At 67.0% G+C, this 461,373-nt stretch carries 384 protein-coding genes, 4 tRNA genes, 1 pseudogene and 1 CRISPR repeat array (2 of these 390 running past the window's edge); of the genes and pseudogenes, 221 read left to right on the top strand and 168 right to left on the bottom strand.

Features of this window, described 5'->3' with window-relative positions:
- The 7 genes from F0U60_RS37590 to F0U60_RS37560 form a co-directional block, all read right to left on the bottom strand.
- Positions 1-1,098, bottom strand: partial view of a phage major capsid protein gene (locus tag F0U60_RS37590; RefSeq protein ID WP_395806874.1) — the 5' portion only. Its footprint begins 111 nt before the window's first position; only the first 1,098 of its 1,209 coding nucleotides appear in the window; the start codon lies at positions 1,096-1,098; its stop codon lies beyond the left edge, outside the window.
- 58 nt (positions 1,099-1,156) lie between these two features.
- Entirely contained in the window at positions 1,157-1,945 is a 789-nt protein-coding gene (locus F0U60_RS37585; protein WP_395806873.1) for a hypothetical protein, read from the bottom strand.
- Between the two features lie 18 nt (positions 1,946-1,963).
- A complete protein-coding gene (locus tag F0U60_RS37580) occupies positions 1,964-3,325 on the bottom strand; it encodes a phage portal protein (protein WP_395806872.1) in 1,362 nt (453 codons plus the stop codon).
- Positions 3,326-3,354: 29 nt separating this feature from the next.
- Positions 3,355-3,747 (bottom strand): hypothetical protein, encoded by a 393-nt coding sequence (locus F0U60_RS37575; protein ID WP_395806871.1) that lies wholly within the window; start codon positions 3,745-3,747, stop codon positions 3,355-3,357.
- A gap of 62 nt (positions 3,748-3,809) precedes the next feature.
- Positions 3,810-5,429 carry a terminase large subunit domain-containing protein gene (locus tag F0U60_RS37570; RefSeq protein ID WP_395806870.1) on the bottom strand — a complete coding sequence of 540 codons (1,620 nt, stop codon included), beginning with the start codon at positions 5,427-5,429 and terminating at the stop codon, positions 3,810-3,812.
- The gene (locus F0U60_RS37565; RefSeq protein WP_395806869.1) at positions 5,429-6,016 is read right to left on the bottom strand and encodes a hypothetical protein; all 588 of its coding nucleotides are present in this window, start codon (positions 6,014-6,016) and stop codon (positions 5,429-5,431) included. Before F0U60_RS37565 ends, F0U60_RS37570 begins: the two co-directional genes overlap by 1 nt.
- Positions 6,017-6,132: 116 nt before the next feature.
- Entirely contained in the window at positions 6,133-6,714 is a 582-nt protein-coding gene (locus tag F0U60_RS37560) for a hypothetical protein (protein ID WP_395806868.1), read from the bottom strand.
- Between the two features lie 400 nt (positions 6,715-7,114).
- Between F0U60_RS37560 and F0U60_RS37555 the strand changes: the two genes are divergently transcribed.
- From F0U60_RS37555 to F0U60_RS37535, 5 genes are all read left to right on the top strand, one after another.
- Positions 7,115-7,480, top strand: coding sequence for a ParB/RepB/Spo0J family partition protein (locus F0U60_RS37555; RefSeq protein ID WP_395806867.1), 366 nt, complete (start codon positions 7,115-7,117; stop codon positions 7,478-7,480).
- Between the two features lie 8 nt (positions 7,481-7,488).
- Complete coding sequence (locus F0U60_RS37550; RefSeq protein ID WP_395806866.1) at positions 7,489-7,725, top strand: hypothetical protein; 237 nt, start codon at positions 7,489-7,491, stop codon at positions 7,723-7,725.
- A 73-nt stretch (positions 7,726-7,798) separates the two neighbouring features.
- Positions 7,799-8,251, top strand: a complete 453-nt coding sequence (locus tag F0U60_RS37545) for a hypothetical protein (RefSeq protein ID WP_395806865.1) — start codon at positions 7,799-7,801, stop codon at positions 8,249-8,251.
- The gene (locus tag F0U60_RS37540) at positions 8,248-8,547 is read left to right on the top strand and encodes a hypothetical protein (RefSeq protein ID WP_395806864.1); all 300 of its coding nucleotides are present in this window, start codon (positions 8,248-8,250) and stop codon (positions 8,545-8,547) included. The genes F0U60_RS37545 and F0U60_RS37540 overlap by 4 nt, the downstream gene beginning before the upstream one ends.
- A 56-nt stretch (positions 8,548-8,603) precedes the next feature.
- Positions 8,604-8,843, top strand: a complete 240-nt coding sequence (locus F0U60_RS37535; RefSeq protein ID WP_395806863.1) for a hypothetical protein — start codon at positions 8,604-8,606, stop codon at positions 8,841-8,843.
- 78 nt (positions 8,844-8,921) lie between these two features.
- On the opposite strand, the gene F0U60_RS37530 is transcribed toward F0U60_RS37535, so the two are convergent.
- A complete protein-coding gene (locus F0U60_RS37530) occupies positions 8,922-9,281 on the bottom strand; it encodes a hypothetical protein (RefSeq protein ID WP_395806862.1) in 360 nt (119 codons plus the stop codon).
- 114 nt (positions 9,282-9,395) lie between these two features.
- Here F0U60_RS37530 and F0U60_RS37525 point away from each other — a divergent pair, with 114 nt between their 5' ends.
- A complete protein-coding gene (locus F0U60_RS37525) occupies positions 9,396-9,950 on the top strand; it encodes a hypothetical protein (protein ID WP_395806861.1) in 555 nt (184 codons plus the stop codon).
- A gap of 441 nt (positions 9,951-10,391) precedes the next feature.
- Here F0U60_RS37525 and F0U60_RS37520 read toward each other — a convergent pair whose 3' ends face one another.
- The gene (locus F0U60_RS37520; protein ID WP_395806860.1) at positions 10,392-10,946 is read right to left on the bottom strand and encodes a hypothetical protein; all 555 of its coding nucleotides are present in this window, start codon (positions 10,944-10,946) and stop codon (positions 10,392-10,394) included.
- Positions 10,947-11,011: 65 nt separating this feature from the next.
- Positions 11,012-11,245, bottom strand: a complete 234-nt coding sequence (locus F0U60_RS37515; RefSeq protein WP_395806859.1) for a hypothetical protein — start codon at positions 11,243-11,245, stop codon at positions 11,012-11,014.
- A gap of 448 nt (positions 11,246-11,693) precedes the next feature.
- On the opposite strand from F0U60_RS37515, the gene F0U60_RS37510 reads away from it, so the two are divergent.
- Both F0U60_RS37510 and F0U60_RS37505 read left to right on the top strand, forming a co-directional pair.
- On the top strand, positions 11,694-13,196 hold the full coding sequence (locus F0U60_RS37510) for a reverse transcriptase domain-containing protein (RefSeq protein ID WP_395806858.1): 1,503 nt from the start codon (positions 11,694-11,696) through the stop codon (positions 13,194-13,196).
- A gap of 49 nt (positions 13,197-13,245) precedes the next feature.
- The gene (locus F0U60_RS37505; protein ID WP_395806857.1) at positions 13,246-14,079 is read left to right on the top strand and encodes a hypothetical protein; all 834 of its coding nucleotides are present in this window, start codon (positions 13,246-13,248) and stop codon (positions 14,077-14,079) included.
- 26 nt (positions 14,080-14,105) lie between these two features.
- Here the strand turns inward: F0U60_RS37505 and F0U60_RS37500 are convergent, their stop codons facing one another.
- The 3 genes from F0U60_RS37500 to F0U60_RS37490 form a co-directional block, all read right to left on the bottom strand.
- Positions 14,106-14,612, bottom strand: coding sequence for a hypothetical protein (locus F0U60_RS37500; RefSeq protein ID WP_395806856.1), 507 nt, complete (start codon positions 14,610-14,612; stop codon positions 14,106-14,108).
- Positions 14,613-15,013: 401 nt separating this feature from the next.
- Complete coding sequence (locus F0U60_RS37495) at positions 15,014-15,691, bottom strand: hypothetical protein (protein WP_395806855.1); 678 nt, start codon at positions 15,689-15,691, stop codon at positions 15,014-15,016.
- A complete protein-coding gene (locus tag F0U60_RS37490; RefSeq protein WP_395806854.1) occupies positions 15,682-16,446 on the bottom strand; it encodes a DNA-processing protein DprA in 765 nt (254 codons plus the stop codon). The genes F0U60_RS37495 and F0U60_RS37490 overlap by 10 nt, the downstream gene beginning before the upstream one ends.
- 225 nt (positions 16,447-16,671) lie before the next feature.
- On the opposite strand from F0U60_RS37490, the gene F0U60_RS37485 reads away from it, so the two are divergent.
- From F0U60_RS37485 to F0U60_RS37475, 3 genes are all read left to right on the top strand, one after another.
- The gene (locus F0U60_RS37485; protein ID WP_395806853.1) at positions 16,672-17,520 is read left to right on the top strand and encodes a hypothetical protein; all 849 of its coding nucleotides are present in this window, start codon (positions 16,672-16,674) and stop codon (positions 17,518-17,520) included.
- A 657-nt stretch (positions 17,521-18,177) separates the two neighbouring features.
- On the top strand, positions 18,178-18,423 hold the full coding sequence (locus tag F0U60_RS37480; RefSeq protein WP_395806852.1) for a helix-turn-helix transcriptional regulator: 246 nt from the start codon (positions 18,178-18,180) through the stop codon (positions 18,421-18,423).
- Positions 18,424-18,426: 3 nt separating this feature from the next.
- Positions 18,427-19,647 (top strand): tyrosine-type recombinase/integrase, encoded by a 1,221-nt coding sequence (locus F0U60_RS37475; protein WP_395806851.1) that lies wholly within the window; start codon positions 18,427-18,429, stop codon positions 19,645-19,647.
- 13 nt (positions 19,648-19,660) lie between these two features.
- On the opposite strand, the gene F0U60_RS37470 is transcribed toward F0U60_RS37475, so the two are convergent.
- Positions 19,661-21,115, bottom strand: a complete 1,455-nt coding sequence (locus F0U60_RS37470) for a sigma-54-dependent transcriptional regulator (RefSeq protein ID WP_395806850.1) — start codon at positions 21,113-21,115, stop codon at positions 19,661-19,663.
- A 527-nt stretch (positions 21,116-21,642) separates the two neighbouring features.
- Here F0U60_RS37470 and F0U60_RS37465 point away from each other — a divergent pair.
- The 15 genes from F0U60_RS37465 (at position 21,643) to F0U60_RS37395 (ending at position 42,107) form a co-directional block, all read left to right on the top strand.
- Positions 21,643-27,642 carry a S8 family serine peptidase gene (locus tag F0U60_RS37465; protein WP_395806849.1) on the top strand — a complete coding sequence of 2,000 codons (6,000 nt, stop codon included), beginning with the start codon at positions 21,643-21,645 and terminating at the stop codon, positions 27,640-27,642.
- Between the two features lie 170 nt (positions 27,643-27,812).
- Positions 27,813-28,253 (top strand): hypothetical protein, encoded by a 441-nt coding sequence (locus tag F0U60_RS37460; protein ID WP_395806848.1) that lies wholly within the window; start codon positions 27,813-27,815, stop codon positions 28,251-28,253.
- Positions 28,254-28,406: 153 nt separating this feature from the next.
- A complete protein-coding gene (locus F0U60_RS37455; protein ID WP_395806847.1) occupies positions 28,407-29,162 on the top strand; it encodes an OmpA family protein in 756 nt (251 codons plus the stop codon).
- Between the two features lie 27 nt (positions 29,163-29,189).
- Positions 29,190-29,624, top strand: coding sequence for a chemotaxis protein CheW (locus tag F0U60_RS37450; RefSeq protein ID WP_203406480.1), 435 nt, complete (start codon positions 29,190-29,192; stop codon positions 29,622-29,624).
- A gap of 2 nt (positions 29,625-29,626) precedes the next feature.
- Positions 29,627-30,007: a protein CrdC gene (locus tag F0U60_RS37445; protein ID WP_395806846.1), complete on the top strand. Its 381-nt coding sequence runs from the start codon at positions 29,627-29,629 to the stop codon at positions 30,005-30,007.
- Positions 30,004-31,818: a methyl-accepting chemotaxis protein gene (locus F0U60_RS37440; RefSeq protein ID WP_395806845.1), complete on the top strand. Its 1,815-nt coding sequence runs from the start codon at positions 30,004-30,006 to the stop codon at positions 31,816-31,818. The genes F0U60_RS37445 and F0U60_RS37440 overlap by 4 nt, the downstream gene beginning before the upstream one ends.
- Positions 31,818-33,638, top strand: coding sequence for a methyl-accepting chemotaxis protein (locus F0U60_RS37435; protein ID WP_395806844.1), 1,821 nt, complete (start codon positions 31,818-31,820; stop codon positions 33,636-33,638). The genes F0U60_RS37440 and F0U60_RS37435 overlap by 1 nt, the downstream gene beginning before the upstream one ends.
- Positions 33,635-36,100 carry a response regulator gene (locus F0U60_RS37430; protein ID WP_395806843.1) on the top strand — a complete coding sequence of 822 codons (2,466 nt, stop codon included), beginning with the start codon at positions 33,635-33,637 and terminating at the stop codon, positions 36,098-36,100. The genes F0U60_RS37435 and F0U60_RS37430 overlap by 4 nt, the downstream gene beginning before the upstream one ends.
- 69 nt (positions 36,101-36,169) lie before the next feature.
- Positions 36,170-37,228, top strand: a complete 1,059-nt coding sequence (gene cheB, locus F0U60_RS37425) for a chemotaxis-specific protein-glutamate methyltransferase CheB (protein WP_395806842.1) — start codon at positions 36,170-36,172, stop codon at positions 37,226-37,228.
- A 6-nt stretch (positions 37,229-37,234) separates the two neighbouring features.
- Positions 37,235-38,557, top strand: coding sequence for a CheR family methyltransferase (locus tag F0U60_RS37420; RefSeq protein ID WP_395806841.1), 1,323 nt, complete (start codon positions 37,235-37,237; stop codon positions 38,555-38,557).
- 74 nt (positions 38,558-38,631) lie between these two features.
- Positions 38,632-39,492 carry a tetratricopeptide repeat protein gene (locus F0U60_RS37415; protein WP_395806840.1) on the top strand — a complete coding sequence of 287 codons (861 nt, stop codon included), beginning with the start codon at positions 38,632-38,634 and terminating at the stop codon, positions 39,490-39,492.
- A complete protein-coding gene (locus F0U60_RS37410) occupies positions 39,489-39,620 on the top strand; it encodes a hypothetical protein (RefSeq protein ID WP_395806839.1) in 132 nt (43 codons plus the stop codon). The genes F0U60_RS37415 and F0U60_RS37410 overlap by 4 nt, the downstream gene beginning before the upstream one ends.
- Positions 39,621-39,686: 66 nt before the next feature.
- On the top strand, positions 39,687-40,604 hold the full coding sequence (locus F0U60_RS37405) for a 5'-nucleotidase (protein WP_395806838.1): 918 nt from the start codon (positions 39,687-39,689) through the stop codon (positions 40,602-40,604).
- 123 nt (positions 40,605-40,727) lie between these two features.
- The gene (rpmE, locus tag F0U60_RS37400) at positions 40,728-41,024 is read left to right on the top strand and encodes a 50S ribosomal protein L31 (protein WP_395806837.1); all 297 of its coding nucleotides are present in this window, start codon (positions 40,728-40,730) and stop codon (positions 41,022-41,024) included.
- Between the two features lie 198 nt (positions 41,025-41,222).
- Entirely contained in the window at positions 41,223-42,107 is an 885-nt protein-coding gene (locus F0U60_RS37395) for a DNA-methyltransferase (protein WP_395806836.1), read from the top strand.
- 4 nt (positions 42,108-42,111) lie between these two features.
- On the opposite strand, the gene msrB is transcribed toward F0U60_RS37395, so the two are convergent.
- On the bottom strand, positions 42,112-42,534 hold the full coding sequence (gene msrB / locus F0U60_RS37390) for a peptide-methionine (R)-S-oxide reductase MsrB (RefSeq protein WP_395806835.1): 423 nt from the start codon (positions 42,532-42,534) through the stop codon (positions 42,112-42,114).
- A 328-nt stretch (positions 42,535-42,862) separates the two neighbouring features.
- Between msrB and F0U60_RS37385 the strand changes: the two genes are divergently transcribed.
- Positions 42,863-43,243 carry a ribosome-binding factor A gene (locus F0U60_RS37385; protein ID WP_395806834.1) on the top strand — a complete coding sequence of 127 codons (381 nt, stop codon included), beginning with the start codon at positions 42,863-42,865 and terminating at the stop codon, positions 43,241-43,243.
- Positions 43,240-44,397 (top strand): RtcB family protein, encoded by a 1,158-nt coding sequence (locus F0U60_RS37380; protein ID WP_395806833.1) that lies wholly within the window; start codon positions 43,240-43,242, stop codon positions 44,395-44,397. The genes F0U60_RS37385 and F0U60_RS37380 overlap by 4 nt, the downstream gene beginning before the upstream one ends.
- Positions 44,398-44,509: 112 nt before the next feature.
- Positions 44,510-48,985: a CRISPR direct-repeat array (repeat unit 31 nt; unit sequence GTTTCAACCCACGCCCCGCTCCGAAGAGCAG).
- A 198-nt stretch (positions 48,986-49,183) separates the two neighbouring features.
- Here the strand turns inward: F0U60_RS37380 and cas2 are convergent.
- The 7 genes from cas2 to F0U60_RS37345 form a co-directional block, all read right to left on the bottom strand.
- Entirely contained in the window at positions 49,184-49,474 is a 291-nt protein-coding gene (gene cas2, locus F0U60_RS37375) for a CRISPR-associated endonuclease Cas2 (protein ID WP_395806832.1), read from the bottom strand.
- A gap of 6 nt (positions 49,475-49,480) precedes the next feature.
- Positions 49,481-50,362: a type I-C CRISPR-associated endonuclease Cas1c gene (gene cas1c / locus F0U60_RS37370; RefSeq protein ID WP_395806831.1), complete on the bottom strand. Its 882-nt coding sequence runs from the start codon at positions 50,360-50,362 to the stop codon at positions 49,481-49,483.
- A complete protein-coding gene (cas4, locus tag F0U60_RS37365; RefSeq protein ID WP_395806830.1) occupies positions 50,341-50,820 on the bottom strand; it encodes a CRISPR-associated protein Cas4 in 480 nt (159 codons plus the stop codon). Before cas4 ends, cas1c begins: the two co-directional genes overlap by 22 nt.
- Positions 50,821-50,960: 140 nt before the next feature.
- Positions 50,961-51,902 carry a type I-C CRISPR-associated protein Cas7/Csd2 gene (gene cas7c / locus F0U60_RS37360; protein WP_395806829.1) on the bottom strand — a complete coding sequence of 314 codons (942 nt, stop codon included), beginning with the start codon at positions 51,900-51,902 and terminating at the stop codon, positions 50,961-50,963.
- 40 nt (positions 51,903-51,942) lie between these two features.
- Entirely contained in the window at positions 51,943-53,673 is a 1,731-nt protein-coding gene (cas8c, locus tag F0U60_RS37355; protein ID WP_395806828.1) for a type I-C CRISPR-associated protein Cas8c/Csd1, read from the bottom strand.
- Entirely contained in the window at positions 53,670-54,332 is a 663-nt protein-coding gene (cas5c, locus tag F0U60_RS37350) for a type I-C CRISPR-associated protein Cas5c (protein WP_395806827.1), read from the bottom strand. The genes cas8c and cas5c overlap by 4 nt, the downstream gene beginning before the upstream one ends.
- Positions 54,333-54,357: 25 nt before the next feature.
- Positions 54,358-56,610, bottom strand: coding sequence for a CRISPR-associated endonuclease Cas3'' (locus F0U60_RS37345; protein ID WP_395806826.1), 2,253 nt, complete (start codon positions 56,608-56,610; stop codon positions 54,358-54,360).
- Between the two features lie 535 nt (positions 56,611-57,145).
- On the opposite strand from F0U60_RS37345, the gene F0U60_RS37340 reads away from it, so the two are divergent.
- The 5 genes from F0U60_RS37340 (at position 57,146) to F0U60_RS37320 (ending at position 61,434) form a co-directional block, all read left to right on the top strand.
- Positions 57,146-58,333 carry a DUF2380 domain-containing protein gene (locus F0U60_RS37340; RefSeq protein WP_395806825.1) on the top strand — a complete coding sequence of 396 codons (1,188 nt, stop codon included), beginning with the start codon at positions 57,146-57,148 and terminating at the stop codon, positions 58,331-58,333.
- Positions 58,330-58,800 (top strand): NUDIX hydrolase, encoded by a 471-nt coding sequence (locus F0U60_RS37335; protein ID WP_395806824.1) that lies wholly within the window; start codon positions 58,330-58,332, stop codon positions 58,798-58,800. Before F0U60_RS37340 ends, F0U60_RS37335 begins: the two co-directional genes overlap by 4 nt.
- Positions 58,801-58,877: 77 nt before the next feature.
- On the top strand, positions 58,878-59,867 hold the full coding sequence (locus tag F0U60_RS37330) for an alpha/beta hydrolase (protein WP_395806823.1): 990 nt from the start codon (positions 58,878-58,880) through the stop codon (positions 59,865-59,867).
- Between the two features lie 109 nt (positions 59,868-59,976).
- Positions 59,977-60,759 carry an alpha/beta fold hydrolase gene (locus tag F0U60_RS37325; RefSeq protein ID WP_395806822.1) on the top strand — a complete coding sequence of 261 codons (783 nt, stop codon included), beginning with the start codon at positions 59,977-59,979 and terminating at the stop codon, positions 60,757-60,759.
- A 132-nt stretch (positions 60,760-60,891) separates the two neighbouring features.
- Entirely contained in the window at positions 60,892-61,434 is a 543-nt protein-coding gene (locus tag F0U60_RS37320; protein WP_395806821.1) for a YqhA family protein, read from the top strand.
- Between the two features lie 27 nt (positions 61,435-61,461).
- On the opposite strand, the gene F0U60_RS37315 is transcribed toward F0U60_RS37320, so the two are convergent.
- Both F0U60_RS37315 and F0U60_RS37310 read right to left on the bottom strand, forming a co-directional pair.
- Positions 61,462-62,460, bottom strand: a complete 999-nt coding sequence (locus F0U60_RS37315) for a twin-arginine translocation signal domain-containing protein (RefSeq protein WP_395806820.1) — start codon at positions 62,458-62,460, stop codon at positions 61,462-61,464.
- Between the two features lie 308 nt (positions 62,461-62,768).
- Entirely contained in the window at positions 62,769-64,331 is a 1,563-nt protein-coding gene (locus tag F0U60_RS37310) for an alkaline phosphatase D family protein (protein ID WP_395806819.1), read from the bottom strand.
- A 507-nt stretch (positions 64,332-64,838) separates the two neighbouring features.
- On the opposite strand from F0U60_RS37310, the gene F0U60_RS37305 reads away from it, so the two are divergent.
- Positions 64,839-67,061, top strand: a complete 2,223-nt coding sequence (locus F0U60_RS37305) for a right-handed parallel beta-helix repeat-containing protein (protein ID WP_395806818.1) — start codon at positions 64,839-64,841, stop codon at positions 67,059-67,061.
- An 87-nt stretch (positions 67,062-67,148) separates the two neighbouring features.
- Here F0U60_RS37305 and F0U60_RS37300 read toward each other — a convergent pair whose 3' ends face one another.
- Positions 67,149-68,051, bottom strand: coding sequence for a LysR family transcriptional regulator (locus F0U60_RS37300; RefSeq protein ID WP_395806817.1), 903 nt, complete (start codon positions 68,049-68,051; stop codon positions 67,149-67,151).
- 102 nt (positions 68,052-68,153) lie between these two features.
- Here F0U60_RS37300 and F0U60_RS37295 point away from each other — a divergent pair, with 102 nt between their 5' ends.
- From F0U60_RS37295 to F0U60_RS37280, 4 genes are all read left to right on the top strand, one after another.
- Entirely contained in the window at positions 68,154-68,789 is a 636-nt protein-coding gene (locus F0U60_RS37295; protein WP_395806816.1) for a glutathione S-transferase family protein, read from the top strand.
- 129 nt (positions 68,790-68,918) lie between these two features.
- The gene (locus tag F0U60_RS37290; protein WP_395806815.1) at positions 68,919-69,833 is read left to right on the top strand and encodes a pyridoxamine 5'-phosphate oxidase family protein; all 915 of its coding nucleotides are present in this window, start codon (positions 68,919-68,921) and stop codon (positions 69,831-69,833) included.
- A 273-nt stretch (positions 69,834-70,106) separates the two neighbouring features.
- Entirely contained in the window at positions 70,107-70,562 is a 456-nt protein-coding gene (locus tag F0U60_RS37285; RefSeq protein WP_395806814.1) for a hypothetical protein, read from the top strand.
- Between the two features lie 323 nt (positions 70,563-70,885).
- On the top strand, positions 70,886-71,872 hold the full coding sequence (locus F0U60_RS37280) for an alpha/beta fold hydrolase (protein WP_395806813.1): 987 nt from the start codon (positions 70,886-70,888) through the stop codon (positions 71,870-71,872).
- 34 nt (positions 71,873-71,906) lie between these two features.
- Here F0U60_RS37280 and F0U60_RS37275 read toward each other — a convergent pair whose 3' ends face one another.
- From F0U60_RS37275 to istA (F0U60_RS37265), 3 genes are all read right to left on the bottom strand, one after another.
- Entirely contained in the window at positions 71,907-72,473 is a 567-nt protein-coding gene (locus F0U60_RS37275; protein ID WP_395806812.1) for an NADPH-dependent FMN reductase, read from the bottom strand.
- Between the two features lie 203 nt (positions 72,474-72,676).
- Positions 72,677-73,594: an IS21-like element helper ATPase IstB gene (istB, locus tag F0U60_RS37270; protein ID WP_395806811.1), complete on the bottom strand. Its 918-nt coding sequence runs from the start codon at positions 73,592-73,594 to the stop codon at positions 72,677-72,679.
- A 145-nt stretch (positions 73,595-73,739) separates the two neighbouring features.
- On the bottom strand, positions 73,740-75,260 hold the full coding sequence (gene istA, locus F0U60_RS37265; protein WP_395825442.1) for an IS21 family transposase: 1,521 nt from the start codon (positions 75,258-75,260) through the stop codon (positions 73,740-73,742).
- Between the two features lie 214 nt (positions 75,261-75,474).
- Here istA (F0U60_RS37265) and soxR point away from each other — a divergent pair, with 214 nt between their 5' ends.
- Entirely contained in the window at positions 75,475-75,936 is a 462-nt protein-coding gene (gene soxR, locus F0U60_RS37260; RefSeq protein WP_395806810.1) for a redox-sensitive transcriptional activator SoxR, read from the top strand.
- Between the two features lie 19 nt (positions 75,937-75,955).
- Here soxR and F0U60_RS37255 read toward each other — a convergent pair whose 3' ends face one another.
- A complete protein-coding gene (locus tag F0U60_RS37255) occupies positions 75,956-76,345 on the bottom strand; it encodes a winged helix-turn-helix transcriptional regulator (protein ID WP_395806809.1) in 390 nt (129 codons plus the stop codon).
- Positions 76,346-76,456: 111 nt separating this feature from the next.
- Here F0U60_RS37255 and F0U60_RS37250 point away from each other — a divergent pair, with 111 nt between their 5' ends.
- Both F0U60_RS37250 and F0U60_RS37245 read left to right on the top strand, forming a co-directional pair.
- Positions 76,457-76,861, top strand: coding sequence for an SgcJ/EcaC family oxidoreductase (locus tag F0U60_RS37250; protein ID WP_395806808.1), 405 nt, complete (start codon positions 76,457-76,459; stop codon positions 76,859-76,861).
- Positions 76,862-77,145: 284 nt separating this feature from the next.
- Positions 77,146-77,379, top strand: a complete 234-nt coding sequence (locus F0U60_RS37245) for a hypothetical protein (RefSeq protein ID WP_395806807.1) — start codon at positions 77,146-77,148, stop codon at positions 77,377-77,379.
- Between the two features lie 46 nt (positions 77,380-77,425).
- Here the strand turns inward: F0U60_RS37245 and tnpC are convergent, their stop codons facing one another.
- Genes tnpC through tnpA form a run of 3 tightly spaced genes read right to left on the bottom strand, consistent with a single transcriptional unit; the run spans position 77,426 to position 79,875 of the window.
- Complete coding sequence (tnpC, locus tag F0U60_RS37240; RefSeq protein ID WP_395806806.1) at positions 77,426-79,096, bottom strand: IS66 family transposase; 1,671 nt, start codon at positions 79,094-79,096, stop codon at positions 77,426-77,428.
- A gap of 36 nt (positions 79,097-79,132) precedes the next feature.
- Complete coding sequence (gene tnpB, locus F0U60_RS37235) at positions 79,133-79,504, bottom strand: IS66 family insertion sequence element accessory protein TnpB (RefSeq protein ID WP_395804316.1); 372 nt, start codon at positions 79,502-79,504, stop codon at positions 79,133-79,135.
- A complete protein-coding gene (gene tnpA / locus F0U60_RS37230; RefSeq protein ID WP_395804314.1) occupies positions 79,498-79,875 on the bottom strand; it encodes an IS66 family insertion sequence element accessory protein TnpA in 378 nt (125 codons plus the stop codon). The genes tnpB and tnpA overlap by 7 nt, the downstream gene beginning before the upstream one ends.
- Before the next feature lie 74 nt (positions 79,876-79,949).
- Between tnpA and F0U60_RS37225 the strand changes: the two genes are divergently transcribed.
- The 4 genes from F0U60_RS37225 to F0U60_RS37210 all read left to right on the top strand — a co-directional run bounded on the left by F0U60_RS37225 (position 79,950) and on the right by F0U60_RS37210 (position 85,506).
- Positions 79,950-80,498 (top strand): class I SAM-dependent methyltransferase, encoded by a 549-nt coding sequence (locus tag F0U60_RS37225; protein ID WP_395806805.1) that lies wholly within the window; start codon positions 79,950-79,952, stop codon positions 80,496-80,498.
- Positions 80,499-81,052: 554 nt separating this feature from the next.
- Complete coding sequence (locus F0U60_RS37220) at positions 81,053-82,981, top strand: DUF6055 domain-containing protein (RefSeq protein ID WP_395806804.1); 1,929 nt, start codon at positions 81,053-81,055, stop codon at positions 82,979-82,981.
- Between the two features lie 229 nt (positions 82,982-83,210).
- Positions 83,211-84,086 carry an OmpA family protein gene (locus F0U60_RS37215; RefSeq protein WP_395806803.1) on the top strand — a complete coding sequence of 292 codons (876 nt, stop codon included), beginning with the start codon at positions 83,211-83,213 and terminating at the stop codon, positions 84,084-84,086.
- 175 nt (positions 84,087-84,261) lie between these two features.
- Complete coding sequence (locus tag F0U60_RS37210) at positions 84,262-85,506, top strand: YncE family protein (protein ID WP_395806802.1); 1,245 nt, start codon at positions 84,262-84,264, stop codon at positions 85,504-85,506.
- Positions 85,507-85,640: 134 nt separating this feature from the next.
- Here the strand turns inward: F0U60_RS37210 and F0U60_RS37205 are convergent, their stop codons facing one another.
- The 7 genes from F0U60_RS37205 to F0U60_RS37175 form a co-directional block, all read right to left on the bottom strand.
- Positions 85,641-86,441 carry a hypothetical protein gene (locus F0U60_RS37205; RefSeq protein ID WP_395806801.1) on the bottom strand — a complete coding sequence of 267 codons (801 nt, stop codon included), beginning with the start codon at positions 86,439-86,441 and terminating at the stop codon, positions 85,641-85,643.
- 87 nt (positions 86,442-86,528) lie between these two features.
- Positions 86,529-87,272 (bottom strand): hypothetical protein, encoded by a 744-nt coding sequence (locus tag F0U60_RS37200; RefSeq protein WP_395806800.1) that lies wholly within the window; start codon positions 87,270-87,272, stop codon positions 86,529-86,531.
- A gap of 257 nt (positions 87,273-87,529) precedes the next feature.
- Positions 87,530-87,826 carry a hypothetical protein gene (locus F0U60_RS37195; RefSeq protein WP_395806799.1) on the bottom strand — a complete coding sequence of 99 codons (297 nt, stop codon included), beginning with the start codon at positions 87,824-87,826 and terminating at the stop codon, positions 87,530-87,532.
- 281 nt (positions 87,827-88,107) lie between these two features.
- Positions 88,108-89,007 carry an ATP-binding protein gene (locus tag F0U60_RS37190; RefSeq protein WP_395806798.1) on the bottom strand — a complete coding sequence of 300 codons (900 nt, stop codon included), beginning with the start codon at positions 89,005-89,007 and terminating at the stop codon, positions 88,108-88,110.
- Positions 89,007-89,498: a hypothetical protein gene (locus tag F0U60_RS37185; RefSeq protein WP_395806797.1), complete on the bottom strand. Its 492-nt coding sequence runs from the start codon at positions 89,496-89,498 to the stop codon at positions 89,007-89,009. Before F0U60_RS37185 ends, F0U60_RS37190 begins: the two co-directional genes overlap by 1 nt.
- Positions 89,495-90,523, bottom strand: a complete 1,029-nt coding sequence (locus F0U60_RS37180; RefSeq protein WP_395806796.1) for a CBASS oligonucleotide cyclase — start codon at positions 90,521-90,523, stop codon at positions 89,495-89,497. The genes F0U60_RS37185 and F0U60_RS37180 overlap by 4 nt, the downstream gene beginning before the upstream one ends.
- A gap of 218 nt (positions 90,524-90,741) precedes the next feature.
- Positions 90,742-92,778 carry a CHAT domain-containing protein gene (locus tag F0U60_RS37175; RefSeq protein ID WP_395806795.1) on the bottom strand — a complete coding sequence of 679 codons (2,037 nt, stop codon included), beginning with the start codon at positions 92,776-92,778 and terminating at the stop codon, positions 90,742-90,744.
- Between the two features lie 205 nt (positions 92,779-92,983).
- On the opposite strand from F0U60_RS37175, the gene F0U60_RS37170 reads away from it, so the two are divergent.
- Positions 92,984-93,865 (top strand): hypothetical protein, encoded by an 882-nt coding sequence (locus F0U60_RS37170; RefSeq protein WP_395806794.1) that lies wholly within the window; start codon positions 92,984-92,986, stop codon positions 93,863-93,865.
- A gap of 3 nt (positions 93,866-93,868) precedes the next feature.
- A complete protein-coding gene (locus F0U60_RS37165) occupies positions 93,869-94,996 on the top strand; it encodes an oxygenase MpaB family protein (RefSeq protein ID WP_395806793.1) in 1,128 nt (375 codons plus the stop codon).
- Positions 94,997-95,006: 10 nt separating this feature from the next.
- Here F0U60_RS37165 and F0U60_RS37160 read toward each other — a convergent pair whose 3' ends face one another.
- From F0U60_RS37160 to F0U60_RS37120, 9 genes are all read right to left on the bottom strand, one after another.
- Positions 95,007-96,023 (bottom strand): LuxR C-terminal-related transcriptional regulator, encoded by a 1,017-nt coding sequence (locus F0U60_RS37160; protein WP_395806792.1) that lies wholly within the window; start codon positions 96,021-96,023, stop codon positions 95,007-95,009.
- A gap of 421 nt (positions 96,024-96,444) precedes the next feature.
- Complete coding sequence (locus F0U60_RS37155) at positions 96,445-97,290, bottom strand: collagen binding domain-containing protein (RefSeq protein WP_395806791.1); 846 nt, start codon at positions 97,288-97,290, stop codon at positions 96,445-96,447.
- Between the two features lie 269 nt (positions 97,291-97,559).
- Positions 97,560-98,792: an MSMEG_0569 family flavin-dependent oxidoreductase gene (locus F0U60_RS37150; protein ID WP_395806790.1), complete on the bottom strand. Its 1,233-nt coding sequence runs from the start codon at positions 98,790-98,792 to the stop codon at positions 97,560-97,562.
- A gap of 35 nt (positions 98,793-98,827) precedes the next feature.
- Complete coding sequence (locus F0U60_RS37145; RefSeq protein ID WP_395806789.1) at positions 98,828-99,130, bottom strand: MSMEG_0570 family nitrogen starvation response protein; 303 nt, start codon at positions 99,128-99,130, stop codon at positions 98,828-98,830.
- Between the two features lies 1 nt (position 99,131).
- A complete protein-coding gene (locus F0U60_RS37140) occupies positions 99,132-100,124 on the bottom strand; it encodes a sll0787 family AIR synthase-like protein (RefSeq protein WP_395806788.1) in 993 nt (330 codons plus the stop codon).
- On the bottom strand, positions 100,117-100,674 hold the full coding sequence (locus F0U60_RS37135) for an MSMEG_0567/Sll0786 family nitrogen starvation N-acetyltransferase (RefSeq protein WP_395806787.1): 558 nt from the start codon (positions 100,672-100,674) through the stop codon (positions 100,117-100,119). The genes F0U60_RS37140 and F0U60_RS37135 overlap by 8 nt, the downstream gene beginning before the upstream one ends.
- Complete coding sequence (locus F0U60_RS37130; RefSeq protein ID WP_395806786.1) at positions 100,674-101,786, bottom strand: MSMEG_0568 family radical SAM protein; 1,113 nt, start codon at positions 101,784-101,786, stop codon at positions 100,674-100,676. The genes F0U60_RS37135 and F0U60_RS37130 overlap by 1 nt, the downstream gene beginning before the upstream one ends.
- Positions 101,773-102,735: a Nit6803 family nitrilase gene (locus F0U60_RS37125; RefSeq protein ID WP_395806785.1), complete on the bottom strand. Its 963-nt coding sequence runs from the start codon at positions 102,733-102,735 to the stop codon at positions 101,773-101,775. The genes F0U60_RS37130 and F0U60_RS37125 overlap by 14 nt, the downstream gene beginning before the upstream one ends.
- 66 nt (positions 102,736-102,801) lie before the next feature.
- A complete protein-coding gene (locus F0U60_RS37120; protein WP_395806784.1) occupies positions 102,802-103,284 on the bottom strand; it encodes an MSMEG_0572/Sll0783 family nitrogen starvation response protein in 483 nt (160 codons plus the stop codon).
- Positions 103,285-103,521: 237 nt separating this feature from the next.
- On the opposite strand from F0U60_RS37120, the gene F0U60_RS37115 reads away from it, so the two are divergent.
- Positions 103,522-105,414 (top strand): sigma 54-interacting transcriptional regulator, encoded by a 1,893-nt coding sequence (locus tag F0U60_RS37115; RefSeq protein ID WP_395806783.1) that lies wholly within the window; start codon positions 103,522-103,524, stop codon positions 105,412-105,414.
- Positions 105,415-105,674: 260 nt separating this feature from the next.
- Entirely contained in the window at positions 105,675-105,992 is a 318-nt protein-coding gene (locus tag F0U60_RS37110; protein WP_395806782.1) for a hypothetical protein, read from the top strand.
- Between the two features lie 32 nt (positions 105,993-106,024).
- Here the strand turns inward: F0U60_RS37110 and F0U60_RS37105 are convergent, their stop codons facing one another.
- Positions 106,025-106,987, bottom strand: coding sequence for an oxygenase MpaB family protein (locus tag F0U60_RS37105; protein WP_395806781.1), 963 nt, complete (start codon positions 106,985-106,987; stop codon positions 106,025-106,027).
- An 84-nt stretch (positions 106,988-107,071) separates the two neighbouring features.
- Between F0U60_RS37105 and F0U60_RS37100 the strand changes: the two genes are divergently transcribed.
- From F0U60_RS37100 to F0U60_RS37085, 4 genes are all read left to right on the top strand, one after another.
- Positions 107,072-107,737, top strand: coding sequence for a TetR/AcrR family transcriptional regulator (locus tag F0U60_RS37100; RefSeq protein ID WP_395806780.1), 666 nt, complete (start codon positions 107,072-107,074; stop codon positions 107,735-107,737).
- Positions 107,738-107,852: 115 nt separating this feature from the next.
- Positions 107,853-110,309, top strand: a complete 2,457-nt coding sequence (locus F0U60_RS37095; RefSeq protein WP_395806779.1) for a chitobiase/beta-hexosaminidase C-terminal domain-containing protein — start codon at positions 107,853-107,855, stop codon at positions 110,307-110,309.
- Positions 110,310-110,527: 218 nt separating this feature from the next.
- The gene (locus F0U60_RS37090; RefSeq protein WP_395806778.1) at positions 110,528-110,776 is read left to right on the top strand and encodes an Imm26 family immunity protein; all 249 of its coding nucleotides are present in this window, start codon (positions 110,528-110,530) and stop codon (positions 110,774-110,776) included.
- Positions 110,777-111,067 carry a transposase gene (locus F0U60_RS37085; protein ID WP_395806777.1) on the top strand — a complete coding sequence of 97 codons (291 nt, stop codon included), beginning with the start codon at positions 110,777-110,779 and terminating at the stop codon, positions 111,065-111,067.
- A 339-nt stretch (positions 111,068-111,406) separates the two neighbouring features.
- Here F0U60_RS37085 and F0U60_RS37080 read toward each other — a convergent pair whose 3' ends face one another.
- A complete protein-coding gene (locus tag F0U60_RS37080; RefSeq protein WP_395806776.1) occupies positions 111,407-111,898 on the bottom strand; it encodes a GDSL-type esterase/lipase family protein in 492 nt (163 codons plus the stop codon).
- Between the two features lie 486 nt (positions 111,899-112,384).
- On the opposite strand from F0U60_RS37080, the gene F0U60_RS37075 reads away from it, so the two are divergent.
- Positions 112,385-112,735 carry a hypothetical protein gene (locus F0U60_RS37075; protein ID WP_395806775.1) on the top strand — a complete coding sequence of 117 codons (351 nt, stop codon included), beginning with the start codon at positions 112,385-112,387 and terminating at the stop codon, positions 112,733-112,735.
- A gap of 15 nt (positions 112,736-112,750) precedes the next feature.
- On the opposite strand, the gene F0U60_RS37070 is transcribed toward F0U60_RS37075, so the two are convergent.
- The 3 genes from F0U60_RS37070 to F0U60_RS37060 form a co-directional block, all read right to left on the bottom strand.
- Entirely contained in the window at positions 112,751-113,635 is an 885-nt protein-coding gene (locus F0U60_RS37070; protein WP_395806774.1) for a hypothetical protein, read from the bottom strand.
- A 111-nt stretch (positions 113,636-113,746) separates the two neighbouring features.
- Positions 113,747-114,208 (bottom strand): hypothetical protein, encoded by a 462-nt coding sequence (locus tag F0U60_RS37065; protein WP_395806773.1) that lies wholly within the window; start codon positions 114,206-114,208, stop codon positions 113,747-113,749.
- A gap of 2 nt (positions 114,209-114,210) precedes the next feature.
- Positions 114,211-114,651 carry a nuclear transport factor 2 family protein gene (locus tag F0U60_RS37060; RefSeq protein WP_395806772.1) on the bottom strand — a complete coding sequence of 147 codons (441 nt, stop codon included), beginning with the start codon at positions 114,649-114,651 and terminating at the stop codon, positions 114,211-114,213.
- A gap of 119 nt (positions 114,652-114,770) precedes the next feature.
- Here F0U60_RS37060 and F0U60_RS37055 point away from each other — a divergent pair, with 119 nt between their 5' ends.
- From F0U60_RS37055 to F0U60_RS37040, 4 genes are all read left to right on the top strand, one after another.
- Positions 114,771-115,391, top strand: a complete 621-nt coding sequence (locus F0U60_RS37055) for a TetR/AcrR family transcriptional regulator (RefSeq protein ID WP_395806771.1) — start codon at positions 114,771-114,773, stop codon at positions 115,389-115,391.
- Positions 115,392-115,614: 223 nt separating this feature from the next.
- A complete protein-coding gene (locus F0U60_RS37050) occupies positions 115,615-117,171 on the top strand; it encodes a glycoside hydrolase family 88 protein (RefSeq protein ID WP_395806770.1) in 1,557 nt (518 codons plus the stop codon).
- A 164-nt stretch (positions 117,172-117,335) separates the two neighbouring features.
- Positions 117,336-117,560, top strand: a complete 225-nt coding sequence (locus F0U60_RS37045) for a hypothetical protein (protein WP_395806769.1) — start codon at positions 117,336-117,338, stop codon at positions 117,558-117,560.
- A gap of 84 nt (positions 117,561-117,644) precedes the next feature.
- A complete protein-coding gene (locus F0U60_RS37040; RefSeq protein ID WP_395806768.1) occupies positions 117,645-119,117 on the top strand; it encodes a PQQ-dependent sugar dehydrogenase in 1,473 nt (490 codons plus the stop codon).
- Between the two features lie 194 nt (positions 119,118-119,311).
- Here F0U60_RS37040 and thiE read toward each other — a convergent pair whose 3' ends face one another.
- Positions 119,312-119,869 (bottom strand): thiamine phosphate synthase, encoded by a 558-nt coding sequence (thiE, locus tag F0U60_RS37035; protein WP_395806767.1) that lies wholly within the window; start codon positions 119,867-119,869, stop codon positions 119,312-119,314.
- Between the two features lie 722 nt (positions 119,870-120,591).
- Here thiE and F0U60_RS37030 point away from each other — a divergent pair.
- From F0U60_RS37030 to F0U60_RS37015, 4 genes are all read left to right on the top strand, one after another.
- Positions 120,592-121,506, top strand: coding sequence for a Bd3614 family nucleic acid deaminase (locus tag F0U60_RS37030; RefSeq protein WP_395806766.1), 915 nt, complete (start codon positions 120,592-120,594; stop codon positions 121,504-121,506).
- Between the two features lie 342 nt (positions 121,507-121,848).
- Entirely contained in the window at positions 121,849-122,199 is a 351-nt protein-coding gene (locus F0U60_RS37025) for a Sir2 family NAD-dependent protein deacetylase (RefSeq protein ID WP_395806765.1), read from the top strand.
- Between the two features lie 427 nt (positions 122,200-122,626).
- On the top strand, positions 122,627-123,283 hold the full coding sequence (locus F0U60_RS37020; protein ID WP_395806764.1) for a DJ-1/PfpI family protein: 657 nt from the start codon (positions 122,627-122,629) through the stop codon (positions 123,281-123,283).
- Between the two features lie 399 nt (positions 123,284-123,682).
- On the top strand, positions 123,683-124,258 hold the full coding sequence (locus F0U60_RS37015; protein ID WP_395806763.1) for a hypothetical protein: 576 nt from the start codon (positions 123,683-123,685) through the stop codon (positions 124,256-124,258).
- 952 nt (positions 124,259-125,210) lie between these two features.
- Here the strand turns inward: F0U60_RS37015 and F0U60_RS37010 are convergent.
- Positions 125,211-126,056 (bottom strand): hypothetical protein, encoded by an 846-nt coding sequence (locus F0U60_RS37010; protein ID WP_395806762.1) that lies wholly within the window; start codon positions 126,054-126,056, stop codon positions 125,211-125,213.
- Positions 126,057-126,210: 154 nt separating this feature from the next.
- Positions 126,211-127,203, bottom strand: coding sequence for a S8/S53 family peptidase (locus F0U60_RS37005; protein ID WP_395806761.1), 993 nt, complete (start codon positions 127,201-127,203; stop codon positions 126,211-126,213).
- A 127-nt stretch (positions 127,204-127,330) separates the two neighbouring features.
- On the opposite strand from F0U60_RS37005, the gene F0U60_RS37000 reads away from it, so the two are divergent.
- The 3 genes from F0U60_RS37000 to F0U60_RS36990 all read left to right on the top strand — a co-directional run bounded on the left by F0U60_RS37000 (position 127,331) and on the right by F0U60_RS36990 (position 131,254).
- Positions 127,331-127,732, top strand: a complete 402-nt coding sequence (locus tag F0U60_RS37000; RefSeq protein WP_395806760.1) for a GFA family protein — start codon at positions 127,331-127,333, stop codon at positions 127,730-127,732.
- Positions 127,733-128,094: 362 nt separating this feature from the next.
- Positions 128,095-130,002, top strand: a complete 1,908-nt coding sequence (locus tag F0U60_RS36995) for an endo-1,4-beta-xylanase (protein WP_395806759.1) — start codon at positions 128,095-128,097, stop codon at positions 130,000-130,002.
- 817 nt (positions 130,003-130,819) lie between these two features.
- Positions 130,820-131,254 carry an STAS/SEC14 domain-containing protein gene (locus tag F0U60_RS36990; protein ID WP_395806758.1) on the top strand — a complete coding sequence of 145 codons (435 nt, stop codon included), beginning with the start codon at positions 130,820-130,822 and terminating at the stop codon, positions 131,252-131,254.
- Between the two features lie 672 nt (positions 131,255-131,926).
- On the opposite strand, the gene F0U60_RS36985 is transcribed toward F0U60_RS36990, so the two are convergent.
- Positions 131,927-132,703 carry a DUF4145 domain-containing protein gene (locus F0U60_RS36985; protein WP_395806757.1) on the bottom strand — a complete coding sequence of 259 codons (777 nt, stop codon included), beginning with the start codon at positions 132,701-132,703 and terminating at the stop codon, positions 131,927-131,929.
- Positions 132,704-133,428: 725 nt separating this feature from the next.
- Positions 133,429-136,314 (bottom strand): excinuclease ABC subunit UvrA, encoded by a 2,886-nt coding sequence (gene uvrA, locus F0U60_RS36980; protein ID WP_395806756.1) that lies wholly within the window; start codon positions 136,312-136,314, stop codon positions 133,429-133,431.
- A 176-nt stretch (positions 136,315-136,490) separates the two neighbouring features.
- On the opposite strand from uvrA (F0U60_RS36980), the gene F0U60_RS36975 reads away from it, so the two are divergent.
- From F0U60_RS36975 to F0U60_RS36960, 4 genes are all read left to right on the top strand, one after another.
- Positions 136,491-137,387: a DMT family transporter gene (locus F0U60_RS36975; RefSeq protein ID WP_395806755.1), complete on the top strand. Its 897-nt coding sequence runs from the start codon at positions 136,491-136,493 to the stop codon at positions 137,385-137,387.
- Between the two features lie 276 nt (positions 137,388-137,663).
- A complete protein-coding gene (locus F0U60_RS36970) occupies positions 137,664-140,630 on the top strand; it encodes a choice-of-anchor D domain-containing protein (RefSeq protein ID WP_395806754.1) in 2,967 nt (988 codons plus the stop codon).
- A gap of 123 nt (positions 140,631-140,753) precedes the next feature.
- Positions 140,754-141,662 (top strand): metallophosphoesterase, encoded by a 909-nt coding sequence (locus F0U60_RS36965; protein ID WP_395806753.1) that lies wholly within the window; start codon positions 140,754-140,756, stop codon positions 141,660-141,662.
- Positions 141,663-141,674: 12 nt separating this feature from the next.
- The gene (locus F0U60_RS36960; RefSeq protein WP_395806752.1) at positions 141,675-142,988 is read left to right on the top strand and encodes a glycosyltransferase; all 1,314 of its coding nucleotides are present in this window, start codon (positions 141,675-141,677) and stop codon (positions 142,986-142,988) included.
- Positions 142,989-143,029: 41 nt separating this feature from the next.
- Here the strand turns inward: F0U60_RS36960 and F0U60_RS36955 are convergent, their stop codons facing one another.
- The 3 genes from F0U60_RS36955 to F0U60_RS36945 form a co-directional block, all read right to left on the bottom strand.
- Positions 143,030-143,617: a hypothetical protein gene (locus tag F0U60_RS36955; protein ID WP_395806751.1), complete on the bottom strand. Its 588-nt coding sequence runs from the start codon at positions 143,615-143,617 to the stop codon at positions 143,030-143,032.
- An 85-nt stretch (positions 143,618-143,702) separates the two neighbouring features.
- Positions 143,703-144,158 carry a hypothetical protein gene (locus tag F0U60_RS36950; protein ID WP_395806750.1) on the bottom strand — a complete coding sequence of 152 codons (456 nt, stop codon included), beginning with the start codon at positions 144,156-144,158 and terminating at the stop codon, positions 143,703-143,705.
- A gap of 56 nt (positions 144,159-144,214) precedes the next feature.
- The gene (locus F0U60_RS36945; protein WP_395806749.1) at positions 144,215-145,132 is read right to left on the bottom strand and encodes a phosphatase PAP2 family protein; all 918 of its coding nucleotides are present in this window, start codon (positions 145,130-145,132) and stop codon (positions 144,215-144,217) included.
- 40 nt (positions 145,133-145,172) lie between these two features.
- Here F0U60_RS36945 and F0U60_RS36940 point away from each other — a divergent pair, with 40 nt between their 5' ends.
- The 4 genes from F0U60_RS36940 to F0U60_RS36925 all read left to right on the top strand — a co-directional run bounded on the left by F0U60_RS36940 (position 145,173) and on the right by F0U60_RS36925 (position 154,010).
- Positions 145,173-148,427: a PD-(D/E)XK nuclease family protein gene (locus tag F0U60_RS36940; RefSeq protein WP_395806748.1), complete on the top strand. Its 3,255-nt coding sequence runs from the start codon at positions 145,173-145,175 to the stop codon at positions 148,425-148,427.
- Positions 148,420-152,073 (top strand): UvrD-helicase domain-containing protein, encoded by a 3,654-nt coding sequence (locus F0U60_RS36935; RefSeq protein ID WP_395806747.1) that lies wholly within the window; start codon positions 148,420-148,422, stop codon positions 152,071-152,073. Before F0U60_RS36940 ends, F0U60_RS36935 begins: the two co-directional genes overlap by 8 nt.
- 74 nt (positions 152,074-152,147) lie before the next feature.
- Entirely contained in the window at positions 152,148-153,458 is a 1,311-nt protein-coding gene (locus tag F0U60_RS36930) for an adenylosuccinate synthase (RefSeq protein WP_395806746.1), read from the top strand.
- Between the two features lie 189 nt (positions 153,459-153,647).
- Positions 153,648-154,010, top strand: coding sequence for a PH domain-containing protein (locus F0U60_RS36925; RefSeq protein ID WP_395825625.1), 363 nt, complete (start codon positions 153,648-153,650; stop codon positions 154,008-154,010).
- Positions 154,011-154,013: 3 nt separating this feature from the next.
- Here F0U60_RS36925 and F0U60_RS36920 read toward each other — a convergent pair whose 3' ends face one another.
- Positions 154,014-154,886: an FHA domain-containing protein gene (locus tag F0U60_RS36920; protein ID WP_395806745.1), complete on the bottom strand. Its 873-nt coding sequence runs from the start codon at positions 154,884-154,886 to the stop codon at positions 154,014-154,016.
- Positions 154,887-155,053: 167 nt separating this feature from the next.
- Here F0U60_RS36920 and F0U60_RS36915 point away from each other — a divergent pair, with 167 nt between their 5' ends.
- Positions 155,054-156,253 (top strand): carbohydrate-binding family 9-like protein, encoded by a 1,200-nt coding sequence (locus tag F0U60_RS36915; protein WP_395806744.1) that lies wholly within the window; start codon positions 155,054-155,056, stop codon positions 156,251-156,253.
- Positions 156,254-156,256: 3 nt separating this feature from the next.
- Here F0U60_RS36915 and F0U60_RS36910 read toward each other — a convergent pair whose 3' ends face one another.
- Both F0U60_RS36910 and F0U60_RS36905 read right to left on the bottom strand, forming a co-directional pair.
- Positions 156,257-156,511 (bottom strand): hypothetical protein, encoded by a 255-nt coding sequence (locus F0U60_RS36910; RefSeq protein WP_203406432.1) that lies wholly within the window; start codon positions 156,509-156,511, stop codon positions 156,257-156,259.
- Positions 156,512-156,515: 4 nt separating this feature from the next.
- On the bottom strand, positions 156,516-158,870 hold the full coding sequence (locus F0U60_RS36905; RefSeq protein ID WP_395825622.1) for a DNA internalization-related competence protein ComEC/Rec2: 2,355 nt from the start codon (positions 158,868-158,870) through the stop codon (positions 156,516-156,518).
- Between the two features lie 332 nt (positions 158,871-159,202).
- On the opposite strand from F0U60_RS36905, the gene F0U60_RS36900 reads away from it, so the two are divergent.
- Positions 159,203-159,697, top strand: coding sequence for a CarD family transcriptional regulator (locus tag F0U60_RS36900; protein ID WP_013939202.1), 495 nt, complete (start codon positions 159,203-159,205; stop codon positions 159,695-159,697).
- A gap of 60 nt (positions 159,698-159,757) precedes the next feature.
- A complete protein-coding gene (locus F0U60_RS36895) occupies positions 159,758-160,405 on the top strand; it encodes a hypothetical protein (protein ID WP_395806743.1) in 648 nt (215 codons plus the stop codon).
- A gap of 44 nt (positions 160,406-160,449) precedes the next feature.
- Here F0U60_RS36895 and F0U60_RS36890 read toward each other — a convergent pair whose 3' ends face one another.
- Positions 160,450-161,805: an FHA domain-containing protein gene (locus F0U60_RS36890; RefSeq protein WP_395806742.1), complete on the bottom strand. Its 1,356-nt coding sequence runs from the start codon at positions 161,803-161,805 to the stop codon at positions 160,450-160,452.
- Between the two features lie 203 nt (positions 161,806-162,008).
- Here F0U60_RS36890 and cysS point away from each other — a divergent pair, with 203 nt between their 5' ends.
- The 7 genes from cysS to F0U60_RS36855 all read left to right on the top strand — a co-directional run bounded on the left by cysS (position 162,009) and on the right by F0U60_RS36855 (position 172,414).
- The gene (gene cysS / locus F0U60_RS36885) at positions 162,009-163,478 is read left to right on the top strand and encodes a cysteine--tRNA ligase (protein ID WP_395806741.1); all 1,470 of its coding nucleotides are present in this window, start codon (positions 162,009-162,011) and stop codon (positions 163,476-163,478) included.
- A gap of 106 nt (positions 163,479-163,584) precedes the next feature.
- Positions 163,585-165,261, top strand: coding sequence for a M20/M25/M40 family metallo-hydrolase (locus F0U60_RS36880; protein ID WP_395806740.1), 1,677 nt, complete (start codon positions 163,585-163,587; stop codon positions 165,259-165,261).
- 78 nt (positions 165,262-165,339) lie between these two features.
- Complete coding sequence (gene uvrB / locus F0U60_RS36875) at positions 165,340-167,493, top strand: excinuclease ABC subunit UvrB (protein ID WP_395806739.1); 2,154 nt, start codon at positions 165,340-165,342, stop codon at positions 167,491-167,493.
- Positions 167,494-167,499: 6 nt separating this feature from the next.
- Entirely contained in the window at positions 167,500-169,437 is a 1,938-nt protein-coding gene (gene uvrC / locus F0U60_RS36870; protein WP_395806738.1) for an excinuclease ABC subunit UvrC, read from the top strand.
- Between the two features lie 139 nt (positions 169,438-169,576).
- On the top strand, positions 169,577-170,095 hold the full coding sequence (locus F0U60_RS36865; RefSeq protein ID WP_203406424.1) for a DUF507 family protein: 519 nt from the start codon (positions 169,577-169,579) through the stop codon (positions 170,093-170,095).
- A gap of 94 nt (positions 170,096-170,189) precedes the next feature.
- Positions 170,190-171,950, top strand: a complete 1,761-nt coding sequence (locus F0U60_RS36860; protein ID WP_395806737.1) for a hypothetical protein — start codon at positions 170,190-170,192, stop codon at positions 171,948-171,950.
- 95 nt (positions 171,951-172,045) lie between these two features.
- Complete coding sequence (locus F0U60_RS36855) at positions 172,046-172,414, top strand: hypothetical protein (protein ID WP_395806736.1); 369 nt, start codon at positions 172,046-172,048, stop codon at positions 172,412-172,414.
- Here the strand turns inward: F0U60_RS36855 and F0U60_RS36850 are convergent.
- Genes F0U60_RS36850 through F0U60_RS36840 form a run of 3 tightly spaced genes read right to left on the bottom strand, consistent with a single transcriptional unit; the run spans position 172,404 to position 175,857 of the window.
- Entirely contained in the window at positions 172,404-173,288 is an 885-nt protein-coding gene (locus F0U60_RS36850; RefSeq protein WP_395806735.1) for a DUF3108 domain-containing protein, read from the bottom strand. The genes F0U60_RS36855 and F0U60_RS36850 overlap by 11 nt on opposite strands.
- 37 nt (positions 173,289-173,325) lie before the next feature.
- A complete protein-coding gene (locus tag F0U60_RS36845) occupies positions 173,326-175,008 on the bottom strand; it encodes a DUF4091 domain-containing protein (protein ID WP_395806734.1) in 1,683 nt (560 codons plus the stop codon).
- Positions 175,009-175,044: 36 nt separating this feature from the next.
- A complete protein-coding gene (locus F0U60_RS36840) occupies positions 175,045-175,857 on the bottom strand; it encodes a DUF3108 domain-containing protein (RefSeq protein ID WP_395806733.1) in 813 nt (270 codons plus the stop codon).
- Positions 175,858-176,185: 328 nt separating this feature from the next.
- Between F0U60_RS36840 and F0U60_RS36835 the strand changes: the two genes are divergently transcribed.
- Positions 176,186-176,392, top strand: coding sequence for a hypothetical protein (locus F0U60_RS36835; RefSeq protein WP_395806732.1), 207 nt, complete (start codon positions 176,186-176,188; stop codon positions 176,390-176,392).
- Positions 176,393-176,417: 25 nt separating this feature from the next.
- On the opposite strand, the gene F0U60_RS36830 is transcribed toward F0U60_RS36835, so the two are convergent.
- Both F0U60_RS36830 and F0U60_RS36825 read right to left on the bottom strand, forming a co-directional pair.
- Positions 176,418-177,083: a YggS family pyridoxal phosphate-dependent enzyme gene (locus F0U60_RS36830; protein WP_395806731.1), complete on the bottom strand. Its 666-nt coding sequence runs from the start codon at positions 177,081-177,083 to the stop codon at positions 176,418-176,420.
- Entirely contained in the window at positions 177,080-177,679 is a 600-nt protein-coding gene (locus F0U60_RS36825; protein WP_395806730.1) for a Maf family protein, read from the bottom strand. Before F0U60_RS36825 ends, F0U60_RS36830 begins: the two co-directional genes overlap by 4 nt.
- Positions 177,680-177,725: 46 nt before the next feature.
- On the opposite strand from F0U60_RS36825, the gene F0U60_RS36820 reads away from it, so the two are divergent.
- Positions 177,726-178,817: a diguanylate cyclase gene (locus tag F0U60_RS36820; RefSeq protein ID WP_395806729.1), complete on the top strand. Its 1,092-nt coding sequence runs from the start codon at positions 177,726-177,728 to the stop codon at positions 178,815-178,817.
- A 62-nt stretch (positions 178,818-178,879) separates the two neighbouring features.
- Here F0U60_RS36820 and F0U60_RS36815 read toward each other — a convergent pair whose 3' ends face one another.
- Positions 178,880-180,454, bottom strand: coding sequence for a SurA N-terminal domain-containing protein (locus F0U60_RS36815; RefSeq protein WP_395806728.1), 1,575 nt, complete (start codon positions 180,452-180,454; stop codon positions 178,880-178,882).
- Positions 180,455-180,685: 231 nt separating this feature from the next.
- On the opposite strand from F0U60_RS36815, the gene mreC reads away from it, so the two are divergent.
- From mreC to rodA, 4 genes are read left to right on the top strand one after another with little or no spacing between them, the layout of a single operon-like run.
- Positions 180,686-181,549 (top strand): rod shape-determining protein MreC, encoded by an 864-nt coding sequence (mreC, locus tag F0U60_RS36810; protein ID WP_395806727.1) that lies wholly within the window; start codon positions 180,686-180,688, stop codon positions 181,547-181,549.
- Complete coding sequence (locus tag F0U60_RS36805) at positions 181,550-182,053, top strand: hypothetical protein (protein ID WP_395806726.1); 504 nt, start codon at positions 181,550-181,552, stop codon at positions 182,051-182,053.
- A complete protein-coding gene (gene mrdA, locus F0U60_RS36800) occupies positions 182,050-184,065 on the top strand; it encodes a penicillin-binding protein 2 (protein WP_395806725.1) in 2,016 nt (671 codons plus the stop codon). The genes F0U60_RS36805 and mrdA overlap by 4 nt, the downstream gene beginning before the upstream one ends.
- Positions 184,049-185,200 carry a rod shape-determining protein RodA gene (gene rodA / locus F0U60_RS36795; protein ID WP_395806724.1) on the top strand — a complete coding sequence of 384 codons (1,152 nt, stop codon included), beginning with the start codon at positions 184,049-184,051 and terminating at the stop codon, positions 185,198-185,200. Before mrdA ends, rodA begins: the two co-directional genes overlap by 17 nt.
- A 24-nt stretch (positions 185,201-185,224) precedes the next feature.
- Here the strand turns inward: rodA and mgtE are convergent, their stop codons facing one another.
- Positions 185,225-186,604 (bottom strand): magnesium transporter, encoded by a 1,380-nt coding sequence (mgtE, locus tag F0U60_RS36790; RefSeq protein ID WP_395806723.1) that lies wholly within the window; start codon positions 186,602-186,604, stop codon positions 185,225-185,227.
- Between the two features lie 90 nt (positions 186,605-186,694).
- On the opposite strand from mgtE, the gene F0U60_RS36785 reads away from it, so the two are divergent.
- Entirely contained in the window at positions 186,695-187,498 is an 804-nt protein-coding gene (locus tag F0U60_RS36785; protein ID WP_395806722.1) for a PilZ domain-containing protein, read from the top strand.
- A 63-nt stretch (positions 187,499-187,561) separates the two neighbouring features.
- Here F0U60_RS36785 and trxA read toward each other — a convergent pair whose 3' ends face one another.
- The gene (gene trxA, locus F0U60_RS36780) at positions 187,562-187,897 is read right to left on the bottom strand and encodes a thioredoxin (protein ID WP_395806721.1); all 336 of its coding nucleotides are present in this window, start codon (positions 187,895-187,897) and stop codon (positions 187,562-187,564) included.
- 191 nt (positions 187,898-188,088) lie between these two features.
- Here trxA and F0U60_RS36775 point away from each other — a divergent pair, with 191 nt between their 5' ends.
- The 9 genes from F0U60_RS36775 (at position 188,089) to F0U60_RS36735 (ending at position 198,802) form a co-directional block, all read left to right on the top strand.
- On the top strand, positions 188,089-188,463 hold the full coding sequence (locus tag F0U60_RS36775) for a hypothetical protein (protein ID WP_395806720.1): 375 nt from the start codon (positions 188,089-188,091) through the stop codon (positions 188,461-188,463).
- Between the two features lie 28 nt (positions 188,464-188,491).
- Positions 188,492-189,301, top strand: coding sequence for an inner membrane protein YpjD (locus F0U60_RS36770; RefSeq protein WP_395806719.1), 810 nt, complete (start codon positions 188,492-188,494; stop codon positions 189,299-189,301).
- Between the two features lie 2 nt (positions 189,302-189,303).
- Positions 189,304-190,617: a glutamyl-tRNA reductase gene (gene hemA / locus F0U60_RS36765; RefSeq protein WP_395806718.1), complete on the top strand. Its 1,314-nt coding sequence runs from the start codon at positions 189,304-189,306 to the stop codon at positions 190,615-190,617.
- Positions 190,614-191,555, top strand: a complete 942-nt coding sequence (hemC, locus tag F0U60_RS36760; protein ID WP_395806717.1) for a hydroxymethylbilane synthase — start codon at positions 190,614-190,616, stop codon at positions 191,553-191,555. Before hemA ends, hemC begins: the two co-directional genes overlap by 4 nt.
- Before the next feature lie 11 nt (positions 191,556-191,566).
- A complete protein-coding gene (locus tag F0U60_RS36755; RefSeq protein WP_395806716.1) occupies positions 191,567-192,328 on the top strand; it encodes a uroporphyrinogen-III synthase in 762 nt (253 codons plus the stop codon).
- A 93-nt stretch (positions 192,329-192,421) separates the two neighbouring features.
- Entirely contained in the window at positions 192,422-194,272 is a 1,851-nt protein-coding gene (locus F0U60_RS36750; RefSeq protein ID WP_395806715.1) for a GspE/PulE family protein, read from the top strand.
- 110 nt (positions 194,273-194,382) lie between these two features.
- Positions 194,383-195,756, top strand: a complete 1,374-nt coding sequence (locus F0U60_RS36745; protein WP_395825619.1) for a carbohydrate porin — start codon at positions 194,383-194,385, stop codon at positions 195,754-195,756.
- Positions 195,757-195,881: 125 nt separating this feature from the next.
- Positions 195,882-197,456: a TldD/PmbA family protein gene (locus F0U60_RS36740; protein WP_395806714.1), complete on the top strand. Its 1,575-nt coding sequence runs from the start codon at positions 195,882-195,884 to the stop codon at positions 197,454-197,456.
- Between the two features lie 11 nt (positions 197,457-197,467).
- Positions 197,468-198,802: a TldD/PmbA family protein gene (locus F0U60_RS36735; RefSeq protein ID WP_395806713.1), complete on the top strand. Its 1,335-nt coding sequence runs from the start codon at positions 197,468-197,470 to the stop codon at positions 198,800-198,802.
- 68 nt (positions 198,803-198,870) lie between these two features.
- Here the strand turns inward: F0U60_RS36735 and F0U60_RS36730 are convergent, their stop codons facing one another.
- From F0U60_RS36730 to F0U60_RS36715, 4 genes are all read right to left on the bottom strand, one after another.
- Positions 198,871-199,242 carry a VOC family protein gene (locus tag F0U60_RS36730; protein ID WP_395806712.1) on the bottom strand — a complete coding sequence of 124 codons (372 nt, stop codon included), beginning with the start codon at positions 199,240-199,242 and terminating at the stop codon, positions 198,871-198,873.
- A gap of 208 nt (positions 199,243-199,450) precedes the next feature.
- Entirely contained in the window at positions 199,451-200,986 is a 1,536-nt protein-coding gene (locus tag F0U60_RS36725) for a hypothetical protein (protein WP_395806711.1), read from the bottom strand.
- Positions 200,987-201,068: 82 nt separating this feature from the next.
- Positions 201,069-203,093 carry a hypothetical protein gene (locus tag F0U60_RS36720; protein WP_395806710.1) on the bottom strand — a complete coding sequence of 675 codons (2,025 nt, stop codon included), beginning with the start codon at positions 203,091-203,093 and terminating at the stop codon, positions 201,069-201,071.
- On the bottom strand, positions 203,093-205,465 hold the full coding sequence (locus F0U60_RS36715) for a bifunctional metallophosphatase/5'-nucleotidase (protein ID WP_395806709.1): 2,373 nt from the start codon (positions 205,463-205,465) through the stop codon (positions 203,093-203,095). Before F0U60_RS36715 ends, F0U60_RS36720 begins: the two co-directional genes overlap by 1 nt.
- Before the next feature lie 120 nt (positions 205,466-205,585).
- Between F0U60_RS36715 and F0U60_RS36710 the strand changes: the two genes are divergently transcribed.
- From F0U60_RS36710 to F0U60_RS36680, 7 genes are all read left to right on the top strand, one after another.
- Positions 205,586-206,260: an NUDIX hydrolase gene (locus tag F0U60_RS36710; RefSeq protein WP_395806708.1), complete on the top strand. Its 675-nt coding sequence runs from the start codon at positions 205,586-205,588 to the stop codon at positions 206,258-206,260.
- 54 nt (positions 206,261-206,314) lie between these two features.
- Positions 206,315-207,712, top strand: a complete 1,398-nt coding sequence (locus F0U60_RS36705; protein WP_395806707.1) for an MFS transporter — start codon at positions 206,315-206,317, stop codon at positions 207,710-207,712.
- A gap of 81 nt (positions 207,713-207,793) precedes the next feature.
- Positions 207,794-209,353, top strand: a complete 1,560-nt coding sequence (locus tag F0U60_RS36700) for a hypothetical protein (protein ID WP_395806706.1) — start codon at positions 207,794-207,796, stop codon at positions 209,351-209,353.
- A gap of 50 nt (positions 209,354-209,403) precedes the next feature.
- Complete coding sequence (locus tag F0U60_RS36695; RefSeq protein ID WP_395806705.1) at positions 209,404-210,147, top strand: hypothetical protein; 744 nt, start codon at positions 209,404-209,406, stop codon at positions 210,145-210,147.
- A gap of 150 nt (positions 210,148-210,297) precedes the next feature.
- Complete coding sequence (pdhA, locus tag F0U60_RS36690) at positions 210,298-211,422, top strand: pyruvate dehydrogenase (acetyl-transferring) E1 component subunit alpha (RefSeq protein ID WP_395825616.1); 1,125 nt, start codon at positions 210,298-210,300, stop codon at positions 211,420-211,422.
- Between the two features lie 52 nt (positions 211,423-211,474).
- Positions 211,475-212,461: a pyruvate dehydrogenase complex E1 component subunit beta gene (locus tag F0U60_RS36685; RefSeq protein WP_395806704.1), complete on the top strand. Its 987-nt coding sequence runs from the start codon at positions 211,475-211,477 to the stop codon at positions 212,459-212,461.
- Between the two features lie 7 nt (positions 212,462-212,468).
- A complete protein-coding gene (locus F0U60_RS36680) occupies positions 212,469-214,067 on the top strand; it encodes a pyruvate dehydrogenase complex dihydrolipoamide acetyltransferase (RefSeq protein WP_395806703.1) in 1,599 nt (532 codons plus the stop codon).
- Positions 214,068-214,128: 61 nt separating this feature from the next.
- On the opposite strand, the gene F0U60_RS36675 is transcribed toward F0U60_RS36680, so the two are convergent.
- Positions 214,129-214,341 carry a hypothetical protein gene (locus F0U60_RS36675; protein WP_395806702.1) on the bottom strand — a complete coding sequence of 71 codons (213 nt, stop codon included), beginning with the start codon at positions 214,339-214,341 and terminating at the stop codon, positions 214,129-214,131.
- A 221-nt stretch (positions 214,342-214,562) separates the two neighbouring features.
- Here F0U60_RS36675 and F0U60_RS36670 point away from each other — a divergent pair, with 221 nt between their 5' ends.
- Together F0U60_RS36670 and F0U60_RS36665 are read left to right on the top strand one after the other, a co-directional pair.
- On the top strand, positions 214,563-214,814 hold the full coding sequence (locus F0U60_RS36670; RefSeq protein ID WP_395806701.1) for a DUF2795 domain-containing protein: 252 nt from the start codon (positions 214,563-214,565) through the stop codon (positions 214,812-214,814).
- Between the two features lie 204 nt (positions 214,815-215,018).
- A complete protein-coding gene (locus F0U60_RS36665; protein ID WP_395806700.1) occupies positions 215,019-216,176 on the top strand; it encodes a sensor histidine kinase in 1,158 nt (385 codons plus the stop codon).
- Here the strand turns inward: F0U60_RS36665 and F0U60_RS36660 are convergent.
- Positions 216,148-216,744 (bottom strand): hypothetical protein, encoded by a 597-nt coding sequence (locus F0U60_RS36660; RefSeq protein ID WP_395806699.1) that lies wholly within the window; start codon positions 216,742-216,744, stop codon positions 216,148-216,150. The genes F0U60_RS36665 and F0U60_RS36660 overlap by 29 nt on opposite strands.
- Positions 216,745-216,810: 66 nt before the next feature.
- Here F0U60_RS36660 and F0U60_RS36655 point away from each other — a divergent pair, with 66 nt between their 5' ends.
- Positions 216,811-217,779, top strand: a complete 969-nt coding sequence (locus tag F0U60_RS36655) for a response regulator (protein ID WP_395806698.1) — start codon at positions 216,811-216,813, stop codon at positions 217,777-217,779.
- Positions 217,780-217,846: 67 nt separating this feature from the next.
- Here F0U60_RS36655 and F0U60_RS36650 read toward each other — a convergent pair.
- The 5 genes from F0U60_RS36650 to gltX all read right to left on the bottom strand — a co-directional run bounded on the left by F0U60_RS36650 (position 217,847) and on the right by gltX (position 220,145).
- Positions 217,847-217,918: transfer RNA gene (locus F0U60_RS36650), tRNA-Glu, on the bottom strand.
- 50 nt (positions 217,919-217,968) lie between these two features.
- Positions 217,969-218,040 (bottom strand) — tRNA-Glu (locus F0U60_RS36645).
- A 26-nt stretch (positions 218,041-218,066) separates the two neighbouring features.
- A tRNA-Gln gene (locus tag F0U60_RS36640) sits at positions 218,067-218,137 on the bottom strand.
- A gap of 65 nt (positions 218,138-218,202) precedes the next feature.
- The gene (locus F0U60_RS36635) at positions 218,203-218,637 is read right to left on the bottom strand and encodes a hypothetical protein (RefSeq protein ID WP_395806697.1); all 435 of its coding nucleotides are present in this window, start codon (positions 218,635-218,637) and stop codon (positions 218,203-218,205) included.
- 68 nt (positions 218,638-218,705) lie between these two features.
- On the bottom strand, positions 218,706-220,145 hold the full coding sequence (gltX, locus tag F0U60_RS36630) for a glutamate--tRNA ligase (protein WP_395806696.1): 1,440 nt from the start codon (positions 220,143-220,145) through the stop codon (positions 218,706-218,708).
- Between the two features lie 112 nt (positions 220,146-220,257).
- On the opposite strand from gltX, the gene F0U60_RS36625 reads away from it, so the two are divergent.
- From F0U60_RS36625 to F0U60_RS36610, 4 genes are read left to right on the top strand one after another with little or no spacing between them, the layout of a single operon-like run.
- Complete coding sequence (locus tag F0U60_RS36625) at positions 220,258-220,845, top strand: hypothetical protein (protein WP_395806695.1); 588 nt, start codon at positions 220,258-220,260, stop codon at positions 220,843-220,845.
- Positions 220,842-221,771 (top strand): myxosortase-dependent metalloprotease, MXAN_2677/MXAN_2678 family, encoded by a 930-nt coding sequence (locus tag F0U60_RS36620; protein ID WP_395806694.1) that lies wholly within the window; start codon positions 220,842-220,844, stop codon positions 221,769-221,771. Before F0U60_RS36625 ends, F0U60_RS36620 begins: the two co-directional genes overlap by 4 nt.
- Positions 221,768-222,721, top strand: coding sequence for a myxosortase-dependent metalloprotease, MXAN_2677/MXAN_2678 family (locus F0U60_RS36615; protein WP_395806693.1), 954 nt, complete (start codon positions 221,768-221,770; stop codon positions 222,719-222,721). The genes F0U60_RS36620 and F0U60_RS36615 overlap by 4 nt, the downstream gene beginning before the upstream one ends.
- Positions 222,722-222,733: 12 nt before the next feature.
- A complete protein-coding gene (locus F0U60_RS36610; RefSeq protein WP_395806692.1) occupies positions 222,734-223,432 on the top strand; it encodes an HAD family hydrolase in 699 nt (232 codons plus the stop codon).
- On the opposite strand, the gene F0U60_RS36605 is transcribed toward F0U60_RS36610, so the two are convergent.
- Positions 223,398-225,368: a TonB family protein gene (locus F0U60_RS36605; protein ID WP_395806691.1), complete on the bottom strand. Its 1,971-nt coding sequence runs from the start codon at positions 225,366-225,368 to the stop codon at positions 223,398-223,400. The two genes, F0U60_RS36610 and F0U60_RS36605, sit on opposite strands and share 35 nt — an antisense overlap.
- A 242-nt stretch (positions 225,369-225,610) precedes the next feature.
- Between F0U60_RS36605 and F0U60_RS36600 the strand changes: the two genes are divergently transcribed.
- From F0U60_RS36600 to F0U60_RS36560, 9 genes are all read left to right on the top strand, one after another.
- Positions 225,611-226,174 (top strand): chemotaxis protein CheW, encoded by a 564-nt coding sequence (locus tag F0U60_RS36600; protein WP_395806690.1) that lies wholly within the window; start codon positions 225,611-225,613, stop codon positions 226,172-226,174.
- Positions 226,171-227,625: a CheR family methyltransferase gene (locus tag F0U60_RS36595; protein ID WP_395806689.1), complete on the top strand. Its 1,455-nt coding sequence runs from the start codon at positions 226,171-226,173 to the stop codon at positions 227,623-227,625. The genes F0U60_RS36600 and F0U60_RS36595 overlap by 4 nt, the downstream gene beginning before the upstream one ends.
- A 43-nt stretch (positions 227,626-227,668) precedes the next feature.
- Entirely contained in the window at positions 227,669-229,276 is a 1,608-nt protein-coding gene (locus tag F0U60_RS36590; RefSeq protein ID WP_395806688.1) for a methyl-accepting chemotaxis protein, read from the top strand.
- A gap of 31 nt (positions 229,277-229,307) precedes the next feature.
- A complete protein-coding gene (locus F0U60_RS36585) occupies positions 229,308-229,685 on the top strand; it encodes a response regulator (RefSeq protein WP_203406373.1) in 378 nt (125 codons plus the stop codon).
- Between the two features lie 9 nt (positions 229,686-229,694).
- Positions 229,695-230,273: a chemotaxis protein CheW gene (locus tag F0U60_RS36580; protein ID WP_395806687.1), complete on the top strand. Its 579-nt coding sequence runs from the start codon at positions 229,695-229,697 to the stop codon at positions 230,271-230,273.
- Between the two features lie 12 nt (positions 230,274-230,285).
- The gene (locus F0U60_RS36575) at positions 230,286-232,811 is read left to right on the top strand and encodes a response regulator (RefSeq protein ID WP_395806686.1); all 2,526 of its coding nucleotides are present in this window, start codon (positions 230,286-230,288) and stop codon (positions 232,809-232,811) included.
- A gap of 84 nt (positions 232,812-232,895) precedes the next feature.
- A complete protein-coding gene (locus F0U60_RS36570; RefSeq protein ID WP_395806685.1) occupies positions 232,896-233,525 on the top strand; it encodes a DedA family protein in 630 nt (209 codons plus the stop codon).
- A gap of 306 nt (positions 233,526-233,831) precedes the next feature.
- Positions 233,832-234,596: a hypothetical protein gene (locus tag F0U60_RS36565; RefSeq protein ID WP_395806684.1), complete on the top strand. Its 765-nt coding sequence runs from the start codon at positions 233,832-233,834 to the stop codon at positions 234,594-234,596.
- Positions 234,562-235,068, top strand: a complete 507-nt coding sequence (locus F0U60_RS36560) for a hypothetical protein (RefSeq protein ID WP_395804454.1) — start codon at positions 234,562-234,564, stop codon at positions 235,066-235,068. Before F0U60_RS36565 ends, F0U60_RS36560 begins: the two co-directional genes overlap by 35 nt.
- A gap of 69 nt (positions 235,069-235,137) precedes the next feature.
- Here F0U60_RS36560 and F0U60_RS36555 read toward each other — a convergent pair whose 3' ends face one another.
- On the bottom strand, positions 235,138-236,106 hold the full coding sequence (locus F0U60_RS36555; RefSeq protein ID WP_395806683.1) for a histidine kinase dimerization/phospho-acceptor domain-containing protein: 969 nt from the start codon (positions 236,104-236,106) through the stop codon (positions 235,138-235,140).
- 249 nt (positions 236,107-236,355) lie between these two features.
- Between F0U60_RS36555 and F0U60_RS36550 the strand changes: the two genes are divergently transcribed.
- The gene (locus F0U60_RS36550) at positions 236,356-238,431 is read left to right on the top strand and encodes an alginate lyase family protein (protein ID WP_395806682.1); all 2,076 of its coding nucleotides are present in this window, start codon (positions 236,356-236,358) and stop codon (positions 238,429-238,431) included.
- Positions 238,432-238,491: 60 nt separating this feature from the next.
- The gene (locus tag F0U60_RS36545) at positions 238,492-239,817 is read left to right on the top strand and encodes a nucleotide sugar dehydrogenase (RefSeq protein WP_395806681.1); all 1,326 of its coding nucleotides are present in this window, start codon (positions 238,492-238,494) and stop codon (positions 239,815-239,817) included.
- A 97-nt stretch (positions 239,818-239,914) separates the two neighbouring features.
- Here F0U60_RS36545 and F0U60_RS36540 read toward each other — a convergent pair whose 3' ends face one another.
- A complete protein-coding gene (locus F0U60_RS36540; protein WP_395806680.1) occupies positions 239,915-240,670 on the bottom strand; it encodes an SDR family oxidoreductase in 756 nt (251 codons plus the stop codon).
- A 135-nt stretch (positions 240,671-240,805) separates the two neighbouring features.
- On the opposite strand from F0U60_RS36540, the gene F0U60_RS36535 reads away from it, so the two are divergent.
- The 4 genes from F0U60_RS36535 (at position 240,806) to F0U60_RS36520 (ending at position 251,501) form a co-directional block, all read left to right on the top strand.
- Positions 240,806-242,533, top strand: a complete 1,728-nt coding sequence (locus F0U60_RS36535) for a TldD/PmbA family protein (protein WP_395806679.1) — start codon at positions 240,806-240,808, stop codon at positions 242,531-242,533.
- 255 nt (positions 242,534-242,788) lie between these two features.
- The gene (locus F0U60_RS36530; RefSeq protein WP_395806678.1) at positions 242,789-243,928 is read left to right on the top strand and encodes an SH3 domain-containing protein; all 1,140 of its coding nucleotides are present in this window, start codon (positions 242,789-242,791) and stop codon (positions 243,926-243,928) included.
- 62 nt (positions 243,929-243,990) lie between these two features.
- Complete coding sequence (locus F0U60_RS36525; RefSeq protein ID WP_395806677.1) at positions 243,991-248,988, top strand: hypothetical protein; 4,998 nt, start codon at positions 243,991-243,993, stop codon at positions 248,986-248,988.
- Positions 248,989-248,990: 2 nt separating this feature from the next.
- A complete protein-coding gene (locus F0U60_RS36520) occupies positions 248,991-251,501 on the top strand; it encodes a hypothetical protein (protein WP_395806676.1) in 2,511 nt (836 codons plus the stop codon).
- A gap of 104 nt (positions 251,502-251,605) precedes the next feature.
- Here F0U60_RS36520 and F0U60_RS36515 read toward each other — a convergent pair whose 3' ends face one another.
- On the bottom strand, positions 251,606-256,897 hold the full coding sequence (locus F0U60_RS36515; protein WP_395806675.1) for an AAA family ATPase: 5,292 nt from the start codon (positions 256,895-256,897) through the stop codon (positions 251,606-251,608).
- Positions 256,898-256,944: 47 nt separating this feature from the next.
- Positions 256,945-257,277 (bottom strand): annotated as a pseudogene (locus F0U60_RS36510) (TetR-like C-terminal domain-containing protein); the annotation flags it as partial.
- A gap of 542 nt (positions 257,278-257,819) precedes the next feature.
- Here F0U60_RS36510 and hflX point away from each other — a divergent pair.
- Positions 257,820-259,514 (top strand): GTPase HflX, encoded by a 1,695-nt coding sequence (gene hflX / locus F0U60_RS36505; RefSeq protein WP_395825613.1) that lies wholly within the window; start codon positions 257,820-257,822, stop codon positions 259,512-259,514.
- 7 nt (positions 259,515-259,521) lie between these two features.
- On the opposite strand, the gene F0U60_RS36500 is transcribed toward hflX, so the two are convergent.
- The 3 genes from F0U60_RS36500 to F0U60_RS36490 all read right to left on the bottom strand — a co-directional run bounded on the left by F0U60_RS36500 (position 259,522) and on the right by F0U60_RS36490 (position 263,174).
- The gene (locus F0U60_RS36500) at positions 259,522-259,830 is read right to left on the bottom strand and encodes a hypothetical protein (protein WP_395806674.1); all 309 of its coding nucleotides are present in this window, start codon (positions 259,828-259,830) and stop codon (positions 259,522-259,524) included.
- A 27-nt stretch (positions 259,831-259,857) separates the two neighbouring features.
- Positions 259,858-262,470, bottom strand: a complete 2,613-nt coding sequence (locus F0U60_RS36495) for a DEAD/DEAH box helicase (protein WP_395806673.1) — start codon at positions 262,468-262,470, stop codon at positions 259,858-259,860.
- Between the two features lie 122 nt (positions 262,471-262,592).
- Positions 262,593-263,174, bottom strand: coding sequence for a hypothetical protein (locus F0U60_RS36490; RefSeq protein WP_395806672.1), 582 nt, complete (start codon positions 263,172-263,174; stop codon positions 262,593-262,595).
- 213 nt (positions 263,175-263,387) lie between these two features.
- Here F0U60_RS36490 and F0U60_RS36485 point away from each other — a divergent pair, with 213 nt between their 5' ends.
- Positions 263,388-264,278: an alpha/beta fold hydrolase gene (locus F0U60_RS36485; protein WP_395806671.1), complete on the top strand. Its 891-nt coding sequence runs from the start codon at positions 263,388-263,390 to the stop codon at positions 264,276-264,278.
- A 113-nt stretch (positions 264,279-264,391) separates the two neighbouring features.
- On the top strand, positions 264,392-266,878 hold the full coding sequence (locus tag F0U60_RS36480; RefSeq protein ID WP_395806670.1) for an FG-GAP repeat domain-containing protein: 2,487 nt from the start codon (positions 264,392-264,394) through the stop codon (positions 266,876-266,878).
- 1 nt (position 266,879) lies between these two features.
- On the opposite strand, the gene uvrA (F0U60_RS36475) is transcribed toward F0U60_RS36480, so the two are convergent.
- Both uvrA (F0U60_RS36475) and F0U60_RS36470 read right to left on the bottom strand, forming a co-directional pair.
- Positions 266,880-269,450, bottom strand: a complete 2,571-nt coding sequence (gene uvrA / locus F0U60_RS36475) for an excinuclease ABC subunit UvrA (protein ID WP_395806669.1) — start codon at positions 269,448-269,450, stop codon at positions 266,880-266,882.
- 276 nt (positions 269,451-269,726) lie between these two features.
- On the bottom strand, positions 269,727-270,599 hold the full coding sequence (locus tag F0U60_RS36470; RefSeq protein WP_395806668.1) for an alpha/beta fold hydrolase: 873 nt from the start codon (positions 270,597-270,599) through the stop codon (positions 269,727-269,729).
- A gap of 200 nt (positions 270,600-270,799) precedes the next feature.
- Here F0U60_RS36470 and F0U60_RS36465 point away from each other — a divergent pair, with 200 nt between their 5' ends.
- Positions 270,800-271,816 carry a hypothetical protein gene (locus F0U60_RS36465; RefSeq protein WP_395806667.1) on the top strand — a complete coding sequence of 339 codons (1,017 nt, stop codon included), beginning with the start codon at positions 270,800-270,802 and terminating at the stop codon, positions 271,814-271,816.
- A gap of 18 nt (positions 271,817-271,834) precedes the next feature.
- Here the strand turns inward: F0U60_RS36465 and F0U60_RS36460 are convergent, their stop codons facing one another.
- From F0U60_RS36460 to F0U60_RS36450, 3 genes are all read right to left on the bottom strand, one after another.
- The gene (locus F0U60_RS36460; protein ID WP_395806666.1) at positions 271,835-273,700 is read right to left on the bottom strand and encodes a protein kinase; all 1,866 of its coding nucleotides are present in this window, start codon (positions 273,698-273,700) and stop codon (positions 271,835-271,837) included.
- A 110-nt stretch (positions 273,701-273,810) separates the two neighbouring features.
- A complete protein-coding gene (locus F0U60_RS36455; protein WP_395806665.1) occupies positions 273,811-276,966 on the bottom strand; it encodes an ATP-binding protein in 3,156 nt (1,051 codons plus the stop codon).
- Between the two features lie 100 nt (positions 276,967-277,066).
- Positions 277,067-281,014 carry a protein kinase gene (locus F0U60_RS36450; RefSeq protein WP_395806664.1) on the bottom strand — a complete coding sequence of 1,316 codons (3,948 nt, stop codon included), beginning with the start codon at positions 281,012-281,014 and terminating at the stop codon, positions 277,067-277,069.
- Between the two features lie 234 nt (positions 281,015-281,248).
- On the opposite strand from F0U60_RS36450, the gene F0U60_RS36445 reads away from it, so the two are divergent.
- Positions 281,249-283,003 (top strand): DUF885 domain-containing protein, encoded by a 1,755-nt coding sequence (locus F0U60_RS36445; protein ID WP_395806663.1) that lies wholly within the window; start codon positions 281,249-281,251, stop codon positions 283,001-283,003.
- Here the strand turns inward: F0U60_RS36445 and F0U60_RS36440 are convergent, their stop codons facing one another.
- Positions 283,004-284,713: a glucosaminidase domain-containing protein gene (locus F0U60_RS36440; RefSeq protein WP_395806662.1), complete on the bottom strand. Its 1,710-nt coding sequence runs from the start codon at positions 284,711-284,713 to the stop codon at positions 283,004-283,006. It abuts the gene before it with no gap.
- Positions 284,714-284,987: 274 nt separating this feature from the next.
- On the opposite strand from F0U60_RS36440, the gene F0U60_RS36435 reads away from it, so the two are divergent.
- Positions 284,988-287,225, top strand: a complete 2,238-nt coding sequence (locus F0U60_RS36435; protein ID WP_395806661.1) for an ATP-binding protein — start codon at positions 284,988-284,990, stop codon at positions 287,223-287,225.
- A 63-nt stretch (positions 287,226-287,288) separates the two neighbouring features.
- Positions 287,289-288,146 (top strand): pyridoxal kinase PdxY, encoded by an 858-nt coding sequence (pdxY, locus tag F0U60_RS36430; RefSeq protein WP_395806660.1) that lies wholly within the window; start codon positions 287,289-287,291, stop codon positions 288,144-288,146.
- Positions 288,147-288,159: 13 nt separating this feature from the next.
- Here the strand turns inward: pdxY and F0U60_RS36425 are convergent, their stop codons facing one another.
- Positions 288,160-288,891, bottom strand: a complete 732-nt coding sequence (locus F0U60_RS36425) for a class I SAM-dependent methyltransferase (RefSeq protein WP_395806659.1) — start codon at positions 288,889-288,891, stop codon at positions 288,160-288,162.
- Between the two features lie 342 nt (positions 288,892-289,233).
- On the opposite strand from F0U60_RS36425, the gene F0U60_RS36420 reads away from it, so the two are divergent.
- The 3 genes from F0U60_RS36420 to dhaL all read left to right on the top strand — a co-directional run bounded on the left by F0U60_RS36420 (position 289,234) and on the right by dhaL (position 292,945).
- On the top strand, positions 289,234-290,130 hold the full coding sequence (locus F0U60_RS36420; protein ID WP_395806658.1) for an ATP-grasp domain-containing protein: 897 nt from the start codon (positions 289,234-289,236) through the stop codon (positions 290,128-290,130).
- 70 nt (positions 290,131-290,200) lie between these two features.
- The gene (locus tag F0U60_RS36415; protein ID WP_395806657.1) at positions 290,201-291,220 is read left to right on the top strand and encodes a zinc-ribbon domain-containing protein; all 1,020 of its coding nucleotides are present in this window, start codon (positions 290,201-290,203) and stop codon (positions 291,218-291,220) included.
- A gap of 27 nt (positions 291,221-291,247) precedes the next feature.
- A complete protein-coding gene (gene dhaL, locus F0U60_RS36410) occupies positions 291,248-292,945 on the top strand; it encodes a dihydroxyacetone kinase subunit DhaL (RefSeq protein WP_395806656.1) in 1,698 nt (565 codons plus the stop codon).
- Positions 292,946-292,964: 19 nt separating this feature from the next.
- On the opposite strand, the gene F0U60_RS36405 is transcribed toward dhaL, so the two are convergent.
- The 4 genes from F0U60_RS36405 to F0U60_RS36390 form a co-directional block, all read right to left on the bottom strand.
- Positions 292,965-293,525, bottom strand: coding sequence for a hypothetical protein (locus F0U60_RS36405; protein ID WP_395806655.1), 561 nt, complete (start codon positions 293,523-293,525; stop codon positions 292,965-292,967).
- Between the two features lie 148 nt (positions 293,526-293,673).
- Entirely contained in the window at positions 293,674-294,687 is a 1,014-nt protein-coding gene (locus F0U60_RS36400; RefSeq protein WP_395806654.1) for an NAD(P)-dependent alcohol dehydrogenase, read from the bottom strand.
- Positions 294,688-294,743: 56 nt separating this feature from the next.
- On the bottom strand, positions 294,744-295,367 hold the full coding sequence (locus F0U60_RS36395; RefSeq protein WP_395806653.1) for a CAP domain-containing protein: 624 nt from the start codon (positions 295,365-295,367) through the stop codon (positions 294,744-294,746).
- Between the two features lie 311 nt (positions 295,368-295,678).
- Positions 295,679-297,430 carry an AAA family ATPase gene (locus F0U60_RS36390; RefSeq protein ID WP_395806652.1) on the bottom strand — a complete coding sequence of 584 codons (1,752 nt, stop codon included), beginning with the start codon at positions 297,428-297,430 and terminating at the stop codon, positions 295,679-295,681.
- A gap of 218 nt (positions 297,431-297,648) precedes the next feature.
- Here F0U60_RS36390 and F0U60_RS36385 point away from each other — a divergent pair, with 218 nt between their 5' ends.
- Positions 297,649-299,772 (top strand): M13 family metallopeptidase, encoded by a 2,124-nt coding sequence (locus F0U60_RS36385; protein WP_395806651.1) that lies wholly within the window; start codon positions 297,649-297,651, stop codon positions 299,770-299,772.
- A gap of 48 nt (positions 299,773-299,820) precedes the next feature.
- On the opposite strand, the gene F0U60_RS36380 is transcribed toward F0U60_RS36385, so the two are convergent.
- Complete coding sequence (locus F0U60_RS36380) at positions 299,821-301,065, bottom strand: hypothetical protein (RefSeq protein ID WP_395806650.1); 1,245 nt, start codon at positions 301,063-301,065, stop codon at positions 299,821-299,823.
- Positions 301,066-301,232: 167 nt separating this feature from the next.
- On the opposite strand from F0U60_RS36380, the gene F0U60_RS36375 reads away from it, so the two are divergent.
- A complete protein-coding gene (locus F0U60_RS36375; RefSeq protein WP_395806649.1) occupies positions 301,233-301,778 on the top strand; it encodes a hypothetical protein in 546 nt (181 codons plus the stop codon).
- Positions 301,779-301,886: 108 nt separating this feature from the next.
- Here F0U60_RS36375 and cglD read toward each other — a convergent pair whose 3' ends face one another.
- Positions 301,887-304,430, bottom strand: coding sequence for an adventurous gliding motility lipoprotein CglD (cglD, locus tag F0U60_RS36370; protein ID WP_395806648.1), 2,544 nt, complete (start codon positions 304,428-304,430; stop codon positions 301,887-301,889).
- Positions 304,431-305,321: 891 nt separating this feature from the next.
- Here cglD and F0U60_RS36365 point away from each other — a divergent pair.
- Together F0U60_RS36365 and F0U60_RS36360 are read left to right on the top strand one after the other, a co-directional pair.
- Complete coding sequence (locus tag F0U60_RS36365; protein ID WP_395806647.1) at positions 305,322-307,292, top strand: hypothetical protein; 1,971 nt, start codon at positions 305,322-305,324, stop codon at positions 307,290-307,292.
- 20 nt (positions 307,293-307,312) lie between these two features.
- The gene (locus tag F0U60_RS36360; protein WP_395806646.1) at positions 307,313-307,675 is read left to right on the top strand and encodes a hypothetical protein; all 363 of its coding nucleotides are present in this window, start codon (positions 307,313-307,315) and stop codon (positions 307,673-307,675) included.
- 69 nt (positions 307,676-307,744) lie between these two features.
- Here F0U60_RS36360 and F0U60_RS36355 read toward each other — a convergent pair whose 3' ends face one another.
- Positions 307,745-311,542, bottom strand: coding sequence for a carbohydrate binding domain-containing protein (locus F0U60_RS36355; protein WP_395806645.1), 3,798 nt, complete (start codon positions 311,540-311,542; stop codon positions 307,745-307,747).
- A gap of 144 nt (positions 311,543-311,686) precedes the next feature.
- On the opposite strand from F0U60_RS36355, the gene F0U60_RS36350 reads away from it, so the two are divergent.
- Positions 311,687-312,166, top strand: a complete 480-nt coding sequence (locus F0U60_RS36350; protein WP_395806644.1) for a tetratricopeptide repeat protein — start codon at positions 311,687-311,689, stop codon at positions 312,164-312,166.
- A gap of 15 nt (positions 312,167-312,181) precedes the next feature.
- Here the strand turns inward: F0U60_RS36350 and F0U60_RS36345 are convergent, their stop codons facing one another.
- The 4 genes from F0U60_RS36345 to F0U60_RS36330 all read right to left on the bottom strand — a co-directional run bounded on the left by F0U60_RS36345 (position 312,182) and on the right by F0U60_RS36330 (position 315,507).
- A complete protein-coding gene (locus F0U60_RS36345) occupies positions 312,182-312,826 on the bottom strand; it encodes an SRPBCC family protein (protein WP_395806643.1) in 645 nt (214 codons plus the stop codon).
- An 8-nt stretch (positions 312,827-312,834) separates the two neighbouring features.
- A complete protein-coding gene (locus tag F0U60_RS36340) occupies positions 312,835-314,211 on the bottom strand; it encodes an L-serine ammonia-lyase (protein WP_395806642.1) in 1,377 nt (458 codons plus the stop codon).
- A 191-nt stretch (positions 314,212-314,402) separates the two neighbouring features.
- On the bottom strand, positions 314,403-314,714 hold the full coding sequence (locus tag F0U60_RS36335) for a hypothetical protein (protein ID WP_395806641.1): 312 nt from the start codon (positions 314,712-314,714) through the stop codon (positions 314,403-314,405).
- Between the two features lie 91 nt (positions 314,715-314,805).
- Positions 314,806-315,507 carry a hypothetical protein gene (locus F0U60_RS36330; RefSeq protein ID WP_395806640.1) on the bottom strand — a complete coding sequence of 234 codons (702 nt, stop codon included), beginning with the start codon at positions 315,505-315,507 and terminating at the stop codon, positions 314,806-314,808.
- A gap of 114 nt (positions 315,508-315,621) precedes the next feature.
- Between F0U60_RS36330 and F0U60_RS36325 the strand changes: the two genes are divergently transcribed.
- Positions 315,622-316,938 (top strand): pectin acetylesterase-family hydrolase, encoded by a 1,317-nt coding sequence (locus F0U60_RS36325; protein ID WP_395806639.1) that lies wholly within the window; start codon positions 315,622-315,624, stop codon positions 316,936-316,938.
- 57 nt (positions 316,939-316,995) lie between these two features.
- On the opposite strand, the gene F0U60_RS36320 is transcribed toward F0U60_RS36325, so the two are convergent.
- Complete coding sequence (locus tag F0U60_RS36320; protein ID WP_395806638.1) at positions 316,996-317,337, bottom strand: DUF2845 domain-containing protein; 342 nt, start codon at positions 317,335-317,337, stop codon at positions 316,996-316,998.
- Between the two features lie 100 nt (positions 317,338-317,437).
- Positions 317,438-317,812, bottom strand: coding sequence for a group 1 truncated hemoglobin (locus F0U60_RS36315; protein ID WP_395806637.1), 375 nt, complete (start codon positions 317,810-317,812; stop codon positions 317,438-317,440).
- A gap of 95 nt (positions 317,813-317,907) precedes the next feature.
- Here F0U60_RS36315 and F0U60_RS36310 point away from each other — a divergent pair, with 95 nt between their 5' ends.
- On the top strand, positions 317,908-318,543 hold the full coding sequence (locus tag F0U60_RS36310) for a hypothetical protein (protein WP_395806636.1): 636 nt from the start codon (positions 317,908-317,910) through the stop codon (positions 318,541-318,543).
- Between the two features lie 56 nt (positions 318,544-318,599).
- Positions 318,600-319,094 carry a VOC family protein gene (locus F0U60_RS36305; RefSeq protein WP_395806635.1) on the top strand — a complete coding sequence of 165 codons (495 nt, stop codon included), beginning with the start codon at positions 318,600-318,602 and terminating at the stop codon, positions 319,092-319,094.
- Here the strand turns inward: F0U60_RS36305 and F0U60_RS36300 are convergent.
- The 4 genes from F0U60_RS36300 to F0U60_RS36285 form a co-directional block, all read right to left on the bottom strand.
- The gene (locus F0U60_RS36300; protein ID WP_395806634.1) at positions 319,082-320,476 is read right to left on the bottom strand and encodes a dihydrolipoyl dehydrogenase family protein; all 1,395 of its coding nucleotides are present in this window, start codon (positions 320,474-320,476) and stop codon (positions 319,082-319,084) included. The two genes, F0U60_RS36305 and F0U60_RS36300, sit on opposite strands and share 13 nt — an antisense overlap.
- A 92-nt stretch (positions 320,477-320,568) precedes the next feature.
- Positions 320,569-321,498, bottom strand: coding sequence for a helix-turn-helix domain-containing protein (locus tag F0U60_RS36295; RefSeq protein ID WP_395806633.1), 930 nt, complete (start codon positions 321,496-321,498; stop codon positions 320,569-320,571).
- Between the two features lie 33 nt (positions 321,499-321,531).
- Entirely contained in the window at positions 321,532-322,461 is a 930-nt protein-coding gene (locus F0U60_RS36290; RefSeq protein ID WP_395806632.1) for an NAD(P)/FAD-dependent oxidoreductase, read from the bottom strand.
- 89 nt (positions 322,462-322,550) lie between these two features.
- Positions 322,551-324,152 carry a serine hydrolase domain-containing protein gene (locus F0U60_RS36285; protein ID WP_395806631.1) on the bottom strand — a complete coding sequence of 534 codons (1,602 nt, stop codon included), beginning with the start codon at positions 324,150-324,152 and terminating at the stop codon, positions 322,551-322,553.
- A 313-nt stretch (positions 324,153-324,465) separates the two neighbouring features.
- On the opposite strand from F0U60_RS36285, the gene F0U60_RS36280 reads away from it, so the two are divergent.
- Complete coding sequence (locus F0U60_RS36280) at positions 324,466-325,293, top strand: Ig domain-containing protein (protein ID WP_395806630.1); 828 nt, start codon at positions 324,466-324,468, stop codon at positions 325,291-325,293.
- Between the two features lie 81 nt (positions 325,294-325,374).
- On the opposite strand, the gene F0U60_RS36275 is transcribed toward F0U60_RS36280, so the two are convergent.
- The 4 genes from F0U60_RS36275 to F0U60_RS36260 all read right to left on the bottom strand — a co-directional run bounded on the left by F0U60_RS36275 (position 325,375) and on the right by F0U60_RS36260 (position 328,806).
- Complete coding sequence (locus tag F0U60_RS36275; RefSeq protein WP_395806629.1) at positions 325,375-326,208, bottom strand: carboxypeptidase regulatory-like domain-containing protein; 834 nt, start codon at positions 326,206-326,208, stop codon at positions 325,375-325,377.
- Positions 326,209-326,386: 178 nt separating this feature from the next.
- The gene (locus F0U60_RS36270) at positions 326,387-326,881 is read right to left on the bottom strand and encodes a GbsR/MarR family transcriptional regulator (protein WP_395806628.1); all 495 of its coding nucleotides are present in this window, start codon (positions 326,879-326,881) and stop codon (positions 326,387-326,389) included.
- A 126-nt stretch (positions 326,882-327,007) separates the two neighbouring features.
- A complete protein-coding gene (locus F0U60_RS36265) occupies positions 327,008-327,862 on the bottom strand; it encodes a peptidase MA family metallohydrolase (RefSeq protein WP_395806627.1) in 855 nt (284 codons plus the stop codon).
- 8 nt (positions 327,863-327,870) lie between these two features.
- On the bottom strand, positions 327,871-328,806 hold the full coding sequence (locus F0U60_RS36260) for a metalloenzyme (protein ID WP_395806626.1): 936 nt from the start codon (positions 328,804-328,806) through the stop codon (positions 327,871-327,873).
- 33 nt (positions 328,807-328,839) lie between these two features.
- Between F0U60_RS36260 and F0U60_RS36255 the strand changes: the two genes are divergently transcribed.
- A complete protein-coding gene (locus tag F0U60_RS36255; RefSeq protein WP_395806625.1) occupies positions 328,840-329,922 on the top strand; it encodes a DUF4388 domain-containing protein in 1,083 nt (360 codons plus the stop codon).
- Between the two features lie 3 nt (positions 329,923-329,925).
- Here F0U60_RS36255 and F0U60_RS36250 read toward each other — a convergent pair whose 3' ends face one another.
- From F0U60_RS36250 to gstA, 5 genes are all read right to left on the bottom strand, one after another.
- The gene (locus F0U60_RS36250) at positions 329,926-331,086 is read right to left on the bottom strand and encodes a GTP-binding protein (protein WP_395806624.1); all 1,161 of its coding nucleotides are present in this window, start codon (positions 331,084-331,086) and stop codon (positions 329,926-329,928) included.
- Positions 331,083-332,219: an anhydro-N-acetylmuramic acid kinase gene (locus F0U60_RS36245; protein ID WP_395806623.1), complete on the bottom strand. Its 1,137-nt coding sequence runs from the start codon at positions 332,217-332,219 to the stop codon at positions 331,083-331,085. The genes F0U60_RS36250 and F0U60_RS36245 overlap by 4 nt, the downstream gene beginning before the upstream one ends.
- A 4-nt stretch (positions 332,220-332,223) precedes the next feature.
- Positions 332,224-333,450 carry a hypothetical protein gene (locus F0U60_RS36240; protein ID WP_395806622.1) on the bottom strand — a complete coding sequence of 409 codons (1,227 nt, stop codon included), beginning with the start codon at positions 333,448-333,450 and terminating at the stop codon, positions 332,224-332,226.
- Positions 333,451-333,786: 336 nt separating this feature from the next.
- Entirely contained in the window at positions 333,787-335,115 is a 1,329-nt protein-coding gene (locus tag F0U60_RS36235) for an amidohydrolase (protein ID WP_395806621.1), read from the bottom strand.
- Positions 335,116-335,286: 171 nt separating this feature from the next.
- Positions 335,287-335,895, bottom strand: a complete 609-nt coding sequence (gene gstA, locus F0U60_RS36230; protein ID WP_395806620.1) for a glutathione transferase GstA — start codon at positions 335,893-335,895, stop codon at positions 335,287-335,289.
- Positions 335,896-336,326: 431 nt separating this feature from the next.
- Between gstA and F0U60_RS36225 the strand changes: the two genes are divergently transcribed.
- Both F0U60_RS36225 and F0U60_RS36220 read left to right on the top strand, forming a co-directional pair.
- Positions 336,327-338,111, top strand: a complete 1,785-nt coding sequence (locus tag F0U60_RS36225; RefSeq protein ID WP_395806619.1) for a hypothetical protein — start codon at positions 336,327-336,329, stop codon at positions 338,109-338,111.
- 33 nt (positions 338,112-338,144) lie between these two features.
- A complete protein-coding gene (locus tag F0U60_RS36220) occupies positions 338,145-339,161 on the top strand; it encodes a LysM peptidoglycan-binding domain-containing protein (RefSeq protein ID WP_395806618.1) in 1,017 nt (338 codons plus the stop codon).
- An 11-nt stretch (positions 339,162-339,172) separates the two neighbouring features.
- On the opposite strand, the gene F0U60_RS36215 is transcribed toward F0U60_RS36220, so the two are convergent.
- Positions 339,173-340,324 carry a hypothetical protein gene (locus tag F0U60_RS36215; RefSeq protein ID WP_395806617.1) on the bottom strand — a complete coding sequence of 384 codons (1,152 nt, stop codon included), beginning with the start codon at positions 340,322-340,324 and terminating at the stop codon, positions 339,173-339,175.
- Between the two features lie 138 nt (positions 340,325-340,462).
- Here F0U60_RS36215 and F0U60_RS36210 point away from each other — a divergent pair, with 138 nt between their 5' ends.
- Entirely contained in the window at positions 340,463-341,404 is a 942-nt protein-coding gene (locus tag F0U60_RS36210; RefSeq protein WP_395806616.1) for a TraB/GumN family protein, read from the top strand.
- Between the two features lie 12 nt (positions 341,405-341,416).
- On the opposite strand, the gene murQ is transcribed toward F0U60_RS36210, so the two are convergent.
- From murQ to purM, 7 genes are all read right to left on the bottom strand, one after another.
- Positions 341,417-342,322, bottom strand: a complete 906-nt coding sequence (murQ, locus tag F0U60_RS36205) for an N-acetylmuramic acid 6-phosphate etherase (protein WP_395806615.1) — start codon at positions 342,320-342,322, stop codon at positions 341,417-341,419.
- A gap of 20 nt (positions 342,323-342,342) precedes the next feature.
- Entirely contained in the window at positions 342,343-342,534 is a 192-nt protein-coding gene (rpmB, locus tag F0U60_RS36200) for a 50S ribosomal protein L28 (protein ID WP_043403428.1), read from the bottom strand.
- 100 nt (positions 342,535-342,634) lie between these two features.
- The gene (locus F0U60_RS36195) at positions 342,635-344,155 is read right to left on the bottom strand and encodes an NAD(P)-binding protein (protein ID WP_395806614.1); all 1,521 of its coding nucleotides are present in this window, start codon (positions 344,153-344,155) and stop codon (positions 342,635-342,637) included.
- A gap of 85 nt (positions 344,156-344,240) precedes the next feature.
- Positions 344,241-345,002: an arginyltransferase gene (locus F0U60_RS36190; protein WP_395806613.1), complete on the bottom strand. Its 762-nt coding sequence runs from the start codon at positions 345,000-345,002 to the stop codon at positions 344,241-344,243.
- A 105-nt stretch (positions 345,003-345,107) separates the two neighbouring features.
- Positions 345,108-345,587, bottom strand: a complete 480-nt coding sequence (locus F0U60_RS36185) for a DUF523 domain-containing protein (protein WP_395806612.1) — start codon at positions 345,585-345,587, stop codon at positions 345,108-345,110.
- The gene (purN, locus tag F0U60_RS36180; RefSeq protein WP_395806611.1) at positions 345,584-346,246 is read right to left on the bottom strand and encodes a phosphoribosylglycinamide formyltransferase; all 663 of its coding nucleotides are present in this window, start codon (positions 346,244-346,246) and stop codon (positions 345,584-345,586) included. The genes F0U60_RS36185 and purN overlap by 4 nt, the downstream gene beginning before the upstream one ends.
- Complete coding sequence (gene purM, locus F0U60_RS36175; RefSeq protein ID WP_395806610.1) at positions 346,243-347,280, bottom strand: phosphoribosylformylglycinamidine cyclo-ligase; 1,038 nt, start codon at positions 347,278-347,280, stop codon at positions 346,243-346,245. The genes purN and purM overlap by 4 nt, the downstream gene beginning before the upstream one ends.
- Positions 347,281-347,419: 139 nt before the next feature.
- On the opposite strand from purM, the gene F0U60_RS36170 reads away from it, so the two are divergent.
- The 12 genes from F0U60_RS36170 to F0U60_RS36115 all read left to right on the top strand — a co-directional run bounded on the left by F0U60_RS36170 (position 347,420) and on the right by F0U60_RS36115 (position 359,480).
- Positions 347,420-347,803, top strand: a complete 384-nt coding sequence (locus F0U60_RS36170) for a histidine kinase dimerization/phospho-acceptor domain-containing protein (RefSeq protein ID WP_395806609.1) — start codon at positions 347,420-347,422, stop codon at positions 347,801-347,803.
- Positions 347,804-348,006: 203 nt separating this feature from the next.
- Positions 348,007-348,657: a Crp/Fnr family transcriptional regulator gene (locus F0U60_RS36165; protein ID WP_395806608.1), complete on the top strand. Its 651-nt coding sequence runs from the start codon at positions 348,007-348,009 to the stop codon at positions 348,655-348,657.
- Position 348,658: 1 nt separating this feature from the next.
- Positions 348,659-349,414, top strand: coding sequence for an MBL fold metallo-hydrolase (locus tag F0U60_RS36160; protein ID WP_395806607.1), 756 nt, complete (start codon positions 348,659-348,661; stop codon positions 349,412-349,414).
- A gap of 104 nt (positions 349,415-349,518) precedes the next feature.
- The gene (gene accD, locus F0U60_RS36155; protein WP_395806606.1) at positions 349,519-350,364 is read left to right on the top strand and encodes an acetyl-CoA carboxylase, carboxyltransferase subunit beta; all 846 of its coding nucleotides are present in this window, start codon (positions 349,519-349,521) and stop codon (positions 350,362-350,364) included.
- A 13-nt stretch (positions 350,365-350,377) separates the two neighbouring features.
- The gene (locus tag F0U60_RS36150; protein ID WP_395806605.1) at positions 350,378-351,682 is read left to right on the top strand and encodes a bifunctional folylpolyglutamate synthase/dihydrofolate synthase; all 1,305 of its coding nucleotides are present in this window, start codon (positions 350,378-350,380) and stop codon (positions 351,680-351,682) included.
- 9 nt (positions 351,683-351,691) lie between these two features.
- Entirely contained in the window at positions 351,692-352,969 is a 1,278-nt protein-coding gene (locus F0U60_RS36145) for an alpha/beta hydrolase (protein WP_395806604.1), read from the top strand.
- A 181-nt stretch (positions 352,970-353,150) separates the two neighbouring features.
- Entirely contained in the window at positions 353,151-354,596 is a 1,446-nt protein-coding gene (locus F0U60_RS36140) for an AMIN domain-containing protein (RefSeq protein ID WP_395806603.1), read from the top strand.
- Between the two features lie 375 nt (positions 354,597-354,971).
- Positions 354,972-355,322 carry a helix-turn-helix domain-containing protein gene (locus F0U60_RS36135; RefSeq protein WP_108074726.1) on the top strand — a complete coding sequence of 117 codons (351 nt, stop codon included), beginning with the start codon at positions 354,972-354,974 and terminating at the stop codon, positions 355,320-355,322.
- Positions 355,323-355,457: 135 nt separating this feature from the next.
- The gene (locus F0U60_RS36130; protein WP_395806602.1) at positions 355,458-357,023 is read left to right on the top strand and encodes a hypothetical protein; all 1,566 of its coding nucleotides are present in this window, start codon (positions 355,458-355,460) and stop codon (positions 357,021-357,023) included.
- 90 nt (positions 357,024-357,113) lie between these two features.
- Positions 357,114-357,827 (top strand): TetR/AcrR family transcriptional regulator, encoded by a 714-nt coding sequence (locus F0U60_RS36125; RefSeq protein ID WP_395806601.1) that lies wholly within the window; start codon positions 357,114-357,116, stop codon positions 357,825-357,827.
- The gene (locus tag F0U60_RS36120; protein WP_395806600.1) at positions 357,770-358,558 is read left to right on the top strand and encodes an enoyl-CoA hydratase/isomerase family protein; all 789 of its coding nucleotides are present in this window, start codon (positions 357,770-357,772) and stop codon (positions 358,556-358,558) included. Before F0U60_RS36125 ends, F0U60_RS36120 begins: the two co-directional genes overlap by 58 nt.
- A gap of 28 nt (positions 358,559-358,586) precedes the next feature.
- Complete coding sequence (locus F0U60_RS36115) at positions 358,587-359,480, top strand: 3-keto-5-aminohexanoate cleavage protein (RefSeq protein WP_395806599.1); 894 nt, start codon at positions 358,587-358,589, stop codon at positions 359,478-359,480.
- Positions 359,481-359,483: 3 nt separating this feature from the next.
- Here F0U60_RS36115 and F0U60_RS36110 read toward each other — a convergent pair whose 3' ends face one another.
- Entirely contained in the window at positions 359,484-360,389 is a 906-nt protein-coding gene (locus F0U60_RS36110) for a M23 family metallopeptidase (protein ID WP_395806598.1), read from the bottom strand.
- A gap of 263 nt (positions 360,390-360,652) precedes the next feature.
- On the opposite strand from F0U60_RS36110, the gene F0U60_RS36105 reads away from it, so the two are divergent.
- The 8 genes from F0U60_RS36105 (at position 360,653) to F0U60_RS36070 (ending at position 364,950) form a co-directional block, all read left to right on the top strand.
- Positions 360,653-361,114 (top strand): hypothetical protein, encoded by a 462-nt coding sequence (locus tag F0U60_RS36105; RefSeq protein WP_395806597.1) that lies wholly within the window; start codon positions 360,653-360,655, stop codon positions 361,112-361,114.
- Positions 361,115-361,131: 17 nt separating this feature from the next.
- Positions 361,132-361,896, top strand: coding sequence for an endonuclease/exonuclease/phosphatase family protein (locus F0U60_RS36100; RefSeq protein ID WP_395806596.1), 765 nt, complete (start codon positions 361,132-361,134; stop codon positions 361,894-361,896).
- Between the two features lie 108 nt (positions 361,897-362,004).
- Entirely contained in the window at positions 362,005-362,481 is a 477-nt protein-coding gene (locus F0U60_RS36095; RefSeq protein ID WP_395806595.1) for a phage holin family protein, read from the top strand.
- A complete protein-coding gene (locus tag F0U60_RS36090; RefSeq protein ID WP_395806594.1) occupies positions 362,471-362,695 on the top strand; it encodes a DUF3618 domain-containing protein in 225 nt (74 codons plus the stop codon). The genes F0U60_RS36095 and F0U60_RS36090 overlap by 11 nt, the downstream gene beginning before the upstream one ends.
- Positions 362,696-362,743: 48 nt before the next feature.
- Positions 362,744-362,944, top strand: a complete 201-nt coding sequence (locus tag F0U60_RS36085) for a hypothetical protein (RefSeq protein ID WP_203406286.1) — start codon at positions 362,744-362,746, stop codon at positions 362,942-362,944.
- Between the two features lie 37 nt (positions 362,945-362,981).
- Positions 362,982-363,428 carry a hypothetical protein gene (locus tag F0U60_RS36080; RefSeq protein WP_395806593.1) on the top strand — a complete coding sequence of 149 codons (447 nt, stop codon included), beginning with the start codon at positions 362,982-362,984 and terminating at the stop codon, positions 363,426-363,428.
- A gap of 39 nt (positions 363,429-363,467) precedes the next feature.
- On the top strand, positions 363,468-363,740 hold the full coding sequence (locus tag F0U60_RS36075) for a YtxH domain-containing protein (RefSeq protein ID WP_395806592.1): 273 nt from the start codon (positions 363,468-363,470) through the stop codon (positions 363,738-363,740).
- Between the two features lie 121 nt (positions 363,741-363,861).
- Positions 363,862-364,950, top strand: coding sequence for a hypothetical protein (locus F0U60_RS36070; protein ID WP_395806591.1), 1,089 nt, complete (start codon positions 363,862-363,864; stop codon positions 364,948-364,950).
- A gap of 18 nt (positions 364,951-364,968) precedes the next feature.
- Here the strand turns inward: F0U60_RS36070 and F0U60_RS36065 are convergent, their stop codons facing one another.
- A complete protein-coding gene (locus F0U60_RS36065; protein WP_395806590.1) occupies positions 364,969-365,829 on the bottom strand; it encodes a hypothetical protein in 861 nt (286 codons plus the stop codon).
- 95 nt (positions 365,830-365,924) lie between these two features.
- On the opposite strand from F0U60_RS36065, the gene F0U60_RS36060 reads away from it, so the two are divergent.
- The gene (locus F0U60_RS36060) at positions 365,925-368,495 is read left to right on the top strand and encodes a CHASE2 domain-containing protein (protein ID WP_395806589.1); all 2,571 of its coding nucleotides are present in this window, start codon (positions 365,925-365,927) and stop codon (positions 368,493-368,495) included.
- Positions 368,496-368,510: 15 nt separating this feature from the next.
- On the opposite strand, the gene F0U60_RS36055 is transcribed toward F0U60_RS36060, so the two are convergent.
- The 9 genes from F0U60_RS36055 to F0U60_RS36015 form a co-directional block, all read right to left on the bottom strand.
- The gene (locus tag F0U60_RS36055; protein WP_395806588.1) at positions 368,511-368,870 is read right to left on the bottom strand and encodes a (2Fe-2S) ferredoxin domain-containing protein; all 360 of its coding nucleotides are present in this window, start codon (positions 368,868-368,870) and stop codon (positions 368,511-368,513) included.
- A gap of 202 nt (positions 368,871-369,072) precedes the next feature.
- Positions 369,073-369,834 (bottom strand): NuoI/complex I 23 kDa subunit family protein, encoded by a 762-nt coding sequence (locus F0U60_RS36050; protein WP_395806587.1) that lies wholly within the window; start codon positions 369,832-369,834, stop codon positions 369,073-369,075.
- 21 nt (positions 369,835-369,855) lie between these two features.
- The gene (locus F0U60_RS36045) at positions 369,856-371,346 is read right to left on the bottom strand and encodes an NADH-quinone oxidoreductase subunit H (RefSeq protein WP_395806586.1); all 1,491 of its coding nucleotides are present in this window, start codon (positions 371,344-371,346) and stop codon (positions 369,856-369,858) included.
- Positions 371,347-371,348: 2 nt separating this feature from the next.
- Complete coding sequence (locus tag F0U60_RS36040; protein WP_395806585.1) at positions 371,349-373,211, bottom strand: 2Fe-2S iron-sulfur cluster-binding protein; 1,863 nt, start codon at positions 373,209-373,211, stop codon at positions 371,349-371,351.
- A complete protein-coding gene (nuoD, locus tag F0U60_RS36035) occupies positions 373,208-374,473 on the bottom strand; it encodes an NADH dehydrogenase (quinone) subunit D (RefSeq protein WP_395806584.1) in 1,266 nt (421 codons plus the stop codon). The genes F0U60_RS36040 and nuoD overlap by 4 nt, the downstream gene beginning before the upstream one ends.
- A 38-nt stretch (positions 374,474-374,511) precedes the next feature.
- Positions 374,512-375,024 carry an NADH-quinone oxidoreductase subunit C gene (locus tag F0U60_RS36030; protein ID WP_395825611.1) on the bottom strand — a complete coding sequence of 171 codons (513 nt, stop codon included), beginning with the start codon at positions 375,022-375,024 and terminating at the stop codon, positions 374,512-374,514.
- Positions 375,025-375,111: 87 nt separating this feature from the next.
- Entirely contained in the window at positions 375,112-376,455 is a 1,344-nt protein-coding gene (locus F0U60_RS36025) for an adenylate/guanylate cyclase domain-containing protein (protein ID WP_395806583.1), read from the bottom strand.
- 140 nt (positions 376,456-376,595) lie between these two features.
- Positions 376,596-377,153, bottom strand: coding sequence for an NADH-quinone oxidoreductase subunit B (locus F0U60_RS36020; RefSeq protein ID WP_395806582.1), 558 nt, complete (start codon positions 377,151-377,153; stop codon positions 376,596-376,598).
- 6 nt (positions 377,154-377,159) lie between these two features.
- Positions 377,160-377,531, bottom strand: a complete 372-nt coding sequence (locus F0U60_RS36015; RefSeq protein WP_395806581.1) for an NADH-quinone oxidoreductase subunit A — start codon at positions 377,529-377,531, stop codon at positions 377,160-377,162.
- 210 nt (positions 377,532-377,741) lie between these two features.
- On the opposite strand from F0U60_RS36015, the gene F0U60_RS36010 reads away from it, so the two are divergent.
- Positions 377,742-379,334, top strand: a complete 1,593-nt coding sequence (locus F0U60_RS36010) for a methyl-accepting chemotaxis protein (protein ID WP_395806580.1) — start codon at positions 377,742-377,744, stop codon at positions 379,332-379,334.
- A 15-nt stretch (positions 379,335-379,349) separates the two neighbouring features.
- Here F0U60_RS36010 and F0U60_RS36005 read toward each other — a convergent pair whose 3' ends face one another.
- Complete coding sequence (locus tag F0U60_RS36005; protein WP_395806579.1) at positions 379,350-380,711, bottom strand: cytochrome P450; 1,362 nt, start codon at positions 380,709-380,711, stop codon at positions 379,350-379,352.
- A 149-nt stretch (positions 380,712-380,860) separates the two neighbouring features.
- Positions 380,861-381,700, bottom strand: a complete 840-nt coding sequence (locus tag F0U60_RS36000; protein ID WP_395806578.1) for a PHP domain-containing protein — start codon at positions 381,698-381,700, stop codon at positions 380,861-380,863.
- Positions 381,701-381,787: 87 nt separating this feature from the next.
- On the opposite strand from F0U60_RS36000, the gene F0U60_RS35995 reads away from it, so the two are divergent.
- The 6 genes from F0U60_RS35995 to F0U60_RS35970 all read left to right on the top strand — a co-directional run bounded on the left by F0U60_RS35995 (position 381,788) and on the right by F0U60_RS35970 (position 386,260).
- On the top strand, positions 381,788-382,279 hold the full coding sequence (locus F0U60_RS35995; RefSeq protein ID WP_395806577.1) for an RrF2 family transcriptional regulator: 492 nt from the start codon (positions 381,788-381,790) through the stop codon (positions 382,277-382,279).
- Between the two features lie 15 nt (positions 382,280-382,294).
- Complete coding sequence (locus F0U60_RS35990; protein WP_395806576.1) at positions 382,295-382,579, top strand: hypothetical protein; 285 nt, start codon at positions 382,295-382,297, stop codon at positions 382,577-382,579.
- Between the two features lie 44 nt (positions 382,580-382,623).
- A complete protein-coding gene (locus F0U60_RS35985; protein ID WP_395806575.1) occupies positions 382,624-383,835 on the top strand; it encodes a deoxyhypusine synthase family protein in 1,212 nt (403 codons plus the stop codon).
- Between the two features lie 27 nt (positions 383,836-383,862).
- Entirely contained in the window at positions 383,863-384,303 is a 441-nt protein-coding gene (locus F0U60_RS35980) for an OsmC family protein (RefSeq protein ID WP_395806574.1), read from the top strand.
- A 112-nt stretch (positions 384,304-384,415) separates the two neighbouring features.
- On the top strand, positions 384,416-384,955 hold the full coding sequence (locus F0U60_RS35975; RefSeq protein ID WP_395806573.1) for a hypothetical protein: 540 nt from the start codon (positions 384,416-384,418) through the stop codon (positions 384,953-384,955).
- 51 nt (positions 384,956-385,006) lie between these two features.
- Positions 385,007-386,260: a hypothetical protein gene (locus F0U60_RS35970; protein WP_395806572.1), complete on the top strand. Its 1,254-nt coding sequence runs from the start codon at positions 385,007-385,009 to the stop codon at positions 386,258-386,260.
- A gap of 4 nt (positions 386,261-386,264) precedes the next feature.
- Here the strand turns inward: F0U60_RS35970 and F0U60_RS35965 are convergent, their stop codons facing one another.
- A complete protein-coding gene (locus tag F0U60_RS35965; protein ID WP_395806571.1) occupies positions 386,265-386,987 on the bottom strand; it encodes a CsgG/HfaB family protein in 723 nt (240 codons plus the stop codon).
- 43 nt (positions 386,988-387,030) lie between these two features.
- On the opposite strand from F0U60_RS35965, the gene F0U60_RS35960 reads away from it, so the two are divergent.
- The gene (locus F0U60_RS35960) at positions 387,031-389,358 is read left to right on the top strand and encodes a hypothetical protein (protein WP_395806570.1); all 2,328 of its coding nucleotides are present in this window, start codon (positions 387,031-387,033) and stop codon (positions 389,356-389,358) included.
- 12 nt (positions 389,359-389,370) lie between these two features.
- On the opposite strand, the gene F0U60_RS35955 is transcribed toward F0U60_RS35960, so the two are convergent.
- Positions 389,371-391,188 carry a CsgG/HfaB family protein gene (locus F0U60_RS35955; protein ID WP_395806569.1) on the bottom strand — a complete coding sequence of 606 codons (1,818 nt, stop codon included), beginning with the start codon at positions 391,186-391,188 and terminating at the stop codon, positions 389,371-389,373.
- A gap of 31 nt (positions 391,189-391,219) precedes the next feature.
- Here F0U60_RS35955 and F0U60_RS35950 point away from each other — a divergent pair, with 31 nt between their 5' ends.
- From F0U60_RS35950 to F0U60_RS35935, 4 genes are all read left to right on the top strand, one after another.
- Positions 391,220-392,434 carry a metallophosphoesterase gene (locus F0U60_RS35950; protein WP_395806568.1) on the top strand — a complete coding sequence of 405 codons (1,215 nt, stop codon included), beginning with the start codon at positions 391,220-391,222 and terminating at the stop codon, positions 392,432-392,434.
- Between the two features lie 121 nt (positions 392,435-392,555).
- On the top strand, positions 392,556-393,920 hold the full coding sequence (locus F0U60_RS35945; RefSeq protein ID WP_395806567.1) for a TAXI family TRAP transporter solute-binding subunit: 1,365 nt from the start codon (positions 392,556-392,558) through the stop codon (positions 393,918-393,920).
- 146 nt (positions 393,921-394,066) lie between these two features.
- Entirely contained in the window at positions 394,067-395,755 is a 1,689-nt protein-coding gene (locus F0U60_RS35940) for a hypothetical protein (protein ID WP_395806566.1), read from the top strand.
- Positions 395,756-395,766: 11 nt separating this feature from the next.
- Positions 395,767-396,399: a hypothetical protein gene (locus tag F0U60_RS35935; RefSeq protein ID WP_395806565.1), complete on the top strand. Its 633-nt coding sequence runs from the start codon at positions 395,767-395,769 to the stop codon at positions 396,397-396,399.
- A 99-nt stretch (positions 396,400-396,498) separates the two neighbouring features.
- Here F0U60_RS35935 and speA read toward each other — a convergent pair whose 3' ends face one another.
- Positions 396,499-398,511 carry a biosynthetic arginine decarboxylase gene (speA, locus tag F0U60_RS35930; protein ID WP_395806564.1) on the bottom strand — a complete coding sequence of 671 codons (2,013 nt, stop codon included), beginning with the start codon at positions 398,509-398,511 and terminating at the stop codon, positions 396,499-396,501.
- A gap of 225 nt (positions 398,512-398,736) precedes the next feature.
- On the opposite strand from speA, the gene clpX reads away from it, so the two are divergent.
- Positions 398,737-399,810, top strand: a complete 1,074-nt coding sequence (gene clpX / locus F0U60_RS35925) for an ATP-dependent Clp protease ATP-binding subunit ClpX (RefSeq protein WP_395806563.1) — start codon at positions 398,737-398,739, stop codon at positions 399,808-399,810.
- A 9-nt stretch (positions 399,811-399,819) separates the two neighbouring features.
- Here clpX and F0U60_RS35920 read toward each other — a convergent pair whose 3' ends face one another.
- The 3 genes from F0U60_RS35920 to dnaK form a co-directional block, all read right to left on the bottom strand.
- The gene (locus F0U60_RS35920) at positions 399,820-400,578 is read right to left on the bottom strand and encodes a CvpA family protein (protein ID WP_395806562.1); all 759 of its coding nucleotides are present in this window, start codon (positions 400,576-400,578) and stop codon (positions 399,820-399,822) included.
- Between the two features lie 27 nt (positions 400,579-400,605).
- Positions 400,606-401,346 carry a DnaJ domain-containing protein gene (locus F0U60_RS35915; protein WP_395806561.1) on the bottom strand — a complete coding sequence of 247 codons (741 nt, stop codon included), beginning with the start codon at positions 401,344-401,346 and terminating at the stop codon, positions 400,606-400,608.
- An 855-nt stretch (positions 401,347-402,201) separates the two neighbouring features.
- Positions 402,202-403,821: a molecular chaperone DnaK gene (gene dnaK / locus F0U60_RS35910; protein WP_395806560.1), complete on the bottom strand. Its 1,620-nt coding sequence runs from the start codon at positions 403,819-403,821 to the stop codon at positions 402,202-402,204.
- Between the two features lie 213 nt (positions 403,822-404,034).
- On the opposite strand from dnaK, the gene F0U60_RS35905 reads away from it, so the two are divergent.
- Complete coding sequence (locus F0U60_RS35905; protein WP_395806559.1) at positions 404,035-404,868, top strand: class II glutamine amidotransferase; 834 nt, start codon at positions 404,035-404,037, stop codon at positions 404,866-404,868.
- On the opposite strand, the gene mrtX is transcribed toward F0U60_RS35905, so the two are convergent.
- The 3 genes from mrtX to polX are packed head-to-tail and all read right to left on the bottom strand — an operon-like array spanning position 404,869 to position 407,961.
- Positions 404,869-405,591: a myxosortase MrtX gene (gene mrtX / locus F0U60_RS35900; protein WP_395806558.1), complete on the bottom strand. Its 723-nt coding sequence runs from the start codon at positions 405,589-405,591 to the stop codon at positions 404,869-404,871.
- Entirely contained in the window at positions 405,588-406,184 is a 597-nt protein-coding gene (locus F0U60_RS35895; protein ID WP_395806557.1) for a trypsin-like peptidase domain-containing protein, read from the bottom strand. The genes mrtX and F0U60_RS35895 overlap by 4 nt, the downstream gene beginning before the upstream one ends.
- Positions 406,185-406,218: 34 nt before the next feature.
- Positions 406,219-407,961 (bottom strand): DNA polymerase/3'-5' exonuclease PolX, encoded by a 1,743-nt coding sequence (polX, locus tag F0U60_RS35890; RefSeq protein ID WP_395806556.1) that lies wholly within the window; start codon positions 407,959-407,961, stop codon positions 406,219-406,221.
- A 140-nt stretch (positions 407,962-408,101) separates the two neighbouring features.
- On the opposite strand from polX, the gene F0U60_RS35885 reads away from it, so the two are divergent.
- Both F0U60_RS35885 and F0U60_RS35880 read left to right on the top strand, forming a co-directional pair.
- Positions 408,102-408,419 (top strand): Rieske 2Fe-2S domain-containing protein, encoded by a 318-nt coding sequence (locus F0U60_RS35885; RefSeq protein WP_203406251.1) that lies wholly within the window; start codon positions 408,102-408,104, stop codon positions 408,417-408,419.
- A 185-nt stretch (positions 408,420-408,604) separates the two neighbouring features.
- Entirely contained in the window at positions 408,605-409,072 is a 468-nt protein-coding gene (locus F0U60_RS35880) for a molybdenum cofactor biosynthesis protein B (protein WP_239015515.1), read from the top strand.
- 88 nt (positions 409,073-409,160) lie between these two features.
- Here F0U60_RS35880 and F0U60_RS35875 read toward each other — a convergent pair whose 3' ends face one another.
- On the bottom strand, positions 409,161-410,333 hold the full coding sequence (locus F0U60_RS35875; protein WP_395806555.1) for an epoxide hydrolase family protein: 1,173 nt from the start codon (positions 410,331-410,333) through the stop codon (positions 409,161-409,163).
- Between the two features lie 120 nt (positions 410,334-410,453).
- Between F0U60_RS35875 and F0U60_RS35870 the strand changes: the two genes are divergently transcribed.
- Genes F0U60_RS35870 through holA form a run of 3 tightly spaced genes read left to right on the top strand, consistent with a single transcriptional unit; the run spans position 410,454 to position 413,785 of the window.
- Entirely contained in the window at positions 410,454-411,404 is a 951-nt protein-coding gene (locus tag F0U60_RS35870) for a TIGR02757 family protein (protein WP_395806554.1), read from the top strand.
- A 39-nt stretch (positions 411,405-411,443) separates the two neighbouring features.
- Positions 411,444-412,472 carry a DNA polymerase III subunit delta' gene (gene holB / locus F0U60_RS35865; protein WP_395806553.1) on the top strand — a complete coding sequence of 343 codons (1,029 nt, stop codon included), beginning with the start codon at positions 411,444-411,446 and terminating at the stop codon, positions 412,470-412,472.
- A complete protein-coding gene (gene holA / locus F0U60_RS35860) occupies positions 412,469-413,785 on the top strand; it encodes a DNA polymerase III subunit delta (protein ID WP_395806552.1) in 1,317 nt (438 codons plus the stop codon). The genes holB and holA overlap by 4 nt, the downstream gene beginning before the upstream one ends.
- 9 nt (positions 413,786-413,794) lie before the next feature.
- Here holA and F0U60_RS35855 read toward each other — a convergent pair whose 3' ends face one another.
- The 3 genes from F0U60_RS35855 to F0U60_RS35845 form a co-directional block, all read right to left on the bottom strand.
- Positions 413,795-413,977, bottom strand: a complete 183-nt coding sequence (locus tag F0U60_RS35855; protein WP_203406245.1) for a hypothetical protein — start codon at positions 413,975-413,977, stop codon at positions 413,795-413,797.
- A gap of 286 nt (positions 413,978-414,263) precedes the next feature.
- The gene (locus F0U60_RS35850; protein ID WP_108074775.1) at positions 414,264-414,467 is read right to left on the bottom strand and encodes a cold-shock protein; all 204 of its coding nucleotides are present in this window, start codon (positions 414,465-414,467) and stop codon (positions 414,264-414,266) included.
- A 191-nt stretch (positions 414,468-414,658) separates the two neighbouring features.
- Positions 414,659-415,198 (bottom strand): Lrp/AsnC family transcriptional regulator, encoded by a 540-nt coding sequence (locus F0U60_RS35845; RefSeq protein WP_395806551.1) that lies wholly within the window; start codon positions 415,196-415,198, stop codon positions 414,659-414,661.
- Positions 415,199-415,247: 49 nt separating this feature from the next.
- On the opposite strand from F0U60_RS35845, the gene F0U60_RS35840 reads away from it, so the two are divergent.
- Positions 415,248-416,492 carry a trans-sulfuration enzyme family protein gene (locus F0U60_RS35840; protein ID WP_395806550.1) on the top strand — a complete coding sequence of 415 codons (1,245 nt, stop codon included), beginning with the start codon at positions 415,248-415,250 and terminating at the stop codon, positions 416,490-416,492.
- Between the two features lie 119 nt (positions 416,493-416,611).
- Here the strand turns inward: F0U60_RS35840 and F0U60_RS35835 are convergent, their stop codons facing one another.
- Positions 416,612-418,018 carry an FAD-dependent oxidoreductase gene (locus F0U60_RS35835; protein WP_395806549.1) on the bottom strand — a complete coding sequence of 469 codons (1,407 nt, stop codon included), beginning with the start codon at positions 418,016-418,018 and terminating at the stop codon, positions 416,612-416,614.
- A 171-nt stretch (positions 418,019-418,189) separates the two neighbouring features.
- Positions 418,190-418,987 carry an NRDE family protein gene (locus F0U60_RS35830; protein ID WP_395806548.1) on the bottom strand — a complete coding sequence of 266 codons (798 nt, stop codon included), beginning with the start codon at positions 418,985-418,987 and terminating at the stop codon, positions 418,190-418,192.
- Between the two features lie 115 nt (positions 418,988-419,102).
- Here F0U60_RS35830 and metG point away from each other — a divergent pair, with 115 nt between their 5' ends.
- Genes metG through F0U60_RS35815 form a run of 3 tightly spaced genes read left to right on the top strand, consistent with a single transcriptional unit; the run spans position 419,103 to position 422,970 of the window.
- On the top strand, positions 419,103-421,217 hold the full coding sequence (gene metG / locus F0U60_RS35825; RefSeq protein WP_395806547.1) for a methionine--tRNA ligase: 2,115 nt from the start codon (positions 419,103-419,105) through the stop codon (positions 421,215-421,217).
- Positions 421,218-421,219: 2 nt separating this feature from the next.
- Positions 421,220-422,200, top strand: coding sequence for a HEAT repeat domain-containing protein (locus F0U60_RS35820; RefSeq protein ID WP_395806546.1), 981 nt, complete (start codon positions 421,220-421,222; stop codon positions 422,198-422,200).
- Complete coding sequence (locus tag F0U60_RS35815) at positions 422,197-422,970, top strand: TatD family hydrolase (protein WP_395806545.1); 774 nt, start codon at positions 422,197-422,199, stop codon at positions 422,968-422,970. The genes F0U60_RS35820 and F0U60_RS35815 overlap by 4 nt, the downstream gene beginning before the upstream one ends.
- 51 nt (positions 422,971-423,021) lie before the next feature.
- On the opposite strand, the gene F0U60_RS35810 is transcribed toward F0U60_RS35815, so the two are convergent.
- Together F0U60_RS35810 and F0U60_RS35805 are read right to left on the bottom strand one after the other, a co-directional pair.
- Positions 423,022-424,983 (bottom strand): HD domain-containing phosphohydrolase, encoded by a 1,962-nt coding sequence (locus F0U60_RS35810; protein ID WP_395806544.1) that lies wholly within the window; start codon positions 424,981-424,983, stop codon positions 423,022-423,024.
- 2 nt (positions 424,984-424,985) lie between these two features.
- On the bottom strand, positions 424,986-426,458 hold the full coding sequence (locus F0U60_RS35805; RefSeq protein ID WP_395806543.1) for a 3'-5' exoribonuclease YhaM family protein: 1,473 nt from the start codon (positions 426,456-426,458) through the stop codon (positions 424,986-424,988).
- A gap of 53 nt (positions 426,459-426,511) precedes the next feature.
- Here F0U60_RS35805 and F0U60_RS35800 point away from each other — a divergent pair, with 53 nt between their 5' ends.
- A complete protein-coding gene (locus tag F0U60_RS35800) occupies positions 426,512-427,123 on the top strand; it encodes an START domain-containing protein (RefSeq protein ID WP_395806542.1) in 612 nt (203 codons plus the stop codon).
- Between the two features lie 6 nt (positions 427,124-427,129).
- On the opposite strand, the gene F0U60_RS35795 is transcribed toward F0U60_RS35800, so the two are convergent.
- From F0U60_RS35795 to F0U60_RS35785, 3 genes are all read right to left on the bottom strand, one after another.
- The gene (locus F0U60_RS35795; RefSeq protein ID WP_395806541.1) at positions 427,130-428,269 is read right to left on the bottom strand and encodes a class I SAM-dependent rRNA methyltransferase; all 1,140 of its coding nucleotides are present in this window, start codon (positions 428,267-428,269) and stop codon (positions 427,130-427,132) included.
- Positions 428,270-428,414: 145 nt separating this feature from the next.
- Positions 428,415-428,789 (bottom strand): hypothetical protein, encoded by a 375-nt coding sequence (locus F0U60_RS35790; RefSeq protein ID WP_395806540.1) that lies wholly within the window; start codon positions 428,787-428,789, stop codon positions 428,415-428,417.
- A gap of 16 nt (positions 428,790-428,805) precedes the next feature.
- Positions 428,806-430,401 carry an NAD(P)/FAD-dependent oxidoreductase gene (locus F0U60_RS35785; RefSeq protein WP_395806539.1) on the bottom strand — a complete coding sequence of 532 codons (1,596 nt, stop codon included), beginning with the start codon at positions 430,399-430,401 and terminating at the stop codon, positions 428,806-428,808.
- 313 nt (positions 430,402-430,714) lie between these two features.
- Between F0U60_RS35785 and F0U60_RS35780 the strand changes: the two genes are divergently transcribed.
- Complete coding sequence (locus tag F0U60_RS35780; RefSeq protein WP_203406230.1) at positions 430,715-430,915, top strand: hypothetical protein; 201 nt, start codon at positions 430,715-430,717, stop codon at positions 430,913-430,915.
- Between the two features lie 133 nt (positions 430,916-431,048).
- Here the strand turns inward: F0U60_RS35780 and F0U60_RS35775 are convergent, their stop codons facing one another.
- Positions 431,049-431,645 (bottom strand): diacylglycerol kinase family protein, encoded by a 597-nt coding sequence (locus F0U60_RS35775; protein ID WP_395806538.1) that lies wholly within the window; start codon positions 431,643-431,645, stop codon positions 431,049-431,051.
- Between the two features lie 237 nt (positions 431,646-431,882).
- Between F0U60_RS35775 and F0U60_RS35770 the strand changes: the two genes are divergently transcribed.
- The 15 genes from F0U60_RS35770 to F0U60_RS35700 all read left to right on the top strand — a co-directional run bounded on the left by F0U60_RS35770 (position 431,883) and on the right by F0U60_RS35700 (position 453,686).
- On the top strand, positions 431,883-434,621 hold the full coding sequence (locus F0U60_RS35770) for an N-acetylmuramoyl-L-alanine amidase (RefSeq protein ID WP_395806537.1): 2,739 nt from the start codon (positions 431,883-431,885) through the stop codon (positions 434,619-434,621).
- Positions 434,622-434,730: 109 nt separating this feature from the next.
- The gene (gene gap, locus F0U60_RS35765) at positions 434,731-435,741 is read left to right on the top strand and encodes a type I glyceraldehyde-3-phosphate dehydrogenase (RefSeq protein WP_395806536.1); all 1,011 of its coding nucleotides are present in this window, start codon (positions 434,731-434,733) and stop codon (positions 435,739-435,741) included.
- Positions 435,742-435,771: 30 nt separating this feature from the next.
- Positions 435,772-436,962, top strand: a complete 1,191-nt coding sequence (locus F0U60_RS35760) for a phosphoglycerate kinase (RefSeq protein WP_395806535.1) — start codon at positions 435,772-435,774, stop codon at positions 436,960-436,962.
- Between the two features lie 30 nt (positions 436,963-436,992).
- On the top strand, positions 436,993-437,766 hold the full coding sequence (tpiA, locus tag F0U60_RS35755; protein WP_395806534.1) for a triose-phosphate isomerase: 774 nt from the start codon (positions 436,993-436,995) through the stop codon (positions 437,764-437,766).
- Positions 437,767-437,847: 81 nt separating this feature from the next.
- Positions 437,848-438,324 carry a preprotein translocase subunit SecG gene (gene secG / locus F0U60_RS35750; RefSeq protein ID WP_395806533.1) on the top strand — a complete coding sequence of 159 codons (477 nt, stop codon included), beginning with the start codon at positions 437,848-437,850 and terminating at the stop codon, positions 438,322-438,324.
- 136 nt (positions 438,325-438,460) lie between these two features.
- Positions 438,461-438,542: transfer RNA gene (locus F0U60_RS35745), tRNA-Leu, on the top strand.
- Between the two features lie 84 nt (positions 438,543-438,626).
- A complete protein-coding gene (locus tag F0U60_RS35740; protein WP_395806532.1) occupies positions 438,627-438,932 on the top strand; it encodes a hypothetical protein in 306 nt (101 codons plus the stop codon).
- 193 nt (positions 438,933-439,125) lie between these two features.
- On the top strand, positions 439,126-439,299 hold the full coding sequence (locus F0U60_RS35735; protein WP_395806531.1) for a hypothetical protein: 174 nt from the start codon (positions 439,126-439,128) through the stop codon (positions 439,297-439,299).
- 99 nt (positions 439,300-439,398) lie between these two features.
- Positions 439,399-439,599 (top strand): helix-turn-helix domain-containing protein, encoded by a 201-nt coding sequence (locus tag F0U60_RS35730; protein WP_395806530.1) that lies wholly within the window; start codon positions 439,399-439,401, stop codon positions 439,597-439,599.
- Positions 439,596-443,033 carry a protein NO VEIN domain-containing protein gene (locus tag F0U60_RS35725; RefSeq protein WP_395806529.1) on the top strand — a complete coding sequence of 1,146 codons (3,438 nt, stop codon included), beginning with the start codon at positions 439,596-439,598 and terminating at the stop codon, positions 443,031-443,033. Before F0U60_RS35730 ends, F0U60_RS35725 begins: the two co-directional genes overlap by 4 nt.
- Complete coding sequence (locus tag F0U60_RS35720) at positions 443,026-444,495, top strand: ATP-dependent nuclease (protein ID WP_395806528.1); 1,470 nt, start codon at positions 443,026-443,028, stop codon at positions 444,493-444,495. The genes F0U60_RS35725 and F0U60_RS35720 overlap by 8 nt, the downstream gene beginning before the upstream one ends.
- Positions 444,492-447,398 (top strand): DUF1156 domain-containing protein, encoded by a 2,907-nt coding sequence (locus tag F0U60_RS35715; RefSeq protein ID WP_395806527.1) that lies wholly within the window; start codon positions 444,492-444,494, stop codon positions 447,396-447,398. Before F0U60_RS35720 ends, F0U60_RS35715 begins: the two co-directional genes overlap by 4 nt.
- On the top strand, positions 447,399-450,278 hold the full coding sequence (locus F0U60_RS35710; RefSeq protein WP_395806526.1) for a DUF1156 domain-containing protein: 2,880 nt from the start codon (positions 447,399-447,401) through the stop codon (positions 450,276-450,278).
- On the top strand, positions 450,275-450,868 hold the full coding sequence (locus tag F0U60_RS35705; protein ID WP_395806525.1) for a hypothetical protein: 594 nt from the start codon (positions 450,275-450,277) through the stop codon (positions 450,866-450,868). The genes F0U60_RS35710 and F0U60_RS35705 overlap by 4 nt, the downstream gene beginning before the upstream one ends.
- A 13-nt stretch (positions 450,869-450,881) precedes the next feature.
- Positions 450,882-453,686 (top strand): ATP-binding protein, encoded by a 2,805-nt coding sequence (locus tag F0U60_RS35700; protein ID WP_395806524.1) that lies wholly within the window; start codon positions 450,882-450,884, stop codon positions 453,684-453,686.
- Positions 453,687-453,890: 204 nt separating this feature from the next.
- Here F0U60_RS35700 and F0U60_RS35695 read toward each other — a convergent pair whose 3' ends face one another.
- Entirely contained in the window at positions 453,891-454,868 is a 978-nt protein-coding gene (locus F0U60_RS35695) for a DUF932 domain-containing protein (protein WP_395806523.1), read from the bottom strand.
- Positions 454,869-455,499: 631 nt separating this feature from the next.
- Between F0U60_RS35695 and F0U60_RS35690 the strand changes: the two genes are divergently transcribed.
- The 9 genes from F0U60_RS35690 to istA (F0U60_RS35650) form a co-directional block, all read left to right on the top strand.
- The gene (locus tag F0U60_RS35690) at positions 455,500-455,871 is read left to right on the top strand and encodes a hypothetical protein (protein ID WP_395806522.1); all 372 of its coding nucleotides are present in this window, start codon (positions 455,500-455,502) and stop codon (positions 455,869-455,871) included.
- Positions 455,872-456,063: 192 nt separating this feature from the next.
- Positions 456,064-457,224: a serine/threonine-protein kinase gene (locus F0U60_RS35685; protein WP_395806521.1), complete on the top strand. Its 1,161-nt coding sequence runs from the start codon at positions 456,064-456,066 to the stop codon at positions 457,222-457,224.
- Between the two features lie 8 nt (positions 457,225-457,232).
- Positions 457,233-457,652 carry a helix-turn-helix domain-containing protein gene (locus tag F0U60_RS35680; RefSeq protein ID WP_395806520.1) on the top strand — a complete coding sequence of 140 codons (420 nt, stop codon included), beginning with the start codon at positions 457,233-457,235 and terminating at the stop codon, positions 457,650-457,652.
- Positions 457,653-457,663: 11 nt separating this feature from the next.
- A complete protein-coding gene (locus F0U60_RS35675) occupies positions 457,664-458,077 on the top strand; it encodes a helix-turn-helix domain-containing protein (protein ID WP_395806519.1) in 414 nt (137 codons plus the stop codon).
- An 88-nt stretch (positions 458,078-458,165) separates the two neighbouring features.
- Positions 458,166-458,558 carry a helix-turn-helix domain-containing protein gene (locus tag F0U60_RS35670; RefSeq protein WP_395806518.1) on the top strand — a complete coding sequence of 131 codons (393 nt, stop codon included), beginning with the start codon at positions 458,166-458,168 and terminating at the stop codon, positions 458,556-458,558.
- 239 nt (positions 458,559-458,797) lie between these two features.
- Complete coding sequence (locus tag F0U60_RS35665; protein ID WP_395805451.1) at positions 458,798-459,112, top strand: helix-turn-helix domain-containing protein; 315 nt, start codon at positions 458,798-458,800, stop codon at positions 459,110-459,112.
- Positions 459,113-459,134: 22 nt separating this feature from the next.
- Entirely contained in the window at positions 459,135-459,917 is a 783-nt protein-coding gene (locus F0U60_RS35660) for an IS630 family transposase (protein WP_395805450.1), read from the top strand.
- Positions 459,918-459,978: 61 nt separating this feature from the next.
- Positions 459,979-461,043 (top strand): serine/threonine protein kinase, encoded by a 1,065-nt coding sequence (locus tag F0U60_RS35655; RefSeq protein WP_395806517.1) that lies wholly within the window; start codon positions 459,979-459,981, stop codon positions 461,041-461,043.
- 179 nt (positions 461,044-461,222) lie between these two features.
- Positions 461,223-461,373, top strand: the 5' end (the start) of a protein-coding gene (gene istA, locus F0U60_RS35650; protein ID WP_395825442.1) for an IS21 family transposase. 1,370 nt of this gene lie beyond the right edge of the window; only the first 151 of its 1,521 coding nucleotides appear in the window; its start codon is at positions 461,223-461,225; its stop codon lies off the right edge, out of view.

The following is a 461,373-nucleotide window of genomic DNA, read 5'->3' as shown; positions in this document are numbered from 1 at the left end:
CTCGCCCATGGTGACGTTCATCTCCGTGGCCGCGCCGAAGTACAGCTCCGAGGCGATGCCGAAACCGATGAGCTTCTTGTCGCGCAGGATGGAGGAGCGCAGGACGGGGCAGCCGTTGTGCGTGGGGTTCTTCATGTCGCGCAGGCCTTCGAAGACCCACCCTCCCTCATCACGCTGAGCCCGCAGGTGCCAGAAGGTCTTGGCCGCCATGAAGTAGAAGGCCGACTCGTCCATGTCGTGCTCCTTGTCCTCCACGGCGGCGGGGAGCGCGTCCATGTCGTCGAGCTTGTTCTGGAGCGTGACGCCCGTGATGTCCGACTTCATCGTCTGGTCCATCGCCTTGAGGAGCCCCAGCGGCTGCTTGTTGCCCTTGCCGAAGAGCCCGGACTCATCGAACAGGACGGACATCGCTTTCTGGACGTCGACCCCCACGAGTGCGGAGGCCGTTGAGTCACCCCGGCGGAGCAGATCATTGGAGATCTGCGCGCGCCCCATCGCCTTGTGAGCGCCCAACTCCACCAGTCCACCCTTCACCTCCGTCTTCTGGGCGGGCTCGCCTTCGGCCACCCAGTAGGCGACGGCGCCGGTGTTCTGCCGGCCGATGACGAGCTTGCCTCCGTAGCCCCCAATGCGGCGCACCCCCGCCTTCATCAGGAGCATCCGCGGCCGGAGGAATTCGATGATCTCGGTGGACTGCACCACGGGGAGCGACTCGGCGCCCTGGCCGAAGAGGCTCGCGAACGCCCCGACGCTCTTGCACTTGAGCAGGTACTGATCGAGCCGCGCGTATTGCTCGCGCAGCGGCGCCTCGCTGCTCCTGTCGAGCCCAAGAGCGCGGGCCCGGGTGATGTACGCGGCTTTGAGCACCACGCCCATTCGGGCCTCGTAGATCTTGCCCTCCTCGGGGTCCATCTGCAGGTCGCGCACCCCGGTGACCACGGGCGCGGGGGGGGCGGGCGCTGCAGCGGCGCGGGAGGCCATCGCCGCCTCAACGGTCTTCACCACGATGGGCTCGATGGCGGCGGCCACCGCAGGAGGAATAGGCGGCGGGGCAGGGGGCTGGGGGTTGGCAGGCGACGGCTGGGGCTTGGGAGACATTGCACGCGGCTCCGTGTGAGAGGGAGGTGTCCGTTCGTCGTGGAGAAGGGGCGGGTGGCTACGCAGCGAGGTCGCGCAGCCACTTCGTGACAGGGTCCTCGTCCTCCGTGCTGGGAGGCGCCGCGTTCTCGCTGGCGTTCTCGTCCTGAGGAGTTTCGGTCTGAGGCTTGTCGTCCTTCGTCGCGGGCGGCTCGGTGGCCTTGTCCTCGGACTCGGGCGGCTTCGCCTCGCTCTCGGGCGGGAACAGCTTCGCGTGGATGGCCTTCACCATCGTGTACATGTCCGCCATGTCGACGGCAGGTGGTTCCGGCTTCTTCTCCTCGGGCTTCTTCGGTTCGTCAGCCATCTTGATCCTCACGGCGCCAGCCTTGGCGCCAACATCGACAAGGCTCACCTCGAGCAGCCTCGCTTCGTGAACGTCTTCACCCTTGCCATCGGGGCCCTTGCCGTTGGGCGTGGCGCGGACGGTCCCGTACCCAATGCTGCAGGCGGTGATTCCGCCCGCCTCAACCGCGGCCTTCACTTGTTGGGAGAGGTCCGTCAGGAGGTTGAATCGCGGGATGAAGTACCACTGCCCCTCTTCCTCCCAGACAGTGGCGGAGCCCACGGGCAATCGCTGCTCAGGCGAGGCCTCGGGGACGACGCCCACGTGGTACGAGTGCACCCAGTAGAGGGGCACCTCGTTCACACCCTCGGGCAGGCGAAGCGCTCCAGCGTCCATGGTGTCGCCGTGCGCATCGACAACGCCCGGAGGGTCCAGCATGGCGAACACCGGACCCTCCGCCGTCGCAACGGAGAGCCGCGGGGTGGAGTCCATCAGCTTGAGAGAGAGGCCTCGCGTCTTCATGTCCGGGAGAAGCGGCGGCTACCTGCGCTCGGCGTCGCCGCGGGGCGGCGGCGGATTGCTGGGGGCAGCTGGCGTGTCGAGCACGGGCTGGGCGCCAGGCAGTGGGCGCGGGCGCTTCCCTTCGAGTTCCGGGTCCGGCGGGAGCCCTCCCAGGGCGCGCACCTCATTCCAGGTGACGCCCTCGTTCGGCGCCGACGTCACAACCTTGAAGGTGCGCTCCCACGACTCCGGGCGCGGGTCATCCGCGATGAGCACCGCGTCCGGGTCGACGCGCGGGACGAGCCCGTGGTTCAGCTCGGCCACGAGTTTGTCGAGCCACGGCGCGATCGCCCTGTCGGCCAGCGTGTACTTTTCCTCCTCTGCGCTCGCGCGCGTGCCGGCGGCGGAGTCCCCCATCATTCCTGGCGGGACGTTGAACACCTGACGCACCAGGCGCTCCAGGCCGGCGGCTGCCTCATCCATCTGGAGGGCGCGGAAATCCTGTTGGATTTGGGAGAGCGTCACTTTCCCGTTGACGAACCAGACGCGTCCGGCGCTCTCCGGCTTGGTGAAGCGCTCCTCGTAGTCCGCCTGGAGTTCCTCCGCCCTGTCGTCACCGGCAGTCCCCTCGTCGACGCCCACCACGGCGGCGGGCAGGCCGCCTCGCTTGAAGGTGGCCTTGCGCGCGGCCTGGATGGCGGCGCTGGTGTCGAGTTCGTCCGCCAGGGCGGTGCCTCGGCCCAGGCCGCGCCCAGCTGGGTTGCGCGGGTCCAACCCCTTGAGCCACACGACATCAGAGGCGGGCACCCGACCGGCGAACAGGTTGTACGAGATGAAGAAGGCCGGGTCCTGCGGCGTGGGCGTCGTCGTCACGCAGTGGGGAGGGATGGGTTCGTACCCGACGACCGCGCCAGACACGGAGCGGCGCAACCAAAGGAATGCCTCACCCGGGAGCATTCGGTACACCGCCAGCAGCTTCAGGCAGGACTGCCCTGGGTATTCCGGGTGGGGCGCGTAGAGGATGCGCAGCAGCTCGTGGTCTTCCAACTCCACCCACTCGCCAGAGGCGGACGCGTCGGCGAGGTACTTCGCGCGGAGGTCCGGTGCCATGGCCCTCACCGAAGCCTGTGCCGCCTTGGCGCGAAAGGAGCCCGGCTGGTAGCGGAGCGGGTTGGGCTTGAAGACCCGGAAGCGGGTAGCGGCCAGCGGGTCCGCCACCGTATCCACCACTGCCTGGAACCACGCGTCCTCCGCGTATGCGTCGAGCACAGCGCGGCTGTCGCGGCGCGGGTGGAACGTGGTGATAGGGATTGCGTGGATGATGGGCTGCCCGGCCCCAGGGCCGAGCAGCAGGGCCGACAGTGCGGCACGGAACCGGTAGCGCAGAGAGGGAGCGGGCATGCCCAGGAGAAGGGGCGCGCCTGTTCCATCTAACGCATGGAGCGAACGCACCTCACTTCTACGTTGACGTCCACGCTTCGGATAATGCTCTCCACCATCGCTCCGCCCGTGTTGGTCTCCGCAAGCACGAAAGTCTCCTTCGGGGGTGCAAGATGCTTCCAACGGTGGACGGCGTCCACTGCGACGTTCGCCCAGGTCGTGGGCTCGGGCGCATGGAGTGACAGGTCCTCCAGCACGGACGTGTGCCATTGTCCGGTGGCTCCCTCGCGAGTTCCCACCACCACGATGCCGTGCAGGCCCTCGTTGCCAGTAGCAGGGGTGACACTGACGATGATGTTGTTGAAGAGCGTGCTCCTTCCGGGTCGCAGCTGCGCGATGAAGGCATGGATTGGACGCAGGATGGAGAGACGTAGGGCCGACATGGCGGTGCGGAATTTGTGGCGCAGGGATGGCGTAGGCATGCCCAGAAAAAGGGGCGCGCCGCCTATTCGTCGTCCTCGTTCTCCGCGTCGGCCTGGGCCTGCTGCGCACCGCGCCCAGCTGCTCCGGCGTTCTGCCGCTTCGGGCACACGTACATGTAGATGGGCCAAGCGAAGGCGTCCGCCCGGTCGTCCCGTCCGTGGCCGCCCTCCTGCCCGGTGAACTTCGACAGCTGGTCTTCCAGCTTGTGGTGCTTGCCCACCATGTGCACCAGGTTCACCTCGCACAGGGCGGACACCGGAGCCGCGCGCTCGGCCTTCGACTGCATGGCGCGCTGGCCCTTCACCTTCACCTTGCCATCCACCTGCCGGATGGTGCTCTTCACCATCGAGCCGCCAGTGTTCGTCTCGGCGAAGATGAACGTCTTCCGGGGCGGGGCGAGGTGCTTCCAGCGGTGGACGCCGTCGACGGCTGCCTGTGCCCACGCGGTGGGCTCGGGTGACTGGAGCGACAGGTCCTGCAACACGTACGTGTGAAGCAGGCCGTCATCCTCCTCGCGGATGCCCACCACCACGATGCCGTGCAGGTCGCTGTTCTTCTTCTCCCCCGTGGCGGGATCGACGCTCACCACCACCTTGTCGAAGAGCGCCTTGCCCTGCCGCGGCGGGATGGCCTCGACGCTCGCCACCCGGCCCGCGTTCCAGTCCACCCGCCGGTAGAGGCAGGCGTCGAGCGCGAAGAAGAGCTCGCCGAGGAACTCCCGGCGGCCCTCGGTGGTGTGCTGCACGCGGCGCGCGTACGCGACGTACTTGCTGTCCAGGTTGGCGGCGTTGTCGAAGGTGCTCGAGCGCGAGAGCACCAGGCCGTCACGGTCCTCCAGAATCTCCCGGAACAGCTGCGTGGGCGCCGGGGTGGTGGTGATGATGAGCCGGGCCGGGAGCCCGAGCTGGCGCATGCGCGTCGTCTGGATGCGCGCGACGCGGCGGCACTCGTTGTAGACGTCGAGCGGGGACTTTCTCCACGCGACAATCTCATCCGCCCAGACAAGGCTGACGTTGTAGCCGCGCAGCTTGTCTGGGTTCTGCGCCGGGACGTAAAAGGCCTTCGCCCCGTTGGGGAAGTCGAGCGTCCGCTTACTCCGCCGATGGATGGGGCGGAACCACGGGGGTGCCAGCGTCAGGATGCCGGAGGGGCCCTCGAGCTGCGTCTTCCGAATCTCACTGTCGGTGGGGCCGACGATGAGGATCCGGGCCTCCGGGTCCGCCATCGCTTCCTCGATGACGGCCACGCTGCCGGCGTACGTCTTGCCGGCACCGCGCCCACCCAGGAGGAACCACGTGCGCCAGTAGCCCTGGGGCGGCGTCTGCACCGGGCGACGCCAGAGACGCTGGTCGTAGTACCAGGCCAGCACCTCTGCCTGATTCAGCCCCAGGTGCTTGGTGAGGTCCGGAGCCGAGGCGAGGTCTTCGACGAGCACCTTCGCCTGATTCAGTTCCAGGTGGGCGCTGATCTCCGGGTCCGAGGCGAGCCTGGCGGCGAGCCTCCTCGCCTTGCGGAGCTGCTCACGGAACTTGAGAGCGGCGCGCTCCGAGAGCGAGTAGCGCCCGTGCGTCTCGGGGCTGATGATGGTGAGCCCGGCGAGGAGGTTCTCTCCGGCCTCCTGTACGGCGGCCGAGGCGACCATCAGCGGGACTCCTCAGGCTCTTCGGCGGGCGAGTCCGCGGACGCTGGTGAGGGCTCGGCAGGTGCCGGCGGCTCCGTCCCGTTGCGCTTGTCGTCCTCCTCGAGGAAGCGCATCAGCTTGGCGTGCACGCTCGCAGCAGCAGCCTCGGGCGTTACCAGCTCGAAGGCCGGGCCCAGTCCGTTGCCCTGGACCTGCGCTGCCTGCTCGCGCGGTACCGTGAAGTGCTTCGGCCCGGTGACGGACATGAGCCACGTCACGAAGCGCGGATTCATGTGCCGGTCGGTGACGGTGCGCTCGCCCAGCTCGATGAGGTGCGCGAAGCGGTGTGCCCAGGCCTCCTCGCACGCCGTGAGCAACTCGGTGTAGATGCTGCTCTTCCGGCGGGCCGCTGCGTCCTTGCCCCTGGAGAGCCACTTCCCCAGGCAGTCCTCGGTGGTGCCGGCCTTCGCCGCGGCGATGCGCAGCACCCCCGTCCGCGCCAGCCACTCGGCGATGACGGGGACCATCTCGCTCTTGAGGGTGGTGCGCGGGCCCCGGCGACCAGGGCGGAAGTGGTAGCCCTCCAGCGGATCGGGCAGCTCGGGCACGTCTGCCCCATCCCCCTCAGGGGACGCGCCCAGCAGCTCCGGCGGCATTCCCCTGGGATGAGCCATGCCCCGGAGAAGGGGCGGACGGGCCTACACCGCCCCTCCCGGGCTGCTCGTCAGGCGTCGGACGGCGGATGGGCGAGGGCCTTCACCCGGGAGTGCAGCGCCTCCGTCACGTCGGTGATGAGCTGGGCAACGGGGCCGTCGCTTTCGTCGCAGGCCGCGAGCGCTCGCTCGGCCTCGGCCAGGTCGCGCGTGGCGGCGGCGATCTCCGAGATGCCCATGAGGAACGGGTCGATGCGACCCTCATCGAGCGCCTCGGACTGCTCGATGTTCTCCAGGGTGGCGCACACGGACGTGGCCCGGGACTCCAACTCCGCCAGCGTCTGCATGGCCTGCGAGGCATCCACCTGGATGGTGGCGGCGATGAGCCCCGACCTGGACTGGGCGGCGGCCTTGCGGCGCTCGTACGCCTCGATGATGGCCTGGGCCGCCGCCTCCCACCGCTCCTGGGTGAGAGCGCCGGAGCTGCCCGGGCCGGCGGCCGTGTACTCGGGCCAGCGCGGCATGGGCCGACCGTCGAAGGTCTTCCAGGCGCCGTGCGTGCCGGGGTGGCTGCCGTACGCGTCGTAGCCGATCTGGCCGAAGCTCGAGGTCTCGGCGGCGGTGGCGGGGGTGTTGCTGGTCGGGGTCGTCATGGGTGCCCTCCATGGGCTGACTGCGAGGTGTCACCCGCGAGAAGGGGCGTGGATCGCTCCAGTTTTGCGCCGATCAACACCCCCTCCGGGCAGGGCCCAGGACGTGATTTCGCGCGTTTACGGCCGGGGTAGGGGCCTGAAACTCAAAAAATAGGGGGGTCGTCCGACAGTTTCGGCCGGAGTGCCCGCAGGGGTACCGTGGGGTAACCGCGAGCGCAGGATTGCAGGGCGCCGAGCAATCCTATTTTTGGCCGGGCAGGCGGTTTTTGGGGGTGGGGGTGCTCCTGTGTCGCACATGTGCGCACGGATGCACCCTGGCATGTAGGACACGCGTGTCCTGGCCCTCCCTCTTGAGGTCGTGGTCATAGAGGGCTATCTATCCCCATACCAGGAGGCGTTCATGTACGAGGCATCCGAGGTCGCGCTGTCGAAGCTGGTGCCGTTCCACGGAGTGCAGGACCGCGAGCGCCTGGCCAAGCTCACCGCCCTCATGCGCGCCAACGGCTACGACGGGCGCCCTCTGCTGGGCTGGGAGTCGCCAGACGGCTACGTGCGGCTCCTCACGGGGTCGCACCGGTACGCGGCCGCCAAGGCCGCCCGCCTCGATGAGGTGCCTGTAGCCCTCGTGGACCTGCCCGATGGCGTGCTCGAGGCGGACGGCGAGGACCTCTGCATCGAGGGCAACCGCATCACCGACGTGGAGCAACTGGAGCAGCTGCTGGCCGAGCATGACCCTGAGGCGGCCGAACTCCTCCGGCACGGCTGAGTAGCGCCATGCCCCGGCACGACGCCAGCAAGACACCTCCCTCCAAGCGCCGGGCGCCGAAGGGCAGCGTGGCGGGAAACCCTCGCTTCTCCCTGACCAGGGATGAGCTCGCTGCGTTGGCGCACCTGCAGCAGACGTGGGACACGAACGGTGCGCGCGCGGTGGGTCGCGCCCTCCTCGAGGCGGCTCGCCGTGAAGGCTGGAGCCCGCCCTCGGAGGCGCAGGATCGCCAGGTCGGAACGTGACGACTACAGGAGGCTGACGGGCCGCGGAGCCGTCGTCCGGAGGGCCCAACGCGCCTGGCTAATAGGCGCCGTCATGAACTCCAAACTTCAGCCGTCCCCTTCCGTTCGTTGTCGTCCCACCCTGGCTCAGGCCGTTGCTGCCCTCCTGCCTGTGGCCATCGCCGCAGGTACCGCGCTCCTCCTCCTAACCAGCGGCGAGCCGTTGACGGTGCAGGTGCAGTTCGACGTCGTGCGGTGCGTGCTCGTCGCCGCCGCTCACTCCCTGGCGGCATGGAGGTCTATTGCACCGCCGCGGCAGCACGACGGTGGGCGGTGGGGATGGCAGCGAGTCCTGACCCCCTCTGCGCTCTGGAACGTGGTCGGGGTGCTCGACTCTGCGGCCCCTCTGGTGCTGCTCTTCCCGTCGGGCGCAGGTGTCGACCTGGAAATGCTCAGCAAGGCGCTGCCGTACGTGCCGGCGCTGTGGGCGGCCGTTCGTCGTCTGCTGAAGCCCAGCGGCGATGACAACCCTTCTCGCCGGGCATGAGCACGCCCCCCGCCCCCGAGTCCAAGCCCTCGCCCTGGCTGACCATGGCTGTGCCCATCGTCGTCACGCTGCTCGGGATGGCCGCGCAGTGGGGCACGCTGGGCGCCGAGGTCCGCAGCCTGGAGCGCCGCGCCAGCACCACCGAGAGCGAACTGGCCCGCGTCAACGTCGCCCAGACGAACGCCCGCGAGCAGGCCGCACGCATTGAAGCCCAGCTCGACGCGATGAACCGCGAGCTCGCCCGCCTCGCCCGCGCCATCGAGAAGCTGGCCGACTCCCCCCGCGCCAGCCGCTGACCCTTCCCCTTTCACCCGGGCTGGGCACTGCGCCCGCCCATACCCAGGAGCAGTCCATGACCCAGCCGTCCACCCAGAAGCCCAGCCTTGGCCGAGTCGTCCTCTTCACGAAGGCCGAGTATCAGGGCAAGGAGTACCCCGTCGACATCGTCGAGCTGAACCCCGACGAGGGGACGCTCACTCTGCATGTGAAGCGGGCCGACCCGAACAAGCCCATCTCCGTGGAGTGGGCGCCCATCGAGGAGGGCGACAGGGGGAGCCGCGGCCGCAGCTGGAGGTGGCCGCCCCGCGTGTGAGGAGCACGTTCTCGACGAAGTGAAAGGGCCCGGCTCCGAGGTGGAGACCGGGCCCTTTTCATTCCAGCCAGTGACTCATCAATCGGCTGCGTTTCCTGCCTCGGCGGCGGTGCCTTCCTCTGCGAACTCTACGGGGGCGGCCATGGCAAGAAGCCCGACCAGCTTCTCCATCGCCGGACGCAGCGGCTCCGCCACGTCGGTGATGGTCTGCCTGATGCGTGGCTCGTGCTCGCGGCGGAAGTGCTCGCTAACCTCGACGACGGCCTGTCGGATGCGTTGATGCTCACGGCTGACGCCTTCTGCCATCTCTGCAAGACCTGCTTTGGCCTGCTGAATACGTGATTGGTGCTCTCGGGCGAAGTCCTCGACCCACTGATGCATGCCCGTGCTTACCAGCTCCGAGAGGTTCGCCCCGTCAGGTGTCGCCGCCTTGTTCATGCGCTCAATCCTCCACTCTCGTCCCAGTATGCACATCGGACGACTGAGTCGCCATCTCGGCACCGCTCCTTCTCTTGGCCGGGGCACAACCGCCCCTCACAACACGGAGCGCCCATGCGTCGCCTGTCCCTGTCGTCCCTCGCCGTCCTGTCGCTGCTGTCCCTCTCCACCCCCGTCCTGGCCGACACCAGCCTGCCCTCGTCCACGGGCGCGGACACCGTCACCGCGCACCTGGTGCAGCAGGCCCAGGCCACCCCGCGCACCGTCGCCCCTCCCGCGCTGCGGGTGGTGGCCCAGGACGAGACGCCGCCCGCGACCGACGTGAGCGCCCTTGAGTGGCTGAAGCTGGTGGTGCAATCGATTGCAACGCGCAACTGGGGTCTGCTTGCCTGTGCGGTGGTGCTCGGGGCCGTTTTCCTGGTGCGCAAGTTCCTGGTGGGCCGGGTGCCCTGGCTGGCCTCGGACGTGGCCGGCGTGGCCCTGTCCATGGTGACGGCCACCGTGCTCTCCCTGGTGGGCGCGCTGAAGACGGGGACGCCCCTCACGCTCTCCCTGGTGCTGGGCGCCATCCTCACGGCCGCCGGGGCCTCGGGGCTGTGGAGCTGGGGCAAGAAGCTGACCGCCGCGGCGAAGGCGCCGAAGGTGGCCGCCCGGCCCGCGCTGCACTGAGCCTCGCCAGCTGCTGAAGTACGAAGGGCCCGGTCTCCACCTCGGAGCCGGGCCCTTTGTTTCCTATCTAGCCTGAAGCGCGCCCGTCACCAGTACGCGGTGAACACCACGACTTGTTGCTTTGGTTTCCGCCGGAGTTTGGGCACGAGGTAGATGATCAGCGCTACGTTCGCGAGAACCAAAAACACGGCGAAAAGGACTAGTACGCTTGTTGCCATTATGGTGCTCCTGTTGAGTGAGTCGCCAGAACGTCGACCCTCCTCGACGGTGAACGGCTCCCAGTCTTCGGCGCAACCCTTCCTTTCGCAGTGGTGGGCACGGTGCCCAGGAGCGGGCCGGTAGCCTTCAGCCGGGACCGCGCTGACTCTCGACAGCCGCTGACGCACGAAGGGCCCGGTCTCCACCTCGGAGCCGGGCCCTTCTCATGCCCTGCGTGCTCGCTCAGAACGCCCAGGCGGGCGAGGTGACGAGGAGCCCGATGGCGGCGGCGGCGATGGCGGCGGCCTCGGCCGGAGTGGGGGAGCGCCCCTTGCCAATCTCCTTCAGCTCGTCGAAGCGCTCCTGGATGAAGGGCCGCACGATGCTGCGCACCCTCCCGAGCGACTTGGCGATCTTCGTCGCGCCGGCACCGCCACCCTGGCCCTTGCACCACTCGTCATTCATCGACTTCAGGCGCTTGCTGGCCTCCTCATGGCCCGCGAGGGTGGTGTCCGGGCCGAAGATGTTCCCCTCCAGCGCCTTCTTCGTCTCCTCGAGGAAGCGCTGGGCCGCGGTGATCTTCGCGCACTCCTCCTCGGCGGGCGTGAAGCTGATGACCCGCTTCGCCTCGTCCACCAGGCGCTGGGCCGCGTGGTAGAGGTCCCGCTGGATTCGCTCCTGCTTGAAGCCGAGCTTCGTGGAGCTGGTGTAGGGCGCGGGGGATTCCGCGAGGGCGGCGGTCCCGACGACGAGAGCGGCGACTGCCACGGCCCTGAGCAACGTCTTGAGCGACTGCATCCACTACCTCCTGGAATGCCCGGCTCGCGGAGTGCGGCCGGGTCCACTCCCAGAAGGGGTGTCGCTCACGCGCCCAGGTGGCTCTCCCTCGCGAACTCCGCCCGTGCGGCCAGTTCCGCCGCCTCATGCTCTGCCCGGGCCCTCGCGTACCTCGTCCGGGCCTGGGGACTGCCATCCAACCCACGCTGCGCCTGCTGCAGTTCCACCTCGGCTCTGGCCAGTCGAGCCGCCAGGGACTCCCGATCCGTTCGTGTCGTCATGTTGACGGGTAGTGCAGGAGACGTGCCCGCGAGAGTCATGCTCAGCCTCCCCACTGCTCACGTCATGCGGCTGCTGGGCCGAGGTTCTCTGAGTCCCTCCTGATGGGCGGCGGGGAGGGGGTCGCAATTGGCGGCCGTGCCTTTCCCCAGTGGGGCCTATGCAGCTTCAAAGGGGTGCTGCTGCCGTTCAGCCGTAGCTCCGGCTGAACTGCTAGCGGAGACGCCCCAGGGACATGGACGGCGCATTGGTCATGAACGTGTTGATTCGGTAGATCGTGTTGGCTACTCTCCCACCTACTGCCCCAAGGGGGTGGAACCAACAGCCCGATGTATCCCCGTGTTGGGTAGGCATACCCAACACGGGCCGGACTCTCCTAGGTCACATGGGAGAGACTTGACAATGTAATTTTCGATTCGGGGTGTTGAGATGTGGGCGGGGCTGGCGAGACTGGTACTACTCGTCAGCCTCGTCTTTTTATGAGGCACAATGAGCGAACTGATTCTGAACGCCATCCGCGACGAAGCAAAGAAGCTCATAACTCGCCACCAGAGGTACGCCTTCCATCTGCACGAGGAAACACAGCGCCTCGTCCGACGCTCTGGGATCAACTGGCCGAAAACGGTTTATGCGCCAACATACTGGAGGGACGATGATGGATTCAATCCATACCACGTGTGGAAGCACGCTAAGTCCATCGCATACGCCGTCGAGAAGTCCCTCAAGACAAGGCGATATCTCCCAAGGCCGGCTGTGCGATACGAGGTGCCGAAGCCCGACGGCACAACTCGCGAGGTGTCGGTGTTTCAGGTGGCTGACCAAGCCATCGCAGGCATCGTCTTCAAACGCTTGCTGCGGAAGAACAAAGGGCGCTTCAGCTCTAGGTCCTTCGCCTACAGAAACGACTTGTCCGTACACGACGCGGTGATTCATATCGCGTCGAGCTTTGCGGGGCACAATCGGATATTTATAGCGGAGTATGATTTTAGGAAGTACTTCGACTCAATATCTCACGAACATATCGAAAAGGTCTTGCACGACGAGCGTTTCTATATAACAGACGAGGAGCGCAATATACTCCGTGGGTTCGTGAAATGTAGCTCGCATCCAACCGGCTCTTACTCGTCCGTCCATGCTCAGCCGAGGGTGCGAGGTATACCGCAGGGAGTGTCGACCTCGCTGTTTCTTGCGAACCTTGCAGCACATCCAATCGACCGACGTCTCGAGAATTTGCGCGTCGACTTCGCTCGCTATGCGGATGATACGATTGTCTGGTCTGATGACTACGCGGAATTGTGTCGCGCAGTTGAAGTCCTGACAACCGCCGCTCACGAAATGGGGGTGGAGGTCAATCTGAAGAAGTCGCCCGGCGTTCGGCTCTTGAGTGAAGAGGGGGCCGCATCCGAGCTAAGCAGCGCCAATCATGTCGAGTTCGTTGGGTACCGAGTTGATGGTCGCACCCTGGGTATACGCAAGAGCAGTGTTACCAATATCAAAGGGCATATCTCAAAGCTCATTTATGTCAATTTGCTTGCACAGCCGCATAGTGGAAGGTGTGTTGCAGATCGTGTTTCCGGTGCGCTTGATAAGGATTACAAGGTGATGATATCGCAGATTCGGCGATATATGTATGGCGATTTGACCGAGGAAAAGCTAGCGAAGTACCTGTCGGGCGACACGCCTGAAATGCGGTATCAGGGACTGATGAGCTTCTATCCAATTGTTGACGATGAAGAGCAGTTGCGCCAGCTCGATGGGTGGCTCGTTCGTACTATTCATACGTCGCTGCAACAAAGGGCCTCACTGTTCCAGGCTGCAGGGGTTCCGGCCACCGCTCTGCCCCATGGGAACTCTATGGAGTACTTGATCAGTTCCACTATTGGTAAATATCGGGTACCTAGCTTTCGCAAGATAGCGAAGGTTCTTAGACGCGAGGCTCTGAAGTATGGCCCAAACGCTGTAGGCCAAATTGGTGGGCCATCGTCTTCGTAATGCGGAAATTGCCGCTCCGCTGGACTGTGCGATGAGTTTGACGCAATTCTTGCAACGCCCCGAGATTGACCGCCAGCTTGAGGCCCTGCTTGTGTTCCCGAGCATTCCCGGCTTCGGAGAGCATCCACTGGTTCCATCCGCATCTACGAACTACTCCCTGATTGGAACCGCGTTCGATTATCTGTTGCGCTTTGGTCTTCAGCGGCGCGTCTCGTTTGCGATGTCTAGAGAGTGGGTTGCCGAAGAAGGACTCCGATCACTTGTGGCCCGGGGCTATGGCCATCCAGCGAGGAGGCTGTCGCAGAAAACAATAGACGCCGCCACAAAGGCCATTTCGGAGGCCAAAGCAGCATGTTCCGAGTACTGTGAACATGGGGAGATCACCAATGCGCTGCTACAATCGGCTCTTCGTCTAGCGCAAATTGATGCTTTGGTTCGCTCTGGGATCAAGGTGAAGTGGTTTGGTGTGGTTGACCTCAAAGACATGAGGGAGTTGAGGCGGCTGATGGATCTGGTTCCGTGGCAGGAATTCACTCCACGGAAGCGGTGCCTTCTAAATCCCACTTTCGGGCGAGCATCGACTCTTGTTGGTGGTGCGGATGCGGACCTGTTGCTGGACGACACACTGATCGAAATAAAGACGACCAAGAGCGGCGCATTCTCCAAGACCTATGTAAAGCAGTTGGTGGGCTATTATGTGCTTTTTCTGATTGGGGGAATAGATGGGGCAGAAGCAGAGGACGACATAGCGAAGATCGGTGTATATGCGGCTAGGTATGGGCGCCTTGTGAGGATTCCTGTACGTTCAGTTGTGCCTCCAATGGCGTTGCGTAGCTTGACGAAGCTATTTCAACAGGGATACCCCGGCGAACACCACGGCTAGTGGGGTGTTTGCCGTGATGCCTTCCTTCACGTCGCGTCGTCATGGACCGGAAAGGCAGCAGGATCCGTGTCCACCGGAGCGATAGGCGTGAACCCGCTGCCCTCGCAGGTGTCGCATCCCGATGGCACGAGGCAGGTGCCAGCGGGGATAGGCGGCCCCTCGCCGGTACCGCCGCAGTCTCGACAGAGGACGCGGCCGAGGGAGATGGACCTGCGGGCGAGGTAAAGCTCCCGCTCGAGCCGCTCACGCATGACGCTGACGTCCACGCCCAGGAGCCGCTCCCTCCTCCGGAGGCAGACGGCGTCGGAGTGGCGCCGGGCCCACTCCTCATAGGCGGCTTGGTCGAGCGACACCCGCTGGAACTCCGCCTCCGCAGCGGCGAGTTGGGCCCGGGCGTCGGCCAGGCGCTGCTCGAGGGCTTCCACCTCCGGGCGCAGGTGCTCGGCGCCGGCGGGGTTGACCTCGGCGAACTGGGCGAGCAGCGCGGTCAGGGTAGGCGGGGACGGTGGGGACGGTGGGACGGGGCAGGGCATGGGCTTCCTTCCTGGTGGTGGGGCTGAAAGACACGGACCCCGGGAGGAGGGGGGATGTCCTCCCGGGGCGGCGCGGAGGCCGCGGCTAGTCGGCCTCTAGTCGTGGGTGTTTCCGGGGATGCAGGGGGCCCGCCTGTTTCCGTGGTCTGGGCACCGCCACCCCGGGGCGTCGCAGAAGCACATGTCGGGCTGCGCCTTGTCACAGCAGCGAGGAGGCCCGGGCGGGAGCGGCCGGTGCGGGTCCTCGGGCTCGGGCAGGCCCATCAGCTTCCGGAGGCGCGGGGTGAGGAACATCGTCATGCCCCGGAGAAGGGGCGGGAGTATCCGCGGCACGCCTCGACGCCCCGGCATGAAGCGCCGCTGGTGATACCTCACGGTGTCGAAACTATCGCGCGCGGGCCCTAGAAGTCCCAGGGGTCTTCAAGGTCAGGGAGTTTCTCCGTGATGACGGCGAACGCGTCCTTCGGCTGGATCTGCACCGTGCGCCCTGCGCAAACGGCATAATCAACGGTGGCATCGGCGTCTTCGAGACGTCGCTTAGCGGCGCGCAGATGCCCGCCACCAGTGCACACGTCATCCACCAGCACGTGCACGACACCCTCGCTCGGGGCGGCGGTCAGCACCAAGTTTTCATAGAGTTCTTGGGCGTCCCGTGTTCCTCCGGCGTGGGACGGCTGTTTGGCCATCTTCCATCGCAAGATGTCGTCGATTTGGACCGTCTCACCCTTCTTTGCCAGTTCGCGCTGGACCGCCAGTGCGAGGTCTCGGGCTGGAAAGCGCGTGAACGACGTCCCCTGAACCGCATCACTGCTTGGCAGTGGCACCAAGCACAACGGCACCATCGTCATACCGACATCATCGAGGTGGTCTGCCGCCATCTTCCCGAAGAAGGTGTGCGTCACGTGCCGATTGTTATGATCGAACCGGGTATTCCATCCGCGGACCGGGACATGGCCGTATCCCTTGAAGGGCTTACCTTTGATGGCCTTGATGAACATCGACGCGCTGTGGTCCTCGTCCCGCCATGCTTTGGTGACGTTGGTCAGGTACGAGGCGAAGCACGCAACCGTCAGGGCCATATCCCGGTCTCCCTCAGTGCCGCGAAGACATCTTCGCTGGACGAGAAGACGCGTGTCCACGGCTTGCTTCTGAAGCTCGCCGGCCATGTCAGGGCCTTGTTCTCAACCACCTCACGGGAGAGCAGGAGCCATCGTCCGAGCTTGTTGCACTCCACCGCCTGGTGGAGCGTGCCGGAGGTCTCCCCCGCCTCGATGATGACGGTCATGTCCGCGATAGCCGCCATGACGCGGTTGCGCATGGGGAAGTTGCCCTGAAAGACCCGGGAGCCCCAGGGGAACTGCGAGATGAGGAGGTGCTCGCGGTAGATTTCCTCCTGCAGCCGCTTGTTCTCTGCCGGGTACGCCTTATCCAGCGGGGTGCCAATGACGGCGATCGTATTCCCGCCAGCCTCGATGGCGCCCGTCAGGGCCTCTGTGTCTACGCCTTTGGCCAAGCCCGAAACGACGACGATGCCCGCCTTGGCGAGGTCACGGGCGAGATTCCGTGCCCTGGCCGCCCCCGCTGGTGAGACAGACCGAGTACCCACGATGGCGACGCAGGGTCGCCGCACCAACGCCAAATCCCCCGAGTAGAAGATCGGCGGGCCGTAGCCCGGACCGGTGTCGGCCACGCCTGGGGGCCGCTGCTGCTGTTCAGGGACGGACCTCAGTTCGTCCAGCAACTCCACCAACGTGGTGGTGTACCAGTGCTCGGGTGGTATGTAGCTCCCGGCCCGTGGTCGTCGCTCCGCTCTCTCTGGAGTCTTCCGCGCCACAGGCGACGCCTCCCAACGCTCTGGCACTCCCATCTTCCTCACCGACTGAACGTACGTCCCACCTACTGACCGCCGCAAGGGGTCTTCGGTCAGACACACTACCGATCCGGTCTTAGCCAACAGGTCCTCAGGTTGAAGAAGGTGCTGCGGGGTCCATCGTGAATATCCACCCGCAGACATCGTCGGTGCGGGAGTGGTACAACCGGGCGCGGGAGATCTGCGCCTTTGAACGACAGCCAGCAGCAGCGAGGGAACATACTCGGGCAGTACCGCCTTGGGCCGAGGTACAGGAGCACCGGAGAGCTGGGCCGCGTCTACCGTGCCCGCCACGTGGAGACGGGTAGGCCCGCTCTGGTGGTGCAACGCACGGATCGCCAGGCCGATGATGCGCCCCTCGCCGACTGGCAAGTGCGCGTCACCTCGTCCGTGTCTCCCGCCTTCCTGGCCCTCGAGGTGGAGCGCGCGCCTGAGGGTGGGGATCCGCTGGATGTGGCTGGGGAGCTCGTGTTCATGCTCGAGGATGCCGCCCAGGCCGCTGACACCACCGTCAACCGTCCGGAGACGATGCAGCACCTGCTCAGCGCCGCCCGGCCCACTCCCCGCATCTCCCAGTCCCCTCGCGCGGAGCGGGCCTTCTGGCGGCGCCCGGCATTCGCAGCTGCAGCCGCAGCCCTGGCGGCTGCTGCGCTCCTCCACCTGAGTGGCTCTTCCCGTCCGGGCCCGGCCGGGTTGGATGCCGGCGACGAGCTGGCCCTGGCGGATGACGCGGGGTGGGGCGGTAGCGAGGCGGCTACAGGGCTGGTGCTCACCAACATGGCGGACAGCGAGCCCATCATCCTGACCCGTGCTCTCCCTAAGAAGCCCTTTACCAACCAGAAGCGGCCACCGTGTGACAAGCAATTGGAGGTCGAGCTTCGGGGTGGATGCTGGGTTCCGCATAAGACTCCGGCTCCATGTCCGGATCGTCTGTATGAGTTCGAGGGCAGTTGCTACCTGCCCGCGGCCAAGCCGGAGACGTCGCCGGCTGCCGTCTTCCGGCAGCCTCACCAGACTCTTGCGTTCGACCGGCAGTAGTAGTAGCTGTTCCCGTTAGTTTCTGCCTCACCGTCGCCGCTCTACCTGAGTGCTAGCAGGTACCGGCAACGCCACACCAAGACATGGCCAACCGTTCTGTTTGACGGCTGGCCCCAAAGAAGCCCGCCCCTATGGACTGCCCTGGGGGTCGGCCCAGGACGCCTCGCACCGGACTAGCACACGGTGCTGAGGCGTCTGTTTTTGGGGTGTGCGATGGGGGAGTGTAGCAGTAGCGCCCGAGAGCAGCGCGCCGTAGCGGCGCCCGCGTGGCACGTCCGCCGTGGACGACGTGCGGCGGCGCGACGAGCAGTGCGTATGGTCTTCTCAGGCCAGCTCATTGCCGTGCATCGCAATCGCTCGCGTCATGGGTCCTCTCTGACACGTGGCGCGTTGCGTCCGCCCAAATTCGTCACCGCTACAAACGCAGTCGGGGCCCCGAGCGTCCGGATTTCGAGACAGGTCAGCCAGCTCGTGGACCCGGTGCGCCAGAACGGCGCAATCACGTGTCCCGTTCTGGGGCAAGTGGACTGGCACACAAGTTGTTATCCAGTGAACACCACGTAACGTGGGCGGCGCGGGGGAAGAGGGGGAATCACCAACACAGAGCAGCGCTTGCGCGGAGTCCCCACTCCGCGCGCTGCCGAGGACCGCGTGACGATGACGAACTGCAACATTGGTGAGAGGAAGGTGGTTCTGGTGCCAAAGGGAGGGCTCTGGGACTGCGAGCAGGTGGCGGCCTACCTGAACGTGTCGAAGTCGTGGGTGTGGAAGCAGTGCCGGGAGAACCTGGGCCTGCCCTTCGTGGAGCTCGGCGCGCGCAACTACCGCTTCGATCCAGAGAAGGTGAAGGCCTGGGTGGACGCGCAGTCTCGGCAGTCCCAGCAGCAGGTGCAGGTGGGCTGACCCGTGACGAGCGCGTACTTCCGGCCCAACAAGAAGGGGAAGGATGTTCTTGCCGCGGGCAAGCGCCTACAGCGGCGTGCTCCCGACTTCGGCACCTGGTGGATCCGCTACCGGGACGCAGCTGGGCGAATCGCGCGTGAGCGCACGGCCGCCCGCATGGAGGCCGAGGCCGAGCGGATGGCCCAGGAGAAGGCTCTGTATGCGGAGAAGGTGGCGGGCGGCTTCGCGAGCCCGGCGCCGGTGCCGATGACGTGCGAGGAGCTCTTCGAGAAGTACCTCGAGGCGAACAAGCACTTGGGCTCTCAGGCGCCCATGCGTTCCCAGGTGAAGAACTGGCTGGTGCCGCACTTCAAGAAGAAGCCGGTGGCGGCAGTGACGCCGGCCGACTGCGACGCGTTGCTGACGAAGTCTCGGGACGCCGGGCAGAAGCCCGCGACGGTACGGCAGCTCCACATCCGCGCGCGCCTCGTGTGGAAGTACGCCGTCCGCCTGGGCGCCGTCCGCGAGAACCCCTGGGACCGTGTTCCCCGGCCCAAGGTGACGGTGAAGAGCCCGCGCTTCCTCTCGCGCAACCAAGTGCAGGCGCTGCTCGGCGCTGCCGGCCAGTACCGGTTGCTCCTCCTCGCTGCGGTGCTCACGGGCCTGCGCCGGGGCGAGCTGGCAGCGCTGGCCTGGACCGACATCCACTGGGAAGAGGGTCCCTGCGGCGTCATCCACGTGCGCCGTAGCTGGGATCGTGACACCACCAAGGGTGGCAAGGAGCGCGTGGTGCCGCTCCACCCCGTGCTCCGCGGAGAGCTCGAGGCGGCCTTCCAGATGGTGGACCGAGACAAGCGCGGTGCACCCGTGGAACCCCTGGTGTTCGCCTCACCTGAGGGCGGGTTGCGCAATGAGGGCTGGCACACCGCCAAGCTGGTGCGTCGCATCGGACAGCGCGCCGGGGTGGACCTGCCCGAGGGCTTCACGTTCCACGACTTGCGGAAGACCTTCCTCACCCACCTGCTGTCGGACACGGCGGGGAACATCGGCGCGGGCCAGCAGCTGGCCGGCCACTCCACGCCTGCTGTCACCTCCACCTACTACCTGGGGAAGAACCTCACCTTCCTCGCCGAGGCCGTCCAGGCGCTGAAGCTGGTGGAACCAGCCTCGGCGCCCGAGCACACCGCGAGCACACGGCGTCTCCAGGTCGTCCCCACTTCTTCCCGCAGTGCCATGAAAGGCTAGTTATGTCGCGTACTTACGTTTCACCGCCGCCGCGCTTCAACCCGAGGGCCTTCATCTTCTTGTAAAAGTGGCCGCGCTCCAGGTCGAGCAGCCGCGCTGCCTCGGTGACGTTGTCCTGCGTATGCGCGAGCGTGAACTGGATGATCTCCCGCTCGGCATCCTCCACCTGCTCGCGGAAGGTCCGGTCCACACGGGGTCGGAAGCCGCTGGCGGGGGCCGGCGCGGCTGCCACGGGGGTCGCGGGAGCCGAGACCCCGGGCGCAGGAAGGGGAGGGGAACTGGGAAGCGACGGAGGCACGGTGCCCTTGCCGCGCGGGAGCAGCTCGGCGGCCTCGTGGCCAGAGACAACGGGGCCTTCGCAGAGGATGGCGAGCCGCTCCACCAGGTTGCGCAGCTCGCGCACGTTGCCTGGATAGTCATAGGCGGCCATGACGGCCAGCGCCTCCGAGGAGAGCGACAGCGGCCGGCGCCCGTTGCGCGCGCACGCCTCCTTCAGGAAGGCGTCGATGAGCGCGGGGAGATCCTCGCGCCGCTCGCGCAGGGGCGGCGAGTGAATCTGCACCACGTTGATGCGGTAGTAGAGATCTTCGCGGAAGCGCCCGGCCTCGATCTCCTTCTCCAGGTTTTTGTTTGTCGCGGCAATGACTCGCACGTCCACCTTGAGCGTCTCCGTGCCGCCCACCCGCTCCAGCTCCCCCTCCTGCAGCACGCGCAGCAGCTTGGCCTGCATGGCCTGGGGCATGTCGCCGATCTCGTCCAGGAAGAGCGTCCCTTCATGGGCCAGCTCGAACTTGCCCCGGCGCACGCTCACCGCGCCGGTGAAGGCCCCCTTCTCGTGGCCAAACAGCTCGCTCTCGATGAGCTCGTGCGGCACCGCTGCGCAGTTGAGCTTCACGAAGGGCCCGTTCTTGCGCTTCGAGTTCTGGTGCAGCGCCCGGGCGATGAGCTCCTTGCCGGTGCCGTTTTCCCCTGTGATGAGGACTCGGCCCTCGGAGGGCGCCGTGCGCTGGATGAGCGAGAAGATGCGCTGCATGGCAGGGCCACTACCCACCATGTCGTAGCGGCCCACCTCCGCGCGCAGCGCCTGCAGCTCCTCCATGACCGCCTGGTGCTTGAGCGCGTTGCGCAGCGCCACCAGCAGCCTGTCACGGGCCAGGGGCTTCTCTAGGAAGTCCCGGGCGCCCAGCTGCGTGGCCTTCACCGCCGTGTCGATGGTGCCGTGCCCGGACATCATGATGACGGGCAGATCGGGTTTGAGCTCCATCAACCGGGCCAGCGCCGTGAGCCCGTCCATGTCCGGCATCTTCACGTCCATCAGCACCGCGTCCACCGGGCGCGCGGACACCACGTCCAGGGCCACCTGGCCGCTGGCCGCCAGCTCCGTGCGGTAGCCCGCGAGCTGGAGCGACGTCTGGAGCGTCAGGAGGATGTTCTTCTCGTCATCGACGATGAGGACGGTCGCGGGCATGTCGAGGCACCTTGGAGCGGCTCAGTGTGGCCGCCCAGCCACACCGTTCCGGAAATCCGGCCATCATTCAAGGATGACACCCTGCGTCATCCGATGGCCTCCGCACGTTCGGGGAGCGGGAGAGCGGCCTGGGGAGCAACGGCGCCCCTTCGTCTCACGGCCCCTTCGCGCCCAGCGCAGGGGCATTCTCGCCTCTCGCCCTTTGAGACTTTGAAGAAGTCGCCTGAAAGAAATCTTGCATTTTGAGACATTGAAAGTGTTTGGCTCGACAACCAAGGTTTTGATTGTTCACTCCTTGTCAGGCTTTACGTAATCGTGGTATTTGAGCAGGCTCGGCGGCGTGTGAATTGCGAGTAGGCCGGTTCTTCCGGTTCCACTAGCGAAAGCAAGCACCCGCCGGTTTCAACCGAGCGAAGCCACGAAGGAGAGTGGCCCGCTCGTCTCAACAAGGGGCAACAGCAATGACGGAATCTGCGTACCGGCCAACCGGTATGCGCACTCGCGGCCGTGCCGCGGGGGTGCTTGGCGTGGCTTGGCTCGCGACGGCGCTGGCGTGTGGGGGCTCGGGGAGTGAGCCAGTTAACCAGCAGCGCATCGAGGGCTATCGTTCGAAAGCACCGTTCCACAAGGTGCAGCTGAGCGCGGAAAAGGCCGCGGCTCTGGAGCAGAAGGGCGCCAAGGTCATTGCTGACTACGGCTCCTATAAGCTGGTTCAGGTGGATGATGCCACCCTGGACTCGCTGCCCGCGGCACAGGATGTGGAACTTCGTGACGACTACGATCAGATCCTGCTGAACGCGGGGGTGATCGACACCTCGTCCGAGCACGCGAAGTCGCTGCGCGGCATGAAGAAGATGGCCGCTGGCAAGAGCTTCCACATTGTGCACTTCGATGGCCCGGTGCGGCCCGAGTGGTACAAGGCGCTGGAGGCCACGGGCGTCCAGGTGGTGTCGTACATCCCCAACAACGCCTACCTCGTCTACGGCGATGTCGGCGCGATGACCAGCCTGCAGAAGCACATCACTGCGGCCCCGACCATCCGGTGGGATGGTGAGTACCTGGATGACTACAAGCTGCACCCGACCGTCAACACGGTCACCACGGCCGCCTACAGCATCCAGCTCATCCAGGACGATGAGACGAACGGCGCGACGCTGGACCTGATCCGCAAGCTGCAGACGCGCGAGCCCGTTGTCCGCAAGTCGCTGGGCTACGTGAACGTGGTGGCCTATGTGGACCGCAAGGCGATCAACGAGATCGTTCAGCGTCCGGACGTCCTGTCCATCCAGCCGCGCATCCAGCCCAAGAAGTTCGACGAGCGGCAGAACATGATCATCGCCGGGCAGGTGACCGGGACCAATCCCACGGGTCCGGGCTACCTGACGTGGCTGGCGTCCAAGGGCTTCACCCAGGAGCAGTTCACCGCGTCTGACTTCGGCGTGGACGTGAGCGACAGCGGCCTGGACAACGGGACGCAGTCGCCCAACCACTTCGGTCTGTACATCGGCGGCAACATCTCCGGCACCAGCCGCGTCGTCTACAACCGTCTGGAGGGTTCGCCGAACACCGGCAGCACCATCTCCGGCTGCGACGGCCACGGTACCCTCAACAGTCACATCGTGGCGGGCTTCGTCAACCAGACGGGCGCTCCCTTTGCGGACGCGGCGGGTTTCAACTACGGCCTGGGCGTGGCGCCCTTCGTGAAGGTGGGCTCGTCGGTGGTCTTCGATCCGGGCTCCTTCACCGAGCCGGACTACGAGGATCTGCAGTCGCGCGCCTACCGCGACGGCATGCGCATCAGCACCAACAGCTGGGGCGCGAGCACCAGCGCGTACACCACGGACTCGCAGCAGTACGACGCGCTCGTCCGCGACGCGCAGCCCACGGGCTCCGCGGTGGCCAATCCGGGCAACCAGGAAATGGTCATCCTCTTCGCGGCGGGTAACGATGGCCCGACGGCGAACTCGGTGGGCAGCCCCGGCACGGGCAAGAACGTCATCACCGTGGGCGCCTCGGAGAACGTTCATGCCTTCGGTGGCGCGGACGCCTGCGGCACCACCGACGCGGACGCCAACAGCCTCCACGACGTGGCGGACTTCTCCAGCCGTGGTCCCACGGATGACGGCCGCAAGAAGCCGGACATCATGGCTCCGGGTACGCACGTGTCGGGTGGCGTGGCCCAGGCCGCTGGCCAGCATGCCCCCACTCCGGGCAACCCCCTGGGTCAGGCGCTCTCCTGCTTCGACGCCACCGGCGTGTGCGGCGGCGTGAGCAACGACTTCTTCCCGGCGGGTCAGCAGTGGTACTCGGCGTCCTCGGGCACCAGCCACTCCACCCCCGCGGTGGCCGGTGGTACGGCCCTGCTCCGTCAGTACTTCATCAACCAGGGCATGAGCGCGCCGACCCCGGCGATGACGAAGGCCTATCTGATGAACTCGACCCGTTACATGACGGGCTCGGGGGCCAACGACTCGCTCTACTCCAACAACCAGGGCACCGGTCTGATGGACATGGAGATGGCGTTCGACGGCGTTCCTCGCCTGATGGACGACCAGAACCCGGCCAGCCTCTTCACCGCCTCCGGCCAGACGCGGACCTTCTCCGGCGTGGTGGCGGATTCGACCAAGCCCTTCCGCGTGACGCTGGCGTGGACGGACGCGCCGGGCTCCACCACCGGTAGCGCCTGGAAGAACAACCTGGACCTCACCGTGACGGTGGGCACCAACACGTACAAGGGCAACGTCTTCACGGGTGCCAACTCGGTCACGGGTGGCACGGCGGACAACGCCAACAACGTGGAGAGCGTCTTCCTGCCCGCGGGCACCGAGGGCGCCTACACCGTGACGGTGACGGCGACCAACGTGAACTCGGACGGCGTGCCGAACAATGGCACGACGCTGGACCAGGACTTCGCGCTCGTCGCGTACAACTCCTGCGCCACCGCCACCCCGGCTCCCACGGGCGTGACGGCCACCGCGAGCGGTGACAACACCATCGAGGTGGGCTGGGCCGCCAACGGTTCGACCTCGTACAACATCTACCGGGCTACCACGCCGGGCGGGCCGTACACCCGCGTGGGCACCGCGACGGCCTCGCCGTTCGTGGACTCGGGCGTGTCGGGCGGGACGACGTATTACTACGTGGTGCGCGCGAAGCAGTGCGCCGAGTCCTCTGCCTCCAACGAGGCGACGGTGACGGCCACGGGCGTGTGCGCGCTGCCGCCTGGCTTCGCGGGCCTCACCTCCGTGACCAACGCGGCCGCGAACACCTGCGCCACCACCCTGAGCTGGTCCGCGGCCACGCCCATCTGCGGTGGCTCCATCACCTACTCGGTGTACCGGAGCACCACGGCGGACTTCACCCCCTCGGCGGCCAACCGGATCGCCACGGGTGTGACGGGCACCACGTTCGCGGATGACCGGAACCTGGCGAGCGGCACCGCGTACTACTACGTCGTGCGCGCCACCGAGACGAGCTCGGCCACCATCGAGGATGCGAACACGGTGAAGCAGTCGACCGTCCCCACCGGCGTCATCTCTCCGGGGATCTTCTTCGACGACTTCGACTCCAACCGGCCAGGCAACGCTTCCTCGTACTGGATTCCGACGGCGGGCACGGGCAATGCGGCCACCATGGCCATCGTCTCCGGCTGCCACTACCAGTCGGCCTCGAACGCCTACCGGATGGGCGCGACCACCACGACCTGCGGTGGCACCTACCTCGCCAGCCAGCAGCACACGCTGGTGCTGGGCGGTAACGGCTCGGTTTCGGCTGGCATCAACGGCTTCCGCATCCCTGCGGGTGGCAGCCCCCAGATGACGTTCAACGTCTGGTACGACTTCGAGAACCGTTACGATGGTGCCTGGCTCGTCTACAGCACCACGGGCGCGAGCGGTCCCTGGACCAACGTGTCCGACGCGGCGTCGACCACGCAGCCGTACATCTCGGCCGGTGGCTATGACAACACGCTCACCAGCAGCTCGACCACGCGCATCTGGACCTCGACGAACAAGGGCTCCAACGGGGCGCTCAAGGCGGTCACCGTCAACCTGAGCGCGCTGGCGGGCCAGAAGGTGTGGTTCGGGTTCAAGTTCCACAGCGACTCCATCACCAACGCGGAGGGCTTCTACGTGGACGATGTCCGTCTCCCGGCGGACACGGCGGCGAGCTGCTCCACCAACGTGCCTCCTGCGGGACCGGCTGTCGCTTACAAGGTGACCGGTCTGCCGGATGTGGCGCAGGTGGGTAAGCCGGTCTCCTTCGGGGTCTCAGCGGTGGACGCGGTGGGCCTGGTGGCCACCAGCTACACGGGCACGGCCTCCTTCACCAGCTCCGATAGCGCGGCGACCCTGCCTGCCTCCGCGGCCTTCACCGCGGGCGTGGCGAGCGGCCTGTCCGCCACCTTCAACACAGGTGGCGCCCAGTCCATCACCGCGACGGATGCGGCGGCCCCGTCCATCACGGGCACGGGTCGCACCTTCGTCACCACCGCGACGGGTCTGGCCTTCTCCGTGCAGCCCACCAGCGCGCTCGCGGGAGCTCCTCTCTCCCCGGCGGTGAAGGTGAACGTGGTGGACAAGGATGGAAACCTGGTGACGACGGGCGCGTTCAACGTCACGATCGCCATCGCCAACAACGCGGGCTCCGGCACGCTGTCGGGCACTACGACCGCGACCACGAGCGCCGGTGTCGCCACCTTCAGCAACCTGTCCATCAACAAGGTGGGCACGGGCTACACGTTGAAGGCCTTCATCAGCGGCCTCGCCGAGGCCACCAGCTCGGCCTTCAACATCACCCCGGCCGCGGCGTCGAAGCTGGCCTTCGTGACCCAGCCCTCCACCACCGTGGTGGGCTCGCCCATCACCCCGGCGGTGAAGGTGGCCATCCAGGACGCGTTCGGTAACGCGACCACGTCCACGGCCAACGTCACCATCGCGCTGGGCAGTGGCAGTCCGTCGGGTAGCACGCTCTCCGGCACCACCACGGTGGCGGCGGTGGGCGGCGTGGCCACCTTCAGCGACCTGTCCATCAACAAGGTGAGCACCGGCCACACGCTGGTTGCCTCCTCCGGCACGCTCACCAGCGCCACCAGCGCCACCTTCGCGGCGACGCCGGGTGCTCCGTACCGTGCGCGCATCACCCAGCAGCCCTCCAACAACGTGGTGGCGGGTTCGCCCATCACCCCGGCCGTCCAGGTCTCCCTCTTCGACAAGGATGGCAACCTGGCGACGCAGTCCACCGACTCGGTGACGGTGTCGTTGGGCAACAACCCGGGTGGTGCGAACCTGGGCGGTACGACCACGGCGAGCGCGGTGGCGGGTGTTGCCACCTTCAGTGACCTGACGGTGAGCCGCCCCGGCATCAACTACACCCTGACGGCGGGCGCGAGCGGCATCTACTCGGACACGAGCGTTGGCTTCAACGTGAGTGCCGGCGAGGCCTCGCGGCTCGTCTTCACCAGCACGCCGGCTGACAACACGGCCGTGGGCTCGGCGTTCACGGTGCGCGTGGCGGTGCAGGACAGCGCCGGCAACATCATCTCCGGTGCGACGCCTGAGGTGACGCTGTCGCTCGACAACGCGGCGGGTGCCACCCTCGGTGGTACGACGACGGTCACCGCCTCCGGTGGTGTGGCCACCTTCTCGGGTCTCTCCGTGGACAAGGTGGGCACGGGTTACGCGCTCAATGCGAACGCGGCGGGTCTGGAGTCGGCCACCTCGCCGACCTTCAACGTCGTCCCCAACGCCTCCGAGACGGGTCGCCTGGTCTTCCGCGGCACGCTGAACAACGCCGCGGCGGGTGCCTCCCTGGGCCCGGTCGAGGTGGAGCTGCAGGACTCGCGTGGCAACGTGCTTACCGGGAGCAACGCCCTGGTGATCCTGAGCCTCGGCACGAACCCGACGGGTGGTGCGCTGCTGGGCACGGCCGCGGCTGCCGCGGTTAACGGCGTGGCCACCTTCGAGGGCCTCACCCTGCGCACGGCCGGCACTGGCTACACGCTGGTGGCGACCGCCCAGGGCTTCACGGGTGCGACGAGCGCGGCGTTCGATGTGACGTCGGGTTCGGCCGTCAGCTTCTCGCTGGCGCTCCCCGCGAGCCTCCCGGTGAACCAGGAGATCTCCCTCTCCGCCAAGGCGTTTGACGCCTACGGCAACCTGGCCACCTCCTACTCCGGCTCGGTCAAGGTGACGAGCTCCGACGCGGAGGCGGTGCTGCCGGCCAACGCGGTCTTCGCGCAGGGCCAGATCTCCGACCTGAAGGTGACCTTCAAGTCCCTGGGTCTGAAGACGCTCACCCTGACGGATACCGACTCGGCCACGCTGACCGGTGCCGCGCAGACCAACGTCACGCCGGCCAGCACGGGCGGCAACGGCGATGGAAACGGCGACGGCGACGACGACGGCAACAACGGCAACTGCGGCTGCGGTGCCACCTCGGGCACGGACGCGAGCCTCTACATGGGTCTGTTCGCCCTGGCTCGGTACGTGAACGTGCGGCGTCGTCGTCAGGCGAAGAAGGCCGCCTGAGCTGTGACACGGTCCCGGGCGCCTGCTGAAATGGCGCGCCGGGGCTGGGCCGGGCGGAGAGGCTCCTCCGCTCGGTTGCCGGGTAGATGAGCCGGTTGACCAGAACGCGCTGGTGTGGGCTTCTCCCACCCAGTGCGTTCTGCTTTTTGAACGAGACGAGGAGGGACTGCATGGCGTTGCGGACTGTCCGGAGGTGCGCGTGGGTGGTGGCGCTGCTGCTGGTGGCGGCAGGTGGAGCCGAGGCGGGGAAGGGCTCGAAGGCGGAGGCGGGCTCGAAGGCGGAGGCGGGCTCGAAGGCGGAGGCGGGCTCGAAGGCGAAGCAGCGGGCCGACACACTTGCGAGCGAGGCGCGGGCGCTGGCCAATCCGCGCGGGTGCGAGAAGGTGGAGGAGTGTGAGGTGGCGGGGTTCGGCCACAAGGCTTGCGGTGGGCCGCGCGAGTACATCGCCTACTGCTCGCGGACGACGGATGTGGCGGCGCTCCGAGCCAAGCTTGAGGCGCTCGAGAAGGCCGAGAGCGAGTGGCAGAGGGAAGCGGACATCAAGTCCAACTGTGGCCTGACCCGAAAGCCGCGTCCGCGGTGGGAAGAGGGCGAGTGCCGAGCCCGGTAAAAATGCTTTGTATTTTCAGGGGTTGTATGGGTCTGCGTGAGGTCTGGGTGCAACCTTGCCGTCGGGACAAAAGCCTTTGACTCCGCATTCCAGGGCGGGCTAGACGCGGTCCGGTTGACTCGTCCGTTGGACGACATCTTTTTCGGAGGAAAAATGCGTCGGATCTCAATGGTTGCGGGGCTTGCCCTCGCCGTGGCGGTGCTGGCCGGTTGTCCGCCGACCTACCCCAACTGCAAGAGCGACGAGACCTGCCAGGAGCGGGGTGAGGTGTGCGTGAACGGCACCTGCCAGGAGTGCGCCACCGACGCCAACTGCAAGGAGGGCTTCACGTGCCAGGGCAGCAAGTGCGTGCCCAAGGGCCCCGAGTGCACGACGGATGATCAGTGCACGGGTGGGAAGATCTGCGAGGCCGGCAAGTGCGCGGAGCCGCAGTGCACCTCGAAGGACCAGTGCCAGGGGGCCCAGGAGTGCCAGCGGGGCCGCTGCGCGCTGCCGCCGGGCGCCTGCAACTCCAGCACGGACTGCGCCGAGGGCCAGGAGTGCCAGGGCAACCAGTGCGTGGCCGCTGCCACGAAGGCCGAGTGCAACTGGGAGCCGCTGCGCTTCGGCTTCAACGAGGCCTCCCTGTCTTCTGAGGCCCAGAGCCGCCTGAGCGAGCTGGCCCAGTGCATCAAGGAGGGTGGCTCTGGCCGTATGGAGCTCGCCGGGCATGCGGACGAGCGTGGTACGGAGGAGTACAACCTCCAGCTCTCCCAGAAGCGCGCCGCCTCGGTGAAGAAGTACCTGGTGGACCTGGGCGTGCCGGCCAACCAGCTCAAGACGGTGGGTTACGGTGAGAACCGGCCGACCGAGCAGGGAGCCAACGAGGAGGCCTGGGCGGCCAACCGTCGCGTCGAGTTCGTGCGCTAGCCGTCCTTGAGGTAGGCTGCGCGCGCAATGGCCTCGACTGAGACCGAGACACGGCAGTCCTACCTCGTATTCGCCTGCGGAAGCAGCTGGTACGCCGTACCGGCTGAATGCGCGGCGGAAGTGGTCAGCTTTCCCGAGCTGACGCGGGTGCCCGGTGCTCCCGGGCACCTGCTGGGTGTGTTCGCCCACCGCGGAGAGGTCATCCCCGTGGTGGACATGAGCATGCTGGTATCTGGAGAGAGTGAGCCCACGCGCCGCGCGGTGCTGGTGCGGCTGACTCGAGGCACCCTGGCGCTCACGGCCAGCCGGGTGGCCGGTGTGTCCCAGGTGGACGGTCGCCTGGAGCCGCTGGGCATCAACGGGGTGCACCTCCACCTGCGAGGGCCTGCTCGCAGCGCCCAGCGCGACGTGGCGGTCATTGACCCCGAGGGCCTGTTCGATCACCTCAGCCAGGGGGTCTGATCATGGCCGCGGGCAGCCGCAGTGTCACGGGCATGCTCCTGTGCCGGGCGGGCGCCAATCGGGTGGCGTTCGCCGCGCACGAGGTGGCCACCATCGAGTCCCCCAGCACCTTTGGAGGCCGGGCCGGTTGTGCGAACCAGGCTTTTGACGGGGGGTTGGGCTCCGAGCGCATCCTCGTGGCCGCTACAGGCGAGGCGGTGGGTGTGGACGCGCTGGAGATAGACTCCGAGCCGCTTACCGTGTTGCCCGCTCCGGCGCTGCTGGGTCGGGTGGCGGGGGGCAGCCTGCGAGGCTTCGTCCAGGTACGCGGCGCGCTGTGGCCGATGATGTCGTTGGTCGACTTCGGGCGTTTCCTGGCGCCCTCTACCCAGGAGGCCGCTTGAGCACGTCGGGGGGACAGAAGGGCCCCGAGGGGCTGAAGGGCCTGGCAGTCTGGACGACGCGTCCGTCCTGGTTGGGGGGCACGGTGGGTCTGATGCTGGCGCTGCTGTATGGGCACCTCACCCACTCGGTGCCCGCGGGCAGTGGCTGGCTCTTCCTCGGGTTGTTGGCGGCGGTGCTGGTGATGAACATCGCCCTGTCTGGCGCCCAGGAGCGGCACGCGCTGCGCGTGTTGAGGGCGGTGGAGCAGGGGCGTCTGCCCGCCAACCCGGAAAATCTACGTCGGGCGTTGTTGGAGGTGCGTCGCATCCCCGGGCGTAGCTTCTGGTTTACCCTCCAGGCATGGCTGGGCGGCGCACTGATGCTGGCGGCGACGTTCTCGCCCCTGGCGGATGCTCACTGGACGGTGGGAATGCGCATCGGGCTGGTGGGCCTGTCGCTCGGGCCGCTGTCCGCCATGCTCGTCTACCTGATGGTGGTGCGCCGGGGCCGCCGGGCCGCCGAGCGCATTGCCGCGCAGGGGCTGTCACCGCAGGAGGTCATCGCAGCCATCCCTGCCGAGCGGCTGCGGCTGCGTCGGCGGCTGGTGATGTTCACCGCGGTAGCGGTGCTCAGTCCGTCCGTCTTCGTCCTCGACATGTCGGTGAGCCGCACCGTGAGCACCCTGGATCAGATCCTGGAGACGAAGGATCCCAAGGTGCAGAAGGAGGTGGTGCGCCGGACCCGTCGGGCTACCGGTCTTCCTCTGGGGATTCTTGCTGGGCTGGTGGTGCTGTGGGTGGTGGGGACGGCGTACGTCGCCGGCACCGCACTGGCCGAGCCCCTGCGAGCCCTCTCGGAGGACGCCACCCGCATCGCCCAGGGGGAGGTTCGCACCCCCCGCTTCATCCCCGCGGAGGACGAGGTGTGGGCCGTGTCCGGTGCCTTCACGCGCATGCAGGCGCAGCTTGCCCAGGCGCTCGTGCAACTGCAGCGGGCGGGACTTCAAATCTCCTCCACCACGGAGCAGTTGGTGGCCACCTCGGCGGATCAGGAGTCCGGGGCGGGGGAGCAGGCCATCTCGCTCAACGAGACGCGCGCCACCACCGAGGAGCTGGCGCGCTCGGCCCAGCAGATCGCCGTCAATGCCGAGTCGGTGTCGGCCATGGCGGAGACCACCTTCGCGGCGGCCCAGAGCGGGCAGCGCAGCGCGGCGGCCTTCCTCGCGGCCATGCATCGCATGAAGGGCGACAACCAGGCCATCGCCGATGCGGTGGTGCGGCTCAACAAGCGCGTGCAGCAGATCGGCAAGGTGGTGGAGTTCATCAACGAGATCGCCGACAAGTCGGACCTGCTGGCGCTCAACGCCGAGCTGGAGGGCACCAAGGCGGGTGAGCCGGGCCGGGGCTTCTCGCTGGTGGCCGCGGAGATGCGTCGGCTGGCGGAGAATGTGCTGTCCTCCACGTTGGCCATCGAGCGGCTCATTGATGAAATCCGCGACGCCACCCAGGCGGCGGTGATGGCCACGGAGGCAGGCCTGAAGACGACGGAGCGAGGCGCCTCGCTGGCGGCGCAGGTGGACCAGAGCCTGGGCCTCATTCTCGAGCTGGCTCGCCAGACGTCCCACGCGGTGCGCTCCATCTCCCTGGCCACCCAGCAGCAGCAGACGGGCACGGATCAGCTCGCCACGGCCATGGGCGACATCCTGCGTGTCACCGAGGAGAACGCCGCGGCCACCGAGCAGATGGTGGCCGCCAACACGGACCTGTCCGCGCTGGCAAGAGACCTCAAGGCCACGGTGCAGCGCTTCCGCGTGGCGGAGAAGGAGGGGTGATGTTGGGCCTGCACTACCTCCTCTCCCGGCGCCCCTTCAGCCGGCGCCTGTTGATGGCGATCATCTACGCCAACCTCACCACCTCCGTCCTTGGGGCTCGCTACTCACAACTCACCCTCGCGGAGCAGCTGGGTAACCACTTCACGCACTTCCTCGAGCTGACGGGGGCGTTCTCCCTCGTCGCTCTTGGGGTGTCGGTCACCCTGTGCATTCGCCGGTTGCGCGTGCTGCGGAGCCTGGAGTCGGCGGGGCTGCGGGGGGAGCCGGAGCGGTTCGGACAGGCGCTGCTGGAGGTCCTCGGCCTGGCGGACTTCGCCTTCGTCTCCACGCTCGTGCTGTGGCTGCTGACCTCTGTCTTCGTCAACCTGGGGCTGTGGGCGAGCGGCGTGTCCATGAGCTTCTCGCTGGCGCTGCGCTTCGGCTGGCCGGGGTTGCTCTTCGGTCCGCTCTCCGCCCTGCTGACGTACTGCCTCGTCACGCTGCGGGCTCGGCGCGTGACGCTGGAGATGTGCTCTCTGGGGTTGACGTCCGAGCTGGCCATCTCCGTGTCGCCCCGGCGCTCGGAGATCCGTCTGCGGCTGGTCATCTTCACGGCCATCGTCGTGGTGATGCCGGCGGTGCTTATCTGGGACGTGTTCTCGTCGCTGGCGGAGCGGGCGTACGACCAGGTGCTGGCGGAGACCAGCCCGTCGCGACAGGCGGAGCTGGCCGAGCTGCTGCGCACCGAGGCCCTGCTGTCCGGAGGCGCGCTGTGCGTGCTCGTCTTCGGGGTGGCCCTGGCGGCCGCCTACCTGGGCGGCACGCTGCTGGGCCGTCCCATGCGCCAGCTGGGCGAGGAGGCCCACCGCATCGCGGAGGGAGACCTCAGCCGCCCGAGCATCATCCCCGCGGAGGACGAGGTGTGGGCCGTCTCTGCCGCCTTCTCCACCATGCGTGCCCACCTGGCCAGCGTGCTGGCGCAGCTGCGGCGCGCGGGGACGCGTATCGGCTCCACCACCGAGGAGATCATCTCCACCTCCGCGCGCTACGAGGCCGGTGCCGCCGAGCAGGCCAGCTCCCTGGACGAGACGAGCGCCACCACCGAGGAGCTGGCGCGCTCGGCCCGGCAGATCGCCGAGAACGCCGGCTCCGTGGCGGAGATCGCTCACAAGACGCTCGCGGCGGCCAAGGGCGGCCAGGCCTGTGCCGAGTCCTTCCTCGAGACGATGAACCGCATGCGCCACGACAACCAGGCCATCGCTGCGGCGGTGGCGAGGTTGAACAAGCGGGTGCAGCAGATCGGGAAGATCGTCGAGCTGATCAACGGGGTGGCCGACAAGTCGGACCTGCTGGCGCTCAACGCCGAGCTGGAGGGCACCAAGGCGGGCGAGGTGGGGCAGGGCTTCTCGCTGGTGGCGGCGGAGATGCGCCGGCTGGCGGAGAACGTCATCGAGTCCACCAAGGAGATCGAAGGCCTCATTGAGGAGGTGCAGGACGCCTCCGGGGCCGCGGTGATGGCGACGGAGGGCGGCGTGCGTGCTACCGAGACGGGCACCACGCTGGCGCAGCAGGTCTCCGAGTCACTGCGTCAGATCGTCGAGTTGGCCGGGCGCACCTCGGACGCGGTGAGGGCGATCTCCCTGGCCACCCAGCAGCAGCAGGGCGGGACGGATCTGCTGGCCGAGGCCATGGCGGACATCCTGCGCATCACCCAGCAGAGCCACAACGCCACCAAGCAGGTCATCAGCGCCAATGGGGACCTGTCCTCACTGGCGCGTGACCTGAGGGGCGTGGTGGAGCGCTTCCAAATCGACCCGCCGGCGCCTGGGAGCAACGGGTGAGCGCGCGGGAGAAGCTGCTCAAGCAGTTCCGCGAGCTGGTGGGGGTGCGCCTGGAGCGCATCAACCGCCGCATCGTGGAGCTGGAGGCGGGAGCGAGCCCGGAGGCGGGCCGTACCGTGTTGCGCGAGCTCCACGGGTTGAAGGGCGAGGCCCGGATGATGGGCTTCGACGACATCAACGCCGTTGTCCACGAGATGGAGGAGTTGGTGCGCGCCACCGAGCGCGCCGAGCATGCGCTATCCGCCGGCTCCATCGACGCGCTCCTCCATGCTGCGGACGCGGTGCTGGTCCTGGCAGGGGCATCGCCCGAGCCGCAGCAGGAGCCTCCCGCGGTGGGCAAGCTGGTGCGCTGGCTGCAGGAGTGCACCCGCGCCGAGGCCTCCGGTCAGCCAGAGTCCAATCCGGCTTCCGTGGGCGCGGCGTTGAAGGTGGATGCGTCCACGCCCGGCTCGACGCAGGCTGCCCCGGCCTCGCGCAAGGAACCTCAGGAGCGGGACGAGCGGGACGATGTCACACCCGCCTGGGGCTCGGCCCCTCTGGGCATCCTGACCCCCTCGCTGGTGTCCCGACAGGCGCCTCCCCCGGTGCCGACGCCCGTCGCCTCGCCTCGGACACCCATGCAGGGCCGGACGGTGGCGGTGGAGCCTCCGCGCGTGCAGAGCTCGGCGGCGGCCACGGCCAGCACCACCATCAGCAGGATGCCCCCGGCGACGCCCGAGCCACCACCGGCTCGGACCGCTTCCACGTCGGGCTTGCGCACCGGGGACAGGGCGGATGGCTCGGTGCGCATTGGCGTGACGAGCCTGGATCGGCTCACGAGCGCGGTGACCAACCTCACCCAGGTGTCTCGCCGCCGCGAGCTGGCCACCGCTCGACGTCTGGAGCTGGCGCGGGAGCTGAGCCTGCTGGCACGGGCGGCGGAGGACCTGGGGCCCGCGGGGGGCATGCTGGCCGAGCGGCTCGGTCGGGCGAAGGAGCTGGCGGCCGCCCTCCACCGCGAGGCGAAGCTGCTGGCCAACGAGGAGCTGCGCGACCTGGGTTACGTGGCCGACGAGGTGCAGCGCCTGCGCATGCTGCCGCTCTCCGTGCTCTTCGAGCCCTACCCGCGCATGGTGCGGGACCTGGGGCGCGAGCTGGGCAAGGAAGTAGAGCTGGTGGTGGACGGCGAGGACACCCGCGCTGACCGGGCCGTGGTGGAGGCCCTGAGGGATCCTCTGCTGCACCTGGTGCGCAACGCGCTGGACCATGGTCTCGAGTCACGGGTGGACCGGGTGGCCTCGGGCAAGCACCCACGCGGGCGGCTGACACTGGGGGCTGCGCGCGATGGCAACCGACTGGTGCTGCGGGTGGAGGATGATGGCGTGGGACTGGAGCCCGCCCTGCTGCGACGGGCCGCGGTACGCAAGGGCTTCCTGGACGAGGCCACGGCGTCAGCGCTGACGGATCAGGCGGCACGCGAGCTCATCTTCCTCTCCGGTTTCACCTCGCGGGAGGTGGCCACGGACATCTCCGGGCGCGGCGTGGGGCTGGACGCGGTGCGCAGCTCACTGCGAGCGCTGGGCGGAGACGTGCTGGTGGAGTCCACGCAGGGCCGGGGCACGCGCTTCGAGCTGCGGGTGCCGGTGTCCCTCACCGTGTCCCCGCTGCTCTTCGTGAAGGTGGCCGAGGAGACGCTCTGTCTGAGTGCCGCTCATGTCTCACGGGCGCTGAAGGTCGAGGCCTCGCAGGTGAAGGAGGTCGCCGGGCGCGCGGTGCTGGAGGTGGATGAGCAGCCCATGCCCTTCGCCTCGCTGGGTGCCCTGCTCGGGTTGGGTCCCGAGCAGGTGGCCGGCGAGGGGGCGCTGGTCTTGGTGGTGCGCAGCCAGGGCGCCACGGCCGCGCTCGCGGTGGATCAGGTGCTCGAGGAGAGCGTTCAGGCCATCCTTCCCTTGAAGGGCCTGCTGGCGCGCTTTCCGCATCTCACCGGCGCCACCACCCTGGCGGACGGTCGGCTGGCCATGGTCCTGTCGGTGGCCCATCTGATCGCCAGCGCACAGGGCACCATGAGCCTTCGGGTGCAGCGTGCTCCCACTCGGGCCCGTCCTCCTCCCGCGCCTCGCCGCCGCATCCTGGTGGTAGACGACTCGCCCCTCACCCGAGAGCTCATCGGCTCGCTGCTTGAGGCTGTGGGGTATGACGTCGTCATGGCCACTGACGGAATGGAGGCCCTGGAGCTGCTCAACGGCACTCGGGTGGACCTGGTCTGCAGCGACCTGGAGATGCCCCGGGTGGACGGGTTGGAGTTGACCCGCCGACTCAAGGCGCATCCAACCCACAAGGTCCTCCCTGTTGTCATTCTCACCACCCGTGGAGGGGAGGAGGACCGGCAGCGTGGGCTGGCGGCCGGGGCGGATGGCTATATTACCAAGGGAGACCTGGTGCGTCAGGATCTGGTGGACGTGGTGGGCCGACTCCTAGGCTGACGAGCCACTGGGGGACTCTCGGCCACATTGGGTATACTCGGGGCGCCGCGCACGGGGTATGGAAGCCACATGGGCAAGAAAGTTTCGGTGCTGGTCGTTGACGACTCGCACATCTGCCGACAGCTGATCTGCGAAGCACTGGGTCGGGATCCGGATCTGGAGGTTGTCGGGACTTGCACCAACGGCAAGGAGGCCCTCGAGGCCGCGCGTGAGCTGCGTCCGCAGGTCATCACCATGGATGTGGAGATGCCGGTGATGGACGGGCTCACGGCCGTGGAGCACATCATGGCCGAGGTGCCCACGCCCATCCTCATGCTCACGGCGGATCCCCGGCAGCAGGCGCCGGAGCTCACGTGCCGAGCCTTGGAGCTGGGCGCGCTGGCGCTGCAGATCAAGCCGTCGATCGACGCGGGGGCGGAGGCGTGGAACCTGTCGCGCGAGGTGAAGCTGCTGTCCTCGGTGCGAGTCATCCGGCACATCCACAGCAAGCGCCGGCCTCCGCTGCCAGGCAGTGGGACGGTGACCCCGGCGCCGGTGGGCATGCCCTACGGCGTGTTGGCGGTGGCCAGCTCCACGGGCGGCCCGCAGGTCCTCTTCCGGATGCTGTCCGAGCTGCCGGCGGACTTCGCCACGCCCATCGTCATCGTGCAGCACATCAACGCGGCCTTCTCCGAGTCGCTGGCGGGCTGGTTGGCCAACTCCTCGAAGCTGAAGGTGCGGCTGGCGCAGGACGGCGAGCAGCTGCTGCCGGGCAACGTGCTGATCGCCCCGCCGGGACAGCACATGATCATTCCTTTCCGCGGGCGGGTGGCGCTGCGCTCGGGCGTGGAGCGCGACGGGCACATGCCCTCGGGCACGGTGCTGCTGGAGAGCGCGGCCAAGGCCTATGGACGGCGCACGCTGGGGCTCATCCTGACCGGCATGGGCGAGGACGGGGCGGACGGCATGCTCGCCATCAAGCAGGCCGGTGGCCTGACGCTGGCGCAGAATGAGGAGTCCTGCGTGGTCTTCGGCATGCCGGGCGCGTCGGTGGCGCGTAAGGCGGTGGATCACCTCGTTCACGGCGACGACATCGCGGGCGCGCTGGTGAGGCTGGCCCGCGGTGAATCCCTCGCCGTGGGGCGCTGAGGCTCGGTGGCCCCCACCGCTCCGTCCTACCTCGGTCCCGTCCACGCGCTCGTGGCGCGGCGGACGGGCATGGCGCTGAGCGAGCTTCAGTGCAGGCGGCTCGATGAGAAGCTGGCCGCGCGTTCGGGGGTGATGAGCCTGCAGTACCTGGTGCACCTGCAATCCTCGTCGGGTGCCGCGGAGCTGGCCGAGCTCATCGACGCCATCACCGTGCAGAAGACGGAGCTGTTCCGCGACGAGTCGCAGCTGGCGGTCTTGCGCTCCTGCGTGCTGGAGCCGATGGTGGCGCTGCTGCGTCGGCCGTTACGGCTGTGGAGCGCCGGCTGTGCCACGGGTGAGGAGGTGGCCACGCTGCTGGTGCTGCTCGCCGAGGTGGGGGCGGATCCCTCCAGCACAGTGCTCGGCACGGACATCTCGGAGACAGCCATCGCGCGAGCGCGGGAGCTGTGCTTCACCTCGGAGCAAATGCAGCGGGTGCAGCCGGGGGTGCGCGATCGGTGGTTCATGCCCGTCGGGGGAGGCCGCTTCACCCTGGTGGCGCACTTGAAGGAGCGAGCCAGCTTTCTCTGCCACAACCTGATGGACCTGCCGTACCCGATGGCGGCGGAGGGGCAGGGCTTCGACGTCATCCTTTGTCGCAACGTCCTCATCTACTTCACGCCCGAGTCCTTCGAGCGGGTGGTGGACTCGCTGGCCGGGCGGTTGGCGCCCGAGGGGCTGTTGGTGCTCTCCGCCGCCGAGCCCCTGCTGCGGGCGCCTCCGTGTCTGCGCACCGTGCGCTTCGACCAGGCCTTCTTCTATGCCCGCGCGCAGCCCTCCGCGCCTTCCACCGAAGGGGTGGCGCCCGGGAACGTGAGGACGCCGAGCTCCAGTGGCCTGCCTGCGGTGGGGGCACGTCCGTCTTCGGGGTCGGGGCGCTTTCCGGCCGTGGGGTCGTCGGGCAGCTTTCCAGCGGTTCCCGCGAAGATGGAGGCTCCCAGCGGTTTCCCCCAAGGGGATGCGACTCCGCACGAAGCGGACGTCCTCTTCGCCCAGGTGTTGGAATGGGCCGCGGGAGACAATGCGAGCCCCCAGACGGCGGAGAAGCTACGGCGCTGCCTCGAGCTGGATCCGGACTTGGCCGCGGCGCGCTACCTGTTGGGGATGTTGCTCGAGCAGCGTGGGTCGCTGGCCGAGGCCGCCGCGGAGTACCGGCGGGCCCTGCGCTCGCTGGAGGAGGGGAGAGCCCGCGCCACGCCCTTCTACCTCAACAATGCCCGGCTCCAGGTGGCCTGCGCGCGCGCCATCGAGCGGGTGGAGCGGGCCTCCGGTTCCACTCCACCGCGTTAACGGGCAGGCAGGCGGGCCTGGGACGTGAAGAAGCCCACACGGGCCGGAGGGTTTGCCCGTAAGATGCGCCCCCTATGCGAAGGCTTGCTCTGATCGCCCTCCCACTCGCGATCTCCGGCTGCTTCTACCCCGCGGACCGCGGGCGTGCGCTGGAGACCCGCATCGAGAAGATCGATGCCTCTAACGCGCAGCTCCAGGAGGAGCTGAAGCAGACACGTGCGCAGCTCGACGCCACGTTGCCGCGTATCGACGAGAAGATCGCCGAGGTGTCCAAGGCCCTGCAGAGCCTGGATACCGCCTCGCGCCGCACGGGCGCGGACATCGGAATCCAGCTGCAGAAGACGGTGGAGGACCTGTCCCAGCTGCGTGGCCAGGTGGAGACGTACCTTCACAAGATTGGTGAGCTGGAGACGGCACTCGCGCAGACGAACGAGGCCACGGAGAAGAGGCTGCTGGCGCTCAAGGGCGATGAAGCCCTCAAGGAGGCCGAGGCCCGGAAGAAGGCCGAGGAGCTCAAGCGCCCCACGGACAAGAAGGAGTTCCTCGCGCTGGCCCAGGAGAAGGCCAAGGGTGGGGACGTGGCGGTGGCTCGGCAGCTCTACTCGGAGTTCCTCAAGAAGTGGCCCAAGGACGCGCTGGCTGCCGAGGCCCACTTCGGCCTGGGCGAGACGTACTTTGCCGAGGACAAGTGCCGCGAGGCCCTCTTCGAGTACGGCAAGCTGCTGCAGGAGTACCCCAAGGCGGACTCCACGCCGTCTGCGTACCTGCGCTCGTCGGACTGCTTCAAGAAGCTGAAGATGCAGGAGGAGTCGCGGTTGGCGCTCGAGGAGCTCGTGAAGGGCTACCCGAAGTCGGACGCGGCGAAGACGGCGAAGACCCGGCTGGCGGAGCTGGACAAGGCGAAGAAGGCCGAGCCGAAGAAGGGGAAGAAATGAGGCTGCGTCCGCTGCTGCTGGCCCTGCTCGCGCTGCTGCTGACGCCCCTGGTGGCGGGCGCGGCGTCGAAGCAGGTGGTGCTTCTCTTCACCGGAGACAACGGGGGCGAGATCGCCCCCTGTGGTTGAAGCCACAACCCGTCTGGCGGTCTGGCCAGACGAAAGACGGCCCTCTCGCAAGAGCGCGCGCGGGGTATGCCGGTGCTGGTGTTGGACACGGGCAACGCGCTCTTCAAACTCCCCACGCCTGGAGGAGATCCCAAGGAAAAGGAGCGTGCGAAGCTGTTGCTCGAGCAGATGGACGCGTTGGGCACCACGGCGATGGCCGTGGGCGCGCGCGACCTGACGCTCGGGACGGGCTTCCTCACCCAGGGGGCGAAAGGCAGGAAGATGAAGCTGCTGTCCGCCAACCTGGTGGACGCGAAGGGCAAGCTGCTCTTCCCTGCCTCCACGGTGGTGACAGTGGGCGAGGTGAAGTTCGGCCTGGTAGGCCTCTCGCCCGAGGGACCAGTGGCCACGCAAGCAGGCGTGGTGGGCGGGGCTCCCGTGAAGGCGGCCATCGCCGAGGCCCGCCGACTGCGCGAGAAGGAGAAGGTGGACGTGGTGGTGGTGCTCGCGGCCGTGCCCTACAAGACCGCCGTCACGCTCTCCCAGGAGGCGGGCAACGCCGTGGACTTCATCCTCCAGTCGCACGAGAGCCGGAGCTCGGGCGTGGTGCAGCGCAATGACTTCGCCTCCCTGATCTCCTCGGGAGAGCGGGGACGTCAGCTCGTCCGCCTGGAGCTCTCGGTGGGAGGCAAGGGCCCCTTTGTGGACCTCGGCGAGTCCGCGCGCGCCCAGCAGCGCCTGAAGATCCTCGACAAGAACCTCGAGCAGGCGCGGCAGAGCCTGGCGGCCGCGAAGGACGAGCAGGTCCGCAAGACGTGGCAGGAGAACATCACCCACTTCGAGGCCCAGCGGAAGGGCGTGGCGCTGCAGGCCGAGGCGGCCGAGCAGGGCTCCGAGCGCACCCTGAGTCTGTCGACCCTCACACTGGGGGGCGGCTTCGTGGATGATCCCGAACTGAAGCAGCGGGTGGAGCGAATCCAACCCGCGGGTTCCGCATCACACTAGTCCTGGACGGGGCCCGGTCTGCGGGCCTTGTGCCAGGGCCGGTCCGCCGTTATAAGCGCCGGCCTACCTCTAAAACGCCAGACCTCCCACCTTGGGGGTGGGGGCAAGGCGCAGGAGTCGAACATGAAGGCTGAACTGCACCCGGTCTACCCGCCCTCCCGTATCACCTGTGCGTGCGGCAACGTGGTTGAGACCAAGTCCACCCGTGGCTCGTTCACGGTGGAAGTCTGCTCGAACTGCCACCCCTTCTACACCGGCAAGTACAAGCTGCTCGACACCGCGGGCCGCGTGGAGAAGTTCCGCAAGAAGTACGAGGCCAAGCCGGCCGCTGGCGCCGCCAAGGCCGCCGAGGGTGGTGCTGCTCCTGCCGAGGGCGCCGCTCCCGCCGCGAAGAAGACCGCCAAGAAGGCCAAGGCCTAGTCTCTTCTCCGCAGCTTCGTAGCACCCGCCGAGCACGGCGCTGGAGGCCTCTCCCCGAGGCACCCCGCCGTGCTCGCGGCGTTTCTGGCGCTCGCGTTTCCGCGTCAAGTTTCAGGGTGCTACAGACCAGAAATTGGACGTAGCAGCGTGTTGACCGCACAGTCCGACCCGTCACGAAGACCCCCTGACGGAGGCGAGATGTCCGCGGAAGCCGCTCCTGCCCTGAAGCTTGTCCAGCAGCCCTCGCTGCGTGAGAGCCTTTTCGCCAAGAGCGATGCGTACCGGCTCTACCAGGGCGACAGCCTGGCCCTGCTCGAGCAGTTCGAGCCTGGAACGTTCGACATGGTGTTCGCCGACCCGCCCTACTTCCTGTCCAACGGTGGTTTCACCTGCAAGAACGGCAAGCGCGCCGCGGTGAACAAGGGAAACTGGGACGTGTCGCGCGGAGTGGAGGAGGACCACGCCTTCACCACGGCCTGGCTCAAGGCGTGCCAGCGGGTGCTCAAGCCCACGGGCACCATCTGGGTGAGCGGCACGCAGCACGTCATCTTCTCGGTCGGCTTCGCGATGCAGAAGCTCGGCTACAAGCTGCTGAACACCGTCACCTGGTACAAGCCGAACGCGAGCCCCAACCTGGCGTGCCGCTACTTCACGCACTCCTCCGAGCTGCTCATCTGGGCCTCGCCGAAGCCGGCCGCGAAGCTGCAGCACACGTTCAACTACGCGAAGATGAAGGCGGAGAACGGTGGCAAGCAGATGCGCGACGTGTGGGCGCTGCCGCGCACGGGCGACGAGGAGCTGTCCGCCGACGAGTCCGGCCGCGTGTGGACGATGACCGCCCCGCGCCGCGAGGAGAAGGCGCACGGCAGCCACCCCACGCAGAAGCCGGTGTCGCTGCTCGAGCGCGTCATCGAGGCGAGCACCCCCGAGGACGCGCTGGTGTTGGATCCCTTCAACGGCAGTGGCACCACGGGTGTGGCGGCGCTGAAGCTGGGCCGGCGCTACGTGGGCATCGACATGGACGCGCAGTACCTGAAGCTGTCCCAGAAGCGCCTGGCCGAAGTCGAGCGCGCGGCCCGCTAAACCCTTACTTTGTGACGAGCTGGAGGGGCTGCCCCTCCGGCACGTGCTTCATCGCCACCGAGTTCATGCAGTAGCGCAGCCCCGTGGGAGGCGGGCCATCCGGGAAGACGTGTCCCAGGTGGCCATCGCACCGGCCGCAGCGCACCTCGGTGCGAATCATCCCGTACGAGCGATCCTGGTACTCCGTCACCGAGTCCGCCTGCAGGGGCCGGGTGAAGGAGGGCCAGCCGGTGCCGGACTCGAACTTCTCGCCCGACTTGAAGAGCGGGTTGCCGCAGCCGGCGCAGACGTACGTGCCGGGCTCTTTCGTCCCGACAAAACAGCCCGCCCAGGGCCGCTCCGTTCCGTGCTGGCGCAGCACCTGGAACTCTTCGGGTGTCAGACGCTTCCGCCATTCCTCGTCACTGAGGACCAGTTTGTCGACCATGCGGTCATCCTGCGTTCCAGCCCGCTCGGGGGCAACGGTTTCCGAGGCCCTCCAGACCGGGCGTTGACACAGGGAGCAGGCGGGTTCATTTTTGTTGGGTAGCTCGCGCATTCGGACCTCGCGCGGCGGGAGGTGTGCCATGGGACGTGTGCAAAACGGTGTCTCGGGTCTCTCCACGCTGCCGCTCGTGTGACCGGGCGCGTTCCGTTTCATCGCTAGAACGGACCGCTGACTCCGGCGCCCTCGCGCCGGTGTGGAGCCTCGTCTTTTCCTGACTCAGCGCGCCGTGCCCGGATCCGGGTGCGGCGTCCAGGGAACCGTTCGCTCCATGAGCTCGAAGCCTCGCCGTACCCGCTCGTCCGAAGAAGCGTCCATTCCGGCGCGCCACCTGCGCCTCCAGTCCACCCTCTTCGAGGAGGTGTCCCTCCTGTTCCGAGGTGAGCTGTCCGACCCGCTGCTCGAGGGCGTCGTCATCACGACGCTCGAGCTGTCACCGGACGGCCGCCATGCCCGTATTGGCTTTACCCTTCCCCCCGAGCGCCAGGAGTCCGGCCCGGCCCCGGTGGAGGAGGCGCTCGACCGCGCGATGGGCTTCATCCGCTCGCAACTCGCGCTTGGCCTGAACCTCAAGCGTGTCCCGCACCTGCGCTTCATCTGCGTGGGAGTGGCGCCGCGCCTGGCCCCTGGCGAGGAAGGAGACGAGTCATGATGCCTCGTGTCCTCGAAAGCCCGCCCGGAGCCGTCCCCATCCTCGCTTGGGCGCGCGAGGTGCCCCCGGGGGCAGTGAAACAACTCCAACACATCGCCAGCCAGCCGTACGTGGTGGAGCACGTGGCGGCGATGCCGGACGTCCACGTGGCCCAGGGCGTGGCCGTGGGAACTGTCTTCGCCACCGAGCGCACCGTGGTCCCGGGTGCACTGGGGGGTGACCTCGGGTGCGGCGTCAGTGCGCACCGGTTCGCCTTTCCGGCGGCGTCACTCGGGAGGGCGGACCTGGAGCGGCTGATGGCGGCCGTGGCGCGGCGGGTCCCGGTGGGAGACGCCGTGCACCGGGGCGCGGGTCTGCCCCTGCCTCCCGAGCTCCAGGCCGCGAGCCTGTCCACCCACCGGCTCCAGAAGGACTGGGAGCGTCTCGCGCCGAAACACCTGGCGACACTCGGGGGCGGCAATCACTTCCTCGAACTGGACCGGGACGCGGGGGGAGACCTGTGGCTGCTCATCCACTCGGGCTCGCGAGGCATCGGAGGCGCCATTGCCTCGCATCACCTGCGGGTGGCGACTGCGAAGGGAGAGGGCTCGCTGCCAGGGCTGCGCACCGACTCTCCCGAGGGGGCCGCGTGCCTGGCGGATATCGCCTGGGCCTGCCGTTTCGCCCGAGCCAACCGGGACGCCCTCGCGGCGCGAGCGGTGGAGGTGCTGGCCGAGGCGCTCGGATGCGAGCCGGAGCCAGGCGCGAGCATGGACGTGCACCACAACCACGTGGAGGAGGAGACGCACCTGGGCCGAGTGCTGCTCATCCACCGCAAGGGCGCGGTAGGGCTCGAGGCTGGACAGCGGGGCCTGATTCCCGGCTCGATGGGAACGGCCTCGTACGTGGTGGAGGGGAGGGGAGAGCCGAGGGCCTTCCGCTCGTGCTCGCACGGGGCAGGGAGGGTGCTGACGCGAGGAGAGGCCCGAGCACGCATCCGCCCGGCGGCGCTGGAGCAGGCGCTGCGCCGGGTGGTGTTCGACCGAGGCCGGGTGCATGACCTGGTGGAGGAGGCTCCGGAGGCCTACCGGGACATCGCGGAGGTGCTGGAGGACGAGGCGGAGCTGGTGACGCCCGTTCTGCGGCTCACGCCGATCGCCGTGCTCAAGGGCTGAGGCGTGAGGGGGCGGCGGGACTTGCTCCCGCCGCCCGTAGGTCTTCCGGCGAGACTGCTCCAGTGCGGAGCAGGGCGACTGAGGTGTTCGGCGCCAAGCCGTTCGATTTCATGTTTCAACCCACGCCCCGCTCCGAAGAGCAGGGCGACCAACCTGAGCGGCGCCTTCCCTCAGCTTGTCTAGGTTTCAACCCACGCCCCGCTCCGAAGAGCAGGGTGACCGCTTCATCAGCGGGGCGCCATAGGCGTCCTGCCGGTTTCAACCCACGCCCCGCTCCGAAGAGCAGGGCGACGGATATGGGCAGCATCGTTGCCGGGGCGGATGGTGTTTCAACCCACGTCCCGCTCCGAAGAGCAGGGCGACGAGGCCCTGCGTGACTTGGTGGCTTTCGCGAAGTTTCAACCCACGCCTCGCTCCGAAGAGCAGGGCGACCACAAACAGGCGATCATCAAGGGCATGGGTTTCTGGTTTCAACCCACGCCCCGCTCCGAAGAGCAGGGCGACGTCCCCACCCGTCAGCGCCGCTGTCATGGCGTAGCCGTTTCAACCCACGCCCCGCTCCGAAGAGCAGGGTGACCCCCATCGCCAACCGTCTCCGCATCCGTGAGGAGTTTCAACCCACGCCCCGCTCCGAAGAGCAGGGCGACGTCCGGAGACTGCTGGCGCAACGCGAGGCGGACAAGTTTCAACCCACGCCCCGCTCCGAAGAGCAGGGCGACTTCGCTGGCATCGCCCAGCAGCAGGCGGACCAACAGTTTCAACCCACGCCCCGCTCCGAAGAGCAGGGCGATGGGGCCTTGCGCATGTTCGCGTCGTGGACGAGGTCGTTTCAACCCACGCCCCGCTCCAAAGAGCAGGGCGACCACGGTCCCCGCCGTCGACGCAATGACAAGTGACAGTTTCAACCCACGCCCCGCTCCGAAGAGCAGGGCGACTACGCCCCCAGGAGACGGTAGCAACATGACGATGTTTCAACCCACGCCCCGCTCCGAAGAGCAGGGCGACCCTGGCGCGCTGATCGGCGTCATCGACTCGGAGAAGTTTCAACCCACGCCCCGCTCCGAAGAGCAGGGCGACCCCACATCGCCAAGGTCGAGCGCGACCGCAACAAGTTTCAACCCACGCCCCGCTCCGAAGAGCAGGGCGACATCCGTCGGGTGTACCACGTCCTTGGAGGCCACATGTTTCAACCCACGCCCCGCTCCGAAGAGCAGGGCGACGACACGGGCTCCCCCGTGGTCATCCCCTCGGGTGGGTTTCAACCCACGCCCCGCTCCGAAGAGCAGGGCGACTGCCGAAGGCGCCCCGGCGCACGTCATCGCCGAGATGTTTCAACCCACGCCCCGCTCCGAAGAGCAGGGCGACGAGATGGCAGGCCGAACGGCTTGAGGAGATCAAGTTTCAACCCACGCCCCGCTCCGAAGAGCAGGGCGACGGGTGACGCAACCAGACGCCTGACGCCAGATGTTGTTTCAACCCACGCCCCGCTCCGAAGAGCAGGGCGACGGAGGCGGCGTAGCTCATGCGCGTATTTGCCTTCGGTTTCAACCCACGCCCCGCTCCGAAGAGCAGGGCGACTTCGGCGTGTCGCGGTTAACCCCTCAGCACCGAAGGTTTCAACCCACGCCCCGCTCCGAAGAGCAGGGCGACAGCCTCGCCTACATTCTCCCGGAGGGGCAGATCCAGTTTCAACCCACGCCCCGCTCCGAAGAGCAGGGCGACCAGCACCCGAACCGCTTGCTGTGGTCGTCCGCATAGTTTCAACCCACGCCCCGCTCCGAAGAGCAGGGCGACTGCCTGGCGGCGTGACCTGGCGCGCGTGCGGCTGAAGTTTCAACCCACGCCCCGCTCCGAAGAGCAGGGCGACAGGACCCGGCCGTGCGGGTGTGCGGGTGGAGGCGTTTCAACCCACGCCCCGCTCCGAAGAGCAGGGCGACTGTCGGGGGCATGGGCGATGTAGCCCCCTCGCAGGTTTCAACCCACGCCCCGCTCCGAAGAGCAGGGCGACCGACGCCCTGGCCGCCATGCGCGCTGCGGGCGGGTTTCAACCCACGCCCCGCTCCGAAGAGCAGGGCGACCTGCTCCTCATCGGGCTCTGGACGTTGGCCGACAAGGTTTCAACCCACGCCCCGCTCCGAAGAGCAGGGCGACCTCGGCCAGGTCTCGCGTGGCGGCGGCGATCTCCGGTTTTCAACCCACGCCCCGCTCCGAAGAGCAGGGCGACTTGCCGTAGGGGCCCGGGTGGTTGCCGTAGGCCTCGTTTCAACCCACGCCCCGCTCCGAAGAGCAGGGCGACCCCAGGTCGTGTCGTCGCCTCGGGCAATGCTCCTGTTTCAACCCACGCCCCGCTCCGAAGAGCAGGGCGACGTCTGGCCGAGGCGGGCAGCCGCGAGGACTACCAGTTTCAACCCACGCCCCGCTCCGAAGAGCAGGGCGACGACTGCGGTGAGCCGATGGCGCGGGGGGTCTTCCTGTTTCAACTCACGCCCCGCTCCGAAGAGCAGGGCGACCAGCTCGCGGTGGGATCCGTCAAAGTCGCTGACGTGTTTCAACCCACGCCCCGCTCCGAAGAGCAGGGCGCGACCAGCCCTCGGGTCCGAAGTTGGCCTTGATGCCGGTGTTTCAACCCACGCCCCGCTCCGAAGAGCAGGGCGACCAGCCCTCGGGTCCGAAGTTGGCCTTGATGCCGGTGTTTCAACCCACGCCCCGCTCCGAAGAGCAGGGCGACGCCCTGGCGGGCTGGGGCGGGGGTTGGCACGCGCGCGTTTCAACCCACGCCCCGCTCCGAAGAGCAGGGCGACCGTTATCGTCGTGGACTTGCCCGCGCGCCGCGTGGTGTTTCAACCCACGCCCCGCTCCGAAGAGCAGGGCGACTGACGCGCGAGGTGAGGCCCGAGCCTGCACAGACGTTTCAACCCACGCCCCGCTCCGAAGAGCAGGGCGACCGAAGAGCTTCAGAGGGCCGCATGACTGAGAACGAGTTTCAACCCACGCCCCGCTCCGAAGAGCAGAGCGACTCTACACCCCGCAAGGGGCGGAGGGCGCATGCTATGTTTCAACCCACGCCCCGCTCCGAAGAGCAGAGCGACGTCGTCGCGGATTATCGCTTATGGTGCTTCTCAGGAGGTTTCAACCCACGCCCCGCTCCGAAGAGCAGAGCGACCACCTCGACTCCGCCCGACCACTGGGCGCGAGCAAGTTTCAACCCACGCCCCGCTCCGAAGAGCAGAGCGACCATCGCCGACGCCTGCGCCCGCGCCGACGCGCTGTTTCAACCCACGCCCCGCTCCGAAGAGCAGAGCGACTCGAGGAGTTCGATAGGGTGGAGCGGGTGCTGTTGTTTCAACCCACGCCCCGCTCCGAAGAGCAGAGCGACCGCCGCGCGGTGATTCCACTCTGCGGCGCGCTTCGGTTTCAACCCACGCCCCGCTCCGAAGAGCAGAGCGATTGCCCTGTCGAAGCTGGCCGACTCGGGGCTCGTGAAGTTTCAACCCACGCCCCGCTCCGAAGAGCAGAGCGATTTATGGTGTCTCTCAGGAGGAAGCAACGTGGCCAAGTTTCAACCCACGCCCCGCTCCGAAGAGCAGAGCGATCGGACGAAGCCAATGACGTCCATGGAGGAGAGGAAGTTTCAATCCACGCCCCGCTCCGAAGAGCAGAGCGATCGAGCGCCCCGCGCGCAAGGCGCGGTGTGTGACGGTTTCAACCCACGCCCCGCTCCGAAGAGCAGAGCGATCACGACGGCACGGGGATGTACCAGTAGTGCAGCCCGTTTCAACCCACGCCCCGCTCCGAAGAGCAGAGCGATCGAGTTCATCGGCAGGGTCCAGCAGGGCTCCAACGTTTCAACCCACGCCCCGCTCCGAAGAGCAGAGCGATAGCGAGCGCCCGTAGTACCTGTCCCGGGCCTTCCAGTTTCAACCCACGCCCCGCTCCGAAGAGCAGAGCGATGCGCTTGGCACGTTGGGCGACGTTCGCAGATAGAGGTTTCAACCCACGCCCCGCTCCGAAGAGCAGAGCGATCGAGGGCTCTTCCGAAGAAGCCGTTCAGCAACCAGTTTCAACCCACGCCCCACTCCGAAGAGCAGAGCGATCGCCGAGGGCAACGTGGAGGCGCCCTCCACCCAACCGTTTCAACCCACGCCCCACTCCGAAGAGCAGAGCGATCAACTCTGCCAAGCGTCGTGTGCAGCGGTGGCGATGTTTCAACCCACGCCCCACTCCGAAGAGCAGAGCGATCCAGCCCTGGATCGGACGAAGCTCGGTGATGCAGTTTCAACCCACGCCCCACTCCGAAGAGCAGAGCGATCGAGCTGCGCGGGCTCACGCCAAGGCTGATCACGGTTTCAACCCACGCCCCACTCCGAAGAGCAGAGCGATCCCTTCACCCCGCAGTCACAGGAGCAGCAACGATGTTTCAACCCACGCCCCACTCCGAAGAGCAGAGCGATGCCACATGGCCAAGAAGACGACCGCAGGACCGACGTTTCAACCCACGCCCCACTCCGAAGAGCAGAGCGATGGCATGAGACGCGCGATGATGCGGGACCGGAACGAGTTTCAACCCACGCCCCACTCCGAAGAGCAGAGCGATCCCGGGGGGCGTAACACACGGAAACCATTGAGGAAAGAAACCGATTTTCGCGAACTTGGCTTCAGGTGACGGATGTGGGCTGGGCGTACTCCCACAGCACCTGGCCCAAACGTGTGATTTCGGGGAGTTACATGCTGCGCGAACCTACGGCGCGCAGCGCATCGGCCGGGGTTCGCGCTCCAGTCCGTTGTCCTACACGACCAGGGGCCCGGTGGGGTCCAGTGGACGACGTACTCCGTAGTGCTCGATCCGCTGTGCATCATCAATCGACACGTAATAGAAACGCAGGCTGTCACGTTGGGAGTCGTACTCGGACAACAGCTTGTCTCTGAGGACAACCCAGTCTTTGGCTTCCAGCTGACATTCGAAGACTGAGTACTGCACTCGCACTCCATAGTTCTTGCAGGCCTCCGCGATACGGCGAAGGCGGCGGGCTCCTACCGAATCCTGGTTGGACACGTCATAGCAGACGATGACGAACATAGACGGCTACCTCATGGAGAAGGGGGGATAGACGTCCAAGTCCTTGCGCAAGGTGCGCGCCAGGAGCAGGGCCTGCAAGTGGGGCATGCGGCTCCAGGGGGCGTTCTGCTGGAGGAACTCATGGCGTAACTCGCCACGTTTGTTCTCTTGCCAGGAGGTGAGAAAGGTCTTTCGGCCGGCGTCCGTGAGTCTCCATGCCCCGTTGGGCTCCTCAATGAAGTCCTCGGGTGTGAGCTGACCACGGTTCACCAGGGACAGGACGAATCGGTCCACCAGTGGGACGCGGAACTCTTCCATCAGGTCCAGCGCCAACGAGAGCCGGCCGGGTCTTTCCTCGTGGAGAAATCCCACTGCAGGGTCGAGGCCCACACCTGCAAGGGCCGCGGCGCAGTCCTGCATCAGCAGGGCATAGCCAAAAGAGAGCAGCGCATTGATGCGATCCCTCGGTGGACGGCGCGAGCGTCCGCCGAAGCGGAAAGCCTCCTCTTGGCGCTTCACCAGAAGAGAGAAGACGGAGAAGTAGTCGCGGGCTGCCATGCCTTCCAGTCCACGGACCTCCTCCACGGATGTGGCGTGGGAAAGGGCGCGCAGGTGGAGCGCGAGCCGGTCACAGATCTCTGCGAAGGCAGGCTTACGCTCCTCGGCCGCATCTCGGCGGGCGTGGAGGAGGAAACTGCGTGCGTTGGCGACCTTGCCAACGACCATTGCGCGCGCCAGTTCCAGTGTCCGGATAGGGTCATCGGCCACGCGGTACTGCTCGCGGCGCAGTAGCACGTTTCCCCCGGGCACGCCCTCCACTCGTGCGAGCAGCCGACCTTGAGGGGAGAAGAAGGAGAGGTGGATACCAGCTTCGCTGAGGGCGGCCATCAGCTCGGGTGAGCAGCCCACGCGGCCAAATCCACGAGGCGGCGGCGGTGGCTAGCGTCGTAGTAGAGAGCCCCCTGGAGGACGGGGACGCCGTGCATCTCCTCCAGGCAGAGCGCCTGGGCGCAGAGCTGGACGCGGTCCGCGAGCTCGTTCTTGAGCCGGCCGCGCTTGTACTCCACGGGAAAGGGGCGGAGGCGGCCCGGGAGGGCTGGCTCGGGGTGGTACTCGACGGTGTCTGCGCGGCCGAAGAGGCCAAGGCGCTCGCAGCGCAGCTCCAGCGAACGGACCACGCGCAGACCGCGGCGGCGATCCGCGCCGGGCGTATCGGCGCGCTCATGCAGCAGGCGCCCGGCAGCGGTGGCCCCGTCCTCCACCCACACCCTCTCGACGTGGATGAGGGCTGTCTGCCTCTCGCAGTAGAGCAGGTGTTGCAGGGCGGACAGGGGGAGGGCTGTGTCTGCCTCGCTGGGGTAGCTCATGTGCCTGATTTCAATCAGGAGGCGCGGTGGAAGTGGAGGACCACCTGGGGTGTCACTCCAGCGGCCTACCCGCTGAAGTGTCGAGCCGCCCCGAGGCAAACTGCTATGCACCTGTCAAAGAACGCTTCTCGGAGCAGGCGTTAGATCGCCCGCTCGACGAGGTTGATTCCGTTGGGCACGGAGCCCACCGTCACCTCGTAGTCCGAGAAGTCGCGCGCGGGCCGTGAGCTGTCCTTGCGGCTGACCTTCACCAGGTCGAACAGTCGGTGGGCGGGAGCATTGCCAAGCGCGCTCTCGTGCTCGAAGACGATGAGCCGCCGCGAGGCCATCAGTCCGCGCGCGGCACTGCGATCATGCTCGAACATCTGGCCGAGCGCCTGCCATAGCAATTCCAAATCCTCGGGGCCGAAGTGCGTCTGCCTGGCCAGCGCGGGCGAGATGAATCCGTGTGCGCGGTAGAGCCCATAAGGCACCATCGTCTTACGGCCCATGGTGCGGTTGTCTCCGCCCTGCTGGTCCGCTTCCTTCTGGGTGGCCACCGCCATGCGGGTGATGGCGTGCTCCAGGCTGATGATGGGGTCCACCGAGCGACCGAAGGTGAGCTGGACCGGGCCTCGAACCTGGCCGGCGTTGTTCTCCTTGAGGGACATCACCGCCCCGAAGGTGCGGATGTCATAGAAACTGCGGCACATCCAGTCGCGTGCCTTCTCCACCACCTCTCCGTCCGCTGCCTTCTTCGCTGGCTTCTTCGCTGCCTTCTTCTTGCCACCCTCGTCGGTTTTGGCGGCCTCCTCGCCCTCGTCAGCGGCGGGGGCTTCGAGGCCCAGGGCTGCATAGGCGCGGCCCTGCTGCTGGCTGAGCACGGCCTTCTCCTTGATGTAGATGTCGTAGCCTTCCTGTCCATCCCGTGCGAGCTGCACGAAGTTACGCACCTTGCGCTTGAGGCAGACGTCTGTCACCAGGCCGTGGCCGGTCTCCGGGTCCACGCGCGGCAGGTTGCCCGCGTCGGGGTCACCGTTGGGATTTCCATCTTTCACATCGAAGAGGAGGACGAAGTCATAGCGATACTTGAGCTCGGACATGAAATGCTCCTGTAAAGGGTTGTCGGGAGTCGGGAGTGGCTCACGCAGATGCCGGCTCGGAGTCTGCGGTGCGTTTTTCGAAGAAACGGTGTCGCTGATGGTAGTAGCCCACTGCGAAGAGGCCCTGCTCTTCCAGGCCGAGGGTCGTGGGGAATGGGCGAGCGGGTAGACCCGCGCAGATCTGATCCTTGAGTTGCTCCAGCCACCGGCCTTTCTCGTCGGCCTTCGAGGCGTGGTGGTTGGAGAGGCGCAGGAGCTGGGGAAAGACGACGGCGGGGTGGGCCATGGCCGAGCCGAAGTAGCGATCTCGCAGGGTGGTGTTGGTCTGTCCTTGGGCCGTGTACTGCAGTCGCTCGAGCACGGCGAACAGACGCCCGAGCAGGTAGGGAACGGCGGTGTTCTTTTCGTCCAGGGACATGGAGACCTCCAGGGAGGGCAGGCCGCTACGAGGCAGCCGTGAAAGGGTGGCCTTGATGAGGGAGACGCGCGCGCGAAGATTCCAGACGGGGTCTCCGTCTCGAGGTGGAACGCGCAGGCGCTGGAGGGCTGCTGCGAGCAGCTCGCGAGGAAAGGGGTGGCCGCGGAGGGCCGCGGACAGGAGCCGGGTGCCGAGCAGCGGAGGCAATTCCGAGCGGCCGGGTGGATCCACGGCTTTCAACAGCATCCAGAGTGGGATGGGCTGGTCCGCGTCTCCGGCCAGCTTCAGGTCCGCGAAGTAGCGGAGGACGTTGCGCTTGATGTCGCCGACCGTGGCTTCCAGCCAGTCGCGGATGACGAGGCGGGCGTTGTTGCCGCTGAGGGTGACGGCGTAGAACGGAGTGGTGTCGAGGTCGGAGGGCTCCAGGCCCCGCAGCGGCGAGGTGGCCAGCTCCACCGCGCGCTGGGCGTCCGGGGCCTCGAAGAGTGAGGCCAGTACGTCCTCGAAGCCGGTCTCGGTGCGAGTCCAGAAGACGGTCACCGCGCCGTTGCCCAGGCCGACACCACGGCGGTAGCGGCGACCCTCCGCGCGAGCCAACAGCCAGTTGAGCGCGGTGGTGTAGCCCTCGGCGGCGGCTCGAGAGACGGGCGCGTTGGACCCCTGTTCCAGCCCGTGAGAGCAGAACGCTTCCTCGTTGAAGGAGACGAGCGAGGTGCCGGAGCTCTGGCCCCCAGGCACGTTCTTCACCGCGGGGTGCAGACGGGCAGGCGGCGCCAGTTCACCGGTGACGAGGCACCGCACCGAAGCGGCTTCGCCTTGCTGCTCCTCTTGCTCACGTGCGGTCCTCCACCATGCACGCACGGGCTCGCGGTCGTGAACGCAGCGGACCTCGTCTGGTGCGTAGATGAAGGCGATGTACTCGTCTCCGCCCCATTCCTCACGCGGGCGCCAGGCCAGCAGACGAGGCAGCCACTGGTCTCGAGCTTCGAGGAAGCGCAGCACGGCCCGGACTCCCGCGTCGCCTGTGGCTTGCTCCACCTCGGCCACACGTTCCTGGAAGGACTCCATGCACTGCTTCAGCCGCTCCGGCTTCTCCTTCTCCGGGTCCCCTAAGCCGAGGATGTATTTGGCGTTATCGACGAGGAGTCCCGCACTGACGCCAGAGGTGCGCCGGGGTAGCCTGGGAATGCGCAGTGCCTTGGCTCGACCCTGCTCGTCAACCGTGGACTCCAGCGACAAGGGGCGTCCCTCGTCATCCACCCGCAGCAGGAAGTGGACGGCGTGCTCCTCGTAGTCCGGGTCTTCCAACCAGCCCTGCTCGCGGGCCAGCGTGTAGAGCGCCTGCAACATCATGGGTTGCCCCCATTGGCGTGCAACACTTCGTTCCGTGGTGGCACGTGAAGCACACCACCCTTGAGCCGGGCCTCGAAGAAGAGCGGACGTACGGAGATTTCGCCGCGCGGCCCATAGTCGAAGTCGTAGAACATCAGCCCCAGCGGCCGGTCCACCTCTGGCTGGATAGGACGGAGCTCTGAGGGGGCCGGTTCCACGTCGGCGACGAACTCGCGGCAGCCCAGGTAGGGTTGGTGAAAGGACTGTCCGCGTCCGAGCCTCCGCTCGAACATCTCCTCGAACTTGCGGACGTTCTCCTCCGGGCCTGCCCGCCCGGTCAGCTCGAAGGAGCAGGTGATGACATAGTCCACGTCGCGCAGGGCCACGGTGTTGCGTTGGGCCCGACGCTCTTCCACGTAGAAGTCCCGAACCTTGGGTGAGGCGCGACTGCCCACCTCGTTGCGGCGGAAGCTGGTCCACTGAATGGGAGCCAGCACGGCGATTTCATGCACATGCCAGCGGATGGAGGGCTTCCATAGCACTGCCTCCAAGAGCCCTCGTGCAGCCGAGGGGGTCATGACTTCATAGCTGACACGCTCGGCTTTCATCTCCGGGCGGGTGAAGCAGGCCACTGGCCCCCGCGCCCGGACGCGGAAGCGACCACTCTCCCTCTTCATCATCGACAGGGTCCCCCCTTCAGGGACATCAATCGCTCACTACCAACGAGCCCGCGTCGAGCAGGCCCACGCGCTCGGGCACCAGGCCGAAGCGCTCATCGTAGGCCGGTGCCAGCTCCGGCCCCAGGACCACCACTGTGTCCGCCACTGGCCGAGCCAGACCCCTTGCCAGCCATAGTTCTCGCTGCTTCGCTTGTACCTGCACTGTGAATCCCTGCAACGCCCGCAGCCGCTCGCGGCTGGGACCTGCGTGCTCCAGCCGAGCCACGTGCGCAGCTGCTTCTCCCCAGGGGACGACGACCGGAGCGGACCAGCTGTCTTCTACCAGGTGGAAGTGCTGAGCCGTATCCTCGAAGCGGAGCTGTGCGCGCATGGCCTGGATACCCTTGGCGTCCAGATCCTTGGCGGCGTAGAGGCGGCGGAAGTAGCGGCGGCACGTGTCTGGCTGGAATGGATCCAGGTTAGGGTTCTCCGAGAGCAGGCCACGAGTCACCTCCAGGGCCGTGGTGGCCACGCCTCGCGGAGGCATCGTGGGGGCGAGGAAGACACGGAGCTCGCCCAGTTCGCTCAGTCGCCCTTCGCGGTTGCAACGTCCGGCTGCCTGAGCCAGCGCGTCCAGCCCACCCAATGCCCGGTACACCACGGGGAAGTCCACATCCACCCCGGCCTCCACGAGTTGCGTGGAGACCAGGCGTACTCGCTCCTGACGCGCCTTTCGGGCCTTCAGCTCGGCCAGTACCCGGCTGCGATGGCGTGGGCACATGAGTGCAGACAGGTGCAGTGTGGAAGTGTCTCCCAACCTGCGGTCCAGTAATTCGCACAGCTCGCGCGCGTCTCGGCGTCGGTGGACGATTGCCAACACGTCCGGCTGGTGCGCCAGTTCCTCGGCCAGTGCTTCGTAGGAGGTGGGCTCGGGTGAGGTGGGCCAGCGCACTCGTACCCGGCGCAAGCGCTCGAATGCTCGGACTTCGGCCGGAACAATCTCCCGCATGCGCTCCAGCCCAACCGGCAGTTCAGCGGTGCGCCCCAGCGCTGGCTGCGTGGCTGTGCAGACTACGACGCTGGTTCCGTAATCCCTCACCAGTGCGCCCATTACATCGAGGATGGGAGTCAGCAGTTGAGGGGGGAGCGTCTGCGCTTCGTCCAGCACCAACACGCTGCGTGCCAGCCTGTGCAGCTTGCGACACGCGCCTGGACGTCGAGCGAAGAGGCTGTCGAAGAGCTGCGCCGTCGTGGTCACAACCACGGGTGCATCCCAGTTCTCCGAGGCCAACCGGTTACGCGCTGTCTCCCGTAGTGGATCCAACGCGCTGTGGTGCTCGACCACGGCCTCCTCGCCCAGGGCGTCACGGTACACAGCGGCACTCTGTTCGATGATGGAGGTGAAGGGGATGGCCACCACCACGCGTTCCAGGCCATGGCGCGCGGCATGGTCGAGGGCGAAGGCCAGCGAGGCGAGCGTTTTGCCGCCTCCGGTGGGAACAGTGAGACTGAATGATCCAGGAGGCTGTGAGGTGGCTTGAAGGCAGGCGGCGAGCACTTCGGCGCGCACGCGGTTGACCTCGGAAGGGACGGCTCGGGCCCGCAGACCCTCCTGATAAGTGGCCAACCTCTCGCGCAGGATTGCCATGGAGGGTTGACCACCCCTCAACAGGGAGCGGTCGGGAGCGAAGAACTCCTCGGTATCGAGGAAGTCCGCATCGCACAGCGAGGAGAAGAGCATACGCGTCCACAGTTCCAGGTCTCTGTGGGCGGCTTCTGCCTCCTGGCGGTTGCGAGGCTTGCTCGAGAGAAAGGAGGGGAGGGCAGGGACAGTGGCTTCGAGCAGTGCCGATGGAGGTTGCGCCCCCAACGTGCGTTGGAGCAGGTCCTTCCTACGCTCCAATCGCTGCTCCAGCCGTTCACGGTTGGCTAGGCCAGCATGGTGGCCGGCAATGGCGAAGGCTAGGAGAGACCCCGAGTTTTTGCCCAGGGCCTGCCGGGCGTGGAGAGCACCTGCGGTGGAGTGGTCTCGCGGGCCATTGTCCTCCTCCTTCTCGAGGTGCGCTTCGAATCCGTTTTCTTCGCGGATGATGCGTTGGAATCCGTGGGAGTACTTACCCAGGTCGTGCCAGCGTCCAGCCAGGCGGGCCCACTCCCCAGCTCCGAAGCGCTCGGCGAACTCGCGTGCACGCTCTCCGACCTGGACCAGATGGTCATGGAGGAGGTGAGGCCGGCCAGCTTCGTCCAGGTGGGCCAGAGGCTCTGTGGTAAGTGGCTGCTGTTCAGTGGCTGCGCGCATGCTGCTCTCGAAGTCTGGAGGTGCTCAGGAGGAGCGCAAGAAAACTGGCTCTTTCTCCAACGCATGCCCTGATGACTTCCACACTTCTGGTGCTGCTGTTGCTCTCCCATGCGGAAGGGCCAGAGAACCAGATCCTGGGGGGGGGACGATGCGCACTGACTCGTTGCGGACCTGGTGGTCGGGGTTATCACTCACCATTGCCCTACTGACGACTGGCTGCGTGACGTTGACATCCCCGCCCGGTGGGGGGCGCAGCCCGAGCTACACGCCGCGCGAGGCTGCTGCACCCCCATTAGTCGAAGGAGCGGTGAGCGAGGATCCCCAGCGCGCCCTTTCCTCCGCGCGACCCTCGTTGTCTGAGCGCGAGGCGTCAGAACGGCTGCATCGTCGCCAAGGTTCCCGTGAGGCCGTGACAGCGGTGGCCTCCGGTCACACTATGGGATCAGTTAGGGGCGCACTTCCCCGTGACGCTGCGGAAGCTGAGAGGCAGAGCGCTACACAGGCCCGTCAGGCGGTCTTTGGTGCCATTATCGACGTGTCGGGCTCCACTCGCCGCTTTTCCAGCGAACTCTCCAGACTCAAGGCCAGCAAGCAGGGCATCGCTGGCCTCTTTGGCCCCTTCGTCAATTATGGCGAACGCCAATTGCGATGGATTGACGCCGAGCTTGCTGCTGCCACCAGGCTCTCCAACACGGCCTTGGAGGTGGGTGATCCGGACATGCAGCTCGCGATCCTGCGCCTCACCGGACCACGGCTTGAGGCCGCCATGTTGAGTTCCATCCTGCTCGCCGCATGGCTCGACTTCCTGAATCTCGCTGACGTCGTGCTCAAGCAATGCCCCTTCTACAGTGCGGAGAGGCTATTCGTGGACATGGAGCGCTTGCAGAAGATGATCGCTCCCGCCATGACGGCGTTCTCCTCGCAGGAGCCTGGGCAGGTCGAGGCAGCAGCGTCCGACCTCGTCGCGTTGATGGGCCACCTCACTGGCGAGTTCGATGCAACCCGTAAGGCCGTGCGCATGGCGGAGGAGCGCGGAAGGCAGCTCATGGCAGCGGCGCAGAGCATTGAGATGCTCACCCTGCTATCGGCGATGAGAATGTCGCTGCCGCGACTGCCACCGGTATCTCCCGCCACGTTCGGCGTGGGTCTGGTGGTGGGCTCCAACGGCGTGATGATGGGCACGCAGATTGTCGTCTCCGCCGAGTGGGTGGAGATGATGCGCCGGCTCGTGCAGGCGGGCGTCATCTCCCTTCCAGTCGTCAGTGCCGCTGTGCGGATACGTGCCGGCCTGGTGTTGATGTCTGAATCAAACCAGGATCTACCGCAAGGCGTTCGCGACGCACTCGGCGACGGGCCCGAGGTGCGGGGTATGCGGGTGACGAGTAGAGCGGGGGCCGGCATGACCGAGCCACCGCGGCACCACGTCCTGCCGCGAGAGTTCCGCGAGTGGTTCGAGAAACGTGGCTTCACCGGCGAAATGAGTATCGACCGGTTCTGCGTCAAAATGGATCAGGCAAGCCACGAGGCGATTCATGGCGGTGGCGACTGGCGCCAGGGTCGCAAATGGCCCGGTGAGTGGAACCAGATGATTATGGAGGCACTGCGCGACGCAGAGGCCGAAGCGGGTCGAATGTTGAAGCGGAGCGAGATCCTGAAGATCGTCGCGGAGTACATGAAGTTATATAAAATCCCGATGAATTTCGTCCCTGGGAGAGGCCGATGACAGATGGGAGTGCCTGGCGGGGTAACTGGCGGGTCCGCCTGTATGAGCGGGTCCGCGAGCGTGGCTTCGCATCGCTCACCGCCTTCGCCGAGGCGCGCCCTGCTGTCCCATTGCATGTGCTAGCCGAGGAGCTTGGCGAGGACGACATTGCTGGGGTGCAGGTGTTGGGCGGCCTGCTCGCTGAAGCAGAGCAGACTAATCGGGTCACACGCTTTGTGCGCGATGTACTTGTGCGCCTGTTGTCACAGAATCTCCCTGAAGGTTGGCCCTCCGTGCTGGACGACCAGGCCCGTTTCGAGGTCGCCAAGGCACTGGCTATGTGGACTAGCTTCACCCCGGAAACCCATAAGGAGCGTGTCAGACGGGCCAGGGCAGCGCTCCGCGCTACGCCACCACCCCCTGGGTGGCGCCCGCTCGGACCTGATGACGAGTTGCTGCGCATGCTCTTGCCCGACGAGGAAGTCTGAACTTCATCCGCTGAAGAGGACCATGGGAGAGTGGCCGGACCTTGCCGCCGGAGTGCTCTGGTCGTAAGGAGGTCGCCATGTCTCAGACTCCGGAGTCTCCGCCGACGTACGCAACCCATGATTCGGGCTGGCGCCGTGTGCAGTCGCTGCTGCCTGGTCACCTCCAACTCGGGGCGGCGAACGCTCCGATGCCGGGTGAGGAGTGGCTGGACATGGGGACCTTCCGCGTCCACCTGGACTGCTGGCGCCGTCCGGAAGCACCCGCCACGCTCGTGCTTGTCCACGGGGGTGGAGGCAATGGTCGGCTGCTCGCGCCCTTCGGCGCCATGGTCGCGTCGCTCGGCTACGAGGTCGTGGCGCCAGACCTGCCGGGCTACGGGCTGACGCAGGTGTCCGACAAGCGCTCCCTGGTCTACGACGACTGGCGCGACACCCTGGCCGCCGTGCTGGAGACGGAGGCCGGCCGCTCGCGACGCCCGTTGGTGGTCTTCGGCGCCAGCATGGGCGGGATGCTCGCCTATGACGTGACTGCGCGGACCCGCCTCCCCGTGGGCCTCGTTTCGACGTGCTTCCTCGCCCCGAAAGACCCGGAGGTGCGGCGCCGCATGGTGCGCTGGCCCTGGATGAGTGGCCTCGCGGGACCGATGCTCACGGCGCTGCCCTTCCTCACGGACTCGCTGCCAGTGCCCATGCGGCTGGCGGGCAACATGCTCGCCATTGCGAACACGCCGGAGCTCGCGCGAGCCATCGCCTCGGATCCGCTGGCGGGCGGGACATGGATGCCTGGGCGGTTCCTGCGCACGTTCCTCGAGTCCGAGCCCCTCGTACCGCCGGAGTCCTTCGACGTGTGCCCCGTTCTGCTGACGCATCCGGCGGACGACCGGTGGACGAACGTCTCCCTCTCACGCCCCTTCTTCGAGCGCCTGCGGGTGCCGAAGCGGCTCGTGCTGCTGGAGAACGCAGGCCACTTCCCGGTGGAGGAGCCCGGGATATCGCAGCTTCGGCAGGCGCTGCTCGACTTCCTGGCCGAGCGCGGAGCGGTCGTGGGGGCCACGCCCGCTTCGTGAGGGGACCTCGGTGCGAGAATCAGATGGACACGCAGCGGGAGGTGTTCTCCGAAGGATGTCATTGACGAGAGGGGTTGCACGTTCCACCGGGAGCTACTGGGATGGAGCCATGCAATCCACTCGCACACACATCGTCCAGGGTCCCGCGGGCCGGCTCGCTGTCACCGACTGCGGTGAGGGCGGCCTCCCCGTCCTCTTCGTCAACAGCAATGGCGGCAGGCGCGAGCAATGGGCCGCGCAGCAAGCACACCTGAAGCAGCGCTCTGTATCCTTCGACCTGCGCGGTATGGGGGACTCGGACCTGGACCCGCAGGGCCGCTACGGAGCCGTGGACGCCGCCGAGGATGTGCACGCGGTGGCGAACGCGCTGGGACTGGAGCGCTTCGTCCTCGTGGGGCACAGCTTTGGTGGCGCCGCCGCGGGTGAGTACGCCATCCGCTGGCCCGAGCGGCTCGCCGGGCTCGTCTTTGTGGACACCGCCGGTACCATGCCGCCGCTGACTCCCGAGCAGCTCGCCTGGTTCAATGAGGGCATGCGTCCGGAGAAGTACCGCGGCTTCATGGACGAGTGGTTTGCCCCCGTTCTCCAGAACGCGAAGCCGGGGACTCGCGAGGCGGTGATGCGCTGGCTGCACGCTACGCCGCGCGAGGTGGTCGCCAACGCGCTGGAGAGCCTGCTCGCGTACAACTCGGATCGCGTCTTCGAGCGGTACAAGGGTCCCGTCCATACCCTCGTCGTGGACGCCTTCATCCAGCCCAATGCGTACCACCTGCTCTACCCGAACATCCCCCACACTGTGTTCTCGGGCGTGAGCCACTGGCTGATGATGGACGCGCCGGACGAGTTCAACGCCGCGCTCGACGCGTTCCTCGTCACGCTGTCGCCACAGTAGGACTCGGCCCAGGCTCTGTCCTGTTGACCGTCCATCACGGGATTGCCCTCTACGGCCATGGTTTCCGCTCGTACCGCTCACCAGATTCCCAAGGGCCTCAAGCGGGCCGCGACGCTAGGGACGTGAGCCCGGATGAAGAAGCTGGAAAGAGCCTTCGAATCGGCCCTCTGGGCCAGCCGGCTCGTGATGCTGGGCGGCGTCACCTTCAGTACGTTGATGGCGCTAGCGGCCTTCTACATGGCGACAGTGGATGCCCTGTTGCTTCCGGAGTTGATGTGGGCCTACTCGGACGCGGCGCTCACGGCTGAGCAGCGCTCGGAGGTGCGCGCCAAGGCCCTCACCCTCATCGTCAAATCGGTGGATGGCTACGTCATCACCGCCATCCTCATCATCTTCTCATTGGGCTTGTACGAGTTCTTCATCAGCAAGCTGGATGTGGCGCGGGAGTCGCCCCTCGCTCCTCGTCTGCTTCATATCGGTGGGTTGGAAGACCTCAAAGAGCGCATTGCCAAGCTGCTCGTGTTGGTGCTCGTCATCGAGTTCTTCCAGCGAGCGCTGCTCCTGCGCATCGACCGTGCGCTCGACCTCCTCTACCTCGCGTTGGGCATCGTCCTCATCGGACTGACGCTCTACCTGGGCAAACTCAAGCCCCGTGGTGGCTCGGAGATGCATTAGAGGGGGAAAGGAATCGACAAGGCCACGTCACCACAGCACTTTGGCGACGGCGATCGTGGCGTTGAGGCGGTCACCGGCCTCGTAGAACATGTACTCCTCACCGTCCTCGGTGCCGAACGACGGCGCCGCCGCCCGGCCATTGTCTGGCCAACCGCCCAGCGGCGTGTGGAACACTCCGAGGTGGACTTCCTTGTCGAAGTTCATCCCGACCTCTGTGATGTACATCCTACCACTACCTCCGTGGTAGATGACGTAGGCCGTTCCGTTGCGGAACACCACATGCGGCCCGGAGATGTTTGTCTCACCATCCGCGGCTGGCGAGACGAGGGGGGTCTGCTGGATTGTCCAGCTCTGCGCGTCACCGGTCTTGGACCAGCCCCAGAAGATCCGGCGTCTCCCGTTCTGGTTCCCCATGAAAACCATGACGTAGTGGCTGCCCTTGGATGGAATGTCGTGCTCGAACACCCGAGCGTAGGACGTCTCCGTGACGGAGCCATCCGTGAAGAATCTCGTCGAGACGCACCCGCCCTGGTAGGTGAAGTGGATGCCGTCGGTGGACGTCGCCACGCGGGTGACCGTGTTCTCACCGTGGAAATACAGGTAGAACTGATTCACCCGCGAGTTCCAGAGCACGTGCGGTGACGAGACGTGGCTGATGTCGGGTGGGCCCCCTGGCCATGTTCGCGAGAAGATCGGGTTGTAGGGGTACTCGGTGAACTGACCATAGAGGTGGTCGCTATAAGCCAGACAGATGCCACCGGGTGCATCGTGGGGCGCGTAATACAGGTAGTAGCGCGCCAAGGGGTTCGCTACACGGCCAATCGTGCCGCGGATGCAGGGGAAGATGAGCTCGCCAGTCGGGTTGTATCTCAAATTCACCTTGTTGAACGCCGTGCCGATGTAGGTGTAGTTCGGGAAACCGGCGGGTGCCGCGTTGGCGAGACCTGACACGAGCCCCGTTCCCCCTCCGAGGACGAGCCCTCCCGACGTCGCCAGTGAGCCCTTGAGGAACGCTCGCCGGCTCACATCCGTCCGAGTTTTTCTGCAACCCATCCTTGTGTTCATCGGCTCTTGACCTTCTTTCGTCTGCGTAGCCTGGGCCTCGTCATGCTGAGGGATTGCTCGGCTGTAAGAGGGAGGGCGTGATTTTTTCGGGTTTTCTGGATTGGAGACTGCGTTCCAGACCAGGGAGAACAGGAGGAGCCGCGGGAGCTACAGTACCTGGCTCTGAGGGTACCCAACCGAGGGAGCCCGGCGCGGCTGTCTCGTTTGTCTTTCTCGGCATCGGTCCGGATTGCGGCGCGACCGAGCAGTAGGCGAGCGGGCTTCCGGTTTCACAGCTCGCCCGTGTCGAACACTGTGACAGGCTCGTCCGGGTGACGTGGATCCTGGCCTACCAGCTTGAAGCGAACGGTGGAATGGGCGCCCTGGTCGCGCACCTCCACCACGCCCACGTTCAGCCCGCTGTACGGGTTGCGGTCTGCGCCACCGACTCCGCTCATCCGCACCAGCCGCGCCGCGGGGCCGTTCTCCACTTTCAGCAGCAACTCCGTGCGAGGCAGGTGTCCGGCCGCCCACGCGGAGAAGCCGCGCCGCAGGTGCGTCACGGGGCTGGAGGTGAACTGGTACATGGTGCCGTGTGCGTTACCCAGCCAGTGAATGGCGAACGAGCAGCCCAGGTGTACGTCTCCGCTGAGCAGTACCACGCGCTGGTCGGGACAGCGGTGTTGGTGAGCGAGCAAGAGGCTCAGCAGCCGGTCTCGGTCCGGCAGGTTCCATGAATGCGTCCATCGGTCCCGCGCGTCGCCCCGGTGGTTGCGGAGCATCGCGATGCCCATGGAGGCCCACGAGGCCACGTACACCATGGGCACGCTCAGGACGAGGAACACCGCGCGGCTATCCTGGTGCGCATCCAGCCACGTGGACAGCCGGGCGAGCTGCTCCGGTGCGTAGACGCGGGGCTGAGCACCGCCGCGGCGCTGGCTGCGGAGATCCATGGCGTAGAAGCCCGTGCTGCCATAGTCGAAGCTGAAGTCGAAGGTGTCGGGGATTCCCTCCGGACATGGGCCGAGCACCCGTGAGCCCTGGTAGTCGAGGTATGCCGCCCGCGCGCCCTGGTTGAGAGGTTTCCACCCGGGGCCCGCATGCTCGGGCTCGGCGCCCCAGTTGTTCACCACCTCGTGGTCGTCGAGCATGAGCCACGTGGCGTATTGCGCCTGTAGTGCTCGCCAGCCGGGCAGGTCCCAGAACTGGCGGTGGCGGAGCTGATACAGCCGCCGCACCTCGTCCGCTGAGCACTCCAGCAGCTGCGCTCGTCCCGGTGGACCTGCTCGACGGAAGAACTCCGGCGAGAAGAGGGACAGCGGGGGCGGCTCGTCCACGTAGAACTGGTCGCCGCACATCACGAGGAAGCGCGCGTGGTGTGATGCCAACGTGCGGCGCGTGGCCTCCAGCATTGCCACGGCTTCGGGCCGTACCTGGCCGGAGGGCCTGAAGGGCTGGTGACAGCTCAACAGGCCGAAGGTGAAGGACGAGGGCGTGTCCTCGGGGCGCGCAGGCAGGGTCTCGAAGCGGCCCTCGCCCACGAGCACTCCGTCCGACTCACGGGTGATGCGGAAGCCGTAGCGGCGCAAGGGCGCGAGCGGCGGCTCACCCGGGAAGTCATAAGGGTAGAGCAGGGTGCCAGTGCCGTCTGCCTCCTTGGGTGGAGTGAAACGCCAGGAGGCAGAGCGCCGCGGGCCTTCACCCTCGAGCGGCCACACCTCCAGCCGGTGTGGGCCGGGCACGTCCGAGCGCAGCCACAGGCGCGCGGAGTCCGGGCTGACGGCACCCACCGCCACGGCGCACGGGAAGCGCAGGTCACCGAAGCGCGAGTGGGGCAGGGGAGGGCGGGGCATGCGCGGGGTATCCTATGCACGAAGCGGCAGGCGGAGACCCTCCAGGGGCGATTGAAATCAAGAGGTGGTCAGTTGATGGAAAGACCCCGCTCCACCGGGGCGGAGTAGGGCCCGGGGCGTCACCTCATGGACATCAGGTAGAAGGCCGAGTTACCCCAATGCCTGGCCGGGAGGGGCCGCCTCGGACCTCGCGGCCAGGCATCCTCCTGATCGCGTGTCTGGGTATGAGGGAGTCATGGGCAGGTGGACGCCCAGTCGCATCGCTCTGCCAATGAGCACTGCAACAGGGCGGCTTGGCTCAAATACCAGGTTCGATGCTGTGGAGAATCCCTATTTCGAGGGAGAGCATGCACACATGATGGGCAGGCCTCGGAGTTGACCTCAGCTCAACCGGCTTTCTTTCCCTTACTCACCTGGGTCCACTTGTGTCGTGTGTGTCAAGGTTTTCGCTTGCGGAAACAATTTATTTATGAATAACCAGTAAGCCGTCACAGAAAGGTCGGGCGAATGAAAGCCAAGACGCCAATGAGAGCATTTTTCCAAATTCATTACATTCTGGTGGTTGCGAGCACGCTTTTGTGCGTTGGAGGCAGAGCCCATGCCTCCGTTGGAGCGACCACGCCCTTCGTTAGCTATGAGGCCGAGGCTGGAAAGGTGGGGGGTGGTGCTTCTATCTCATCCCTGACGTCCCCGCCGACGTCGCAGTACTCGAGTCCAGAGCTGGAGGCCTCGGGGCATGCCTATGTCCGACTCACGGGAAACGGGCATTATGTCCAGTGGGTGAACAATACCGGCAAGAACATCACCGCCATCAATGTGCGCGCGAGCATTCCGGATGCCCCGAACGGTGGAGGGATCACCGCCACGTTGAATCTGTACGTCAATGGGGTATTTCGCCAGGCCCTCACTCTGAGCTCGAAACAAACGTGGCTTTATGAGGGTAACAACAACTATCAAGGCAACAACCAGAACCCCGCGGACGGCGCTCCACGCGTCTTCTTCGACGATATGCACACCTTCATCACGGGTGCGGCCGTCCCTCCGGGAGCCACGATCAGCCTTCAGAAGGATCCAGAGAATACAGCATCGTTCTACCACATCGACGTCGTTGATCTGGAGGATCCTCCCCCTCCACTCACCCAGCCGGCCAACTCGCTCTCCATTACGAGCTGCGGAGCCGTGGCCAACGACAGCAGCGTCGATAATTCAGCCGCCATCCAGAATTGCATCAACGCCGCCCAGGCCCAGGGGAAGAGCGTATGGATTCCCGTGGGCACCTTTTATGTCAGGACAACGGGCGGACTCAACGCGACGGGGATCACCATCCAGGGGGCGGGCATGTGGTACAGCACGATCTACCGCAACATGCCGCTTCCCAACGCGAACCCGTTGGGCGCCATCTTCAACCTCACGTCCTGCACGGTGCGAAACTTCGCCCTCGATTCGAACGCTCCCAGCAGGGCTGTCGTGGATGGCTGCGGCGGCGGCATGGACACCACGGGCACCAACTGGCTGGCGGACAGCATCTGGACTCAACATACGATGTCCGGGTTCTGGGCCTCGGGTACCGGCGGAACAGTGCAGAACTGCCGCCTCACGAGCATCTGGGCCGATGGGTTCAACCTCAACAACGTCAGCCTCACGGGAACCGTTGGTAACAACCTGACCGGTCGAAACAACTTCGTCCGAGGCACGGGCGATGACGCGATCGCCATCAACTCGGTGGACTACAACGGGGATCAGCACTACACGCCGATGTCCAACGCCACCCTGATCAACAACACCTCCATCGCTCCGTGGGGAGGGAAGGGGATCGGGATTTACGGTGGCAGCGGTCACCTGGTGCAAGACAACTACATCAGTGATACGGCGAGGTATGTCGGCCTGGGCGTGATGAAGTTCGGCGTGAACGGGTCGGATCTGCTCTCCGGGACGGTGACAGGGAACACCGTCGTGCGCAGCGGCGGCAATGGCTTTGTCCAACAGCAGCCCGCTCTTCACATTGGCAACGGCGGTGACGGTCAGAACGTGGGAACGGTCGCGAACGTCACTGTCAGTGGGAATACTGTGATCGACTCCCTGTATAACGGGGTTGGTTTCTCGACGAGCTCCAACATCCTCTTCGAGAACAATACGATCATTTCTCCGGGGCTGGACGGAGTTGTTATTTCCCCGCCGTTCTATCCAGCTCCCACCGGGTCCGCGACGATCCGTGGCAATACCGTGAGTGGCCTGGAGTCCGGAAGGTCTCCGTTCCTCAATTATTCGAACGGGTTCGTGGCCACTGTCACCGGGAACAGCTGGCCCGATGGTAGCTCCCGCAAGCTGATCCCCGGTACGAATGTCTCCCTCCAGGCGGTGAGCAGCGGGCAGTACGTCTGTGCCGATGATTCTGGGAACAGCCCGCTCATCGCCAACCGCACCGCGGTCGGTCCGTGGGAGACCTTCACCGTGGTCGATGCTGGTAACGGGAACATCGCCCTCATCGCCCAGGTCAACGGGCTGTACGTCTGTGCCGAGGACTATGGGAACAGCCCGCTCATCGCCAACCGCACCGCGGTCGGTCCGTGGGAGACCTTCACCGAGGTCGACGCTGGCAATGGGAACATCGCCCTTCGCTCGCAGATCAACGGGCTGTATGTCTCTGCCAGTAACTCCGGGAGCGGCCCGCTCATCGCCAACCAAACCTCGGTTGGCCCGTGGGAGACCTTCGTCGTCCAGATTCGCTAGAAACAGAAGGCCCCAGGTTCCAGAGAAACTGGGTCCCTGACGAGCCCGTGGCCGAGGGGGAGTCAGCACCGAGGGGAGCGCCGTCCCTCAGGGGTTCAGCGACTTGTCGGCTCGGAGCCGGTCGACCGCGAAGTCGACGAAGGCGCGCACCCGCGCATTGGCGCGCCGTCCCTCGGGGTACACGACGTGGATGGGAAGCGGCGGAGGCTCGAAGTCCTCGAGCACGATCTGGAGCTGCCCCGCGCGTAGCTCCGGGGCGATTTGATAGGAGAGCACCCGCGTCAACCCCCGCCCGGCCACCGCCGCGGCGATGGCGACCTCGGCGGTATTGACGAGCAGCTTCGTGGGAGGGCTGATCGTCTGCCCCCTCGCCCCCGAGGAGAATGACCAGGCAGGCTCGGCCGTGCTGGACGAGAACATATAGACCTCGAAGCGCGAGAGCTCGGCTGGGGTCCGAGGAGTCCCGTGCTCGGCCAGATACCGGGGCGATGCACAGACGACCCGCCGCACCGAGCCCACCCGCACCGCGCTCAAAGAGGAGTCCGCCAGGTGGGCGATCCGGATGGCGACGTCGAGCCCCTCTTCCACAAGGTCGACGATGCGGTCCACGAGCAGCATTCGCGCCATGACCTGCGGATGCCGGGCCAGGAAGTCGAGAAGGATGGGCGCGACGAACATCCGCCCGAACATCATGGAGGCCGTCACCCGGAGCTGCCCTCGGGGCTCGGTATGCGAGCCCGCCGCCGAGGCCTCTGCCTCCTCGAGCTCTCCGAGGATGCGCTTGCAGTCGGTGAGGAACCGCGAACCTGCCTCCGTCAGGCGCACGATGCGCGTCGTACGGTGAAGGAGCCGGGTGCCGATGCGTTCCTCGAGCGCCGCAATGGCCCGGGTCACCGCGGGCGGTGACATCGCCAGACGCCGAGCCGCGGGCGCGAAGCCCGCTTCTTCCGCCACCGCGACGAACACGCGCAGAGTCTCGAGACGATCCACGCGATCATTCCGCTGCGTGGAATGGTGCATTGTCAAGAACGCTCATTCCGCTTCCGGGTGGCAACGCGCATCTTGCTCATCCGAAAGCGAGGCCCATCGTTCATGACCCCATCCCTCCGACCCATTCGTCTTTATCGCCATGCCCTGTCCGGTCATTCGCACCGCGTCGAGCTGTTCCTGTCCCTGCTGAAGCTCCCGGTCGAGCTCGTCGACGTCGACCTCGCCAGAGGGGAGCAGAAGTCCCCTGAGTTCCTGGCCAGGAATCCGTTCGGCCAGGTGCCGGTGCTCGAGGACGGCGAGGTGACGCTGGCCGACAGCAACGCCATCCTCGTCTATCTCGCGACGCGGTATGACCCGTCGGGACGTTGGCTTCCGCGCGAGCCGGTTGCGGCGGCGAGGGTGCAGCAGTGGCTCTCGGTTGCGGCGGGGCCGCTGTCCTCTGGTCCCGCGGCGGCGCGCCTGGTCGCTGTGTTCGGCACGAAGCTCGACGCCGAGCGCGCGAAGGTCATCGCCACCCAGCTCTACTCAGTGCTCGACCCGTATCTGGCCACCCGGAGCTTCCTCGTCGGGGAGACGCCGACCCTCGCCGACGTGGCGCTCTACTCGTATACCGCCCACGCGCCCGAGGGTGGCGTGTCGCTCGAGCCCTACGGAAACATCCGGGCGTGGCTCGCTCGCATCGAGGCGTTGCCTGGCTTCGTGCCGATGCGGCGAACACAGACGGCGTTCGCGGCCTGAGCCACCACCACAGGAGGGTATGCCATGCCGCCGGATACGCTTAGCACCCCTGGTGTACCCCCACCGGGGTGGTCCCTCGAACAGTCACCTTTCCACGCGGGAGAGCAGGCCGTGCAGGAACGGGTTGGGGTGCGCGAACGCCTCGAGCAGACGGGGCGCAGGGTCATCCGCCCGTTCATGCCGGACCAGCACCGTGAGCTGTTCTGCAAGCTGCCCTTCCTGCTCGTCGGCAGCCTGGATGACGAGCGACGTCCCTGCGCCTCCATCCTCGTGGGACAACCCGGCTTCGTGAGCTCGCCGGATGCCAGGACGCTCGTGGTCTCCGCGCGCCCTGGCTTCGGAGATGCCCTGGGGCGGAACCTCGTTCCGGGAGCGCCCCTGGGCCTGCTCGGCATCCAGCTCGAGACCCGCCGCCGCAACCGGATGAACGGGACGGTGGTGGAACTCGACGAGGATCGGTTCACCGTTCGGGTCGAGCAGAGCTTCGGCAACTGCCCGAAGTACATCCAGGCACGGGAGCCTGTGTTCGTGGCCGAGCCCACGCGTGCTACCGAGCCGCGACCGGTGCGACAGGAGGGCTCGTTGCTATCGGGAGCCAGTGCCGCGCTCATCGAGCACGCGGACACGTTCTTCATCGCGACAGCGTCCCCGGCCGCCCGCGGAGGTGAGCCGGTCGAGGGCGTCGACATCTCGCATCGCGGAGGCAAGCCCGGCTTCGTGCGGGTGACGGAGGAGGCGGGCCGCACCGTCCTGACGGTCCCGGACTTCAGCGGCAACCGTCATTTCAACACACTGGGCAATCTGGTCCTCCACCCACGAGCGGGCCTGCTGTTCGTCGACTTCACCTCAGGGGGGCTTCTCTCCCTGACGGGGGAGACGGAGATCATCTGGGATGGGCCCGAAGTCGAGGCCTTCCTGGGGGCGGAGCGGCTTGTGCGCTTCCGTGTCACGGAAGGCACGTGGATCGACAATGGCGTGCCGCTCCGATGGTCCGCGCCACGGCACCGGCCCCATGAGCTCGGACACCTTTCCAGCGCGCCGTAGGCCGTGAAGGGGGGGCGCACGGGGAGTGCCGTGTGCCACCCTCATGGTGAACAAATTCCAGCCGCCGACCCCCGTGGTGACCGTCCAGCCCCTCTCCAATGCGCATGTGCGCGTCACCGTGCCGGCAATGTCCGTCGTGGTGCTGCTCGTCGACTGAGCTGCTATCGAAGACCGGTGCGGAGCGGCCGGGGAGGTGGACTTCCTGGGGGCCATTGCATGGGGCTCCGAGGGGAGTCAGAGTGCGGGTGAAGCACTGTGATTTGGGGGGCCCTCATGGGCCGAGTTGATTTCGATGACGAGTCCCTGTGGCCGCTGCTGCTGGTGGGCTACGTGGGCACTCCCTCGCCGGAGCAGCAGGAGGAATACCAGGCCAGGTTGAGTGCGTGTCTCCGGCGAGGGGAGAAGTACGTCAGCATCATCGACATGCGTGCCTTCACCGGAGTCCCACCCGCGCAACGCCAGCGCATGGCGCAGTTCCTGCGGGAGCATGAGGCGCTCTTCCGGCAGGTGGGGCTCGGCACCTGCCTCCTCATCACCTCGCCCGTGGTCCGGCTGGTCGTGAGCGTCATCTTCCACCTCAAGCCCATGCCCGCCCCGTACTATGTCGCTCCTACCATGGCGGCGGCGCTGGATTGGGTCCTCGGACAACTGGAAGCCGCGGGGCTCACCGAGGAGGCCGCCCGCATCCGGCAGAACTCCGAGCGGCTCGCCTACGGACGGACGGGTTGAGCCGAGGACCGTGCACAGGCCTGCGCCGGCTCGGGGCCGTGCTGAAGAGGAGCCGCTCAGCCTGTCCGTAGGTATGAGGGTGCTGCCGGTTGGGTAGCACGTTTCCCCCTGCCGTCACGTCGCTGTGTTCAGCTTGGACATGTTCACCGGAGCGACCCTTCCCGCTCAGGGGTGGCGGGATACCTTCCTCCGCCGGAGCAGGGCGCATGCAGTGTCTCTCCAAGTACAGAGACACTGCGCCAGGGACGACGGAGCCCCTCCAGGAGGATGAGAACGTGAAGCACGAGCAACGTCTCCGGCTCTCTCCACGGAGAGACTTGGCCTTGACCTGCCTCGTATTGCTGGGGGCATGCGGACACTCGCCTCGGAGGGACAGTCAGCCCCCGGCGAGCTGCCAGCCCTGGCACAGCGTGCGCGCCAACGGCATCGACATCGAATACGAGACCTTCGGGAAGGAGGGGAATCCACCCCTGCTGCTCATCATGGGGGTGAGCGTGCAGATGGTGTTCTGGGACGAGGAGTTCATCGAGCAACTGGTCCAGCGCGGCTTCCGTGTCATCCGCTTCGATAACCGGGACGTGGGGCGGTCAACGCACTTCCGCTCGGCTGGTGTGCCCTCGGAGGCGCTGTCCTCTCAAGGAGCCACCTCCGGCCGCCAGCCTGACGTGCCGTACCTGCTGTCAGATATGGCGGCGGATGCGGCGGGCCTGCTCGATGCACTGGGGATCAAGGCGGCCCACGTGGTGGGCTTGTCGATGGGAGGCATGATCGCGCAAGAGCTCGCCATCCGCCACCCCGAGCGCGTGCTCTCCCTGACCTCGCTCATGTCGACCACGAGCGACCCGAGCCTGCCGGGTCCCAAGCCCGAGCTGCTGCCCCTGTTCAGGCAGGAGCCGGCACGAGACCGGGAGCAGGCCATCGAGCAGTCCATGAGGCTTTTCCGAGCGATCGCCAGCCCGGGCTTCCCGCTTGACGAGGCCGGGCTCCGCAAGAAGCTGACCCTCAGTTATGACCGTTGCTACGACCCGGAGGGGACCATCCGGCAGCAGGCCGCCATCATGGCTTCGGGGAGCCGCAAGCAGGCGCTCGCATCCGTCAGGGCTCCCACCTTGGTCATCCACGGCAAGGAGGATCCGGTGATACCGGTGGAGGCGGGTATCGACACGGCGCGCTCCATTCCAGGAGCCGAGCTACTCGTGGTGGAAGGCCTGGGACATGACCTTCCACGGGAGGTGTGGCCGCAGATCGTTGAAGCCATCGCCGCGAACGCGGCCCGCGCTCCCGCGAGCACCTCCATTCGGTCGGAGTGAGGGGAAGGTGTTCGTGCCGGGTCGTGCTACTCGCCTACTTGTATGGGGTGGCCTCCCGTGCGTCGCGCAGGGCCTTGGTCCACCAACCGAGCCGTGAGAGCATCAGGGCCATGGCCTTCCGGGCGGGTTCAGGTTCGCGCAGCTCGCCGGCCTCGTTGAACTGCTGCCAGGCATTGCTGAAGCTCACACAGTCTCGGAGGGTGACCGCGTGCAGCTCCGCGAAAACCTGGCGCAGTTGCTCCACGGCGCGCAGGCCTCCCGAAATGCCTCCATAGGAGACGAACGCCACGGGTTTGGCCTGCCAGGGCGTGTGGACCGCGTCGATGAGGAGCTTGAGCGATGCGGGATAGCCGTGGTTGTACTCTGGCGTGACGACAATGAACGCGTCCGCTCCCGCGAGGCGCTCATTCAGTGCGAGCACTTCGGCGCCGGCCTTCTGTTCATATCGTCCGGGGAGCTCTAGGGCTGCCGGATCCACCACTTCCACGGTGAACATGCCCTGCCGGGCAATTTCGGCGGCGGCCCACTTCGCCACCGTGTCGCAGAATCGTCCCTCGCGGTTGCTGCCGTAAATCAATGCGACCTTCATCTTTCGTTCCATGGGGATTCCACTCCTTGTCAGGTTCGTGTGCGCGTCAGGTTGTGGCCAGAGGCAGGGCCAGGCCCGGTAGGGGCGGTGCCGCACGCGGTGCCGGTGTGCCGCGGCGTCCGTCCATTCGGCCAGGCATCGGGACGTTGGATGGGGGGCAGGCGGGCGGATAGGCTCTCTGGGGTTGGAAAATCCATACCCTTTTCTCTAGGACCTCAACAATACTTGAGGTCAAGAGGTGAGAGCGCATGGGACGAATCGATCCGAAGCATTTTACTGCGTATTCCGGCGAAGTGGAACACCCATTCCGGGCGAAGTGGAACACCCGTTCCGGCCATGTGGAACAGTCGGAGCGTCAGCGACGCTGGCCGGGGTTCACTTCGCCCCTTCTTGGACCGGGTCAAATTCCTTTCCGGGTCGCGCACCGAGTCGCCGGTGAGCTTGAGGCGATGGGCGTTGTGCACCAGCCGGTCGAGGATGGCATCGGCCACGGTGGCGTCGCCAATCACCGCGTGCCAGTCCTTCGTATCAAGCTGGGAGGTCACCACGGTGGCACCGGAGCCATACCTGTCCTCCAACACTTCCAGCAGTTCCTTGCGCTCGCTGGCGCCCAGGGGCTCCAGGCCGAAGTCGTCGAGAATCAGCACCTGGGCCTTGGCGAGCCTGCGCAGCAGGTGCGGGTAGGTGCCGTCGGCACGAGCCTGCGCCAGCTCGTCGAAGAGACGCGAGGCGCGGCGGTACACCACGCCGTAACCGTCGCGGCACGCCCTCTGTCCCAGCGCGCACGCCAGGAAGCTCTTGCCCACGCCGGTGGGGCCCGTCACCAGCACGTTCTGCGCCTGCGCCACCCAGCGTGAGGTGGACAGCTCCAGCACCTGGGCCTTGGTCAGCCCCCGCGCCAGGCCGTAGTCGATGTCCTCCAGGCACGCCGTCTGGCGCAGCCGCGCGGTGCGCAGGCGCGAGGTGAGCTTCTTGTTCTCCCGGTGCACCCACTCGGCATCCACCAGCAGGCCCACCAGGTCCGTCGGGCCCACCTCCTTGTCGGCTGTCCGCTCCGTCCAGGTGCGTAGGTAGTGGGCCATGCCGTACAACTTCATCGCGTTGAGCTTCTCCAGCGTCTGTTCCACCAGCATCGTCTCTTCTCCTCGTTGGGGTTGTTGGGTGTTGCCGCGCCGGAGCGCGCCCGAAGGGCGCGCGCAGGCGTACTCCGAGGCACCGGGCCGCGAAGGCTGGCACCGCGGAGCTCTGTCCGCGCACCGTGGCCGGGCGCGGGAAGTGTCAGTGGTAGTAGTCGGCGCCGCGCACGTTCTCGTGCGCGGGCAGCGGGCCTTTGTCCTCGGGTGCCGACTCCATCTCCTCGAGGTGGTGCTGGAGGATGGCGGCCACGGACTTGTAACTGTAGGCGCGGTGGCGCACGGCCCTGGCGCACGCCTTCTCCACGCGTTGTGGCCCGTGGCGCTCAGCCAGACGGATGACGCCCAGGGCCGAGCGGAAGCCCTGCTCGGGGTGGGGCCGGCGCTTCATCAGCTCCTCCACCAGCGCCGCCGTGCTGGGGCCCAGCGTGGAGGCCCACGAGAGAATCCGGCTCGGCGTCCACTCCGCATGTGCGCGGTGACTCTTGGGCATGTGTTCGGCCAGCGTGGTGAAGCCTCCGCGCTGCTGGCTGCGCACGTGGCTGGCCACGCGCCGGCCGCCCAGCAACACCTCCACGCACGAGGGCGTGTAGCGCACCTCCACCTGCTGCCCCACCAGCCCGTACGGCACGCTGTAGCAGTGCCCCTCCAGCTCCACGTGGTAGTCCACGTTGACGCGCGCCTTCTTCCAGTGCGCCAGCTCGTAGGGCTTGTCCGGCAGCGGTTTGAGGGCCGCCCTCTCCACCTCCTCGAAGAGTTGCCGGCGGCTCTTGCCCAGCTTACGCATGGGCCTCGTGTTCAACTTCTCCAGCAGCTCCGCCACCGCCTCGCGCACCTCACCCAGCGAGGCGAAGCGCCGGTTGCGCAGCGCCGCCAGAATCCACCTCTCGGCCAGCAGCACCCCGTTCTCCGCCTTCGCCTTGTCCCGCGGCTTGCGCGGCCTCGCCGGCACCACCGCGAAGCCGTAGTGCCGCGCCATGTCCGCGTAGCTGGGGTTGATGTCCGGCTCGTACCGGTTGGCTCGCGTCACTGCCGCCTTCAGGTTGTCGGGCACCGCCATCTCCGGCACCCCTCCGAAGTACGCGAACGCCCTCTGGTTGCACCCCACCCACGTGCCCACGTCCTCGCTGAAGACGGGCTCCACGTACGTGTAGTTGCTCGCCCCCAGCACCGCCACGTACAGCTTCGCCACCCGCACCTCGCCGCTCACCGCGTCGTGGACTTGCAGCCCATCGCCGCTGAAGTCCATGAAGCACTTTTCCCCGGCCCGGTGCTCCTGGCGCATGGTGACGCTCACGCTCTTGGCCCATCGCGCGTAGCGCTCGCAGAACTGGCTGTACTGGTAGCCCTCCGGGTGCTCCTCCCGGTACTCCTGCCACAACAGTAACTTGGTGACGCCCTTGCGCCTGAGTTCCGCGTGCACATGCGCCCAGTCCGGCTCGGGCCGGCTCGCCACCACCTTGCCCTCATCCGCGAACAGCAGCGCCGTGAGGGCGGTGTCGTTGTCCAGTTCCGGCGGCAGCGGCCAGCTCGTCAGCTTCGCCGCCTGCGCCCGGTACAGGTAGCGGTTGACCGTGCCCACGCCGATTCCCAGGCTCCGGGCAATCTCCCGCACCGACAGCTTCAGCTCCAACCTCTGCCTCAACAACTCTCTCAGCTTGCGCATGGACAGCCTCTCTGCCGCCATCAACACCTCCTTGAGGGGAGGTCAGAGGCGGCGGCTCGTCCAGCACCGTCAACGCTCCACTGGGTTTCCCATCCTGCCACCTACTTCCAGAGTGCGTTCCACTTGCCCCGGAATCGGTGTTCCACATGGCCGGAATGGGCGTTCCACATGCTCCGGAATCAGTGTTCCACTTGCCCCGGAATCGGTGTTCCACATGGTCCGGTGCACGCATTTTACGAAGGAGCTCAGCGTCGGCGAGGTGGCGGCGCGCAGCGGGGTGGCTGTCTCCACCCTCCACTTCTACGAGGCGCAGGGGCTCATTACCGGCTGGCGCAACTCCGGCAACCATCGCCGTTACTCGCGGGACGTGCTGCGCCGGGTGGCCGTCATCAAGGTGGCGCAGCGCGCGGGTATCCCCCTTGCGACCATCCGAGAGGCCCTACAGTCGCTACCAGAGGGCCGTACACCCACCGTTGAGGACTGGGCCAGGCTGTCTGCTTCGTGGAGGGCCGAGCTGGATGGCCGCATCCAGCGGCTGACGCGGCTGCGCGACCAGCTGGACAGCTGCATCGGCTGCGGCTGCTTGTCGCTGGCCTCGTGCCCACTTCGCAACCCCTGGGACGAGCTCTCCGAGCAGGGGCCGGGCCCGAGGCTGCTCGACCCGGACCCGTCGTGATGAGCCCTGCTCCGCGAGCTCAGTTCCGGGCGGGCTCGCGCTGACGTCGTACGCTGTCCTGCTGGGTGGCGCGGTGTTTCTGCCCCCATCTGGCAAGTTCGAGAAGGAGGGGTTGAAGCTGTTGTCCCTCCTGGCTGATGCGGTACTTCGCAACACGTGCTCCTGGGCTGATCGGAAGCTTTTCGATCAGTCCATCCGCCTCCAGTTGCTTGAGCTGGGATGCCAGCATCCGCTCGGAAATGCCCTCCGTTCTCGCCTTCATCTCACTGAACCGCTTAGGGCCGGAGAAGAGATCCCAAAGAATGTGAGGCTTCCAGCGATGACCGATGAGGCGAATCGCATAGGCGAGGGGGCAGCTCTCGTCCAGAGTTCTCTCGTTCTTGAAGTTCGTCGAGCTTGTTTTCCTCATGGAGGTCTCCACCGGGAGTTACTGACGAAATTGTAAGCGGGCACTTGCTGGATGGGCGGGATACGTTTCTTCCAGGATCGCACGGGCCGCGGAAGAGGCCGGGAGTCAAAAATGGAAGCTCAAGAGCTGGAACACATCAAGAAGGCGGTCGCGGGAGTCGAGAGTGCCTTCAATCGCCACGATGCCGAGGCGCTCGTGCATCGTTACACCCAGGATGTCGTCTGGGTGAATGTTGCCGGCATGCGTCTCAAGGGGAAGGATGAAATCCTCCGGTTCGGGAGAAAGGCATTCGCGAGCGCGCTTCAGGATTCGTATGCACGTTACGTGGTGGAGGACATCTCGTTTCTCAAGACCGATGTCGCCGTGGTGAACATCCGTCAGTTCCCGATCACGAAGGAGGGGCAGGTCATCGAGGGAGGGCAGGGGAGTGTGGCACTCTTCGTGATGACGAAGCACAACGGCGACTGGTTTGTTGCGGCTGGACAGAACTCTTTTCTTCCAAAGTCGTCCCCTTAGGGGGAGGCCCCTGTTCGAGACCGTGCTGGAGGGCTGCCGGGCTAGACGGACAGGTGGAGCAGTTCCTCGCCCGCCCGGCGAGCCGCCCCTTGAAGGCGTGAGCGGGAGGCGGGGCTACCGGAGAACGGCCACGATCGCGTCATCCATCACGACACCGTGGTGACGCTTGGCGGGACCGAAATTTCAGCCGATCCGGCCAGAATCCCCGCTCTCCCCTTCATCGGGGCCCCAACGCATCCTCCAATCCAAGCACCCGCCTCTCGCAGGCCTTCCGAGGACACGTCATGGCTCACGAACATCCCGCCCCCTCCGTCCACCACCTCGTGCCGGGCTTTGGCGCCGACCGCGCCGCCCACTACGACGCCCAGGCGTCCATCGCCCTCGCCGGCGTCCACGCGGCGTACGAGCTTGGCGTCAGTGCGCTGACCGCCCAGCTCGACGGCCATGACACGGCGTCGCTGCTCTTCGTGGGACGTATCCACTCGGCAGAGCGGTGCAGGGGGGCGGCGCAGATGTGATAACGGGTGCGCCGCCCGCCGGTCTGCCGACGGGGATGGGCGGTGCTCAGGTCGCGGCAGAAGAGGTGGAGGGCGTCTGCGAGGCAGCCGCGCGCGCGGCCTTCCACATGGGCGGCAGCAGTTCCTCGAGACGGCGCTGCGGCCAGCCCTGGGCGAGCTTCTCCAGCACGTCAGCCAGGTACGCCCACGGCTCCACCCCGGCCAGCACGCACGTGGCCACCAGCGTGTACACGCACGCGGCGCGCTCGGCTCCCGCGTCGCTGCCGGCGAAAAGGTAGTTCTTCCTGCCGACGGCAATCTCCCGCAGCCGCAGCTCCGAGGCGTTGTTGTGCAGCGGCAGGCGCGCGTCCTCCATGAAGCGCGTCAGCGACTTCCACTGGTTGATGGCGTAGCGGCACGCCCGTGCCAGCGGACTCTTCGGCGGCTCCCGGTTGTAGACTTCGGCCATCCAGCGCCCCAGTTGCTCCGTGACAGCGCGTGAGAGCGTGTCACGCCTGCGCAGCCGCTCGGTCTCCTCCACCTGCTGCTCGTCGGCTTCGCGCTCCACCTCGAAGAGCCGGCCGATGAGAGAGAGCGGCAGCGCCGCTCGTGTGTCACCGGCGTCCAAGGCCTCGACGAAGTAGCGACGGGCATGGCTCCAGCACCCCACCTCCACCGCGGTGGCGCCCTGGCGGGTAAACAGCTTGTCGTAGCCCTTGTACCCGTCCACCAGCAGCCAGCCCTCACGCTTGTCCAGGAAGGACAGGGGCCCTTCTTCCTTCCAGTCCGGCGTGTAGACGAAGGCCGCCCAGGTGGTGTCCCCCAAGTACACCCACATGTGCCCGCGCTTGAGTCCGTTGGGGTGCTCTCTGTCGAGCACCTTCAGGTGCGTATCGTCGCTCTGCAGCACGTGCGAGGCCAGCGCCCGTTGGGCCACCTCCCGGGCCAGCGGCTGGAGGGTGTCGGCGCCCGCGGCCACCCAGTCCGAGAGCGTCGAGGTACGCAGCTGCACGCCATGGCGCGCGTAGATGCCGCTCAGCCGGTGCAGCGGCAGGTGGTCCTTGAATTTGGAGACGAGGACGTGGGCCACCAGGCCCGGTCCGGGCAATCCCCCCTCAATCACCCTGTCGGCGGGAGGCGCCACCACCAGCCCGTCACCACACGGCCGGCAGGCGTACTTGGGCCGTACCTCCTCAATCACCTTGAAGTGGCCAGGCACCCACTCCAATGTCTCACTCTTCTCCTGGCCACAGCACGTCTTGTCCCGCCCGCATGCCTCGCACCGCAGCGCCTCGGGCGGGGGCTGGTGGACGCGCTGCTCGCGCGGCAGGCTGGAGGGCAGCGGGCGGCGCCCGTGCCCCTTGCGCTCCTTCTTTCGCGATTCCTTGTGGGGTGGCTTGGAGGGCGGCGTGGAGCCCGCCGCGACGCCTGCGTCCCCGGCCTGGGGCGGCGCCGCCTCTTGGGCCCCGGCGTTCTGCTGGCCCAGTTGCTCCAGGAACAGCGACAGTTGCTCGGCGGAGAGCTTCTCGCTTTGGCGGCCAAACCGCTGGCGCAGCGCCTTGCGCAGCCGCAACTCCAACTCGGTGTTCTTCTCCACCAATTGCGAGAGCAGGCCCACCACCAGCTCAATCACCTGCTCGTCCTGGCCCTCGGCCAGCAGCGTGCGCAGCAGCGCCGCCACGCCGTGTACGTCCGTCGTCTTCTTGCCGGGAGCCGCGCCGCTCATGTCCCGGGACATGAGCCATGACCCGGACCCAGGACGCAAGAGGTATTCTCAAGCAACCGACTTCTCAGGTGGGGGCTGCCAGCGAGGCCGGCGGACACTGGCCTTCAAATCAATCCCCTCCAGCAGCAGGGTGAGCTCCACCGCTTCCAGGATGACGGCGCCCGTGTCCTCCGGTAGCGGGCGCGGCAGGCGGAAGCTGCCCTTCTCCAGGCGCTTGGAGAAGAGGCAGAAGCCACCGGAGTGCCACCACAACACCTTCACCATGTCGCGCGTGCGGTTGAAGAAGACGAAGAGGTGTCCACTCAGCGGGTCCTCTCGCAGGACCTGTCGTGCCAGCAAGGACAGCCCGTCGAAGGACTTGCGCATGTCCACCGGCTGGCTCGCCAGGTGGATGCGCACCGAGGAGGGTAGTGTCAGCATGCTTCCTCCAGCGCCCTCACCAGCCGCGCCAGCGCGTGCGCGTCGAAGCCCGGCTCCACTCGGATGCGCCGGCCCCTGGCCAGTAGCACCTCCATGCTGGCTGTGCTCGGTGCCCCACGTGCTTCTGGCGAGGGCGGCGCCGTGACGTGCACCGGGACGAACGAGAGCGCCGGGCCCGCCTCCCCGGCCCGCCGCTTCTTCCACCACCTCAGCCGCTGTGGCGTAAGCCCATGGCGGCGGGCGAACTCCGCCACCGACAGCCCGCTCGCCTCGTAGGCCTCCAGCACCGCCTGCGCTTCGGCCTCCGTCCAGTAGTTGCTTGCCGCCGCCCTCGCCAGCGTTGCGTCCACTCTTTCCGTGTTGCGTCCCATGTCTACACCTCCTGGAACGCGACGCTGAACGGCTCCTCCCTCACGCGGAAGGTGTGGTCCACCGAGCGCTTACCGTGGGACTGGGCACGGGCGCGGAGTTGGTGCCCTACACCCGCTTCGACGTGCCGGGCTGGCGCTTCACGGGCGTGGAGCCCTCCGACGCCATGCTTGCCGTCGCCCGCAAGCGCCTGGAGGCCGAGGGATTGCTCTCTCGCACGCATCTGCACGTGGGCGAGCTGCACACCCTGCCCGCCGGTCCCCCGTTCGACGGCGCGCAGCTGATGGGGGTCCTGCACCATGTGGAGGGCGAGGCGGCTCGCCTCGAGCTGCTGCGAGAGGTGACCCGGCGGCTCAAGCCCGGAGCGCCCCTCGTCCTGGGTTGCCGCGTCGGCAAGGACCCCGAGCTGACGAATGTGGAGCTGCGGCGGGGGCGGGCGTATGGAATCCCCCTGGACGAGCTGGAGCGTCGACGCCAGCTCTTCGCGATGATGCGGCCCATTGAGTCCGATGCCGCCCTGTTCGAGATGTTCGCCCGGACCGGACTGGTGGCGCCGCGTCCGATCTTCGTCTCGCTGCAGTACAAGGTCTTCCTCGCGCGCTTCGAGCCCGGAGCTGTGGGCTGAGATCCTGATGGGCGTATCGAGCTCAAGCGTCCGGACTTGAACCTGGCGCATCAGCCCACGCAGTTCCCGCGGCACCCAATCCAGTCACCCTCCTAGTGGACTTCAGACAAGGGCCTCGGGTTCTCGGAACTCGGGGCCCTTGTCTTGTGCGGGGGATGCTACCCCCTGTCCCCGCGTCTCAGCTCAGCGGGGCTTGAAGCTCTTCGTATAGACAAGTCTTTTCAGGCTATCAAAAGTTTCACCAAGTGCTCAATTGCACTCGCAAGCACGAGGTCCTCGGATGACATTGATTGAGGGTGATTCCAGTCTTCTTGGAATTTGGAGCGCTCAAGCTTCAGTGCAGCCATGACCGAAATCAATCGAGCTGCGTGTGTCCATGAAATTCAGGCCGGTGCACGACTCGTTGTTCACATTGAGTTTCCGTTTTGGCATGTTATACGGAGAAAGCCCACTGGAACACGCTTTCGGCCCAAAGCACGCTGTCCATCCGCTTGAATTGGCCGGGTGCGGCATGGATTCAAATCGCCCAACTGGCAAGGAAACGAGAAACCACGATGACCCACAAGACACTACGTACGTCCTCCCTGTTGCTCATGGTGGGCGTCTTCGGAACCGGGTGTCTGCTTGACGGAGGGATGACGGCGGAAGAGGCGGGGTCCGGCGAATGCTCCGGCAGTGAATGCCTCAGCGACGGCACGAGAGGCAGTGGTGGGTCCGATGGCAGCAGTGAGTCCAAGCTCGCGGCTGCGTGTGATCCCGGAACCACGACGACGGCCTGGGCGACGAGCTGCCCGACCTCGCCGCCGGCTTGCACCGCCGGCACCTGGAGGGCGGGTGGACCGGATCCGGATCACTCAAACTTCAAGCTGATCAAGGAGTCCGCGCACTTCGCCATCTATTCGGATGAGGCCATCTCCAGCACCACGGCTCAGGCCGCGCTCGACACACTCGAGAATACCATCTGGAAGGTCTACTTCGGGTCGCCGATCTTCTTCAAGGAACCGCTCTGCAACCTGACAAACAAGACCAAGGTCAGCATCCACGTTCATTCCGACTGGGGCCTCTCCGGCGGCGCCTGGAGCTCGACACGGATGGGAATGTGGATTGGAACCGGTGCGCTCAATGATCGCTGGGGGCTCGCGCACGAGTTCATGCATGCCGTGCAGAGCGTGAGCGGCGGCATGACGTGCAACCAGTCGAACACCTGTGGCTGGATCTACGAGAGCCACGCCAACTTCATGCCTCACCAGCTCCCCGAGTACCGCAACGAGGTGCACTGCTCGGAGATGTCGGTGAACGCGCCGCACGTCTACCTGGGCTCGACGCGCGATCGCTACTGCAACTGGCAGTTCATGGAGTTCTTGAAGGACAAGTACTGCTACAGCGCGGTCAACGAGATCTGGACGAGCAGCCCGAGCAACGATCCCTTCTCGCAAATCATGAAGACGCGCGGCTGGAACATCAGCCAGATGAACGACTTCTTCGGCGAGTGGGCGATGCACAACGTGACCTGGGATTACAAGGATCCGCCCCCCACCAGCGGCGGCAACCAGGGCCCGACCTATCGTGCGCGGTACGGCTCGATCATGAACAAGTCGAGGCCGGAGCAGCGCCTCCGGCTGACCCAGCTCGAACCGCTGGATGGGAGCTACGCGACGACTCGGCGCTTCGTGACGCCGACCGGCTGGGCGCCGCAGCGCTGGGGCTACAATATCGTGCGGCTCTACCCGGAGACGGGCGCCACGAGCGTGACCGTGACCTTCCGCGGTGTGACGCAAAGTGGCGCGGACTCCGATTGGCGCTGGGGCCTTGTTGCCACGGACAGCGCCATCACCACGCCACGCTATAGCGCCCTGCAGCGCGGCTCGGACGGCGAGCTCACTTTCTGCGTCAATCCCGGCGAAGCGCTCTTCCTGGTCGTGGTCGGAACGCCCTCCGTGCAAAAGCAGATCGTCTGGGATCAGATGTACAACACCATCCATCGCTATCCGTGGATGGTGCAGCTCGCGAATGCCTGGCCCGAGGGGTTCAAGAACGGCACGCAAGACGCCTGTCCTTCGGGGACGCAGCGTCACTCGAACGGCGGCGGCTGCGTGATCAGCAGCGTTCCGGCGAGCGTGTACGTCGGCCCCTACGCGCAGGTGCTTGGCGGAACCGTGAGCGGCTCGGCGCGCATTGAGGATCACGCGGTGGTCCTGTCGGGCAACGTCTCCGGTGGCACCGTCACCGGCCTTTCGGTGCTGACGAACGGCTTCCGCGTGAGCGGCTCGGCCAAGGTTGCCTCCACCTTCTATCCGCTCGGCTTCTACGAAGGCCAGCAGTCGGTGTCGGGCACGGCGCAGCTCATCGGTGACATCGAATACCGGGGCGTAGGCATCAACAAGTCGAGCGGCACCTACTTCGGCTTCGTCGATCCGGGCACCCCGGCCGCTTCGAACACGACGGACGTCACGATCGCGCCGCCGTACACCTGGCGGCCGTAGCGCGGGGGAGTCCGGAGGCAGGGGAGGGCGGCGGGATGAGAACCCGCCGCCCCGTTGTGCCTGTGAACCGCGGAGCGCACTCTGAGAATACAGGCGCGGCTCTGACGGAAGTTTTCGCGTATCACCGTCGTGTTTCCCCACGTTCGACTCCGTAGGTGGGGAACACGCGCCCTCTCGTTCGGGTGGGCTCGGAGGTATAAGAGCCCTCTTTCAACCCAAGGAGCCTCGAATGCGCATGCGTTGGTGTGTCGTCCTGCTGGTTCCGTTGGTCGGGTGTGTCTCGAAGAAGGCCTTCGAGTCGAAGTCTCAGGAGGCGCTCACCCTCAAGCAGCAGTACGACGAGCAACAGGAGCAGATGAAGGCTCTCCAGGCCGCGGCCGAGAAGGCGCAGAAGGAGAACGCGGAGCTGGAGTCCTCGCTCGCGAACAGTGACGCGGAGCGTCGCGCGCTGCGCAAGCGCGTGGACGAGCTGTCGGATCTCAACCAGGAGCTGTCGCGGAGCACCGAGAAGCTCGCCGCGGCCAAGGAGGCGCTCGAGAAGAAGTCCAGCGAGTACGAGAACCTCGCCAAGAGCCTCAAGGAGGAGATCAAGACCGGGAAGATCGAGCTGTCCGAGCTCAAGGGCCGGATGGTGGTGAAGATGAAGGACAAGATCCTCTTCTCCTCAGGCAGCACGAAGCTCAACAAGGAGGGCCAGGAGGCGCTGGCGAAGGTGGCGCAGGCGCTCAAGGACGTGCAGGGGAAGATCATCCGGGTCGAGGGCCACACGGACAACGTGCCGGTGCCGGCGGACGCGAAGACGGAGTTCGACTCGAACTGGGAGCTGTCCACCACGCGCGCGCTCGTCGTCGTGAAGCTGCTTCAAGAGCAGGGAGTGCCGCCCACGATGCTCTCCGCGCTGGGCTATGGCGAGTACCAGCCCATCGCCTCCAACCAGACGGCGGAGGGACGAAGCCTGAACCGGCGCATCGAGATCGTCCTCGCTCCCGCCGAGCAGGCCCCGTCCTCGGTGGTGGCCGCCTCGGTGAAGAAGGCTCCGGAGCCCGCTCCCGCTCCCGCGGTGAAGCCGGCCTCCGGCGCCAAACCCGCCGCGAAGAAGAAGTAGTGGTGGGGTGGGCCGGGGCGGTTGCCTGCCCCGGTCCCCCCATGCCAACGCGTTTTTTTTCCGGTTAAGGGCGTTTCCCCTTCCTTCGGTGGGGGCGATGCCGCGGCGTAGCTTGGTACTCCTCTTCCGTTGCGGTTCGGACTGCAACGCTGACTCGTCCTGAGGAGGTCCAGCTATGGGTACCCAGCAAGTGGGCGCGAGCCTGAGCCGATGGCGCGCTCGAGCCGTTTCGTTGTTCGCCGCCGTATCGATGTTGGTTTCGTTCAGTGCCGCCGCCCAGACGTCGATGCGCGACGTCTTGCTGGTTGGCAACAACTGGGATGGGACCGCCGACGTCATTGACGTGCGGACCTACCAGCGGCTGAAGCGCATCAACGTCATTCCGGACCGTAGCGAGCGGATGCAGGAAATCCTGCTCGACCCGGCGCGTCTGACGTACTTCCTGCTCATCCGCGAGCAGGTGGGCGAGGGCCACGATCAGTTCGTGGATGACATGTTCGCCTCGAAGGACGGGCAGGTCATCTACGTCTCGCGACCCAGCTTCGCGGACGTCGTCGCCATTGAGGTGGGCACCAACAGGATCCGCTGGCGGACGCGGGTCGACGGTCAGCGCGCCGACCACATGGCCATCTCGCCGGATGGTGCCCGGCTCGCCGTCTCGGCCTCGACGGCGAATCGCGTGAACATGATCGACACCGCCACGGGGAACATCGTCGGCTCCTTCTCCACAGGGGACAGCCCGCACGAGAACAACTACTCCCGCGATGGCAGCAAGATCTTCAATGCCAGCATCGGCTTCGTCTACACGCCATTCGATAGCCCGGAGCTGGATGGCACCAAGGGTGAGCGCATCTTCCAGATCGTCGATGCGCGCACGCTGCAGGTCCTCCGGAGGATGAACATGCGCGAGAAGCTCGCCGAGCTCGGAATGCCAGAGATGAGCCCGTCGGTCCGGCCGATGGCGCTGTCCCCCGACGAGCGGTTCCTCTACTTCCAGGTGTCGTTCTTCCACGGCTTCGTGGAGTACGACCTGCAGGAGGATCGCGTGACGCGGCTTGCCCACCTGCCGGTGCCCCCGGAGACCCAGGCGCTGCGCCGCGACCAGTACATCCTCGACTCCGCCCACCATGGACTCGCGATGAGCGGCGATGGGACCAAGCTCTGCGTGGCGGGAACGATGTCCAACTACGCGGCGATCGTCTCACGCGAGACGCTCCGCTACCGCATCCACCCGCTTGGCGCGAGGACCTACTGGGCGACAACCAGCGCCGACGGAAACTATTGCTATGTCTCGGTGGCGGGCGACGACACCGTGTCGGTCATCTCCTACGCGACCGAGCAGGAGGTGGCCCGCATTCCCGTCGGCGACCACCCGCAGCGTGCGCGCACCGCGAAGCTCGCGGCGTCGCTCTTCCCCTGAAGAACTGGCGGAAGAGGGCCCGGACCTCATCGCCCGGGCCCGTCCAGCGGAAGGACCTCCTCGAATTCCGTACGCACACCTCGCGCAAGAGCGGCCACAGCATCGACCTCTACACGTAGAGACGGTTGTTAGTGCTAATGCCGCTCCAACTCCCTGTACCAGTCCCACAACTGCCCGCTCACCGCGTAGATGTAGGCGCTGGAGAGGTCCTCGAACTTCTTCGTCGGAAGCGCGGAGAGACGCTCGCGCAGGAAACCCGGATCCCTGAGCTCCTCTCGGTGCTTCAAGTCGGTGTCCATTTCCACCACGGCGGGCATGACTCGGAGCACGGCCTCCAGGCTCTCCTCCCGGTTGGCGCGAGCCATGCGCTCCACTGTGAGGGACAGGTGCTCGCGGACCGACGCGGGGCCTTGGGGGCACCATGCCTCCAGCGTCTTGTGCCAGAGGTCCTCCATGAGTTCTTCCAGTGTGTACCTCTTGCCGAACCGGAACGCGTAACGAGGGCCCTGGAGCACCTCCCAGAAGCGCAGCTGCGAGGCGAGCCGGTTCGCCATTCGCTCAGCGCTGTGCGGCGGCGGCGGAGACACGGCATGGTAGAGCGCCCCCCAAGGGGTACTCAGGCAGAAGGACTCGAAGGCCTCCTCCATGGGTTGGCGCTCCTGCTTCTGGACGCACTCGTCCAATCGGGTGAAAACCTCGCCGAACAGGTGCACCCACCAGCCAGTGCGGCCCAAGTCGAACTCGGCCCCTGAGTGCATCACCAGTACCTCACCGGGAGCCACCGCGCGCATCTGCCGGGGTTGGGGAAAGGCACCGGTCTCGAGGTATTCCCGGCCCCACCACTTGCCCTCGGCTCTCACCTTGCGGAGAATGGCGGCGGTGGTGCCATGGAGCCACGCTGGAAACTCGAGCACCGGGGATTGTTCCGTGGTCATGGTGTTTGGCCCTACCATCGCGGTCAGGTGCTCCTCAAGCGCCAGCTCCTTCGCCCGCTCCGAGCGCAGCAAACGCCTCCCTGCTGCTCAATGGCAATCCCCAGGCAGGTAGACTTGGCCCTGGAAGCCCTTGGGGCGTTTACCCCCTTCATAGGCGGCCCGGATGGCCTGCTCGGCCAGCTCACCGCGGTGCTCTACCTCTTCCCTGGGCAACGCCTCTTCCTTCTGGGCCGCGCGCTCCTTCCAGGATGCATGGGGTTTCTTGCGCCGGTAGCTCCAGCGGTACAGCGTCACTCCGGGCTCGGGCGTGCGCCAGGACAACTGCCAGAGTGCGCCCCCGTTCTCGAATTCGAGGAAGAGTGACCCCTCGAACCCGGTGCCTCCCACGAGCTTCTTGTCAGGGTCAACGGCCTCATTCAGGGCCGCCAGGTAGCGCCTCGCCTGTTCTCTCGCTTCCGCATGCGACTTCTCATTATCCGGCTTCACCTCGAACAGCACCCGGGCGCTGGTATCGGTGATGTCCGGGCGCAAGAGCCTCACGAGCTCCGAAAGACGCTCGGGGTCCCCTAACTTCCCCTCCTTCACGATTCTGGAGAGACTGGCGGTGTTGAGGAAGACGACTCTGGCGGGATGCCGCGCGCTGTACTCAATGCCAACGGCCGTATGTGCGGCCCTGCCAAGAAACGCGCCCCAGGGCTCCCAGGAGTCTGGCTTGCGGCCAGGGAGCGTGGAGGAGGGCGGCTCCGCATGAGCGCCAAGGGCCGTCACGAGCACCACTAGAAAACCCGCCAGCCCCAAGGTGCTCCTCGTCCTGGTTCCACGCTCTTTCATGGCCAACATGCTCCTCTCATTACTGTGTGGGGGTGGGGAGGGGACCATAAAGGGCTGGCACACTCCTCAACACCCCAAGTGCGCCGCCGGACACGCCTTCTTGGTGTCCCCACTCCATGGGGTTAGCGTGGTCTAACATGCCTGACAGGTCGCTCCAGGCCCAGAATGCCATCCGCAGAAGAAAACGGCGCTCGCCCATAGTTGAGGCGAGCGCCGCAGGGTGAGGCGGTGCGACGGTGAACTGTCTTGGTGGGTGCTCACCTGACGCGGGGGTTCAGCCAGTTCCAAATCTCGTTGTCGAGATAGCCCTGGTAAGAGGGCTGGTACAAGTTCGTGTTCGGGGGAATCCGACAAACGAAGAGACGGTCGTCCTGGTCGATGAGCTTCCTGAGCTGGTCAGTCCACCAATTCGGCGACTCTGACGTTTCGACGAACCACTGGGACCTGAGTGGACGCGCCCAGGAGATGGAGTTCCTCTCGATGAAAGACTTCACAACTTCGTAGTCCTTCGAGCGCTCGTGCCCGTTGAGGTCGTAGCTGATCATCAAAACCATTGAAGTACCTCGTCCCCGAAAGGGGACAGTTAGAAGGGATGAAGCGGCTTTACGTGGCGGGCCATCCGGAATGTGGGCGGCCCGCCACGCTGGCTCACCAACTCAGGCAGCACGCCAAGCCTGGTTGTGCTCGATGTTCCAGCGGAGCCTGTGCAGAGGGAGGCGGTGCCGGTTCAGTTGGCTCGACGTCCTTCACAGTCGCCGCCGTTTCGCATGAGCGTGACAGCGGGCGCGCACCATGATGTCGGAGGGAAGGTCCGCATTCCTACCGAAACAGTCACTTAGTCCCTCGGGCGGGAACCCGCCCCCTCTCCAAGGAGAGGCGAGGGTTCCACATCCGCCATCACGGCGGCTAGGCTCTCGGGCTTCAACGGCTCGTCCCGCCGCCATGATTCTAGCAACGCGGCGCGCGCCACCCGCTGGAAGAGATCTGAATACGAATAGGGAACGGGCCGCTCACTCTGCTTCACCAGCCGGTTGATGTCAGCCACCGTGTGTGGGCACCCCGTGAGGAGTTGTTCGAATATGCCCCGGCGCTCGGTGGCTCCCGGGCGGGAGAATTCGAGTACGAGCGCAGCGCGGCGTCGGACCGCGGGATCCAGCGCACCGATCCGGTTGGTGATCATCACGACTCCGAGCCGATGATCCTCCCGCTGCAGCAGGTCGAGCTGCTTGATGAGCACGTTGAGGCCCGCCCGATCCTCGTGGTGCGCCTGGAGCTCCGCGCGACTGAGCGCGAGATCGTCGGCCTCGTCAATGACGAGGAGCCCGTAGTCCTTACGAACTTTCGCTTTCGCCTGGGAGAAGGCGTCAGTGATACGAGCCGAGAGCTCGCCCACCATGCCGGTCCCACGGATGTCGGAGGGCGTCTCGAGCACCACCACCCTCGACCCCAGCTCTTTCGCCACGGGCGTGCCGACCGAGGTGGCGAGTGCGGTCTTCCCACAGCCCACCTCACCGCTCAAGATCACGAGCGGCGTTGACCGCCGGGCCGACTCCGCCAAGAGCAGTCCGTCCGGATGGTGGCGCTCCAACCACTTCTCGAGCCGCTCCGGCGCGAGCAGGAGCAGTAGCTCGTCCCGCAGCTGCTGCTTTTGCATGTCAATACCGAGGAGGCCATCAAAACGCTCCTGCGCCTGCTTCGAGGGATGCACCGATTCCAACAGGTTCAATGGAGCCATTACCAATCCCCCACGCGATTGCGAATGACGCCATACCCGTCGCATGAATAGGCGCGGTCCCGCGTCCTCTCTCCCTTCAGGTAGGTGGCGGGAGAGGTCCAGTTCCGCGCCTTGATCTCCGCCTCAATCTCGTCCGGCAGCGGGCTCTTGAACGACACGACAATTGAGGCCCTGGTGCCATTCGGGAACGCATAGAGCTGCATACCGCCCGACCGGCCCGCCTCCTGGATCGAGCCGTCATTGCTCACGTCGTAGTGGAACCCGCGGGTGGGCTGACCCGGCGCCTCAAGCTGGAGCTCGAAGCTGGAGATCACCTCGTTGGACAACATCCAGGTGAGATCATCCCGCCACTTCGCAGCCCTCTCGTGGGACGTGAACCCGCGCGTCGCGAGCCCCGTGATGTCCGCGAAGACGTGCTTCATCACCTCGCGGACCCGGGCCTCGGTGGCCGTAGAGCTCATCGATGCCGCCTGCGTTTGCGTGTACGTCACGAATTCTCCTCGCAGTAATGCTTGAAGGGATTGCCGAACAATTCGACGAGCGACTCCAGGCTCTCGCTGTCGTCGTCCCGGTGGTCCGCCGAGATGGCACGGTTGATGACGTCGAAGCCCTCTTCGAGCCAGTCTCCGAGTTCCTCGATCTGGAACGAGTTCCACTGCGAGACGATGTTGTTGTCGGCGTTGACGGGGTCGAGCACCGTCCAGAGCGCGTCGGACGACGCCGGGGGGTTGAGGCCGAAGTCGGCGAAGGCCACCAGCTCCCTCCGTCGCACCGTACCGGCGAGCAGATCGAACCAGCGCGCGAGGGTGCCCGCATATGTCTCCTCGACCGAGCAGCGGTCGTACGCATGCGCGCACAGCAGGTCGAGCAGGATGGACGGCACGTCCTCGATGACGCGGGCCTGGGCCTGACGGAACTCCCGCCACCACTTCAGCAAGCGGACGCACTCGTTGAAACGGACGCGGCCCGGCAGCTCATTGCTCGTACGATTGCGCCGGGTAACGAACTCGATGTGCTTCTGCACGGAGGTTCGGCGCCTCTTGCCGTCGCCGCGCAGCAGGATCTGCGCCTCGTCGTCCCCCGGGACCGCCAGCATGGGGACCAGGTCGTAGCGGAGCTTGCTAGCCGCGAAGTCCAGTTGAATGGAGCTCCTCGTTGGCTTTCGCTTCGTCTGCGGATAACAGGTGGCGGCGTAACGGGCGAAGCGTCCGAGGAGCTCGTCAATCTGCACGCCGTCCTCGTTCTTGGGCGAGATGACGAACGGCAGATCCACATCCTGCCCCTCGACCGACGAGTCACCCAATAGGTGTCTTCGCAAACCGGTCTTCTTGGCGAACGATCCGGAGTTTGGGGTGGATCGCACGGTCAGTCCGTCCTTCTCGGCTTGGTTGACAATCCGCTCTCGGATTTCACCTGACTGTTTGATGATGAGTTCATCCTTGTCGCCGCCGCGGATCCAGTCGACAAAGCTGCTCATCCGGCGGTGCAGGGTGCTGCGTGTGCTCAACTGTGTCATGTAACACCTTTCATGAGGGATGCATCGAGGGTCGCTCCGCCTGGATTCTCGCGACCTCCATCTGATTGACGGCGGGATTGAAGGCCCGCGGGCCTTGCGCGATACACGCCACCGATAAATGAGGCGGTCGCTCTTCAGGAGGTTGTAGACGTAGCAGGGCGACGGCGTGGTGGAGGCAGGGGTTGCATCTGGATGTCAGCCATCTTTTCGCCTCCTCGTTATTTGAAGATCTTGATGGAACGCCGGCCCTCGAATGCCGCCTGTAGGCTGAGCCGCCACTTGTAGCGGGGCCGCTCCGAGGGAAGGCCGTAGTTGTAGACGAAGCATTCAGGCAACCAGCTCGCAGTGAGCGCGTCCCCCAGGTAGAAGGCTAGACTCACGGGGACGGCAGCGAAGAGGTGCACGCTCTCCGGACGGCGAGCCGGGTCCCGGTTGGAGGTGATGTGCTTGTCGAGCGTCTCGCGAATCACCTGCACGTAGGCTTTGAGCTGCTCCTCGCGCCGCACGCTGCCCCGCCCTGTCGTCGCGAGCGCGAAATGCAGGTCCAACATCACGTCCGAGTCAGGAAGTACGTGCCGACAGTCATACAGGTCGACGAGTGCGGACACCGAAACGCAAATCCGGGCGGCCTTACCCGCCCCTCGCGTCTGCACGTCCACGTTCAGCGGCGGAGGTGGGGTGTCCGATCCGGGCTCCCACTGGAACCGGCCCGAGACGTATTCGAAGACGTGCACCTGGCGATTCTTCGCTAGGTATCCCGCCAGCACCGCCAACGGCACGAACGGGAAGCCGTAATAACCGATATCGGCATCCCGCTCCGCGAAGGTACGCCGGAGTTCGCCATCTCGCGCCGCCAACCGTCTCACCTCCGCCTCCAGGTTCCTCCAGTCGCGCTGTTCCAGCCCCACCGTTTGGTCGATGGCCACCACGCGAGGCTCCCGACCCGCGAAGAGCGTGGGCGCATCCGACGGCCCAGGCTGCTCGGTTGCCTGCTTGTAGGCCTCGTGGCGGATAAGAATGAGCGACCGTTGCGATGGAACCGGCGCGGGCGGCGGCTCGCTGGAGGAGGTGAGCCCGTCCTGGGCTCGGTCACATCCCTCTTCCGTCTGAGTCGATGAGTTCGACGGTGCATGCTGGAGCATCTCTCCCGCCGCCCCGGCGCGCATGTACAGGGCAGGGGTGCACCATTCGAATGAGTCAGGCACCTTCGACCGCATGGCCAGTCGGCCTTCGGTGACCGCGTCATCGATTGAGGCCCCCTCCGCGAAGCGGGTATAGAACTCTGCGGTGAATGCCATCGCCGCCCGATCGGAGATCGTGAACTGCATGGCGATGACCGCGGCGACTCCCTGGGAGACCAGTGCTCCCGCGACGCTCCCATGGCCATTGACCGACAGCGTCCCGCGCCCCGACTGGCACGCGTTGAGGACCACCAACTGCGGAGTGAGGGGGCCACTGAAGAGCTCCGCGACGTCCTTCGCGCGCAGCAGCGCGGGGTTCCCCATCTCATCCCGCAGGTAGACCCACCCGCTCCCGGTGTTCTCATCCACCTTGCCGTGCCCCATGAAGTGAAGCACGTGAGGGTTGAAGACGCGGAGCTTGCGCCGCAGTTCCTGGCGGGTGGGCATGTCCAGGGACTCGCATCGGACACCAGAGATGTTGGACAGGGCATCAGTGATGCTGTCCTGCTCCGCTTGGTACTGGAGACCGCCATACCCGCGCGCTCCTGCGCGCACCAGCAGCACTCGCAGAGGTGAAGCGAACGTCGGTGACCGGGCCGGTCGTGTCACATCCAGCCAGCGGACGATCGAGAGACGATGGTCCAATGCCGCGTGGCGAGCCGGGAAGACTTGGGGGATCCACAAGACGTCCCAGGGAAACTCGGCGAGCCACGCGAGTTCGGCGTCATCGGGATCGAAGTGCAGACAGAGGCGCAGACGCTGCTGTTGCTCTTCGGACGAGAAGAGCACGCCCAGCGAGGCAGTCAGGACGTCACGCACCTGACCCTGCGGGAAGATCGCCTCGTACAATTCCTCGCCGATCCGCGCGAGCTCACTATCGATCGCCGCGTCACGTGATCTCGACTGCAGCAACGCCGCCTGGATCTGGTGACACAGCTCCCGCAGGCGAGACACGTTCAGGCGCAGCGGCGTGGTCGCGCTGGTACTGCCGACGGGGGACGAGAGCACGGCCACCCGGTACAAATCCGGCCCGTTCTGCGTGACGCGTAGGTGGAATTCACTGTAGCTGTTCATGAAGTGCTCCGCGCAAAGCCAGCCGTCTTCAGGACTCGAGTCCTGGCGCAATTTCTTGTGGGTTCGTGCCCGAAAAGGTTTGCGACGAATTTTGGGCACGAGCGTGGCCGCGCGCCACCTGACTGATGTTTACGCGGGAGCGTAAACACTTTCCCGGAAATGATTGACGGGGGAATGCCTTTCCCGTTGTTAATTTGGGAGTGTCATGAACGGACTGAAATACAAGATCGTCGCAGAGACGAGCGCGCTCGCCGCGAAGTACAGCCAGAAGTTCAGTGGGGATCCTGAGGGCGAGTTGCGCGCTTGGCTCGAGATCGCGGCGCGCCGGGAAGCACTCGTGTACCAGGTATATGGCGAAGCGCAGCGCAAGGTGCGCCTGCCCGACCCGAAGAGTGGGGCGGAGCGCGCGGCCTGGGATACGTTGACGGAGATCTGGCAACAGGAGGCGATACACACGGAGTTTACACGTGCGCGCCTCGCCTCAGGGCTGTTGAGTCTCGGGGGCGGGCCGCTGGCACCCGCGGTGATTCAGGCCATCGGTGCGTTCGAGGGTCAACTGCTGTGCAACCTCACGCCGGCGCGGCCGACCTTGGGCCATGCCCTTTCTCGGCTTGTCGTCATGGCCGGAGCCGTGCTCGCCCCAGGCGCCGTGCCCGAGTTCACTCGGGAACTCGGCGCTATGAACGTGCGCGAGTTCTTCACGCTCGCGGCGACGTTGGAGCTGACTGCGAAGCAGGCCTACCGGCGGATGCACGACTTGTTGAGCTTGCTTCGGGCGAAGCGGGAGGAACCCTCCGTGCAGCTTCAAGGGCTCCAGCGCGAGTTGCATCGCGCGTACGTCGATGAGGATTTCCACGAGAGGGCCTTCTCCCGGATGACCACTTGGATGGACGCCGCCGGACGGTTCAAGCGAGAGTTGAGCGAGCCGGAGTACTTCCAGCAGATATGCGATCTGCTGCCACAGGCGTCCGAGCCCATCCGGGGGACCGAGCCGCGCAGGAATTCGACCTACGTGGTGACGGACGGAGGGATTGGCGCGCTCGCCAGGCGGCACGGCATCGAGCTCGTGGTGGTTCCGGAGGAGTAGTCCATGTTCAACGCGAGCAGTGAATGGTTAGACAGGATGCGGAGTGTCGGTGACCCCGGCGTGGACGAGCTGATCGCCGACCACGTCGCGACCCGGGGCCCGGAGTCGCTGGATCGCTTGCTGCGGGAGTTGTTTCGAACCCAGCGGGTGCCCGAGGCCGATCCATTGGTGCGTAGCTACCTGCCGGCGCTGCCCCGGATTGACCTCGTAGATCGGGACGTGATCGCCAGAGGGCAGCACCTCTTTGGTCTCTATGGACCGGAGGTTCTCATGATCCTGGGCTCCTATTCCCTGCCACTGGCCTACGCCGCGGGCCACGGTGTCCAAGTGGTTTATCGTTCACGCCGGCTGAAGGACGATCCCATCCGCCGTCTCTGCGACACGGCGCAGATGGTCGTAAATGTCATGCAGCCCGGTGAATTGGAGGAGGGAGGGGTGGGTTGGCTCGCGACGCGCAAGGTCCGGCTGATTCATGCGCTCGTGCGACGGCGGGTCCAGTTGGATGCCGCCAACCCCTGGCGCGCTGAGTGGGGGCTGCCGATCAATCAGGAGGATCAGGCTGGAACGTTGCTGACCTTCTCCATCGCTACCCTGCACGGGCTCAGGAGAATGGGGGCGAGGGTGACATCGGCGGAAGCGGACGCGTACATCGCGGCGTGGTCTGCGGTGGGGCGTCTCCTCGGAGTGGAACCCTCGCTTCTGCCCTCGAGCGAGGAGGAGGCGGCCCTCTTGGCGTTGCGGATCGGCGTGCGCCAAGTCCGCCCCACGCCGGAAGGACGTCAACTGACGGCGCAGTTGTTGAACTCAGTGCAGACGCTGTTCCCTGTCCCGGGATATGCCGCGAGCCTTACCCATTTCTTTCTCCAAGATACGGTCTTTGGAAAGAACGTGGCCGCGGCGCTGGAGCTCCCGAAGGCGAACTGGACGAGGTGGGTTGTGACGGTCAGGGCAGCCCAGAAGCGAACGATCCTGCGCTGGCTGGACTGGGTTCCGGGGGCGCGGCGACGTCGCAGTTGGGTGGCCAGACAGTTCGCCCAGCGCATGATTCTCCACAAGCGCCCGGATGCGGATACTCCCTTCGATGTGCCACAGGCCTTCAGGGGTCGTTGGGGCCTGCACGCGGACCGTTAGCGCCGTTGCGTTAGTTTGCTTTGGCACGGGCCGCGCCTCGGCAGACGTCCAGCAACTCCTTCCGGCTGCGGACGCCCAGCTTCGCCTTCGCTCGTCCCAGGAGCACGCGCACCGTTGAATGAGCGATCCCCAATTCGTAGGCGATCAGCTTGTCGTGGTGCCCGAGCTGGGCGTACCCGACGATCTCTTTCTCCCGCTTGCTCAAGAGCGCCGGGCCGGGTGCGGTGGGCTCGTTCTGGCGGGCGACGATGTAGCGCTCGCCGTTCTGCTCGATCTGGTCAACCAGCGACCAGCGCCCGGCCACGAGCGCCTTCCTGATCGCCAGGGATTTCTCCGGGTCCTTTGTCCGGAGGGGCCCCCGCGACTTCTCGAGCATCAGCACCGCGCGCCGCAATAAGTCGCGGGCGTGCTCGCTTCGCGCCTCCCCGGTCGCATCGTGGATCTTGCCGCTGGGGTCGAAGATGGCTTCGGGTTCGGCGTCGGCCCTCCCCGACGGGAGCCCCTTTAGCGCGTGTCGCAAGCGAACGGCTGTGGAGAGGTGAGCGGCGATGCGTCCCCATTGCCGCACCTGTGCCGCCGACGCCCGGGTGAGCCGCGACCGGCCCGCGTGAAATCCACAGCCCCGTCCGGAGGGCTCGGCGGCGGTGATCCATAAGGAGTCGTACATCCCGAACTTCTGGGCGTACTGCTTCATGTGCGGCTCATCCAAGAACCCCCGCCGCATTCCCATCATCTGGCTGCCGGTGATGCAGGGCCCCATGCGGAAGGGCCGTTGGCGGATTTCGGGATCCATGGTCTGGAAGATGGTCGGGTAGATCGCCGCGAGCTTGTCCGGAATGCCCAGATGGCACCGTTGCACCACCTCCGGCAGGCCATCTCCCGGCCGGTAGAACTCGAAGGCGGCCACTCCGAAGCCGTCGTCGAGATGAGGAAGCACCACCTCTGCAAGCCCCGCCAACCACGTGGCGTCCTCCAACTCCACGCGGTAGGCGGCCTCCACGATGCTCAGTAGATCAGCTTTGGCCATGCGACTGCTCCTGGGCAGACCTCAATCATACGACAGTCGGGCGTCGGCGTGGCTTGATCCGCTAGGGTTCCCTCAAGTGGGGGCAGAGCCGAAGAGGGAAGAGGCGAGCGGGCCAGAGGAGACAGCGGAGAGGGTGGGGCCTGAGAAGGAGCGCATGCCGCGAGTGGATGGGGCCGGGCCATTGTGGAGCACCTGGGATTGCCCACGTCGAGGACGAGAGTGGCTCCAGCGTAGCGTGTGCCTGAAGAGGGCTGCGCCCGGCGCACAGCCCTGGCGTCACCCCTCAGCGGCCTTCCTCGCCCCCTCCGCTCCATCCCCCACCCCATCCTGCCTATACGCGAGAGGGGCCGCAGACAGGGGCCGCCCGAGTTGTGCGCCCGGGCAGGGACAGGCCGCGCAGCCCCTTGGGGGAAGCGCTTGCCTATTCCACGAGCCTCGGGTTGCGCTCCAGCTGGAAGAAGAAGGTCGACACCTCTCCTCCCACCGTCACCGCGCGGGTCTGGGTGATGTAGCCCTGCTTCGAGACGACCAGCGTATAGGCGCCGGGCGGGACGTTCGTGAACCGGAAGTAGCCAGAGTCGTTGTCGATCATGGTGCTGTACGCCGTGCCCTCGAGCGTCAGGGTGACGCCCACGGGCGAGCCGTTGTCCGACAGGTAGACGATGCCATCCAGGCTGGGCTCCACGATGACCGGCAGGGTCAACGGCTCCACGACCGTGTCCTCTATCACCGCCAGCACCTTGCTCCGCTCCTCATAGCCGTCCTTCGAGGCCAACAGGAAGTAGGCGCCCGACGTCACCCCTTCGAAGACGAAGCGTCCCTGGGCGTCCGTGGTGGTGCTGAAGGCCGTGTCCTCGAGAATCACCGTGATGCCCTCGTGCGAGGATGCCCCCTCCAGTTGGACGGTGCCGGACACCTTGTGCTTGATGCGCTTGAGGGTGATGGAGACGTCCGTCGTCTCCCCTTGCTTCACCTCCACCTCCAGTTGCTGGACCTCGTAGCCCGGATGGACGGTCACGAGCGTCTGAGAGCCCGCCTTCAAGTTCTTGAGGGTGAAGTGTCCCTGCACGTCCGCGAGGGCGGTGGCCCTCGTGTCGAGGGATTCGACCTCCACGCCCTCGGGCGACGCGCCGTCGTCCAACGTCACAGTGCCGGTTATCGTCCCGGTGCTGACTGCGTCATCGACCTCGTCGTCGGATCCGCAGCCCTGCACGGCAATCACGGCCATCAGGAGCGCCACGAGCGCTCCCCTTCGATTCGTTCGCATGTGTTGTGTCCTTCCCTGGTGGATGCGCCCCGGGGACCGGCGCATGGCCCTTCCACGTGGGAGAACGAAGCCCCACAGTGTTTCGGCCGGCCCCCTGGACGGGGGGGAGCGTCCAGAAATTCACACGCGCTCCCTCAAGAGGGGGCAGAGCCGAAGCGGGAAGAGGCGAGAGGGCCAGAGGAGACAGCGGAGAGGGTGGAGCCTGAGACGGAGCGCACGCCGCCATGGCGAACCAGAGAAGAAGACGCGGCTCGCGATGGAGGCGAAGCTCAGTTCAGTGCACCGCTGCGTACCGCCGCGATGCGGTCCACCAGATGCCGGGCATCTTGCGCCACGCCGGAAAAGCGCCCGGAGCCCCAGGTGTGCAGCCAGGGCAGGCCGAGGAAGTACAGACCGGGCATGGCGGTGACGCCGCGCACGTGGCTCGGCTGACCGCGGCCGTTGAATACCGGCAGGTCGATCCAGGTGAAGTCCGGGCGGAAACCAATGCACCAGATGACCGCGGCGAGGCCATCGACTGGCAAGGTGGTGCGCTCCTCGGACGGCCGCCAGACCGGCTGGTAGACCGAACCCGGCGGTGCCGAGATGCCGCGTTCCTGGATGTACTTGTCGATGCTGGCGTTGATTCGGTTGTAGACGGCGTCGGCGTTGTCCAGGTTGGCGGCCAGGTCTGGCGCGAAACGCAGTGTTCCACCCTCCAGCCCCTCCAGCCGCCCATGGAGTTGCATTCCTTGCATGGCGAACACGCGCAGGTCGATGTCGCGCCCGCCATCCCGCCCTGTGACATAGTGATTGGTATTGTCGCGCACTCCCTCGCGCAAGGGGTGCTTGTCCACGCTGATGGCGTAGTAACCCATGTCCTCCAGCCAGGCGACCACGTCCCTGCCGCGGTAGAAGCGCGCACAGCGAGGTGCCTCACCCACTGCCAGATGGACCTGGCGGCCAGCCAGGTGCAGATCCTCGGCGATCTGTGCGCCGGATTGCCCGGAGCCCACCACCAGCACGGGACCCGCCGGCAGGCTCTGGGGATTGCGGTACTGCGCGGAATGCAGTTGGTGGATGGACGGCGGCAGTCGCTCAGCGAAGCGCGGGATGAGCGGTGTGTGGTAGCCGCCGGTGGCGACGATGACCTGATCGGCGCTGAGCTCCCCGGCGCTGGTCATCACCTGATAGCCTCCTTCGGCGCGCGCGGCGAGCCGCTGCACCGTGACGCCTTCGCGGGCCGGTGGCCGCACCGTCGCGATGAAGCCGTCCAGGTAGGCGATGACCTCGTCCTTTTTCATGAAGCCATGTGGATCAGCACCCCGGTAGGGAGCACCGGGTAGTGCACACTGCCAGTTGGGGGTGACCAGGGTAAAACTGTCCCAGCGCTGCTCGCGCCAGGTATGGGTGAGGGTGCGGCTCTCCAGGACCAGGTGGTTGATGTCTCGCTGCTGGAGGTAATAGCTGGCGGACAGACCGGCCTGCCCGCCACCGATGACGATGACGTTGTGATGGGACATGGGATGATCCTTTGGGGCGAGGCCTCGCAGTCGTGTCAGACCTGATCGGCGCCGTGGGTGTGCAGGTCGAGCACCTCGACGCGGGCTTTGCGGGCCGGGTATTGGCGGGCCAGCACGCGGAGGTGGGCGAGGCTGTCCATCGCCGAGCTGCAGTAGAATCCGCGGACCTGCTTGACGCGCTCGGACGCCGCGTTGAACGCGGTTTCGGCGCGGGAGAGGAAGTCCGCCAGCGGGTAGCTGTGGCCGGCCTTGAAGTGCTCGTAGACGATCGTGGAAGGAGAGTAGATGGTGCTTTCCTGGCCATCAGGCCAGCGCAGCTTGATGTTCACGGCGGGCATTTCAGTGATCCTCGGGCAGGGGCGGGCAAGCGAAGCCGGTGAAGGGCCTCTCCCGCAGGTTCCAAAATTCAGCGCGTTGGCCGGAGTGCTCGACCACCAGTCGTGCGCTGGCATCGAGTTGGCCGATGGCGGCGCAGTGCACGCCCTCGGCGGCGAAGGTGGCCTCCACGTATGGCCAATCCGCGGCGTCCAGGGTCATCAGGAAGCCGTAGCTCGGGAAGACTTGCAGCCAGCGCTCCAATGGGGCTCCGGCCGGACATGGCAGGGCGTCGAGATCGATCCGGGCGCCACAGCCGGTGGGTTCCAGCAGCATCAGCAGGGTGCCGAGGATGCCGGCGTTGCTGATGTCCTTGGCGGCGCGCAGGCGGCCGGCCTCGGCGAGGGTCGGCAGCAGTTCCAGTCTGGCCCGCAGGCGCTCGTCCGGCACCCCTTCGAAGGCCTTCCAGTAGGGCGCATCGCCATGCCAGTGGCCATCGAGGTCGACGGCCATCGCCAGCAACTGGCCGGGTGCCGCGTGGAGGGTCGAGAGCAGCGTTCGCGCCCAGCCCGTGATCGCCACGGCGAGGCAGACCGGATGGCCCGGTGCCTGGTGGGTGTGGCCGCCAGCGAGGCGCACGCCGTAGGCGGCACAGGCTGCTTCCATTCCGGCGAGCAGTTGCTCTGCGGCGGCCGCGTCGTGGTGCCAGTAGGCATTGACTACCGCCTGGGCACGGCCACCCATGGCGGCGATGTCGCTGACGTTGGCCATCACGGCGGACCAGCCCGCGAACCAGGGGGCCTGCTCCACGAAGGCGGGCAACATGCCTTCCATGGCGAGGAGCTGGTATCCGTCGCCACAGCGGAACGCGGCGGTATCGTCCCCCGGTTGCATGTAGCGCTCCTCCCCCTTCCCGGGCGGGCCGACGAGGCGCCGGGCCGGATGCTGGAGGGCCTGTTTGGCGCGCATCGCCGGCGTCTCGCGCAGACGCGCCAGCAGCGTGGCGAGCTCAGCCATGACGGTGCTCCTCGCGGGACGATGAGCCGCTCTGCCGTGGCAGGATGGGGTAGCGCTCCAGCTCCGCCTGCATCAGGACGTGAGGCTGGCCGAGCAGCTCCATGCGTTCCAGGCTGCGCCAGTGCAAGCGCTGGAACCAGGTCTCGTTGGCCGCTTGCACGGTGGCGCGGAAGGTATGGCAGCCGAGGTCCTTGGCCCGTGCCACCGCTTCGTTCACCAGTGCCTGGCCGATCTGCGCATGGCGGCGGTAGTCCCGCGCCACGCAGAGCCTGCCGCCGTACCAGAGGCCGTCTTTGTCCTCGTAGATGCGCACCGCGCCGACCACCCGGTCGGCCATGCCGCAGGCGTGGGCCACGGCGATGATGGGGATGGCCTGGAAATCCCGGGTGTCGCGGTCCTGTTCCAGCAGTCGCTGCTCACCGACGAAGACCGCGCGGCGCAGGGCATAATAATCGGCGCGTTCCCAGGCCTCGCTGGCGGGTTTGATCCGCAGGTCGTCGGCGCGCCAGGGCTCGAAGGTATCTGCCACCAGAGCGAAGGAGGCACTCATCACTCATACCCCTTGAGCGCCGAGCAGGCCCCGCATTTCGCGCAGCCGGCCTTGATGCGTTCCGAGTGCAGTCCGTGACGGCGCAGGCTGACGCCCAGACGTGAGTAGAGCCGCTGCATGAACGCGCTGTCGGGCTTGGGGTGGTGGGCGAGCGGGGTGCCATCGATGGGGACGAACGGCACCACGAAGGGATACACCCCGAGCGCGGCCAGACGCTCGCCCATGGCGGCGATGGCGTCTTCGCTGTCGCCCAGGCCGGCGAGGATGTAGGTGCTCACCTGGCCGCGACCGAAGACCGAGACGGCGGCCGCGAAGGCATCGAAGTAACGCGTCAGCGGCACTCCGGCCTTGCCCGGCATGATCCGCTGGCGGACCTCGTCGGTGACCGCCTCCAGATGCATGCCGAGCGACACCACGCCGCTGTCCGCCAGACGTTGGAACCACGCATTGTCGTCCGGCGGCTCGCATTGAGCCTGGATCGGCAGGTTCACCGCGGCAGTTACCGCGGCGGCGGATTCACAGAGGATGGCGGCGCCGCGATCCGGGGTCTGGGGTGTGCCGGTGGTCATCACCATGTGCTTGACGCCGTCCAGTTCCACCGCCGCCCGGGCCACTTCGGCGAGCTGGGCCGGGCGCTTGCGGGCGATGGTCTTGCCGGCGGCCAGCGATTGGCCGATGGCGCAGAACTGACAGGCGGTGGCGGCCTCGTTCATGCGGATGCAGTGCTGGAGCACCGTGGTGGCCAGCACGTCGCGGCTGTGCAGGGTGGCGAGCTTCCAGTAGGGAGTGCCGTCGGCGGTCGTGAGGCCGTAGAAGCGTGGTACCCCCGGCAGTTGCACCTCGCCCACTGGAAGGCCCTCGCGGAAGATCAGCGCCTGCGTGCCGCTTTCGTCGGGCACGGCGGAGTAGGGCGAGTCCAGCGAGGCGCGGTTGAGCATTGGCACCATGGCCGTGCGCTCGCCCAGGCTGAGTGCCTTGTGATCAGAAGGCCCGGCGCCACCCTTGCGAGACAGGCCGTCGGCGCCCTGCCAGCGGACGCCATGGCATTGCAGCTCGACGAGCAGGTCGTTGGCCGGCAGTGGCTCGACCGGAAGGGTTTCACCGACGGACATGGTTGGCCTCCTCGAGGGGCTCGCGGCGTTCCTGGACGTGCGCGGTGGCTCGGCGGTCAATCAGCAGGCTGAGCAGCTCCGGACGGCTGTAGTGGCCGACCGAGTCCATCATGCGTTTGCGCTTGTCGATCAGCGTGAGATCGAGATCGGCGATCACCACCCCTTCGCCGCCGCGCAGTGGTTCGCCGAGGAGCTTGCCTTCCGGTGAGACGATGGCGGTGAAGCAGCCACCGGAGATGGGTCCAATCGCGCAACCGGTGTCCTCCATGAGCCGCGCCTGTTGTTCCGGGCTGAGCCATGCGGTGGCGTTGACCACGAAGCAGCCGGATTCCAGCGCGTGGTGGCGGATGGTGACCGCGATCTGCTCGGCGAAGATCTCTCCCACCAGCGAGCCGGGGAACATCGCCGCGTGGATCTGCTCGCCATCGGCCATCAGCGCGTAGCGTGCTAGCGGGTTGTAGTGTTCCCAGCAGGCCAGAGAGCCGATCCGGCCGACGCGACTGTCCACCGCGCACAGGCCAGAGCCGTCGCCTTGGCCCCAGACCATGCGCTCATGGTAGGTCGGGGTGATCTTGCGGCGGCGCTGGATGAGTCGGCCGTCGGCATCGAACAGCAATTGGGCATTGTACAGGGTGCCGCCGTCGCGCTCGTTGACGCCCAGTGACACCACCATGCCCGCCTCGCGACAGGCCTCGCCGATGCGCTCGGTGACGGCGGAAGGCACGCTCACCGACTCGTTCATCAGGCGCAGGTGTTCCTTGCCCATGGCCAGAGGGGCCTGGACGTAGGAGAAGTAGGGGTAGTAAGGCACCACGGTTTCGGGAAAGACCGCGAACTGCACGCCGTCTCGGCCCAGTTCGAGGATCTGCGCGCAGATCTTCGCGACAGTGGCTTCACGGCTGTAGAGCACCGGGCTGAGCTGCACGGCGGCGGCACGAATGCTGGACATGGCGGAAGGTCCTTGCTGGAAATGGCGGCCCCCCTCCCGCGTCGCGGGAGGGGGGTGGAAGGAAGCTCAGGTCGTCCAGGTGTCGATGATCAGCGCGCCTTCGCGGCGCATCAGCAGGCGCAGGTCCATCACGTCCAGCGGATTGATCGGGCGAATGCCCTCGATCAACGCCTTCTCGGTCTGTCCGTAGAGCGCCTGCAGGGCGAAGCGGCACGCATACACCTCGCCGCCTTCCTTCATGAAGGCCTTGAGCTGGTTGTTCACCGCCATGTGCCCCGGGAAGGCCTCCGCGCCCAGTGTCGGAAAGCCCCGCTGTACGCCCAGCTGCACGCCGGGGCCGTACAGCAGCACCTTGGTGTCGAAGCCCTTGCGCAACAGGCGCTTGGCCTGGAGCACGTTGACCAGGGCAATGGAGCCTTCAAAGGCGATGGTGTGGAAGGTGATCAAGGCTTTTTCGCCGGCCTTGGCCTTGACGTCCTCGAAGACCTTCTCCTCGTAGTTGACGAGGAAATCGCCATCCTTATAGGCGGGAATATCAACGCTTGGCATTGCAATGTCTCCAGCGGTTGTGGCGCGCGCCGGATCCGGCGGCTCCAGGGGTTCGGTGGAGGTGATTGCGAGGGACGTGCCAGGACGGCCGGCTGCCCTCTTTCCGGGGAGTATCCTCCTGGAATCAATGCGTTGGACCGTCCGGGCGGAGGTTCACGTCCCGCCCCGGCACTACGAAAAGCCGTATATTTACGAGATTTCGTAGTGTTTTATACGAACTCCCGTAGGTGTGTACGAATGGATGAGCTCGACTACATCTCTGGCGGTACCCAGCTCGTGTATTCCGCTCGGCACATGGCCTTCGAACATTGCAGCGAGGCCATTGTGGTGCTCAATCCCCAGGCAGACCGCTTCGAGGATCTCAACGTTGCCGCCAGCCACCTGCTCGGCTATACGCGCCTGGAGTTGCTGACCCTGCCGGCAACGGAAATCCTTGGTCACCCATTGCCGGACCTGGTGGCCTTCACCCAGTCAGCCATGGAGCACGGCAGTGCCTGGAGCGACCGCTTCACCTGCCGGCGGGGGGATGGTGAGTACCTGCAGGTGGAGGTCTCCGCGATCCCTATTGCTTTCAAGGGCCGGCCACTCCTGGTGCTGACTCTGCGTGGCCATCGCCGCGAACGCTTCCATCAGGACAATGCACAGACCGAACAGGCCATGCGCGGCGGGCTCATCGAGTGGCGCGATGTCTTCAAGCTGTTCCAGGAGAACGAGCGTGGCAATCAGCTGTTGCTCAGCGCGGTGGGCGACGGAATCTACAGCATCGACAGCCAGGGTCTGGCCACGTTCGTCAACCCGGCTGCGGCGCGCATGTTCGGCTGGAGTGTGGAGGAGATGCTCGGCAAGAACGTCCACCTCATGCATCACCACAGCCACACCGATGGCCGCCCCTATTCCGTGGAGGATTGCCCCATCTACCAGGCGGTCCGCGATGGACGGGTCCACGAGGGCCGCCAGGAGGTGTTCTGGCGCCGCGACGGCAGTGCCTTTCCGGTGGAGTTCACCAGTACCCCGGTGATCGTGGACGACGGGATCATCGGCGCGGTGGTGGTGTTCCGCGACATCACCGAGCGGCGTAACACCGAACTGCAGCTCCAAAAGGCCCTGGCCGAGCTGCGGGCGCTCAAGGAGCGATTGGAAGAGCAGAACGCCTATCTGCAGGAGGAGATCAGTACCGAGCACCAGTACCGCGACATCGTCGGCCGCAGTGCACCGATCATGAAGATCATCCATCAGATAGACGTGGTGGGTCCCACCGATGCCAACGTGCTGATTCATGGCGAGTCCGGCACGGGCAAGGAGCTGATCGCCCGGGCCATCCATCAGGCCAGCCAGCGCCGCGACCATCCGCTGATCCGGGTGAACTGCGCGGCGGTCCCCGCCGAGCTGTTCGAGAGCGAGTTCTTCGGCCATCTGCGCGGCGCCTTCACCGGGGCGGTACGCGACCGCATCGGCCGCTTCGAGCTGGCCGACGGTGGCACCCTGTTTCTCGATGAGATCGGCGAAATCCCCCTGGAGTTGCAGAGCAAGCTGCTGCGGGTGCTCCAGGAAGGCCAGTTCGAGCGGGTCGGCGAGGAGCGTACCCGGAGCGTGAACGTGCGCATCATCGCCGCGACCAATCGTGACCTGCGCGCCGAAGTGGCGGCCAGGCGATTCCGCGAGGATCTGTTCTTCCGCCTCAACGTCTTCCCCATCCATTCACCGAGTCTGCGCGAGCGTCGCTCGGACATTCCCTTGCTGGCGGTGCATTTCATCGAGCAGATCGGTGCGCGGCTGAAACTGCCGGGGCGGCGGCTGAGCAAGGGCGACATGGCGAGGCTGCAAGGTTACGACTGGCCAGGCAACATTCGAGAGTTGCAGAACGTCATCGAGCGGGCGTTGATCACCTCGCGGGGCAAGGAGCTGAACATCGACCTGCCCGTGATTGGTGCCCAGGTCCACCAGGAACCGGCGGAGCCCCGGCGGATCCTCACCGAGGCTCAGCTCCGCGAACTCGAACGCGACAACCTGCGTGCGGCGCTGGAAGCCTGTGGTGGCAAGCAGTTTGGGAAGGGGGGCGCCGCCGAGCTGCTGGGTATCAAGCCCACCACCCTGGCGTCACGATTGAAAAAGCTGAGCGTGGTCAGCTGAACGCTGGATTCGTGAGCCTGCCCAGGCGTGGTGGCTCCTTATGATGGTTGGAGTTGACGCGTCCGCTCCGGCTCGCTGACGCGTCAACTCCGGCGCGTGACACGTCAATCTCAACCTGTCACCTCACCTCCTGGAAGGATCGCCGGACGAGGGGCGGCCTACGGACGGGCCGTCCCTTTTTCTCGTCGTCGCCTCCGACGTTGCTGCACGGGGGCTCGGACCTGGGATAGCTTGTGAAGCCCCATTCACCTGGAGTCTGTATGCGCAACTGGATGAAGCAGCTCGGTACAGGTCTCGGCCTCTTCTTCACCGTGGGTACCGCGTCGACGGCCCTCGCCTACCCTCCGCAGTGCATCGATGTCTGCTCGTGCATCAGCAGCTGTGCCGCGCCTTGCTACGAGGGCACCTCCTACCGGACCACCTGTGGGGAGTGGCTCTGCGTGGATTACTGTCGGGCCACCTCTCCCCAGGCCTCTGTCTCCTCCACCCAGGAGCAGCAGGACGCCCAGGAGCAGCAGGACGCCTCCGAGGACGTCTGCAGCGAGCAGGCTCAGCACTCTACTTCCATGAAGAGCTGAGTCCACGCCTCACACGAGGCCTGCTCGGACCTTCATGCTGCTCGAGGTGTGAGCGCCAGCTTTTTGAGCAGGCTTCTCTGCGTCGACGGCGACCGCCAGGCAAAGTCGCCTGGCAGGCCGAGACGCAGCGCCGCCAGCCAGGCGGGAGCGTTGCGGTCGCGCCAGTGGTCAGCGAGCCGGCCGGCGGAGGTCAGCGCCAGACGGTCGATCGCGGTCAGGTCCCATTCCTTCCCGAGCTCCAGTCTCTTCCGGACCACCGGCGGGAGGAGCGCGACCGCGCCGCGAGCCATCGCGCGGTGCAGGAAGCGCGGCATGGACGGCGCCGCACGGCCCGATTCGATGATGTTCAGGAACTCAAGGTTGATCGGGTGCGGCTCGAAACCTGGCAGCAGCCCTTCCATCATCGCGACGAACTCGGCTTCCGACCCAACGCTCTGCGTGACGCCGTAGAGCTCGGCGATCGGCTTGCCGTCCGCGAAGAAGCGCACCTGCTCCTCCGGCGAGAGCGGACGAACGAAGGTGTGGTAGGCCTTGAAGAAGCCATAGGCCGCGGTCGCGAAGACCCAATTGAGCAGCACTGGGTCGAGTGCACGGTACGACTGGCCATTGGGGGTCTCACCCGACACGCGCGCGTGCATCTTCGTGACGCCGGCGATCACCTTGCGCGCCACCGAGGCGGGACCATACACCCCCACCATCGCCGCGACCCCGGTCCGTCGCGAGCGTCCGATCGGATCCACCTTGTAGACCGAGTGGTCCCAGACTCCGCTGCGGATCCGCGGGTCGGCGAACTCGAGCAGCACGGCTGCCACCCCGCCGATGCTCATGGCGATTGGGTTGCGGTAGACCCGCCACTGCACTGAGTCCGGCGGGACCAACGACGGCTCTCCGGCGGGGGAGAGATAGTCGATCTTCCACTCGCGTGCGGCCGCCCGCTTCGCTGCTTGCGTAGTCGCTGCTTCGCGCTCAGCCGGTACCGACTCGGGTAAAGCCATATCGTCACCCCTATCAGTTGATATATTTCGTATATCAGGTGATAGGCTCCGCTGCAACAGCCCTCCCTGCCTATATGACGGACCATGAGCCTCGAGACCAAAAGCCGCCTGACGCCGACGGAGATGACCCGGGCCCGGATCCTTGAGGCGGGCATGCGCTGTTTTGCGCGTGAGGGCTTCGCGGGCGCCACCACCCGGATGATTGCCGCCGAGGCGGGGGTCACGCTCCCGGTGATCGCCTACCACTTCGGCAACAAGGAGGGGCTGCACCGCGCTTGCGCGCAGGAGATCATCGAGCAGTACAGCCGCCGGCTGTTGCCGCTGGTGAGCGCCGCTCGCGAGGCCGCGAACAAGGGGTCACTCTCGGCCACGGAAGCGCGGGACTGGCTGGACCGTATCCTCGACGCGCTCGTCGAGGCGATCACCGCCGATGCCGAGCAACGGCTCACCACCGATTTCGTGCTGCGCGAGATGAGCGAGCAGGGCCCGGGCTATGCGTTGCTGTTCGAGGGGCTGTGGAGCCCCGGCATCGGTCTGGTCGCCGACCTGCTGGCCATCGCGCGCAAGCTCCGCCCCGGGAGGGAGGAGGAGCGCGCGGGCGCGGTGATGCTGCTTGCCTCACTCTCCGCCTTCACGACGATAGAGCCCGTGGCGCTCGCTGTCCTCGGGTGGGAGCGGCTTGACGGGACCCGCCGCGAGACCGTGACGGCCCTCGCGAAGCGCCTGCTGGACGGTCTCGTCGGGCGCTGACGCCACGAGTCAAGTCGCTGGCCACGGGGGTGCACCTCACAGGGCGAGGACTTGCAACGCGGAATCAGTCAGTGAAAGGCTTTGTCCGCTTCCTTCATCCGCCACCGGCGTATTGATGCTCCCCACCGCTTCCTGGTCGAGCCGGCTCGTCCTGGCTCTGCTCACGCTCCATCTCTCGAGCGCGTGTAAACCGAATCCTCCACCGCCGCCCGCCTCGGATACGACGCCTCCGTCGAGCCGGGCTACTCCGAATGGAGGAACCTTCAAGGAGAACATCTCCGTGACGCTGCTCTGCGATGACGGCGCGGGCAGCGGCTGCGACGCCACGTACTACACCACCGATGGCTCCACGCCCTCCGCGAGCTCGCCGCGCTACAGCGAGCCCCTCACCCTCACTACCCACACCACGCTGAAGTTCTTCTCCGTGGACAAGGCCGGCAACACCGAGCCCGCGCAGACGGCGGCCTACATCTTCCCGACGTCGATTCCATCGGTGTCCGCCTCGCCCGCGGGCGGCATCTACCGCACCGCGCGGGAGGTCACCCTCACCTGTACCGACACTGCCTCGGGCAGCGGGTGCGCCTCCATCCTCTACACCACCGATGGCAGTGTGCCGGACACGGGCTCGGCCACGTACACCGCGCCGCTCACCTTCTCCTCCAACACCACCCTCAAATTCGTGGGGGTGGGCCCGTTTGGCAACAAGAGCGCAGTGCAGACGGAGGTGTACCTCTTCGACACGAGCGCGCCCACCACCACGGCCACCCCGGCGGGCGGCACGTATCACTCCCAGCAAAGCATCACCTTGACCTGTGCCGACTCCGGCGGCAGTGAGTGCGCGGCCACGTACTACACACTCGACGGCAGCACGCCCACCACGAGCTCGACGCGCTACACCGGAGCCCCCATCTCCTTCACCGGCTACGTCACGCTGCGATTCTTCTCCGTGGACAACGCCAACAATGCGGAGAGCCCGAAGAGCGAGCCCTACGTCATCTCCACTCCGGCCAACACCTCGGCGCAGATCGCCACCATCCGCTCCAGGCCGGACGGGGCCATCAGCGACCCCATCGAAGGGGCGCTCGTCACCTACACGAAGCCAGTCACGGGGGCCGATCCGGCGGGCTTCTTCCTCCAGTCGGAGAAGAACGGTCCTGCGATCTTCGTCGCGGCCGACTTCGCCCGCCTGGGCGTCGAGGCGGGCGACCGCATGACACTCCGCGCCATCGAGAAGACGATGTTCAACGGGATGGTTCAGATCTCCAAGTTCGACAACTGGATCTTCTACAAGACAAGGACGCCGGTGGAGTTCCTCCTCAACGACGTGAGCGGCATCGACCTCGTGACGAAGCTGAACGACTACGAGAGCGAGCTCATCTCCATCACCGGCACCGTGACCAGCCCTCTCGCCTCGGCCGGAAGCGGCAACGTCGCGGCGAACTTCGTGACCCTGGGCAACCCCGCCAGCGATCCCAACCTCAAGCTGCGCCTGCCCACCCGGGTGGCGGACGCGCTCGACGTGACGCAAGACTGCTCCGTCACCACGAAGGCGCCCCTGTGGCGGTTCAACACGCAGGCCCAGCCATCCGCCTGGGTGGACAGCGATCTCACCATCCTGTCGTGCCCCGGTCCCAAGGTGATGGGTGCCGTGGCGGGTGGCAGCACGAGCGTGACGGTGAGCTTCGACCGGAAGCTCGACCCTGACAGCGTGCTCGCCGACGGCAGCCAGTTCACCTTCGACAACGGCCTGGTGGCTTCGGCCGCCATCGTCTCGGGCCGCCTGGTCCAGCTCACCACCTCCACGCAGGCGCCAAACACGGTCTATACGGTGACGGTGGCCTCCGGCGTGAAGGACACCCGGGGCAGTGACCTCCAGACGGCGGCCCATCGCGCCACCTTCACCACCGGGGCGGGCATCACGCCCGCCGTGCTGAGGCTCACCGAGGTCGCCCCTGGTATCAACCTTGGAAAGGATCTGGTGGAGTTGCTCGTGGTGCAGGGAGGCACCGTGGACAAGTTCACCCTGATGCAGGGCGCGAGCACCATCCTGGCCACCTTCCCGAATGTGTTGGTGTCCACGGGTGACATCATCGTCGTCCACCTCAAGCCCACTACGGCTCCCGTTGACGCGCCCGCCTCCGAAACCAGCAGCAAGAGCGAGTTCGCTCAAAGCGTCTACGGCGCCAACTACGACAGCGCCTGGGACTTCCTCGGGGGCCCCATCAACGAGATTGGCTACTCCCAGCGCGTGCTGCGCGTGCGCGACGCCACGGGTGTCACTCAGGATGGCGCGTCCTTCTACCGGCCACCGGGCGGCGGTGGTGGTGGTGTCACCAGTGACTTCTACGCACAGCTCCAGTCACTCCAGGACGAGGGGCACTGGCTGCCGGTCAACTGCGGTGGAGTCCCCTGCTCCGGCACATCCACCCCCACGGGAGCGGAGGTATCCGTCGACTGGGCCAACCTCCCGACCACCAAGAACATCACGGTCCGCCGCGTGTTCGCGATGGACAACAACACGGCCACTGACTGGGCCGTGGGGGCTTCCTCGTTCAGGTTGCCCAACCCGTAATCCGCGGTAACCACGGGGCGGGGCCGGACACTCCGGCTCCTCCCCCGTTCCTGGGGTTCAGGATGGCGCACACCCTGCTGCAGGGAAGGGAGGGATGGTGTCCGCGGGGAAGGTGTCAAAGGATTCGTTCTGAGGGCCTTCAACAAATCGTCTGACATCTGCCCGGAGACAGCCTCGGCATTGTGGGGCCAACTTCACCCTTACACGGGATACTAGGGATGCCGCGAATCTACAAACCGGGCTCGTTCTTGAGAATCCCCCTTACCGATGGTTCTTTCGGTTACGGCAGAGTGCTCAAACTGCCGCATGATGCCTATTACGATTACAGGACCGATACTCCAGATTCAGATCTGGATCGGATTGCCTCTAAGAGGGTGTTGAACAGAGGCGGTCAGGCAAGCCGGCGTAGCATGAGCTTTATCATGCCCAGGTGGATGAAAGCTTCGGAAGACTCCTCCTTGCGCTAAATGAAGCGCCCGCTGCCGGACGGTACGACGCACCTGCTCTTCACCGGGCTGGAACTTTTACGGCGTGTGGCGTCCCTGGTGCCTCCGCCTCGGGCAAACCTCACAAGGTTCCACGGCGTCTTCGCTCCAGGCGCGCGACTGCGGCCATTTCTGGACCCCCAAGCAGGAGAGGAGGAGGCGAGCGTGGAGCCCCAGGCAGCTGCGAGGCAGGAAAAGAGGAAGGAGGGGAGGGCGCGAGTGGACTGGGCAGGGCGACGACGAAGGACCTTCGCGGTGGAGGTGTTGGCCTGAGTGAGGAGTGGAGGCAGGCGGAGAGTGCTGGCGTACGTGAAGGAAGCGGGAGGGTGAGAGCGATTGTGGAGCACCTGGGCCTGCCCAGGGCAGGTGCGAGGCTGGCCCCGGCGCGAGGGTCCCCCCAGGCCGCGTGGTGTTGAGGCTGACGCCTCCCCAGAGGCAAAAGGCCCAGTCACCTACCGCGCACCCCATGCAAGCGCGGCCTGGGCAGTCGTGTACCTCAAGGGGCTGCGCGGCCTGTCCACCCGCTTGGCTCACTGCCCGGGCGGCCCCTGTCAGCGGTCCTCCTCGGCACCTGCGCTCCAGCCCTCTCCCTCCACATGGCCTCTATCCCGCCTATACGCTCATCGGGATGATCTGCGCCACGATGATCTTCATGTTGGGATTGTTGGCCCGCATTTGGCCGACGAGTTTCGTGATCGCATCGAGCTTGGCCTGCAGCGGGATGTAGCCGCCCCACATGTCGTTCGTCCCCAAATGCATGAGGACGATGTCCGGACGGGCCGCGCTCAGCCAGGGCGGCAATTGATTGTTATCGGCAATACCCGTCGCGGAGAAACCGCCGTGCCCTTCGTGGTCAAAGTCGTACGAGAACCCCGCGTTACAACCGCCGCCGTCGGACACGGTGCCGACAAAATCGATGTTCGTGTATCCGGCCGTTTGTAACTGATTCCAGAGGAAGGCGCGCCAGCATCCGGGCCCGGCGGTAATGGAGTCACCGAGCGGCATGATTCGCACGGGTGCCGCCGCCGCAGGTGACGTCATCCCGAAGGCGAGTACCGCAAGTAACAAGGTCAGCGGACTGTATAGCGTCGATTTGCGAAACATTGGAACCTCCTCGTGTACATCTGCGTATGTAGTGGCTGGCGGAGTGCACCTGCTCACAGGGGTGGATGTGCAGAATCTCTGGATGCCTAGGGGCTACAAGAGTCGCGAGGCAAACCCCGAGCGCTCCGCTCCTGCGGTGCACCTCTTCGAACAACTCTTTGAATCCATACCATGTTCTTCGAATAGCTGTCAGCCAAATCAGAATTATCAGCATAAATTACCTTCCAAGATCAATCTTGAATTAACAGCATCTCTGCTTGCTCTTGGTACGAAGAAAGTGAGAGCGATGACGCGGTGCAAGCACAGGGAGCGGCGCTGATGAGTTGCATCGAGTGTAGCCGTGCGTGTGCAGGCGATGGCGCGCTGCGCACATGCGGCAGGGGGCGAGTTCCCTGCACGGCGGCGCGTGCCCCCCTGCCGGCCGCCCCCTCATCTCTTGGACATTCGTCTCCCGGCGGCGCACCTCGTGTCCATGGGACCAGGTTGGTGGAAGAGCAGCTCGAGGCCTTTCGAGCGCTCATCGAGCACGCGGCCGAGAATGAAGACGTCACCGCTGCCCTCGAGGCGCTCTTTCGCGGAGTCGTCGAACTCGTCGTTCACCGGCCGCTGGTGGCGAAGGTGCTCGCCGGATCGGAGGACGAATTCCGCGCGATGGAAGCGAAGGTCGAAACCGTCGTCGCACGCGCGAAGAAGGCGAAGGTGATCAGACCTGATGCGGGAGTGAGTGATTTCAGGCGGCTGGTCTGCGGCATCGAACTCGCGGCGCGGGTGGGTCCGCAGCCAAGAGCGGCCGCGCAGCGCTACGTGGAGATCGTTCTCGCCGACATCCGCCCGTGAAGGGCTCGTGGCGGCCTACCGGGCCACGGATGGCGGCAACCAGCGGCCGGTCAACCGCAGGTAGCAGCAGACGAGCAGCACCAGCAGCAGGGCGATGCCCGTGCCGTTGAGGCCCTGGGACACCGCGGTGCCCACCACCATGCCGCCGAGTCCCAGGGGCTTCATCAAGAAGGTCACCAGCGCCCCCACCATGCCCATGCTCACGAGGATGAGGGTGAGGATGAGCAGCAGGAGGAACAAGTTGCCGCGGTGGCCCTGTGTATGAGTCCACGAGAAGGACACGGACTCGAGGGGGCTGACGGGCTGGAGCACCGTGGCGGGGAGTGTCAGGGCCAGGGCCACGGCGAGGAAGATGCCTGGCGCCAGGCAGAGCAAGAAGCCCACGCCCAGGACGATGCTGAGTAACAGGCTCGTGCCGAAGACAGGCAGGGCCCGGCGGAGCGCCGCGCTCACCAGGTCGCCGAATGGGCGGCGCGGGCCCTCCAGCGCATCTCCGGTGAAGCGGATGAAGAGCGCAGATGCCAGGGCCGAGAAGATGCTTCCGCCCAGCATGACGGCCAGCCATGAGGATAGCCGCTCGGACATGAATGGCACGATCTGCCCGGCCTCGAGGGCCTCCTGCATGTCCATGTTGAAGGGCAACTCGGCCAGGCCGAAGAGCACGTGGAAGCCGGCGAACACCGCGATGGGCGCCGGGTAGCGCACGAGGAACCCGAAGGTATCGCTCAACACCTCGCCCACGGGCTGGCCCGGCGTGGCGTAGCGCGCCCCGCAGGAGACGCACCACGTGCCCGCCGCCTGGGGGCTCCGGCAGGCTTCACACGCGAACGAGCCACAGCGGGCACAGGTGAAGGTGGCGGGGGCGGGGTGATTCGCGCACGGGAGCGACGGAGTCTCCATGGCGGTCGTCCTATCTCAGCCGCGAGGCGTATAGGAGGGAGGGGGCCTTGGAGGGTGAGGCAGAGGTCGCCATCCTTACACCTGGCGACCTGACCTCCGCACGGCTCGGCCCTACTTCCGCCAGGCCGACACCGAGGCCCGGGCGAAGTCGGCGAGATCCCTCGGAGGCTGCCCCGTCACCTGCTCGACGGTGGCGGTCGTCCGATCCTCCGCCCCGCGGGCGATGGCGCCATCCATGGACGCCAGCAGCGCGGCGTAGTCCTGCCTCAGCCCCAGGCGGCTCCAGCGCTCGGCGAGCGCCTCCTCCGACAGGTTGACGTGGCGCACGGGCCGCCCCAGCGCGTCACCAATGATGGCCGCCGCTTCCCCGTAGCTCGACGCGCTCCACGCCGTCCAGCGCGCGCGCGTGACCCTCCGGTTGGTTCCAGTCGAAGCGCACGCCCTCGACTCCCTTGGGGGCGCTCCCCGAGGGCTGGCCAGCCGCACCGGCCAACCCAGCTCCTTCAGCCGCCGCACCACGCGGCCACTCGTCTTGCCCGTACCACCCGTCACGAGCATCCCAGGCTTGCTCATGGTCAACCCTCCTTGAGGATGTCCATGGCCCGCAGCATGATCAGCGGATTCCAGTAGTCGCGGTACTTCACGATCCGCCCATCCCGGAACTCGACCACCGAGATGTACTTCTGGTTGTACGGCTTGCCGGTGGCCACGGCCTGCCCCTCGCAGGAGAACTCCGCGACGAGCACCCGCGCATCCTGCGACTGATGGAAGACCGGCTCGCTGAGGCGGTCGATGCGCAGCATCTCGGGGAAGCGCCGCATGTACTCGCGGATGGCCGCCTTGCTGTCGAGCCGCTGGGGGAATCCCTGGGGGGAATAGGGGAACTCTATCGAGCCGTCCTCGGCCCACATGTCCACGAAGCCCTCGGCGTCCCCGTTGAGCAGGGCCCGGTATCCCGACACGAACAGCCGGATGTTGGGGTTCTGGTGCGCGTCTTCCTGGTGACCCATCCACATGATGTTTCCCTCCTTCGCGACTTCACGTTGGAACGGTTGCGTTCCGACGTACAAATAGGGCGATGAACGATGGAACGCAAGCGTATCGTCGTAATGTGAAGCTCATGAAGGAGAAGCCCATGCGAAGAACGGAGAGGAAGGTGGCCGGAGCGGCGGTGCTCCAGACCAACGTCACCACCGCCATCACCCGCGCCCTGTTCCGCGAGCTGGCGAAGACGGGGTATGCCGCGCTGAGCATCGAGGCGGTGGCGAAACGCGCCGGGGTGGGCAAGGCGGCCATCTACCGGCGCTGGCCCTCGAAGCTGGAGATGGTGTCGGAGCTGCTCGCCGAGGTGGGCATCGAGCTGACCGACATACCGGACACGGGGTCGCTGCGTGGCGACGTCGCGGCCTTCCTCGAGCAGACCCGGGCCCTGCTGCGCCGACCCTTGATCACGCGCATCCTGCCGGACATGCACGCGGAGATGCGACGCACACCGGCGCTCTCCTCGGCAGTGCGCTCGGGAATCCAACAGGGACGGCGCGCCCGGGCCCAGGAACTGTTGCGCCGGGCCATGGACCGGGGCGAGCTGTCACCCGACCTCGATGTCGACCTCGCCCTGGATCTGCTCGGCGCCCCGCTCTATTGGCGGGTGATCGTGACGGGGCAAGCCACGCCGCCGGACTACCTTGAGCGGCTCACCGTCATGACCCTCGGCGGCCTGCACGCGCTCTCCAAGCAGGCCGCCGCGAAACGCTAGCGGCTCACCGCCCCGAGCGCCTTCTCCGTGGCTCGGGAAAGGTGTCAAAGGACTCGTTCCGACACTTCGTTTCCTACAAATCGTCTGACACCCTTCCTGCGACGACGCGGATGCCGACCAGTGCGTCGTTCTCGCCTGCGACGAGGGCGAGTGCGCCTTCTTCGACTGCGCGGATGTGGACCCGGAGGCGCTCACAAACGGGCCCCTCGTACAGGGTGCGGAGATGGCCTCTATCCCGCCTATACGCAACTTCGACTGGGTCCAGGGCTTCTTCCCGGGTCAGCTCTGGCTCATGTACGAGCAGGGACGGGAGCCCTACTGGCGCACCAAGGCGGAAGCCTGGACGCGCAACCTGGAAATCCAGAAGAGCAATACCGACATCCGCCAGATCACCCATGATTTGGGTTTCAAGTTCATGAACAGCTTCGGCCAGGCGTACCGGCTGACGGGGGATGACTACTACCGCCAGGTGATGTTGACGGCCGCCACCTCGCTGGCCAGACGTTTCAACCCCACCGTGGGCGTCATTGATTGCTGCGATTGGAATGACGCGAACTGGCAGGTGCCCATGGTCGTGGACACGATGATGAACCTGGAGCTGCTCTTCTGGGGCGCCCGGAACGGAGGAAATGCCGCCTGGAACGACATGGCGCTGCGCCATGCCCTGAAGACCGCTTCGGACATGGTCCGCGCGGACGGCGGAACCTTCCACGTGGTGGATTACAGCACCTCGGGCGCCATCCTCTCCCGTGAGACCTACCAGGGGTACTCCAACAGCTCCACCTGGGCCCGGGGACAGGCCTGGGCCATCTACGGCTTCACCATGGCCTACCGGTACACGCGTGATCCGCGCATGCTGCAGGCCGCGCAGAAGGTCACCGACTACTACCTGGCCCGGCTACCCGCCGACTTCATCCCCAACTGGGACTTCAACGCCCCCGCGGATCAGCAGCAGAAGGACTCGTCGGCCGCCGCCATCGTCGCCTCGGCGCTCCAGGAGTTGAGCAGGTACGTCACCGACGCGGCCGTGGCCCAGCGGTACCGGAACGCGGCCCTGTCGACGCTCGACACCCTCGCCTCCCCGGCCTACCTGGGCTCGGCCACCACGGGCCCCGGCATCCTCCTGCACGGCGTGGCGTTCTACAGGAATGCGATCAAGCCGCGAGGTGCGGACATCGACAAGAGCCTCATCTATGGCGACTACTACCTCGTCGAGGCGGTGAGCCGCTTCAAGCTGTGGAACCAGGAGGGGTGGCTCTCGACGCTCGGCTTCCCGGAGAGCGTGCGCGGCCTGGGCACCGGCAACACCGGCGTACGGATCGTCGAGTTCGACGTGACGCCGCTCAGCCAGCCCATCGACGGCGTCATCGGCTACGCGGACACCTCCACCAACGTCACCTCCTACTCCAGCCTGGCCATGGCCATCCGCATGAACCCGAGCGGCTCCTTCGACGTGCGCCGGGGCGCGGCGTACGCGGCGCTCGCGAACGTGCCCTACCAGGCGAATGCCACGTACCACGTGCGCATGCGCACGGACCTGAATGCCAAGACATACAGCGTCTGGGTACGGCCCCCGGGAGGCACCGAGGTGCTCGTGGCCGATCGCTTCGCCTTCCGCTCCGATGCGCCCGCCACCGATGACCTCGGAAAGGTGTCGCTCAAGAGCGGCCACTTCGACAACGAGTTCCGGGTCCGCAACCACACCGTGCGGGCCGAGACAACCGCCGCTTCGAGCACGAGCACCCAGGCGAGATCGCCAGCAGCGGATCGGAGGCCTTGACCGGCGCCCGGACTCCAGCCGGCGCACACCGTCACTGAATCAATACGTAAATGTGAAAAAGCCCCAATACATGATTTGGTGTATTGGGGCTTTCTCCTTTTCTGTTAGATCGATGATTCAGAACGGCAATCCTGCCGTTTCATATGTCAACAAGGTGAAACGACATGAAGAAGGCCTTGACGATCGCGCTGTTTGGTATGGCCGTGGCGGTGGGTGGCGTGCTGGGCGCGACCACGGGGGCGCAGGAGACCACCGCGATGCCGTGCTGCTCGACCTGCGAGGAGAACTACATGTCCTGCCTCAACGAGTGTGGTGGTGACGCCACGTGTGCGAACGCGTGTGATGCCCCGTACTACAAGTGCAGCAGGTACTGCAGCTTCTCCTGCTAGTTCCGGCACAGGGTCCGAGCGCGGTTCGTGCTCGGACCTGGTTCGGCGTGCGTGACGGCGCGAGACCTATAGAGTACGCGCGTCATGTCCAACGCATTCCGAGCCCCCCTGATGTACGGACTGCTCGTGTTCGCCACGCTCGCGAGCGCCCAGCAGCCCCAGCAACCCCGCTCATCCCGGCGCGACGTCGCCGACGTCTATGCCTCGCTCTGCGCGAACTGCCACGGCCCCAGGCTGGAGGGGGGGATGGGGCCGAGCCTGGTCGACGACACCTGGAAGTCCGGCGCGGACGACGAGCGCATCGCGCGCAGTATTCGTGAAGGCCAGCTCACAGCGGGCATGCCCGCTTTCTCGGGCGCGCTGTCGTCCCAGGACATCCGCGCGCTCGTCATCTACATCCGCGAGCAGGGCGCGAAGAAGCGAAACGAGGGCACCGCGTTCGCCAGGCCCGTGGCGGACAAGGTCGTGAACAGCGAGCGGCACGCGTTCAAGCTGGAGACGGTCGCCGAGGGACTCGAGACGCCGTGGTCCGTGGCGTTCCTGCCGGACGGGCGCATGTTGGTGACCGAGAAGGCCGGACGGTTGCGCGTGGTGGAGAAGGGCCGCCTCCTGCCGAAGCCCATCGAAGGCACGCCGGAGGTCTGGTCGCGGAACCAGGGAGGCCTCCTCGACGTCGCCGTGCATCCCGACTACGCCCGGAACGGGTGGATCTACCTCTCCTACAGCGCCCCTGGCGCGAATGGGTCCGCCATGACGGTGCTCGTCCGGGGCAAGCTGCGCGAGGGCCGGTTCGTGGAGCAGCAGACGCTCTTCCGCGCGCGCCCCGAGCATTACCGCACCGGAGGCGTGCACTTCGGCTCCCGCATCGTCTTCGACGGCAAGGGCCACGTGTTCTTCTCTATCGGGGAGCGGGGCCACAAGGAGGATGCGCAGGAGCTGTCGCGGCCCAATGGCAAGGTGCACCGCATCCACGAGGACGGGAGCATTCCGAAGGACAACCCGTTCGCAGGCCGAGAGGGCGCCATCGCGAGCATCTGGAGCTATGGCAACCGCAACCCGCAGGGCCTGGCGCGGCACCCGGTGACCGGGGAACTCTGGGAGGCGGAGCACGGCCCCCGGGGTGGCGACGAGCTGAACCGCATCGAGCCGGGCCACAACTACGGCTGGCCGGTCATCACCTACGGCATGAACTATGACGGCACGCCGATGACCGACCGCACCGCGCAGGAGGGCATGGAGCAGCCCGTGCTGCACTGGACACCGTCCATCGCCGTGAGCGCGATCGACTTCTATACGGGCAGCCGCTTCCCCCAGTGGAAGAACGACCTGCTCGTGGGCGCGCTCGCGCAGCAGGAGCTGCGGCGCCTGAGGATAGAGGACGGCAAGGTCGTGCACCAGGAGGTGCTGTTCAAGGACATCGGCCGGGTGCGCGACGTCGTGAGCGGCCCGGATGGCGCCATCTACATCGCCTTCAACGAGCCCGATCGCATCGCGCGGCTCGTACCGGCCTCCCCGGTCGAGCCCGCCTCGGGCAAGACCCGCGATACGAAGCCGTGAGCGCCAGGGGACCAGGCGTGCACGGTCGCCGGTCCCAGGGCCTGGAAGAAGCGAGGCAGATCGTCGGCGTTCGAGACCAGGGCCCCAGCGCCACCCGCCGAGGACGGATGGTCTCCAGGTCGATGACAGGTGTGCCGACTCGAACACCGTCAGCACGGTTCCCTGTCACCAGGAGTCGATGGAGATGAGACGCCCTACTTCCGGCTCGCGAGCCCCCGCCGGACGGCCTGGACGAGGGCGCTCGCGGCCACCTCGCAGTCATCCGCGGAGCAGATGGCGGACACCACGGAGACACCGTCCGCCCCCGCGGCGATGACACTCGCGGCGTTGGCGGCGTTGATGCCACCAATGGCCACGACCGGGATGGGCAAGAGGGGCCGCATGCGGGCGAACTCCTCCAACCCGAGCGCCGGGGTGGCGTCCGCCTTGGAGCCGGTGGGGAAGATGGGACCCACTCCGGCGTAGTCCACCACCGCCGGATCCAACGTGCTCAGGTCCGCCGGCCCGGTGATGGACAACCCCACCAGCGCGTCGGGCCCCAGCAGGCGCCGAGCCACCTCGGGGGGCAGATCGCCCTGCCCCACGTGGACTCCGTCCGCCCCCAGCGCCATCGCCAGGTCCACCCTGTCATTGACGATGAGCGGCACCCCGAGCGGCCGGAGCCGTCCGAGCAGGGCCCGGCCCAGCTCCAGTGTCTCGCGCGCCGAGGCCTCCTTCTCGCGCAACTGCACCACGGTGGCCCCGCCGCGCACCGCGGCGAGCTCCCCCAAGCAGGAGAGGAGGAGGCGAGCGTGGAGCCCCAGGAAGCTGCGAGGCAGGAAAAGAGGAAGGAGGGGAGGGCGCGAGTGGACTGGGCAGGGCGACGACGAAGGACCTTCGCGGTGGAGGTGTTGGCCTGAGTGAGGAGTGGAGGCAGGCGGAGAGTGCTGGCGTACGCGAAGGAAGCGGGAGGGTGAGAGCGATTGTGGAGCACCTGGGCCTGCCCAGGGCAGGTGCGAGGCTGGCCCCGGAGCGAGGGCCCCCCCAGGCCGCGTGGTGTTGAGGCTGACGCCTCCCCAGAGCCAAAAGGCCCAGTCAGCTACCGCGCACCCCATGCAAGCGCGGCCTGGGCAGTCGTGTACCTCAAGGGGCTGCGCGGCCTGTCCACCCGCTTGGCTCACTGCCCGGGCGGCCCCTGTCAGCGGTCCTCCTCGGCACCTGCGCTCCAGCCCTCTCCCTCCACATGGCCTCTATCCCGCCTATACGCATATTCGCGGCGTATCTCAAAAAACAAGAGGTGGGCCAGAACGTTGCCATTCTGGCGGAACTCGATCCCGTCAGCAGGGCTCCCCGACAAGCCGTAGCATGGGCGTTTCGGGTTCAATACCGAGGACTGCAACAATACAGCGCACGCCTCATGCCCCCATTCCCAGACGTGCCCGAGGCGCCAGTGGGCACAGATCGAGTTTTCTCCCCGTTGAGAGATGCCATCTACATGGCGATCGCCTCCGCGCTGATCATCGCCCGGCACGCACAGGAGAGCCAGGGAAACCCATTGTATCGTGGGGCCAACATCGGGTCGGTCCTCGTCAACGCCCAGGGAAAGATCATCGCATGGGGCGTCAATACAAACTCCGACAACAGCACGCTCCACGCGGAGGTCAACTGTGTCCAGATGTATCAAAAGAATACGGATGGCGCACCCATCCCGCGCGGCTCAAGGCTCTATACGACGTTGCAGAGCTGCGAGATGTGCTCGGCCATGCTGACGACGACCTGCGAAACCGACCTCACCGTCATCTATGGCGAAAGAGACTTCACCCTGCGCAGGACAACTTTGATGCGCGGAGCGAACGGCTGCACGGAAAGGCGATGCAACACTCCCATTCGCGCCCAGGCTTCGGTACGCTGGGCTGGGCTTGCGGCCGCCATTCGCCCGGCCGCAGGGGCCTTTGGCCATCAGGTGGTAAGAGATGCGCTGCAGCCCAATGACGACCGCCAAAGAGCCACTCAACAGTTCGTGCGCGCGCAGACAACTGCAAATCAGCAGGTGGTGGATCGCCTTGTTCAGGCTGGCCGCATCGAGAGAAGAGAAATAGGAACGTCCAAGCAGAGGGGAGCGAGATACGCTCAACTTCTGGGGAGGTTGAGGGGCGGTGCCATCGAGCAGATACGCACCAGCGCATCGGAGGCATACAGACAGGCCGTGCCAACGCGCGTCACGGAGAGCCTGGGGCAGCCTGCCGCGCTCAGGGCGTTTGCCATGCCCATACTCAGGAGAGGCGAGGAATTCATCACGGAAGCCCTGAGAGCATTGTGGGGTTCCGCCCCAAACATCTGGACTCCCGGGGACAAGGCAGCATTTGCTCAGGGGGTTGCCCTGGTCAGCCGTGTCTTCGAAGATGACTAGCGCATACAACGGTGTATAGGCGGGATGGAGGCCATGTTGAGGGTGAGGGCTGGAGCGCAGGTGCCGAGGAGGACCGCTGACAGGGGCCGCCCGAGCAGTGAGCCAAGCAGGTGGACAGGCCGCGCAGCCCCTTGAGGTACACGACTGCCCAGGCCGCGCTTGCATGGGGTGCGCGGTAGGTGACTGGGCCTTTTGGCTCTGGGGAGGCGTCAGCCTCAACACCACGCGGCCTGGGGGGACCCTCGCGCTGCTGGGCGTGTCGCGCTCGGCCTACTACGCCTGGCAAGGGCGCCCGGAGTCCGCGCGGCAGGTGTCGGACCGGGGTGCGAGTTCACCGAGCGGGTGAATGACTATGCGCACCTCGCGCCGTGCCCCTCCTGTCCCCAGTGCGGCTCGGTGGTGCGGCCCGAGGTGGTGCTCTTCGAGGAGCTGCTGCCGCCGGGGAAGGTGGCGGTAATGGAGCGGGAGTTCACCCGGGGCTTCGACCTGGTGTTCTCCATCGGGACCTCGAGCCTCTTCCCGTACATCACCGCGCCAGTGCTGGAGGCCGCGGCGAGCCAGCGCCCCACGGTGGAGATCAACCTGGGGCGCACGCAGCTCTCGGACGTGGTGGACGTCCAGTTGCAGTTGGGGGCGGTGGCCGCGTGCGAGGCGTTGTGGGCCGTGCGGGAGCGGTGGAAGCCTCGTAGTTAAATGAGAGGAGCGCTCAGGTCCTCACCGGGAGTCCTGGGTGGCCAGAACCCGTCGAAAACTGTCCGCTCGACCGCTTGCGGCCTTGGAACCTTCGTGAGTAATTGCAGACACCTGGAGCGGACACCATCGCCGCTCAACGGAAGCGAATGTTCGCGTGAAGTGTTCTCCTTTCTAAAAGAAAGACATCATGAACGAGAACGAAGTCAACGGTTGTGTTGGTTCGCTTGACACCAAGACCGAGCAGGCAATGGACCGGAGGCGGTTCGGCGGCCTGCTCGCCACCTCCTTGATCTTCCCAGCCTTGGCCTCCATGGCTTGCGCGTCCCAGGGGCAGCGGACCGGACAGCCCATACCGGCGGGGCAGGTCGGTTCCGGTCCGCCAGGCGATCACCCGCCCATGCACAGCGGGAGGAGGCCAGAGATCGCGATGGTCCTCTACAACGGAATGACCCTGCTCGACACGATCGGCCCCATGACGGCCCTCAACGCGGCGACGCAGGTGTACCTCGTGGCCGAAACGAAGGACCCGATCATCGCGGACACGGGCAACGCCATCCTGCCGACCACGACATTCGACGAGTGTCCCAAGGATCTCGACGTGCTGTTCGTCGGTGGGGGCTCCTTTCTGGTCCTCAAGGACAAAGCGATGCTCCGCTTCATCGCGGACCGCGGTGCGCGGGCGAAGTACGTCACCTCCGTGTGCTCGGGCTCGATTGTGCTCGGGGCGGCGGGGCTCCTCAAGGGGTACGAAGCAACGAGCCACTGGGCATCACGCGACCTCCTGCCCCTGTTCGGGGCCAAGCCTGTTGACGCACGGGTCGTCGTGGACCGCAACCGCATGTCGGGGGGGGGCGTGACGGCGGGTATCGACTTCGGACTGACTCTCCTGGCGAAGCTTGTCGGAGAGGATGTCGCGAAGCTGAGCCAGCTCGCGATGGAGTACGATCCAGCGCCTCCCTTCAACTCCGGGTCGCCGAAGACGGCGGACCCGGAGATCGTGAAGCGGGCCAAGGAGTGGATGGGGGCGATGAGTGTCCAACATGCCCAGTTCGTCCAAGAGGTGAGCCAGGCGATGCCGAAGTAACGAGGCAGGTGTTTGCCACCAGGGAGCAGCACGCCCCCGCTCCTGCCCCAGGTGGCCCAGCGCGTCACGTGTCGACGACGACAACGAGCTTGCCGCTTGCCGTGCACCTTCTTCGGGGGGGGGGTTGAGGTTGGCACGGTCGAGCGAGACCCAGAGCTCTACCCGGTCCCAGATGTCCATGAAGGCGTTCCCCCAAGCAGCAGGAGCGGAGGAGGCGAGCGTGGCGCTTGAGGCAGCGGCCAGCAAGGCCGCGCGCTGCGCCGGTACACGGGACGGTGCAACCCCTTTGGGGCACACCCCTGCCCTGGCCGCCCTCGCTTGAGGAGAGAGGCAGCTTGAGGGAGCTGGCGAAGGGGGACGGAGTGACGGCCAGAAGCGACATATGCGAGAAGCAGAAGGATGACGGTCACCTGGCGGCAGGCGCTGAAGAGCCCGGACTTCTGGTGCTGGTACTGGATGGTCGAGGGATGCGAAGGCCTCGAGGAGAGCGCCATGCCGCAAGAGGCTCTGCGCATTGGGCCACCGGGCCCGGGCCCGGCGCTGGTGCTCGAGGTCAGCAAGTATGAGCGCACGCTCTACCTCGCGCACCCGAGACTGCCCGCGCAGGCGCAGCTGGGCTGGGTGGACGATGCGCATTGGCATCCGCATGCCTTGCGCTGGGAGGAGACGATTCGCGCGGCGGAAGGTCTGACCGAGGGACGGAGCGAGGCCCTGTTGCTCCTGACCATTTTCACGCCCACCACCCCCACGGATGACCGTGAGCAGGTGAGCAGGCTCCTCGAAGCCGCTTCGAGGGAGACCGGTATTCCTGAGCCAGTGCGCGAGCAGATCCTCTCCGTTGCGTCCATTGCTGTGGATGCGGAGTGGCGCTGCGACGCCGGCAGATGGGTGATCGAGGGCAAGGTCTACTCGCTTCGCGATCCGCGTAACCCCTCCTTCCCCTTCCTGGAGCTTCAGGAACTGAGCTCCCGCTGACCTGGGTCTCCACCTTTCGGTGGAACTCATGGGGCTCCGGCGTGTGCCTGAAGAGGGCTGCACCGCCTCTCCACCGGCCCGGCGCACAGCCCTGGCCTCTAGTAGAGGCGGCGGGAATCGAAGCCGCGCCGGGCGGTGCGAAACTTCCAGCAGAATCGCGCCCTTACCTCGCAACCGCCCGGAGAGCTTGGGAGTCGGTATCCCGCCGCGTCCCCTCCTGTCCCGCCCCGTTCCGGCCCATTCCGCAGGCTCCTGCGACATACGTGCAACATGGCGAGGGCTGCCGACGCACTCACTGTCCCCTGGCTTTGCCCTCCGGGAAGGTCAGATTCCCGAGGGTGTCGGTGCGCGACCCTCCTGCCTCCCACAGCTTGAGAGTAAAGGGGCAGCGGAGCTGCGCAGACTCCCCCTGTGCGCCCACCACGACGGCACCGGCGCCATTCGCGGGGATGGGCGCCTGTTGCCACGCGGCAACCTCCACCTGCTTCCCCGTCGAGTCCACCAGCGCCGCCCCCGCCAGTAGTGTTCAGGGCTCAGCGCCGGGGTTTAACAGGTGCAGCCTCACAGGCACGCTTGCCGGGCTCTCGTTCGTGCCGGTGTAGCTGTAGCTCCCGCCTCGAACGAACCGCAGCGCGTTTGCTGGCTGCTCCCTCAGCAACCCTACAAGGTCCTTAAACGCGATGCTCCCGGCCGTTTCCAGCCATGCGGCCCCCATGAGCCCGCCTGGCCCCTCACGCTCGGCCAGAAGCCGCGCCTTATCCTACTAACATTGGCACGCTTTGGCTTGTGCCTCGTCCCTCTCTTCGCGAAGGCGGCCGGTGTCCCGTTAAAGGGCCCTGCCGGAAATTAGTTGGCCACTTTTCGCGCTCCGAGGCCGATTTTCCGGGGGAGAGCGCGCCTCTCATGGCTCAGTAAATTCTGAGCGGGCCCTTTAACGCCCAAAGCCGGGCCTTCAGTCGAGTTTGATGTCGAGCAGTTTATGCCGAGTCCACCCTTGCCACTCGTCGTTTGGGTTTGTCGAAAGCTCACCAGCCGCTGGCTGCTCGACGGCGAGAGCGGCAACTACGATGGGCTGCTGTGCCGCGAGCGTGTAACAACCCGTCGTTGCCGTCTCGACCTTCATCGCCACGGCAGCATTTGCGCCAATAATCTTGCCTACGCTGTTGTCGAGCTTTGCAGTCAGCTCCGGATTGATGCTCTTATCGACGCAGAGATTGACGCTCAGGCCCTCCATCACGAGGTCGTTCGCGATCAGAATTAGCGTTCCCGCGTCGAATGCCTTCTTCACCAGCTGCGAAGAGTCGAGCTTACTGATGTAGTCGAGCGTTGGCTGCAGAAGCAGACGCCGCGGATATGCACGTCCCAGCCGGACCTCGGTGGTGACACCTTTGGTGTAATTGACGTTCGCGCCGAGGTTCAGCAATTGCGCAACCTTCGGACCATCCAGTTCGGCACTAAGCTTCGTCTTCTCCTCCTCGCTGAGCGTAATGGTCGGTCCATTCTTGCCAACACCCGCGAATCCTTTCAGCGCGAGCCATTCATCGAAGGAGGCCGGACTCACACCGAAGCAATTCGCCGAGTCGCAGATTGACACCTGCTTCTTGAAGCGCTCCTTTGATGCGTATGCCGTCCCTACACCAAAATTGTCGGTTGGGTAGCTGAACCAGCGATACGAGTCATAATCGGTGCCGACCACGTCCTTGAGTTTCTCGACGGTAATCTTGTTGTACGCTGTCTTGCATCCGAGATTCAGTCCAAGCACCGCGATAGCGGCGAGCATCCACACGTTCGTCTTCATGGCGCGACAAGACCCTCCAGGTTTGGGTAGGCGGCGCGATTGAATGGGACGGTCACGCCGTTTTGCTGAAACGACAGATTGAGAGACACAATCTTCGCTGGCACCCAACGCTGGATGTCGTCGAAGAAGAGAAAGTCCGAATCGGACTGGAAGTCTATGCCGGTGATTTCACCTCGCTTAAACCGGCGCGTGTTGTCTTCGCCGTCGGCGGATTGGTAAGGTGACCGACCCTCTGAGGAGTGGCAGCGCGACGGCCGACTGCCCCTTCGAAAAATGCATAGGATCCTCCCTTTAGGAAGAGCTTATCGGGCTGGGGGCTGCCCATTGCAGCGGACTGCTTGAATTGAAGGTACGGCCGCGATGCAAGGAGCAGCCTCCGTTTTGCCGCCACCCCTGAGACGTGCTCATTGTTGAGCCGCCAAAAGGAGCGCGCGACCAACAGCATTGACGCGACTGCTGGGGTTGCGAAACTCGCGCCGTGTTCGTCTTCAGTGACACAACGACCTTTATAACCGGCTCCGCGAGCGAGACACGACAGCCCCGCGCCCTTACTCGAAGACATCCCGAACGCCTTTCCATTCGTGTCTGTGCCGCCAACAAGAACGACACCGTAGTCATGCCGCAATTGCCAAAAGGTCTTTTGCGGCTCGTAGGGCGTGTCCTCGACGTCGCCGGGTGTGTTGAGCGCTGCGCTGAACAACAAAGCCCCACTTCGGGGCTTGAACGAGTTCGGGAAGACTTTGAATGGGTCCGCCGTCGTGAAGAACGACGACGAGATAATGGCACTCGGGTTGCGCTCAAGCAATTCATCGTACAACGCAACAAAATAGAGAATCGGCACAATATGCTTGTTCGTTTTGTGTCGATACTGCTTGACTAGAAGGTTCCGGTAGCCTTCCAAGCTGACACGGACCTCCTGGCGATACTTCTGGATGAATCGGTCGAGGCGGTCCAAAGCGTTCGGATTGAAGGGATAGAAAGCTAGCTCGACCGGATTTATTTTGGGTGCGAACTGGGGCGCTCCGATGCTGCACAAGGAAGAGCGCCACCAAAGGCCGCCATGGCGCACGTCGCGCAGGCCGAGTCCGATGCAGGCGAGCGCTTCGCGTAGCGCGAGGTAGCGTAGCTGGAAAAACGATTTGATCATGGGTGTATTGCGTGATGACGATGGCACTGCCGTTGCCTGATTTCAAACACTGCCCCATCTGTTACTTGAAACGTGGCAATTTATAGATATTGCCACGACAATACTTCCCCATGGGAAAAATTAAACGATGACGAGTACTTACAACGGAAGTTGCCACTGCGGAGGCATCCGATTCCAAGCCGACATCAACCTCGGCCAGGGCACGACGCGCTGCAACTGCTCGATCTGCTTCAAGACCCGGTTCTGGGGCGCCGTCGTCGCCCCCGCCGCGTTCCGCCTGCTGGCCGGCAGCGAGATGCTGTCGACCTACCGCTTCGGCCGCAAGCGCGAGCAGCATCCGTTTTGCACCGTGTGCGGCATCCGCCCGTTCGTCATCGGCGATTCGCCGCGCCGCGGGACCTTTTATGCGGTGAACGTGGCTTGCCTGGATGGCGTGGACGATGCGGTGCTGGCGGAGGCGCCCATCACGTACGTCGACGGGCGCAATGACGATTGGGATGCGGCGCCGGCCGAGACGCGGCATCTTTGAATAGCTGCGGCCGTTGTCAATCTCAACTGGGGCATGTTTCCAGTACGGATAGCGCGACCGGCTTTCCAAGGACCTCACGTGCTAGCTTGCCAATAGGAACGCTTCTGCGCACGCTGTTCAATATCTGCCTCTGAACAGAACACTTAAGGGTCGTAAAACGAATGGCAAAGGCGCCCTACATCGAAGAAGGCAGACTACGACATCTGCTCAAGGTTCGAGTACGCCTACATTAAATTCAAGACTCCTTAAGAATTAGGAGAGGCGCCGCGTGCGCCCGATTCTGACTGGTCGAGCAGCGAATGATGTGCAACTGTGGAGGAAGTGAAGATGGCTGAAACAAGATCGACAAGGAGATGCCTGCAATGGCCATGAAACTGTTGCCAGCCCTGGGTTTGGCGTTCCTTCTAAGCGCGGCGCTGGCGGCTTGCGGGGGGAGCGCGGCTGACTCGACCGCGGTCCAGTCTCGTAAGCTCACCCGAGTCAACGATGCCGCCACCGCGAAGGTGGAGTTGCTGCAAGCGCCTTACAACTGGAGCCAGTTCTCGGGCACGGGCTGGGACGGCAAGACCCTCACGGTCGTTCCCCTCGACCGCAAGATCCGCCCGAAGACCAGCGGCAAGTGGTATCTGAATCCGCCGATCAACCTGATGGGGCCGCGCCTCGATTTCACGGCGAATTTCTCCGTCGAGATCGAGGTCGACGCAGCCGTCCATCCGGACAAGGGCGCCTTCGTCGACCTTTACGGCAGCCTGCCGATCGGCTACGACGAATGGCGCATCGATGGTCGCAACGTGCGCCTGGGCCTGACTCGTGGCGTGGCCCAGGTGTGGGTCGACATGATCAAGCAGGACTTCAGCGCCCAAGGCCTGGGCCCGCGCGTCACCTTCGGCGTTAACCGGCAGGGAACGGCGCTGATTTTCAGTGTCAACGGCAAGGAGATCGGCCGCTTTAAGGAATCCGACAACCACCCGGTGTTCAGCAAGGGCAAGCTGTATTTCGGCGCTGACGCCGAATTGGGGGGCGGCTTCTCGATCACCAGCATCAAGGCGCAAGACGCGCAGATCGCCGACAACGGCGCCGATATGCTGCGGGCCTACACCCCGCCTGCGGACTCGCTGCGCTCGCTGGCGCAAGGTCTGCCCAAGCCTTTGTGGATCGGCGCGGCCGCGAACGCCGACGCGCTGCTGTCGGATGCGAAGTACGGCCAGGTCCTGGCCGAGAACTACTCGATGATCACGCCGGAAATGCACTTCAAGTTCCAGGCCATCCACCCACAGCCTGACCAGTACGCGTTCGCCGAGGCCGATGCGCTGGTGGCGTTTGCGGCGAAGAACAACATGCGCGTGCACGGCCACACGCTGGTGTGGCACGAGGCGCTGCCGCAGTGGATCTGGAGCCTGTACGACGCCCGCAACTACCCGGCGCTGCGGCAAGCGCTGATGGACCACATCACTACCCTGGTCACGCGATACAAGGGCAGTGTGCACGAATGGGACACCCTGAACGAGATCTTCTCGTACGAAAGCGACGAACCCTACGGCCTACGCAGTGGCGCCGAAGACGAGAACAACCTCTCGGTCTGGTACAAGGCGTTCGGCCTGCAGATCTACATCGACGCGCTGCGCAAGGTGAAGGAGATCGATCCCAGCGCCGAGAACTGGATCAACGAGTTCGGTATCGACCAAGCCGGTTCGGCTGACAAACTCGACAACATGATTGCCTTCGTGCGCTACATCAACGGCCTGGGTTATGGCAAGCTGGTTGACGGCATCGGGTTCCAATCACACAACTACGACCCCGACGACGATCCGGCCCTGGCCGCCGATCTACGGGCGGCCATGCAGAGGGTGATCGCGCAGGCGCATGTCAAGGTGCGCGTGTCGGAGCTCGACGTATCGGACGCTTCCAGTCGGCCCACGCTGTTCTCCGACAAGCTCGCCGTGTGCCTGCAGTTCCAGGCCAGCCCGGGTTGCGAGAGCTTCGGCACGTGGGGCTTCACCGATCGCTACGGCTCCATGTCCGGCCCGGTAAACGCAGGTGGCAAGACGAACTACCTGTCGCCCAACTGGGGCGCGGAACTGGCGGACTCACTGCCCTTCGACGAATCGTACGGGCGGCGCTCCGCGGTGGACTACATGCGCAGGGAGCTGAAAAAGGCTGGTCCCCCAAGCCGGAGCGGAGGAGAGGAGCGTGGCGCCCCAGGCAGCGGCCAGCACGGAGCCGATGAAGGAGAAGACGCCGCGAATAGACTGGGCCGAGTTGCTCAGTAGGACGTTCGCGCTGGACGTGTTCGCCTGCGCCCGCTGTGGAGGCAGGCGAAAGGTGCTGGCGTATGTGACGGCCCCGGCAGGGGTGCGCTCGATATTGGAGCACCTGGAACTTCCCACGCAGGCTCTGAAGCGGGCCCCGGCCCGGGGACCACCCCAGCGGGCGTGGTGCTGAACCTGGCGCAGCCGCTGTCAACACGCCCCAACTCCCCTGCCTCTCTCCTCAAGCGAGGGCGGCCAGGGCAGGGGTGTGCCCCAAGGGGTTGCACCGTCCCGTGTACTGGCGCGGCGCGCGGCCTTGCTAGCCCCGGCAGCGGCCCTTCTCGGCCTCTCCGCTCCAACCCTCACCCTCAACATGGCTTCTATCCCGCCTATACGCCTCTCCTTCTTTGGCTCCTTGCTGACCGCTGCCTGGGGTGCCACGTTCGCTCCCTCCTCTCCTGCTTGGGGGAGCGCCGCACACGTGGGGTATGCACCGGCTGCGCCTGGGAGTGTCATCCGGGTGGAAGACAGTGGCGCTGGGGGACGGGTGGCCTCGTGTCACATTCGTGTCGCGCGCGGCCCATGCGGAGAAGCGGGGTGCCCTGGAAGGCGAGGGGTGGAGTCTATTCGAGGAATCAGATTCCCGAGGCCGGCCACCCGCTCGGGAAGGGCGGGCGGCGGCGGTTCGTCTCCTTGTCCTTCGAGGTGCCTCGCTCGCGCCGTGTGTTCTGGCGGGGTGGCATTGGAGATAGGGTAGGCGGCATGACGTTCACGTGGTGCGTCGTGGTTCCGAGCCACATGGATGGCCGCCGACTCCTGGAGCCGGGTGCATAGGGCCATGGCCGCTTCCTTCTTCTACGATGATTCCCTTTGGCCCATGCTCGTGTGCCGCTTCGAGGGGCAGATGTCCGACGAGGACTATGAGGAGTACCTCCTCCAGGGGGAGTTCTACCTGCGGCGCGGCGAGCCCTACGTCAGTGTGCTCGACACGATGCGGCTGACCCTGCCCACGGCGCGCCAGCGCCAGCGCCTGTTCCAGTGGCTGCGGCAATACGAGCGGCCCATGCGCGAGCTGGTCGTCGGCTGTGCGTTCATCGTCACCTCGCCCCTCATCCGGCTGACGATGAGCACCGTCTTCCACGTCATGCCCATGCCCACGCCTTATGTGGCCGTGCAGGACATGGCACGGGCGGTGACCTGGGCCGCGGACCGGATGAGGGATGTGGGCCATGCCGAGGCCGCCGCGGGCATCCTCGAGCGATTCCACCTCTGACCTCGGGAGAGAGGGGAGTGTCGCCCCGCCATCACCGGGAGCGCCCGGATGCCTGGAGGGATTGCCGGCATCGCACGTCCCCGGGAAACTCGGAAGGAGCGCGAAGGGCCCGAAGGATGGATAATTCATTCCAGGTCCTGGCCGGTCGCCTCGGTGTCTCCCCATGCTCTTCCTGGCTTCAGACGAGGAGTCGAATGTTCCGGGCCCCGGACGAACCTGGGTCCCGTGGAGCCGGGCGCCTCGACGCTCCTGTCCTTCCGCCACCTGCTGTCGGAGGCGATCTCCTCCTTTCTCAGCGAGGCCGGGCTGGGCTCCGCGCAGGTGGGCGAGCCCATCAGCGAGCTGCTCGTGACGCTGTCGCGCTACCGGGAGGAGGGCGAGCCGCTCTTCCCGGTGGCGTTCCTGGGGGACGACCTGGACTCCCCCAAGCAGGTGCGGAGGAGGCGAACGAGGCGCCCCAGGCAGCGAGGTGTTGAGGCGCTCAAGACAACCCACAGGCCCAGCTCAGGCTCTTGCCGCGCCCTGAGGGGAGGGAGGCCTGGGCAGCAGTGTGCCCTATGGGGGTGCTCGGCCCCCTACACGGGCCTGGCACACAGCTCGGGCGGCTCCCGTCCGCGGCTCTCCTCGGCCCCTCCGCTCCATCCCTCACCTTCAACCGGCCTCCCCTTTTTCTTATGCTCCAACCTCTGGCGCCTTCTTCGCTCGCTTCGGGTCGTGCTTCTCAAGGAGTTTCTCGCGCAGTCGGTTCAGTTCCTTGCTGCGCATCTCGAAGACTTCGCCCAAGACGTGTTCGAGAAGGGGGAGTGCATCCAGCACATCCTCCTTCGTCAGCCCGTCATCACCGTGGCTTCCTGAATTTCCGAGCCACTTGATGGCCATGAGATGCTCGCCCAACTCGGGCTCCTTGTGCCGGTACGCTTCGATGCGATGGTGGAGCTTGGACAGTGGCGGGATGGCGAGGTAGTCCATCAGGCGCTCGAGACTCGTGCGGATATGATTCACGGAGGCGCCTGGGTCACTCCAGTAGAGCCCCCAAGCCAATGTGAGCTCGTTCGCGATGGCGTCCGTACACCCGCGAGGTAGGCGGAGCATGGGTGGAGCTGGATTGAAGTGAGTAGGAGTACAGACGTAGTCATACCGTTCCCCGACCTCCTCATCGTCCTCGCGCGTCACGCGGTAGTCCCCGCATGCCGTGACGGACGACAAGCAGTCGGCGTGCGTGCATTGGAATAGGGCGGTGAAGTGGCCGTAGGTCCAATCGTAGTCCCATATTTCCGGGTACGGCTCCCGGTCCTTCTTGGATTCGAACGACTCCCGGGTGAGGAGAGTGTCCTTCTCAAGTGCCAGCGTGCCGGCGGCGCAGACGGGGCACGGCCAAGGGGGCGTTGAATACGACGTGAAGGTCGCGAGCCACAGGTCACGGTTGAAGCAAACCTCACAAGGTTGCACGGCGTCGTCGCTCCAGGCGCGCGACTGCGGCCATTTCTGGTCCCCCAAGCAGGAGAGGAGGAGGCGAGCGTGGCGCCCCAGGCAGCTGCGAGGCAGGAAACGAGGAAGAAGGGGAGGGCGCGAGTGGACTGGGCAGGGCGACGACGAAGGACCTTCGCGGTGGAGGTGTTGGCCTGCGTGAGGAGTGGAGGCAGGCGGAGAGTGCTGGCGTACGTGAAGGAAGCGGGAGGGGTGAGAGCGATTGTGGAGCACCTGGGCCTGCCCAGGGCAGGTGCGAGGCTGGCCCCGGAGCGAGGGCCCCCCCAGGCCGCGTGGTGTTGAGGCTTACGCCACCCCAGAGCCAAAAGGCCCAGTCACCTACCGCGCACCCCATGCAAGCGCGGCCTGGGCAGTCGTGTACCTCAAGGGGCTGCGCGGCCTGTCCACCCGCTTGGCTCACTGCCCGGGCGGCCCCTGTCAGCGGTCCTCCTCGGCACCTGCGTTCCAGCCCTCACCCTCAACATGGCCTCTATCCCACCTATACGCCGCCTATACGCCGCAGACGCGCCGGCTCAATCAGCGAGTAGAAGAGCGCAGCCACCTCGGTGCCGCGCAAGGACTTGGAGCCATAGTGGTTCCTCTCCCCCTCGGCTCCAGCCCTCTCCCTCCACACGGCCCCCATTCCGCCTATACACTATTAGAGGCGGCGGGAATCGAACCCGCCGCCCCGGCGTGCTCATGAACTGTCAGGCTGCGGGGGCGGCCTTTTCAGAGGGCTTGCGGCCCACGCGGTGCTTCCGGGACTTCGTCAGCACGTGCTTGAGGTAGCGCCCGGTGTGGCTCTCCTTTACCTCAGCCACCTGCTCCGGCGTTCCCGTGGCCAGCAGCTGTCCTCCGCCCGCGCCGCCCTCGGGACCCAGGTCGATCACCCAGTCCGCGCTCTTGATGACGTCCAGGTTGTGCTCGATGACCAGAACTGTATTGCCTGCCTCCACCAGCCGGTTGAGCACCTGCAACAGCTTGCGGATGTCCTCGAAGTGCAGACCCGTGGTGGGCTCGTCGAGAATGTACAGCGTGCGGCCCGTGGCCACGCGCGCCAGCTCGCGCGCCAGCTTGATGCGCTGCGCCTCTCCGCCCGACAGCGTCGGCGAGCTCTGCCCCAGCCGGATGTAGCCCAGGCCCACATCCTCCAGCGTCTGCAGCACGCGCATGATGTCCTTGTGCGCGCTGAAGTGTTGCATCGCCTCGCGTACGCTCATCTCGAGCACCTCGGCGATGTTCTTCCCCTTGTAGAGCACTCGCAGCGTGGCCTCGTTGAAGCGCTTGCCGTTGCACACCTCGCACGGCACGTACACGTCCGCCAGGAAGTGCATCTCCACCAGCTTCACGCCATCGCCCTCGCACGCCTCGCAGCGTCCGCCCTTGATGTTGAAGGAGAAGCGTCCCGGCGTGTACCCGAACGCCCGCGCCTCCGGCGTCATCGCGAACACGTCCCGGATGGAGTCGAACAGCTTCGTGTACGTGGCCGGGTTGCTGCGCGGCGTCCGTCCAATGGGCCGCTGGTCGATGTCGATGACCTTGTCCAGGTGCTCCAGGCCGGTGAGCGCCTTGTGCTTGCCCGGCACCTCGCGGCTCTCGTACAGGTGTCGCGCCGCGGCGGGGTAGAGGATCTCGTTGATGAGCGTGGACTTGCCCGCACCGGACACGCCGGTGACGGCCACGAACACCCCGAGGGGAATCTCCACCGTCACGTCCTTGAGGTTGTTCTCCTTCGCACCCTGGATGACCACCTTCGCCTTGCCGGGCGCGCGGCGCGTCTCGGGGATCTCAATCTCCTTGCGGCCGGAGAGATACGCGCCGGTGGAGCTCTTCTCGTTCTCCATCACCTGCGCCGGGGTGCCCTCGGCCACCACCTGGCCGCCCAGCTCGCCCGCGCCCGGTCCGAAGTCCACGAGCCAGTCCGCCTCCTCCATCGTCTCCTCGTCGTGCTCCACCACGACGACGGAGTTGCCCAGGTCTCGCAGCCGCTTGAGCGTGGCCAGCAGCTTGCCGTTGTCGCGCTGGTGCAGGCCGATGGACGGCTCGTCGAGGATGTAGATGACTCCCGTCAGCTCGCTGCCCATCTGCGAGGCCAGCCGGATGCGCTGGCTCTCACCACCCGACAGCGTGGACGCCGTGCGGTCCAACGTCAGGTACGCCAGGCCCACGTCCTCCAGGAATCCCAGGCGGCTGCGGATCTCCTTGAGCAGCTCGGTGGCGATCTTCCGCTCCGTCTCCGTGAGCTGGATGTCTTTGAGCCAGCGCAGCGCGTCGCCGATGGTCTGCCGGCTCAGCTCCACGATGGAGCGCCCGTGCACCTTCACCGCCCGGCTCTCCGGCTTCAGGCGCGCGCCGTCGCACGTGGGGCACGGCTTGTCGCTGAAGAACTTCTGGTAGTAGGCGCGCATCGCCTCGGACGTGGTCGTCTTGAAGCCGCGCATCAGCTTGTTGACCAGGCCCTCCCACTCCATCTCGTAACGGCCGCCGTCACCCCACTGGACCGTGAAGCGCTTGCCCTCGACGCCGTACATGATGATCTTCTTCGCCTTCGCGGGCAGCTTCGCGTACGGCGTGTCCAGGTCGATGTCGAACGCTCCGGCCAGGCTCTCGACGAAGTCCGCCGTCCAGCCCTCGCCCTTGTTCATGCCGCTGGCCCACGGCTCCACCGCGCCCTCGCGCAGGCTCTTCGAGGGGTCCGGGACGATGCGGTCCGGATCCATCTCCGCCTTCGTGCCCAGGCCGTTGCAGTCCGGGCACATGCCCAGCGGGTTGTTGAAGGAGAACGAGGAGGGGGACAGCTCGCCGAAGGACAGGCCGCACGCATGGCAGGCGTTGAGCTCGCTCATGATGCGATCGCTCGCTGGGCTGCCCGTCTCATCCGTGATGATGAGCATGCCCTTGCCCTCGCGCAGCGCCGTCTCCACGGCGTCCGTGAGGCGCGTACGGATCTCCGGCTTGAGCACCAGCCGGTCGATGATGAGCGCGATGTCGTGCTTGGACTTCTTGTCCAACTCGATGCGCTCCTCGAGGCTCTTCACCTTGCCGTCGACACGCGCGCGGGAGAAGCCGCGCTTTTGCGCCTCGGTGAGGATGTCCTTGTGCTCGCCCTTGCGATTGGAGACCACCGGCGCCAGCACCATCACCTTGGTGCCCGAGGGCGACTCCATCAGCGTGTCGACGATCTGCTGGGCGCTCTGCTTGCCCACGCGCTTGCCGCAATTGGGGCAGTGCTGCACGCCCACGGAGGCGAAGAGCACGCGCAGGTAGTCGTGCACCTCGGTGACGGTGCCCACGGTCGAGCGCGGGTTGTTGCTGGCCGCCTTCTGCTCGATGGAGATGGTGGGCGAGAGGCCTCGGATGGTGTCGTACTTGGGCTTCTCCATCTGCCCAAGGAACTGCCGCGCGTAGGCGGACAGGCTCTCCACGTAGCGGCGTTGGCCCTCGGCGTAGAGCGTGTCGAACGCCAGCGAGCTCTTCCCGGAGCCGGAGACGCCGGTGAACACCACCAGCTTCTTCTTCGGAATCTCCAGGGAGATGTTCTTGAGGTTGTGCTCCTTGGCTCCTCGGATGGAGATGACGTCGGGCTCGGACATGGGGGCGCGATCTACCACTGAAAGGGCGCGCAGGTAGGGGGAATGTGGGCGCGCCGTGGGTTGAATGGTCCTGAACGAACGGATTTTCAAGGCGAATCCCTCCCCGCGAAGGGGGAGGGCAGGCGAGCGCGCGGGGGCTGGGGAGGTAGAGGGTTCCGGGCTACGGTGTCGCCGCGATGCCCCACATCCCCGAGCGCCTGCGCGGCTCTCCGTTGCTCGTCGTCTCCAGCCTCATGTTCGCGGTCATGGCCCTGTGCGCGAGGAGCGTGGCGGGCCGGCTGTCGGTGGGACAGGTGGTGTGCGCGCGCTTCGCCATCGGGCTGGTGTTCCTCGCGTTCTACTTCCCGCTCATCGGGCGTCGGCCGCGCATGGGGCGGCCCGGGTTGTGGGCGCTGCGCGGCATCTTTGGGGGCGGCTCCGTCTACTTCTATTTCATGGCCATTGACCGGCTCGCGGTCGGGCCCGCCACGCTGCTCAACGCCTGCTGGCCCATCTGTGCCGCCATCCTCGGCATCTTCATCCTCAAGGAGCAGGTGAACGGGTACCTGGCGTCCGGGCTGGTGGCTACCACCTTTGGGGCGGGGCTCGTCATCTGGAGCACGGTGCAGGGGGGCATGAGCCTGACTTTGGGCGTGGGGGCCTGGGCCGGGGCGGCCTCCGCTCTGCTCAGTGGTGCGGCCGTCATCGCCCTGCGGGCCTTGCGCGGCGACACGGACGCCGCCTCCATCTTTCTGTCCTTCTGCTTCTTCGGGCTGCTGTTCGGCCTGCCCTTCGCCTTGCAGGACTGGCGGCCCCTGAGCTGGGACATGCTGCTGCCGCTGCTCGGCGTGGGCCTGTCCTCCGTGATCGCGCAGATGATCTTCACCTACGCCATGGGCTACGTGACGGCCGCGGCAGGTGGCATCACCACCCAGCTCACCCCGGCCTTCTCGTGGCTGCTCGGCGCGCTCCTGCTGGGCGAGCCTCTCCAACCCCTCTCCGTCTTGGGTTCCCTGGTGTGTATGGGGGGCGTGCTGTGGGGCACGGGCCTGGTTCCCCGCCTGCTCATTCCGGCGTCCAGACCTTCTTCCTGAGCGGGGAGTTCTGGGGAGTTCGCGTTTCCCTTCCTTGCCCTGTGAGATCCGGTTTTTTCCCGTCATCTGGCGGGCAGTTCGGAAAACTTTTCAGGAAACGCGCTCCAGTGGGTAGGTGGGTTCCCATCTGAGTCCAATACTTTTCCCTGCAGCCCCGCGATTTGTTTCAGCGGTGTGTCGTTTGTTTGCCAGGGCCCCGAGGTTGCAGAGCCCTCACCCCCGGTGTGGCTGGAGATCGTGCGGACCGTGTGCGCGTCGCCGATCGGGGAGGCTCCAATGTTGGGTTTTAGGTGGGTGTGCACGGCAGCGTGCCTGTTGGCCCTGGTCGTCGTGGGCTGCGAGCGGCCGTCGTCGCAGCGTGCCCAGTCGGGTCTGAGGGCATCGCCTGAGAAGTTGGAGTTTGGCCTCTCGGCAGTGGGTGTGACCAAGACGATGAAGGTGCGGCTGTCGAACGGGGGCCGCGCGCCATTCAAGGTCCACGGAGCCACGGCCACCCTGCCCAATGTGGAAGTGGTGCCCTTTGAGGCCTTCGAGCTGAAGGCAGGCGGAGAGCAGGAAGTGGAGGTGCGCTTTACGCCGGCCGTGGAGGGCGAGGTCGCGGGCGTGCTGCAGGTGCTCACCGACGCCGACAACGTGAGCAAGGACGGCGTGGCGCAGTTCGACCTGGCGGGCAAGGGCGTGAAGGCGTGGGTGGAGGTGCCGGTGCGCGCCATCGAGTTCGGCAACGTGGAGCTGGGCCGCGTGGAGGCGCGCGAGCTCGTCGTGCGCAACCCCACGCAGGTGGAGAGCCCGGTGCGCCTGGACTTCGACGGAGCGGACGCGGACGAGTTCGGCTCGAGTGAGTCGGGCGCGGCCTTCGTGCTGCAGCCCGGAGAGGAGCGCCGGTTGCCGCTGACTTTCTTGCCGACGCGGCTGGGCGCGGCCTCGGTCCAGGCGCGCGTGAGCGTGGCGTGTCCCACGTGTGAGCCCATCGTCGTGGCGCTGTCGGGCACGGGTATCGCCACGCTCCTGGAGGTGACGCCGCTGCGGGTGGACTTCGGCCGCGTTGCGGTGGGGGCCACCTCCGAGGAGCGCATCACGGTGCGCAACCTCGGCACCGAGCCCATGTCTTTCGGCGGGGTGAAGCTGGTGGACGACTCGGGCAACGTCTTTCGCGTGGTGAGCTCGACCCTGCCGCCGGGCAACGTGCTCGCCTCGGGCGCGGTGGTGGAGGTGCGGGTCGCCTTCACGCCCAAGGTCAGCGGTCCCGTGCCCGCGGCGCGGCTGGAGCTCGATGTGCGGCCCGTGGGGACCACCAAGCCAGGGCCCAAGGTGACGCTCACGGGAGAGGGCGGTACCTCGTGCGTGGTGCTGCAGCCGGATCCGCTCGACTTCGGCACGGTCGCCGAGGGGATGAATGCCACCCGGGACGTGCAGGTTCTCAATCGCTGCCGCACCGACGTGCTGCTGAGCGACCTGAAGCTCACCACGAAAAAGGGCGGCTACTTCATGTTGGCCACGGCGCCCTCCAGCCAGCCCATTCCCGCGGGACAGTCCGTCTCCGTCCCCATCACCTACATGCCTCGCGCGGGCGTGGGGGCAGGTGAGGCGGAGCTCGCCGTGAAGATCCTCAACGGCATCAGCACTTCAACCGAGGTGGTGCGAGTGCTGGGCTCGGGTAAGGTGTTCTCTCCCTGCCAGTACAGGCTGGAGCCAGCGACGGTGGAGTTCGGCAACGTGCCGGTGGGTTCCGAGGTGACGCTCGGCGCGGCGATTCGCAACGTCGGCCCCACCGAGTGCTTCGTGGCCGGGATGCAGGTCGCCGAGGGCTCGGATACGGCCTTCACGGCGAACGAGACGGGCAACAAGGTGCTCCTGCCAGGGCAGCGCGCCGTGCTGCGCGTGCGCTTCAAGCCAGGCTCGGAGGGGGAGTTCTCCGGTCTGGCGGAGGGCTGGGTCAACCACCCCAGCAATGGCCACCTGCTGATTCCGTTGCACGGCCAGGGCGTGCAGGGCTGCTTCTCCGTGCAGCCCACCCACCTGGACTTTGGCACCACGCGGCTGACGTGCGGCCCTCGTGAACGCGAGGTCATCGTCTACAACAAGTGCCTCGGGCCCACCTTGCTCAAGAACCTGCGCCTCGACGGTGACGCCAGCGACTTCAAGGTGGCGCATCCCTTCTTCTTCCCGGCGGTGCTCGCCGCGAACAGCGAGATCCGCGTCAAGGTGACGTACGAGCCGCAGAGTGATGGGGAGGACTCCGCCGCGCTGCGCTTCGAGCTGGACTCGGGCCCGCCCTACACCGTGAGCATGGTGGGAGAGGGCGTGCTCAAGAACGACCAGACGGACCATTTCGTCCAGCAGTCGCAGGCCAAGGTGGACGTGCTGTTCGTGGTGGACAACTCGGGCTCGATGATGGACGAGCAGCAGAACCTGGGCTCGAACTTCTCGGCCTTCCTGACTCACGCGGCTGCCGCGGGCGTGGACTACCACATCGCCGTCACCACCACCGGCCTCGAGCGCTCCTCGGGCGGCTGGTCGGTGTGCCCGGGCGGTGCCGAGGGGGGGGAGAACGGCCGCTTCTACCCCGTCGACGGCTCGTCGCCGCGCATCATCACGCCCTCCACGCCGGCGGCCGAGACCGTCTTCGCTCGCAACACGAGCGTGGGCGTGTGCCACTGGAACGAGCAGGGCCTGGAGGCCATGTATCGCGCCCTGGCGGATCCGCTGGTGTACAACATGGATGACCCGCGCTCGCCGCAGCCGATGGATGGCAACGCCGGTTTCCTGCGCGACGACGCCAAGCTGGCCGTCATCGCCGTCACCGATGAGGAGGACTTCTCGCCGCAGTCGGTGTCCTTCTACGAGTCGTTCCTCCTGGCCCTGAAGGGGGATGACCGCTCCAAGGTCCTCTTCTCCGCCATCGCCGGACCGAGCGACCTGAGCTCCTGCCCCCGCGCCAGCAGCTCCGGCAGCCGCTACATCCAGCTCGCCCAGAACACCGGGGGCGTCGTGGAGAGCATCTGCACGGCCAACTGGGCCGCCTCGCTCGAGCGGATTTCGGAGAACGCCTTCGGCCCCAACCGCTCCTTCCCGCTCAGCGACAAGCCGTCGGATACCACGCGCATCGTGGTGCGGGTGGACGGTGCGGAGGTGACGAGCGGGTGGACGTACGACCCGACCACCAACACCGTCATCTTCGACGTGGACGCTGCTCCCGGCCCCGGGGCGGCTGTGGAAATCACGTACCCGGTGGGTTGCTAGAGCCGCGGAAGATGAGTAACGAGAGGGGGGGCGCTCTTCGGGGCGCTCCTCTTTCATTTTTGACACACTGCAAGGTAATCCCACTCGACAGAGTGCGTGGGGCGGGGCAGGGTGGTGGGTACGATGGCTCCGGAATCGCTCCTGGTCGCCGGTGTGGGAGACATCCACGGTCGCTTCCACCGAGTGGAGGCGTGGCTCGACGTGCTGGAGGAAGCACGGGGCCGCCGGGTGGACATGGTGCTGGCGGTAGGCGACGTGGAGGCCTTCCGGCACGCGGACGACCACCGGCGCAAGGCGGCCAAGCGCGGCATGCCTGCCGAGTTCGCTGAGTATGCGGACGGTGTCCGGACCATGAAGCGGCCGCTGTACTTCATCGGCGGCAACAACGAGGACTTTGAGGCGCTGCACGACGCCCCGGATGGTCTCCAACTCGCGCCGAACGTGCACTACCTGGGGCGAGCAGGCCTTAAGGAGCTGCACGGGCTGCGCGTGGGGTACCTGTCGGGCATCCACGCGCCGCGCTTCTACGAGCAGCCGCTGAAGCGTCCGCGCTCACTCGATACAGCGAAGCAGGCCGGGTACTTCCGCGCGCCCGAGGTGGAGAAGGTCTCCCAGCTGCGCGATGTGGACCTGATGTTGGTGCATGAGTGGCCGCGGGGTCTGCCTCAGCGGGCGCAGGAGCGTGAGGTGCCTCCGCCGGGCCGGACGCTGCCGACATCCTGGATTGGGAACCACATCACCCGACAGCTGGTGGATAAGGTGCATCCGAAGTGGGTGTTGTGCGGGCACTCGCACCGAGCCTTCGCGGTGACGCTCGGAGGGCAGGGGGGACGGCCGGTGACGCGCGTGGCGTGCCTGAACCAGGCGACGCGGCCCGAAGAGTCGGTGTTTTGGATGGAGCTCCAGGGCCACGAGGTGGTCTGCGCGGGATGGGGCATCTCCGGCCAGGTGTCCTGGCAGGCCGGGTCGCTGTGGGGCTTGGGCTCGCTGCCCTCGCCCCAGGAACCCGAGCCCCTGGGCACGGGCGTCTGAAGGGGAACTGACATGGCGGTGATGGATAGGTCTCTCTGGCCTCGGGCGTACCTGCGCCACTTTCAGCGCAAGGCGTCCTTCCAGTTCGCGGCGCTCACGTGGGGCTCGCGAGGTGACGTTCAGCCTTTCGTGGCGCTCGGCGCGGAGCTCGTCCGCCGGGGTCACCGGGTTCTGCTCGCGGCGAGGGCGCCCTTCCGCTCCTTTGTCGAGGAGCACGGGCTCGAGTTCTTCGAGATGGAGGAGGACGGCACCGAGGACCTCATGCACTCCCTCGCGAGCAGCGCCGGGGGGGCGGATGGGGTGAAGCTCATGGTGTCGTGGCAGCGGCGCATGGTCCCGTCACAGCTGCGGCAGTTCTGGAAGGCAAGCGAGGGAGCCGATGTCCTCATCAATAACGCGGCCTTCACGGGTCCGGCGCTCCCCATCGCCGAGCGGCGCGGCATTCCCATCTTCCAGGCCTTCTTTGATCCAGGCTTCATTCCGACGCGGCGTTACTGCGTCCTGGACAACCGCATCCAGGAGCGGAATGCGTTCCTCAATGTCGCCGCGACCCGGCTGAAGAACATCGCGGGTGGGCTGTTCTCGTGGGACCTGGTGAATGCGTGGCGGAGGGAGCACCGGCTGCCGGTGGACTTGCTCGGAGAGAACCTCCGGCCGGGGCTGCTCTTCCGGTTGCCGGTGCTGGTGGCGTGGAGCCAGCATCTCTTGGCGCGGCCCGATGACTGGCCCGAGTGGTTCGCACAGACCGGGCGTTGGCGCCTCGCGGCACAGCAGAAGCCCAGCCAGCGCTTGAAGGACTTCATGGACGCGGGAGAGCCCCCCGTCTACATCGGCTTCGGAAGCTGGGGCGTGCACGACAAGAAGGCGGTGACGGACATTCTACTCGAGGCCCTGCGCGTCACGGGCCAGCGGGGCATCCTGCATCGCAACACGGTGGATGGGCGGAGTGAGCTTCCCGCGAACGTGTACGTGGATGACAACTTGCCGCACGACTGGCTTTTTCCGCGAGTCAAGGCAGTCGTTCACCACGGAGGAGCGGGGACGACGGGGGCGGTGGCCTCGGCCGGAGTGCCCTCGGTGATTGTTCCTGCCTTCTTCGCGCAGGATGTCTGGGGACACCTCGTGCGGCAGAAGGGCATCGGGACGATGCTGCCGCGGCGCGAGCTCCGAGTGGACAGCCTGGTCGCGGCGCTCCGAGAGGTGACGCAGCCGCAGGTTGTTGAGCGGGCCAAGGCGCTCGGCGTCAACGCCAGCAAGGAGGGCGCCGAAGTGCTCGCGGCGGACGAGATCGAGCGGCGCCTGCAGGACGCGGCGAGGATGGGGTAGGCACGTTGATTCACATGACGACTGGTGAGCGGGAGTCCTGCTCACCAGCGGTACCAGGTGAACAGACAGTCGATGAGCTGTGCTTCACCGAGTTCGCAGTGGCCTACCCGTGGCACGAGGTCCGGCACGGGGGTAAAGAGGACATCATTGGACAGGCGAGTGAATCCGAACGTGGATTCGATGAGCCTGGCGAGCTTTGCCTCGTGGGACTGGAACTCGGGTGGAAACGGCGGAAAGCGGAGCCAGGCCTTCTGCTCAGGGGGACTCGTCTTCTCCATATGGGACGCGTAGAGGGCGTACACCGGTGCGAGTTGGCTCAGCAGGCAGACGACGCAGTCGTACCGGATGGCTCCTGGCACGAAACCCGGAAGGGATACGCGGCAGATATAACAGGGATCATGCCAAGGAACCGTTGCGTCCGCGATGTCGCAGTCGGGGAGCTCCTCACGAAGCCGCTGAACCAGGTCCTTCCATGCCTGTGTTCCCCCTATGTTGGCGTGGATCAACTGGGTGAGGCGTTGGCTCTCTTCTGACTCTTTGTAACGAGGATCTTCGTTGCCGAGACCGACTGGGTAGTAGCGGTGAACAAGCTGGATGAGTGCGTCGGCCGTCAGTTCCTCCGGCTTCATGGGTGGGCGCTCCTCGAATCATTTCGCTCGGAGGGGCGCACCGGAGTGTTCTTGCTCACTCGGTGGTGCGATGGCGCTTTCGTTCTCACGGAAAGGTCTTCCTGGGGATACCCATCGTTTGGAACCCGGTGACTCGAGTGCCAGGAATCGTGCCGAAAGTCCGGTCTCCCATGATGTGCTCCATGTGTTTCTTGAACTGATTACAAGCCAGTGCGGTTGGCTGCCTCTCTTTGATGACGAGGCGGGCGGCCTCGTCGGAGGCCTTGGCTGCTGCCTCTTGTGCGAAGTCATCCGGAACCGGCCCGTTCAAATTCACCTCCGGAACGCCGACCTCGATTTCGCAGGTGGCAGTTGCGGGAAAGATGGGTGAAAGCCTGCCCAGCAAGACAAGCACTTGCGCGACCTTCCATCCACCTGTCCCTGGACCGGCGTGGGGGACGACGTTGGTGAACTGAAACGTGGACGGCGGGATGTGGCCAATGACGATCTGCGTGCACGAAAGCTGGAGTGCTCCAGCTATCGCGAGCAACAGCCGCATCATTCTGAGTAGGCCCCAGCTTGTGATGGGTCTCCTTTGCGCAGGACAGGGGGCCACACTCAGAATTGACCGGACAGCACCACGCCGCCGAGGCCGCCGGACACGTTCATGGACATGTCCGAGGCTCGTGGCTGCGCCTGCGCCTGCTGCTGGCGCCCGTGGAGCAGCAGGGGCACGCCCACGCCGAAGAGGGTACCCGCCGCTGCACCTACCAGCACGTCCGTGAGGTAGTGCTTGTCCGCGCCCATGCGCAGCAGCCCCATCGACGCCGCCGCCGGCAGGCCCACCGCCCAGATGAGCCAGCGGTTCTTGTAGCCGCGCAGCTCGGACACCGTGCCCGCCGCCGTGACGAGCGCGAAGGCCATGTTCGTGTGTCCGCTGTAGAAGGACAGGTTGTTGTCGTTGGGGTGCTCGGTGAGACCCTTCTGGTCCTCGGGCAGCACGTGCACGAAGGGGCGCTCGCGGCCGACAGCGAACTTCACTCCCTGGTTCACCAGGGAGGCGATCACCACCGACTCGATGATGATGGTGGCGTCCTGCGCGAAGTAGCGCGGAGGTGCTCCGCTCGCCGAGCCCAGCAGGTACTGCCCTCCGAGCACCCCCACGGGCAGCACGCCGAAGTCCAGGATGTTGCTCCACGTGTCCCAGCGATCGCGGCCCTCCGGAGTCTTCGCCGCCACGCCCCGACCCCATCGGTCCAACCCGTTGAGCGTGTCCACGCCGTCCGCCGAGCGGTCGCACCAGCGGCAGGTCTTTGGGACGAGCTGGTCCTTGAACAGGCCCTCGCTGCCGATCCACAGCACCCCCGCGACACCGGTGATGACCCCGTCGCGGGTCCAGTTGAAGTTCAACTCATGGAGCGTAGGGGCGTCCGATGCCTGTTGGGCCCGGGGCTGGGCCTCGGCCAACACAGGGGAGGTGGCAAGCAGGGAGGCGAGCGCTAGAACGTGGAGGGCAGAAGGCATGTCGGCGAGCATAAATGCCCCCCTCGCCCCGTTCTAGAATCCCCGCCCTCGTATGTCCTCTCCTCGTCGTACCCTCCAGGTCTACCCCGATACCGGACGCCGCCAGGCCGCTCTGCGCGCGGCCCGGAGCGCCGCTGGAGTCGTTCGGGGAGATGCCTTCCTGACGTGGGACGGCTTCCTGGAGGCCCTTGGCGGGGCTCGCGAGTTGGGACGGCGCCCGTGCCCACCCCTCGCGGCGCGCACCGTGGTGGGCTCACTCGCACAGGGACTGGGCTCCACGCCCTTTGGCGACTTCGTCCACGAGCCCGCTTTCGCCCGCGCTGCGCTGGACGTGCTGCTGGATCTCAAGGCCGGCCGGCTCTCCCCGCGCGAGCTGCAGGATGCGTTGGAGGTGCTCCCTCCCGAGCGGCGCAACCGCGTTCGGATGCTCGCCCTGCTGCACCACGCCTACGAGCAGAAGATGGCCGAGCTGGGCCTGGCGGATCGCGAGGACGTGGTGCGCGGGGCTCGCGAGGCCTTGGAGCGCAACGCCTGGCCCGCGGCCTGGGATGACGTGGGCACGCTCGTGCTGCACGGCATCTACGACGTGCGGCCCTCCGGGCTGGAGCTGTTGATGGCCCTGGCGGCCGCCTGTGATGCGCGCCGAGTGACCCTGCGCGTGGAGACTCCGGTGGGTGGCTCCCCGGTGGCGGACGCGGCTCTGGCGGCGCTCTTCCGCGCCTTCGAGAACCGCGGTGAAACGCTCCCCCACGTGGACCTCTTCAAGGCGGACGTGACTTTCGAGTCCCGCCCGATGGTGGAGCTCGGTCGACACCTCTTCTCGCCCCGGGCTCCGAAGGACGTGCTCCAGGGCGCGGTGGAGGGCCTGCGGATGTGGAGCGCCGGGGCGGCTCGGGACGAGGCCCGGCTCATCGCTCGGGACGTGCGTCGGCTGGTGTCCGACGGGGTGGCCCCTGGAAGCATTGCCGTGGCGTGGCGTGACCTGGGACCCGAGGCCCGCTGGTTGGCGGACGCGTTCTCCGAGCTGGGAGTGCCCGTTCGTTTGCCCTGGGGCGAGCCGCTTGCGCTAGCCGGCCCGGTGCGCCTGGCGTTGGATCTGCCCCTGCTGGTGGAGGATGGCTTCCCCGCCGAGCGTGTGGCGGAGGTGATCTCCAGCCGCTACGCGCCCACGCTCTCCCGGGGGGCTCCCGAGGCTCCGGCGACGCTCCTCACGCTCGCGGCCGTCCGGGATGATCGGCTGGGTGCGGCGCGTGGCAAGGGCGCGTATGACCTTCGCCTGGAGGCTCTGGCGAAGCGATTGGAGCCGCTGCCGAACCAGGTGCGTCCCAAGGAGCAGCGGCGCGCCCACGAGGCTCGGGTGCTGCGCGAGCGGTGCCTGTTGCTGATCGAGTCCTGTCGCCGCATTCCGGAGCAGGGCCGTGCCTCGGAGCTGCTCGCTGCGTGGTGGCAGGTGGTGCAGCGGCTGGGGTTGATGGACTCGGAGGGGGCGTTGGATACGCCCGCGGACGAGGGGCTGGGAGCGCTTCGGCTGGATGCTCGGGCCCGGGATGATGCGGCGCGAGTCGCGCTCGCGGCGAGGGTCCGGGAGCTGGAGCGGACGCTCGCGGTGGTGGGGGGTGGGCCCCGGTTGAGGCGGCGCACCTTCGGTCGCTGGTTGCAGGACGCGATGCGCGACGTGCATCTGCCGGCGCGTGGGCCCGTGACGGGTGCTGTGGAGGTGCTGGACGTCCACGAGCTGGAGGGCCGCTCCTTTGCCCATGTCTTCCTCGGGGGCATGGCCGAGGGTCGATTCCCCGGCCGCGAGGAGCCCAATCCGCTGCTAGGTGACACCGAGCGGATCGCCCTCAACAAGCACCTGAGCCGGGACATCTTCCGTCTCACGGGCGGCGAGTTCGAGGATCGCGCGCCGTGGCGCCTCACCGAGGACCGGCTCCTGTTCGCCAGCGTCCTGGCCGCCGCCGAGGAGACGGTGAGCCTGTCCTTCTCGGTGGAGGGCCCGGGAGGCCAGGAGCAGGCGCCCTCTGCCTTCTTGGAGGAGGTGCGGCGGCTGACGGGTGCTTCATGGGTGACGCGCTCGTTGCCGGCCATCGCGCCGCTCGACGAGGTGCTCACGGAGTCGGAGCTGCGCCAGCGCGTGGTGTTGGAGTCGCTGGCCAACGAGCGGCTGCGCGTCTCCGTGCCGGACCCTGCCCGGAACGTGCTCAAGCAGCGCTTCGAGGGCGCGCCGTGGCTCGTCGCGGCCAAGGAGATGGTGCAGGTGGAGATCGAACGCCTGCACTTCTTCGGCGATACGCGCAAGGGCGCCGGCCGCTACACGGGTGCGGTGGATGATCCGGCCCTGAGCGAGGCGGTTCGCGAGGCGTTCCGCTTCGACGAGGATCGTCCATTGTCGGCCTCGGCGCTCGCGCGCTTCGGCAACTGCGGCTTCCAAGGCTTCCTGTCCTACGGGCTCAAGGTGCCCGAGCCGGAGCAGCCGGGAGAGGAGTTCGATCGCCGGGGGCAGGGCGTCTTCTGGCACCGCGTACTGGAGGAGTTCTTCAAGCGGCTCAAGGAGCGCAAGCTGTTGGGCCGAGGTCTCGACGAGCTACCGGAAGAGCTGTTGGACGCGGTGCTGGACGAGGTGCGGGAGCACTTCGAGCAGCGGCACTACGTGGGCCATCCGGCGCTGTGGCGCCTGGCTCGCGAGCGGGCGAAGAACATGGTGCGCCGCATCCTCATGGACGAGCGGCGGGGCCTGCCGTTCGAGCGCTTTGAGCCCGCGGGTTTTGAGCTGCGCTTCGGGCCTCGCAACCCGGCGGAGGGGTGGAACAAGGTGACGCTCCAGGTGGGCGAGGAGGTCATTCACTTCGAGGGCACCATCGACCGGTTGGACATGGCGGGTGGCGAGGTGGGCGTCATCGACTACAAGTCCGGCAAGCTGTCGAAGTCGGAGCTGAAGAAGAAGCTGCTCGACTCGGACTTCCAGCTCCCACTGTACCTGTACGCGGCTCGGGTGAGCGGTCACCGCAACACGCGCCAGGCCGCGTGGTTCTCGCTGCGGACGGGAGAGGTCATCTACCTCTCGGAGGTGTTGGAGAAGGACGCGGTGGAGCTGGAGGAGCTGCTGTCCACCGAGCCAGAGGTACGGGCGCGGATGGCGGCGGAGGCGAAGCCCAACCTGGCCAACGCGGTGGAGGCGCTGATCCGCACGGTGCGGGCGGGGCAGTTCGCCATGAGACCGAAGGACTGCGGGAGCTGCGGCTACCGCCCCGTGTGCCGCATCACCGAGCGGCGGCTCGTGGAGGAGGAGGGCTCTTCGTATGAGTGAGGCCTCTCCCCTGGCGCTGGAGAAGAACCTCGCCCTGATGGCGGGTGCCGGCGCGGGCAAGACGTACAGCCTGGTGACGATGACGCTGCACCTGCTGACGGGGACGCGCGAGGGCATGAAGCCCCTGCGTCCCTCGCGGATGTGCATGGTGACGTTCACCGACAAGGCCGCCGCGGAGATGCGCGCGCGTGTCCGGGCTCGCCTGGATACGCTCGTCCATACCGAGCCGAAGGAGGTGAAGGAGCTGGACCTGCGGGCCTCGCTCGAGCGGCTGGGCCGTCCCTTCCCCTCGCGAGACACGTGGCGGGCCCTGCGCGAGGAGTTGGGCTCGGCCTCGGTGGGTACCTTCCACTCGCTGTGCGGCCAGCTCTTGCGTCGAGCACCGCCGGGCTCGGGCGTGGACTCGTCCTTCGAGGTGCTCGACGAGCTGGAGGCCCGCACGCTCGTGGTGGATGTGTGCGAGCGCGTGGTGCTGGACGCGTTGGAGGCCGGTGACGCGGGCGTGCGCGAGCTGTGCCAGGAGCTGACCTTCTCGGGCTCGGACTTCACCGAGGGCCTGGTGTCCTCACTGACCGCCACCTACGGCAAGCTGCGCGAGGAGGGCCTGCGCGCGGCGGAGGCCCGCATCTCGAACGTGGACGAGGCCCGTGCCGGACTGGAAGCCCTCGTCGAACGGTGCCGTCAGCTCTGCGCCACCGTGGCCGAGCTGGACGCCAAAGGCGAGTGGCGCGTCCTGCGCGAGGCGCTCGAGCGTGCGCTGGATGGGCTCACGCCGGAGAACTGCTTCGAGCCCGAGCGGTTGCCCTCGCTCAAGGCGGCCTTCCTCGAGGATGGACGAGATGTGCGCCGGCTGAAGAAGGAGCCGGGCAACTCGATGAAGGAGCTGTACTGGTGCCTCTTCGGGAAGAGCGACGGCTCGGTGATGCGGCTGGAGGACGCGTACGCGGGCTGGCGCACGGCACCCTTTGAGGCTTCGTTCCGCTCGCTGCTCGCGCAGGTGGAGGCGCGCCACGAGGAGGAGTTCGTCCGGCGCAACGCGCTGGACTTCACCGCGCTGCTGGTGAAGACGCGCGATCTGCTGCGAGACAACCCGGACTTCCGCCGTCAGGTGCAGGAGCGCATGGGCGCGCTCATGGTGGACGAGTTCCAGGACACCAACCGCCTGCAGCTCGAGCTGGTGCTGCTGCTCGCCGAGAAGCGCGACGGAGGCCCGCGCCCGCTGCGACCGGATGACGACCTGGTGGCCACGCTCCCGCTCGAGCCCGCCTTCCTGTGCGTCGTGGGTGACCGCAAGCAGTCCATCTACGAGTTCCGCGGCGCCGACGTGTCCGTCTTCAAGGTGCTGGCGGACAAGATCGTCGCTGAGGGCGGAACGCTCGACTTCATCCATAAGAACCGGCGCTCGGTGCCGCCGCTGCTCGACTTCTTCAACCAGGCCTTCCCGGGCGTGTTGAAGGCGGGTGAAGGGGGCGCTCGCCCGTACGAGGTGGTGTATGTCCCCGAGGAGGATGACTTCACGCCGGTGCGCCCGGCCCCACTGCCTGCCCCGGTGGTGGAGCGGCTCCAGTTGGACGACGAGGAGCTCTCCACGGGCGAGCTGCGTGCGGCGGACGCGGAGTCGGTGGCGAAGCGGCTGAAGGTGATGCTGGCTCCGGGCGCCGAGCCCCTCGTGGCGGTGAGCGAGGAGAGCGTGGAGCGGCGTCCCGTGCGGGGCGGCGACGTGGCCATGCTCTTCCGGACCTTCACGCACCTGGAGGTGTACCGGCAGGCGCTCATCCGTCACGGGATTCCTCACCGGGTGCTGCGCGGGCGCGGTTTCTACGGCGCGCAGGAGGTGCTGGACCTGGCCTCGCTGCTGTCGCTGCTGGCGGACCCCGAGGACTCGCTCGCCTTCGCCGCGGTGCTGCGCTCGCCATTGGTGGGGCTGTCGGACGCCTCGCTCTTCCGGCTCGCCGGGCCCGAGGGACTGACGCTTCCCTCCGTGGAGCGTGAGGGCTCCTCCGCCCTGGAGAAGCTGCCCGAGGGTGAACGGGTGCGGCTGGAGCGCTTCCTCTCGGCGCTGCCATCGCTGCGGGGCGAGAGGGACAGGCTTGGCGTGCGGGCGCTCCTGCAGGCCGCGTTGGACGTAACGGGCTACCGCGAGGCGTTGGCGGGCACTCCGTATGCGGAGCAGGCGAGCGCCAACGTGGAGAAGCTGCTCGCGCTGGCGGGCCGACGCGACGAGCGTGGCACGGGCGCGTGCGTGACCTTCGCTCGCGAGCTGCAGCGGCTGGCCAACGAGGAGCCCACTGAGGCACAGGCGGACCTGCTGGAGGCGGGAGACCCTCGTGCGGTGCAACTGCTCACCATCCATCGGGCCAAGGGCCTGGAGTGGCCGGTGGTGGTGGTGCCCTCGCTCGGAAGCCTGCGGCGCTTCAGCAGCGGGCGGGCCCTGTTCGAGCGCACCCATGGTCTCTGTCTGCGGCCGTGGCTGCCGGACAGCCTCGACAAGTACCGCTCCCCCCGCTACGACGCGGTGAAGGACGAGCTGCGGCGGCGCGAGACGGCCGAGTACCGGCGCCTGCTGTACGTCGCGCTCACCCGCGCTCGGGACAGGCTCATCCTCTCTGGAGGCAAGGAGCGCGGCGCGTCCGACTCCTGGTGGTGCCTGCTCGACGAGCGGTTGGAGGAGGACACGCGGCTGCGCGGGCTCGTCGAGGACCTGGACGTGGACACCCTGCCCGCGCCTCCGGAGGCGGACGAGCTGGAGGACGTGGACCTCTCGGAGCAGGAGACCCGCGTCGAGGCGGCGGTGCAGCGTGTCCACGAGGGCACGGCGCTGTCCGCGCCCGAGGTCGTGACGGTGAGGACCGAGGCCGTGCAGGACTTCCTCGTCTGCCCGCGCCGCTACCGGTACGTGCACCGGCTGGGTTTGCGTGCAGAGGGGGCTCCCTGGGAGACGCCGCCGCGCGAGTCCTCGCCGTACATCGAGCGGGACGCCTGGGGCGCCCCACCTCCGAGTGCTTCGGACCGGGTGCTGACCCTGCTTCGGGTGGTGGACTTCCGCCTCGCCGGGACGCCCGCCCCTGAGCGGCGGTCCCGCCTGGAGGCGCTCGTGCGAGAGGTGGGCTGGGAGGTGGGCGAGGACGGAGTGGAGGAGGCGCTCGCCACCGTGGAGCGCTTCTTGGGCACTGCGTTCGCTCGCCGTCTGGCCACGGCGCCCGCGTCGAGCGTGCATCGCGCGTTGCCCTTCGTGCTGTCGTTGCCGGGTGAAACATCGGCGGCCCTCGAAGGCGAGGTGGACCTCCTATGGGAGACTCCGGCGGGAGAGGCTCGGGTCGTGCTCTTCAATCCAGGCCCACGCTCCCCTCGGGGCGTCGCGGCCCATGCCGACGCACTGGCGACCCTGTCGTTGGCCGCGCGGCGACTGGTGCGCGAGGGCGTCCCCGTGGAGGTGGGTGTGGCCTTCCTGGGAGACGACATCCCGGAGCCGGAGTTCCCCGCGCTCTCCGCGGACCTGCAGACCATCGCCGAGCGCCTGCGAGAGGCCGCCCGGGGGTTGGTGGAGGCAGACGTCCAAGGTCGCTGGCCTGGCAGGGCAGCATCCGCCTGCCAGACGATGGCTTGTGGCTACGTTGGACACTGTCATCCCGGCGCTCGGGTCTGACGGGGGAGATCCTCGCTCTTCCCGCTCCATCCCGGTGACGGCCCGTGTCGAAGCGTGCTAAGCGGGGCCCAACTATGCCGAACGTCGTCGTCATCGGAGCGCAGTGGGGAGATGAGGGCAAGGGCAAGGTCGTGGACCTGCTCACCGAGCACGCCCAGGTGGTCGTGCGCTTCCAGGGGGGCAACAACGCTGGCCATACCCTGGTGGTGGGTGGTCAGAAGACGGTGCTGCACCTGATTCCCTCGGGCATCCTTCACGCGGGGAAGACCTGCGTCATTGGCAACGGGGTGGTGTTGGATCCCGCCGTGCTGGTGAAGGAGATTGACGCTCTCAAGGAGCGCGGTTTCCTGAAGGACGAGTCGCACTTCCTCATCTCGGACAACGCGCACGTCATCTTCCCCTGGCACAAGCTGCTGGACACGTACCGGGAGAAGGCTCGAGGCGTGAGCGCCATTGGCACCACGGGGCGCGGCATTGGTCCGGCCTACGAGGACAAGGTGGCGCGCCGGGGCATCCGCGTGCGCGACCTGCTCAACTCCGAGCGGCTGCGCAAGCGCATTGACGAGCGGCTCCCGGGCGTGCGCGACGAGCTGCGCGAGCTGTGCCGCGCCGCCAACGAGCCGGCCCCTGAGCTGGACGCGCAGAAGTTCCAGGAGGAGTTCTCCGCGCTCGGCGAGCGGCTGCGCCCCTATGTGCACGACGTGTCGCTCTACCTGGCGGGCCAGGTGCAGCGCGGGGCACGCATCCTCTTCGAGGGTGCCCAGGGCACGCTGCTGGACGTGGACCACGGCACCTACCCGTTCGTCACCAGCTCCAACTGCGTGGCGGGCAACGCGGCGGTGGGCTCGGGCCTGGGTCCCACGGCCATCGACAAGGTGATGGGTATCAGCAAGGCCTACACCACGCGCGTAGGCGGGGGTCCGTTCCCCACGGAGCTGACGGACGAGACGGGCGATCGGCTGCGCAAGGTGGGTGACGAGTTCGGTGCCACCACGGGCCGTCCGCGCCGCTGCGGCTGGCTGGATGGCGTGGTGCTGCGCTACGCGGTGCGAGTCAACGGCCTGTGGGGCCTGGCGCTCACGAAGTTGGATGTGCTCTCCGGCCTGAAGACGCTGCAGATCTGCAACGCCTATGAGCTGGACGGTAAGCGCGTCACCGAGCTGCCCGGGGACTACGAGGACCTAGCTCGCGTCAAGCCCGTCTTCGAGACGCTGCCGGGCTGGGACGACAAGCTCGCCGGGGTGCGCACCTTTGACGAGCTGCCGGAAAACGCCAAGCGCTACGTGCGCCGCGTGGAGGAGATCTGCGGCGTGCCCGTCGTCTGCATCTCCGTGGGTGCGGACCGCGGCGAAACGGTGCTCCTGCAGAACCCCTTCCGGAGCTAAGCGGCCCGGAGCGGAGAAACTCCGGACACCCGGAGTTTCCTGGAAGTCACATCCTCAACTCCCTCGCCAGGAAAGCGAGGGAGTCGGTGGCGCATGTCAGCCCTCCGTCTTAGCTTCAGGGGTATGAACGGGGGCGATCAGAAGGCTGGCAAGCAGGTGTTCCGCCCACACGCTGTGCTCGCGGCCATCATGGGTGCCGCGACACTGCTCTGGCTGGGCGTCCTGGTGTACCTACTTCGCTTCGACGGAGTCCCGGTCCAGACGTTCCTCTCAGCGGTCTTCTTCGTCCTCTTCTTCGGTGTGTCGGTGACGTACTACGGCCGCACCCGCATTGTGGTGGACTCGGGAGGGATGACGTACCGGGGGCTGGTGCGCACGCGGCGCTTCTCCTTTGCGGACATTCGCAAGGTGGAGGTAATGCCCGGGCCAGTGACGGTGTACGCCGTGCGTGGCAGCCGGGGCTTCGTGCACTTCACCAGCCTCTTCGCACATCACCGCCACCTGGCGCACCTCCTCATCGAGCGCTCCGGTCTCACGCCGCTGCGCGCCTGAGGCTCAGGCCGCCATGGCGTAGGTGGCGAGGACCCCCCCCAGGGCCAGCGTCGCTCCGAGGCCGATGATCCACCACTCCCAGCGCACCCGCGGGCGCTCCGGCATGTCCTCGCCGGAGAGTGCCGCGGGTGGTTCATTTTCGTCGGGGGCCTTGTCCGGGATGGGGGCCTGGTCTGAGACGGGGGCCTCGTCCAGAACGGGTGGGGCAGGCGGAGGAGGCTCCGCCATGGGCGCCTGGAAGCGCAGCAGCGTCCGGCCCAGCTCAATGACGTCACCTTCGTAGAGAGGGGAGGGCGTCTCCACTCGCTGGCCGTTGAGGTAGACGCCATTGGGGCTGTCCAAGTCCTCCAGGAGAAAGGCTCCCTCCTGGTGGCGGATGCGCGCGTGGCGTCGTGACACAGCGGGGTCTCTCAGCCGCACGGACACCTCTCGGCCCCGTCCGAGCTCGGTGTTCGCCTCGGCGAGCGCGAAGGCGCGGCCCACGTCCGCCCCGGTGAGGCAGATCAGGGCGGCGGCTCGGGAGGGCGGTGGCTCCTCCGTGTCCATGAGGAGGTGTTTGAGCACGGCCACGGTGCCCACCTGCCGCTCGGTCTCCGCGTGGGGGTCCAGCACCTTCAGGCTCATGCTCTCGGGCAGGCCCAGCACCTCGCCGGGCAGCACGAGGCGAGGGACTCCCGGCGGCACCATCACGCCCCCCACCGTGAAGGTACGGGCGGCCTCCACCATTAGGCGTTGGCTCTCGATGCGCAGCGTCAAGAGGCTCGGGGGGAGCCCCTCCAGTCGCACCTGGTCCTCCTCGCCTCCGCCCAGCAGGTGGACGCCCTCGGGGAGCTCGAAGGGGGTGGAGGTGCCCAGGTGTTCGAATTCGAAGTGCATGGTGCTGGCGTGGCAGCAAGCCGGGTGCCGGGACGGAACGGAGAAATCGTGAGGGGTTGTTGCCTCCTGGCCGTCCCATCTCTCACCCTCCGTCCACGTGCGCGGACGCAACGGGCGCCCCTTCTCCGAGACATCGGCCAGGGGGGGGCCTAGGATTCGCGGCCTCGATGCGCCCCGCCTCCCACCTCCTGATGCTGCTGTCGCTCACGCTGCTCGCCTCTTCCTGCCGGGACGAGCAGGCCGGTCCGAAGCCTCGCAACAAGGCCTTGCCTCCGCCCGCCCAGGCTCGCGTGTTGGATGCCGCTCCGGCGGATCTCACCTGGCGCAGCGGCGCCACGTTCGCCGGGGGCGCGGTGCGTTACCTGGGGACGCGGCTCTCTCCTCCGGTAGCGGTGCCTGGCCAGCAGGTGCAGCTCGCGCACTACTTCGAGGCGCTGCGCCCCATGCCCCAGGGCTGGGAGTTCTTCGTGCACGTGGTGGACCCCGCCTCCGGGCAGATGATGGTCAACGCGGACCACGCTTTCGCGGGCGGCGCGGCCCCGCTGGGCTCCTGGCCCGTGGGCAAGGTGGTGGAGGACGTCCACACGGTGCCGATGCCCCCCTCACCTGGCCAGGTGGTGCTGGGCTTCTGGCAGGGGGACTCGCGCCTCCCGGTGGATGACCCCAACGCGCACAGGGGCGACAACCGGATGTTGGGCCCGCAGCTCGGGGGCGCTGCTCCGTCGCTGCCCGAGTACACCGTCCGTCGTGCACCCAAGGCTCCGGTCATCGATGGCGAGCTCGATGACGCGGTGTGGAAGGACGCAGCCCCTGTGGTGCTGCACGGCAGCTTTGATGGTCGCCCGGTCTCGCTGCGGACCGAGGCGCGTCTGGCCTACGACGATCAAAACCTCTACGTCGCGTTCGACGTGGAGGACCCGGACATCTGGGGCACCCTGCGCAAGCGGGACGATCCCATCTACGAGCAGGAGGTGGTGGAGATCTTCCTCGACGCCAACGCGGACGGCCGCACCTACAACGAGATGCAGGTGTCTCCGCACAACGTCAACTTCGACGCCTACTTCCCCGCGCGCCGCAAGGGCATGGACCTGAGCTGGGACTCGGGGATGACGACGGCGGTGAAGGTGCGCGGCACGCTGGACAATCCGGAGGACCGGGACGAGGGCTGGCGGGTGGAGATGAAGATTCCCTTCGCCCGGTTGGCTGAGGTGCCTCACGTTCCGCCGCAGAAGGGAGAGCGCTGGCGCTTCAACCTGTACCGGCTCGAGCACGTGAAGCGGCAGCAGGTGGAAGGCCAGGCCTTCTCCCCACTCTTCGTGGGGGACTTCCACGCGCTGCCGCGCTTCGGGTGGCTCGTCTTCGAATAGACGCTACGAATGAGGGGAGAGCTCCCACGGGGCGTCCGCGACGGAACGCTCGGTGGGGTCCCCCAGGAAGCGCAGGAAGCCGCGCAGCTCGAGGGTGTCGATGAGCTCTTCGGCTTCCAGCTCGGAGAAGCCCTTCGTTTCCACGAGCAGGTTGCGCATGAGGGACTTGCCACGCAGGTAGCCCACGGGCTCGCCAGGGCCCAGCATGTGCTTCAAGTCAGCGGTCAGCTGCCGCAGATCAAGGTCGTCGGAGATCATCGCCTCAAGGGTGGTGATGGGCGGTGACCGGGGCAACCGGCGCCACGGGAGTCGGGGCCTCGGTTGTCAGGAAGGTGCTCAGGCGGACATCGTGCCCGTCGCTCTCCAGGGTGATGGCTCCGTGCACATCCGTACGCAAGCACTCGGTGCCCAGGTGCTGGTAGCGCGCTTCCACCTCGGGATGGGGGAAGCCGAAGCGGTTGCGGCGACCCACGCAGAAGACGACGAAGCGGGGACGCAGCTGCGCGAGGAACTCCTCCGTGGAGGAGGTACGCGAGCCGTGGTGCGGCGCCTTCATCACCGACACAGGCCCAAGTCGTCCGCTCGCGAGCAGCGCGGCCTCGCCTTCTTCCTCCACGTCCCCGGGAAGGAGCACGGTGACATCGCCATGGCGCACGAGCAGCACCACGCTCTTGTCATTCACGCCCTCCATGAGCTCGCGGTCTACCGGAGGCCCGAGCACCTCCAGGCTCGCCTCGCCCAACGCGTAAGCAGGATGTCCGAGCTGCACCTCCTCCACCTGCGCACCGGTAGCCGTCTCAACGAGCTTCCGCGACAGGGGCCCGTCGGCGCTGCCCGCGGACAGCCAGAGGCGCTCAGTGGGCACCTGCTCCAGCGCGGAGATGAGCCCAAGCGCGTGATCCGGGTGGGGATGCGAGAGGACAGCCAGGTCCAGCCGATCGATGCGTGAGGCCTTCAAGAAGGGCACAACCACGCGCAACCCCGGGTCCGCACCACCGGGCACGCCGCCGCCATCCACGAGGGCATGGTGTCCCTGGGAGCTGAGCACCACCGCGTCTCCTTGACCCACGGAGAGGAAGGTGATGCGCAGGCCAGGCTCAGGCACGAGGCGTGGGACGACGAAGACGAGCACCAGCCCCACGGGCGCGAGGATCCCACCCATGCGCCAGCGCCGCTCGCCCAAGGCCCAGAAGGCAAGCCCCGCGGCGTAGAGCAGAGAGGCCGCGAGGCCGAAGGAGGGCAGGTCCATCGTGGCCAGTGGCACGTGCGCGAAGAAGCGGGTGAGCCACAGGAGCAGCTGCGAGGCCCACGCTCCTCCCCATAGGAGCGGCGTGGCCAGCACGGGCGCCACGACATAGAGGGCCGCGCCTCCCGCGGCGAAGCCGGTGAGCAGGCCGCACAAAGGCATGCAGACGATGTTGGAGATGAGCCCTGCGAGGCTCGCGCGGCCGAAGGTGCCCGCCACCAGGGGCAGGCTGGCCACGGTGACGGCGACGCTCGCGCAGAACGTCTCCAGCACCGTCTCCCGGGTGCTCGCGAGCAGCCGTTTCAGCCGATGGGCTTCCTGTGGATCCGGGGGAGGAAGCGGAATGGCCTCGCGCAGGGCAGGGGTGAGCAGCAGCAGGCTGAAGACAGCGAGGAAGGAGAGCTGCAGCGACAGGTCCGCGACGCTCGAGGGCGTCCAGGCCACGAGGAGCACGGCGGCGGAGGCGAGGCTGTTGAGCCCATCAGCCCTCCGCCAGAGGGCGAGTCCCAGCAGCACCCCGGTAGCCATCACCGCCGAGCGCACCGCGGGCGGTTGATTGCCGGTGAAGACGACGTAGGCCCAGACGAAGGGCACGGAGGCGGGAGCCGCCAGCCGGCGGGCATCCACGCGCCGCAGGCTTCGCAGCCGAGCCCCCGCCAGAACGAGCAGCCAGCGCAGCAGGGCGAGCGTCATGAGCGCCAGTGCCGCAACGTGCAGCCCACTCACGCTCAACACATGCGCGAGCCCACTCCGGGAGAAGTCCTCCTCCAGGTCATCATCGAGCGCGGCGCGCTGTCCGGCCGCCAGGGTGAGGAACAGGGCTGCCGCATCGGCCGAGGGGGCCACGGCCCGCACCGCTTCAGCGAGCCCCTCCTGCGTGCGCACCAGCTCCACGCGCCAGCGCGAGGGAGGGGACAGCACCAGCATCCCCGCCGTCTGAAAGCTGCCGGTGAAGGCGAGCCCCTGCCGCCGCCGGGTTGCGGAGAAGTCCTTTTCTCCGGGATTCGAAGCGGACTCGAGCGGTTTGAGCCGGGCCTCCACGCGCAGCCGCTGTCCGGGCAGCAGCGACGGGGGCTTTCCCTGGGCATAGAGGCTCGCGTGGAAGCGGGCGGGGGTTCCGCTGCCGGTGCCCACGCGGGCCACGGACAGAAGGATGCGGGTCGCATCCTCGAAGCGCTCCACGCGCTCCACTTCTCCCTCCAGGACCGCCGTCCCTCCTTGTGCGAGCGAGAGAGACGGCGGCACATCGGCCCCGGCTTCCAAGGAGGCCAGCCCCGCGCCCGTCAGTCCTAAACAGAGGAGCACTCCCAGGTGGGAACCAGGCAGGCGGGCAAGCCCCAGGGCGGCAACACCCAGAGCACCAGCTGCCATAAGTTGGAATAATCCACCAAAGGCGTTGGTTCTGAGGCCAAATCCCGCGCCGAGTATCAGGCTCAAAGCGGGGAAGAACAAAGGACGCGCGGTCAGATCGCGCCACGAGTAACGGCCCACCATCCACCCCCACCTTCGACCCAATCCGTCCCGTCGTGGTGCATCGTCCTACCGAGCGAGCGCACACACGTAAAGGTACCCAGGCTAGTCGGGAAAATCCGAGCGGGTCAAGGCTTCAATGTTGCTGGTAGGGGTGAATTGTGGTACTCGTGGTGCGCTTTCCGAGGCCGGGTGTCGAGTCGAGCCGAGCCATCCCAAGGAGGCGGTAACGAGTGCAGACGAGCTTCAAGACCGGCGATAAGGCGGTGTACCCCGGACAGGGTGTGGGCGAGGTGATGGGCATCGAGCACACCGAGGTCGCCGGGCAGCGCCAGTCCTTCTATGTGCTGCGCATCCTGGAAAATGGGATGCGGATCATGATCCCAATCAACAAGGTGGGCTCGGTTGGCCTCCGGGAGATCATCAGTGAGGAGGACGTCAAGCAGGTCTACTCCATCCTGAAGGAGAAGGACATCTCGGTGGACTCGACGACGTGGAATCGTCGGTACCGCGAGTACATGGAGAAGATCAAGACGGGCTCCGTATTCGAGATCGCCGAAGTTCTGCGCGACCTCTACCTGCTGAAGGGAGACAAGGATTTGTCCTTCGGTGAGCGCAAGATGCTGGACACGGCGCGCTCGCTGCTCATCAAGGAGCTGTCGCTGGCCAAGGACTGCTCCGAGGAAGAGATCGAGTCGGATCTCAAGAAGATCTTCAACCTCGCCTGATCCACGTCGGGTGGAGGTAGAAAGCCCCGGTTCCCCGAAGGTGGGGACCGGGGTTTTTTCATGTCCGACGAGTCGCGGGAGCTGCGGGAGGAGCGGGAGCGGCGCATCGCCGAGCTGGAGGCGCGGATCCAGCGGCGTGGGGTAGGGGTGAAGGCTCCGGTGGCGCTGCTGGCCATGGCGGTGGCTGGGGTGCTGCTGGGGATGATGTGGAAGGATCTGGCGTACTTCTTCTCACCGGGGAATCCCCTCACCCTCGGTGCGGAGGGGGCGTACCGATACGAGCTGTTGGAGTCCAACCGCTACGTGCAGTTGCATGGAATCCCGACCTTGCGAGGAGCCTATGGGCGCGAGGGCGAGGACGTCTACGTGGTGGTGGGATTGCGCGAATCGCCGTTCCTCGTGCGTCGGCGGGCACTGCCGGGGGAGGAGTGGGCGCCAGGTCAGGTGCCGAGGCAGCCGGATCAGCGACCGTTTGCGATCCGAGGGCGGCTGCTGGCCGAGGAGGACGCGGAGCGCTACCGGGAGGGCTTCAAGCTGCTGAGGGAGCTGGGCGAGGTGCAGCCCAGGGATGGGCGGCTCTGGATGGTCGTGGAGGGGGCTCGACCGAGAGGGGATAAGGGGTTGCTGCTCATGGCGCTGCTATTGACGGCCTTCATCCTGACAAACGCCGCGTTGCTCCTGCGGAGCTTCAAGAGAAAGCCCGGGTAGACCCACGCTTTGGGACCTGAGCCGTACCTGCTCTGAAAGGAGGTCTACCGCGCGTCCGCCTGCTTGGTCCCAGCCAGCAAGTGGGCCTGCGCGAGGGCTTTGCGGATCCTGGGTGCGAAGGAGCCCCACCCCTTGGAGATTCGTTGGTCGAGCTCGAGCGCCGTGGAGAGGTGTTGGATGGCAGAGGCAGGGTCCTGGGCTGCCAGGGCGGCATTCCCCGCCCTCCACTCCTCCTGGAATTGCGAGAGAGAGGTCGCCAGCTCCTCCAGGTGCGCACGCCGGGCCAGTGAGAGCGCGGATTCGACATTTCCGGTCTCATAGAGGGCAATGGCCTCGGATGCGGCTTCTCCCTGAGGGCGAGGAGTGTCGGCAGGGGTAGGCTTCGCGGAGGCGACTCTCTCCCGGACTCCTGCCTCCCGCGACTTCGAACTCGCCGCCTTCGGGACGTGGAGCGCCGCCGACTCAGCGATGGCTTGCGCACTGAGCGCATGTTTTCCCGTGGCGACCTGTGGCTTTCCACCCCCCTGCATCACGGGAACAGGCGTGGCGGGCACAGGTTCCCCGAGCGCCTCAACGACGGACGAGGCCTCGGCGCGCACGGAGGGTTCGGTTTCGTGGCTCGGAGGTGAGTCGAGCCCCTCGTGAACCTCAACGCTCTCCACAGGGCTGGAAAGCTCGTCGCGCGAGCGCATCCACCGTACGGCGGCAAGCGTGAGGAACACGGCTACGAGCGAGCCAGTGGCCGCCGCGAGCAGCACAAGGCGGTGGGTGCTCAGGCCCACCCGGAGCGAGGAGGCAGCGCGGTTCGAGGAGGCCCGAGGATGCTCGGAGGTAGAGCCGGGCCCACGCACTCGAAGGAGCGCATTGCCAAGGGCAATCTCATCACCGGCGCGAACTTCCAGCTCGGCAGAGAGGCGGGTGCGGTTGACGTAAGTGCCGTTCTGACTGCCGAGGTCTTTCAGGGTGAGGTGGTCACCCCGGCGGGTGAGCTGGGCGTGCCGGCGGCTGATCGAGGGGTGCTGCAGGCGCAGGTCAGACGTGGAGGCCCGGCCGAGCACGAGCACGCCCTGCTTGACGGGGAGCAACTGCCCGGCACCGGGGCCCCGCTCGACGTACAGGAAGGCGGGGGAGTGGCCTGGGTCCTCGTACTCGCCGGAGTCGAAGCGAGCGGGCAGCTCGCGGTCTCGGCCCTCCCGTGAGGCTCCACCCGAGCCGTGGCGAGGGCGGCGGCGGGGGCCAGCGGGAAACTGGGGGACGCGCTGGGGGCGTGGATCGTCCGCCTGGAGGGGGGCTACCTCGTCGTCATCGAAGGGGAGCTCGACCTCCGGCTCCGGGCGCGACACCGTCTCCCCGGGGGGGCGGGGGACGCGGGGTGGGCGCTTGGGATTGGGAGGACTCATGGGGGGGTATTCTCCCAGATTCAACGGCCGACGGAGATGGGGGCGGGTCGGGGAGCCGAAGGATAGTCTTTTTTCGGCGGCCTGGAGTGCCAACAGGGCACCAGAGTTGACCGGGAGTGTCAGGCATTTGTGGTCCGGGGCGTGTGGAAGTCCTAGAGTCCTGCTTTCCAAGCCTGGATCCTGACCAGTGGAGGTTCTCGCACGTGGCCGCAGCATCGATTCGCCTCTTCAACACGATGACGATGCAGAAGGAGACCCTGGTGCCAGCGGTACCGGGCAAGCTGGGGGTCTACGTCTGCGGCCCGACGGTCTACAGCTACATCCACATCGGCAACGCGCGGACGTTCACGTCGTTCGACGTGGTGGTGCGCTACCTGCGCTACCGCGGTTTCGACGTGAAGTACGTCCGTAACTACACGGATGTGGACGACAAGATCATCAAGGCCGCCCAGGAGACGGGCGAGCAGCCGGTGGAGCTGGCCGCGCGCTTCGTGAAGCTCTTCCAGGAGGACGCGCGAGCCCTGCACCTGCGTGAGCCGGACGTGTCGCCCAAGGTGAGCGACCACCTCGCCGAGATCATCAGCATCATCCAGAAGCTGGTGGAGAAGGGCGTGGCGTACGAGTCCCAGGGCGACGTGTACTTCTCGGTGAGGCGCTACCCGGAGTACGCGAAGCTGTCGAAGCGCAACCTGGACGACCTGTGCGCGGGCGAGCGGGTGCAGCCAGGCGAGCAGAAGCACGAGCCGCTGGACTTCGCGCTGTGGAAGGCCGCCAAGCCCGGCGAGCCCGCGTGGGACAGCCCGTGGGGCAAGGGACGGCCGGGCTGGCACATCGAGTGCTCGGCGATGAGCGCGAGGTACCTCGGGGAGACGTTCGACATCCACGGGGGCGCGTTGGACCTGATCTTCCCGCACCACGAGAACGAGATCGCCCAGAGCGAGGCGGCGAGCGGAAAGACGTTCGCGCGGTACTGGATGCACTGCGGCTTCCTCGATCTCGAGGGGGCGAAGATGTCCAAGTCGCTCGGGAACGTGGTGCGGCTCAGGGACGCGCTGGAGAAGGTGGACGCGGAGGCGCTGCGCTTCTTCTTCCTGTCGACGCACTACCGGCACCCGCTGGGCTTCACGGACAAGGGGCTGGCGGATGCGGAGCAGCGCATGGAGTACTTCTACGAGACGCTGCGCAAGGTGGACGAGCGCGTGGGCGGGAAGGACTTCGGCAAGGGCGCGCTGCACGGCGAGCCGGGCAAGTTCCTCACCGAGTTCGAGTCGCAGATGGACGACGACTTCAACACGGCGGGCGCCCTGGGCGCGCTCTCGGGCCTGTTCGCGTTGATGAACGAGCTGACGGACAAGCCGCCGGTGAAGGACAAGGCGCTGGTAGGCAGGACGCTGCAGGCGCTGCGCGAGGACGTGCGGAAGGTATCCGCGGTCCTGGGCCTGTTCGAGGACGAGCCGGCGCAATGGCTGCTCAGGCGGCGTGATCGGGCGGTGAAGGAGCGAGGCATCGACGTGGCGCGAGTGGAGCAACTGCTCCAGGCGCGCGCGGATGCACGCAAGGCGAAGAACTTCGCCGAGGCGGACCGGGTTCGCGACGAGCTCAAGGGGCTCGGGGTGGAGATCATGGACACCGCGGGCGGCACGGTGTGGAAGGTGGCCGCGCCGAGTGCTTGAACCCTCTCCCCCCGAGAAGGGGTGGGGGTGAGGGTCTACCGCTCAACCATCCGAGCGAAGATCCTTCCTGCGAGGCCGGGCAGGTCATGTTAGGGGCACACCCGACATGAAGCGAACGCTGGTGTTCCTCTCCCTGCTGCTCGTCCTGCCGCTCGCCGCCCACGCCCAGCTCACGACGCCGGCGGAGAAGTCCGCTTCCCGGACCATCGATGCCGGAGCCCTCCGGGCGCACATCAGCTTCCTGGCCTCGGATCTGCTCGAGGGTCGGGGCCCGGGTACACGCGGCGACGCGCTGGCCCAGCAATACATCGCGACGCAGTTCCAGCTTCTGGGCCTGAAGCCTGTGTTGCCGGATGGGAGCTACCTGCAGCCCTTCGAGCTGGTGGGCCTGACGGGCCACCCCGAGACGATGACCTTCACCAGCGCCTCGGGGCGCATGGAGCTGCGGTACCTCGACGACTTCATCGCGAACCCGGGCGTGCAGACTCCGCAGGCCGTGTTGCAGGACTCGGAGCTGGTCTTCGTGGGCTATGGCATCCAGGCGCCCGAGTACGAGTGGGACGACTTCAAGGGGATGGACCTGAGGGGCAAGACGCTCCTCATCCTGAACAACGATCCGGAGGATGATCCGAAGCTCTTCGGGGGCAAGGCACGGCTCTGGTACGGCCGGTGGGATTACAAGTACGAGCAGGCCGCGAAGGTGGGGGCCGCCGGAGCGATCATCATCCACACGACCCAGAGCGCCGGGTACCCGTGGCAGGTGGTGCAGACGTCCTGGTCGGGCGAGCAGTTCGAGCTGCCGGCCTCGGCCGAGACGCCGCGCCTCCAGGTGAAGGCCTGGACGACGGAGCAGGCCACGCGTCGGGTGATGCAGCTCACGGGGACGGACATCGACACGTTGCGCACGGCGGCGCAGAAGCGTGACTTTCGCCCGGTGCCGCTGCGGGTGAAGGTGTCCACGCGCTTCGCCAACCAGGTGCGCCGGCGGCCCACGGCGAACGTGCTGGGCCTGCTCCCGGGGAGTGATCCGAAGCTCTCCCGGGAGGTGGTGCTCTATACGGCGCACCATGATCACCTAGGCGTGAAGGCGGACGCGAAGCCGGGCGAGGACGCCATCTACAACGGCGCGGTGGACAATGCGTCGGGGGTGGCGGCGATGCTCGAGGTGGCGAAGGCCTTCACCACCCTGCCGAAGGCGCCGCCGCGCTCCATCCTCTTCGCGGCGGTGGCGGCCGAGGAGCAGGGGCTGCTGGGCTCGCAATACCTGGCCGAGCATCTGCCGGTGCATCCAGGGCGGGTGGCGGCCAACGTCAACATCGACGGGCTCAACATCCACGGGCGCACGCGGGACGTCACGGTCATCGGGCTGGGCAAATCTTCCCTGGACAAGTTGCTCACCTCGCTGGTGCAGGCCCAGGGGCGGCTCGTGAGGGGGGATCCATTGCCGGACCGGGGGTTCTTCTACCGCTCGGACCAGTTCAACTTCGCGAAGCTCGGCATCCCCTCCGCCTACTTCAGCAGCGGCATGGACTTCATCGGCCGGCCGCCGGGGTGGGGCAAGGAGCGCCGTGAGAAGTGGGAGGCCCAGCACTACCATCAGCCCTCGGACGAGCTGAGGCCGGACTGGGACTTCTCCGGCGCGGTGGAGGACGTGCGGCTCTTCTTCCTGATTGGCGCCAACGTGGCCCGAACGAAGGAGCTGCCCCGCTGGAACCCGGGGGATGAGTTCGAAGCCCCTCGGCTCCAGGCGCTCGAGGCCCTGAAATCCGAGGGGCCGAGGTAGCACGCGCTTCGTCCACTCCTCGTCGAGCGGATGATTTGGTGCCGGCATCCCTACACTTGGGATGTTAAACCTCAGGCCATGCCTGAGTTCCAGCTCGTTAGCGACTACAAGCCCCAGGGCGACCAACCGCGCGCCATCGGTGAGCTCACCGAGGGAATTCTGCGTGGGGACCGCTACCAGACCCTGCTTGGCGTCACGGGTTCGGGCAAGACGTTCACCATGGGGAACGTCATCGCCAACGTGAAGCGGCCCACCCTGCTCATCGCGCACAACAAGACGCTCGCCGCCCAGCTCTACGGTGAGTACAAGGCGCTCTTCCCCCACAACGCCGTCGAGTACTTCGTCTCGTACTTCGACTACTACCAGCCCGAGGCGTACATCCCCACCACGGACACGTTCATCGAGAAGGACTCCTCGGTGAACGATGAGATCGAGCGCATGCGCCACTCGGCCACGCACTCGCTGCGCACGCGTGACGACGTGCTCATCGTGGCCAGCGTGTCCTGCATCTACGGCCTCGGTACGGCACGCTCGTACGTGGACATGGCCGTGCGCGTGGACGTGGGCGCCGAGCTGGGCCGCGACAGCTTCATCCGCAAGCTGGTGGAGAGCCAGTACGAGCGCAATGACCTCGATTTCCACCGCGGCACCTTCCGCGCTCGGGGCGACACCGTGGAGGTGTTCCCCGCGTACGAAGAGGAGCGCGCCGTCCGTGTCAGCTTCTTCGGCGACGAGGTGGAGAAGATCACCGAGTTCGATCCGCTGCGCGGCGTGACGCTGGGCGCGCTGGAGAAGGTCGTCATCTTCCCCGCGAGCCACTACGTCACCGAGGTGGACACCCGCAAGCGCGCGCTGCAGACCATCCGCGACGAGCTGTCCGAGCGCCTCCAGCAGTTCAAGCACGAGGGCAAGCTGCTCGAGGCCCAGCGGCTGGAGCAGCGCACGATGTACGACCTCGAGATGATCGAGCAGGTGGGGTACTGCAACGGCATCGAGAACTACTCGAGGCACTTCTCGGGGCGGCCGCCTAACGAGCCGCCGCCGTGCCTGCTGGACTACTTCCCGCGCAACATGCTGGTGCTCATCGACGAGAGCCACCAGACGGTGCCCCAGATTGGCGCCATGTACCGCGGCGACCGTTCGCGCAAGGAGACGCTGGTGGATCACGGTTTCCGTCTGCCCAGCGCCCTGGACAACCGCCCGCTCAAGTTCACCGAGTTCGAGGACATGGTGCAGCAGGCCGTGTTCGTCTCCGCCACTCCCGCTGAGTACGAGCTGCAGAAGTGCAAGGGCGTGGTGGTGGAGCAGATCATCCGCCCCACGGGCCTGACGGATCCCGAGGTGGAGGTGCGCCCGGCGCGCAATCAGGTGGACGACGTGCTGGAGGAGGTGCGCAAGCGCATCGCCAAGAAAGAGCGCGTGCTCGTCACCACCCTCACCAAGCGCATGGCGGAGGACCTCACCGAGTACCTCACCGACGTGGGCGTGAAGGTGCGTTACCTGCACTCGGACATTGGCGCCATCGAGCGCACCGCCATCATCCGCGACCTGCGCAAGGGCGAGTTCGACGTGCTGGTGGGCATCAACCTGCTGCGCGAGGGCCTCGACATCCCCGAGGTGTCCCTGGTGGCCATCTTCGACGCGGACAAAGAGGGCTTCCTGCGCAGCCACGTGTCCCTCATCCAGACCATCGGCCGCGCCGCGCGTAATCTCAATGGCCGCGTCATCATGTACGCGGAGTCCGTGACGGACTCGATGAAGCTGGCCATCGAGGAGACCAACCGCCGTCGCGAGGTGCAGCGCGCCTACAACGCGGAGCATGGGATCACACCCAAGGCAGTGAAGAGCCACATCCTCGACCTGTCCGAGCACCTCTACGACGCGGACCCGTCCGAGCTGCCTCTGGCCGCCGACTCGGCCAACGACCTGCTGGAGCCCAAGGAGATCAAACGCCTCATCGGCGAGTTCACCAAGGACATGCAGCACTACGCGGACGAGATGCAGTTCGAGAAGGCCGCGGAGATTCGTGACCGCATCCTGGTGCTCAAGGACATGGAGCTGGGGCTCAAGCCGCCTAGCCGCTCCCTGCTCAAGGCCCCACCCAAGCCATCCGACGAGAAGAAGCCCGGCACGCCCGGGGGACGCAGTGGGAAGCGCGGAGGCCCGTCGCGAGGCAAGGGCGGGGGTCCGCCCCACGGCAAGACGGGTATCGGGCCGAGGAGGAGTCGCTAACCCCGTATGGACGCGAAGCTTGAAGCGAAGCTGGACGCTCTCCCCACCGAACCCGGCGTGTACCTGATGAAGGACCGCCGGGGAGAAATCATCTACGTGGGCAAGGCGGTCAACCTGCGCAACCGGGTGCGCTCCTACTTCACCCGGACCGGGGACACTCGCGCCTTCGTGTCGCTGTTGGATCAGTTCCTCGGCGACATTGAGACGGTGCTCGTTCACAACGAGAAGGAAGCGCTCCTCCTCGAGAACGAGCTCATCAAGAAGCACAAGCCGCGCTTCAACGTCCTCCTCAAGGACGACAAGCAGTACATCTCGCTGCGGTTGGATCGCACCCAGGCCTATCCCCGGCTGGAGGTGGTGCGGAAGTATCAGAAGGACGGTGCGCGCTACTTCGGCCCGTACTCCAGCGCGAGCGCCATCCGAGAGACGCTGCGCATCATCAACCGCTACTTCCACCTGCGCACCTGCACGGACCACGTGCTCGCCAACCGCAAGCGGCCCTGTCTGCTGCATCAGATCGGCCGCTGCCCCGCGCCCTGCGTCTACCCCGTCTCGGAGCAGGAGTATCGCAAGAGCGTGGACGAGGTGGTCCTCTTCCTCGAGGGCAGGGCAGGGGAGTTGGTGGACGGGCTGCGCGCACGCATGAAGCAGGCTGCCGGCGAGCTCAAGTTCGAGGAGGCCGCACGCGTTCGCGACCAACTGCTCGCTATCGAGCGCAGCCTCGAGCGCCAGAAGGTGGCCACCACCGACTTCAAGGATCAGGACGTCTTCGCCTTCCACCGCGAGGGGGACCGGCTGCTCGTCTACGTCCTCTACGTCCGCCAGGGCCGGCTCAACGGTGGCCAGGCCTTCCCGCTCGGCAGCCAGGAGTTCCCCGACGAGGAGCTGCTGCCGTCCTTCGTCAACCTCTACTACGACCAGGGCAACTTCGTGCCGGAGGAGGTGCTTCTCCCTCTGGACATTGAGGAGCGCGAGGGTCTGGAGGCGCTGCTCACCGAGCGCAAGGGAGAGCGCGTCCGCGTGATGGTGCCCAAGCGGGGCGAGAAGCGCGACCTGGTGGAGATGGCGCAGAAGAACGCCGAGCAGGCCGTCCTCGAGCGCCGCCGTACCAAGGACGAGACCGAAGTGGTACTGCGCCGGCTCCAGGATCGGCTGCACCTGCGCCACCTGCCGCGCCGCATGGAGTGCTTCGACATCTCGCACTTCCAGGGCTCCAGCATCGTCGCCTCGCAGGTGGCCGCCACGGATGGGGAGATCGACAAGTCCCGCTACCGTCGCTACCGCATCAAGACGCTGGAGAAGCAGGACGACTTCGCCAGCATGCATGAGGTCATCACCCGCCGGCTCAAGCGCGGCCAGGAGGAGGGGGACCTGCCTGACCTGTTGGTCATCGACGGTGGCAAGGGACAGCTCGCCAGCGCGCTCGCCGCCGCCAAGGACCTGGGCATCGAGGACGTGGACATCATCTCCCTGGCCAAGAGCCGTGACCTGGAGGTCCATGACCGCGACGAGGAGAGCGCCCGCAGCCCCGAGCGCGTCTTCCTCCCTCACCGCAAGGATCCCATCGTCCTGCGTCAGAACTCGGCGGAGCTCTACCTGCTCACTCGCCTGCGCGACGAGGCCCACCGCTTCGCGATCACCTTTCAACAAAAGAGCATGCGCAAGGGCAACTTCCACTCTGTCCTGGAGGACATTCCAGGGGTGGGGGAGACGCGCAAGAAGCTGCTGCTGCGCCAGTTTGGCTCGCTCAAGCGGGTGCGCGAGGCGACCATCGAGGAGCTCGCCGAGGTGCTCGGGCCCACGGTGGCCGAGCGGGTCCATGCTGCTCTCCACGGTCATCCCGAGGACGACCCAGAGGATCCTATCCGCGAAGCCTCCCTGGCGGATGCGGGTGCCCTGGTGGACGAAAAGTCAGAAGAAGGGTCGCCACCCGGCTCGCCGTGATTAATTTCCGCTCGTAAGCGGAGCAGCGAAAAGCCGCTGAATCCGCGATGTTCTTGGGGTTTTTAATTGCGGCTGGGCTCGGCGCTGATTTATAGCGGACAGGTCCAGTCGAGACGTCTTCAAGGGGCGAGGGACCGACATGAGGCTCTATCCAAAGGTGATCCCGATCATCTCCCGGGAGGTCGTCCAGAGGCTGATGCAGGACGGGGATATCGAGGTGGAGCCGATGCGCGTGGCTGACGCCGAGATGGACCTTTCTGCCATCATGCGTGAGTACCTGGCGAACGAGGAGCGCGTGAATCAGGCCACGCGCGAGGCCCTGGAGCGCAGGGGTTACGACTACTCCAAGTTCAACCAGGTCAAGCGTGAGATGGCCGACGTCCGCGGCTTCAAGATGGGCGACGAAGGCATCGAATACGTCATCAACCAGATGATCGAATTCCTCCTCATCAGCCGCAACGTCGAGGAGGTCTATGCCGCCGACAACGTGCTGCGTCAGAAGATCCACGCGGTGATGAAGAAGCACCTCGACGTGGACGAGGAGATCGACAAGGAGGCGCGTTCCCGCCTGAAGCATCTGCAGGAGGGCACCAGCGCTTTCGACATCGAGTACAACAAGACGGTGGAGCAGATCCGCCGGGCTCGCGGTCTCATCTAGACCAGGCAAGAGGGCGAGCCCCTGCTCGCCTGGCTAGTCCGAGCCGACATCCGAGACCTCCGCTGCTTACCCTCCTAGGAGGAGGCAGCGTTCGATGGCGGGAATCCTCTCTAGCTTCGTGCTTACCGGGTTGCTCGCAGCAGGCCCGGTGGGCTTCACCTTCGATGGTCCCGAGGCCACCGCTCGTACGGTCGGCAACGTCGGATTCTTCACACAGGGCCCCAGCCCCTTCACGGATCTCTTCGAGCGGGGAACCGGCTCGGCAGAGCTGTCCGTGCAGGACCGTATCTCGGACGTCCGGGCGCTCTATGGCGACGCCGGAAGCCTGGTGGCCACCTTCGACATCGCGGGGGACACCTACCGGGTCGAGCTGGAGCAGGTGGGCTTCCCACCGGCTCAGGCGCTGTCCGCGACGGGACCTCTGCCTCCACCCCCGGCCCAAGCCATCTCGGGAGGGGTGGTGCTGAACCAGGACATGCACGGGGGAGCGCCGCTCGGTGCCGCCAACATGTCGCGGGTGCGGGCAGCGGTGGCCCTCTGGGGCGTGGGTCGCGTCTGGCGTAACGGGCAGCTGCTCACGGACACGGCCGTCATCCACGCCGCCGCTCTGGAGCGGGGTGCCCATGCGGATGATGACACCTTCCGAACGTTGCCCGTGGCGCGTCCGGGGGACACCGAACTGGACGTCCTGGTGTGGAACCTGCCTCGCGAGGCCGAGCCGCGTGGCTTCATCCAGTTCGACTTCGAGGACGTGGCCATCACCGTGGATGGCGTGGACGTGCCCGCGGTTGCGGTGGTGCCCACTGCGGGGGCGTTCGTCGGCGTCGCGCCGCCGTCCTCGCCAGTGCCGGGTGGGGCTTCGCTGGGCTCCGTTCCCAACACCACGCCCCAGCAGCAGCAGGGGGTCGGGGGCTCCGGCCTGGCTGGTGTGGACTCAGGACAGTTCGGAGCTGGACAGGGGCAGTTCGGAGCGGGCCAAGGACAGTTCGGAGCTGGACAGGGGCAGTTCGGGGCAGGGCAGGGTCAGTTCGGAGCGGGACAGGGTCAGTTCGGCACGGGGGCTGTGGCGGGAACTCAGCCTGGAGGCTTCCCCGTGCTGACGGGAACGCAGCAGGTGGATCCCAATGACACCACCCTGCCCGTGGTCGCGAATGCGGCGGGTCAAAGCGTGCTCCAGCCTTTCCAGAACCCGGGTCGAGTGACGCTTTCCGCGGGGACTCCCGCTCAGCCCGAGGTTGGGACGCCTGGCTTCCCGGGGACGCCCATCGTCCCGGAGGCCTTCCTGACTCCGGATTCCCCGGGACGGGTCGCGCTCAACGCGAACGAGCCCGGGCCGCCGGGTCAGCCCGAGGCGCGGCTTCCCGCCCTTTCGGCGACGCCCATCGTCCCGGATGCCTTCCAGAACCCCGATCGGGTGCGGATCGCCAGCCAATTGCCTCCGGCCTCGGTGGGGGGCTTCGTGCCGCTGAGCCCGGCGCCGCAGTCCACCTTCCTCTCCACCAGTGGCTCGTTCTCCGTGGTCCCGTTGGTGCCTGGAGTGCCCGGGCCGGAGTTCGCTTTTGGTGGTGCTCGGGTCTCGCCTGGAGTGGTGAGCACGCCGGCCACGGGGCAGGTGCAGTCCCCGGCGGTGCCGCTCGTCGCCACACCGCAGCCGCTGACCAGTCAGACCGCGGTGCCGTTCGTCGCCAATCCGCTGCCGCTCAATGGTCTGCCTGCTGTGCCGCTCATCTCCACGCCGGCGCCGCTCAACGCGCAGCCCATCAACACTCTGCCTGGCGCCACGACAGCGGCCCCGGCGGCGACGACAGCGGCCCCGGCGGCGGCTCTCGGTGGTGGCGCTGCGCCCTCGCCCTAACGTCTCTCCGGCTCGCCCCCGCTCCTCCTGGGTGAGGGCGGGGGGCCGCGAGGCGAAAAATTGACCCTCTGCTACTGGGCTGTAGCTTGGCGCACATGACAACACCCGCTGCCGCCCTCGTTGCCGCTCCCGCGACGCTGCGCCGCGCGGGGGCCGATCCCCTCCGCCAGGCCGTGGAGCACCTCGGGCACTCGCTCCCCAAGCGTGCCGACGCCACCGTGCTGCTGGACTTCCTGGAGGATGACCTGCGCGAGGGGCTCAATGCGCTCGGCGAGGTCGAGGCGCACTTCTCCGACGTGCTCGAGGCCCTTCAGCCGGACACGCTGTCCCAGTTGTCGCTGCTCCAGGCAGGAGATGACTACCTGGTGCTGGAGCGGCTGGAGGTGTTGATGGGCGTGGTGACGCGCCTCCGTCGCCGGCTGTCGCAGGCGGCGGGGTTGATGCGTCAGGCGCCTACCACTTGAGGCTCTCCTTGCCCTGGGCCTGACGGCTCTTCTCGCCCGGGCGGGAGAACGAGGTGAGGGTGGCGCGCACAGCCCCGAGGTCGATGGTGCCCAGGGCCGCGAGCGGCAGTCGGCGCTCGTCGTCGGTAATCCACACGTGCACCTCGCGGCTCATCGAGGGCTTGTCCAGACGGACCGCGGTGCCGGACAGGTGCCAGGCGTCGAACTCGCCGAGAGGCGTGGACACGTGCTCGCGCTTCAACACGCTGCCCGTCATCCGCCACATGCGGCGCACGCCGTAGACGTCGAAGCAGATGGGCATGCCCTCCTTCATGGGGAGCTGGCGCATCATGTAGATGGCGCCGGCCACGTCCATGCCCTCATGGTCGTAGGAGTAGTTGTTGTGGCCCTTCCTGCCTCTCTGGACGTAGTCCACGCGGACGCGGCGTTCCTTGGAGTTGAAGGCCACCTCCACGGAGCGGTGCTGCTCGTTCTCCATGGCCTCCTCGGTGTAGCGCGAGGGCCGCAGCGTCTTCGGGTGCAGGTAGCTCATCGCGGTGGCGTCCACCCGGCGCACCTTGGAGAAGAAGGAGTTGGTCTGCACCTTGACCTGGACCGGGAGCGAGCCGTCCTGCTTCTTCTGCACCGTCATGGTCATCTTGCCAGCGGTGGCCCCCATGGCATCGAGGTCGAACTCGAGCAGCTCGCCCGGAGCGAAGGCGAACGGGCTGCGCAGGGGGGGCAGGGGCTGAGCGCACAGGGGGACGGGGGTCTTCGCCGCCTTCGCCTCCGCTGGTGCGGGGGGCTTGTTGTCCTCGGGCCCGTCCGCGTCCGGCAGCTGCGCCCAGGCCGCGGAGGTGAAGCTGAACAGGAGGGCTGCGAGGGCTGTGCGCATGGCGGTCATCCTTGATTCCAGGTAAGGGGTCTCCACGTCACTTCGGACGGACGCCCGAACGCTTCGCGTATTCGGACGCTTCCCAGCGCTTCCTCAACCGCGTGGTCATCTCCCGGCGTACCTGCTCCCACTGCCGGGGATCCGTCTCCACTTCATACCCCGACCGGGTGAGCCGACGCGCGGCCTCCCGTGCGAATGTCTGCTCTCCGAGCGACTCCAACAGTTGGAGGTACTCGTAGTCCTCGAGTCCGTCACGGAGGTGTTTCAGGCGCAGGGAGACCACGGGCTGGTGGCGGGTGAAGCCCGGCCGTGACGGGGTGCCCGGGTAGAAGAAGGTGCCGTCGCCGTTGCCGCCGAACTCGAAGAGGTCCTTCCAGGGATCCTTCGTGTTGTAGGCGAACACGGTGTCGAAATAGAGCTCGCCATCCACGCCGGAGAGGAAGGCCAGCGGGCCCATGGCCCGGTTGAGCGGGGCGGGGTGATCCACCATGTAGGAGGCCCAGCCGCTGTAGACCTTCTCCACCGAGGGGTCTTCCGCGGGACCGCCGGTGCAGCCGTGCGAATTGCAGCTCTGGTACCACCACACCTTCACGTGGGGCTCGAGCTTGCCGCGCAGCGCCTTCAGCGGGAGGACGTTGCGGCACGTTTGCGGCCCGGGGCGCGGGAAGAAGCAGTTGAGGGTGGGCGCGAGGATGTCCGCCGAGCCACGCAGCGCCTCATCCAACGGGGTGGTGACGAGCACCGGCACGTCCTTGTTGGCCGCGCGCACTCGCTGGGCCTGGGCGCGCACGAGCGGCACGTCCTCCGGCTTCGGCTCGTCCTTGGCATAGAAGAAGAGCCGCGCGCGCCAGCCCTTCTCGCGGAAGTGCTCGGCTAGGGCGCGGTAGTACGCGGCCTTCTCCTTGTCGGTGCGGGCCGCCGGGTTGTCGCGCACGTCGGTGGTGGTGAAGCGGGCCCCCGAGGGCAGGGCAGTCCCCTCCAGGAAGGGCGCCAGCTCCGCGTCATACGTGCTGAAGTCCACCACCGGCTTGCCGTCCTCGAAGCGCACCGGAGGCGGGTTCATGCTCATGCCATGGGCGCTGACGCGGTGGGACAGCAGGGCGAGCGCGTAGTCCCGCAGCAGCTCGCGCGCCTCGGGGGACTCGGGCTTCAACCCGTGCCCCTTGGCGATGCTGTAGAGCGAGATGCCGAAGCTGTTCGGCAGCGAGGAGGTCGCCGGCAGCACGAAGGGCTGCACCTCCGCGGAGAAAGGCACGGGCGAGAGCGGCTTGCCATCCGCCTCCATGCTCAGTGCGCCCTGGTATGTGCCCGGCACCTGTTGCTCTGGCGCGCACAGCTCCACGTAGAGGACGGTGGGTGTTCCCTTGGGGCCCGGTGGGGCCTCCACCGGCACGAGCGGATCCGGCCATGGCCCCGTGCCGCCCTGCGAGTTGGAGGGCGTCTTCACCTCCAGGAAGGCCTCGCGCCAGACCGAGGCCTCCAGCGTCTTGCGGCCCGGCCCCTTCAGCGCCAGCGGCTTCACCCGGAGGCGCGAGACGTCAGGCGGGAGCACCACCTGGGCGGCCTCGCACTCACCGCGCGCGAGGCTCAACCGCGCCTCCTTCTCACCCTTCAGCGTGACTCCCGGCCGCACCTTCTCCAGCGCGGACACCACCCGAGGCTCTGGTGCCGCGGCCAGCATCGCCGCGAGCAACCCCTGCGCCGCCCAACCCGCCCCCATGTCTCCCCCTGTCCGCGGCGACCGCGTGGTGCCGCTCTAGATTCCGTTCCGGGCCGTCGCCGCCGGAAGCGGTGCGACGACCTTGCCCTGCTCGTACTCCGTCAACTCCGCGACGAGGGAGCCCAGGGCGAGCTCCGCCTCGATGCGTACCGGCAGGCGGCGCGCGTCCGCCGTCAGCCAGGCCGTCATGTCGCGCTTGGCGGCCAGGTTGCCGGAGAACTCGGTGTGCACGCGCAGCCGGTACACCTCCTGCTTCCCCAGCTTCGTCTGCAGCGTCTCCTTCGCCTCCACCTTCGCCTTCATCAGGAAGTTCTTCGAGCCGGTGAAGACGGGGTAGGCGTACTCCTGGCCCACGTCCAGCGGGCGGTTGCGCAGCGCGAAGGTCGCTCCCGCCACGTCGAGGGTGCCCTCGGCCAGCTCGTGGTTGTACTCGCGCGGCGTCTCGCCCTCCTTCTGCTTCACCACGAAGGCGGACCTGCCGTCCTCGCCCATCTTCACGCGCACGCGGCGGCGCTTGTGGTTCTGGTCTTCGTGCATGTCCGAGCCCAGCACCCGCTGCGTGTTGAAATCCCAATAGGAGACGTACTTGTCCTTGACGGGCCACACCCCCGCCACCGACTCCGACTTCGCCACCGACACAATGGGCCACACTTCCTTGCCCCACTGCTTCATGGGCGCCCCCACCGTTACCTGCGCGGAGCCCGCGGTGATTCCGAGGTACTGCACGCGATAGCGCGCCTGTTCACCGGGGCCAAACGCGGCCCGGTTCTCTCCCTGGGCCAGAGCCGCTCCCGACATCAGGAGGCTGAACAGCAAACCGGTGAACATTCCCTTGCACTGCTTGCGCATCGATGGCTCCTGGCTCGGTCCCCGCGACCTGGCCAGTTGGCAGGTGCGGAAGGTAGGCAGCCGCATCCTGGCGCGCCAACTCCCCCGCCAGACAGCAACCCCCCGGCTGCATCCTCATGGACGGATCGCCGTGGGGTGCATTCAACCTCGAATTCCCCCCTTTCGTGCAGGCCCGGACACCAGGGGGGAAGAGCCCGGTGCTCCTACAGGCGAGCAGGCACGGCTCCGAGCCCCCTGGGGTGGGGGAGCCGTTTCCCTCATGAGGCTGCTAGCCTGGGAGCGGTCCGGCCGGTGTGCCGGAGCCGACACCTGGCCTAGGAGGGACGCAATGCCGTTGGACTACTACGAGGACGAGGACGAGAAGGACTCGGGTGCGAAGGGGGCCCGCAAGGACTTCGACTGCCCCGAGTGCAGCGCCAACAACCCGCTCGAGGATGCGCTCAAGGACGGCCTGGAGGTGCTCTGCAACTACTGCGGCTGCGAGTTCCTGGTGAAGGCCACGGACAACGGTCGCTTCAAGTTCAGGGAGCTGTGAGGCCCCTGGAGAGGGGCCCCTCGGCTCAGGCCCGCTCTCCGAAGATGGCGGTGCCCACCCGGACCAGGGTGGCTCCCTCCTCGATGGCGAGCTCGAAGTCATGGGTGGTGCCCATGGACAGGCCCGTCAGCCCGTGCTGCCGGGCGAGCTCCCTCAGCGTGCGGAAGTAGCCACGCGCCACCTGCTCGTCCTCGGTGGGCGGGGGCAGGGACATGAGGCCCTCCACCTTCAGGCCCGGTAGCGCGCGCACGGACTCCAGGAAGGACCCGAGCGCCTCGGGCGCCAGCCCGCTCTTGCTGGCTTCGCCGCCCACATTCACCTCCACGTAGCAGGGGATGGGCGCGTCCTGTCGGCGGCGGGACAGCTCTTGGGCCACCTCCAACCGGTCCAGTGCGTGGAACGACAGCGCGGCCTTCGCCACGTACTTCACCTTGTTCGTCTGCAACGGCCCAATGGCGTGCCAGCGCAGGCCCTCCAGGTCCGCCAGCTCCGTGGCCTTGTCCCGCAGCTCCTGCGCGTAGTTCTCCCCGAAGTCCCGCTGCCCCGCTGCGTACGCCTCGCGGATGAGGGCCGCCGGCTTCAGCTTGGACACGGCCACCAGGGTGACGGAGCCGGGCTCCCGCCCCGCGCGGACACACGCCTTCTCTACCCGCGCTCGGATCTCTGCCAGTCGCTCGGCGATGTGGCTCATGGGGTGCTCCAGGGAAGGGGGAGGCCGGCCCGGGCGAGCAGCTCGAGCGTCTCACCCAACGGAAGGCCGATGACGTTGGTGGGGCTGCCCTCGATTGCCGCCACCAGGAATCCACCCTTTCCTTGAATGGCGTAGCCACCTGCCTTGTCCAGGGACTCGCCGGTGCTGGCGTACCAGGCAATCTCCCCGGCGCTCAGCGCACGGAAGGTGACGCGGGTGCGTACTACCAGCGCATGCTCCGCCGTGGGCCCCGCCAGTGCCACGCCGGTCTGGACCTCGTGTGTCCTGCCCGACAGCCGGCCCATCATCTCCCGGACCTCGGCCTCGTCGCGGGGCTTGCCGAGCAGCTCCTCTCCGAGGACCACGGTGGTGTCCGCCGCCAGGACCCAGGCGCCGGGAGTGCGAGCCGCCACCGTTCTGGCCTTTTCCCGGGCCAGCCTGAGCACGTAGGCTTGGGCCGCCTCTCCGGGGTGAGGGGTTTCGTCGATGTCCGCGGCGGACACCTCGAAGGCCAGTCCGAGCTGGCCGAGCAACTCGCGCCGACGCGGCGAAGCGGACGCGAGAACGAGCCGGGTTTGACCCACTGATGTGTGCATGTTACGGCTCGCCTCTAGCAGAACTGCGCCCTGGAGTGGACTCTGGATGAATCCCGCGGACCTGCTCGCGGCCATGACGCGCACGGTGGAGCAGTTGGCCGCCTACAACGACATCGCCAAGGCACTGACCTCCACGCTCGAGTTGCGTGAGGTACTGAACTTGATGATGGAGAAGGTGCGCAGCTTGCTGCGCCCCCGCAACTGGTCGCTGCTGTTGCAGGACGAGCGCACCAGCAAGCTCTACTTCGAGATCGCCGTAGGGGAGGGGGCGGACGTGCTCAAGGGCCTGCAGCTGGCCCCGGGCGAGGGCATCGCCGGCACCGTCTTCTCCACGGGGACGGCGCGGCTGGTGGAGGACGTGTCGCACGATCCGTCCTTCGCCTCGCGCTTCGACGCGGCCTCGGCCTTCCGCACCCGCTCCATCGTGGCGGTGCCCCTCATCGCGCGGGGCCGGGTGCTGGGCGTCATCGAGCTGGTGAATGGCGTGACGGACCGGCCCTTTACCCAGGATGACCTGATGGCGCTGACGGCCATTGCGGACTTCGCGGCCATCGCCATCGAGAACGCGCGCAACTTCCGGCGCGTGCAGGAGCTGACGATCACCGACGAGCACACGGGCGTCTACAACGCTCGGCACTTGCGCGCGCAGCTGGAGCACGAGGTGCGGCGCTCGCAGCGCTTCCACCACCCGGTGTCGCTCGTCTTCCTGGACCTGGACCGCTTCAAGTCCATCAACGATGCCCACGGGCACCTGGTGGGCAGCGCCGTGCTGAAGGAGGTGGGCGAGCTGCTCGTCTCGTGCTGCCGGCAGCTGGACTACGTCTTCCGCTATGGCGGGGACGAGTTCGCCCTGCTGCTGGTGGAGACGGGCACGGACGGGGCGATGACGAGCGCCACCCGCATCCGCGACGCCTTCCGCACCCGGCGCTTCCAGCAGTCGCAGGGGTTGGACCTGCAGGTGACGGCGAGCCTCGGGGTGGCCACCTACCCGGAGCACGCGCTGTCGTCGGTGGACCTGGTCCGGGCTGCGGACTTCGCCATGTACGCCGCAAAGGCCCGGGGCCGCGATGACATCTGCATCGCCGTACCCCACGCGGACATGCCCGGGGGCCCGGTCATGAGGCACGGCAAGAAATGAAGAAGGGGGCGCCCCCCGAAGGGTGACGCCCCCTGGACGAGAGGCCGGGCCTCTCGTGGCGACTACCCGCCGACGACCTGGTCGATGGCGGCGGTGTTGGTCTCCACCTTGCCGCTCTTCTTGAGCTGCTTGAGGAAGGAGTCGGCCACCTCGTACTGCTTGGCCTGCTCGGCCTGCTTGCGCAGCTCGTCCTTCTTCTCGGCGAACTTCGCGTCATCCGGGAGCTGGCGCTCGGTCACCTGCGCCACCACGAAGCCCTCGCCCACGGGGTAGGCCTGGTCGAGCACCTGCGCGCCCTTGGTGGCGAACACGGCCGTGAGCAGGTCCGGCGCGGGGCCCAGGTGGGGCACGTTGGTGCTGGCGGCGTTGAAGGTGTCCGTCTGCACCGCCTCCGGACGCGTCTCCGTCTCGAAGCGCAGCAGCGCCGGCTGGCCCTCCTTCTCCGGCGGGAAGAGCGCGGTGAGCGCCTTGCCACCCTTCACCTCGGCCAGCGCCTTCTGCGCCTCGGCCTGGGCGAGCTCCTTGGCCTTCTCCCGCTTGTAGAGCGTGGTGGCGATCTCGTCCTGCACCTCCTCCAGCTTCTTGTCCTGGGCGGGCTTCTTCTCCTCCACCTTCACCAGGTGGATGCCGAACGGCGTCTCGACGGGCTGCGTCAGCTGGCCGGCCTCGAGCGCGAAGGCCGCGTTGGCCAGCGCAGGATCCCAGTTGCCGCGCTCCACCCAGCCCAGGTCTCCACCCTTGGCCTTGGTGCCCGGATCCTCGCTGCTGGCGGTGGCCACCTCGGCGAAGTCCTTGCCGCCCTCAATCTCCTTGCGCAGCGCCTGGGCGCGCTCCATCGCCTGGGCCTTCTGCTCCGGCGTGGCATTGGGGGCCACCTTGAGGAGGATCTGCCGCGCGCGGATGCGCTCGGGCTGCTGGTACACGAAGCGGTTGGCCTCGTAGTAGTCCTTGATCTCCTTCTCGTGGGCCTGACGGTAGGTGGCAAGGTCCGCGGCGCTCGGGGCCGGCACCTTGTCGGCGTACATGGTGGGCAGGAAGCGGGCGAACACGATGCGAGCCTGGTTGCCCTCCTTCTCAAAGCGCGCGCGAATCTCGTCGTCCGAGACCACCGCGCCGTTCTGCACCACCTCCATCATCTTCTGCGCGGTCAGGCGCTTGCGGATGTCCTCCTCGTAGTCCGCGGGCGTCTGCCGGAAGTAGTCGCGCAGCACCGCCTGGTACGTGGCGTAGTCGAACACCCCGTCCTTCTGGAACTCGGGGCTGCGGTGGAGGATCTTCAGGATCTCCTCATCCGAGGCACGCACGCCATGCCGCTCGCCCGCCTGGGCCAGCAGCTCCGTGTTCACCATCCGCTCCAGCACCTGCTGCGGCAGGCCGAACTGGCGGGCGACCGCCTCGGTGACCGGGCTGCCCTGCTGGCGGAGGTACTGGAGCTGCCCCGCGTACTCGCGGCGGAACTCCAGCACGGGGATCTCCTTGCCGTTGACCGTCGCGGCGGCCGAAGGCGTCGCCTGGCCTCCCGGATTGGCCGCGCCGAACCCCGAGCTGCCAGGGCCGAACTGCAAGGTGAACACCACCGCAATGGCGATGATGAAGAGGATCGAGAAAACCTTACGCGGCTCGAGAGCGTCCTTCATGATGCCGTGACCGTTTCTGTGCCTTGAGACGCGCCACGTAATTCCCGGTGGAAGGATTCGCGACGCGCGTGTGTTGGGTGCCCGGTCGGATGGTGGACGATGGAACGCCACCCTCCGTGAAGACCTTGACTGCCTAGAGCAACACCCCGGAAAATGCAAGCGATTCAGAGTAGTTAGCGAGCCCCCCTGTCGTTCCTGCCGCTCCCTCTCTCCCACACGGACCTTCACGAAGTGCTGTCGCTTCTCAAGCGCTACCGAACGCTTCTCATCGTGGGCGTGCTCTTGCTCTACCCGTTCGGGGCTTTCCTGACGACGGGGCGGCGCGGGCGGGACCCCAATTTCGTGGACCGGGCGGTCATTGGCTTGACCGCCCCCTTGCAGCGCGGACTGATAGGCCTCATCGACGGGGTCAAAGCCGTGGTGTTTGGCTACATCGACCTGCGCGAGGTACGGCAGGAGAACGAGCAACTGCGCTCGGAGAACCTGCAGCTGCGGGCCGCCGTGCAGGCGCTGGGCGAGGCCCGGGTGGAGAACGAGCGGCTGCGAGGCCTGCTCTCCTATGCCGAGGCGGTGCCAGGGCCGGAGATCGCCGCGCGGGTCATCGGGGTGAACCCGGTGGCCAAGCTGCTGTCGGTGCGAATCAACCGGGGCGAGACGGACGGGGTGTTCCGCGGCATGTCCGTGGTGACGCCGGACGGCATCGTCGGCCAGGTGGTGCGCACCACGGGCGGCTGGGCGGACGTGGCCTTGGTGACGGACGCGCAGAGCCGAGTGGGTGTGCGGGTGCAGCGCTCGAGGGCGCGAGGGACGGCGGCCGGTGAGGGCAAGGGTCCGCTGCGGCTGGAGAACATGCTGCGCACCGAGGATGTCCAGGTGGGAGACCTCATCATCACCTCTGGCACGGACGGCGTGTATCCGCCTGGGCTGGTGGTGGGGAAGGTGACTCAACTGGAGAAGACGGAGCACGGCATGTTCCTGGGCGGAGACATCGAGCCCGCAGTGGACACCACGCGGCTGGAAGAGGTGCTCGTGCGTGGCAACCCCTTTGGTGCCCTGGTCCAGGGGTCGGCGGGTGGTTCCGGAGGTGAGCGTTAGATGAAGTTCTTGGTCACCATCGGACTGGCGTTGTTGCTGCTCACCCTGGAGTCGGTGGTGGTGCAGCAGCTGGGCCTGGCCATCAGCCGCATCGACGTGACGGTGGTGCTGGTGGCCTTCCTGGCGGTGCGCGCCAATACCTTGGAAGGCGCCGTCTCCTCCTTCTCCGTGGGCTACCTGCTCGACTTGATGAGCGGTCAGCCGACGGGCCTCTTCACCTTCCTGGCCGTCTTCACCTTCCTGGTGGGCAAGCTGGTGGTGAGCCTGGTGGAAGTGCGCAGCCGCGCGGCCTTCGTCCTCTTCGCCATGGGCGCGGACGCGGGCCACGGCATGCTGGCGAGCTTCTTCACCTGGCTCACCACGAAGGAAGGCTCGCTGGCGCTGTTGCCGGGCCTGCCCTTGCAGGTGACGCTCACTGGCATCGCGGCTGTGTTCCTCTATCCTTTGTTGCGGCGCTTTGAGGCGTCGCAGGACCGTTCCTCTTCCGCGGGGTTGCTGCGTTGACGCCTCCGACGCTGTCCGAGACGACTCCCGGGCGCGATCTCAAGCGCCGCTTTGTGTGGGTGGGCCTGGCCATGGTGGCCGGGCTGGTGGCGCTCGCCGTCCAGCTCTACCGCCTCCAGATTACCCAGGGCGAGGAGTACGCCGCCAAGAGCGTGGCGAACTTCGTGAAGGAGGTGCGCCTGCGCGCGGACCGCGGCCTCATCAAGGACCGGCGCGGCACCATCCTGGTGGACAGCCGTCCCTCCTTCGACGCCTTCGTCACGCCTGCCTTCTGCACCAACTGCGCGGAGGAGGTGCTGCCGCGCCTGGGCGAGCTGCTCGGGTGGGACGAGGTCTCGCGCAAGAAGGTGGAGGATCAGGTCCGTCTGGCGCGGCGTACGGCGCCCTTCCAGCCGTTGCCGGTTCGCATCGACCTGACGCGTGACGAGTACGATCGCATCAACGCCCGCCGCGACATGCTGGACGGCGTGGAAGTGGTGCCCGTGCCTCACCGCAACTACCGCACCGGGAGCGTGCTGTCGCACGTGCTCGGGTACATGAACGAGATCACCACGGATGAGCTCGAGAAGCTCAAGTCCGAGGGGGCTCACTACGCGCTGGGCGACTACATCGGCCGGCGCGGCCTGGAGCGCTACTTCGAGTCCACGCTGCGCGGCACGGACGGCGTGCGTAAGGAAGTCGTCAACGCGCGCGGACGAATCATCGAGGAGTTCAGCGACAAGCTGGGCAAGGAAGCGGTGGTGTCGTCGCGGCCGGGCAACAACCTGATGCTGTCCATCGACATGCGGTTGCAGGAGGAGGCCGAGCGCGCCTTCCCCGCCGCCGCGGGTGCGGTGGTGGCGGTGGACGTGAAGACGGGCTTCATCCGCGCGGTGGTGTCGCGCCCGGGGTTTGATCCCAACCTGCTCACGGGCCGCATCACCCCGGCGCAGATGGCCTCGCTGGCGAAGGATCCGCTGCAGCCGATGATCAACCGCGTGTCCGCGGACCACTTCAGCCCGGGCTCCACCTTCAAGGTGATTACCGCGCTGGCTGCGTACAAGTCGGGCCACTTCCGGCCGGATACGGTGGTGAATTGCTCGGGCAGCTACCGGCTGGGTGCTCGCAGCTGGCGCTGCCACAAGGACAGTGGCCACGGACCGGTGAACGGCAAGACGGCGCTGCAGTACTCGTGTGACAGCTGGTTCTACAAGGTGGCCGATACCATCGGGTTGGATCCCATCGCCGAGATGGGCAAGGCCCTGGGCCTGGGCCAGCCGACGGGCATCGGCGTGCTCGCCGAGGTGCCGGGCATCATGCCGTCCAGCGAGTACCACAACAAGCTGTCCCCGGGTGGCTACACCAAGGGCATGGCGCTCAACAGCTCCATGGGGCAGGGTGACGTCAACGTCACGCCGCTGCAGCTCGCCCTGGTGTACGCGGCCATCGGCAACGGCGGCACGCTGTTCAAGCCGCAGCTCGTCGAGCGGATCGAGGGCCTGGACGGCGAGGTGGTGAAGAGCTTCGAGCCGCAGGTGGTGAACAAGGTGGACATCCCCGAGGCGCACCGGAGTGCGGTGATGGAGGGACTGATCGCCACCGCGATGGTGCCGGGTGGTACGGCCTACCGGGCGATGGTGCAGGCGGGGTTGAAGGATCTGGGGGTCTCGGTGGCGGGAAAGACGGGCACCGCGCAGGTGGTCACCATCGGCGCGGTGCGCCTCAAGACGCACCAGATGGACTTCTTCCAGCGTGACCACGCGTGGTTCGCGGCGCTCGCGCCCGCTGAGGATCCGGAGATTGCCGTGGTGGTGCTCAACGAGCACGGTGGTCACGGTGGTGTGGATGCTGCGCCCACCGGCATGGCGGTCATCAGGAAGTACTTCGAGCTGAAGAAGGAGGATGCGGCCAACCCGCCGCCTCGCCAGAACACGCCCTACGTCTCGACGCTGCCCGCGGCGCCGAGCCTGGACGACGTCGCGCTCACCCGGGGGACCCAGGTGGCTGGAGGGGACGATGCAACTTCGGATTGAGCGGCGAATGGTGCCCCACATCCCGTGGGGACTCATCTTCAGCGTGCTCGCGGTGGCGGGGCTGGGCATCTTCAACCTGGCCTCGGCCTCGCGCGCGCAGTCCTCGCCTGTGTGGACGAGCCAGGCCATCTACCTGGGCGTCAGCCTGGTGGCCGGAATCATCGTGTGTCTGGTGGACTACCGCGTCCTCCAGCGCATGGCGCTGCCCATCTACATCCTCAACATCCTGGCGCTGCTCGCGCTGCGCGTCATTGGCCACAAGGCCAAGGGCGCCGAGAGCTGGTTCGTCCTGGGCCCCATCCGCATCCAGCCCGCCGAGTTCATGAAGATCGGCGTGCTGCTGATGTTGGCCAAGGTCTACCACGACGACTTCAAGCCTGGAGACGGCTCTTACGGCCTCAAGCGCCTGGTGAAGCCGGTGGCGGTGGTGATGGTGCCCTTCGTGCTGGTGCTGGTGCAGCCGGACCTGGGCACCGCGCTGATGATCTTCCTGTCCTCGCTCACCGTCATCCTGTTCGGCAAGGTGCGCTGGTACCTGGTGGCCATCATGGTGGCGGGGATCCTCGCCGGGGCGATCGTCATCTGGAACGACTACGTGCGGGACGTGCCCGAGCCGCGCACCACCATCGTCCGGCACCTGCTCAAGGCGCACCAGAGCAAGCGCATCTCCGGGTGGTTGGATCCCGAGTCGGACCTGCGCGGCAGCGGCTACCACGCGGCCCAGTCGAAGATCGCCGTGGGCTCCGGCGGCCTTCATGGCAAGGGGTGGAAGGAGGGGACCCAGACGGGCCTGTCCTTCCTCCCCGAGCAGCACACGGACTTCATCTTCTCCGTGTGGGCCGAGGAGCACGGCTACATCATGTGCGTGCTCCTCCTGGTGCTCTACGGCCTCGTCTTCACCTTGGGGCTAGGGGTGGGCTTCAACGCCCGAGACAGGTTCGGCGCCTTCGTGGCGGTAGGCGTGGTGGCCATGCTCTTCTGGCAGGTGTTCGAGAACATCGGCATGGTCATCGGCCTGCTGCCGGTGACGGGCATCACCCTGCCGCTGCTGAGCTACGGCGGCTCCTCGTTGGTCAGCGTCATGCTCAGCATCGGGCTGCTGGTGAACATCAGCATGCGTCGCCACATGTTCTGAGCCCTCGCTGCTCCGGCCGTGGCGCTACAGCCCGCGGCCGGTGAGGATGAGGGTGACCACGGTGAAGTAGATGACCACGCCGGTGACGTCCACCAGCGTGGCCACGAAGGGCGCCGAGGCGGTGGCGGGATCCAACCCGCAGCGCCGCAGCAGGAAGGGCAGCATCGAGCCGCACAGCGTGCCGAACGTCACCACGCCCAGCACGCTCAGTCCCACGGCCACGCCGACCCAGGCGAAGTGGGGGCCATAGAGGATCTCGTGCTGCGGCCACACGAGGATGCGCAAGAGGCCCAGCAGCCCCAGGAAGAGGCCCAGCGCCACGCCACTGACGACCTCGCGCATGGCGACCTTCCACCAGTCCTTCAGCGTCACGTCGCGCACCGCCAGCGCGCGGATGATGAGCGAGGTGGCCTGCGAGCCCGAGTTGCCTCCCGAGGAGATGATGAGGGGCACGAAGGCACTCAGGAACACCGCCTGGGCGATGGCGTCCTGGTAGTGGGCCATGGCCGTGGCCGTGAACATCTGCCCCACGAAGAGCACCGTCAGCCAACCCACGCGCTTGCGCAGCATCTCCACGATGCCGCTGTCCAGGTAGGGCGCCTCCAGGGCCTCCATACCGCCGATGCGCTGGATGTCTTCGGTGGCCTCTTCCTCGGCCGCGTCGAGCACGTCGTCCACCGTGATGATGCCCACCAGCACGCCCTGAGAGTCCGTCACCGGCAGCGCCACCCGGTCGTACTTCTCGAACATGCTGATGAACTCCTCGCGGTCCGCCGTGGCCGGGATGCTCACCAGCTGCCTGTCGTGGATGTCCGTCACCTTCGTCTTCGGGTCGGCCAGCACCAGCGAGGCCAGCCGCACGTCGTCCAGCAGCCGGCCCTTCTCGTCCACGATGTAGAGCACGTGCAGCGTCTCGCGGCCTTGCCCATGGGAGCGCACGTACTCGAGGGCCTCACCCGCTGTCAGGTTCCCCGGAATGGTGAGGTACTCCGGCGTCATGTACCGGCCGGCGCTCTTCTCCGGGTAGCCCAGCAGGTTGCGGGCGACCTTCAGCTCCCCCGGCGACAGCGAGGTGAGCAGCCGCTTCGTCACCTCGGCTGGCAGCTCCTCGAGCAGGCGCGTGCGGTCGTCTGGCGCCATCTCGTCCAGCAGGTTCTTCAGCTGCTCCTTGCCCAGCGTCCCGACAATCTCCGTCTGCTGGTGGGGGGGCAGGTACTCGAAGACGAGCGCCGCCGTGTCTCGCGGCAGCAGCCGGAAGATGATGCCGCTCTCGTCCGCGGGCAGATCCTCGATGACCTCGGCCATGTCTGCCGGATCCATGTCCGAGAAGGCATCCCGCAAGGAATTCCAATCCTTGGCGGCGATAAGCGCGTCGAACTCGGGCTTCAGGAGGTTTCCCAGCATGCAATCTCCGCGCGCGGACGGGCGCGCGCATGGTGTATGAAACGCGCCGGTTGGGGTATGGAAATCTGTCCATGCCCCCCGGAGGTGAAGATGGACAGGAAGGGCTCCCGGAAGAAGGCTTCCTCGCAGGCGGATGACACCTCGGTCACGGAGGCAGCCCCTCCAGCGGCCCCGCGGACGGAGGTGGCCGCGCGTCCCGAGCCGGCCCGGCGGGTGGAGCCCCCCGTGGCTCCCCGGGTCGAGCCAACCCGCGCGGCGCCGCCCGCCACTCCCGCTCCTCGTGTGGAGCCGTTCCGTCGCGCCGTCCCCACGCCACCGCCCGCCAGGCCCGGGTTTCCCTCCCGTTCCCCGGCGGCACCGGCCGCTCCTCGCTCCTTCTTCTCCCCCGTCATCGAGCAGGGTACTCCGGAGGAGGTAGAGCACCGGCACTTCCCCCGTGCGCGGCTCGCCACGAACTTCGAGCTGTGGATCGACGATGAGGGTGGTGCGCGGCGCTTCACCGCCACCCTGCGCTCGGCCAACGTGAGCGTGGGCGGGGCCTTCCTGGAAAGCACCTTCTTCCTGCCCATGGACACCGAGTTCCGGGTGCGCTTCTCGCTCGAGGAGGGGGCGGCGCCCGTGGAGGCTCGTGCCCGCATCGTGCGCGAGCAGCGTCCTCGCCGGGAGGACGAGCCCACCGGTTTCGGCATCCGCTTCGAGGAGTTCTACGCTCAGACGGAGGTGTCGCTGGCACGCCTCTTCTTGGACATGCGGCTGCGCACCTTCGCGGAGGAGTACCTGCGCTCCAATCGCGCCCGGGGCCTGCCCAACGAGCTGGAGCGGGTGGTGGACGCGCTCGCAGCGTGGGAGCTCCTCAAGGCCAACAACCCCACGGATACGTGGCGAGGCGAGTGAGCCCCGCGGACTTCGTTGCCGCGCGGAGACCCAGGAGGGCACTCCGCGCGGGACGAAGACGGCTCAGGTCGAGATGGCCTTCTGGAGCGCGGCCTCGAGCTTCGTCTTGGGCACGGCGCCGACGATCTGCTCCACCACCTTGCCGCCCTTGAAGACGAGCAGGGTGGGGATGGAGCGGATGCCGTACTGCTGCGGCGTGTCCTGGTTGTCGTCGATGTTGATCTTCGCGACCTTCACCTTTCCCTTGTACTGGGTCGCCAGCTCCTCGATGGCAGGAGCGATGGCCCGGCACGGGGCGCACCACGTGGCCCAGAAGTCCACCAGCACGGGCTGGTCAGACTTCAGCACTTCCTTATCGAACTCCCCATCCCCGATGTTCATCACGTCAGCGCCTGCCATGTGTCTCCTCCGGCATGCAGGTAAGCAAGGAGGCGCGTGCTCTAGTACGCGTCCGCCGGGCCTGCAAGGACGGGATTTTCCCGCCCCTTTGCCTGCTTAGATGCGGACGGGGCTCGGGGGTCGCAAGCCGTTATTCTCCAATGGTAGATGGCGCTTCGGCTTGGAGCGCAGAGGTGTAAGCTAGCGCGGTGATGAGGCTCTTCCTTCCCCAGACCCAGCTTGAGGAGTGGGCACTGGAGGACAAAGCGGACGTGAAGGACGGGGTACTGGTGGTGACCGGTGAGGAAGGTGTGTACCCGGTTACACCGGCGGTGCACATCGTGCAGCTCGTCACCGGAGAGGACGCCAACGCCCTGGTCACCAAGGTGAAGACCGAGGAGCAGCTCAAGTCCTTGGGTGCCGAGCAGATGGCCGACTCGGTGTTGCTCGGAGATACGGCATACGAAGTGGTCCCCGGTTATGTGGCCGAGGTGCCTTCCTCACCCTCGGATGCCGCCTCGGCCAACGGCAAGCCTGGCTCCGAGGCGGATCTCCTCGCCGCTTTCCTCCTGAACAAAATGGGCTGAGCCCCTCAGCCTGTTGGGTTGTGTCTCCATGAACCACGCGCTGGTCTCCCTCGCCTGCCACGCCTATGTCGTCGCGGCGTTGGTCTATCTGGCCTACCTCGTCCGACAGATGGGGGCGCTCGCCACCACGGGTCGGGTGCTGGTGGGCATGGGACTGGCCCTGCACGGAGTGGCCCTCTTCGGGCTCTTCGGCGCGCAGGGCGGTCGTCCCGTGGGCATGGCCCAGGGGTTCTCCACCTTCGCCTTCCTGTTGCTGGCCATCTTCTTGGTGGTGGATGTGCGCTACCGCAAGCCGGTGATTGGCGCCTTCATCACCCCGCTGGCCGTGACGGTGCTGCTGCCAGGGTTGCTGCTGGACGGCGGGGGCCCGCTGTCCCCAGACGTGCAGCGGCCCCTATTGCCGGTGCACATCACCATTGCACTGCTGGGGGTGGCTGCCTCGGCGGTGGCCGCGGGGGTCGCGGGGATGTACCTGCTGATGGAGCGGCAGGTGAAGGGCAAGCGCTTCGGCCTGCTCTTCGCGCGCCTGCCCTCGCTGGAGTTCCTCGACACCCTCAACCGCCAGCTCGTGGTGGTGGGCTTCATCGCGCTGTCGGTGACGCTCGTCACCGGGGCGTTCTTCTCCAGCGCGGCGCCGGGCTTCTTCTGGGCCTGGCAGTCCAAGCAGATTGCCACGCTGGTTGCCTGGGCTGTATTTGCCGCGCTCGTCAGTGCCCGCTCCTTCGGTGGGTGGCGGGGCCGGCGTGTCGCGCTGTTGACCATGACGGGGTTTGGGCTGCTGCTGGTGTCGTTCCTCTCTTCATATGACTTCATCCATGTCAGCGGAGGTTGGCGCTAGCCATGGACTTCCTCTGCATCGGCATTTCGCACCGGACCGCGCCGCTCTCCGTTCGTGAGCGGCTCGCGCTACCGGAGACCCAGCAGGTGGAGCTGCTGCGGCGGTTGGCCCAGGCGCCCAATGAGGCGCTGCTCGTCTCTACCTGCAACCGGGTGGAGCTGTACCTGGCCGCGCCGGACATGAACCGGGTGCGCGAGGGCGCCCTGGACGAGCTGCGGCAGCTCGGCGGCTCGGAGGCGCTCGAGCACCTCTATGAGCACCGCGGAGAGGACGCGCTGGTCCACCTGTTCCGGGTGGCGGCCAGCCTGGACTCCATGGTGCTGGGCGAGGCGCAGATCCTCGGTCAGGTGAAGGACGCCTTCGAGCGGGGCCAGGGCGCGGGCGCGGTTCGTGGCGAGTTGACGCGCGTGTGTGCCTCGGCCTTCGGCTGCGCCAAGCGGGTGCGCACGGAGACGGCCATTGGCCGGGCCGCCACCTCCATGGCCAGCGCGGCTGTGGCGCTCGCGAGCAAGGTGTACGACGGGCTCGGGGACAAGACGGTGCTGCTGGTGGGCGCGGGCGAGATGGCGGAGTTGGCCGCGCGTCACCTGAAGCAGGCCGGCGCCACCCGGCTCTTCGTGGCCAACCGCACCCTGGCCCGTGCCGAGGCGCTCGCGGCCGAGGTGGGCGCCACCGCGCGTCCCTTCGAGGAGCTCTTCACGTTGCTCACCGCGGCGGACGTGGTGGTGTGCAGCACGGCGTCGCCGGTGCCCATTTTCACCAAGGAGAACGTGGCCGCGGTGGCCAAGGCGCGCAAGCACCGGACGCTCTTCATGGTGGACCTGGCCGTGCCGCGCGATATCGCCCCCGAGGTGGGGGAGCTGGACTGGGTGCACGCCTACGACGTGGACGACATCCAGAAGTTCGTCGCGGAGAACGCCGCCGCCCGCGCCGAGGAAGCGCAGAAGGCGGGCGTGCTGGTGGCCCAGGAAGTGGCTCGCTTCGTGCGCGAGCGGGCCGTGCGCAACGGTGTGCCCGTGCTCGCTCAGCTGCGCCAGCGCGGTGAGGCCATTGCCCGCGCCGAGGTGGAGCGTACGCTCGCTGCCATTGGCGACGGCCTCACCGACAAGCAGCGCAAGAGCGTCGAGGCCATGGCGCGTGCCATCGTCAACAAGTTGCTGCACGAGCCCACGGCCCGGTTGAGGGCGGTGGGTCCCGAGCACGAGGGCAATCGGCTGGCGGGAGCCGCCGCCGAGCTCTTCGGGCTCGACGAAGCGCCCACGCCCGGCGCGGGGACGGCCAGCCCCAACGTGGTGGCCAACGGAGGGAAGGGATGAAGGCTGTACGTATCGCCACCCGGCAGAGTCCGCTGGCGCTCTGGCAGGCCCGTCACGTGGGCTCGCTGCTGACCCAGCTGCACCCCGGGCTGGAGGTCTCCTTCGTGGAGATGACCACCGCGGGAGACCGTTTCCTCTCCGCGCCCCTGTCCACCGTGGGGGGCAAGGGGCTGTTCGTGAAGGAGATTGAGCAGTCGCTGCTCGATGGCCGCGCGGACCTGGCCGTCCACAGCCTCAAGGACATGACGTCCGTGCTGCCCGCTGGCCTGCTGCTGGCGGCGGTGCCCCGGCGCGAGGATCCTCGCGACGCGTTCTGCAGCCCGGCTGGGCTCTCGTTGGACATGCTCCCCAAGGGGGCGCGCGTGGGCACGTCCTCGCTGCGGCGCAGCTGCATCCTGCGCTCGCGGCGGCCGGACCTGGAGATCATCAGCCTGCGCGGCAACGTGCAGACGCGGCTGGCGCGCACGCGCGAGCTGGAGCTGCACGGCGCGGTGCTCGCCTACGCAGGCCTCAAGCGGCTGGGGCTGGAGACGGAGATCACCGAGGTGCTGCCCACCAGCCTCAGCCTGCCGGCGGTGGGGCAGGGGGTGCTCGCCATCCAGTGCCGCACCGAGGACGCCGGGGTGCGCGGCCTCTTGGCGCCGCTGGAGGACACCACCACGCGCATCGCGGTGACGGCCGAGCGCGCCTTCATGGCTCGGTTGGAGGGAGGGTGCACCGTCCCGCTGGCTGGACACGCCACGGTGGAGGGCAACACCGTCCGGCTGCGTGGACTGGTGGGGCGGCCAGACGGCTCCAGGGTGGTGGAGGCAGAGCGCAGCGGTCCGGTGGAGACGGCGCTCGCAGTAGGTGAGGCGCTCGCCGAGGAACTGTTGTCGCTCGGCGCCGCGGAGATCCTCCGTGATTTTGGTCGCGCCTCGTCCTCGCCGGAGTCCTAGAGTGCGCGCCCGTGGAAAAGCGACTCGAAGGCATCCGTGTCCTGGTGACGCGCCCCCGTGAACGTTCAGAGGAGCTGTGCTTCCTTCTGGAGGACGAGGGCGCGCACGTGCTGCATGTCCCGCTGCTGGAGTTGCTGCCTCCGGAGAATCCGCGCCCGTTGATAGCGGCTGCGGAGTCCATTCAACGCTACAAGTGGGTGGTGTTCGCCAGCCCCTCGGCGGTGGATGCGCTGATGGAGGCGCTGCGTGAAGCCGGCACGACGGCGCGTCTGGCACAGGTGCGCATCGCTGTGGTGGGGCCGCGCACCGCGCGCGCCGTGGAGGGTCACGGGTTGAACGTGGCCGTCGAGGCCCCCGAGGGCACGGGTGCATCGCTCTACGAGGTGATGCGCCCCGGCTTGGAGCCGGAGGACGAGGTGTTGCTGCCGGCTGCCGAGGAGGGGCGTCGCGAGCTGGAGGACGCGCTGCGCGAACATGGCGCACGGGTGACGCGGGTGACGGCGTACCGCTCCGCGGCCGTGTCGCTGCCGGCCGAGACCCAGGAGCTGTTCCAGGCCTCACCCCCGGACGTGGCCCTCTTCGCCTCGCCGCGCACCGCGGAGGCGTTCCTCGAGGTGGCCGGGCGCGAGCGGCTGGGTGCTGCACGGCTGGTGGCCATTGGTCCCACCACCGCAGCGGCACTGACGCGGCTGGGGTTGCCGGTGGCCACCGTCGCCGAGCGTCCCACCCCCGAGGCGCTGGTCGAGGCGACCATCCAGGCGATTCGCGGATAGACTGTCGGCAGGGCGGCCAGGACTCCGCCGTGTGTCAGTGCCGGGATGCCTCGGCCTTCTCTTTTTGTTCTTCGTGGCCGCAAGGAGACGCCGTTGCCAGCGCCCGTAACCCCGCCCGCTTCTCCTCCTCCCTCGAGGAGCAAGACCGACTTCTCCCTCTCGTTCGTCCTCGAGGCGCTCGTCTCGCAGCGGGTGCTCACCGCCGAGCAGGGGCAGAACATCCTCACCCGCGAGCAGGCCGCGCGGGCTCGGGTCCTCAAGAACCAGGGGATTACCGGCAAGGACGCGGCGCGCTACGAAGTCTCTCCGGTGGAGATCGTCGCTGCCTTCCAGGTGCCCCTGGCGGATGGGCGCGGAGTGCTCGACGAGGATCGCGTCACGGAGATCGCCGCTCGTGCCGCTGGTATTCCCTACAAGAAGGTGGACCCGCTCAAGCTGGACATGGCGCTGGCCACCCGCACCGTGTCCCGCCCCTTCGCACAGAAGCACGTGCTGCTGCCGCTGGAGCGCGGCCAGGACGGCCGGCTGTTGGTGGCGGTGGCCAACCCCTTCGACAAGGAGCTCTTCGAGAGCATCCACGTGCTCACCGGCATGCCCATCGAGCCGGTGCTCTCCGCGAAGACGGACATCCTCAAGGCCATCGCGGACATCTACGGCTTCAAGCGCACGCTGGCGCGCGCCGCGGATGACTTCAGCACCAACCCCCAGAACTCGCCGCAGATCGGCAACTTCGAGCAGCTCGTCTCGCTCAGCGGCCGTCAGGAGCTGGACGCGGCGGACCAGCCCGTAGTGCAGGCCGTGGACTACATGCTGCGCTACGCCTTCGACAACCGCGCCTCGGATATCCACATCGAGCCCAAGCGCAACACCTCGCTGGTGCGCCTGCGCATCGATGGTGTGCTTCACCCCGTGTACACGCTGCCCGCGGGCGTGCATCCGCCCATCGTGTCGCGCGTGAAGACGCTCTCGCGCATCGACATCTCCGAGAAGCGCAAGCCGCAGGACGGCCGCATCAAGACCGAGCGCGATGGTCGCGAGGTGGAGCTCCGCGTCTCCACGCTGCCCACGGCCTTCGGCGAGAAGGTCGTCATCCGTGTGTTCGATCCGGAGACGCTGGTGCAGGACATTGCCCAGCTCGGCTTCGACCCGGACGAGAAGACCGTCTTCGAGTCGTGGATCGATCAGCCCCACGGCATCATCCTCGTCACCGGCCCCACGGGCAGCGGCAAGACGACCACGCTCTATTCGGCGCTGAAGGCGGTGGCCGGTCCAGACGTCAACGTCACCACCATCGAGGATCCGATCGAAATGGTGTGGGACGGCTTCAACCAGGTGCAGGTGCAGCCCAAGGTGGGGCTCGACTTCGCCGGTGCGCTGCGCAGCATCCTCCGCCAGGATCCGGACGTCATCATGGTGGGAGAAATCCGTGACGCGGAGACGGCGGAGAACGCCGTGCAAGCCGCGCTCACGGGCCACCTGGTGCTCTCCACGCTGCACACCAACGATGCCATCGGCGCGGTGGCGCGTCTGAAGGACCTGGGAGTGCCACCCTTCCTGCTGGCGCAGAGCCTCATCGGGATGATGGCCCAGCGCCTGTTGCGGCGCGTATGCCCGCACTGTGCGCAGCCGACGACGCTCACGCAGGACGAGCTGGCCATGCTGGGCGCTCCCATTCCACTGCTGCCGGGCGGGGTGCGCATCGTGAAGGGTGCTGGGTGCGTGCGCTGCCGGGGCACCGGGTACTGGGGTCGCACGGGTGCGTTCGAAATCGTCAACATGAACAACGAGCTGCGTGAGTTCATCTCTCGTGGGGCCAACCACCGGCAGATGTTGGATGCGGCACGCCGGGGCGGTACGCGGACGCTGCGCGAAGCAGCGGTGCGCAAGCTGGCAATGGGACTCACGTCGTTTGACGAAGTAGTGCGCATGACGTCCGTCGCGTAAGCGCGTTGAGCGGGTGACAGGGAAGAGGGCAGCGGGACTCCGTCGACGCCGAGCGCTCCCTAACTAGGTGGCGCGCCCGGTAGGCGCTACCTTCCCAGGAGACTCGCTTGATGACTTCGCCAGGTGTCCTCGCGCGCACCCGCGCGCATGGGGCGTGCTTTCCGTTGTGCCTCCTTGTCCTGCTGGCTGTGGCTCCCTCCGCGAGCGCGAGCGTGCTGGCGGACCGGTTGGAGCTGTCCATGTACGGCCGCGTTGGGTTGGCCTGGGCACCCAACTCAGGGCGTTTCATTCAGGGCAAGACGTTCAACCTCACGGGGTCTCCTATCGGCGGACGTCTGGAAGAGGGCGACTACCTGGAGCCCACCATCCGGCTGCACATGTTCGAGAAGAGCGAGGACCCGGCCGCGCCCTATGCGGACATGGTGCTGACACCCTCGATGTACTCCAGGACAGGGCTGTTCATCGGCATCTTCAGCAACCGATTCACCGAGACGCTGCAAATCGAGCTGTTCCAGGCCTACGTGGAGGCGGGCAACATCCTGCTTCCGAAGCTGAAGTTGTGGGGCGGCGCTCGCTTCTACCGTGGCACGGACGTGCACATCTCGGACTACTTCTACTTCAACAACCTGACCGGGCAGGGCGTGGGTGCGGCGTACGGCCCCTTGGACGTGGCGGTGCTGCTGCAGACGTCTGGCTCGGGCGCTCAGTACAACTTCGACGTCGACGGGGACGGGGACCTGGATCTCCGCCGCCAGCGCACCGTGTTCGTGGGGCAGTACGTGCACAAGCTGGAGGCCGGACACTCGTTCCACCTGCTGGGGGAGTTCCACCTGCTGCCGGAGCTCCGGACACGCCTGGAGACGGGCGAGGAGGTCGGCCTCCCGTCGGACTTCGGCTGGGTGGCGGGAGTCAAGGCCCACTTGAGTCTGGGCAAGGACAACTTCAATGACCTGTCGGTGCGCTATGGCAGCCGCATCGCCTCGGGCAGCCGCGCTGGCGCGCAGACGTGGGACTCGTTCGGACTGCCGGGAGAGCGCAACCTGTACGCGGACGCCGCTGGCGTGGAGGTGGTGGACCACTTCCTCTACAACTTCAGTCGCCTCTTCAGCCTCAATGCCTACGGCATCCTCCACTGGAACCAGGGGGCTCGCGAGGCGCCGTCACCCCGTTCCCTCGACTTCGCGGTGGGCGCTCGGAGCACCCTGTACCTGGCCGATCAGTTCCATCTCATCAACGAGGCCACCTTCCAGGGCCTCCAGACGGGCTCCGGGCCCATGGCCACGGCGGTGAAGCTCACGCTCATGCCCACCATCGTTCCCTCGGGACAGCGCAGCGTCTGGGCCCGTCCCCACCTGCGGCTCTTCTACACGGTGGCGTTCTATGACGATGACGCCGTGGCCGGGCTTCTCTCTCCCTATCTGCAGACGGTGGGGGCCACCTCTGTGGGGCACTACCTGGGGACCCGCGTGGAATGGTGGTTCTGAAGGGCCCCGGTCCGTGGCATGGGGTAGCGTTCACTGAACAGAGGGAAAGCGCGAACTCTGGAATACCCTCCTGGAGGGGAAGGTTACGCTCCGAGTACGGTGCACCCTTCACGAGGGGGGAACCCATGTCGAAAGGAAAGACCGGGATGACGCGACGTGACTTCGTCGGCTACGGCACGACGGCCCTGGCGGCCGCGGGCGCGGGAGAGCTGCTCGGCTGTGCAACGACGCAGCGGACGGGCCCGGGTGGGCCTGGAGGCGGCTCGGACGGGCCTTCGAACTCCATCGGGTACTTCGCTCGCTTCGGCGTCACCGAGACCCTCATCCGCGAGACCCTGGCCGCTGCCCTGTCGCGCGGCGGGGACTACAGCGATCTGTTCTTCCAGCACCGGGTGTCCACGGCCATGGCGCTCGAGGACGGTGCGGTGAACAAGGCGTACACCACCGTGGAGCTCGGCGTTGGCGTGCGCGTCATCAAGGGCGACCAGACGGGCTACGCCTTCACCGAGGAGCTCACGCTCGACGCGATGCGCAGCGCGGCCCGGACGGCGGCGGCGATCGCGGATGGCCCCTCGCGGCCCGGTCCTCAGTCCTTCCACCTCTACAAGGACCTTCCCCAGCGCTACGTGCTCAAGGCGGGCTGGGATGCCGTGCGTCCCGAGCAGAAGCTGCCCATCCTCGAGGGGCTGAACGCGGCGGCCTTCAAGTCGGATCCGCGCATCTCCAAGGTGACCCTGTCGTTCTCCGATGAGCACGGCGCGGTGCTCGTGGCCGACAGCAACGGGCGGCTCGTCGAGGACGTGCAGCCCATGACGACCCTCTACCTCTCGTGCGTGGCCGAGCAGAACGGCAAGCGCGAGCAGAACGTGTACGGCGTCGCTGGCCGCGCGGGGCTGGAGTTCTACTCGCCCGAGCGGTTGGACCGCATGGTGCGCGAGGCGGTGAGCCGGACCACCATCCTCTTCGAGGCCACGCAGCCGCCCGCGGGTGAGATGCCGGTGGTGCTCGCGGCGGGCTCGTCGGGCATCCTCCTGCACGAGGCGATTGGCCATGGCATGGAGGCCGACTTCAACCGCAAGGGCACGTCCATCTACGCGGACAAGCTCAACAAGCCGATTGCCCATCCCTTCGTGAACATCGTCGATGACGGCACGAACGAGTACGCGCGCGGCGCCATCAACGTGGACGACGAGGGCAACGTGCCCGACAAGACGATGCTCGTGGAGAACGGTGTTCTCACCACGTACCTGCACGACTCCATCTCGGCGAAGCACTACAAGGTGAAGCCCACGGGCAACGGGCGCCGCGAGAGCTACCGGCATGCGCCGCTGCCGCGCATGCGCTCGACGTACATGCTCCCGGGGCCGCACAAGCGCGATGAGATCATCGCCTCGGTGAAGAAGGGCATCTACTGCTCGAACTTCTCGAACGGGCAGGTGAACATCGGCGCGGGCGACTTCACCTTCTACGTGAAGAACGGCTACCTCATTGAGGACGGGAAGCTCACCCGGCCCATCAAGGACGTGAACATCATCGGCAACGGGCCGAAGGTGCTCGAGAAGGTGGACATGGTGGCGGATGACCTCGTCATCGACGAGGGCGGCTGGACGTGCGGCAAGGACGGCCAGGGCGTGCCGGTGTCCCAGGGCATTCCCACGGTCCGGGTCGCGTCGATCACCGTGGGCGGACGCAACGCGTGAGGGAGGCCGACATGAGCACGATGAACACGAACCTGGCGGATGCCGCACGGCAGACGGTTGCCCTGGCGCGCGAGAAGGGGGCCAACGAGGCCTCGGCCACCGTGGTCCGCGCGCGCGAGGTAGAGGTGCAGTGGCGCGATGGCCGGCTGGAGAAGGTCTCCGAGGCCACGACGCGGGGCCTGTCGCTGCAGCTCTACGTCGACGGGCGCTACTCCGCGGTGTCCACCAGCGACCTGCGTCCCGAGGCGCTCGAGCGCTTCATCTCCGACTCCATCGCGATGACGCGTGCCTTGGCGCGTGACGAGTATCGCCGGCTGCCGGAGCCCGAGCTCTACCAAGGGCGTTCGCAGATCGATCTGTCGATCGAGGATCCGCGTCAGGCGAAGCTCACCGCTGACGAGCGCCAGCGCTTCGCCCGGGAGCTCGAGGAGGCCGCTCGCTCAGCCGACACGAAGGGCGCCATCCTGTCCGTCACCACGGGCTTCGGGGACTCGCATCGAGAGATGTACCGGGTCAGCTCGAACGGCTTCGAGGGAGAGTCGCGCGGGACACAGTTCTTCGCCTCCGCCGATGTGAGCGCGAAGGACTCGGATGGACGCCGGCCGGAGGAGAGCGACTACTCCATCGCGCGCTTCTTCGAGGACCTGACCGATGCAGCCACCCTGGGCCGCCGCGCGGGCGAGCGGGCGCTGGGGCGTCTCGGCTCGACGAAGGGTGCGTCGGCGGTGCTGCCCATGGCCGTGGACAACCGGGCCGCGGGCCGACTCGTGTCGATGCTCCTGGGGCCCATGTCGGGCGCGTCCATTCAGCAGAAGCGCTCATTCCTCGATGGGAAGCTCGGCCAGCAGGTGGGCAGCGAGCTCCTGTCCCTCACGGACGAGCCGCACGTGAAGCGGGGCCTCGGCTCGCGCCTGTTCGACGGGGAAGGCATCACGGCCAGGCCGCTGCCGCTGTTCGACGGAGGCACGCTCCGCTCCTACTTCATCGACAGCTACTACGGCCGGAAGCTGAAGGCCCGTCCGACGACGGGCAGCGCCTCCAACCTCGCCTGGAAGCTCGGGACGAAGGGCCAGCTCGAGCTCCTGGCGGACCTCAAGGAGGGCATCCTCGTGACGGGCTTCCTCGGAGGCAACTCCAACGGCGTCACGGGTGACTTCTCCCTCGGCGTCCAGGGCTTCCGCGTGCGGGGCGGGAAGCTCGCCGAGCCGATCGGCGAGATGAACATCGCGGGCAACCAGCTCGACCTCTGGAAGCGGCTCGTCGCCGTGGGCAACGATCCGTATCAGAACAGCGCCATGCGCACGCCCACCCTCGTCTTCGAGGGCGTGCAGTTCGCGGGCATGTAGTCCTGCGCGGGTTCGCTCCCTCTCCCTGGCGAAGGGTTGGCCGGGGAGGGGAGTGCCTCCAGACGACGCTACGCGGGCTCGATGAAGTTGAGCCGGTACCCGTCGGGATCCGTGACGACGAGCTCCTTCGTGAACCAGGGCTGCACGGTGGGCCCGTCGACGTGCGCTCCGTGGGCCCGCGCACGCGAGGCCACTTCGTCCACGCTCATGGCGCCCACCCGGATGCCGATCAACACGCCCACGCCTCGTGGGCCCTGAAGGCCCATCGCCGCGGGCACGGCGACCAGGTACACCTCCGCCTGGTTCTCCCATCTCATGTGGACGAAGGGCGGATCCGCGTTGAGCCGCTTGAACCCGAGCGCCTCATAGAACCGCACCGAGCGCTCGGTGTCCGACACGAGCACCTTCACGAAGGAGGACAGCAGCTGATCTCTCTCCATGCGCGCCGTCTGTAGCACGAGGCCACGTCAGGCGCTCACGCTCACCGCGCGCCGGGTGCTCTTCCTGCTCCGCGCGAAACAGCCCATCCCCGTCGCTGTCACACCGCGAACCCAGCAGGGGCGCTCGAGGGCTGTGCGCCAGCGGAAACAAAAAGGCCCCAGGTTCCGGAGAACCTGGAGCCAGTGAGCTGCACGAGGCGTCGGGCGGTTAGAAGCGCGCCTGGAGCAGCATGTTGAAGCCCAGCGCGTGGGGCTTCTCGAAGCTGGGCTGCGCGATGCCGAAGACGTCGTCCCGGAAGGTCGTCCGGTTGCGGTCGTAGGTGTAATAGACCTCGCCCACCGCGGCGACGCTCTCGGACAGGTCCCAGCGGAAGGTGCCCTTGGCGGAGATGATGGGCTCGGCGAGGCAGACGTCGTTGTCATCGCCGCACGTGGTGGGGAGGATGCTCAGCGTGTTGACGTCACGCACGACGACCGTGCGCGTGCCCGTGAGCCCAGGAGGCGGGTTGTTGCCACCGAAGAGCGGCTCGGGGCTGCGGAACGAGGCCGGCTGCTGCACGCCGACGATGAAGCCCGGGGTGAGGTGCAGCGCGGGGAAGTGGTAGTCCGCACCCACGGCGATGAACATCTCCGGGTTCAGCTCGGTGCCTTCCGGGAAGTCGCTGAAGGGCGGCAGGCCGGGCACCTCGAACTGGATGAAGGACAGGTCGCGGTAGAGACCCAGCACGTGGAAGCGCCAGTAGTCCAACTTGGCGCGCATCTGCAGCGCCAGCGCCTTGGCCTCCTGGGGCACCGTGCGGCCGAACACGTCCGGATCCGACAGCGTCTGCACCAGGTAGCTGCCCTCGACGGACACCGAGTAGGCCAGGCCGCCCGGGTACTGCTCTGGGGCGAAGAAGCGCTGGTAGACGTCCGGATCGTTCTTGTACAGCTTGAAGTCCACGCTGGTGCCCACCGGCACACCCACGTGGTAGACGGCCTGCGCGGACACGCCCGCCGAGTTTACCGGCGCCTCAACGCCCAGCGCGGCCAGACCGGGGACGATGCCCTTCTGGAAGTAGCCGCCGCCCGCCTCGAGGCGCAGCGTCTCGAAGGGATCCCATCCCGCACCGGCCATGAAGCCGTAGAGCGTCTCCTGCTCCTTGATGAGATCGTTGAGCACCAGCGCCGTCTTGGCGCCAGCGAACGCGTACCACTTGTCGCGGGTGATCTGCAGCTTGGCGCCCGGCACGCCCGCCGCGTTGGCGCGGGTGGTGAAGATGCCGCTGCCGCCCCAGGAGATGCGGTAGGCGTAGCCCAGCCGGAAGCGATCCGCGGACACGGGGAAGCCGGTGAGGGACAGGCCCTCGTTCTCATTCCAACCCGGGGGCCGGTAGTTGAGGCGGATGTAGCTGGAGTTGTCCCGCAGGGTGATGCTTCCCGAGGGTTGCTCGAGCAGCAGCACCGTGAGGCCGGCCTCGGTGGTGAGGCCCTCGAAGAACGCCGGCATCTTCTTGTAGAGGACGATGTTGGACAGCGTCTCGAAGCCGGAGAACCGGGTGTTGAAGTTGTCGTAGAACTGGGTGTTCTGGATGCCTCCGCCGAAACGAGCCGTGGGGCTGTTGGGCGTCGTCTCGCCCGCATTGGCGAAGACGTTGTCGTCCGCGAAGGCGAACGACAAGCGGGTGTCGACGAAGTCTCCGGCCCAAGCGGGCGCGGAGAGGGTCATCAGCCCGGTCAGGGCCAGCGTGCGCAGCGTTCTCAAATTCCCTCCAAGGGGCGGCGGGGGGGCCGCTCCTCCCGGCGCCCCTGGGAATGGGGCGCTCGACTCCGGTTACGGCACTACGTCACTTACAAGTCTGGATGGGGCTCGGGCACTGCATGCCTGGACCCGGGTAGCAGCAGACGTCATCCGCGTCGCGCGGCAGCACCATCCAGCGCGGCCGAGCTGCCTGGATCTGCTTGAGGTGGCCCACCACGTTATAGGTGGCGCCGTGCAGGTAGCGGCACTGCTGGGCGCGCTCCGCGTTCGCGTCGTTCTCGTCGCAGTCCACCTTCAAATCCGGCACGGCGTCCTTGGTCATGACGAGCACGCGGGAGTGGGTGTTGCGCGACACATAGCAGCGCGGCGCGGGGACGCTCGGCGACGAGGGCGGGAGCTGCCGCGCCAGGAAGGCCACGAAGCCGTCTCCGTTGTTGATGATGACGTCCTTGCGCGTCTTCGCCGGCAGCAGCTCGTCCGTGGGGGTTGCGGTGACGGTGGTGGGGCCGAACCGGACGTACGTCTCCAGCTCGCACCAGACGCTCACCTCCGTGCCATTGTCGTAGGTTGTTCGGGTCTTGTTGGAGGCGGTATCGGAGAGGACGACCTCCTGCCAGCGAGCGGGCAGCGTGTCATCCAGACCGGCCTCGCGCGGCCCGGGGCCGGCGAGCTCCACCACGAACTGGCCGAAGCCATTGAATTGGGTGAGCTCGCTGCAGACCTTGTTCTGGTGTTCGCCGGCGCCGGTGGTGCAATCGATGTTGCACTGGATCTCATCCTTCTCGTGCTCGGCGGGGGTGCCGCAGGGGACCCACGCGCCGCTGCTGTTGCAGAAGAAGGGCACCTCGCCATCGCCGTTGAGGTCGCAGTTCTTGAAGACCTGCGGGAAGCGCACGCGGTGCAGCTTCACGAGCCCCGACTCCATGCTCTCCAGCTTCAGGTTGCTGTTGTAGTAGCCGCAGAGGACATCCACGCCCTGGGGGTTCAGCTGGTTCCTCAGCCCGCAGTGGCGGAGGTTGAAATCCACCGGCGGGTTGAGCGCCAGGTACTTGTTCCACTGATCCGGGGGCAGCTGGCGCACGTGCTCACGCACCGTCCAGGACGGGAAGGTGAGCTGCGTGGTGGAGGTGAACTCCTGGACAGAGCCGGACAGCGTCCACAACAGATCGCCCGCGTTGAGTCCCTCGGGGAAGTTGTAGTTGTAGACGAACATGGAGCCGTAGCTTCCGGGCAGGTAGCCACTGGGCTCGGGCACGTACACCTGTGCGGCGGGGCTGGTGTCCTCGGGGACGGGGCAGGAGGTGATGTCCGTGACGAAGAAGCCTGACGGATCCGTTCCCGTGACGAGCAGCGTGACGGGCTTGGCCGGCTCGGGGTCCACCTTGCCATCGCCATCCAGGTCCCGGTCCGGACAGTTCTGATACTGGATGGAGCCGGACTCGGGGGCGCGGCCGATGGTGACGAACTGCCCCATGAAGGGCGAGTCGCGGTTGTCGTAAATCTGTGGCGTCTGGATGGTGGCCAGCGAGGGCTCCTGGAAGAAGAGCGTCTCGGAGGAGCCAGCGGCATAGGTGCGAGAGGAGGGCTCCGGCGGGAGCTTCGTCCCATCACCGGCGACACCGCCGTCGGTGTAGCTGAGCTCGACGGGCTCATCCAGTGCCCAGACCCGCACCTCGCCATAGACGTGCGCGGCCCGCAGCTTGCCGTTGCCGCGGCCCTTGGTGAGATTCGTCCAGTGATAGGAGTAGTCGCCGGCGAGGTCGCCCGGCACCACCTTGAAGGCCACCGGCCCGTTGAAGTCGAACGGCCTGCCGCTCGTATCCAGGGCGAGGATGTCCACCAGCAGCTCCACCTGGCCAGTGGGGACGACGTAGCGGCAGTCGTTCGTTCCGCGCACCTCGGCCGGCACCTGATCCAGCCGGGTGCCGTACTGCCTGATGCAGGAGGGGACGACGGAGAGCGGCTGGAGGCTGCCGCTGCTGGCTACCGCGGAGATGCTCTGCACCTTCACCTGGAACGAGCCCACGCGTGCAGCCGCGGGCGAGTCCACGTTGTAGCAGCCGGACACGGAGGCCGCGGTTGCGGCCATGAGGAGCCAGTGGATCTTCATCACTTCACCTTGCGGCCAATGCGGCCGTCCTCGATGGCGTTGGCGACGGGCATCGTGGTCGGGTTCTCACAGAAGTTCCTGAGCTGCAGGGTGACCGAGCCGCACTCCTGGGCACCCGCCAGCGCGTCGCGGCAGTGGCAGCGGCCGGTGTACGGGCCCTGGGGCACGTTGCACGCGTCGCGGATCTTCTCCGGCGTGAGGCCCTCCACGTTGCAGCGCTCGGCCGCGTCCTCGGGGAGCGAGAGGAGCTCCCGGCAGGAGCAGTCACCCAGCTTGCGCGCCAGCGCGTCTTCGAACTCCTGGGCCTGCTTGCAGTAGTTGATGATCTGCGGGCTCACCACCCACTGGCCCTCCACGAGCGTGCCGCAGTGCTCGCCCGTCGAGGAGGTCGTCCGGCCCGCGTTGATGTCGTCGCAGTTGCAGAAGCCCTGCATGTAGCCGATGAGCGAGTCGCGCAGGGAGATGCCCGTCTCCACGCGGGTGGTGTTGCGCTTGAGGACGCTGAAGCCCGAGCCGCCCTTGGCGATGTAGTCGTTCACCGCCACGCGATACATGCCGTTGGGGTTGATGGGGCTGCCGTTGATGGAGACGTCGGTGGCGGGGTGGGCGTAGCAGCGGTCGCCATCCTGACCCTGGAGGCACTGCCAGGGCGCGTGCCCCTCGCGGCCCTCCTGCGGGCAGTCCGTCGCGTTCTTCGACGGCGTGCAGGGGATGCGCAGATCATTGAGCTGCACCTGGGCGCAGTCCATGGTGAAGCGCGCGCCGGAGATCTGTGCCTGGCTGACGCAGCCGCGCTCGGCGGAGCGCTCGGCCACGAAGTCGAACATCTCCTGAATCTCCGTGCCCGACAGGTACATGATGTTGATGGTGTTCTCGAACGGGAACACGTTGAACATGGACTCCTGCGTCACCACGCCCGTGTAGAGGCTGTCGCGGATGCCGAGCGAGTTGGTGAGGGCCATCTCCGCCTCCACGGCGCGGCGCTTGCGCATGGAGTCCGCGGTGATGTTGCCCAGCGGCGAGTCACCGCCCGTGGACGTATTGCGGCGCGACACGTCACTGGGCGCGTAGGAGAAGATGGTGGTGAGCTGGAGGTTGGCGTCCATGCCCAGCAGGTAGGGCTGCAACAGGTCCGTGGTCTCCCGGTCCTCCTGCTGCTGGCACTTCGCGAGCGCCTCGCGCACGCCCGGGGCGTTGATGAACTGGCCGGGCTCCCAGAAGTTGTCCTGGTAGTACGCGCGCATGGCGTCGTTGCACCACATGCCGTCCAGCGGGGAGACGCGGTAGGCGGTGCTGACCACCTCTGCGCCATCCACCGTCCGCTCCTCGTCCTTCGGGACCTTCACCACCACATCCAACCGGCCCACGTACTTGGCGAAGGCACCCGAGTGCGCGAGGATCACCTTGCGGCCACTGGGGTCGGCGAGCTGCTGCGGCGGGTTGAGCACCACGTGCAGGTGGCCGCCGAGCACCACGTCCAGGCCGGACACGCCGGGGATGAACACCTTCACCACCGCCTTGGGGTTGCCCTCCAGGTCGGGGTCGGCCCACTCCAGCACCTGCCAGCGGTCGTGATCGCGCTCGATGAAGGGCCGGGCGCGCTCGTACTCATAATAGGCCTCGTAGCCGCGGATGAGATCCTGGTCCTCGGTGAGGCCCAGGTGGCTGACCACCACGATCAGATCCACCACCGGGCGCAGCATCTCCACGTAGGCGCGCGCCGCCTCGTTCTGCTCCAGCGGGGTGACCTGCAGCGAGTTGCCACCCTCCACAATGGAGTTGAGCGAGGAGATGTTGGCCATGCCGATGATGCCCACCTTCAGGCCCTGGACGTTGCGGATGACGTACGGGGAGCTGTTGAGCGCGGCCTCGGCGTTGCCGGGATCCTTGGGGCTGTCCCAGGCGTAGTTGGCGGCCATCAGCGGGAAGTTGGCGAAGTCGCGCGCCTTCTGGACGAAGTTGAGCAGGCCGGCGTCGAACTCGTGGTTGCCGATCACCGCCGCGTCCAGTTTCATCTTCGATAAGAAGCGGAACTCGGCCTCACCGCTGAAGACGTTGAAGATGGGCGCGCCCTGGAAGCAGTCGCCCGAGTCCAGGTGCAGCACGCGCTCGGAGCGGGCGCGCTCGCGCTTGAGCACGGCCCCCATGCGGGTGGCCCCACCGAAGGGACCCGCCTCGGGGATGATTCCGAGGTCCGTATCCGTCTTCAGAGGAGCGAAGTCGTAGGGGATGAGCCGCGAGTGGATGTCAGAGGTGTGCAGTAGGGTCAGCCGGACTTCCTGGCCACGGAGATCGATCTCCTGGCCCTCCATCACGGGCATGCACGAGGCGCAGGTCAGCGCGCAGAGGAGTCCCAACAGGAGACGTCGCATCGGGGGCGGATCCGGGGGGCTTGAAGAATTTGACCGCTAGACGACGGCGCAAGGTACGGGATCCTTAGAAGGTGAGCAAGCAACGCCCCTACGTCAGGCTCTTCCGGTAAGGGAACAGGCATGCGTTCGAGCAGTCATTCTTCCGTGACGGACATCGAGGTAGTCGAGGATTTCACGTCCACCGCGAAGTGCGATGAGGGCTTCCTGCGGGTGCGGCGGCTGCGGTGCCAGAACCGGCGGGCCGATGGCACGGCGTCGAAGGTGTACCGGGTGGATGTGGTGGATCGGCCGCGGCTGGACGCGGTGGCGGTGCTGGTGTTTCGGCGCGGTGCGTCGGGGTTGGAGGTGCTGACGCGAATGAACCTGCGGCCGGCGGCGTACTTCCGGCGAGGCAAGGACATGACGGTGCCGGATGGGGCGACGTACCTGCGGGTGGAGGAGATCGTCGCGGGGCTGCTGGAGCCGGAGGACAAGGGCGAGGCGGGGCTGCGGTACCGGGCGGCCGAGGAGGTGCGCGAGGAGGCCGGCTTCGACGTGAAGCCGGAGGAGATCCAGCTGTTGGGGGCGGGCTTCTTCCTGGCGCCGGGCATCCTGTCGGAGAAGGTCTTCCCGGCGGCGGTGGACGTGACGGGCAAGGAGCAGGGGGTGCCCCAGGGGGACGGTTCACCGTTGGAGGAGGGCACGCACCTGCAGTGGAGGCCCATCCGCGAGTTGCTGGCGATGTGCCGGCGCGGGGAGGTTCCGGACGCGAAGACGGAGATCCTCCTTCTGCGGTTGCTCGCCGAGCAGGCGTGATCCAGGCGGGTGTGATTGTCGGGAGCGCGCTGGGCGGGTAGGGTGCCCGGCGCCATGCACGACGCTGCCCCCTCGTCCTCGACGCCGCGGCCGGAGTACTCGCGGGCCTTCCGCTTCCGCCGAGCCCAGAACTGGCTCACGCTCGGAACCATGTACGCGGCCATGTACATGGGCCGCTACAACTTCTCCTTCGCCAACGCGAAGCTGTCGGAGACGTACGGCTGGAACAAGGCGCAGGTGGGCGCGATCATCAGCGCGGCCACCTTCATCTACGGCGTATCCGCCATCTTCAACGGACCGCTGGCGGACCGCATCGGTGGACGCAAGGCGATGCTGGTGGGCGCGGGCGGCGCGGTGGTGTTCAACCTCGCCTTCGGCCTGGGCGCGTACCTGGGGTTCCTGGGCACGGGGCCGTTGCTGCTCGGCTACCTGGCCACGGTCTGGTCGCTGAACATGTACTTCCAGTCCTACTCGGCCCTGGCGCTCATCAAGGTGAACTCGGGCTGGTTCCACATCAGCGAGCGCGGCGTGTTCTCCGCCATCTTCGGCTCGATGATCCAGGGCGGCCGGGCGCTCATCTACTTCATTGGACCGCTGCTGGTGCTGGCGCTGCCTTGGCAGTTCGTCTTCTTCGTGCCCGCGCTGGTGATGACGACGCTGGGGCTGCTCACGTTCCTGTGGGTGCGTGACGCGCCAGACGAGGCGGGCCTGCCCGCGCTGGACACGGCGGATGCCTCCAGTGGGTACACCGGCAAGGTGGACTTCAAGTACGTGGCGAAGGTGGTCTTCACCAACCCCGTCATGATCACCATCGCGGCGGCCGAGTTCTGCACCGGCTTCGTCCGCCACGGCTTCGAGCAATGGTTCCCCCGCTACATGCAGGAGGCGCAGAAGCTGCCGCTCGACAGCCCCATCTTCCAGAAGGGCGCTACGGGTGTGGTGCTCGCGGGCATCGCGGGAGCCTTCGTCGCGGGCTTCCTGTCCGACCTGCTCTTCAAGGCGCGCCGGCCCCCTGTTGCCTTCATTGGCTACGTTCTCCAGGTGGCGTGCATGGCCATCATCTGGAAGGCCCCGAGCGTGAACCTCGTCATCGCCGCCTTCGTGGTGAACTCCTTCTCCATCAGCATCGTTCACTCGATGCTCTCGGGCACCTCGTCCATGGACTTCGGTGGGAAGAAGGCCGCGGCCACGGCAGCGGGCATGTTCGACGGCATGCAGTACGTGGGTGGCTCCGTGGTGGGCGTTGGCATGGGCTGGATGCTGGACCACTTCGGCTGGAGCGCCTGGGGTCCGAGCATGATTGGCTTCTCGGCCGTTGGCGCCGTCCTCATGCTCACCCTGTGGAACGCCCGGCCCAAGGCGCACGCAGCGCAGACGGCTCCGGCGGTTGCGGCTCCAACGAATGTCCCCGTGCAGGAGGGAGAGTCTTCCCGGACGGGCACGCAGGGATAGGGGTTGTCCACAGGTCATCGGCCCCTCCCGTTGGCCCGGGGGTCACTATCCCGTGACAGACTCGTGACCTAAAGTGCGGGTGTGTCCAAGGCCCCCGTCCCCCTGCTGCAGACCCGGCTCGACGTTCACGACCGGAAGCAGTTTGAGATCAAGCTCGAGTACCAGCCCTCCGGGGCGGATGACGAGACGCGTTATCTCGTGGAGACGTACGTCTTCCTGCCGGCGAGCCTGAACATCGACTCGGAGACGTACCCGCGAGCGAACTTCTACGCGGACATCCACAACTACGTGCGCTTCAAGACGCCGGTGATGAGCCTGGCGGAGCTGCTGAGCACGGACAGCGCGCCGCTCGCGCGGTTGGAGGCGGGGCTGCTCACGGGGCTCGTCAGTGAGTCAGAGCTCGTCTATCAGGCGAAGCTCTTGTCCTGTATCTTCCGCGGGGCGCTGCGGCGCTTCGCCAACAGCGTGGACGAGCAGTGCGAGAGCCTGGGGCGGAGCCCGGGTGACGGGGTGTGCGACCGGCTGGAGAGCGAGGCGCGAGCGGCGGCGGACGGGGCGCGCAAGGTGCTGGAGCGCTTCCGCGCGTGGGCGCGCTCGGCCAACCGCTACCGGCTGCAGGAGAAGACGCGCGCCTCCATCCGGCTGGTGGACGAGTACCTGAGCCTCACGGTGGAGCAGTTCTTCCGCAAGGCCGTGGCGGACATGGACGCGCTGCCGCGCTCGGGCGTCTACATCGAGGTGCGCAAGGAGCTGATGGACGAGGTGCTGCGCGAGGAGCAGTACCGCAAGGCGCACCAGCTGCGCTCGGTGATCAGCCCCACCGGTGACAACGAGGAGTACATGCACCGGTTCGGCTTCCTGAAGAAGTTCTGCATGAACATCCTCTTCCTGTCGGCGCGGCGGGCGCAGAAGCGCCAGGGCTGGGAGGAGGTGCTGTTCGCGCTCGCGGCGGGTGTGGCGATGTCCTTCGCCACGGCGGTCGCCTTCTGGGCGCAGGTCCGCTACACGCAGGTGAGCCTCAACTTCTTCCTCATCATGGTGGTGGGCTACATGATGAAGGACCGCATCAAGGAAGGCATGCGGCGCATCTTCAGCCAGGTCGCGTCGCGGCACCTGTACGATCGCACGGCCCGCATCGTGGATCCGGTGACGGAGCGGTGCCTGGGCTCCTGCGAGGAGAAGGTGGACTACGGGCGCGCGGTGCGCGTGCCGGTGGAGGTGGCCGCGTTACGCTCCCGTGACGATTTCATCACCGTGTCCCAGGGCGAGCTGACCGAGACGGTCATCCGCTACCAGAAGCAGGTGGTGCTGGACGTGGAGCTGTTGCCGCGTACCGAGCGCGGGGTGAGCGGCATCACGGACATCATCCGGCTCAACGTGGAGCGCTTCCTGCGCGACATGGACGAGCCCGAGTACGCGCTGGAGTACGTGGACCTGGAGGACTTCTCCGTGGGGCGGGTGCGCGGGGCCAAGAGCTACCAGGTGGACATGGCCTTCCGCTTCATCGTCCACGAGGCGGGACAGGAGCGGGGCTCGTTGCAACTCGTCCGGCTCGTCCTGGACCGCAACGGCATCAAACGGATGCTCCGCCTGTACCCGGAGCAGCCCCACCGCCCCGAGCCCCTGCGCTCGGCGGCCTGATTGGCGGAATTCCGCGCGAGGTGGGGTCCGTGTGCCCTATACAGAGGGCCATGGCTTCGGACCTGAAAACCCGTGTGCGAGAGGGCTGGCAGCGCACACTGCGCGACATCCTGGAGCAGGCCCGCTCGCTGGGCTCCCAGGCGGTGCTCGCGTTCGACCTGGACTCCACCCTCTTCGACAACCGCCCCCGTCAGGCTCGCATCCTCCGGGAGTTCGGCCTGGCCCGGGCGGTGGAGAAGCTGAGCGCAATCGAGCCGCACCACTGGGACAGTGGCTTCGACATGCGGGGCGCCATGCGCAACTGTGGCCTGTCGGAGGAGGAGGTAGAGACTCTCTTCAATGAGGTCCGGACCTTCTGGCTGGAGCGCTTCTTCACCAACGACTACTGCGTGGAGGACGTGGCCATCCAGGGGGGCGCGGCCTTTACCCATGCGGTGGTGGCCACCGGAGCGCACCTGGTCTACGTCACCGGCCGCTACGAGGGCATGCGGGCGGGCACCGTGGAGTGCATGCGCCGCAATGGCCTGGCCGTGCCCGGCGAGGGGCGGGTGAGCCTGCTCATGAAGCCCTCCGAGCAGGACAACGACGACGCCTTCAAGCGCGCCGCCCACGCCCGGTTGGGGGAGATGGGGACGCTCATCGCCGCCTTCGACAACGAGCCCACCCACGCCAACGACTACCTGCGCCGCTTCCCCAAGGCCAAGGTCGTCCACCTTGCGACCGACCATTCAGGTAGGCCGGTGACGCTCCTCGACGAAATCGTTTCCGTGCCGCACTTCTCTCACGAGCCGTGACGCGGTGCGCCCAACAGACGGGATCCAGGCTTTCCCGCCTGTTCGGTGTACGAAACCCCTTGCAGTCCCATGTCCGCGCGCTATGGAGGCGCACGGCGTCTGCCGTTCCCGTCCCCCCGGGGCGGTCTCTCACGTACGGAGGCATTGGCGGTGGCCAGCAAGTACTCGAAGGACCTGCTGTTGACGATGTACCGGAAGATGTACCTCATGCGCCGCTTCGAGGAACGAGCGGGCCAGCAGTACGGTCTCGGGAAGATCGCCGGCTTCTGTCACCTGTACATCGGCCAGGAGGCCGTGGCGGCGGGTGTCGAGGCGGCCATCCGTCCCGATGACTACATGCTCTCGGGTTATCGCGATCACGCCCAGCCGCTGGCGCGTGGCTCGGACGCGGGCATGGTGATGGCGGAGCTCTTCGGCCGCACCGGCGGCTACAGCAAGGGCAAGGGCGGCTCGATGCACATCTTCGACATCGAGAACCACTTCTACGGCGGCTACGGCATCGTCGGCGCGCAGATTGGTCTGGCCGCGGGCATGGCCTTCGCCAGCCGCTACCGCAACGAGGATCGCGTCACCGTGTGCTACTTCGGTGATGCCGCGGCCAACCAGGGCATCTTCCACGAGACGCTGAACATGGCGGCCAAGTGGAAGCTGCCTGTGCTCTACATCTGTGAGAACAACCGTTACGGCATGGGCACGGCCATCGCGCGCGTCGCGGCGGTGCCGGAGATCCACAAGCGCGGCGAGGCCTATGGCATCCGCCACGAGGCCGCGGACGGCATGGACGTGCTGAAGATGTACGAGTCGGTGAAGGACGCGGTCGCGTACATCCGCGCGGGCAACGGCCCGGTGCTGATGGAGGCCAACACCTACCGCTTCCGTGGCCACTCCATGGCGGACCCCGCCACCTACCGCACCAAGCAGGAGGTGGAGGACGAGCGCAAGAACGACCCGATTCCTCGCCTGAAGGACTACACCCTCAAGCAGGGCCTGGCGAAGGAGGAGGAGTTCGACGCCATCGACGAGGAGGTCAAGCAGCAGGTGGACGCGGCGGTGAAGTTCGCCGACGAGTCGCCCGAGCCGAGCCTGGACGAGCTGTGGAAGGACACCATCGTCGAGGAGGGCGAGGAGGATGTGCGCCCCCGCGAGCGCGTGCTGGGCGTGAAGGTGACCAACTGGCCGAAGTACCCGTCGGGCCAGGAGTTGAAGGTGACCTGGGATCTCGAGCCGCGCGAGCAGGCCGAGAAGGCGGACAAGGCGGCGGGTCTCAAGCGCTAGCCCTCTTTCACTGACCACTGACTGATTACGGATTTCGCATTCGGAGCCAACGATGGCCGAGTTGATGTATCGCGAGGCGCTGAATCAGGCGCTCGCCGAGGAGATGGAGCGCGACGCCAACGTGTTCCTCATTGGTGAGGAAGTGGGTCGCTACCAGGGCGCCTTCAAGGTGTCGCAGGGGCTGCTGGACAAGTTCGGAAGCGCGCGCATCATCGACGCGCCCATCTCCGAGCTGGGCTTTGCCGGCCTGGGTGTGGGCGCCGCGATGGTGGGCCTGCGTCCGGTGGTGGAGATGATGACGTGGAACTTCGCCATCCTGGCGATGGACCAGATCGTCAACAACGCGGCGAAGCTGCGGCACATGTCGGGTGGCCAGCTGCGCTGCCCCATCGTGTTCCGCGGTCCGGGCGGCGCGGGCGGTCGGCTCTCCAGCCAGCACAGCCAGGCGCTCGAGGCCAACTACGCGCACTTCCCGGGCCTGAAGGTGATTGCTCCGGCCACGCCGGCGGACGCCAAGGGGCTGCTCAAGGCGGCCATCCGCGATGACAACCCCGTCATGATGTTTGAGGGCGAGCGCCTCTACGCTCTCAAGGGCGAGGTGCCCGAGGGCGAGCACATCGTCCCCATCGGCAAGGCGGACGTGAAGCGCGAGGGCAAGGACGTCAGCATCATCACCTGGTCGCGCATGTACTACTTCTGCGAGGAGGCCGCGAAGCAGCTGGAGGCCGAGGGCATCTCCGCGGAGATCCTCGACCTGCGCACGCTGCGTCCGCTGGACGAGGAGGCCATCCTCGCCACGGTGCGCAAGACGAACCGCGTGATCATCGTGGAGGAGGGCTGGCCGCTGGCCGGTGTCGGCGCGTCGGTGGTGGACATCATCCAGTCCAAGGCCTTCGACGATCTGGACGCCCCGGTGCTGCGCGTGACCGGCCTCGACGTGAACATGTCCTACGCGGCGAATCTGGAGAACGCGATCCAGCCGGACGCTCCGAAGATCATCGCTGCCGTGAAGAAGGTCCTCTACCGCGAGGGAGCCTGAGAACCGTATGGCCACGCCCATCCAGATGCCGGCCCTCTCTCCCACGATGAAGGAGGGCAAGATCGTCAAGTGGCTCAAGAAGGAGGGGGACAAGGTCTCCTCCGGCGAGGCGATCGCCGAGTGTGAGACGGACAAGTCCAACCTCGAGATCGAAGCCTATGACGACGGCTACCTGCTGAAGATCGTTGTGTCCGAGGGGGACATGGCCACCGTCGGCGCGCCCATCGCCATCATCGGCGAGAAGGGCGAGAAGGTGGACGCCGGTGGAGGAGCCAAGGCCGCCGCGCCTGCCGCTCCGAAGGCCGAGGCCCCGAAGGCTGCCGCTCCGGCGCCGGCTCCCGCCGCGCAGCCCGCCGCTCCCGCTGGCGGAGGTGAGGGCATCCCCGTGGTGATGCCCGCGCTCTCCCCGACGATGACGGAGGGCAAGCTCGTCAAGTGGCTGAAGAAGGAGGGGGACAAGGTCTCCTCCGGCCAGGCCATTGCCGAGGTGGAGACGGACAAGTCCAACCTCGAGGTCGAGGCCTACGACGACGGTGTGCTGGCGCGCATCGTGGTCCAGGAAGGCCAGATGGCCAAGGTGGGCGCGCCTATCGCGTTCCTGGCGGGGAAGGGTGGGGCCAAGGCCGCCGCCGCTCCTGCTCAGGCTCCGGCGCCCGCCGCGGCTCCTGCGCCCAAGGCCGCCACGCCTGCTGCGGCTCCTGCGCTGAAGGCGGCTGCTCCCGTCTCCACTCCGGGAGGTCGTCTGCGCGCCAGCCCGCTGGCGAAGCGGATGGCTCGCGAGCGCGGCCTGGATCTCTCCCAGGTCCAAGGCTCTGGTCCGCTCGGTCGCATCGTGAAGAGCGACATCGAGAAGGCGCTCTCCCAGGCGCCCGCTCCGGCCGCTGCGCGCAAGGGTCCTGCTGCTCCGGCGGTGGCTCCGGGCGAGCGTCCCGAGCCCAGGGCGGTGCCCGTCACCACCATGCGCAAGGTCATCAGCCAGCGCATGGCCGAGGTGAAGCCCGGCGTGCCGCACTTCTACCTCTCGGTGGACGTGGAGATGGACGCCGCGCTGAAGATCCGCGAGGAGGCCAAGGCGCTCGAGTCCAAGGTCTCCGTCAACGACATCATCGTGAAGGCGTCGGCCATGGCGCTGCGCCGCTACCCGAAGATCAACGTGGCGCTGCAGGGTGACACCATCCTGCACTTCGAGACGGTGGATGTTGGCATCGCGGTGGCCATCGAGGACGGCCTCATCACCCCCATCATCCGCGACGCGGACAAGAAGGGGCTGTCGGCCATCTCCGCCGAGGCGCGTGACCTGGCCGAGCGGGCTCGCAAGCGAGGCCTCAAGCCGCACGAGTACACGGGTGGCTCGCTGACGGTGTCCAACCTGGGCATGTACGGCATCGACTCGTTCATCGCCGTCATCAACCCGCCCCAGGCGGCCATCCTCGCGGTGGGCTCGGTGTCGGACAAGGTCGTGGTCCGCGACGGGCAGATGGTGGTGCGCAAGCTGATGACGGTGACGCTCTCGGGCGATCACCGCGTCATCGACGGGGCCATCGGCGCCGAGTACCTGCGGGAACTCAAGGCGCTGCTCGAGCACCCGATGCGGCTGCTGTTCTAGTCAGCGCCGTGTTGGCGGGCCGCCTTCCCATGGGCGGCCCGCCCTGGATGTCCTCGGCCCGCTACTCGCGGGTCGGCTCCTTCTCGTCGTGCATCTCGTGCTCCAGCTTGCGCTGGGCCTCGGTGACGCTGGCCTGATCCTCGCGCTTCGTGCCCGTGGGCAGGTCCGTCTCGCGCTCCTCGGAGCGGCCCTTGATGCCGGGCCATGGATCCGGGTGCGTGGCTTGAACGTGCTCGATGCGCTCCGCGTAGTTCGGGTCCTTTTTGTCCGCCATGTCGTCCCTCCTCGACGTGTGGGAGTACCTGGATAGGGTGGGGTCCAGGTGGGAGAAGGCCAATGGGGGCCTCGTCCAAGGGGGCTGCTCCCTTGCTTGCTGGGCGAGGAGTCGAAAAGGATGCGCAAGTCCTTCGTGAGCTGCTTAACCTTGAGCCGATGAACGACGACGACACGAGACGGAGTCGGCTCGAAGAGGGAATCAAGGAGTTGGAAACGCGCATGGGTGGACCTGCACCGCTGGCACAACCCCTCCACAAGGCCCTGCTCGGGGCTGTGTTTCCTCTCTCCACGGAGCAGCTCGTTCTGCTGGCCCGGGAGAACGAGGCTCCCTCCGTCGTCCTTTCCCTGTTGGGCAGCCTGCCTCCGCGAGAGTTCGAGTCTTTGGACGCGGTGCAGCATGCGCTCGAGTCCCAAGTCCAGGAATCCGAGGAGCCGACCGAGCCCTCGCCTGCTCCCATGCCGCAGCGCTGAGCGCCCCTGCCAGGTCGCTCTGCCTCCTGGCGAAGGGGGCGGTTGACGGCAGGCGTGCCGGGGTTTCCGGTGCGTCCAGGGCTTCTCATGGCCTGAAACACGGCCCATCGGGTTTTGCTCGTGACGTGGTATCTCTTGGGTGTGGGCGCAGTGGGTTGGCAGGGCGGGAGTGTGGTGGGTAGGCCTGGCCCGGAGAGGAATTACATGAACCCGTCTGACCTCCCCGCCGTCCTCTATGTCGACGACGACGCGCTCAACCTGAGGGTGTTCGAGGCGAACTTCGGCTCGAAGTTCCGCATCTTTCGCTGCTCGACACCGGCCGAGGCGCTGACGCTGCTGGAGCAGAAGCGCAGTGAAATCGGCGTGATTCTTTCAGACCAGCGCATGCCCGGGATGACGGGCGTGGAGCTGCTGGAGCGCGCGCGCACACTGGCTCCGGACGCCAAGCGCATGCTCGTCACCGCCTACTCGGACATGCAGGCGGTGATCGACGCAGTGAACCGCGGTCAGGTGAGCCGCTACTTCGTCAAGCCGTGGGACCGTGCCGAGGTGCTGGCCGCGCTCGAGGACGGCCTGAAGATCGCCCGACTCGAGCTGCGCATCCGCGAGGTGGAAGGGCGGATGATGAAGGCCGAGCGTCTGGCCACGCTGGGCCAGGTGACTGCCGGTATCGCGCACGAGCTGATGGGCCCGGTGGGTTACCTGTCGCAGAACGTGGCCTCGCTGCGGCGCGATCTGGAGTGCGTGGTGCAGTACGCGTCCAAGCACCTGGCGACAGATCCCTCGCCCGAGGTGGCGAGTGTCCTGGAGGATCTGCCGTCGCTGCTGTCGGACCTGGCCACGGGCGCGGACCACCTGCGCGGGGTGGCGTTGGGCCTGAGGGCGCAGGCGCGCGGCGAGGACATGGAGGTCTCGGCGGATGTGGCCGAGGTGGTGTCCTTCGCGGTGAAGCTGGCGCGCGCCGAGGTGCGCGACCGGGCCCGCATCACCACCATGGGCGAGCCGGTGAAGGTGACGTTCGGCCCGGTGAAGCTGACCCAGGTGCTGCTCAACCTCATCGTCAACGCCGCGCAGGCCATGGAAGGTACGGGCCGGCCGGGACGCATCGAGGTGCGGTGGACGTCGCGGGATCAGGAGGTGCTGCTCACCGTGGCGGACAACGGCTGCGGCATCCCTCAGGAGATTCAGGAGAAGATCTTCCAGCCGCTCTTCACCACCAAGCCGGTGGGCATTGGCACGGGCCTGGGCCTGTCCATCTGCAAGGAGCTGGTGACGCAGGCCGGCGGCGGAGTGCGGCTGTCGTCCAAGGCGGGGGAGGGCACCGAGGTGGAGCTCACCCTCCGGCGACTCCAGCTCCCCTGAGCCCGAAGGCGTTGTGCAGCAGGCGCCACACGCGGAAGAGCGCCTCCTGCTCGCTGGCGCGGATGTGCTCCACCAGCACTTCGCGCCAGTGCTCTCCCTCCGCGCCACCCGGGCGCCACACCACCACCAGCGCGTAACGTCCGGGTGCGCGCTCCACCACCTCCACCGCGGAGACCTCGTCGAAGGGCACCCACTGGACGCGGGTGGCCCCTGGCGCCCACCGCAGTCGCTCGAGCCGTAGACGTTCGGTGGGGAAGTGGAGCACGAAACGGCGCCGGCCGAGCTGTGCCTCCAAGCGCAGCGCGAAGCCCATGAGAGCCGTTGCCAGCGCGCCCAGGGCAATGGGCGAGAGGGGTGTCCGTTCACTGCCTCCGCCTACCAACACCCCCACCACCGCGCCCAGCGTGCACAGGGCCGCCAGCACCACGCAGAGGCTCGGGAGCTGCCGCTGCCAGAATGACGGAGCACGAGACTCACCCAGCAGACGGCCGGGCTCGTACCTCAGCCGTACGTCTCCCAACCGACGCGGGGCGGGATTCTCCTCCAGTGCTTCCGTAAAGCTCGCCACGTTTACAGCATAGGGCTCACGTGGCGTTGCTCGAAGTCCGACGCGAGCTGTGCGATTCTGGAAAGCATGGATCTCCCCTTCGAGACGGATGAGGGCGGCGGGGGTGAGGAGGGTGGGGGAACCCTCGCCTCGACCGTCCTGGTGGTGGACGACGAGCCCGTGGTGCGCGACGTGTGCGCCCGGCTGCTGGCGCGTGAGCCCGATTTGGTGGTGAGCCTGGCCGAGGATGCCGAGGAGGCCCTGGTGCTGCTGCGCTCCCAGCGCTTCGATGTGCTCATCACCGACAAGAACCTCCCAGGCCTGGGTGGCGTGGAGTTGATCGCTGAAGCCCGGGCGCTGCAACCGGCGCTGGAGGCGGTGATGATCACCGGCTACTCCAGCTCGGAGTCAGTCATCGCGGCCTTCGCGGCGGGAGCAAGCGACTACATCCTCAAGCCCTTCGAGGACTTGCGGCTGGTGCGGGCCAAGGTGCGCGCCGCGCTGGAGCGCCGGTCGGAGCGGGTGCGGGGACGCGAGCTGGCGAGGCGTGTGGCCCGCGAGGCGGCCGAGCTGCTGTATGCGGGTGGACAGGCCTCGGACGAGGCGCGCGCACAATTGGAGGCGCAGCTGCGCGCATATGAGCAGGCCAGCAAGGTGGCTCCTGGCGGGCAAGTGGCGGTGGTGGGGAGCCCCGAGGCGCTGAGGACCCTGTTGGAAGAGGGGCTGGAGGCCGTGGCGCTGCCCCCTGACTCGCCAGCGCTGTTGGGCGCGGCCGTGGTGGTGTTGGAGACGGGGGCGCCGCACTGGTGGGAGATCGCCGAGCGACTTCAGTCCGCCTCGCCGGATGTGGTGCTGCTCGCGGGCCCGCACGCGGACCTGGCGGACCTCCTGGACGCCATCACCCTGCGCCTGGAGCTGGTGGGCTTCGGTACCTCGTCGCCGCAGTCGCTGCCGGAGCGGGTGCGCATGCTCCTGATGCGTCGCAGCCTGCAGCGCGCCCAGGCGGGCCTCGCCGCGGCCCTGGCCGTCTTCCGCGAGAGCCTCAAGCAGGGGTAGGGGGGGCAGGGCGCTTCAGCCCGCAAAAGCGAAGCGCCCGCTCCTCAGAGAGAAGCGGGCGCCTCAGTGACCCTGCCGGGATTCGAACCCGAGTTTGTGCCGTGAGAGGGCACCGTCCTAACCGCTAGACGACAGGGCCTTGAAACAGAACACCCACCTTCCCAAGAAGGTGGGTGCCTTTGCTACGAGTGACCCTGCCGGGATTCGAACCCGAGTTTGTGCCGTGAGAGGGCACCGTCCTAACCGCTAGACGACAGGGCCGGCTTGCTACAACCGGGTACAGCGAGCTGGGGAACTAGGATTCGAACCTAGATAAGCAGAGTCAGAGTCTGCTGTCCTGCCGTTAGACGATTCCCCAAGAACTGCTCTGTGACTACCGCAACCGCTTCAGCACTTCAACTGCCTTTTTTCCGAACCGCCGGGCTACCTCGACTTCTTCCCGCCCTTCGGATCCGACTTCTTCGTCGGCTTCGCCGGAGTCGACTTCGCCGGCGCGGGTACTGACTGCAGCGGAACGACGTAGATACGAACTTCGTCGTTCGCCTCATAAATGTTCAACCCCTCGAAGTTCTTCCCCGATGGGTTGACGATGTGGACCGCCTTCACGCCCGGCTGATTAACCACGGACCTTCGAGTGAAGGTGCCTGACGGGTAGACGGCCTTGTAGTACTCCAAAGTCTTCTCAAAGTCCCCTGGCGCCCGATACCTGTTCTCGCCCACCTTCTGCGCGCCATCGGGGATCTGCGCCCCGCTCACCACTTCCGCCGCCGCCACCGACATCCAGAGCGCCGCGACCGCCGCCCCGAACGGGCGCGCCTTATAGGAAAGGCCCTTCAAGCTGTCAAGCGCTCGTGTCATCGGGGTGGAACAATAGGGCCCACAGGCGAAGGTGTCCACCCCAACCTGTGGGCTCCGTTGAATGTCCGCTACGGCCGGTTGAGGGCCGCGTCCAGACGGTGGAGTGTCTCCTCGCGCCCCAGCAGCTCGAGCGTCTCGCCAATGCCCGGGCTCACCGTGCCACCCGTCACGGCCACGCGCACCGGCTGGGCCACCTTGCCCATGCCCACCGACGCTTGCTCGCTCACCTTCTTCACCACCTCATCCAGCGCGGCGGCGCTCCACTGAGGCAGCGCGGCCACCTGCTCGCGGACCTGGGTGAGCAGGGGCTTGGACTCGGCGGTGAGGTGCTTGGCGGCGGCCTTCTCGTCCAGCGTCACGCCGTGCTGGAAGTACTTGAGGGCCATGTCGACCATCTCCTGCAGCGTCTTGGCGCGCTCGCGGAAGGCCATCACCACGCGCTCCAGCCGCGGGTCTCCTGCCTTCAGTTGCACGCCCTTCGCCGCGAGGAACTCCACCAGCCGCTCGGCCACCACCGTGGGAGGCAGCAGCTTGAGCCACTGCTGGTTGAGCCACATCAGCTTGTCCGGGCTCCACACGCCGGAGGTGCTGCCCACGTGGTCGAAGTCGAACCATTCCACCATCTGCTCGCGCGAGATGACCTCGTCGTTGCCGTGGCTCCAGCCCAGGCGGATGACGTAGTTGAGCAGCGCCTCGGGCAGCACGCCGTTGCGCTTGTGCAGCATCACGTCCGCCTCGGGGTGCTTACGCTTGGACAGCTTCTCGCGGTCCGGCCCGAGGATGAGCGGGAAGTGGGCGAACTCGGGCGGCTGCCACCCGAAGGCCTTGTAGAGCATCAGCTGCGGGAAGGTGGAGTTGACGTGCTCCTGCCCGCGACCCACCAGGTTGATGTCCATGGTGTGGTCGTCGATGACGCAGCCGTAGTTGTAGAGGGGGATGCCGTCGGCGCGCATCATCACCCAGTCATCCAGGTCCGAGTACGCCTTGGTGATGGGGCCGAGCACCTTGTCGTTGAACGTCACCTCGCCCTCGCCGTCCGGCATCCGGAAGCGCACCACGGCGGTGCGGCCCTCGGGGATGTCCTTGCGATCGCGGCAGGTGCCCTCGTACTTGTAGGTGCCCGGCTTGCCGGTGGCCTTCTCGACGGCGGCGCGGCGCGCGTCGATCTCCTCGCGGGTGCAGTAGCAGCGGTACGCCTTGCCCTCGGCGATGAGCTGGTCCACGTACTTCTTGTAGAGGTCCAACCGCTGCGTCTGGAAGTAGGGCGCCGCGGAGCCCTCCTTGCCCGGGCCCTCATCCCAGTCAATGCCCAGCCAGGTGAGGCCGTCGAGGATGGCCTTCACGGACTCGGGGGTCGAGCGCTCCTGGTCCGTGTCCTCGATGCGCAGGATGAAGACGCCGCCGTGGCGCTTCGCGTAGAGGTAGTTGAAGAGGGCGGTACGAGCCCCGCCGATGTGGAGGTAGCCAGTCGGAGACGGCGCGAAACGGACGCGAGGTGCAGGTGCCATAGGGAAGAGGCGCGGATAGCAGGAGCGAGCTTGGGTGGTCAACGAGCGGTCGCGAGTCCACTGCCCGCGGCCCGGCGAATGCATTAAACTGCCGCGCACTGAGGGCTCTTGCATGAAACTTCCCAATGCGCTGCGTGCGCTCCTTCCGGCTGTTCTCCTGCTCTGCATGCCCGCGAGCGCCACGTCGATGCTGCGGGCTGATCTGCCGGAGCTCGCCCAGACGGCCGATTCCATTGTCCACGGCACGGTGCGCCGTGTGGAAAGCCGGTGGAGCGGGGATGGACGCCGCATCATCACGGATGTGGAAATTCAGGTCACCGAGGCCCTCAAAGGGCAGGCGAGCAGCACGGTGCTCGTCACCCAGCCCGGTGGGCGGGTGGGTGATATCGGTCAGATGGTGAGCGGCCTCGCGACCTTCTCCCCCGGCGAGGAGGTGGTGCTCTTCCTGGAGCGCCGCGGGCCCCAGGCCTTCCGTGTCTCCGGCATGGCTCAGGGCAAGTACAAGGTTCAGCGCACGGAGGGCGGGACGAGCGCCATGGCCGTGCCGGAGCCCACCGGTGACACGCTCCTGTTGGATCCGGACACGCGGCAGCCCACCCGCTCCTCCCTTCGCACCATGACGTTGTCGGAGCTCAAGGCGTCCATCCGGACCGCGCTCCAGCAGCAGCCTCCCGTTCGCGCCCAGGAGAAGCGGCAGTGATCGTCACCTCGTTGCTGATTTCGCTCGCGCTCGGGCAGGTGGAGCCGACGCCCTACGTTCGCAGCCGCGTGGAGGCGGGTAACACGAGCTCCCAGTGCCTCTTCTGGACGGTGCCCACCATCGCCTGGCAGAACAGCAGCGTGGGCAACCCCAACACCGCCCTGGAAGCGCAGAAGCAGAGCGAGTTCGAGGCCATCCGTCGCTCCTTCCAGAGCTGGCAGCAGCTCTTCGAGTCCTGCGGCAACCTCCGCTTCTCGGAGGGGCCCCTCGTGGACGACCGCAAGGTGGGCTACGAGCTGCGAGGCGATAACAACCGCAACCTCGTCCTCTTTCGCTCCAAGCGCTGCGAGGAGGTGGTGGCCTCCAGCGACGCGTGCTGGGTCGAGGACACCTGCGGTAACGACCACGACTGCTGGGACAGCGACGCGCGCACCATCGCCCTGACGCTCACCACCTACGACGAGAAGTCCGGCATCATCTACGACTCGGACATCCAGCTGAACGCGAGCGGCTTCGTCTTCACCACCGTGAACACTCCGCCGTGCATCCCGCCCGCCAACGGCAGGGACAACTCCTGCGTGTCCACGGACCTGCAGAACACCATGACGCACGAGATCGGCCACCTGATCGGCTTGGATCACGTCCCCCAGGACCCCGGCTCCGTCATGTTCCCGAGGGCTCCTCCGGGCGAGACGTCCAAGCGCAACATCGATGAGGGCTCGCATCAGTTCGTGTGCGAGGCGTACCCGAAGGGCCAGGCCAGCCAGAGCTGCGTCACTCCGAGCTTGGGCTCGAGTGGGAACACGACGGTGCTCGGGAAGCAGGCCGTGGGTTGCTCCAGCTCCGGCGCGGAGGCGTGGTTGCCCGCGATGGTTGGCTGGGCCTTGCTTGCCTGGCGCCGTCGTCGGGGAGGCGCCCGCTCGTGAGGCGCGCTCTTCCGTGGTTCACCCTTTCGGTGCTCGCCCTTGTCGCTCCCGAGGCGGAGGCTCAGACGTACCACCGCACCCTGGTGCCCGGGCGGCCCTTCTGCGTCGTCTGGCCCATCCGTGATTACGTGTACCGGCTGGACTCGGCCGGCTACAGCCGCACGCCTGGAGACTCTGAGATCTCTGCCATTGAGGCCGCGGTGGCATCCTGGCGCGCGGTGTCCCACTCCTGCAGCGACTTCACCTTCACCCGCGGCCCGGACATCCAGAATCCCCAGGTGGGGTACGTGAAGGACAGCGAGGACAATTACAACGTCTTCACGTTCCGCGAGGTGGACTGCAACGACGTCGTCGAGCCGGATGATCCGTGCATCGAGGATGACACCTGTGGCAACAAGTACGCCTGCTGGGAGCATGGTGTCGGCACCATCGGATTGACCACCACCACCTTCAGCTTCCGCACCGGCTACATCCTCGACGCGGACATCGAGTTCAACGCGAGCCGAGAGGGGAAGGGCATCACCTTCACCACCGTCGACTCGCCGCCGTGTGAGGGCGAGCAGACCTCCCACTGCGTCTTCACGGACATCCAGAACACGGCGACCCACGAGTTTGGACACGTGCTGGGGCTGGATCACGTGCCCGAAGTGCCCGGCTCCACCATGGAGCCCACCGCGCAGACGGGAGAGACGCACAAGCGCATCATCGACGCGGGCAGCGCCGCGGGGTTCTGCGACGCCTACCCCCGAGGCCTTCCCCCTACCCAGTGCGGCGAGCGTCCTGACCTCGGCCGCCACTTCCAGGCCGTGTCAACCGGACCAGGCCTGGGATGCGGCGCCGCTCCCGGGTTCCTCTTCCCCTCAGCGGCGCTGTGGGGATTGTTGGCGCTCGGCCGGCGGCGCCAGCGGGCAGGCAAGCGTGGAGCGGCTCCTCGGGCTTTTCGTGATTAGAAGAGAAGGCGCATGGCCATCGCCTTCTTCGATTTGGACAAGACGTTGCTCGCGGTGAACTCGGGCTCTCTCTGGGTCCGCCGCGAGCTGGCCAGGGGTCACATCACCCGGATGCAGGCCCTGCGTGCCAGCATGTGGCTCGCCCGCTACCACCTGGGCTTCGTCGCGATGCAGGACGCGCTGCGGCGCGCCATTACCCACCTCGAGGGCACGGGCGAACAGCACGTGCGGGAGCGCACCGTCCAGTTCTACGAGGAGGTGGTCCGCTCGCAGTTCCGCCCCGGTGCTCTGCGCGCTGTGGAGGAGCACCGCTTGGCGGGAGACAAGCTCGTCCTGCTCACCTCCTCCTCGGGCTACATGTCCGAGCTGGTCGCCCGTGACCTGGGCCTGGACGCGGTGCTCTGCAACCGCTTCGAGGTGGATGCCTCGGGGCTGCACACCGGCCGGCCCCTGGGTGAGGTGTGCTTCGGTGAGGGCAAGCTCTTCTACGCGCGCTCCTACGCCGCGCAGGCCGGTGTCCCGCTGTCCGAGTGCGCCTTCTACACGGACTCGTACTCGGACCTGCCGGTGATGGAGGTGGTGGGCCGCCCCGTGGCCGTCCACCCGGATCGCCGGCTGCGGCGCGAGGCCCTCCGGCGAGGTTGGTCCGTGGTGGATTGGGGCGTGCCGGGCGTCCTCATCGACGACGCGGCGCCACCAGCCGGATGCTGAAGGTGTAGTCCACCGTCACCGGCTTACCCTGCAGGGTGATGGGCTTGTAGGTGCGCGCCTGCAGCGCCTGCACCACCGCCTCGTTCATGTGCGGCAGTCCCTTGATGACGCGGCAGTTCTCCACGCCGCCCTTCTTGGTGATGACGCACTTCACGATCATCGTCCCCTCCACGCGGGCCGCGAGCGCCTCGCGCGTGTAGACGATGTCCTTGCCCTTGACCTCCACCGGCCGCGACATGCCGTCCTGGAAGGGTATGGGGCCCTCTCCGGTGGGCTCCACGTTCTTGGAGAGCGCCAACACCGGCACCGACAGACTGCCCGCGGGCACGGCCTGCGCCGCCGGCGCGGGGGCTGCCGGTTTCTCGGACTCCAGCATCACCGGCGCCGAGATGGAGCCCATGGCCGCGACCGTGGCGGAACCGCCCGCGGAGCCCGAGGCATGCTCCGTCCGGCTCGCGGAGCTCCGGCTGAAGGAGCCTCCGCGCGCACGCTGCAGCTTCTGGGCGAACACCACCTCGCCCGAGCCGCCCGTGATGACCGTCTCCTGCTGGTAGCCGTCGAGCGCGAAGGTGAACTCGGCCGTGACGGTGTCCTGGCCCTTCTCCTTGGGGATCTCCAGCAGCAGCGGCGTCGTGCCGCGCTCCTCTCCCTTGTAGATGACGCGCGCGCCCGTGGGCTGGCTCATCAGTCGGAAGCGCACCACCTGGTCCGCCGCGGGCTTCTCCGCGGGCGCCACCTGGGCAGCCGGGGCCACCGTCTCCGTCTTGGGCGCCGAGGAGGAGAAGACTCCCGAGGACAGCAGGATGCCGCCGGTGATGGCTACGGCGATGGTGCTGCCCACCAGACCGCCGAGCAGCAGCGTGCGCCGGCGCGCGCTCTTCATGTCGGGGGGCACCACCACGCTGATGTCCACCGCGAGCGTGTTGTTCTCCCCCTGGGCGTCTCCGGTGATGCCGGCGAAGAGCGGCGTCTTGTGCGGCCCCGTGGTGTTCTGCCCACCCGGACGCTTGAAGATGCCGCTGTGGCCGCCCGCCGCCATGCTGGCTTCGCGCATCGCGTCCAGCAGCTCGTCCATCGTCTGGTAGCGGCGCGCTGGATCCTTCTCCAGGCTCTTGCGCACCAGCGACTCGATCTCCGGAGGAATGGAGATGTCCGGCCGCACCGAGCTGAACGCGGGCGGCAGCTCCTTGTGGTGGGCGAAGATGAGCTCGATGTGGTCCTTCGACACGAACGGCGGCCGCCCCACCAGCATCTGGTAGAGCACCACGCCCAGCGAATACACGTCGCTGCGCACGTCCGCCTCGTTGCGCGCCTGCTCCGGGGCCATGTACGCCGGCGAGCCCAGGAAGGTGCCGCTCTGGGTGATCTCCGGGTTGGGAGTGCCCTCCGAGGCGGAGATGGACTTCACCAGTCCGAAATCCAGCACCTTCACGAGGTCCTGATCGGCCTCGTTGAGCAGCATGATGTTGGCCGGCTTGAGATCTCTGTGGACGATGCCCTGGTTGTGGGCCTCTCGCAGCGAGCGGCAGATCTGCTGGGCGATGTTGAGCGCGCGCGCCCAGGGTAGCGGCCCCGACTCCGCCACGACCTGGCCGAGGGTGCGCCCCTCCAGGTACTCCATGGCGATGTAGTAGATGCCGTCGTCCGTCTGCCCGTAGTCAATCACCGTGACGGTGTTGGGGTGGCGGAGCTTGGAGGAGAGCGAGGCCTCGCGCAGGAAGCGCTTCTGGAAGCCCGGGTCCTTGCTGGTGGGGAAGTTGGGGTTGAGCACCTTGAGGGCAACCACCCGATCCAGGGGGGTCTGCTGGGCTCGGTACACCCGACCCATACCTCCGACGCCGATCGGCTCGAGGATGCTGAAGCGGCCGTTGAGCGTCCGCCCGATGAGAGGATCCGAGCCGCTGTCGCTCGGACCCTGCGAGTCGCCGGTGACCATGTCTATTCTGCTCCCCCGGTCAATGCCTGGGTGGGAACCATCCGCACGGGGTCCCATGAAACCACATCTCCCGGAAACACGCGACTTGGGAGATCGGCGCCTGCCCGGCACCTGTCCGCCGTCTGTCCGCCCAACTCCACTGCGTGCTGGGGGAGCAGCCGGATGTGCCGCCCGCATTGACGGGTCCCGCAATGTCGGACTACCGTCCAATGCTCCCGCGCATGTGTTCTAGCGGGCTCGCGATGGTCGATTCCCCTTCGATGACGGCTGAAGCCCAGGCGAAGCGCGCGTCAGTACAGAAACGCCTGGCGTTGCTGGAAGAGGAGATCGTCCGGCTACGTCGGGAACTGGCCACGCTCGGCGTGGATCAGCGACTGCCCGGTCTCTACCTCACGGTGGAGGTGGCCGGCTCCACCGCCCTGTTGCCCGTGGAGGCGGTGATGGAGGTGGTCCGGCTGGTGGCCATTGAGCCGCTACCGGCTGCGCTCCCCCATGTGCGGGGCACCATGCTCTACCGGGGTACACCCGCGGTGGTGGTGGATTTGTCCGCGATGCTGGGGGTGCAGCGGGAGCCGGACCTGGACGCACACCTGGTCATCTGTGGGGGCGCACGCACCGTGGCGGTGCTGGTAGATCGGGTGAGAGATCTCGTCGAGTCCCCGGTGCTGGTGGAGGGCTCCATTTCGGGCGACGACTCCAACCCCTGGGACCGGACGGGGTTGATGGCGGGCTTGTGCCGCACCCCCGAGGGCATCCGTCCTCTGATCAAGGCCTCGGCCATCCTGTCCGTTCCGGAGGGGGCGTGAAGGAGCGGGTGCGCGTGGAGCGCCTCGACGAGGCGACGCTGGGCGGGTTGGAATCCGTCCTGCGTGCCGCGTGCGGCATGGTGCTGGCGCCCAGCGTGCGCCGCTCCCTGGGCACCGCCCTCTCGCGCGCGGCTGAATCCCAGGGGGTGCCCACCCCCGAATTCCTCCAGCGGTTGCTGGCACGCGACACCGCCGCCGTCGAGTCCTTCATCGGCTACGCCGTCATCGGCGAGACGTACTTCTTCCGTCATCCGGAGCAGCTGCGCGAGCTGGGGCGCCTGGCCTCCACCCGCTTCGGGCCCTTCCTGGTGTGGAGTGCGGGTTGTGCGAGTGGGGAAGAGCCCTACAGCATCGCCATGTCTCTGCTGGCAGCCGGCGTCGCCCCCGACTACATCCGAGTGGTGGGCACGGACGTGTCGGGTCGCGCCCTGGAGAAGGCACGGTTGACCACGTACTCCCCCTGGTCCGTGCGGCGCATGGAGCCGGAGCTGGAGCGGCGTTTCCTCACCCTCAAGCCGGAGTCCGTCACCGTTCCTCCTGAGGTGCGCGCCCGGGTGGAGTTCCGGCGCCATAACCTGGTGACGGACCCGCCGCCTGTGTCCGGCGCGCAGGCTGTCTTCTGCCGGAACGTCCTCATCTACTTCCCGCCCGAGGTCATCCCCGGGGTGATGGAGCGGCTCGTCCTGGCGCTCGCGCCGGGGGGGTGGCTCTTCCTCGCGCCCGCGGAGCTGCCTTTCGCCAAGGGCATGGGGCTGGAGGAGCGGGAGGTGGAGGGGCTCCCCGTGTTGCGGAAGCCACTCCCCGGAGAGAGGGTCCCTGAGCGCGTCTCCGTGCGGACGTCTCGTGCCGGGCCCATTCGGGCCGTCGCTCGGGCACCGAGCCCGCTGCGCAGGGTGCAGTCTCCCGCCAGAGAGCTGCCAGCGACGTCCGCTTCGGCGCCCTCGAGCACGCCGGCTCCACAGTCCATCGCCCCGCCGGAGACGCCGTCCGTCCGGGCAGCCCAGGCCTCGCCCCTTCCTGCGTCTACCCCTTCGCCCACTGGGCCCTCGGTGCCCGACATGGTGGAACAGGCGCGATCCGCGGCTCGAGCTGGGCAGTTCGACCTGGCTGAGGAGCTCGCTCGCCTGGCCGCGCGCGAGCTGTCGCCTGAGGCCTACCTGCTCCTCGCCATGGTGTCCGAAGGGCGGGGGGACGTGCAGGGAGCCGTGGCCGCGGTGCGTAAGGCGCTCTATCTGGAGCCTCAATTGGCCATTGGTCATGCCATGCTCGTGGCGCTGTATGGCCGGCTGGGCCAGCCTGAGGAGGCGGAGCGAGCTCGGCGCAACGCACTTCGGGCGCTGGAAGGTTTGGACGACGAGCACGTGCTGCGCGGTGTGGAGACGATGACGGTGGGCGGTCTGCGGAGTGCGCTCGTGCCGGGAGTGAAGATGGGAAAGTCGGGTGCGCGATGAACAGCGCTCGTCGGAGTTGGGAGGTCCTGTGGAAGCCCATGGCATGAGCCCGCCCACCATCCAAAGGCTGGACATGCGTCGGCTCAGCCTGCGGACGAAGATGGTGGCCATCACCGGCGTGTCGGGTGCGCTCGTCACGGGCATCCTCGTGGCCGCTTTCTCGCTGCAGATGCGTAACTCGCTGAAGGAGGAGTTTGCCAAGCGAGCCGCGGCGGCGAGCCACGAGCTGGCCCACCACCTGGCCATCGCCACCTGGTCCCGGGACGAGGAGGGGCTGCGGCTCGCCACCGCCGCCACCCTTCGCAACAACCCGGATGTGGCGTACGTGGTGGTGCGAGACCGCCAGGGAGACATCCTGGGCCATGCCACGGTGCCGCGCTTGGTGAGCCCGGCCTTGCTGCCCGCAATGTCTCCGCAGGCCAGCCGTCGCGAGCTCTACGTGGGCGGCCGGCCGGTGCTGGAGACATCCGCTCCCGTCCTCTTCGAGCCGCGGGGCCCCCGGAGCGATGGGATGCCGTCCCAGGCGCAAGTGGGCTCGGTGCAGGTGGGCCTGGAGCTGGATGTCCTCAACGGGGCCGTGTCCCGCATGGCCCTGCGCGGGTTGGGCCTGGGTCTGCTGGCACTCGCCGGCTGCCTCGTGGTGGTGGCCGCGCTGTGCCGCATCCTCATCATCCCCCTGGAGCGTCTGGCACGTGCGGCGGCCGGAATGGCCGCGGGAGACCTGAGGCAACAGATCGACGCCAGCAGCACCGACGAGGTGGGCGACCTGGCGCGCAGCTTCTCCACCATGGCGGAGATGCTGACGAACCTGCTCAAGGACCTGCGCAGCGCAGCGGCGGACATGGAGCGCGAGGCCACCAACGTGCTGGCCACCTCCTCGCAGCAGTCCGCCATGGCCAACGAGCAGGCCTCCGCCATCCACGAGACGGGCGCCACGGTGGCGGAGATCGCCCAGACGTCCAAGCAGGCCACCTCCTTCGCGGACACTGTTATCGGCGGCACCAGCCGCTCGGACGCCCTGGGCTCCGAGGGCCAGAAGGTCGTCGACGAGAGCGTGGCCGCCATGGAGAAGCTCAGCGAGCAGGTGAAGGCCATCGCCTTGGCCATCACGGACCTCAACGAGCAGACGCTGCAGATCGGCGACATCATCACCACGGTGAAGGATGTGGCCGAGCAGTCCAACCTGCTGGCGCTCAACGCCTCCATCGAGGCGGCCAAGGCGGGCGATCAAGGCCGCGGCTTCGCGGTGGTGGCCATGGAGATGCGCACGCTGGCCGAGCAGTCAAAGATGGCCGCCAACCAGGTGCGCGCGCTGCTGGGCGAGGTGCAGAAGGGAACCCGAGCGGCCGTGTCGGCCACCGAGGAGGGCAGCCGCCGAGCCCTGGCCGCCATGGCGCTGGCCCAGAGCGCGGGCGCCGCCATCAAGGGACTGTCCGACGTCATCCGGGACTCCTCGTCGGCGGCTCGGCAGATCGCCGGCAACACCCGTCAGCAGACCATCGGCGTGGAGCAGATTGCCGCGGCGATGAACGAGCTGACCATCGCCATGCAGGACAACGTGGAGGGGACCAAGCGCATCGAGCAGGTCGCAGGCAACCTCTCCAATCTTTCCAAGCGCTTCTCCGACCTCGTCGGGAAGTACCAGCTATGACCGGGGGCGTGTTCGTGGAGGAATGGGCCGTATGAAGGTTCTGATCGTCGAGGACACGAAGACCATCACCAACCTCATCCAGGTGTACCTGATGGGGTGGGGGCTGGAGTTCTTCGAGGCGAGCAACGGAGTGCAGGGCCTGGCGCGCGCCCGGGAGATCAAGCCGGATCTGATCATCTCGGACGTGCAGATGCCGGAGATGGACGGGTTCGCGCTGTGCGCGGCGGTGCGCGCCGATCCCATCCTCTTCGCCACGCCCTTCGTGATGCTGACGTCGCTCAAGGACGACGCGAGCCGGCAGCGCGGTCGGCTGGTGGGTGCGAGCGCGTTCCTCAACAAGCCCGTGGCGGTGGATGATCTGCGCGAGAAGGTGCGCAGCATCCTCAAGCTTCCCGCCACCAAGCACTAACGAGGGGTCATGGCTGGCGACTCGTCGAGCGGGAAAATCGACTACACGGCACTGCGCCGCAAGCTGGACGAGGCGCAGGCGGTGCTCGAGGGTGCCCAGGTGCTCAGCCCGGAGCGCCGCCGCGAGGTGCTGGCCGAGCGTGCGCGCGCGCTGGCCGAGTCGCGCCACGAGGAGCGCCGTGAGACGATGTCGGTGCTCGCCTTCCGCGTGGGAGGTGAGCGCTACGCGGTGCCCATTGATGCGGTGGATCATGTGCTCGAGTCCAAGGGGCTGTGCCCGCTGCCGGGCGCGCCGCGGTACGTGCTGGGAGCGCTGGTGTCCCGCTCGCGGGTGGTGCCGGTGTTGGATCTGCGCCAGGTGCTGGGCCTCGAGGGAGGCGGCATGTCGGACCTGACGCGCGTCGTTGTGGTGGAGGTGTCCGAGGAGTTCTTCGGTCTGGCGGCGGAAGAGGTGGACGGACGGCAGGAGCTGCCTCGGGCGGACCTGTCCCACCCGCCGCCAGGACCTTTCACGTTCCTCACCCGGAATCGGCTGATGGTGCTCGACCTCGTGCAACTCAGCGATCCCTCCGTGGTGGGGCGAGGATAGGACGAGGGACGCATGGATCCTCGGGTTCTGCGCAGCCTCTGGCCCATCTTCGCGGCCGAGACGCGCGAGCAGCTGCAGACCATCGGCACGGCGGTGCTGGGGTTGGAGCAGGGGACTGCCGATGAGGCGTCCGAGCAGCTCACCGCCCTCAAGCGCGAGGTGCACAGCCTGAAGGGGTCCGCGGCCAGCCTGGGCCTGTCGGACATCGAGCAGCTGGTCCACGCCATCGAGGACGGGCTGGCGCGTTGCGATCCCGGCCACGTGCCGCCTCCGGGCCTGGTGGAGTGCACCCTGCGCAGCCTGTCGGCCATTGAGTCCGCGCTCAACCGCGGGGACTCCGGCGACATGCCGACCATCGAGGGCCTGGGGGCGCTGCTGTCCGCACTCGGGAAGGGTGGTTTCGAGCAGGTCACCGAGACGAAGCCCAAGGTGCCGTCGCACTTCCGGCGCGATGGTCTGCAGACGCTGGAGAAGCTGGAGACGGCGCTGGGCCGGCTGTGCTCGCCGGGCCTGGAGGATCGTCCAGGCGCCGTCTGGGAGGCGGTGGGCCTGGCGGAGCTGTTGAAGGCCGCGGCCAGCACCGTGGGCGTCACCGCCGTGGAGTCGCTGGCGAGCTCCATCCGCGCTGGCTTCGCGCGCATGGAGGAGGCGGGGGTTGGCGCCAGCGTGGCGGCCTCGGATATCGCGGGCGCGCTGGTGCAGCTCCGGGGCGCGCTGGAGTCGCTCGCGGAAGAGACTCCGGTCGAGCCCGTGGCGCCCCCTGCGGAGCCCGAGGTGACGGCTCGCTCGGCGGCCGGCCGGCGCCAGCAGGACATGGACCGCGCGGTGCGCGTGTCGGTGCGGACGCTCGACTCGCTGGCGCTGCAGGTGGAGCAGCTCGCGGCGGGCCGAGCGCAGCAACTGCGCCGCGCGGAGGCGCACCGCGAGCTGATGGAGCAGACGAACCAGGCCCTGCTTCAACTGGAGCGCGCGGCTCAGCAGCTTGCGCTGTCCGGCGGTGGAGGCGGGGCGCTGGAGACCCTTCGCGCGGGGGTGGGGCAGGTGCGCGGCGTGCAGAAGCGGCTGCTGCAGCTGTCCAAGGACGTGCACCGTGAGGGCGAGCAGCTCGCGCTGGTGGCCCAGGTGGTGCGCGACGATCTGAGAGACCTGCGGATGGTGCCGGCCTCCCAGATGCTGGAGCCGCTCAAGCGCACGGTGCGCGAGCTGGCTGCGCGGCTGGGCAAGGACGTGGACCTGGTGCTCGCTGGTGGCGACGTGCGCATCGACCGGCGAATCGTGGACGTGCTGAAGGATCCGCTGCTGCACCTGGTCCGCAACGCGTTGGATCACGGCATCGAGCCGACGGCCGAGCGTGTCGCCGCGGGCAAGAGTTCGCGCGGGACGCTCACGGTGCGAGTGGAGCCCCGGGGCACACGCCTGGCGGTGGTGGTGGAGGACGACGGCGCGGGCTTGTCCCCGGAGAACGTGAAGGCCACGGCCGTGCGTCGCGGGCTGCTCGCCGAGGCGGAGGCCGCCAAGCTCACCGACATGCAGGCGGCGCGGCTGGTGTTCGAGCCGGGCTTCTCCACTCGCGAGCAGGTGACAGAGACGTCCGGGCGCGGCGTGGGGCTGGACGTGGTGCAGACCACGGCCACGCGGCTGCAGGGCGCGGTGGACATCTCCTTCGAGAAGGGCCAGGGCACGCGCTTCACCATCGACCTGCCGTTGATCCTCGCGGGCGCGCTGGGGCTGCTGGTGCGCTCGGGGACGGCGGTGGTGGCCATTCCCTCAGACGCGGTGGAGCGCGTGCTGCGGCTGGCGCCGTCGGACGTGGGCACGGTGGCCGGGCACGTGGTGGCGAGCGTGGATGGCGAGCAGCTCCCCTTCCACCCCCTCTCGGTGGCCATCGGGCAGCCCCGGTTGCCGCTGGCGCTCGAGTCGGGCAAGCCGCAGACGGCGATGGTGCTGGCGCTCGGAGGCGTGCGCGCGGTGTTCGCCATCGACGCGGTGGTGGGGCAGCAGGAGATCGTCGTCCGCTCCCTGGGGCGGCACCTGCAGAGCGTGTCGCACCTGGCCGGGGCCGCCATGCTGGACGACGGCAGCGTGGTGCCGGTGCTCAATGCGCCCGAGCTGCTGCGCGCGGCCGCTGCTCCGGTGATGCTGCGCGCCGCCACCGAGGTCCGTCGCTCGCACATCCTCGTGTGCGACGACGCGCTGACCACGCGCTTCGCCATCAAGTCGCTGTTGGAGATCGCCGGCTACTCGGTGGTGACAGCCGGGGATGGCGAGGAGGCGCTGGGCATCCTGGAGCGCACGCCCTGCCAGTTGGTGGTGAGTGACTGGCAGATGCCCCGACTGGACGGCATCGGGCTGACCCGGCGCATCCGCTCGCATCCCAAGCTGTCGCACATTCCCGTCATCCTGTGCACCTCGCTGGACAGTCCGCAGGAGCGGGCTGCCGGCCTGGAGGCGGGCGCGGACGGTTACCTCGTCAAGCGCGAGGTCGAGCGCGGCAAGCTGTTGGATTTGGTACGCCAGCTCCTGCCCACAAACGCCTGAGCGAGCGAGAGGGCGGGGGCTCGAAAGGCCCCCCTTCTCCTCTTGCCTCGGCGTGCGCAGCTTGCGGGGATCGCAGGAGGCGGAGTGGAGGCGCAGATCGCATTGTGGATCGCGGGTTTCTCGTACCCGGCGGTATTTCTTCTGCTCGTGCTGTGTGGAGTGGGAGCGCCGCTGAGTGAGGAGCTCGTCGTCATCACCGGAGGGCTGGTGGTCGCGCACAGTGGAGCGAGCCTCTCCCTCATGGGGCTCGCCGCCTATCTGGGCATCCTGGCGGGGGACAGCGCGTTGTACCGGATTGGGCGGACGCTGGGGCCGAAGGTGTTCTCCCACCCCAAGCTGTCGAAGATGCTGACGCCGGCGCGGATGACGCTCCTCCAGAAGCTCTTCGCGAGACGTGGGGCGGTGACGGTGTTCTTCGCGCGCTTCCTGCCGGGGCTGCGCGCTCCGGCGTTCCTGCTTGCGGGAGCCACGGGGCTGCCATACCGCCGGTTCCTCCTGGCGGACGCGGCGGCGGCGTGGATTCCCGCTATGGGAATGACGTGGCTGGGCTACCGGTATGGACCCACGGTGCTCGCGGACGTGCAGGGCGGCTTACGTTGGCTGCTCATCGCGGCGGTGTCGATCGCACTGATCGTGCTCGGCGTCCGCTTCATCAAACAGCGGGCGGTGCGAGCCGCGACCCGCGTCGTACCTGCACCCGAGAGCAAACCCTGAGTCCGTGTATGCCCCCTCTCCCTTTGGGCTGAAGAATGCACACGCAGAGGGAGAGAGGGAGCAAGGGGTGGGCAAGCAGGAAGGCGCATGACTTGAGCGGTAGGGTCCGATAGGGAGGCAGCCCATGGACGCTGCCGCATTGTATCTGACGTACGAGGTTCTCTATCCGGCCGGGAGTTTCGGTCCCCAGGACGAGGTGTGGCTGAGGGACAGGCTGCTGCACACCCTTCACCTGATGGAGGGGCAGCCTGGGGTCACCCTCAATCGATTGGGCACCAGCCGGGCGGAGCGAATGGGGCCTACCGGATGGTGGAGAATGAAGACGTCAGCTTCCAGAGGCTGCTGGAGCCGGCGGCCCAGACAGTGGGCAAGGCGGTGGCACAAGGGCTGGCGGGAGAAGTGGCGCTGTGCGTGCACGACCGGACCGAGGTGGAACTCAGTCACCTGTCCATGAGCGGGGTAGGACAGGTGGGCAACCCCGTCTGTCAGGGCTTCTTCGTGCAGACGGCGTTGGTGGTGCAGACGGACGGCGCCGCCTTTGGAGTGCTGGGAGCGTGCACCTGGGAGCGCCCGGCCGCGCAAAGGGGCAAGGCCAAGAGCAGAAAGCAGCGGCCCTTCGAGCAGAAGGAGAGCGTCTTGTGGTGGCGGGCCCTGGTGGAGGCCGAAGAGCGCGTGGGAGAGCCAGGGCGGCTGCTGCACATCATCGACGCCGAAGGAGACATTTTCGAGTTGCTCTCCCGCGCGACCGGCGAGGGCTTTCAGCTGCTGGTGCGCGCCGGCCAGGACAGGCGAGTGGAGGGGGAAGGGGGGAAGCTGTGGGCCACCCTGGAAGGGTTACCCGTGGTGGGCAGCCGGCCGTTGCACGTGTCGGCCCAGCCAGCCCGGGCCGACAGGGTGGCGCGCACGGCACGCGACGCCACGCTGTCGCTGCGCTATGCCCCCTCACGCTGCTGCCCCCGGGCGCCAGGGTGGGCAGCCGGTGCGGGTGTGGGGCGTACTGGTGCGCGAAGAGGCGCCGCCACAGGGACAGAAAGCCGTGGAGTGGCTGCTGCTGAGCAACGCGCCCATTGAAAGTGAGGAGGCGGCCTGGGGCGCAGTGACGGCCTACCAGAAGAGGTGGGGCATTGAGGAATTGCACAAGGCCCTGAAGACGGGCTGCCGACTGGAGGGGCGTCAGCACGAGGCACGCGAGCACCTGGAGAACCTGCTCGCCCTCACCCTGCTGACCTCCGTCAAGTTGCTGCGCCTGCGCACCCTGAGCCGTACCCTCCCGGATGAGCCCGCCGACGCAGTGCTGGCTCCGGCCGAGGTGCAAGTGCTCCAAGCCATGGCACCCCAACTCTCTCCACGCATGCCCTTGCAAGGGGCGCTGACGCTTCGTCAGGCCCTGCTGCTCATCGCCGCCCTGGGCGGTTACATGGCCAACCCGCAGAAGCGCCCTCCGGGCTGGCTCGTCCTCTGGCGCGGCTACGAACGGCTGCGCGACTACGTCGCGGGCTTCTCCCTTGCCCAGTTCCTTTCCGCCGCCCCCCCGCCTGCCTAGCGTGTGCAATCCTCAGCCCTTTGGGAGAGGGCTGGGGTGAGGGTATGTCCTTCCCCGTGGCCGCCGATCTCACTCCTGAATACGAGGCAGGAGCACAACCAGCTCGAGCCCAGAAGCTTCACCCCAGGAGATCCGAGCCTCACATCTCCGGGCGAGCCGCTCCAGCGACTCGCGTGCACGCTCTGGCAAGGGGCGCTCCGCACGAGCCTGGACGAGCAGCCGCCACATATTCATCTCCTCGGGCACATCCACCCGCAGCACCACCGCGGAAGCGCCCGCCCCGGACAGCAGCCGTCCCAGAGAGCGGATCAGCAACGCCACTGCCACTCGGGGCGCGCGGACGCGCACCGAGCCGGAAGGCAACTCCAGCCGTGCGGAGCCATACCGCCCGGAGCCAAAAGTAGCGTTCAACAAGGGACGCAGATCCGCCGCCGGTGTGTCCCCGCCCGAGGGGCGGTGCTGAAGCCGGGCGTTCATCTCACCTGCGGCTCGAGCCATGCGCTCGAGGTAGCGCTGCATGGCGGGTGTAATCGCGCCAGCCATGCCCTTGGCCATCATGTCGATGTAACCCTGCATCACGAGCAGGGGCGTGCGCAGGTCATGCGCCGCTCGGGACCAGGCGCGATCCCGGTGCGCGAGCTGCTCCCTCAACCGCAACCGCTCTTGACGCAGCCGCGTCCTTTCAGCTCGGGCCTCATCTTCTCGAGCCAGACTAGCCAGGAGCGCGGTGCCCAGGGCTGCCAGCCGGACAAGGTGCTGCTGATCCGCGGTATCCATACACGGCTCACCCAGCACCAGCGTCGTGCGCCCATCCTTCAAGAGTTGCAGAGGATGGGCCTGAGCCGGCGCCGGAGGCTCAAGCCCTGCGAGCGCCACACGATGACCGTCCGCGTACAACGCGGCCCCGTGCACCTTCGTGAGGCGCATTGCTGCTTCCATGAGCGCATCGAGGCCTGCCTGCGCTCCGTGGTGCAGCGCCCGCTCGGCGATCGCCGAAACCGTTCGCTCCACCTCGGAGGCGCTGACACTCCTCCCCACGCGCCACCCGCTCCAAGCACCCGCCTGCACATAAGGAGGAATGGCCACGGAAGGCGGATGGCGCAACGCACCTCTTCATAGGAACGCGAGGGGTGCCGGCAGGAAAACCTTTCCCCAAAGTGGCTCCCGTCCACCTGACTTTTTTACTGGACTACAGGGAGTCTCCAGCGCTGGGGCCGGCACGTCCCTCTGAGCCCGCTGGCCGGCCAATTGCTTTGGCTGCCGTCCGGGATGGGACGGAGCGGCGGAATGGGGACATTGGGGTACTACTCGACGATCGCACGGCTTGCGCCGGGAGGACTCGCCAGGGGAGTGGCACGGCGAGTCCAGGGAGTGGCGCGGCAGGCCCTCTATAAGAGGCGCGAGCGGCTCGACGAGCCGGGGCTGCTCCTGGCCTTCGGGGCCGCCAACACGGACGAACTGGCGGAACGTGCGTTGTCGGCGCGTCCTGGCCGGGCCTGGTGCGAGGTGGTGCAGCGGACCTCCGTCCTGGAGGCGCTCGAGGCCCTGCCGGGTGCCAGGCAACGGGCCTTGGAGCGCGCCCGGGCCGCCCTGCGCGGTGAGTTCGACGTCTTCGGCACGCGCGTGTGCTTCGGCGAAGGCCAGCCGGTGGACTGGTCCAGGGATCCCGTGAGCGGCTACCGCTACCCAGTCGTGCCGGTGGAGCGGCTGCGGCTGGCGCAGCCGGGCGTGGATCCAAAGTACCCGTGGGTGCTGGGCCGATTGGACTGCCTGGTGGCGCTCGGGCAGGGGTACTGGGTGGAGCGCGACGAAGAGGCGCGCAGGACGTTCGCACGGGCCTTCGTGACGCGGACGCTGGACTTCCTCCAGGCCAACCCAGTGGGGCAGGGCGTGCACTGGACGTGCGCCATGGAGGTGGCGCTGCGAGCGGCCAACCTGGCACAGGCGCTGGTGATGTTCGCGGACGCGCCCGAGGCGCGCAGGCCGGAGTTCCTCGTGCCGGTGCTGGAGGCGCTGGCCGAGCACACCGCCTGGGTGGAGGCGCACCTGGAGGATCACGGGGCGGTGCCCAACAACCACCTCGTCTCGAACTACGTGGGCCTGTTGGTGGCGGGCCTGCTCTTCCCGGAGCTGCCGGACGCGTCGAGGCAGGTGGCGCGCGCGGTGGCGGGACTCCGGGCGCAGATGGTGGCGCAGGTGCACGCGGAGGGCACTTCCTTCGAGGGCTCCGTGCCGTACCACCGGCTGTCCGTGGAGCTCTTCACCCTCGCGCTCGTGGTGGCACGTGGCCAGGGCGTGGAGCTGGGCCTCCGCTACGAGGCACGGCTGCGCCGCATGTACGCGGCCTCGCGCGCCTGGAGCTCCGAGCAGGGGCTCGCACCACAGCTAGGTGACAACGACTCGGGCCGCGTCTTCCCCTTCCAGGAGCGCGACCCACGCGAGCAGGGCTACCTCGCGCCGCTGGGGGCAGCGCTCTTCGGCCTCGAGACGCTGGCGGAGGGCTCTTTCCCAGACGAGGCCGCGTGGCTGCTGGGACGCTCTGGCCTCGAGCGCTTCCGTTCACTGCCTCGCGCCCGGCCTGCGGAGTCGGTGAGCTTCCCTGCGGGAGGCTTCCACGTCCTGCGTGGGGCGGGAGCGGTGGTGACAGTGAGCGCTGGCCTGCAGGGACAGCACGGGGTGGGCGGGCACAGCCACAACGACAAGCTCTCCTTCGAGCTGCACCTGGGCGGGCGCCCCGTCATCGTGGATCCGGGCACGGGCACGTACACGCGGGAGCCCACGGTGCGTAACGCCTTCCGCTCCACGGCAGCGCACAACACGCTTCAGGTGGACGGCCAGGAGCAGTCGCCGCTGGATCCGAACCGGCTGTTCGCGCTGCCCGAGGCGGCGCGGGCCCGGGTGCAGGTGTTCCAGCCGGGGGCCGAGCTGGATCGCCTCACCGTGCGGCACGACGGCTATCGCTCGCTGGCCTCGCCCGTGGGCGTGGAGCGCACCTTCGTGCTGGACAAGCGCGAGCGTGCGCTCGGGGTGACGGACGCATTGGTGGGGGTGGGGCTTCACGATGTCGTGGGGCGGATCCACCTTCCGGACCGCGAGGCAAGGCTGAAGGCGCCCACGCGCGAGGAACTGGCGCGGGCGCTGCGTGTACCGGCGGCCCCGCGGAGTTTCGCATCGCTGGGTGTGGAGCTGGGGCCGGCGGAGTCGCCGGTGGCCCTGGTGCTCTTCGCGGAGGGCCTGGAGCCGCGATTGGAGCCGTCCCGGTATTCGCCGGGCTACGGCCTCGTGGAGCCGTCGCAGGTTGTGGTGTTCGGGGTGCGGGTGTCGCCCCCGGCTTGGTTGAGGTGGGTAGTCGTCTTCAAGTGAAGGCAATGGACGGGGCGTGACGGGGCGACCCGGCATGCCTTCATGGGAGAGGTGAGTCAGATGCGCGTGATGGTGAGCCCGCTGCTGGAGCGTATCCGCCGGCGGGAGGCGAAGGTGGGCGTGGTCGGGATGGGTTACGTGGGTCTGCCGCTGGGCATGGCGTTCGCGGAGGCCGGCTTCCCCGTGACGGGGCTCGACGTGGACACGCGGAAGGTGGAGAACATCACCAAGGGGGTGAGCTACATCAAGCACATCCCCAGCGAGCCCATTCAGGAGCTCACGAGCAAGGGCAAGCTCAAGGCGACGACGGACTTCGCGAAGGCTCGCGAGATGGACTGCATCATCATCTGCGTGCCCACGCCGCTCACGGCTTCGCGTGAGCCGGACATGAGCTACATCATCAAGACGGGCGAGGCGCTGGCGCCGCACGTGCGGCCCGGCCAGCTCTTCATCCTCGAGTCCACCACGTACCCGGGGACCACGGATGAGGTGCTCAAGCCGCTGCTCGAGAAGAACGGCCTGAAGGCGGGCGTGGACTTCCACCTGGCCTTCAGCCCCGAGCGCGAGGATCCGGGTAACAAGAACTTCAACACCAAGACGATCCCGAAGATCGTCGGTGGCCACACCCCGGCGTGCCTCGAGGTGGCGCAGGCCCTCTACGCCAGCGCGCTGAAGGAGACGGTGCCGGTGTCCTCCACGCGCGTGGCCGAGCTGGCCAAGCTGCTGGAGAACATCTTCCGGTGCGTGAACATCGCCATGGTCAACGAGATGAAGATGCTCTGCGACCGGATGAACATCGACGTGTGGGAGGTCATCCAGGCGGCGGGGACGAAGCCCTTCGGCTTCATGCCCTTCTACCCGGGTCCGGGCCTGGGCGGTCACTGCATTCCCATCGACCCGTTCTACCTGACGTGGAAGGCGCGCGAGTACGAGTTCCACACCAAGTTCATCGAGCTCGCCGGCGAGGTGAACCAGCAGATGCCGTACTACGTGGTCACCCGGACCATGGAGGCGCTCAACAAGAACAAGAAGACGCTCAACGGCGCGAAGGTGCTGTGCCTGGGCGCGGCGTACAAGAAGGACATCGACGACATGCGCGAGAGCCCGAGCCTCCGGGTCATCTCGCTGCTCAAGGAGAAGGGCGCCGAGGTCGAGTACCACGACCCGTACGTGCCTCGCCTCGAGGAGGGCCACGGCTTCCACTACACGATGCAGTCGGTGCCGCTGAACCCGGAGACGCTCGCCCAGTACGACGCGGTCGTCATCCTCACGGACCACTCGAGCATCGACTACAACCAGGTGGTGAAGCACTCCCAGTGCGTCGTCGACACCCGCAACGCCTGCAAGAACGTGGGCCCGGGTCGCGAGAAGGTCACCAAGGCCTAGCGTGAAGACCGGCCGGCCCGGTTGCCGTCCGGTTCACACAGGAGGTCCTGCCGCGGCGCCAAGGAGGGGGCGCGCCGGGGCGGGGCCTCATTTTTTTTCATCGCCCGGGGATGAGCAGGTCCTCGGACGAGTAGTACGCGATGACCTGCTGCCGGTACTCGGGCCGCGAGTACACGTCGGGGCGAGGCCGTTCAATCACCCCCAGCAGGACGGAGGCGGTCTCCTCAACGGACTGGGCGCCCGGAATCTGGCGCGAGTCCACTCCGCCGCCGAGCGCATTCACCCCGAACTCAGTGGCCACCACTCCCGGAAGGAACGTGGTGACGTGGATGCCGGGGAAGCGCTCGCGCAGCTCCTGGCGCAGGTTGGCCGTCAGCGCGTTGAGCGCGTGCTTGGCCGCGTTGTAGGCCGAGCGCTGGGGGACATGAGGCACCCGCCCCAGCACGGACGAAACGTTGATGATGTGCCCACTGCCGCGCGACTGAAAGTGCGGCAGCACGGCCTGGATGCCGTAGAGCGCCGACTTGACGTTGACGCGCATCATCTCATCGAAGTCCTCGTCCGTGAGCTCGGAGACGAGCTTGCTGATGCCGCGCCCCGCGTTGTTCACCCAGACATCCACCTGGCCGAAGCGGGCCAGGGCCGCCTCCATCACGCGCTGGACATCCTCTCGCTTGGAGACGTCAGCGACCACGGGCAGCGCCTCGGGTCCCACGCGTGCTGCCACCTGGCGCAGCTCGGGCTCGCGCCTCGCGGCGAGCACCACCTGCCATCCCTTCCTGCCTACCTGCTCCGCCAGAGCGGCGCCAATGCCCGCACTCGCTCCGGTGATCACCACGACTTTCTTGTCCATGAACGCCTCCTGGGCGGCGCTGTCTAGCGCCTCCCCCCGGGTGGTGTCCAAGCGAGCTGTCTGGCCGCGTTCTCCACCTGCCGTTCACCCCAGGTCGGACCTGCCGGTTGCAGCGGGGTCGGGTAGAGTCGGGGCGTGCGAACCCGAAACTGGCCAGTCCTTCCGTTGCTCGCCGCCTCCGTCGTCCTCACCGCCGCCGCGCCCGCTCCGGATGCGCGTGTGACGCTGATGAACGCGATGGCGGAGGAGCTCCAGCGCAACCAGCAGCAGCTCAAGCTGCAGAACCACGAGCCTCCGTACTTCATGAGCTACCAGCTCAAGGAGGCGGAGCAGTACGGCATCGTTGCCCGATATGGAGCGATCTTCCTGGACGACACCTACCGCGAGCGCAAGCTGTACGTAGACGTGCGGGTGGGCTCCTACGAGTTCGACAACTCGGGCCCCGAGGAGTACGAGTTCTTCGGCGGCGGCAAGGGCTCCAGCTACATCTCGAACAAGGACGCGCCCATCGACGACTCGCCGATGGCCCTGCGCACCTCGCTGTGGCTGGTGACGGACGAGAAGTACAAGGCCGCGCTCTCGCAGTTCCTCAAGAAGAAGGGCGATAACGTCTACGCGGTGGAGAACCCCAAGCAGGCGCCGTCCTTCTCCAAGGAGAAGCCGGTGCAGTACGTGCAACCGCCGGTGGCCTTCCCGTTCGACCATGACCGCTGGGTCCGCGTGGCACGCGAGGTGTCCGAGCGCTTCAAGGCGCACCCGGAGATCTTCGATTCGGAAGTGCGGGTGACGGCGGACAAGGTGAAGCGCCTGTTTGTGTCCACCGAGGGCAGCCGCATCATAACGGAAGAGACGATGTACGGGCTGCACGTGACGGCGGTGACGCGCGCGGACGACGGGCAATTGCTGGACAACTCGCGCAACTACTACGCGCCCACCGAGGCGGGGCTGCCGGACGACAAGACGCTGTCCGAGTCCACCACGAAGATCATCAACGAGCTGCTGGCACTGCGGAAGGCGCCCGCCATCGACCCGTACACAGGGCCGGCCATCCTGGCGCCGGAGGCTGCGGGGGTGCTCTTCCACGAGGCGGTGGGGCACCGGTTGGAGGGAGACCGGCAGGATGGGGAAGGGGAGGGGAAGACCTTCCGGGGCCAGGTGGGCAAGCAGGTGCTGCCCACGTTCATCAGCATCGTGGATGACCCAACGGTGCGCGCGCTGCGCAACGAGCCCCTCAACGGCTTTTACGAGTACGACGAAGAGGGCGTGAAGGGGCAGAAGGTGGTGCTGGTGGAGAAGGGCGTGCTGAGGAGCTACTTGCTCTCGAGGCGACCCGTGGAGGGGTTCCTGCAGTCCAACGGGCACGGGCGCAGCCAGGGCACGCGCAAGCCGGTGGCGCGCATGGCCAACCTCATCGTGGACTCGACGAAGCAGGTGGATGACGTGGAGCTGAAGAAGCAGCTCATCGCCGAGGCGAAGCGGCAGGGCAAGCCGTACGGACTGATCATCCGGGACATCACGGGCGGGAACACGAACACATCGAGCTACGGCTACCAGGCGTTCAAGGGTGTGCCGCGGATGGTGTACCGGGTGGACGTGAAGACGGGGCAGGAGACGCTGGTGCGCGGGGTGGAGATCGTGGGCACGCCGCTGTCGTCGGTGAACCGCATCATGAGCACGGGCCGCAAGCAGGGCGTGTTCAACGGGTACTGCGGAGCCGAGAGCGGGAACGTGCCGGTGTCCACGGTGGCGCCGGCGGTGCTGCTGCAGGAGATCGAGCTGCAGCGGGCGGAGGAAGGGAAGGACCGGCCGCCCATCCTGATGAGCCCCGCGACGAGCACCACCGCGAGCGGCGAGGTGAAGTAGCAGCGCCGAGGCGTTGGAGCGCGAGCTCCGAGAGGCCAGACTTCACCTCTCGGAGCTTTTCTGCGCCCGCCTCCAAGATGCGCCAAGGTGCGCGGACCTGCGAGGGATACACCTGTCCGTGACCGCGCGCCGTGAATCGGGCGAGTACCCGATCGTCTAGAAACTCGAATCCGGCATCGATGCGGTCGCGTGGACAACCGCGGACTGCCCGTGTCATCGTCGTTCACTTTCAGACGTCTTCCAGGACCATTGAAGATGCAAACGCTTCTGCTCTCCCTCCTGCTTGCCACGGCTGCAGCTGATGCCACTACGGAGCAACGGGTCTACGTCCTCGGCTCCTCTCTCAACCTCCGGAAGGAGCCCTCCGCGGAAGCGGAGATTCTGGAGAAGCTCCAGATCGGCACGGAGTGCCGCGTCGCCGAGAAGCTTGATGGGACGTGGCTGAAGGTGCGCTGCGGAGAGAAGGACGGCTACGCGTCCGCGTCCCTGCTGGGGCCGGAGAAGCCGTCGGCAGAGAAGCTCAAGGCCGAGGCGCAGGACACGAGCCTCTCCCTCAAGCAGCGCGAGGACAGCGCGCTGCGCGCCGCGACTCTCTCCCCGGAGGACGTCGAGTTGCAGAAACTGCTGGGGACTCTCTTCTTCGAGCGGAACCTCGAACTGGTGGCTGGCATCAAGAAGCCCAAGACTCTTCGGACGTTCAAGCACACGTGCTTCAAGCAGAACGATAGCTCCTGCATTGGAGATGCCGCTGTGGCCGGGGTGAAGGACGTGAAGATCCGTGTCGAGACGAAGGGGTTTCTCTTTGTGGTGGCCCTCGGGAACGCCGAGCGTGTGGCCGTCTATCGCGGCAGATACAAGATCGACAAAGCCCAGGTATTGACGGGGGAGATCCTCGAATCAACCGGCTTCGCCACGACCTCGGTAATGGAGAAGGCACTCTTCTTCGACATCAAGCCGAGCCCTTCCGGCAGGGGGGACCTGGCCTTTGGTCGATTCGCTCTCGATGACGCTTCTCATGCCATCCTGGATGGGCTGCCCAGGGAATGGGCCGTGCTGGAGCGGAGTGAATCCGGCATCTGGAAGGCGCACTGGGATGACTGTTTGAAGAGGCCGTACTTGCTGAAGTTCAAGCCGGACATTCACGGCAGATGGCTCCTGCTCATCGAGAACGTGGGCATGGACGCTGGGATCAAATCCCGCTGGATCTCCGCCGTGTCGAAGCGTGGAAACGAAATCGAGCTGACGCTCGAAGATGATGGCGTGGCCGCGACGCGCGAGTTGTTCAAGCTGCCTGAAGGTCGCGGTGACATCGCTTACCTGGGAGAGAAGGCGTATTCCTTCAAGCTCGACAGGTACCCTGAGGTGCACCACCGCTGCCTCCAGGGTGGTCCGTAGACCGAAACGCGGAGCCGCTGTTCGAGGATCCGGGACCGAATCTCTCCTCCTGAAAGTGCGTCATGAAGAAGACCAGGTATCTGCCGGATTGGAAGTACGAGCTTCCAGAAAAGCTGCTTGCCGCACTGGACGAATACCACATCCTCAAGGTTCCGCTCCTCGGACAGCACTATCCGGCAGGGCCGTCGGATTGGTGTGGAAGAACGTCTTGCTCCATGGCGTTCAACTACTACCAGTTCGTGCAGGGTGGTGATTTTGAATCAAAGTTCATCACACACTGGGACGGGGGACAGCAGGGACATTACGTGGATCTGCGCTTCCCGGGCGGTCAACGGGCCTTCCACAAGAAGCCAACGGACGCCCCGCACAACGTCAACCTCGATGGGTATTGGGTGTCAGACCCGTCCTATTCGAAGGGCGACGTCGCGGTGGTCACAGCGCCGACCCAAACCCAGCTCGAGAAGATGGAGTTCAGCGCCTCTCACCTGCTGGGTTTCTCGTTCGGCACGGTATTGCCCTACGATCTGCCTAACCGGAAAGAATTGGCGGCTCGGATCGCGAACGACCCCTCCCTCATCGAGTCGAGGCTCGCGACCATCCTCGAGGCCGTCTCCTCCAACAACCCGGTCATCTTCTACTCCGGGTTCTCCATGCGGGGCAGTGCGCCCATCCATCTCATCCTGATCGCTGGCTACGTCTATCTGAAGGATGACACGGGCCGGCACCTCTGGCTGGCGGTGGCTGATCCCGCGACCCACGAGAAGAAGATCAAGAGCGGCATGTACTCGGTGCCCTCACCGGGGACGAGGACCGATGTGGATGCGCTCTCCCAGCTCACCGGAAAGCACGACATGATTCGTGTAATTACCGGTGATTGGAATGCCGCCACGGCCTCGTTGGTGTTGATCCGGGCCCGGAAGTTCTTCGAGGAGAACACCCTCAGCAGCGTCCGCGACGATTTGTACATGGATTACGCCGGGCCCAATAAAGGGGGGGCCTTCATCTATTCACACCGGCCGACGGTCGCTCCCCCCGAGTGTGTCTTCACCAACGTGGCGTATTCCGTTGCCTATCCCATGGACGGACGGAAGGAGCGCTTCCGCCCGGTCAACTGCTACGAGATGACGGAGGCGTCCGCGAAGGGCCTCTTCCCCCTGGGCAGCCAACGCAATCTCCACTCGGGGGTTCACCTGGAGCTCTCCAGCTTCTCGCGAACGCCCCCTCCGCCACCTCCCCCCGAGGAGAAGAAGGAGCAGCCTTCGGCGAAGGACTCGAAGACGAAGGCTCAGGAGCCTAAGAAGGCCGAGCCCACTCCGAGGGTCCTCCAACGCGAGGTGCGCTGTCTCGCGCCGGGATACATCGTGGCCGTCCGACTGGCTAACGCCCTTCCAGAACCCAAGCAGACGGAAGGTGGCACGGATCCCGCGGCGAACGAGCTGGCCGAGCTGGCGAAGAAGGGCCTCGAAAAGAACCAGTTGTCCAAGGAGTTCGCGGGAAATCACAACTCCTTCATCCTGGTCCGCCACGACGTCGAAGAGATCCTCCCGAAGAAGGAGCCGCCGCCGGAAGGCGAGACGGCCCCGGAAGGAGAGCAGGCGCAGACGCCCAAGCGCTTCACCTTCTACAGCCTCTACATGCACCTGGTTCCTCCGAACTGGAAGAAGGCGGGGACGTACCAGGACGTGGCCTGGCTCAAGATCCTCTCGCGTCGCGGGGGCTCTCTGTCCGTGCTCGACCCGAAGCACGAGGCGTTCCAGCAGGTCCGCTGGCTCCAGGAGCCGTTAGAGGGCGCCGGTAACGAGGGGAGTACAGGTTCGGAGGACGAGGCGGACATCGTCCCGAAGGTGGGAGGCTCCTTCACCACGATCGGCTCGGACCTCTCCAAGCCCCAGACCTTCCAACTCGGCGACGACACAGGGGACTCCATCCGCGCGGTCTTCAAGAAGCCGGAGAGTGATCTGGCCGAGCTTCACAAGGCCCTCATTGGCGGAGAGATCGTCACCCTATGCCATCCCTATCTCAAGGTCCGGGCTGGCGAGTTGATCGGCTATCTCGACGACAAGAGCGAGGCGGTGGGTGATGGCTTCCTCCATTGGGAGCTCCTCGCGCCCAGTGAGCAGGGTCAGCTCGAGCAGTTCCTGAAGTTCGCCGAGGAGAAGCTCGGGCTGTCGAGCGGCGGCAAGCCCTTCTTCGAGTTCTTCGAGGAGAAGGACCAGAACAACTTCTTCGATCCCCCTGCGCTACAATCTGGCTCCGAGGGCGAGCTCGACTCCCTGGTGAAGCTCGCGCCCGTGTTGGAGCAGATGGGTGATGACGAGAAGCGGCTCCTCGCCGGCTTCAAGGACACCTACAGTCAGGGCCTGCTTCAACGGCTCATGGGTTCCTCCAGGGCATTGCCGTTCTATGCCCCCAAGTCCGAGGACAAACCCGCGGAGGAGAAGGTCCTCAGCTATCCCGTCGATGTTCTCCTCGAAAACTTCAAGGATTGCCTGCCCGAAGGGTCCTACAAGCTCCGGTTCACCTTCGATCCTCCATCCTGCCCGCCGCAGGAGGTCGAGTACGACGGGAAGAAGGATCGCGTCCGCATCTACGTGCCCGCCGGAGCGAGGAAGATCTTCGTGCAACCGGCGACGCAGGGCAGCCTCTTCCTCCAGTCCGGGGGCTACCCGAGCAAGGAAGAGAGCCTGAAGAAGGATGTCGAGCACTTCAAGACCCTGGCCTCCGTCCGCTGGCGGAACGTCGTCCTCCGGCACCTCAATGACTGGAGTCCCGAGAGCATCGAGAAACAGGTGATGGAGCACCTGAAGACCCGTCCGGAGATGGTACTCGGCTCGGACATCCTGGACTCCACGGACGAGCAGCAGGCGAAGGAGATCATCAAGAAGCACGCGGAAGCGATCGGCTGGTGGGCGAACAACGAGAAGCCGGTGTTGGGCCCTAAGGGGGAGGAGAAGCCCCTCTTCGCCGACAGTCCGGACGGCGAGCAGTTGCCCAAGAACACCTTCCTGGACAACCCCCACCCCGTCACCTTCACCTGGCTCCTGATGCTCTTGACCCGGCACAACATCATCCAGTTCGCCGATGTGCCGCTCTGGCATTCGGAGGAGCTGAAGAAGATCGCCGCGATCGGGTGGCTGCCAGCACGGGAGAGGTATGAGCCTCTGCGAGTCGGCGAGCTCCTCCACGTTGGCGCGGTGCAGCGAGGCCATGGCAAGGACAAGGTGGCCTTACATGTTGCGGCGGCGAAGCCCGAGGGTTGGCGGCTTGAGATCGCCGCAGGGACATTCAACGAAGGCGTGTTCGCCTTGCCCGTGGAGATGCCCGGTTGGGGCGAGTGGCGCCTCGACGAGCCTGGTGCGCAGGCTCTTGGCGAGTTGAAGCTCGAGGGGCTCGAGCCCATCCTCCTGAAGACCTCAGGGCCGCCAGAAGAGAGTGGCTCGCTCCCCATCGTGCCCGATGCGGCGCTGTCCAGTGGGAAGGATGGAACCTTCTCCTGGCGGGTCGCATTCCGGGCGAATTGCCCGAAGCTCCTCCGTGGCTGGATTCTCATCCGCAAATGGAAGGGCAGGGTGGCCAACGAGCTTCCGAAGGATGCCTCTGTCTTCGAGACCGCCGACGTGGCGATTCCTGTCGTCGCGCGGGAGGACACGGCCTTCAAGGAGGAAGCCGGCTTTGCGGTCGTCGATGGCTTCGTCAAGAAGGGCAACGTCAAGGACGTCAGCACCTACGTCACGCAGCATTTCACGTACAAGAACTTCCTCGATGCGTCCAAGGGACAGAAGCTCGCTGCGGGCGCCGAACCCCTGATTGCCTGGGATCTCGTCGAGGCGGTGGAGCGCATCCGGAGTAGGTATGCGGCACGGCAGCCCATCTCCCTGCTTGGGCTCTCCGAGGACGGGCTCTCCGTTCTGCTCCGGGCTGTCAACCTGGAGAAGCTGCGCGAAGTCGTGGCCAAGGCAAAGGACGATGGCTGGATCGACGATGCCGAGGAGGCGGGAAAGGGCGACATCCGCATCCGGGTGAAGGCGCCGCAGGAGAGCAAGCACCCCGGTGAGCTCGTGATGGAGTTCGACGCCAACGAGGCCTTCACCGAGCTGCGCAAGGGGATGACCCATGAAGACCAGCTGGCCGTGCAGTTCGGCTTCTTCTTCCCGAACGGCGGCAGCGCGCAGGACGGACGCCTCCTGGCGTCGGACACGATCGGCAAGAGGTCTGAATCGGTCAAGGTGGAGGAGCTGAAGAGCCTGGCCCGGGGCGGTCACCTGGAGCAGTGGTCGACGGCTGTCGCGGAGGTGTTGCACAGCCCCATGTTCGGAGAGCCCGAGATCCAGCTCACCAGTAAGGGGGCCCTGGTCTGCGTGCCGCTCCTGGGCGGCACAGCGAGCTTCTGGAATGCGGCCGGGCCGAGCATCAGCTTCGGGAAAGCGGAGCTAGACAAGAAAGCCGTCTCGACCGTTCTGACCAATCCACTGCGCGTCGTGCGGGCGTTGGATTTCAACGACAAGAAGTTGAAGGGGAAGCAACTTGCGATCACTGCTTCCGTCAAGAAGAAGGACGTGGTCTTGAAGTCCGAGCGGATCGACGTCCAGCCCTCGAAGGAAGTCGGATACGACATGGAGCCGAACGTCGAGCTCGAGGCGAAGCCGGCGCTGTACGATCCATTTGTCCTGACGGTCTCCCTGCGCACGAACGCACTCCCCGCCAGCAGGGGCTTCAAGATCGAGATCGCCAATTCCTCGGGGAAGCTCCTGACGCTCCCGAAGGACTGCGTCACCTACGAGCTGCGGACCAAGGAAGGGGGCGTCACGGATTTGAAGGGTGTCTTCCGCGCCAAGGTGGATGTGAGTGACATCGCGGAGGCGCTCAAGGGGGCCAAGGAGTACGAGGTTCGTGTCGTCCCCTTGAACAAGGCGGACAAGGCGCTGGAATTGACCAGCAGCAAGAGCCTCACCATCCCCGAGCCGCTCCATCAGCAGGAGGAGTCTACGGAAGTGATGAGTGATATCCCCCTGATGTGGCCGGGTGATTGGAGCGTGCCCATGAAGGGTGAGAGGGTTTAGACATGGCGGACTCTGCGCAGGCTGCTCCACCCCCACCGCCTCCTCCTGCTCCTGCCCTCGAGGTGCGGCTCGAACCGGGCTCCGAGGGGGTCATCCGCCTTGTGGCCGTGGCTCCCATCACCCTCAAGCTTTCCCTCTCTCCGGCGGATGTTCAGCAGGAAGGGCTTAAATACAAGGTCAAGCTGAGGGGCACGCAGAAGAACCTGCCGAAGGACGCAACGTGCCGCGTGTTGATCAAGGCCTCGTCGCTCGGCGAAGTGCGGGACTCCGAGCTCGGCGCTCAACCCCTGCAGATCAGCGGGGAGACCTGCACCCTTGATCTAGAGCTCGACACCTTCGCGTCGGGCTTTTTCGGAAAGGGCACCGCGCACCTCTCCGTCATCCCGGACTTCCCGTTCGCGGCCCCGTGCGACGTTCCCACCCCGTTGGAGTTCAACAACCCGCTGGACGTCACGGGAGCCAACCCCGGCAAGGTCATGCTCGGCAAGCTGCTCAAGCTCACGCCGGTGTTCAGCGACAAGTTCGAGAAAGCGACGCTCAAGCTCTCCGTCTTCCACGGCGGAGCGATTGAGTCGGGAAAGATCGCGGACTCCCTGGCCTACTCCATTTTCGAGTGGACCGAGGAGGACGACGACACGAAGGAATGGCGTGTCGGCTGCGCGCACAGCGGTAATGACTACCTGCTGACCTATCTCGATACGAACAAGGCCGAGTACAGCTTCGATCTCCGGCTCGAGGTCATCCAAGAGTCCGAGGGGCAGGAGGTGAGCTACGTCGTTTGGGAGAAGCCCAAGGCCGTTTCTTTCCCGAAGCCGAAGCTGACGAGCTTCGAGATTGGCTCCGGAAGAGCGATCGCGAAGGTGGAGAACGTTGATCCAGACTTCGGTTTCCCGCTGGAGCTGACGCTCTGGCAGTACGGGATCCATGAGTTCGATCCCATCGTCCGGACCTCGATGATGAATCCCATCTCGAGGCCGGTGTTGGCCGAGGCCTCGTCCTCGGAGTACTTCTGGCAGTTGCTCGTCCCCTCGGTGACGATGGAGAAGGTGCAGATCTTCGCCCTGCTGCGCATTCCCAAGACGCTGTCGGGCACGGATTCCTATGTGCCGGTCAGCACGGTGATGGACTACGACGAGACGAAGTTCCGCACCTTCGATGACGACCAGCTCTGGATCGAGCCGCCCGCGAAGAAGGGGACCAAGAAGTCCAAGCAGCAGAAGACACCCAAGGACCTGGCGACCGCGATTGCTTCCCAGGAGCTGAAGGACACTCCGACGCGAGCCCCGCACTTCGGCTCGATCTCAACGGGCGTTCGTGAGAACAACCTGCTCATCTCCATCAAGCTCGTGGGGGATAGCGGTTACTGGAAGGGCGCCGAGCCGGTCTTCTCTCTCTATGACGAGGCCTGCCAGACCGAGCTCGTCAAACTCAAGACCCAGCCGTCGGCTCAGAACCCACGGCTCCACGAGGCGCTCGTGTCCCTGGAGGATCCGAACCTCCTTGGCAAGAAGGTGAGCATCCGTGGCCAGGTCACCCATCCGGAAACGCACCTCTGGGGGGAGCTGGTCGCTGCTCCGCCTGCCTTCTCCGTGGCTTACGAAGGGGTCCCCCGCCTCAGCGGGCTGACGATGCGCACCGTGGAACTCACCGATGCCACGTCTTATATGCAGGTGCGCTGTCAGACCCGCCATGTGCCGAACGGCAAGAAGGGCAGCACACTCGGGTTTCGCCTCTACGAGTACTTCGTGGGCATGAGTGAGCCGGTCCTGCTGTCTCAGATTCCGTTCCGGTACGACGTCTCCAAGGGCGCGGGGGGCCAGTGCGACTCGCAGGGCCGGTTGGTGGCTCGCATCACGGACCAGGACATGGTCAAGAAGCTGCTGGGCCAGGGCAAGTACAAGCTCGAGGCTTGCGTGCTGGACAAGGAAGGCAAGGTCCTGTCCTCCGAGGTCCGCCCCATCTTCACGGAGTTCGGGAAGTCTCCGCGGAGGATCGAGGGCACGATGGTCTGGGGCGAAAAGGTTCCGCCTGAGTTCAGGAAGAAGGTGCTGGCCATCTGTGATCTGCTGAAGATCAAGCCAGATTACCTGATGGCCTGTATGGCCTTCGAGACAGGACGTACGTTCTCGGCCAAGAAGCAGAACAGCGCGGGTCATAACGCGTACGGACTCATCCAGTTCACCAAGAGCGGCTCGGAGGGCCTTGGGAAGACGGTGGATGAGTTGAAGGTGATGACCGAGGTCGAGCAGCTCGATTACGTCTACAAGTACATGGCCCGCTGCATCGAGCGGAAGGGGCCGCTCAGGACGATGAGCGACGTCTACATGGCCATCATCTGTCCCGAGGCCGTGGGCCAACCGGAGACCTACGTTTGCTACTCGAGGGCGAGCAGCCCGGTGGCCTACGAGGCGAACAAGGGACTCGATAAGGGCAAAAAGGGTTTCATCACCAAGGACGACGCGACGGCGCCCGTGGACGAGCAATACAGGGCGGGTGAGACCTACCGGCTGTGAGCCGGCCCATCGGACAGCGTCAACCTCTACCTCTCCGAGCAGGTCTTGCCAGCGCCCGGTTCCACCTGCGCCGACTGAGCACGAGGCGCCCTGCCTCGTCCCACTCAGTGTTGAGTCGGGGACGAGGACGAGCGCAAGGGAAGGAGCAGGGTCGCGGTGGCACCGCGGCCCGGCCCTTCGCTGTCCAGGGAGAGCCGCCCGCCCATGAGCTGTGCGGCGAGGGCGCTGGAGTGCAGGCCGATGCCATGACCCTGGGGGCGGGTGGTGAAGCCCTGGGTAAAGAGGCGCGGGATGATGTCCGGATGGATGCCCACTCCCGTGTCCACCACCTGCAGACGCACCCAGCCTTCCTCCTGCTCCAAACGGACGGTGAGCTGGGGGGCGGGTTGGGGGAAAGCTTCCAGCGCCTGTCGAGCATTGCTCAGCAGGTTGAGCAGAATGGTGAGCACCTTGTGCTTGTCTGTCTTCACCGGAGGAAGGGCTTGTACCTCTCGAGAGACAGTAACCTGGGCCTGCTGCAGGGCATCGTGCTGAAGCCGCAGGGCCTCTTCCACCAACTCGCCCAAGTCACACTCTTCCAGCAGGAGGGTGGAGGTGGCATGAGCCATCTGGCCCTCCACGATGGAGCGCACCCGCGACACGTTGGAATCCATCGCCTCCAGGCGTTTGACGAGAGACGACTGTTCCTGCTCCAGCTCCTCGGCGAGCTGGGTGAGGTAGTCCTCCAGGTGGCGGCCGCGTGAGTCTTGGGTGAGGAAGTCCGCCAGGTTTTCGCGGTTGTCCCCCAGGAGGGCGGCGACCCGGCGGATGCGACTCACGCGGGACGAGGCCACGGCATCGCGCATCAGCGTGGTATCCACGACGATGCTGGTGAGGGCATTGCCCACGTCGTGGAGGACATTGGAGGCGACCTCCGCCATGCCCGCCCGGCGAGCGGTTTCCACCAATCGGGCCTGGGCTCGTTTCAACTCGTAGGTGCGCTGCTGGACGCGAGCCTCCAGCTTCTCATTGGCCTGGCGCAGGGCGGCTTCGACCTTCTGCACGTCCGAGTAGAGCCGGGCATTCTCGATGGAGATGGTGGCCTGGATGGCGAGGTGCTCCAGGAGCGAGAGGCGGTTGGGAGAGAAGGCCTCGGGGGTCAGGGAGTTCTCCAGGTAGAGCAGCCCGTAGAAGGCGTCCTGGCGGCGGAGGGGAAGACACAGGACGGAGCGGGCGGGGGACGAGGTGAAGTAGGCGTCGGAACAGAAGGGGTGCGGTTGGGCGGTGTCGTTGATCAGCACGTGCTCGCAGGTGCGGCGCACGTAGGAGAGCAGGGAGAGGGGCAGTGCGTCAGCGGAGGGGCGCCCGTTATCGGACGGTGAGGAGGGCTGGCTCGCGACCAACTGGAGCGCGTCGTCTTGGAGGAGGAGGAGGGCTCCGCGCTGGGCACCGGCGCTCTCCAGGGTGACGCGCATGAGGGTGGCCACCAGGCGCTCGAGGCGGATTTCGCTGGAGATGGCCTGCTGGGCCTTGATGACGGCGAGGGAATCAACGCGCTGGGAGCCCGTCCCCTGGGTCGTGGTGGTGTCCTCAGCGGAGGCAGGCACGGAGAGGAGTTGCGGCCACAGCTCCTCCAATTGACGAGCCTTGCCGTGGGCGCCCCACTGGGAATAGGCCGCGTGGGCCTGGCGGATGTAGCCGGTGGCGAGGGAAGGCAGGCCCAGGCTCTTGCCAAAACGGGCGGCCAGTTCACCCGCGAGGCCCACGTACTGGGGCGTGTCATATTCGCGAGCGGCGAGGATGGTGGCCTCGTAGGCGCGCAGGGCCTCTTCGGTGTTGCCGGAGAGCCGGGCCAGCTCGGCGGACACCAGCTTCTCGGCGGCGAGGAAGTTCTCCGGGCATCCGGCGGCCCAGTCCGCGAGCTGTTGACGGTGCTTCCCGATGTCGACGAGGAACTCCTGCTGTTCCGCGGGGGACGCGCTCCGATGGCAGGCGGCCAGTGTCAGCGCTCCATACAGGTGATAGACGAACGTCATGGTATCGCCCGGCGCCTTGGAGACCTTCTCCGCGGCCATGGCTCGAGCCTGACGCGCCTGCTCGTAATCACCACACATGAAGCGCGACCGCATCTTGATGTAGAGGAAGGGGCTGTAGAAATGAATCGAGCCACTCCTGGCGAACTCCTTTTCGACGCTCGCCTCGTCGAACCCCTCTCCCTCCACCGAGGAGAAGGAAGACGTCAACCCTCTCAGTTGCTGCACGAAGCGTTGGTTGTAATGAGTCAGGTGGGCAAAGGCTGGGTAGATGGACTTGCGTGCGAAATCGACGAAGGGCTTTGACCTCTCGTGGACCTCGGAGAGCTCATGTCCCTCGAGAAGCAAGAGCCGGGTGATGGCGAAGCAATAGGTACTGGCGACCGCGGAGTCTCCCACGAGGATTGCTTGTTGGAAGGCCGTGAGGAGGAGCTCGCGAACCTGGGCGAAGGGGGTGGTCAGACACAGGATGGGAGCGAGGAGGAGCAGAACCTTGGTCTTGTGGGGGGAGCGCGGGTAGCGCTCACTCAGGTCGCGGGCGAGCCTGCCAAGCGTCTGTGCTTCACTGTATTTCCGGCGGGTCGAGGCATACCAGTTCGCGCAGATGACGAAGCTGTGCGCGGAAGCCTCCGTGCTGCCGTGGCGGATGGTCAAGATGGCCGCCTGCATGGCGGAGAGGGTGCACAGCGTCGGACTGAAGAACAGCGCCGAGGAGCTCAAGCTCGACAAGACATTGAGGGTCGCCGTCAGGTCGGGATCCGTCAGCGAGGGCCGTGAGAGGATCTCCTCGACGGAGTGCTGCTCCAGCAGGTGCCCCAACTCCACCTCCGCCCGGAGCAGCTCTTCAATGGGGGGAGCGAGCGGCATGGCGATTCCAAACTTCTCCACACACTCCAGGAGGAGGGTGACACCGGCCTGGATATTGCCAGCGATTGTGTGGAGGCGGCTCCTGAGAAAATAGGCGGCGACCATGTCGGTGCGCGTCCGGGCATGGGACAACGCTTCCTCCACCAGTTGGACCGCCTTGTCGACATGACCCAACATCAATTCACTGTTGACCTGGGCCAGACGCATCTTGAAGGTCAACGCGTGGTGGGACTCCCAGGGGTCGCCGGGCAGCAGGGAGAAGGCGTGGGTGAAGTAGCCTACAGCCGAGTGGTGGGCCGTGGAGTCCAGGGCCCGGAAGCCCGCCTGGGCGTTGAGGTGTGCCAGGCGCGTGCGCTCCTCCGCGTCGACCATCAACTCCACGCCCGCGTTGAGTTGGCCCACGACGTCGAAGAGGCGCTCCTCGAGCTTTTCCGCGGACAGGTCTCGTAGCAGCATGCGGCCGATGCGCAGGTGCAGGACCTTGCGTTCTTCGTCGAGCAGGAGGCCGTAGGCGGCTTGCTGGATGCGGTCGTGAAGGAAGCGCAGGTGCTGGGGCTCTGCCTGCACCACCAACCCCTCCAGCAAGGCTGGTTCCAGACCACTCTCCACCTGGAGCGCATCCTTCTGGGTCAGGAGGGAGAGGATGGATACCGGGAAGCGGCTGCCCACGCAGGCGGCCAGCTGGAGCAGGTGTTGTGTGTCCGTGGGCAGCTGGCGCAGCCGGCCCGCCATGAAGTCCACCACGTTGTCCGAGTAGCCACGCGCCTGGACACCCGCCTCGTCCCAGCACCAGCCTCCCTCGGGCGCACGTGTCACCAACTCTTCCTGGTGGAGCGTCTGCAACAGCTGCAGCAGGAAGAAGGGATTGCCCGCCGTCTTCTCCCACACCAGGGCGGAGAGTGGGGCCACCACGTCCGGATTGGCGCCTGGCAGGGCATCCGTTACCAGTTGGCGGGTCTGCTCGGGCGACAGGGCCCCCAGGTGGATGTCTTCGATCCGCGCTCCCGCCTTGCGCGCCTCGGCGAGCGTCAGCGTGAGCGGATGCGTGGGGTCCACCTCGTTGTCCCGGTAGGCCCCCACCAACAGCAGAGGCGGAGTGTCCGGATGGGACGTCAGGTAGCGCAACAGCTCGAGACTGGCGAGGTCCGCCCACTGCAAGTCATCCAGGAAGAGCACCAGCGGGCGCTCACTCGTGGCGAAGACACTCAGCAGGCGCTGGATGAGGCGATGGACACGGTCTCGCGCGCCCCCGGGCGGTAGCTCCGCCACGGCGGGCTGTTTCCCCAGCACGAGCTCCAACTGCGGCACCATGCTCAGTAACACCTGGCCCTGCCCATCCAGGGCTTCCTGCAGGCGCTGGCGCCAGGCGGCGACCTCCTCGTCACTTCCTGCCAGGAGGTGCTGGATGAGGCCTCGGAGCGCCTGCACGAGGGTCTGGTAGGGCACGTCCCGCTGGAACGGGTCGAACTTGCCCTGAAGGAAGAAGCCGCGGCGCTGCAACACGGGCTTGTGCAATTCCTGCACAACGGAGGATTTGCCAATGCCCGAGTAGCCGCGGACCAGCACCCACTCCAGTCGGCCTTCCTGTTCCACGCGCTCGAAAGCGGAGAGCAGCGTCTTCACTTCGGCCTGTCGGCCATACAACCGCTGGGGCAGCAGGAAACGCGCGGGCACATCCCACTGTCCCAGGGGGAAGTCTTCCTCTCCGCGCCGAATGCGCTCCAGGTCGAACAACACGCCCTCCGCTCCCTGGTAGCGCTCCTCGGCTCTCTTGGACAAGAGCTTCATCACCAGGGCGGAGAGGATCGGCGCTACCTCGGGTACCACCTGATGAGGAGGCAGGGGCTCTTTTGCCAGGTGGGCGTGAAACCACTCCAGCAAATCCTTGCCCTCGAAAGGCAGACGTCCCGTGAGCAATTGATAGAAGGTCACGCCCAGCGAGTAGAGGTCGGTGCGGTAGTCCAGCGTCCGGTTCATCCGCCCTGTCTGCTCTGGAGACATGTAGGCCGGAGTTCCCTCCACGAGGGTAGCGGGAGACGCCTCCACGTGCTGTGTCCGCTGCAGGGTGGAGATGCCAAAGTCGATGAGCCAGGGCTGGCCGGAAGCGGACAGGAGGATGTTGGCGGGTTTGATGTCCTTGTGGACGACGCCCCGGCGGTGGACCTCGGCCAGGGTGCTGCACAGCTCCAGGGCGATGGGGAGGAATCGGGCGAGAGCAAGGCGCTCACCCAGGCGTTCGGAGAGCGTGGTGCCGCCCACGTTCGAGAGGACGAGGACCGGACGCTCCTGGAGCAACTCACAGCCGTGGACCTGGATGACTCCGGGCGTCCCTCGCAGCCGCTGGAGGATCGTGTACTCGCGCTGGAGCTGGGCTCGTTCGCGAGCACCCGGAAGCTCGGAGCGGAGGGTCTTGAGGATGACGGTCTGGCGGTCCGACTCGCGCAGTGCGCGGTACAGCAAGCTGGATGACGTGGACTGCAGGGGCTCGAGGAGCGCGTAGCCAGGGAGCTGATGCATGTGGGTGTTCCGAGCATAGAACATTTCAGTGTGGCTCCTCGTGTGCCTCAGGTCCGATGGCCGCTTGCTCTGGGTAGGAGGATTGCCGCCACCAGGCGCCGGGCGGATTCGCGAGCGAGTGCTTCGCCCGAGCGCTCTGCGTCTCCCAGGTTGGCTCGGCCGCCGAGGGTGAGGACGGCCAATCCATGGAGCCCGGCGAAGAGGATGCGTGTGTCCTCGACCGGGCTCTTGCTGCCGTGGCGAAGCACGAGCGCGGTGAAGGCCTGCCAGAGCGACTGTTCGCGAGTCAGCCGCTGCTCCTTTCGCAGAGCGTCCCGGTCGAAGCGTCGCTCCGCCATGAGCCAGTAGAGGTGCGGGTGCTTGAAGGCGAAATCGAGGTAGCTGACCGCGAGGTCTCCGAAGTCAGCGCCCTTGTTATGGGCGTGGCATCATTGCCCCATTCGCTATCGGGCCTTGGGAAAGGCTGTGCCATGCGTAAGAAGAACGCCACGGAGTGGTGTGCTTCGGCGGGGGACATCTATGTGTCGGACGGTTATGGCAACAGGCGGGTGGCGCGATTCCGCCGGGATGGCACTTTCATCTCAGAGAGGTGCGGGGCGGGTCGCGGGCCCGGGAAATTCAAGACACCGCATGGCCTCGCACTGGGTCCAGATGGAAGGATCTCCGTAGCGGACCGGGGCCATGCCACGCCCCCGCGCCCGGTCACCTGCTCGCGGGTTGCACACGACGCGTGACTGGAAGATGACTGGGCGTTGGGGATGGCGTCCGCCGAGAACCCATGCCGACGACATCCAGTCGGAGCGAAAGGCGCCCTCTCGGTTGCCTAGCCTGTTTCTGTTGGGCCGCGAGTCAATGGCGGGCCCGGAGTGCTTAGCGTGAACCTTGAACGGAGCTGCACGCTCCACTCTCAAGGAGAGCGACAATTCCTCCCATCAGCGGAAATACCCTGGGACTCAAGCCGAGTCAGTTGAAGCGCCTGGAGGCGACCTATCGCCGCCGGGTGCGGCCCGAGGAGGTGACGAGCCCGGAGCTCGCTCGCCATCTCTCCGAGGCTTCACTCGAGACAGGCCGTCAGGTGGGGGCGCTGATCAACCGGCGCGGTGACATCGAGCACGTCATCGTCGGTGATGCGTCCAAGCTGGAGCTCCCCGAGATGGGGCGCGTCCGCGCGGGTGACACGCGTCTGCGCGGTCTGCGTCTCGTCCACACCCATTTGAAGGACGAGCCGCTCACGCCCGACGATCTCACTGATCTCGTCCTGCTCCGGCTCGACCTCGTTTGTGCGATCGTGACACGGCCCGAGGGCCTCCCGGGGAGGGTCTACCTCGGTTATCTCGATCCCGAAGCGACCGGCGAGCGCGCGAAGTTCTGGAAGACCGAAGTGGTCGATGACATCCATGCGCTCCATTTCGACCCTGTGGCTAGGGCCGAGGAGATCGAGGCCGCTTTCAGCCGCTCGGTCGCTGGCCGGGAAGTCGCCACCCAGGGGCGCGCCATTCTTGTCGGGGTCTCGACCGAAGAGCGCAGGCAAGCGGACGCTTCGATGGCCGAGCTGAAGGAGCTGGCTCGCACGGCCGGTGTTCATGTCCTCGACACGTTCATCCAGACGCGGACGAAGATCGATCCACGCTTCGTCATCGGCCGGGGGAAGCTCGAGGAGCTGAACCTCCGGGCGATGCAGTTGTTCGCGGACACGATCATCTTCGACCACGATATGACGCCGTCCCAGGCTCGGCACATCGCAGACCATACGAACCTGAAGGTGCTGGATCGCACCCAGCTCATCCTCGACATCTTCGCTCAGCACGCGCACACCGCCGAGGGCCGGCTGCAGGTCGAGCTCGCCCAGCTCAGGTACAGGCTGCCACGCCTGGCCCAACGGGACGAAGGTCTCTCCCGGCTCGCGGGCGGCATTGGCGGACGAGGTCCTGGCGAGACGAAGCTCGAGATCGATCGTCGCCGCGTGCGCGATCGCATCACGGTGCTCGAGAAGAGAATTGACGCGCTGAGCGCCGGTCGGCAGGTCCGCCGTCAGCAGCGGACGCGGCACGACGTGCCGGTCATCTCGATTGTCGGTTACACGAACGCGGGCAAGTCCACGCTCCTCAACCGCCTGACGAACTCGGACGTCGTGGCGGAGAACAAGCTGTTCGCCACGTTGGATCCGAGCAGCCGGAGGTTGCGCTTCCCACGCGATCGCGAGGTGATCATCACCGACACGGTGGGCTTCATCCGCGAGCTGCCCCGGACGCTGGTGAACGCCTTCCGCGCCACGCTCGAAGAGCTCACCGATGCCGACCTACTCCTCCATGTGGTGGATGCTTCGGATCCGGAGCATCCGCAGCAGATCGAGGCCGTCGAGCGCATCCTCAGGAGCCTCGGCCTGCACGAAATGCCGCGTCTGCTCGTCTACAACAAGAGCGAGCTCCTCGAAGGAGGCGTGGAGGGGTACGTGGCCCACGCCACCGCGCAGGCCCGGGATGGCATCCCCATCAGCGCGGAGACGGGAGAGGGGCTGACGGAGCTGCTTCACCGAGTCGAGGAGATGCTCTGGCGCGAGGGCAAGTCGCTCACTGCCAGCGGTATCTCAATCCAGGATGAGCCGCATCCTCATTGAGCAGCGGTCATCGCCAGGCCAGCCGAGGGGCCACTTCCTCCTGGCCGCTCACTCCACGAAGTCTTTGGACAGAGTCCGAGGACTGCTCTGTCCAAGAACGTCGTGGACACTGCGTCGTTTCCGCACGTAGCGCTGGAGGGGGCATGAGTCCGCCACGCTCGCTGCCCAGGACACTGTAGCGCGGACGTCGCGCCGTCCGTCTGAGCGAATAGGAGGGGCGTGCCTCGATGAGTTCGGACTCCATGTTGGCGAGCTCGGCGGCGAGCCCGACGAGGGCGGCCCAGGAGATGGCGCCCCGGTTGGCGAGGTGCCACACCCCCACCTCACGGTCCCACGTCGAACCTCAGCGCTTCGGGCGCCGGCTCCCCTTGCCTCGCCCCGTGCGCCCACCGTCGCTTTCGTCGCGCGTTGCCTCGAGCTCGTCAGGCATCCACGGCATGTCGAGGAGCTCCTGCAGCTCGAGCAGCGTGTCGGCGCGCAGGGCTCCGCGCCGGCCGCGGCCCACGACGAAGCGCACCGGCCGGTCGAACAACGGAAGCTCCTCCTCCACGAGCGTACGTGCGAGCTTCTCCGGCAGGTGGAGCCGTACCACTCCGACGGGCTGTCCCTCCTTGTCCTGCTCCACTTCGTAGTCCAGCTCCACCTCGCGGTCGCGGATGAACACCTCGCTCGGCAGCGAGAGCAGCGCCTCGCGTGTCTCGGGTGGGACCAGCGGGTCCAGGTCGAGCGTCAACGGGCGCTCGTGGAACTCGTCCATCGTGGTGACCCCCTCGAGCTGTGCCTCGTAGAGGGCGGTCAACTCCGGCACGCCGAGCTTCGCCGTGCGTCCGCCTGAGCGGCGCCACAGCTCGCGCACCTCGTCGATCTCCGGCTGATTGCGGCGCACCGCGGGGTGTTCCGCCTCGCCGCGCGCCATCGCCTCCGCGAGCGCGTGGCGTGCACGGTCGGCCAGCTCCGGACCCCACGCGCGGAGCACCTCAACCTCGCGCTCCAGCTCGAAGCCGGAGTACTCCACGCGCCAGTCGAGCACGAGCGACATGTGCCACGAGTCGTAGGTGAGCTCTGCATCGGTGCGGCGCGCGTACTGCCTCAGCACGTCGAGCGGGATGTGCGTGCCCTCGATGGACGCATGATGGGTACCGGAGCGGTCGGCGAAGTAGCGGAGCGTTCCCGCCACCGCGCCCCAGCTTCCACACACGCTTGTCTTGGCGACACGGGCCTGCTCGCCCGAGGCCGTCTGCTCGTCGATGACCAGGTCGAAGGGCATGAAACACGCGAGCAGGTCGGCGAAGCGGCGGTACACGGGGGCATCTGCGAACGGCAGGTGCTCGGGCAAGCGGGTGCCCACGCTCCGGTAGACGCTCGCCATCACCAGCGCCGCGTCCTCAATGGCCTTCACCAGCACGCCGCGTCGCTCGGCCCAGCGCTCCATCTTCTCCGCATGGAACAGGTGGCGCGTGAGTCCATACACCTCGCCCATGAAGCCCGCCTCGCGGTACGCGTCGGCGTAGAGGTTGTAGGCGGTGAGGTGGTCGCTCCCGGCGACCAGCACCCCTTCCAGGTCGCGCTCCTCGCGCGTCATGCGGTGGAGCGACTCGATGGCGCTGCACACGGCGAGGAAGGGGAGCAGTGCGTCCTCTCCGTTGATGATCAGCTCCGCCCACGCTCGCTCTACCGGGAGGGCCTCGACTGCGCGACCGTATGGCGAGAGCCGTCCCTGCGCGTCGATGATGTTGTGCTCCTGCAACTGTTGGAGCACGCGGCGGTAGGCGATGCGGTCGATCGGCACAGGAAGGTCCAGCTCATCGGCCCGCACGCCGAGGGCCGCGGCGGTGATGGCCACACGCTCCGGATCGCCGGCGAGCTGGAACTCGGGCTCCGTGGGCTGGAGGGCGAAGAAGTCGATGTTGCGATTGCTCAGGATGAAGACACGCCCGCCCTCGACGCGACCATGCACGCGCCCGGCCATCTGGAGCAACTCGTTGTTTCCGAGGTGGACGCGCGTGAGCACGTTGCGTCCGCGCTCGACGAAGTTGGCGAAGCGCGTGTCATCGATGATGAGGGTGTCGAGCCCCTGCACGTTGAGCGCACTCTGTCCCGCGGCCGTCATGGCGAGGACGTAGGGCCGGCTCGCTGTTCCCTCGAGGAACGGCCGGATGGCACGGATGGGCTCCCCGCCGTGGTAGTGCGCCGCGTGGAGGCTCGGACAGAGGGTGCGGACGTGCAGCGCTGCTTGTTCGACCGCTGCTCGCGTGGGGAGGAAGAGGCCCACCCCGCGTTGCTCCTTCTCCACGGAGAGGAGGAACGCCTCGTCGAGAAACGCGAGCGGTTGTCTGTCCACGACCACGGCGGTGGCCACCTTCTTTGGATCAAAGGCCTGGACCTCAAGCACGTCGGCGCTGTTCAGGTAGCGCGCGTAGAGCGCAGGGTCCACGGTGGCGGAGAGCCAGATGAAGCGACAGCCCACGCGCTTGCCGAGCGCAAGGCAGAGCTCGAGCTCCGCTGATGTCTGGTGGATTTCGTCGATGATGAGCGTGTCGTGCGGCAGGATGTCGCCGTTCTGGAACCAGCGCCGCGCGATGCCGGTCGTCACGATGATGACGTTCCAGGAAGGGGTGTCGGGAGTTGCCTCTCGCTCGCGGTTCACCACGCCGACTCGGAGCGGGGCTGAGCCACCCTGGCCAACGAGCTCCTCGGCGATGAGCCGGATCGCGAGCGTCTTTCCGGTTCCGGTACCGGCCACGATGCCGAAGCCCTTGCCTGCCCGCGCCAGCTCGCGCACCCGGGGGCCGTGATGCTTCTCGAGGTAGGTCTCGAGGTTCAGCCCAAGGGCGAGCTCGATGGTCTCGCACGCCGCGCGCGTGGGGGCGATGACGATGACGCGTCCTGTCGGCGGTTCGGCGGAGACGAAGGCGTCATGGTCGGGCGGCAGATAGCGGTCGGTCGGCGTGCGCACACCGGAGAATCACGCACGACGGAGGCCCGTGCGGAAGGGAAAGGACCGCCCTGAGTGGGTCTCCCGTCAACGATTGAGCAGGGTTGCGGCGGCCAGGCGCGGCCGCCGCGAGGAAGGCCTGACTAGAAGCGCAGACCCAGGGTCGCGACGACGTCGAAGAAGCCGCCGCTGGGGTTGTCGAGCTGCTCCGAGAGGTCCTCGTCCAGCAGCAGCCGATAGGTCGCCCGGGCTCCCGCGGTGAACTGATCCACGTTGAACTCGATGCCGGCGGCCAGCGGTACCTCGCCCACCAGGCCAGACTGGTAGCCCCCCAGCAGCGTGCCCTTCGCGAAGACGTACGAGCCCCCCACACCGGCGCCCACGAAGGGACGCACGGTCTCAAGGAAGGGCAGGGACAGCTTCACCAGGGCGGAGCCCCCATGGCGCGTCAGGGCCAGGTCGAACACGCCCGCCTGGCTGATGGGATTGTGTGCGCCCTCGTAGCCCAGCTCGAAGCCCAGGAAGCGCAGGGGCTGCAGGTTCACCGTCAGGCCCCAGCTCGGACCCGTCTTGGCGATGTCACCCAGGGTGCCCGTGTAGTTGCCTACGCCGCCGCGCAGGAAGACCTTCACCTTGCCGGTTGGCTCCGATTCCTGGGCGGCTGCCGTCCCCGCGGTGCCCAGCGCCGCTACGAGCCCCAGTACCGCCATCCCATGACGCGACATCTCATCCTCCCATGTGGTGTGAGTGTGCGCAGGCTATAGCCATCGCTCCCCCTCGGCGCATCCTTCCTGACTCGAATGTCGCGTGCGGGTGTCGCGTACCGGCGTTCCCGCGCTCCCACACGAGCGTGGCCAGGTGTCAGCGGGGTGGGTAGGTTCGTGGCCGACCCACGGGCTCCGCGCCTGGTGCGCTGGGCCCCTTCGAGCGAGGCTCACATGGAGCATCACTACGCGGAGTTCAACGGCATCCGCATGCACTATGTCACCCACGGCACCGGCAAGCCCTTGGTGCTGCTGCACGGCTTCCCCGAGTACTGGGGCGTGTGGAGAGGGCTCATGCGAGAGCTGGAGCGGGAGTACCAGCTCATTGCCCCGGACCTGCGCGGCTACAACCTCACCTCCAGGCCGCAGGGGGTGGAGCATTACCGCATTCAGCACCTGGTGGCGGACGTGCGTGGGCTGGCGGACCACCTGGGGCTCAAGCAGTTCAACCTCCTGGTCCAGGACTGGGGGGGCCTCGTGGGCTGGAACTTCTTGCTGCGCCACCCCGAGCGGGTGGAGCGCTTCATGACCATTGACATCACGCACCCGGCGCTCTTCCTCCGGGATCTGCGCACCAACCCCCAACAGCAGCAGGCCAGCCAATACATGCTGCGCTTCCGCCAGGAGGGAGCGGCGGAGGCCTACTTCCATGCGGATGACTTCGCTGCGGGGCGGCAGAACGTCTTCGAGGATGCCCGGAAGCACGGGGCCCAATTGACGCAAGAGGAGGAGAAGGAGTGGCTGGAGGTGTGGAAGCAGCCGGGGGCGGTCACCGCCGGCTTGAATTACTACCGGGCGACGGAACTGGGACCGCCCGATGGCAAGGGTCATCCGGGTGGCGGCAACATGTTGGATGACCTGCGGCCCGAGCAGCTCCTCGTGCGCACGCCGGTGCTTGTGATGTGGGCGGAGAAGGATCCCGCGCTGCTGCAGAGCGGTCTGGAGGGAATCGAGCAGTATGTACCGAACCTCACCATCCGCCGCGTGCCGGATGCGACGCACTGGCTCTCGCTGGAGAAGCCCGCCGTGGTGGCCCAGCACGTGCGCGAGTTCCTCGCTCGTTAATCTCTCTCACTGAGAGCAAGCGACCCGGCGGCGTCTCCGGGCTGCATCACGGCTTCCTTGCGAGCCCTCTAGCCCGTGCGCAATTACGGCGCGGGTAGTGAGGGGGCGTAACAATGTCAGTGAAGAAGGTGTGGGGGAAGTGGGCGCGTGTAGGCTTGCTCGTGAGCGCGGGGCTGTACACGGGGTGTCATTCGGTAGACGAAGCGGATTCGGAGGTCGCGAGGCCCGAGCCGTTGCCTCCGGGGGATGTTTCCCCCGAGACACCCGGTGAGCCCGGCTCTATCTCTGACTCAGGAGGGGAGGGTGCTCCGCCGGACGCGCCTCCCGCCGAGCCAGAGCCGGACACCGGGACAGGTGGAGGCACACAGCCGCCTCTGACGGAATCCGATTCACGCAGAGCCTGGCTGCGTGCCTCGTTCTACGCGGGCGTGGCACCACGAGGGCTCGCGGTGGGCGACTTCAACGGCGATGGCTCGCCCGATGTGGCCGTCAACGCGGCGGGGCGCAACTTCACCAGCCGGTATGTGAGTGGTACGGGTGAGTTCCTCCTGCTGCTCAACGACGGAAGCGGTGGACTCGGGACGGTGTCGGCGCGGCGGATCCTCAGCCGAGGCAGCCGCATCGCGGCCGGTGATGCGGAGGGTGATGGTGACCTGGACGTGCTGGTAGGGACCCGCCAGGGGGCGAGGCTGTGGGTTGGGAACGGGAATGGCACCTTCTCGGAGCAGGCCGTCACCGTGGGCAATGGCCTCGTCTCCAGCCTGGGCTTCTGGAGTGGAAGCTCGGGTGCTCCCCTCGTGTGGGCCCTGGGGAACTACTCGCGGGATGATGGGACGGGCACCGAGGCCGGGTTCGGTTTGTCGCGTCACCTTGGAGACGGCCGCTTCGAGTCCACCTCCCTCCTTCACGAGAGCGGAAGTCAGCTGATTGGCTTGCTTCAGAACTCGCTGGTGGCCGCGGTCGCTGACTACAACGAGGATGGCTTCGCGGATGTCGTGTTCGACGACTCGATGAGCCGGGGAGGACAGACCGCGCATGTCTTCTTCGGAGACAGTACGGGCCGGGTCCGTGCTGGGGCGGTCCTACCCTGGACTGGGGTCAACCGCCTGTACACCGCGGACTTCAACCGTGACGGGCACGCGGATCTTCTCACAGCGGACACCCACTTCGTCCGGGTGTACCTGGGCAATGGTCAGGGGGCCTTCTCCGAGGCCTCCTCGGTGGAGATCGCGCAGGAGGTGAGTGACGTCGCCGTGGTGGACCTCGGCTCCGACAACCTCCCCGATGTGGTGGCCCTGCACGGCGCAGCGGGGACGGTGTCGCTCCTGCGCGGCGCTGGCGAAGGAAAGCTCGCACCGCACAGCCAACTGGCGGTGGGTCGGGATCCGAGTGCCGCCGCCACCGCCGACCTGGATGGGAACGGGACGCCCGAGCTCCTGATCGCAGAGGCAGACGACAACGCCGTGTCCGTGTATGCCATCCCCACCGAGCCCGTCCAGGAGCCGCCTGTCTCCTCCTGGTGCCCGCTGGATTCTGTTCCAACGGACGCCTCGGTCCCCTCGTCCGTGTCCCCGCTGGCGGAGGTGGACACGGGGGGAGCCATCTCGATGGCGGCCGTGGGGGACTTCGATGGAGACGGGCGGAGGGATCTCGCGCTCGCGTTGCCAACACTGGGAGCGCGGCTGGTATTGAACCCAGGGGACGGAACGTTCACGACCTGGGACGTCCTCAAGGATTATCCAGTGTCCATGCTCACCGCGGGCGACTTCGACGGCGATGGTCGGAGTGATCTCGCGGGCGCCCTGTACAACGGGAGCGACCATGACGTGACCGTCGTGTGGAACGATGTGGCGGCTCCCTTCGAGAACAGAGTGTCACTCGGTGTTGCGTACGGCGCCGGCGGGGTACTGGCCGCGGACTTCAACCGCGACGGACTCGTGGACCTGGCTGCCTCGTTCCCGGGGTTCTGCATCGGGCGGGCGGAACGCTTCACCAACCTGGGCAACGGCACGTTCAGCGCGGTCCGCCTGAAGGATTACAACTACGAACCGGATGACTCCTGTCCATCGATTGGCGCGCCACTCGCCGGGGACTTCAATGGGGACGGCACGTTGGATCTCATCCACACGACGCTGGGGATCAATCTCAACCCCACCTCCGCGGATGGGAGCTCGCTGCCCGGATATGGGTTCGTGGGCAGGGGCTTGTTCCTCGGGATCTCGGATGTGAATGGCGATGGGCGGGTGGATCTGGTGCAACAGGTTGCGAACAATGGCGGTGTGCGCCTGTTCCTGGGTGATGGGCGTGGGTCATTGCTGGCGCCCGTCCAGTGTCCGCTGGCCGCGGGGCGCAAGACGATCGCGCTGGAGGACCTGAATGCCGATGGGCTCACGGATGTCGCGAGCACGTCTGCCGATGGGACCGGGCTGTGGGTTGCGCTCGGGAAGGGTCAGGGCGGATGGAATCCGCCGCGGAGCTACGTGCCGGGAGCCCAGGTCGAGTGGGTGAAGCCCGTGGACCTGGTGGGAGATAAGCGACCCGAGCTCCTCATCCTGCTGCGCTCGGGCCGGCTGCTGGTGTTCCCCACTCCCGCGAATTGAATCAGACCACGACACGCGCCAGGAAGGGGGCCGTGCGACTCGCTGACGAGGCCGCGACCTCCGCGGGAGTCCCGGATGCAACCACGCGGCCCCCTTCATCCCCGGCACCTGGGCCCATGTCGATCACCCAGTCACTCGCCGCGATGACGCGCATGTCGTGCTCGACGAGGATGACGGTGTTGCCCAACTCGACCAGCCCCTCGAGTTGGGCCATGAGCTTGTCCACGTCGGCGGGGTGAAGTCCCGTGGTGGGCTCGTCCAGGACGTAGAGCGTGTGGCCGCGCTGCACCCGTTGCAGCTCGGTCGCGAGCTTGATTCGCTGGGCCTCGCCGCCGGAGAGCTCGGTCGCGGGCTGGCCCAGCCGCAGGTAGCCCAGGCCGACTTCCTTCAAAACACTCAGAGAGCGAAGCACCTGCGGCTCCTCCGCGAAGAACGCATGGGCCGCGTCGACGGTCATGCCCAGCACCTCGGCGATGTTCTTCCCGCGGTACTGCACTTCGAGGGTCTTCGCGTTGTAGCGGGCGCCGTGACACGTGGGGCACGGTGCATAGACGCTCGGCAGGAAGAGCAGCTCGACGCTCACGAAGCCCTCGCCTTCGCAGGTCTCGCAGCGCCCCTTGGCCACGTTGAACGAGAAGCGACCGACATCGAAGCGGCGGGCGCGAGCTTCCTTCGTCGCGGCGAAGAGCTTGCGGACGTTGTCGAAGAGTCCCGTGTAGGTCGCCAGGTTGGAGCGGGGTGTGCGACCGATTGGCTTCTGATCGACTCGCACCAGCCGCTTGATGCCTTCCATCCCCTCGGCGATCCGGCCTCCCGTGGTGAGCACGACGGAGCGCTCCAGCTCCTCGCCTTCCTCCTCATCCGAGGGGAGCTCATGCCCGAGCTGCTCGGCGACCAGCTCCACCAGGACCTGACTCACCAGGCTCGACTTCCCCGAGCCGGACACGCCCGTCACCGTGGTGAAGACGCCCAGCGGGAAGCTGACATCCAGGCCGTGCAGGTTGTTGCGGGTGACGCCCTCGAGGCGGAGCCAACCCTTGGGCGAGCGGGGCGTGCGGCGCCGCGAGGCTTCGGCCTCGAAGAGGTAGCGCCGCGTCTGGGACGCCTCCACGGCTCCGAGCCCCTCGAGTGGGCCGCTGTAGAGGATCTGCCCGCCCTTCTCGCCCGCGGCCGGTCCGACGTCGACCACCCAGTCCGCGTGCCGGATGACTTCCACCTCATGCTCCACCACGAACAGCGAATTTCCCGAGCCCTTCAGCTGGTCGAGCGCCTTCAGCAGCGCCTCGGTGTCCGCCGGATGGAGCCCCGCGGAGGGCTCGTCGAGCACGTACACCACGCCGAACAGGTTGGAGCGCACCTGGGTGGCCAGCCGCAGCCGCTGGAGCTCGCCGGGCGAGAGGGTAGGGGTGCTGCGCTCGAGCGAGAGGTAGCCGAGGCCCAGCTCGGTGAGGACCTGGATGCGCGCCAGCAGATCCTTGGCGATTCGCTCGGCGACCAATGCCTTCTCCGGGTGTTCCCGCGCGAGCTTTGCTGCACCGGGTGCCGACCCGTTCGCGGAGGGCCGCAAGATGTCGGCGACGCGCTTCAGCGGCAGCCTGGAGAGCTCGCCAATGTCGAGGCCCGCGAAGGTGACGGACAGGGACTCGCGCCGCAGCCGCTTGCCCTGGCACAGGCGGCATTCACCGCTCACCATGTACTGCGACACGCGCTTCTTCATCAGCGCGCTCTGGGTCGTGGCGAAGGTCTGCAGCACGTAGCGCCTGGCGCTCGTGAACGTCCCCATGTAGCTGGGGGGCTCTTTGCGCTTGAGCGCACGACGCGTCTCCGCCGGAGTGAAGCCCGCGTAGACGGGGACGGTGGGCTGCTCGTCCGTGAAGAGGATCCACTCCCGATCCTTCTGGGGGAGGTCACGCCAGGGGCGGTCAACGTCGTAGCCGAGCGTCACCAGGATGTCGCGCAGGTTCTGGCCGTGCCAGGCGGGAGGCCACGCCGCGACTGCTCGCTCGCGGATGGTCAGCGAGTCATCCGGCACCATCGAGCGCTCGGTCACCTCATAGACGCGGCCCAGTCCATGGCAGTTGGGACAAGCCCCTGCCGGGGTGTTGGGCGAGAACGCATCCGAGTCGAGGTGTGGCTGGTGGGGCGGGTAGGTCCCCGCGCGCGAGTACAGCAGGCGCAGGGAGTTCGCGATCGTGGTCACGCTGCCCACGGACGAGCGGGTCGTGGGGGCGCCGCGGTGCTGCTGGAGGGCCACTGCCGGGGGCAGACCGTCGATCGAATCCACCTCAGGGACGCCCGCCTGGTCGATCAGCCGCCTGGCGTACGGGGCTACGGATTCGAAGTACCGCCGCTGGGCCTCCGCGTAGAGCGTGCCGAAGGCCAGCGAGGATTTGCCCGAGCCGGAGACCCCCGTGAAGACGACCAATGCGTCACGTGGAAGCTCGACGTCCACGTTCTTCAGGTTGTGCTCACGGGCACCACGTACCCGGACGAACCCGGTCCTCGTGTCGCCTGAAGTGTCTGGAGGGGGATGACCGCGGAGTTTGGGGATTCGCACCACGCAGCCGGCCATAATACGGGGGGCGTTCGGAGTCGAGCATCCCTTATGCTTCTCGCGCCCCCCTCTATTCAGAGGCGGCTAGTAGGACGACTTCGACACCATGTTCTGATTGGTGACCGCGTTCCCCGTGCCGTTGATGATGTGGTTGATCGCCGCTCCCGCGGTATTGCCGAGGAACACGGTGATAATGACTTGAGTCGTCCGGCTTCATGACCGGAGGCGCTCGCGGCTGGTGACAGCAGTCATCACGTGGAGACTGCTGTCACCGGATTGTGACCTGCGCGCGCTTCAACCCGCCTTCAGCAACTCGCTGAGGATGTCTCGGCTCCGGGTCCACAGGAGCGAGCCGCCTTCGTCAGCAAAGGCGTGCAAGGTCGCATGGGGGAAGCGCGAGCTCAGGGTCGCTCCAAAGTCCGGGGAGTGGACGGTGCTCGTGTCGCGCTTCCCGTACCAGAGGCTCACGGGCACGGTGATGGCCTCGGGCTGCATGGGCCATCGGCTCATGGCCAGGGTGAGGTCGCGGACGTATCCACCGGGGCCTTGCGCGAAGCCTTCGGCCAGGGACTGCCGGTACGCGGTGGCGAACGCGGGTTCGTTGTAGATGGCACGATCCTCTGGCGCGCTCATGCCGATGATGAGCGCCCACAGCCCTTCCGCGTCCACGCGTGCAGCGAACGCGGCTTCGAAGCCCGCCCGGTCCTTTTCGATCGCCGCGACCAGTCCGGCGACGTCTGGATGAAGCAACTGCCTTGTCGGTGGGTACGCGAGCTCATCCTGCCCGGAGACGATGGCAACTGCCGAGACGATGTTCGCGCCGGCGAGGGTGATGGCGAAGGGGGCGCCCTGGGAGAATCCAATGACGGGTGGTCGCTTGATTCCTTCGGAGCGCAGCACCGCCTCGACATCCCGGGCGTAGCTCTCGAGGCTCTTGTTCGGGTCCGGCGCCGACCTGCCGAGCCCCGGGCGATCGATGCAGATCAGCCGCACGCCCAGCTCACGGAGGGCGTCCGCGCCGAAGCCAAAGGAGCTGGTCATGCCCGCGCCAGTGCAGAAGAGAACCGGAGTCCCTTGCGCGGAACCCCACTCAGACCATCCCACGCGCCTTCCCTCCTCGCGATCGATGGAGCGGATGCGGTCCGGAGCAGCGAGTTGAAGCGTCATCCGTCCAGACTCAGAAAAGAGGGAGGGGGCGTCAAGCGCCAACGGAGCAGATTCACGATCACTGCTTACGCGGTGAACCGAGCATTCCCAGGCGTGTTTCTCGAACCTTGGTAATGCTGCCCATGACGATCTTGCGAACCAGGAAGATTTGGCCTTTTACTCGCGGCCCCGCCCTTCCTCGCCCAGAGCCCGCTCGCCACATGTCTGCCATGTTCCCCACGAGAGTTGTCCCCCTCGTCGTTCTCCTCTCTCTTTCCGCGCACGCGGCGGGGGAGTCGGCCGGAGCCGTCGACTTCAAGAACACGATCAGCATGCTCAGCCGCCTCTTCAGGCAGGGCGAGTACGAGCAGGCCGTGGATGTCATCGAGGTCGTGCGTCAACGTCCGTTGGGCACGTCTGAGCTGGTGACCCTGTCCCTCTACGAGGGCATCCTCTTGTATGAATGGGGCAAGCACGAGGAGGCTGGAGATGCCTTCCAGATGGCGCTCATGCTCCGGCTGGATGCGAAGCTTCCCGAGCCGGTTTCACCCAAGATCGAGAATCTCTTCGAGGCCAGCCGGCGAGCGGTCCAGAAGGAGCTGGAAGACCCGCCTCCGGTGGAGGCCACTCCGGGGAGCGCCTCGCCGGACTGCCCCTCCGCACGCATTGCGGCCAAGGGCAGGACCTTGAAGGCACAGCAGTTGTGGAGGTTGGCCTCCATGGAACAGATGTTGTGCAAGCGAGGGCTCCGCAAGGAACCGGTCACCAGCGCCTTGGCGGCATTGAAGACCCAGGCCACGGAAGCGGCCACTCCCACCGAGTGGGTGCGCTTCAGTCAGGACATCGAACGGTTCGCCCAACAGTTCCGCGTCTACCCGTCCTTCGAAGACTGGCTCAAGGCGAAATCCGCCGTGCCTGAAGAGCTCTGGGAGCTCGGGGACGAGGATCAGGATGTGCCGCTGCCCGAAGGCCCTGCCGTGTCCGCCACCAAAGCACAGTCCGAGGAGGAGCCGACGAATCTGTTCGGGTGCCGGACGGTCGTCGCCGCTGGATGCGAACGGCTCATGATGCGACTGGTTCCCCTCCAGACTCAGACCGACAGCATGGAGGCCGCGAAGAAGGGCACGGCGAAAAAGGAGCTGCTCCGCCTGGGTCAGAAGATCCGCGAGGCTCGCTCGAGCGAGACTTTGGCGGAGGCCTCACGAGAGATCGACGCCTGGCAGGCGAAGTGGAAGTGAACCTCGCGCCGACGCTGCTCACTCCTCGCTCAGGTCGAGTTTGAGGGTGGTGCTCTTCCCGGCTTTGATGTCGATGTCGCGCTGTACCGTCTTGGCGAGCTTCTCGTTGACGAGCTTCAGGGTGTGGCGCCCCGCGGTCAACTTCAAGGGCTTCATGGGCGTGGTTCCCCACTTCTTGCCATCCACGAAGACGGTGGCATAGGGGAAGATGCGTAGCACCAGGGTTCCCTCGAGCGTGACGGTGGGCGCAGCGGGAGCGGGGGTTTTCTGACTCTGGGGTTGCGCGGGAGCCGGAGTCGGTGCGGGGGCCGTGACGGGGGGCGCGGAAGCAACCGCGTTCCCTGCGTCCGGCACACCTGCGTCGTGCTGCACACCCGCCACAGAGGGCGGCGAGAGGTCGGGCTCGGATGGCTCGGCGACGGCCTGCTCCGGCGAGACGGACTCTGTTTCGGCGACGAGAGCAGGCTTCGGCCAGAAACCCAATTGCCAGGACACTCCGACGCCACACGTGGCGAGCAGCAGGGCAGCAACCACCCAGAGGAGAGGCTTCTGCGTCGACTGGGGCACCTGCACCGACTGAGGCTTCTGCGCGGACTGAACGGGACGCCACACGGCCGGAGCCTCCGTGACCAGTCCCGGCTCCTGCTCCTGGGTGTCCACGTCGGAGGAGGGCGGGGGAGGGGTGGACTGGGACGGCCGTGGGGGCCGGAGCTGAGCCGTCATCAACTCGCGAGGCTGGGGCGGAGGTGTGGCCTCGCGGCGCCGGGGCGGAGGTGTGACGAGGGCTCTAGGCTCTTCCTCTTTCGGAGGTTGGGGCCCGCGATGATTCGCTGTCACCACCTCGTTCGAGGGCGAGGAGGTGCGTTTCCTGACGAGGTGCGGTGGCTCGGGGGGCGGAGTGAGCGCCGGCCGAGGGGGCGAGAGCGTCGGAACAGGGGCCGGCGTCAGGGCAGGGAAATCTGTCTTCGAGACAGTCTGGTTGATGAACTGGGCCACCTGCTGCGCCGTCACGGGCCTGCCGACCGAGACGATGTATGCCTCCAGGTCGGCCTGGAATGCATGACAGTCTGCGTAACGTTGCTCGCGCTCCTTGGAGAGCGCCTTGCTGAGGATGCGCCGCAGCGGCTGGGGCAGATCCGGACGGACTCGGGCCGCTGGGATGGGCGGCTCGTAGATGATGGCCTGCATCAGCCCGGCCTCTGAATCCGAGGCGTAGGGCCGCTGGCCCGTGAGCAACTCGTAGAGCACCACCCCGAGGGCATACACGTCCGCGCGCCGATCCAGCGGTTTCGCACGCAACTGCTCGGGCGGCATGTACGCGATCTTGCCCTTGATGACGCCGCTTTCCGTCTTGTGGCTCTGCCCGGCTGCCTTGGCGATGCCGAAGTCCACCACCTTCACCGCACCCTGGCGGGACAGGAGGATGTTGTCCGGGCTGACGTCGCGGTGGATGAGGCCCTGCTGCTCGCCGGTGTCGGGATCGACGAAGTCATGAGCGAAGGCGAGCCCTTCGCAGGCGTGGGAGATGAGCCGGGCGCACAGGGTGGGGGGCAGGGAGACGCCCTGGGTCGCTGCGCGCTTGATGACCTGGCGCAGACTGGGCCCGTCGATGTACTCCATGGCCAGGAAGTACGCGCCGTCCGCCTCGCCGAAATCGAAGATCTGCGCGATGTTCGGGTGCGTGAGTCGGGCGGCGAGCTTGGCCTCGGACAGGAACATCTGGACGAAGGCGGGCTCTTCGGCCAGCTCGGGAAGGATGCGCTTGACGACCAGGGTCTTCTCGAAGCCCATGGGCCCGGCGGCCTTGGCGAGGAAGACCTCGGCCATGCCGCCCGCGGCGAGCTTGCGCACCAATTGGTATTTACCCACCTGTTGCTGCGTCACGAGCCAACTCTCTCTTCTCAGCGAATCCGGCGGTCCTACCCCAAGCACTCACGGGGAAGACCCCTCACGCGCGGTGGGCGCTTGGATATCAGGTAGCGTTCGACTTGTCGTCACCCCGGAAGGAGGATCTCAGGTGAGGAATCCGCCACGGGAAGGGCCGCCTCGGACGAGGCCTCTGTCAAGGGGATGCTGAAGGAGAACGTCGAGCCCGTCCCCGGGGTGCTCACCAGCCAGATGTGGCCCCCATGGGCCTCAATGATCTGCCGGCTCAGTCGCAGCCCCAGCCCCACCACTCCCGAGTAGCCCGGTGCTCCTGGAGGGAGCGGCTCGTAGAGGGGCTCGAAGACATGGGGCTGGCGCTCCGGTGGGATGCCGGGCCCGTGGTCGTGCACGGAGACCACCGCCTCGCTTCCCTGTCTTCGGGCCTTGAGCTTGATGGCGCTGCCAGGGCGTGAGTACCGGAGGGCGTTCTCCAGCAGGTGGGACACCACCTCTCCCATGAGATAGCGGTCGGCATGGACGATGAGCGGTCCAGAGACGTCGACGCGAATGGGGTTCTCCGTGGTCTGCTCGGCTTTCTCTACTCGCTCCCGAATCAAGGCGTGGAGGTCGAAAGGCTTGCGCTCCAGCTTCGGCTCGCTGGGAGCCATCTTCACGGTCGCGAACAGGTGCTCCACCAGCCGGGTAATCCGTCGGGTGTTGCGTGAGATGGCGGTGAGTCCTTTGCGTTGGCGGGGCGTGAGCTCCTCCTTGTCGAGCAATATCTCCGCCCATGTCTGGATGGTGGTGACGGGAGTCTTGAGCTCGTGGGCCGCGGCCGCCATGAACTCCTCGCGCAGCCGCAAGGCCTCTCGTACCTGTTGGAACAGGCGTGCTTTCTCAATGGCCACGGCGAACAACTGGCCCAGGGTGGAGTGGAACTCCAGCTCGCGTGCGGAGAAGGTGCGGGGGGCCTCGGTGCCGTAGGTCATCACGCCTACCAGTCGCCCGCGAGAGCGCAGCGGAAATGCTGCCACTCCACGCAACCCCTCTTCCGCCCAGATGCTGCTGGCCGTGGGCTGCCCTTTCGCCAGGACATCCTCGACGACCTGGATGAGCTCGGTCCGGGCCGCTTGCGCCGTGAGTACGGGCGCATCGAAGGAGAGGTGTCGCAGGCGCTCGTCCTTCGCGAGGCGGTGGGCGGCGAGCAGGGTGAGCTCCCGGTGTTCCGGATCTGCCAACCAGAGTCCGACGGCATCGGCGCGCAGGCTATGGCGGCTCTGCTCGATGACCACTTCGGCGATCCGCTCGAGCTCCACCTCGCTGACCAGGGCCTGGCCAACCCGGGCCAGCGCCAGCTCCTGATCGAGCAGCCGCGCCAGCTCGTCCTCCACCCGCTTGTGCTCGGTGATGTCCTGCACCGTTCCCAGGATGCGCACCGGGTGACCCTCTTCGTCCTGGTGGACCTCGACCTCGTGGTGAACGATGCGCTCGGTTCCGTCCGGGCGGAGGATGCGATGATCGAGGCTGAAGGGTTCGAGGTTGACCCGTGCTGCCTCCAACGCTTTCTCGAGCCCCTGCCGCTCTTGGGGCGGAACGAAGGAGAGGAGCGTCTCGCAGGTGAGCGTACGCGATTGGGGCGCGAGGCCCAGGATGCGATAGACCTCATCCGACCCGTGGAATTGTTGGCTCACCAGATCCCAGTCCCAGTTGCCGAGGTGTGCGATGCGCTGCGCCTGGGCGAGGCTCTCCTCGCTCCTGCGGAGGGCCAGCTCCTCCTGCCGGTGCCGGGTGATGTCTCGGAAGACAACTTCCCCGAGAATGACTTGCCCGGAGGCATCTCTGACAGGGGCACCATTGATGCTGAGCAAGAGCTGTTTGCCATCCGAGCGGCGGAAGAGCATCTCCACGTCGGTGAAGGATTCTCCCTTCAGCGCACGCATGAGCGGTGTTTCCTCCAGCGACATCGGGCGTCCGTCTGGGTGCCGGATGTCATTGCGCTGAAGGCTATCGGAGATGGAGGTTTCTTCGAGAGCGGCGTGACTTTTGAATCCAAGCATCCGGAAGCCCGCGGGGTTGGTGCCAACAAACCGCCCTTCCGGGTTGGCGACGAGGATGGCATCCGGCACGCTGGCGATGATGGCCGAGAGCTCGAGGGCCTGGCGCTCGGCCTCCTTGTGCAGGGTGTTCACCTCTGTCTCACGCCGCGCGACCTCGGCCGCCATCGTGTTGAAGGCCTTGCCCAGCTCCTCCAACTCATCCCCCGTTTTGATGTGCACGCGCGCCTCCCGCTCACCTCGTCCCAGCGCCTGGGCGGCCGCCCGGAGTTGGCGCACCGGGCGGGCATAGAAGCGGGTCAACCCGAAGGCCAGGAGGAGGCTCAGCAAGAGGATGCCCGCGAAGACAGCGAGCTTGATGCGCATCATTTCGTAGACGGGGGCCAGGGCGAGAGCGCGTTCAACCGATACCCCCACGGCCCACGGGTACTTGGTGACCGGGGCGAAGGCCCCCAGGTGCTCGTCTTCCAGGAAGGGGCTTGTGAACTGGGGCAGCCGCGCGGGGATGCCATTCAGCGCCTTTTGGACGGCATCGAAGCGGAGGTAGGCGCCGCTCTGTCGGTAGGGCAGGTAGGCCGCGCCCGTGTGGAAGGCCAGCCTGCGGCTTGGATCGACCAGGAGGATGATCTGTCGCTGCTGGGTGCGGGCATCCAGGAAGCGATCGGCGAGCTGCTCGGCTCGGAGCTGGATGGTGACAACTCCGGTGGGTCGTCCTTCCTCGTCACGAATGGGAACGCTGGCAATCAACCCCGCACGATGGGTTCGCTCCAACTCGTGCACATTGGAGATGACGGGTGCATTGCTCGCCATCACCTGCTGGAAGAACTGGCGGTCACGGATGTTGAGGCCGGGGTCGGCGAAGCCGGATTGGCCTCCCCATCCCCGTTGCTGGCCACGGGCGTCGTAGACGCCAATGGATTGATAGAGCGGACTGCGTTCGACCACCTTCTTCAGGTGCGGGTTCAGCACACGGGAGTCCAGGGTCAGGAGCCGCGGGTCCTGCGCCACGGCCCAACCGAGCCCAACGGCGCCATCGAAGACCTCGGCGACCTGTACGGCGACGGACTGGGCTGTCATCGCCTGCGCATCCAAGATGTACTCCTGGGTCCGCCGCAGGTCGGAGAGGAAGCCAGCAATCAGCAGTCCCAGGACCGGTAGGAGGACGAGGATGAAGGCGACGAGCAACTTGGCGTGGAAGTGCAGACGCGGCAGGGTCGCGCGGGAGTGCATACGGGTTCATCGCCTCATCGGAGTCCCGGTCGGGATGTCACGGGGAGCTCCCACTGAAGAAGGAGCCGTGGAGCCATTTTCGTGATGGGGAAAGCACTCCTCATGCGCGCACCGGAATTGTCTTCAACCGCTGTCTTGCAAGTCGCTCGAAGGTGTAGGCGCCCTGCTCACGCGCGATAGCGAGCGCGGACTTGAAGCTGGCCTCGGCCTCCTGCTCGTGTCCGAGCGCACGCAGACCCTCGCCCCGCAGCCGGTGCAGCGCCGAGGCGTAGAAGCGCTCCTCTCCCAGGTGAGCGAGGGCTCGATCCACCACTTCCAGCGCCTGCTGGGGCTGGCGCTGCCACAAGTAGAGCTCCGCCAACATGCCGCAGTGGTGGCTCTGGGAGGACTGGATGCCGGACGTCCGCCATTGCTCGAGCCCCTGTCGCATGAGCGCCAGCCCTTGGGGTGCCCAGCCCAGCCCAGCCAGGGCCCAGCCGCGCAGGAGTGCTGCCCCGCTCCGCCACATCCGGAAGTGGTGCTCGCTCGAGAGCGCCATGCAGCGCTCCGCGAGCTCCAGGGTGCTGACGACATCCCCCCAGTACTGGCTGCCCAGCGCCACGAAGTGGAGGGCGAAGGCAGAGGTGTGCAGGTGCCCAATCCGTCCGGCCAGTGCCAGCGCCTCCTGGCCCCAGGTGCGGGCCAGCTCCAAATCCCCACTCCAGGAGAGGATGAGGGAGCCGTAGGCCAGTGCCTTCACCCGCGGCTCCACCCAGTGTCGGAGCGCCAGGCGCCGGTGCTCGTCCAGGGTGAAGTGCGAGCACTCCAACGCAAGCTCCGCGTGCTCTCGCGCGGCACGGCCCTGCCCGCGGGTGAAGGCCACCATGGACATCATCCCGTGTCCCAGGGCGAGCAGCTCCCGGTTCTCTTGCTGCTGGCCCTGAGCCACCAGGCGCTCCGCCAACTCCCGGGCGGGCGACAGCTCGCTACGCGCAAGGTAGAAGGAGAAGGCCCCCCAGTAGGACAGCTCCAGTCGAGGCAGCTCGTTCCCTACCGCGTCAAGCAGCGAGCGCGCACGCGCGAAGGTCCGCTCCGCTTCGGCTGATTGATAGCCTCGCGCCTGCACCAGGGGAATGCCCAGCGTCAGCAGGAGACGCAGCTCCTCGCCCTGGCGTTGGCTTGCATCCGGAAGGGTTTGTAACAGCTTGAGCGCTCGTGTGAGGTGTTCAATCGCCTCCTCGTTGGCCGAGCGCTGACTGGCATGTGCACCGGCGCGAGCCCACCAGAGGAGGGCCCGAGCGGGCTGCGCTGCTTCCGTGTAGTGGTGGGCCAGCAACTCCGGATGTGATTCCACCAGCTCGGGGAAGGACTCCTCCAGCACTGCGGCAATGCGCTGGTGGTACTCGCGCCGGGTGCTGCGCAGCAGCGACTGACAGGCCGCCTCCTGGATAAGGGCGTGTCGGAACCGGTACTCCGCTGGTCCCGCACTCGAGCCCGCCTGCTCCAGGATGCCCGCGGAGACCAGTCCCTCCAGGTCGCGACTCCTCGCGGCTTCGGACTGCCGCGTGAGGGCCGCTACCAGGGCACTCGAGAAGCTTCGTCCCATCACGGAGCAGAGCTGTGCCAGCATCTTCTGCCGTGGCGGCAGTGTGTCCAGGCGTGCGAGCAGCAGCTCGTGCAGGCTCAGGGGAATGGAGGAGGACGTCTCTCCGGCGGCCTGCCGCTCCAACAGCATGCGCGTCAGCTCTTCCGCGAAGAGTGGAACCCCCTCCGTCCGCTTCACGAGCTGCCGCATGACGTTCGAGGTCAGGGGCCGGCCTCGGACCATCTCCTGCACCAACACCTGGGTCTGCTTCTCGGACAGCCGCTCCAGGGAGATGACGTGGAGGCCGGGCCACCGCGGCGCGGCATCACGTGGCTCGGCGCGGGTGCTGAGCAGCAGCAACACCCGAGACTGCTTCACCGACTCGTGCAGCCGAGCCAGGAGCTCCAGGGTGGAAGGGTCTGCCCAGTGCAGATCCTCCACGACGAGCAGCACCGGACGCTTATGCGCCAGACTTCGCAGCAGGATGGCCAGGGCCTCGAACACCAGTGACTTCTGCCGCTCCGGAGTGAGCTGGGTGGAGGGAAGCGTCTCCATGGCGGGCAGGGAGAGGAGCGAGACGAGCGCCTGCAGGTGCTCGACCGAGAGGCCGAGTGCGACCAGCCGAGACTCCAGCCCTCTCGGAGAGGCAAGGGCGGCGTCTTCCTGGCGTGAGTCCTCGAGCAGGCGCTGGAGCAGGGCGATGACGGGGTACAGCGCGCTGGAGGAGAACGGAGCACTGCACTGGGCATTCAGGCGACAGTCCGCCTCGGAGGCCACCCGCTCTCGCACCTCGTAGATGAGGCGGGACTTCCCCAGACCCGCCTCGCCGCGGAGGAGGACGGCGGTGCCCTGTCCCTGCCGGGCCCGCGCCCACAGGCTGAGCACCTCCTGCAGCTCTCGCTCTCGTCCGACCAGCGGTGTCAGCCCGAGGGTCGCGCGTGTCTGCTCGAAGCGGGACCTGGCCTCGTGCTCGCTCAACGCTTGAAACACTCGCAGCGGACGGGTGGCGGATGTCCCCGTGGGGCGCCGTGTCCCGCGCGGCTCCATTTCGAAAGCGCCACGCACCAGGGTCCGAGTGGCCTCGCTGAGGAGCACCGTGCCGGGCTCGGCCTGCCGGGCCAGCCAGGCGACCACTTCGGGGGCTTCTCCCGAGAGAACGGGGCCCCCTGGGCTCTCGTGCAGCGCCACCCTGTCCGTGTGGATGCCCACTCCCACGGAGAGCCCTCGCGAGAAGGGACGCGGAAGCTTCCGCTGGAGCACCTGAGGAAAGTTCCGGGCCAGGATCAGGCCCGCATGAACGGCGTGCCTGGAGTCCTCCTCCAGGGCATGCGGGTAGCCGAAGCAGGCCAGCACCTGGGAGCCCATGGACGGCGTGACCGAGCCGCCGTGCTGGCCGAGCAGCTCCTCACAGGTCTCGTGGAAGGCGGCCTCCAGCTCATCAAAATCCTCGGGGTCGAGCGCCGCCGGGAGGCCGAGCGGTACGCAGCACACCAGCGTTACCTGCCTGCGCTGAGCAACAGCGAGCTGCCCCTGTTCTCGATGCAACCCGAGGTGCTCGCTCACCTCGCGCAGCTCCTCCAGCAGCTCCTGCCCCGAGGGAATGCGCCGGGCGGGATCCTTGGCCAGCGCCGTGGCAATCAGCTGCTCCAGCTCCCGCGGCACCTCCGGACGGAGCGTGCGCACCGAGGGCACGGGCTCTGGAGAGATCACTCGGGCACGAAGCTCCTCGGCGCAGAGGGTGGAGAAGGGCCGCTTGCCAGTCAGCAGCTCGTAGAGCAGCAACCCCGCTGCCCATACGTCGGTCCGCTCGTCCTGGGGCCCGCCCAACCACTGCTCGGGTGCCATGTACAAGGGAGTGCCTGCCGTGGACATGTCTGGAAGAGGGAGGGAGCTCGCCACCAGGTGGGCCAGACCGAAGTCCAGGAGCTTCACCGTCCCCTCTCGGGTGAGGAAGACGTTGGCTGGCTTGAGATCCCGGTGGATGAGATGTCGCTGGTGCGCGTGAGCCAGGCCGGCGGCCACTCCTTCCATGATCGCCATCGCTTCCTTCAGCTCCAGCCGGCTCCGGTGCAGCCGTGCCGAAAGCGACTCGCCCTCCAGGTACTCCATCACCAGGAAGAGCACGCGTTGCTCTCCGTGCTCGACACGCCACTCGGCCACATCAAAGAGGCGGACGATGTTCTCGTGGTTCAACCGGGCAATGGCCCGGGCCTCCTGCTGGAGCAGTTCGGTGACCCGGCTCCCGAGCGACACGGTCTGCGGATTCAGGAATTTGAGCGCCACTTCGCGTTGCAGCTCCGCATCCCACGCTTGGAACACCTCGCCCATGGAGCCGCGGCCCAGCGCCAGTTTGATCTCGAAACGCCGGCCATTCGGGCCCCCCAGCTTCTCTCCAGGGACGGGACTGGCCAGCCAGGGATCGGAGCTCACCACCTCCTCCAGCAAGGAGTCTCCGAAGTCCATGTCGTCCTGAATCGAGTCCATCCTCGGCTGCCTCGCGAGAGGGGCTTGCGCTACTCCTCGTGCCCTGGCTGGCGCCGGAGAAGCCAGGAATCGCCCCATTCTCAGGACATGTGCATGGCCTTTCGTTGGGGCAACATCGAGGGCAGGCTGGCTGAGAGGAGGGGGCGTCCAACGAGGCGCGCGCACGTTCGAAGCCTATCTCCCGAGTCCTCGCTGCACGGCTGGGGTAGGCTCGCGCTTCAGAGAGGACGATCCATGCTGCAAGCAGAGAAGAACGTCACTGCGACCGCGCTCCATGCACTGATTGCCCGTGAGTGGCAGTACCAACTGGAGCACAGCCCGACCTACGCCTCGGTGTCGGGCGACCGCCGCTGGAATGACCGCTGGGATGATCTCGGGCTCTCCGCCATCAAGGCGGACCACCAGCACAACCTCCAGGTCCTCGCGCAGCTCGACACGCTGGAGCGCGAGAAGCTCTCGGCGGAGGACCAGCTCAACTACGACCTGTTCCGCCGCGACTACGAGCTGTGGGTCGAGGAGCACCGGTTCAAGTGGTACCTGCTGCCGACGAACCAGGTGGGTGGCATCCCAGAGGGAATCAAGCAGCCTCCGGGCATCCAGACGGCCTACCAGCTCGCGGACACGCTGCGCTTCGCGACGACGAAGGACTACGAGGAGTGGATCACCCGCCTCGGCGGCTTCTCCACCTACGTGGATCAGATCATCACGCTCATGCGTGAGGGAATGCACGAGCGCCGCATGCATCCCCAGGTCATCCTGCGGCGCATCCCGCCCCAAATCGAGAAGCAGCTCGTGGACGACCCCACGAAGAGTGGGTTCTACAGCCCCTTCACGCGCTTTCCCTCCAGCATCTCGCCGGCCGAGCAGCAGCGGTTGTCCGCCGCCGGCCGCGCCGCCATCGCGAGCGGGGTGCTGCCAGCGCTCAAGCGCTTTCACCAGTTCCTGACGGCCGAGTACCTCCCCGCCGCGCCCGAGCAGGTGGGCATCTGGCAGTTGCCGGAGGGCCTGGAGACGTATGGCTTCTTCACCCGCAAGTTCACGACAACGAACCTGAGCCCGGACCAGGTCCACGAGCTGGGGCTGGCCGAGGTCCAGCGCATCCGTGCCGAGATGGAAGCGGTGAAGGTGAAGGCGGGCTTTCAGGGCTCGCTCCACGAGTTCTTCCGCTTCCTGCGCACGGAGTCTCGGTTTTATTGCAAGAGCGGCGAGGAGCTGCTGCTGCGGTATCGCAGCCTCGCCAAGCGAATCGACCCACTGCTGGTGAAGCTGTTCAAGACCTTGCCGCGGCAGCCCTATGGCGTCGAGCCGACTCCGGATGCCATGGCTCCGGATGTCACCACCGGCTTCTACTACCCCGCTGCGTCCGATGGCTCACGCCCTGGCACCTACCTCGTGAACCTCTATCGCCCCGAGACGCGGCCCATCTGGGAGATGGTCCCCCTCACGCTGCACGAGGCTGTGCCTGGGCATCATCTCCAGACGTCCCTCGCCGCCGAGCAGAGTCGCCTCCCCGAGTTCCGCCGTTATGGCTACCACGTGGCCTACGGAGAGGGCTGGGCCCTGTACTGCGAGACCCTGGGGGACGAGCTCGGCTTGTACGACGATCCGTACGACAAGTTCGGCCAGCTGGCCTACGACATGTGGCGCGCCGTCCGACTGGTGGTGGACACCGGGATGCATGCCCGGCGCTGGAGCCGGCAGCAGGCCATCGACTACTTCCTGGAGAACTCGCCGCGCCAGGAGCTGGACGTCATCAACGAGATTGACCGTTACATCGCCTGGCCGGGGCAGGCCCTGGCCTACAAGGTGGGGCAGCTCCAGATTCGGGAGCTGCGCACGCGCGCCGAGCGTGAGCTGGGCACACGCTTCGACGTCCGCGAGTTCCACGACGTGGTGTTGCTCGACGGCTCACTCCCGCTGGACATCCTTGAGAAGCGGGTCGAAGCCTGGGTGGCCAAGACCCGCTCTGGCGCCGCGGGCCCGCGGTGACTACTGCCGGCCGATCTGATCGAAGCGCTGCAGATCGTACTTGTTGATGATGGAGATGAGCTTGTCCGCGTAGCCGGGGTCCGTTGCGTACCCGGCCCTGTGGATCTCCCGAGCGAACTGCGCCGCGTCATCGGTGTGCTTGAACGCGTTGGCGTAGCGCTTGTTCTCCCGCAGGAACTTGCCGTGGTCCGCGAAGGACTCGGCCGGGGTGTTGTACTTGCGGAAGTTGGCGTCCACCGTGTGCCAGCCCTGGGACCTGGAGTACTCCTTCGTGGGCATGGTGACGTGGCCAGCGGGGCCCTCGCCCTTGATGCCGAAGAAGTTGTTGCCCTTCGTGGCCAGGCCGGACTTCCCCGCGCCGCTCTCCAGCAGCGCCTGCGCCAGCGTCACCGAGGCGGGAACACCCGTCTGGCGCTGGCTCTTGATGGCGTCCGCCGCGACGCGGTCGATGAACGCGTTGCCCGTCTTGGGCAGCGGGCCCGTCACGCCACTGGTGCCGTCCGTGCCCGAGGTGCCCCCGGTGCTCGAGGTCCCGTCCGTGGAGGGCGCCGCCGAGCCGCCGACCTCGGCGCCCAGCTTCTGGAACGCCTGGCGCGTGAGCGGACCGTAGTAGCCGGTGTTCTTCACGCCGTGCGCTTCCTGGAACTCCTTGAGGGCGCCCTGGGTCCTCGGACCGAAGGTGCCCGGGCCGGTGTTCATCTCCGCCTGGGTCATGAAGCCCAGCTTCACCAGCGCCTTCTGGAGCTTCTCCACCTCAGCGCCCTTGGCGCCCCTCTCCAGATCGCCGGAGGGCAGGGCCATGCCCTTCACGCTCGCTCCGTTGGTCGTCGGGGCAGGGGTCCCGCCGGTGTTGGCCGTGCCGCCGGTGGAGGGCGTCGAGGTGTCCGCAGTGGGAGCCGCCGTGCCCGGCCTCGGGTTGCCACCGGAGAACGTCACCAGCTCGCCCGTCGTCTTGTAGTTCTTCGGGCCGCCGACGAGCCTGCCGTTCTGCTCGCTCAGGGTGATCTGATTGCCGGTGGAGGGATCATTGGCGAAGTAGACGTTCTTGCCGTTCTGCGTGCCGCGGCCGGTGATGGTGATCCAGTGATCGGTGCCGTTCCTGCCGCCACCGCTGCCGGCCTTGTAGTCCACGCCCACCACGACGGGGCGGCCTGCGTCGATCTGATTGTTGATGGTGGAGAGGTTCCAAGCCTGCTTGCTGGCGCTCAGGCCCGCGGCCTTCGCGGCCGTATCCCACATGATGCCGTTGCCATCGTAGCCCTTGTTCCTGTCCAGGTACGCGTCCAGCTCGCCCGGGTTGATGGCCTTGCCGGAGATCTTGCTGATGGCCATGGCGGTGGACGTCATGGCGCAGCCCGCCAAGGAGATGCTGCTACCCGTGCCCAGGCTACGGCCGCCCCACTGATCATCGCCCTGCTTGTACATGGGCGTGCCGTCCGCCGAGGTGGGGTGGGTCCGGCCTCCGGAATCACGCACCGCGCTGGTCGACGAAGGGGAACCCGCCTCGAACGTGTCGCCACCGTTGGCCGTGGCCGGCGTGGAGGCGGGCTTGTTCTCGAAACGGTCGGGGATGACGAGCTGCTGACCAACGTTGATCTTGTTCGGGTTGCTGATGTTGTTGGTCTGGGCCAACTGGGACGCCGAGACGCCAAAACGCCTGGCCAGAGCATTCAAGGTGTCGCCACTGCGAACCGCGTAGGTGGTCGTCAAGGGGGGCTCCCACTGGGTCGGTTGAAGACTTTTCTTATTGTCGGTGAAGTGCCCCAGCACGTTGCGTGCGCGGCTACGAATTCAGGCTACGCGGCGCCAAGCCCTTGAGAACACGAGGGAAAGGACCCTCGCGATTGCCCGTGACGAAGGCTCGGTGATGGGGGGCGCTGGCCGCCTCGCACCAGTCGTCTCAGGCCTTTTTAATGGTTGGGACGGCAAGGAGGGGCGTACGCTTGGAGCGGGGGGACACTTTCGTTCCAGTGAGGCTGTACCCATGCCGTTCCTCCGCCGTCCCTCCGCCTCTCTGTCCGGCTCGACGCTCCTCCAAATGGGCGCGCGCATCGCCGGAGTCGTCGCACTGGCTACGCTCTTCAGCTACCTGCACGTGCTCGACTCGGTGCGCACCGAGAACCTCGCCAGGCTGGAGCGGTACGTCGTCGAGCGCAGCCAGCGCGAGCAGGGCATCTTCGTGCTGGCGCAGGACAACCACGTCGTCCTTCAGAAGGCCCTCGCGGAGAGGATCCGTGAGCTCGAACACGAGGACGTGGACGCGCGTTTCGACAGCCTCTTCGTCCGGCTGCCCGATGGCAGCATCCGCAACCGTCCCGAGAGCTTCGACGGCAAGAGGATGCCGGGCGTCATCGTCCCCAAGGGCCGGCCAATCGACGCGGGACTGCGCCGGCGCATCCTGGCTGCGTATGACGTGGTCGCCCAATACGGGCCCGCGTTGCACACGCGCTTCACGAACACCTATGTCGTGCTGCCGGAAGACGTGCTCGTGCTCTATTGGCCGGAGGACCCCACGTGGATCCCCAACGCCGCGAGTACCATCTCGTTCCTCACCCTCGGGTTCTACGACCTGAGCCTGCCCGGGAAGAATCCCACGCGGCAGACGGTCTGGTGCGGCGTCTACCCGGATCCCGGCACCCACGAATGGATGGTCTCGGTCTCCACGCCCCTGGACTTGGACGGCCGCCAGGTCGCGACGATCGGCCACGACGTGCTCATCGAGGAGTTGATGACCCGTACCATCAACGACCACCTGCCGGGCGCGTACAACATGCTCTTCCGCGACGATGGCCAACTCATTGCCCATTCCCAGCTCACCCGGGAGGGCAGCACGGGGGTCTATTACATCCAGGGTGGCCCCGAGCGGAACGACAAGGGCCTGAGCATCACCGAGGAGCAGCGGAACCACCTGCGGAGCATCTTCGAGCAGGTGCGCAACCGCCCACCGGACCAGCCGGTGGCGGAACTGCCCGAGCATTCCGAGTACATCGGCGTGGCGCGTTTCAAGGGTCCCGGCTGGAACTTCGTCACGGTGCTGCCCGAGAGCGTGGTGTCCGCGCCCGCTGTCCGGGCGGCGCGCCAGGTGCTGCTGTTCGGCCTGCTCTCGTTGGTGATGGAGCTGGTCATCATGTCCTGGGTGCTCAAACAACAAATCACCCGCCCGCTACTGGCCTTCACCCAGGCCGCGGACCGGGTGGCCGCGGGTGACTTCCATGTCGAGCTGGACACCTCGCGCCAGGACGAGCTGGGGCAACTGGCGCGTGCCTTCCGGGTGATGGCAGACAAGGTTCAGCATCGCGAGGAGGCCCTGCTCCAAGCCAATGAGAACCTGGAGCAGCGGGTGGAGGAGCGCACCCGCGAGCTGAGGGAGGTCCACCATCAGCTGGTGCAGGCAGCCCGGCGCGCGGGGATGGCGGAGATCGCCACCAATGTGCTGCACAACGTGGGCAACGTGCTCAACAGCGTCTACACCTCGGCCCAGCTCGCCCGGGAGCGGATGGGCCAGATGCGGCTCGAGCACGTGGGCCGGGTGGCGGGCATGCTCGAGGAGCACCAGGCCAACCTCGGCGCCTTCCTCACCCAGGACGAGCGCGGTCAGCACGTGACACCCTTCCTGCGCAAGCTGGGGCAGAACCTGCTGGAGGAGCGTAGGGAGATCGCCGCGTTGCTCGATGACGTGGGCCGGTACACCGAGCACATCGGCGACATCGTCAAGGTACAGCAGAACTATGCCCGAACGCCCCGGATGCATGAGCCGGTGCACCTGGCGCAACTGGTGGAAGACGCGCTGCGCATCAACGTGGCCGGGCTCTCCCGCCACCAGGTGAAGGTGGAGCGGCGCCTGGCTGCGCTGCCGCCCGTACTGACCGACAAGCACAAGGTGTTGATGATCCTCGTCAACCTGATCAGCAACGCCTGGTACGCCCTGGAAGCCGTGCCTGCGGACGAGCGGCGCCTGACCGTGAAGATAGAGCGCGGCCTCAACGAGCGCGTCCGCATTGAGGTACAGGACAGCGGCATGGGCATCTCGCCGGAGATGCTCACCCGCATCTTCCAGCACGGCTTCACCACCCGCGACGAGGGGCATGGCTTCGGGCTGCACTCCAGCGCCTTGGCGGCCCAGGAGATGGGAGGCTCGCTGGCGGCGCACAGCGACGGGCTGGGGCGAGGGGCTACGTTTACACTGGAGCTTCCCTACATTCTGGCCGAGGAAGCGGCATGAAGCGCCCACCTGGCCATGCAGCAAGGGTGGATTCGTGCCTGGGTCCATGGCAGAGAATACCTCGTGGCCATTCTCTCCATTCAGTCCCATGTCGCCTACGGGTACGTCGGCAACCGGTCGGCAACCTTTCCCCTGCAGCGCCTCGGTCACGAGGTGTGGTCGGTCAACACCGTGCAGTTCAGCAACCACACCGGCTACGGACGTTGGCGCGGGCAGGTATTCGAGCCCTCGCATGTCGCGGAGGTGGTGAACGGCATCGCTGACCGCGGAGTGCTGGCGGAGTGTCAGGCCGTGCTGTCCGGCTACATGGGCGACGCGGCGACCGGCTCGGCCATCCTCGATGCGGTCGCGCAGGTGAGGGCAGCGAATCCGCGGGCGCTGTACTGCTGTGATCCGGTGATAGGGGACGTGGGCCGTGGCATCTTCGTGCGGCCGGGCATTCCCGAGTTCCTGCGCGAGCGGGCCGTCCCCATCGCGGACATCATCACCCCCAACCAGTTCGAGCTGGAGTTCCTCACGGGCCGCACCGTGCATACCCTGGCGGACGCGTTGGAGGCTGCCGCGGCCCTGCGCCAGAAGGGCCCACGCGTGGTGCTGGTGACGAGCCTGCTGCGCGAAGGCACGGCGCCCGGGACCATCGAGATGATGGCGGCCACGGACGCGGGCGCCTGGCTGGTCCTCACCCCCCAGCTCCCCCTGGAGCCGCCGCCCAATGGCGCGGGTGATGCCGTGGCGGCGCTCTTCCTCTCGCACCTGCTGCGCGGCAGGGACGCGGGTGAAGCGCTCGGAGAGACGGCCGCCTCCATCTTCGGCATCTTCTCCGCCACTCAGGCGGCGGGGACCCGCGAGCTGCAGCTCGTCGCCGCCCAGGAGGAGCTGGTGAATCCCTCCCGGCGCTTCGCCGTGGAGCGGGTGGCCTGAGTCGGGTTCCCCGCTACTTCTGGCCGCTCAGGGCGATGAGGAGCGGGTTCTCCCGGTACTCCCGCCAGTAGGCCTCGCCGTACTTCGCGAGCGCCTCGGCGGGAATCTCAAAGGGGTGCCACGTGACCTGGCGGAAGCCGGCCTCCGCCAGGACCGACTCGTACACGCTGGTGGACCAGCGGAAGTACTCGACGGGGACGAGCGGAGCGGTGCTGAACCGTGCCTCGCAGACATACCGCCCCTCCTCGAAGCGCTCGCTTTGCACCGCGAACCCATACTCCGCCCAGTTTGACCGCCGCAGGTCGAAGGAGGGATCGATGGTGAAGGCGATGAAGCGCCCGCCCTCTTTCAGATTGGAGAAGGCACCCCGGCACATCCGCAGCAACTCGTCCCGGGTTCGTGCGTAGTTCAGCAGGTAGACGGCCGTCACCAGATCGAAGTCACCCAGCCGGGGCAGGGCCGCGGCGTCGAGGACGTGGTACTGCACGCCCCGTCGTTGCTCCTGTTCCTTCTGCTTTGCGACCTGGACCATCTCAGGGGAGATATCCACACCTTCTACCCGCTCGGCCCCGTGCTCCTTCAAGAGCCGCGAGTAGTGGCCGCTGCCGCAGGCCAGATCCAGGACGTGCTTCCCTCCCAGGTCTCCCACCAGCCGGAGGAAGGTGTGTCGCTCCGGTATGGGCAGGGTGGCTGTGTTCTTGAACTGCTCGTACTTGCTCCCCACGCTGTCGTATTGCTCCGCCATGATGTCGTCCTCGGGTCGGGTACTGCCCTTCGAGCGGGGTCCTGCTCGCGGGTAGCTTCAACTTGCTCATCCAGGCCGACAGACACCCGGTGCGCCGTCGAGGGTGAATCATGAGCTGCTCACTCCCCGACACCCTGACGCGCCGCGTTCAGTGCCAGGGTAGGGCTTTAGTCCGTGTGAAAAAGAATTGTCAGTTTTCTGGAGCGAACCGCGTCTCTTGAAGCGAGCGACGGAAACCGTGAGGTTGATGCCAGTCACCGCCGCAAACGAGCAGCTGAGCCTTTGTCAGTCCTTACGATGAGCCATCGTCTGGGTGCGCCTACCCCAGATGAAAGGTTCATCATGCCGCTTGTTTCGCGTGCTGGAAGGGTTCCCCGCCAGGCCATCGTGTTCGGCCGCAATCCCCATCAGTCCGATTCCTTCGACGTGGAAGCGGACGCGGCCGAGGCGCTGGGAATCGATACGTTCCAGATCGATCTGGCCGCCCTGCTCGAGGGAGACGCGGAGCGCGCGATCTCCGCCATTCCCGAACGGGGCCGACTGCGGCTGCTGTACCGGGGGTGGATGCTCACGGGGGAGGAGTACGAAGCCCTGGACGAGGCGCTCGGAGCGCTTGGCCACGAGCTGATGACGACCCCCGCGCAGTACGCGGCAGCCCACTACCTCCCGAACTGGTACCCGCGGCTGAAGGGGTACACCGCGCGCTCCGTCTGGACAGAGGACACGGACCCGACGGAGGCGTGGCAGGCCGCGCAGTCCCTGGGTCCGCCGCCGTGGATCGTCAAGGACCACGTGAAGTCGGCCAAGGAGCGTTGGGAGGAGGCGTGCTTCGTTCCGGCCGGAGCCACGCGAGAGCACTTCGAGCGCATTTGCGGTGCTCTGCTCGAAGCACGCGCGGACCGTTTCGAGCGAGGGTTCGTCGTCAGGCGCTTCCTGCCGCTCAAGGTTCGGGGACGCACGCCGAACGGACCCGCGCACCTCGAGTTCCGCCTGTTCTTCGGGCGTGGGCGACTCCTAGCCGCGGAGTCCTCTCATGACTTCGATGTCGACGTGCCGGATTTCTCTGCCTTCGAGGCACTCGCACGCAGGATCGACGCGCGCTTCTTTACTCTGGACGTCGCGATGCTTGAGGACGGCCGCTGGGCCGTGGTCGAGGTGAATGACGGAGGTGTCTCCGGGCTTCCCGCGAGCATCGACCCACGCGAGCTGTTCGCGGCGTTGTTAGGTGTGGACCGCTGAGCCATACGCCGTCAGGCGCTGAAGCACGAGAGCCTTTCCCCCGCAACACGTTGGAGTAGGCTCTGCCTTCATGTCCTGTACGCACTGCGGCAAACCTCTTCCGGCGGAGAACAGCCGGTTCTGCCCCCACTGCGGAGAGCCCGTTGCCCCCGCGAGCACGGGGTTTTCTCCCGAGGTGGCGAAGGAGGCCACCCGGCGAGCCGCGGAAGATACCGCCCAGGTGGTGCAGTCCGTGCTCGAGGACCCGCGCCTTCGCGAGCGCATTCCAGGGCGCTCGCTGGCGCTGCTCGGCGCGGGGCTCGTGGTGCTCGCCGTCCTTCTCTCCGCGTTGCCGTTCTTCTCGGGCATCGGTGTCGTCTGGTCCGTGGTGATGCTCGCTGGTGGCGTGCTCATTGGTGTGCGCGAGCTTCATGCCGCCGGGCGTTCCCTCCCGGAGCCAGCGGTACGCGCGGCGCGCCTGGCCGAGCACCCACTCTTCCTGCCCGTCTTCACGGTGCTCACATTCGTTCAGGCGTTCCTCGCGTTGAGCGTCGGCCTCGTACCGCTGCTCTGGCTGCTCGCCGCCGTCGTGCTGGGTTACGACCAACGGCGCGCGCTTGCCGCTTTCGGGGCGGAGGAGGGGACTCCCTCGCCCGAGGATCGGCGCCTCGGACGTTGGGTGCTCGCGGGCACGCTCGTGTGTGCGGCGGCGCTGTTCCTCACCTGGGGCCAGGGCGGCGGCTACTTCCTTGGCGGCTTCCAGCCCGTCCGCGTGCGCGAGTGGACGATGGACGGCTTCGGCAGGGAGTACGAAGACCACTACGAGTATCGCTACAACATGTGGACGAACTACGTCTCCGCATACGCCTCCTCCGGGCGGGGCCGTCCGTTCGCGTCTGGGGTGGTGCTCATGCTGGGCGGGCTGGTGCTGCTCACCCGCGGGCGCCGGGCCCGGGCCTCGCTTCCGTCGTGGATCCTGCCCGTGCTCGCCGGGGCCGTCACGCTCTGGGGAGTCGCCGGGCTGGCCTCCTTCTTGGGTCCGTGGCTCTTCCTCGTGGGTGCACTGGTTATCGACGTCGCGGTGGTGCGAGCGCGTTCGCACTTGACGTGACTTGGGCCGCGCGGCCACTTTGGGAGGATGAAGAAGCTCGTGAATGCGCCCCGCGCGGTCGTGGGGGAGATGCTCGAAGGACTCGTTGCTCTTTCTCCGGGGCTGGCATTGCTGGAGGGGGAGTCCGTGGTGGTTCGCGCTGACATTCCCGCCGAGCCTCAGCGGCGTGAGGTCGCGGTGATCTCCGGCGGTGGCAGCGGACACGAGCCGGCACATGCAGGGTATGTGGGCACCGGCATGTTGCACGCGGCCGTCGCGGGGGACGTGTTCACCTCGCCCAGCACCGACGCCGTCCTAGCGGCGATTCGCGCGGTGTCGGGACCGGCGGGCGCGCTCCTGGTGGTGAAGAACTACACCGGCGATCGGCTCAACTTCGGCCTCGCCGCCGAGCTGGCCCGCGCGGAGGGCATCCCGACGGAGGTCGTCGTGGTCGCTGACGACGTCGCCCTGCGTGACACGGTCGAGCCCAGTCGGCGCCGGGGAATCGCGGGGACTGTGCTGGTCCACAAGGTTGCCGGAGCCGCCGCTGCCTCGGGTGCCTCGCTCGAGGAGGTCGCAAGGGAAGCCGAAGCGACTGCCGCCGAGCTTGGCACCATGGGGGTCGCACTGGGGCCCTGCACCGTGCCCGCGGCGGGCCGACCCGGTTTCTCGCTCGGCGAGGAGGAGATTGAGCTGGGGCTGGGCATTCATGGTGAGCAAGGTGTGCGGCGCGTACCGATGCAGCCGGCCAACGCCCTGGTGGACACCCTGCTGGCAACCATTCTGGAGGACCGGGAGATCGGCTCCGGAGATCGCGTGGCACTGCTGGTCAATGGTCTCGGAGGCACTCCGCCCATGGAGCTGGCCATCGTGGCCAACCGAGCCCTGACCGTGTTGCGTGAGCGGGGCGTCCTTGTGGAGCGGACCTGGTGTGGCTCGTTCCTGACGGCGCTGGAGATGCCGGGCTGTTCGCTGAGCCTGTTGAGGGTGGACGACGCACGGCTGCGTTGGCTGGACGCCGCCACCGCCGCACCGGCCTGGCCGGGCAACGGCAAGCTTGCTCCGGCACGTCGAGTCCGGCCCACGCCTCCCGCGCCTTCTGTCTCTGTGGCTGCCGGTGGGGCGCATCCTGGGATGGAGCGGTTCAAGCAGGCGGTCCTGACAGTCGCTGATGCGCTCGATGCGGCTGAGGCGCGCTTGACCGAGCTCGACAGTGCGGCAGGAGATGGGGATCTCGGCATCAGCATGGTGCGTGGTGCGGCGGCCCTGCGCGCGCTGCCCGAGTCTTCCTGGACGAATCCCGCTCGGGCGCTGACGGCGATGGGCGAAGCCGTGCGCCGCAGCATCGGCGGCAGCTCGGGCCCGTTCTACGCCACCGCGTTGTTGCGCGCCGCTCGTCGATTGGCGGACGTGGCTCCGGATGCGACAGGCTGGGCCGAGGCCTTCCATGCCGGCGTCGAGGCCGTGGCGGAGCTTGGAGGTGCCCGTCCTGGAGACCGCACGATGCTTGATGCGCTGCGCCCGGCCGCGGACGCTTTCTCGCAGGCGCTGAATGCGGGGAAGTCACCCGCCGAGGCCTGGAATGCCTGTGTCCTGGCGGCGGAGCGAGGTGCGGAGGCGACTGCGGGGATGAAGCCGCGTCTGGGACGTGCCAGCTACCTGGGCGAGCGCGCCGTCGGCGTTCCCGATGCCGGGGCGGCCGCCGTCGTTGTCTGGTTGAAGGCGCTTTCTTCCTGCATCGGGTGACGCGGGCGTGCCATACGTTTCAGCTCAGCTTCGGCAACCCGAGTTTCCGTTCGGCTTCCTTCATCATGCGCTGTTTCACCTCATCCGCTTCGCCTTCGTCGCCGTGCCGGCTGCTCGTGCCCAGGTCCTCGGCCAGGCCGCTCCCCCTCCAGCTCTCGGCGGGGCCGCCGTTTTCCGCTCCCATCCCGAGTGACGGCGTCACGGCATCGGAGCGAAGGAGGGGAGGCGTCTGCTTGGTGGTGGCGGCGTAGAGGTCCACGAGGGTCACCCCCACCACCGCGGCGGTGATGGCCCCCTGCCAGGCCCTGTTCGCGCGTGGAAGCCGGAAGGTCACCGCCAGGAGCGCAAGGTCAATGGCATCACCCGCCACGCGCGCCCAGACCCAGGGCCGACGATGGCGCTGGGTGAGCAGTCCCAGCCCGCTGACGACCTCCCGGAGTCCGAGCACCTTCATCAGCCCGGCGTTGTGCCTCGAGGCACCCAGGACGCGACAGAGGCCCTTCGGAAATGTCAGTTCCGTCAGTCCGATACCCAGGCTCACCCATCCCAGAGCCCACGGCAGACGCTCACGCTTCATCATCGAGGCACTCCTCCCTCGACGAAGGTGAGGACGCCCCGGGAGCTGGAGCAAGCTCCATGGGGCCCGAGCCTACGTCCAGCCGCAACCCAGCCATGCGAGCGGGCGCCGCCCGGTGCGCATGATGGGCGGCAGCCAGGCGCGTTGAGGCTCACTCCACGCGGATGACGACCTTGCCGAAGTGCGCCCCGCTCTTGAGGTGATCGAAGGCAGCGCGTGTCTCAGTGAAGGGGAAGACCCGATCCACCACCGGGCGGACGTTGTGCAGGGTCAGCGCGCGGTTGAGGGCCTCGAAGGATTGGCGGTGACCCACGAAGGTGCCCTGGACGCGCAGGTTCCCCATGAGGATGGGGGTCAGAGGCACCGCTCCCGCCCCTCCGCTGAGCACGCCAATGACGGAGACCGTCCCTCCGAGACGCACGGCGCGCAGGGACTTCTCGAAGGTGCCCGCACCGCCCACCTCCACGACATGGTCCACGCCCGTGCCACCGGTGAGGGTGCGTGCTGCCTTGTCCCAGTCTGGAGTTGTGACGTAGTTGATGCCCTCGTGGGCACCCAGCGCGCGGGCGCGCTCCAGCTTGTCGTCGCGGCTGGAGGTGATGATGACGCGCGCACCGAACATCCGAGCAATCTGCAGCGCGAAGATGGAGACGCCTCCCGTGCCCTGCAGCAGCACGGTGTCACCTGCCTTGAGCCCACCTTGGGTGACGAGCGCACTCCACGCGGTGACGGCCGCGCACGGCAGCGTGGCGGCCTCTTCATCCGACAGGTGCGGAGGCGTGAGCACCACACCCTCTTCGTGGAGAATCATGGTGTCGCTGAGCGCACCGTCCAGGGGCCCTCCCAGCGTGCTGCCCTGTACGGCTCGCGAGGGCTCTCCCGCGAGCCACGTCTGCGCGAAGAGGCCCATCACCCGGTCTCCAGGCTTCACCCGGGTGACGCCTGGGCCCACGGCATCCACCACCCCCGCGCCGTCCGAGTTGGGGACGAGGGGCAGCTTCTGCCGTGGGTTGTAGCGGCCCTCCACCATCATCAGGTCACGATAGTTGAGGCTCGTGGCCTTCACCCGGACCCGGACCTGGAAGGGTCCGGGGCTCGGGTCCGGCCGCTCACAGGACACCAGGTTGTCCAGTCCGAATCCGCCGCGAATTTCGTAGGCTTTCATGGTCTCGGGTTTCTAACGCGCCTCTCGCTGGCGTGAGAACCCGGACGATGAGCGCGCTACTGACGACCGAAGTCCTGCGTCCAGTAGTGACCGTAAGGGCTGCCGGCGACGTAGGCGTAACCGACCCCCAGGTGGATGAGGTTGCCGTTCATGATGTTGTTGCAGTGGCCGGAGCTCTTCATCCAGCCATCCACCACCGCCGCGGGGGTGCTCTGGCCCGCCGCGATGTTCTCCGCCGCAGACCTCCAGACGTAGCCGGCGTTGGTGATGCGCGTCCACGGGGTGGTGCCGTCCAGGCTGTTGTGGGCGAAGTACCTGTTCGTCCCCATGTCCTTCGAGTGCTTCCGGGCGGCGCACCGCAGCCGGGTGTCCAGGGTCAGCGGGCCGACCTTCGGCTTGACCACGCCACCACACGTGGCACCCGCCGCGCGCCGCTGGTTCACCAGGGTGAGCACCTGGTTCTCGAAGTTCTCCCAGGCCGGATCCCAGGTGGTCACGTCGTCACAGTAGGCCGCGGCGTTGATGGCCTGGGCCTGGAGCTCGCCTCCGTTCAGGGTCTCCTCGAGGGGCTCACCCACGAGTCCCTCTTCCTCGTGCGTGAGGGGCGCATCGGCTCCGCAGCCCGCGAGCAGGGTGACTCCGAGGAGGATGGACGGGACGCTCAGCTTTCGGTTCATCATCGGGCTCTCTTCTCCGGGGTAAAGGAAGTTCAAGAAGCGCAAAACGGGACAGCCGGGATTGGCTATAAATACCTTTTGGAAATGTTTGTCAATGCATCTCAAACTATCAGAAGCTTGCTCCCTTGGTGTGATGGTAGGCTTGTCTCACCAGACGGCGCACCATGTCACCTACATGGGCGTCCATCTTCTACTGGTGGACCGCTCGTGCTGCCGATGGGGGAGGGGGCGTCCGAAGGAGGGCTGTCATTTCGGTCAAGCTCCTCAACCCCGCTAATGACTTTCAGTTGAAACGCGCAATATCAAAATGCCCTTCAGGGCTTTCCAGGGGCGCGGTAGCGGGCCATTCTTCCGGCGAGCAGCTCGCGGAGGGCGGGAGGGCTGTCAGCCAGGAGCACCTCGCCCACCAGATCATGGCTAAACCAGGCGCCCCGCACGAGTGCGGCTTCTTCCAGCTCGCGCCAGGCCTTCATCAATCGCTCCGTGGGCGTCTCCAGCGCCGCGGCGGCCTGTTCCAATCCCATGTCCGAGCGGGCCACGGCGAGGACCTGTGCCAGGCGCAGCGCCTCGGGGGTCAGGCGGGCCAACCGCTTCTGGATGATGGCTCTCGCCCGGGCGGGAGGCGTCAGTGCGGAGGGGAAGCTCCCCTCGGGAGCGCCGGACTCGATGAGATGCCGGACCGTCTCCACGACGAACAGCGGATTGCCTCCGGTGTAGCGGGCGAGGTCCTCGGACATGTGCTCCAGCGCGGGTACCTCCATGCCGCGCAGCAGGGTGCGTACCCCCTCGGAATCCAGCGGCTCGAGCTGGATCAGCTCTGCCAACCCGGCATCAACCGCCTGCCGGATGCGTGCCCCGTTCCAGACGGTCTCGTCGGTGCGTTGGCTGGTGATGAGCAGGGGAAAGCGCCCGTGGGCCGTGTCCTCCAAGGTCTGCGCGACGATGTATAAGCCCAGCTCGCTGCTTCCGGGATCGCTGTAATGCGCATCGTCAAAGGCGAGGACCGCCACCTCCCGCAGCGCCAGGCGCAGCATGTGGACGATGGCGGCGAAGAAGCGGGCCTTCTCCTCTGGCGGCGGGGGCAGGGGCAGGGGCTCTCCGCCCAGCTCAGGGAGCAGCCGCGATAGCTCGCGCCGCACCCAGTCCTCCAGCACCAGCTCCGGGTGTTGTCGCAGCAGCGCACGGATGCTCCGCGCATGCGTGGCGTAGGGCACGTCGAAGTCGCCCGGGCGAGCCGTCAACAACAGCCAGCGCCCTCGGGAGCGGGCGAAGTCCACCATCAGCCGTGATTTGCCCGCTCCTGGGGGCCCCACCAGGAACAGGGGGTGGCGCGCCTCCCACGCTTCCTCCATCCGCGCCCATTCACGCTCGCGACCCGCCAGCACGGGAGGGTGCACCACGGAGAGGGGCAGTGCCCTTCGTCCCGGGGTGATTCCGAGCGGTGGCGGCGTCGCCGAGCGCTCGATCTCGTGTGCGAGCTGCCGCGTGGTGGCTGAGGGGGCCATGCCCAGCTCGACCTGGAGCACCTCCTCGCACTGCCGCCAGAGCTGCAAGGCCGCGACCCGGTTGCCAAGCCGATGGTGCAGGCGCATGAGGTGCCGGAAGGCGTCCTCCGAGGTGGGCTCCAACTGGAGCATCCGCTGGGCTGTCTCCAGCGCCGCGGGCAACCGGCCTTCCCGCTCCTCGAGCAACGTCCGTGTCTCCAACGCCCGCTGTTGCATGCGCAGCATCCGCGCGCGGGCGCCTCGCAGCCAGTCGTTGAGCGCCTCGCAGTCCTCGTAGACCAGGCCCGCGAGCAGCTCACCCACCGAGTCCGCGGTCCAGGTGGAACCGCCGCGTGCGAGCTCTCGCACGTCCACTGGCACGGTCTCGCACAGGCACAGGGTGTCGCGGCCCTCTACTCCCGCCACCCCGAGCAGCTCCTTCAGTCGTCGCAAGACCTGGGACAGGTTGTTGCGCGCGGTGGTGTCTCGGGAATCTGGCCAGAGCAGTCCCGCAAGCGTCCCTCGTGCTGTCTCTCCTTCCATCGCGAGGTAGGCCAGCAGGGCCGCTGTTTTCCGCTCCAAGGGCCGTGCTCCGGTGTTGTCACCCACGACCCGTGCGCGGCCGAGAAGCTCGATTCGCCAATCATTCAATCAACGGTCGAGTCTAGGTCAGAGACGAACCCTCGGATAGCAGCGCCGGTTTTCCCATTCCAGGCGAGGTGTTTCTCAAAGTTCGGGATTAAGCGACGGGCCTCGTTGTTGGGCCGCGGTTTTCCGCCTGCTCTGAGGCTCACACACATATGACATCCCAGAAGCGACGTATCTCGGGCACCGCACGCGTGGTGCTCACCACCAGCGCAGCCGTGTGGCTCGCCGCCTGTGCCACTTCCGCGCGGCTGGACAAGGTGACGACAGCCGCCCCGATCCCTACGTCGAAGCCCACCTACGGCAGCTTCGGCGTAGACACCGCCGGAATGGACCCGGCTGTCGCGCCCGGCGACAGCTTCTACCGTTTCGTTAATGGCACGTGGCTCCAGAAGACGGAGATCCCCGCTGACAAGTCGAGCTACGGCATGTTCACGACGCTCGCGGAAGAGGCGAGCCGGCGCACGCGCGCGTTGATCGAAGAGGCCGCGAGCTCCCATGCGTCCGCGGACAGCGAAGTGCGCAAGCTGGGTGATCTCTTCGCGAGCTTCATGGACGAGGCGGCCATCGAGGCGAAGGGCGTGTCACCGCTCGCGCCCGAGCTCAGCCGTATCGCCGCCATCGCCAACCGGCGAGACCTTGCCGCCGCCCTCGGCGACACGCTGCGCGCCGACGTGGATGCGCTCAACACGGGTGACGTCACCACGGACCGGCTCCTCGGCCTCTGGGTGTCCGAGGACCTGAACGAGCCGTCGCGCTACGCCGCTTATCTGATGCAGGGCGGCCTGGGCCTGCCGGATCGCGACTACTACGTCGTCGACAACGCCCGGTTCACGGAGGTGCGCCAGAAGTACCAGGAGCACATCGCCACCCTGCTGCGCCTGGCGGGCATCACCGACGCGGAGGCGCGGGCCCGCCGCATCTTCGAGCTCGAGCGCAACATCGCTCAGGTCCATTGGGCCCAGGTGGACACGCAGGACGTGGCCAAGACCAACAACCCCTGGCCTCGGGAGGAGCTGGCGCGGCGCGCGCCCGGCCTCGACTGGGAGGCCTACCTCGGCGCCGCGGGCCTCGGGCAGCAGCGCGAGTTCATCATCTGGCAGCCGAGCGCGTTGACGGGGATCGCGAAGCTCGTCGGCAGCGAGCCTTTGCAGACCTGGAAGGACTACCTGACCTTCCACGCCATCGCGCGTGCCGCGCCCTACCTGCCCAAGGCCTTTGTTGACGAGTCCTTCGCCTTCAATGGCCGCGTGCTCTCCGGAGCGCAGCAGCTACGCGAGCGCTGGAAGCGCGGCGTCGACGTCACCAGCGAGGCGATGGGGGAGGCCATCGGCAAGCGCTACGTCGAGAAGTACTTCCCGCCGGAAGCCAAGGCGGAGGCTGACAAGATGGTGCGCAACATCATCGCGGCGTTCGGTCAGCGCATCGACTCGCTGACGTGGATGTCCCCGGAGACGAAGAAGCGCGCCAAGGAGAAGCTGTCCACCCTCCAGGTCGGCATTGGCCACCCGGAGAAGTGGCGGGACTACTCGGGGCTGGAGATCGTGCGCGGGGACGCCTACGGCAACGCCGAGCGCGCGTCGCGCTTCGAGTACCAGCGCAACCTCCGCAAGCTCGGCAAGCCCGTCGACAGGTCCGAGTGGTTCATGGTCCCGCAGCTTGTGAATGCGCTGAACTCTCCGCAGCAGAACTCCATCATCTTCCCCGCGGCCATCCTCCAGCCGCCCTTCTTCGACGCGAGCGCCGATCCGGCGGTGAACTACGGCGGCATCGGCTCTGTCATCGGGCACGAGATCGTTCACAGCTTCGACGACGTCGGTGCGCAGTTCGACGCTCGCGGCAAGCTGGCGAACTGGTGGACCCGGGAGGATGCGGAGAAGTTCAAGGCCGCCAGCCAGGCGCTCGTCGCGCAGTACGGTGCCTACCGGCCCCTGCCCGACCTCGCGGTGAATGGCGAGCTGACCCTCGGTGAGAACATCGCCGATGTCGCCGGTTTGGCAGTCGCCCATGACGCCTACCGGCTGTCATTGGGTGGAAAGCCTGCGCCGGTGCTCGAGGGCTTCTCGGGCGACCAGCGCTTCTTCCTCGGCTTCGGTCAGGTCTGGCGCAACAAGTACCGCGAGCCCTTCCTCCGCCGCCTCCTGCTGACGGACGGGCACTCGCTGGGCGAGTACCGTGCCTCGACGGTGCGAAACCTGGATGCCTGGTACCAGGCCTTCAGCGTCACGCCAGGGCAGGCGCTCTACCTCGCACCTGAGCAGCGCGTGCGCATCTGGTGAGAGGAGGGGAGGGGTGGACGCCGGCCGACACCGGCTCCACCCCTTCGCTCAATAACCCCGGAGCACCGTGAGCCCCTCGTCGGTGAGGACGTAGAGCATCGCCGGGGTGCCGTTCGGGTCATAGAGGAGCTGCTTCACCGTCCGGCCCGGGATGTCTGTCACCCGCGTGAACTGCTTCTTCGCGTCCATCCTCCACAGGCCCGCATCGGCGGTACCGATGAAGAGTGAACCGTCATCCGTGGCCGCCAGTGAGGTGAGCTCGTTGGTGGGCAGGCCCGAGAGCTTGATGCCCTTCTGCGCGGTATCTCCGCTCGAGACGATGCTCAGCTCCCAGAGGCCATGGTCCTTGCTGGCCAGGTAGTAGCGGCCGTCCGTCGTCTGCTGGAAGCCGCGCCAGAAATCAAACTCGGGGAGCGAGTTGACCTCGGGGAGGTATGAGGACTCCACCTTCATCGGGTTGAGCGACTTCGGGCTCATTGCGTCCCAGAGCCCGAGGTCCGCGTTGGGCGTGACGATGCCGAAGGTCCAGTCATTGGCGATGAGCACGTCGCCGTCCTTCGCGATGCCCAGCGCATGGGTGTAGCCAGCGCGCTGGCTGCCGTTGTCCCACCACACCGGGTGACGGTGGCTGTTGTAGTCGAGGCCACGGAGGCGGGTGACGCCATGGTTGGTGCCGACATACACCTCGCCCTTGTCCCGGCCGCGCATCACCTTCACGCAGCTGAGCACCGAGCGATCCTCGTCGTACCTCCAGTCATTGGAGTTGCGGATGCCGAGGTTGGTGGGCGCGTTCCAGCTGAGGCTGCCGTCATTCTTCTCCGGGTCGCGCCGGAACGAGTGGTGGATGTGCTCCTCCAGGACGATGTGTCCGTCCGGGGTGAGCTTGACCGCGTCCAGGTCGCCTTCCGTGAAGCTCGGGTCCTGGTAGGACGAGCGTTGGGGGTTGTCGAGCTCGCGTGCCTGGTAGCCCACGTAGGCTCGTCCGGCACTGCCGCCACAGATGACGGTGGAGGTGAATCCCCTGCCGGCCTGGCCGACGTTGCTCGCCCATTGGGGCTGTGTCTCCCCGGGCCGCAGCACGCCGATACGGTCGCCCGCAAGCAGCCAGATGTTGAAGGCGTCATCCACAGCCACGCTTTGTGGACGGCCCACGTCGAAGCGCTGCGTGTAGTTGATCGCCGCTTCCTTCGGCCAGGGATCCGGCTGCTGCGTCCCCTCATCCGAGCCACCGCACGCCCACACCGCCGCCACCCACACCACCGCCCCGTACGCCCCCAGCCGTCTCCGGATCACCGTTGTTGGCCCCCTTGCCACCAGGCATAGGAGCAAGCCGCATACCGGCCTGGAAGGCCACGTGGACGGCGTACGAGGCCTCGGATGGGAAAGGATGTTCTCTGCAAGACCCAGACGGGTGGCCAGACAGGCGAGCGCCGGGCCTCGGACGTGTCTACACTGGGGGCATGTCCCTTCTTCGCTCCTGGTCCCGTGGAACGCTGCTGAGTCTCGGACTCCTGGTGGGGGGAGTGGCCGTTGGCGCGCCCGAGCTTCCGGCCATTTCCGTGGACCTGCCCTTCAGGAGTTTCAACTTTCAATTCAGTGGGGCTGACGTCTTCTCTCCGGACGTCCAGCTCCGCCGCTCCGCAACGGAGCTGCGGGGACGGGCCCTGGGCCAGGCGACGTTGATCACGTTGAAGGAAGACGGGGCCTCGGGAGTCGTCGGCTCCATCCCCATCAACCTGAAGGTTCGCAAGGAGGGAGACACGCTGCTCGCCGAAGGCGGCTTCATCGATGGGCGCGTGAAGCTCCGGTTCAACCCGAAGACGCTCCACGTGTACATCAACCAGTGCACCTATGAGCTGACGTACACCGAGGGCGTGTACCAGGGGCCGCGCAGCTGCGACCGCCGATTCTCGCCTCCCGTGCGGATCTCCGTGCCGTCCGAGCTCCTCTCGCTGAGCCCCTCGGAGCAGGCGGCTCTTCTGCTCTTCGCTCTCGTGGCCGCCTGACGCGAGAGCACCACGACCCGCCGGGCGGGTCGGGAGGAGGGCGGGGGCACCGCTCTCCTCTCTCAGGGCTCCGGACCCGAGCGCACCGGGCCCGGAGCACACCTGCGACTAGCTGAGGATGACCTCGCAGGCGCAGGCCGTCATGTTGCACTTCGTACCCACGCCGCAGGCACCGCCGCAGTCAGGCTTGCAGACGCACTGGTCGCCCGCCTCGTTGCAGCCGAGCGTCGGGCCCTCGCAGTGATCCGGCTCCGTCGGGCTGTACTTCGGATCGTCCTCGCAGGGGACGCCGCCGTTGGGATCCTTCACCTGGTCCACCCAGTACTGGTACGACACCGCCACCTGGGTCGAGCTGGTCGCGGGGCGGCAGGCGCCGAAGAAGGACAGGGTGCGCGCGCTGCCGTCGAAGTCGAAGCCGTTGACCGTGCTGCGCGGGATGTCGTTGCCCGTCTTGCAGACGGCCGGATCTCGCACGCTCGCCGCGGCCACCTTGATGGACGCGCCGATGGGCGGCTTGAGGGTCTTGTAACCCGCGTTGCCGATGGCATCGACGATGATCGCCTCCATGGAGGTCTCGATGGTTGCGGTGTCGATGATGGAGCCGAGCACGCCGCCCGTGGCGTTGACCACCGCCGCATGGCGCAGCTTGGACACGCCGCCCACAGGCTGCGGGTTGAACTCACGGGTGGAGTTGTTGAGGTCGCAGGTCCCGGAGGTGCAGCCGCAGGCCTTGCCGGACGGGCACACAATGCCGTGCACAATGATCTGCTTGCCCGTCTTGTTGGTGGGCGCCAGCTCCGAGCGATCGCCGAAGAACTTAATGAAGTTCGCGACGTTCTCGCAGGAGCTTCCGGCCGTGTCCTTGCTTCCGCCGGTACCGCAGTTGGCGGCCGTCGTGTTGTAGCCGGTGGTCTGATCGTCCGCGTCTCCGAGCAGGATGACCACGAGGGTGGCATCCTTGCGCGCCTTGAGGCCGTTCTCGGTGGCGCCCGGCTCGGTGCCCGGCGTCATGTCGTCGACGACCTTGCGGGCCGCGCCGAGTACGCCCTCGTTGCCGCTTCCATCCAGGCCCACCCAGCAGCCACCGTTGACGCCTTGCGTGTTGTCACCAGGGCAGGTTGCGCGCTCAGGCGTCGTGGGGACCCCGCTGCACGTCCCCGAGGTGCACGTGCTGTCCTCCGTGAGCCAGGCCTTCACCTTGTTCACGTTGCGGGTGAACTGGCGCACCCGGCCCACGTTGCTCGAGCCCGCGGCGCCCATGTGGTAGCTCGAGGTGACGAGCGCCATGCGCCAGTCCAGCGACGAGGCATTGAGCGCGTTCGCCGCGGACTGGGCGGTGGCGGCCAGCGACAGCTGCGAGCTCGCCATCGAGCCGCTGTCATCCACCACGAAGATGAAGTCCACCTTGGAGATCGGGAGGGTGAAGCGCTCGCACTGCGCCGCCGTGGGCTCACCAAACTGGGCGAGCGCGGAGCCGTCCGAGAGATCCTTGGCCGAGAAGGCCGCGGGGGAGCTGCGGTTGCTGCCCGTCACGCCCGCCAGCGGAGTCACCGCGATGAGCACCACGAGGCTCTGAGGCGAGCGGTGCACGAAGAGCGTCTGGAGGCGGAAGTCGCCCGTGACACCCGCCGCCGCGCTGCTGAGGCGGCCCGAGCTGCCCGGCAGCAGCGCGTCCACCAGCTGGTTGGTGCGAGCCTTGAGGTCCGTGGTCGTGCCGGCCTGATCATAGTTGGCCTGCAACGCCTCGAAGCCCTCCCAGGTCTTGAACGTCTGGGCGATGCGATTGCGCAGGGCGCCCTTGGACGCGATGGCGGGCTGCAGCTCCTCCTCGTCGCCGAGCGGATCCGTGGAACCCGCGGGCGGGGTGATGCGGAAGGCCAGGAATGCGACCTTCGACGTGCTGTCGTAGCCCACCAGGCCCTTCACCTCGTCGCCCGACTTGATCTGGGTGACCTCCGTGAAGGTGGGCGGCAGGGCCAGCTTGATGTCCGCGCCCTCCTCGGACTTGAAGGTCACGGGACGCAGGTTGTCGGTGGTGCACACCTGTCCGGCGGGACCGGACGCGTCGCTGTTGTTGTTGGGGTCCAGCTCGCCAGAGTCCACGCCGCCGTTCTGGTTGTTGTCCTCGGCGCCATCGCTCACGCCGTCGCCGTCGGAGTCCGGGTTGGTCGGGTCCGTGGTCGAGCCGGGGTTGATGTCCGGGCGGAAGATGGCGGCGCAGTTCGCCGTGTCCAGGTTCTGGGTGACGCCCGACTCCACGCCGTCCGAGATGCCGTCGCCGTCCGTGTCGAAGCGGCGCGGGTCGGTCTCGGTGGCCTCCCGGATGCCGTTGCCGTTCTGGTCCTCGCCCTTCACGTCTCCGCTGGTCGGGCCGTCGCGCAGGCCGTCACAGTCGGTGTCCACGAGGAGGGGGTGGGTCTCGTCATCGTCCACCTTGCCGTTCTTGTTCGTGTCCTCCGCGCCGTCGAGCAGGCCGTCACCATCCGAGTCCGGATTGACAGGGCTGGTGTTCACCGCGGTGCTCGCGTCCGGGGTGATGGTGCAGGTGGTGCCGGTCACCGCCGCGGTGACGCCCGCCTCGAGCCCGTCCGGGAGCCCGTCCTTGTCGGTATCCGCCAGGCCGGGGTGCGTCTTCTTCCCCCCGTAGGCCACCTCGAACTCGATCTTGTCGCTCAGACCGTCGCAGTCGGTGTCCTTGGCGGCGTTGTTCGGATCGCTGGGATCGGTGGGCAGCGGCGTTTCACCACCCGGGTCGGTCGGATTGCCCGGGTCGGTCGGATTGCCCGGACCGGGATCTACCGGGCCAGGATCACTTGGACATGCGGTTGCTGTGATTAAACTCGTCGCGAGCAGCACTGCTTTGATCAGTTGTCGCGTGTTCATCGGGGCTCTTCCTCCAACCAGGCCTCCCTGGCGTGTCTGGAAAACCGCCCCCCCTCGGTATGAGCTTGCTATCATACACGCTTTGGGGCGCGAATTGGCGGTTTTCTTTGGGGCTGCGATTTTTGGTCCGGATCAGCTCCCCCCGCAAGTGAGCCCATCCGTCCGCGGTGAGTCCGCTCGCTCGGAGAGGAAGTTCCGTTGGGCTTGACCTAGACGGACTGTGTTGGAAGCGGCCTCAGGGCTCGTACTAACGGTGAACCATGTCAAACGCAATGACTTGTACGCTTGGGATTTAATGCTCGGCGAGCAGCCCCTGCGTTTGGCGCATGGTGCCCCCCTCGAAGTCTCGCTTCCTCAAAAGCCGCTTCCCGTGACGGTGGAAGGTGGTGTGCCGCGGTGTGGGGGAGTTGGCTCTCATCCGTGCCGGGGTGTCGTCTATTTCGGCTTACAGCGGACACGCCTCAGAGGGAGGGCGATCCATTCGTCAGTCAGATCCGCAACACTATTGCGTGCTGAAGGGGATATGGCTGTCATATGCCCTCTTCGCGCAAAGCCCACGCGGGTCGGAGGCTCACGATGTGCCGAATTCTAAGATCCTTGGTGCTGATGCTTCCCTTGTTGGCCGTGCTGGGTTGTGACGGTGGGAGTGTTCCCATTGTCGTGAATCTTTCCGACAATGGAACTCCGGAGGGGAACCCCCCCCAGGTGACGGTGAACCTGGCCACCAACGGAGCGGAGACCCTCGCTGCGACCACGCTGGCGATCCAGCCTCCCGTGATCAGGCGTTTCTCGGCGACACCCTTGGCGATCAACCTGGGGCAGAGCACGACGCTGAGCTGGTCGGTGGCGGGAGCCACGAGCATGAGCATCGAGCCGGGTGTGGGGACGGTGACGGGGACGAGCGTGACGGTGCGTCCGACCGCGACAACGACCTATACACTGAAGGCCGTTAACGAGCTGGGGACCGTTACGGCAACCACGACGGTGACGGTGAACCAGCCTCCGGCCATTACGCGCTTTGCGGCGACACCTGCTGCGATCAACTCGGGCCAGAGCTCGACACTGGATTGGGTGGTGACGGGAGCCACGAGCCTGAGCATTGAGCCCAGCGTAGGCACGGTGACGGGGACGAGTGTGACGGTGAGCCCGACCGCGACGACGACCTATACGCTGAAGGCCACGAACGACGCGGGAACTGTCACGGCGACCACGACGGTGTCCGTGACGGCTTCTCCGGCCGCGTGGGCTTCTCTCGCCTGGACCCACGAGCTGCCTGGAAACTATGACTCGGATGTCTATCGCTGGCTGGATTCAGGCAAACAGCAGCGGACCGCAGTCCTCACTCGCAATAACTCTCGGGATCCGGGCGGGAGCTACGGAGGCATGCTCCGTCAGTTCCGCTTCTACCTGGGCACCCAGGAGCGCGTGGCCACGGGCACGGGGGCCAGTGGTCTCTGGAATGGCTGGGGCTATGTGGTGAGCCACCACGGCAACGGCGGGTTGACCCACTCCGGTACCATCCCGGGCAACTACCGCCAGGTCTTCGTTGGCCGGCACCATGCCATCCACGAGTTCTCCTGGAACCTGCCCATCAATGGCACCCCTGTCAAAGCCACGGTGCACTGGTTCTTCGCCACCGGACGGGACCATCCCGTCTATGCCATCACCTTCGACAGCAGCGCCGCCGCCGGTGGATTGTCTGTCAATGCGGACTCCCGCAGTCCCTATGGTGACATCGCCTGGGATGGTGACGGCATCAACTCCTATGTGGACGGCGTGAAGTGGGGCGACAAGTACAAGTTCTTCTCTGGCACTGAGCCGCTCACGGCCCAGAGCACCTGGGACTACACCCAGCCCAACGTGGTCCCCTACACCATGGCCTACTCCCGGAGCGCTGACGCGGAGATGGGCATGGTGCAGACGCTCAGCTGGCTCCAGCACAACACGGGCGGCACGTGGTTCCACACCAACTGGGGCTACACCTCCGCGAACCGTCAGAATCCTGGGGACTTCGGTACCTGGCTCATGCCCCCCAATTGGAACTGGCCCTACCAGATGTGCCAGTACGAGATGAGTGACTACAACCCGACCCGGAGCAAGCGCCTCGCCTGGGGCTTGATGTACGGCGCCGTGGGGAGTCCGTCCTACTATGGCTATGGTTACGAGGGGGTTTTCTCGGGCTATCCTTATCAGAGCTACTCCGTCTCCATGGTGATGGGCCGGCAGAGCACCGGCACGGTGCTGACCCAGGTGACACAGATGGAGCGCATGCTTCGGGGGCAGCTCAGCGCGACGCGAGGCGCGGTGGTGAGCTCGGGCCCCGTCGGCGTGGCTCGCACCGACAGCTCGGCCTATGCCGTGCCGGGTTACAACAGCGTCTACGGAGCCTATGAGCTCCAGTCGGATGCAACCGGTGCTTTCACTGCGACCCTGAATGCCGCCGGGGGAGAGCTCAAGAACCCCGTCTTCCTCGTTCACAGGTCGGGTGGCGTGCCGGAGCGCCTCTACCTGGATGGCGTGCTGCTGACGGCGGACGTGGACTACTTCGCGTCCTTTGATACCAGCACCGGGCGGGTGTGGATCACCCTGAACCGGGCGTGGAGCGGGAGCCATATCCTGTCGAGCATCTAAACCACGTTGGGAGTGGCTCCGTGACGAACGAAGAGGCTTATCTGCTCGCGGCGGGCAAGCGTCCTGACTGGTTTGTGTATCCCAATGGGTTCGCACGGGTGGTACGGCAGGGCATCTTGGATCTGATGCCCTGGCATCTCATGGAAGCCAAAGCGGCTCGAGAGAAAGCTCGGGCCTTGGCGGGGCGCTACCCCTCGCGCGAGCTGTTCCCGTTTGCCTACAGGCAGGACAACGACGATATCGCGTGCTGGGGCAAGGGCCATGGAGAGCAGGTGCTCATCATCCATGACTTTGCTTCCCCGGGCTTCGAGCTGGAGCGTGTCTTCCCAACGTTCTGGGATTGGTTTCGCGAGGCTGTTGAAGAGACCATCCACTGGGAGTGAGGAAGGCGCTTCCGGGCGCCTCCGGCGCGAGGCTTGAGGGCCTCGCGCCGGGGCTTCGATTGTCGTGGCTTATTTCCAGGTGTCGTTGAGCGTCGCGGTACCGGTCGCGGGAGTCGTATAGGTGCGGTTGGTGCCGCTCTCCCAGGTGACGTTCCCGCTGCCGTCCTTCTTGATGTACTTGTATTGGATGGCCGTTGAGCCGGGCAGGCTCAGCGTCACGCTCCACGTCGGGTAGTTGGCCGGCGAGAGGGGGATGGCAGCGCCGGGAGCCCAACTCCCGAGCGCGGTGATGCTGCCCACGATGAAGATGTTCTGACCGACCGCGGTGCTAGCCGTCTCGTTGAAGGTGACGGTGGCGCCGGAGGTGCTGGTGGTGACGCTCAGGGCCGTGCTCAAGGCCGAGACATTGCCCGCGGTGTCGCGTGCTCGCACGGTGTAGCTGTACGTGGTGCCGAGGCTCAGGCCGGTGTCGGTGTAGCTGGCCGAAGGAGGCGAGGCCACGAGGGCGCCGTTGCGGTACACGTCATACCCGGCGATGCCGCTGGCGTCTGTGGAGGCCGTCCACGTGAGCGAGACGGAGGTGGCCGTCTTGGACGACACCGTCAGGCCCGAGGGCACGCTCGGTGCGGTGGTGTCGGCGGACGGAGCGCCCGCGGTGATGGTGCCCGCGTTGAAGGTGGAGGTTCCCGTGGGGAAGAAGTAGTTGCTGCCGTTGTTGTTGTCCCAGGTGCCGCTGCCGTTGTTGAAGACGCTCTCGAGCTGCGTGGCCGCGCCCAGGTTGACGGTGTACTTCGCGTAGCCGGAGACCTCCGAGTCAGGCATGGGGTAGCCCGGAGAAACCGTCCACGTGCCGCCCGCGGGACGGAAGTGGATGTAGGGCGTAGCGAAGCCCTTCTTGTAATAGACGGTGGTGGTGTTGCCGGCGCCCGTCGTGACGGAGAGCGCCGCGCTGGCCGCGGAGGTGTTGCCGGCCGCGTCCCTCGCCTTCACGGTGTAGCTGTACGTGGTGCTCGGAGAGAGCCCGGTGTCCGTGTAGCTCGTGCCCGTGACGGAGGCCACCAGGGAGCCATTGCGGTACACGTCATAGCTGGCGACGCCGTAGTTGTCGGTGGAGGCTGTCCAGAGCAATGCCGCCGAGGAGCTCGTCGTGCCCGAGGCCGTCAGCCCCGTGGGCGCCGAGGGCGCGGTGGTGTCCGGTGCCAGGGTGGTGACGGAGAGCGCCGTGCTGGCCGCGGAGGTGTTGCCGGCCGCGTCCTTCGCCTTCACGGCGTAGCTGTACGCGGTGCTCGCGGTCAGTCCGCTGTCGGTATAGCTTGTGCTGGTGCTCGAGCCCACCTGTGTGCCATTGCGGAAGACGTCGTAACCCGCAACCGCGACGTTGTCCGAGGCCGCGCTCCAGGTGAGCGTCACCGAGCGATCCGTCTTCTTGGAGGCCGTCAGGCCCGTGGGCGTGGAGGGCGCGGTGGTGTCCACCATCAGGAACGGATACGTGCCCTGCACCGAGCCGTTGATGTCCTCGACGTACTTGCCGCCCACCAGGTTGTACCTGCCCGCGCCCACATAGACAGATTGGATCTCGCTTCGGGTGACGTTGCCCCGGCTGTCGGTGGCCTCGATGTAGTAGTCGAGGAGCTGGTCCCGGTAGTTGCCCAGGTAGACGTAATAGAGGTCGCCGATCTCCTGCGCGGGCACCTTGGCCATGACGGGCAGGTAGGTGGGCTGCCACGAGACGCCATTGATGACAGGCTTCAAATCCCTCCGGGTGAGGGGGTAGTCCACCCAGGCCCCCACGCGCGAGGTGTCAATGTTAGGCACGCCCGCGGCCTTGAGCGCGGCGGGGTCATACACCTTGTGGGTGTTGTCCAGCGGGTCGATGCTCTTATTCGTGTGCACGCGGACGCGAGCCTTGATGCTGGTGATGCTGCTCACGTCGTACGCATAGGTGTAGATCGCGAAGGTGTTGCTGAAGTGGTGGAGCGTCCAGCCCTCGGACTTGTCCGTGTTGGCGCTGCCCGGGTTATAGGGCCAGCGCTGCGGCCACCAGACAGACGGGCCCGTCTTGTCCTGGGCGATGCGGTCCTGCACATAGGGCTTGGAGAAGTAGAGCGACTGGTTGAAGGAGAGCGTGGGTTTGACGATGTCGTCCTGGTTCTCGTCGTAGTAGCCGAAGCCCGAGTCCATGGCCGGCAGCAGGAAGTACCAGGCCAGCTCCGCGGGGTTGGCGCCGCCCGCCCAGTCGTTGCTCGCATCACCCTTCACGGGGAAGGACATCATCCACGGGTTGAGCTGGTTGCCCGCGTGGGTCACCTGGTTGTCCAGCGTCGTGGTGGGCTTCCAGTGGTTGGGGTGTGCGTCGAGCCAGATCTGCTCGGCCGTCTTCGCGTAGTTGAGGGCGGCCTGGAGCAGGGCGAAGTTGCGCTCCAGGTAGTGCCAGCCGTGCTCGAAGGAGACCGTCATGCCCTCCTGCACGCCGCTGAGGTTTGTCTTCGGCGCCAGGTTGAGGCCGGTGGCCGAGTTGAACGCGGGGAACTGCCCCTTCCAGATGCCAAAGGACAGCTTCCAGTGGTGCCACTGCGGATCAGACGAGGAGTCGCGCGTGTCCACCCACGAGCCGTCCTGCACGTGCACCACGTCGGTGGCAGGGGGCGTGTTGTTGACCAGGTACTCGCTGATACCCAGACACTGCACGCCCGCGGTGCAGGTGACGCTGCGGCCGTTGTACCAGGTGGTCTCGGAGCCCGCGCGCCCGCCCGAGTTGTCTCCGTCATGGGCGATGACGAAGAACTGCTTCTGCGGGACGAGCCCCTCGAAGCTCTTGAGGTTGACGACGTCGACCGTGGCCTCGCCCTCCCAGCCTTCGAGCCAGGAGCCGTTCTGGTTGACGGGGATGCCCACGACGCGCGACTCGGCGCCGGTGGCTGGGTCCACGTAGCGCACCCAGTGCGGCGTGGAGGCGAAGGGGTACTTGTTGCGGATGACCTGCTGCTCGTGCGCCATCTGCAGGCTCACCCAGCTGCCCACGTTGCTGGTGTTCTGCAGGTCCGCGCGGTTGGGCGGCGACACCAGCGTGTCCGAGCCTGGATCATTCAGGAAGGGATAGTCTTTGAGCGTGCGAGAGAAGTGGTTGTCTCCAATGACGGACCACTGGATGCCCAGCTTGGCGAGCGTGGGGATGAGGCGCTCGGAGAAGCCAAGCTCCGTGGGGAAGAAGCCCTTGGAGGACTGGAAGTTGCTCCCCAGGAAGTAGGGCTGCGCGAGGGTGGCGCTCTGGTTGATGAGATCCTTGAGGAAGTAGTCTGGCCCCACCAGCGGCCCCATGGTGTGGTGGCCGGTGAAGTGGATGAGATCCAACGTCCGGTTGCCCGCCGGCGTGCGCAGGGTGTTGTACCGGTCCCTCCAGGAGGCGCCCCAGTTGGTGTTGTTGTAGCCGGAGACGTTCTGCAGGGTGTTGAGATCCTGGACGTTGTTCACCACCGCGCCGGACATGGTCACGTGGATCTGCCCAGTGGGGGCGTTGGTGTTCATGTCCGCGGCCACGTTCCCGGGCCAGGACATGTAGGCGCCCGTCTTCGCGTGGTGCGAGTAGTACGTGACCAGATCATCGTGCGGCATCGGCGCGCCCGACGGCAGGTAGTACGTGTAGTTCGACGGAGGGCTCTTCTTCAGGTTGATGACCTGGCCGTCGTACGTGTAGCGGATGGCTCCGCCCATCGGCGTGGACGCGTACTTGCTGACGTCGTAGTACGGCCAAAAGTTGGGCATGTGGTTGTGATACACATGTGACGCGGCGATCTGCGCTCGCGCTGGCCCGGCTTGCAGCAGCAGCGCCGCCAGGGCGGGCAACAGCAACGACTTCTGTCGATGCACGGGGACTCCTCGGGGTAGGAGGGGGGGGAATGCATCGCGCGTATTAGTGGGGCTGATGCGGGATGTCACTTTTTCCTGATAAAACAAGACTTGACGCGATGCGTCCGATGCGTGACGCGGTGCAGCGGGAACGAGGAGGTGTCCATGAGAAGACTTTGGGTGGTGGCGCTGCTCTCGGTGGTGGCGTGCTCTGAGAAGAAGGGACAGGGCCAGGAGGCTGTGCAGGACAAGGCCACGGCGGCCCTGGCGAGCAAGGACGAGAAGTGCCCCGGCGGGACGGTGAAGGGGTGCTTCGACGCGGCCGTGGAGGCTGAGCGGAAGGGGGAGGTGGCGCGCGCGGCCGAGCAGTACACGCGCGTGTGTGACGCGGGCGTCGCCCGGGCGTGCACCGTGCTGGGCACATTGGTCTGGCAGGGACGTGGCGTGAGCGCGGATCCGGCGCGCGCCTTCTCGCTCTACATGCGCGCGTGCGAAGCAGGCGACGCGGCGGGCTGCTTCAGCGCGGGCATCTGCCACAGGACGGGCGCGTGCGCGGAGAAGAACGACGCCGAGGCCTCGAAGCTTCTCCGGCGCGCCTGCGACGGCGGTGACGCACGGGCGTGCGCCAACCTGGGTGGGGGCTGACGGCCCCGGTGAGGCTCAGGGCGCGGTCGTGGTCGCTTGGGCCGGCCCGTTGGGCGCCGGCTGCGCTGCCTTGGCGGCCTCGGCTTCGGCCCTGGTCTTGAGCAGGGCCTCTCGCTCGCGCCGGTTCTTCGCCTCGGTCTCGGTCAGCGACTTGATGGTGGCCAGGCCCTTCTCGAAGTCCCCGCCGACCCTCCCGTCCATGTCCATGAAGAGGGAGAAGGCCTTGCCCATGAAGGTGTTGTGCCCCTCCATGGCCCAGCGGACCGTGACGCCCTCGGGTCCAGGCTGGAACGTGAAGGTGGCGATGTTCGTGGCCTGCCACGGCTCGATGAACTCGAGCTGGACGCGGATGGACTCGTAGGGCTTCGAGTCCAGGATGGTCATCTTCCCCCGACCGGCCTCGGCGTTGCCGGACCAGGCGTAGATGGCGCCGGGGCCCGCGAACGGCCCGTCGAAGGTCTTCTTCATCTTCGGGTCGAGCGCTTCCCACGGCGACCAGAAGTGCCAGCGGTGGAAGTCGTTCACCAGGCCGAAGGGGAGATCCACGGGGGCCGCGACGGTGATGGAGCGCTCGACCCGAAAGGTGGACGGCCGCGACACCACCACGGCGGAGAAACCCACGAGGGCGACGACGAGCGCGAGGAGGACCTTCTTCAGCATTTCAGCTCTCAGCATTCGATGATGTTGACGGCGAGACCGCCGCGCGCGGTCTCCTTGTACTTGGTCATCATGTCCGCGCCCGTCTGGCGCATCGTCGCGATGACCTTGTCGAGCGACACCTTGTGCTTGCCGTCGCCCTGGAGCGCCAGCCGCGCGGCGTTGATGGCCTTGATGGAGCCCATGGCGTTGCGCTCGATGCACGGCACCTGCACGAGCCCGCCAATGGGGTCGCACGTGAGCCCCAGGTTGTGCTCCATGCCGATCTCCGCCGCGTTCTCCACCTGCTCGGGCGTGCCGCCCATGACCTCGGCGAGGCCCGCTGCCGCCATGGAGCAGGCGACACCCACCTCGCCCTGGCAGCCCACCTCGGCGCCGGAGATGGAGGCGTTGAGCTTGTAGAGAATGCCGATGGCGCCCGCGGTGAGTAGGAAGCGGATGGCGCCCTCATCGTCCGCGCCCGGCACGAAGCGCCGGTAGTAGTGGAGCACCGCGGGCACGATGCCGGCCGCGCCGTTGGTGGGCGCCGTCACCACGCGCCCCTGGGCCGCGTTCTCCTCGTTCACCGCGAGCGCGTAGAGGTTCACCCAGTCCATGGCCAGCAGGGGATCCGTGCCGCGCATGTCTCCCTTGAGCTTGCGGTAGATGCCCGCCGCGCGCCGCTTCACCTTGAGCCCGCCCGGGAGGATTCCCTCGCGCTCGCAGCCACGCTTCACGCACGCCTGCATGACCTCCCAGATGCGCAGCAGCCCCGCCCTTACCTGGGCCTCAGGCCGCAGCGCCTTCTCGTTCTCCAGCATCAGCGTGCTGATGCTCAGCCCGTGCTGATGGCAGAGCGCCAGCAGCTCCGCGCCCGTCTTGAAGGGGTAGGGGATGCGCCCGTCGGTTGCTCCCACGCCGAGCGACGAGGTGCCGTCGTCGTTCACGACGAAGCCTCCGCCCACCGAGTAGTAGACGCGGGTGAAGGGCTCACTCCGCCCGGCGAGCACCGCGGTGAAGCGCATGCCGTTGGGGTGGCGCGGCAGCGACTGCCGCTTGTGGAAGACGATGTCCTCGGAGGGCTTGAACTTCACGAGCTGCTGGCCGAGCAGCTTCAGCTTCGCGGTCTCGGTGATGCCCGAGATACGAGCGGGCACGGCGTCGCAGTCGACCTCCTCAGGACGCTCGCCCTCCAGCCCGAGGAGGACCGCGACGTCACTGCCGTGACCCTTGCCGGTGTGACCGAGCGAGCCGAAGAGCTCCACCTTCACGGACTCGACAGCGCTGAGCCCGCCCGCCGCGTTCGCGAGGGTCTCCACGAACTGCCGCGCCGCACGCATCGGTCCGACGGTATGCGAGCTCGAGGGCCCGATACCAATTTTGAACATGTCGAAAACACTGAGAGCCACGAGCCGCCTCCCGCCCTGAGACACGCGAACGAACCTATATCCCAAACAGGTCATCGCGTGTCGCGGCGTCCCCTGAGACAAAGGAGGAGGCTCGCGGCCCGTGTCGTGCTCTATCTGACGACACGCGTCATGGCTGACGCCCTGCATCCATGAGGGCATCCCTGACGCATGATGAATGGAGCCCCAACGACTTAGTGGCCCGAGGCTGCCGACGCGGCGAACTCGTCCTCCGACATCTGCGGCCAGTGGAACGGGAACTTCCACCGCTCGGCGCCGCTCGGCTGCTCAGCCTTTATCCGGACGAGCCCTCGCAGGCTCAAGCCGACCAAGGACAGCATGCCCAGGGTCACAAGACCGGAGGCAGCGGAGCGCAGCGTCCGGGGCCAGAGCGCGCGGAGTCCCCAGAAGCCCACGGGGAGGACATAGATGGGGACGGCGACCAGGCCCGCGAGCACGAGCATGCGCCGCTTGTCGGAAGCATCAATGGCAGCGTTGGGATTCATAGCTGCCCTAAAGGGTGAGTGCGGCAGGGGCTGACGGGAAGGGGGACCCTCGTGCCGCTTGCACGGATACCCACAGAACGGACGGGCCAGCTCAGTTCCCCCGTCCGCCACCGAGCCATTCCTTCCGGCGCTGGTCTTGGGTGCGTTTGCGCGCGAGCGCGTCATCTGTCTGCCGCGGAATCTCGTCGAGGCGGGTGCGGTGCATCCGGATGCTCAGCTCGTACAGGCCCCGCTCCTGCTCCGGCAGTTGGGAGCCGTACTCCTGGAGCACCCGACTCGCGAACGCGATGGAGTCCTCCGACACCCTGCGGCGGTGCTCGTAGTACTGGTGGATCTCCTCCTCGCTGGCCGTGTTCGACTGCACCTTGCCGTAGAGCTCGTTCCAGCGCTGGGTTTCCTCGGCGCGCTTCTGGAGAACCAGGGGATCCTTCGTGGGTGCGCTGAGCTCCCAATAGAGGTTGTTGGGCAGTTGCTCGCGCAGCTTCGCCAGGTCCACTGGATGACGGCGAGGTGCGTCAGAAGACAGTGTCTCGGAGGCGACGCCTGCATCCGTCGTGACGGCGGTGACGGTCTGGGGCGGGGAGGGCGCTTCTGGCACGGGCGCTGGAGCGGCGTCTCCCACGGGCCTTGCGACCTTCTCCTCGCGGCGGGGGGCTTCCTCCGTGGCTGCCTCATGACGCGGTAGGACAAACCACAGCACCGCCAGCAGCGCGATGGTTGCCACCGCTACGAGCCACGGCAGGGTCTTCGACCGGGTATTCGCGCCCATGGCCAACGAGATATCCGGTGCCACGCCTGTTCCGCAACGGGGGTTGATGGAAGACAAATCGGAGTACGAGAGACTGATATTTCACGGATTGTGATACTGTCCTTCATCCCACCGAATACCACCTATGGAGGAGTTGGGATGAAAAGCCATCTCTTGTTGGGCCTTCTCGCCGCCGCGGCAGTCCCCCCAAGTGTCGCTCGCGCGGAGGTGCTGGTCGACGGCATCGTCGAGGTGCTGGTCGACGGCGGCAACAACTACAACTGGGAGAAGGTGGAGCTGCCGGGAACGAAGTGCGGCAACGGCTCCCAATACAAGTTCTTCATCACGCGGAGCACCACCGGCTCGAAGAACCTGATGTTCTTCTTTGAAGGTGGCGGTGCGTGCTGGGACTACGACACCTGTAGCGGACGCGCGGGCCTGCTCGGCGCGGCCAACCCGAACGGCATCACGGACGACTACATGAAGCAGTTCACGGCGAAGTATGTCTCGCCGATCGTGAACGGCGCCGATCCGGGGCTGCCCTTCCGCAGCCGCACCGACATCGCGACGAAGGACTGGAACATCGTCTACATGCCCTACTGCACGGGCGATGTGCACGTGGGCAACAACACCGTCACCTATACGGATCCGACGGGACAGCAGCCGCCGCTCCCCTGGCACCACTACGGCTATACCAACTCGCTCGCGGCCATCAACTACGCCAAGACGCAGTTCCCGAACGTCCAGAAGCTCCTGGTCACCGGCTTCAGCGCCGGCGGCACCGCCACCTCGTCCTCGTATTACTTCGTGCGTCGCATCATCAATCCGGCGCGCGGATATTTCCTGAACGACTCCGGCCCCATCTACCTCGCGCCGAACGTCAATGATCGCTCGCGCCCGCTCCACGACAAGATCCGCCAGTCGTGGAACCTCGACTCGGTGTTCAACCAGTTCCCGGCGTCCTTCGACCGCAACAACCTCGGCACCATCAACCGCATGCTGGCGATGGAGTTCCCCAACGACCAGCTGGCCTACACGGCCTACTCGCGCGACTACAACTACTCGCGCTTCTCCTATGAGCGCTTCTACACGCCCAATGATCAGGAGACGGTCCTCCGGTATTGGAAGGAGGACCAGGACAAGCTGGTCGCCGAGCTGAAGCTCTACAACAACTACAGCTACTTCATTCCGTACAGCCGGCCCATCAACGCCAGCCATTGCAGCACGATCATCACCTTCATCGGCGCGCACGCCTGCGAGCGGATGGAGAAGAAGCACAACTGGTACGAGTACATCCCCGAGCCGTGGCAGAGCTACAAGTGCTACAGCGAGTTCGTGCCGATGGATGTCTTCCTCCATCGCTTCATCAATGAGAACCAGCGCGTCCGCATCTACGAGCCGGCCAACGGCTACAACGACGAGGATCCTGGTATGGACATCGTCGCGCCGCTCATCAACGGCGCCCTCGGTGGCTGAGCCCGGCTGATGGGTTGAGCAGGGTTTGGCGGAGGCAGTCGGCGAGGAGTCGGTTGCCTACCGCCCGTAGCCCCCGCTCTTCACATCGACGAGGCGGCCGTTCTCAAACACCGCCACCTGCATCAGCCGCTGGGGACCGAAGTTGTACGTCCACTCTTCGATCGTCTTTTGGACGACCCGCTCGGTGGTGGTGCTGCTGTCCTCGGTCTTTTGCCTCGTCTTCTCGCCCACGGACTCGGTGCGACTCTCCTTGGCCATTGGCTCTCCGCACTTCAGGAGGACGTCGGACTTGGAGGCCCCATCCGCGACGAGGTTGTTGCCACAGCGGAGCGTGGCCGCATCACTGGAGGTGGGGAACAGGAAGAACGAGAGGGTCAGGCTCGCCAGCAGGGCTCGCATCGAGAGGGGCTCCTTCGAGAATCCTTGAGGGGATGTGCAGGACGTCCTACCCCCGAGGATATTCAATCGCCGGGCCCAGATTCCTCGCGGCCCTCTGCGCTCAGCGTCCCAGGATGTCCCTGCGTTGACTCTCCGTGAGGGCGCGGGCCCAGTCCCTGAGCAGCTTGCCCACGTTCAGCTCCGCCAGGGTGTTGTCCAGGTGGTTCATCACGGCGTCGAAGTGGACATCGCTCAGTCCGCGCTCCACCAGCCGCTTATGGGCCCGGCGCATGTCGCGGCCGGAGTACGTGTTGGGGCCGCCGAAGACCGTGGCCAGGAAGGCCCGCTGCATGGACTCCACGCGCGCCACGTCGACCCCCTCGAAGAAGGGCCTCAGGAGGGGATCTCCCAGCACCTTGCGATAGAAGATGGACACCGCCTTGGAGACCATCTCCTCGCCCCCCAGTTGCTCGTAGAGACTGTTCGTCTGGTACACGCGCGAACTCCCCTTCCAGGCCCTTGGAGGCCCTTGTTGTCGCCGCGGTGGATTCTAGTTTGGAATGGGGTGGAAGGGCATCGGGAGGATCGGCGATGGCGGAGCGGAAAGAGGGCTCGAGGTTGATGGTGTACGACCGCACCTGCGGCGGGCCCTGGGGTCTTCCGGGTCTCACCTTCTCGTGGCGTGTCGGAGGCGTGCTGTATCGTGCGCTCGGCCGGCTCGATGCCTGGAAAGGTGTGGTGACCTGGGACGAAGCGCTCGATTGGCTGCTCGAGCGCTCACGCGAGGAGCGCATCGCGGAGATCCAGTTCTGGGGTCATGGCAACTGGGGCTGTGCGCTCATCAATCGGGTGCCGCTGGATGTCCGGGCGCTTGCACCGGGTCACCCCTGGCAGGAGCGCCTGGCCGCGTTGCGCGAGCGCCTCGTGCCTGGCGGGGAGGCGCTCTGGTGGTTCCGCACCTGTGAGACTTTCGGGACGGCGCGAGGGCACGATTTCGCTCGGGCCTGGACGCGCTTCTTCGGCTGTCGTGCCGCGGGGCACACCTATGTCATTGGCCCGTGGCAGAGCGGGCTCCACTCGCTGCGTCCCGGAGAGGAGCCCCACTGGTCGGTGGAGGAGGGGGTGCCACCTCAAGAGCGTTCGGGCATGAGGCACGCGCTGTGGTCGGGGCCTCGCGTACCCAACACCATCACCTGTCTGCATGGTCGGGTGCCGCCGGGTTTCTAATCCTCCGGGGATGAGGGCCTTGCCTGGCTCGGCCCCCTCTGCGACGGTGCGCCGCCATGACGACACGACCCTTTCGCATCCTGGGCCTCCAGCAGGTGGCCATCGGCGGACCGGACAAGGCGCCCCTGCGCAAGCTCTGGGTGGACGTGCTGGGCCTCGAGCCTCACGGCACCTACCGCAGCGAGCGCGAGAACGTCGACGAGGACATCGTTGTGGCTGGAGTCGGTCCCTTCCGCGTGGAGGTGGACCTGATGCAGCCGGTGGACCCGAACGGGAAGCCGCGCGTGCACGACCCCGCGCTCAACCACCTGGGGCTGTGGGTGGATGATCTGCGCGCGGCGGTGACGTGGCTGGAAGGGCAGGGCGTGCGGTTCGCTCCCGGTGGCATCCGCAAGGGCGCCGCCGGCTTCGATGTGACGTTCATCCACCCCAAGGGCAACGAGCAGTTCCCGCTCGGGGGAGAGGGCGTGCTCATCGAGCTGGTGCAGGCCCCGCCCGAGGTCATCTCCGCCTTCGATACGCTCGCGAAGGCCGCTGCTCACAAGCCGTAGGACTCCAGCAGCCGGAGCCACACCTCACTGACGGTGGGGAAGGCCGGTACCGCGTGCCACAGTCTGTCGAGCGGTACCTCGCCGGCCACCGCGATGGTGGCCGAGTGCAGCAGCTCTCCCACCCCAGGGCCCACGAAGGTGGCTCCGAGCAGGATGCGCCGCCGCTCGTCCACCACCAGCTGCACCGCCCCGTTGAGGCCCTCGCCGAGCAGGGCCGTGCCTGCCACCGAGTCCAGGCCCACCCGCACTGTGCGCACCGGCAGTCCCTGCTTGCGCGCCTCCGCTTCGGTGAGTCCCACCGAGGCCACCTGCGGGTGCGTGAAGAGCACCTGCGGCGTTGCCCGCGCATCCGCCCACGCCGCCACCTGCTTGCCCAGGATGTGATCTCCCGCCAGCCGCGCCTGGTACTTCCCCATGTGTGTGAGCAGGTTGCGCCCGTTCACGTCCCCGCACGCGTACAGCCAGCCGTCCTTCACACCCGTGGCGCGGAGCTGGTCATCCACCTCCACCGGCTTGCCCGGCGTCAGCCCCACCGTTTCCAGCCCGAGGTCTTGGGTCCGAGCCTCGCGGCCCATCGCCACCAGCAGCTCGTCCGCGCGGAGCGTCTCCCCGGTGGAGAGCGTCACCGTCACCTCGCCTTGTCCACCGGGACGGTGGACGCGCGTCACCTGGGTGCTCGTGCGCACCGTGATGCCACTCTCGCGCAGGGCCTTCTCCAGTAGCTCGCGGGCGAAGGGCTCCAGGCGTCCGAGGAGGTGCTCGCCGCGCTGGATTAGCGTCACCTCCTGGGCTCCCAGCTCGCGCCAGGCCTGGCTCAACTCCGTCGCCACCGCTCCGCCTCCCATCACCACCAGCCGCCGGGGCACGTTCTTGGCTGCGGTGCCCTCGCGGTTGGTCCAGGGCTTGGCCTCGTGCAGCCCGGGGATGTCTGGAAGGCGTGGACCGCTGCCCGTGGCCAGCACCACCGCCCGGCGTGCCGTCAGCTCGCGCGTTCCTCCGTCACGCAGTGTGACGCGCACCGTGCGAGGGCCCGTGAGCCGGCCGTGCCCACGCACCACTTCCAGCTTCGCGCCTCGTGCCCATTCCGCCTGGGAGCTGTCGTCATAGCCTTGGACCATCCGATCCCGGTGCGCGAGGACCTCGGAGGCGTTGAGCTGTCCCTTCACCGCATCGCGAGCGCCGGGGGTGTGCCGGGCCAGCCACAACACCTCTGGAGGCCGCAGCAGGGCCTTGCTGGGGATGCAGGCCCAGAAGGAGCACTCGCCACCGAATCGCTCCACCTCCACGAGGGCTGTCGAGAGTCCGCCCCCAGCGGTCCTCGCCGCTGCGTTCTCTCCGGTGGGGCCTCCTCCGATGACCACGACATCCAATGCATCCGCCATGTGCCCTCTCCACACTTCGGGTCCAGGGAGGCTCAGGGGAGCACGAGCGGCGGCTTCACGTGGCGCGCAGTGCGGCTTTCATCCAGAACATGTCACTCGGAGTGTTGGTCGGCGTGTGGGTGTTGTTCGGAGAGATTCGTTGCCTGACGTCGCCACGCGGCGGGAGTGAGGCCGTGCGCGCGCCGGAAGAGGCGGATGAAGTGCGTCACGTCCGCGTAACCCACGCGCTCGGCGATGATGTCCACCTGCTCGTCCGTCCCCCGAAGCCGCCGCCGGGCCTCGGCCATGCGGTACTCGAGGATCCACTGTCCCACCGTGCGGCCCGTCTCTTTGCGAACCACGCTGGCCACGTGCGTGGCCGAGCGCCCAACGGCGCGTGCGACCTGCGCGAGTGACAGCGGCTCGAGGGCGTTTGCCTCGATGTACGTGATCGCCTGGCGGGCGATCCCCTGGCCCGCGGGGTCAGGTGTGGCCTCGGGGCCGCTCATCCGCTCCAGCTCGATCAGCACCAACCGGAGCAGCGCGCTCACAGCCTCGTCGCGGGACCGCTCGTTGCCGGAGAGCTCCTGCTCAAGGAGGCGCATCCACCCTTCGAGGCGCTGGCGTTGAGCGGCGTTCGGGCGGAGGACCGGGTGGCACCCGCTGCGGACCCGCAGCAACGGTCCCAGTCGCAGGCCCGTGTGGCTTCCCCAGCTCGGGTCTTCATGGGGAAACGCCTCCGGGTGGAACGAGAGCGCCCAGCCCTCCATGTCATCGAAGTGCGCCGAGCCGTGTGCATCCCCGGGGGGAATGATGTGGACGTCTCCCGCGCGCAGCACCAGGTCGCCGGAGTGCTGTACCCTCGACATGCCTCGCGTCACGAGGAAGATGACCGCGTACGAATGGACGAAGGTTCCTGGCCGGGCGGGACGGTGCTGGGGCCGGCTGTAGCGTTGCACCCATACCGGGCTCTGGTGACGCTCGAACTCCTCACGCACCAGCTCCGGCTTCTTCGCTCCGGGCAGGGTCTTCGTCTTCGTCATCGTTTCCTTCGTAGCCGCAAGCATGGTCTGGGCTCAACCTTCAGACGGAAATCCCGCGTCCGCGTTTTCCATGTTGAGGGCATGGTTGATCATCGCCGCGGCCTGGAATCCCGCCGACGCCGCGACGATCGCTGATTGGAGGCGGGTGGTGAGATCGCCCGCCGCGTGGATTCCTGGAGCGGAGGTCTCCATGCGCTCGTTGATGCGGACGAAGCCCTGCTCATCGAGGGCGAGGCCGAGCCGCTGGACCAGTTCCGTCTGGCGCTGGTGCGGATGGGCGAAGAGCACCTCGCGGGCCACCCGGGTTCCATCCTCCAACTCCACCGCTTCGAGGTGCTCCCCGTGGGGGACGAGTCGGCGGATCCTCCGGGGCTCGAGTCGGACGCCGGCGCGCTCGAGCCGCTGGCGCTGCTCGGCGGGCACTTCCAGGCCTCCCTGGGTGAAGGCGACAACGTCCCGTGACCAGCCGGTGAGGAACAGGCTGAAGTCGAGGAGCATCGCGCTCGTTGCGAGCACCCCGAACGCTCGATCGCGGACCTCCCAGCCATGGCAGTACGGGCACGCGAAGATGCTCTTGCCCCACAGCTCGCGATAGCCGGGCAGGTCTGGGCGCTCATCGACCAGGCCCGTGGTGAGCAGGACCCGGCGGCACTCCACCGCGTCTCCTCCCGCGAGGACGACCCGGAAACCCGAGGCGATGCGCTCCACGGAGGAGATCCCCACGTCTCGGACCTCGACTCCTTCGTAGGGGCGGAGCTGCTCACGCGCGATGCGTCGGAACTCCATCGGGGGCGTCCCATCGCGAGTGACGAAGCCGTGGATCTGCTCCGCCATGAGGTTCCGGCGGGTTCCCCCATCGCAGAGGAGAACCTTCTTCCGGGCGCGTCCGAGCACCAGCGCAGCGTTCAGGCCCGCCGGGCCGCCACCGATGATCACCACGTCCTTCCGCTTCGAGTTCGTCACCTTTTCGTCCTCCGGTGCTCAACGGATAAACGCGGGCACCCCGAGGCGGCAGGGCGGGTTGTCGTGCTGAATCGGCGAATCTTCTGGTGTCAGCGGTGGGTGGACTCGATGTTCCCCGCGGTGAGCCGGCGCAGCTCCGCGCGCAGCACCTCGTTGAAGCGGAACGGCTCCGGACACTCCCTTGCCTCGCAGACGGCCAGGTAGTCGTTGAAGAAGGCGAGCGGTCCCCGTGCCGGATAGTTCCGCAACTGCTCAGGTCCCAGGGCCTCCTCCATCGTCCGGGCCATGTGGGCCCCCACGCGGACGAAGAGCCAGTCCTCGCTCGGCCCGTGAGCGGTGAGGATGCGCTCGCGCGTGGCCTTCGGAGCGCGTGCGATGGTGGTCCGATCGAGCAGCTGCGCGACCTGCTCGAACGCCTCGGGGAGCCCACCCGTCCCGGGCAGTGACCCAGGCCCTCGTGTGGCCCACAGGTGGTACGCGAGCCCGTAGCCGAAGATGCGCCCCAACCCTTCGTTGACCACCGCGTCCACCGCATCCTGGCGGCGTGTGTTCACCCGGGAGCCCTCGCCCTCGAGCAGCAGCTCGATGATGCCGTAGGCGATGCGCCGCAGCGAGGCCGCTTGTCCCTCCACGTTGCTCGCGAGCGCGATCGCCACGTCCTCTCCAGGAAGCAGCAGGAGCAGCGTCGAGGTCTCTGGCTGAGCCCCGGCGTGGGCCACCACGTAGTGGCCTCGGAGCGGCCAGGTCGCGAAGCCCATGCCGTAGTCGGTGAGCCGCCCATCGCGGGTGCTCATCGAGGTCTGCATCAGCCCCGTGCTCGCGCGTGACACCAGCCGGTAGTCGAGCAGCGCTCCGCCATAGCTGAGCAGATCCTCGATGGACGCGCGGGTGCCTCCGCCAGCGAAGCGGCCGGAGACGTCGACGAGCTTGGAGGGCACGAGCTGCCCCTCCCGGAGGCGGTAGCCCGCGGCGTGGTGCTCGTCACGCGTTTGGCGATCGTCCAGTGCCGCGTGCTCCATGCCGGCGGGGGCGAAGACGTGCTCGTGGAGGTACTCCCCGTAGCTCTGCCCCGTGACGGCTTCAATGGCCGCGCCGAGCAGGTTGTAGGCCCAGGTGCTGTAGATGAATCGGGTGCCGGGCTCGGCCTCCAGCTCGTAGCCCGAGACGAGGGCCACCGAGCCCGCGGTGTCGAGCGGACCGGTGTCATGGCTCGGGCCAAAGCGGCCGTAGTTCGTCACGCCGCCCAGGTGTCCGAGTAGCTGCCGCACCGTCACCGGCCAGCGCTTCTCAGGCCAGGAGGGCACCAGCGTGCGGATGTCCGCGTCCAGGTTGAGGCGTCCCTGCTCCACGAGCTGCAGCACGGCCACCGCGGTGAAGGTCTTCGTGATGGAGGCCAGCCGCCAGGTGGTCCTCGGCGTTGCCGGGAGTCCGCGGGCCTTGTCGCGCAAACCGTAGGCGCCTACCCAGCGCTGGTCTCCCCACCTCACGCCCACCGCGAGCCCCACGTGCGGCTCCCGGGCCAGCTCCGCGCGCACGAGCTCCTCCAACGCCCGTTGCACTTCCTCGGGGAAGGGGACCTCCACCTTCACGACTTGCACCGGGGCGTAGGGTCGCTCGCACACCGGGACACCCGGGGGCGCCGCCCACACCGTGAGGCCGAGCAGGAGCAACGGCGGCAACAACCCCTTCACCGGGCGTTCCTCCGGGGCTCGTTCCCGGTGTGGGTCTCTAGGGCTCGGATGTCGTGATCCATGTCGCGCGGCGCTGACGGCGCCCACCGTAACCGGATTTCAGCCGGTGCGAGTACCTGTGGAAAAAAAGGACAACGCAGGGCGTGAGTTGCCCCTTTTCTCCACGCCCTCCAGGAGCCCTCAGAGGGGTGTTGGAAATGGAACAAGTCTTGCTGCTGCATGGCGGGTTTTACCACCCAGGTCCTTTGGACCCCAAGTTCCTCATCCCGACATCCCTGCGCTCGCCCCCCGGCGAGTGGGAGGCACACTCATCATGAAGAGGCTGTTCAATCCGTTGATGGCCGCGTCCGTCGTCATGCTCGCTTCCGCCTGTGCGAAGGTGGAGCGCATCGAGGTGAAGCCGGCGAAGGTGGAGCTGTCCGAGGCGGGCCAGGCGGTGGCCCTGTCCGCGCGGGCACTCACGAAGGATGGCGAGCCCGTGGAGAAGGCGGAGCTCGCATTTACCTCCAGCGACGCGAAGGTCGCGACCGTAGATGCCACCGGCAAGGTGAGCGCGGTGAAGAGCGGCTCGGCCAGCATCTCCATCAAGTCCGGCGAGGTGAGCGCCACGGCTCCTGTCGAGGTGGTCATTCCCTCGGCCATCACCGTGAAGGGCGCGCCCTTCACGCTCACCGGGCTCGGCTCGGAGGCGGTGGTGGAGGCGGAGGTGCAGGATGACGCTGGCCGGCCCGTGAAGACGGCGAAGCTGGAGTACTCCAGCGCCGACGCCAACGTGGTGGAGGTGGACGGCAACCGGCTGATCGCCAAGGCCGTGGGCTCCACGACGGTGACGGCGACCTCGGGCAAGCTGACGCAGGCCATCGAGGTCACCGTCAAGCTGCCGGACGTGGACGCGGTGGCCTTCGAGACGGTGCCCGCCACCCTGAAGGTGGGTGAGAGCGCGACGCTCGCCGCGGTCGCCAAGGGCACGGACGGCGCCGCCATCAAGGGCGTGTCCTTCACCTACACCACCAGCGACGAGAAGATCGCCACCGTGGACGCCAGCGGCACGGTGACGGCCGTGAAGGCGGGCGCGGTCACGATCAAGGCCGAGGGTGGCAGCAAGGCCACCGAGGCGAAGCTCACCATCAAGAAGAAGTAGGAAGCACTGGCGGTACTGCCCGGGCTCCGAGTGCCATGACGCGCTCGGGGCCCGTGGTGCATTCAGGGCCTGGGAGCGGGCCTACTTCGCGGCGACGAACTCGAAGGACACCTCGGCGTCCTGGCCTTCCGTCACCGTCACCTCGGCCGTCTTCGTGCCGAGCGTCTCGTGCCAGGCCTCGAGCGTATACGTCCCCGGCGGCACGCCCTGGAGGCTGAAGGCGCCGTCCTCTCCAGAGGTGGCGAAGTACGGATGGGGGCTCATCACCACGAAGGCGGTCATCCACGGGTGGATGTCGCACTTGAGGCGGACGATCTCCGCGTCCCCGGGCGGCCTGGCCTCCTTCGTCTTCAGGGGAGGCTGGGTCACGTTGAAGAGCTGCTTGCCTCCGGACATGCCACGCACGTTGTGCAGCGTGCTGTCGCTGTTCATCAGCACGAGCGGCTGGCCGATGACGGCTCCCTGCACGCGCGGCAGGTACGTGCAGCGGTTCTGGTCCACCACCACCATGGTGCTTGGCGGCGTGGTGGGCTGGCCGGGCACGTTGCCCCGCACGCGCACCAGCACGTTGGCGAGCTTGCCGTCCTTCACCTGGACAGGCTGATCCACCAGGTCCATGCCGTCGCAGTTGGGATCCGTGCCCGGGGTGATGGGGGCGGGGGCGGGAGGCTTCCCCTTGAAGGTGACGAACCCGTGAACGCCACCACCGCCCTGCGGGGCCTGGGCGGCTTCTTCCTGCTCCTGGGGCAGGGGCGTGTCAGCGGGCAATGGCGCGGCCTTCACGGTGGCCGGGGCCGGGGCCGGGGCTTGCGCGGCGGCGGGGGCGGGAGCGGTGGCCTCGTCCTTCTTGCAGGCCGTCAGGGCGGTGAGCCCCACGGCTCCGAGCACCGTCAGGCCCAGCGTACGCAGCTTCATCGTGCAGTCTCCTCACACTCCCGGTGCGCTGGGGGGTTCACGCACCTGGGTGGGGATGGTCCACGCCTGTCTAACAGAAAAGCGGGCCGGTGGGCCAATGGGGTGGGGCACGGCTCGCAGGAGGTGCTGGGTAGCCCTCCGAGAGGGCGGGCCCACTTCCACGGAGGGTGTGGGGCGCTCAGTTCCGGGGAGCGGGCTTGCGGCGAGCGCGGGTGTGGGCCCCGGCTTTGCGCAGGCGGGTGAGCAGCGATGACAGGTCGCGCTCGAGGAGGGCGCAGGACTCGCTGAGCTCCCTCAGGGCCTCGAGGCGGGCGCGGGCAGGGTGCTCGCCCTCGCCGATCAGCCAGAGGCCCTCCTCCACCAGGCCCTTCACGCTGGCGAGCGCGGTGAGGCGGCTGCGCAGGAGGTTCTCCCAGGCATCCTCCCGGAGCCGGTAGCTGTCGCGACGATCCAACACCGGCACTCGCTCCACGAAGCCGCGCTCCGCGAGCAACCGAGCCATGCTGCTCACCGAGGCCTTGCTGGCACCGAGTCCCTGGGCCATCGCGTCCAGCGAGTCACAGCCGGACTCTGACAGCGCCAGCCACGCCACGATGCGTCCCGCGATGGGCGGCACGCCGAGCTGGTGGATGAACCCGCTCAGGGACTCCATCACCTGGGGCAGGGTGCGCATCGTCCAGCTCCTCTCGAATCACATTCGGAATGGGCTGAATGATATTCGGTATGTACCGAATGTGATTCAACCCGGACCGAATGACATTCGGAGTTTTCTGAACGAACAAAAGAGCGCGGCAGGGGCTCAGTTCTGGGGCGCGGTGATGCGCGGCAGGGCCCGCCCGCTGCGGAAGCCGCGCCAGCGCACATAGCGGGTGAAGTCGCGCGTGAAGGCCTCCGCGGTGAGCCCGATGGCGCTCTCGAAGGCCTCCGGGAAGTCCTTTCCGCCCTTCATCTCGCTCAGCAGCGCGCGCACGGCATCCTCGCCGTAGCGTCCCACCAGGAACGAGAAGGCGTAGTGCGCCACCCCGTACACCAGGTTCGAATCGACCCGGTACAGGCGCTCCGGTTTTTGTACCGGATCGCTCTCGGGGACGCGCTCCAGGTGCCGGGCGATCTCCTCCAGGGTCACCCACCGGTACGACTGCTCCGCGGTGAAAGAGGCCATGCCCTCGCGGAACCAAAGGGGAATCTGCTTGCGCGACCAGCCGAGCCGGTCCGACGCGAGCTGGTACATCAGGCTGTGGGTGAGCTCGTGGAGCAGCAGCTCGTTGATTTGAGGCTGGGTCGCCCCGGCCAGTCCCCAGGTGGCGGGCGCCTGGACGAACATGTCGTCGTAGCGGCTCCAGGCGCGCAGCCAGTCGAGGCCGTGTTGCCGGACGGCATCCTCCAGCGACTTGTGATCGGGCATCACCTTGATGGTGACCCTTTCTCTCAGCCGACCCCAACGCTCCAACTTAGGCAGGGCCTCGTCCACGGCCCGCTGGATGCGGGTGGCATCCCGGGCATCTTCGGGGGCGTATTCGATGCGGACCAGGCCGGAGGGACTCTCCATCGACGCCTCGAGCGTCGCCATCCGGGGTGCGGCGCACCCCACCAGGAACGCCAGCACCGCCACGGCCACGCGTCCCGCTGCTCCCAGCCCACTGCCCTTGTGCATCTCCACCCTCATTCCACGTTCAACCAGTGCAGCACGGTGCGGCCCACGTCCGCCACGGTGGCCAGGGACTCCAATCCGGGCGCTGGCGGACCGAAGTAGAGCACGGGGACGGGGTTGAGGGTGTGTGAACGGGTCGTCAGATCCTCCACGTTCCCATGGTCGCTGCAGATGAGCACCCGGGCCTCGGCGGGCCGGGCGGCGATGACGGCCCGGGCGAAGGCGTCGAAGGTCTCCAGGGCCTCATGCGCGGCGGCGAAGTCCTGGGCGTGCCCGGCCTCGTCCGCCAGGTAGTGCTCGAAGAAGGTGAAGTCCGCTTCGCTGGCCACCCGCCAGAAGACCTCGGCGGCCTCGGCCGGGGTGCGCTGGGGAGCAGACAGGCTCCGGGCCTGTGCCCGCGCCCCGGTGATGTCATGGGTGAGGCCCTCGCCGGCCCGGGCATCCTCCAGCGTGCGCAGGGGGACGTCACCGGCGGCGAAGGCCAGCGTGGTGGCGGAGGGCTTCAGGCGCCGCAGGGCGGCCGGGGTGAGGGTGAACTCGGGAGCGCAGGTGGAAGGGCGCCGAGTCAGCTTCAGCGCGTCCAGGTAGGCCACGGGGTAGCTGTTGGCGAAGGTGGCGCGGCGGCCCGCGGCCACCAGGCGCTTGATGATGGAGTGGCGAGCGAGGAGCTCACGCAGGGGCGCGTCCGGGTAGCCCAGCACGTGCCGACCGATGAGGACGGGAGCGGGCTGGCCGGTGAGGATGGCCGTCTGATTGGAGGCGGACTGCGGGCGCCCGGCGACGCCGAAGGTAGGGTCCACCGGGAAGCACTGGCCTCCCTCGGGGAGCGGGCGGGCAGGGGCGTCCTGGAACTGGGACAAGAGGTAGTCGCGGCCCGCGAGCGGATTGCGTTCCGGCTCGTTTCGTCCGATGCCGACACCGTCGATGAAGAGGATCGCGACGCGCATGGAGTCCGACTGTATCCTCACCGCAAGACACTCATGGCCCTCCACGGCGATTTCTCCAGCTTCCCCCTTCCCGAATTGCTCCAGTGGTTGGATAGCTCCCGGAAGACGGGAACGCTCCAGCTCCTTTCCTGGGAAGGAGGCGAGCGGAAGCTCTTCCTGCTCTCGGGCCAGGTGCTGGCGGTGGCCCACGAGGGGCTCTGGGGGCGTGTGGCCCGGGTGCTCTCGCTGGCGAAGCTGGCGGATGGCTCGGCGGTGCTGGCGGCCCTCAAGGCGCTGCCACCCGGGGGCGAGGACGTGGACTCCGTCTTCCGGGCCCGCAAGGTGGAGCCGAAGCTCGTGCGCGAGCTGGTGCGCGAGGAGATGTTCGGCTCCATGGTGGACCAGACGCGGGGGGGCCATGGCGCCTTCCACTGGACGGAGGATCTGGATCGCTCGAACGAGGAGTGGGCGCCCTGCGAGATGAGCCTCCGGGAGCTGCTCTTCGAGTCGCTGCGGTGGGTGGATGAGCAGGCGGACGTGGACCGGGTGTTGCCGGGGGACGCACTGACGGTGCGGGCTCGCGTTCAGCCGAGCCCGCGCCAGCCGTTGATGCACCGCATCCTGCTGTCCATGTGTGCGGGTGGGCAGAACCTGGGGCGGCTGCGGCTGTCGCTGGGCCTGTCACGCTCCTCCGTCACGCGCCGCGTCTTCGAGCTGCTGCGCGCCAAGCAGGTGGAGGTGGAGGGCGCACCGGAGGTGGTGGTGGATCCAGTGACGGACATGCTGGAGAAGGGCGCGGTGCTGGTGCGCGAGGGGCAGTACGACGCGGCGGAGCTGGTGTGCTCGTCGCTGCTGGCGAGCGATCCCACGGAGCGGCGGGTGCGCGAGTTCGCGCGGATGGTGCAGAGCGAGCACATGGCGTCGCTCTACGCGGAGCTGCCGCCGCTGGCGGTGCCGGTGCTGCGGCCGGATCCGGACTCCCAGTCGTTGCTCAAGCCCGAGGAGCGACAGGTGGCGGGGCTCGTCAATGGCACCTGGGATGTGTCGACGCTCGTTCTGGCCAGCCCGGTGCGCGAGCTGGAGACGCTGAAGACGCTGGCCAAGCTGGTCCGGATGGGCCTGCTGCGGCTGGGCTGAGCGCTACTCGGTCGCGGGCGCGGGCAGTCCGGCCGCGTGGAGCCGGGTGAAGATCTGCATCAGCACGTAGAGCGCGAACGCCGCGTCATCCACCCGGTTGCTGGAGCGCGCGGCCAGGGTCTGGAGCTTGAGCAGGTCTCCCCCATTCACGTGGAGCAGGTACGCCTGCGAGCCGAGGGGGCCCTCTCCAGCGAGGGCGAGTCCGCGCCGGGTGGCATCGAGGCACGCCTGGATGCACGTCCCATAATCCCCGGAGGAGAACGCGCCCTCCGCGGCCCGCGCGTGGTCGAACAAATCCGACGGTGCGAGCGCGCTGGCGGGCCCGAGGGGCCGCTGTCCGGTGAGGGCAGGAGGCGCGACGGGAGGCGCTACGTGGACCTGAGGATGAGCGCCGATGGCTGGCAGGTTGCTGCGAGAGACAGGGCCCATTGGACGCGGCGCCGTGGCCGTGGCGGGCGCTGCGACCGCGGGAGCGCGGCCCGCGAGCTGGCTGAGCTGGGCCTCCAATCCACCTCCCGTGCCCTTGGCGGCGCCCAGGGAGGGGATCGTCGGGGTGGCCGAGCGGGGCGGGGGGACGATCCGCTTGGCGCGCAGATCCTGGATGACCAGCCGGGTGATGGCCTTGAGGGCATCCATCACGCCCCGGCCGCTGATGGCCTCGGTCTCGAAGTCGGGGACGTTGCGCGGGTTGAGCGCGGCGCGCAGCTCCGGTACGGGCAGGGCCTTGGGGATGTCGCGCTTGTTCCACTGGAACACGAGCGGGAAGCGCTCCACCCGGACGCCCTGCTCGAGCAGGTTCTCCTCCAGGTTGGCCAGCGACTCGCGGTTGGCGTCCATCATCTCCGGCTGCGAGTCCGCCACGAACACCACGCCGTCGGCGCCTTGGAGCACCAGCTTGCGGGTGGCGTTGTAGAAGACCTGACCGGGCACGGTGTACAGCGCGAGCCGCACGGTGCAGTCATTCACCCGCTCGACCTTCACGGGCAGGAAGTCGAAGAAGAGCGTCCGGTCTCCCTCCGTGGCGATGGACATCATCTCGCCGCGGTGGGCGGGGCGCACGGTCTCGTAGACTTTACGCAAAGTCGTCGTCTTGCCGGACAGACCCGGCCCGTAGAAGACGATCTTCACCGCCACTTCGCGGGCTACCAGATTTACGCTGCTCACGGTGTCAGCTTACCTAGAACGACTTGCCGCCTTGCGCCAGTTGCCGATGGCACATTCGCGGGGGTCCCCGAGAGATATTCGTTCGCCAGGAGGGCGAAGCACACGGCCTCCTTGGCCCCTTCCGGCAGGCCCAGCACGTCCAGGGGGCGGACGGGCAGGGGGGCGAGCCGCTCCGTCAGGCGCTCCATCAACACCGGGTTCCGGGTGCCTCCGCCGGAGACGTACACCGCCTCCAGGGTGAAGCGCGGCAGGAGCCACCGCTCGTAGGCGCGGGCCGTGGCCTCCACCGTGAAGGCCACCGCCGTGGCCATCACGTCATAGGGGCGCGAGGCTCCATGGCGCTCCCATATCCGCGTCACCAACGCTTCACCGAAGCCCTCGCGGCCGGCGCTCCGGGGCGGGGGCAGGGCCAGGAAAGGGTGGGTGAGCAACTCCTCCAGCAGGTCCGGGATGACCCGGCCTTGGCGGGAGAGGCTCCCATCCAGGTCGCACTGGAGCCGGCCCTGGGTCACCCGCCGGGCCAGCCCGTCCAGCACCATGTTGCCCGGCCCGGTGTCGAAGGCGATGGTGTCCTCGAGCCGGTCACTCACCACGCTCACGTTGCCGATGCCGCCGAAGTTCTGGAGCGCTCGGGCCACCCCTGGCTTCCGGAACAGGGCCCAGTCCAGGTACGGCACCAGCGGCGCCCCCTGTCCCCCAGCCGCCACGTCCCGGGTACGGAAATCACTCACCACCGGGATGCCCGTGCGCTCGGCAATGACGGAGGCCTCGCCGAGCTGCAGCGTGGAGGGCGTGTCGGACAGGCTCGAGGGCAGGTGCGCCACGGTCTGCCCGTGCGAGCCAATCACGTCCACCTCCTCGGGGCGGAGACCGGCCCGGGAGATGACCTCCAGCGCGGCCTCGGCGAAGCGTTCACCGAGGGCGAAGTTGAGCTCGCAGAGGGAGCGGGCGTCGTCGGCGGCGAGGACGCGCCGGGTGAACTCCGGGGAGAAGGGCTGGGAGATGTGGGCCAGGAGGGTGATACGGACCTGGGGGCCGGTGCCTTCGACGCGGCACAGCACCGCCTCCACCGCGTCCACGCTGGTGCCGGACAGCAGACCTATGCACAGGCGGGAAGAGGGACTCGGGTCCATGCCCTCAAGTGTAAGGCCCGGGTCCCACGGATGCCGGGATGCCCGGGGTGGAACGACGAGAATCCCTCACTTGTGGCCCCACGCTCGCGCGCTGGGCGAGCGGCTCCGGTTCCTGGCTTTGTTCCCCGCTCCACCCTGGGTCGGGAGGTCCCAGGTCCGCCAGGGGCGGCCGGAGGGAGGCCGGCGCACGTGGGCGGAGGACTCCGGGTGGAGCTTCGCCGAGTCGCTCCTGGTCCTTGCGCCATCGCCGGATGCCGGGGCACTCGGGGGATTCGAGCACTTGCGGTTCTCGGGCGCACTCCTCGCGAGGCTCGCGGGAAGGAGGTGTCGCGGCAGAGCCTCCTGTTCCCGAGTCGAGGGCGAGGGGCGGAGAGGTGCCACCTGGAGGCGGAGTTTCGTGGCGTGCACCCTGGAGGAAAGGCCGGCTCCAGGGTCTTCGTTTGAGAGCCTGCTCGATGGCCGCTCCCGTCGAGCGGAGGGTGGCGACGCGCGTGCCCGCCGTGTGCTCCTGGGCCGTGGGCCTGGACGCGAGCGCCCCGCCACGCGTCCCCCGCTCGAACGCCATGAAGACGCGCCGGCCCCGGACACTGGGCTCGCTGCGGTAGGCCTGTTTGACCTGAGCGGGGGAGTGACTGTCCGCCACCTGCATCTGCGGCCCTCGCGCGTCCGGCTCTTCACGGACGGCCGGTTCGCGCGCTCCGCACTGGCCCAGCTCGTTGCCCTCCAGCGTGGCGGTCCCCCAGAGCACTTGGAGACAGTCCCGAGCGGTGGCGCTCACCGAGGTGTTCCGCACCACCGCGCTCATTCCCAGCGAGATGCCCTGCGTCGCCTGGGTGATGACGGCGCCGTTGATTTCGGTGCCGCGGCCCCCCCGCACTCGGATGCCGTACCAGGCGCCCTCTTCTCCACGGGAGGAGAGCTCGACCGGGTGCGCCGTGGTACCGCGCACCACCAGCGTCCCATCCACGATGAGCTCCACCCGTTGCGGATCCACGCCCGAGCGCAGCGCGTCCTCGGGGGCAGCGATGACTTGGACACCGGGCTCGAGGGTCAGCCGAGCACCCCAGGCCACAGTGACATCGCCCTTGAGGACATAGGGGCTACCACTCTTCTTCCAGACGGTGTGGCCGGAGAGAGCTCCCTGCACGTCCGTAGCGGACGCCATGGCTGGGAGGAGAAACATGAAGGCGAGAAGCACTGCGCGCATGGCGGAGCGAAGGGTAGCGCGCATTCGCAGACACCGTCCAGGCGGCCATTCCCGCTCGCACGGAGCTTGAGAGGATTTGGTTGCTGGCCGAGCGGACAAACGGGCGCCAGACAGCCGGCGGCGCTCGCCTGCCGCTCCGTCCAGATTGATATGGGATTGATCCAATGTCTTGCATGTGCACGGGCTCGATGTTGATATGGTTCAAGCCCGAACCTTCCCGGTTGGAAGCTTCAAGAGTCGAACCTTTAGGACCCGAACGATGCCGACGCAGACAGGACGGCGCCGAGCCGCGGGAGAGCAGGAGCGGCTCGGCGCGCTGTGCAAGAAGCTGCGCTGATTCGAAGCTGAGCCCGAGCGGGGCTACGGCTTGCCCAGCAACTCCAGGGCGGAGGTGGTCAGGGTGGTGACACCGGTGCGGAGGGTCCGCTCGCGATCCGGGGCGAAGAGGGGGGAGTGCAGGGAGGGGAGCGTCACGCCCGCTGCCTTGGCCTCCGCGTGCCGCTTCGGCTCGACGGTGCCCAACCAGAGCAACACCGCGGGGACTCCCGCCAGGCCGTACTCGGAGAAGTCCTCGCCGCCCATGACGGGTTGGGCCTCGCGGATGTTCTCCGCGCCGAGCACCCGGGTGACGGCGCCGATCAGCCGCTTCGTCAGCTCCGGATCATTGTAGGTGGCAGGTGTGCCCTCGGTGACGGCCACCTCGGGCTTGCGAGGCGCGCTGGCGGCCGTGGCCTCAGCGTTCACCACGCGCTCGATGGCGGAGAGCAGTTGCTTGCGGACCTCGGGCTTGTAGGAGCGCACGGTGAGCTGGAGCTTCACCTCGTCCGGGATGATGTTGTGCTTCGTGCCGCCGTGGATGGAGCCCACCGTCACCACGGCGGGCTCGAGCGGGGACTTCTCCCGGCTCACGATGGTCTGCAGCGAGAGGATGGTGCGGGCCGCGAGGACGATGGGGTCCACCGTGGTGTGGGGGTAGGCGCCGTGACCGCCCTTGCCGTAGAGGGTGATGTCGACGGAGTCCACGTTGGCCAGGGCGTAGCCGGACACGTACTCGACGGTGCCCGCCGCGGCGGTGGCGCTGTTGTGGACGGCGACGGCGAAGTCCGGCTTGGGGAAGCGCTTGTAGAGGCCGTCCTCGAGCATCTGCCGCGCGCCGCTGCCCCGCTCCTCGGCGGGCTGGCCGACCATCATGAGGGTGCCGCGCCAGCGGTCCTTCGAGCGCGCCAGAAGCGTGGCGGTGCCGAGCCAGGTCGTCATGTGGACGTCATGCCCGCAGGCGTGCATCACGGACACACTCTGGCCGGTCTCGTCCTTCGCCTTCACCTGGCTGGCGTAGGGCAGTCCCGTCTTCTCCTCCACGGGGAGTGCATCCATATCGGTGCGCAGCAGCACCGTGGGACCCTTGCCGTTGCGCAGCAGGGCCACCACTCCATGGCCACCCACCTTCTCGGTCACCTCGAATCCGAGCTTGCGCAGACGCTCGGCCAGCTTCGCCGCTGTCTTCTCCTCCTGATGGGAGAGCTCGGGGTTCTGGTGCAGATCCCGATAGAGGGCATCGAGCTCGGGGTAGAGCCCATCGAGGCCTTGGAGGACGGGGGAGGGCGCCTTCGCGGGAGTCGCGGCCCGCGCGGACCCTGGGGCCCAGGTGTTGGCGGCGAGGACGAGTGCGAGGAGGGGGAGTGATTTCACCGTGCTGTCTCCGGTCTGGAGCGAGGGGCTCGACTACAGCACGGCCACACCTCGCTGCCCACTTCACCGGTGGGGGCTCTTCGACCCGAGGAGACAGTGTCCGGACGCGGAGAGGGGTGCTCGGACCATGAGGCCAGGGCCGGAGGCCCGAGCACCTGGGACTTCAGGGGATTACTTCAGCAGCCCCTCGGCCTTGAGGGCGGCCTGCACGGTGGGCCGCTGGGCCACGCGCGCGTGGTAGTCCTTGAGCACCGGCCACTGGCTCAGGTCAATGCCCGTCGGCTGACACCAGCCGAGCACGGTGAAGAGGTAGGCATCGGCGACGGTGAACTGCTCGCCCATGAGGAAGGGGCTCTTCTCGAGCGTGGGGGTCAGGTTGTCGAAGCGCTTGCCGATGTTGGCGCGCTGGATCTTCTTGCCCTCCTCGGGGAACGAGGGGTTGAAGAGGGGCGAGAAGTTCTTGTGCAGCTCGGTGCCGATGAAGTTGAGCCACTCCTGAAGGCGGTAGCGCTCCAGGGTGCCGTTGGCCGGGGCCAGCTTGGACTGGGGCGCCTTGTCGGCGATGTACTGAACGATGGCGGTACCTTCGGTGAGGATGGAGCCGTCATCGAGCTGCAGGGTCGGGATGTAGCCCTTGGGGTTGATGGCGTTGAAGTCCTTGCCGGACTCGGTCTTCTTGGCACGCAGGTCGACCTTCTCGACCTCGAAGTTCAGACCCGTCTCGCGCAGTACGATGTGCGGCGACAGCGAGCAGGCCCCTGGGGAGTAGTAGAGCTTCATTCGTGCGGACTCCTTGTCTGCCTGGGTGTAGGCGGCCGGGCAATCTGCCCGTTTCCGCGCTCCCGCGCCATGGAATCCGCGCGCACTGAGAGTCAACTTGCGTGGGACTCACGCTGCAGACCGGGGTTTCTGATGACCCCAGGGTCCTTTTCACATCCGTCACCCCACATCAGACAAAACACGTACGAGGCTGGTCGAGACTCTGGAGGGACTCCGCAAATCTTGCACACCGCAAGACTTGCACACTGCAATCCCTGCACAGTCTTTCACGGTACCTTTGTCCTCGGGATGGATGGGTGTCTCATTCGGTGTCAGGGGTTGATTTAATCATATACAGGCGCATGCTCATTGCGGTATCAAGCAAGGACACAACCTGGATGCCGAGGGGGCGCGGTTGTGTGATTGAAACATCCATCCCAGGAGCCGATGACATGCAAAGCGAATCCGGTAGGCGTGTAGGTTTTTTGAGGGGGCCTGTCACCCCGCGGTTGGGATTGACCCTGGGCCTGGTGGCGGCCGGGGCTTCGGGGCTGGTGCCCTTCGCGAGCCGGGCGGACTCTCCGCCCAGCGTCATGTTCCTGTTGGACAATCATGAGTCCATGCAGGACTTCCCCGTGTATCTGCCCGAGGACTTCACGCCCGGCTTCGAGCCTCCACCCACGGCCAGCACCAAGCCGGGTGATCGCGGAGGCGAGGGTTCGGCGGGACTCGCCCTCAACACGGGTTGCGATGACCCGGCGTTGGTCCAAGCCATGAGCTGGTTCGACAAGGACAGCCCGGATCCAGCGAAGAACGGCTCCGTCATCTTCGACAATGACCCCGACCTGAGCTCAACGTTCTTCGACCCGAACAAGTTCTACTTCACACGCGGCCGTCGCATTTCCTGGTGGGTGGAGGAAGGACCGGGCACGCTCTCCAGCGACTTCGAGACGATGACTACCTATGGGGAGGTGATCACCGCCTGCTACGGGAGCGTGGGTTGGGATGTGGCGGATTATCCCTATGGCCCTGTGAATGCGCAGATCATGACGGACTGCATGCGGTGCCTGGAGACCAAGGGCTGGTGGCGGGGTCCGATCGTGACCGCGAAAACCTCTCCGAGTCAGGGGGGGCCCTGGCAGGAGCCTGGCGAGGCGCCGCTTCCTCCCGAGGCGTTCCGCAAGTGGATTGTCAGCGGACGCGTCCTCAACGTGCGCCCGCCCAAGTTTGTCATCGCGCGCAAGGCGCTCAAGGATGCCATTGCCTCCGCGAGCAACGTGCGCATGGGCGTGGCCACCTTCGGCAAGGACCACGGCTGGTACGACCCGCCGGAGCTGCTCTCGCCCTTGCGGCCGAGCTGTGACAAATCCACTCCCACCATTGACGAGGTGGCGCTCAATCGGCACCTGCTGATGCAGGCCGTCAACAAGACGGAGTTCCGCAACAACGAGCGCTCCGTTGGCGAGGCCCTGTTCGGTTTGGGGGGGTACTTCTCCTCGCAGGTGGTGGACGGCAAGTGGGCGAGCTGGTTCAACCAGCCCATCAACCCGGGCTGGGGGTGGCCAGGCTGCTGCAGCGGTGGCACTCTCGACAACCCCTACACGGGTGAGTCGGGCCAGAACTGGGCCAGGGAAAACGACGAGTGGATCAAGCCGAAATATGTGGATCCCAACACGGGGTACTTCCGTCCGGGACAGCAGTGGGAGGGCACTGGAACCGACAAGGCTGTCTGCTCCGAGTCGCAGGTCAGTTCCGTTATCGTGGTGACCGATGGAAGGCCTCATTCCGACAACTCGGTGCCCCTCACCCGGATGATGGACATCCTCGTGGCGGATGGAGCCCGGCACCCGGATGGCTCGCTGCTCACGTTTGATCCGAGCAACCCCCAGACGAACCCGAACCCGGGCGGAGTGAACTACTGCCACCTGTTCGGCGCCACCCAGCAAGCCTGCGATTACACGGACTACAACTGGCCCACGGGACTGGCGACGACGAACAAGAACTTCATGGATGACGTGTCGTTCTTCCTGTCACACGCGGACCTGCGTGACGACATGACGGGCAACCAGTCGGTGCGCACGAGCGTCATTGGCTACGGGAACAGCCACCCCATGCTCCAGAGCATTGCGCTGGCGGGCAAGGGCCAGTTCTACCGGGTGGACACGACCGCGGCGCTGCGGGATGCGCTCTTGAACTCGCTGGGAGCGCTCAGTGCTCCCGCCAGCTCCGCGCCGTAGCGGAGTGCCCGCGTCATGAGGCGAGGCCGTGGTATGCTCCCATCCATGGCCAACGAAGCTCGAACTGGGGGAGTGGCCTTCCGCTCCAAGTACCATCGCCTGCTTGATGGAGATCACGAGTATCTCCTGCTCGAGTTCCACGAGCCGCTCCCTTCGGGGCACCAGCCCGTGGCGCTCGGGGACACCTGGCTGGCCGAGCGCCGGCTGCGTGATTTCGCGCAGGACCACTTCAACCTGCGGACGCTGCGCGAGCTGGTCCACACCTACGCCCTGGGGCGGTCGTTCGAGCCCGTCACCCAGGATGAGGTGGTGCGGCAGGTGGCGACGTTGATCTCCCGCGGGCAGTTGCGGCTGGCGCGGGCCCCCTTGCCCATGGTGCCTGGGGTGGTGCCTCCGCTCGAGAAGAAGCCGGACTCGTCGGCTCCTGCTCCCGAGGAGGAGAAGCTGCGGCTCATGCTGCAGGTCGTCGACGACGTCACCGAGGATCCCATCGCGGATCTCGAGCTTCGCCTCACGCTCCCCGACGGTTCCGAGCAGAAGGCCAAGACGGACGAGGACGGCCATATCGAGGTCTCGAATCTCCCCCAGGGACGCGTCAAGGTGGCCGCGGCCATCGAAGGGGCGACCCTGAAGGAGACGCTGGCGTTCGTGAAGGCCGGCATCCTTCCGGCCATGCAGCCGGTGGGGAAGACTCGCCGCCGACGCAAGAAGGGCGTGTCGGGACGCTTCCTCGCGCGACTCGTCTCGCACAAGGTCGCCGACGGCGAGACGTTGGAGAGCATCGCCGAGACGTACGAGACGACGGTGGATGCGCTCGCGCAGTTCAACTGGGGCACGACGGACCCCGAGAAGATTCAGAGCCACCTGCTCATCGACGTGGGCTGCACGCTCAAGGACGACAGCGGCAAGTTCGTGCTCTCCAGCGAGGACGACCCCGGACTTATCTACATCCCCCGTCCGTTGGAGATGGACTGGGTGCCCCTGGAGCAGCGTCACATCTGGCGGGTGAAGAAGCTGCCAGAGCCGCGGCTCTACCTGTTCTCGGCCTGAGGTTCGCCGCGTCAGTAGACGGCGAAGCCCACCGACCACGAGCTGATGAAGTTGCGGGTGTCCGCGCTGGCGGTGGGCAGCCAGTCCTGGGTCCAGCGGAAGGTCAGCCCCAGGCGCGTGGAGAGCTCGAACTCAGCGAGCCCTCCGACGGAGACATAGGGCCGCTGGCCCTGCGTGGTGGGCAGCGAGGCTCCGGCCGAGGCGGACCACGACTGCCCGCCGCCGACGAAGGGGCCCAGGTGCAGGCGCCACAAGGAGATGGGGTACCACTGGGCCTCCAGGCCCAGGCGCACGTTGTAGAAGCCGTTGAGCTCGTCATCGTCGAACTGCAGACGTGAATCGGCGAGGAGGCCGAACTTCCTCGAGGGGTAGTAGCCGAGCGCGAAGCGGAAGCCGAGGCTCCGCTGGTTCTGGCGGCCGGGCAGGGCGAAGCTGTCCTCACCGGCACCGAACTGGTACGAGAAGCCCGCGCGGTTGATGGGCGCGGCGCCCCGCAGCCACATTCCGGCGCCTTCCCGGCCCGACACGGTGGCGCTGTCGATGTCTTGCAGATGCTCGGGGGAGAGCTCGTCGAGCGCGACGATGCTCTGCGAGCCGTTGCCGTGCCAGAGGTGCAACGGGTGGTGCGGGTGCACGGCGACCGTGCCCTCATAGCGGAGGCCCTCGGTAGCGGCCAGTCCGACGCCTATCCCAACTCCAACGATGACGGCTACCACCAGCAGCCTGTCGGCGGCCTTGATGACATCAAGGGACGAGCCCGCGGAAGAGCCCACGGAGTTCACCGTGCCGCCAGATGGGGCGCCGGAGACGGGCGTGGCGTCGTGGACGGCGGGGGACCGGTAGGTGGGCGGCGCGTAGGAGGGCTCGCCGTAATCGACGTAGAAGGACGGCATCCAGTGGCCGTGCAGGCTCAGGTAGTAGCCCGGAGGCGGCTCACCCGTGACGGGTGCCCACGGGGGAGCCGGTGTCGGCTCCGCTGCCGTCGAGAACTGCTGCACGGCATACACACTCTGTCCGCGCTCCTGGGGTGGGGTCCGCGCGAGGCGCTCCAGTTCCGTCCTCGGAATCTCGTAGAAGTGGCCGAGGCACCCGCTCGTCAGCACCGCGACAAGGGAGATGAGTGCGTGCAGGCGCAGGTGCTTCGACAGCAGGTCTCGAATCATGGGCCCCTCCCAGCCGGGTCGCCCCGGGGATGCCGGGGGAGAGCATAGGACGGGCGGACCCTCGGAATGAACCCGGCCCCTCTTCCTTGTCTGCCGCCAGGTCCTGGTTCACTGTCAGGAATTCCCAACGGACACACCATGCGCCCGACTCGACTGTTATTGGCCCTCCTCGCTGTTTTCGGCACCGCCTGTGCCACCACCCCGGCGAGGGACGTTTCTGCCTCCGCGCCACAACCCGCCGCCGTGGCGCAGCGGCGTGCCTTCCTCTGGGAGGTGACGCGTCCAGACGCGCCGGACAAGCCGCTCTATCTCACCGGCTCGGTGCATCTGGGCAGACCGGGCCAGTTCGTCTTCCCTCCGTCCCTGGAGGCCGCGCTCGAGCGCTCCCAGGCGCTGGTGGTGGAGTTGGATCCGGACAAGGCGTCTCCGCAGGAGTCGCAGCGGCTGGTGCTGAGCCTGGGCCTCCTCTCTCCGCCCGACAGCCTGAGCGCGCACCTGAGCCCCGAGACGCGCGCGCTGCTTCCCGAGGCGCTCCAGCGGGTGGGGCTCCCCGCGGCGGGCGTCGAGCGCATGCGACCGTGGCTGCTGTCCATCACGCTTTCCATGTTGGAGATGCAGAAGGCCGGCTATTCGGAGGCGGGTGGCATCGACCGGCTGCTGTTGGCCAAGGCTCGAGGCAGCAAGACCCTCGTGGAGCTGGAGACGCTCGACAGCCAGATGCGCATGCTCTCCGGCTTCTCCGATGAGCTGCAGGACTTGATGTTGAGGGATCAGCTCAAGAACTCAGAGCTGACGGCGGTCAGCATGGCTCAGGTGGCCACTGCGTGGGAGGGCGGTAATCCCGATGCCCTGGCCAAGGTGCTCTTCGTGAACAAGGACGACCCCGTCTACCGCCCCTTCTATGAGGCCCTCTTTTTCAAACGCAACCAGGAGATGGCGGACAAGCTGGCCGCGATGCTCGACAAGCCGGAGACACACTTCGTCGTCGTGGGCGCCGGTCACCTGGTGGGGGAGCGTGGCATCCTCGACCTCCTGGCTCGCAAGGGCTTCCAGGTGCGCCAGCTTCCGCGCGAGCTTTGAGCCGTCACTCCGTCAGGACGACTTCGCCAGGGTTCTCAGCGGGGCGTGTTTCAGGCGGCGCTTTGCCTCCTTCGCGGGGAGCCCCGTGAAGTGCATGGCCAGCGCCACCTTCACCTCGTTGCCGGCTTGTTCCAGCAGTCGCTTCGCCGCAGCAGGGGACAGGTCTGTCAGCTCCGCCACCATCCGCGCGGCCCGCTCTCGTAGCTTCTCGTTCGTGGGCCGCACGTCCACCATCCGCCCCCGGTAGACCTTGCCCAAGGTCACGAAGGCCGTCGTGGTGAGCGCGTTGAGGATCAGCTTCGTCGCCGTTCCCGCCTTCAACCGCGTGCTGCCCGCCACCAGCTCCGGTCCCGTCTCGGCCAGCAGCACGTGATCTGCCATCGCGCGCGGGCCCGGCCGGTTGCAACACACCAGCACCGTGCGCGCTCCTCGCCGCTTCGCCTCGTCCAGTGCACCCAGCACAAAGGGCGTTCGCGCGCTCGCGGAGATGCCGCACACCACGTCCCGAGGACCCACGCGCAGCTGGCTCATGGAGGCGGCGCCGGCCTTGGCGTCATCCTCCGCGCCCTCCACCGCGCGCGTCATCGCCCGGCGGCCGCCGGCGATCACCGCTTGCACTTGGGAAGGGGAGGCTCCGAACGTGGGCGGGCACTCACTCGCATCGAGCACCCCGAGGCGCCCGCTGGTACCTGCTCCCACGTAGAGCAGGCGGCCACCCGCCCGCAATGCGTCCGCCACGGACCGAGCCACAATCGCTACTTCACGTAGCGCCGGACGGACCGCACGGACAGCTGCTTCATCTTCTTCATGTAGACGGCGGACGACCTCCTCCGGAGAAGCGAGGTCCAGGTCGTCCGCCCGAGGATGCAGACGCTCGGTGGGCGGGAGCGCGATCCGCTTCGAGCGCGATCTACCCACCCGCGAGCGCACGGGCGTCCTCAGGCCGCCTTGGTCACCTTGCCCGCCTTGATGCAGCGGGTGCAGGCCAACACGCGCTCCGTGCGGCCCTCGACGGACGCCCGGATCTTCTGGAGATTCGGGAGGGTCCGCTTCTTCGTCTTGTTGTTCGCGTGGCTGACGTTGTTGCCCACGAGCGGCCGCTTCCCGCAGATGTCACACTTCCAGGCCATGACTGCCAACTCCTTGAAATCAGGGACGAAATGAGAGCCCGCCCTAAGAGAGCGGCGGAACCTATCTACAAACCACTGGAAAATCCAGTCTGATCCGTCCTCACCGCTTGAGGACGGCCTTCTTCTTCAGCATCTCCTGCACCAACCGCGTCGCCCGCGCACCCGCCAGGAACTCTCCTTCGAGACCCAGCCCGGGGAGGACCTCTCGCCCGGCCAATAGCAGGTTCTTGGCAGGAGTGTGCTGCTTCAACCCCGTGACCCCCAGCACGGCTTCCGAGTCGAAGACGTAGTGGGGGTGTGGCATGAGCCGGCTGCCTCGCACGGCGCCCGCGTCCAGGTAAGGGGCCGAGCGCAGCAGGCGCTTGTTCTTCGTGAAGGGCATCAGCGCTTCCAGGTGCGTGTCGATGCGCATGGCCAGCGACTGGAGGTAGCCCTCGCCCAGGTCGCGCACGCTCGCGGGCACGAAGCCTCCGGCGCAGATGACGCGGAGCGAGGGATCGTCCTTGCCCTCGGCGGTCCGAGCAGGGTGCTGCTGGAGGAGCAGGGGGCCTAGCTCGGTGTCCTCGGTGTCCAGGAGCAGCAGCTCGCCCAGGCCGCGCGGCAGCACCGCCTCGGGCACCACCCAGTTCACCGCGAAGAGGAAGGACTTGATGGTGGACAGGTCCAGCTGCTCGCTCAGGGCGCGGTGCTTCTTGCGATCCGTGATGAGCCGCCGCAGCGCTCCGGCGTCCGTGGCGGACACCAGGCACGAGGCCCGGTAGAGCGTGTCCGAGCGAAGCAGCTTCACCCCGGAGAAGCGGCCCCCGTCGAAGTGCAGCTCCTCCACCACGTAGGTGTCCGTGTTCTCGGGGCTGAGCAGATCTCCTCCCAGCTCCACGAACCGCTCGAAGAGCAACTTGCGCAGGCCATCCCGTCCGCCCGGGTAGCGCCAGGGCGTTTGCAGCGCCTGGGACAGAGGCCGCGTGCGTGCCAGGGGCGAGGCGGGTTGATCCAGGTGGACGACGAAGGGCAGCAGGCCGCGCAGCAGCTTCGAGGGCTCGTCTTCTCCCGTCAGCCGCGGTTCCGTCTCGAGCCCCGGGTGCTGACGCATGCGCTTCTTGAGGTTCCAGCCCTCCATGAGGCCGTCTGGCGGCAGCGGCGGGCCCTCCTTGAAGAAGGCGTCAGAGGGCTCGTGCTGCGTGGCCGAGGCGGTGAGGTCCGCGAGGATGCGCTCGCCCTCGGTGCCGAACTCACGGACGAGCTCGGCACGCCGACGGGTTGCGTCGGTGTGCAGATCCACCCGGTGGCGAGGCAGCACCAGCTGCAGCTCGGGCACGTGGGGCTGCTGGTTGCGATGCAGCTGTGTGGTGAGGCCCAGCTCCGTGAAGGCCTCCTCCACCGCGGGCATCGTCTTGAGGGCTGGGGCGACGAAGGGCGCGTAGGGCAGCACGAAGTCGTCGTGCTCGTAGCCTGGCCCGGTCCCGTCGTGCTCCACCAGGAGCACGCTGTATCCCCGCTTCGCGAGCAGTGCCGCGGCGAGCGCTCCGCCCAGCTGGCTGCCCAGGACGATCACGTCATAGACGTGCCTGGACGGGGCCGAGGCGGAGGGGAGCGGCTTGGATCTGGTGGCGGGTGTCGGCATTGCGCCGCGCACACTACACACGTTGCCAGGGGCCCGGCAGCGCTTTCCCGCTCAGGGCGCCCAAAAAGGCCGGTAGGCAAGGGCCCTAGGGTTGGGGCTCCCCGGAGGGCTCCTCGGGACGCCACCGCGGAACCTCGTCGGGGCCAGGGCGGCCCTCGAGCAGTTCGTGGGGGCGGAACGTCCCCTTGTAGCGCAGGGACGCGCAGTCCTGGACCCGGTAGCCGAGGTACACGTGGGGAATTCCCCGTGCCCGTGCCAGCTCTACCTGGAACACCACGTTGGCCGAGCCCGGCGAGTAGCGTGCGTACGCGGGATCATAGAAGAAGTACACCGCGCTCCAGGCGTGGGGCATCTCGTCGCAGATGCCCAGGCCCACGAGTCGGGGCCCTCCCTCGGCCGTGTCGTCGTAGTAGGCCACCTCGCGCGCGGCCGGGTGGGGGAAGGCGAACTGGAGGAAGTACTCACGCAGGCCGAGCGGTGAGGCCTCCCACTCGCGCGTCTGTTCGCGCTCGGCGTGCCAGGTGCGATAGAGCGACAGTCGCTGCTCATCCACCTGGGGAGGGCCTACCTCTACGCGGAAGTGGGCGCACGCAGCGCGCGCCCGGCGTTGGCTTCGGTTGGGTTGGAAGGTCTCCGTGGGGATTCGCAGGGAGACGCACGCCATGCAGGCCTGGCAAGCGGGCCGGAAGTACATCGGGCCGAAGCGGCGCCACCCGCGCACGAGCATCCGCTCGTACTCCTCGGCCGTTACGCCCTGCATCACCAGCTGCTCCAGGGATGAGCGCTGGTCCGGCAGGTAGCTGCAGGGGCCGGGTGGCTCGATGCTATGTCCCAGGATGATGGCCATGGATTCCCCCTCGTTCCTGGGTGATAGCGGACCTTGCGTCAAGAGGCGGCCAGGAAGGCGGGCTGACCCTCACCCCAGCCCTCTCCCAGAGGGAGAGGGGGCTCCTCACAGCTCTTCGTCGCTCAACACCGTGAGTCCGGACTGGCTCAACAACGCCGCCGTGACTCCCTGGCCTTTCACTACCACTCCGTCCACGTGCGTGCCCTGGGTTCCACACGAGGGACTGCGCTCCTTCAGCAGCGCCACCTTCACCCCGAAGCGCCTCGCCGCCGCTAGCGCCAGCTCCGCGCCTCGGCGGAACGCCTCCGTTTGGTCCTTCCCCGACTCCACCTCCGCCGCCCGCGCCCGGCCCGCCAACACCTCCGCTCCCGCTCCGCCCTTCAGCTCCACCGCGGGTCTCGGAATGCCCAGTCCCGCGCCGGTCTCGGGACACACGGGCACCACCTCCTTGCCCTCCAGCGCCCGCATCACCTTGTCCGAGCCCTTCGACTTGCCGTCGTATCGGCACGCCTCGCCCAGCAGGCACGCGCTCACCAGCACCACTCGCGCCTCGTGCAGCGCCGCCACCCGCTCTTCGCGCGTCATCCCGGCTCTCCAGGGTTGCGCAGGCTCTGCTCGCCCATGGCGGGACCCGCCGCCGTCACCACCCGCCCGCCCTCCAGTCGCACCGCTCCCGTAGACACCAGCTTCACCACCAGCGGGTACAGCCGGTGCTCCTCCTTCAGGATGCGCGCCGTTAGCGCCGCCTCGTCGTCTCCCGGAAGCACCGGCACCACTGCCTGCGCGATGATGGGGCCCGTGTCCATGCCTGGATCCACGAAGTGCACCGTGCACCCGGCCAGCTTCACCCCGCGCTCCAGCGCCTGACGCTGTGCATGCAGCCCCGGGAAGGCGGGCAGCAGCGATGGGTGGATGTTCAGCACCTTCCCCGGAAAGTGCCCGAGGAAGTCCGCCCCCAGCAGCCGCATGAAGCCCGCCAGGCACACCCACTCCACGCCTGCAGAGACCAGCGTGTCCACCAGCGCCTTCTCGAAGTCTGCTCGCGAGCCGAAGGCCTTGTGGTCCAGCACCACCGCCGCGACGCCGGCCTTCTTCGCCCGCTCCAGCGCGAAGGCCGTTCCCACGTTGGACACCACCACTGCCACCTCGGCAGGGAAGTCCGGCCGGGCGCATGCATCGAGCAGGGCCTGCAGGTTGCTTCCGCTGCCCGACACCAACACGCCCAGCTTTGTCCGGCCGCTCATGCCTCGATGACCGCCGTGGCCTCGCCCTGGCCCGCTTCCACGCGGCCTACCTCCGTCGCCTCCACCCCGCGCGCCTTCAGCGTCGCCAACGCCGCTGGGACGTCTGCCTTCGCCACCACCGCGATGAGCCCCAGGCCCATGTTGAAGGTGTCGTACAGCTCCTTGCGCTCGACTCCGCCCAGCTTCTGGATGAGCTCGAAGATGGCCGGACGCTTCCACGTCTTCTCGTCCAGCACCGCCCTCGTCCCGTCCGGCAGGCACCGCGGCAGGTTGCCCGGAATCCCGCTCCCGGTGATGTGCGCGAAGCCCTTCACCTTCACCGCCTTCATCAGCGCCAGCGCGTCCTTCACGTAGATGCGCGTGGGCTCCAGCAGCGCGTCAGCCAGCGGGCGGTCCAGCCCCTCGGGCACCGCGTCCAGCTTCAGCTTCGCATCCTCCAGCAGCACCTTGCGCGCCAGCGAGTAGCCGTTGGAGTGCAGGCCCGAGGAGGGCAGCCCGATGAGCGCATCCCCCGGCGCCACGCTCTTTCCATCGATGAGCTCCGAGCGTTCCGCCACGCCCACGCAGAAGCCGGCCAGGTCGTACTCGCCTCGCGCGTAGAAGCCCGGCATCTCCGCCGTCTCTCCGCCCAGCAGCGTGCACCCCGCCTGCTCGCAGCCCTGCGCAATGCCCTTCACCACCTCGGCCGCGGCATCCACCTCCAGCCGTCCCGTGGCGAAGTAGTCCAGGAAGAAGAGCGGCTCCGCCCCACAGGTGAGAATGTCGTTCACCGACATCGCCACCAGGTCGATGCCCACGGTCCCGTGCCGGCCCGCTTGGAAGGCCACCTTGAGCTTGGTGCCCACTCCATCCGTGCCCGCCACCAGCACCGGTTCCCGGTACTTGCCGGGCGGCAGGGCGAACAGCCCTCCGAATCCTCCCACCCCGGCCACCACCTCTGGCCTCACCGTCCGCGCCGCATAGGGCTTGATGCGCTCGACAAACGCGTCGCCCGCCTCGATGTCTACTCCGGACTGCTTGTAGGTCGTTCCCACGGCCGGCCTTCTACCGGCTTTTCCTGGCCGTTGTCTCGGGCGATGGCGGTCCGGATGTCAGTTGCGCGTCGCTGTCCAGAATGCCGCACGATCGTTCTCCCCCGAAGTGCTCATGCCTGATAGGGGGGACGCCCGACTCATGGTCCCGACGCCCCCCACGCCCTCCCTTCCTGGTGTTCCCGAGCGGCTCCGGCATGTCCTCTCGTCCGTTCTGGAGGAGGAGGGCGCCTGCGTACCGGCCCCTGTCCGGGAGCGCATCCTGGAGGCGTTGGACGCGCAGCTCTCGACCCTGCTCCAGGACGAGCACGCGCGCGAGCTGGAGCGGCGTAGGCAGTTCGTCTCCAGGCTGAGTCATGATCTGCGCAACCACTTGTCGGCGGCCAGGATGGGCGCTCAGATGATCGTCCGCTGCCCCGAGAACGTGGAGCGGGTGCTCGCCTTCTCCGGCAAAATCTTGGACGGCATCGAGCGCGCGGATCGGAAGATCCAAGAGATGCTGGACGCCTATCGCCCCCAGGGGTGAGGCCGTCCCCTCGCTCTCCGGGAGTCCCCAGCTACCCGTGGGCCTCGAACACACTCCGGGTGCGACATTCTCACGCTCCTACACCGAGGGAATCAGGAGATCGGCCTCGGGGTGGGCGTCTGGACGACACCTCGTGCCGAGAAGACATTGGATCGCAGCCGGAATTTGACCCTGTCGATGGGGGCGGCTTAACTCGCTCTGCGATGGGCGCCGAGGAAACCCTCTTTCAGCGATTCGGCAAGGAGTTCACGAAGGGCACTGTCCTCTTCCGCGAGGGAGAGCCAGGCAAGGAGATGTTCGTCATCCAGTCGGGACGGATTGCGATCTCCAAGCGGGTGCGCGACGTGGAGAAGGTCCTGGCGGTGCTCGGCCCGGGCGAGTTCTTCGGCGAGATGGCCATCATCGCCAACAAGCCGCGCAACGCCTCGGCCAGCGTCAGCGAGGACGCCAAGCTCCTGGTCATTGATCCCAAGACCTTCGAGGGGATGATCCGCGGCAACGCGGAGATCGCCGTGAGGATGATCAAGAAGCTGGCCGAGCGCCTGTCCGAGGCGGACGCGCAGATCGAGAACCTGCTGCACGCGGACCCGGCCAGCCGGGTGGTGCACTACATCCTCCAGACGAGCCAGACGCGCGGGCGGACCGTGGAGGAGGGGGTGGAGATCGAGTTCGCAGTGCGCGAGCTGCCGCGGCAGATCGGCGTGGGCGAGCCGGCCATCCGCAACATGCTGTACCGGCTGGAGCGCGCCGGCCTGGTGGAGCGCGCGGGTGACAGACTCATCGTCTATGACACGACCCGCCTCCACGACTTCCTCCAATACCTGGAGATGAAGTGGAAGTTCGGAGATCTCTAGCGTGAAGCTCCAGGTCCTCGGGTGCCATGGCGGTGAGCTGCCCTCGTGCCGCACGACGTGCTTCCTCGTGGACGACGTGCTCGCGCTCGATGCGGGCGCGCTCACGAGCACGTTGTCGCTGGAGCAGCTCTGCAAGATCGAAGACATCATCGTCGGCCACAGCCACTTTGATCATGTGAAGGATCTGCCGCTGATGGCGGATCTGATCATCGGCCGCCGCGACAAGCCGGTCACCATCCACGCCTCGCGCGAGTGCGCCCGTGCGCTGCGCGAGAACATGTTCAACAACGCCCTCTGGCCGGACTTCACGCGCATCCCCACGCGCAAGGAGCCGGTGCTGCGGATCAAGCCCTTCCGGGCCGGCAGCACCTTCCAGGTGGGTCCCTACACGGTGCAGTCCATCCCCGTGCACCACCCGGTGGAGTCCTGCGGCTTCATCATCACCCGCGGCCGCACCTCGCTGGCCATGAGCGGTGACACCGGCCCCACGGAGAAGCTGTGGAAGGTGCTCAACCAGACGCCCACCCTCAAGGCGCTGCTGGTGGAGACGAGCTTCCCCAACGCACTGCAGCAACTGGCTGACGTGTCCGGTCACCTCACGCCGCGCACGCTCAAGAGCGAGCTGAGCCGGTTCGAGCGCGACGGCTGCTCCGTGCTCGTCTACCACATCAAGCCAGCCTTCGTTCCCCAGGTGAAGAAGGAGCTGGCCGACATGCCGGTGGAGATCCTGGAGCTCGGCGACACCTTCGAGTTCTAGCCCGCACGTTCTCCGGACGGACGACCCCAAAGGTTGCATCCTGGAGAGGGGACCCGGATGGGAGTTGACTGCCCCCGGGTTGAAGGATTAACCCCGCCCCTCCCATGGCCTGGTTCTCCAAGAAGCCCCGTATCGCGACCACTCCCGAGCCCGTTGAAGCCCCCAGCCGTATGCAGGGGCTCTGGGCCAAGTGCGAAAACTGCGACGAGATCATCTACCGGCAGGAGTTGGAGAAGAACCTCAACGTCTGCCCGCACTGTGAGCACCACCTGCCCTGGCCGGCGCGTGCCCGCCTGACGGCCCTGCTGGACCCCGACAGCTTCGAGGAGTTCGACAAGGAGCTGGAGCCGCAGGACCCGCTCACGTTCACGGACACGAAGAAGTACAAGGACCGGCTCCGCTCCACCCGCAAAGCGCTCGGCGAGAACGACGCCTTCATCTCCGGGGTGGGCCGCATCGACGGCAAGCCCGTGTCCGTCGGCTGCTTCGTCTTCGAGTTCATGGGCGGCTCCATGGGCTCGGTGGTGGGTGAGAAGGTCACTCGCGTCTTCGAGCGCGCCTTCGAGCTCAAGTGCCCGGCCATTGTCTTCTCGGCCTCGGGTGGCGCCCGCATGCAGGAGGGCATCTTCTCCCTCATGCAGATGGCGAAGACGAGCGCGGCCATCGCCCGCTTCCGCAACGTGGGCAAGCCCTACGTCTCGGTGTTGCTGCACCCCACCACCGGTGGCGTGGCGGCCTCCTTCGCGTGGCTGGGTGACATCATCCTCGCCGAGCCCAAGGCCCTCATTGGCTTCGCCGGCCCGCGCGTCATCGAGCAGACCATCCGCCAGAAGCTCCCCGAGGGCTTCCAGCGCTCCGAGTTCCTCGTCGAGCACGGGATGATCGACTCCATCGTGCCGCGCAAGGAGATGCGCGCGACGATGGGTCAGGTGCTCGGTCTGCTCGGCTAGTGCCCGTCGCGCCATGACGCTGCCCCGGACGCCGGCGGAGGCCCTGGAGTTCTTCTCCCGGCTCAGCCCCTCCAGCATCAAGCTCGGCCTCGAGCGGGTGCGGGAGGCGTTGGAGGCGCTCGGTCACCCCGAGCGTCGCTACCCCGCGTTGCACGTGGCGGGCACCAACGGAAAGGGCAGCACCTGCGCCTTCGCCTCCGCCGCCCTCCATGCCGCGGGCTATCGGGTGGGGCTCTACACCTCGCCCCACCTGGTGCGCGTCAACGAGCGCATCCGCGTGGACGGGGTGGAGATTGAGGACGAGGTGTTCGGCCAGCGGATTCTGGAGGTGCTCGAGCGGCACCCGGACGCGGCTACCTCGCTCACGTACTTCGAGTTCGGCACCGTGGTGGCCTTCTGGCACTTCGCCCAGGAGGCTGTGGACGTGGCCGTGGTGGAGGTGGGCCTGGGTGGACGGCTGGACGCCACCAACGCGTGCCAGCCGCTCGTCACCGCCATCACGTCGGTGTCTTTCGATCACATGGAGTACCTGGGCAACACGCTGGGCGCTATTGCCGGGGAGAAGGCCGGCATCCTCAAGCCGGGCGTGCCCGTGGTGGTGAGCCGTCAGGAGCCCGAAGCCCTTGTCGCCATCGAGCGCAGGGCAGGGGAGGTGGGGTCGCCCGTCCTCCTCGAGGGCCGTGAGTTCTCCGTGGTCAACCGCTCGGAGGGCAACCTCGCCTACGAGGGGCCGAGCTTCTCACTGGAAGGCATTACCCTCGGCCTGCGGGGTGAGCACCAGCGGCAGAACGCGGCGGTGGCGCTCGCTGCCCTGGAGCTGCTCTCCCAGCGAGGTCTTTCCATACCCCCTGAAGCCCTGCGGACAGGCGTCGGGACGGCTCGCTGGCCAGGACGACTCGAGGAGCTGGGCGGTCAGCCCCCGGTGCTGCTGGATGGCGCTCACAACCCCGCCGGGGTGCAGGTGCTGCTCGCCGGCCTGCGCTCGCTCTATCCCGGACGCCGCGTGCACTGTGTTTTCGGCGTGGTGGCCGACAAGGACCGCGGACCGATGCTGCGTGCGCTCCTGCCAAGCTGTACCTCAGTACACCTCACGCCGCTCGACACCCCTCGCTCGCTCCCCCCGGAGCGCTACCTGGACGAGGCGCGTGCCCTCTGTGCGGAGGTGTGCACGTATCCATCACTGGACGACGCACTGGCTGGTGCTCGCAGGCGAGCGACTCCGGACGACGTGATCTTGTGCACGGGTTCACTGTTCCTGGTGGGAGCGGCCCGGGCCAGGCTCGGTGGAAACCTTGGCGCGTTGCATCACAGTCCGTAGATTTAAGCTATGCGCTTGCCGGATTGGAGAGCGGCGACTCCAACGGGTCCCCATACACCCACAGTCGATGAGCTCGACTTCCGCTCGCTGTACCAGAAGACCAAGTACGTAGTGGAGACGGCCGACGGTTGGTCCCTGGTCATCACCCGCTACCGCCCCGTCAAGCAGCCCTTCGCACAGCCCTTGTTCGGCGAGCCGCTGCTGCTGGTGCACGGCTTCTCCCAGAACCGCCACGCTTGGACGAGCGGCCAGTTCGTCAAGAACCTGCTCTTCTTCGGGGTGGACATCCACATCCTGGAGCTGCGCGGACACGGCAAGAGCTCCATCGAATTCCAGAAGGAGCGCGCCGCTCGCTTCCGCCGCCCGCTTCCGCAGGACCTGGATTACGGCTGGGACATCGACAGCTACTTCCTCTACGACCTGCCGGCCGCTGTGTCGGGGGTGAAGCGCATCACCCGGCGCGAGCGCATCTTCTACTGTGGCCACTCCATGGGGGGGATGCTCGGCTATGGCTACGCTGGCATCCACGACGACTTCGAGGGCCTCATCACCATCGGCTCTCCGGCGGACCTGGGCCGGGGCATCATGCTGCTGCGGATGCTCGCCCTGTGGACTCCCGCGCTGGGCGCGACCATCGACGCGGCAATTGCCGGCCTCAACCTGGAGGAGCGGCTAGGACACACAGGACGAATGCTGCTCGCCCGGGGCGCCTCCGCCCTCAACGAGAGCCTGGCTCGGTGGTTGGAGCCCAAGGACGCACCCCGCAAGCGCCAGTTCCACTTCATCCCAGTGGATGACTGGCTGAAGTTCGCGGAGAGGCAGCTCGCCCGGGCCGAGGATCATCCCGTCTTCAACCGCATCACCACCCGCATCAACCGGTTGAGCAATCCCGCCCGCGTCAGTGCTCAGGACGTGCGCTGGCTGCTGCGTGAGGGCGGAGAGCGCGAGCCTCGCAAGGTGGTGGAGCAGTTCGCGCGATGGATCCGCCGCGGCGAGATGGTCTGCTATCGCACCGGGTTCGACTTCAAGCGTGGCTTCTCGAAAATCCACATCCCCATGGCCATCATCTTTGGGGACATGGATCCACTGGCGTCCGTGGAGTCCACCCGGAGCGTGTACCACGCGGCCCAGAGCGAGTACCTCCTCTGGCGTCCGGTGAAGGGCAACAGCCACATCGAGCTGACGATGGGGCACGACATTCGGCAGATCTGCTACGACATCAAAAACCTCATCGAGTATGCGCGCACCCATCGCAACCGGTCGCCCGCACTGCCTCGCTTGCGGTGAGGGGTCGGAGCTGTAGGATTTTCATGGGTTCGCCTGGGGTTGATGAGAAGTGAACCTCCTCCCGGGAGCTGGGAGTTGGGAGAGGACAGCCGCCGCCGCAGCGGGATTGCTGGAAAGTTGGAGTCCCAGCACTGCATGTTAGCTTCGCGGTCGAATGCGTCCGTCCGGAGGAAAGTCGCCGATGAAGGCCATCGTGGTTGCGTTGCTTGCCTGCGTGCTGGTGCCGGGTCTGGCTCTGGCGCAGGAGGGGCAAGCCTCGGCCGGCAATCTCAACACCATCACGGGCGTGAACGTGCGGGGCGGGACGGTGGAGATCGTCGGGACGAAGAAGCCCAACTTCACCACCTTCACGATGACGGATCCGCCCCGGTTGGTGATCGACATCTCCGAGGCCGTGTTCTCCGGCGTGAAGGAGGACATCTCGGTGGGCAATGGCACCATCACCGCCATTCGGACGGCCAGCTACGGCTCCGATGATTCAGACATCGCCCGCGTTCTCATTGGCTTTGAGCGCGAGGTGTATCCAGACATCCAGGCCACCGGAAACTCGCTGGTGGTGAGCGTGGCGAGTGCTGGTGGCGCGGCGGTGGCGGCGAAGCCCACCACGGCCCCAGCGGGCACGGCTCCCGCGGGCACGGCTCCGGCCACGACGCCTGGCGCCAGCGCGGATCAGGCGGCGGTGGCGGCCCAGACGGATCGTCAGCAGCAGGAGAAGGCCGCGGAGCAGGCGGCCACGGCGGCCCAGACGGATCGTCAGCAGCAGGAGACAGCAGTGGCCCAGGCCACCGCGGCGGCGCAGGCGGATCGGCAGCAGCAGGAGAAGGCCGCGGCGCAGGCGGCCGCAGCGGCGCAGGCGGATGCGGAGACCCCGCAGCAGGCCCGGGCGCGCGCCGACGCCGATCGCAAGGCTCAGGAGGAGTCCGCGCGGGTGGCGGCTCAGCAGGCTCGAGCGGAGAAGGAAGCGGCTGCGGCCGCCGAGAAGCAGCGCCAGCAGGAGGAAGCCCGCGCCGCCGCCGAGGAGAAGAAGCGTCAGCAGGCCGACGAGAAGGCGCGCCGGGAGGCCGAGGCCCAGGCCGCGGCGGAGGCGAGGAAGCGTCAACAAGAGGACGCCCGCGCTGCCGCCGAGGAGAAGAAGCGTCTGGCTGCCGAGGAGCGTGAGCGCCAGCGCGAGGAGGCCCAGGCCGCCGCCGAGGAGAGGCAGCGAGAGCGGGCCGAGGCGCGCCAGGCTCGCATCGCTCAGGCCGAGACGCCGCGTCGGGCCACCGTGGAGCAGGGGGACAGCGCGGGTGATTCCTCGCGTCGCAAGACGATGACGCTGGTGGGCTTCAAGCAGGAGTCCACGGCCTCGCGCGTCTTCGTGCGCACCAACGAGCCCGTTCGCTACACCGTCACCGAGGGCAACAAGGAAGTGGTGCTGGAACTGGAGAACACCCGCATCATCGAGTCGAACAACACCCTGCCGCTCAACACCTCCTTCTTCGACACGGCGGTGGTCTCGGTGGATCCCAAGGTGGGCCCCTCGCGCACGGTCCGAGTTGCTATCAAGCTGAAGGAGCAGGTTCCCTTTCAGACGCACCAGGACGGCAACGAGCTGTCGATCGAGTTCCAGCGCCCCGCTCGCCGCTAAGAGAGCATGCGAGTATTTTCCAGGGAGATAAGCCCCTACACATGAACCTGGATGCCTGAGGTAGGGCCCGCTCGCATGAATCCCCATCGGGCACGCCACCTCGGGCGCCGGGACCCCACGTGACGCTCGGCTTTGAACTCGGGATACGATACAGCCCGTCGTACAAACCACGAGCTCGTGGCGAGTCTGCCTTCCATCAGCTGATGTAGCGAAGGGGTGGCAAGATTCAAAAAGGGGGCGAGCACGTTCGAATCCTGGTGGCAATTTCATTACTGCCGGGGTCTGGACGTTTGAGACCGGGGAATTGGAATCCCGGCCGCATGTGCGTGGTTCTTCACTCCCTGACTGCTTCCCCTGAGGAGGACGAGGTCTTTCGTGTCGGAACTCGGCAAACGTATCGGACAGCGCATTCGTGAACTTCGCACCCAGCGCCCGGAGCGCTGGACACAAGAGGAGCTCGCGGAGCGGGCGCAAATTAGCGTCTCCTTCCTCTCGATGATCGAGCGGGGAGAGCGTGTTGCGCATGTGGAAACCCTTGCCGCCCTGGCTAACGCCCTGGGCGTGAGCCTGGGCGAGCTCTTCGCTGGAACGGAGGAGACACCGGCGCAGACGGAGGACTTGCTGCGGCCGTTGTCGGACTTCGCTCGTGCGAGGGGCCTGACAGCCCGGGACGTTGATCGCCTGCTGGGTGTGGCCCGGGCCATGTTCAGCGGCTCCGCGGCCTAAGCCTGCTTGCCTGGCCCCGGCAGCTTGTTCGGCTGCCGCCTTGACGGAACGCATCTGGGACCGGGAAGATGGGGAAGTGTTCGCTGTGCGTCAATGGCGTGCGGCGCTCTTCCCCTTCTTAAGGAGTCTTCTCAGATGCGTCTGGGTCTCGCCGTGTGTGTGGCGGTCGCGAGCGGAATGCTCGCGGCCTGCCAGCCCCCGCTCCCGGCTACGCTGGAGTTCGTGGATCAATCTCCTCTTCAGCCCAGGCTGGGAGAGATCACCACGTTGCGTTTCCGTGCCATTGACTCCCGTGGTCAGCCGCAGCCGGGTGTGCGTGTCACCTTCGAGGTGCAGGCGCCCGTCTCCGGCATTGAAATCAATCCCACGGAGGCCACCACCGACGCGTCCACCGGCATTGCCTCCACGCAGGTGGTGGCCAACGGGGGCCGTGTTTCCTCCGTGGTGGTGACGGCCCGGGTGGAGGAGAAGATGGCGGTCAGCCCCGCCGTCACCTTCGCGGGTGCCAGCTCCACCGCCCGCCAGTTCACCTTCCAGTGCGGCTCCATCGCGGGTGATGGCTCGGGTGGCGTGCATGCCATTGGCGCTTTCGACGAGACGCGTCATCTCATCGCCGGCGTGAAGCTGAACTGCATTGCCCACGTGGCGGATCGCAACGGTGATGGCATCGCCGGGGCGCAGGTCTCCTTCCTCACCGAGGCCGGAACCATCGGTCCCAGCGCCTCCTCCGTGACCGACGTGGTGGGCAACGCCCAGGTCCTCTACAAGACCTCGCTGCCGCTCCCCGACGACGTGAAGCCGGGCACCTTCTCCTGGAACCCGGCCAACGACACCATCCACACCGGCGAGTACCTCGCCCCGCTGTGGATGCACCCGTTCATGTGGGTCGAGGATCCCATCACCAACTACGCGGGGCCCTACAACTTCCAGGAGCCTCGTCGGCCGGACCCCATCCGCCCGGGCAAGGAGAACAACCCCCGCGACAACCTGGTCAGCATCATCGCCATCACCACGGGTGAGGAGGCCTTCGATGACCTCAACAACAACGGCACCTATGACCAGGGCGAGCCCTTCGTCGACCTGACCGAGCCCTTCGTCGACAACAACGACAACGGCACGTGGGATGCGACGCGGGAGGGCGGGACGGACGGAGCGGAGCGCTACGTCGACGCCAACGGCAACGGCAAGTGGGACGGCAAGAACGGCAAGTACGACGCCGTCTCGCTCATCTGGGTCCAGGAGCGCATCCTCTGGACGGGCTGGCCGCACGATCAGGACCGCCGCGACCCCACCTCTCCGTCCGAGAACTATCGGTCCGTCATCCGCGCGCTCAGCCCGCTGCCTGTGGGCACCAAGCACCGCATCGGCAAGTTCGGCCAGCTGCTCGCGGAGTTCCTGGTCGCGGACCCCTGGTTCAACAGCCTGGCCCGCAACAGCGACGACGACGGCTGCGAGTCGGGCACGGTCGGTCCGGTGAAGGTGGCCAAGCTGACCAAGGGCATCGCTGTCACCTATCCGGCCTATACGCTCATGCGCTACGTCATCCAGGACGTGCGCGACCCCACCAGTGACACGGTGCCGGACTACCCGACCCCCATCAACTGGGAGGCCACGGCCGGCTGTGCCTTCACCGCCTCGCCGGAGGACGGTCACAAGGTCGTCGTTTCCGCCCCCAGGGTCTTCGGGGATATCTTCCCGTAACGGATGTCTGGCAAGGGCATTGACCCCGGGCCCCTGCCTCCGTAGCGTCCTCCCCAGCCGATTGGCGAATCAACTGGGGAGAAACACCGCGTGAGTCAGCGGCAGAGCAAGTCCGAGGAGGCAGGGAGCCGGGAAAACGAGCGTCGCCGCACCATCCTGCGTGCGGCGATCGACGTGTTCGCACGCAAGGGCTACCACGGCTGCCGCATCGCGGACGTGGCGCGTGAGGCGGGCGTGGCCTACGGGCTCGTCTACCACTACTTCAAGAACAAGGACGAGCTGCTGGAGACCGTCGTCGAGACGGGGTGGAGCGGCTTCGTCTCGCGCCTCCGCGCGGTGGCCGAGGACGAGAGCAGCTCGCTCGAGCAAAAGGTGCACGGCATCGCGGAGGTGGCCTTCGAGGCCTACCGGGTGGATCCCCGCGCGGTGAAGGTGCTCATCCTGGAGGTCGCCCGTAGCCCCGCGGGCACCCAGGTGGTCAGCCGGCAGCAGGCCTTCCTCGACACCATCCGCATGTCCGCGGAGATGTTCTCGCGCGCCCAAGCCGCGGGCGAGCTGCGCGCGGACGCGGACCCCATGCTGTGCGCCTCGCTGCTCTTCGGCGCCATCGAAATGGGGCTCACCGCCTTCGTGTCCGGACTGGTGGAGGACCGCAGCCCCGAGGCGCTCGAGCGCGCCAAGGTACAGATCGCCAATTCCTTCCTTCATGGCGTCCTCCCCGGCGCCACCACTTCCTCGGAGGTGTCATGGAAGCAGGAGAAAGCGTCGTCAGGTACCAGGCCGAAGGCGGGCAAGCGCTCCTAACGATTGATCGGCCGAGGGCTCGCAACGCGCTCTCGCCCGAGGTGCTGCACGGGCTGCTAGCGGCCCTGGACAGGGCGGAGGCGGACCCCGACGTGCGCGTGGTGGTGCTCACCGGCGCGGGCGAGAAGGTGTTCTGCGCCGGGGGAGACCTCGGGCAAATGAGCGGGGAGGGTGGTTTCCTCGCGACCCACGAGGGGCGCCGGGCTTACGGCCGGTTGCTGCTTCGGCTGCAAGACATTCGCAAGCCCACGGTGGCGCGCGTGAATGGACATGCGCTCGCGGGCGGACTGGGGCTGGTGCTCGGGTGTGACCTGGCCGTGGCCGCCGAGCACGCCGAGCTGGGCACGCCAGAGATCGACGTGGGGCTCTTCCCCATGATGATGATGGCGCTGCTGCAGCGGCACGTGGGCCGCAAGCGGGCCCTCGAGATGGTGATGACGGGGGAGCGGCTGTCCGCGCGCGAGGCGCTCGCGCTGGGGCTGCTCAACCGGGTGGTGCCCGCGGCAGAGCTGGACACGACGGTGGCGGGGCTCGTGGGGAAGCTGGCCGGCAAGAGCCAGGCGGTGCTCGCCCTGGGACGCCGCGCCTTCTTCACCGCCGAGGACCTGCCCCTGCCCGCCGCCATCGAGTACCTGTCCTCACAGCTGTCCCTCAATGTGCTGGCCGAGGACGCCGCCGAGGGCGTCACCGCCTTCATCGAGAAGCGTCCCCCGAAGTGGAACGATCGCTGAGTTTTGTCGAGCCCGGAGGAGGTGCCCCATGCCGCTGTCGAAGGACAAGGTCATCGTCACGTGCGCGCTGACGGGCGTGCTGGCGAAGAGGGATCAATGCCCGTACCTGCCGTACTCCCCGGTGGAGATCGGCGAGGAGGCCCGCCGCGCCTATGAGGCAGGCGCCGCGGTGGTTCACATTCACGGCAGAGAGCCCGATTCGGGGGATCAGACGTGGAGCGCGGACATCTACGGGCAGATCAAGGAAGAGGTGCGCAAGCGCAGCCCCATCATCGTCAACTTCTCCACCGGCGGCTTCAACATGGGCGTCGAGTCCGAGGAGGAGAAGAAGGAGCGCCTGGCCTACGTGTGGAAGACGCGGCCGGAGATGGCCGCGCTCAACATGGGGTCGATGAACTACGCGAAGTATTCAGAGAAGCGGAAGGGCTTCGTCTTCGACTTCGTGTTCCCCAATCCCTTCTCGGACATCCTGCTGGCCACGGACGCCATGCGCGAGGGTGGGGTAAAGCCGGAGCTGGAGTGCTTCGACTTGGGCCACGTGCACAACGCGGAGCCGCTGCTGCAGATGGGGGCGCTCAAGGGCCCGCTGCAGTACAGCTTCATCCTCGGGGTGCTGGGCGGGATAGCGCCCACGGCGGAGAACCTGCTGGCCATGGCGCGGCAGATTCGCCCCGAGGACACGTGGGAGGTGATTGGCATCTCCCGCGTGCAGTGGAAGCTGGTGGCCGCGGCGCTGGTGCTGGGCGGCAACATCCGTGTGGGGCTCGAGGACAACTTCTACCTGGACCCGGCCGGCAAGGAGATGGCCAAGGGCAACGGGCCGCTGGTGGAGAAGGCGGTGCGGCTCGCGCGCGACATCGGCCGCGAGCCCATGAGCCCGGACGAGGCCCGGGCTGCGCTCGGTATTGGTCAGGCGTGGTGAGCCCTACGGCTTGTCGCGCTGGGTCACGGCCGGGACGCCGCTGCTGTTGAAGTCGAGCTTCAGCAGCGTCTCGCCATCCACCCACAGGTCATCCACCTTCACGCCCCAGTGGAGGTGCGGGCCGGTGACGCGGCCGGTGGCTCCCACCTTGCCCAGGAGCTGGCCGCGCTCCACGCGCTGGCCGTCCTTCACGTTCGTGGCCGACAGGTGGAAGTAGGCCGTGTAGAGGCCGGCCCCGTGGTACACGAGCACCGTATTGCCCGAGGCGTACGCGTCGCGCGTCATCACCACCGTGCCCGCGTTGGCCGAGTACACGGGCACGCCCACGGCCCCGCGCAGATCCGTGCCGAAGTGCTGGCTCTGCTTCTTGCCGTTGAAGGTGCGCAGATCGCCATAGGGCGCGGTGACGGTGTCCTGGCGCGGCCAGGCGAAGTTCTCGTTGAAGAGGGGCGCGACGAAGGACTGCGCGAAGGCGGCGGCGAAGGCGGCCTTATCCGCCTCCATGCGCGCCTGCACCTCGGGCGCCGGCTTCGTCTTCACGAACTTGTTGGCCACCTTCAGCGTCCGCTCGGGCCAGCCCGGGGCCACCACGTCCAGCGTGCCCGTGAGCTCCGTGGGGACCGCGGCGCCAGGGGTGGGCACCGACACCTTCACCGGCACCTGTCCCGGCAGCTGCTCCACCGCGAGCCCCGTGAGGGCCTGGAAACCGTCGCGCACCGGATAGAAGCGCAAGGGGCGCTCTCCCAGGGTCCCCGTGGGGACTTGGGTGAGGCCTCGCACGGTGACAAGCACCGGATCGCCCGGATGGGCGGCGGTGGGCTGAAGGGAGAGGAGGGGACGCTCCTCGGCGGCGAGAGCGGACAGGCCGATGGCCAGTAGGAGGAACGGAAGCCGTCGGAGGGAGTTCATGTGCACGGCCGCGAGATATGCGTGCAGGGTGGGGGGACCGTCAACGATGGACGACAGCGACAACCCCCCAACTGTCCGCCTTGAGGCTGTCAGCGCCGGCCTCCAGGAGAAGAGGTGGCGCACGTCCCTTTCTCCGAGGAGCAGGCGGACGGGCAGGCCCCTGTTGAGCTTCAGCGTTCCCTCTGCCCGTACGGCTTCCTAGCTTCCGTTCATCCGTTTTCTTGGGGCGTTTTTGGGGTGTTTTTTGAGGGGGAGAAATTCGGATGCCGCGTTCGTATAGCTTCGAGCACTACACCGTAGCCAAGACCTCGACTCCGAGCCGCGGTCTGCGGCGCCGGGACAAGCAGGCCCTGTCCGAGCGGCGCGCCACGGAGCGTCGGAGCGACAAGGAGATTCATTACGGTCGTACCCACGCAGAGACGGAGGAGATGTTCCAGGTGCGCGCCATGAACGCGCAGCTCGAGGCGCTGGCGGGGCTGTCCGCCAACGCTCCGGTGAAGCCCACCGCGACCAACCGGGGCCAACCCATCGGCGCGCTGCCCATTGTCGAGGAGCCGATGCTGTCGCGTGGGGCGCTGCGCGACGTGCTCGACGAGGCCCTGCGCCACTTCCGCACGTTGCAGTCGGGCATCCAGGACGCCACCAAGGCCACGGGTCGGCTGCTGTCCCTGCCCATGGAAGCGGCCCGCCTGGCCGCGCAGCGGCTCCGTCTCGTACAGGGCTGACCGGGGGTGGGCTGGACGTGGAACTGACGCTCGTCTCCTACAACATCCACAGTGGCATCGGGACGGATGGCCACTTTGATCTGCATCGGGTGGGCGAGGTGTTGCGTGAGATCAACGCGGACATCATCGCCCTCCAGGAAGTAGGCGACTACCGGGGCGTGACGGCCCGCGAGGATCAGCCCGAGCACCTCGCGGATCTGCTCGGGCTGCACATGGCCTTCGGCCCCAACGTGGTGCGAAATGGCCGCCGCTATGGCAATGCCATCCTCTCGCGGTTGCCCATCCTCAAGTCGAAGAACTACGACCTGAGCGTTGGGCGCCGCGAGTCTCGGGGCGCCTTACGTTGTGATCTCGACCTGGGCAATAGCCGGCAGCTCCACGTCTTCTGTCTGCACCTGGGACTGAGCATGCGCGAGCGTCGACGTCAGGAGGCGCTGCTGCTGTCCGCCGACATCCTCCGGGATGCCGTGCGGAATGATCCTGTGGTGGTGTGTGGAGATTTCAACTATTGGGGTCCCGGCGCGGTCCCCGGGCTGGTCCGCCAGGCCATCCACGACGTGGCCCTGGAGCTGGGGAGCCGGGTGCGCACCTACCACTCCCGCCTTCCGATGCTGCGCCTGGATCGCATCTACGTGGACTCGGGCGTGCGGCCGCTGGGCCTGCACGCCCACCGGACTTCGCTCTCGGCGGTGGCCTCGGATCACCTGCCGCTGGTGATGCGCTTCGAGGCCCCTATCGAAGGCCAGACGCCCCGCTCGGCACCGGTGCAGCTCATCGGGTAGCCTGGGGGCGCTGGCTCGTCGGATGGCCGACGCTGACGAACGCCGGACACATCGCTTCGTGACGGGGTTGTCGCGGAGAACAGGGGAGACCTACGTTGGGGCCTCCGAATGAGAGCGACGGCCGGGGAGCAGATGGGCTTGGGCACCGAAACGGAGCGCAAATTGACTGCGCTCGTTGGACGGTTGACGGATGGTTTCAGCAAGCTGGTGACACAGCACCTGACGCTGGCGCGCGTGGAGTTGATGGAGGACGCGCGCGTCATGGGCATGGATGTGGCGCTCATCGCCTCGTTCGTGCCCTTTGTGCTGGTGGGCTATGCCTTCCTCTGTGGGGCGTTGTCCGTCGTCCTGGCGTCGTGGGTCGGCTGGGCCGGAGCGCTCGCGCTGGTGGGAGCCGTCAACCTGGTGGGCGGTGTCCTGGGCATCGCCCGGGTCGCCCTGCGCCTGAAGTCCCACCGGGTCATGGATGGGACCGCCCAGGAGCTTGAGCGCAGCGTGTCGGCGCTCGCCCAGGCTCCGGTTGTGGCCGTGACCGCGCAGGTCCAGCCTGCGGTCCTCCCCCAAGGGGGCGGTCATGACCGCTGACTACAAGGCGAGAGTCATGCAGCAGAAGACACCTGAACAGATCCGCGCGGAGATCGAACGCACCCGTGCCGAGCTCGTCCACTCGGTGGGCGAGCTGCGCGAGGAGGTCGCACGGCGCATCGACTGGCGCGAGTGGGTGCGTGAACGGCCCCTCACGTGCGTGGGCGCGGCTTTCTTCATCGGATTCGTCATCGGCAATAGCCAAAGGCGCTGAGGCGCCCCACCTTCGTTCCACCCTTTCAACCTCAAGAGGATGGCTTTCATGGACGTCAATGCGCAGAACCTGCAGGACAAGGCCCGTCAGCTCCAGGAGAACGTGCTTCCGCAGCTGGAGGACGCGCGGCGCAACCTGGAGGACATGAACAACCGCGTGGTGAGCTTCATCCGCGCCAACCCGGGAACGTGCCTGCTGGGCGCCGTGGCCGTGGGCTTCATCGTCGGCCGCATCGCGTCCCGCCGCTGAGCGTGTCACCGTTTCCTCGAAGATTCGGAGTTCCTACATGACGACCTTCCAGAGCAACCCGGGCAATGGTGGCCAGTCGGCCAACGGTGGCCAGGCGCAGGGCAATCAGGGGCAGGGGCAGGCGGGTTTCGGCCATCGCGTGGACCGGATTGGCTCGGACGCGCAGCAGCTGTGGGACGACGCGCGCGGCGCGGTGACGGACCTGCAGGAGTCGTTGGATCTCAAGGGCCGCGTGGATCGCAACCCGTACCTGATGCTGGCCGCGGCCTTCGGCGTGGGCTACGTGCTCGGCGGCGGCCTCTTTACGCGCACCACCGGGCGCATCATCCGGCTGGGCGTGCGGCTGGCGGCGCTGCCCATGGTCAAGGACGAGCTCATCGGCATGGCCGAGGCGGCGCTGCACGGAGTCGAGGTGGGCGCCGGCCGTGTGTCCAACATGAGCGGGAGCGGTGGCGTTGGCGGCCCTCAGGGCCCTCAGGTGTGATTCACTGTTGTTTTCACCCTCCACACAGGAGCGCCCGCGATGTTCAGCGCCAATGATCTGAAGAAGATGGACAAGGACGACCTGCTCGAGCTGTTCGGGCTGGAGACCAAGAAGGGTCCCGCGGACTGGCTGTTGCCCACGCTGGGCGCCTTCTCCGTGGGAATGCTGGTGGGCGCGGGCCTGGGCCTGCTGATGGCCCCGAAGGCCGGTAACGAGCTCCGCAATGATCTGCGCAACCGGCTGCAGAGAGAGCAGGACTCGCTGGCCAACGGTAACGGGCAGCGTCCCGAGTCCGTGTCCCGCAGCGCCTAGCCGCCGACAGGACGTGCGCCGCCCGGTTGCTGGGCGGTGATCGAGGGGCGATCCGCTTAGACCGGGTCGCCCCTTCGACTTTCCAGGCAGTAGACTCCGGGACCATGCGGGAGCTCGCGGCGTGACGTCGAGGAAGGTGCACAAGCCGGCTGGAGGCAAGGGCCGGACAGGGAAGGGCGTGGGACGTGCTTCGTCGAAGCGCGAAGACTCGCTGCCTGACATGCCCGCCGGGGGCGTCGACGTGGAGACGACCCTGACGCGCACCGGGAGCGCGCCGGTACGGCCCGAGGCGCCGAGTGAGTCACCAGGGCCTGGTGCCTCCGCCGAGTCCGTGACACGCGGAGTCCTGGCCCGGGTGCGCGGTCTGGAGACGCTGGAGTCCGCCTATGACGCGTGGCTCGAGTTGCGGTTGGCGCACGGTGCCGTGCGGCTGCGCTTCCAGGAGGAGCGTGAGCGGTTGGAGCAGCAGGGCTCCTTCCTGGTGGGGGCGGTGCGAGCGGCGAGCCAGGAGCGGGCGGGCCTGTCCGGGGCGGTATCGGAGTCAGCGCTTGCCTCTTCGGACGCACCCATGCGGGACTTCCTGCGCCAGGCGGAGGAGAAGCTGACGCGGGCTCGCGAGGCGCTCGCGAAGGACGAGGCTGAGAGTGAGGCCCGCTTCCAAGCGACCTTCGAGGAGATCCGCACCACCGTGCAGGACAGGGTGCGGCGTTACCTGAGCGCATCGCCTCCGCGCCTGCGGTTGTTGCTGCGCAAGGTGGGCGCCACGCGCGCCGTCCTCCACGTGGAGCGCGTGGGGGGAGATGCCCCCGTGCTTCTGCTGTACCTCTTCGCCGGACGCATCCCCTCGCGTTACGGCTTCCTCTTCGACGACTCCACAGAGGAGGTGTCACTGCCGCCAGCGCCGCTCTACCCGGAGGAGGGCGTAGCGCCGGGCGAGGTGCGTCTGGAGGCAACGGCCTTGGTGGCGCGGGTACTCGCGCCGGGAGAGGTGCTGCCTGTGAAGGGCTTCCTGCCTGTCTTCGTGCCTCGCCCCGAGGGAGGCGAGGACTTCTTCCGACTGCTGCAGCGCGGGCCCGTCATGGAGGTGGAGGTGGCCGATGGACCCGGCTTCCGCAGTATCCTCACCCGCGAGGAGTCCGAGCGCTTCGCGGGGCACCTGCTGCGCCTCAAGCTCGAGGGTCGGCTCGAGCTCGAGGTGGAAGCAGGGTGAAGGGGAGGGCGCGGCGGGTTACTGCGTGCGCACCATGCCCACGTCCGCGGTGCCCACGAGCAGCGCGCTGCCGATGAACAGGTTGTTGGACTCGGCGCCGCCCGACCTCACCGTCTGGAAGACGACGAGGTAGTTGCTCTGCGGCTGGGGGAAGGCGCTGCCCGGAATGGTGAGGGTGTCCCGCTTCCAATCGGCGGGCAGGGCCGCGAGCTGGAGGAAGCCCAGCGGATCCGTCGGCATGTTGGAGTAGGTGGGCTCCCCCTTGTCGCCGTCTGAGCTCAGCGGGATGACGGTGACGAAGCCGATCGTGCGCTCCTTGCCGCCGGCCACCGCGGGACGCCGCAGCGTGAGCTCCTGGTTGGCCAGGTGTCGGACGAAGCCCGCCGGTGGGTGGAGCGTGTCGATGCGCTCCTGGGCTGGCGCGTCCTCCACGCTGCCCACGTGCGAATCGCCATCTTGCACGGCGATGAAGCGGTAGGTGGTGCCGGACTGGTACTTCACGCCCGCGTCCTCCCCGGAGCTGCTCATCAGGCCGTAGGTTCCCGGGCCCTTGTTCTCGAGGTTCAGCGTGTTGCCGTTCTGTGTCTCGATGCGGACGGTGGCGTTGGAGATGGGCTCCGGGGTGCCCTGGTCGCCATTGCGCGTGCCGAAGAAGACATAGGCGGCGGTCTGGCCCGGGAGGGTGAGTCGATCCTCCTCGTAGAAGCCGCCGTCGGGCAGCGTACCGGCGTCGAACCCGGCCATGGCCGACAGCGACACGTCCACATCCGGAGTGGAGAGCACTGTGCCCACCATCATCTTCTCTGCGAGGAGCTGGTCGCAGGCAAGGGGGGAGAGCAGGAGAGAGGCGGCGGCAGTGGACAGCAGGAGGCGTTTCATATGCTTCTTTCCGGATGGACGACCCGGCGGACGAGCATACCAGGGTGTTGTGAGGGCTGGGGCCGGGGGCCGAACGCGCTATGGTGGCCGCTCCCGTGCGAAGCCTTCCCATCTACTCGGCCGGTCTCCGCTTCCTGCAGCGGCTCGGCTACTCGCTCCTGCAGGCCACGCTCTTCGGCGCCATCCTCGGGCTGCTCGTCTACTACCGCGTTCCGCGTGCGCAGCTCTCCGGAGAGGCCACGCCTATCGCGCTGCTTGCCCGCCCGTCGGCCTGGGTGCAGTCCTGGGAGCGTGACACCTACGACTGGCGCGTGCGCTCCTTGGGGGCCCGCTCGTCGCGATCAGATCGCGTGGTGGTGGTGGCGCTCGATGATGAGACGCTCGCCGAGGCCCGTCAGGACGCGCACCCTGGCATTGCCTCCAACCCGTGGCCCCGGGAAATCCTCGGAGGCCTGTCCAACCGGCTCGTTGACGAGGGCGCGGAGTTGGTGATGCTCGACTTCCCCTTCACCGAGCTCAGCCCGCGTGCCTGCCTCGCGCAGGGCACGCCTGACTTGGAGGGGCTGGACGACGATCGAGCCTTCCGCAAGCTGCTGGACCGCTACCCGGAGAAGTCGGTGTTGGCGTTCTCGTGGTCTTTGGACCGGGGGATTCCGGCGGGCAGCCGGTTGTGGCCGTTCCGCGTGCGGCTGGGCAGCTATGCCAGCGCGGCCGAGGCCCGGAGTCGGGTGCAGTCGGTGCTGGCTGACCAGAAACCGGCCTTCCTCATCCCCGCGGGCAACGCCGTGGAGGTATGGGCAGGCGTGGCCAGCGAGCAGGAGGGCCAGAAGGTCGCGCTGGTTCAGGGGGTGCGCGAGCCGCCGAAGGTGCAGGAGCGGCGTGTCACGGACGACACGTACCGTGTGGGCCCGCTCGAACTCTTCGTGTCCCTGGCCGAGGTGGAGGTGGAGGGACTGGACGCGGCGCAATTGGAGGAGGTGCGGCAGTTGGAGCACCCGGTGGCGCCGCTGCTGGGCTCGGCGAGCCTCTACGGCGCAGTCACCGTGCCGGCGGATCCAGACGGGGTGGTGCGCGCCGTGCCGCACCTGGTGAGCTACCGCTCGCGCGAGGGCAACCGGCACGTGCTCCCCTCGATGCCCCTGGCGGCGGCGATGCGTCAGGCGAACACGCGTCAGCTGCGCTACGCGGACGGGCGGCTGTACGTGGGGGACCGCTTCTCCATCCCCATGGACGAGTCCGGCTACAGCCTGGTGCGCTGGGACGCAGCGGAGGTGGGGCGGGGCTCTCGGGGCTCGGTGTCGCGAGCCATCCCCGCGTGGAACGTGTTGCTCAACCTCTTCGCCGTGCGCGAGGGCGTGCCGCCGCGGTCGGTGCACGACATTGAGGGCCGCCTCATCGTCTTCACCAACACGTCGCGCCAGGCGATGAACTTCCAGCGCACGCCCATCGGTGAGCGCACGCCTGCGGGCGCGGTGCTCGCGCAGTCGTTGGTGAACCTGCTGCAGTCCGAGGGCCTCACCCGTGCCACGCCGCGGACGGATCTCTTCCTGACGCTGGGGATGGCATTCATCGGCGCCTTCGTGGCGCTCACCTTCAACCGGGGCCTGCGCTCCTTCGGCGACGTGTTGGTGTACCTGGCCGCCATGGGCGCGGTGGGCCTGCTCTACGCGGGAGTGGCCTGGTACCTGTTCATCAATCGGCTGCTGTGGGTGGCGATGGTGGGTCCGCTGCTGGCCATGGGCCTCACCTTCATCTTCACCATCGTCCAGGCCTCGCGCACCGAGCGGCAGTTGCGCCACTTCATCACCGACGTGCTTGGCCGCTACGTCCACCCTGAGGTGGCTCGGCTCGTCACGCGGGACTTGCGTCTGCTGACGCGGCCGGAGCGCCGTGAGGTGACGGTCTTCTTCTGTGACCTCGACGGCTTCTCGCGTCTGTCCGGGCAGCTCCCGCCCGAACGGCTCATCCAGCTGCTCAACGACTACCTGACGGAGATGACGGACGTGGTGCGCGCCACACACGGTCAGGTGGACAAGTACATTGGCGACGCTGTGATGGCCTTCTGGGGCGCGCCGGTGCGCACGGACAAACACGCGCACCGGGCCTGTGAGGCCGCGCTGAAGGTGCGCGTGGTGCTGGAGGAGCGCCAGGCGTACTGGGACAAGACCTATGGCCACCACCTGCAGTGCCGCATCGGCATCGACACCAGCGAGGTGCTGGTAGGTGGCATGGGCAGCGACTTCGAGTCCAAGTACTCCGTCATGGGCGAGCCGGTGAAGCTCTCCATGTTCATGGAGAGTCTCAACCGCGGCTACGGCACCTTCGTGCTGGTGGGGGACAACACGGCCCGGCTGGCTCAGGACTCCTACGTCTTCCGCGAGGTGGACCGGGTGCGGCTCAAGGGCCGGGCGGAGCCCCTGCGCATGCACGAGCTGGTGGGTCGCAAGGGAGAGATTTCACCCCCCATGCAGGAGCAGCTCGCGCTCTACGAGCAGGCGCTTACGGCGTACCACCAGCGGCGCTTCGATGAGGCACTGGCGCTGTTCACGCGGGGCGTGGAGGCCTTCCAGGACGCGGTGGCCGGGGTGTACGCCGAGCGCTGCCGCAAGTACGCCTCAGCGGCGCCGCCAGAGGACTGGGACGGCGTGTTCGCGCTCGAGGGGTAGTGAAGGCCGGGCGGGCTACTCGTCCGCCTCGTCCGGGTGGCCGAAGAGTTCGATGACGGGCTTGTCCTGCTCGATGTGCTCGGCCACCACGCGCCGCATCTTCTCCGGCGTCATGTGCGAGTAGTACGCCTCGCCCTCCCAGCCCATGAGCTGGTAGTCCTCGGGGGAGAGGGGATCTCGCTTGCGCCCCGTCTCCTCGCGGATGACGACGTTCGGCCCCATGTGACAGAAGCCGTAGCAACCTCCGCGGTACAGCTCGCAGCGCACCTGGAGCTTCCGGGTGGACAGCTCCTCACGGGCGGCCGTGGCCACGGCATCGGAGCCGCCGGCCTTGCAGCTGGAGCCCTTGCACACGGAGAGGCGGTAACGCTTCATGGGGTCCACCCTACGGAGTTTGCGAGGCGCTGGAAAGGGTTGCACGCCCGAGGAGCACCCGTCTCCTCGCATGCCCGGAACGAGGTTGTAGGGCTGCAACGCGGCTGCACGTGCAGGGGGCCCTGAAACGGAACCGGCCCGCCGTTCCACCGCACGAAGCGGGGGAGGGCGGGCCGGGAGCCGACGGGTGACGCCGGACGTCCTACTTGAGGAACTTCGTCACGGGTACCGGGCCCTCGTGGGAGACAACGGTGCGGCTGCCCGGAGCGGCGTGGTCGCCGTGGGCGTGGCCGTGGCCCGCAGCGAGCTCCCCGCCGTGGTGCGACTCGTGGCCCTCGCCGATGCGGGTGTGGGCCTCCTTGTGCACGTGGGCCGGCTGCGCCGAGCCCGGGCGCTTGTTCCACGGATCGGACGGGTGGGAGACGGCAGGCCCCTTGAGCAGCTTGGGGATGTCGTAGACGAAGCCCTGCCGGTTGTACTCCGCCGGAGTGTGCGTGTACGTGTCCATGCGGATGGCGTCCTTGGGGCACGCGTCCACGCACAGGCCGCACACGATGCAGCGCAGCTCATCGATGACGAACTGGGTCGGGAACTTCTCGATGACGCGCGAGCTGCCCTCCGCCGCGTCCACCTCGTACTCCCCGGCCTCGATGTAGATGCACTGGGCCGGGCAGATGGTGGCGCACATGTAGCAGGCCACGCAGCGCGGCTTGCCGTCCTCGCGCGGAACCAGGCGGTGAAGACCCCGGTACCCGTCGGGGTAGGGGATCTTCTCCTCCGGGTACTGCACGGTGGTCACCAGGCTGGTGCTCTTGCGGTCCTCGAACGGGGTCTTGGTGTCCCGCTCCCCGAAGAGGTTGCGCAGGAAGTGCCGGGTGGTGATGGCCAGACCGCGGATCAGCTCCGGCAGGTAGGAGCGCTCGCGGATGTCGGTGCGGGGATCCTTGGTCGCGTTGTAAGCCATGATCTCTTTCTCTCAGCTCGTCTAGTGCGAGGCCGTGGCGGCACCGGAGTGCGCACCAGCAGGATGGGGGGCCGCATGGGCCGCATGGCCGTGAGCGGGCAGTCCGTGACCATGCGCGTCATGGCCGTGGGCATCATGACCATGGCCGCCGTGCGCGCCTCCGTGGCCGTGACCCTCGGTGCCCGCCTCCTTCCGCGACATCGTGAGGGCAACCAGGATGCCGATCTGCAGGATGCCGAAGATGGCCAGCGCCCGCAGCGACGGATCCCACAGCACCAGAGCGCCAGTCGCGAACACGTTGATGAGGCCCAGCGGCAGGAGGATCTTCCAGCCCAGCGTCTGGATCTGATCGTAGCGGAAGCGCAGGAACGTCCAGCGGATGGCCAGCTGCAGCCACACGAAGAACATCACCTTGGCCCAGAACACGGTGCCCAGGATGGTGCCGTACAGCCACCCGTGCTCACGCATCACCGGCAGGTTGGACAGCCACTCGCCACCGAAGGGCAGGTGGTAGCCGCCGAAGAAGAGCACCACGACCAGGCCCGACAGGACCACGATCTCCACGAACTCGGAGATCATGAACAGGCCGAACTTCATGCCCGAGTACTCGACGAAGTAGCCGATGATCTCCGACTCACCCTCGGGCGTGTCGAAGGGGGCGCGCTTGGTCTCCGCGAAGGCCGCAGCGAAGAACAGGAAGAAGCCCAGCGGCTGCAGCAGGAAGCCCCACGCGGGGATGCCGATGTCGAAGCCACCGAAGTTGGCGGACCAGAGGTAGCGGGCCTGGCCGCTGGCGGCGACGCCCGTGCCCAACTCGTTGGCCACGTTGCCCACGAAGGTAGGCAGCTGCACCGTGGAGAAGGCCATCATCAGGCCCACCAGCGACAAGCCCAGGGCGACCTCGTAGGAGATCATCTGCGAGGCGGCGCGAACGCCACCGAGCAGCGCGAACTTGTTGTTGGAGGACCAGCCAGCCAGCGACGTGCCGTACACCGCCAGCGAGGCGATGGCGAACACGTAGAGGATGCCGAAGTCCGGGGTGGCCACCACCATGTCCACGGTCTTGCCGAACACCGACACCGTGGGGCCGGCGGGCACCACCGCGAACAGGGCGAACACCGGCGCGAAGGCCAGCATGGGCCCCAGGTTGTAGAGCAGCTTGTTGGCCGTGGCCGGGATGAAGTCCTCCTTGAACAGCATCTTCATGCCGTCGGCCAGGAAGTGGGGGATGCCCACCAGGGCCTTGTCCTTGAGACCCGGCAGGTTGATGCGCGCGCGGTTGGGGCCGATGCGGTTCTGCATCAGCGAGCTCCACTTGCGCTCGGCCACCGTGAGCAGGGACGCGATGCCCATGACCACGGCAACCATCAGGATGACCAGGTTCGTCAGGCGGCTGGCGCCCGGGAAGACATCTTCCACGAGACCGCCCAGCAGGTACGCTGCGGCCATGATGCCCACGAAGTGGGCAAACATGACGCCGAACCAGAACAACATGGTGAGTGTGCGCTTCATTGTCAGAGACCCCGGACCCTGGGAGCGCCGAACTCACGGTACCCCGGTGGCCGGCCGTCGGCGGCGGTCGGCAGGGGATTGATGCCAGGCTTCTCGCGGTCAGGCGGAGCGGCCTTGTCCCAGTCGAACTGAGCGAACTCGGCCACCTGCTTGCCCAGCTCGCGGAATGCCTCGCGCGAGGACGTCCAGGCCGCGGTGCCACCCAGCTCGCGGGTGAGCTCCGCCGCCAGCGCCCAGTGCGCCACGGCGTCGCCCTTGGACGGGTACGCCTTGCGGAAGCGCTGGACGATGCCGTCCATCTGCACGAAGGAGCCGTCGTACTCCACGTGCGTGGAGGCCGGCAGCAGCACCGTGGCCTGCGCGGTCAGCGGCGACTCGTTCATCGCCTGCGCCACGAAGACGTCCAGCTTCGCAGCGGCCTGGGCGAAGGTCTCCACATTGCCCGGCACCTCGGTGCCCACGGCGTAGAGCGCCCTCACCTTGCCACCGTCGATGGCCTTCACCAGCTCGTCGAACGGACGGAGCGCCAGCCCCAGTCCAGCGGCGATGAGCTCCAGACCCTTGCGGTTGGGGTTCTTGTCCGCCGTCATGAGGTAGTGGTCGGCGTCACCCTGCGGACGGCCACCCACGTAGATCTCCTTGGCGCCCAGCGTTCCCTTGGCGAAGGTGAGCGTGGCGAGCAGATCCTCGTTGGAGGCCAGCGGGGAGGCGAGCACTGCCACCTTGCCCTTCACCTCGCCGAGCGCCTTGGCAGCGGCCTTGATGGCCTCCTTGCGCGCGACCTCCGGACGGGCCGTGCCGCCCTGCTGGCGACCCACCACCGCGCTCAGCACGCGGCCGAGGTTGAGGTACTTGTACGAGAGCCGGCCCTGATCGCACATCCAGCTCTTGTTGATGGCCTCGTTCTCGCGGGGGCGGTAGCGGTAGGTGTCCTGCGCCATGAAGTCCGCGTAGGTGTTGCAGCCGCGCGAGCAGCCGGTGCACACGGACGGAGCGGCGGACAGGAACCACGAGCGAGCGCGGAAGCGGAAGTCCCGGCTGAGCAGCGCGCCCACGGGGCAGATGTCCACGGTATTGAGCGAGTAGTTGCTGTTGAGCTCGCTGCCCGGGAACGTGTCGATGACCTCGTGGCTGCCACGGCCGAAGATGCCGAGCTGCGGCTCCTTCGGAATCTCGTTCATGAAGCGCACGCAGCGGCTGCAGATGATGCAGCGCTCCTGGTCCAGCACCACGCGGGGCCCCAGGACCTTGCGCTTGTTCTTCATGACCTTGCCGCCCTCCAGACGCGAGGGGCGGTAGTCGTAGCGCATGTAGTAGTCCTGCAGCTTGCACTCACCGGCCTGGTCGCAGATGGAGCAGTCGACCGGGTGGTTGAGCAGCAGGAACTCCATCACCGCGCGCTGCTGCTCCTTCACCTTGGGCGTGTTGGTCTTGATGACCTGGCCCTCGGCCAGCGGCGTCTGGCAGGCGGGCACCAGCTTGGGGGCGTTGGACGCCTCCACCATGCACATGCGGCAGTTGGCCGCGATGCTCAGGCGCGGGTGGTAGCAGAAGTAGGGGATGTCCGAGCCCACCGAACGGGCAGCCTCGACCATGTTCGTCCCCGGCTTCACCACGACTTCCTTGCCGTCGATGGTGCAGGTGACGAAGCCCGGGTTCTTCGGCGGGGGCGGCCCGGCCGGCTTGGGGGCCGGAGGCGGGGGCGGCGCCGTGGGGGCGCTGTGCGCGGCCGGAGGGGTGTCGAGCTTCGCGCCTGCGGGCGGATGCTTCGGCGTGGAGCCGGGAGCCTCACGCGTTTCGGAGGGCGCGCCCTTCGGGGGCGGCTGCGAGTCTCCGGTTGGCTTCTTGGTGTCGTTGTCGCTCACTGCTCGACCTCGCCGCCGATCATGTTGATCGTGTCAAAGGTGGGAATGAGGTCCGCCAGCAACTTGCCCTTGATGATGTGGGGCACGGCGGACAGGATCGGGTAGCCCGGTGCGCGCACGTGGACCTTGTACGGCCGGCCGCTTCCGTCGCTCACCATGTACCAGCCGAGCTCTCCGTTGGCGGCCTCGGTGCTGTCGTAGACCTCGCCGGCGGGCACCTGGATGCCCTCCATCACCAGCTTGAAGTGGGAGATGACACCTTCGATGGTGCCGTACACCTCAGGCTTGGGCGGCAGGGCGATGCGCCAGTCATTCACGATGATGGGGCCACCGGGGATCTGCTTCAGCGCCTGGCGGATGATGCGATTGGACTGCCGCATCTCCTCGATACGCATCAGGTAGCGATCGTAGTTGTCGCCGTGCTGGCCCACCGGCACATCGAAGTCGAGGCGGTCGTACACCCAGTACGGCCGAACCTTGCGGATGTCGTAGTCGATGCCGCAGGCGCGCAGGCACGGGCCCGTCCAGCCGTAGTCGATGGCGTCCTCGGCGGAGATGATGCCCGTCTCCTTGGTGCGGTCCACGAAGATGCGGTTGCGCGTGAGCAACCCGTCCATCTCGTCAACCAGCTCCATCACCTTGTCGAGCGTCTTGAAGACCTTCTCGCTCCAGCCCTCGGGCAGGTCGCGGTTCATGCCGCCGATGCGCCCGAAGTTGGTGGTGAGCCGGGCGCCCGTCAGCTCGGCCACACGGTCCATGATGAGCTCGCGCGCCTCGACGCCGTAGAGGAAGGGCGCGAAGCCTCCAAGCTCCATGCCCGTCGCGGCCACGCACGTCAGGTGATCATGGATGCGGTGCAGCTCCGAGCCGATGACGCGGATGTACTGGGCGCGCTCCGGGATCTCCAGGCCGATGAGTTTTTCTACGGCGTTGAGGAAGCCGAAGTTGTTCATCATCGCGGACACGTAGTTCAACCGGTCCGTGTAGGGCAGGCACTGGGTCCAGGTGACGTTCTCGCAGCTCTTCTGGAAGCCGCGGTGGAGGAAGCCGATCTCACAGTCGATCGAGGCGATGTTCTCGCCCTCGAGCTCCACCTTCAGGCGCACCGTGCCGTGGGTGGCCGGGTGCGAGGGGCCCATGTTGATGTACATCCGCTTCGTCTGGAGGTGAGCTTCCAGCTCCTCCTCGTGGGCGTAAGCGTCGATGTCCGGGTTGGGCGCTGTGGGGTTGGGGGGTGACGCCGGCTTGTGGGTGTCCGCCATGATGTCCTCGGGGGGGCGACCGGTGGGAGGGCGAGCGTTCAGGAAACGCCGCTGGTACCGGGGCCGCGGAAGATGTCCTTGATGGGCCGCTCGGGGATGAGTGGCTGACGGTCGCGCAGGGCGTAGTCCTTGCGGAGCGGGTGGCCCTGGAACTCTTCGTACAACAACACGCGACGCAGGTCCGGGTGTCCCGTGAAGCGGATGCCGTAGAAGTCCCAGACGAAGCGCTCCCACCAGTCAGCGCCGCGGAAGACGGGCACGATGGAGGGGAGCTCCGGCTTGGCTTCGCTCACGCGCACCTTCAGGCGCACGTGCTCGTGACGCGACAGCGAGTAGATGAAGTAGACGACCTCAAAGCGCGGATCGTTCTCCGCGAGGTGCAGGCGGTCCACCGCATCGATGGAGGTGAAGAGCTTGAAGTCGAGCTCGTTCTTCAGGAACGCGGCGACCTTCGGCAGGTGCTCGGCGTGGATGACGGCCCAGGCGCCGCCAGTGCGGTCGAGGTAGCGCTCCGCCACCGCCTCCGGAAACTGGGCGGTGACCCTGTCCAGTGCGAAAGTGCTCAAGGGGGCCCCAATGCTGGCTATGGAATCCGGGGCGTTATAAGGATCACCCCGGGGGGGCGTCAACGTAATCCCTCAACCATCCTCGCTACTTACGCGAGGCAGAAGTCGACGTTCCCCAGAACGGGGTTTCCTGGTCGCCTCTTCGGAGCCCACGCGGGCAGGGGTGGGCTGAGGGATAAAGGTGGAGACGGGCTCGCGCTTGCCGGCCACGGGCGTGGGGGGAAGCTCCTGCCAGAGGAAGCCGTCACCGGCCTGCTCCCGGGTGTCTCGAGAGACGAGGACGGGCGTGTCGTGTCGCTTGGTGAGCTGCTCGATGCGGCTGGCCAGGTTCACCGTATCCCCGATGGCGGTGTACTCCAGGCGGCGGGTGACGGAGCCAATGTTTCCGAGCACCACGCGGCCGGTGTGTAGGCCTACCCCCATGCGCAGGCCAGGCTCGCCCCGGGCGGCCCGCTCGGCGTTCACCGCCTCCAGCTCGCGCATCATCTCCAGGGCGCACTCCACGGCACGCCGGGCGTGCTGGGGCTCGGGGAGGGGCGCACCGAAGTACACCATGAGTGCGTCCCCGATGAACTTGTCGAGCGTGCCCCCATGGCGGAACACCACCTCCACCATGCGGCCATAGTACTCGTTGAGGATGGCCACCACGGCCTCGGGGGACAGCCGCTCGCTGAGCGCGGTGAAGTCCCGCAGGTCCGCGAAGAGGATGGTCACCTCGCGTACCTCGGGGCTGGACACGGGTGAGGCGAGATCCTGCAGGCGCTCGGCCACCGCGGGGGAGAAGTAGCGGCCGAGCTGGGCGCGCTTGAGCTCCTCGCGCGTCACCGCGGAGACGAGTTCGCGGATGCGATGGAAGAGGTAGCTCGCTGCCCCCGCTGTCAGCACCAGCACCACCACCGCCACCACGCGCGCGCCCATGCCGATGGAGGCCTCGGCCTGCAGGCACACCTCGGCCACGGCCGCCGCCGCCGTCACCGCGAACGTCACCGGGCGGCGCAGCGACAGCGCCGAGAGGACGATGAGGCTGGCGTAAAGGCCCAGCGTGAAACCCGCCACGCCGCCGGGTGAAGGCGAGACGGGGATGGCGAGGTGTTGCAGCCAGTAGATGGCGGGCACGTCCACCAGCGCGAGTGACAACCCGGCCCAACTCGCCACCTGGGGCTGGCGCAGCACGACTCCCAGTGTCACTCCGGTGCACAGCCAGTAGGCGCCAAAGGGAACGAGGTAGACCTCCCAGTCCGCCAGGTTCTGCACCCGGGCCAGGTACACCGTGACGGCCAGGATGGCGGACACGCCGAGAAAGCGCAGCAGCGCCAGACGCGCTGTGTTGTGGCGGCGCTCCTCCTCGAGTGCCCTCCCCACCGGCTCCCGCAGGAAGTCGGTCAGGGGGGCGCGTGTCTGTGTGGACTCGGCCACTCGGCCTCGGCGGTGATTCGGGGGTAGGCCGCATCCTCGCACGTACCTCGGGGGCGTGCACCCCGTAGAAAAGCGAGGGCCCCGCCACCTCCGAAGAGGCTCGCGGGGCCCTGGGCCGGCACCTGAGCGGTATCCGGTGCTTACTTGCTGAGTACGTACTGACCGGCCATCAAGTCGTGCGGGGCCGAGCCACGGTGACCCGTCGTGTGCACCTGGTTGCCGATCTTGTCCTGCAACAGCTTGAGGCCGTCGAGCACCTGCTCGGGGCGCGGCGGGCAGCCGGGGATGTACACGTCCACCGGGATGATGCGGTCGATGCCCTGCAGCACCGCGTAGTTGTCGTAGAAGCCACCCGACGAGGCGCACACGCCGAAGGCGACGACCCACTTGGGCTCGCACATCTGCTCGTACACGCGCTTGAGGATGGGGGCCTGCTTCAGGTTGATGGTGCCAATCACCATCAGCATGTCCGCCTGACGCGGAGAGAACCGGGGGAACTCGGCGCCGAAGCGGGCGATGTCGTGGCGAGCCGCCGACACGGACATGAACTCCATGCCGCAGCACGCGGTAGCGAACGGGTAGGTGAAGAGCGAGTACTTGCGCGCCCAACCCAGACCCTTGGAGACCATCCGCTCGAAGAAGCCCATGGCCTCGTCGCGGCGAGTGGTCAGTACGGGTGCGATATCAGTCTCAGCCATGTTTCCTCAGTGCTCCCACTCCAGGGCGCCCTTCTTCCAGATGTAGATAAGGCCCACCACGAGGGTTGCAGCGAAAACGAGCATCTCCACGTAGCCGAACCAGCCGAGCGCCTGGAAGTTCACCGCCCAGGGGTACAGGAAGACCGCTTCAACGTCGAACACGATGAAGAGGAGGGCCACCACGTAGAACTTCACCGCGAAGCGCTGGCGCGCCGGGCCACTGCTCTCGGAGCCAGCCTCGAAGGCCGTGGACTTGATGGCGCTCGGGCGCCTGGGGCCCAGCATGGCGGCCAGCTGGACGATGACGAGCGCCAGCACGCCCGCCAGCAGCAGCACGATCGCCAGCGGCAGATAGGGGGCGAGAGGGTTGGTGTTCATTCGGCGCGGACCCTAGGGACACCCGGGAGCGGTGTCAATGGGTAAACCCGGGATCCAACCCCCGGATATGCCAGCGGAAAGCGGTGAGGCCCGCCTGGCCGTCCTCCTCCAGGAGCCGAGCGTCCCTGTGCGGGGGGTTTGACGCTCCGCGTACAGGGCGCCTAGGGTCGCCTGGCGCGTCTTCCCGATCAGATAGGAGAGAGCCCGGGCATGTGGGGTCGGCTCAGTTTGCGCTGGCAGGTGGCCTTGGCGGTGCTGGTTCCCAGCCTCGCCGTGGCCTTGTTCAGCGGTTTCTACTTTCCGAAGCAGCAGCGGTCCTTCGGGCTCAAGCGGCTCGAGGAGCGGGCGTTGGCCGTGGGGCTGCTCGCCTCGGATGAGATCTCCTCCCTGCTGGATCAGCGGGGCACGGTGCCTCCGGCGCTTCCGGGTCCTCAGCCCGTGGACGCGCACGAGGGAGGACTGCGCGAGGTGAAGCACCTGTCGCACATCTTCGAGCGGGTGGAGCAGACCGGCTCCGTGTCCTTCCAGGCCGTGCTGGCGCCCGACGGTAAGGTTCTGACGGAGCGGGGCGTCATCCCTCGAGGGCTTCGGGGCTCTGAGGAGGGGAAGGGCTGCACGGCGACGCGGATGCAGGGCAACCCGGTGGTGAGCTGCGGGCTCCCTGGGGGTCACTCCTACGTGCTGGGCCTGGATGGTGGCGCAGTGAACGTGGAGGTGGATGCCCTGCGTTGGCCGACCCTCTTCGTGTACCTGGGCGCCATGGTGGTGGGCCTGTTCATCGCCTTCTTCATCGGGCGGGTCATCGCCGAGCCAGTGACGCGCATGTCCCAGGCCGCGCGCGAGGTGGCGCAGGGAGACGTGTCGCTCAGCGAGGTGGATGTGGCCTCGGCGGGCGAGGTGCGGATGATGGCGCACTCCTTCAACGAGATGCTGGGTACATTGCGCGGCACGATCTCGGAGTTGCTGGCGCGGTTGGATCAGCTCTCCAGCGCTTCGCGCGGGCTGACGGGCGCATCCGCGGACCAGGAGCACGTCATCAGCCAGCAGGCGGCGTACGCGCAGCAAATCGCCGCGACCTTCGAGGAGCTGAGCCGAACGGCAGAGCAGATCTCCAGCTCCACCGAGGTGGTGGAGTCCAGCGCGCGGCGCACGCACGAGGCGGTGGCCGAAGCGATGGCGGTGGTGGCGCAGGTGGTCGCGGGCATCAACGACATCCGCATGGAGTCCAAGGGCGTGGCGGACGCCATTGTTGGCCTCAACCAGGATCTGCAGCAGGTATCGAAGATCGCCCAGGTCATCAACCAGGTGGCGGAGCGCTCGGACCTGCTGGCGCTGAACGCGGCGCTGGAGGGCACGAAGGCGGGCGAGGTGGGCCGGGGCTTCTCGCTGGTGGCGGCGGAGATGCGCAAGCTGGCGGAGAACGTGTCCGCGTCGGCGCGGGACATCGCCCGCATCGTGGAGAAGGTGCAGGACTCGGGGAACGAGGCCGCCACCAAGGCGCGTGTGGGCATGGCCACGAGCGACCGAGGCGTGGAGGTGGCCGAGCAGGCCTCGGCGGTGTTCCAGCGGATCGTCGAGCTGGCGCGCGGTACGAGCGAGGCCGCGCGGCAGATCACCATCGCCACGCGGCAGCAGCGTCAGTCGAGTGAGCAGGCTGTGCAGGGCGCGCGCAACGTGGCCGAGCTGGTGAAGCAGGGCGTGGACGCCACGGGTCGCACCACCCGCATCGCCCAGGATCTGCAGAACGTGGCCGACAGCCTCACCGTGCTCACCAGCAAGTTCAAGGTGGCGCGCGACCGCTGAGCTGAGGGGCCTCGATCAGGCGGCCCGCACCAGCTCGAGGCGCGTCTTCTTCGGGGGCTGACCGAAGGGCAGGTGGCGCAGCTTCGGGGGAGCCGCTCCTGGCGCGAGCTGGGGCCGCACTCCCCGACGTGTCAGCTCGCGCGCGAACGCCGTGGCGAACTGCACTACCTCCACCCAGGCCAGGTGGTAGCCCAGACAGAAGTGGGGGCCACCTCCGAAGGCCGCGGTCTCGATGGCCGACGGTGGCACTCGCCGCCCCATCCAGCGCGAGGGATCGAAGTTCTCCGGCTCGGGGAAGAATGCCGGGTCGTAGCCGTAGGCCCCGATGGGAACGGTGATCATCGTGCCCCGGCGCACCCGCCTGCCGTGCAGCACCAGATCCTCGGTCGCCTCGCGCGCCGTGAACGCCACGGGGGGGTACATCCGCAACACCTCGCGGAAGAGCGCCTCAGCGAAGGGGTGGCGCTTGAGCTCCTCCGGCGAGCGGGGCAGACCCGGCGCCGCCATCGACTCGTCCCGCAGCTTCTCCCAGAGGTCGGGCCGCTGGGCGAGCACGATGCCCAGCCACGCCATCACCGACGCGGACGTCTCGTGCCCCGCGAGCGCCAGCAGGCGCAGATTCTGGATGAGGTCCGCATCCCCGAGCGCGTTTCCTTCCTCGTCACGCGCCGCCAGCAGGGCCGCGAGCGTCCCCTTCATGTCCGGTTTGCCTCGCGCCGCGGAGATCAGGCTGGCGAGGCGTGCGTCGAGCCATCGCCGGCCCCGACTGGCGCGCCTGGCCGGCGAGAAGGGCAGGTCGATCCTCACGGGCAGGGCACCCATCACAAAGTCTCGATAGTTCCGGTTCCAGGCATCCAGCTCACTCCGGTCGATGCCCATGATGCGGAAGATGATGTCGAGCGCGAGCTTCTGGGTCTCCGCGAGCAGGGAGAAGGGGCCCTGTTGCGGGAGGCTGGCCACGCTCGCCTCGATGACCTCGGCCGAGATGGCGGCGGCACCGCTGGACGTCAGACCGCGAGGCGTGAAGGCCCCGCTCATGGCCGAGCGCAGGTTGCGATGGGGAACCCCGTCCCGCGACAAGAGGGAGTCGCCGATGAAATCCGGCGCCTGCTCGCGGATGAACTCGCTGCTGGTCACCCGGTTCTTGAGCAGCTCGAAGCCGGGCTCTCCCATGCACACGAGCGACCAGCCGCCCATGTTTTTTGTCCAGAACAGCGGGCCCACCTTGGATGCGGCGTTACGCAGGAAGGTGAGGGGAGAGCCAATATTGAACGGCGCGTGTCCCACCAGGGGAAGCCCTCCAGGGAGGATGGGGATTCCATCCCGGTGGGTTTCCTTCTGGGGCAACTGGAAGAGCAGGTTCGTCAGGGCTTGCATGGAGGGTGAAGACAATTCGCAGCGACCCGCTACAAATCCATGACGCATGAGCTGTTTTGACGGTTCCGCCTGGGATTTGTCGTGAAAGTGACCCCCCCCTCCATCAGGTTGTCTGTCTTTAAATGCTCATGACGAGCACTTCCTCACATTCAGCTCGCAGGTTGCGCCGCCTGACTCGTGGCTCGGGCGCGCAGCTTTGCGAAGTTCTCCGGGGGCGTCGTGGAGTCTCCGGGGCGCTTGCCCGGCGTCACCTGCTCGCCGTGGAAGTCGCTGCCGCCTGTGGGCACCAGATCGAACTCCTTCGCGAACTTCAGGTACTTCTCCTGCACGCTCGGGTTGTGGTCCGCGTGCAGCGCCTCCATCCCATCCAGCCCCGCCTTCGCCAGTTGCAGGAGTTCGTAGCGCTCCACCTTCGAGCTGCCTGGGTGCGCCAGCGTGGCCGTGCCTCCCGCGCGGTGGATGAGCCGGATGGCCTCCGCCCCGTCCAGCTTGAAGCGATCCACCCACGCCGACTTGCCCGAGCCCAGGAACCGGTCGAACGCATCCTTCACGTCCAGGCACCAGCCCCGCTCCACCAGCAACCGCGCCAGGTGCGGCCTCCCGAGCTGCGCGCTCCCTGCGATGGTGCGCACCTCCTCCATCCTCACCGGGAAGCCCATCTTCCGCAGCCCTTCCACCATCCGCTCCATCCGCTGTTCGCGCTCCACCCGCAGCCGCGCCGCGTAGCTGGCCAGCTCCGGGAAGTCTGGCCGCACAAAGTGCCCCAGGATGTGCACCTCTCGCTTCAGCACGAACGCCGACAGCTCGATGCCCGGCACCAGCTCGAGTCCGTGCGCCCGCGCTGCCTCCGCCGCTTCCCCCAGCCCCGCCACCGTGTCGTGGTCCGTCACCGCCAGCACCTTCACGCCGGCGCTCGCCGCCAGGGCCAGCAACTCGGCAGGCGAGTGTTGGCCATCACTCGCTGTGGTGTGGGAATGCAGATCAATCACGACTGACTCCAAGGGGCTCGGGTTGAAAGGTCCGCTTACGCTTCGTAGGATGTGGGATAAACCTGAGACTCACCAGCGACGGCGGCAATGCAGCAGCACCCATTCCAGATTTCCCGGAAGATCGAATACGGGATGCGGGCCATGATCTTCCTGGCCTCGCAGCCCATGGATCGCACGGTTCCCTTCCGGGAGATAGCCCGCCGCATGGACGTACCGGAGGATTTCCTGGCGAAGATCCTCAAGACGCTCGTGGAGCGCAACATGGTCCGCTCCACGCGAGGGGCCCATGGCGGCTACGCGCTGGCCCGACCCGCTCGGGAGGTGTCCTTCCTGGACGTCATCGAGGCCGTCGAAGGTCCAGTGGTGGTCAATGTCTGCCAGGACGGCAGCTCCCACGACTCCTGCAAAGCCACCGGTAGTTGCACCATGTACGGCGTGTGGAAGCTCGGCCAGCAGCGGATGCTGGAGGTCTACCGTCACGCCACGCTGGATCGGCTCGCGATGAGCGACCTGCGTGTCCCCGAGCCGGCGCCCGAGTCTCCCACACGTCCGGCCGCGGAATCGCGGCGAGTGGAGTGAGTGGAGAAGGGCCCCATGGCCAAGAACGACACCATCGAGAACCGCGTGTACCTCTTCGATTCGCTGGCGAGCAGCTACGTCTCTGTCGCGTCGGAGCTGCTGTCCTCTGAGGACGAGGCGGTACGTGCACGGGCAATGCGGGCGTTGGCGGACCTGGCGTACGTCTCGTGCGTCGTCGCGGACACGGGGCACCTGTCCCCTGAGCAGGTGCGCCAGCGGGTGCTGGGGACCCCCGACCCGGAGCAGCCTGCGCCTGACGAGGAGGATGACCGGGGTGGCAAGGGGAAGAAGCGCAAGTAAACCGGTGCTCCCCTCGGCGCGCGGGCGGTGATAGATCGCCCGCCATGGCCAAGACCCCCTCGAACAGCAAGAAGAACCTGCGCTCCCACTATTCGGGGGCTCGCAAGGCGGACCCGCGTCCCATCACCGGCAAGGAGTCTCCCACCGAGCTCCTCGAGCACGCCTTCTCCGCTTACGTGGGGCGCCAGGAGCGCACCGCGTTCGAGCTGATGCGCCGCTCCATGGAGGTGGACGCCTCCATCTTCCTCACGCTCTCGGGCGCGATGACCCCGGCGGGTCTCCACCAGAGCTGCATCATCCCGCTCATCGAGAAGGGCATCATCTCCGCGCTCACCACCACCGGCGCCAACCTCTACCACGATGCCCACCGCATCATCGGCCACGCCATCCGCGAGGTGAACCCCAACGCGGGTGACCTCCAGTACCGCCTGGCCCGTATCATCCGCATCTACGACCTGGGCTTCTGGGAGGAGGCGCTGCTCGACACCGACCGGCTCTTCTCCGCCCTCCTGCGCCGCCCCGAGTTCCAGCGCAAGATGACCACCCCCGAGTTCCACTACCTGCTCGGCAAGAACATCCAGGCCATAGAGAAGCAGCTCGGCGTGAAGCAGCCCTCGCTGCTGTCCACCTGTTACAAGTACGGCGTGCCCATCTTCGTGGGCGCCGTGCAGGACGGCTCCATCTTCCTCAACGCCGTGAAGCTCAAGCGGCTGCTGGGGGCGGAGTTCAAGTTCGAGATCGACATCAACGACGACGTCTACTGGATGTCGGCGATCCAGCACTACTGCCGCCACCACTTCTCCAACAAGATGGCCATCTGGATCCTCGGCGGTGGCGTGCCCAAGAACTACACGCTGCAGGGCGAGCCGCTGCTGGATCAGATCCTCGGCGTGCCGACCGACGGCTTCGACATCGACGTGCAGTTCTGCGTGGACCCGGTGGACAACGGCGCGCTCTCGAGCTGCCCGGCCGGTGAGGGCCACACCTGGGGCAAGGTGTCCATGGAGGCCGTGGAGGCGGGCTCCATGTACGTGCACACCGACGTCACGGCCGTCTTCCCGTGGCTCACCCACGCGCTGCTGAGCGACACGAAGATGAAGCGCAAGCCGCGCCGGCTCATGGACGTTATGCAAGAGGCGGTGGCCTTCCTCGACAAGGACGTGCAGAAGCGCCGCAAGTCGCTGATGAAGACGATCGACTGGAGCCCTGACGAGCCGAAGCCCAACCCGGACGAGCACAACGCTTACGTCCGTTGAAGCCACGTCACAGAAGGAGCCACGACCATGAGCCAATCCACTCCCGCCACCGGCGTCGTGATCAACGTGGTGAGCGCGCCGGGCTTCCAATGCAAGCTGGAGCACGGCCCGTCCGGCACGTCCATCACCACTGAGGCCCCCAAGGACAACGGCGGCACCGGGATGTCCTTCTCGCCCACGGACCTCTTGGCCTCGGCGCTCGCCGCCTGCGCCCTCACCACCATGGCCCTGGCCGCCTCGCGTGAGGGCATTCCCTTTGGTGAGGCCCGAGCCCGGGTGGAGAAGCGGATGACGCCTCCTCCGCGCCGCGTCGGCGAGCTGGTGCTGGAGATCGACATGCCCGCGGGCCTCTCCGCCGCGCAGCGCGCCCGGCTGGAAGAGGTGGCTCATGGCTGCCCCGTCACGCGCAGCCTGCACCCGGACGTGAAGCTGCCGGTCACCTTCCGCTACCCGGACGCGCCCAAGTAGGCGGGAGTTCCGCTCCGTCGCCTGCTCGCCAAACGCTCGGGCGGGGCCTCCTGCGCCGCCGCCCGGGCATGCCGACCCTCCTCCAGGTGGATGCGAGCACGAGGAGGGTGGCGTGAACGTGGAGCTGTTGAGGATCTACCTGAACGACCATCTGGCGGGTTCCACCGTGGGCCTGGAGTTGGCGCGCCGCGCGAAGGCGGAGAACGCGGGCAACTCCGTGGGCGAGTACCTGGACACGCTGGTGGGCGAGCTCCGGGAGGATCGCTCGGTTCTCCTGAACGTGGTGTCAGCGCTGGGGTTGCGGCGCGATCCGGTGAAGGAAGGCGTGGCCTGGGTGGGCGAGAAGCTGGCACGGCTGAAGCTCAACGGCCGGTTGACGAGCTATTCGCCGTTGAGCCGCGTGGTGGAGCTGGAGGCGCTGTGCCTGGGCACCGAGGGTCGCCTGTCGCTGTGGCGGACGCTGCGGCGGCTATCACGCAAGGACGAGCGCCTGGCCCGCTTCGACTTCGCGGCGCTCATCACTCGGGCGGAGCACCAGCGGCGTGCCTTGGAGCGGCTGCGACAGACGGCCTCGGAAGAGGCCTTCTCTGGAGCCGATGAAGGTTCCGTGCTGCCCCTCACTCCCTCGCCCTCCGGGAGAGGGCAGGGGTGAGGGTAGGGCGGTCGCTCGCGGGGTGGTAGCGTTCCTCGCGAAAGGGACGAGATGACCGAGCTGGAGCCGCTGCTCAATCGCATCGAGCAGCTCACGCCGCACTTCGGCAGGGCCCAGGAGGACCTGGTGGCCCTGATCACCCGGGGGCGCAACCGGGACTACAAGGGCGTGCTTCAGAACGCACGGCTGGTGCTCGAGATGCTTCTGCGCTCGCTGATCACCACCGAGCTGAAGCAGACGCCCGGGAAGGCGACGCTCGACGAGCTCCTCAACAAGTTCCGGCAGCAGGCCCACGCGGGCCTCATCCCCACCCATGTCCTTGCGCACATGGGCACGGTGCAGGCCTGGGGAAATCTCAGCGCGCATGACCACGCGGGAGGGCTTCACGACTCAGGCGTGAAGGTGGACCTCCAGGAGGCGATGACGAGCCTCAACTCTCTGGCGGCCATCCTCACCTGGTACAAGGAGCGGTATCTCCAGGAGTCCGTCGCACCGGTGACGGCTGCTCCGGCGGCGCGGCAGGCTCCGGCGGCTCGAGCTCCCAGCGGCAGGCGACTGGCGCTCCTAGGCGGGGGAGTCGCCCTCGCGGCGTTGGCCTCGGGGCTGGGCGTCCTCGCGTATGGTGACTCCAGCCTTCGGCGCGAGGTGAATGCGCTCTATGTGGAGAACGGAGAGCCCCCGCCTCCCGTGGACTGCCAGGAGTCGGACTCGGAAGCGCTCCAGCTGCTGCTCGAGGTAGGCCCCAAGCTCTCGGAGCGCGTCCCCAAGGACTCCCAGACGGAGGAGGCCAGGGCTGCGCTCGCGCTGCTGCGGGCTCGGGGTCGCAAGTGGGGCCCGGAAGGTTCTTTCCACGTGGCTCGGGCGAGCCTCCTCGCCGAACGGGATAACCCCGACACGGCGGCCATGAATGAAGCGAGCTTGTGCCCGGGGTTCGCGGCAGCGGAGAACCTGGCGGGGCGGATGGCGGTGGCCACCGGTCACTGGAAGGACGCGGAGCAGCACCTCGTGCGTGCCGCGGAGCTGGATGCGCGGTTCTGGAAGCCTCGCTTCAACCTGGGGTTTCTCCTCGTGCGGCTTCAGCGCGTCGAGGAGGCCGTGCAGTGGCTGGAGCGTGCAGTGTTGCTCGCTCCGGAGGTCGCGGAGATCCACCTCGAGCTGGGCGATGCGTACGCGAAGCGGGCCGAGGCGGCCGAGTCCTCCGGCCAGGCTCATGACGTCAACGCGGCTCGAAACCTTGCCCGGAGCTCCTGGTGCCGCGCGAAGGCGCTAGGCCATCCGAAGGCCACCGCGCTCTGCACGCCCTGAGGCCTCACTTCATCAGCAGGGCCAGCTCCTTGGACGCGAGCTGGAAGTCCGGCTGCTCCTTGACCACAGCGGTCAGCTCCTTCTTCGCCGTCACCAGATCCTTGCGGTCCTTTGCGTCCAACGCACGGGCATAGCGTAGGGCCGTGTCTCGGGTGAGCTTGCGCGGCTTCCCCTTCGCGGGCTTCGGCTTCGCGGGGGGACGGTTGGCATCGGAAGCTGGGGTGGTGAGCTCCTCGAAGATGGCGTGCAGGTCCCGCGCGAGCGTCTGCTCGAGCGTGAGGAACTTGTCTGGGGTGCTGCCGGCGCCGACGGAGCGGATGATTCGACCCGTCTCGGTCTCGACGACGCGAGCGTCCACGCGCAGGGTATTCATCACGTCGAAGTAGCCCCCCATCACCAGGTAGCGCGCGCCGAGCAGCTTGCCGACCTGGTTGGCGGTGGCCGGGTCGACCTTGCCGGACTGGTCCAGCATCAGCTCGTCGATGACCTCCTGGAGCCGCTCGCGCTCCACGAGCCGCACGGACTCGTGGGCCGACAGGTCCGAGATGAGCATCTGGGCCAGGCCCTTCTGGAGGAGCTTCATCCCGGCGGTGTCGCCCTCGTAGTCGAAGTAGAGCACCGCCACCGTGGGCTTGTCGGCGGGCGCATCCGCGGCCAGGACAGGGAGGGCGAGCAGCCCGAGCAGCAGGCCGACGAGACGTGGGGACGAGGAGCGTGAGGCCTTCACGAAGCGGGATTCTCTCACGGGATGGGCCTATAAGGTGCCCCCCATGGATGCGAAGTTGCGACAGGTGGTGGAGTTCCTGATGGGGGAGGGACAGGTGGAGTGGACCACCGAGAAGCCCGCCCCTGGAGTCGAGCCGGAAGCGCGCGAGCTGTTCATCAGCGTGGGCTCTCGGAGCGAGTCCCTTCCTCCACACCCTCGCATGCTGGCCTGGAAGCTGCCCCAGTGGATGCGGCGCTCGGTGCGCTCCACCACGGGGGCCGTCCTCCTCTCCGCTGACGCGCTCGATGACTTCGCCCGGCAGCTCAGGGAAGGACAGCCCGAGGGCTCGCTCGGGCTCCTCAAGCTGCGTGTCCACGAGCACACCTTCGACGTCGTCTGCGCCACCCTGCTGACCGTGTACCGGCTCCTCCACGGCTCCTGGCCCGAGGGCGCCGAGGCCCTGGCCGAGTACCTGGGCGAGTGGGAGCAGGGCCACACCGAGACAGTGGGAGAATACGAACGGGCCCTCGGGACGGTGTTCTACGCCGCGCTGAACCTCTGGCGCTCGGAGACCGGCCGCCCCGCCCGCGAGGTGCTGGAGCTCATGGTCTCCGTGCTGGAGGTGGTTCGTCTCCCCGCGGAGTTCGCGAAGCTGCCCGAGGGTCTCATCCCCCCCGTCATCTCCCGACGGCTCAAAGCGGACGAGCGGCTGTATCGCGCCGAGTTGTCGCGTGCCCAGCGCGTGCAGCTCGACATCCCGCTCGATGCGCGACAGGACGGAGCTATTCGCCGCGTGGATGCGCTCTTCCTGTCCTCCTTCCAGGACGTCACCGTCCTGCGGCTCCTCGCGCGCACCGACAGCGAGAACACCCACTACGGCCAGGGCTTCGACTTCATGGCCGTCCACATCTCGCGTCCAGAGCAGACCCGACCCTGGCACGCCATTTCGCTCACCCCCGAGCGTGCGGGGACGCTCGCGGATCTCGCGGGCGCATTGGACGAGCTCGAGGGAGACCGGCAGCCGGACGGGAACCCACGCAAGCGGGGAGCGCGCCGTTTCGAGCGCCAGCCCAATGACTACTCAGATCCGTGGTACTCGGACGGCTACGCGAGCCCCGTCGGACGCTCGACAATGGTGGCGGTCCCGTACGCGGGCACCCGGCTGTCACGCCGCGAGCTGTGGGAGGCCATCTGGGACCGGTTCAATGTCGGACGCCATGTCCACATCCTTCGCGCCCACACTGTCTTCGCCCGGCCCTTCCTGTGGCGGGGACCGGCGCCGGACGTGGAGCTCGTGTCTCGGGGATTCCGCCGCTGTGACTTCTCCGCCCAGGGCTCGTCCTTCCACCCCGCGGTGGTCCACTCGTTCCTGGGGGCCACACACGAGGCGGACGTGATGCACTACGAGAAGACCGCCGAGGGCCACACCGTTCGCGTCTCCGTCTACCCGAACCGGCTCGTCGTCGTGTGGATTGAACGCCCCAGGAAGACGCCGACCACGCTGTACGCGCTCGCCCAGGAGCAGGCGGTGCTCGCGGAGGGCAAGGAGTTGTGGGAGCTCGAGGCCCTGCGGGGACTGCCCCCCTGGCTTGCGCCATTGGGCCCCGAGCGCTGGCTCGTCTACGGCTCCTATCGGATCTCCCGTGGCCGCTCGTCGATGCTTGATGACTCGCGGTCCATGCAGGGGCTCTTCCACGCGCTTGCGTCCGGCACGGAGCCCACATTGGAGAAGCTTCCCTCGGAGGCCTCGTCCCTGAGCCGGCGGGTCCTTCGGGATTCGGCTGGCGAGACGGAGCACTGGTTGACGTCGACGGGTGGTGCCCGGCTCGAGTTCCTCATCGAGGAAGAGGAGCGCGGGCCCCTCGCGTGCGACCGGGATGTCCTTCTCTTCCTGCTCACGATTGGACAGCGCTACTCGGCGTTTGAGACCAGCCGGCGCATGGCCGAGGTGGAGCAGCGCTACCGCACCTCGCGCTGGCAGAGCCTGCGGCCCGCGCGCAGCGTCCGCTCGGACGTGATGCTCTTCACCAACTCCCTGTGGCACACGCGCGTGAGCGAGGACCCGGACGTCAACGCGCGCTACCTCGCCTGGCACTCGCTGCACGGGCTGCAGGAGACGGTGGAGGCCATGAAGGATCAGGCCTCGGAGCTGGATCAGTACAAGAGAGACCAGTTCGACCGGATGGTGGGCATCCTGGTGTTCGTCTTCCTGCCGGTGAGCCTCGCGTGCGGGTTCTTCTCCGGAGCGCAGTTCCAGGACATGAGCCCCACCGTGGGTATCCCAGGCGCTACGACGGGTTGGCTCATCTTCCTCGGCTACACCGCGGCCTTCACGGTGCTCGTCTTCGGGACGGTGTTCCTCGCCCGGGTGATGAGCTGGCGCCGACGCTGAGGGGCTCGCGGCTCAGGGGGCCGCGGCCTCTGCCCGCTGGCAGTGCGGGACGTAGTTCTTCAGGTACCCCGCGATGTCCGACGGGCTGCCGTTGAGGGCGAGGAAGCGGGTCGTCATCAGCTCGTGGAACGTGGCGCAGTCCCCGGCCTTCGCGGCGGACAGGGCCGAGGAGGTGAGCAGCGAGCGGAGATAGGGCCTCAGCTCCTTCGACTCACCGCACCGGGTGTCCAGCTCGACGAACAGCTCGCGTGCCGCCTTGTAACCCCGTGTCATTTGCCGCCGGTACAGCTCCTGGCTGTAGCCCTCGAGGATGCCGCTCTTGTCACACGCCTCGAGCGACTGCGGGAATGTTGCGCCCGCGTTCGCATGGGAGTTGTTGCCCATGCCCAGCGCGGTCTTGATCTTGTTGCTGATGAAGTTGAACTGACTCGAGGTCGGGAACATGTCGAGGAACCGCTGCCACCGCGCGACCGCCTCTTCCATTCGGCCCTTGCGCATGAGCGCGTCGCCGTGGAGCTCGAGCGCCCGCCTCACGCGGAGCTCGCGCAGCTGGGGCTGGAGGGACGCGGCGTCCTCGACGGCTTCCTCGAGGAGACGGAAGCCCGCCTCCTCTACAGTGGGCTCCAGGTCAGAAAGAGAGGGCCCTGCCTGGAATCCATCCATGCCGTCGTCGAACTGGCCCAGGAGCAGGGCCCTCGCCACGTGGAGGCGCACCTCCTCGTCGAAGCTCAGCGGGCCATACTTCGCCTGACGCACTCTCTCCTCGTCCTCGGGAGAGAGCTTCAGGGTCGTGCCCGACAGGTAGCGGGAGCCGTTCAGCTCCTGGGCGAAGCGCTGGAAGTACGCGGCGCTCTCCTGGACGTAGGCTCGGGCCTGCTCGTGCCAGCGTTTCATCACCGCTAGGGCTTGGGACTCGTGGCCCGGGAGGATGAGGCGGGGATGCTCGGGCGCGAGGTGCTGCCGGAGCTGACGGGCCAGGTACTGCATCCGGATGAGTCGCCAGGCGAGGAGCATCGCGCCCTGCTTCTCATCGGCTTCGGCCATGTTGTTCTCCAGGAGGAAGCGCTCCGCCTTCTGCCCGAGGAGCTCGGTCACGTCGGTGAGCGTCTCGGTTCTCCGCGCCTCCGCCTGCTTCAACCGGGCGAGGAGCTCCTCGTGGCGCTCGCGAGCAAGGAGGAACGTGGGAGCCCGGCTCACCACCGAGGCGAGCTGCACGCTGGCCTCCTGGAGCTTTCCCTGGTCCGCCAGGTCGATGCCCAGGGAGTAGCTCAGCAGCGTGTCCATGTCGGGGGCGCGGCTTCGAGGCCGCGGGAGCTGCTCGAGCTTCGGGAGGAGCGCCTTCACGAACCTGCCCACGAGTTGTTGCTGCAAGTCGAAGAGCTGGTTCTTCTTTCCCGTCACCTTCTCGGCGAGGAGCACCTTGCTGGTGGCGATCTCGACGAGCCGGATGTCGATGCGCAGCGTTGGATCAATGGCCTGGAGAGAGCCCGTCACCGCGAACTGCGCGCCGATGCCCTGGCCGATCCGCTGGACCGTCTTCGGATCGAAGTACCCGCTCTGCTGCACCCTCAATTCTTCGAGCAGCTTCTGGAGCTTCTCCCGCTCGACGACCTGGATCTGCCGCACCATGGCCAGGTCCGTCACCATCATGTCCGCGAAGCCCTTCCGCAAGACGTCGAGCGAGGGCTTTCCGGTGTTGTTGTCGAAGTAGAGGACCGCGACGACCGGTTTGAACTCACCGGCCTTCTCGGGCTCGGGAGCCTCCGATGCCTCCACGGAGACGGGGAGGGTGAGCAGCAGACTCAACAGGAGGCACAAGACGCGGGGCATGGCGTTGGGGATCCTACTAGGATTCGCTCCCATGACGTCCCGGTTCCCCATCTTCTCGATCCTCATCATGACGACTGCCGTGCTGGGGCACGTCTACCTGTACCGTCGCTTGGTGCGGGACACAGTGCACAGCCGAGCGCTCCGGTTGCTGGCGGTGGCGGCATTGCTCTTCTTGACGCTTGTGCTGATGCTCCGGCGTACCCTGCAGGACGTACTTCCCGATGCGCTCTCGGGCGTGCTCCTGGTGGCTTCCTATTCTTGGATGGGGCTGGGCCTCTTCCTGGTGCTCGCGCTCCTTGTGCTGGACCTCGGCCGGGGGTTCATGGCGCTGGGGCAGCGGTTTCGCGCGCCCGCCGTCCGTGAATCCCCGAGCACGTTGTCCCTGGAGGTGCCTCCCTCTCCGCTGGTGGATGAGGAGCGGCGGCGCTTCCTTGCTCGAGTGGTGGCCGGGAGCGCACTCGTCTCGGGCGGCGGGGTGGCCCTGTATGGGCGCTGGAGGGCCTTCGCCCCACCGATGGTGACCGAGGTGGCGATCAAGGTTCCGAAGCTGCCCAAGGTGCTGGACGGCCTCAGCATCGTGCAGCTCACGGACATCCACGTGGGGCCCTTCATCCGGCGCGAGTTCATGGATGAGCTGGTTCGCCAGACCAACGCGCTCCGGCCGGACCTCGTGGCCATCACGGGGGACCTCGTGGACGGGGACGTGCCCACGCTCGGGGACTCCGTGGCGGCGCTTGGCAACCTGAAGTCGCGCTTCGGCTCCTTCTTTGTCACCGGCAACCACGATTACTACTCCGGTGACGAGGAGTGGACGGCCTTCCTCAAGACGCTCGGCGTCCAGGTGCTGCGCAACCGGCATGTGAGCATTGGCGATGCGGGCGGTGCGTTCGACCTGGTGGGCGTGGATGACTGGAGCGGGGGACGGAGGCGCGGCAAGAAGGGTTACGACCTCGACCTGGCCCTCGCGGGACGAGACCCGGACCGCGCCTCGGTGCTGCTCGCGCACCAGCCCGCCAACTACGTGGTGGCAGCGCAGCGGGGCGTGGACCTGCAGATCTCCGGCCATACCCACGGTGGACAGCTCGTCCCCATGACCCTCTTCATTGGCCTGGCCTGGGATCACTCCGCGGGGCTCTACCGTCACGGTGACTCTCACATCTTCGTGAGTCGCGGGTGTGGCTTCTGGGGTCCGCCCATGCGCGTGGGCAGCCCCCCGGAGATCGTCAAGCTCGTGCTGACGGCGTAGGGCGTTCGTCACGAGGACGTCACCTCGCTGTCTGAGACGTTGCCTCCGAAGCAGTCGGGCGACCAGGCGCGAGAGGGGATTTGCCTGCACGCTAAGATGCCCGGCGCTGAAGGAGGGTCAGGTGCAGGCAGCGCGAAACGTGAGTCCTCGGGCATTGATGTCTCGTGCGGACATGATGCGCGCGGCCGCGGTGGTGGCCGTGGTGCTCGCGGCCGTGGTGGCGGTGGCGTGGCAGTTCGTCGAGCCGGCTCCCCCACATCAGGTCGTTATTGCCACCGGCTCCGCGAGCGGCGCGTACCACGCGGTAGCCCAGCACTACGCCGAACACTTCAAGGAGGCGGGGATGGAGCTCGTCGTCCGGGAGACGGCGGGCTCGCTGGAGAACTACAGGTTGCTGGGCACTCCAGACTCCGGCGTCGATGTCGCCATCGTTCAGGGAGGCACGGCCCCCGCCGAGAAGGAGAAGCGGAGAGAGCTGGTCGCGCTGGCGAGCCTGTACCTGGAGCCGGTGTGGGTGTTCTACCGGGGAGAGCCCGGACTTGAGCGGCCTGGTCAGCTGGCGGGCAAGCGCATCGCGGTCGGGGCGGAGGGGAGTGGTGTGCGGGCGCTGGCCCTGGAACTGCTGGCCGCGGGTGGAGCGACGGGCGAGAAGTCCGGCACCACGCTCGTCAACATGGGCGGGGACAAGGCCGTGGAGGCGTTGCGAGAGGGCTCGGTCGACGCGGCCGTCTTCGTCATGGGACCCACGGCTCACTTCCTCGCCGAGCTGTTGGCCACGCCTGGTGTGCAGCTGATGAACTTCGAGCAGGCCCACTCCTACGCGCGGCGGTTCCGGTACCTGTCACCCGTCACGCTGCACCGTGGAGCGCTGGACCTGGCGCGAGATCTGCCGGAGCGCGAGGTGCAACTGGTGGCGCCCGCGGCGGTGCTGGTGGCGCGCAAGGATGTGCATCCGGCAGTGGTTGCGCTGCTGACGGAGGCTGCGGTCCAGACTCACCGGGGAGGCGATCTGCTCAGCGAGCCCGGGACGTTCCCCAATTCCTTGCTCACCGAGCTCCCTGTGAATGAGCAGGCGCGGTATTACCTGACGCACGGTCCGGACTTCCTGCGACGTGTGTTGCCCTTCTGGCTCGCGGCGCTGATCCACCGGTTCGTCGTCCTGATCATCCCGCTCTTCATGGTGCTGTTGCCGCTGCTGCGGCTCACTCCGCCCGTGTACCGCTGGAGCATCCGCTCGCGCATCTATCGCTGGTATGCGCGGCTGCGAGTCATTGACGAGCGTCTACGGGGCTCATTGGATGCAGAGCAGGTTCGGAAGGACTTGCTGCTCCTGGAACAACTCGAGCATGAGATTGGCGGCGTGAAGGTTCCGCTGAGCTACATGGACGAGTTCTACGATTTGCGCCTGCACGTGGGCTACATCCGCAACCGGCTGGAGGAGCGGCTCGCTGCGGTACCGAGTTCGCCAAGCGTTACGGCGGCCTGACGCTCGGCTGTAAAAACTGCCAGGGTGGTCTTTGCCTGCTGCATCCTCATGAGGGCTCCCAACCCACCAACTTGACGGGTGCACCCTCTTTTCCGCGTAATTCTGGAGCGATGGCTCGCAGGCCGCGTCGCTTCAGGAGGTGCGCCGTGTCTACCCGTCTCCCTGGCACTCGCTCTCTGGGCTCCCGGCTGGGGCCCTGCGTTGGCACCTGGGCCCTTATCGCCCTCTTCCTTCAATCCGCGTGCACCACGGGCACGCCACGGGGCAGCTTCCACGTGGGCGACCGCTACAACTCGCTCACGCCCCCACCGGCACCGAAAGCGCGTGAGGCCGTCATGGCGGAGTCCGGTCTTGAGTCCGCCACCGTGTACGTCGTGGACTTCATGGCACCCGGTGCCGCTGCTACCCGGCCGGTACCCATTCCCAGGACAGAGTTCCAGCAGGCCTTCCTGCGCCTCTCCCGCGATGTGCGGCTGAAGCAGAAGACGCCACGGCAGGCTGCTCATGAGTTGCTGAGCCTCTTGGACGGACCTCCAGACGCTCCCATGGTAGTGGCCAAGGGCGACTGGAAGTTGGAGCAGTACCGCGGCGAGGGCCTCACCCTCATTCCCGAGCGACAGGAGGGCCCGGTTGTCCTCACCCCACAGGCCGAAGCAGCCCTCAAGGCGAAGTACCTCTGGTGGTGTGAGCACCAGGGGGGTGGCGACTGCCTGGGCCTGCTGGACGACGATACCTACCTACGCACGGATGACCGGCGCACGCTGGCCTTGGCGCTGGCCTTTGGCACCGTGCTCGATGAGACACGCGAAGCCCTGGGGCGCGAGATGCTGGATGTGCGAGCACTCGTGTCCCTGGTCGTCTGGACGGTGGCGCTTTACTGCATGATGTGGGTGGTGCCCGAGCCGACAACCAAGGCCTTGGCGGCCGGCATGACCCTCCTCCTCATGGGCTACTTGGGCCTCCAGACGGTGTACGGGCTGATGGACGGGTGGGCCCGCCTGGCTGACACGGCGCACCACGCCACCACCTTTGAGGAGCTGCGCACGGCGGGTGCAGAATTCAGCAAGGTGCTGGGCGAGGATGCGGCACGAGCCCTGATTCTTGTGGTGGCCACGCTCAGCGGACACACGCTGGGACAGGTGGCCTCACGGGTGAAATCGCTTCCGAGCTTCAATCTCGCGAGAGCTCAGTTCGAGGGGCAGGGCGGCGCCGCCGTTATGGAGCGCGTGGAGGTCGTGGAGACGGTGCTCGCGACAGAGGGCTCCCTGGTGAAGGCCGTGGTGGCGGTGGAAACGGTGGCCACCTCCCCGCAGGGACCCCTGGCGGTGGTGCTGCTCAAGAAGGGGACAGGCAGTGGGGCAGGGCAGGCCCCAGGGGGCCGCTCTTCCGGAATCGTCATTCGTCACCAAGGTGGCAACCGGCAGGTGGTGCTCAGCGATGGCCAACGCTGGCACCTCCCACGTGGTAAATCGGCTGCCGATATTCCCGCCGAGGACAAGGTTGGGGACATGCTCCAGGAGGCCGTTACCAAGGCCGCAAAGGAGTGGGGGCCTGACAAGCTCTCGGATAACGAGTTCGCTGCAATTCAAAAGGCAGAGAAGCAAGGCGAATACTGGCTAGCGCGACTCTTGGAACGTGAGGCTCGGGGGCGCTTCGTGCATGAAGAGGTAAAAAGACAATTCCAACAACTCTATCGCTTCAACTACCAAGGGGTTGATGTAGTTGACCTCTCGCCGGGCGGCTATAAGTACGAGATTCTCTCCGGCTCGGGGTCGAACTTGGCGCGCCATGGCAGGCGCATGGCGGGCGAGTTCTTCCGGATGCTCACCTTCTAAAAGGGGTGGCCATGGACTGGCTCGGCAACGTCGTCTTGAAGGACCGGGAAATCGAAAACGAGCGGCTGGAGCTGACGGACAAGAATGCGAACTACATCCTTGGTCCCAACCTGACGCTAAAGAACTGCACCCTTGTGCTGAAGGTGGCACCCCGGAACCTATCCATCGACAGAGCCCAGTTCGTCGATTGCACCTTCGAGGTGAAACAGGAGTTGAAGAACCATCAAGACTGGATAGGGGCTTCCCTCAAGGGATGCCGATTCAAAGGGCGTCTGTCAGGTTGCGATTTTGGCCACTGGCCAGAGTACAGCAGTGCCTCATGGTGTCAGTTCGGTTCCATCGAGGACTGTGACTTCACCGAAGCTCGCCTGGATGGTTGCCGCATCATGGGCTCTGATCCTGCCTCCATTTGCTTTCCCAAGTGGCCCTGTTTCACCATCATTGACCCCATTGGCAGAGCGTCCGAACTCCGTGGTCTCACGTGGCCGGGTCGTTTCGGCGAACTCATTCGGGACATGCTCCCCAAGCACCCACCCAAGACCAGGGCCTTGACCTACTACGCCCCCTCGGCCGCCAAGCTGGTTGAGACCACACCTGCGGAGATCAGGGCCGTCATCGAGAAGTTCGACTGCATCGTCTACTGACCGACTTGGGGCTGAGCCGGAGAAGCGGATAAAACAAAACCCCGCGGCACTTGAGCGTGCGCGCGGGGCCTCGTGACATCTCTGGCTCTACCGTGTGACTCAGGTCCCCGTGGGAGGAACGGGCGCCTTGCCGGACGAGCCCGTGTCCTGCGTCACCAGGCGCAGCTGGCCGTGGTTGGACACGAAGGATGCGTCCACCTCGCGCTCCAGGTACGTGTAGCCGGACAGGCCTTCCTCGTACATGCGCAGCAGCTGGCGCGACTCGTCCAGCGTGAGGCGCCCGTTGCGCAGCGCCACCTCGGTGGACTTGCGCAGCTTCGCCACGAGGTCGTCCTTGTTGTAGCTCACGTAGTTGAGCACCTCGGTCACCGTGTCGCCCTCCACCACGTGGTCGATCAGGTAACCGCCGTTCGGCGCCAGCGACACCTGCACCGCGTGCGTGTCTCCGAACAGGTTGTGCAGGTCGCCCAGAATCTCCTGGTACGCGCCCACCAGGAAGATGCCCAGGTAGTAGTCGTCGTTGTTGAGCGGGTGCAGCTCGAGCGCGTCCTTCACCTCGCGCTTGTCGATGAAGTGATCGATCTTCCCGTCCGAGTCGCACGTGATGTCCGCCAGCACCGCGCGCCGCGACGGCCGCTCGTTCAGCCGGTGGATGGGCATGATCGGGAAGAGCTGATCAATCGCCCACGAGTCCGGCAGCGACTGGAACACCGAGAAGTTGCAGAAGTAGGTGTCCGACAGCTGCTTCTCCAGCGTCTCGAGCTCCTCGGGGATTTCACCCGACTCGCCGGCGATCCGCATGATCTTGTGGCAGAGGGCCCAGAAGATGTTCTCCGCCATCACCCGCTGCTCCAGCGACAGGTGCCCCAGGGAGAAGAGCGTCAGCGTCTCTTCCTTGTAGTCCTGGGCGTCGTGGTAGGCCTCCAGCAGGTTCTTGTTCGTCACTTCCTTGAAGGTGGACAGCAGGTTGCGCACCACCGAGGGCGCCTTCTCATCCGCCTTGTCCGGCACGCTCACCGGATCGAACTCGCTGGTGCCCAGCACGTCCACCACCAGCACCGCGTGGTGTGCCACCACGGCTCGGCCCGACTCGGACACGAGGGTGGGGTGCTGCACGCCCGCCGAGTCGCACGCCTCCATCACCGCGAACACCACGTCGTTGGCGTACTCCTCCGTCGTGTAGTTCATGGACGACGTGAAGTTCGTCTGCGAGCCGTCGTAGTCCACGCCCAGGCCGCCGCCCACGTCCAGGTACTTCAGCGGGGCACCCTGGCGCGCCACCTCCACGAAGAAGCGGCCCACCTCGCGCAGCGCGTTCTTCACGTTGCGGATGTTGGAGATCTGGCTGCCCAGGTGGAAGTGCAGGAGCTCGAAGCACGGCAGCAGCCCCGTCTCCTTCAGGAAGCCGATGGCGCTCATCAGCTCCGAGGAGGACAGGCCGAACTTGGAGCGGTCACCGCCCGAGGCCTCCCACTTGCCCGCGCCGCGCGAGGACAGCTTCACCCGCATGCCGATGCGCGGCGGGATTCCCGTCTTGCGCGCCACCTCGGCGATGAGGGGCAGCTCGGAGGGCTTCTCCACCACCAGGATGACCTTGCGGCCCAGGCGGCTGAAGCGCAGCGCCGTCTCGACGTACTCCTCGTCCTTGTAGCCGTTGCAGATGACGAGCGCGTCCTCCTGGTCCAGCAGCGCCATCACCGCGAGCAGCTCCGGCTTGCTCCCGGCCTCCAGGCCGTAGGCGAACTGCTTGCCGGTCTCGACGATGGTCTCCGCCACGTACCGGTGCTGGTTCACCTTGATGGGGTACACCCCCTGGTACTGGCCCTTGTAGTTGTGGTCGGAGATGGCCTTGCGGAACGCCTGGTTCAGGTGGACCACCCGGTGACGCAGCACGTCCGTGAAGCGCAGCAGCAGCGGTAGGCCGATGCCGCGGCGACGCACCTCGTCCACCAGCTCCTTCAGGTCCATGCTCGGCGCCGCGGGCCCGTCCGGATGGACACACACATGGCCCTTGTCGTTGACGCCGAAATAGGGCGAGCCCCAGTTGCGGATGCCGTAGGTGTCCTGGGCATCTGCGAGGGTCCAACGGTGCTGAGGAGTGATCGAAGGCATCGGCGTTCCTGCTCTCCCGGTCAAGGGGTGGACGGTGTCCAACAAAGGACAGCGCGGGAAGTATCGGGAAACCCCCCGCCGTTCAACTCCTGGTTGAGGGGCGGCCGGCCAGACGACGGCGGAGGCGCCCTCCTTCCTCATGCAATGGGTGGGCTGTCCTCCAGCGGATTCCTACCCTTCCCGTGAGGAGGTCCGGGAGCCCGCATGGAGCCAAGGGGAGGGTACATGGAGTCGTCCGCACGCAGGGACTCGCCGTTGATGACCCCAAGGGAAATCTACGAGCGGTTGGACAGATTCGTCATCGGCCAGGAGGCGGCCAAACGGGCTGTGGCCATCGCCGCCCACAACCACCTGAAGCGGATTCAAGCGCGCCGCATGCGGCGCACCTCGCTACTCAAGAAGTCCAACATCCTGCTCATCGGGCCCACCGGAAGTGGGAAGACCCACATCGCCCGAAATCTGGCGGAGATCCTCTCCGTCCCGTTCACCACCGTGGACGCCACCGAGTACACGGAGGCCGGCTACTACGGGAAGGACGTGGAGGTGATGGTGGCGGACCTGCTCTTCAAGGCCAACCACTCGGTTGAGGACACCCAGCGGGGCATCATCTTCATCGACGAGGTGGACAAGATTGCCCGGCGCTCGCAGAGCGCGCGCAACGGCGCGGGGAGCCGGGACATCGGTGGCGAGGGAGTTCAGCAAGCGCTCCTCAAGCTGCTCGAGGGCCGCGAGGTCTTCGTCCCCATGAATGTCACGCAAGCGTGGAATCGCGGTGACTTTGTCCCCATCGACACCCGGGACATCCTGTTCATCTGCGCGGGAACGTTCTCGGACCTGCACGAGTACGGCGGTACCTCTGACGTTCGCGCCATGGGGTTTGGGGCCCAGGAGATCCAGAAGGTCCGCAAGCGCATCACCACCAAGCAGTTGGTGGAGTACGGGATGCTCGCCGAGTTCCTCGGCCGCCTGCCCGTGGTGGTTCAGTTGGATTTGCTTGGCGAGCCGGAGCTGCTGCGCGTGCTCACCGAGCCCCAGGACTCCATCATCCGCGAGTACCGGGAGCTGCTGGGGTTGGACGGCATCGAGCTGGATGTCACCGAGGAGGCCCTGCGCGAGGTGGTCCGCTTCTCCATTGAGAAGGGACTGGGCGCTCGCGGCCTGCGCTCCATCCTCGAGCACGTGATGTCAGACGTGATGTTCGAGGCCCCCGAGCACCGCCGCCGTCAGTTCACCGTGGACCAGGACTTCGTTCGCACCCGCCTGGGGGGGTTGGAGTCCCACGTTGGATTGGGAGCCTGAGCCCCTGGCTTACTCGCGCTCTCGCTCGGAGGCCCGCGCCGCGGCCCCGAGCCGGGCCACGAACTGTGGATCCTGCAGGAGCTGGAGGACGAGGTTGTTGCGCAGCACTGCCTGCGTGTCACCTCGCTCCATCGCCTCACGCAGCTGCTTGTCCGCCAGGGCCTTCTGGAAGCGAGGGTCCTGCTTGAGCGACTTGAAGGCCGGGTTGTCCGCCAGGCGCCGGGACCGCTCGGGGTTGGTCGCCACCTGGCCCACCGTGACCATGTCCTTCACGGCGGAGAACTGCGTCATCTCGAAGAGGTTGTAGCGGCGAGCCAGCCCGAAGGACACCGAGTCCTTGGGCGACAGGCCCATGCGCTTGCCCGCGACCACGATGTATTGCTCGGCGAAGACGAGCGCGCTGAGCACGACGTAGGTGATGGCCACCACCTTCGCCCCGCCGAGCACGAAGCCGATGAAGCCGTCCAGGGTCCGCCTGTCCGGATCCTTGCTCCACAGGAGCCGCTGCAGCAGGGCGGTGAGGGCATAGCGCACCGCCACCAGCACGACGATGAAGACGAGCAGCGAGCCGGCGACCGTTCCGATGAGGAGGGGCACGCCGCCGAGCGCGTCCGCCATCTTCGGTCCTACGTACGTGCCCAGCTTGCGCGAGACGAACCACGCCACCGCGAGCGCCACCAGGTTGGCAATCTGCTTCGCCCCTCCGGAGATGGCGCCCACCACGGCAAAGAGCAGCACCAGCCCCAGGATAATCAGGTCGATGGTCACGCGGTTCCCCCTTCCGCCAGGTGTCCGTCAGCGGATCTTGAAGGCGTCGCCTTGCTTGCGTGCCTCTTCCAGTAGCACCTTCTGGACCTCGGCGAGCTTCTCCTTGTAGCGGGTGTTCGCCGGCTCATAGGTGAGCGCCATCTTCAGGTTGCGCTCGGCCGAGGACCAGCGGCCCGCGTCAGCGTCCGCCGCACCCGTCTGGTAGAACTGGCGCCCCTTGGGGTGCGTGCCGATCTGCTCCTCCACCTGACGCTTCGAGGCGGCGCGCGTCTCGGCCTCGGAGGACTCGGTGAAACGCAGCTTTTGGGCCCGCTCGGGTCCCGAGATGTTCGCTGTGTACTGCCGGCGCTTCGCGTCGTCCCGCAGGACGTAGTACGCCTCGGTGACGCGCTTGTAGAGCTCGTTGACCCGGTCCTTGAGCTCCTTGTTCGACAGATGAAAGAAGCGGTCCGGGTGGTAGGTGCGGCTCTCTCGGTAGAAGGCCTTCTTGATGTCCGCGGGCGACGCCGTCCGCTCCACCATGAGGACCTCGAAGTAGTCCTGCTGGTCGAGCTTCGAGCAGCGCTCCCAGAGCTCGGCGAGCTGGGTTGGATCCAGGTCCTTCCCGGCCGCGGGAGGAGGAGGGGGCGGAGGTTGGACCGCGGCGGGAGGCGGCGGCGGGACCGCGGGGCTGGCTCCGGAGGGCGGGCGCACCGGTGTCCCTGCGGGCGCGATGGCTGGCACCATGGGCGCCACCGAGGGCACGAGCGGCGCGATAGACGGAGCCACAGGCGCTACGGCGGGCACTCCCGGTGGGCGTGGCGCGCCCGGCGGAGGTGGCGGCTGGAGCGCGGCGGGTGGAGGAGGTGGCGGCTGGAGCGCACCGGCAGGAGGTGCCGGAGGGCGGGCCGGGTTGCTTCCGGACGGAGGGCGCGCGGGCGTTGCCCCGGGAGGTGCCACGGCCGGGACCGAGGTCGTGGGCCGGGCAACGGGACGCGCCCCAGAGGCGGGAGCGGCGCCCGGAGGCGGCACGACCCCCGAGGACATCGAGGGCGGCGGACGGGACTGCGGGGCCGGTGTCAGAGGATGCGGAGGGGGAACACCGGGTGTGGGCGGCCGAGTGGGCGCCACGCTCGGGAGCGCGGTCGCGGTGGGGCGCGTCCCCGCGGGTGTCCCTGTGGGGCGCGCAACCTGGGGCGCACCGGGCGGCGGCGGGGGCACACCGGGAGCCGCGGGCGCGCCGGAAGGCACGGCGGGACGAGCTCCGGAGGGCGCGGCCGGAGCACCTGGCGCCGGAGGAGGACGGGCCACCGCCGGGGCTCCAGGCGTTGCGGGCGCACCGGGGACGGCGGGACGGACTCCGGAGGGCACAGCCGGCACTCCCGCCGCGGTCGGACGCTGCGGGGGCTGACCCGGGGCTGCAGCCGTCGGAGGACGCACGGGGGCTGGAGCGGGCGGCGCGCCAGGGGGAGGCGGGACGCCAGGGGCTGGCGGGACACCGGGGGCGGACGGACGCGCCGCAGGCACAGCGGGCGCAGCTGTCGCTGGCGTCACCCGGGAGGCCGGTGCGGCGGGCTGGCTCGGTGCCGGAGGGGCGGGGGGCTTACCGGCGCCATTCTGGGGAGGCTGGGACATCGCGCTGGTCTATCTCCGCCGGCTGGCGGCGACGGCGGGCAGGTCCCCCCCATCATGGCCCGCGAGTTGGGTCTGCTTGTTGCTCTGGATGGAGCGCTGGATGTCCGCCTCCGTCATGCCCGAGGACATGGTGAGCGTGGTGGACGTCTTCTGCCCCGTTTCCTGATCTGTCGCCGACACGTTCAACAGGCCATCGGTGTTGATCTCGAACGTCACGTCGATCTTCACCTCGCCCCGGTAGCCGATGCGGAAGCCCGAGAACTCGAACTCGCCCAGCATCTCGCACTCGTCGGCCCGGTTGGATTCGCCCTGGTAGACGCGGATCTTCACCTTCTCCTGACCGTCTCGGCTGGTGGTGAAGGTCTTCGAGCGGTCGATGGGGACCGGGGTGTTCTTCTCGATGACCTTCTCGGTGTAGCCGCCCACCGTGCCGATGCGCAGCGACAGCGGCGTCACGTCCACCAGGAAGGTCTCCGTGGCCGAGTCCAGCAGCGCGTTGGCCTGGAGCGCCGCACCCATGGCCACCACCTGGTCCGGGTTGATGCCCTCCTTGGGCTCCTTCTGGAAGTAGTGGCGCACCGAGTTGCGGATGATGGGCAGGCGCGTGGGGCCACCCACCAGGATGACCGCGTCGATGTCCGCCGCCGTCATCCGCGCGGACTGCAGCGCCTCGTCGCACACCTTGAAGGTGCGCTGCACCAGGTCCATCACCATCCGGTTGAACTGGTCCTGGGTGATCCGGCCCGTCAAGTCCAGCACCTTGCCGCTGGCGTCCTGGCAGATGCCCTCGCAGCGCACGTCCGCCACGCCGTGGCTGCCCACGTCGATCTTCGCTCGCTCGGCCGCGTCCTTGAGCATCTGCAGGCAGAACTTATTCTGCCGCAGGTCCAGCCGCGTGCGCTTCATGAAGTCGTCCGCCAGCCACGTCATGATGCGGTCGTCGAAGTCGTCGCCGCCCAGGTACGTGTCACCGGCGGTGGACAGCACCTCAAAGACATCCTTGCCGATCTCCAGGATGGAGACGTCGAAGGTACCGCCGCCCAGGTCGTACACCACCACGCGCTGGTTGACGTCCCGGCCAAAGCCGTAGGCGAGCGCCGCCGCCGTGGGCTCGTTGAGGATGCGCAGCACCTCCAGCCCGGCGATGCGGCCCGCGTCCTTGGTGGCCTGGCGCTGGTTGTCGTTGAAGTAGGCGGGCACGGTGATGGCGGCCTTGGTCACCTCGCGGCCCAGGTACGTCTCCGCGATGGCCTTCATCTCCTTGAGCACGAGCGCGGAGATTTCCGGCAGCGAGTACGTGTGCCCGCGCACGGCGATGCGCACTGAGTTGTTCTCGCCCTCGACGATCTGGTACGGCATCACCGCCTGGGCCTTCTTCACTTCGTCGGAGAAGTAGTAGCGCCCGATGAGCCGCTTGGCCGAGTACACCGTGGACTCGGCATTGGTGATGATGTTGCGCTTGGCCGCGTTGCCCACCAGCACCGAGCCGTCCTCCAGGAAGGACACGCACGAGGCATGGGTCGTCTCACCCCACTCGTTGGGGATGACGAACGGCTGACCGTCCTGCACCACGGACACACACGAGGTGGAGGTGCCCAGGTCGATGCCGATCGCGATGTCGTCCGACATTCCGTCTCCGGTGTAGCCAGGGAGGGCCGTTGGAATCCGAACCCCCGGGAAGGCGCCGGGATGTTAGGCACCTCGTTCTCGGGCTGTCAAACGTTCCGTATGGGTAAACCCTAATCGTTTCAAGGGGTTGGCAGGACTGCCTGGGGCCACGCGGTCAGCTTGAGGGGCGCGGAGGGCAGCATTATCTATGGAGGGAACAAGGGGGTTTGTCGCATGTCTGTCGTGCTGGCCGTCCTGACGTCCGATCCGAACCTGGTGCGGTGCGAGCTGCATCGGCTGGAGGGGCAGGTCTCCCTTCAGGGAGAGGAGGGACGGTCCAACGCCGTGGGCATTGGAGCCTACGCTCAGGACGACGTCCTCCTCCGCCGGTTTCCACGCGACGCGGACCTGACTCTGGAATCGCTCGCTCCGCCGCATGAGACAGATGCGCTGCTCTTCCACGGGAGGCGGCTGCCCGTGGGGCTGTCGCTGGAGGAGAACACCCAGCCGTTCCGCTCGCGGCGCTGGCTGTTTGCGCACCAGGGAAGTCTCCAGGACTTCGCCACCCTCCGTGCGGGGCTGCTGGAGCAGGTGCCGGACTTCCTCAAGCGGCAGATCCGCGGAGAGACGGACAGCGAGGTGGCCTTCGCGCTCTTCCTGAAGCGGCTGTGGGAGTCGGGGCACTCAGATGACCCGAGGCTGCCGGCGGAGGTGGCGGGCAGGATGCTGGCGGACACGGCGCGGGCGCTGTCGAAGGCCTCGGCGCAGGCGGGAGCCGCGCTCACCTCCACGCTGAACTTCGTCGCCACCAATGGCTACATGCTGGTGGCGACGCGCCTGGGCGCCCAGCCCCTGTACTACACGCGTCTGGAGGGCACGGACCGCTGCGAGGTGTGCGGCATCTCCCCTGGCATGCCCGACACGCAGCCGGGCGTGGTGGCACACCGGCGCAATCACTCGGTGGTGGTGGCCTCGCACCTGAAGCGCCCGGCGGGCTGGGTGGAGCTGACCGAGGGCACCTCGCTGGCGGTGGATTTGGAGCTGCGAGTGCGCCACCTGACGCCGTAGTCAGACGCCGAAGAAGGACACCTCGAGGAAGCGCACGAAGAGGTTGCAGGCGGCGTGGAAGAGGGCGGCGCCCACCACGCTGTTCGTGCGCTCGCGCATCCAGCCGAAGAGCAGGGCCGGGAAGAAGACCGCCAGGCGCCACACCTGGAAGATAGCCAGGTGGCCGAGCGCGAAGAGCAGCGCCGTCAGCCAGAAGGCGGGGCCCAGTCGCACGCCGAGGAAGCGCCGCCCGTGGGGCCAGGCGTCCCGCAGGCGGGCCTGCATGTAGCCCCGGTAGAAGAACTCCTCCGGCAGGGCCACCACGAAGAGCTGATCCACCACCCACTCGCCGAAGCGGGGCGGCAGCCGCGGGGTGAAGTGCGCGCCCCCTCGGAAGGGCGCCAGCATGCGCGCCAGCTCTGGGGGCAGGAGTTGCAGCACCTCTGCCCACAACGCGAAGGCTCCGAAGAAGAGGGGGAACACCACCGCGCTCATGATGAGGAAGAGGCGCACGTCCTCGCGCCAGGTGCGCGGGGAGAGTCCGTAGTCGCGGTAGTCCTCGCCGCGCCAGCGCATGGGGATGAGCGGTAGGTAGAGGAAGCCCACCGTGGCCACCAGCTTGGGGATGCCGGAGCCTCCGAAGAGGAGGAAGGCGATGATGATGCCGAGGAAGCCCAGCCCCCACAGGCCCACCACCTCCTGCACGGCATTCGGGCGCCAGGGCGTGGCCGCGGAGGCGCTCATGGTGTGGCCACCTTCGTGCGGAGCTGCTGCCGGACGACCTCTAGAGACAGGGCTCGGCAGCCGTGTCCCTTGCGCTGGACCGATACCGCCACCATCCGGCCTTTGGTGTCGAAGAGGGGACTGCCCGGCGGCAGCGCCAGGTTCACGTCGAAGAAGGGCTCGGGGGCCTTGCGCGCCAGGGCCGCCGCCGGCTTTTCCTTCTGCCGGCCTCGTCCGGGTATGACGCCAATGAGCCACTGCCCAACGGGGCTCTCGGTGGACATGCTCACGGGAACGGCGGGGTAGTTACCCGTTGGCGCGGCGACAACCGCCACCTTCAAGTACGCGTTGGCGAGCACCACCGTGGCCGGTAGCGTCTGCCCTTCGTACTCCACCTGCGCGGCGTCCAGATTGATGTGGCTCACGGAGGTGAGCACCTGCCCCTCGGTCCCCACGATGACTCCCGGACCGGTGCCGCGGGACCCGCGCACCTTCACGACGGAGCGCTCGTGCATGGCCAGGACCTTCCGAAGATCGGCCAGGGTGGGGCGATCCTCGGCGGAGGCGCGGGTGGTGAGCAGCAGGAGGACGAGCGCGAGCAGGCGGCGAAGCAAGGCGCGGGGAGCCTAGCACCGGTAATGGCCCGCGTCAGGCGGCTCGCTGCTTCCGGAGGGTGGTGATGAACTGCTCGGCGGGCAGGGTGTTGAGGATGTCTCCCCGGCGGGCCCAGCCTCGGCGCGCGGTAGCCACCGCGAAGGCCAGGTTGGCCAGATCCGAGGCCCTGTGCGCATCACAGCTCACCACCAGCTTCACCCCGCGTTGGAGCGCCATGCGCACGTGCTCGGTCTTGAGGTCCAATCGCTCTGGCTTGCCGTTGACCTCCACCACCACCCCGCGCTCGGCGGCCTTGTCGAGCACCGCCTCCATGCGCACGGGATAGGGCTCGCGGTTCTGGATGAGGCGCCCCGTGGGGTGTCCGAGGATGTGCAGGTGCGGATTGTCGAAGGCCTGCAGCAGCCGGCGCGTCATCTGCTCCTCGTCCATGCCGTGGCGCACGTGGATGGAGCCGATGACCACCTCGAGCTTCTCGAGCACGCCATCCGAGTAGTCGAGCGCGCCACTCTCCAGGATGTCCACCTCAATGCCCTTGAGCAGCCGCACGCCCTTGACGGTGTCGTTGACGCGGTCGATCTCGTCCCACTGGCGGCGCAGGTCGTCCTCCTTGAGGCCCCCGGCGTAGATGGCCGCCTGGCTGTGCTCGGTGACGGTGAGGAACTTCAGGCCCAGCGCCTGGGCCGCGCGTGCCATCTCCTCCAGCGAGTTCTTCCCGTCGGACCAGGTGCTGTGGGCGTGCACGGCGCCCTGGATGTCCTCCATCGTGACCAGATCCTCGGGCAGCCGGCCCTCGAGCGCGGCTTCGATCTCTCCCGTGTCCTCGCGCAGCTCGGGCGGGATGTACTGCATGCCGAGCAGCCGGTAGAACGCGACCTCGTCGGGCACGTGCAGCTTGGTGCCGTCGTCGCGGTGGATGCCCCACTCGGAGATCTTCAGCCCCCGCTCGTGGGCGAGCCCGCGCAGCCGCACATGGTGGGCCTTGGAGCCCGTGAAGTGGTGCAGCGCGGTGGCGAAGTCCTCGTCGGGCAGGACGCGCAGGTCCACCTGGAGATCCTTCTCGCGCAGCCGCACCGAGCACTTGCTCTCACCCCGGCCGATGACCTGGGCCACCTCGGGCGCGCGGGAGAAGGCATCGAACACCGCATTGGCATCCGGCGCCGAGGCGATGAGGTCCACGTCCCCGACCGTCTCCGCGCGCCGGCGCAGGCTGCCTCCGACGCTCGCGCGGATGACACCGGGGGCGGTCTTGATGGACTCGAGCAGCCGCTCGGCCACGGGCATGACCTCCCCGAGCAGCCGCCGGGGTGTACGGGTGCGCCGGTACAGCTCGACTCCGGCGAGGATCTTGGCCTCGCTCTTCTCCCCAAAGCCCGAGAGCTGGCGCACGCGGCCCTCGCGGCAGGCCTTCTCCAGCGCGTCCACCCCGTCCACCCCGAGCTGGCGCGCGAGGACCAGGGCCTTCTTCGGGCCGAGGTCGGGCACCTGGACGAGCTCCAGGACACCGGGGGGGAACTCGGCGCGCAGGGTGTCGTAATAGGCGAGCTTTCCGGTGGTGAGCAGCTCGGAGACCTTGTCGGCGATGGCCTGGCCGATTCCCGGGAGCTCCTGCAGGCGGCCTTCGCGGACGAGCGCGCCGAGATCCTCGGAGAGGCCGGCGATGCGGTCGGCGGCGGTGTCGTACGCGCGGCTGCGGAAGGGGTTCTCCCCCTTCATCTGGAGAAGGAGCGAGATGTCCCGGAGGACCTGGACCACGGCGGTTTTATCGGGAGTCGTCACGGGGGGAAGTTAATGCCCAAGGAGTGGGGGTGCAGGCGAGCGGAAACGTGAGGTCCGCGTGAGAGACTTCCCCCGGCCCGGCCATGTCGGGATACAAGGGCACCAGTGTTGATTTCAGAGCGTTACGAGAGACGGAGCCGATGAAGATCAAGCTCGGACCGGCGGACTTCGCCGAAAAGGAGATGCGGGGCTACGAGGTGGGCAAGCGCAGCCTGTGCGTCGCAAGGATCAACGGGCGCTACAAGGGGCTCGATGATTGGTGCAACCACGCGGGGTGCCTGCTGTCCGGTGGTCGCCTGGAGGGGAACATGGTTGTCTGCCCCTGCCACGAAGTCGGCTTCGACATGGACACGGGCAAGAACGAGACCTCGCCGGGCGTCTGCGATGACCAGCCCACGGTGAAGGTCGAGGTTGAGAACGGGGAGCTGCTCGTCGAGCTGTCCGACAAGGACGTGTAGGAGGAACCGGGATGGGACACGAGGGACACGATCACGACCATGACCACGGGCATGGTCACGGGCATCATCACGGCCACGAGCAGGGTCATGCTCACGATCACAGTCATGACCACCATCACCACGGTCATGAGCACGGGCACGAGCACGGGTCTCGGACGGCCGCGGAGCACAAGTCGCATGCACCGGTGCACGTGAGCGCGTTCGTGGTGACGTGCTCGGACAGCCGGGACGCGTCGAAGGACGAGAGCGGGCGGGTGCTGCGCGAGCTGCTGGAGGGCGAGGGGCACTCGGTGAGCGGCTACAAGGTCATCAAGGACGAGCCCGAGGCCATCCGCGCGACGCTGAAGGAGGCGCAAGAGGCGGGCGCCCGAGCGGTCATCTTCAACGGTGGCACGGGGATCGGCCGCCGTGACAGCACGGTGGAGACGTTGCAGGGGCTGTTCGAAAAGACACTGCCCGGCTTCGGCGAGCTGTTCCGGATGCTGTCGTTCAAGGAGATTGGCAGCGCGGCGATGATGTCGCGGGCGACGGCGGGCACCTACCAGGGGATGATCCTCTTCGCGCTCCCGGGCTCGCCGCAGGCGGTGCGGCTTGGGCTGCAGAAGCTCATCCTCCCTGAGCTGGGTCACGCGGTGCGCGAGCTGACGCGCTGAGCCACGTACGTCCGGCTAGGCCTCGTTGAATTCAAACACCTCGCGAGGTCTGGCCGGCCGCAACCACTATTCCATTTCCTTCGACGGCTCAGCGTAGCTGGCTACGCAGTGGCCGGAAGAAGGCGCGAATGTCCTCGAGCAGCAAGTTCGGCTTCTCCACGGAGGCGAAGTGCCCTCCGGACGGGGCGTTGGTCCAGCGCTGGACGTTGTAGTACTGCTCGACCCAGCGTCGCGGCATCTGCACGACATCCTTGGGCATGATGACCACGCCTGTGGGGGCCTCAACCACGGGCGTGCGCGAGTGCGAGGGCTGCCAGCGTTGGTGTGCGTTCGCGTAGTAGAAGCGCGCGGCGGTGCCGAAGCTCTCCGTGGCCCAGTAGAGCGTCATCACCGTGAGCAGCTCGTCCTTGGTGAAGACCTTCTCCACGTCACCGTCGCAGTCGCTCCAGGTCTTGCGCTTGTCCAGCAGCCACGCGCACATGCCCACGGGCGAGTCGTGCATGCCATACGCGAGCGTCTGGGGGCGGGTGTTCTGGATGCCCACGTAGCCGGTGCCTTCCGTCATGAAGTGCTGGGTGCGCTGGAGTGCCTCCTGTTCATCCGGGCCGTACTCAGAGGGTAGCGGGTGGCCATCCGTGCAGGCGTTGAGAGGCAGCGGGAAGGTCGTGTGGATGCCAATGATGCGGTCCGCGTACTTGTGGCCGAGCTGTGCGGAAACGAACGCGCCGATGTCGCTTCCGTGTGAAGCAAAACGCGAGTACCCGAGCCCCTGCATGAGCTGGACCCACAGGTCCGCGGTCTCCATGAAGCTGACTCCCGTCTTCGTCAGGGGCGTGGAGAAGCCGTAACCGGGCACCGAGGGGACCACCACGTCGAACGCGTCCTCCGGGCTCCCTCCGAACTCGGTCGGATGGGTCAGCGGGCGGATGAGCTTGTTCATGTCCCAAAACGTCCAGGGCCAGCCGTGCGTCAGGATGAGCGGCATCGGGCGGGGTCCCTGGCCCCGTTCGTGGATGAAGTGGATGGGGATGCCGTCGAGCCGTGTGCGGTAGTGGGTGAAGGCGTTGATGGCCCGCTCCTGGGCGCGCCAGTCGAAGCCCTTCTCCCAATAGCGAACGAGCTCGACGAGGTACTTCTGCTGGGTGCCGTAGGTCCAGTCGTCGTTGGCGAAGTCGCCCGGCCACCGTGTCCTCGCCAGGCGCTGGCGAAGGTCCTCGAGGATGTGATCAGGGATGGAGACCGTGAAGCGTTCCGTTTGCATGTTGAGGCACCTCTGCGGGGGGTTGGATCCGCGCAGGGGAACCTAGGTCGGGCTTGCTTCAAGGGAAGGATGAACTTCGAGGCGAAGCGGGTTGCTCCATGCTACGGAGCACACTGCGCGATGGCTCGGCAAACGAAAGAAAACACAGGGTTGAGCCCGCTCGAGGCCGAGCGCCTGCGCCCCTGTCTGGATGCCTTCCTGGCCTCCACCGACAGTCAGGCCCGCATCGCCTTCGATCCTTTGGAATTCCCCCACCGTTATGAGAATCCGAGGGACATCGAGGTGAGCGCGCTGCTGGCGGCGGCGTTGGCCTATGGACGTGCGGACCTCTTCCGGCCCAAGGTGGATGCGTTGTTGAAGCGCATGGGCCCGTCCCCCGCGGCCTTCGTGCGCGAGCTGGACGTGGCCGGAGCGCGTGAGCTGCTCGACGGATTCGTTTACCGCTTCAACGTGGGGACGGACGTGGCGGTGTTGCTGCTGGGCATGGGCCGGACGTTGCGCGAGCTCGGGAGCCTGGAGGCGCTCTTCGTCCGGGGATTGGAAGCGCGCGGCTCCTGGCATGGGGCGCTGGACGCCTTCACCTCGGCCCTGCGCGACGTGCCCATGGAGCCGCTGCGCAAGGCACTCGGGCCCGAGCGCGGCCTGCACCACCTGCTGCCCTCACCCCTGGGCGCCGGCGCGGCCAAGCGGCTCAACCTCTTCCTTCGTTGGATGGTGCGCGGTCCGGATGGTGTGGACCTTGGCATCTGGAAGCGCGTGCGTCCCTCGGCGCTGCTGATTCCCCTGGATACGCACATTGGCCGCATCTCCAAGCACCTGGGCCTCACTCGTCGCAACGACCTGAGCTGGCGCACCGCCGAGGAAGTGACGGCCTCGCTGCGCGCGCTCGATGCCGAGGATCCGGTGCGCTTCGACTTCGCTCTGTGTCACTACGGCATGAGCGGAGTGTGTCCCACGAAGCCTGTTCCGGAGAATTGTGCGCGGTGCAAATTGCTTCCAGCCTGTGCTGTCGGGCGAAAGACGGTGAAGGCCCGCGGCGGTACGGAGGGGAGGGCTCGGGCTACCCGCTGAGTGGTTGACGGGTGCCGCGCGAGCGGGGATACACGCGCCATGACGTTGGCTTCGGTCGTCGGACAGCCGCGCGCCATCGACGCGCTCCAGGCGGCGCTTCGCAGCGGCGCGGTTCATCACGCCTACCTCTTCGCCGGGCCCGAGGGCGTGGGCAAGGAGCTCGCCGCCGTGGGGCTCGCCCAGGCACTCACCTGCCCGGAGAAGCCCGACGAGGGCTGTGGCACCTGCTCGGGTTGCACCCGCATCGCCAAGGGCGCCCACCCGGACGTCTCTCTGCTCATGCCGGACGCCGAGCGCGTGGAGCGGGGGCTCGCGGGGCGCTCGGACATCAGCGGCACGCCCAGTCGGGAGCTTCGCGTGGAGCAGATCCGCGGGCTGCTGGAGCGCATCTCCCTGCGCGGGCTCGAGTCCAAGCGCAAGGTGGCCATCGTGGTGGACGCGCACACGATGAATCAGCAGGCGCAGAACGCGTTCCTCAAGACGCTCGAGGAGCCGCCCGCGGACACCACGCTCATCCTGCTCGCGTCGGCGCCGGACAAGCTGCTGCCCACCATCCGCAGCCGGTGCAGCAAGGTGTACTTCGGTCCGCTGCCCGTGGAGCTCGTCGCCGAGCGGCTCCAGAAGGAGCGCAAGCTGGACGCGCAGACGGCGGAGCTGGCGGCGGTGATGGCGGGTGGCAGTCTGGGGCGGGCCATGGCGTTGGACCTGGACGCGCTCGCGGCGCGCAAGGAGGTCATCACCGGCTTCGAGGCGCTGAAACCCGGACAGGTGGGCGCGCAGCTGCGCTGGGCCGAGACGTTCGGCGCCTCGCGTGAGCTGGCGGAGCAGGCGCTCTCCATCCTCTCCCTGTGGACGCGGGATGTGTCGCTGGCCAAGGCGGGCGTGGCGCAGCTGGCGAACCGGGACATGGTGTTGCTCGCGCACGAGGTGGCCGAGCGCACGCACGAGACGGTGTTGCACCGGCGGCACGCGCTGTTGGAGAAGACGAAGGCGACCATCGTGGAGCGCAACGCGGCGCCGAGGCTGCAGCTGGAGCGGATGCTCATTGAGCTGCTGGAGGGGCGATGAGCGCGGACATCGAGGACGTGCTGGACGAGGCGAAGGCCGGGAAGGTGCACCCGCTCTACCTGCTGTGGGGCGAGGAGTACCTGGTACGCCGGGGCGCTGACGAGCTGGTGAAGGTGTTGCTGCCGGACGCCTCGGCGGGGCTGAACTTCGCGGTGCTGGATGCGGGCTCACCGCGCGAGGTGGCGCAGGAGCTGGCCACGCTGCCACTCTTCCCCGGGCGCAAGGTGGTGCTGGTGCGCGATCCGGAGTTCCTCGCGCCGAAGAAGGGCCGCGGGGACGCGCTGGGCAAGGCGCGCGAGGCGTGGAAGGCGGGCAAGCGCAAGGAGGGCGCTCGGCGGCTGCTGGCGTTGGCGGCGCGGGCGGGGTGGGGCGTGGATCAGCTCGACCCGGGCGCGAGCGGCGCGCCGTCGGTGGAGCAGTGGAAGGACGAGCTGAACGTCGAGCTGGCCGAGGCGGACCTGGCCTTCCTGAAGGAGGTGGCCACGTTCTGCCGCGAGGAGCGCATCACCGCGCCCGAGGGCGACGCGAGTGCGCTGCTGGAGCTGTTCCAGAAGGGGGTTCCGCCGGGGCACGCGCTGGTGCTGGCCGCCTCGGAGGTGGATGCGAAGAACCCGCTGGTGAAGCTCGCGGCGGACAAGGGGCGGGTGGTCGAGCGCAAGGTGGCGGCGCGCCACAAGGACTTCGAGCTCGAGCCGCTCGCCGAGGAGTTCCTGCGGCCCTTCAAGAAGAAGCTGGGGAAGGGCGCCGCGGAGCAGCTCAAGGAGCGCATCGGCGGCAACGTGCGGCTCCTGCAGTCGGAGCTGGAGAAGCTGGCGACCTATTCGGAGGGCCCGACCATCGAGGCCGCGGATGTGGCGCTGCTGGTGGCCCACACGCGCGAGGAGGAGTTCTTCGAGCTGTCCGAGGCCCTGCAGAACCGCAACCTCAAGGCGGCGCTGGACTACACGCTCGACGCGATGGGGCAGGGGGTGCACGGGCTCCAGTTGCTGGGCGCGGTGGCTTCCATCACGCGCGGCATGCTGGAGAACCACGAGCGGCTGGAGAAGTTCGCGGGAGGCTCGCTGCCGCGCTCGTTCCCGGACTTCAAGGCGCGCGTATTCCCGAAGGTTGAGGAGGAGGCCAAGGCGGCGAAGGGCAAGGCCCCGCACCCGTACGCGGCGTTCCTCGCGATGCAGGGTGCCGCACGCTACAAGCGGCGCGAGCTACTCGATGCGCTGGTGGCGTGCGCTGATGCGGACCTGGCGCTCAAGTCGTCCGCGAGCAGCAAGCTCGTCATCGAGCGGCTGCTCTGGACCGTCTGCGGGAGCGCCTGACGGACGTGTTCAGTGCTCCAGCGGCGGCTGGGGCCCGGGGATGATGTGCGCGATGTCGGGGTCCAGTCCACCCTCCTCGCCCTTGGGACGCTCGGCCTTGAGCCGCTTGCGCTCCTCACGCCGGGCTTCCTTCTCCTGATTGCGCTCCTGACGCGCCCGTTCCTTCTGCCGCTTGTTGAATGTGACTGTCATGAGACTCCGAGGGAGTGAGTTCTAGAAAAGATCCGTCTCCTCCCGGAGACCGGATCCGTGAAACCGTGCTGATGCGCATGGAATCGCGCCCGCTGGTCCGACGAGGAAGCCGAGCTGCCTCTCCTCGTTGGAACCCATAGCGGTAGCGCTCCCGGAACGGAGCGCGGTGGGCTCCAGATGTAATCACCAGGCCCGGAGATGTCATCCCGTTGGGCGTGGGTGTCCGGAAACGAAAAAGGCCCAACCTCGCGAGGAGACTGGGCCGGGTGCCGGTTCTGACGGCGCGTCAGACGGGGCGGACGTTCTGCGCCTGCAGGCCCTTGGGGCCACGGGCGACGTCGAACTCGACCTTCTGCCCCTCCTGGAGGGAGCGGAAGCCCTGGGTCTGGATCGCGCTGTGGTGGCAGAAGAGGTCCTCGCCCCCGCCGTCCTGCGTGATGAATCCAAAACCCTTCGCGTCGTTGAACCACTTCACAGTACCAGTTGCCATTTACTCGTCTTCTTTCTTGTCCGGTCTCACTGAGTTGAGCCGGAGGCCGCTTCCTTGTGGGGGCGACCATTGCCGTGTGTCACGTTTCGAGGCGCCTGCCTAGGGGAGCCTCTCCGAATGTCTCCGAAAAGTGCCCCCGTGACTGGCGGCTGAGGATGGAACCCTCGGCTTCGGGCTTCCATTCCTCCCTCTCAGCGGGGCGATTTTCGAGTCCGCTTTTTGGAGGGCTCGGGCGTGAGCGGCAGCCCGGGGTTCCGCACGAACTCGAAGATGAGGGACGTCTCCATGTGGGCCACCTCGGACCGGGTGGTGAAGGCGTCCATGCCCAGGTCTCTCAGGTGGTCGGCGTCTCGCACGGCCACGTGGACGAGGAAATCGTTGGCTCCGGCCACGTGGTAGACGGCCAGCACCTGCGGCAGGGAGAGCGCGTGGCGGCGGAACTCCTCCACCAGCTCGCGGGAATGTTGTCGGAGCCGCACGGCGATCATCGCCTGGAGCCCGATGCCCACCGCGCGTGCGTCCACTTCGGCGTGGAAGGACTTGAGCACGCCGGTCTCTCGCAGCCGGTTCACTCGCGCGAGGCAGCTCGACTGCGCGAGCCCCACCTCGGCGGCCAGCTCCTTGTTCGAGAGCCGAGCATTGTTCTGCAAGGCCTCCAGGATGGCGAAGTCGATTCGGTCCAGCTCGGGTTCCGCCGTGGATTTCCGCAGGCTATTCGATGTCCCTTTCATCCGCGAAAGCGTATTCCTTCCAGCCTCCCGTTCGCAGGAGGAAATTCGGATGAGGAAGCTCGGTTTCGAAACGCGTGCGGTTCATTCCGGCCGTGAGGACCTGACCGATCTCGGCGTTCATGCGCCGCCCATCGATCTCTCCACCACCTATCCCGTGGGCAGCCTCGGGGGCATCGGCGAGTGCTTCGATGCGCTTGCCCAGGGAGGGCCCCTGCGTGACAACCCCATCTACGCCCGGCTGCACAACCCCACGGTGGTGCGCTTCGAGAAGGCGCTCGCTGCGCTGGAGGGGGCCGAAGAGGCGGTGGCCTTTGGTTCGGGCATGGCGGCGCTGACAGCGGTGCTGCTCGCGGCTCGCCAGGGTGGGAAGCACGTGGTTGCCTGCCGCCCTGTCTACGGGGGGACGGACCATCTGCTGGACAGTGGCCTGCTGGGCCTGGAGGTCACCTGGACGCATCCGCACCACGTGAGCAAGGCCCTGCGTCCGGACACGGCGCTCGTTGTTCTCGAGACCCCGGCGAATCCCACGCTGGCGCTCATCGACATCGCACGGGTGGTGGCCCAGGCGGGCGACATTCCGGTGTTGGTGGACTCCACCTTCGCCACGCCCGTGCTCCAGAACCCGCTCGCGCACGGGGCCGCGATGGTGCTGCACAGCGCGACCAAGTTCCTGGGTGGGCACGGCGACGTCATGGGCGGCGTGGTGGCCACGAGCGCGGCCTGGGCGGCTCGGCTGCGCCAGGTGCGCATCGCTACCGGCGGCGTGCTCCACCCCGAGGCGGGCTACATGCTGCACCGCGGCCTCGCGACGCTCCCCGTCCGAGTCCGTGAGGCTCAGCGCGGAGCGCAGTTCCTCGCGGAGCGTCTGGCCTCGCACCCGGCCGTGTCTCGAACCTGGTACCCGGGGCTCGCCAGTGGAGATCCCGAGGGGCTCGTGGGTCGGCAGATGCGGGGGCCGGGATGCCTGCTCTCCTTCGAGCTGGCCGGCGGAACGAAGGCGGCGGCTCGGGTGATGGAGCGGCTGGAGCTGCTCACTCCGGCGGTGAGCCTCGGTTCGGTGGACACGCTCATCCAGCACCCGGCGAGCCTCACGCACCGCGTGGTGGACGCGACGGACCGAGAGGCCAGCGGCATCTCCGAGGGCATGCTCCGCGTCAGCGTGGGCCTGGAGAATCCCGAGGATCTCTGGGCGGACCTGCAGAACGCTCTGGAAGCGTTGCAGAGAGAAGAAATTGCTGCCCGAGTGGAGAAGCCACTCTTTGGGCTGACCAATCCAGGTCTTGGGCGGAGTTGAACCGCGTCGCTTTGTGAAGGCGATTATCCAGTGGCGTGTTGGGCCTCTCCGGCCGGGCAGCTGCCATCAGGGACGAAAGGGCCCGAAAAATCCTGACAACGGGCCCTTTTCGCCTGCCTCTACGCCTGGGGCATCCGGTGCACGTTCGCCCGTTCCGCGAGGGGGACGAACAGGCTCTTGGCCCCGTAGGCGAGCAACGGCAACGCCATGCCCGGCTGGAGCAGCGACTCCAAGCCGTCGCGCATGTGCAGCACCCGCAGGAACTGGTGATAGACGTTCGCGTCGACCGAGGTCAGCTCGATGAGCCGGCCGAAGAACCAGTGCAGGATTCCCACTCCGGGAGGCCGTGTACCCGTGGCCTGCGGGTAGTGCATGTCCATGACGGACGTCATGAACCAGGGGACGCGGATGATGCCGGGCAGCTTCCGGCGGAACTGCTCCGATGCCCTGTTCAGATCTCCTGGCGTGTGCGGCTCCTTCCCGGTGAGGAGCTCTCCCAGCAGCTTCGCGCCCAGGCTCGCCGTCGTCATCCCCTGACCGAAGATGGGGTTGAAGGCGCAGACCGCATCGCCCGTGACGATGAGCCGTTCGGGAAAGCGCGGCAACCGCTCGTAGTGCAGCCACCGGCTCGTCGGAATCTTGTGCGTGACCGGAGCTGTCAGGGGCTCGGCGTCCTGGATGTAGTCGTAGAGGCCCGGTCGAGGCAGTGAGCGGGCGAACTCCAGGAACCCCTTGTCATCCGTGGGCGCGTGATCGCCGAAGTACCCGTTCACGCTGACGATCCAGCGATCGCCCTCCACGTGTGAGATGAACCCCGCCCGCCACCCCTCCGGCGCGCGCGGGTACTGCACCAGCAGCTTCCAATCGTCCTGGAAGCCCGCGGGCCGCTTGTAGAGTCGGCTCGTGTACGCCAGGTCGATGCCAATCTTCTCCTCCTCGGGCCGCCCGTAGCCCAGCTCCTCCAGCCACCGGGGCGAGCGCGATCCCCGGCCGCTCGCGTCCACGAGCAGGTCCGCCTCCAGCGTCTCCTCGCCGCCCGGCCCCTTCACCTTCACCCCGGTGATGCGTGTCTTCTCTGCATCGGTGCACAGGGCTTCAACGGTGACGTTCTCCCGAATCTCTACCTGGGGCAGCGCTTTCACTCGCTGGAACACGCTCCATTCCAGGTAGGGGCGGGTGCACAGCACAGACTCGATGCCGCTCGGGACGCGCACCTTCCACACACCGAAGTGCTGCCAGGCCATGTCCCGGCTCGAGTCGATGACATTCATGCCCGAGCCCTGCGTCTCCCGCGTCAGACCCGGGAAGAGCTCCTCCAGCACTCGCTTTCCGGCCTCCAGCAACAGGTGGACGTGTTGGCCCTGGGGGGCCCCCTTGCGAGGCTCCGGACCCGCGGGACGCTCGTCCCTCTCGAGGACCGTCACCTTCTCGAAGTGGTCCGCTAGAACCCGGGCATTCACCAGCCCCGCCATGCTGCTGCCGATGACTACGGCATGCCCGTACCTCCGTCGTGCGCTGCTGCTCATGTGACATCCCCCGGTGTCGGAGTGTGAATTCCCTCCATTAGGGCCCCCCCGCGCTCGGCCGGCAAGGAGGGGCGGGGAACACACCGAGGCCGTTTCCAGTCAGCCCCTGTGGGAGACGCGGAGCGTCACTCGGACGGACACGGGAGCCGTGCTCACCTCATGCGCCGTCATTCACCGGGAGTAGAGCAGGGGCGTGACGTCTTGATACGACCCCTGACATGGGGAGGCATCGGCTGCCAGGTAGTGGGCCACCCGTCCAGGCGTCAGCGAGACGATGGCCGACGAGCGGGTCCCATAGCCCGGTGTGTGGATGCACAGCGCCTGGTATTGGCGCAGGCGCTCGTGAATCTCCGGAAGGCCCTCCTCATCGGGGAGGAGCTCCGGCGCGCGCTCCGGCAGCACGTGGTCCGCCAGCAGGGCCTGGAGTGTCCGCACGGCGTCCGGCCAGGGTTGCCCCGCTGCCTTCTCCGCGAGCTTTCGAGCCCTCGCCACCTTGGGCATGACCGGTGAGTTGAGTACGTCATTGGGCAGGACGTGGACACCCGGTGGCACATCCTCTGGGTGCATCCGGTCCAAGTCCGGGCGGGCATAGGCCACCCGGAGTTCCCCGGCGTCCCCGTAGAGGAGGTTGAAAGGGTTGTACTCCCGCGGGTCTAGCCCCCCAAGGTAGCGCTCGACTCCCTCCACGCTGCCGGCCTGTAGGGCCCGTAGGACCACCTCCCCCCGGGAGCGCGGCGCCCGCGTCAGGTTCGCGGAACCCCGTTGGTTCGTCAGACCCACGAAGAAACCGCCGTCCGTGACCCCCATCCACGTGCCCTGCCGCTCCAGGTCGCGTCCTCCCACGATTCGGGGAGAGGGGGACAGGAGCTGGGGACCGGCGGCCGGGCGGGCGTACAGCTCATCGCGGTTGGCGGCCAGCACGAGCGGGTAGTCGGGGTGGACGTGGCGGAGGATGACGATGGTGCACATCGTGTGGGGTCGATAACAGCTCCGGGGCCCCGGTGCACCCCGCACGTTCTTTCGATTCTTCCCGATGACCCGAGCCCCCCGAGCGGCTAATGTCCGCCGCCCTTCAGGAGAACCCATGGCGGAGAGAATCCTCGTCACCAGCGCGCTGCCGTATGCCAACGGCCCCATCCACATCGGTCACGCCGTCGAGTACGTCCAGACCGACATCTTCGTGCGCTTCCAGCGCTCCTGCGGCAAGGACGTCGTCTACTTCTGCGCCGACGACACCCACGGCACTCCCATCGAGATCAACGCCGCGAAGCAGGGGCTCAAGCCCGAGGACTTCGTCGCCCGCTGGTACGACTCGCACCAGGCGGACTTTCGCGATCTCGGCATCAGCGTCGACTACTTCCACTCGACCAACTCGCCCGAGAACAAGCACTACGCCGAGTACATCTACGGCAAGCTGAAGGAGCATGGGGACATCGAGAAGCGCGACATCGAGCAGGCCTACTGCGAGGTGGACAAGCGCTTCCTGCCGGACCGCTTCATCAAGGGCACCTGTCCCAACTGCAAGGCTCCCGACCAGTACGGTGACGCCTGCGAGAAGTGCGGCAAGGCCTACGCCCCCACGGATCTGATCGAGCCCCGGTGCGCCCTCTGCGGCACGCCGCCGGTGCGCCGCAAGTCCTCGCACCTGTTCTTCAAGCTGTCGCGCCACGCGGACTTCCTGAAGGAGACGCTGCGCAAGCCCGGGTTCGTCCATCAGGGCCTGGCCACCCAGCTCCAGGGCTTCTTCGAGCAGGGGCTGGCCGACTGGGACATCAGCCGCGATGGGCCGTACTTCGGCTTCGCCATCCCGGGTGAGACGGACAAGTACTTCTACGTCTGGCTGGATGCGCCCATCGGGTACATCGCCACCACGGAGAAGTGGGCGAAGACGACGGGCAAGGCCCAGAGCGCCCTGGACTTCTGGGCCGCCGGCAGCGACGCCCGCATCATCCACTTCATCGGCAAGGACATCGTCTACTTCCACGCGCTCTTCTGGCCCGCCGTGCTCAAGGTGGCCGGCCTCAAGCAGCCCGAGAGCGTGAAGGTGCACGGCCACCTCACCGTCAATGGCGAGAAGATGTCCAAGAGCCGCGGCACGCTCATCCCCGTGCGCTCCTACCTGGAGCACCTGGATCCGAGCTACCTGCGCTACTTCTACGCGGCCTCGCTCGGCTCGGGCATCGAGGACCTCGACCTGAGCCTCAAGGACTTCCGCCTCCGGGTGAACGGCGAGCTGGTGAACAACATCGGCAACCTGGCCAACCGCAGCCTGTCCATGCTCGCGGGCGCGGCGCTGGAGAAGCGGCTGGCTCCCGCCACGAAGGAGGGCCCCGGCAAGGCGCTGGTGGAGGCCGCGCTCGCTCGCGTCCCCGAGGTGCGCGAGGCGTTCGAGAAGCTCGAGTACCGCAACGCCATCCGCATCATCACGGAGATCTCCCAGACGGCGAACGGCTTCCTCCAGAACGCGGCCCCCTGGGCCAAGGTGAAGACGGACCCCGAGGCCGCTCGCGCGGACCTGAGCGACGCCGCCGAGGTGGCCTATCTGCTCGGTGCGCTCCTCACGCCGGTGATTCCGCGCGTGACGGAGAAGCTCTTTGCGCAGCTCAACGCGCCGCCGCTCACCTTCGAGGCGCTCGCCACCGCGCGCTACCCGTTGCTCGATCGCAGCCGGCCCGTGGGCACCCCCGAGCCGCTCCTGCCGCGTCTGGAGGAGGACCGCGTCAACGCCATCCTCGGCCAGCCTCCCGCCGCCGCCGAGCCGGCCAAGGAGGGCAAGAAGGAAGGGAAGGGTGGGAAGGCGGAGAAGAAGGCCGCTGAGCCCAAGCCCGCCGAAGCCAAGGCTCCCGAGGCGAAGGCCGCCGAGCCTGCGCCAGGAGAGATTGAGATCAACGACTTCGCCAAGGTGGTGCTCAAGGTGGGCAAGATCCTCGCCGCCGAGCGCGTGCCCAAGGCGGACAAGCTGCTGAAGCTCACCGTGGACCTGGGTGAGGAGCAGCCGCGCACCATCTGCTCCGGCATCGCCGAGGCCTACCAGCCCGAGCAGGTGCAGGGCCGCAAGGTGGTGGTGGTGGCCAACCTCAAGCCGCGCATGCTGCGAGGCATTGAGTCGCGCGGGATGATTCTGACCGCGGGACCCGGTGGCAAGGACCTGTCCCTGTTGGACCCGGGTGACATGCCTCCCGGCTCCGAGGTGAAGTGAGCGTGACGGACTGGCGGGTTGAACGGGACCGGGCTCTTCTCTCCCTCGAAAAAGAGAGGGACTCCGGCAAGCGCGCTGAGGCGGCGGAGTTGCTTTTCCACCTGGCCGCCGAAGACGCTTCTCGCGCGCCCGAGCTGTCCGAGGCGCTCTCTCGGCTGATTGCCGACAAGCAGGTGGCCGTGCGCCGCACCGGTGTGGGCATGGCCACCGCCGTGCTGTCGGCCGACGAGCTTCCCGGTTTCCTCGCCGGGCAGCTCGCTGATGAGGAGAGCCTCGTGCGTCTGGAGGCCGCTGGTCGCCTCGCCGATCTCGCCCGGCCCGACTGTCGCGGCACCTTGGCCCAGGCCCTTGAGGATCCCGTCTTCGAGGTCCGTTTCGAGGCTGCTCGTGGCATGGCTGCGCTCAAGCATCCGGCCGGACTGGACGTGCTTGTCGAAGCGCTTGATGAGGATTTGTTGCGCTTCCGTGCGCTCGGGGCGCTCGCTGAGCTGGGGGATGCGCGCGCGTTGCCCGCCGTCCAGCGTTTGTTCCACCGCTGGATGTTGCCCGCTTTCGATCGCACCCAGGCGGCCGGAGTGCTCGCGAAGCTAGGTGACGCTGAGGGGGCCGCCTGGCTTCTCAAGCGGACGGAGCGGCGACGGTGGAACTGGGCTCAGGACCGGGCCCTCGCCGTGGAGTTGTGTGGAGAGGTGAAGGCCCCGGGCGCCATCGAGCGGCTCCACGCCATCGTCTCCAATCCCAAGGATGATTGTCGGGGCGCGGCGGCGCGTGGGCTGGGTCGATTGGGTGACCCGAAGGCCCTGCCGTGGCTGCTCTCCCTGCTCGACGAGCCTGGAGTCCACGAGGACTACCGGCTCGATGCCGCCGAGGGCCTGTGGCTGCTCGGCGTTCCCGAGGGCCGTGACCGCGTCCGCGCGGTGTTGCCCGCGTTCTCCGCGGAGGCCCGTGCTGAGCTCTCCGAGCTCATCGAGGAAATGCCATGAAGCTTGTTGATTCCCACTGCCACTTTGATCGCGCGGAGTCCGCGCAGGTGACCGCCGCGCTAGAGCGCGCCCGCGCCGCCGGGTTGGTTCATGCCGTCATCGTCGGCCAGTTCCAGGGTCCCGGTGATTGGGGCATCGCCCTGGAGGTCGCCGCCGCTCACCCGGATTTTCTCACGCCCACGCTCGGCATCCATCCCCACGAGGCGGCTCGGGCCACCGAGGCGGACCTCGAGCACCTGGAGCGCACCTGCGCTCGCCCGGAGATTCATGCCGTGGGCGAGGCGGGGCTTGATTACTACTACGATCACTCGCCCCGGGACGTGCAGGCCCAGGTGTTCCGCAGGCAGTGCGCGCTGGCGAAGCGGCTCGGCAAGCCGCTCGTGGTGCACGTGCGGGACGCCCATGGCGACTGCGAGGCCATCCTCAAGGAGGAGGGCGTGCGCCAGGGGGTGATTCACTGCTTCACGGGGGACACTGACGCGGCTCGGCGTTATCTGGACCTGGGCTTCATGCTGTCGCTGTCTGGAGTCGTCACCTACAAGAAGACCGAGGCGCTCCAGGATGCTGTGCGCTTCGCTCCTCTGGACCGGTTGATGGTGGAGACGGACAGCCCGTACCTGGCTCCCGTTCCCTATCGCGGCAAGAAGAACGAGCCTTCGTATGTCGTGGAGACGGCCAAGAAGGTCGCCGAGTTGAAGGGTGTTTCGCTTGAACAGGTGGCCGAGGTGACCACGGCCAACGCGGCGGCGCTGTTTGGGTTCACGGTGTGATGACAGGCACGAGATACCCTCACCCCGACCCTCTCCCGGAGGGAGAGGGGGTTACACGGTGGCCGTGGTTGTCGTGGGCCTTCTCGTCGTCGCTTGTTGGGCGACAACCTGCAGGTCCTTGTCCATCTGCGGCACGTCCAGCAGCAGCGCGTCCGGATCGTAGCGGAAGTCGGCCTGCTGGAAGCTCAGCAGTGTCTGCATCGCTTGTTCGCCGTTCTGTCCTGCGACCGTCGCGTAGACGAGCTTTCCCTGCTCCATGTGCAGGAAGCCCTCGTGGGCGTTCTGCTTGAGGTACAGCCGCCCTGACTTCTTGCCCGCTCCCAGCATCTTGAGCAGCTCTTGCGCGGGCATCTCGTCCAGGCTTCCTCGCACCACTCGCGCGGGGCCGTTGTGCTGGATGCGGTCGTCGTACAGGGCGCGGATCGTCTTCGCCGCCTCGTCCGGTGCCGCAGGTGCTAGCACCGCCGTGGCTCCACCCATCATCAGCCGCTCGCGCGTGCCGGGGTCCGGGTCTCCGAGCACCACCACGGGCAGCCCCGCGTGCTCCGGGGAGGCGCGCACCGCTTGGATCAGGCTGAGCACCTCGTCGAGCCCGAACTTCAGCCCCACGACCAGCACGTCGCAGTCCTGGTACACCAGCGCGTCGTACGCCCCCTCCAACAGCGAGAGCGCGTGCACCACCAGGCCCTGCTTCTGGGAGGACTCCAGCAGGTCCGTGCGCGTGCCTTCTTCTGGCTCCACGACGAGGATCTGCCGCCCGTCATTGGCGATGCGTTGGCGCAGCAGCTCGCCGCTCTGCACCCGCATGACGATGTCCGCCACCAACGGGTCGTACAGCTTGCCCGAGTTCTCGAGCAGGTGTTCGAGCGCCTGATCCTTGGTGAACACCTTCCCGTAGGCGTTGGCCGGGTTCTTCGTCAGCTCCAGGAAGCTGTCCACCGTCGCCAGGATGCGCGCGCCCAGGGTGATGTCGTCGCCCTTGGCTCCCTGCGGCGTTCCCGAGCCGTCGTAGGCCTCGTAGAGCTGCGCGAGCATGGTGTTCACCTGCACCGGCAGGTGCACCGACTCGAAGAGCTTCACCGGCACCCGGCTGTAGCGCTTGGCTTCCGCCATCCACTCCGCGTTCACCGCGTTGCTGGCCAGGCAGAAGTGGCGCTCGGCCGGCTTTCCCAGGTCGTGCAGGAAGCCCGCGATGGCCACCGCCGCCACGTCCCGCGGAGGCATCCCCAGGCGCTTGGCCACCACCGACGCCTGCCGCGACACCTGCGCCGAGTGTCCCCGGTGGTGCTTGCGATCGCGCTCCTGCATCGTCACCAGGATGCTCAGCGTCTCGATGTAGTCTTTGTCCGTCACCGTCCCGCGCGAGCCCTGGAGGACATCGCTGCGGGACGTATTGGGCCGCGCTGGTGGGCCCGGGCGTTGAATCCGCAGCCGGGCGTCCGTCTCCAGGCGAAGCTGGAGGCTGCTCCTCGGGGCCGGTCCCGTGGTGCTCTCGTACGCACTGGCCATGGTGGACACGTCCGCCCTGATTTGAGCGGTCACCACTTCCAGCGAGGCGAAAGCCGTGGGGTCTCCGTAGTAGTGCTTCCGGATGGCGGCGGCGATGGTGCTGCGCAGGCCCACGTACGCGTAGACCTCGGAGAGCCCCGTCACCAGGGCGATCTCGTCCAGCAGCTTCTTGTTCTGCGGCTCAGCCGCCACTACAGACAGCAGCTTGCGCTCCGGGTCGATCGCCAGCGGAAGCACGTTCTGCGCCTCCGCTAGCCGCACCGGCACCTTGTCCAGCACCTCCGTGGGAATGCGGGCCTTGGCCAGCTTCTCCGCGGAGACGAAGCGGGTCTGGAACTCGGCCGCCAGGAAGCGCAGCAACGCCGCTTCCTGGAGCAGGCCGATCTCCACCAGACAATCCCCTAGCCGGTGGCCGGTGATCTTCTGGTGCTCCAGCGCCTTCTGGATGGCTTCCGTCGTGACAAGTCCCGCCTCGACAAGCCGCTCCCCGAGTTTCTTCGCCATGGTCAGCCTTCCGAGTCAGAGCCCCCCTCGGGCTTGTTGGCGGGCTCCGTCTTCGCCGTCAGCACGCTGAAGGGTTTGAACGTCAGCTCCTTGGGAACGTTCACCGGCTCGCGCGGCGGCTTGGGCTCCCGGGCCTCCCGAGGCTCACGCTGCTCCCGAGGCTCACGCTGCTCCCGAGGCTCGCGCGGCGGCCTGGGCTCGCGCTGCTTCTCCTGCCGCTCGGCCTTCTCGGGCCGCTGCGACGGGGAGGCCTCGCCCGCGGTCTTCTCCGGCCGCTCCTTGGGCTTCTTCTCCTTGAACTTCTTGCGTCCGCCTCCCTCCACGGGCGCCCGGCCGCGCACGGTGGGCACCGGTCCCTTCCAGAGCGAGCGCTCGTAGAGCCGCAGGTTCTCCGTCCACTTGTCGTTGGGATCGCGCTGCATGGCCTCCACCCAGGAAGCGATGCGCGAGTCCAGCGAGTCCAGCGCGTGGACGATCTGGGCCTCGAGCGTCACCGGCAGCTTGGGCGAGCCGTACTCCAGACGCCCGTGGTGCGAGAGGACGATGTGCGTGAGGTGCTGCTCGAGCAGGGGCGGGAAGTTGGGCAGGCTGAGCGTCTTCTCGCGGATCTTCTGCGCCGTCATGACGAGGTGGCCCACCAGCTTGCCCTCGTCGGTGTACTCAAAGCCCTTCTCCGGGGAGATCTCCGCGACCTTCATCACGTCGTGGAGGAAGGCGCCGGCGAGCAGCAGATCGCGGTCCGCCATGGGGTAGTGGTCCGCCACGCGGAGGGTGAGCCGCATCACGGAGAGCAGGTGGTCGGCCAGCCCGCCGCGGTAGGCATGGTGCACGCCCTTGGCGGCCGGCGCGTGCGGAAGACCCGCGGCAATCTGCGGATCATCCAGGAAGGCCAGCAGCAGCGCCTTCACGTGGGGATCGTTCACGCGCTCGGTGATGATCTCGCGGATCTGCCCCACGGCGCGGGCACCACCGTGGCCCTCGCCACCCGTCTTGGGCGCGGCCTGCTCCTCATTGCGGCGCTCCTCGCGGGCCTCGCGAGCAGGAGCAGCAGCCTTGGGCGCGGGCGCTTGTTCCGCGGGGGCGGGGGCGGGCGCGGCAGGGGGCTCGAACTCCTTGGGATCGAGCGGCTCGGGGTCCAGTCGCTCCAGGGCCTCAATGACCACCTGCACCTTGCCGTGGAAGGCGATGACATTGCCACGGACGAGGACGTAGTCCCCGGGGGCAAAGGCGGGCTCGAGGGTCTCGACCTTGTCGAAGACACGGGCGTCGATCTCTCCGCTCTTGTCGACGAGCACCACGGAGAGGAACACCTTGCCGCTGCGCGCGGTGACGCGGTCCTTCTTCGTGACGCGGAAGACGGTGTTGACGGAGTCCTTCTCGCGCAGGTCCTTCGCGTACACCTTGCGCACCGTCTCCACGGAGGCATCAGTGGGGGAGGAAGTGGGGGTGTTTTCAGCCTGATTGTCGGTCGTCATCTCGGGGGCGGACACTAGCACCACCCAGGCGGTTAGGCGGTTAGGATGTATTTATGTCCTTCTTCTCTGCCCTCCCCCTGCTTGTCCTATTGGCTGGCGCCGATGAACCGGCCTGGCGTCAGGTTGCCCGCGATGACGGCATCGTCGTGATGGCCCGGACTCCTGAGGGAGGCTCCGTCTCCGAAGTGAAGGCCACCGCCCTCGTGGACGCGCCTCCTCAGGACGTGTGGCGGGTCATTCGTGACTACAACCACTACACAAAGACCATGCCCTATACCGAGGAGAGCCGCGTGCTGTCCTCGGAGCAGGACGGGAAGGTCATCGTCTTCCATTGCGTGGTGAACGCCCCGCTGGTGGACAAGCGCGACTTCATCATCCGCATCGTCGACGAGTCGGACTGGAAGGACGGGAAGGGCTTCCTGAAGTCCTCCTGGACCGCGGCCACGGAGGGGGTGCCGCCCGAGCGCAAGGGCGTGGTGCGTGTGAAACTCAACACGGGGTACTGGCTGCTGGAGCCGCGCGAGGAGGGGAAGAAGACCTTCGCCACCTACTACCTCTACACGGACCCGGGGGGCTCGGTGCCCAAGTGGATCGCCGACCGGGCGAACAAGACGTCCGTGCCGGACGTCCTCCGGGCCGTGCGCAAGCACGCGACGAAGAAGTAGGGCGGGTCAGCTCGCCTCCAGGACGATGCCCGACAGGTAGTCCGTGCCGGGGAAGCCCACCAGGGTCGGGTGGTCCGGCGGCAGGCCGAGTCGGGCGAAGCGGAAGCCCATGCGCCCCTCCTGCTCGCAGGCTTGGGCCACCAGCTCGTCGAAGCCGCCCGTGGGCAGGGGCGGGTGGTAGCCGACGATGAGGAGGGTGCCGCCGTGGCGGGTGACGCGCAGGCCCAGGCGCACCTGCTCGACGAAGGACTCGGGAGAGGTGGCCTCGGGGGTGTCCAGCAGCACCAGATCGAAGGTGTCATGCATGCCGCGCAGCACGGTGAGCGAGTCGCCGCGCTCCACCCGTAGGCGCCCCAGCAACCCGTTGGCCTCGCCGTTCTCGCGAGCGAGGTCCGCCGTGTCCGCGTCGCTGTCGAAGGCGAGGATGGAGCGGGCTCCATGGCGCCCGGCGTGGACGAAGAGCCCGCCCACATGGCAGCTCGGATCGAGCACGCGCGCACCCTGGGCGAGCCGGGCGATGAAGCGGCGCAGCTCGCGCTGATCATAGGGGTAGCCCACGCCCGGGCCGTAGGTGAGGTCCACCGTGAATCGAGCTCCCAGCTCCAGCACGCGGCTCCAGCGCGGCGGGTTGCCATAGAGGGCATGAGGCCGCTGCACAGGCAGGCCGAGCTGCCGGCGCCGCGAGGTGTCGTTGCGCAGCAGAACGGACTCCGCTCCACTCACCTCCACGAGGGCGCGGGTGATCTCCTGCAGCCGGGCATCCATGGCGCGCGTGAGCGTCTGGACGACGAGGTGCGTGTCATAGCGGTCCACGATGAGGCCGGGCAGGGCGTCGCCGTCGTCATTGATGGAGCGGCAGAAGCGCGGGTCATCCACCATGCGCGCGCGGCGCTCGAAGGCGTGGCGCACGTGACGGGCTATGAGGCCCTCGGCCGACTCCTCCGGCAGCCCCAACCGGCGCACCGCGTAGGAGGACTCGAGGTCCACGTCCGCCAGCCCGAGCACCTGTCCGTCCTCGTCCCGGAGCTGCACTGCCTCCCCAACGGGCGGGGTGCCTTCCATCGAGACGATGTCCTCCCGGCGCACCCAAGGCGCGCCATGCTTCAGCCGTCGCGCCGCCTCGCGGGAAAGGTAGGTATTGAGCAAGGCCGTCCTCCCCTCTGCGCGGGCCGAGTCCCGGGCCGCGCCATGTGGTCCTTAACTGGGGGAACATGGGGCGGACGGAGAGGAGGTGCGGGGAGGGTAGGAGTGCTCCCTTGGAGAGCAGGGGAGCGGGAGAGGGGATGGGCCCTCAGTCCTTGAGGGATCCTCCTGGTCGCTTGAAGGCCTTGGCTGTCAACCGGGTGAGCAGGACGCTCACGCCCAGCGCCAGGAGTAAGCCCAATCCTCGCTGGCCCGGGGAGTCGCTCAGGATGAGCATCAGTGCCCAGATGCCCACCACCACCACCACGGAGGTACCGAGCATCTGCTTGAGTCTGACGTGCCTCTTCGTCGCCGACCGGGCGCGGGCGAGTGCCGGAATGCTCGAGGCCTTCCTCCAGGTGGAGTGTCCGTCCTCGAGCACTTCGTCGTTCGGGTCTACCAGGCCTTGGCTGTACGCCGTCTCCACGTCCAACAGTCTGGGGTAGTGCAGCTCTCCTTCCGGTGTGCGTACGCGGTAGCCCATGGCGCCCTCCCGTGGCTCAGGCCAGCTCGGTCGCAATCTGCTCCGCCACGCGCAATCCATCAATGGCCGAGGAGACGATGCCACCCGCGTAGCCACAGCCCTCGCCGGCGGGGTAGAGCCCCCGCATCGACACGGACTGCATGTCCTCGCCGCGGGTGATGCGCACCGGCGAGCTGGTGCGGCTCTCGATGCCGATGAGCTTGCCCTCGTCGCTGATGAAGCCGCGCATCTTCCGGTCGAACGCCTTGAGCGCCTGCTTCAGCGACTGCGTGAGCCCCGGCGGGAAGAGCTTGTTGAGATCCGTGTGGGCCAACCCCGGCCGGTAGCTCGTTCCACCCGGGTCCTTCTTCACGCGCCCGGCCAGGTAGTCGGGGATCGTCTGCGCGGGAGCGAAGAACTTCCCTCCACCCAGCTCGTACGCCTTGGACTCCCAATGGCGCTGGAACTCCAGGCCCGCGAGCGGTCCGCGGAAGCCCTCGCGCTCGAAGTCCTGCACGGACACCGTGACGACGATGCCCGCGTTGGCGTACTTCGCGTTGCGGCGCGAGTTGCTCATGCCGTTGGTGCACTGCAGCCCGTCCTGCGTGGGCGTGGGCACCACGATGCCTCCCGGGCACATGCAGAACGAGTAGACGCCGCGCACCTCTCCATCCACGTCCAGGTTCTCCGCCAGCTTGTAGTCGGCCGGAGGCAGCTTCGGGTTCTTCGCCGCGCTGCCGTACTGGATGGAGTTGATGAGCCCCTGCGGGTGCTCGGCGCGGAAGCCGAGCGCGAAGGGCTTGGGCTCGATGACCACGCGCCCGTCAGCGGCGAAGCGCTCGTAGAGCTCGCGCGCCGAGTTGCCCGGAGCGAGCACCACCCGATCGCTCTCCAGCGTCCGTCCATCCGCGAGCCGCACGCCCGAAACCCGGCCGTCGCGGTAGAGCACGTCCTCCACCTTGTGCTCGAAGAGTACCTGGCAGCCTCCGGCGATGAGCTCCTCGCGCAGCTTCGCCACCGCGCCCGGCAGCAGGTCCGAGCCAATGTGTGGCTTGCCCTCGATGAGGATGTGGTCCGGGGCGCCGCAGCGGGCGAACGTCTCGATGACCTTGCGCACCAGCGGGTGGTTGATGCGCGTGGACAGCTTGCCGTCGGTATAAGCGCCAGCCCCACCCTCCCCGAAGTTCATGTTGCTCTCCGGGTCCAACGAGCCGTCCCGCATCAGCTTCGCCACATCTTTCCGCCGCGACACGACTTCCTTGCCGCGCTCGATGAGGATGGTGCGTACGCCACGTTCCAGCAGGCTGAGTGCGCAGAAAAGTCCCGCGGGTCCGGTGCCGATGATGAGCGGCATGCGCTCCGGCTCCTTCACGCGCTGCGGGGGCTCGGGAGGAGGCGGCGTCTCACTGACGTCTGGTGGCAGCCGCTTCGGCGCACGCCCGGGCCCCAGTTCCACCTCCAACGTATAGATGTAGCGAGGGCTGCCTTTCTTGCGGGCATCCAACACTGCGCGCACGACTCGCACGCTCGCCAGGTCCGCCCGAGTCACGCCGAGCTTCTCGGCGGCGCGCTGTCCGAGCAGCTCCTCCGGCTCGTCCAACCACAGCCCGATGTTGTTCACCCGATAAGCCATGCGCTGCTCTTCTCCTGAAGCCGGGGAAAGGGGGCGCGTATGTGCGCCGTCCGAGCCCCTGAATGCAAGCTGTTGAACACGTGGGAAGCGCGTGGGTGCGAACTTGACGATGCACCCTTCGCATGCCCTCCCCCTGAGCCAGAGGCTGGGTGCGAAGACCCCTTCGCATCTCTCGACAACCCCCTGAGCGCCTGGTGCCTTCCAAGTCCCCGATGTGCATGGGGAATTCGTTTGGAAGCCGACTGCTGGCACGAGGGTTGAAGAAGGAACCCCCAGTGATTACGCGGTCCCACCGCTTCCGGAGGACACGTCCTTGAGTACTGATAAGCAGGGCACTCGGATCCTTGCCCGTACCTTCTTCAACCAGCTGCGCGCGAGCGGCTACACCCCCATGCAGATCATCGGCATCGCCACGGAGTTGCTGGATCTCGTAACGGAGAACATCAAGGGCGTTGATAAGAACGTTGCCCAGCCGACGCAGGAGGCCCGGCCGGACTTCCGGCAGGAGGCCTAGCCCGTTAGAATGGCACTGTCCCTAGCGGGCAGCCGAGTTCCGGGCAGGTCCCGGGGCTCGAGCGCCCCTAGGAGGCGAGCAGAACGAACCGGCCTGGAGCCGGTTTTTTTATGTCCGCGTTTCGTCGCGCTCGCTACCGGTGGCCCTGGCGTTCGCGGCGTCGCTGGCGGGCCGCGGCCCCGGCGACGATGAGCAGGCCGGCGTCCATGGCGGTGAAGACGGAGCTGGCGGTGCGGGGCGCGAGCGCTCCGAGCAGGATGGCGCCTCCCACGAAGGCGATGCGGTCCACCCAGACGGAGCGGGGTTGCGGCAGTATCAGCACCGTCACGCAGAGAGCGAGGGGTAGGCCGAGCGCCACCTGACGGGCAATCTGCGGCCCGCTGTTGGCCACCGTCTCCCAGTTGTGCACGAGGATGGCGGCGAAGATGACGACGGTGCCCGTGGCGAGCACCAGCACCCCCGCGGCGGCCGCGTCCTTGGTGAGGCGGGCCTTCTCGTCGAAGTGGCGGGTGGCGAGGTCCACCAGGTGCTCGAGCGCGCTGTTGAGGATCTCCGCGAAGAAGATGAGGAGGACGCAGAAGATGAGCGTCACCTTCTCCGCGAGTCCGAGCTCGATGCCGCTGCCCACCAGGCCCACGAGCAGCGCGGCGACGAGGTGGACGCGCATGTTGCGCTGGTGGACGGCGGTGTGGATGAGCCCGTTCCACGCGTGACGGAAGGAGGCGAGCATCCCGGAGCCGCCATGAGACGGAGGGGCCGGAGTCGGCTTCTTCTCGGGAGGAGGCGTCGGCTGGGGTGAAAGGGCTGGAGAGCTCATCACGGACAGGTTAGCGGGAGAGCAGGCAGGCACCCACGGATTGATTGGCATGCCCTCGCGCCGGGGCCTAACCTCCGGCCCCCCATGGCCCTTCCTGCTCACGTACGTACCACCGCCTGGATGCTGGTCTCCCTACTCTGCCTGCCGAGCATGAGCCGAGCCCAGGAGGAGGACTCTTTCTCCCATGATTGCGGCCTGGAGCCCCCGGGTGCCGTCTATGTCCCGCTGCCCGGCCCGAGGCCCCACGAGACGCGCTGGCAGCGCTCGGAGCCCTCCCTGGTGCGCCGCGAGGACCGTTCGCGCCGGGTCTCCGCGCTCTCGGGGTTGCCCCAGACGCGCATTCGCTCCGGTGCCTTGTCCGGCAAGACGCTCTACTTGAGCCCGGGGCATGGCTTCTATCGCAGCTCACCCCTGGGTCGGTGGGCCACCCAGCGCGGCAACACGAACGACGTCGTCGAGGATCTGGTCTCCATCGAGACGCTCAACCAGTACCTGATGCCGATGCTGATGGGCGCGGGCGCCACGGTGATTCCCGTGCGGGAGTCGGATCTCAACCCACGCATGGTGCTCGTCGACAATGGCGGAGCGGGCTATTCGGAGGAGGGAGCCGCGGAGCTGTTCTCCTCCAGTGCGCCCGGTTGGGGAGCGCCGCCTGTGCCCATGGGGAACGCGGTGGAGCCCTTCAAGCTCGGGGACCAGCGGCTGATGCAGGCCGCGCCCACTGAGTCCGCGCGTGTCACCTGGGCGGGCTCGATTCCGGCCGACGGCTACTACCACGTGTACGTCTCGTATGTGTCGGATCCGGATCGCGTCACGGACGCGCACTACCTGGTGCGGCACGCGGGGGGCGAGAGCCACTTCCGAGTGAACCAGCGCCGCCACGGTGGAACGTGGGTGTTGCTGGGTCGCTTCTACTTCCGCGCGGGCCAGCACCCGGAGACGGCTTCGGTGGTGGCGCTCAATGACTCGACGATGACGGGCACCGTGTCCCTGGACGCGGTGCGCATCGGCGGCGGCAGTGGAGACATCGGCGATGCGACCCTGGGCGCCCTTCCGCGCCCTCGCTTCGAGGAGTGCGCGCGCTACCACACCCAGTACAGCGGCGCGCCGCCCGAGGTGTTCGCGCCCTCGGGCACCAACGCTCTCTCCAACGAGCGCAATGACGACGTCTCCGCGCGCGCTCGCTTCGCCGCCTGGCTGCACGAGGACGGGGAGGATGCTGTCTACGTCGCCTGGCACACCAACGCGTCCAGCAGTGGCAATGTCCGCGGCACCGAGGCCTATGTCTACGGCCCCAATCCCGTGGACGGTACCTACAACTTCACCGGAGTGCCTGGCAGCGAGGTGCTCGCGCAGAAGCTGCTGGAGGAGCTGACGGCGGACCTCCAGCGGGAGGTGGAGCCCGCCTGGCGGGTGCGCAAGCTGCGCTCGGCCAACCTGGGTGAGGTGAACCCGAGACACAACCCGGAGATCCCCTCCGTGCTGATGGAGGTGGCCTACCACGACAACGCTCAGGACGCCGCGTACCTCAAGGACCCGAACTTCCGCCGCGTCGCCGCGCGCGCGTTCCTGCATGGAATCATCAAGTACTTCGCCGCGCGGGATGGGCTGCCGGTGCAGTTGCCTCCTGAGGCGCCCTCGGCGCTGGTGGCGCGCAACACCGGTGATGGCCGGGTGGAGGTGAAGTGGACCGTGCCGCCGGATCCGGACGGCAGCGTGCCCGCCCAGTTCCCGGCCACCGGCTATCGCGTCTACCAGAGCGTGGATGGGCTGGCCTGGGACGAGGGAACCGAGGTGGACGCCACCTCCTTCTCCCTCAACCTGTCGACGGGGACGACGCGCTACTTCCGCGTGGCCGCCTTCAACGCGGGAGGCGAGTCCTTCCCCTCGGAGGTGGTGGGGGTGCGTGTTCCGGACGCGGGCCGGGTTCCGGAGGTGCTCGTGGTTAACGCCTTCCGCCGCCTGGACGCGACGCTGGCGCGCGCCGAGGACCTCTCGGCGTACGACCTGGGCTCGCCCCTGCGCGCGCTCCTGGAGTCCATGAATGACGGTACCGCGCTGCGTCGTCATGGGGACGCGGTGGCGCAGCACGCGGTGGCCTTCGACGGGGCGACCAGTGAGGCGATTGCCGCGGGCCTGCACATGCCCGTGGGCTATCGGGTGCTGGACTGGTTCACCGGGCGGGGTGGGGTAGGGGGCGCAGGTCCAAGTGCCGCCGAGCAGCAGCTCATGCGCACTTTCGTCAACGGAGGCGGACACCTGCTGCTCTCGGGTACCCATGTGGCGTCCGCGCTTGCCGCTGGGGGGGCCGAGGATCAGGCCTTCCTGACCGGGTTCCTCCACGCCCTGCCCGGTTGCTCCACGCCCGGTCTCCTGGTGGGGGGGCTCCCGGGCGGATGGCTCCCGGGGCTCTCCGCCTCGCTGCTCGATGACGGTCTGCGGGGTGGCTTCCCAGTGGGGGTCCCAGACGTGCTCCTTCCACTGGAGGGGGGCTCCCCCGTGCTGGGGTACGTCGGGACGGACCTGACCGCGGGTGTGTCCTCGGTCGAGGGGGGGCAGGTGCTCTTCCTGAGTGTGCCCTTGGAGGCGCTCGTCTCTCCCGCTCGCCGCGCCTGGCTCATGGGGGCGTTCCTGGCTCGGGCGGGGGTGCTGTCCTCTGCCCCCGTCCCCCCGGAAGGGGAGGAGAGCCTGCCGCCGGACGCCGATATACGGGCTCTGGCGAGCTCGGCCCCCTGCTCCCTGAACAGCGTTCCCGAGTCCTACGAAAATGCGGACACGGGCTGCGGCTGCCGGGCAAGCGGGGGATCCATGCTCGCTACGTGGCTGTTGCTGCTGTGGACTGTTCAGCTACGGCGCACGGGTCGTCGTTCTCCTTTCACAGAGCGTTGACTCGCGTGCGCTACCTGCCTACGGTCGCCCGCCTTTCCCACGGCGGGTGGGCGTACGGTCGGCCCGTCGTGTGTCTGTGAGCTTTCTATCCGTCTAAGGAGACTGGGACATGGCCACCAAGATTGCCATCAACGGATTCGGTCGTATCGGCCGCTGCGTGCTGCGCGCGGCGCTGAGCCGTAAGGAGAACCTCGACTTCGTTGCCATCAACGACCTCGACGAGCCGGCCGCGCTGGCGCACCTCTTCAAGTACGACTCCGTGCACGGCACCTGGCCGGGCACTGTGAAGGCCACGGACAAGGGCATCGTCATCGACGGCAAGGAGATCGCCGTCACCGCGCAGAAGGACCCCACGGCGCTGCCCTGGAAGTCCCTGGGCGCGGACATCGTGCTCGAGTGCACCGGCCGCTTCACCGAGCGCGACGGCGCCGAGAAGCACCTGGGCGCGGGCGCCAAGAAGGTCATCATCTCCGCGCCGGCCAAGGGCCCGGATCTGACGATCGCCTACGGCATCAACCACGACCAGTACGATGCCAAGAAGCACCACATCCTCTCCAACGCCTCCTGCACCACCAACTGCCTGGCGCCGCTGGGCAAGGTGCTTCTCGAGAACTTCGGCATCGAGAAGGGCGTGATGACCACCATCCACAGCTACACCAACGACCAGCGCATCCTGGACCTCACGCACAAGGATCTGCGCCGCGCCCGCGCCGCCGCCCTGTCGATGATTCCCGCCTCCACCGGTGCCGCGAAGGCCATCGGTGAGGTGCTCCCGGCGCTCAAGGGCAAGATGAACGGCCAGGCGGTGCGCGTGCCCACCCCGAACGTGTCCCTGGTGGACCTGAGCGTGGTGACCAGCAAGTCCGTCACTGTGGACGCCGTCAACGCCGCCTTCAAGGCCGCCGCCGAGGGCCCGCTCAAGGGCATCCTCCAGTACAGCGAGGAGCTGACCGTCTCCGTCGACTACAACGGCAACCCGCACTCCTCCATCTTCGACTCCACCAACACCATGGTCATGGGCGACAACCTGCTCAAGGTGATGGCCTGGTACGACAACGAGTGGGGCTTCTCCAACCGCATGGTGGACACGGCGAAGTTCCTCGCGTCCAAGGGCTTCTAGTCAGTCAGCGTTCCGAGTGGGAGGACCGAGATGATCCGCTACATCGACGACATGCAGCTCACCGGTAAGCGCGTCTTCATCCGGGTGGACTTCAACGTTCCCCTGGAGGGAAAGCGCATCACCGACGACACCCGCATCCGCGAGGCGCTGCCGACCATCCGGCGTGCGCTGGATATGGGCGGGAAGGTGATTCTGGCCTCCCACCTCGGACGCCCCAAGGGGCCGGACCCGAAGCTCTCGCTCGAGCCGGCCGCTTCGCGGCTCACCGAGCTGCTCGGGGCCAAGCACGAGGTCATCCTCGCCGACGACTGCGTGGGTGACGGCGTGCGCAAGCTGGTGAAGGATCTGAAGGACGGCCAGGTGCTCATGCTCGAGAACCTGCGCTTCCACAAGGAGGAGGAGGCCAACGACGAGACCTTCGCGCGCGAGCTCGCCTCCTTCGCCGACGTCTACATCAACGATGCCTTCGGCACCGCGCACCGCGCCCATGCCTCCACCGCGGGCATGGTCCCCTACGTCAAGGAGAAGGGCGCCGGCCTCCTGATGCGCAAGGAGCTGGAGTACCTCGGCGGCGTGATGAAGAACCCGGCCAAGCCCTTCGTGGCCATCCTGGGCGGCGCCAAGGTGAGCGACAAGATCAAGGTCATCGAGAGCCTGCTGCCCAAGGTGGACGCGCTGCTCATCGGTGGCGCCATGGCCTACACCTTCCTCAAGGCGCAGGGCATTGAGGTGGGCAAGAGCCGCGTGGAAGAGGACAAGCTGTCGCTGGCCACGCGCATGCTGGAGGCCGCGCAGCGGCTGAAGACGGCGCTCGTGCTGCCCATCGACCACGTCTGCAGCACCGAGCCCACGGACAAGGGCGAGGTGCGCGAGGTGCCGGACCGGGCCATCCCCGCCGACCTGATGGGCCTGGACATCGGCCCGAAGACGCGGGCCATGTTCTCCGAGCACATCCGCAACGCGAAGACGGTGGTGTGGAACGGCCCCATGGGCATGTTCGAGGTGGAGAAGTACGCCGCGGGCACGCGCACGGTGGCCGAGTCCATGGCCATCAACAAGGACGCCATCACGGTGGTGGGCGGTGGTGACAGCGCCGCGGCCGTGAACGAGATGGGGCTGGGCGTGAAGCTCAGCCACGTGTCCACCGGTGGCGGGGCCTCGCTGGAGTTCCTCGAGGGCCGTGAGCTGCCGGGCGTGAAGGCGCTCGAGACGAAGCAGTAGTCCACCGTACCCACCGGAGAGAGTCCTCATATGGCGGCACAGGCGCGACGCAAGCTCATCGCTGGCAACTGGAAGATGAACAAGACCATCCCCGAGGGGCTCGCATTGGTGCGCGAGCTGAAGGGGCTGGTGGCCTCCATTCCGGGAGACCGGGTGGAGATCGCCGTGGCGCCGCCCTTCGTGTCACTGCATGCGGTGGCGAAGGAGCTGGAGGGCTCCTCCCTGAAGCTGGCCGCCCAGAATTGCCACTGGGAGGCCAGCGGTGCGTACACCGGCGAGGTGTCCGCGCAGATGCTGAAGGACGTGGGGTGCGCCTACGTCATCGTGGGCCACTCCGAGCGCCGGCAGTACTTCGGCGAGACGGACGAGACGGTGAACAAGCGCACCCGGGCGGTGTTGGGCGCGGGGATGAAGCCCATCATCTGCGTGGGTGAGACGCTCGCCGAGCGCGAGGCCAACCGCACCCTGGAGGTCGTGGAGCGGCAGGTGGCGGGGGCGCTGAAGGGCTTCACGGCGGCCGAGGCGGCGGGCTTCGTCCTGGCCTATGAGCCGGTGTGGGCGATTGGAACCGGCCGGACGGCCACCAGCGCGCAGGCCCAGGAGGTGCACCGGGCCATCCGCGAGCAGCTGGGCCGGCTGTACGACCGGGGAACGGCGGAGCAGGTGCTCATCCAGTACGGCGGGAGCGTGAAGCCGGACAACGCGGCCGAGCTGCTGGGCCAGGCGGACGTGGACGGGGCGCTGGTGGGCGGAGCCAGCCTGAAGGCGGGCGACTTCGCGGCGATTGTGAAGGGCGGGGTGTGATCGCAGGAAGATTGTCACCGCCCAGGCCGTTCGGTTAGGCTGCGCGGCCTTTATCCAGGACCGGAAAGAAGAGTTTAAAGCATGTTGACCTTCGTGACGATCGTGCACGTCCTGCTGTGCGTGTTCATGATCTTCGTCATCCTGTTGCAGCCCGGGAAGGACGCGGGCATGGGCTCGGCTCTGGGTGGCGGTGCCGCAACGAGTGCCTTCGGTGGGCGCGGTGCGACGACATTCCTGACCAAGGTGACGGGCATCTGCGCGGCGCTGTTCTTCCTGACGTCGCTGGGCCTCTCCTTCGTGGGGATGCGCACCTCGGTGGCGGCGGGCTCGCTGGCGCAGCCGGCGGCGACGCAGCCGGCTCAGGTGCCGCAGCAGGGCACGGCGCAGCCGGGCGCTGGGGCTCCCCCGGCGGGCCAGATTCCTCCGGCCAATCCGCAGGAGGCGGCGCCTTCCTCGGGTGCGGCTCCCGCGCAGCAGCAGGCTCCGGGTGCGCCGAGCACCGTGGAGCAGCCGCGTCCGGCCGAGACGCCGGCTCCGGCGCCCGCTCCCGCTCAGTAAGCGGGCAGCCACCCGGCGGAATCAATCGGGTGGCGATGAAGTTAAAAATCAATGTTGCAGCAGACGCGGTTCGTGGTACTAGAGGCCGCGTCGAAGTTGCCGACGCGGCACCGGCAGTAAGGACCGCGTTGGAAAAGCCCAGGTGGTGGAACTGGTAGACACACCATCTTGAGGGGGTGGCGCCGAAAGGTGTGCGGGTTCGAATCCCGCCCTGGGCACTCCGAAAGAGCCTCCGAGTCCAAGTGACTCGGGGGCTTTTTTCGTTTCCGGGTCAGGCTTCCTGGCTTACGAAGCTCGCCGACGTGCAGACCCGGCGCTTCAAGATGCTCCTGGAGGAGCACCGCATCGAGCTGGGCCGTGACCAGCCCGTGCAGATGTTCGTGGCGCACGCGGACACCGTGACGGTTCGTGGGAGGGTGAGCGTCATGGCAATTTATCGAGATCAAGTTGAACGCGTGACGCTTCCAATGAGCCGAGCCAGCCTGAAGCCCGCGAGGTTCCGGGTGGCGCAGTCCGTTCGGCTGGAGAGGTTCGGCTTCGTGGTTGATGTGAAGCTTGCCCGAGTTCCGAGCCCCACCAGCTACGGAGACGGATTGCGGCTTTCGTAGGGGAGAAAGGGCCAGCGTCGTAGCGAGGTCTTCCTCAAGACTCCTCTAGCCCCGCTTTGGGCCCATCTCCCGGATGGCGCACATGGCCCGGGGGCTCGCCCTGGCGCATCACCTACCTGCATGGTGCCATCGACCGGGGTCTCGTCGCGGACCGGATCGCCGTGGCGAGGATGCTTGGGCCACGCGGGCGCGGGTGACGCAGCTGCTCGACTTGCGCCTGCTCGCGCCTGATCTCCGAGTTGCCGTCCTGGCGCTCGAAGCCTTCGACGGCGCCGAGCCGATGGCCGAGCGGACGCTGCGCGCCGTGGCGCACGCGGGGACGTGGGCCGAGCAGCGGGCGGCGTGGGCCGGGCTCCGGAGAATCTGAGCCCCAACACCTTGCGCGTCTTTATGCCACCCTATCCGCCGCCGTACTCTGGAAACGGCTGGAAGCCCATGCCTCCCGCCGCCCTGGAGCCCTGAACGGATGAGCGACGAGATACTCACGGTCCAAGAGGTCGCGGCCTTATCGAAGGTCGCCGACAAGACCGTCTACACGATGGCCCAGAAGGGGGAGATTCCAGCGTTCAAGGTGCGCGGGCAGTGGCGGTTCAAGCGCGCCGACCTCGACCAATGGATCGAGCAACTGAAGGGCGCGTCCCGTGACGCCGATGGGGACAACGAATGAACGCCGCTGACCTGAAGCCCGGCATCATCGTCCGCGGCCCAATGCTGCCCGAACCCGTCGAGGTTCTGGTCGTCACGCCTCTTGGCGATGTCGTGAAGCTCACGGGCGCCGGGCAAAAGACGGGGCATGTCCACCAGCGTGTCCTGCACTCCGATCAGCTCAAGCTCCTCGACGCAACGCCGGAGACCGAGCCCTTCGACGGCGATCCGCTCCACTTCAAGCTGGGCGTCGAGGCCGCGCGTCTCGGGCTTGCCTACGAGTATGACCCGTACTTCTCCCTCTCCATCGCGCGCGTCGATCCGCTGCCCCACCAGCTCGAGGCCGTCTACGACTACTTCCTGAAGCTCCCGCGCATTCGCTTCCTGCTCGCCGACGACCCCGGCGCCGGCAAGACGATCATGGCGGGCCTGCTCCTCAAGGAACTGAAGGTCCGTGGCCTCGTGAAGCGCACACTCATCGTCGCGCCCGCGAACCTTACGTTCCAGTGGCAGCGCGAGCTGAAGGACAAGTTCCGCGAGCAGTTCGACGTGATGCGCGGCGAAGTGCTGCGCACGCAATACGGCCAGAACCCCTGGCAGGAACACAATCAGGTCGTCACCTCGGTCTCGTGGATCTCCCGTGTCGAGGACGCCAAGGAGAGCCTGCTGCGCTCCCAGTGGGACCTTGTCATCGTCGATGAGGCGCACAAGATGAGCGCCTACAGCGCCGACAAGAAGACGCTCGCCTTCCAGATCGGCGAGGCGCTGTCGCAGCGCACCGACCACTTCCTCTTGATGACGGCGACGCCGCACAAGGGTGACCCGGAGAACTTCCGCCTCTTCCTGAGCCTCCTCGACCGCGACGTGTACGGCGACGTGAAGAGCCTCGAAGAGGCGATGCGCCGGCATGAGGCGCCGTTCTACCTACGCCGCTTGAAGGAGGCGCTGGTCGCCTTCCCCGATCCCGAGACCGGCGAGGTGAGAAAGCTCTTCACCAACCGCGACGTGCGCACGACCAGGTTCGAGCTCGATGGCGACGAGTTCGACTTCTATGACGCGCTCACTCGCTACGTCGAAGACCAGTCGATTCTGGCCGCTGCTGCCGAGAACGTGCAGGCGAACATCCTCTCGTTCCAGATGGCGATGCTGCAACGCCGCTTCGCCTCCAGCATCTACGCTGTACGCCGCAGCCTTGAGCGCATGCGCGACAAGCGCCGCAAAATCCTCGACGACCCCGAGCGCCATCGCCAGGAGCAGATCGACCGGAAGCTGCCCGACGACTTCGACGACCTGCCCGAGGATGAGCAGGCGAAGATCATGCAGGGCGCGGAGGAGACGGTCCTCGCCGTCGACCCCATCGCGCTTCGCGAGGAGATCCAACGCCTCGACAAGCTCGTTGAGCAGGCGCGCGCGCTCGAAAAACGCGAGGTCGAGTCGAAGCTCAACAAGCTGAAGCAGGTCCTGAACGAGCAGCAGATCTTCAAGGACCCGAGGATGAAGCTCCTCGTGTTCACCGAGCACAAGGACACGCTCGACTACCTCGCGGGCGACGGCCGCGACGGACGCCCGCTCGGCAAGCTGCGGGAGTGGGGCCTCTCCTGCACGCAGATCCACGGCGGCATGCCGATCGGCGACCGCGACACGTCGAACACGCGCATCTACGCCGAGCGCGAGTTCCGCGAGGACTGCCAGGTGCTCGTCGCTACCGAGGCCGCCGGAGAAGGCATCAACCTCCAGTTCTGTTGGTTGATGATCAACTACGACATTCCGTGGAATCCCGTTCGCCTTGAGCAGCGCATGGGCCGCATCCACCGCTACGGCCAGCAGAAGGACTGCCTCATCTTCAACTTCGCGGCGGTCAACACGCGCGAGGGGCGCGTGCTCGAGAAGCTGCTGATGCGTCTCGCCGAGATCAAAGACGAGCTCGGCACCGACAAGGTGTTCGACGTCGTCGGCGAGATGCTGCCGTCCAACTTGCTCGAGAAGATGTTCCGCGAGATGTATGCGAAGCGGCTCAGTGAGAGCAGCATCGCCGACCGCATCGTGAAGGACATCGACCCGGAGCGCTTCAAGCGCATTACGGGAGCGACGCTCGAGGGGCTCGCGAAGAAGGAGCTGAATCTGTCGGCCCTCGTCGGCAAGTCGGTGGAGGCCAAGGAGCGGCGCCTCGTCCCCGAAGTGGTCGAGGACTTCTTCACCTCGGCGGGTCCCATCGCGGGCGTCCACCCGTCGCCCGTGCGCGGTAGGGACCATGTGTACCGCGTCGGCAAGGTGCCGAAGACGCTCAACGCCATCGGCGAGCGCCTCGAGCCCCGCTTCGGCAAGCTCGGTCGCGAGTACCAGCGCGTCGTGTTCGACAAGCGCCTGCTGGGCGACGACGCGACGCTGGAGTGGGTGACGCCTGGCCACCCGCTCTTCGAGGTGGTGCGGAGCGACGTCGCGGACCGTGTGGGCGACGACCTTCGCAGGGGCGCGGTGCTCTGGGACCTGCACGCGAAGGCGCCGTACCGACTCGACGTCTTCGCCGCGTCCATCAAGGACGGCCGGGGCAACACGCTGCACAAGAAGCTCTTCGTGGTGCGCGCCGATCCCGACGGCACGCTGACGCTGCGCCAACCCACGCTCTTCCTCGACCTCATCCCAGCCGCGAAGGGAACGCACGCACCGAGCCTGTCGGGGCTGCCCGCGCGCGACCTCGTCGAGGTCCACCTCGTCCATCACGCGCTCAACCCGTTTCTCGCCGAGGTTGCTGACCAGCGCACGAAGGAGAACACCATCGTGCGCGAGCACATCGAGATCTCCCTCAACGCGCTCATCGACCGGCAGCAGCTCACTTTCGCCGAACTGGAGGGCCGGCGCATCGAGGGCGCGAACATCCCGGGCCTCGAAGGCAACATCAAGCAGGCCGAGGACCATCTCGACGAGTTGAACGCGCGCCTCGAACGCCGCCGCCAGGAAATCGAGATGGAGCGCCACTGCTCCATCGGCGACGTTCAGCACCTCGGGCGTGCCTGGGTGCTGCCGCATCCCGAGCGCGAGGCGCCGAGCATCGCGCCGATGGTGAGCGACCCAGAGATCGAGAAGATCGCCGTGCAGGTCGCGATGGAACACGAGCGCGCTCGCGGCTGGATCGTCGAGAGCGTCGAGAACGAAAACCGAGGCTATGATCTGCTCTCGAAGCGACCGCACCCGACCGAGCCGGGCGTCTTCGTGCAGGCCCGCTTCATCGAGGTGAAGGGTCGCTCGGGCACCGGCGAGGTCGCGCTCACCGCGAACGAGTACCGGACCGCGCAACGGCTCGGCGAGGACTTCTGGCTCTACGTCGTCTTCGACTGTGCGACCACGCCGAAGCTCAACACAATTCAGAACCCGGCGACGCTCGGATGGGAGCCCGTCGTGAAGGTCGAGCACTACCATGTGCCGGCAAAGGCGATCCTGGAGGCTGCACGTGGCTGACCCGAGAAACACGCTTCAAAAGAAGTTTGAGTCGAACCATCGCCACGCGAACTTTGGCAACGTCATCACGCGGCTTGAGGTGCGTGGCTTCCGACTCCACGCCAACTCGATTCTTGAGTTTCGCAGCCCTGTTACGGCGTTCTGCGGCCCGAACGGAACTGGCAAAACGACCTTGCTCCAGTTGGCTGCGTGCAGCTACCGGCAGGGGAAGGGAGGCTACCAGCTCCGCGACTTCTTCGCGGTTGGACAGCTCGACCCGTCGCCGTTCGCTACGACCGCGCGTCTGAATGTCAGCACGTGGCAGTCCGACGCTAAAGAGCGTGCACTTTCGTTGTCGCGACGCACCAACCGCTGGTCTGATTACAGGAAGCGTGATGAGCGGGAAGTGCTCTTTCTCGGCGCCGCCGAATTCCCGCCCCGTGCTGAGGAGCAGGGGTTCTACTTCCGTCAAGCCGGTCGATTGGTTGTGGGGACCCGGACCCCGTGTGCGGTCGATGTATCGAAGGCGGTAGGTAAGGTTCTCGGCACGCACTATGACCGTGTCGAGCGCGCCGATGTGTCGCTCAAGACTCGGTCGGGCTCAATCCTGGCTGCCGGTCGCGGGCACGTCGTCTATTCCGAAAATCACATGGGTTTCGGCGAATGTCGCGTTCACAACCTGATCGATAGGTTGGAGGCGCAATCTCCGAAGTCACTCATCCTCCTTGAGGAGCCGGAGATTTCGCTGCACCAGTCTGCGCAGTTCCGTTTTGGCGAGTACCTCGTCGACCTCGCGATCAGAAAGGGCCACCAGATCCTTCTCAGTACGCATAGCGAGCACCTGCTTCGTGCGCTGCCTCAGGTGTCACGTATGTTGATTGTGCGAGATGGTGGCACGGGCGTCCGAGTGCTTCCGGGCCTGGCCTCGGCGCAGGTCGCAAGCGTCCTAACTGATGGTCACGACAAGGCTCTGCGGGTTCTCGTCGAAGACGATGTCGCCGCAGCCATTCTCTCCGAGATGCTGGCAAAGGCGGAACCGGAGCTGTTGAAGACCACCGCCATCGTCATTGGCGGCTACCGTGACGACAAGGACCAGAGCGTGGGTGGTGGCAAGGACGCCATCGCGGCTGCGATGCGGACGCTGCGGGAGGCCGGTCTCCGAATCGCCGCAGTACTCGATGCCGACGCCAAAGAGGAGCCGACAAACTTCGTGTTCAAGCTCCCGGGCACGATGCCGCCGGAGAAAGAAGTCTTCGGCAACGCGGCGGTCAAGCAGCTCTGGTCGACCACTTACGGCTTGGACGTGGATTCTTTCCTCGCTGAGCTCGCGGGCGGTGACCACCACGGGTGGTTCGAGCGTTTGGCAGAACGACTCGGCCGTGATCGTGCGTTCCTCGTGGGGGAAGCATGTCGCGCGTACGCCGCGAGCGTCTCGTTCGGTCCCCTCGTTGAACTACTCCGAGAGGCGGCGTCGAAGAAATGAACAACGTATCCTTGTATGGACCGAAGCGGCTGATCGAGGTCGACCTGCCGATCCGCAAGATCTCGGAGCACGCACGGCGCGAGAAGTCGATCCGTCACGGCCACATCTCGACGCTGCATATCTGGTGGGCTCGGCGTCCGCTTGCAGCATGTCGCGCAGTCATCTTGGCGGCACTATGGCCCGATCCTGCGGACCCTAATTGCCCGGCAGAGTTTCTGCGTGAGGCCGCCTCACGAATGAGGTCGCTACGAGACCGTAGAGGCGGTCCGGTCCGCGACTGGAGTGACCCGTCGGAGCTCAGAAGCGCCCTGCTCGACTTCATCGCTGACTTTGCTAACTGGGACCTGTCGAACGAAAAGGACTACCTTGAGACCAGCCAGGCGTTGGTGGAGGTGGCGCACAGGACCCTCGGTGGCCCTGGAGCACGTCCTCTAGTCGTTGATCCGTTTGCTGGAGGTGGAACTATCCCACTCGAAGCACTTCGTGTTGGAGCGGATGCGTTTGCGTCCGACCTCAACCCTGTCGCAGTGCTCATGAACCGGGTCAGCCTGGAATTCATCCCAAAGAACCGCGAGCGTCTCGCCGAGGCAGTACGTAAGTGGGGGCGGTGGGTGAACGAGACGGCGGCCAAGGAACTGGCGTCGCTGTATCCGCCACATCCCGATGGCTCCAAACCGATTGCCTACCTCTGGGCGCGGACCATCAAGTGCGAAGGCCCAGCGTGCGGTGCAGATGTTCCTCTACTCAGGTCCCTCTGGCTCGCTAGGAAGGGGAATCGTTCGGTCGCTATTCGGCTCGTCAAGAGCCGCTTCGGCAATAGCGTTGATCTCGAAGTAGTCGAAGGTGCGCGAGCGGGTGCTGTCGGCAGTGGCACCGTCGCTCGGGGGTCGGCCACGTGCCCTTTGTGTGGTTACACTACCAGAGTTGAACGTGTGCGCCTTCAGTTGCGCGAGCGGCGCGGAGGGACGCAGGACGCTCGGCTCTACTGTACCGTCGTGAAGACTCCTGCCGGCTCAACCGAGTACCGAGCGCCGACTCCAGCCGATATCAGGGCTGTTGAGGAGAGCCGGGAGCGACTTGCCGTTTTGCGACGTTCGGGAGTCGATTTCGGAGCACAGGAACTGCCTCCCGACGGTGCTCTCGGTTTTCGTGTTCAAAAGTACGGCATCACGCGGTGGCGCGAAGTCTTCACCCACCGGCAGATGCTCATGTTGTCCACGTACGCATCAATCATTCGGAAGCTTGAGATCAGCGATGACCCCGATTTAACCATCGCTGGACGGGCCATCCTCGGACTCACGATTTCGAAGATGGCCAACTTCACCAGCAGTCTCTGCGCTTGGCGAAATGTTCGGAGTTGCGTCCGCAACACCTTCGGTTCGCAGACGCTGTCGATGGTCTGGGACTTTGGCGAGATGAATCCGTACGCTGGCAGTGCGGGAGACTTCAGCGAAGGTCTTGACTATCTCGACAGGTTCATAGCTCACACGCTCAGTGGCGTTCGTCATGAGGGGTCGGCGAGGCAGGCCGATGCATCTTCAATTCCGTTGCCCGATGATGCCGCGTCACTCTTTTTCACGGATCCGCCGTACTACGACGCGATTCCTTACGCTCACCTGTCCGGTTACTTCGCGACTTGGTTGGAGGCCATCGGCGTGCTGCCGAACGAGCTTGACGGCGCGACTACGACTGGTCAGGAGTGCATAGTCGACCCAGGACTCGGGAAGAACGCGGCATTCTTTGAGCGCAAGATGGGCGACTGCCTTCGTGATGGCCGTAGGGTCGCGCATCCGCAATCATTGGGCGTCGTGGTGTTCGCGCACAAATCGACCGCAGGTTGGGAGGCGCAACTTCAGGCGATGTTGGACGCTGGATGGGTTGTCACAGCTTCGTGGCCGATCGACACGGAGCGTGCGGGGCGACTTCGTGCCATCGAGTCGGCCGCTCTGGCCTCTTCGGTTCATCTCGTTTGCAGACCACGGGAGGACAAGGACGGTAGCGTTCGAGCGGATGATGTTGGGGATTGGCGGGAGATCCTTCAGGAACTCCCTCGCCGAATTCATGAGTGGCTGCCGCGACTCGCGGAGGAAGGTATTGTTGGCGCCGATGCCATTTTCGCGTGCCTCGGGCCCGCATTGGAGGTGTTCTCGCGATACGCTCGCGTCGAGAAGGTATCGGGTGAGGTAGTTCCGCTTCGCGAATACCTTGAGCACGTCTGGGCAGCAGTTTCCCGCGAGGCGCTGTCAATGATCTTCGACGCTGCCGAGACAGCGGGCCTCGAAGAAGACGCGCGACTCACCGCGATGTGGCTCTGGACGCTCGCAGCGCCCGGAGCCTCATCAGCCGATGCCGACGAGGGACTCAACGAGGAAGAGGACGACTCTGATGACGAGGAGGAGAAGAGCGGTTCCCCATCTTCGTCAGGGTTCGTGCTCGACTTCGATGCTGCACGGAAGATCGCGCAAGGACTGGGAGCCCGACTTGAGGAGCTTTCCCATGTCGTCGAGGTGAAAGGTGACAAGGCTCGTCTGCTAGCCGTTCACGAACGAACGAAGCACCTCTTCGGCAAGGCTGAAGGTGTTCCCAGGGTGAAGAAAGCCGCCAAGAAGAAACAGATGACCCTATTCGGCGAACTTGAGTCGGCCGCCGAGGCACAGGGTTGGGGCGAGGTCGGTGCGCCGAAGGCCGGCACCACGACACTCGATCGCGTTCACCAAGCGATGCTGCTCTTCGGTGCCGGACGCGGCGAAGCGCTGAAGCGGTTCCTTGTCGAGGAAGGCGTCGGCAAGCAGCCCCAGTTCTGGAAGCTCGCGCAGTCGCTCTCCGCTCTCTACCCAAGCGGCACGGACGAGAAGCGGTGGGTCGATGGCGTGCTCGCACGAAAGAAGGGGCTCGGCTTCTGAATGATGGCCGCGACCGAGACATATCCGCGCCGTCTCATCGAAGTCGATCTTCCGATCGCCACGGTGTCCGAGCACGCGCGGGATGGCCGCTCGGTGCATCATGGCCACATCACCGCGATCCACATCTGGTGGGCGCGGAAGCCGCTCCCTTCATGCCGCGCTGCTGCACTCGCAGCTTTGCTCATCGACCCGCTCGACCCCGCGTGCCCGGAGGCATTCAAGACGAGCGCGCGCGATGTACTCGGCCAGCTCTATGGCACGACGCTCAACGGCGACAGCAACGCCCTCCGGCGCGGTCTGCTCCGGCTGGTCTCTGACTTCGCGTCGTGGCAGCGCGCGAACGATCCCGCCTTCCGCGACGCCGCCCGCACATTGGCTTCCTCGGCGCACGCGTCGCTCTTCGACGGTGGCACGTCGTTCCTCGCCGATCCGTTCTGCGGCGGCGGCTCAATTCCGCTTGAGGGGCTGCGCCTTGGGGCGACGTCGTACGCCTCCGACCTGAACCCGGTCGCGACGCTCATCAGCAAGGTCACGCTCGAGTACGTGCAGCGCTTCGGCCACCAGCTCTTCGCCGAGGTTGAGCGGTGGGGCGCGCAGATCACCCAGCAGGCCCGCGAGGAACTTCAGCGCTTCTATCCCGTCGTCGCTGGCCAGATGCCCGTCGCGTACATCTCGTTCCGCCGCATCCAGTGCGAGGGACCGAAGTGCGGCGTGGACGTGGTGCTCACGAGCAAGTTCCACCTTTCGCGTCGTGGCGAGCGCTCTATCGGGCTGCGCCTCGCGGGCTGGGACGGTCCCACGCCGCGGTTCGAGATCGCCGAAGGCAACCTACGCTCGTTCCCCGAGCCCACGGTTCGACGGGGTGCCGCGACCTGCATCAAGTGCGGCTACACGATCCCCGTCGAGCGTGTGCGTGAGCAGCTCTCCGCGCGCTCGGGCGGCGCGTCCTCGGCGTTGCTCGTCGCCGTTGCGCTCGGCGGCCCCTCGGGGGAGCGCTCCTTCCGCGCGCCGACCAAGGAAGATCGCGCCGCGCTCGCGGCTGCATCCTACGCCGTGGCCGAGCTGGAGCGAACGCGCAGCGACGAGCTCCCGGGCGAACCCTTGCCGCCCATCGGCACGCTAGGCTTCCGCGTCCAGCGCTACGGCATGGTCCGTTGGCGTGACCTCTTCACGCCGCGCCAGCTCCTGACCCTCACGACGCTCGTGCGCCTCGTGCGCGAAGCGATGCCCGACGACCGCACGCCGAACGGACTCGGCGTTGCGGTGCGCTCGTGCTTGGCGCTCGCCGTCGATCGCCTCTGCGACTACCAGAACACAGGCTGTTCCTGGAACCCGAGCGGCTCGGCGCTCCCGCACCTCTTCACGCGGCAGGCGCTGCCGATCATCTGGGACTACGGCGAGGCGAACCCGCTTGCGTTGTCGTCGGGCTCGTGGGCGGGCGCGGTCGAGCACGTCGTTCGCGGCCTGCGCAACGCGCACGTCGACACGCACGGCGCCGACGTCGGCATGGCCTCGGCGAGCCACCACCCGCTGCCGACCGACTGCGCGCACCTCCTCGTCACCGATCCCCCGTACTACGACGCCATTCCGTATGCGGACCTCTCGGACTTCTTCTACGTCTGGCTGCGCCGCATGCTCGGCGCTGACCACCCGGAGCTGTTCAAGACCGCGCTGGTGCCTCGCGAGGACGAGGCCATCGTCAACCCAATCGCCGGCAAGGACCGCGACTACTATCGGCGCATCATGACCGCCGCGCTCGCTGAGGCGCGACGCGTGACGCGACCCGACGGCATCGGCGTCATCATCTTCGCGCACAAGTCGACGAGCGGCTGGGAGGACCTTCTCGCCGCGATGATCGACGCGGGCTGGATCATCACGGCCTCGTGGCCCATCGACACCGAGAACGCCTCGCGGCTGCACGCGCGTAACTCGGCGGTGCTTGGCTCGTCGATCCACCTCGTGTGTCGCCCGCGCGAGCACCGCGACGGCCGCCTCATCACGGACACCGTCGGCGACTGGCGCGACATCCTCTCGGCTCTCCCGAAGCGCATCACTGAGTGGATGCCCCGACTCGCGCGCGAGGGCATCGTCGGTGCCGACGCCATCTTCGCGTGCATCGGCCCGGCGCTGGAGCTGTTCTCTCGCTATGCCCGCGTTGAGAAGGTCTCCGGCGCCATTGTTCCGCTCGACGAGTACCTCGAGCAGGTCTGGGCCACGGTCTCACGCGAAGCCCTCGCGATGATCTTCAACGAGGCCGAGACCGCCGGTCTCGAAGAGGACGCGCGCATCACGGCGATGTGGCTGTGGACCCTGGCCGGGCCAGGCTCGTCGGCCACGTCAGAGGGGGCTGAGGACGAGCCGATTGACGATGACGGGGGCGGCGACGACGCGCTGGCAGGCTTTAGCCTCGAGTACGACGCCGCCCAGAAGATCGCGCAGGGGCTGGGCGCGCGCCTCGAAGCGCTCGAGCACATCGTCGAGGTGAAGGGCGAGACCGCACGCCTGCTCGCTGTAGCCGAGCGCACGAACCACCTCTTCGGCGGTGCCGACGCGGCGCCTGCCCCCAAGCGTTCGAGCAAGAAGAAGCAGATGACGCTCTTCGCAGAGCTGGACCACGCCGCCGAGGAGCAGGGCTGGAGTGACATCGGCGCTCCCAAAGCAGGCGCGACGACCATCGACCGCGTTCACCAAGCCATGCTCCTCTTCGCCTCCGGGCGCGGTGAAGCTCTCAAGCGCTTCTTGGTGCAGGAGGGCGTCGGGCAGAGCCCGCTCTTCTGGAAGCTCGTGCAGTCGTTCTCGGCCCTCTACCCCAGTGGCTCCGACGAGAAGCGCTGGGTTAATGGTGTCCTCGCACGCAAGAATGGACTTGGGTTCGGATGATCGCACTGGCCACCAAGTGGATGTCGCAGTTCTTCGCGACGCTTGGAGACGACCGGCTCGCCGCCTACGAGCTCCGGGATGCATCCATGCGCTCCGACCTCGCGCGGTGGACCGGGACGCTGACGGGCGTCGTCGTGCGCTCGTTCGAGGCGCTCGGCTGGGCGGCGGCCGGCAAGGGCCATCGCTGCACGGTGCTGCCGGTAAAGCGCAACGAGTACCTCTCGCAGGACGTGATGGCGTTCTTGGCGTCGGGCGCGGGCTGGCGCTTCCCGGTTGCGGTGTGCGAGCTCGAGAACTCGGCCGACGCGGATCTTGTCGCGTACTCGCTCTGGAATGTGCTGTGCGTGCGGTGCGGCCTGCGCATCGTCTTCTGCTACCGACCCGACTCTGCAGACGGTCCCGCGTTCATCGCGTCGCTCGGCAGCGGCGTAGTCGACGCGATGCCCATCGCCGAGCGAGCGGCTCTCGAAGGCGAGACGCTGGTGATCATCGGCTCACGCAACGACGCGGGCACGTTCCCCTACGGGTTCTTTCAGGCGTGGAAGCTCAACTCCAACACGGGGCGTTTCGAGCGCTTCGCGCGGCAGTGAAAGTGAGAAGAACATGGCAATGAAGCCCTGGTACAAGATCGTCACCCCGCGCGAGGATCTCCGCGATGGTAAGCCGCTCGACGCGTCGGAGTTCGCGGTCCACCTCGACCACGTTCGCGATGGGCGCGCGCCGGCCGTGTACCAGAACCCGGCCGAGTTCTTCGAGCGCACGTTCCTCACGAAGAACCTCCGTGAGCTCTCCGCGCAGGTCGTGCGGCGCCTCTCCGGCGTGAAGGTTGAGACGTCGGCCATCTTCAACCTCTCCACGCAGTTCGGCGGCGGTAAGACCCACTCGCTGACCTTGCTCTTCCACCTCGCGCAGAACGGTGACGCGGCGAAGTCGTGGAAGGGCGTAAGCGGCATCCTTCAGGACGCGGGCGTGACTAGCGTGCCGAAGGCCGCGACGGCCATCTTCGTCGGCACCGAGTTCGACTCCATCAGCGGTCGTGGTGGCAACGACGGCACGCCGCTCCGCAAGACGCCGTGGGGCGAGATCGCCTTCCAGCTTGGCGGCGAGGAAGGATTCAAGCTCGTCGAGCAGCACGAGAAGGAGCTGACCGCTCCGGGCGGCGACGTCATCGAGCGCATGCTGCCCAAAGGCAAGCCGACCCTCATCCTGTTCGATGAGCTGATGAACTACGTGAGCCGCAGCCGCAAGAGTGGGCTCGCCGCGCAGCTCTACGCGTTCCTGCACAACCTCTCCGAGGTCGCCCGCGCACGCGACAACGTTGTTCTGGCCGTGTCCATCCCGGCGTCCGAGCTGGAGATGACCGCCGAGGATCAGTCGGACTTCGAGCGCTTCAAGAAGCTCCTCGATCGACTCGGCAAGGCGGTCATCATGTCGGCCGAGGCCGAGACCTCGGAGATCATCCGCCGGCGTCTCTTCGAGTGGCAGGGGCTTCCGAAGGAGGCCATCGCGACGGTCGAGGAGTACGAGGCGTGGCTGCTCGCGAACAAGCAGCAGCTTCCGAGCTGGTTCCCGGTCGAGAACGCGCGCGAGGCGCTGAAGGCGTCGTATCCGTTCCACCCGTCGCTGCTCTCGGTGTTCGAGCGCAAGTGGCAGGGACTCCCGCGCTTCCAGCAGACGCGTGGTGTGCTGCGCCTCCTTGCTCTGTGGGTCTCGAAGGCCTACAGCGAGGGCTACAAAGGCGCGCACAAGGACCCGCTCATCTCGCTCGGAACGGCGCCACTCGAAGATCCGCTGTTCCGCGCGGCGCTCTTCGAGCAGCTCGGCGAGGCCCGCCTTGAGCCCGCCGTTACCACGGATATTGCGGGCAAGGACCACGCGCACGCGTTGCGGCTAGATACGGAGGCGACGCCCGAGCTGAAGAAGGCGCGCCTGCACCGCAAGGTCGCGACCACGATCCTCTTCGAGTCGAACGGCGGCCAGCAGCGGGGGGAGGCAACGCTACCTGAGGTGCGTCTCGCCGTGGCCGAGCCCGCGCTCGACATCGGCAGCGTCGAGCAGTGCCTCGAAGCACTAACCGACAGTTGCTACTTCCTGGCGGCCGAGAAGAACCGCTACCGCTTCAGCTTCCAGCCGAACCTCAACAAGCTCCTCGCCGACCGTCGCGCGAGCGTCAGCACGGCGTCCATCGACGACGTCGTGCGCAAGGAGATCCAGAAGGTCTTCGGCGCGGGCAGCGGCATCGAGCGCGTCTATTTCCCGAAGAAGAGCAACGAGGTTCCCGACCGTCCGGTGCTCTCGCTCGTCGTGCTCGCACCGGAGAACACCGCGCCGGAGCCCGCGACAAAGAACCTCATCACGCAGATGACGACCGAGAGCGGCTCGTCCTCGCGAACCTTCAAGAGCGCGCTCATCTGGGTGGTGCCCGAGGACGCGACGACGCTGCTCGAAGAGGCACGCAAGCTCCTCGCATGGAAGGACATCGACGCTGACGCCGGCGAGCTGAAGCTCGACGAGACTCAGCAGCGCCAGCTCGCAGAGAACACAAAGCGCGCAGAGCGTGACCTCCGCGAAGCCGTGTGGAGGGCGTACAAGAACGTTTTCCTGCTTGCCGAGGACAACTCGCTCCGCAAGATCGATCTCGGGCTTGTTCACTCTAGCGCTGCGAACTCCCTGGTCGAGTTGATCCTCTCGCGCCTCAAGCAGGAGGACATTGTCGTCGAGGGCGTGAGCCCGAACTTCCTCACCCGGTACTGGCCGCCCGCGCTACCCGAGTGGAGCACGAAGTCCGTGCGCGATGCGTTCTACGCGTCGCCCAAGTTCCCGAGGCTGCTGAAGCCGGAGGCCGTGAAGGACACCATCTCGCGCGGCCTCGACGCGGGCACCGTCGCGTACGTCGGCAAGGCGAGCGACGGGAGCTACGAGCCGTTCGTCTACAAGCGCTCCCTCGGCTCCGGCGACATCGAGATCGCCGACGACGTCTACCTGATCGTTCACGAGCGCGCCGAGGAGTACGTGGCGAAGAAGGCCGCGCCCCAACCGCCCACCGGCGCCACACAGCACGTTTCGGGCGGGGCAGCGCCGAATCCCGGCACGCCGAGCCCGACGCCTACGGGCGCGTCCCAGGGCGCTACGCCGACGCCTGCTGGGGCCTCGGAGCCGCCGCCCGGAACCGAGAGCGCCGGCTTCCAGTGGACCGGCGAGATCTCGCCGCAGAAGTGGATGAACTTCTACACGAAGGTCCTCTCGCGCTTCGCCACGGCCGGCGGCCTGAAGCTCACCGTGACGGTCGACGTCGAGCCGCCCGGCGGCACCACGATGTCGAAGATCGAGGAGACGAAGGTGGCCCTGCGTGAGCTGGGGCTGCCTGAGGGTGTCAACCTGAAGCCCCGCGGCAGAGGCCGGGGATGAAGTCATCGTGTGCCAAGGCCGTGTCGTGGTTCCAGCATCTTCATCGCCCTGATGGTGTTTGTGCTCTTGGAGGAGGGGACTTCACTGCGTGATCCAGCACGGCCCCCAAAAGAAAGCGGGCGCCGTGGACGACGCCTGCCTCTTGGTACAAGGGGCTCTCACGTCACCCCAGTGCACTGTGCTCGCAGGGCGGTAGCCGCCGCCTTATGTCGCGAGCCGGATGCGAGCCGTGTCCGCGATGGCCGCCAGAGCCTGGCGCTTCAAACTGGCCGCCTTGCCCATCCAGATGGATTCCAGTCGCATCGCCTCGACGGGCTTGCCCTTTACGGAGCGGGTATTTCTGTGGTGGTCCGTCCACTCGCTGACAGCCTGGAGCGCGCCCCAGGCCGTGCCGCGGATGGAACCTTCGAGGCCCCGGCCGGCGTGGAACAGCTCGATGACCTTGTTACGCCCCTTCATCAGGCGCGGGTGCTCGGCCTCATCCTGGGGCAGCGGCATCACCACGTCGATGACGTTTCGCAGCTGGTGCTCGCTGAAGCGCGTCATGGCGAGGTGGTCGGAGAGCGCCGCGAAGCGCTCGTAGCCCTGCACCATGCGCCGGAAGGCCCGAGCAGCCTGGTCGAGTCGCACCTTTGCACTCGTGGTGTGAAGGATGTGCCACTCAGCTCCGTCCCGCTCCCCGAGTGCGACACCGATGGTGTTCTGACACACCACGCGCGTGGCGACGTTCTTGAGGGTGATCGCCGTGGTGCCGTCGTGTCCGGTGTAGCCGAGCACGTAGCGCTTGATGATGCTCTTGTCCCCGCGAACACGCATCGGCTCGGGGAGCTCCCCCAGGAGCCACCCACGCTCGCCGTGGCGGCCGAGCGTTCCCGCCGTGTGGAAGATGCAACGCACGCCGCCCGCTGCCTCCACGAGCGTGCGGGCCACCTCCGCGAACTGCACCACCTCGTAACCCTTTGAAACGGTAGACAGGTATTCGCCCGAGTCCTCCCGGAAGAGGGCCTTCCTGTCCGGGATGGCCTCCACCATGGGCGGCGAGAAGACGGGCCGCTCCACCGCCGTGTAGAAGCCGGCGGCCTCCACGATGGATTCGTAGTCGGCATTGGCCGGCAGCGGCGTGCCCAGCCCGTGCCATGGCTCCTGGCCCACATAGGCCATTTCTTTGATGTCGTGAGGCATGGTGCTCCTCCTTGTCGATGAGTGAGGACGCGCCTCGAGTCCTCGGAACGCGAGCTGGATGGGCCTGGGTCCCGCTCGTTCGCGGTGCGCTCCTCTGAATGGGTTGGAGGACTGCGGCGGTCGGTTAGCCGACGCCAGCAGGGGGAGTCCCTGCCACCGGCTTATACCGATGCGTGGACTTCCGTTTTGGCGGGTGCGGACCCATGGCTCTATGCATCGTTCACCTGCGCGTCATCGTGCCCGCTCAATTGCCCTCTCCCCGCCGAATTGCTCGACGAACACATGACGGTGACCCGGGGCCCGTCTCGCAGCGAATCGTGCAAGCCTTGAGATTCGGGGCTGGACGCTACCAGAGGAGTAACCCATTTGCTCTGGCTCCTCACGTCACGAAACGCCTTGGCTGCCATTCCTCCCTTGAAACCAGGGCTCTGCCGCTCTGACGGGTTGACTAGGGATTTGAACCTTGGTGGTAGTGCTGGGCTTTCCTTCTGCGATTGGCTGTGTTACCCGTAGCTGCACAATCCAGCTGCAACCCATACACACCGGAGGTGTTGTCATGCCGCGCGTTTCTCCCTCGCGTCGGACGGGGACTCGTCTTGCTTAGACTCCCGCCCGCTTCCCCTTGAGCCTCTTGACACTGCTCTCCCTGGTTCTGCTGTGTCCCCTCGCGTGCGCGAGCAACAGCCCGCCCCAGGCGTATGCCTCCACCCGGGATGCGCTCGCGAACCTGGACGAGTTCGGAGCGCTGCTCACGCGGGCGGGGCTTCCTCCAGAGTTGCTGCCCTCGGGACGCGAGCTGTCCCCGGAGCAGGCCAAGCAGCTCCGGTTGCAGTTCCACCTCTACCCGCTCTACCCGCCCAAGCCCGTGGAGTACGCTCCCTGGCTCGTCGCGGACGTGCTACTGCTCGACATCCCGCTCAAGAGCACCGCCGTTTCCCGGGCTGAACTGGGCCGTCGTATCCAGGAGTTCAAGCCGCTCCTCGCGCTGCGTTCCGACGGCTAGCTCGCCGAGGCACTCACCGGTAGGGCCGAGCGATGCGTAGGTCCGGTGGAGGTGAAGGACAACACCTACCGCGCTAGCGTCTACGAGCTGGGCGCCTTTTACAAGCCCAACGAGAACAACGAGCCGCAACCCGTTTCCGTTGGCGGGCAGCCCGCCGCATCCCATTAGCTGTTTCCTTGCCAAGACTCGTCCATGTCTCGCTCATCTCACGGCCCTGCTGCTCGCATCACCTTCGAGTCCGGTGGCTACCGCTACAGCGTCTTGCGCCACCTCGTCACCCATCCCCAGTACGACACCCTCCTGCTAGCCTCGCGCCAACACGAGGAGGGTGGGCCCGTCAAGCTGGTGGAGCTCAAGCCCGTGGTGTTGGAGGAGGGGAGCGAGGGGCTGGAGCGCGTGCTCGAGGAGGTACGTCTCGCCCGTTTCCTACGGCAGCCCAACATCGCCGCCGTGTACGGCTACGCGGTGCAGAACGAACTCCCCTACATCGTCATGGAGCACCTGCGTGGCTGTTATCTCCTCACCGCCATGGACGCCGCCGTGGCCGTGGGCCGCCGCCTGTCTCCTGCCTTCGCGGCCTACGTCGCCGCCGAGGTGACTGACGCGCTCGATTACGCGCACCGTGCCGTGGACGAAGCGGGCCGCCCTCTCCACCTGGTGCACCGAGCCGTGGGCCCCATGCGTATCCGCCTCGGGCGCAATGGTCGCGTCCAGCTCACCAACTTCGGCGCCGCTTATTCGGAGCTGCTCGGCCGCATCCGCTCGCCGGACGGACTCCTTCGGGGGGACCCGGCCTACATCGCCCCGGAGATTCTCCTGGGCTTCCTCCGGCCCGAGCCGGGGCAGAGGGACTTGCTCACCCCCAGAAACCTCGATGGCCGGGCGGACATCTTCTCTCTGGGTCTGGTGTTGCTGGAGATGCTGGTGGCGAGCTACCCACTCGACCCGCCCGACTCCCTGTGGCGTGACGTGAAGCGCCGCTTCCCGGCTGAAGTCCGCAGCGAGGTGCCCACCTTCATCAAGCTGGAGACACTTGCCGACCGCGTGCTGCACTTCGGCCCGGAGGAGGTGCAACGGGTGGCCGAGGAGGTGCCGACGCCACTGCGGCAGATTGTCTCCAAGGCGCTGCGCCCCAACCCCGATGAGCGCTACCCGTCCGCGGACAAGCTGCGCGACGAGCTACGCGCATACCTTGGCGGACTGCCGCAGCCCTACGGAGCGAAGGAGGCCGAGGAGGAGTTGGCCGAGATTCTCAAGGAAGCCACCGACCTCGACAAGCTGGCCGCCCACGCTGGCGTGGAGCGGGGCGTGCTCCCCGTGCCGCCCGACATCGACACCGACGACTTCCACTGAGACGCACCATGGCCCAGGTACATAAGACACAAGCGAAGCTGGCCCTTCACCTCGGAGCGATGGCACGCGAGGCGCGCACACGCGCGGGGCTGACGCAGGAGGAAGCGGCTGAGCGCATTGGCGTGGCGACGGAGGTGTACGGACGCTTGGAGCGCGGAAACATGCTCCCGAGCCTCCCCACGCTCATGCGGCTGTGCCGCGCGCTGGCCGTGGACGCCAACCCGCTGCTGGGTTTCTCGTCCTCGACGCCTCCCGCCTGGCTCACCCTTGAGGTTCCCGGTGAAGATGAACCGCCCGCGGTGCGCCTCCTTCTTCGCACGGTGCGCAAGCTGAAGCCGCGCCAACTCACCGCGCTCAGCCACGTGGCCCGCGTGCTGCTGCCCTCCTCGGGCGCACGGGCCTCGCACAAGACGAAACGCGCTTCTTGAGGGTATGGCTGATGGATATGGACGCGGCGTTGAAGAAGTACCTCGGGAATGCGGCTCGGACGGCCCGCCTGGAAAAGGGCTTCTCTCAGGCCCAGGTCGCCCAGAGCGCCGAACTGGCCACGGCTGTTTACGGCCGCATCGAGCGCGGTGAGATGATGCCCAGTCTGCCCACGGTGCAGCGGCTGTGCCGAGCGCTGGACGTGGATGCGAATACACTGCTGGGGTTCTCTTCGCCAACGCCGCCCGCATGGTTCACTTCACCGCCTCCGAAGGAGAGGCCGGCTGTCCACGAATTCCTCCGCACGGCACGCCGGATGAAACCTCGCCAACTCAGAGCGCTGCGGGGCGTGGCCCAGGCCATGCTCTCGACGAGCTCAAGCATTTCCCAACAGCCCACGCCCCCGACGCAGCATGCGCGCTGCTGACTACGGCCCACCTGAAGCTGGACCGATGAGGGACCCTCACCATCCGGCATGCGGCATGACGCTCGGAGGACGTTGGTAGATGCGACCCATGGAACTCGAACAGCTACAGCCCGAACAGCTCCAGCAATCCCTGGGAGAAGTGGCCCGAGCGGCTCGCGAGCGGCTGGGGCTCACCCAGGCCCAGGTAGCACGCCAGGCCGGAATCGCCGCCAATGTTTATGGCCGCATTGAACGCGGCGGAATGATGCCAGCCGTCCCAACTCTTCGGAAACTTGCGCGCACCCTCGGCATCTCCGCGGACGCGCTGCTCGCGTTGAGCCCCGCCGATGTGGCCGCCTCCGTCGATGCACCCGCCCCCGAGGGCAACCTGTCGCCGGAGCTGCTGCAACTCGTGAGCATGCTGCGCGGGTGGAGCCCCGCGAAGGTGAAGCGGCTGATTCGTGCGTTGAAGGTGTTGGAGAACGCGACCGACGACGAGTGAGCAGACGCAACGAGATTGGGCTGGAGCCAGGGGCTGAGCTGCACCCGGACTTTGGAGGGGTTCTGGTGTGCGCCGCCCTGGCTCTGGCCTGCTGTACGTGAGGCAGCGCCTGTGCTCCGCGCGGACACGGGCACGCGCCAGGTGCGATCCGAGAAGCGCAACCTGAGAGCCGAGTCGTGCTAGTGGAGTGTCCGCGAAGTTTTTGGACATAGTCGCGGGGGGCTGAATAACTCCGGTGGATGAGGAGACGCCCCCCACGACTCATCCACCTCTCGCCCGAAGAGGTGACGTACCTCGAGCAACTGGTGCGAGACGGACGTACCGAGCAACGCATCGCCCGGCGGGCGCGCATCCTGCTGGAGATGGCTGACCCAGCCACCATCGTCTCGGAGTTGGCCGACCGACTCGGCCAGGACCGCAGGACCATCTGGGCACTGTGTCGTCGCTTCGAAGCTCTCGGCGTGGATGTAGTGAAGGACTCCTACCGCCCCGGGCGACCGCGGGAGCTTTCCCCCCCTCCAGCGAGTCGAGGTAGAGCGCCTGGCGTGCAGTGAGCCGGCTGGAGTAGGGCTGCACATGACCCACTGGTCCACGCGTAGTCTGGCGCGTGCTGCTCGCCTGAAGGGTATCGCCCCCGCCATTTCACACTCCACGGTAGCTGTCATCCTTCGGGATGCCGCCCTGCAACCGCATCGCTCCCGGTACTGGAAGACACCGACTCCTGATGACGCCTTCCGCCACCAGGCCGCGCAGATTCTCTGGTGTTACGAGCAGGCCCAGAGGCTGGCCGCACGAGGTGAGGTGGTTTTGTGCCTGGACGAGAAGCCCAACATCCAGGTGCTGGAGCGTAACCATCCCTCGCGCTCGACGAGGCCTGGGCTCATCGAGAAACAAGAGTTCGAGTACACACGGCACGGCACGGTGAACTTCCTGGTGAAGTTGGTGGTGCATACCGGCCAGATGCGGGGCTGGTGCCTGGAGCGCAACGACGGCGCTTGCCTGCGAGCAGTGCTCCCCCAACTGCTTGGGGACCACAGCGACGCGCACCGCATCCACCTCATCTGGGATGGAGGTTCCAGCCACGTCGCCCGGGAGACTCTCGACTTCCTGTACAGCAACTACCCTCATGTCCGGGTGCTCTTCACGCCCGCTCACGCCTCCTGGCTCAACCAAGCCGAATTGCTGCTGCGCGCCTTCGCAGCGCACTACCTGCAGCGGGGAAGCTGGGCCAACCGTGACGAGCTCATCGAGCACCTCGACGCCAGCTGGCCCGAATACAACCGCCTCTACGCCCACCCGTTCACCTGGTCGTGGACTCGCTCCAAGATGCACGAGTGGGTGGATCGCCGCCTCTTGTGACTATGTCCAAAAACTTCGCGGACACTCCACTAGCCTCCAACTCCGGAGGTCGACTCATTCCATGCAACTCCCGCCGTTCAAGCAGCCCGAGTCCGGGGACATTGTTGGTGACTACCGCCTCACGTCGAGGCTGGGCGATGGCGGACAGGGGCTCGTCTTCAAGGCCGAGCGCGCGGGCCGCTTCTTCGTCATCAAGTTCTTCCGCGCCCGCGAGCTGGACGCATGGGGCCTCATGGAGGTGTCCATCCTCCAGAAGTTCAAGCACCCCAACATCGTCCGCGTCCGTGGCTACGACCGCTGGCCGGATCCGGACCACGGTTACTTCTACATCGTCATGGAATGGGTGGACGGCCTGACGCTGGAGCAGTACGCCCTCACGGAAAACCCGTGTGCCCGCCGGTGCGCGGGCCTCATGCTGACACTGGCCCGCACCCTCGGGGCGGTGCATCGCAAGAATGTCCTTCACCGTGACATCAAGCGCGACAACATCATCATTCGCTCGCGCAACGCGGAGCCCGTGCTGGTGGACTTCGGCATAGGCGCCGTGGCCGACGCCACCCCGGTGCCCGGCTCCAGCGTGCTTCCACCCGGAACGCAGGAGTACGTGAGCCCCGAGGCGTGGCGCTTCCTCGGGGAGCACGCGGGCGATCCGGTGAACTACAAGTCCCAGGTGTCCGACGAGCTGTGGGCCCTGGGCGTCACCTTCTACTGGCTCCTCACCAACCGGCTGCCCTTTGGCACCCGGCGCAACCCTCTCATGGTGAAGGCGATTCTCAGCACGACTCCTCCGGCTCCGCACGAGTTCAATCCTCGGGTGCCCAAGGCTCTGTCCGACGTGTGCATGCGCATGTTGGAGAAGGAGCCCGCCGTGCGCTTCCCGGACATGGCGGCGCTGTGCGCGGCGCTCGAGTCGGCGTTGGCCGCGGCCCAGGGCGATGCGAGCTGGGACGTGCCACTGGGCAACCCGGACGCGCCAGAAGAGGCGATGGCGGACGAGATTCCAGCGCAGGTGCCCTGGGACGAGGAGGAGCTCGTGGTGCGCAGGTGCTTCGCACCGCCGCGACGCGGACAGAATGCGTGCACCGGACCATGTGGAACACCGATTCCGGGGCAAGTGGAACACTGATTCCGGAGCATGTGGAACGCCCATTCCGGCCATGTGGAACACCGATTCCGGGGCAAGTGGAACGCACTCTGGAAGTAGGTGGCAGGATGGGAAACCCAGTGGAGCGTTGACGGTGCTGGACGAGCCGCCGCCTCTGACCTCCCCTCAAGGAGGTGTTGATGGCGGCAGAGAGGCTGTCCATGCGCAAGCTGAGAGAGTTGTTGAGGCAGAGGTTGGAGCTGAAGCTGTCGGTGCGGGAGATTGCCCGGAGCCTGGGAATCGGCGTGGGCACGGTCAACCGCTACCTGTACCGGGCGCAGGCGGCGAAGCTGACGAGCTGGCCGCTGCCGC

This window comes from Archangium minus (assembly GCF_044360475.1).
GTDB classification, from domain to species: Bacteria; Myxococcota; Myxococcia; order Myxococcales; family Myxococcaceae; genus Archangium; species Archangium minus.
The sequence above is the reverse complement of the archived record's forward strand: the minus strand, read 5'-3'. Positions and strand labels throughout refer to the sequence as shown.

Excerpts from the sequence above, each read along its gene's own strand:
- F0U60_RS37585 (WP_395806873.1), bottom strand. The coding sequence starts at position 1,945 with ATGAAGACGCGAGGCCTCTCTCTCAAGCTGATGGACTCCACCCCGCGG.
- F0U60_RS37580 (WP_395806872.1), bottom strand. The coding sequence starts at position 3,325 with ATGCCCGCTCCCTCTCTGCGCTACCGGTTCCGTGCCGCACTGTCGGCC.
- F0U60_RS37575 (WP_395806871.1), bottom strand. The coding sequence starts at position 3,747 with ATGTCGGCCCTACGTCTCTCCATCCTGCGTCCAATCCATGCCTTCATC.
- F0U60_RS37570 (WP_395806870.1), bottom strand. The coding sequence starts at position 5,429 with ATGGTCGCCTCGGCCGCCGTACAGGAGGCCGGAGAGAACCTCCTCGCC.
- F0U60_RS37560 (WP_395806868.1), bottom strand. The coding sequence starts at position 6,714 with ATGACGACCCCGACCAGCAACACCCCCGCCACCGCCGCCGAGACCTCG.
- F0U60_RS37555 (WP_395806867.1), top strand. The coding sequence starts at position 7,115 with ATGTACGAGGCATCCGAGGTCGCGCTGTCGAAGCTGGTGCCGTTCCAC.
- F0U60_RS37550 (WP_395806866.1), top strand. The coding sequence starts at position 7,489 with ATGCCCCGGCACGACGCCAGCAAGACACCTCCCTCCAAGCGCCGGGCG.
- F0U60_RS37545 (WP_395806865.1), top strand. The coding sequence starts at position 7,799 with ATGAACTCCAAACTTCAGCCGTCCCCTTCCGTTCGTTGTCGTCCCACC.
- F0U60_RS37540 (WP_395806864.1), top strand. The coding sequence starts at position 8,248 with ATGAGCACGCCCCCCGCCCCCGAGTCCAAGCCCTCGCCCTGGCTGACC.
- F0U60_RS37535 (WP_395806863.1), top strand. The coding sequence starts at position 8,604 with ATGACCCAGCCGTCCACCCAGAAGCCCAGCCTTGGCCGAGTCGTCCTC.
- F0U60_RS37530 (WP_395806862.1), bottom strand. The coding sequence starts at position 9,281 with ATGAACAAGGCGGCGACACCTGACGGGGCGAACCTCTCGGAGCTGGTA.
- F0U60_RS37525 (WP_395806861.1), top strand. The coding sequence starts at position 9,396 with ATGCGTCGCCTGTCCCTGTCGTCCCTCGCCGTCCTGTCGCTGCTGTCC.
- F0U60_RS37520 (WP_395806860.1), bottom strand. The coding sequence starts at position 10,946 with ATGCAGTCGCTCAAGACGTTGCTCAGGGCCGTGGCAGTCGCCGCTCTC.
- F0U60_RS37515 (WP_395806859.1), bottom strand. The coding sequence starts at position 11,245 with ATGACTCTCGCGGGCACGTCTCCTGCACTACCCGTCAACATGACGACA.
- F0U60_RS37510 (WP_395806858.1), top strand. The coding sequence starts at position 11,694 with ATGAGCGAACTGATTCTGAACGCCATCCGCGACGAAGCAAAGAAGCTC.
- F0U60_RS37500 (WP_395806856.1), bottom strand. The coding sequence starts at position 14,612 with ATGCCCTGCCCCGTCCCACCGTCCCCACCGTCCCCGCCTACCCTGACC.
- F0U60_RS37495 (WP_395806855.1), bottom strand. The coding sequence starts at position 15,691 with ATGGCCCTGACGGTTGCGTGCTTCGCCTCGTACCTGACCAACGTCACC.
- F0U60_RS37480 (WP_395806852.1), top strand. The coding sequence starts at position 18,178 with ATGACGAACTGCAACATTGGTGAGAGGAAGGTGGTTCTGGTGCCAAAG.
- F0U60_RS37470 (WP_395806850.1), bottom strand. The coding sequence starts at position 21,115 with ATGCCCGCGACCGTCCTCATCGTCGATGACGAGAAGAACATCCTCCTG.
- F0U60_RS37460 (WP_395806848.1), top strand. The coding sequence starts at position 27,813 with ATGGCGTTGCGGACTGTCCGGAGGTGCGCGTGGGTGGTGGCGCTGCTG.
- F0U60_RS37455 (WP_395806847.1), top strand. The coding sequence starts at position 28,407 with ATGCGTCGGATCTCAATGGTTGCGGGGCTTGCCCTCGCCGTGGCGGTG.
- F0U60_RS37450 (WP_203406480.1), top strand. The coding sequence starts at position 29,190 with ATGGCCTCGACTGAGACCGAGACACGGCAGTCCTACCTCGTATTCGCC.
- F0U60_RS37445 (WP_395806846.1), top strand. The coding sequence starts at position 29,627 with ATGGCCGCGGGCAGCCGCAGTGTCACGGGCATGCTCCTGTGCCGGGCG.
- F0U60_RS37435 (WP_395806844.1), top strand. The coding sequence starts at position 31,818 with ATGTTGGGCCTGCACTACCTCCTCTCCCGGCGCCCCTTCAGCCGGCGC.
- cheB (WP_395806842.1), top strand. The coding sequence starts at position 36,170 with ATGGGCAAGAAAGTTTCGGTGCTGGTCGTTGACGACTCGCACATCTGC.
- F0U60_RS37415 (WP_395806840.1), top strand. The coding sequence starts at position 38,632 with ATGCGAAGGCTTGCTCTGATCGCCCTCCCACTCGCGATCTCCGGCTGC.
- F0U60_RS37410 (WP_395806839.1), top strand. The coding sequence starts at position 39,489 with ATGAGGCTGCGTCCGCTGCTGCTGGCCCTGCTCGCGCTGCTGCTGACG.
- F0U60_RS37405 (WP_395806838.1), top strand. The coding sequence starts at position 39,687 with ATGCCGGTGCTGGTGTTGGACACGGGCAACGCGCTCTTCAAACTCCCC.
- rpmE (WP_395806837.1), top strand. The coding sequence starts at position 40,728 with ATGAAGGCTGAACTGCACCCGGTCTACCCGCCCTCCCGTATCACCTGT.
- F0U60_RS37395 (WP_395806836.1), top strand. The coding sequence starts at position 41,223 with ATGTCCGCGGAAGCCGCTCCTGCCCTGAAGCTTGTCCAGCAGCCCTCG.
- msrB (WP_395806835.1), bottom strand. The coding sequence starts at position 42,534 with ATGGTCGACAAACTGGTCCTCAGTGACGAGGAATGGCGGAAGCGTCTG.
- F0U60_RS37385 (WP_395806834.1), top strand. The coding sequence starts at position 42,863 with ATGAGCTCGAAGCCTCGCCGTACCCGCTCGTCCGAAGAAGCGTCCATT.
- F0U60_RS37380 (WP_395806833.1), top strand. The coding sequence starts at position 43,240 with ATGATGCCTCGTGTCCTCGAAAGCCCGCCCGGAGCCGTCCCCATCCTC.
- cas2 (WP_395806832.1), bottom strand. The coding sequence starts at position 49,474 with ATGTTCGTCATCGTCTGCTATGACGTGTCCAACCAGGATTCGGTAGGA.
- cas4 (WP_395806830.1), bottom strand. The coding sequence starts at position 50,820 with ATGAGCTACCCCAGCGAGGCAGACACAGCCCTCCCCCTGTCCGCCCTG.
- cas7c (WP_395806829.1), bottom strand. The coding sequence starts at position 51,902 with ATGTCCGAGCTCAAGTATCGCTATGACTTCGTCCTCCTCTTCGATGTG.
- cas8c (WP_395806828.1), bottom strand. The coding sequence starts at position 53,673 with ATGATGTTGCAGGCGCTCTACACGCTGGCCCGCGAGCAGGGCTGGTTG.
- cas5c (WP_395806827.1), bottom strand. The coding sequence starts at position 54,332 with ATGATGAAGAGGGAGAGTGGTCGCTTCCGCGTCCGGGCGCGGGGGCCA.
- F0U60_RS37345 (WP_395806826.1), bottom strand. The coding sequence starts at position 56,610 with ATGCGCGCAGCCACTGAACAGCAGCCACTTACCACAGAGCCTCTGGCC.
- F0U60_RS37335 (WP_395806824.1), top strand. The coding sequence starts at position 58,330 with ATGACAGATGGGAGTGCCTGGCGGGGTAACTGGCGGGTCCGCCTGTAT.
- F0U60_RS37330 (WP_395806823.1), top strand. The coding sequence starts at position 58,878 with ATGTCTCAGACTCCGGAGTCTCCGCCGACGTACGCAACCCATGATTCG.
- F0U60_RS37325 (WP_395806822.1), top strand. The coding sequence starts at position 59,977 with ATGCAATCCACTCGCACACACATCGTCCAGGGTCCCGCGGGCCGGCTC.
- F0U60_RS37320 (WP_395806821.1), top strand. The coding sequence starts at position 60,892 with ATGAAGAAGCTGGAAAGAGCCTTCGAATCGGCCCTCTGGGCCAGCCGG.
- F0U60_RS37310 (WP_395806819.1), bottom strand. The coding sequence starts at position 64,331 with ATGCCCCGCCCTCCCCTGCCCCACTCGCGCTTCGGTGACCTGCGCTTC.
- F0U60_RS37305 (WP_395806818.1), top strand. The coding sequence starts at position 64,839 with ATGAAAGCCAAGACGCCAATGAGAGCATTTTTCCAAATTCATTACATT.
- F0U60_RS37295 (WP_395806816.1), top strand. The coding sequence starts at position 68,154 with ATGACCCCATCCCTCCGACCCATTCGTCTTTATCGCCATGCCCTGTCC.
- F0U60_RS37285 (WP_395806814.1), top strand. The coding sequence starts at position 70,107 with ATGGGCCGAGTTGATTTCGATGACGAGTCCCTGTGGCCGCTGCTGCTG.
- F0U60_RS37275 (WP_395806812.1), bottom strand. The coding sequence starts at position 72,473 with ATGGAACGAAAGATGAAGGTCGCATTGATTTACGGCAGCAACCGCGAG.
- istB (WP_395806811.1), bottom strand. The coding sequence starts at position 73,594 with ATGCTGGTGGAACAGACGCTGGAGAAGCTCAACGCGATGAAGTTGTAC.
- istA (WP_395825442.1), bottom strand. The coding sequence starts at position 75,260 with ATGCGCAAGCTGAGAGAGTTGTTGAGGCAGAGGTTGGAGCTGAAGCTG.
- soxR (WP_395806810.1), top strand. The coding sequence starts at position 75,475 with ATGGTCCGGTGCACGCATTTTACGAAGGAGCTCAGCGTCGGCGAGGTG.
- F0U60_RS37255 (WP_395806809.1), bottom strand. The coding sequence starts at position 76,345 with ATGAGGAAAACAAGCTCGACGAACTTCAAGAACGAGAGAACTCTGGAC.
- F0U60_RS37250 (WP_395806808.1), top strand. The coding sequence starts at position 76,457 with ATGGAAGCTCAAGAGCTGGAACACATCAAGAAGGCGGTCGCGGGAGTC.
- F0U60_RS37245 (WP_395806807.1), top strand. The coding sequence starts at position 77,146 with ATGGCTCACGAACATCCCGCCCCCTCCGTCCACCACCTCGTGCCGGGC.
- tnpC (WP_395806806.1), bottom strand. The coding sequence starts at position 79,096 with ATGTCCCGGGACATGAGCGGCGCGGCTCCCGGCAAGAAGACGACGGAC.
- tnpB (WP_395804316.1), bottom strand. The coding sequence starts at position 79,504 with ATGCTGACACTACCCTCCTCGGTGCGCATCCACCTGGCGAGCCAGCCG.
- tnpA (WP_395804314.1), bottom strand. The coding sequence starts at position 79,875 with ATGGGACGCAACACGGAAAGAGTGGACGCAACGCTGGCGAGGGCGGCG.
- F0U60_RS37220 (WP_395806804.1), top strand. The coding sequence starts at position 81,053 with ATGACCCACAAGACACTACGTACGTCCTCCCTGTTGCTCATGGTGGGC.
- F0U60_RS37215 (WP_395806803.1), top strand. The coding sequence starts at position 83,211 with ATGCGCATGCGTTGGTGTGTCGTCCTGCTGGTTCCGTTGGTCGGGTGT.
- F0U60_RS37210 (WP_395806802.1), top strand. The coding sequence starts at position 84,262 with ATGGGTACCCAGCAAGTGGGCGCGAGCCTGAGCCGATGGCGCGCTCGA.
- F0U60_RS37205 (WP_395806801.1), bottom strand. The coding sequence starts at position 86,441 with ATGACCACGGAACAATCCCCGGTGCTCGAGTTTCCAGCGTGGCTCCAT.
- F0U60_RS37200 (WP_395806800.1), bottom strand. The coding sequence starts at position 87,272 with ATGAAAGAGCGTGGAACCAGGACGAGGAGCACCTTGGGGCTGGCGGGT.
- F0U60_RS37195 (WP_395806799.1), bottom strand. The coding sequence starts at position 87,826 with ATGGTTTTGATGATCAGCTACGACCTCAACGGGCACGAGCGCTCGAAG.
- F0U60_RS37190 (WP_395806798.1), bottom strand. The coding sequence starts at position 89,007 with ATGGCTCCATTGAACCTGTTGGAATCGGTGCATCCCTCGAAGCAGGCG.
- F0U60_RS37180 (WP_395806796.1), bottom strand. The coding sequence starts at position 90,523 with ATGACACAGTTGAGCACACGCAGCACCCTGCACCGCCGGATGAGCAGC.
- F0U60_RS37175 (WP_395806795.1), bottom strand. The coding sequence starts at position 92,778 with ATGAACAGCTACAGTGAATTCCACCTACGCGTCACGCAGAACGGGCCG.
- F0U60_RS37170 (WP_395806794.1), top strand. The coding sequence starts at position 92,984 with ATGAACGGACTGAAATACAAGATCGTCGCAGAGACGAGCGCGCTCGCC.
- F0U60_RS37165 (WP_395806793.1), top strand. The coding sequence starts at position 93,869 with ATGTTCAACGCGAGCAGTGAATGGTTAGACAGGATGCGGAGTGTCGGT.
- F0U60_RS37160 (WP_395806792.1), bottom strand. The coding sequence starts at position 96,023 with ATGGCCAAAGCTGATCTACTGAGCATCGTGGAGGCCGCCTACCGCGTG.
- F0U60_RS37155 (WP_395806791.1), bottom strand. The coding sequence starts at position 97,290 with ATGCGAACGAATCGAAGGGGAGCGCTCGTGGCGCTCCTGATGGCCGTG.
- F0U60_RS37150 (WP_395806790.1), bottom strand. The coding sequence starts at position 98,792 with ATGTCCCATCACAACGTCATCGTCATCGGTGGCGGGCAGGCCGGTCTG.
- F0U60_RS37145 (WP_395806789.1), bottom strand. The coding sequence starts at position 99,130 with ATGCCCGCCGTGAACATCAAGCTGCGCTGGCCTGATGGCCAGGAAAGC.
- F0U60_RS37140 (WP_395806788.1), bottom strand. The coding sequence starts at position 100,124 with ATGGCTGAGCTCGCCACGCTGCTGGCGCGTCTGCGCGAGACGCCGGCG.
- F0U60_RS37135 (WP_395806787.1), bottom strand. The coding sequence starts at position 100,674 with ATGAGTGCCTCCTTCGCTCTGGTGGCAGATACCTTCGAGCCCTGGCGC.
- F0U60_RS37130 (WP_395806786.1), bottom strand. The coding sequence starts at position 101,786 with ATGTCCGTCGGTGAAACCCTTCCGGTCGAGCCACTGCCGGCCAACGAC.
- F0U60_RS37125 (WP_395806785.1), bottom strand. The coding sequence starts at position 102,735 with ATGTCCAGCATTCGTGCCGCCGCCGTGCAGCTCAGCCCGGTGCTCTAC.
- F0U60_RS37120 (WP_395806784.1), bottom strand. The coding sequence starts at position 103,284 with ATGCCAAGCGTTGATATTCCCGCCTATAAGGATGGCGATTTCCTCGTC.
- F0U60_RS37115 (WP_395806783.1), top strand. The coding sequence starts at position 103,522 with ATGGATGAGCTCGACTACATCTCTGGCGGTACCCAGCTCGTGTATTCC.
- F0U60_RS37110 (WP_395806782.1), top strand. The coding sequence starts at position 105,675 with ATGCGCAACTGGATGAAGCAGCTCGGTACAGGTCTCGGCCTCTTCTTC.
- F0U60_RS37105 (WP_395806781.1), bottom strand. The coding sequence starts at position 106,987 with ATGGCTTTACCCGAGTCGGTACCGGCTGAGCGCGAAGCAGCGACTACG.
- F0U60_RS37100 (WP_395806780.1), top strand. The coding sequence starts at position 107,072 with ATGAGCCTCGAGACCAAAAGCCGCCTGACGCCGACGGAGATGACCCGG.
- F0U60_RS37095 (WP_395806779.1), top strand. The coding sequence starts at position 107,853 with ATGCTCCCCACCGCTTCCTGGTCGAGCCGGCTCGTCCTGGCTCTGCTC.
- F0U60_RS37090 (WP_395806778.1), top strand. The coding sequence starts at position 110,528 with ATGCCGCGAATCTACAAACCGGGCTCGTTCTTGAGAATCCCCCTTACC.
- F0U60_RS37085 (WP_395806777.1), top strand. The coding sequence starts at position 110,777 with ATGAAGCGCCCGCTGCCGGACGGTACGACGCACCTGCTCTTCACCGGG.
- F0U60_RS37080 (WP_395806776.1), bottom strand. The coding sequence starts at position 111,898 with ATGTTTCGCAAATCGACGCTATACAGTCCGCTGACCTTGTTACTTGCG.
- F0U60_RS37070 (WP_395806774.1), bottom strand. The coding sequence starts at position 113,635 with ATGGAGACTCCGTCGCTCCCGTGCGCGAATCACCCCGCCCCCGCCACC.
- F0U60_RS37065 (WP_395806773.1), bottom strand. The coding sequence starts at position 114,208 with ATGAGCAAGCCTGGGATGCTCGTGACGGGTGGTACGGGCAAGACGAGT.
- F0U60_RS37060 (WP_395806772.1), bottom strand. The coding sequence starts at position 114,651 with ATGTGGATGGGTCACCAGGAAGACGCGCACCAGAACCCCAACATCCGG.
- F0U60_RS37055 (WP_395806771.1), top strand. The coding sequence starts at position 114,771 with ATGCGAAGAACGGAGAGGAAGGTGGCCGGAGCGGCGGTGCTCCAGACC.
- F0U60_RS37050 (WP_395806770.1), top strand. The coding sequence starts at position 115,615 with ATGGCCTCTATCCCGCCTATACGCAACTTCGACTGGGTCCAGGGCTTC.
- F0U60_RS37045 (WP_395806769.1), top strand. The coding sequence starts at position 117,336 with ATGAAGAAGGCCTTGACGATCGCGCTGTTTGGTATGGCCGTGGCGGTG.
- F0U60_RS37040 (WP_395806768.1), top strand. The coding sequence starts at position 117,645 with ATGTCCAACGCATTCCGAGCCCCCCTGATGTACGGACTGCTCGTGTTC.
- F0U60_RS37030 (WP_395806766.1), top strand. The coding sequence starts at position 120,592 with ATGGCGATCGCCTCCGCGCTGATCATCGCCCGGCACGCACAGGAGAGC.
- F0U60_RS37020 (WP_395806764.1), top strand. The coding sequence starts at position 122,627 with ATGGTCCTCTACAACGGAATGACCCTGCTCGACACGATCGGCCCCATG.
- F0U60_RS37015 (WP_395806763.1), top strand. The coding sequence starts at position 123,683 with ATGACGGTCACCTGGCGGCAGGCGCTGAAGAGCCCGGACTTCTGGTGC.
- F0U60_RS37010 (WP_395806762.1), bottom strand. The coding sequence starts at position 126,056 with ATGAAGACGAACGTGTGGATGCTCGCCGCTATCGCGGTGCTTGGACTG.
- F0U60_RS37005 (WP_395806761.1), bottom strand. The coding sequence starts at position 127,203 with ATGATCAAATCGTTTTTCCAGCTACGCTACCTCGCGCTACGCGAAGCG.
- F0U60_RS37000 (WP_395806760.1), top strand. The coding sequence starts at position 127,331 with ATGACGAGTACTTACAACGGAAGTTGCCACTGCGGAGGCATCCGATTC.
- F0U60_RS36995 (WP_395806759.1), top strand. The coding sequence starts at position 128,095 with ATGGCCATGAAACTGTTGCCAGCCCTGGGTTTGGCGTTCCTTCTAAGC.
- F0U60_RS36990 (WP_395806758.1), top strand. The coding sequence starts at position 130,820 with ATGGCCGCTTCCTTCTTCTACGATGATTCCCTTTGGCCCATGCTCGTG.
- uvrA (WP_395806756.1), bottom strand. The coding sequence starts at position 136,314 with ATGTCCGAGCCCGACGTCATCTCCATCCGAGGAGCCAAGGAGCACAAC.
- F0U60_RS36975 (WP_395806755.1), top strand. The coding sequence starts at position 136,491 with ATGCCCCACATCCCCGAGCGCCTGCGCGGCTCTCCGTTGCTCGTCGTC.
- F0U60_RS36970 (WP_395806754.1), top strand. The coding sequence starts at position 137,664 with ATGTTGGGTTTTAGGTGGGTGTGCACGGCAGCGTGCCTGTTGGCCCTG.
- F0U60_RS36965 (WP_395806753.1), top strand. The coding sequence starts at position 140,754 with ATGGCTCCGGAATCGCTCCTGGTCGCCGGTGTGGGAGACATCCACGGT.
- F0U60_RS36960 (WP_395806752.1), top strand. The coding sequence starts at position 141,675 with ATGGCGGTGATGGATAGGTCTCTCTGGCCTCGGGCGTACCTGCGCCAC.
- F0U60_RS36955 (WP_395806751.1), bottom strand. The coding sequence starts at position 143,617 with ATGAAGCCGGAGGAACTGACGGCCGACGCACTCATCCAGCTTGTTCAC.
- F0U60_RS36950 (WP_395806750.1), bottom strand. The coding sequence starts at position 144,158 with ATGATGCGGCTGTTGCTCGCGATAGCTGGAGCACTCCAGCTTTCGTGC.
- F0U60_RS36945 (WP_395806749.1), bottom strand. The coding sequence starts at position 145,132 with ATGCTCGCCGACATGCCTTCTGCCCTCCACGTTCTAGCGCTCGCCTCC.
- F0U60_RS36940 (WP_395806748.1), top strand. The coding sequence starts at position 145,173 with ATGTCCTCTCCTCGTCGTACCCTCCAGGTCTACCCCGATACCGGACGC.
- F0U60_RS36935 (WP_395806747.1), top strand. The coding sequence starts at position 148,420 with ATGAGTGAGGCCTCTCCCCTGGCGCTGGAGAAGAACCTCGCCCTGATG.
- F0U60_RS36930 (WP_395806746.1), top strand. The coding sequence starts at position 152,148 with ATGCCGAACGTCGTCGTCATCGGAGCGCAGTGGGGAGATGAGGGCAAG.
- F0U60_RS36925 (WP_395825625.1), top strand. The coding sequence starts at position 153,648 with ATGGGTGCCGCGACACTGCTCTGGCTGGGCGTCCTGGTGTACCTACTT.
- F0U60_RS36920 (WP_395806745.1), bottom strand. The coding sequence starts at position 154,886 with ATGCACTTCGAATTCGAACACCTGGGCACCTCCACCCCCTTCGAGCTC.
- F0U60_RS36915 (WP_395806744.1), top strand. The coding sequence starts at position 155,054 with ATGCGCCCCGCCTCCCACCTCCTGATGCTGCTGTCGCTCACGCTGCTC.
- F0U60_RS36910 (WP_203406432.1), bottom strand. The coding sequence starts at position 156,511 with ATGATCTCCGACGACCTTGATCTGCGGCAGCTGACCGCTGACTTGAAG.
- F0U60_RS36905 (WP_395825622.1), bottom strand. The coding sequence starts at position 158,870 with ATGGCAGCTGGTGCTCTGGGTGTTGCCGCCCTGGGGCTTGCCCGCCTG.
- F0U60_RS36895 (WP_395806743.1), top strand. The coding sequence starts at position 159,758 with ATGTCCGACGAGTCGCGGGAGCTGCGGGAGGAGCGGGAGCGGCGCATC.
- F0U60_RS36890 (WP_395806742.1), bottom strand. The coding sequence starts at position 161,805 with ATGAGTCCTCCCAATCCCAAGCGCCCACCCCGCGTCCCCCGCCCCCCC.
- F0U60_RS36880 (WP_395806740.1), top strand. The coding sequence starts at position 163,585 with ATGAAGCGAACGCTGGTGTTCCTCTCCCTGCTGCTCGTCCTGCCGCTC.
- uvrB (WP_395806739.1), top strand. The coding sequence starts at position 165,340 with ATGCCTGAGTTCCAGCTCGTTAGCGACTACAAGCCCCAGGGCGACCAA.
- uvrC (WP_395806738.1), top strand. The coding sequence starts at position 167,500 with ATGGACGCGAAGCTTGAAGCGAAGCTGGACGCTCTCCCCACCGAACCC.
- F0U60_RS36865 (WP_203406424.1), top strand. The coding sequence starts at position 169,577 with ATGAGGCTCTATCCAAAGGTGATCCCGATCATCTCCCGGGAGGTCGTC.
- F0U60_RS36860 (WP_395806737.1), top strand. The coding sequence starts at position 170,190 with ATGGCGGGAATCCTCTCTAGCTTCGTGCTTACCGGGTTGCTCGCAGCA.
- F0U60_RS36855 (WP_395806736.1), top strand. The coding sequence starts at position 172,046 with ATGACAACACCCGCTGCCGCCCTCGTTGCCGCTCCCGCGACGCTGCGC.
- F0U60_RS36850 (WP_395806735.1), bottom strand. The coding sequence starts at position 173,288 with ATGCGCACAGCCCTCGCAGCCCTCCTGTTCAGCTTCACCTCCGCGGCC.
- F0U60_RS36845 (WP_395806734.1), bottom strand. The coding sequence starts at position 175,008 with ATGGGGGCGGGTTGGGCGGCGCAGGGGTTGCTCGCGGCGATGCTGGCC.
- F0U60_RS36840 (WP_395806733.1), bottom strand. The coding sequence starts at position 175,857 with ATGCGCAAGCAGTGCAAGGGAATGTTCACCGGTTTGCTGTTCAGCCTC.
- F0U60_RS36835 (WP_395806732.1), top strand. The coding sequence starts at position 176,186 with ATGCCGTTGGACTACTACGAGGACGAGGACGAGAAGGACTCGGGTGCG.
- F0U60_RS36830 (WP_395806731.1), bottom strand. The coding sequence starts at position 177,083 with ATGAGCCACATCGCCGAGCGACTGGCAGAGATCCGAGCGCGGGTAGAG.
- F0U60_RS36825 (WP_395806730.1), bottom strand. The coding sequence starts at position 177,679 with ATGCACACATCAGTGGGTCAAACCCGGCTCGTTCTCGCGTCCGCTTCG.
- F0U60_RS36820 (WP_395806729.1), top strand. The coding sequence starts at position 177,726 with ATGAATCCCGCGGACCTGCTCGCGGCCATGACGCGCACGGTGGAGCAG.
- F0U60_RS36815 (WP_395806728.1), bottom strand. The coding sequence starts at position 180,454 with ATGAAGGACGCTCTCGAGCCGCGTAAGGTTTTCTCGATCCTCTTCATC.
- F0U60_RS36805 (WP_395806726.1), top strand. The coding sequence starts at position 181,550 with ATGAAGTTCTTGGTCACCATCGGACTGGCGTTGTTGCTGCTCACCCTG.
- rodA (WP_395806724.1), top strand. The coding sequence starts at position 184,049 with ATGCAACTTCGGATTGAGCGGCGAATGGTGCCCCACATCCCGTGGGGA.
- mgtE (WP_395806723.1), bottom strand. The coding sequence starts at position 186,604 with ATGCTGGGAAACCTCCTGAAGCCCGAGTTCGACGCGCTTATCGCCGCC.
- F0U60_RS36785 (WP_395806722.1), top strand. The coding sequence starts at position 186,695 with ATGGACAGGAAGGGCTCCCGGAAGAAGGCTTCCTCGCAGGCGGATGAC.
- trxA (WP_395806721.1), bottom strand. The coding sequence starts at position 187,897 with ATGGCAGGCGCTGACGTGATGAACATCGGGGATGGGGAGTTCGATAAG.
- F0U60_RS36775 (WP_395806720.1), top strand. The coding sequence starts at position 188,089 with ATGAGGCTCTTCCTTCCCCAGACCCAGCTTGAGGAGTGGGCACTGGAG.
- F0U60_RS36770 (WP_395806719.1), top strand. The coding sequence starts at position 188,492 with ATGAACCACGCGCTGGTCTCCCTCGCCTGCCACGCCTATGTCGTCGCG.
- hemA (WP_395806718.1), top strand. The coding sequence starts at position 189,304 with ATGGACTTCCTCTGCATCGGCATTTCGCACCGGACCGCGCCGCTCTCC.
- hemC (WP_395806717.1), top strand. The coding sequence starts at position 190,614 with ATGAAGGCTGTACGTATCGCCACCCGGCAGAGTCCGCTGGCGCTCTGG.
- F0U60_RS36745 (WP_395825619.1), top strand. The coding sequence starts at position 194,383 with ATGACTTCGCCAGGTGTCCTCGCGCGCACCCGCGCGCATGGGGCGTGC.
- F0U60_RS36740 (WP_395806714.1), top strand. The coding sequence starts at position 195,882 with ATGTCGAAAGGAAAGACCGGGATGACGCGACGTGACTTCGTCGGCTAC.
- F0U60_RS36735 (WP_395806713.1), top strand. The coding sequence starts at position 197,468 with ATGAGCACGATGAACACGAACCTGGCGGATGCCGCACGGCAGACGGTT.
- F0U60_RS36730 (WP_395806712.1), bottom strand. The coding sequence starts at position 199,242 with ATGGAGAGAGATCAGCTGCTGTCCTCCTTCGTGAAGGTGCTCGTGTCG.
- F0U60_RS36720 (WP_395806710.1), bottom strand. The coding sequence starts at position 203,093 with ATGAAGATCCACTGGCTCCTCATGGCCGCAACCGCGGCCTCCGTGTCC.
- F0U60_RS36715 (WP_395806709.1), bottom strand. The coding sequence starts at position 205,465 with ATGCGACGTCTCCTGTTGGGACTCCTCTGCGCGCTGACCTGCGCCTCG.
- F0U60_RS36710 (WP_395806708.1), top strand. The coding sequence starts at position 205,586 with ATGCGTTCGAGCAGTCATTCTTCCGTGACGGACATCGAGGTAGTCGAG.
- F0U60_RS36705 (WP_395806707.1), top strand. The coding sequence starts at position 206,315 with ATGCACGACGCTGCCCCCTCGTCCTCGACGCCGCGGCCGGAGTACTCG.
- F0U60_RS36695 (WP_395806705.1), top strand. The coding sequence starts at position 209,404 with ATGGCTTCGGACCTGAAAACCCGTGTGCGAGAGGGCTGGCAGCGCACA.
- F0U60_RS36685 (WP_395806704.1), top strand. The coding sequence starts at position 211,475 with ATGGCCGAGTTGATGTATCGCGAGGCGCTGAATCAGGCGCTCGCCGAG.
- F0U60_RS36680 (WP_395806703.1), top strand. The coding sequence starts at position 212,469 with ATGGCCACGCCCATCCAGATGCCGGCCCTCTCTCCCACGATGAAGGAG.
- F0U60_RS36675 (WP_395806702.1), bottom strand. The coding sequence starts at position 214,341 with ATGGCGGACAAAAAGGACCCGAACTACGCGGAGCGCATCGAGCACGTT.
- F0U60_RS36670 (WP_395806701.1), top strand. The coding sequence starts at position 214,563 with ATGGGTGGACCTGCACCGCTGGCACAACCCCTCCACAAGGCCCTGCTC.
- F0U60_RS36665 (WP_395806700.1), top strand. The coding sequence starts at position 215,019 with ATGAACCCGTCTGACCTCCCCGCCGTCCTCTATGTCGACGACGACGCG.
- F0U60_RS36655 (WP_395806698.1), top strand. The coding sequence starts at position 216,811 with ATGGATCTCCCCTTCGAGACGGATGAGGGCGGCGGGGGTGAGGAGGGT.
- F0U60_RS36635 (WP_395806697.1), bottom strand. The coding sequence starts at position 218,637 with ATGACACGAGCGCTTGACAGCTTGAAGGGCCTTTCCTATAAGGCGCGC.
- gltX (WP_395806696.1), bottom strand. The coding sequence starts at position 220,145 with ATGGCACCTGCACCTCGCGTCCGTTTCGCGCCGTCTCCGACTGGCTAC.
- F0U60_RS36625 (WP_395806695.1), top strand. The coding sequence starts at position 220,258 with ATGAAACTTCCCAATGCGCTGCGTGCGCTCCTTCCGGCTGTTCTCCTG.
- F0U60_RS36610 (WP_395806692.1), top strand. The coding sequence starts at position 222,734 with ATGGCCATCGCCTTCTTCGATTTGGACAAGACGTTGCTCGCGGTGAAC.
- F0U60_RS36605 (WP_395806691.1), bottom strand. The coding sequence starts at position 225,368 with ATGGTCACCGGCGACTCGCAGGGTCCGAGCGACAGCGGCTCGGATCCT.
- F0U60_RS36600 (WP_395806690.1), top strand. The coding sequence starts at position 225,611 with ATGGTCGATTCCCCTTCGATGACGGCTGAAGCCCAGGCGAAGCGCGCG.
- F0U60_RS36590 (WP_395806688.1), top strand. The coding sequence starts at position 227,669 with ATGAGCCCGCCCACCATCCAAAGGCTGGACATGCGTCGGCTCAGCCTG.
- F0U60_RS36585 (WP_203406373.1), top strand. The coding sequence starts at position 229,308 with ATGAAGGTTCTGATCGTCGAGGACACGAAGACCATCACCAACCTCATC.
- F0U60_RS36580 (WP_395806687.1), top strand. The coding sequence starts at position 229,695 with ATGGCTGGCGACTCGTCGAGCGGGAAAATCGACTACACGGCACTGCGC.
- F0U60_RS36575 (WP_395806686.1), top strand. The coding sequence starts at position 230,286 with ATGGATCCTCGGGTTCTGCGCAGCCTCTGGCCCATCTTCGCGGCCGAG.
- F0U60_RS36565 (WP_395806684.1), top strand. The coding sequence starts at position 233,832 with ATGGTGGAGAATGAAGACGTCAGCTTCCAGAGGCTGCTGGAGCCGGCG.
- F0U60_RS36550 (WP_395806682.1), top strand. The coding sequence starts at position 236,356 with ATGGGGACATTGGGGTACTACTCGACGATCGCACGGCTTGCGCCGGGA.
- F0U60_RS36545 (WP_395806681.1), top strand. The coding sequence starts at position 238,492 with ATGCGCGTGATGGTGAGCCCGCTGCTGGAGCGTATCCGCCGGCGGGAG.
- F0U60_RS36540 (WP_395806680.1), bottom strand. The coding sequence starts at position 240,670 with ATGGACAAGAAAGTCGTGGTGATCACCGGAGCGAGTGCGGGCATTGGC.
- F0U60_RS36530 (WP_395806678.1), top strand. The coding sequence starts at position 242,789 with ATGCAAACGCTTCTGCTCTCCCTCCTGCTTGCCACGGCTGCAGCTGAT.
- F0U60_RS36525 (WP_395806677.1), top strand. The coding sequence starts at position 243,991 with ATGAAGAAGACCAGGTATCTGCCGGATTGGAAGTACGAGCTTCCAGAA.
- F0U60_RS36520 (WP_395806676.1), top strand. The coding sequence starts at position 248,991 with ATGGCGGACTCTGCGCAGGCTGCTCCACCCCCACCGCCTCCTCCTGCT.
- F0U60_RS36515 (WP_395806675.1), bottom strand. The coding sequence starts at position 256,897 with ATGCATCAGCTCCCTGGCTACGCGCTCCTCGAGCCCCTGCAGTCCACG.
- F0U60_RS36490 (WP_395806672.1), bottom strand. The coding sequence starts at position 263,174 with ATGTCGCGTCATGGGATGGCGGTACTGGGGCTCGTAGCGGCGCTGGGC.
- F0U60_RS36485 (WP_395806671.1), top strand. The coding sequence starts at position 263,388 with ATGGAGCATCACTACGCGGAGTTCAACGGCATCCGCATGCACTATGTC.
- F0U60_RS36480 (WP_395806670.1), top strand. The coding sequence starts at position 264,392 with ATGTCAGTGAAGAAGGTGTGGGGGAAGTGGGCGCGTGTAGGCTTGCTC.
- uvrA (WP_395806669.1), bottom strand. The coding sequence starts at position 269,450 with ATGGCCGGCTGCGTGGTGCGAATCCCCAAACTCCGCGGTCATCCCCCT.
- F0U60_RS36470 (WP_395806668.1), bottom strand. The coding sequence starts at position 270,599 with ATGACGCTTCAACTCGCTGCTCCGGACCGCATCCGCTCCATCGATCGC.
- F0U60_RS36465 (WP_395806667.1), top strand. The coding sequence starts at position 270,800 with ATGTCTGCCATGTTCCCCACGAGAGTTGTCCCCCTCGTCGTTCTCCTC.
- F0U60_RS36455 (WP_395806665.1), bottom strand. The coding sequence starts at position 276,966 with ATGCACTCCCGCGCGACCCTGCCGCGTCTGCACTTCCACGCCAAGTTG.
- F0U60_RS36450 (WP_395806664.1), bottom strand. The coding sequence starts at position 281,014 with ATGGACTCGATTCAGGACGACATGGACTTCGGAGACTCCTTGCTGGAG.
- F0U60_RS36445 (WP_395806663.1), top strand. The coding sequence starts at position 281,249 with ATGCTGCAAGCAGAGAAGAACGTCACTGCGACCGCGCTCCATGCACTG.
- F0U60_RS36435 (WP_395806661.1), top strand. The coding sequence starts at position 284,988 with ATGCCGTTCCTCCGCCGTCCCTCCGCCTCTCTGTCCGGCTCGACGCTC.
- F0U60_RS36425 (WP_395806659.1), bottom strand. The coding sequence starts at position 288,891 with ATGGCGGAGCAATACGACAGCGTGGGGAGCAAGTACGAGCAGTTCAAG.
- F0U60_RS36420 (WP_395806658.1), top strand. The coding sequence starts at position 289,234 with ATGCCGCTTGTTTCGCGTGCTGGAAGGGTTCCCCGCCAGGCCATCGTG.
- F0U60_RS36415 (WP_395806657.1), top strand. The coding sequence starts at position 290,201 with ATGTCCTGTACGCACTGCGGCAAACCTCTTCCGGCGGAGAACAGCCGG.
- dhaL (WP_395806656.1), top strand. The coding sequence starts at position 291,248 with ATGAAGAAGCTCGTGAATGCGCCCCGCGCGGTCGTGGGGGAGATGCTC.
- F0U60_RS36405 (WP_395806655.1), bottom strand. The coding sequence starts at position 293,525 with ATGATGAAGCGTGAGCGTCTGCCGTGGGCTCTGGGATGGGTGAGCCTG.
- F0U60_RS36400 (WP_395806654.1), bottom strand. The coding sequence starts at position 294,687 with ATGAAAGCCTACGAAATTCGCGGCGGATTCGGACTGGACAACCTGGTG.
- F0U60_RS36395 (WP_395806653.1), bottom strand. The coding sequence starts at position 295,367 with ATGATGAACCGAAAGCTGAGCGTCCCGTCCATCCTCCTCGGAGTCACC.
- F0U60_RS36385 (WP_395806651.1), top strand. The coding sequence starts at position 297,649 with ATGACATCCCAGAAGCGACGTATCTCGGGCACCGCACGCGTGGTGCTC.
- F0U60_RS36375 (WP_395806649.1), top strand. The coding sequence starts at position 301,233 with ATGTCCCTTCTTCGCTCCTGGTCCCGTGGAACGCTGCTGAGTCTCGGA.
- F0U60_RS36350 (WP_395806644.1), top strand. The coding sequence starts at position 311,687 with ATGAGAAGACTTTGGGTGGTGGCGCTGCTCTCGGTGGTGGCGTGCTCT.
- F0U60_RS36345 (WP_395806643.1), bottom strand. The coding sequence starts at position 312,826 with ATGCTGAAGAAGGTCCTCCTCGCGCTCGTCGTCGCCCTCGTGGGTTTC.
- F0U60_RS36335 (WP_395806641.1), bottom strand. The coding sequence starts at position 314,714 with ATGAATCCCAACGCTGCCATTGATGCTTCCGACAAGCGGCGCATGCTC.
- F0U60_RS36325 (WP_395806639.1), top strand. The coding sequence starts at position 315,622 with ATGAAAAGCCATCTCTTGTTGGGCCTTCTCGCCGCCGCGGCAGTCCCC.
- F0U60_RS36320 (WP_395806638.1), bottom strand. The coding sequence starts at position 317,337 with ATGCGAGCCCTGCTGGCGAGCCTGACCCTCTCGTTCTTCCTGTTCCCC.
- F0U60_RS36310 (WP_395806636.1), top strand. The coding sequence starts at position 317,908 with ATGGCGGAGCGGAAAGAGGGCTCGAGGTTGATGGTGTACGACCGCACC.
- F0U60_RS36305 (WP_395806635.1), top strand. The coding sequence starts at position 318,600 with ATGACGACACGACCCTTTCGCATCCTGGGCCTCCAGCAGGTGGCCATC.
- F0U60_RS36300 (WP_395806634.1), bottom strand. The coding sequence starts at position 320,476 with ATGGCGGATGCATTGGATGTCGTGGTCATCGGAGGAGGCCCCACCGGA.
- F0U60_RS36295 (WP_395806633.1), bottom strand. The coding sequence starts at position 321,498 with ATGACGAAGACGAAGACCCTGCCCGGAGCGAAGAAGCCGGAGCTGGTG.
- F0U60_RS36280 (WP_395806630.1), top strand. The coding sequence starts at position 324,466 with ATGAAGAGGCTGTTCAATCCGTTGATGGCCGCGTCCGTCGTCATGCTC.
- F0U60_RS36275 (WP_395806629.1), bottom strand. The coding sequence starts at position 326,208 with ATGAAGCTGCGTACGCTGGGCCTGACGGTGCTCGGAGCCGTGGGGCTC.
- F0U60_RS36270 (WP_395806628.1), bottom strand. The coding sequence starts at position 326,881 with ATGCGCACCCTGCCCCAGGTGATGGAGTCCCTGAGCGGGTTCATCCAC.
- F0U60_RS36265 (WP_395806627.1), bottom strand. The coding sequence starts at position 327,862 with ATGCACAAGGGCAGTGGGCTGGGAGCAGCGGGACGCGTGGCCGTGGCG.
- F0U60_RS36260 (WP_395806626.1), bottom strand. The coding sequence starts at position 328,806 with ATGCGCGTCGCGATCCTCTTCATCGACGGTGTCGGCATCGGACGAAAC.
- F0U60_RS36255 (WP_395806625.1), top strand. The coding sequence starts at position 328,840 with ATGGCCCTCCACGGCGATTTCTCCAGCTTCCCCCTTCCCGAATTGCTC.
- F0U60_RS36245 (WP_395806623.1), bottom strand. The coding sequence starts at position 332,219 with ATGGACCCGAGTCCCTCTTCCCGCCTGTGCATAGGTCTGCTGTCCGGC.
- F0U60_RS36240 (WP_395806622.1), bottom strand. The coding sequence starts at position 333,450 with ATGCGCGCTACCCTTCGCTCCGCCATGCGCGCAGTGCTTCTCGCCTTC.
- gstA (WP_395806620.1), bottom strand. The coding sequence starts at position 335,895 with ATGAAGCTCTACTACTCCCCAGGGGCCTGCTCGCTGTCGCCGCACATC.
- F0U60_RS36225 (WP_395806619.1), top strand. The coding sequence starts at position 336,327 with ATGCAAAGCGAATCCGGTAGGCGTGTAGGTTTTTTGAGGGGGCCTGTC.
- F0U60_RS36220 (WP_395806618.1), top strand. The coding sequence starts at position 338,145 with ATGCTCCCATCCATGGCCAACGAAGCTCGAACTGGGGGAGTGGCCTTC.
- F0U60_RS36215 (WP_395806617.1), bottom strand. The coding sequence starts at position 340,324 with ATGATTCGAGACCTGCTGTCGAAGCACCTGCGCCTGCACGCACTCATC.
- F0U60_RS36210 (WP_395806616.1), top strand. The coding sequence starts at position 340,463 with ATGCGCCCGACTCGACTGTTATTGGCCCTCCTCGCTGTTTTCGGCACC.
- rpmB (WP_043403428.1), bottom strand. The coding sequence starts at position 342,534 with ATGGCCTGGAAGTGTGACATCTGCGGGAAGCGGCCGCTCGTGGGCAAC.
- F0U60_RS36195 (WP_395806614.1), bottom strand. The coding sequence starts at position 344,155 with ATGCCGACACCCGCCACCAGATCCAAGCCGCTCCCCTCCGCCTCGGCC.
- F0U60_RS36190 (WP_395806613.1), bottom strand. The coding sequence starts at position 345,002 with ATGGCCATCATCCTGGGACATAGCATCGAGCCACCCGGCCCCTGCAGC.
- F0U60_RS36185 (WP_395806612.1), bottom strand. The coding sequence starts at position 345,587 with ATGACGCGCGAAGAGCGGGTGGCGGCGCTGCACGAGGCGCGAGTGGTG.
- purN (WP_395806611.1), bottom strand. The coding sequence starts at position 346,246 with ATGAGCGGCCGGACAAAGCTGGGCGTGTTGGTGTCGGGCAGCGGAAGC.
- F0U60_RS36170 (WP_395806609.1), top strand. The coding sequence starts at position 347,420 with ATGGTCCCGACGCCCCCCACGCCCTCCCTTCCTGGTGTTCCCGAGCGG.
- F0U60_RS36165 (WP_395806608.1), top strand. The coding sequence starts at position 348,007 with ATGGGCGCCGAGGAAACCCTCTTTCAGCGATTCGGCAAGGAGTTCACG.
- accD (WP_395806606.1), top strand. The coding sequence starts at position 349,519 with ATGGCCTGGTTCTCCAAGAAGCCCCGTATCGCGACCACTCCCGAGCCC.
- F0U60_RS36150 (WP_395806605.1), top strand. The coding sequence starts at position 350,378 with ATGACGCTGCCCCGGACGCCGGCGGAGGCCCTGGAGTTCTTCTCCCGG.
- F0U60_RS36145 (WP_395806604.1), top strand. The coding sequence starts at position 351,692 with ATGCGCTTGCCGGATTGGAGAGCGGCGACTCCAACGGGTCCCCATACA.
- F0U60_RS36140 (WP_395806603.1), top strand. The coding sequence starts at position 353,151 with ATGAAGGCCATCGTGGTTGCGTTGCTTGCCTGCGTGCTGGTGCCGGGT.
- F0U60_RS36130 (WP_395806602.1), top strand. The coding sequence starts at position 355,458 with ATGCGTCTGGGTCTCGCCGTGTGTGTGGCGGTCGCGAGCGGAATGCTC.
- F0U60_RS36120 (WP_395806600.1), top strand. The coding sequence starts at position 357,770 with ATGGAAGCAGGAGAAAGCGTCGTCAGGTACCAGGCCGAAGGCGGGCAA.
- F0U60_RS36115 (WP_395806599.1), top strand. The coding sequence starts at position 358,587 with ATGCCGCTGTCGAAGGACAAGGTCATCGTCACGTGCGCGCTGACGGGC.
- F0U60_RS36110 (WP_395806598.1), bottom strand. The coding sequence starts at position 360,389 with ATGAACTCCCTCCGACGGCTTCCGTTCCTCCTACTGGCCATCGGCCTG.
- F0U60_RS36105 (WP_395806597.1), top strand. The coding sequence starts at position 360,653 with ATGCCGCGTTCGTATAGCTTCGAGCACTACACCGTAGCCAAGACCTCG.
- F0U60_RS36095 (WP_395806595.1), top strand. The coding sequence starts at position 362,005 with ATGAGAGCGACGGCCGGGGAGCAGATGGGCTTGGGCACCGAAACGGAG.
- F0U60_RS36090 (WP_395806594.1), top strand. The coding sequence starts at position 362,471 with ATGACCGCTGACTACAAGGCGAGAGTCATGCAGCAGAAGACACCTGAA.
- F0U60_RS36085 (WP_203406286.1), top strand. The coding sequence starts at position 362,744 with ATGGACGTCAATGCGCAGAACCTGCAGGACAAGGCCCGTCAGCTCCAG.
- F0U60_RS36080 (WP_395806593.1), top strand. The coding sequence starts at position 362,982 with ATGACGACCTTCCAGAGCAACCCGGGCAATGGTGGCCAGTCGGCCAAC.
- F0U60_RS36075 (WP_395806592.1), top strand. The coding sequence starts at position 363,468 with ATGTTCAGCGCCAATGATCTGAAGAAGATGGACAAGGACGACCTGCTC.
- F0U60_RS36065 (WP_395806590.1), bottom strand. The coding sequence starts at position 365,829 with ATGAAACGCCTCCTGCTGTCCACTGCCGCCGCCTCTCTCCTGCTCTCC.
- F0U60_RS36055 (WP_395806588.1), bottom strand. The coding sequence starts at position 368,870 with ATGAAGCGTTACCGCCTCTCCGTGTGCAAGGGCTCCAGCTGCAAGGCC.
- F0U60_RS36050 (WP_395806587.1), bottom strand. The coding sequence starts at position 369,834 with ATGGCTTACAACGCGACCAAGGATCCCCGCACCGACATCCGCGAGCGC.
- F0U60_RS36045 (WP_395806586.1), bottom strand. The coding sequence starts at position 371,346 with ATGAAGCGCACACTCACCATGTTGTTCTGGTTCGGCGTCATGTTTGCC.
- nuoD (WP_395806584.1), bottom strand. The coding sequence starts at position 374,473 with ATGGCGGACACCCACAAGCCGGCGTCACCCCCCAACCCCACAGCGCCC.
- F0U60_RS36020 (WP_395806582.1), bottom strand. The coding sequence starts at position 377,153 with ATGGCTGAGACTGATATCGCACCCGTACTGACCACTCGCCGCGACGAG.
- F0U60_RS36015 (WP_395806581.1), bottom strand. The coding sequence starts at position 377,531 with ATGAACACCAACCCTCTCGCCCCCTATCTGCCGCTGGCGATCGTGCTG.
- F0U60_RS36010 (WP_395806580.1), top strand. The coding sequence starts at position 377,742 with ATGTGGGGTCGGCTCAGTTTGCGCTGGCAGGTGGCCTTGGCGGTGCTG.
- F0U60_RS36005 (WP_395806579.1), bottom strand. The coding sequence starts at position 380,711 with ATGCAAGCCCTGACGAACCTGCTCTTCCAGTTGCCCCAGAAGGAAACC.
- F0U60_RS35995 (WP_395806577.1), top strand. The coding sequence starts at position 381,788 with ATGCAGCAGCACCCATTCCAGATTTCCCGGAAGATCGAATACGGGATG.
- F0U60_RS35990 (WP_395806576.1), top strand. The coding sequence starts at position 382,295 with ATGGCCAAGAACGACACCATCGAGAACCGCGTGTACCTCTTCGATTCG.
- F0U60_RS35985 (WP_395806575.1), top strand. The coding sequence starts at position 382,624 with ATGGCCAAGACCCCCTCGAACAGCAAGAAGAACCTGCGCTCCCACTAT.
- F0U60_RS35980 (WP_395806574.1), top strand. The coding sequence starts at position 383,863 with ATGAGCCAATCCACTCCCGCCACCGGCGTCGTGATCAACGTGGTGAGC.
- F0U60_RS35970 (WP_395806572.1), top strand. The coding sequence starts at position 385,007 with ATGACCGAGCTGGAGCCGCTGCTCAATCGCATCGAGCAGCTCACGCCG.
- F0U60_RS35960 (WP_395806570.1), top strand. The coding sequence starts at position 387,031 with ATGGATGCGAAGTTGCGACAGGTGGTGGAGTTCCTGATGGGGGAGGGA.
- F0U60_RS35955 (WP_395806569.1), bottom strand. The coding sequence starts at position 391,188 with ATGCCCCGCGTCTTGTGCCTCCTGTTGAGTCTGCTGCTCACCCTCCCC.
- F0U60_RS35950 (WP_395806568.1), top strand. The coding sequence starts at position 391,220 with ATGACGTCCCGGTTCCCCATCTTCTCGATCCTCATCATGACGACTGCC.
- F0U60_RS35935 (WP_395806565.1), top strand. The coding sequence starts at position 395,767 with ATGGACTGGCTCGGCAACGTCGTCTTGAAGGACCGGGAAATCGAAAAC.
- speA (WP_395806564.1), bottom strand. The coding sequence starts at position 398,511 with ATGCCTTCGATCACTCCTCAGCACCGTTGGACCCTCGCAGATGCCCAG.
- clpX (WP_395806563.1), top strand. The coding sequence starts at position 398,737 with ATGGAGTCGTCCGCACGCAGGGACTCGCCGTTGATGACCCCAAGGGAA.
- dnaK (WP_395806560.1), bottom strand. The coding sequence starts at position 403,821 with ATGTCGGACGACATCGCGATCGGCATCGACCTGGGCACCTCCACCTCG.
- F0U60_RS35905 (WP_395806559.1), top strand. The coding sequence starts at position 404,035 with ATGTCTGTCGTGCTGGCCGTCCTGACGTCCGATCCGAACCTGGTGCGG.
- mrtX (WP_395806558.1), bottom strand. The coding sequence starts at position 405,591 with ATGAGCGCCTCCGCGGCCACGCCCTGGCGCCCGAATGCCGTGCAGGAG.
- F0U60_RS35885 (WP_203406251.1), top strand. The coding sequence starts at position 408,102 with ATGAAGATCAAGCTCGGACCGGCGGACTTCGCCGAAAAGGAGATGCGG.
- F0U60_RS35875 (WP_395806555.1), bottom strand. The coding sequence starts at position 410,333 with ATGCAAACGGAACGCTTCACGGTCTCCATCCCTGATCACATCCTCGAG.
- F0U60_RS35870 (WP_395806554.1), top strand. The coding sequence starts at position 410,454 with ATGGCTCGGCAAACGAAAGAAAACACAGGGTTGAGCCCGCTCGAGGCC.
- holB (WP_395806553.1), top strand. The coding sequence starts at position 411,444 with ATGACGTTGGCTTCGGTCGTCGGACAGCCGCGCGCCATCGACGCGCTC.
- holA (WP_395806552.1), top strand. The coding sequence starts at position 412,469 with ATGAGCGCGGACATCGAGGACGTGCTGGACGAGGCGAAGGCCGGGAAG.
- F0U60_RS35855 (WP_203406245.1), bottom strand. The coding sequence starts at position 413,977 with ATGACAGTCACATTCAACAAGCGGCAGAAGGAACGGGCGCGTCAGGAG.
- F0U60_RS35850 (WP_108074775.1), bottom strand. The coding sequence starts at position 414,467 with ATGGCAACTGGTACTGTGAAGTGGTTCAACGACGCGAAGGGTTTTGGA.
- F0U60_RS35845 (WP_395806551.1), bottom strand. The coding sequence starts at position 415,198 with ATGAAAGGGACATCGAATAGCCTGCGGAAATCCACGGCGGAACCCGAG.
- F0U60_RS35840 (WP_395806550.1), top strand. The coding sequence starts at position 415,248 with ATGAGGAAGCTCGGTTTCGAAACGCGTGCGGTTCATTCCGGCCGTGAG.
- F0U60_RS35835 (WP_395806549.1), bottom strand. The coding sequence starts at position 418,018 with ATGAGCAGCAGCGCACGACGGAGGTACGGGCATGCCGTAGTCATCGGC.
- F0U60_RS35830 (WP_395806548.1), bottom strand. The coding sequence starts at position 418,987 with ATGTGCACCATCGTCATCCTCCGCCACGTCCACCCCGACTACCCGCTC.
- metG (WP_395806547.1), top strand. The coding sequence starts at position 419,103 with ATGGCGGAGAGAATCCTCGTCACCAGCGCGCTGCCGTATGCCAACGGC.
- F0U60_RS35815 (WP_395806545.1), top strand. The coding sequence starts at position 422,197 with ATGAAGCTTGTTGATTCCCACTGCCACTTTGATCGCGCGGAGTCCGCG.
- F0U60_RS35810 (WP_395806544.1), bottom strand. The coding sequence starts at position 424,983 with ATGGCGAAGAAACTCGGGGAGCGGCTTGTCGAGGCGGGACTTGTCACG.
- F0U60_RS35805 (WP_395806543.1), bottom strand. The coding sequence starts at position 426,458 with ATGACGACCGACAATCAGGCTGAAAACACCCCCACTTCCTCCCCCACT.
- F0U60_RS35800 (WP_395806542.1), top strand. The coding sequence starts at position 426,512 with ATGTCCTTCTTCTCTGCCCTCCCCCTGCTTGTCCTATTGGCTGGCGCC.
- F0U60_RS35790 (WP_395806540.1), bottom strand. The coding sequence starts at position 428,789 with ATGGGCTACCGCGTACGCACACCGGAAGGAGAGCTGCACTACCCCAGA.
- F0U60_RS35785 (WP_395806539.1), bottom strand. The coding sequence starts at position 430,401 with ATGGCTTATCGGGTGAACAACATCGGGCTGTGGTTGGACGAGCCGGAG.
- F0U60_RS35775 (WP_395806538.1), bottom strand. The coding sequence starts at position 431,645 with ATGCTCGCCTCCTTCCGTCACGCGTGGAACGGGCTCATCCACACCGCC.
- F0U60_RS35770 (WP_395806537.1), top strand. The coding sequence starts at position 431,883 with ATGAGCCGAGCCCAGGAGGAGGACTCTTTCTCCCATGATTGCGGCCTG.
- gap (WP_395806536.1), top strand. The coding sequence starts at position 434,731 with ATGGCCACCAAGATTGCCATCAACGGATTCGGTCGTATCGGCCGCTGC.
- F0U60_RS35760 (WP_395806535.1), top strand. The coding sequence starts at position 435,772 with ATGATCCGCTACATCGACGACATGCAGCTCACCGGTAAGCGCGTCTTC.
- tpiA (WP_395806534.1), top strand. The coding sequence starts at position 436,993 with ATGGCGGCACAGGCGCGACGCAAGCTCATCGCTGGCAACTGGAAGATG.
- secG (WP_395806533.1), top strand. The coding sequence starts at position 437,848 with ATGTTGACCTTCGTGACGATCGTGCACGTCCTGCTGTGCGTGTTCATG.
- F0U60_RS35730 (WP_395806530.1), top strand. The coding sequence starts at position 439,399 with ATGAGCGACGAGATACTCACGGTCCAAGAGGTCGCGGCCTTATCGAAG.
- F0U60_RS35725 (WP_395806529.1), top strand. The coding sequence starts at position 439,596 with ATGAACGCCGCTGACCTGAAGCCCGGCATCATCGTCCGCGGCCCAATG.
- F0U60_RS35715 (WP_395806527.1), top strand. The coding sequence starts at position 444,492 with ATGAACAACGTATCCTTGTATGGACCGAAGCGGCTGATCGAGGTCGAC.
- F0U60_RS35710 (WP_395806526.1), top strand. The coding sequence starts at position 447,399 with ATGATGGCCGCGACCGAGACATATCCGCGCCGTCTCATCGAAGTCGAT.
- F0U60_RS35705 (WP_395806525.1), top strand. The coding sequence starts at position 450,275 with ATGATCGCACTGGCCACCAAGTGGATGTCGCAGTTCTTCGCGACGCTT.
- F0U60_RS35700 (WP_395806524.1), top strand. The coding sequence starts at position 450,882 with ATGGCAATGAAGCCCTGGTACAAGATCGTCACCCCGCGCGAGGATCTC.
- F0U60_RS35695 (WP_395806523.1), bottom strand. The coding sequence starts at position 454,868 with ATGCCTCACGACATCAAAGAAATGGCCTATGTGGGCCAGGAGCCATGG.
- F0U60_RS35685 (WP_395806521.1), top strand. The coding sequence starts at position 456,064 with ATGTCTCGCTCATCTCACGGCCCTGCTGCTCGCATCACCTTCGAGTCC.
- F0U60_RS35680 (WP_395806520.1), top strand. The coding sequence starts at position 457,233 with ATGGCCCAGGTACATAAGACACAAGCGAAGCTGGCCCTTCACCTCGGA.
- F0U60_RS35675 (WP_395806519.1), top strand. The coding sequence starts at position 457,664 with ATGGATATGGACGCGGCGTTGAAGAAGTACCTCGGGAATGCGGCTCGG.
- F0U60_RS35670 (WP_395806518.1), top strand. The coding sequence starts at position 458,166 with ATGGAACTCGAACAGCTACAGCCCGAACAGCTCCAGCAATCCCTGGGA.
- F0U60_RS35665 (WP_395805451.1), top strand. The coding sequence starts at position 458,798 with ATGAGGAGACGCCCCCCACGACTCATCCACCTCTCGCCCGAAGAGGTG.
- F0U60_RS35660 (WP_395805450.1), top strand. The coding sequence starts at position 459,135 with ATGACCCACTGGTCCACGCGTAGTCTGGCGCGTGCTGCTCGCCTGAAG.
- F0U60_RS35655 (WP_395806517.1), top strand. The coding sequence starts at position 459,979 with ATGCAACTCCCGCCGTTCAAGCAGCCCGAGTCCGGGGACATTGTTGGT.